Origin of the sequence: Azospirillum sp. A29, from assembly GCF_042604625.1 — a bacterium.
In the GTDB taxonomy this organism is placed as follows: Bacteria; Pseudomonadota; Alphaproteobacteria; order Azospirillales; family Azospirillaceae; genus Azospirillum; species Azospirillum palustre.
On sequence record NZ_CP170461.1, the window covers coordinates 1 to 370,987 of the forward strand.

At 66.5% G+C, this 370,987-nt stretch carries 254 protein-coding genes, 10 pseudogenes and 2 other annotated features; of the genes and pseudogenes, 148 read left to right on the plus strand and 116 right to left on the minus strand.

Annotated features, from left to right (window positions below; translation table 11 throughout):
• The first annotated feature begins 75 nt into the window (after positions 1-75).
• Both ABNQ38_RS05990 and ABNQ38_RS05995 read left to right on the plus strand, forming a co-directional pair.
• Positions 76-17,055 (plus strand): Ig-like domain-containing protein, encoded by a 16,980-nt coding sequence (locus ABNQ38_RS05990; protein WP_377806232.1) that lies wholly within the window; start codon positions 76-78, stop codon positions 17,053-17,055.
• Between the two features lie 366 nt (positions 17,056-17,421).
• The gene (locus ABNQ38_RS05995; RefSeq protein WP_377806233.1) at positions 17,422-19,344 is read left to right on the plus strand and encodes a hypothetical protein; all 1,923 of its coding nucleotides are present in this window, start codon (positions 17,422-17,424) and stop codon (positions 19,342-19,344) included.
• A gap of 22 nt (positions 19,345-19,366) precedes the next feature.
• Here the strand turns inward: ABNQ38_RS05995 and ABNQ38_RS06000 are convergent, their stop codons facing one another.
• Positions 19,367-20,800, minus strand: a complete 1,434-nt coding sequence (locus ABNQ38_RS06000; protein WP_377806234.1) for a tetratricopeptide repeat protein — start codon at positions 20,798-20,800, stop codon at positions 19,367-19,369.
• A 391-nt stretch (positions 20,801-21,191) separates the two neighbouring features.
• Between ABNQ38_RS06000 and ABNQ38_RS06005 the strand changes: the two genes are divergently transcribed.
• Positions 21,192-21,998, plus strand: coding sequence for an FkbM family methyltransferase (locus tag ABNQ38_RS06005; RefSeq protein ID WP_377806235.1), 807 nt, complete (start codon positions 21,192-21,194; stop codon positions 21,996-21,998).
• Between the two features lie 16 nt (positions 21,999-22,014).
• Here ABNQ38_RS06005 and ABNQ38_RS06010 read toward each other — a convergent pair whose 3' ends face one another.
• On the minus strand, positions 22,015-23,574 hold the full coding sequence (locus ABNQ38_RS06010; RefSeq protein ID WP_377806236.1) for a tetratricopeptide repeat protein: 1,560 nt from the start codon (positions 23,572-23,574) through the stop codon (positions 22,015-22,017).
• 182 nt (positions 23,575-23,756) lie between these two features.
• Here ABNQ38_RS06010 and ABNQ38_RS06015 point away from each other — a divergent pair, with 182 nt between their 5' ends.
• The 7 genes from ABNQ38_RS06015 to ABNQ38_RS06045 all read left to right on the plus strand — a co-directional run bounded on the left by ABNQ38_RS06015 (position 23,757) and on the right by ABNQ38_RS06045 (position 31,032).
• The gene (locus tag ABNQ38_RS06015) at positions 23,757-24,941 is read left to right on the plus strand and encodes a glycosyltransferase family 4 protein (RefSeq protein ID WP_377806237.1); all 1,185 of its coding nucleotides are present in this window, start codon (positions 23,757-23,759) and stop codon (positions 24,939-24,941) included.
• A gap of 117 nt (positions 24,942-25,058) precedes the next feature.
• Positions 25,059-25,739 carry a glycosyltransferase family 25 protein gene (locus tag ABNQ38_RS06020; protein WP_377806238.1) on the plus strand — a complete coding sequence of 227 codons (681 nt, stop codon included), beginning with the start codon at positions 25,059-25,061 and terminating at the stop codon, positions 25,737-25,739.
• A 734-nt stretch (positions 25,740-26,473) separates the two neighbouring features.
• Positions 26,474-27,052 (plus strand): phosphatase PAP2 family protein, encoded by a 579-nt coding sequence (locus ABNQ38_RS06025; RefSeq protein ID WP_377806239.1) that lies wholly within the window; start codon positions 26,474-26,476, stop codon positions 27,050-27,052.
• A 356-nt stretch (positions 27,053-27,408) separates the two neighbouring features.
• Positions 27,409-28,251: a class I SAM-dependent methyltransferase gene (locus ABNQ38_RS06030; RefSeq protein ID WP_377806240.1), complete on the plus strand. Its 843-nt coding sequence runs from the start codon at positions 27,409-27,411 to the stop codon at positions 28,249-28,251.
• A complete protein-coding gene (locus ABNQ38_RS06035; protein ID WP_377806241.1) occupies positions 28,248-29,018 on the plus strand; it encodes a class I SAM-dependent methyltransferase in 771 nt (256 codons plus the stop codon). Before ABNQ38_RS06030 ends, ABNQ38_RS06035 begins: the two co-directional genes overlap by 4 nt.
• Positions 29,019-29,097: 79 nt before the next feature.
• Positions 29,098-30,087, plus strand: a complete 990-nt coding sequence (locus ABNQ38_RS06040) for a flippase-like domain-containing protein (RefSeq protein ID WP_377806242.1) — start codon at positions 29,098-29,100, stop codon at positions 30,085-30,087.
• An 81-nt stretch (positions 30,088-30,168) separates the two neighbouring features.
• Entirely contained in the window at positions 30,169-31,032 is an 864-nt protein-coding gene (locus ABNQ38_RS06045; RefSeq protein ID WP_377806243.1) for a hypothetical protein, read from the plus strand.
• 217 nt (positions 31,033-31,249) lie between these two features.
• Here ABNQ38_RS06045 and ABNQ38_RS06050 read toward each other — a convergent pair whose 3' ends face one another.
• Positions 31,250-32,017, minus strand: a complete 768-nt coding sequence (locus ABNQ38_RS06050) for a glycosyltransferase (RefSeq protein WP_377806244.1) — start codon at positions 32,015-32,017, stop codon at positions 31,250-31,252.
• A gap of 301 nt (positions 32,018-32,318) precedes the next feature.
• Here ABNQ38_RS06050 and ABNQ38_RS06055 point away from each other — a divergent pair, with 301 nt between their 5' ends.
• Positions 32,319-33,341, plus strand: coding sequence for a glycosyltransferase family 2 protein (locus ABNQ38_RS06055; RefSeq protein WP_377806245.1), 1,023 nt, complete (start codon positions 32,319-32,321; stop codon positions 33,339-33,341).
• Between the two features lie 55 nt (positions 33,342-33,396).
• Here ABNQ38_RS06055 and ABNQ38_RS06060 read toward each other — a convergent pair whose 3' ends face one another.
• The 7 genes from ABNQ38_RS06060 to ABNQ38_RS06090 all read right to left on the minus strand — a co-directional run bounded on the left by ABNQ38_RS06060 (position 33,397) and on the right by ABNQ38_RS06090 (position 46,724).
• Positions 33,397-35,340: a hypothetical protein gene (locus ABNQ38_RS06060; RefSeq protein WP_377806246.1), complete on the minus strand. Its 1,944-nt coding sequence runs from the start codon at positions 35,338-35,340 to the stop codon at positions 33,397-33,399.
• Positions 35,337-37,247, minus strand: coding sequence for an asparagine synthase (glutamine-hydrolyzing) (asnB, locus tag ABNQ38_RS06065; protein WP_377806247.1), 1,911 nt, complete (start codon positions 37,245-37,247; stop codon positions 35,337-35,339). The genes ABNQ38_RS06060 and asnB (ABNQ38_RS06065) overlap by 4 nt, the downstream gene beginning before the upstream one ends.
• Positions 37,248-37,381: 134 nt before the next feature.
• On the minus strand, positions 37,382-39,370 hold the full coding sequence (locus ABNQ38_RS06070) for a glycosyltransferase (RefSeq protein ID WP_377806248.1): 1,989 nt from the start codon (positions 39,368-39,370) through the stop codon (positions 37,382-37,384).
• A complete protein-coding gene (locus tag ABNQ38_RS06075) occupies positions 39,367-40,275 on the minus strand; it encodes a hypothetical protein (RefSeq protein WP_377806249.1) in 909 nt (302 codons plus the stop codon). The genes ABNQ38_RS06070 and ABNQ38_RS06075 overlap by 4 nt, the downstream gene beginning before the upstream one ends.
• Positions 40,276-40,492: 217 nt before the next feature.
• A complete protein-coding gene (locus ABNQ38_RS06080) occupies positions 40,493-41,338 on the minus strand; it encodes a hypothetical protein (protein WP_377806250.1) in 846 nt (281 codons plus the stop codon).
• A 104-nt stretch (positions 41,339-41,442) separates the two neighbouring features.
• Positions 41,443-44,478 carry a methyltransferase domain-containing protein gene (locus tag ABNQ38_RS06085; protein WP_377806251.1) on the minus strand — a complete coding sequence of 1,012 codons (3,036 nt, stop codon included), beginning with the start codon at positions 44,476-44,478 and terminating at the stop codon, positions 41,443-41,445.
• Positions 44,479-44,525: 47 nt separating this feature from the next.
• Positions 44,526-46,724: a tetratricopeptide repeat protein gene (locus ABNQ38_RS06090; RefSeq protein ID WP_377806252.1), complete on the minus strand. Its 2,199-nt coding sequence runs from the start codon at positions 46,722-46,724 to the stop codon at positions 44,526-44,528.
• Between the two features lie 835 nt (positions 46,725-47,559).
• Here ABNQ38_RS06090 and ABNQ38_RS06095 point away from each other — a divergent pair.
• Both ABNQ38_RS06095 and ABNQ38_RS06100 read left to right on the plus strand, forming a co-directional pair.
• Entirely contained in the window at positions 47,560-53,904 is a 6,345-nt protein-coding gene (locus tag ABNQ38_RS06095; protein ID WP_377806253.1) for a calcium-binding protein, read from the plus strand.
• Positions 53,905-54,279: 375 nt separating this feature from the next.
• Positions 54,280-56,175, plus strand: a complete 1,896-nt coding sequence (locus tag ABNQ38_RS06100; protein WP_377806254.1) for a hypothetical protein — start codon at positions 54,280-54,282, stop codon at positions 56,173-56,175.
• 43 nt (positions 56,176-56,218) lie between these two features.
• Here ABNQ38_RS06100 and ABNQ38_RS06105 read toward each other — a convergent pair whose 3' ends face one another.
• The 3 genes from ABNQ38_RS06105 to gmd all read right to left on the minus strand — a co-directional run bounded on the left by ABNQ38_RS06105 (position 56,219) and on the right by gmd (position 58,797).
• A complete protein-coding gene (locus tag ABNQ38_RS06105) occupies positions 56,219-56,650 on the minus strand; it encodes a hypothetical protein (RefSeq protein WP_377806255.1) in 432 nt (143 codons plus the stop codon).
• Positions 56,651-56,699: 49 nt separating this feature from the next.
• The gene (locus tag ABNQ38_RS06110; RefSeq protein ID WP_377806256.1) at positions 56,700-57,680 is read right to left on the minus strand and encodes a GDP-mannose 4,6-dehydratase; all 981 of its coding nucleotides are present in this window, start codon (positions 57,678-57,680) and stop codon (positions 56,700-56,702) included.
• 61 nt (positions 57,681-57,741) lie between these two features.
• Positions 57,742-58,797 (minus strand): GDP-mannose 4,6-dehydratase, encoded by a 1,056-nt coding sequence (gmd, locus tag ABNQ38_RS06115; RefSeq protein WP_377806257.1) that lies wholly within the window; start codon positions 58,795-58,797, stop codon positions 57,742-57,744.
• 311 nt (positions 58,798-59,108) lie between these two features.
• Between gmd and ABNQ38_RS06120 the strand changes: the two genes are divergently transcribed.
• The 3 genes from ABNQ38_RS06120 to ABNQ38_RS06130 are packed head-to-tail and all read left to right on the plus strand — an operon-like array spanning position 59,109 to position 62,770.
• On the plus strand, positions 59,109-61,043 hold the full coding sequence (locus ABNQ38_RS06120) for a tetratricopeptide repeat protein (RefSeq protein ID WP_377806258.1): 1,935 nt from the start codon (positions 59,109-59,111) through the stop codon (positions 61,041-61,043).
• A 55-nt stretch (positions 61,044-61,098) separates the two neighbouring features.
• Positions 61,099-61,857, plus strand: coding sequence for a class I SAM-dependent methyltransferase (locus tag ABNQ38_RS06125; RefSeq protein WP_377806259.1), 759 nt, complete (start codon positions 61,099-61,101; stop codon positions 61,855-61,857).
• Entirely contained in the window at positions 61,850-62,770 is a 921-nt protein-coding gene (locus ABNQ38_RS06130) for a class I SAM-dependent methyltransferase (RefSeq protein ID WP_377806260.1), read from the plus strand. The genes ABNQ38_RS06125 and ABNQ38_RS06130 overlap by 8 nt, the downstream gene beginning before the upstream one ends.
• A 46-nt stretch (positions 62,771-62,816) precedes the next feature.
• On the opposite strand, the gene ABNQ38_RS06135 is transcribed toward ABNQ38_RS06130, so the two are convergent.
• The 4 genes from ABNQ38_RS06135 to tnpA form a co-directional block, all read right to left on the minus strand.
• Positions 62,817-64,433, minus strand: a complete 1,617-nt coding sequence (locus ABNQ38_RS06135; RefSeq protein WP_377806261.1) for a hypothetical protein — start codon at positions 64,431-64,433, stop codon at positions 62,817-62,819.
• Between the two features lie 79 nt (positions 64,434-64,512).
• A complete protein-coding gene (locus ABNQ38_RS06140) occupies positions 64,513-65,424 on the minus strand; it encodes a glycosyltransferase (protein WP_377806262.1) in 912 nt (303 codons plus the stop codon).
• Positions 65,425-65,535: 111 nt separating this feature from the next.
• Positions 65,536-66,669: a glycosyltransferase family 4 protein gene (locus tag ABNQ38_RS06145; RefSeq protein WP_377806263.1), complete on the minus strand. Its 1,134-nt coding sequence runs from the start codon at positions 66,667-66,669 to the stop codon at positions 65,536-65,538.
• A gap of 217 nt (positions 66,670-66,886) precedes the next feature.
• Positions 66,887-67,300 carry an IS200/IS605 family transposase gene (tnpA, locus tag ABNQ38_RS06150; RefSeq protein ID WP_377806264.1) on the minus strand — a complete coding sequence of 138 codons (414 nt, stop codon included), beginning with the start codon at positions 67,298-67,300 and terminating at the stop codon, positions 66,887-66,889.
• A 23-nt stretch (positions 67,301-67,323) separates the two neighbouring features.
• Between tnpA and ABNQ38_RS06155 the strand changes: the two genes are divergently transcribed.
• From ABNQ38_RS06155 to ABNQ38_RS06165, 3 genes are all read left to right on the plus strand, one after another.
• Entirely contained in the window at positions 67,324-68,529 is a 1,206-nt protein-coding gene (locus ABNQ38_RS06155) for an RNA-guided endonuclease InsQ/TnpB family protein (protein ID WP_377806265.1), read from the plus strand.
• A 159-nt stretch (positions 68,530-68,688) separates the two neighbouring features.
• Positions 68,689-70,020, plus strand: coding sequence for a glycosyltransferase family 10 domain-containing protein (locus ABNQ38_RS06160; protein WP_377806266.1), 1,332 nt, complete (start codon positions 68,689-68,691; stop codon positions 70,018-70,020).
• Between the two features lie 187 nt (positions 70,021-70,207).
• Positions 70,208-72,040 carry a tetratricopeptide repeat protein gene (locus ABNQ38_RS06165; protein WP_377806267.1) on the plus strand — a complete coding sequence of 611 codons (1,833 nt, stop codon included), beginning with the start codon at positions 70,208-70,210 and terminating at the stop codon, positions 72,038-72,040.
• Here ABNQ38_RS06165 and ABNQ38_RS06170 read toward each other — a convergent pair.
• On the minus strand, positions 72,037-72,705 hold the full coding sequence (locus ABNQ38_RS06170; protein ID WP_377806268.1) for a formyltransferase family protein: 669 nt from the start codon (positions 72,703-72,705) through the stop codon (positions 72,037-72,039). The genes ABNQ38_RS06165 and ABNQ38_RS06170 overlap by 4 nt on opposite strands.
• A gap of 35 nt (positions 72,706-72,740) precedes the next feature.
• Complete coding sequence (locus tag ABNQ38_RS06175; RefSeq protein ID WP_377806269.1) at positions 72,741-73,937, minus strand: glycosyltransferase family 4 protein; 1,197 nt, start codon at positions 73,935-73,937, stop codon at positions 72,741-72,743.
• Positions 73,938-74,111: 174 nt separating this feature from the next.
• On the opposite strand from ABNQ38_RS06175, the gene ABNQ38_RS06180 reads away from it, so the two are divergent.
• Entirely contained in the window at positions 74,112-75,080 is a 969-nt protein-coding gene (locus ABNQ38_RS06180; protein ID WP_377806270.1) for a GDP-L-fucose synthase family protein, read from the plus strand.
• 286 nt (positions 75,081-75,366) lie between these two features.
• On the opposite strand, the gene ABNQ38_RS06185 is transcribed toward ABNQ38_RS06180, so the two are convergent.
• From ABNQ38_RS06185 to ABNQ38_RS06200, 4 genes are read right to left on the minus strand one after another with little or no spacing between them, the layout of a single operon-like run.
• Entirely contained in the window at positions 75,367-76,482 is a 1,116-nt protein-coding gene (locus ABNQ38_RS06185) for a hypothetical protein (RefSeq protein WP_377806271.1), read from the minus strand.
• 21 nt (positions 76,483-76,503) lie between these two features.
• Positions 76,504-77,568: a hypothetical protein gene (locus ABNQ38_RS06190; protein ID WP_377806272.1), complete on the minus strand. Its 1,065-nt coding sequence runs from the start codon at positions 77,566-77,568 to the stop codon at positions 76,504-76,506.
• Entirely contained in the window at positions 77,565-78,536 is a 972-nt protein-coding gene (locus ABNQ38_RS06195) for a hypothetical protein (protein ID WP_377806273.1), read from the minus strand. Before ABNQ38_RS06195 ends, ABNQ38_RS06190 begins: the two co-directional genes overlap by 4 nt.
• A gap of 38 nt (positions 78,537-78,574) precedes the next feature.
• Positions 78,575-80,542 (minus strand): tetratricopeptide repeat protein, encoded by a 1,968-nt coding sequence (locus ABNQ38_RS06200; RefSeq protein WP_377806274.1) that lies wholly within the window; start codon positions 80,540-80,542, stop codon positions 78,575-78,577.
• Between the two features lie 363 nt (positions 80,543-80,905).
• On the opposite strand from ABNQ38_RS06200, the gene ABNQ38_RS06205 reads away from it, so the two are divergent.
• From ABNQ38_RS06205 to ABNQ38_RS06235, 7 genes and pseudogenes are all read left to right on the plus strand, one after another.
• On the plus strand, positions 80,906-83,062 hold the full coding sequence (locus tag ABNQ38_RS06205) for a peptidase domain-containing ABC transporter (protein ID WP_377806275.1): 2,157 nt from the start codon (positions 80,906-80,908) through the stop codon (positions 83,060-83,062).
• Between the two features lie 13 nt (positions 83,063-83,075).
• On the plus strand, positions 83,076-84,494 hold the full coding sequence (locus ABNQ38_RS06210; protein WP_377806276.1) for an HlyD family type I secretion periplasmic adaptor subunit: 1,419 nt from the start codon (positions 83,076-83,078) through the stop codon (positions 84,492-84,494).
• Between the two features lie 2 nt (positions 84,495-84,496).
• On the plus strand, positions 84,497-85,849 hold the full coding sequence (locus tag ABNQ38_RS06215; RefSeq protein WP_377806277.1) for a tetratricopeptide repeat protein: 1,353 nt from the start codon (positions 84,497-84,499) through the stop codon (positions 85,847-85,849).
• 30 nt (positions 85,850-85,879) lie between these two features.
• The gene (locus ABNQ38_RS06220; RefSeq protein WP_377806278.1) at positions 85,880-88,168 is read left to right on the plus strand and encodes a glycosyltransferase family 2 protein; all 2,289 of its coding nucleotides are present in this window, start codon (positions 85,880-85,882) and stop codon (positions 88,166-88,168) included.
• Between the two features lie 742 nt (positions 88,169-88,910).
• A pseudogene (gene istA, locus ABNQ38_RS06225) lies at positions 88,911-90,215 on the plus strand (IS21 family transposase).
• Positions 90,215-91,000 (plus strand): IS21-like element helper ATPase IstB, encoded by a 786-nt coding sequence (istB, locus tag ABNQ38_RS06230; protein ID WP_377806279.1) that lies wholly within the window; start codon positions 90,215-90,217, stop codon positions 90,998-91,000. Before istA ends, istB begins: the two are co-directional and overlap by 1 nt.
• A 68-nt stretch (positions 91,001-91,068) precedes the next feature.
• Positions 91,069-91,986: an IS481 family transposase gene (locus tag ABNQ38_RS06235; protein ID WP_377806467.1), complete on the plus strand. Its 918-nt coding sequence runs from the start codon at positions 91,069-91,071 to the stop codon at positions 91,984-91,986.
• A gap of 54 nt (positions 91,987-92,040) precedes the next feature.
• On the opposite strand, the gene ABNQ38_RS06240 is transcribed toward ABNQ38_RS06235, so the two are convergent.
• The 5 genes from ABNQ38_RS06240 to ABNQ38_RS06260 form a co-directional block, all read right to left on the minus strand.
• The gene (locus tag ABNQ38_RS06240) at positions 92,041-93,069 is read right to left on the minus strand and encodes a hypothetical protein (RefSeq protein WP_377806280.1); all 1,029 of its coding nucleotides are present in this window, start codon (positions 93,067-93,069) and stop codon (positions 92,041-92,043) included.
• Positions 93,070-93,150: 81 nt separating this feature from the next.
• The gene (locus tag ABNQ38_RS06245; protein WP_377806281.1) at positions 93,151-93,585 is read right to left on the minus strand and encodes a hypothetical protein; all 435 of its coding nucleotides are present in this window, start codon (positions 93,583-93,585) and stop codon (positions 93,151-93,153) included.
• 48 nt (positions 93,586-93,633) lie between these two features.
• Entirely contained in the window at positions 93,634-96,246 is a 2,613-nt protein-coding gene (locus ABNQ38_RS06250) for a glycosyltransferase (RefSeq protein ID WP_377806282.1), read from the minus strand.
• A 345-nt stretch (positions 96,247-96,591) separates the two neighbouring features.
• Positions 96,592-99,222 (minus strand): glycosyltransferase, encoded by a 2,631-nt coding sequence (locus ABNQ38_RS06255; protein ID WP_377806283.1) that lies wholly within the window; start codon positions 99,220-99,222, stop codon positions 96,592-96,594.
• Positions 99,223-99,672: 450 nt separating this feature from the next.
• Complete coding sequence (locus ABNQ38_RS06260) at positions 99,673-101,985, minus strand: glycosyltransferase family 4 protein (protein WP_377806284.1); 2,313 nt, start codon at positions 101,983-101,985, stop codon at positions 99,673-99,675.
• A 728-nt stretch (positions 101,986-102,713) separates the two neighbouring features.
• Between ABNQ38_RS06260 and wecB the strand changes: the two genes are divergently transcribed.
• The 4 genes from wecB to ABNQ38_RS06280 all read left to right on the plus strand — a co-directional run bounded on the left by wecB (position 102,714) and on the right by ABNQ38_RS06280 (position 109,798).
• Entirely contained in the window at positions 102,714-103,838 is a 1,125-nt protein-coding gene (gene wecB, locus ABNQ38_RS06265) for a non-hydrolyzing UDP-N-acetylglucosamine 2-epimerase (RefSeq protein WP_377806468.1), read from the plus strand.
• A gap of 24 nt (positions 103,839-103,862) precedes the next feature.
• The gene (locus ABNQ38_RS06270) at positions 103,863-107,069 is read left to right on the plus strand and encodes a hypothetical protein (RefSeq protein ID WP_377806285.1); all 3,207 of its coding nucleotides are present in this window, start codon (positions 103,863-103,865) and stop codon (positions 107,067-107,069) included.
• A 10-nt stretch (positions 107,070-107,079) separates the two neighbouring features.
• Positions 107,080-108,210 carry a hypothetical protein gene (locus ABNQ38_RS06275; RefSeq protein WP_377806286.1) on the plus strand — a complete coding sequence of 377 codons (1,131 nt, stop codon included), beginning with the start codon at positions 107,080-107,082 and terminating at the stop codon, positions 108,208-108,210.
• A gap of 379 nt (positions 108,211-108,589) precedes the next feature.
• Complete coding sequence (locus tag ABNQ38_RS06280; protein WP_377806287.1) at positions 108,590-109,798, plus strand: sulfotransferase; 1,209 nt, start codon at positions 108,590-108,592, stop codon at positions 109,796-109,798.
• A gap of 16 nt (positions 109,799-109,814) precedes the next feature.
• Here the strand turns inward: ABNQ38_RS06280 and ABNQ38_RS06285 are convergent, their stop codons facing one another.
• Positions 109,815-110,168: a hypothetical protein gene (locus ABNQ38_RS06285; RefSeq protein ID WP_377806469.1), complete on the minus strand. Its 354-nt coding sequence runs from the start codon at positions 110,166-110,168 to the stop codon at positions 109,815-109,817.
• A gap of 522 nt (positions 110,169-110,690) precedes the next feature.
• Here ABNQ38_RS06285 and ABNQ38_RS06290 point away from each other — a divergent pair.
• Genes ABNQ38_RS06290 through ABNQ38_RS06305 form a run of 4 tightly spaced genes read left to right on the plus strand, consistent with a single transcriptional unit; the run spans position 110,691 to position 117,292 of the window.
• The gene (locus ABNQ38_RS06290) at positions 110,691-111,674 is read left to right on the plus strand and encodes a GDP-L-fucose synthase family protein (protein WP_377806288.1); all 984 of its coding nucleotides are present in this window, start codon (positions 110,691-110,693) and stop codon (positions 111,672-111,674) included.
• Complete coding sequence (locus tag ABNQ38_RS06295) at positions 111,671-112,468, plus strand: NAD-dependent epimerase/dehydratase family protein (RefSeq protein ID WP_377806289.1); 798 nt, start codon at positions 111,671-111,673, stop codon at positions 112,466-112,468. Before ABNQ38_RS06290 ends, ABNQ38_RS06295 begins: the two co-directional genes overlap by 4 nt.
• A 55-nt stretch (positions 112,469-112,523) precedes the next feature.
• Entirely contained in the window at positions 112,524-113,522 is a 999-nt protein-coding gene (locus tag ABNQ38_RS06300) for a kinase (protein WP_377806290.1), read from the plus strand.
• Between the two features lie 29 nt (positions 113,523-113,551).
• Positions 113,552-117,292: a glycosyltransferase gene (locus tag ABNQ38_RS06305; RefSeq protein WP_377806291.1), complete on the plus strand. Its 3,741-nt coding sequence runs from the start codon at positions 113,552-113,554 to the stop codon at positions 117,290-117,292.
• 22 nt (positions 117,293-117,314) lie between these two features.
• On the opposite strand, the gene ABNQ38_RS06310 is transcribed toward ABNQ38_RS06305, so the two are convergent.
• Positions 117,315-119,573, minus strand: coding sequence for a glycosyltransferase family 4 protein (locus ABNQ38_RS06310; RefSeq protein ID WP_377806292.1), 2,259 nt, complete (start codon positions 119,571-119,573; stop codon positions 117,315-117,317).
• Positions 119,574-120,261: 688 nt separating this feature from the next.
• The gene (locus ABNQ38_RS06315; protein ID WP_377806293.1) at positions 120,262-121,209 is read right to left on the minus strand and encodes an NAD-dependent epimerase/dehydratase family protein; all 948 of its coding nucleotides are present in this window, start codon (positions 121,207-121,209) and stop codon (positions 120,262-120,264) included.
• A gap of 381 nt (positions 121,210-121,590) precedes the next feature.
• On the opposite strand from ABNQ38_RS06315, the gene ABNQ38_RS06320 reads away from it, so the two are divergent.
• Positions 121,591-122,889 (plus strand): HAD-IIIA family hydrolase, encoded by a 1,299-nt coding sequence (locus ABNQ38_RS06320; protein ID WP_377806294.1) that lies wholly within the window; start codon positions 121,591-121,593, stop codon positions 122,887-122,889.
• Here the strand turns inward: ABNQ38_RS06320 and ABNQ38_RS06325 are convergent.
• The 3 genes from ABNQ38_RS06325 to ABNQ38_RS06335 form a co-directional block, all read right to left on the minus strand.
• On the minus strand, positions 122,870-124,870 hold the full coding sequence (locus ABNQ38_RS06325) for a tetratricopeptide repeat protein (RefSeq protein ID WP_377806295.1): 2,001 nt from the start codon (positions 124,868-124,870) through the stop codon (positions 122,870-122,872). The two genes, ABNQ38_RS06320 and ABNQ38_RS06325, sit on opposite strands and share 20 nt — an antisense overlap.
• The gene (locus tag ABNQ38_RS06330) at positions 124,867-126,390 is read right to left on the minus strand and encodes a tetratricopeptide repeat protein (RefSeq protein ID WP_377806296.1); all 1,524 of its coding nucleotides are present in this window, start codon (positions 126,388-126,390) and stop codon (positions 124,867-124,869) included. The genes ABNQ38_RS06325 and ABNQ38_RS06330 overlap by 4 nt, the downstream gene beginning before the upstream one ends.
• Positions 126,391-126,724: 334 nt before the next feature.
• Positions 126,725-127,003: a hypothetical protein gene (locus tag ABNQ38_RS06335; RefSeq protein ID WP_377806297.1), complete on the minus strand. Its 279-nt coding sequence runs from the start codon at positions 127,001-127,003 to the stop codon at positions 126,725-126,727.
• Between ABNQ38_RS06335 and ABNQ38_RS06340 the strand changes: the two are divergent.
• Positions 126,993-127,412: pseudogene (locus tag ABNQ38_RS06340) on the plus strand (DDE-type integrase/transposase/recombinase); the annotation flags it as partial. The gene ABNQ38_RS06335 and the pseudogene ABNQ38_RS06340 overlap by 11 nt on opposite strands.
• Before the next feature lie 10 nt (positions 127,413-127,422).
• Complete coding sequence (locus tag ABNQ38_RS06345) at positions 127,423-127,701, plus strand: transposase (protein WP_377806298.1); 279 nt, start codon at positions 127,423-127,425, stop codon at positions 127,699-127,701.
• Here the strand turns inward: ABNQ38_RS06345 and ABNQ38_RS06350 are convergent.
• Positions 127,689-128,045 carry a hypothetical protein gene (locus tag ABNQ38_RS06350; protein WP_377806299.1) on the minus strand — a complete coding sequence of 119 codons (357 nt, stop codon included), beginning with the start codon at positions 128,043-128,045 and terminating at the stop codon, positions 127,689-127,691. The two genes, ABNQ38_RS06345 and ABNQ38_RS06350, sit on opposite strands and share 13 nt — an antisense overlap.
• Before the next feature lie 2,594 nt (positions 128,046-130,639).
• Between ABNQ38_RS06350 and ABNQ38_RS06355 the strand changes: the two genes are divergently transcribed.
• Together ABNQ38_RS06355 and ABNQ38_RS06360 are read left to right on the plus strand one after the other, a co-directional pair.
• The gene (locus ABNQ38_RS06355) at positions 130,640-131,023 is read left to right on the plus strand and encodes a hypothetical protein (RefSeq protein ID WP_377806300.1); all 384 of its coding nucleotides are present in this window, start codon (positions 130,640-130,642) and stop codon (positions 131,021-131,023) included.
• Between the two features lie 80 nt (positions 131,024-131,103).
• A pseudogene (locus tag ABNQ38_RS06360) lies at positions 131,104-132,214 on the plus strand (IS5 family transposase).
• Here ABNQ38_RS06360 and ABNQ38_RS06365 read toward each other — a convergent pair.
• The 3 genes and pseudogenes from ABNQ38_RS06365 to ABNQ38_RS06375 form a co-directional block, all read right to left on the minus strand.
• Positions 132,127-132,892, minus strand: a pseudogene (locus ABNQ38_RS06365) (IS3 family transposase); the annotation flags it as partial. The pseudogenes ABNQ38_RS06360 and ABNQ38_RS06365 overlap by 88 nt on opposite strands.
• Positions 132,893-133,194: 302 nt before the next feature.
• Complete coding sequence (locus ABNQ38_RS06370) at positions 133,195-134,346, minus strand: IS110-like element ISAzs35 family transposase (protein ID WP_377806301.1); 1,152 nt, start codon at positions 134,344-134,346, stop codon at positions 133,195-133,197.
• Between the two features lie 63 nt (positions 134,347-134,409).
• Positions 134,410-134,502 (minus strand) — a sequence feature (AL1L pseudoknot).
• Positions 134,416-134,597 (minus strand): annotated as a pseudogene (locus tag ABNQ38_RS06375) (hypothetical protein); the annotation flags it as partial. (Overlaps the previous feature by 87 nt.)
• Here ABNQ38_RS06375 and ABNQ38_RS06380 point away from each other — a divergent pair.
• Positions 134,586-134,900, plus strand: a complete 315-nt coding sequence (locus ABNQ38_RS06380) for a hypothetical protein (protein WP_377806480.1) — start codon at positions 134,586-134,588, stop codon at positions 134,898-134,900. The pseudogene ABNQ38_RS06375 and the gene ABNQ38_RS06380 overlap by 12 nt on opposite strands.
• A gap of 75 nt (positions 134,901-134,975) precedes the next feature.
• Here ABNQ38_RS06380 and ABNQ38_RS06385 read toward each other — a convergent pair whose 3' ends face one another.
• Positions 134,976-135,809, minus strand: a complete 834-nt coding sequence (locus tag ABNQ38_RS06385; RefSeq protein WP_377806302.1) for a class I SAM-dependent methyltransferase — start codon at positions 135,807-135,809, stop codon at positions 134,976-134,978.
• 97 nt (positions 135,810-135,906) lie between these two features.
• On the opposite strand from ABNQ38_RS06385, the gene ABNQ38_RS06390 reads away from it, so the two are divergent.
• A complete protein-coding gene (locus ABNQ38_RS06390) occupies positions 135,907-136,839 on the plus strand; it encodes a hypothetical protein (protein WP_377806303.1) in 933 nt (310 codons plus the stop codon).
• Here the strand turns inward: ABNQ38_RS06390 and ABNQ38_RS06395 are convergent.
• Positions 136,821-138,530, minus strand: coding sequence for a tetratricopeptide repeat protein (locus ABNQ38_RS06395; protein ID WP_377806304.1), 1,710 nt, complete (start codon positions 138,528-138,530; stop codon positions 136,821-136,823). The two genes, ABNQ38_RS06390 and ABNQ38_RS06395, sit on opposite strands and share 19 nt — an antisense overlap.
• 21 nt (positions 138,531-138,551) lie before the next feature.
• Positions 138,552-139,136, minus strand: a complete 585-nt coding sequence (locus tag ABNQ38_RS06400) for an SIS domain-containing protein (protein ID WP_377806305.1) — start codon at positions 139,134-139,136, stop codon at positions 138,552-138,554.
• A gap of 216 nt (positions 139,137-139,352) precedes the next feature.
• On the opposite strand from ABNQ38_RS06400, the gene ABNQ38_RS06405 reads away from it, so the two are divergent.
• The 8 genes from ABNQ38_RS06405 to ABNQ38_RS06440 all read left to right on the plus strand — a co-directional run bounded on the left by ABNQ38_RS06405 (position 139,353) and on the right by ABNQ38_RS06440 (position 152,438).
• On the plus strand, positions 139,353-139,904 hold the full coding sequence (locus ABNQ38_RS06405) for a hypothetical protein (protein ID WP_377806306.1): 552 nt from the start codon (positions 139,353-139,355) through the stop codon (positions 139,902-139,904).
• Between the two features lie 80 nt (positions 139,905-139,984).
• Positions 139,985-141,586 (plus strand): glycosyltransferase, encoded by a 1,602-nt coding sequence (locus ABNQ38_RS06410; protein ID WP_377806307.1) that lies wholly within the window; start codon positions 139,985-139,987, stop codon positions 141,584-141,586.
• A 140-nt stretch (positions 141,587-141,726) separates the two neighbouring features.
• On the plus strand, positions 141,727-143,055 hold the full coding sequence (locus tag ABNQ38_RS06415) for a hypothetical protein (protein WP_377806308.1): 1,329 nt from the start codon (positions 141,727-141,729) through the stop codon (positions 143,053-143,055).
• A gap of 115 nt (positions 143,056-143,170) precedes the next feature.
• Positions 143,171-144,409, plus strand: a complete 1,239-nt coding sequence (locus ABNQ38_RS06420) for a tetratricopeptide repeat protein (protein ID WP_377806309.1) — start codon at positions 143,171-143,173, stop codon at positions 144,407-144,409.
• Positions 144,410-144,473: 64 nt separating this feature from the next.
• Complete coding sequence (locus ABNQ38_RS06425) at positions 144,474-147,560, plus strand: glycosyltransferase (RefSeq protein ID WP_377806310.1); 3,087 nt, start codon at positions 144,474-144,476, stop codon at positions 147,558-147,560.
• Positions 147,561-147,622: 62 nt separating this feature from the next.
• Positions 147,623-148,369 (plus strand): hypothetical protein, encoded by a 747-nt coding sequence (locus ABNQ38_RS06430; RefSeq protein ID WP_377806311.1) that lies wholly within the window; start codon positions 147,623-147,625, stop codon positions 148,367-148,369.
• 126 nt (positions 148,370-148,495) lie between these two features.
• The gene (locus ABNQ38_RS06435; protein ID WP_377806312.1) at positions 148,496-151,606 is read left to right on the plus strand and encodes a M10 family metallopeptidase C-terminal domain-containing protein; all 3,111 of its coding nucleotides are present in this window, start codon (positions 148,496-148,498) and stop codon (positions 151,604-151,606) included.
• A 178-nt stretch (positions 151,607-151,784) separates the two neighbouring features.
• Positions 151,785-152,438 carry a class I SAM-dependent methyltransferase gene (locus tag ABNQ38_RS06440; RefSeq protein WP_377806313.1) on the plus strand — a complete coding sequence of 218 codons (654 nt, stop codon included), beginning with the start codon at positions 151,785-151,787 and terminating at the stop codon, positions 152,436-152,438.
• Positions 152,439-152,511: 73 nt separating this feature from the next.
• Here the strand turns inward: ABNQ38_RS06440 and ABNQ38_RS06445 are convergent, their stop codons facing one another.
• The 5 genes from ABNQ38_RS06445 to ABNQ38_RS06465 form a co-directional block, all read right to left on the minus strand.
• Entirely contained in the window at positions 152,512-154,767 is a 2,256-nt protein-coding gene (locus ABNQ38_RS06445; RefSeq protein WP_377806314.1) for a biotin/lipoyl-binding protein, read from the minus strand.
• 56 nt (positions 154,768-154,823) lie between these two features.
• On the minus strand, positions 154,824-156,317 hold the full coding sequence (locus tag ABNQ38_RS06450) for an efflux RND transporter periplasmic adaptor subunit (protein WP_377806315.1): 1,494 nt from the start codon (positions 156,315-156,317) through the stop codon (positions 154,824-154,826).
• Positions 156,314-157,162 carry an efflux RND transporter periplasmic adaptor subunit gene (locus tag ABNQ38_RS06455; RefSeq protein ID WP_377806316.1) on the minus strand — a complete coding sequence of 283 codons (849 nt, stop codon included), beginning with the start codon at positions 157,160-157,162 and terminating at the stop codon, positions 156,314-156,316. Before ABNQ38_RS06455 ends, ABNQ38_RS06450 begins: the two co-directional genes overlap by 4 nt.
• On the minus strand, positions 157,159-159,309 hold the full coding sequence (locus tag ABNQ38_RS06460; protein WP_377806317.1) for a TolC family protein: 2,151 nt from the start codon (positions 159,307-159,309) through the stop codon (positions 157,159-157,161). The genes ABNQ38_RS06455 and ABNQ38_RS06460 overlap by 4 nt, the downstream gene beginning before the upstream one ends.
• Before the next feature lie 118 nt (positions 159,310-159,427).
• Positions 159,428-173,386 carry an autotransporter-associated beta strand repeat-containing protein gene (locus tag ABNQ38_RS06465; protein WP_377806470.1) on the minus strand — a complete coding sequence of 4,653 codons (13,959 nt, stop codon included), beginning with the start codon at positions 173,384-173,386 and terminating at the stop codon, positions 159,428-159,430.
• Between the two features lie 82 nt (positions 173,387-173,468).
• Here ABNQ38_RS06465 and ABNQ38_RS06470 point away from each other — a divergent pair, with 82 nt between their 5' ends.
• The gene (locus tag ABNQ38_RS06470) at positions 173,469-173,603 is read left to right on the plus strand and encodes a hypothetical protein (RefSeq protein WP_377806481.1); all 135 of its coding nucleotides are present in this window, start codon (positions 173,469-173,471) and stop codon (positions 173,601-173,603) included.
• 905 nt (positions 173,604-174,508) lie between these two features.
• Here the strand turns inward: ABNQ38_RS06470 and ABNQ38_RS06475 are convergent.
• A pseudogene (locus ABNQ38_RS06475) lies at positions 174,509-175,327 on the minus strand (DUF4347 domain-containing protein); the annotation flags it as partial.
• A gap of 475 nt (positions 175,328-175,802) precedes the next feature.
• On the opposite strand from ABNQ38_RS06475, the gene ABNQ38_RS06480 reads away from it, so the two are divergent.
• The 5 genes from ABNQ38_RS06480 (at position 175,803) to ABNQ38_RS06500 (ending at position 179,316) form a co-directional block, all read left to right on the plus strand.
• Complete coding sequence (locus tag ABNQ38_RS06480) at positions 175,803-176,477, plus strand: phage tail protein (RefSeq protein ID WP_377806318.1); 675 nt, start codon at positions 175,803-175,805, stop codon at positions 176,475-176,477.
• 138 nt (positions 176,478-176,615) lie between these two features.
• Positions 176,616-177,287, plus strand: coding sequence for a phage tail protein (locus ABNQ38_RS06485; RefSeq protein WP_377806319.1), 672 nt, complete (start codon positions 176,616-176,618; stop codon positions 177,285-177,287).
• Between the two features lie 138 nt (positions 177,288-177,425).
• Positions 177,426-178,097, plus strand: a complete 672-nt coding sequence (locus ABNQ38_RS06490) for a phage tail protein (protein ID WP_377806320.1) — start codon at positions 177,426-177,428, stop codon at positions 178,095-178,097.
• Positions 178,098-178,235: 138 nt separating this feature from the next.
• Entirely contained in the window at positions 178,236-178,910 is a 675-nt protein-coding gene (locus tag ABNQ38_RS06495) for a phage tail protein (protein WP_377806321.1), read from the plus strand.
• An 85-nt stretch (positions 178,911-178,995) separates the two neighbouring features.
• Complete coding sequence (locus ABNQ38_RS06500) at positions 178,996-179,316, plus strand: DUF6916 family protein (protein ID WP_377806322.1); 321 nt, start codon at positions 178,996-178,998, stop codon at positions 179,314-179,316.
• Positions 179,317-179,377: 61 nt separating this feature from the next.
• Here ABNQ38_RS06500 and ABNQ38_RS06505 read toward each other — a convergent pair whose 3' ends face one another.
• Positions 179,378-179,992, minus strand: coding sequence for a GNAT family N-acetyltransferase (locus tag ABNQ38_RS06505; RefSeq protein ID WP_377806323.1), 615 nt, complete (start codon positions 179,990-179,992; stop codon positions 179,378-179,380).
• Positions 179,993-180,178: 186 nt separating this feature from the next.
• Between ABNQ38_RS06505 and ABNQ38_RS06510 the strand changes: the two genes are divergently transcribed.
• Both ABNQ38_RS06510 and ABNQ38_RS06515 read left to right on the plus strand, forming a co-directional pair.
• Positions 180,179-180,670: an RT0821/Lpp0805 family surface protein gene (locus ABNQ38_RS06510; protein WP_377806324.1), complete on the plus strand. Its 492-nt coding sequence runs from the start codon at positions 180,179-180,181 to the stop codon at positions 180,668-180,670.
• A gap of 184 nt (positions 180,671-180,854) precedes the next feature.
• Positions 180,855-182,180: a nucleotide sugar dehydrogenase gene (locus ABNQ38_RS06515; RefSeq protein WP_377806325.1), complete on the plus strand. Its 1,326-nt coding sequence runs from the start codon at positions 180,855-180,857 to the stop codon at positions 182,178-182,180.
• A gap of 243 nt (positions 182,181-182,423) precedes the next feature.
• Here ABNQ38_RS06515 and ABNQ38_RS06520 read toward each other — a convergent pair whose 3' ends face one another.
• Positions 182,424-183,473, minus strand: a complete 1,050-nt coding sequence (locus tag ABNQ38_RS06520) for a class I SAM-dependent methyltransferase (protein WP_377806326.1) — start codon at positions 183,471-183,473, stop codon at positions 182,424-182,426.
• Between the two features lie 145 nt (positions 183,474-183,618).
• Here ABNQ38_RS06520 and ABNQ38_RS06525 point away from each other — a divergent pair.
• Positions 183,619-183,855 (plus strand): annotated as a pseudogene (locus tag ABNQ38_RS06525) (transposase); the annotation flags it as partial.
• A 350-nt stretch (positions 183,856-184,205) separates the two neighbouring features.
• Here the strand turns inward: ABNQ38_RS06525 and ABNQ38_RS06530 are convergent.
• Both ABNQ38_RS06530 and ABNQ38_RS06535 read right to left on the minus strand, forming a co-directional pair.
• Positions 184,206-184,967: a GNAT family N-acetyltransferase gene (locus ABNQ38_RS06530; protein ID WP_377806327.1), complete on the minus strand. Its 762-nt coding sequence runs from the start codon at positions 184,965-184,967 to the stop codon at positions 184,206-184,208.
• An 87-nt stretch (positions 184,968-185,054) separates the two neighbouring features.
• Positions 185,055-185,936 (minus strand): annotated as a pseudogene (locus ABNQ38_RS06535) (IS3 family transposase).
• Positions 185,591-185,706: a sequence feature (AL1L pseudoknot), on the minus strand. (Overlaps the previous pseudogene by 116 nt.)
• A 309-nt stretch (positions 185,937-186,245) precedes the next feature.
• Between ABNQ38_RS06535 and ABNQ38_RS06540 the strand changes: the two are divergent.
• Positions 186,246-187,517, plus strand: coding sequence for a class I SAM-dependent methyltransferase (locus ABNQ38_RS06540; protein ID WP_377806328.1), 1,272 nt, complete (start codon positions 186,246-186,248; stop codon positions 187,515-187,517).
• Positions 187,518-187,638: 121 nt separating this feature from the next.
• Here the strand turns inward: ABNQ38_RS06540 and ABNQ38_RS06545 are convergent, their stop codons facing one another.
• Both ABNQ38_RS06545 and ABNQ38_RS06550 read right to left on the minus strand, forming a co-directional pair.
• Positions 187,639-187,959: an IS4 family transposase gene (locus tag ABNQ38_RS06545; protein WP_377806471.1), complete on the minus strand. Its 321-nt coding sequence runs from the start codon at positions 187,957-187,959 to the stop codon at positions 187,639-187,641.
• 36 nt (positions 187,960-187,995) lie between these two features.
• Positions 187,996-189,165 (minus strand): hypothetical protein, encoded by a 1,170-nt coding sequence (locus ABNQ38_RS06550; RefSeq protein WP_377806329.1) that lies wholly within the window; start codon positions 189,163-189,165, stop codon positions 187,996-187,998.
• Between the two features lie 39 nt (positions 189,166-189,204).
• Between ABNQ38_RS06550 and ABNQ38_RS06555 the strand changes: the two genes are divergently transcribed.
• From ABNQ38_RS06555 to ABNQ38_RS06580, 6 genes are read left to right on the plus strand one after another with little or no spacing between them, the layout of a single operon-like run.
• Positions 189,205-191,076 (plus strand): carbamoyltransferase, encoded by a 1,872-nt coding sequence (locus tag ABNQ38_RS06555; protein WP_377806330.1) that lies wholly within the window; start codon positions 189,205-189,207, stop codon positions 191,074-191,076.
• Positions 191,073-192,755 (plus strand): SGNH/GDSL hydrolase family protein, encoded by a 1,683-nt coding sequence (locus tag ABNQ38_RS06560; RefSeq protein WP_377806331.1) that lies wholly within the window; start codon positions 191,073-191,075, stop codon positions 192,753-192,755. Before ABNQ38_RS06555 ends, ABNQ38_RS06560 begins: the two co-directional genes overlap by 4 nt.
• Positions 192,752-192,967 carry a hypothetical protein gene (locus tag ABNQ38_RS06565; protein ID WP_377806332.1) on the plus strand — a complete coding sequence of 72 codons (216 nt, stop codon included), beginning with the start codon at positions 192,752-192,754 and terminating at the stop codon, positions 192,965-192,967. Before ABNQ38_RS06560 ends, ABNQ38_RS06565 begins: the two co-directional genes overlap by 4 nt.
• Positions 192,968-192,984: 17 nt before the next feature.
• A complete protein-coding gene (locus ABNQ38_RS06570) occupies positions 192,985-194,061 on the plus strand; it encodes a glycosyltransferase (protein WP_377806333.1) in 1,077 nt (358 codons plus the stop codon).
• Between the two features lie 43 nt (positions 194,062-194,104).
• A complete protein-coding gene (locus ABNQ38_RS06575; RefSeq protein ID WP_377806334.1) occupies positions 194,105-194,809 on the plus strand; it encodes a cytidylyltransferase domain-containing protein in 705 nt (234 codons plus the stop codon).
• Positions 194,796-195,866, plus strand: coding sequence for a Gfo/Idh/MocA family protein (locus ABNQ38_RS06580; protein WP_377806335.1), 1,071 nt, complete (start codon positions 194,796-194,798; stop codon positions 195,864-195,866). Before ABNQ38_RS06575 ends, ABNQ38_RS06580 begins: the two co-directional genes overlap by 14 nt.
• Here the strand turns inward: ABNQ38_RS06580 and ABNQ38_RS06585 are convergent.
• Positions 195,856-196,794: an FkbM family methyltransferase gene (locus tag ABNQ38_RS06585; RefSeq protein ID WP_377806336.1), complete on the minus strand. Its 939-nt coding sequence runs from the start codon at positions 196,792-196,794 to the stop codon at positions 195,856-195,858. The two genes, ABNQ38_RS06580 and ABNQ38_RS06585, sit on opposite strands and share 11 nt — an antisense overlap.
• A 302-nt stretch (positions 196,795-197,096) precedes the next feature.
• On the opposite strand from ABNQ38_RS06585, the gene ABNQ38_RS06590 reads away from it, so the two are divergent.
• From ABNQ38_RS06590 to ABNQ38_RS06640, 11 genes are all read left to right on the plus strand, one after another.
• Entirely contained in the window at positions 197,097-198,248 is a 1,152-nt protein-coding gene (locus tag ABNQ38_RS06590; RefSeq protein ID WP_377806337.1) for a DegT/DnrJ/EryC1/StrS family aminotransferase, read from the plus strand.
• Between the two features lie 7 nt (positions 198,249-198,255).
• Positions 198,256-199,314 (plus strand): NAD-dependent epimerase/dehydratase family protein, encoded by a 1,059-nt coding sequence (locus tag ABNQ38_RS06595; protein ID WP_377806338.1) that lies wholly within the window; start codon positions 198,256-198,258, stop codon positions 199,312-199,314.
• Positions 199,311-200,306 (plus strand): carbamoyltransferase C-terminal domain-containing protein, encoded by a 996-nt coding sequence (locus ABNQ38_RS06600; RefSeq protein WP_377806339.1) that lies wholly within the window; start codon positions 199,311-199,313, stop codon positions 200,304-200,306. The genes ABNQ38_RS06595 and ABNQ38_RS06600 overlap by 4 nt, the downstream gene beginning before the upstream one ends.
• On the plus strand, positions 200,303-202,159 hold the full coding sequence (asnB, locus tag ABNQ38_RS06605; RefSeq protein ID WP_377806340.1) for an asparagine synthase (glutamine-hydrolyzing): 1,857 nt from the start codon (positions 200,303-200,305) through the stop codon (positions 202,157-202,159). The genes ABNQ38_RS06600 and asnB (ABNQ38_RS06605) overlap by 4 nt, the downstream gene beginning before the upstream one ends.
• Positions 202,156-203,283, plus strand: coding sequence for an N-acetyl sugar amidotransferase (locus ABNQ38_RS06610; RefSeq protein ID WP_377806341.1), 1,128 nt, complete (start codon positions 202,156-202,158; stop codon positions 203,281-203,283). Before asnB (ABNQ38_RS06605) ends, ABNQ38_RS06610 begins: the two co-directional genes overlap by 4 nt.
• Positions 203,280-203,693 carry a hypothetical protein gene (locus ABNQ38_RS06615; protein WP_377806342.1) on the plus strand — a complete coding sequence of 138 codons (414 nt, stop codon included), beginning with the start codon at positions 203,280-203,282 and terminating at the stop codon, positions 203,691-203,693. Before ABNQ38_RS06610 ends, ABNQ38_RS06615 begins: the two co-directional genes overlap by 4 nt.
• Before the next feature lie 350 nt (positions 203,694-204,043).
• Positions 204,044-204,415: a hypothetical protein gene (locus tag ABNQ38_RS06620; RefSeq protein ID WP_377806343.1), complete on the plus strand. Its 372-nt coding sequence runs from the start codon at positions 204,044-204,046 to the stop codon at positions 204,413-204,415.
• Positions 204,412-204,612, plus strand: coding sequence for a hypothetical protein (locus ABNQ38_RS06625; protein WP_377806344.1), 201 nt, complete (start codon positions 204,412-204,414; stop codon positions 204,610-204,612). The genes ABNQ38_RS06620 and ABNQ38_RS06625 overlap by 4 nt, the downstream gene beginning before the upstream one ends.
• 24 nt (positions 204,613-204,636) lie before the next feature.
• A complete protein-coding gene (locus ABNQ38_RS06630) occupies positions 204,637-204,861 on the plus strand; it encodes a hypothetical protein (RefSeq protein ID WP_377806345.1) in 225 nt (74 codons plus the stop codon).
• Positions 204,862-204,942: 81 nt separating this feature from the next.
• Complete coding sequence (locus ABNQ38_RS06635; RefSeq protein WP_377806346.1) at positions 204,943-205,953, plus strand: N-acetylneuraminate synthase family protein; 1,011 nt, start codon at positions 204,943-204,945, stop codon at positions 205,951-205,953.
• Positions 205,950-207,869 carry a hypothetical protein gene (locus ABNQ38_RS06640; RefSeq protein WP_377806347.1) on the plus strand — a complete coding sequence of 640 codons (1,920 nt, stop codon included), beginning with the start codon at positions 205,950-205,952 and terminating at the stop codon, positions 207,867-207,869. Before ABNQ38_RS06635 ends, ABNQ38_RS06640 begins: the two co-directional genes overlap by 4 nt.
• Here the strand turns inward: ABNQ38_RS06640 and ABNQ38_RS06645 are convergent.
• Positions 207,822-207,998 carry a hypothetical protein gene (locus tag ABNQ38_RS06645; protein WP_377806348.1) on the minus strand — a complete coding sequence of 59 codons (177 nt, stop codon included), beginning with the start codon at positions 207,996-207,998 and terminating at the stop codon, positions 207,822-207,824. The two genes, ABNQ38_RS06640 and ABNQ38_RS06645, sit on opposite strands and share 48 nt — an antisense overlap.
• Positions 207,932-208,507 carry an FkbM family methyltransferase gene (locus ABNQ38_RS06650; protein WP_377806349.1) on the minus strand — a complete coding sequence of 192 codons (576 nt, stop codon included), beginning with the start codon at positions 208,505-208,507 and terminating at the stop codon, positions 207,932-207,934. Before ABNQ38_RS06650 ends, ABNQ38_RS06645 begins: the two co-directional genes overlap by 67 nt.
• 131 nt (positions 208,508-208,638) lie before the next feature.
• On the opposite strand from ABNQ38_RS06650, the gene ABNQ38_RS06655 reads away from it, so the two are divergent.
• Positions 208,639-209,613, plus strand: a complete 975-nt coding sequence (locus ABNQ38_RS06655) for an NAD-dependent epimerase/dehydratase family protein (protein ID WP_377806350.1) — start codon at positions 208,639-208,641, stop codon at positions 209,611-209,613.
• On the opposite strand, the gene ABNQ38_RS06660 is transcribed toward ABNQ38_RS06655, so the two are convergent.
• A complete protein-coding gene (locus ABNQ38_RS06660) occupies positions 209,580-210,392 on the minus strand; it encodes a class I SAM-dependent methyltransferase (protein WP_377806351.1) in 813 nt (270 codons plus the stop codon). The genes ABNQ38_RS06655 and ABNQ38_RS06660 overlap by 34 nt on opposite strands.
• A gap of 292 nt (positions 210,393-210,684) precedes the next feature.
• Between ABNQ38_RS06660 and ABNQ38_RS06665 the strand changes: the two genes are divergently transcribed.
• The 3 genes from ABNQ38_RS06665 to ABNQ38_RS06675 all read left to right on the plus strand — a co-directional run bounded on the left by ABNQ38_RS06665 (position 210,685) and on the right by ABNQ38_RS06675 (position 215,216).
• The gene (locus ABNQ38_RS06665; protein ID WP_377806352.1) at positions 210,685-211,860 is read left to right on the plus strand and encodes a tetratricopeptide repeat protein; all 1,176 of its coding nucleotides are present in this window, start codon (positions 210,685-210,687) and stop codon (positions 211,858-211,860) included.
• The gene (locus ABNQ38_RS06670) at positions 211,841-213,082 is read left to right on the plus strand and encodes a glycosyltransferase (protein ID WP_377806353.1); all 1,242 of its coding nucleotides are present in this window, start codon (positions 211,841-211,843) and stop codon (positions 213,080-213,082) included. Before ABNQ38_RS06665 ends, ABNQ38_RS06670 begins: the two co-directional genes overlap by 20 nt.
• Before the next feature lie 178 nt (positions 213,083-213,260).
• A complete protein-coding gene (locus tag ABNQ38_RS06675) occupies positions 213,261-215,216 on the plus strand; it encodes a glycosyltransferase (RefSeq protein ID WP_377806354.1) in 1,956 nt (651 codons plus the stop codon).
• Here the strand turns inward: ABNQ38_RS06675 and ABNQ38_RS06680 are convergent.
• From ABNQ38_RS06680 to ABNQ38_RS06690, 3 genes are read right to left on the minus strand one after another with little or no spacing between them, the layout of a single operon-like run.
• A complete protein-coding gene (locus ABNQ38_RS06680; RefSeq protein ID WP_377806355.1) occupies positions 215,186-216,907 on the minus strand; it encodes a hypothetical protein in 1,722 nt (573 codons plus the stop codon). The two genes, ABNQ38_RS06675 and ABNQ38_RS06680, sit on opposite strands and share 31 nt — an antisense overlap.
• 55 nt (positions 216,908-216,962) lie before the next feature.
• Positions 216,963-217,604, minus strand: a complete 642-nt coding sequence (locus ABNQ38_RS06685) for a class I SAM-dependent methyltransferase (protein ID WP_377806356.1) — start codon at positions 217,602-217,604, stop codon at positions 216,963-216,965.
• A gap of 42 nt (positions 217,605-217,646) precedes the next feature.
• Positions 217,647-218,741 (minus strand): 3-oxoacyl-ACP synthase III family protein, encoded by a 1,095-nt coding sequence (locus ABNQ38_RS06690; protein WP_377806357.1) that lies wholly within the window; start codon positions 218,739-218,741, stop codon positions 217,647-217,649.
• 252 nt (positions 218,742-218,993) lie between these two features.
• Here ABNQ38_RS06690 and ABNQ38_RS06695 point away from each other — a divergent pair, with 252 nt between their 5' ends.
• From ABNQ38_RS06695 to ABNQ38_RS06710, 4 genes are read left to right on the plus strand one after another with little or no spacing between them, the layout of a single operon-like run.
• Positions 218,994-219,758 carry an SDR family NAD(P)-dependent oxidoreductase gene (locus ABNQ38_RS06695; RefSeq protein WP_377806358.1) on the plus strand — a complete coding sequence of 255 codons (765 nt, stop codon included), beginning with the start codon at positions 218,994-218,996 and terminating at the stop codon, positions 219,756-219,758.
• Between the two features lie 8 nt (positions 219,759-219,766).
• On the plus strand, positions 219,767-220,396 hold the full coding sequence (locus ABNQ38_RS06700; protein ID WP_377806359.1) for a Rieske 2Fe-2S domain-containing protein: 630 nt from the start codon (positions 219,767-219,769) through the stop codon (positions 220,394-220,396).
• Positions 220,393-221,397, plus strand: coding sequence for an RHO alpha subunit C-terminal catalytic domain-containing protein (locus tag ABNQ38_RS06705; RefSeq protein ID WP_377806360.1), 1,005 nt, complete (start codon positions 220,393-220,395; stop codon positions 221,395-221,397). Before ABNQ38_RS06700 ends, ABNQ38_RS06705 begins: the two co-directional genes overlap by 4 nt.
• Positions 221,394-221,957: a GNAT family N-acetyltransferase gene (locus ABNQ38_RS06710; RefSeq protein ID WP_377806361.1), complete on the plus strand. Its 564-nt coding sequence runs from the start codon at positions 221,394-221,396 to the stop codon at positions 221,955-221,957. The genes ABNQ38_RS06705 and ABNQ38_RS06710 overlap by 4 nt, the downstream gene beginning before the upstream one ends.
• A gap of 39 nt (positions 221,958-221,996) precedes the next feature.
• Here the strand turns inward: ABNQ38_RS06710 and ABNQ38_RS06715 are convergent, their stop codons facing one another.
• A complete protein-coding gene (locus ABNQ38_RS06715; RefSeq protein ID WP_377806362.1) occupies positions 221,997-222,593 on the minus strand; it encodes a LysR family transcriptional regulator in 597 nt (198 codons plus the stop codon).
• 196 nt (positions 222,594-222,789) lie between these two features.
• On the opposite strand from ABNQ38_RS06715, the gene ABNQ38_RS06720 reads away from it, so the two are divergent.
• Positions 222,790-223,467 carry an L-2-amino-thiazoline-4-carboxylic acid hydrolase gene (locus ABNQ38_RS06720; protein WP_377806363.1) on the plus strand — a complete coding sequence of 226 codons (678 nt, stop codon included), beginning with the start codon at positions 222,790-222,792 and terminating at the stop codon, positions 223,465-223,467.
• Between the two features lie 33 nt (positions 223,468-223,500).
• Here ABNQ38_RS06720 and ABNQ38_RS06725 read toward each other — a convergent pair whose 3' ends face one another.
• From ABNQ38_RS06725 to ABNQ38_RS06740, 4 genes are all read right to left on the minus strand, one after another.
• Positions 223,501-224,796 carry a DUF1501 domain-containing protein gene (locus ABNQ38_RS06725; RefSeq protein WP_377806364.1) on the minus strand — a complete coding sequence of 432 codons (1,296 nt, stop codon included), beginning with the start codon at positions 224,794-224,796 and terminating at the stop codon, positions 223,501-223,503.
• 14 nt (positions 224,797-224,810) lie between these two features.
• Positions 224,811-226,415, minus strand: coding sequence for a DUF1800 domain-containing protein (locus ABNQ38_RS06730; RefSeq protein ID WP_377806365.1), 1,605 nt, complete (start codon positions 226,413-226,415; stop codon positions 224,811-224,813).
• An 87-nt stretch (positions 226,416-226,502) separates the two neighbouring features.
• Positions 226,503-227,621: an aromatic ring-hydroxylating dioxygenase subunit alpha gene (locus tag ABNQ38_RS06735; protein ID WP_377806366.1), complete on the minus strand. Its 1,119-nt coding sequence runs from the start codon at positions 227,619-227,621 to the stop codon at positions 226,503-226,505.
• Between the two features lie 77 nt (positions 227,622-227,698).
• Entirely contained in the window at positions 227,699-228,850 is a 1,152-nt protein-coding gene (locus ABNQ38_RS06740; protein WP_377806367.1) for a sialidase family protein, read from the minus strand.
• 212 nt (positions 228,851-229,062) lie between these two features.
• Here ABNQ38_RS06740 and ABNQ38_RS06745 point away from each other — a divergent pair, with 212 nt between their 5' ends.
• A complete protein-coding gene (locus ABNQ38_RS06745) occupies positions 229,063-230,112 on the plus strand; it encodes a hypothetical protein (RefSeq protein ID WP_377806368.1) in 1,050 nt (349 codons plus the stop codon).
• Here ABNQ38_RS06745 and ABNQ38_RS06750 read toward each other — a convergent pair.
• The gene (locus ABNQ38_RS06750) at positions 230,085-231,035 is read right to left on the minus strand and encodes a glycosyltransferase family 2 protein (RefSeq protein WP_377806369.1); all 951 of its coding nucleotides are present in this window, start codon (positions 231,033-231,035) and stop codon (positions 230,085-230,087) included. The two genes, ABNQ38_RS06745 and ABNQ38_RS06750, sit on opposite strands and share 28 nt — an antisense overlap.
• 37 nt (positions 231,036-231,072) lie before the next feature.
• The gene (locus tag ABNQ38_RS06755) at positions 231,073-233,448 is read right to left on the minus strand and encodes a glycosyltransferase (RefSeq protein ID WP_377806370.1); all 2,376 of its coding nucleotides are present in this window, start codon (positions 233,446-233,448) and stop codon (positions 231,073-231,075) included.
• Between the two features lie 354 nt (positions 233,449-233,802).
• Between ABNQ38_RS06755 and ABNQ38_RS06760 the strand changes: the two genes are divergently transcribed.
• From ABNQ38_RS06760 to ABNQ38_RS06785, 6 genes are all read left to right on the plus strand, one after another.
• A complete protein-coding gene (locus ABNQ38_RS06760; protein WP_377806371.1) occupies positions 233,803-234,393 on the plus strand; it encodes an NUDIX hydrolase in 591 nt (196 codons plus the stop codon).
• A gap of 59 nt (positions 234,394-234,452) precedes the next feature.
• Positions 234,453-235,115 carry a class I SAM-dependent methyltransferase gene (locus tag ABNQ38_RS06765; RefSeq protein WP_377806372.1) on the plus strand — a complete coding sequence of 221 codons (663 nt, stop codon included), beginning with the start codon at positions 234,453-234,455 and terminating at the stop codon, positions 235,113-235,115.
• A gap of 38 nt (positions 235,116-235,153) precedes the next feature.
• Positions 235,154-235,483, plus strand: coding sequence for a hypothetical protein (locus tag ABNQ38_RS06770; protein ID WP_377806373.1), 330 nt, complete (start codon positions 235,154-235,156; stop codon positions 235,481-235,483).
• Between the two features lie 136 nt (positions 235,484-235,619).
• Entirely contained in the window at positions 235,620-237,548 is a 1,929-nt protein-coding gene (locus ABNQ38_RS06775) for a PhoX family protein (protein WP_377806374.1), read from the plus strand.
• A 262-nt stretch (positions 237,549-237,810) separates the two neighbouring features.
• Positions 237,811-238,035, plus strand: coding sequence for a hypothetical protein (locus ABNQ38_RS06780; RefSeq protein WP_376967359.1), 225 nt, complete (start codon positions 237,811-237,813; stop codon positions 238,033-238,035).
• 59 nt (positions 238,036-238,094) lie between these two features.
• Positions 238,095-238,304: a hypothetical protein gene (locus tag ABNQ38_RS06785; protein WP_377806375.1), complete on the plus strand. Its 210-nt coding sequence runs from the start codon at positions 238,095-238,097 to the stop codon at positions 238,302-238,304.
• 31 nt (positions 238,305-238,335) lie between these two features.
• On the opposite strand, the gene ABNQ38_RS06790 is transcribed toward ABNQ38_RS06785, so the two are convergent.
• On the minus strand, positions 238,336-238,635 hold the full coding sequence (locus tag ABNQ38_RS06790) for a transcriptional regulator (protein ID WP_377806376.1): 300 nt from the start codon (positions 238,633-238,635) through the stop codon (positions 238,336-238,338).
• Positions 238,636-238,638: 3 nt separating this feature from the next.
• Positions 238,639-239,034 (minus strand): type II toxin-antitoxin system RelE/ParE family toxin, encoded by a 396-nt coding sequence (locus tag ABNQ38_RS06795; RefSeq protein WP_377806377.1) that lies wholly within the window; start codon positions 239,032-239,034, stop codon positions 238,639-238,641.
• Between the two features lie 126 nt (positions 239,035-239,160).
• On the opposite strand from ABNQ38_RS06795, the gene ABNQ38_RS06800 reads away from it, so the two are divergent.
• On the plus strand, positions 239,161-240,414 hold the full coding sequence (locus tag ABNQ38_RS06800) for an RNA-guided endonuclease InsQ/TnpB family protein (protein WP_377806378.1): 1,254 nt from the start codon (positions 239,161-239,163) through the stop codon (positions 240,412-240,414).
• On the opposite strand, the gene ABNQ38_RS06805 is transcribed toward ABNQ38_RS06800, so the two are convergent.
• The 6 genes from ABNQ38_RS06805 to ABNQ38_RS06830 form a co-directional block, all read right to left on the minus strand.
• Positions 240,411-241,961 carry a glycosyltransferase gene (locus ABNQ38_RS06805; RefSeq protein WP_377806379.1) on the minus strand — a complete coding sequence of 517 codons (1,551 nt, stop codon included), beginning with the start codon at positions 241,959-241,961 and terminating at the stop codon, positions 240,411-240,413. The genes ABNQ38_RS06800 and ABNQ38_RS06805 overlap by 4 nt on opposite strands.
• Complete coding sequence (locus ABNQ38_RS06810; RefSeq protein ID WP_377806472.1) at positions 241,958-242,722, minus strand: YbhN family protein; 765 nt, start codon at positions 242,720-242,722, stop codon at positions 241,958-241,960. The genes ABNQ38_RS06805 and ABNQ38_RS06810 overlap by 4 nt, the downstream gene beginning before the upstream one ends.
• The gene (locus ABNQ38_RS06815) at positions 242,644-243,099 is read right to left on the minus strand and encodes a hypothetical protein (protein ID WP_377806380.1); all 456 of its coding nucleotides are present in this window, start codon (positions 243,097-243,099) and stop codon (positions 242,644-242,646) included. The genes ABNQ38_RS06810 and ABNQ38_RS06815 overlap by 79 nt, the downstream gene beginning before the upstream one ends.
• A gap of 113 nt (positions 243,100-243,212) precedes the next feature.
• Complete coding sequence (locus ABNQ38_RS06820) at positions 243,213-244,148, minus strand: hypothetical protein (protein WP_377806381.1); 936 nt, start codon at positions 244,146-244,148, stop codon at positions 243,213-243,215.
• A 161-nt stretch (positions 244,149-244,309) separates the two neighbouring features.
• A complete protein-coding gene (locus tag ABNQ38_RS06825) occupies positions 244,310-246,919 on the minus strand; it encodes a right-handed parallel beta-helix repeat-containing protein (protein ID WP_377806382.1) in 2,610 nt (869 codons plus the stop codon).
• A gap of 189 nt (positions 246,920-247,108) precedes the next feature.
• The gene (locus tag ABNQ38_RS06830; protein ID WP_377806383.1) at positions 247,109-248,155 is read right to left on the minus strand and encodes a M23 family metallopeptidase; all 1,047 of its coding nucleotides are present in this window, start codon (positions 248,153-248,155) and stop codon (positions 247,109-247,111) included.
• Between the two features lie 116 nt (positions 248,156-248,271).
• On the opposite strand from ABNQ38_RS06830, the gene ABNQ38_RS06835 reads away from it, so the two are divergent.
• The 3 genes from ABNQ38_RS06835 (at position 248,272) to ABNQ38_RS06845 (ending at position 250,519) form a co-directional block, all read left to right on the plus strand.
• The gene (locus tag ABNQ38_RS06835; protein WP_377806384.1) at positions 248,272-248,556 is read left to right on the plus strand and encodes a type II toxin-antitoxin system RelE/ParE family toxin; all 285 of its coding nucleotides are present in this window, start codon (positions 248,272-248,274) and stop codon (positions 248,554-248,556) included.
• A complete protein-coding gene (locus tag ABNQ38_RS06840; RefSeq protein ID WP_377806385.1) occupies positions 248,549-248,917 on the plus strand; it encodes a helix-turn-helix domain-containing protein in 369 nt (122 codons plus the stop codon). Before ABNQ38_RS06835 ends, ABNQ38_RS06840 begins: the two co-directional genes overlap by 8 nt.
• A gap of 144 nt (positions 248,918-249,061) precedes the next feature.
• A complete protein-coding gene (locus ABNQ38_RS06845; protein WP_377806386.1) occupies positions 249,062-250,519 on the plus strand; it encodes a carbohydrate-binding domain-containing protein in 1,458 nt (485 codons plus the stop codon).
• Positions 250,520-250,565: 46 nt separating this feature from the next.
• On the opposite strand, the gene ABNQ38_RS06850 is transcribed toward ABNQ38_RS06845, so the two are convergent.
• Both ABNQ38_RS06850 and ABNQ38_RS06855 read right to left on the minus strand, forming a co-directional pair.
• Entirely contained in the window at positions 250,566-252,074 is a 1,509-nt protein-coding gene (locus ABNQ38_RS06850; protein ID WP_377806387.1) for an HlyD family type I secretion periplasmic adaptor subunit, read from the minus strand.
• A 14-nt stretch (positions 252,075-252,088) separates the two neighbouring features.
• Positions 252,089-254,377: a type I secretion system permease/ATPase gene (locus ABNQ38_RS06855; RefSeq protein ID WP_377806389.1), complete on the minus strand. Its 2,289-nt coding sequence runs from the start codon at positions 254,375-254,377 to the stop codon at positions 252,089-252,091.
• Positions 254,378-254,664: 287 nt separating this feature from the next.
• Between ABNQ38_RS06855 and ABNQ38_RS06860 the strand changes: the two genes are divergently transcribed.
• From ABNQ38_RS06860 to ABNQ38_RS06870, 3 genes are all read left to right on the plus strand, one after another.
• Positions 254,665-255,675 (plus strand): hypothetical protein, encoded by a 1,011-nt coding sequence (locus tag ABNQ38_RS06860; protein WP_377806390.1) that lies wholly within the window; start codon positions 254,665-254,667, stop codon positions 255,673-255,675.
• Positions 255,676-255,912: 237 nt separating this feature from the next.
• On the plus strand, positions 255,913-257,169 hold the full coding sequence (locus ABNQ38_RS06865) for an MFS transporter (RefSeq protein ID WP_377806391.1): 1,257 nt from the start codon (positions 255,913-255,915) through the stop codon (positions 257,167-257,169).
• Positions 257,170-257,335: 166 nt separating this feature from the next.
• The gene (locus ABNQ38_RS06870; protein ID WP_377806473.1) at positions 257,336-258,574 is read left to right on the plus strand and encodes a glycosyltransferase; all 1,239 of its coding nucleotides are present in this window, start codon (positions 257,336-257,338) and stop codon (positions 258,572-258,574) included.
• 247 nt (positions 258,575-258,821) lie between these two features.
• Here ABNQ38_RS06870 and ABNQ38_RS06875 read toward each other — a convergent pair whose 3' ends face one another.
• Positions 258,822-263,162 carry a DUF4347 domain-containing protein gene (locus ABNQ38_RS06875; protein ID WP_377806392.1) on the minus strand — a complete coding sequence of 1,447 codons (4,341 nt, stop codon included), beginning with the start codon at positions 263,160-263,162 and terminating at the stop codon, positions 258,822-258,824.
• A 570-nt stretch (positions 263,163-263,732) separates the two neighbouring features.
• Here ABNQ38_RS06875 and ABNQ38_RS06880 point away from each other — a divergent pair.
• Positions 263,733-264,443 (plus strand): hypothetical protein, encoded by a 711-nt coding sequence (locus ABNQ38_RS06880; RefSeq protein ID WP_377806393.1) that lies wholly within the window; start codon positions 263,733-263,735, stop codon positions 264,441-264,443.
• Between the two features lie 24 nt (positions 264,444-264,467).
• Here ABNQ38_RS06880 and ABNQ38_RS06885 read toward each other — a convergent pair whose 3' ends face one another.
• The 10 genes and pseudogenes from ABNQ38_RS06885 to ABNQ38_RS06930 all read right to left on the minus strand — a co-directional run bounded on the left by ABNQ38_RS06885 (position 264,468) and on the right by ABNQ38_RS06930 (position 276,826).
• A complete protein-coding gene (locus ABNQ38_RS06885) occupies positions 264,468-265,193 on the minus strand; it encodes a hypothetical protein (RefSeq protein ID WP_377806394.1) in 726 nt (241 codons plus the stop codon).
• Positions 265,194-265,587: 394 nt separating this feature from the next.
• A pseudogene (locus tag ABNQ38_RS06890) lies at positions 265,588-266,920 on the minus strand (ISNCY family transposase).
• A 143-nt stretch (positions 266,921-267,063) separates the two neighbouring features.
• Positions 267,064-267,654: an IMPACT family protein gene (locus ABNQ38_RS06895; protein WP_377806474.1), complete on the minus strand. Its 591-nt coding sequence runs from the start codon at positions 267,652-267,654 to the stop codon at positions 267,064-267,066.
• Positions 267,655-267,673: 19 nt separating this feature from the next.
• Complete coding sequence (locus ABNQ38_RS06900) at positions 267,674-270,082, minus strand: calcium-binding protein (RefSeq protein ID WP_377806395.1); 2,409 nt, start codon at positions 270,080-270,082, stop codon at positions 267,674-267,676.
• 96 nt (positions 270,083-270,178) lie between these two features.
• Positions 270,179-270,475, minus strand: coding sequence for a hypothetical protein (locus ABNQ38_RS06905; protein ID WP_377806396.1), 297 nt, complete (start codon positions 270,473-270,475; stop codon positions 270,179-270,181).
• A gap of 132 nt (positions 270,476-270,607) precedes the next feature.
• Positions 270,608-272,182 carry a flippase gene (locus tag ABNQ38_RS06910; RefSeq protein ID WP_377806397.1) on the minus strand — a complete coding sequence of 525 codons (1,575 nt, stop codon included), beginning with the start codon at positions 272,180-272,182 and terminating at the stop codon, positions 270,608-270,610.
• A 220-nt stretch (positions 272,183-272,402) separates the two neighbouring features.
• Positions 272,403-273,659 (minus strand): aminotransferase class I/II-fold pyridoxal phosphate-dependent enzyme, encoded by a 1,257-nt coding sequence (locus ABNQ38_RS06915; RefSeq protein WP_377806398.1) that lies wholly within the window; start codon positions 273,657-273,659, stop codon positions 272,403-272,405.
• Positions 273,659-274,651 (minus strand): UDP-N-acetylglucosamine 4,6-dehydratase (inverting), encoded by a 993-nt coding sequence (pseB, locus tag ABNQ38_RS06920; RefSeq protein WP_377806475.1) that lies wholly within the window; start codon positions 274,649-274,651, stop codon positions 273,659-273,661. The genes ABNQ38_RS06915 and pseB overlap by 1 nt, the downstream gene beginning before the upstream one ends.
• A gap of 231 nt (positions 274,652-274,882) precedes the next feature.
• The gene (locus ABNQ38_RS06925; RefSeq protein ID WP_377806399.1) at positions 274,883-276,160 is read right to left on the minus strand and encodes a glycosyltransferase family 4 protein; all 1,278 of its coding nucleotides are present in this window, start codon (positions 276,158-276,160) and stop codon (positions 274,883-274,885) included.
• 126 nt (positions 276,161-276,286) lie between these two features.
• Positions 276,287-276,826, minus strand: a complete 540-nt coding sequence (locus ABNQ38_RS06930) for a hypothetical protein (protein ID WP_377806400.1) — start codon at positions 276,824-276,826, stop codon at positions 276,287-276,289.
• 369 nt (positions 276,827-277,195) lie between these two features.
• Here ABNQ38_RS06930 and ABNQ38_RS06935 point away from each other — a divergent pair, with 369 nt between their 5' ends.
• Both ABNQ38_RS06935 and ABNQ38_RS06940 read left to right on the plus strand, forming a co-directional pair.
• The gene (locus ABNQ38_RS06935; protein WP_377806401.1) at positions 277,196-279,031 is read left to right on the plus strand and encodes an ABC transporter ATP-binding protein; all 1,836 of its coding nucleotides are present in this window, start codon (positions 277,196-277,198) and stop codon (positions 279,029-279,031) included.
• Positions 279,028-279,543 (plus strand): hypothetical protein, encoded by a 516-nt coding sequence (locus ABNQ38_RS06940; RefSeq protein ID WP_377806402.1) that lies wholly within the window; start codon positions 279,028-279,030, stop codon positions 279,541-279,543. The genes ABNQ38_RS06935 and ABNQ38_RS06940 overlap by 4 nt, the downstream gene beginning before the upstream one ends.
• A 231-nt stretch (positions 279,544-279,774) precedes the next feature.
• Here ABNQ38_RS06940 and ABNQ38_RS06945 read toward each other — a convergent pair whose 3' ends face one another.
• The gene (locus ABNQ38_RS06945) at positions 279,775-280,719 is read right to left on the minus strand and encodes a replication protein RepA (protein ID WP_377806403.1); all 945 of its coding nucleotides are present in this window, start codon (positions 280,717-280,719) and stop codon (positions 279,775-279,777) included.
• A 638-nt stretch (positions 280,720-281,357) separates the two neighbouring features.
• On the opposite strand from ABNQ38_RS06945, the gene ABNQ38_RS06950 reads away from it, so the two are divergent.
• Positions 281,358-282,115, plus strand: a protein-coding gene (locus tag ABNQ38_RS06950; protein ID WP_377806404.1) for an IS5-like element ISAzba5 family transposase whose coding sequence is annotated in 2 segments (ribosomal slippage) — positions 281,358-281,685 and positions 281,685-282,115 — 759 coding nt in all. Because the reading frame shifts where the segments join, the coding sequence is not laid out codon by codon here.
• A gap of 75 nt (positions 282,116-282,190) precedes the next feature.
• On the opposite strand, the gene ABNQ38_RS06955 is transcribed toward ABNQ38_RS06950, so the two are convergent.
• Positions 282,191-283,333: an RNA-guided endonuclease InsQ/TnpB family protein gene (locus ABNQ38_RS06955; RefSeq protein WP_377806405.1), complete on the minus strand. Its 1,143-nt coding sequence runs from the start codon at positions 283,331-283,333 to the stop codon at positions 282,191-282,193.
• 243 nt (positions 283,334-283,576) lie between these two features.
• Here ABNQ38_RS06955 and ABNQ38_RS06960 point away from each other — a divergent pair, with 243 nt between their 5' ends.
• The 6 genes and pseudogenes from ABNQ38_RS06960 to galE all read left to right on the plus strand — a co-directional run bounded on the left by ABNQ38_RS06960 (position 283,577) and on the right by galE (position 292,109).
• Positions 283,577-285,043, plus strand: coding sequence for a mannose-1-phosphate guanylyltransferase/mannose-6-phosphate isomerase (locus ABNQ38_RS06960; RefSeq protein ID WP_377806406.1), 1,467 nt, complete (start codon positions 283,577-283,579; stop codon positions 285,041-285,043).
• A 251-nt stretch (positions 285,044-285,294) separates the two neighbouring features.
• Positions 285,295-285,702: a hypothetical protein gene (locus tag ABNQ38_RS06965; RefSeq protein WP_377806407.1), complete on the plus strand. Its 408-nt coding sequence runs from the start codon at positions 285,295-285,297 to the stop codon at positions 285,700-285,702.
• 3 nt (positions 285,703-285,705) lie between these two features.
• Positions 285,706-287,915: pseudogene (locus ABNQ38_RS06970) on the plus strand (peptidase domain-containing ABC transporter).
• Positions 287,916-287,918: 3 nt separating this feature from the next.
• On the plus strand, positions 287,919-289,421 hold the full coding sequence (locus ABNQ38_RS06975; RefSeq protein ID WP_377806408.1) for an HlyD family type I secretion periplasmic adaptor subunit: 1,503 nt from the start codon (positions 287,919-287,921) through the stop codon (positions 289,419-289,421).
• Between the two features lie 99 nt (positions 289,422-289,520).
• Entirely contained in the window at positions 289,521-290,951 is a 1,431-nt protein-coding gene (locus ABNQ38_RS06980; RefSeq protein WP_377806476.1) for a DUF2142 domain-containing protein, read from the plus strand.
• Between the two features lie 162 nt (positions 290,952-291,113).
• Entirely contained in the window at positions 291,114-292,109 is a 996-nt protein-coding gene (gene galE / locus ABNQ38_RS06985) for a UDP-glucose 4-epimerase GalE (RefSeq protein WP_377806409.1), read from the plus strand.
• Positions 292,110-292,121: 12 nt separating this feature from the next.
• Here the strand turns inward: galE and ABNQ38_RS06990 are convergent, their stop codons facing one another.
• From ABNQ38_RS06990 to ABNQ38_RS07025, 8 genes are all read right to left on the minus strand, one after another.
• Positions 292,122-293,078 (minus strand): UDP-glucuronic acid decarboxylase family protein, encoded by a 957-nt coding sequence (locus tag ABNQ38_RS06990; protein ID WP_377806410.1) that lies wholly within the window; start codon positions 293,076-293,078, stop codon positions 292,122-292,124.
• Positions 293,079-293,123: 45 nt separating this feature from the next.
• Complete coding sequence (rfbA, locus tag ABNQ38_RS06995; RefSeq protein WP_377806411.1) at positions 293,124-293,987, minus strand: glucose-1-phosphate thymidylyltransferase RfbA; 864 nt, start codon at positions 293,985-293,987, stop codon at positions 293,124-293,126.
• Positions 293,988-293,998: 11 nt separating this feature from the next.
• Positions 293,999-294,889 carry a dTDP-4-dehydrorhamnose reductase gene (rfbD, locus tag ABNQ38_RS07000; protein WP_377806477.1) on the minus strand — a complete coding sequence of 297 codons (891 nt, stop codon included), beginning with the start codon at positions 294,887-294,889 and terminating at the stop codon, positions 293,999-294,001.
• Positions 294,890-294,897: 8 nt separating this feature from the next.
• Positions 294,898-295,965 (minus strand): dTDP-glucose 4,6-dehydratase, encoded by a 1,068-nt coding sequence (rfbB, locus tag ABNQ38_RS07005; RefSeq protein WP_377806412.1) that lies wholly within the window; start codon positions 295,963-295,965, stop codon positions 294,898-294,900.
• 97 nt (positions 295,966-296,062) lie between these two features.
• Positions 296,063-296,614 (minus strand): dTDP-4-dehydrorhamnose 3,5-epimerase, encoded by a 552-nt coding sequence (rfbC, locus tag ABNQ38_RS07010; protein ID WP_377806413.1) that lies wholly within the window; start codon positions 296,612-296,614, stop codon positions 296,063-296,065.
• 3 nt (positions 296,615-296,617) lie between these two features.
• Entirely contained in the window at positions 296,618-300,052 is a 3,435-nt protein-coding gene (locus ABNQ38_RS07015) for a glycosyltransferase (protein ID WP_377806414.1), read from the minus strand.
• Positions 300,053-300,265: 213 nt separating this feature from the next.
• Positions 300,266-301,699: an ABC transporter ATP-binding protein gene (locus ABNQ38_RS07020; protein WP_377806415.1), complete on the minus strand. Its 1,434-nt coding sequence runs from the start codon at positions 301,697-301,699 to the stop codon at positions 300,266-300,268.
• Positions 301,689-302,537, minus strand: coding sequence for an ABC transporter permease (locus tag ABNQ38_RS07025; protein ID WP_377806416.1), 849 nt, complete (start codon positions 302,535-302,537; stop codon positions 301,689-301,691). Before ABNQ38_RS07025 ends, ABNQ38_RS07020 begins: the two co-directional genes overlap by 11 nt.
• A gap of 845 nt (positions 302,538-303,382) precedes the next feature.
• Here ABNQ38_RS07025 and ABNQ38_RS07030 point away from each other — a divergent pair.
• The 5 genes from ABNQ38_RS07030 (at position 303,383) to ABNQ38_RS07050 (ending at position 308,034) form a co-directional block, all read left to right on the plus strand.
• Positions 303,383-304,186 carry a sulfotransferase family protein gene (locus ABNQ38_RS07030; RefSeq protein ID WP_377806417.1) on the plus strand — a complete coding sequence of 268 codons (804 nt, stop codon included), beginning with the start codon at positions 303,383-303,385 and terminating at the stop codon, positions 304,184-304,186.
• 70 nt (positions 304,187-304,256) lie between these two features.
• Entirely contained in the window at positions 304,257-305,183 is a 927-nt protein-coding gene (gene cysD / locus ABNQ38_RS07035; protein WP_377806478.1) for a sulfate adenylyltransferase subunit CysD, read from the plus strand.
• Entirely contained in the window at positions 305,183-307,129 is a 1,947-nt protein-coding gene (cysN, locus tag ABNQ38_RS07040) for a sulfate adenylyltransferase subunit CysN (RefSeq protein WP_377806418.1), read from the plus strand. The genes cysD and cysN overlap by 1 nt, the downstream gene beginning before the upstream one ends.
• A 131-nt stretch (positions 307,130-307,260) precedes the next feature.
• A complete protein-coding gene (locus ABNQ38_RS07045; RefSeq protein WP_377806419.1) occupies positions 307,261-307,503 on the plus strand; it encodes a DUF4160 domain-containing protein in 243 nt (80 codons plus the stop codon).
• A 12-nt stretch (positions 307,504-307,515) separates the two neighbouring features.
• On the plus strand, positions 307,516-308,034 hold the full coding sequence (locus tag ABNQ38_RS07050) for a hypothetical protein (protein ID WP_377806420.1): 519 nt from the start codon (positions 307,516-307,518) through the stop codon (positions 308,032-308,034).
• A 40-nt stretch (positions 308,035-308,074) separates the two neighbouring features.
• Here ABNQ38_RS07050 and ABNQ38_RS07055 read toward each other — a convergent pair whose 3' ends face one another.
• Both ABNQ38_RS07055 and ABNQ38_RS07060 read right to left on the minus strand, forming a co-directional pair.
• Positions 308,075-309,508 carry a UdgX family uracil-DNA binding protein gene (locus ABNQ38_RS07055; RefSeq protein WP_377806421.1) on the minus strand — a complete coding sequence of 478 codons (1,434 nt, stop codon included), beginning with the start codon at positions 309,506-309,508 and terminating at the stop codon, positions 308,075-308,077.
• 11 nt (positions 309,509-309,519) lie between these two features.
• The gene (locus ABNQ38_RS07060; RefSeq protein ID WP_377806422.1) at positions 309,520-310,731 is read right to left on the minus strand and encodes a putative DNA modification/repair radical SAM protein; all 1,212 of its coding nucleotides are present in this window, start codon (positions 310,729-310,731) and stop codon (positions 309,520-309,522) included.
• A gap of 473 nt (positions 310,732-311,204) precedes the next feature.
• Here ABNQ38_RS07060 and ABNQ38_RS07065 point away from each other — a divergent pair, with 473 nt between their 5' ends.
• Positions 311,205-311,891 carry a DUF2076 domain-containing protein gene (locus ABNQ38_RS07065; RefSeq protein WP_377806423.1) on the plus strand — a complete coding sequence of 229 codons (687 nt, stop codon included), beginning with the start codon at positions 311,205-311,207 and terminating at the stop codon, positions 311,889-311,891.
• 429 nt (positions 311,892-312,320) lie between these two features.
• Here ABNQ38_RS07065 and ABNQ38_RS07070 read toward each other — a convergent pair whose 3' ends face one another.
• A complete protein-coding gene (locus ABNQ38_RS07070) occupies positions 312,321-313,670 on the minus strand; it encodes a nucleotide sugar dehydrogenase (RefSeq protein WP_377806424.1) in 1,350 nt (449 codons plus the stop codon).
• Between the two features lie 207 nt (positions 313,671-313,877).
• Between ABNQ38_RS07070 and ABNQ38_RS07075 the strand changes: the two genes are divergently transcribed.
• Positions 313,878-314,744, plus strand: a complete 867-nt coding sequence (locus tag ABNQ38_RS07075; protein ID WP_377806425.1) for a hypothetical protein — start codon at positions 313,878-313,880, stop codon at positions 314,742-314,744.
• Here the strand turns inward: ABNQ38_RS07075 and ABNQ38_RS07080 are convergent.
• The 3 genes from ABNQ38_RS07080 to ABNQ38_RS07090 are packed head-to-tail and all read right to left on the minus strand — an operon-like array spanning position 314,741 to position 316,351.
• Positions 314,741-315,058, minus strand: coding sequence for a HigA family addiction module antitoxin (locus ABNQ38_RS07080; RefSeq protein WP_377806426.1), 318 nt, complete (start codon positions 315,056-315,058; stop codon positions 314,741-314,743). The two genes, ABNQ38_RS07075 and ABNQ38_RS07080, sit on opposite strands and share 4 nt — an antisense overlap.
• Positions 315,059-315,065: 7 nt before the next feature.
• On the minus strand, positions 315,066-315,389 hold the full coding sequence (locus ABNQ38_RS07085; protein ID WP_377806427.1) for a type II toxin-antitoxin system RelE/ParE family toxin: 324 nt from the start codon (positions 315,387-315,389) through the stop codon (positions 315,066-315,068).
• A gap of 59 nt (positions 315,390-315,448) precedes the next feature.
• Positions 315,449-316,351, minus strand: coding sequence for a neutral zinc metallopeptidase (locus ABNQ38_RS07090; RefSeq protein WP_377806428.1), 903 nt, complete (start codon positions 316,349-316,351; stop codon positions 315,449-315,451).
• Between the two features lie 397 nt (positions 316,352-316,748).
• Between ABNQ38_RS07090 and ABNQ38_RS07095 the strand changes: the two genes are divergently transcribed.
• The 5 genes from ABNQ38_RS07095 to ABNQ38_RS07115 all read left to right on the plus strand — a co-directional run bounded on the left by ABNQ38_RS07095 (position 316,749) and on the right by ABNQ38_RS07115 (position 322,293).
• On the plus strand, positions 316,749-316,961 hold the full coding sequence (locus ABNQ38_RS07095) for a hypothetical protein (protein WP_377806429.1): 213 nt from the start codon (positions 316,749-316,751) through the stop codon (positions 316,959-316,961).
• Between the two features lie 55 nt (positions 316,962-317,016).
• Positions 317,017-317,550, plus strand: a complete 534-nt coding sequence (gene infC / locus ABNQ38_RS07100) for a translation initiation factor IF-3 (RefSeq protein WP_081506050.1) — start codon at positions 317,017-317,019, stop codon at positions 317,548-317,550.
• Positions 317,551-317,809: 259 nt separating this feature from the next.
• The gene (locus tag ABNQ38_RS07105) at positions 317,810-319,486 is read left to right on the plus strand and encodes a PAS domain S-box protein (protein ID WP_377806430.1); all 1,677 of its coding nucleotides are present in this window, start codon (positions 317,810-317,812) and stop codon (positions 319,484-319,486) included.
• A gap of 60 nt (positions 319,487-319,546) precedes the next feature.
• The gene (locus tag ABNQ38_RS07110; RefSeq protein WP_377806431.1) at positions 319,547-320,791 is read left to right on the plus strand and encodes a D-alanyl-D-alanine carboxypeptidase family protein; all 1,245 of its coding nucleotides are present in this window, start codon (positions 319,547-319,549) and stop codon (positions 320,789-320,791) included.
• 68 nt (positions 320,792-320,859) lie between these two features.
• Entirely contained in the window at positions 320,860-322,293 is a 1,434-nt protein-coding gene (locus ABNQ38_RS07115) for a tetratricopeptide repeat protein (protein ID WP_377806432.1), read from the plus strand.
• 15 nt (positions 322,294-322,308) lie between these two features.
• Here the strand turns inward: ABNQ38_RS07115 and ABNQ38_RS07120 are convergent, their stop codons facing one another.
• Positions 322,309-324,546, minus strand: coding sequence for a response regulator (locus tag ABNQ38_RS07120; protein WP_377806433.1), 2,238 nt, complete (start codon positions 324,544-324,546; stop codon positions 322,309-322,311).
• A 252-nt stretch (positions 324,547-324,798) separates the two neighbouring features.
• Positions 324,799-325,245: a helix-turn-helix domain-containing protein gene (locus ABNQ38_RS07125; RefSeq protein WP_377806434.1), complete on the minus strand. Its 447-nt coding sequence runs from the start codon at positions 325,243-325,245 to the stop codon at positions 324,799-324,801.
• Positions 325,246-325,372: 127 nt separating this feature from the next.
• Here ABNQ38_RS07125 and ABNQ38_RS07130 point away from each other — a divergent pair, with 127 nt between their 5' ends.
• The 5 genes from ABNQ38_RS07130 (at position 325,373) to ABNQ38_RS07150 (ending at position 329,793) form a co-directional block, all read left to right on the plus strand.
• On the plus strand, positions 325,373-327,625 hold the full coding sequence (locus ABNQ38_RS07130; protein WP_377806479.1) for a heavy metal translocating P-type ATPase: 2,253 nt from the start codon (positions 325,373-325,375) through the stop codon (positions 327,623-327,625).
• Between the two features lie 40 nt (positions 327,626-327,665).
• Positions 327,666-328,145: a DUF411 domain-containing protein gene (locus ABNQ38_RS07135; RefSeq protein ID WP_174475211.1), complete on the plus strand. Its 480-nt coding sequence runs from the start codon at positions 327,666-327,668 to the stop codon at positions 328,143-328,145.
• 96 nt (positions 328,146-328,241) lie between these two features.
• Positions 328,242-328,511, plus strand: a complete 270-nt coding sequence (locus ABNQ38_RS07140) for a metal-sensing transcriptional repressor (RefSeq protein WP_377806435.1) — start codon at positions 328,242-328,244, stop codon at positions 328,509-328,511.
• A gap of 10 nt (positions 328,512-328,521) precedes the next feature.
• Positions 328,522-329,391: a nickel/cobalt efflux transporter gene (locus ABNQ38_RS07145; protein ID WP_377806436.1), complete on the plus strand. Its 870-nt coding sequence runs from the start codon at positions 328,522-328,524 to the stop codon at positions 329,389-329,391.
• 12 nt (positions 329,392-329,403) lie between these two features.
• On the plus strand, positions 329,404-329,793 hold the full coding sequence (locus ABNQ38_RS07150; RefSeq protein ID WP_377806437.1) for a YkvA family protein: 390 nt from the start codon (positions 329,404-329,406) through the stop codon (positions 329,791-329,793).
• A gap of 11 nt (positions 329,794-329,804) precedes the next feature.
• On the opposite strand, the gene ABNQ38_RS07155 is transcribed toward ABNQ38_RS07150, so the two are convergent.
• Positions 329,805-331,010 carry an HAD-IIIA family hydrolase gene (locus ABNQ38_RS07155; RefSeq protein ID WP_377806438.1) on the minus strand — a complete coding sequence of 402 codons (1,206 nt, stop codon included), beginning with the start codon at positions 331,008-331,010 and terminating at the stop codon, positions 329,805-329,807.
• Between the two features lie 198 nt (positions 331,011-331,208).
• Entirely contained in the window at positions 331,209-331,697 is a 489-nt protein-coding gene (locus tag ABNQ38_RS07160; protein WP_377806439.1) for a hypothetical protein, read from the minus strand.
• 190 nt (positions 331,698-331,887) lie between these two features.
• Here ABNQ38_RS07160 and ABNQ38_RS07165 point away from each other — a divergent pair, with 190 nt between their 5' ends.
• Positions 331,888-332,736: a hypothetical protein gene (locus ABNQ38_RS07165; protein WP_377806440.1), complete on the plus strand. Its 849-nt coding sequence runs from the start codon at positions 331,888-331,890 to the stop codon at positions 332,734-332,736.
• Entirely contained in the window at positions 332,700-333,104 is a 405-nt protein-coding gene (locus ABNQ38_RS07170) for a helix-turn-helix transcriptional regulator (RefSeq protein WP_377806441.1), read from the plus strand. The genes ABNQ38_RS07165 and ABNQ38_RS07170 overlap by 37 nt, the downstream gene beginning before the upstream one ends.
• A 278-nt stretch (positions 333,105-333,382) precedes the next feature.
• Here the strand turns inward: ABNQ38_RS07170 and aqpZ are convergent, their stop codons facing one another.
• Complete coding sequence (gene aqpZ / locus ABNQ38_RS07175; protein WP_377806442.1) at positions 333,383-334,123, minus strand: aquaporin Z; 741 nt, start codon at positions 334,121-334,123, stop codon at positions 333,383-333,385.
• 367 nt (positions 334,124-334,490) lie between these two features.
• Here aqpZ and ABNQ38_RS07180 point away from each other — a divergent pair, with 367 nt between their 5' ends.
• The 14 genes from ABNQ38_RS07180 to ABNQ38_RS07245 all read left to right on the plus strand — a co-directional run bounded on the left by ABNQ38_RS07180 (position 334,491) and on the right by ABNQ38_RS07245 (position 353,855).
• On the plus strand, positions 334,491-336,188 hold the full coding sequence (locus ABNQ38_RS07180) for a diguanylate cyclase (protein WP_377806443.1): 1,698 nt from the start codon (positions 334,491-334,493) through the stop codon (positions 336,186-336,188).
• Positions 336,189-336,443: 255 nt separating this feature from the next.
• Positions 336,444-336,818 carry a minor capsid protein gene (locus ABNQ38_RS07185; protein WP_377806444.1) on the plus strand — a complete coding sequence of 125 codons (375 nt, stop codon included), beginning with the start codon at positions 336,444-336,446 and terminating at the stop codon, positions 336,816-336,818.
• A 16-nt stretch (positions 336,819-336,834) separates the two neighbouring features.
• A complete protein-coding gene (locus tag ABNQ38_RS07190) occupies positions 336,835-337,356 on the plus strand; it encodes a hypothetical protein (protein WP_174474169.1) in 522 nt (173 codons plus the stop codon).
• Between the two features lie 84 nt (positions 337,357-337,440).
• On the plus strand, positions 337,441-337,800 hold the full coding sequence (locus ABNQ38_RS07195; RefSeq protein WP_377806445.1) for a hypothetical protein: 360 nt from the start codon (positions 337,441-337,443) through the stop codon (positions 337,798-337,800).
• A 59-nt stretch (positions 337,801-337,859) separates the two neighbouring features.
• Positions 337,860-338,120 (plus strand): hypothetical protein, encoded by a 261-nt coding sequence (locus ABNQ38_RS07200; protein WP_377806446.1) that lies wholly within the window; start codon positions 337,860-337,862, stop codon positions 338,118-338,120.
• Between the two features lie 15 nt (positions 338,121-338,135).
• Entirely contained in the window at positions 338,136-339,458 is a 1,323-nt protein-coding gene (locus ABNQ38_RS07205) for a hypothetical protein (RefSeq protein WP_377806447.1), read from the plus strand.
• A gap of 3 nt (positions 339,459-339,461) precedes the next feature.
• Entirely contained in the window at positions 339,462-339,851 is a 390-nt protein-coding gene (locus tag ABNQ38_RS07210; RefSeq protein ID WP_174474166.1) for a phage tail protein, read from the plus strand.
• Positions 339,852-339,911: 60 nt separating this feature from the next.
• Positions 339,912-340,658 carry a phage minor tail protein L gene (locus ABNQ38_RS07215; RefSeq protein ID WP_377806448.1) on the plus strand — a complete coding sequence of 249 codons (747 nt, stop codon included), beginning with the start codon at positions 339,912-339,914 and terminating at the stop codon, positions 340,656-340,658.
• Positions 340,659-340,700: 42 nt separating this feature from the next.
• Positions 340,701-341,408, plus strand: a complete 708-nt coding sequence (locus tag ABNQ38_RS07220) for a C40 family peptidase (RefSeq protein ID WP_377806449.1) — start codon at positions 340,701-340,703, stop codon at positions 341,406-341,408.
• The gene (locus tag ABNQ38_RS07225; RefSeq protein ID WP_377806450.1) at positions 341,401-346,008 is read left to right on the plus strand and encodes a phage tail protein; all 4,608 of its coding nucleotides are present in this window, start codon (positions 341,401-341,403) and stop codon (positions 346,006-346,008) included. The genes ABNQ38_RS07220 and ABNQ38_RS07225 overlap by 8 nt, the downstream gene beginning before the upstream one ends.
• A gap of 1 nt (position 346,009) precedes the next feature.
• Positions 346,010-346,441 carry a hypothetical protein gene (locus tag ABNQ38_RS07230; RefSeq protein ID WP_377806451.1) on the plus strand — a complete coding sequence of 144 codons (432 nt, stop codon included), beginning with the start codon at positions 346,010-346,012 and terminating at the stop codon, positions 346,439-346,441.
• The gene (locus ABNQ38_RS07235; protein WP_377806452.1) at positions 346,438-346,647 is read left to right on the plus strand and encodes a hypothetical protein; all 210 of its coding nucleotides are present in this window, start codon (positions 346,438-346,440) and stop codon (positions 346,645-346,647) included. Before ABNQ38_RS07230 ends, ABNQ38_RS07235 begins: the two co-directional genes overlap by 4 nt.
• Position 346,648: 1 nt before the next feature.
• Complete coding sequence (locus tag ABNQ38_RS07240; RefSeq protein ID WP_377806453.1) at positions 346,649-353,212, plus strand: LamG domain-containing protein; 6,564 nt, start codon at positions 346,649-346,651, stop codon at positions 353,210-353,212.
• 136 nt (positions 353,213-353,348) lie between these two features.
• A complete protein-coding gene (locus ABNQ38_RS07245; protein WP_377806454.1) occupies positions 353,349-353,855 on the plus strand; it encodes a lysozyme in 507 nt (168 codons plus the stop codon).
• A 64-nt stretch (positions 353,856-353,919) separates the two neighbouring features.
• On the opposite strand, the gene ABNQ38_RS07250 is transcribed toward ABNQ38_RS07245, so the two are convergent.
• The gene (locus ABNQ38_RS07250; RefSeq protein WP_377806455.1) at positions 353,920-354,831 is read right to left on the minus strand and encodes a recombinase family protein; all 912 of its coding nucleotides are present in this window, start codon (positions 354,829-354,831) and stop codon (positions 353,920-353,922) included.
• Between the two features lie 496 nt (positions 354,832-355,327).
• Between ABNQ38_RS07250 and ABNQ38_RS07255 the strand changes: the two genes are divergently transcribed.
• Positions 355,328-356,464, plus strand: a complete 1,137-nt coding sequence (locus ABNQ38_RS07255; protein ID WP_377806456.1) for a hypothetical protein — start codon at positions 355,328-355,330, stop codon at positions 356,462-356,464.
• 209 nt (positions 356,465-356,673) lie between these two features.
• Entirely contained in the window at positions 356,674-357,426 is a 753-nt protein-coding gene (locus tag ABNQ38_RS07260) for an SDR family NAD(P)-dependent oxidoreductase (protein WP_377806457.1), read from the plus strand.
• 300 nt (positions 357,427-357,726) lie between these two features.
• On the opposite strand, the gene ABNQ38_RS07265 is transcribed toward ABNQ38_RS07260, so the two are convergent.
• The 3 genes from ABNQ38_RS07265 to ABNQ38_RS07275 form a co-directional block, all read right to left on the minus strand.
• Positions 357,727-359,175 (minus strand): CDC27 family protein, encoded by a 1,449-nt coding sequence (locus tag ABNQ38_RS07265; RefSeq protein WP_377806458.1) that lies wholly within the window; start codon positions 359,173-359,175, stop codon positions 357,727-357,729.
• Positions 359,176-359,302: 127 nt separating this feature from the next.
• Complete coding sequence (locus tag ABNQ38_RS07270; protein WP_377806459.1) at positions 359,303-359,740, minus strand: hypothetical protein; 438 nt, start codon at positions 359,738-359,740, stop codon at positions 359,303-359,305.
• 925 nt (positions 359,741-360,665) lie between these two features.
• Entirely contained in the window at positions 360,666-361,445 is a 780-nt protein-coding gene (locus ABNQ38_RS07275) for an NAD(P)H-dependent oxidoreductase (RefSeq protein ID WP_377806460.1), read from the minus strand.
• Between the two features lie 95 nt (positions 361,446-361,540).
• On the opposite strand from ABNQ38_RS07275, the gene ABNQ38_RS07280 reads away from it, so the two are divergent.
• Entirely contained in the window at positions 361,541-362,506 is a 966-nt protein-coding gene (locus ABNQ38_RS07280; RefSeq protein WP_377806461.1) for a LysR family transcriptional regulator, read from the plus strand.
• Positions 362,507-362,650: 144 nt separating this feature from the next.
• Here ABNQ38_RS07280 and ABNQ38_RS07285 read toward each other — a convergent pair whose 3' ends face one another.
• From ABNQ38_RS07285 to ABNQ38_RS07295, 3 genes are all read right to left on the minus strand, one after another.
• Positions 362,651-363,328: an AAA family ATPase gene (locus tag ABNQ38_RS07285; protein WP_377806462.1), complete on the minus strand. Its 678-nt coding sequence runs from the start codon at positions 363,326-363,328 to the stop codon at positions 362,651-362,653.
• A gap of 304 nt (positions 363,329-363,632) precedes the next feature.
• Entirely contained in the window at positions 363,633-365,834 is a 2,202-nt protein-coding gene (locus ABNQ38_RS07290) for a tetratricopeptide repeat protein (protein WP_377806463.1), read from the minus strand.
• A gap of 125 nt (positions 365,835-365,959) precedes the next feature.
• Positions 365,960-367,369 carry a tetratricopeptide repeat protein gene (locus ABNQ38_RS07295; protein WP_377806464.1) on the minus strand — a complete coding sequence of 470 codons (1,410 nt, stop codon included), beginning with the start codon at positions 367,367-367,369 and terminating at the stop codon, positions 365,960-365,962.
• Between the two features lie 330 nt (positions 367,370-367,699).
• Between ABNQ38_RS07295 and ABNQ38_RS07300 the strand changes: the two genes are divergently transcribed.
• Both ABNQ38_RS07300 and ABNQ38_RS07305 read left to right on the plus strand, forming a co-directional pair.
• A complete protein-coding gene (locus tag ABNQ38_RS07300) occupies positions 367,700-368,938 on the plus strand; it encodes a glycosyltransferase family 2 protein (RefSeq protein ID WP_377806465.1) in 1,239 nt (412 codons plus the stop codon).
• Positions 368,935-370,410, plus strand: a complete 1,476-nt coding sequence (locus tag ABNQ38_RS07305; RefSeq protein ID WP_377806466.1) for a tetratricopeptide repeat protein — start codon at positions 368,935-368,937, stop codon at positions 370,408-370,410. Before ABNQ38_RS07300 ends, ABNQ38_RS07305 begins: the two co-directional genes overlap by 4 nt.
• Positions 370,411-370,987: the final 577 nt, after the last annotated feature.

A 370,987-nucleotide genomic window follows, 5' to 3' on the forward strand; every position in this document is an offset into this window, starting at 1 on the left:
ATGGCCGGAACCGTCAACGCCACAGGAACCACCACGACGACCTCGTCGCCGAGCACCATCATCGGCAGCACGGGGGTGGACGTCGTCACCCTGGGCAACACCGGCAACACCACCACGGTGAGGACGCTCGAGACGCTTGTCGGCAATGCCGGCCTCGACCTCATCACCCTCGGCAGCGGCGGCAACACCACCATGGTGAGCTTGCTGGATACGCTGATCGGCGGTTCGGGCAACGATGTGATCTACGGCTCGACCTACGGGGCGACGATGGCGGTCTCGCTGATCGAGACGCTGACCGGAACCTCGAAGCTTGCGCTCGAAGACATCATTCTGGTGGGAACCGGCGGCAACACGATCCGGCTGGACTGGATCGACACCCTTGTCGGCAGCACGGCGAAGGACGTGGTCTCTTTCGGCACTGTCTCCGCCACCACCGGCAGCACCATGCTGGTGTCGCTGGTGGAGACGATCATCGGCGGCTCAGGAACGGAAGTGATCTTCCTCGGCGGCGCCGGCACCACGATCAGCATTCAGGATCTTTCCACGCTGATCGGCAGTACGGGTGTGGAAGTCGCCCAACTCTCTTCGACCGTGGGCACGACGATGCTCGTGTCCCTCATCGATACGCTGATCGGCAACAGCGGCTTCGATCTGATCTCCGGAAACGGTGCGTCAAACCCCCTCAGCCTGGCCGTCTCGGGGGTGGATGCCATCCTTGGCGGTGTCACCAATTTCCAAGACTATGTCAAGTTGCTCGGAACGGACGGAACCACAACCATAATCGGCGCGGTCGAAACCCTTATCGGCACGGCCGGTAACGACGTTGTCGATATGAGCAAGGATGTCGGAACCGTAAAATTCGGCACCAGTGTGGTCAGTACGATGCACGTCACCGGGGTGGAAACCCTGATAGGCGGAGCGTCGGCCAACACGATCTATATCGATCAGACCGAAGGTTCGACCATCAGGGTGTCGATGCTCGACACGGTGTTCGGCAACACCGGCACCGACGTCATGGTCATGACGAATACCAACGCCACCATCGGCAACACGATTCGCATCGATCTCTACGAAACGATCATTGGCAGCACTCTCAATGACATGATCGTCCAGGTCAAAGGCTACGGCTCGACGGTTCTGGTTTCGAGCGTGGAGCAGTTGGCCGGCGGCATCGGCAAGGACGTCTACATCCTCGCCGACGTCGGCGGCGCCACGGTCAGCACCATGGGCGTGGATACCCTGATCGGAACGTCCGGAAACGACGTTATGGCAGGGCTCAATTTCGGCCACTACGAGCAGTCCACTGCCGATCCGTCGAAGCCCGGTGGCTCCAATCTGTTCAGTTTGCCCCTGACGTTGGCGGTCTCGCAGGTCGAGACCGTGTATGGCGCCCGCTATGTGGGTGTGACCGTCAGTTCTCAGGACTTTCTTGCGCTGATCGATGACGGCTCCACCGTGCAGATCAGCGGGATCGAGACGCTCGTCGGCTCCACGGGGCAGGACCGCGTCACGATGTTCGGCAGTGGCAACAGTTTCACCACCGGCCAGAGCATGTGGGTGTCGGGGATCGAGACGCTGACCGGCTCCGCCGACCTGGACATCATCCGCACCGACACCAGCGGTATCACCATCCAGTTGAGCGCCATCGAAACCTTCCTCGGCGGCGGCGGTCTGGATCTCATCATGCTGGGCAGCACCGGCAACACGATGCGGGTCAGCGGCGTGGAGACGATCGTCGGTGGCGCCGGGAAGGATCTGCTGACGGCCATCGGTGGAAGCACCATCGCCGTCGGCGCGGTCGAGACGCTGACGGGTAGCGCGGGCGTCGATGTGGTCGGCTTGCTGGGCGGCGGGAACACCACGACGCTGTCGCTGATCGAGACGATCCAGGGCCTGGACAGCGGTACCGACGTCATCATCCTGACGGAAGCCTACAACACGGTGTTCGCATCGTGGCTCGAGACGCTGTTCGGCGGTACCGGCACGGACGTCGTCACGCTGGGCAGCGCCGGCAACACCATGCTGGCGGTCGGCCTCGAAACGCTGATCGGCGGCGCCGGCACCGATGCGATCCTTCTCCAGGGTTCGGCGGGCAACACCGTATCGGTTTCCAATCTCGAAACCGTCCTCGGCGGCGGAAACAGCGACCTGCTGATGCTCGGCTCCGCGGGTGGAACGCTGTCGGTCAGCGCCATCGAGACGGTGGTCGGCGGCGTCGGCATCGATGTGCTCACGCTTGGCGGGACGGCGGGCAACAGCATCCGGGTCAGTGGGGTCGAAACCCTGATCGGCAGCACGGGCCGCGATGTGGTGGTGCTGTCGTCGGGCGGGAGCACGATCCTGGCGGCCGGGCTGGAGACGCTGACCGGCGGTGCCGACATCGATGTCGTGACGCTGGGCAGTGCCGGCAACACCCTGCTGGCCGCCGGGATCGAGACGCTGGTCGGCAACCTCGGCCTGGACCTCGTCACATTGAGCGGCGGCGGCAACACCATCGCCGTGTCGGGGCTGGAAACCCTGGTCGGTGGAGCGGGCGTGGACGTGATCACGCTGGGGTCCTCCGGCAACACGATCCTCGCCATGGGCATCGAAACGCTGACCGGTGGTGCTGGCCGGGATGTGTTCGCCTTCGACTCCACCGTCGCCGGCACCAGCGCGGTCAACGGTTTCGGCAACGACGACGTCCTTCGCGTCATCGGCGCCACCCTGAGCGGGCCGGTCACCACCGGCAACGGAACCGCCGTCGCCGCGGGGTCGATCCAGCTCTCCTCCTCCGGAGGGGTGACGACGCTCTACATCAACACCGCGGGCACCACCGGTGCGGCCACCCGGATCATCACGTTGGACGGTCTTTACACGCCGGGCAATTTTTCGATTTCCGGCGACAGCATCACGCTGACCCAAAGCTCCCTGACCGGACCCTTCCTCGATGCCGCGTCCGACGGGGGCACCGTCGGCGACGGCATCACCAACGTCACGACCCCGACCTTCACGGGTGCGGCCGAGGCCGACAGCGTCGTCACCCTGTATGACGGGGGGACGGTGCTGGCCAGCGGCACGGCGTCCTCGAACGGCACCTGGGCGATCTCCAGCACGCTCAGCGAGGGGACGCACACCCTGATTGCGGTCGCCGTGACCACGGCAAACAACACGGCCACCTCGTCGACGGGATTGACGGTCACCATCGACAGCACGATCGTCGCCCCGACCGGCTTGGTGCTGGCCGCCGGATCGGACAGCGGCTCGAGCAGCACGGACCGCCTGACCAACATCGCCGCCCCGACCGTGACCGGCACGGCGGAGGCCACCAGCGTCATCACGCTCTATGACGGCACGGCCATCGCAGGCACCGGCACGGCCAACGGCAGCGGCGTGTGGTCGATCACCAGCGCCACGCTGGGCGGCGGCGACCATACGCTGAGCGCGGTCGCGGTGGACGTGGCGGGGAACACCTCCACGGCGTCCAGCGCTCTGACCGTCACCATCGACACCACGACGGCCGCGCCGACCGGTCTGGCGCTGGCTGCGGGTTCGGATACCGGATCGAGCGGCAGCGACCGCCTCACCAAGGTCGTTGCCCCGACGGTGACCGGCACGGCGGAGGCGAACAGCGTCGTCACGCTCTACGACGGCACCGCCATGGCCGGCGCCGGCACGACGAACGGCAGCGGCGTCTGGTCGATCACCAGCGCCACGCTCGGCAGCGGCGATCACACGCTGACCGCGAGCGCGGTGGATGTGGCGGGCAACACCTCCACCGCCTCCACCGGACTGGCGATCACCATCGACATCACGACCGCCGCGCCGACCGGTCTTGCCCTGGCGGCCGGCTCGGATACCGGATTGAGCGGCAGCGACGGCATCACCAACGTTATCGCTCCGACGGTGACCGGCACCGCAGAGGCCAACAGCGTCGTCACGCTCTATGACGGGACTGCGGTTGCTGGCGCCGGCACGGCGGACGGCAGCGGCGTGTGGTCGATCACCAGTGCCACCCTCGGCGATGGTGGGCACACGTTGACCGCCACCGCACTGGACGCGGCCGGCAACAGCTCCACGGCCTCCAGCGGTCTGACGATCACCATCGACACCACCGCTCCGGCTGTCCCGCCCGGGCTCGCTTTGGCCGCAGGGTCGGACAGCGGATCGAGCAGCAGCGACGGCATCACCAACGTTATCGCCCCGACCATCACCGGCACGGCGGAGGCCAACAGCGTCGTCACCCTCTATGACGGCACCGCCATCGCAGGCAGCGGCACCGCCAACGGCAGCGGCGTCTGGTCGATCACCAGCACCACGCTCGGCAGCGGCAACCATACGCTGAGCGCAGTCGCGGTGGACGTGGCGGGCAACAGCTCGACGGCCTCCAGCGCTCTGACCGTCACCATCGACACCACGACCGTGGCGCCGACCGGACTGGCCCTGGCGGCCGGGTCGGACAGCGGGTCGAGTGCCAGCGACCGCCTCACCAAGGTCGTTGCCCCGACGGTGACCGGCACCGCAGAGGCCAACAGCGTCGTCACGCTCTATGACGCCATCGCCATCGCCGGCACCGGCACAGCGGACGGCAGCGGGGTGTGGTCGATCACCAGCGCCGCGCTTGGCAGCGGCGACCACACGCTGACCGCAAAGGCGGTGGATGTGGCGGGCAACACCTCCACGGCGTCCACCGACCTGACCGTCACCATCGACACGACCGCACCGGGCGTCCCGACCGGACTTGCCCTGGCGGCCGGCTCGGACAGCGGGTCGAGCAGCACGGACCGCCTCATCAACGTCGCCGCACCCACCGTGACCGGCACGGCGGAAGCGAACAGCGCCGTCACCCTCTATGACGGCACCGCGGTTGTCGGTACTGGCACGGCGAATGGCAGCGGGGTGTGGTCGATCACCAGCGCCACGCTTGGCGCCGGCGGACACACGCTGAGCGCGATCGCGGTGGATGCGGCGGGCAACAGCTCCACAGCGTCGGCCGGGCTGACCGTCACCATCGATACGACGATCGCGGCACCGACCGATCTGACGCTGGCCGCCGGATCGGACAGCGGATCGAGCAGCAGCGACGGCATCACCAAGGTCGTCGCTCCCACCGTCACCGGTGCTGCCGAAGCGAATTCGGTCGTCACCCTCTACGACAACGGCACGGCTGTTGGCACCGGCACGGCCACCGCCAACGGAAGTTGGAGCATCACCAGCGCCACGCTCGCCGGTGGCGACCACACGCTGACTGCGACCGCGGTGGATGTGGCAGGCAACACCTCCACCGCCTCCACCAGGCTGGCAGTCACCATCGACAGCACGATTGCCGCGCCGACCGGCTTGTCCCTGGCCGCCGGCTCGGACAGTGGATCGAGCAGCAGCGACGGCATCACCAACGTTATCGCCCCGACCGTCACCGGCACGGCAGAGGCCAACAGCGTCGTCACCCTCTATGACGGCACGGTCATCGTCGGCGCCGGCGCCGCCAATGGCAGCGGCGTCTGGTCGATCACCAGCGCCGCTCTCGGCAGTGGCGGGCACACGCTGACCGCAAAGGCAGTCGATGTGGCGGGCAATACCTCCACCGCTTCGACCGGACTGGCGATCACCATCGACACCACCGCACCTGGTGCGCCGACCGGCTTGGCCCTGGCCGCCGGCTCGGACAGCGGGTCGAGCGCCAGCGACGGCATCACCAATGTCGTTGCCCCGACGGTGACCGGCACGGCGGAAGCCAACAGCGTCGTGACGCTCTATGACGGCACTGCCATCGCAGGCAGCGGCACCGCCAACGGCAGCGGGGTGTGGTCGATCACCAGCGCCACGCTTGGCGCCGGCGGACACACGCTGAGCACGATTGCGGTGGATTTGGCCGGGAACACGTCCACGGCCTCCACCGGTCTCGCGATCACCGTCGACACGACCTCGGCCACGCCCGGCGGTCTGGCGCTGGCGCTCGGCTCGGACAGCGGGGCGAGCGACAGCGACCGCAACACGAGGGTCACCACCCCCACGGTCAATGGCACGGCCGAGGCGAACGGTGTGGTGACGCTGTATGACGGCGCCACCGCCATCGGCACGGTGACGGCGGATGCCGCAGGCCTGTGGTCGCTCACCAGTTCGTCGCTGGCCGACGGCGCTCATACCTTGACCGCGCAGGCGGTCGACGTGGCCGGCAACACCTCCACCGCCTCCACGGCGCTGACGGTGACGGTGGATGCGACGGCACCGACCGCCCCCACCGGCCTGGCATTCAGCCCGGTGTCGGGCGGCGAGCGGACGCCGACGATCAGCGGCACGGCCGAGGCGAACTCGGTGCTGTCGCTGTTCGAAGGCAGCAATCTGCTCGGCACCACGACCGTCACCGGTGCCGGCAGCTGGTCGATCGTCTCGCCGGAACTGGGGGTGGGGCCCCACGCCCTCACCGCGCGGAGCGTCGATCTCGCCGGCAACACCAGCACCGTGTCCGCCGATCTGGTGGTCACCATCGGCAATCCGCTGCAAGGCGCTCCCTCCACGCCGCAGCTGGACCAGGGATCCGACAGCGGCACCGTGGGCGACCGCCTCACCAATGTGGTGACGCCGACGCTCACCGGCACCGCCGAGGCGGGCAGCGTCATCACCTTGTACGAAGGGACGGTCATTGCCGGGACCGGCACCGCCGATGTCAACGGCGTTTGGTCGATCACCACGACCACGCTGTCCGGCGGCGCGCACAATGTCTACGCAACCGCCGTGTCGGGAGGCACGTTCCTCGGCTCCTCCTCCTCGCTGACGGTTACCATCGACGCGTCGGTGCCCACCACCCCGTCGACCCCGGTGCTGGCGGCGGCCTCCGACAGTGGCGTGGCGGGCGACGGGATTACGCGCGTCACCACGCCGACATTGTCCGGCACCGCGCAAGCCAACGGCGTCGTCACACTCTTCGACGGCGCCACCGCCGTCAGCACGGTGACGGCGGATGCGTCCGGCTTGTGGTCGGTCACCACCGGCACGCTGCCGGATGGCGCACACACCCTGACCGCGCGCACGATCAATGCCGCCGGCAGCACCAGCGAAGCGTCGTCCGCACTGGTGCTGAGCATCGACACCACCTCCGCCACTCCCTCGGGCGTTGCCCTGGCGGCGGCGTCCGACAGCGGAACGTCGGGGGACGGCATCACCAATGCGGTGGCGCCGACGGTGACCGGCACGGCGGAGGCCGGAAGCACGGTCCTGCTTTATGAAGGAACCAGCCTGATCGGTCAGGCCACGGCTGATTCGGCCGGTGCCTGGACCGTCACGGCGTCCGCCCGTGGCGACGGCACTCACAGCTTGTCGGCTCTGGCAATCGATGTGGCCGGCAACACGTCGCAAGCATTCACCGGCCTTACGATCACCATCGATATCACCGCCCCCGGTGCGCCGGACACTCTGGCACTGGCCGCCGGTTCGGACAGCGGGTCGAGCAACTCAGACCGCGTGACCAACGTCGCCGCCCCGACCGTCACCGGTCTGGCGGAGGCCAACAGCATCGTCACCCTCTATGATGGGACTGCGGTTGCTGGCACCGGCACCGCCGACGGCAGCGGGGGGTGGTCGATCACCAGTGCCACGCTGGGCAGCGGCGATCACACGTTGACCGCAACGGCGGTGGATGCCGCGGGCAACAGCTCCACCGCTTCCACCGGGCTGGCGATCACCATCGACACCACCGCCCCCGGTGCGCCGGACACTCTGGCACTGGCCGCCGGCTCAGACAGCGGGTCGAGCGCCAGCGACGGCATCACCAACGTTACCGCTCCCACCGTCACCGGCACGGCAGAGGCCAACAGCGTCGTCACGCTCTATGACGGGACTGCGGTTGCTGGCACCGGCGCGGCCAGCGCCAGCGGCGTTTGGTCGATCACCAGCACCACGTTGGCCGGCGGCGATCACACGTTGACCGCAACGGCGGTGGATGCGGCAGGCAACACCTCCACCGCTTCCACCGGGCTTGCCGTCACCATCGACACCACAACCGCGGCGCCGACCGGCTTGGCCCTGGCCTTGGGCTCGGACAGCGGGACGAGCAACAGCGATCGTCTCACCAACGTTACCGCTCCCACCGTCACCGGCACGGCAGAGGCGAACAGCGTCGTCACCCTCTATGACGGCACCGTCGTCGCCGGCACCGGCACGGCCAATGGCAGCGGCGTCTGGTCGATCACCAGCGCCACCCTGAGCGACGGTGGGCACACGCTGACCGCGACGGCGGTGGATGTGGCGGGCAACAGCTCGACCGCCTCCACCGACCTGACCGTCACCATCGACACCACCACCGCCGCGCCGACCGGTCTGGCGCTGACTGTCGGCTCGGACAGTGGATCGAGCAACAGCGACCGCATCACCAATGTCGTCACTCCGACCGTCACCGGCACGGCGGAAGCGAGCAGCGTCGTCACGCTCTATGACGGGACTGCGGTTGCTGGCACCGGCACCGCCGACGGCAGCGGTGTCTGGTCGATCGTCAGTTCGACCCTGAGCAGTGGCGGGCACACGCTGACCGCGACCGCAGTGGATGTGGCAGGCAACACCTCCACCGCGTCGACTGGTCTGACCGTCACCATCGATACGACGACCGCCGCGCCAACCGGTCTGGCGTTGACCGCCGGCTCGGACAGCGGGACGAGCAACAGCGATCGCCTCACCAAGGTCGTTGCCCCGACCGTCACCGGCACGGCGGAAGCCAACAGCGTCGTCACCCTCTATGACGGCGCCGCCGTCGCAGGCACCGGCACAGCCAATGGCAGCGGTGTCTGGTCGATCACCAGTGCCACGCTGAGCAGCGGCGCCCACACGCTGACCGCGACGGCGGTGGATGTGGCGGGCAACAGCTCGACCGCCTCCACCGGCCTGACCGTCACCATCGACACCACGACCGTGGCGCCGACCGGGCTCGCTCTGACTGCCGGCTCGGACAGTGGATCGAGCAACAGCGATCATCTCACCAACGTTACCGCTCCCACCGTCACCGGCACGGCAGAGGCCAACAGCGTCGTCACGCTGTACGATGGTGTCACCGCCGTCGGCACCGGCACCGCCAACGGCAGCGGCGTCTGGACGATCACCAGCGCCGTGCTCGGCAGTGGCGGGCACACGCTGACCGCGAGCGCGGTGGATGTGGCGGGCAACAGCTCGACCGCCTCCACCGACCTGACCGTCACCATCGACACCACCACCGCCGCGCCGACCGGTCTGGCGCTGACTGTCGGCTCGGACAGTGGATCGAGCAACAGCGACCGCATCACCAATGTCGTCACTCCGACCGTCACCGGCACGGCGGAAGCGAGCAGCGTCGTCACGCTCTATGACGGGACTGCGGTTGCTGGCACCGGCACCGCCGACGGCAGCGGTGTCTGGTCGATCGTCAGTTCGACCCTGAGCAGTGGCGGGCACACGCTGACCGCGACCGCAGTGGATGTGGCAGGCAACACCTCCACCGCGTCGACTGGTCTGACCGTCACCATCGATACGACGACCGCCGCGCCAACCGGTCTGGCGTTGACCGCCGGCTCGGACAGCGGGACGAGCAACAGCGATCGCCTCACCAAGGTCGTTGCCCCGACCATCACCGGCACGGCGGAGGCGAACAGCGTCGTCACCCTCTATGACGGCACCGTCGTCGCCGGCACCGGCACGGCCAATGGCAGCGGCGTCTGGTCGATCACCAGCGCCACCCTGAGCGACGGTGGGCACACGCTGACCGCGACGGCGGTGGATGTGGCGGGCAACAGCTCGACCGCCTCCACCGGCCTGACCGTCACCATCGACAGCACGACCGCGGGGCCGACCGGGCTCGCTCTGACTGCCGGCTCGGACAGCGGGTCGAGCAACACGGACCGCCTCACCAACATCGTCACGCCGACCGTCACCGGCACGGCGGAAGCGAGCAGCGTCGTCACCCTCTATGACGGCACCGCCGTCGCGGGGACCGGCACGGCGAACGGCAGCGGCGTCTGGTTGATCACCAGCGCCACACTGGGCAACGGCGACCACACGCTGACCGCGACGGCGGTGGACGTGGCGGGCAATACCTCCACGGCGTCGGCCGGCCTGACCGTCACCGTCGACACCACCGCACCCGGCGCGCCGACCGGTCTGGCGCTCACCCCGGACTCCGACAGCGGTCTCAGCAACACCGACCGGATCACCGGCGTGAGGCAGCCGGCGCTGGTCGGCACGGCCGGTGCCAACGCCACCGTGGTGCTCTATGACGCCACGACCGCGCTGGGCACCGTCACCGCCGACAGCAGCGGGTTGTGGACCATAACCGCGGGAGCGTCGCTGGCAGACGGCGACCATACGTTGACAGCCACGCAGATCAACAGCGTCGGCAACACCTCCGTCGCGTCCGCGGCGCTGGTGGTCACCATCAGCGCGACGCCGCCGACGGTGACCAGCGTGGTCATCAGCGATGGGCCGTACGCGCTGGGGGCCGAGATCTCGATCGAGGTCAACTTCAGCGACATCGTCGTCTACACCGGGACGGATTCCACCCTGGCCCTGACCGTTGGGACCACCACGCGTCAGGCCACCTTCGTGGAAAGTTTCGGGTCGTACGCGACCTATCGCTACATCGTTCAGCCGGGCGACGTAGACGCGGACGGCGTGACAGCCGCCGCCAACGGACTGGCGCTGAACACCAGCACGATCCGCGACACCAACGCCAACAACGCGGTTCTGACCTATGCCGCGGTGACCAACGCCAACGCGCCGTCCCTGGTCTATCCGGTCGCCAGCACCAGCGGCACGACGATCACCCTGGCCCAGTACAGCACCATCCTTGGCAACGCCGGCACCGACGTCATCACCTTGGGCACGGCCGGCAACACGGTCGAGATCTCCGCGCTGGAGACCCTGATCGCGTCCGACGGCACCGACGTCATCAGCATCGGCGCGACCGTGGGAACGACACTGCTGCTGTCCAATGTGGAAACGCTTCTGGGCGGCACCGGCAAGGACTGGGTCACGCTGGGCACCGCCGGCGGAACGCTGCTGGTGAGCGGCGTGGAGACGCTTCTGGGCGGTGTCGGCACCGATGTGGTGACGCTCCTGGATGCCGGCAGCACCGTCTACACCGCCGGGATCGAGACCCTGACCGGCGGGACCGGCATCGATGTGGTGATGTTCGCCAACACCCTGGGCAACACCCTGGCGCAGCGGTCGGTCGAAACGCTGATCGGCGACGCCGGCAACGATGTCCTGCTGCTGGACAGCACCGGCAGCACCGTCGCGGTCGGCCTGTTCGAGACCATCACCGGCAACATGGCGGTCGATCTGGTTTCGCTGGTCGGCGGCTTCGGCAGCACCCTGCTGGTCCATGGGCTTGAAACCCTGCTGGGCGGGGCCGGTACCGATATCGTCGCCATCGGCACCGCCGGCGGCACCATGCTGGTTTCGGCGCTTGAGTCGCTGACCGGCAGCAGCCGGATCGACGTGGTGTCGCTCGGCACCGCCGGAAACACCCTGGCCGTCACCGCGGTGGAAAGCCTGCTCGGCGGAAGCGGCACCGACGTGATCACGCTGGGTGGAACGGCCGGTTCGACGCTGTTCCTCTCGTCGATCGAGAGCATCGTCGGCACCGTGGGCACCGACCTGCTGACGCTGGGCACCGTTGGAAGCACGCTGTTCGTCTCCGCCATCGAAACCATCGTCGGCGAGCAGGGATCGGACGTGCTGGTGCTGGCGGGTGCCGGTTCCACGATGTTGGTCGGCGCCATCGACACCCTCATCGGCGGTGCCGGCACGGATATCGTGACGCTGGCCGGCAACGGCGTCACCATGAAGGTCGAACTGCTGGAGACGCTGACCGGCAGCGCCGGCAACGAGGTCGTCATCTTCGGGACCGCGGGCATCACTCTGCTGGTCAATGCCATCGAGACACTGACCGGCGGTGCCGGCACCGACGTCGTCACGCTGGCGCAGAGTGGCGGCACGGTGGTCGTCTCAGGTCTGGAAACCCTTCTGGGCGGCCAGGGTACCGACATCGCCGCGTTGGGGAACGCCGGCAACACGCTGTTCGTGTCCTCCATCGAGACGCTGACGGGCGGTTCCGGCAACGATTCCGTCTTCTTCGCCTCCGGCGGCAACACGCTGGCTCTCCGCAACATCGAAACGCTGACCGGCAACAGCGGCACCGATGTGGTGACGCTGCTGAACGACGGCGGCCCGATGCAGATCGGACTGTTCGAAACCATCATCGGCAGCGTGGGTAACGATCGCGTCACCCTGGACAACGCCGGCAACACGCTGGCGGTGTCGGGTGTCGAGACGCTGTGGGGCGGGGCTGGTCTGGACGTGGTGATGCTGGGGTCCGGCGGCAGCACGATCTCGACCGTGGCGGTGGAAACGCTGATTGGCGGCAGCGGCCTGGATGCGGTGACGCTGGGCACCGGCGGCACGACGGTGCGGATCATCGGCATCGAGTCCGTCACCGGCAACAGCGGGCGCGACGTCGTCCAGCTGTCGGACGGCGGCGGCACCTTCGTCGTCAACCTGCTGGAGACGCTGATCGGCAGTTCCGGCTCGGACGTGGCGGTGGTCGGCGAGCTTGGCGGCGGCTCCACCCTGCTGATCGCCGGGCTGGAGATCCTGGTCGGCAACGCCGGCTCGGACGTGGTCACACTCAGCGACGGCGGCAACACCACGCTGCTGCGCATGCTGGAGACGCTGACCGGCGGGACCGGGCTGGACGCCATCACCATCGGCAACCGCGGCTCGACCATGGTGGCCTCAAACCTGGAGACGCTGGTCGGCGGCTTCGCGCTCGATGCGATCACGCTGGGCAGCGGCGGCAACACGCTGCTGGCCTCTCAGCTGGAGACGCTGACCGGCGGGGCCGGGCTGGACATCGTGACGCTGGCCACCGCCGGCTTCGACAGTGCGGCGGACATGAACCGGGTGTCGGGCACCAGCGGCAACACGCTGCAGGTCTCCGGCCTGGAGACGCTGATCGGCTCCAGCGGGTCGGACGTGGTCTATCTTGGAGCGTCCGGCAACACGCTGCTGGTGTCCGGGCTGGAAATCCTGGTCGGCGGCGCTGGCAACGACGCCGTGACGCTGGGCGACGGCGGCAACACCGTCCTGCTGCGCGGCATCGAGACGCTGACCGGCAGCGCCGGCACCGATCTGCTGTTGCTGGGCGACACCGGCAACACCGCGACGGTGTCCCTGTTCGAAAGCATCATCGGCGGCACCGGTGTCGACGCTATCCTTCTCGGGCCGAACGGCAACACGCTGGCGGTGTCGCAGCTGGAGACGCTGGTCGGCGGGGCCGGTGTGGACGTGGTGACGCTGGGGTCTGGCGGCAGCACGATCTCGACGGTGGCGGTGGAAACGCTGATCGGTGGGTCCGGGCTGGATGCGGTGACGCTGGGCACCGGCGGCACGACGGTGCGGATCATCGGCATTGAGTCCGTCACCGGCAACAGCGGGCGCGACGTCGTCCACCTGTCGGAGGGCGGCGGCACCTTCGTTGCCAACCTGCTGGAGACGCTGATCGGCAGTTCCGGCTCGGACGTGGCGGTGGTCGGTGAGCTTGGCGGCGGCTCCACCCTGCTGATCGCCGGGCTGGAGATCCTGGTCGGCAACGCCGGCTCGGACATCGTCACTCTCAGCGACGGCGGCAACACCACGCTGCTGCGCATGCTGGAGACGCTGACCGGCGGGACCGGGCTGGACGCCATCACCATCGGCAACCGCGGCTCGACCATGGTGGCCTCGAACCTGGAGACGCTGGTCGGCGGCTTCGCGCTCGATGCGATCACGCTGGGCAGCGGCGGCAACACGCTGCTGGCCTCTCAGCTGGAGACGCTGACCGGCGGGGCCGGGCTGGACATCGTGACGCTGGCCACCGCCGGCTTCGACAGTGCGGCGGACATGAACCGGGTGTCGGGCACCAGCGGCAACACGCTGCTGGTCTCCGGCCTGGAGACGCTGACCGGGTCGAGCGGGACCGACGTGGTCTATCTCGGCCCGGCCGGCAACACGCTGCTGGTGTCCGGGTTGGAGATCCTGGTCGGCAGCGCTGGCAACGACGCTGTGACGCTGGGCGACGGCGGCAACACCGTGCTGCTGCGCGGCATCGAGACGCTGACCGGCAACAGCGGTGTCGACGTGCTGACGTTGGGCGACACCGGCAACACCGCGACGGTGTCCCTGTTCGAAAGCATCATCGGCGGCACCGGTGTCGACACCATCCTTCTCGGGCCGACCGGCAACACGCTGGCGGTGTCGGGTGTCGAGACGTTGCTTGGCGGGGCCGGTGTGGACGTGGTGACGCTGGGGTCCGGCGGCAGCACGATCTCGACCGTGGCGGTGGAGACGCTGATCGGTGGGTCCGGGCTGGATGCGGTGACGCTGGGCACCGGCGGCACGACGGTGCGGATCATCGGCATTGAGTCCGTCACCGGCAACAGCGGGCGCGACGTCGTCCACCTGTCGGAGGGCGGCGGCACCTTCGTTGCCAACCTGCTGGAGACGCTGATCGGCAGTTCCGGCTCGGACGTGGCGGTGGTCGGTGAGCTTGGCGGCGGCTCCACCCTGCTGATCGCCGGGCTGGAGATCCTGGTCGGCAACGCCGGCTCGGACATCGTCACTCTCAGCGACGGCGGCAACACCACGCTGCTGCGCATGCTGGAGACGCTGACCGGCGGGACCGGGCTGGACGCCATCACCATCGGCAACCGCGGCTCGACCATGGTGGCCTCGAACCTGGAGACGCTGGTCGGCGGCTTCGCGCTCGATGCGATCACGCTGGGCAGCGGCGGCAACACGCTGCTGGCCTCTCAGCTGGAGACGCTGACCGGCGGGGCCGGGCTGGACATCGTGACGCTGGCCACCGCCGGCTTCGACAGTGCGGCGGACATGAACCGGGTGTCGGGCACCAGCGGCAACACGCTGCAGGTCTCCGGGCTGGAGACGCTGACCGGGTCGAGCGGGACCGACGTGGTCTATCTCGGCCCGGCCGGCAACACGCTGCTGGTGTCGGGGCTGGAGATCCTGGTCGGCGGGGCAGGCAGCGACGCGGTGACGCTGGGCGATGGCGGCAACACCCTGCTGCTGCGCGGCATCGAGACCCTGACCGGCAACAGCGGTGTCGACGTCCTGACGCTGGGCGACACCGGCAACACGGCGATGGTCTCCCTGTTCGAGACCATCGTCGGTGGTCTCGGCAATGATCTCATCACCCTCGGCTCGATCGGCAACACGCTGGTGGTGTCGGGTGTCGAGACGTTGCTTGGCGGGGCCGGGACCGATGTCGTGACGATCGGTACGGCCGGCGGCACGCTGCTGGCGATCGGCATCGAGACGGTGATCGGCGGCATCGGCCTTGAGGTAATCCTCACCGGCTCGGCTGGGTCTACCCTCACCGTCTCGGGTGCGGACTTCGTCATCGGCAGCGCCGGCACCGACGTCTTGACGCTGGGGGCGGCCGGCACCACCACCACCATCCGCAACATCGACACGCTGATCGGCGGTGCGGGGTCCGACCTGGTGATCCTGGGCGACACCGGCAACACCCTGAACCTGGGTACGGGCATCGAGATCCTCGTTGGCGGCGCCGGCAGCGACGTGGTGACCATCGGCACTCAGGGTACGACCCTGCTGACCCGCGGCATCGAAACCCTGATCGGCGGCGTCGGCAGCGACGTCATCACGCTCGGCGACACGCCGAACACCCTCACCGTGACGGGCATCGACACCCTGACCGGCGGTGCGAACACCGATGTCGTCTTCACTGGCACGGCCGGCGTCACGATGACGGTTTCGGGTGTCGAGTTCCTGGTCGGCGGCACCGGTTCGGATGCCGTGACCCTGGGGGCGGGCGGCACAACCACCACCGTCCGCGGCATCGACACCCTGTCGGGCGGTGCGGGCAGCGATCTGGTGTTCCTGGGCGATACCGGCGTCACCATGGCGCTGGGTTCGGGCATCGAGATCCTGGTCGGCGGTGCGGCCACCGACGTCGTCAGCCTCGGCACCTCGGGCAGCACCCTGCTGACCCGTGCGGTCGAGACCCTGATCGGCGGCGTGGGCACTGACGTGATCACGCTGGGCGACACCCCGAACGCGGTCACCGTATCGGGCGTCGAGACCCTGGTCGGTGGCGCCAACACCGACATCGTCTTCACCGGTCCGGCCGGCGTGACGATGACGGCCTCGGGCGTTGAGTTCCTGGTCGGCGGCACCGGTTCGGACGTCGTGACCCTGGGTGCGGCGGGCAACACCGTCATCACCCGCGGCATCGACACCATGATCGGTGGGGCTGGCAGCGACCTGGTGATCCTGGGCGACACCGGCGTCACCATGCGGGCCGAGAGCGGGATCGAGATCCTGGTCGGCGGCGCCGGGTCCGACATCGTCAGCCTCGGCGATGGCGGCAACACGGTCCTGCTGCGTGGCATCGAGACCCTGACCGGCGGTACCGGCAACGACGTGATCACGCTGGGTGACACCGGTGTGACGATGTCGGTCTCCGGCATCGAGACGCTGGTCGGCGGTGCTGGCACCGACGCGATCACGGTGACCAGCGGGTCGGGCATCCGCTTCCAGGCCGGTACGGGCGACAGCCTGACCCTGGCTTCGGGCAGCGGCACCGACACGGTGGTGTACTCGTCCTTCACCGACATCTCGGCGTTGGACGCGAACACCGGCTTCATCTCGGTCTCGAACTTCCAGTCGGGCACCGACAAAGTAGAGCTGGCCGGTACGGCCCGGACCACTGCGGATAAGAACGGCGATGCCTCGCTCTCGACGGCCTCTGCGGCGACCAACGGCGTGAACGTCAGCTCCAACGAGCTGGTGAGCCTGACCTCGGTTGTCAGCGGCAGCCTGACGGATGCCAGCCTCGCCAACTTCCGCACGGCCCTGGGAGCGCTGACGAACTCGTCGGCTGGTGCGAGCACGCTGGTTCTGGCCAACAACGGCACCAGCAGCGGCCTGTACCAGGTGGTCGACACCAACGGCGACGGCCAGGTGGCCGCCACCGAGGTTCGCCTGCTCGGCGTGTACAACGGCACGGTGCTCTCGCTCTCCGACATCAACCTCGGTTGATGGCTGGGGGCTGAAGCCCAAGCACGGTAAAAGGAGGGGGCGCCCGCAAGGGCGCCCCTTTCTCTTTGTCCAGACCTTTCTTGGTAAGCGATCTCCCGGCTTTCGATGGCCTCGATCCAAGATGTCTTCACCCACGTGCAGGCGACTGTATCACATGGTTTCGGGCGGCACCGCCAATTCCAGCTGGTTGCGCCCTCCTGCTTTCCCATGGCATAGGCATCGACTCAACCGTTCTCGGACTCCATCGGCAGGAGCGGCGCGGTGCCCACGACCGATCGCCGCGGCCTGCTGGCGGACCCCGCTTGGCTCCCTCGCCCCTCTGTTTCAGCCATCCCGCCGCTCCATTCCGTCGTCAGGACCTTCCGCATGACAGACCCCCGCCTTCTCCAGGCCCGTATCGATGCCGAAGCGGGGCGCGATTGGCACGCCATGGCAGGGCTGCGGCACATCCTGCAGCGGGACCCCGCGAATGCCGATGCGCTCGCCCTGTCGACGGCAGTGCTGACCGGCGTCTTCGCGAAGGGAAGCGAAGCCTACAGAGGCGGCCGGCTCGGGGAGGCAGTCTGGCGCTTCGTCCTTCTTGCGGAGTATGGCGCACCGCGCGACCCCCTTCGCGCCAACTGCGAAGCCCTGGTTTCTATGATCCTCCAGCGCGCCACCGAGGATGCGAATGCCGGGCGCGGCGGCGATGCCAAGCGCGCCTGCCGTCTGCTGCTGATCCTCGATCCGGCACTCCCCCAGGCGCATCTGCTCATCGGACAGTGCGAACGGGGGGCCGACGGTGACGGAGCGGTGGCGGCGATGTCGATCGCCCGCGGCCTGCGGCTCGCCCCGGGGACCGACCATGCCGACCAGTTGCGTGATATCGCCTTTCAGGCGGGCATCCGCGCCCTTGCCGACTGGCTGGGCTCCGACCGGCCGGCGGCTCCTCTTCTGGGGGCGCTCGCCCAGCTCTGCCCACCCGGTCAGGCGGAGGCCCTGGCCCGCTGCCGCGGGATGACGTTTGAGGCGGAAGGCTGGCAGGGCGACGGCCGGACGGAGGCACGCCGCCAGGCGGCGGCCGCCGCGATGCATTGGCTGGGAGATCTGCGGCAGGAGCGGCAGCGCTACCGCGAGGCCATCGAGGCCCACAAGCAGGGCTTCGACCTGTGGAACAGCCCGATCGGGCTGGAGCGCAAGGCGCAGGCGCAGCAGTATCTCGTGGTCGAGGAGTTGCTGGAGAGCCTGAAGGGCTTCGCCTATGCCTATGTCTACGACATGGACGGGCAGACGGCGGCCCGCGCCTCCTTCGACAGCCTGTCGGCGACGATGGAACGCCTGCTGGAGGCGCCTGGCATCGACCATTGGACCCGCACGCAGCGCTGGACCACCCTGCTCGGCCTGCGGTCCCTCGTCGGTTATGCGGCCGCACTCGGGCGCAATCCCGTTCTCCCGCTGTCCGGCAACCCCTTCGCCGAAGGGACGGCGCCGTCCGTCCCGGCGGAACCGGCATCCCGGCGGATCTTCGACTGCTGCACCTTCTTCAACGAGGCCGAGATCCTGGAGGTCCGGCTGGCGGAGCTGTACGACGTGGTCGAGCGCTTCGTGGTGGTGGAGGCGACCCACACCCATTCCGGCGAGCCCAAGGCGCTGAGCTTCGGCGATCATCATGAGCGGTTCCGGCCCTACATGGACAAGATCCGCTACGTGGTGGTCGACGAGCTTGTCGGCACCTTCTCCTGGCAGCGGGAGGCCTACCAGCGCGACGCCATCCTGCGCGGGCTGGACGGCTGCCGCGACGAGGACATGGTGATCGTCTCCGACGTCGACGAGATCCTGCGGCGCGAGGTGGTGGAGCGGCTGCGCGGCGGCGGGCCGGCCTTCGACACCGTCTTCACCGCCGAACTGGACCTGTTCTTCTACCGGCTGAACTACCGCTTCGCCCGCGACTGGCGCGCCGCCGGTGCCGCCCCCTTCCGCTTCATCCGGCAGACCGGTCCCAATGCCGTGCGCTATCTCGCCAAGCAGGACATCGGCCATCTCATCCGCGACGCCGGCTGGCATTTCAGCTGGATGGGCGATCTGAAGCGCTTCGCCGCCAAGCTGAACGCCTATGCCCACCAGGAGCATGCGCAGTCCTTCGGCGAAGGCAACATGGCCGGCGTCGCCAGCTTCCTCGACGGTGGCGGCACCCTTCCCGAAGGCGCACCCGGCGCTCGCGGCGAATACGAGGTCGTGCCGCTCGACCGCCATCCCCGGCTGGTGCGCGACAACCTCGACCGCTTCCGGGCGATGGGCTGGATTCGCTGAGGCCGGCCGGCGCGCCCCGAGATCAGCTGGGCTTCAGGTCGGCGGTGGTGCCGGCCCGGCGCTTCAGCCGGTCCACCGCGTGCTGGCCGCCGCCGGTGGCGCGGACCGAATAGAAATAGGCGCTGTCATCGGTCCAATAGCGGCCCTCACCGTCGACCATCACCGTGCTGCTGTGGATGTCGGCTGGATAGACGGTCAGGCGCGGTGCGGCTTGTGTCGTGAAGCCCGCCAGATGCACGGCGGCGAGCGCCGCCTGGTCGAGGAACCAGACCGGCATGCCGCGGTCCAGGAAGTGGCGGATGTAGCGCCGGGTCAGGTCGAGGAAGTGCCACGCCCCCATGGTCGGTCGGATGTGCAGCACGTCGGCGTAGAGCAGGCTCCAGATGTCCAGCCGTTTCAGCGCATGGCTCATCATGCCCAGGTCCGAGTGGGCGGAGGTCGCCAGCAGCGGGTTCAGGTCGCGGATCGCCAGCAGGTCGACGTCCAGCATCAGCACCGGCCGCTTCCAGCGGGCCAGCAGGTCGGGCAGAACCAGGAAACGGCTGCAGGCGTAATAGGTCTTGGCAGTGTCGCCCAGCGGCGTCAGGTCGATGGTCTCGCGCAGGATGATGAAGCGGCCGGCGCCATGGGCGGCGGTCAGGGACGCCACCGTCGTCTCGGCCTCCGCGTCGGGATTGATCAGGTGCAGGGCGATGGCGCAGTCCAGGCCGCTGTCCTCGACGATGGACCGCACCATGGTCGGCAGGAACTTGCGGGCATAAACCGCGTCGCAGGATGCGTAGACCACCAGCGGCCGGTCGGCGCTTGCCCGGCCTTCGGCAAGTGTCGCGCGGATGCCGGCGGGCGCCGGCCCCTCGCGCAGGGATGCCAGGAAGGCCGGAGCGGTGCGGGTGACGGCATCGCGTCCGCCGTGGCGCTCCGCCGCCTGGAGGAACAGGGCGTCGGCCTCCTCCAGCCGATGCTGTTCGGCGCACAGGCAGGCCAGCCGGCTCAGCGTGAAGGAGACCTCCGGATACAGGTCCAACGCCCGGCGGTAGGCACGCTCGGCGCGCAGCCCCTGTCCGTCGCGGCGCAGCGCGTTGCCCAGCGCCACCAGTCCGACGCAGTCGTCGCGGCCCTGGAAACGGGCGATGTCGCCGGCTTCGCCCAGATGGGTCAGCAGCTGCCACAGGTTGGACCGCCGGGTCGGATCGGCGGGCGTCAACCGCCAGGAGGCGAGCGCATGGCCGGCCGCCTCCGCCATGTCCTGTCCCACCAGCAGCCGGGCGAGCGCATCATGCGCCGCCCCCGCTTCGGCCCCGCTATACTCCCCACCATTCTTCCCACCATTCTCCAGGCCACGCTCCAGCACCCGGCGGTAGAGCGCCATGGCGGTTTCGCGACTGCCCGTCCGCTCGGTGTCGTGTGCGGCGTCCAAATCGCTCTGGAGATCGGCGGGGGGCGGAACGGAGGGCATGACGATCGGTCTCGCAGAACTGGGGCGGGTGGATTGGGGCGGATTTCATCCCATGACATCCCTCCGCCTGACAAGCCGTCGACGCGCCGGCCTCGGTCGTCCCCGAGTCGCGGTCCGCCGGTCCCCGATCGTCGATGCCGGGGGGGGCCGGTACCCCAAATGCGGGTCCACCACCGTCCTCGTGAAAATATAAAGGCAACGCCAAGCCAAAACACGGCCGTTCGAGGAGAAGGCGCTTGAACAGTTCGCAAAATATCATCAAATGTCTGTATGGACCCGGGAAAGGGTTCCAGCCGAAACTGTGCCACGCCGGTCATTCCGGCGTGGCACTTTTATATTCGGAGTCCCGAATGCGGCGATCCATCCGAAACCTGATGGGAGCCATGAAACCGTGAGCATCGCCGACGGCCTCAAGATCGCCTTCGACGTCCATCTGTCCGGCGACCTGGAGCGGGCGGAGGAGTTCTATCAGGTCATCCTGCGCGCCAGCCCGGGCCACCCGATGGCGGCGACGCTGCTGGGGCTGATCCGGTCGCAGCGGACCATGGTCCGCCAGAGCAAGCACAAGACGCTGGTCCTGCTGCGCGGCCGGGGCTTCCGTCCCGCCACGGTGATCGACGTCGGCGCCCAGACCGGCACCCCGCCGCTCTACGAGGTTTTCCCCGACGCCCATCATGTGCTGATCGAACCGGTGGCGGAGAACGAACCGGCTCTGCAGCGGCTGTGTGCGGACCTGCGCAGCGCCGAATACCACATCGCCGCCGTCGCGCGGCAGAGCGGCACGGCCTCGCTGGCGGTGTCCGACGATCGACTCTACTCCTCCGTCGTCGCGGCGGACCATCAGGTCGAACCGGACCATGCGCTGCGCAGCCTGCGCGAGGTGCCGGCCGTCTCGCTCGACGGGCTGTGCGCCGAGCGCGGCTATGCCCGTCCCTTGCTGGTCAAGATCGATGTCGACGGGCTGGAGCTGGAGGTGCTGGCCGGCGCCGCCACGCTGATGGAGCCGGGCAGCGTCTTCGTGATCGAGGCGACGGTGGTCGGCGAGGACCCGCGGCTGGCCCGCATCATCGACGCGATGGCTCCATACGGCTTCCGCGTCTGGGACATCGTCGATCCCCTGTACCGCCCCGAGGACGAGCGGATGTGGCAGGTCGATCTGGTGATGGTCCATCGCGACGGGCCCTACGCCGCGCTCTGATCCCTGCCGAGGCTCCTTATCCGGCGGCGCGGTCGCGCAGCGCGCGCTCCAGGCGGTCGACGGCATCGTCCCAGCTCTGCGGCCGGGACTGCCGGAACAGGCGCATGGTCGGGTACCAGGGGCTGTCGTCGCGGTCGAGCATCCAGCGCCAGTCGGGGGCGAAGGGCACCAGCACCCAGACCGGGACGCCGAGCGCGCCGGCGAGATGGGCGACGGAGGTGTCGACGCAGACGACCAGATCGAGACCGGCCATGATGGCGGCGGTATCGGCGAAGTGCTTGATGTCGGGCGACAGGTTCAGCAGGGGGAAGCCGCCGGGCGGGTTTGCCGCCTGTCCTTCCGTCGGTCCCTTCTGGATGGAGACCAGGCGGACGCCGGGGATGGCGGCGAGCCGGGCGAAGGGAGCCAGCCCGATGGAGCGGTTCTTGTCGTTGCCGTGGGTGGGCGATCCGGCCCAGACGATGCCGACCTTCAGCCCATCCAACCCGGCCAGCCGCTCGCCCCAGCGCGCCACCAGCTCCGGCTCCGCCTTCAGGTAGGGAACGCGGGACGGCACGGTCTCCAGCCGGGTGCCGAACAGCGCCGGCAGGCTCATCACCGGGATCTGGACGTCGAAGTCGGGCAGCGGCGCCCCGGTCGGCGCCAGGGTGACGCCGGACAGGCTGCGCAGCACCGGCAGCAACGGACGCTGGCATTCGAGGATGACCGGCTGTCCGCCGGTCACCTGCGCCAGCAGCGGCAGGTAGCGCACGAACTGCAGCACGTCGCCGAAGCCCTGTTCCCAATAGACCAGCAGGCGCCGCCCCTTGAGCGGCGATCCGTCCCAGCGCGGCTTGGTGAAGCTGCGCTGCGGCGAGGGCAGCTGGCCATGCTTCCAGCGCCATTCATAGCCCTGCCAGCCCCGGACGAAATCCCCCAGCAGAAGCCGGAGCAGGCTTTCGTTCCAATGGGCGCCGGCAAAGTCCGGAACCAGCCTCGTGGCCCGGCGGAAAGCCAGCAGCGCCTGCCAGAAGACGCCCCTGTCCTTTATCGTGGAGCCCAGATTGCTGTAGGCCCCGCTGTGTTGCGGGTTCAGCGCGATCGCCCGGCGGAAGCAGCGTGTTGCCTCCTCCAGCCGCTGGTCGCTGCGCAGCATGGCGCCGAGGTTGTTGGCGTACTCCGCCTCCATCGGATCAAGCTCCGCCGCGCGGGCGAATGCCTCGCACGCCTCTTGCGGGCGCCTCAGCCCCTCCAGCAGAAGACCCAGTTCGTTGAGCACCCCAGGCTGGTCGGGCTTGAGGTTCGCCGAGATCCGATAGGCCCGGGCGGCATCATCCCGCCGGCCGAGCCGGATCAGCAGCGATGCCAGATTGTTCCAGCTGTTCACCGACCCTGGAGCCAGCGCCAATGCGCGCCGCAGCAGGGCGAGCGCCGCCTCGCTCCGGCCGGCCTCGGCATGCAGCAGCCCCATGTTGTTGACCGCGGGTGCGAAGTGCGGATCATGGGCGGCGATCCGTGCATACAGCCGCCCGGCCTCGTCGGAACGGCCGGCTTTCTGGAGACCGACCGCCGTCGTGAAAGCTTGTTCGATGTTCATGGAGGCCGCGGCGCTTCGGTTGGGAACGGCGGGATCAGTAGCATGAAGAGGACCGCTCCTGCAAAGAGCGGCCCCAGGGATTCGTCGCCCGCGAACCGTTCCCTTCTTCGCGATGGCTGTTGCATCGCCGCCCCCGTCCCCGCATCAATGGCGCTCGTCGAACGGGGAGTGTGGCGGGCGGCATGGCGCGGCTTCTGCTGATCAATTACGAATTTCCGCCGCTGGGCGGCGGGGCGGCGAACGCCACCGACAACACCGCGCGCGAATTGGCAGCATTGGGCGAAGAGGTGCTGGTGCTGACGTCGGCCTTCGGCGACCTGCCGCGGGTGGAGCGCCGGGCTGACGGGGTGGAGATCCGTCGCATTCCCACCCTGCGCCGCCGCCGAGACCGCAGTTCGGTGGTGGAGATGCTGGTCTTCCTCGCCAGTTCGCTGGTGATGGCGCCCTGGATCGCCGCCCGCTGGCGTCCCCACGCCACCATCGCCTATTTCGGTCTGCCCTGCGGTCCGGCGGCTTGGATGGTGAAGGCACTGTCCGGTGTGCCCTATGTGGTCAGCCTGCGCGGCGGCGACGTGCCGGGCTTCCAGTATGACGGCATCTCGCTCTACCACCGGCTGGCCGGGCCGGTGATCGGCTGGCTGTGGCGCCGCTCCTCGGCCGTTGTCGCCAACAGCGAGGGGCTGGCCGATCTCGCCCGCCGCTTCGCCCCGGACCAGGCGATCGCCATCATCCCCAATGGCGTCGACGCGGTCCGCTTCTCACCCGCTGACACCAGGAGTGGCGCCGCCCGCCTGTCGCTGCTGTTCGTCGGCCGGGTGGTGCGGCAGAAGGGGCTGGACGTGCTGTTCGAGGCGCTCGCTTCCTTGCCCTCCGGGACGCGCGACCGCATCGGGCTGACCATTGTCGGCGACGGCCCCGCCCGGCCGGAGCTGGAGGCACAGGCCGCCCGGCTCGGCCTGTCGGAGCGCATTGCTTTCCGCGGCTGGCTCGGGCGCGACGAGCTTCCCGCCGCTTATCGAGCCGCCGATGCCTTCGTCTTCCCGTCGCGCGACGAGGGCATGCCCAACGTGGTTCTGGAGGCGATGGCCACCGGCTTGGCCGTGGTGGCGACCCGCATCGCCGGCAACCGTGATCTGGTGGTGGAGGAGGAGACCGGCCTGATGCTGGACGCCGATGACACGCCTGCTCTCGCCGTGGCACTGACCCGTCTGATCGAAGACCCGGCCCTGCGCCGCCGCCTGGGCGAGGGCGGGCGCCGCCGGGTGGTCGAGCATTTTTCCTGGCGCGCCGTCGCCGCCGCCTACCGCGACTTGGCGCTTGCCGGCCGTGGCTCGGCGGAACGGGTCCCGTCGGCGCAGGCGGAGTGAGGGGGCGTCGCTTGGCCCGGAGGAACCCTGGCAGCGCACAAGCCAAGCGGCAAAATCTGGAGGGGCTGGTCGGTGGCTGCCTTCAGCACGTGATAAAGAGGAGGTACGTGTCTTAAAATGACTTCACTCCTAAAAATTGCACAGTTCTGCATCTCCTTGATAGGGTCTCCCCGACGCAAGGTTTTCAAAGAAGCCGCTGATCGTTTCTTGCCCTCTTTCGAGTTCTTTGATGCGGTTTCAGTTGAGGATCTCAGAAAAGGCTTTTCTATTGAAAATGTCAGAGTTGATCTCACAGATCTGCGCTGGACCGACTTTGAACGCCACGACCCACGTCGGCAGAGCGGTCCGCTCATGTTTACGGAGATCGCCTGCGCCTATTCGCACATACAGTGTTGGCGTCGAGCCAGAGACAGGGGTTTGGATTACCTGGTGGTGTTCGAAGATGATGCTGTTCCCTGCCGGAGCTTCCAGAACATCTCCATCCCGAAGGATGCCGATTTCGTCTACATCACAGACAGGATGCCGCAGAACAGCAGGGGTGAGGCCGCTGGATATGGCTGCGGGATGCAAGGTTATGTCATCAGCCGCCCCGGCATCGAGAAATGCCTGAAGATTTTCGAAACATTCTACATGCCGATCGACCTTCAGATCCTGGCCCATCAGCGATCACAAATTTCTTTTGGGCACGGACTTGCCAAGTATAGAAGAAATCTTCTGGACCACGAGTATATTTTAGCTTATGTGACGCCAGTCCCCTATTGCGTCGATCCTGGTCAAGTCGAGTCACAAATCTATTGATGCCGGGATTTGTACCCCCTGGCTGACGAGAGCAGTGATCTGGACGGTGGCGAGGACGTCTGTCGACCACGACGTCGCAAGCGGCGGCGTCGGGACCGGAGCGCGCCATACGAACGAGGACGGCATGGACACGGCGGAGCAACGCCGTCGTGTGCCACTCGGTCCAGGCGGCGGCGGAGGGTTGAGCCTGAGGCGCGCCCGTCCGCCGCCCGAAGCTCGCGCCACTGGACGCCCTCACGCAGGAAGAAGCGAAGCGTCTCGATGATCTCCACAGTGGGCATTGGCGGGCGCCCGTAGCCGACAGAGCGAGCCTCGATCCGGTCGATGATCCCCGCCACCAATCCCGCAACTGTTGGTCCCATCCTCGCCTCTCTGTGCCAAAGGCACAGGAAACCGACAGCAGATCAGCCGGTTTCCAGAGGGGGCATCGGATGAAGGGGCTGGAAACCGCCTCTAATCCGAATCCGGCTGATTGATTATCCATGAACACCGATGCGGCCTCGCCACGGGACATTGCTTCTGCAGGATGGGCTCCATCCCGCGGCGGGGCTGGCGGCTCCAGTTAGAAGCCAGCCTCTGGGTGGCGGCGACAGGGGTGGTCAGCGCGCAAACTGGTGGAATCACCGACCACACACGGTTCGGCGTGATGAAGCCGCAGCGGCGCCGTTGAGCATTGTTGACAGTCGCGCGGGGCCCCTCGCCGGCAGCATCCTTCCGAACGAGGAGAGCCCCCTTTGCCACATGAGACGTTCACAAATTCGGTGCTGCGTACCGTCGGCGCGGTCGATGCCGCTGGCCGAGCCGCTGCGGTCGCAAGCGGGCGCGTGCACCCGCGTCTGCGCGACGGCCTGCAGACGCCGAGTTCACGCAGCGTGCTCTTTCCAGCTCTGGCGGCGCTGTGGGTGGTCGGACATGGCACGGCCAGCCCGGCCCTGTCCAGGGTGGCGCGGCAGGGCTTGCTCGCCATCGCCCTGGGCACCCTGTTCGCCAAATCCGGCAAGCACATTCTATGCCGAGCCCGGCCCAACGACGGCGCCGACCCCGAGCGTTGGGGCGTCGCCGACGGGAAGCACGCGTCGTTCCCGTCTGGGCACGCCGCCGACGTTGTTGCGCTCGCCACGGTCATCGGGCTCAACCGTGGGGCTTCGCCACTCACGGCAGCCGGCATTGGGTTCGCCGCCAGCGTCGGCTGGTCGAGTATGGCGGCGGACCGGCACTGGGCGTCCGACTTGGTCGCCGGCACTGCGGTCGGCGTGGTCTCGGCCCTGCTCACCCGTGCCGCCGACCGGTGGGCTGGCGACGGCCCCCTGTAGCCTATGTGCGCAAGACCGGGACCAACTGCGTATTTCCGTGCAGATCCAGCAGGATTGCCGGGTGCAGGACCATCTGCGTGAGATGTTCGCTCCGGTGCTCGCCGAGCCTATCCCTGAGCACTTGCTCGAAATTCTCGCGCCGGTCCGGTCCAGGAGATTTGGCTCCGGTCAGTTTTGATCGCCGCTCCTTGCTCCAGGCATGCGGCCGTAGCGCAAGCGAGAGCCGCAGGCGTTGCGGCGCAGGCATCCCCAGCCCCCCGGCTTTAGCCGTGGGAAGGTTCAGGTGCTGTTGACATCCGGCAGCTTTCGGGAGCGTATGGCGGCGCGGCAGAGCGGATCGGACAGCAAGGGATCGGATGAGCGTGGCGGAACCGGTGAAGACAGCGGATGGCGGGGGCACCCCGGCCGGACCATCCGCCCTGGCCTTCGATTTCGGCGAGAACTGGGACCATTACTCGCGGACCGTGCTGGACGAGCCGCGGCTGGTGGCGGCCATCGACAGCCTGAAGGGGCTGGTCGGGACCGACCGGCTGAAGGACGCCAGCTTCTGCGACGTCGGCTCCGGCTCCGGCCTGTTCACCATCGCCGCCGGCAAGCTGGGCGTCAGCCGCGCGCTGGGCTTCGACGTCAACCCCACCGGGGTGGAGGTCGCCCGCCGCAACCTGGGCCGCTTCGCACCCGAACTTGCCGACCGCATCGACTTCCGCCGCGGCTCTGCGCTCGACAGCGGCTTCGTCGGCTCGCTCGGCCGCTTCGACGTGGTCTATGCCTGGGGCTCGCTGCACCACACCGGCTCCATGTGGCCGGCGATCGAGACGGTGGCCCCTCTGGTGGCGCCGGGCGGCACCTTCGTGCTGGCGCTCTACAACCGCCACTGGACCTCGCCGATCTGGACCTTGATCAAGATCGTCTACAACCTGTCGCCGGGCTTCCTTCGAAAAGTCTGGGACTGGACGCTGGGCTCGCTGATGTTCCTGGCGACCTGGGCGATCACCGGCTCCAACCCGCTGCGCAAGGAGCGCGGCATGGAGTTCTGGGTGGACGTGACCGACTGGCTCGGCGGCTACCCCTACGAATATGCCAGTGCCGACGAGGTGCGGGCGCGGATGGACGCGCTCGGCTTCGACATGCTGGAGGTCCGCCCGCCGCGCGTGCCGACGGGTTGCAACGAATTCATCCTGCGCCGGAGGCCCGCATGAGCGACGACGCATTCAAGTCCGCCACCTCTCCCTTGCCCGCGGCAGCGGCCGATCACCCGGGCGGCGTCGATTACGACGACAGTTGGGAACGGCGCTGGAACGACATGCGCAAATACGGCCCGACCGGCCGTCATCTGCGCCGCATCGTCACCGACATGGTGCGCCCGCTGAATTACGACAGCTTGGCTGACGTCGGCTGCGGCCAGGGCTCGCTCTTGGCCACGCTGATGCCGCTGAAGCCGCAGGCCAGCTACACCGGCCTCGACTTCGCCGCCAAGGCGATCGACGTCGCCCGCCGTCGGGCACCGAACGCCGAGTTCGGGCTGCTCGACGTCGCCGCCGGCCATCTCGACCGCCGCTTCGATCTGGTGGTCTGCACCGATGTGGTCGAGCATATCGAGGACGATGTCGCGGCTCTGCGCAACCTCGCCGCCATGACCGGCCGCTACCTGCTGGTCTCCACCCTGCAAGGCCGGATGCGCGACTTCGAGCGTACGGTCGGCCACCACCGCAACTATGCCCGTGGCGAGTTACAGGCCAAGATCAAGTCGGTCGGGCTGGAGATCGAGCGGGTGGTGGAATGGGGCTTCCCCTTCTTCTCGCCGCTCTACCGCAACGTCCTGGGCGCCGCCAGCGGCCAGGGCACGGAAGGCGACTACGGCCCCGGCCGCCGACTCATCGCCGAGGCGCTGTACCACCTGTTCCGCCTGAACTCCTGGTCGCATGGCGACTACATCTACGTGCTGGCCCGCCGGTCGGGGTCGTGAGGGGTTGCCCTCTCCCGCCCTGGGAGAGGGCAAAATGCCCATAGCATCACTTCATGACTTCATGAAAAGGCATCCTTAAATGGGTCCCCGCCTGAAGGCCCTGGTCAGCGCGCTGCTGGTCGCCCTGCTGCTGTGGCGGGTCGACGTGGCGGAGGTCGGGCGGGTGCTGGCAGTGGCGTCGCCGGGGTTGATGGCGCTCGCCGGGCTGCTGTTCTTCCTGATGCATGTGCTGAACGCCCTGAAGCTGCGGGTGCTGCTGCCGGAACTGCGGGCGGGGCGGCTGCTCGCCTACACGCTGGTGGCGCAGCTCTACGCACTGGTCCTGCCGGGCCAGCTGGCGGGGGAGGCGGTGAAGGCCTACCGGCTCAGCCGGGATGAAGGGCGGGGCGAAGGACGGGGAGAGGGTGACGGCGGCCGCATCGTCTCGGCCGTCGCCTTCGACAAGGTGACGGGGATCGTCGGGCTGCTGCTGCTGACCGGCAGTGGATTGGCGGTGCAGTCGGCCCGCTTCGGAGACGGGCTGCTGGTGGCGGTGGTGCTGGTGCTGGCGGGGCTGGTCGCGGCGACGGCGCTGCTGGCCTGGGCGCCGGCCCGCGCCCTGCTGCTGGCTCTGCTGGGCTGGCGCGCTGGGCGGAAGCGCGAGGCCTTGCTGCTCGGCCCGCTGCGCCGTTTCCTGGAGGCGTGGCGCGACCAGACGCGCCGGCCGGGGCGGGCCTTGCTGTCGGTCGGCGTCGGAATTGCTGTCCAGGTGGCGGCGGTCGCCGGCAGCCAGGCCCTGGGGCTGGCGGTCGGCATCGACCAGCCCTTTTCGGTGTGGAGTGCGGTGATCGGGTTGATGTCGGTGATCGTGCTGATGCCGGTGACCGTCGCCGGCATCGGCCTGCGCGAGGCGTCTCTGGTCGGGTTGCTCGATCTGGTTGGGGTGCCGCACGCCGAGTCGCTGGCGCTGGGTTTTGGCATCCTCGCCTTCCAGGTGATGGTGGCCCTGCTGGGCGCCGTCATCGACCTGACGGTCCTGCGGGACCGGCGGGCCGGCATGGAGGGGGTTGCCGGCCGCTCGCCGGACTGATCGGCCGTTCGGAGATGGAGATGCGATCACGATCCTTCCGTTACATCGGACACGTCGTGATCATGAAGAGGATCAGGAAGAATGAACCAAATCACATTGAATGATGCGGTTAAGATCGCCAACGGCGCCATCGCGGTTGGACGGTATGATGTTGCCGTAGCGATGTGCGAAAACATCATATCCGCGCATCCTTGGTATAATGAGGCGAGAAGAATATCCAATATCGCTAAAGATAAGAAGGCTCTGCGTGAGGCGAAATCTCCGCTCAACTCTTATGGCGAAAACAAATACAGCCAAAATGGAGAGGATGGAATCATCGCTGAAATTCTTCTGAGGTTGCGGATATCTTCAGGAAATTTCTGTGAGTTCGGCGCATGGGACGGCATCCATCTTAGCAATACATACTCTTTGGCGGAGGCCGGCTGGAGCGGTGTTTACATCGAGGGAGACGCTGAAAAATACAAGGATCTCGTCACCACCTGCTCGAAGCTGCCCGGACAAAAGGTTTTGCCCGTCCTCGCTTTCGTGTCCCCGGACATCCCAGGGAGGCGGGTTGACGACATTCTCAGCAAGACGGCCATGCCTAAAGACTTCGATATTCTCAGCATCGATATCGACAGCTGCGACTATCAGATTTGGGCGTCCATCAAGGAATACTTGCCGAAGATCGTCATCATCGAGGTCAACAGTACCCTGCCCCCCCCGGTGCGATACATCCATGGCGAAGAAATATCCGGCTCAAGCTTCATGGCAATCGCCGATCTTGCAAAGGAAAAGGGGTATACCGTGGTTTGCCACACCGGAAACGCGATCTGTGTCCGGTCGGATCTTGTCGACGCCCTCGAACTTCCCGAGGAACTCATCAACGATCCATCTCTGGCCTATATAAGTATTTATGCGCCGTGGGATAACAATGAGTTGCTGAGGATCGGCAGTTCCCTTTGAGCAAGGAGCCTGTTGCTCTCGCTTGAGCCGGAGGCGCACCGGGGGAGGCGCTCCTCCGGCCCGATCATGCTGATGGTATGGTTGAGGCGAGAGCGCGTCTAGCGAACTCATCGGAAGCATCGCTGTTCACCGTCGGCTCCCGTTCCTGGTCACCACCGCTCGGTTTCCCGCGCCCTTGTTCACCGGACACCGGATGGACAGACACCGTCCGCCTTGTTCAGGGCTGGGGGGCAGAGGGCGCGCTGTTCGGGACGAGCCCCAGCATCTCCTCCACCGTCTCGCGGCCGGCGAAGGGGGTGTAGCGGATCAGCGGGATGTCGACGATCATCGATTTGCGCCAGACATAGGCGCATTCCATGTTGAACTCGTAGTCTTCGGCGATGCCGAAGGCGAGTTCCCCCCAATCCTTCCAGCGCACCTGTTTCAGCACCTCCCTTCGGATCACCGGCTGTCCGGCATGGACGGGGCGTTCGGTGAAGGCGCCGTAGCACTGCTGCACCTGGACGCAATCGCGCAGCCGGCCTTGTGGGAAGCAGCCCTCGGCGATGGCCCTCTGGTGCCAGATCATGAACTGGAGGGCGCCATGAACCTGCTGGAACTGTGCCCCCTCCAGGCAGCAGGTGTGGTTGAGGTGCATGATGTCGTACTGCTGGAACAGGCGCTTGACGATCTGGATGCGTTGCGGATGCGGAGTGTCGTCGGCGTCCTGGTAGCAGATCAATTCATGGATCGCCCGTTCCGAGGCGGCTTGGCGGTTCGGCCCGTGGAACATGCGTTGGTGGTGCTTGAGGATGAGGATCTCGGGGAAGCGGGTGATGCCGATGGCGGCGATCCGTGCCAGGACGGCCTCCTCCGCCATATGCGCGTTGCTGACCGATACGATGACCTGATCCGGCACTTCGGTGCCGTTTGCATAGGCTTCCAGCAGATCTGGAACCAGGACCACGTCCCGATGGGTGCATGGGATGACGAGGGAGAGTTTCATCGGATGCGGGCCGGTTTCCGGTCGGGAGGCGTGTCGGGCTGAACGGCCAGCAGACGACCGCCGACGGGCATCCGCCCGGCTGCCCTGCATTTGCTCCGCCGCTTGCCCGCACGTCATCCCACAGTGGCATGGGCTTTGGCAAGACGCCGTAAGGACGGTGGGAGCGCGACATGCCCGGCCTCCGGCCGGACGCCTCCGCCCGGTCCACGACCCAATTATCCGTTGCGCTTGCCGGATCCAGCGGCCATACCATGGCCCGGCATCGCCCCCACAGATGACCCGCAGCCTCCGGACCCGTTCGATGACCCTCCTGCTTGCCTCCGGATCCGCCACCATGAACACCGGCACGGTTTCCGTCTCGGTCCTGATCCCGGTCTATAACGAGGAGGACAACATCGCTCCCCTGTGCGGCCGGCTGATCCCGGCGCTCGACGGGCTGGGGCGGAGCTTCGAGGTCATCTTCGTCAATGACGGCTCCACCGACGGGACGGAGGCGGAGTTGCAGCGGGTGGCGTCCGACAGCCGCATCCGCGTCATCAATTTCCGCCGCAACGTCGGCCAGACCGCGGCGATGATGGCCGGCATCGACCATGCCCGCGGCGACGTCATCGTGCCGATGGATGGCGATCTCCAGAACGACCCGCAGGACATCGCCGGCCTGCTTGCCAAGCTGGACGAGGGGTATGACGTGGTGTCGGGCTGGCGCGCCGACCGGCAGGACGGCTTCCTGCTGCGCACGCTGCCGAGCCGGATGGCCAACAAGCTGATCTCCACCATCTCCGGCGTGAAGCTGAACGACTATGGCTGCACGCTGAAGGCCTACCGGCGCCAGATGCTGCAGGGCTACCGGCTCTATGGCGAGATGCACCGCTTCGTGCCGATCTACGCCCGCTGGCAGGGCGCCAAGCTGACCGAGATGCCGGTGCGCCACCACCCGCGCCGCCATGGGACATCGAAATACGGGCTGGAGCGGGTGCTGAAGGTCGTGCTCGACCTCGTCGTCGTGAAGTTCCTGACCCAGTACGAAACCAAGCCGATCTACATCTTCGGCTTCGCCGGCCTGATGTTCATGGGGCTGTCGGTGCTGGCCGGCATCTATGCCATCTACCTGAAGCTGGTCGACGGCATCTCCTTCATCCTGACGCCGCTGCCGCTCCTGGTGACGATGGGGCTGGTCACCGGCGTGATGTGCATCCTGATGGGGCTGCTGGCCGAACTGCTGGTCCGCATCTATTTCGAGAGCCAGGGCAAGAGCCACTACTCGATCAAGACCATGCTGAACTTCGACGAGCCGCCGCCGCCGGACCGCAGCCTCCGCGACTGATCGGCGCCGATAAGAAGAAGGCCCCGTACCGTTCCCGGTGCGGGGCCTTTTCGCATCAGGGCGTCGCCGCCACCCCGCCGGGGGGCGTCAGTTCCTTCAGCCCGCCGTCATGGCCCAGCACGAACAGCCGCACCCTCTGGCCGGCCAACTCGGGCGGGATGGCCAAGCTGAAGCCGCTGTCGGTCATCCGACCGTCCTTCAGCACGGCGGCGACGTCGGGCCGCGCACCGCCGGTCGGGGATGTCGCCACGATGCGGTCGCCCACCCCCAGCAGCACGAAGGCGGCCGGCGCCGGCATTGCCGCATCGACCGCCCAGCCGAGCGCCGCCAGCGAGCCGGAGGGAAGCTGCGTGAAGCGGTCGAGCGAGCCGAGCAAACCGGCGTCGCGCGTCGGCACGTCCAGCTGCAGCCGTGCCGAGGCCTCATCCAGTTTGCCCGTCCGCAGCAGGGCGGCCAGCGTCGCCCGCTCCGGCCGACTTGCGGCATCGGCCAGGATCGTCTGCACGAAGTCGGCCTTCAGATCATAGGCGGCGTGGAGGAAGGGGGCGATGTCGCGCGGCGAGGCGGAGGGGCAGACCAGCGGCTGGCTCCAGTCCATTCCCGCGGGTGCGTGGTTGGTTTGCAGATAGGTGGCGACGCAGCGCTCCGCCGCCGCGTCACGCTCCGCCACCATGCGGTTGAGGCCGGCGACGCTCCAGTGCCGCCAGAAGGCGTCGGTCCCGGCACCGTGGCCGACGGCGAGCGCCGCCGCCAGCACCACACCGGCGGCAGCCCCCACCCGGCGGCCGGGCAGCAGGGTCCAGCCGGCGACCGCGGCGGGGAAGGCCAGCAGCACCGGATAGGCGTAGCGCGGGATGGTGCCGCAGCGCATGGCGTTGGCGATGCCCTCGCCGCACAGCCCGGCCCGGCCCAGCGCGGTCGTCATGGTGACAATCACCGCCCCGGCGATCAGCCCGGCGATGGCAAGCGCGGCGTTGCGGTTCTCCCGCCCGATGCGGCCCAGCAGCAGGCCTGCCGCCGGGATCAGGCAAAGCGCCAGGGCCGCCGCTCCCACCGCCAGCGACAGCGGCGCTCCCACCGCTTCCACCGGCAGGCCGGCAGCGGTGGCGAAGGCTCCCAGAAGGAAGGCCCAGAAACCGCTGTGCCAGGGCAGCACCAGCGGCTGGCCGGTGTGGTTGGCGTAGGAGCCGTGGAAGGTCATCCACAGCATCGCCACGGTCAGCAGCAGCCCGCCGCCGACCGCCACCAGCGTCCGGCCATCTTTCAGTTGGCTGCCCAGGCGCTCTCGCCAGCTCCCGCCCTGGCGCAGGGTCAGCACCGCCCCGGCTCCCGCCGCGCCCAGGGCATAGCTGGCGCCGAACACCCCGGTGGAGCCGAAGGCGAGCAGGAACAGCGTCGCCAGCACCAGCCGGCCGCGGGCCAGCGTGTGCAGGAACAGGAACAGGCAGGTGAAGAAGATCGGCTGGGCCAGCCCCATGTGCTGGTAATAGAAATACTCGTTGTTCAGCGTGCTGGTCAGGAACAGCCCGGCCGCCGTTACCGGAACCGCATCCCAGGCCGAGCGCACGCAGTCCCGCAGCAGCACCAGGGCGTAAGCGGCGAGCATGGTGGCGAAGGCCAGCCAGCCGACCAGCCGGAAGGCCAGAAAATCGACGCCGATGGCCTGCCACAGCCCGTGGGTCAGCAGCTTGAAGACGGGTGCCACATGGTCGCTGTCCTTGGCGAAGATCGACTGGACTGTCAGCGGCTGCTGCACGCCCTGGGCGGTGCCAAAGAAATAGCCCCAGTCATCCCAATAGGGCAGGCCGGTGCTGGCATGCATGTTCATGCCGAACTGATAGGCGACGATCAGCGCCCCCAGCCCCAGCAGCAGCCCGACCAGGATGCGGGCGAGCGACGGAGCGCGGGCAGGGGCGTGCCCAGGGATGCGGCCAGCATCGTGCATGGTCGCCCCCCTGCCGACGCTGGGGAGCGGACGATCCAGACTGTCTAAGCTCATGGGGCGGTTTCCATCGGTGCCGGGGTCTTGGCCGGGCGGTCCAGCGCGGTGGCGAGCGCGGTCCAGGCCCACAGCAGGCCGCGGTGGTCAGCCTGTCCGCTGCGATGCTCGTCCCAGCGCGCCGCCAGCCAGGCACCATCCACCCCGATGCGCGCCGCCGCTTCCAGCGGCGGCTGGGGCAGGTGGCGCAGCCAGCGGCTAAGCGGGATACCGAAGCCCTTCTTGGGCCGGGACAGGATCGCCGGCGGCAGCAGCGGGGCCATCGCCTTCTTCAGGATCCATTTGCGCGTGCCACCCCGGATGCCGTTCGGCTGCAGTTTCACGCCAGCCGGCAGGCGGCTGACGAAGGCGACGAGGTCACGGTCGAGGAAGGGCGAGCGCGTCTCCAGCGAACAGAACATGCTGGCTCGGTCGGCCTTGATCAGCAGGTTCTCGCCCAGATAGAAGCGACCGTAGAACTCGATGGAGCGGTCGACATCGTGCCGGCTGGCGCCCGAGTGCCACAGGGCGTCGGCCTCGTCATAGAGCTCGTCGGCGGTCAGGTCGGCGCCGAACAGCCGCGACACCTCCTCCACCGACGCTGGACCCAGCCAAGCCGGCATCCAGTGCGCCGGCCGGTGGCCCAGCCCGCGCAGCGCCCGGCGCAGCTTGAAGTCGAAGCTCATGTTGCTGTCCGACCGCGGCAGCCGGTGGGCCACCGCCTCGGCCAGCCGGTGCAGTGGGCGGGGGACGGCATGGTGGTAGAGCCGCGCCGTCTTGAGCGCGTCGAAGGTGTCGTAGCCTGCGAACAGTTCGTCGCCGCCGTCGCCGGTCAGCGCCACCGTCACCCGTTCGCGGGCGAAACGCGACAGCAGATGCGTCGGCAGAATAGAGGGATCGGCGATCGGATCGTCCAGCCGGCCCAGCAGTTCCGGCAGCATCCCCGCCGCGGTGTCGAGGTTCAGCGTGCGGCAGGCGTGGTCGGTGCCGTAATGGCGCGCGGCGTCGGCGGCATAGCCGCTCTCGTCGAAGCTCGGCTCGTCGAAGCCGATGGTGAAGGTCTTCATCGACGCCGGGTCGCGGTGGCGGGCCGCGAGCGCCACGATGGCGGCGCTGTCGATGCCGCCGGACAGGAAGAAGCCGACCGGCACATCGCTCAGCATCCGGCGCTCCACCGCGCGGTCCAGCAGGTCGCGCAGTTCCTCCGCCCACTGGTCGGGACCGCCCGGCGGTTGGTCGTCCACCACCATCCGGTATTCCCAGTAGCGGCTGACCGACAGCCGGCGGCTGGTCAGGTCGTAAACCATGCTGCAACCGCCCGGCAGCTTGCGCACCGCGGCATGGGCGGTCAGCGGCGCCGGGATGAAGCCGTAGGCGAAATACTTGACCAGTGCGGTGCGGTCCAGCCCGTCCGGCACCGACGGGTGCGACAAGACAGCGGTGGCCTCCGACGCGAAGACCAGCCCGCCGGCGGTCTCGGCATAGAACAGCGGCTTCTTGCCGAAGCGGTCGCGCCCGAACACCAGCCGGCTCCGGCGGCGGTCGTAGAGGCAGAAGGCGAACATGCCGTTCAGCCGCTCCAGCATGTCCAGGCCCCATTCCCGGTAGCCGTGCAGCAGCACCTCGGTGTCGGAATGGTCGGTGACGAACCGGTGTCCGGCCTGCTCCAGCGCGCGGCGCAGGTCGGGCGCGTTGTAGATCTCGCCGTTGTAGACGATGACCAGATCGCCCTCCGCTGTGGCCATCGGCTGGTGGCCGCCCTCGATGTCGATGATGGCGAGGCGGCGGAAGCCCAGATGTACCGGCAGCGCGCCGCTGCTGTCGGCATAGACGCCGTCGTCGTCGGGGCCGCGGTGGCGGATGATGCTGGTCATGACGGCGAGGTCGCGCTCGCCGCCGGGTCCGGCGAAGCCGGCGAAACCGCACATGGGGCTGCTCTCCCGAGGGGACTGCCGAAGGTGGCGACAGAGTTAGGTGTAGCGTCTCGCCTATGGGCGCGCACGGTGAAAGTGCGGGCTCGGGCAAAGGTTTGCCCAGAGGTTCAAGAGGAGGGGCGGAGGCGTCAGGCCCCCGCCCGGTCGGCCTCCTGTTCCAGAACCTCGCGAACGGCGGCGGCCATTCCCGGCCAGGTGAAGCGCCGGCTCCGCTTGAAGCCGCCCTGGATCAAGGCATTCCGCGTCCCGGGGTGGCGGACGGCGCGCAAGGCCGGAACGATGCTGCTCGGGGAGCGCGGATCGATGTAGAGCGCGGCTTCGGCGCCCACCTCGCGCAGCACCGGCAGGTCGGAGGCGACGACCGGACACCCGCAGGCCATCGCTTCGATCAGCGGCAGCCCGAAGCCCTCGTAGAAGGACGGGAACACCAGGGCGGTCGCCGCATTGTACAGGCGGACCAGCGCGTTGTCCTCCGCCCGCACCAGCCGGACCTCGACGCCCTCCGGCAGGCCGTTCAACTGGTCCGGCGATGCGTGGCGGCTGGAGCACAGGACCGGCAGGCGTTCCTCTGGCGGCATCTGTGCCAGGGCCTGGACCAAGGCCACGCCGTTCTTGTGCTCGTGCAGGCCGCCCACCAGCAGGAAGAAGCCCTCGGGACAGCGCACCTCGGCCAGCAAGGCCTGACGGTCGGCGTCCGGCAGAACGCGGAACGAGGAATCCACCCCCGGATAGGCAAGGCTGGTCCGCCCCGCCGTTTCCGGGTGCAGGCGCTCCAGGTCGCTGCGGGTGCTTTCAGAAATACAGATATAGCGCCGGGCATAGTCGATGGCGGCCCGTTTCTCGACCCACATCGGCTGCGCCAAGTTCATCTTCAGCATTTCCGGGATCATGTCGTACACCATCATCACCGACGGGATGGTCAGCGGCGTGGTGTAGTAGGTGGAGATGAAGACCCCGGCCTTCTCCTCCAGGCCGCACTGCTCGATCAGCCGCCGCTGGCGCTGTGGGTCGGCATAGTCGTGCGGCTCGATCATCCGGTAGGCGATGCCTGGCACCCGCGGCGCCCAGCCGTTGCGGTCGAGAACCAGCAGGCGCTCGGCGAAGTCGGTGCCGCTCCACTCCTTCAGCAGGCTGTGCCACACGCGGGCGATGCCGGTGCGCTGAAGCTGGAAGAAGACGGAATCGATCATCACCCGCGGTTTGGCCGGGGTGCGGCGGATTTGAAAATGCAGGCGCTCCCGCGCCGGTGGCGGTGCCTGATCGGCGGCCGGACGGGTGGAGCGCAGACGCTCCGACAGGAGATGTGCATCGGCCTCGACATGGCGATGGGGAGCCTGCCGGAGATGCTGCTGCAATCCGCGAAGGCCGCTTTCCAGCAGTCCCGCCGGATCGGCGAGCGCCTTGCCCATGGCATGGACCTGGTCCGGCGAGTAGCGCAGATGCCTGGGATGTTCCCGATAGAAGACATGGGTTTGGCCGTTGCTGTGCAGCCGCATGCCGTAGCGTTGGGCCAGCATGTCGAGGCCGCGCAGCGAATAAAAGAAGACGGAGCGGCCGGTGTTGGGAGACAGCTGGGGCCAATCCGGCCCCTCTCCCCGATAAAGCTGGGCGGTTGCGATGACGATGTCGGAGTCCGCGGCGAAGACCCTGTCGAGGTCGCGGGCTGGATCAGGCAGCTGTTCCAGCACCTTCAGCGCGGTGGTGACCGGAAAGACGGCCGTCGCCGCATCCGTGCGCGCGAACCCCTGCGCATAGCGGTTGCCGGTGCGGTCGTCGTGCAGGAAGAAGGCGAAGCCCCGGTCCCGCATCAGCCGGGTGAACAGGCCGTCGCCTCCGCCCCAATCCAGGCAAGACGTGTTCGCGCCGACGCCGAGCTGTTCGAGCAGGGGAGGAACCGTGAGCGACAGCGTTATGCTGCGCTGTGCCGCCCCAACGTCCAGCATCACGCTGTCCGCCCGATTGGCTTCGTCCAGCCAATGGGGCGGATCGGTCTGCAGGCAAGCGCACTGGGTGCATTCCCAATAGCCCACCCGATGCCGGCCGAGAAGCGTCGCCTCGAAGACGCGGATCGCGTTGCCACCGCACAGCCGGCAGGGGCTGGTGGGAACCGAGGTCATTGCGGCATCGCTCCCGTCGCGTCGCGCTGCCGCATGTCGGCCTGGATGGTTTGCCAGACCGTGCCGAAGATGCTTTCCCAGGAATGCTCGGTCCGCACCTGTTCGACGACGCCGGCGCTGCGCGCCTCATATTCCGCCGGGCTCATGGCCATCGCCTTCAGGATGATCTCGCGGTTGCTGGCGGGATCCTGGGTCAGATAAATCGCATGGGGGGACCGGAAGCCGCTTTCCGGAGTGACGAGCGGCACCAGCCCACGCGCGCAGTTTTCCAGGATCGCGGTCGACTGCGCATCCAGCGAACTGGTGTGGATGTAGAAGGCGCATTGCTCCTTGATGAAGCGGTCGACTTGCGGATTGCTGTTGTCCATCCAGCCCAGCGAGACGACCTCCTTGTCGCGGATGCGGACCCGCTGGTTGGGGTGGTTGCGCAGGCTGCCACTGCCCAGATGCAGCCGCATCCGGGCCGGATCGATGCTGTCGAGCAGCAGGTCGAACCCCTTGTGCGGCTGAAGGTCGCTCAAATGGAGCAGGCCGGTCATGCTTTCCGGGCTGTAGCGGCGCGGTGATCCGAACAGGCGGGCTTCGCACCCCATGTTGATGCGGACCAGCTTGTGCTTGATCCGGCCGATCGGCGTGTCGGTCGGCAGTGCCTGGATCCGTTCATACCAATGGTCGCCGCAGATGCCGAAGATCAGGCGGGCGGCATCGAGCTGGCTGTCGACGAACGGCGACCATTTCTTATGCTCGGCGATCTGCACCGGCAGGATCGGGATCATGATGTAGGTGTTGGGATGGCAGGGGGCGTCGGGCGACAGGGCGTTGTCGCGCACCCAGTCGTCGGTCGCTCCGCCGACCGGATCGAAGGTGGTGTGGCCGAGCAGGATGTCGGACGGGTTGCGGGTCACCCGGGAGGCGGTGAAATTATCCAGATGAACATCCGTGTATTTGCCGAGGACCTTTCGCGCATATTTGCAGATTTCGGCGTTGTTCGCTTCATACTTGTTATAAGAGTCTTCCCTGAAGATGTATGGGGACCAGAAAAATTGAAGCATCTACATCTCCATGGGTGTATAGAGTTTATTATGGTTTTGTTCGGAAGCGAGCCGTGGGAGCGGATCGGGATCACGGCGTCTTAAGGCGTTTCATCCTGTTGCGCCAATGGGACAGGAACAGAATGCCGTCGCGCTTGGCGAATCCGTCCAGCGTTCTTTGGCGTCTGTCCTCTCCATCCTGAATTTCTGTGGCGCTCCGTATCTGGGACCAGTCGGGGATTACGGCGCATCCGCAATCCTGGTAGAGCGGATCGAGGATGCCCGAGGTGACGATCGGAATGGCGCCCGTCGCCAGACTTTCCCACACGCGAATCGTGTCCACCCCGTTGCCTTGGGGACAGAGAACGAACTTGGACATCCCCATCAGGGCCAGGTAATACCGATAGTCCATCCGGCTTTCACAGATAAACACGCCCTCGACAGGAAGCTGGCTTCGGTCCACCGAAGTCTTGGACAGGAAGGTGCACAGGATCTCGATGGGGCGGTCATTCCAAGGCAATCCGCCTACGTGGTCGAGAATAAGGGATTGCCGGCCGTAGGGACGCTCCTTTTCGGTAAACCCGATCGGGAGCTGATGAACGGACGATGACCATTTCGGCAGATTGGACCCCCACCATTCCAGGACCTTGGGATTGTCGAGCAGATGGCGGTGCGCGTCCGGCGTGATGTCGCTCACGCCGGTGACCAGAACGAAGGGGGTGTCGATCAGGCGCAGGACATTGCTCTCGAAGAACGGCAGAAGGTCCGTCTTCACGAAGACGGCATCTCCCGTCTTCACCTCGTGCGGACGGAAAGGCGGGTTCGAATGAACAGGGCAAATTCCGAATTGTTCATAATATTCTTTTGTGCCGTCCAGGATATGGTCGCACAAAATTGGAATGGAATTATATCTCAGAAGGCCGATTTCTTCATCCATGCCGCACCTATTTTCGAAAGCGATATGAGACGGCGCCGAAGCCGGAAACAACCGGTCTCATAGCGGCGGACTTTCAAAGCCGAACGCTGGTCAGCCGCGCACCCTCATCCACGGACCCAGGCCTGGTACAGCCCGCCGAAGATCATCGGATGCTCCGCCTCCAGCCGGTCCCAGCGGGCCAGCGAGGTCATCGCCGGGTCCTCGGGAAAGCGCTTGCGGTAGAGGGCGGCCACCGCCGGATCGGCCAGCCGGAAGCCCAGGAACTCCAGATTCAGCGCGGCGAGCGCGTCCGCCAGCCAGGGTAGGGTGACGTGCAGCTCATGGACGTGCATCAGCAGGTCGCGGCAGGCGCTGGTGCCGTAGAAGTCTGGGGAGCGGACGACGACGCGCGCCGGATGGTCGTCCGGCAGGCCCAGGATGTCGCGGCGGACATGGCGAATGCCGTCCAGCGTCGGCGGGTGGCCACGCTCGGCGATGAACTGACGGGCGGCCAGCACCGGCCGGCGGGCGGCGGCGCTGTAGAATCCCACCTCCATCACGCCATGCGGCCGCAACAGTCCGCGCAGCACGCGCAGGCCCGCCATCGGGTCTTCCATGTGGTGCAGGACGCCGACGCTGTGGATCACGTCGAAGCGGCGGCCCAGCGCACCCAGCTCCAGCAGGTCGGCCTGGGCGAACTCGACGGCCTTCAGCCCCAGCCGCCGGCTCTGGCGGGTGGCGTAGGCAAGGCTGCGGCGGCTGAGGTCGACTGCCAGCACCCGCGCGTTCTTCAAGGTGGAGGCGGCCCACACCGCCTCGCGTCCGGTGCCGCAGCCGGCGACCAGCACCTCGGGCGCCTCCCAGTCCGGCGTGTCCCAGGCGGGGGAGGCGGGCAGGGCGGCATGCGGGAAGAGCGCGTGCAGGAAGCGGGATAGCGGCACCGGCTCCGGCAGCAGGCCGGTGTTCATCCAGCGCGGATAAGGGTTTTCCTCGTACTGGGCGCGCACGCCGACCGACACCGGGTTGCTGACCGGCGTCAGCGCCGGCAGCTCTGCCTGGATCGCCGCCTCGGCCAGCGGTTCGGCGACCTGTCGGTTCAGCAGCCGGGCGATCTCCTCGGGCCAGGACAGGGCCTGCAGGGCGGCGGCCCGCTGCCAGCGGTAGAGCGGCCGGTAGGCGCCGAGCAGGGCGACCAGCACCGCCGGCGGCCGCTCGCCGCTCGCCAGCGCCGCCTCGGCCGCACGGATCAGCACCGCCAGCACCTGGAACTCGCCGTCGGTCTCAAGGAAGACGTACTCGTTGAGGAAGCACTGCTCGGCGATGGCCGCGCACAGCGTGCGCCAGGACGGGCGGTCGGGCAGGCCAGGCCCCGTCAGGGCCAGCATCAGCACCCGGCGCAGCCGGGTCAGCGCCCGTTCCAGCCCAGGATCGCAGACCGGCGCGGCGCGCAGATGGGCCAGCAGCAGCGCATCCTCCGCCAGTCCGGCGAGCGAACCGTCGGCCAACAGTGCCAGGCTTCTCCCGTCCAAAGTCCGCCCCTCATCCTCAGGCCCCGCCTCCAGGGTGGCGAGGGTCCGGAGAACGGGCGAGGCCATCAGGACGCCGGCGATGGCGCGGGACAGTCCGGCGCTCTCCACTTCTGGCCGGCCGAGCGCCGCCAGCAGGTCGGCGCGCAGCCCCTCATCCGCTGCCTGGCCCGGTTCGGCCGGCGCGGCATCGCGCAGCGCCTCGACGAAGGCGATCCAATTGCGCGGTACATCGGGGGCGAGACGGATCGCCTTGCGCACATAGGGCAGGGCTTGGTCGCGCCAGCCACCCTGCAGGAACAGGGCTGCAATGCCGAAGCACAGCTCCGCATCCTCCGGCGCCATGCGGGCGATGCCAAAGGCCTCGGCTTCCGCCTCGGTGGTACGGCCGGCGGCGATCAGCAGCGACAGCAGGGTGCGGCGCAGCGGCAGGGGAAGTGGCCGTCCCGCGGTGGCGCGGCGCAGTTCCTCAATGGCAGCGTCTGGGTTGCCGGTCTCCTGGTGCAGGCGGGCGAGGTTGTTGTGGACCTCCGGCAGGTCAGGGGTGAGGCGCAGTGCGTCGCGGTAGGCCTCCAGCGCGCCCGCCGCGTCGCCGCCGGTCTGAAGGGCGGTGCCCAGATTGGCCAGCAGCGCCGTCCTGCTCCGGTCTTCCGGATCGGGAATGCGCGTGAGACCGTCGCGGCAGACGGCGGCCGCCTCCTGCCAATGACCGGCGACGCGCAGGCTGTCGGCCAGCCGCAGCCGGGCGTCGAGATGCCCGGGATCGACCGCCAGCACGCGGTGGAAGGCGGCGATCGCCGATTCCATCTGGCCGGCACGGTGGTGCAGGGTGCCGATCAGGTGCAGCGTTCCGGTCAGCCGCGGGCGCAGCGCCACCGCCTGTTCGGCCTGTTCCAGCGCCTCGTCATCGCGGCCCAGCCGGGCCAGCAGCGCGGCATGGTTGCCCAGGATCTCCGGCAGCACAGGCCGGTGGGAGAGCGCCCGGCGGAACAGTGCCTCGGCCTCCTCCGCGCGGCCCTCCAGCATGCGGACCAGCGCCAGAGTGCCCAGCGCCTCGGCCTGCGCCTGACGTAGCGCCTGGATTGGCTGCGCAGCACCCTCGGCAAGGCGCAGTGCCGTGTCGCAGGCCGCCGCCGCTTCGGCCAGCTGGCCGCGGCGCAGCCGGGCGAGCGCCTGCGCGCGGTGAGCCTGGATTGCCGCGGTTTCTCTCTCGGCTGCCTCTCCCGCAGCTGCCTCTCCCGCTGCCCCGGCTCCTGTCCGCCGCAGCGCTTCGGCCGCCGCGGCATAGCCGTCGTCGGTGCGCCCGGCGGCGATGAAGGCCAGGGCCAGCACGCTCCAGCCCTCGGCCCGATCCGACTGCCTGCGCACCGCCGCCTCGGCCCAGGCCACCATCTCGGCTGGCCGGCCCAGGATGCGGGCTGCCTCGGCCAACGACAGCAGCCCGGCCGCATCCTGCGGCGGGCTGCCGCACAAGTCGCGGTACGGCCCCTCCGCCTCCTCCGGCCGGCCGGACCGGCACAGATCCAGCACCTGTGCCAGACGATGACCGGTGGCGGGATGGTCCTGACCGCTTTGGCCGGCCTTGCTCGGGCTGGCCGGAAGGCTGGCGGTCCCGGGTGCGCTGTCGGTGGTCATGGGGCAGGACCTTTGGGTTGGAGGAGGGCTGGAGGGGCGGTCAGGCCTCAGTAGGCCTGGTAGGATTTTTCCTCGACCAGGTCCGAGCCAAGCAGGCGGTTCAGGTCGCGCTTCAGCGCCGCCCGGCGGTCGTTGGTGTGGTAGACCTGCCGGGCCAGCTCGACGAAGCGCGGACCGAAATCCTTCGCCCGCTCGCAGTCGCGGATCTCGTCCTCGACCTCCCACAGCGTGGTGTTGACCGCGCGCAGGTCGTCGATCAGCACAGCGACCTCCGGACGCGCGGTGTCGGCCTGCGCCGCCACGGCGACCAGCGCCTCGCGCTCGCGCCGGACATTGGCCAGCTTGTCGGCGTCGGCGATGCGCTCCGTCTTGATGTCGAGGATGGTGATCTTGTCCAGAAGTTCGCCCCAGGAGACGGGCGCCAGAATCGGCATGTCGGAAGGTCCGGCTTTGACGTGGGGGGAAGAGGCGGCGCGGTCGCGCAGCGCGCGCTCCAGGCGGTCGATGGCATCGTCCCAGCTCTGCGGCCGGGATTGCCGGAACAGGCGCATGGTCGGGTACCAGGGGCTGTCGTCACGGTCGAGCAACCAGCGCCAGTCGGGGGCGAAGGGGACCAGCACCCAGACCGGAACGCCGAGCGCGCCGGCGAGATGGGCGACGGAGGTGTCGACGCAGATGACCAGATCGAGGCTGGCCATGATGGCGGCGGTGTCGGCAAAGTCCTTGATGTCGGGCGACAGGTTCAGCAGGGGGAAACCGCCGGGCGGGTTTGCCGCCTGGCCTTCCGTCGGTCCCTTCTGGATGGAGACCAGGCGGACGCCGGGAATGGCGGCCAGCCGGGCGAAAGGCGCCAGCCCGATGGAGCGGTTCTTGTCGTTGCCGTGGGTGGGCGATCCGGCCCAGACGATGCCGACCTTCAGCCCGCCCCCGTCCTTTGCCAACTCGGCCAGCCGCTCGCCCCAGCGTGCCACCAGCTCCGGCTCCGCCCTCAGGTAGGGAACACGGTGCGGGATGGTGTCCATTTGGGTCCCGAACACCTCGCCCAGGCTCAGCATCGGCAGGTGCAGGTCGAAGTCGTCGGCGGCAAGCTGGCCGCTGACGACACGCTCCAATCCTGGCAGTCCGGCCATCACCCGTTGCAGTGGTGCCGGCAGCCCCAGGATCACCCGGCCGCCGCGCGCCGCAACCAGGGGGACGTAGCGGCAGAATTGCAAGCTGTCCCCCAGCCCCTGTTCGCCATGCAGCAGGATGCGGCGGCCGTCCAGCGGTTCGCCCTTCCAGCGCGGCTTGGGCATGTCGGCACGGGTGGGGGCGTCCTTGCAACGCAGCCGCCATTCATACTCGCGCCAGCCCTCCTCGAACCGGCCGCCGACCAGGAGCGCCATGCCCAGGTTGCGGCGGGCGTCCGGACCGGCGGGGTCGATGACGACGGCGCGGCGGAAGCCGGTCACCGCCTCGTCCAGCCGGTTTTGGTTCAGCCGGGCGTTGCCGTGGTTGGCATAGCCACCGGCGAACCCCGGGTCGACGGCGACGGCGCAGGCATGGGTGTGCGCCGCATCCTCCAGCCGTCCCTGTTCCTGCAGGGCAAGGCCGAGGCTGCTGTAGCCGGCAGCGAAATAGGGGTCGAGCGCCACGGCGCGGCGGTGCCACGCCGCCGCCGCCGCCGCCCCGGTTCCCGTCTTGTCCAGAGCGCGCAGCGCGATGCCGAGGTTGTTGCAGGCGCCCATATGGGTGGGGTCGATGGCGATTGCGCGGCGATAGGCGGCGACGGCATCCGGCAAGGCGTCGCGTTCCTGCAGGACATTGCCCAGCCCCGCATGACCCTCCGCCCCGACGGGGGCGAGGCGGACGGCCCGGCGATAGGCGTCGCAGGCATCGGCCAGGCGGGACAGCCCGCGCAGCAGCCCGCCCACATTCTCATAGGCGGCGGTGAAGTCGGGGCGCAGAGCGATGGCGCTGCGGTAGGCCGTCTCCGCCCTGGCTGCATGCCCCTGGTCGCGCAGCAGGTTACCCAGGTTCAGCCGCGCTTCCGCCATGGCCGGATCGATCCGCAAGGCGTGGGCGATCAGGCGGAATGCCGCTCCCCACTGCCCGGCGCGCCGGGCGACCAATCCCAGCAGATGCAGCGCGTCGGGCTGGTCGGGCGTGATCTCCAGAATACGGCGGTAGATCCGCGCTGCCGCGGCCAGCTGGCCGCTCTGGTGATGCCGCACAGCTGCGGCGAGCGCGTCCTGAATCGTCGCCATGCTCGATCGGTCGTCCCTGGCCTTTGGGTGTCTTCTGTGTGGTGGCTGTCCGGTGGCGCCTGTCCGCGCCAAGGGAATAACGGGTGTTCCCGAATTCTCCAAGCGCATCCTCGCGGCTGCGATAAACGAAATACAGCCTGTGTTATCAATTTGTAACAACACAGCCGGGATTGCTGAAGCCAGGGCTTGGCTAGGCTTCGGGGGCGAAGTTGTGCAAGTCGTGCAAGTCTTCGTCGCCCTGCACTCGATTCGAGACCGCGGTCCTCCTTGCAACAGCCAAGCTTCAGGCCGAATACGCACCGAATAGCGGGTAACACCAACTTCATGCATCCTGTGGCGATTTCGCCATACCTGGCATTTCTCAAGCCATTGCAAAGGCTTGGAAGAATGTCGCCGAAACGCTCTGGATCGTCGCTCCGAAGGGGACCCCAGTGCCGGCCACTTTGGTCTACCCACTTCGGTAGAAACGGATTGCCATAGGCGCAGTCCTTCGGATAACAAGGGCACAGTGTGTTAGGTCGCGCTAGGACTGAGTCTGTCTGCCTGCGCCCAGCGTGACGCGCACCTTAGAATGGTTCATCTGCCGGCGAACCAAACCTGAAGGGGATTACTAATGGCTGGAACCTACCCTGTAGGTGTAACTACGGGTTCAACCCTAACACTGGGGCAGTATTCTGCGATTATCGGTAACTCTGGTACCGATGTCATCACGCTCGGAACGGCCGGTAACACGGTGTCGATTTCGACGCTTGAGACCCTGATCGGTAGCTCCGGGACCGATTTCATCACCTTGACTGCCGGTTCTACCCTCCAGGTTTCGCTGTTGGAAACCCTGGTGGGCAGCGCTACCACCGACGTGGTTACGATTGCCGCGTCCGGCTCCACGATGCTGGTGAACCTGCTTGAGACGATCACCGGTGGCGCTGGGAGCGACGTTGTAACGCTTGGCACCTCCGGCAACACCGTCCTGGTCAATGTGCTCGAGACCCTGACTGGCGGTGTCGGCACCGACGTTGTCACCCTGGGCTCGGCCGGCAGCACCATTCTCGTCAGCCTGCTGGAGACGCTCACGGGTGCCGCTGGCACCGACGTCGTCACCCTGGGTTCCACGGCCAACACGCTGACCGTTGGCAGCATCGAGACGCTGATCGGCGGCACGGCGTCCGACGCCGTCACGCTGGGCACGGCGGGCAACACCCTGCTGGTTTCGGGTCTGGAGACCCTGACCGGCGGTGTCGGCACCGACGTCGTCACCCTGGGCTCGGCTGGCAACACCATCCTCGCCAGCCTGCTGGAGACGATCACCGGCGGTGCGGCGACCGACGTCATCACCCTGGCCGCCGGTGGCAACACCCTCACGGTCAGCGCGCTCGAAACCCTGACCGGCAGTGCGACCACCGACGTCGTCACGCTGGGCACGGCGGGCAACACGATCCTGGCCAACCTGCTGGAGACGATCGCGGGTGCCGCCGGCACCGATCTGATCTATCTCGGCTCGGCCGGCAACACGGTCCTGGCCTCTGGCCTTGAGTTCCTGATCGGCGGCGCCGGCACCGACGTTGCCACGCTGGGCACGGCCGGTAACACGCTGACCGTCCGCGGCCTTGAATTCCTGACCGGCGATGTCGGCACCGACGTCGTCACGCTGGGCGACACCGCCAACACGCTGACCGTCGGTGGCATCGAGACCCTGACGGGCGGTGCGTCGACCGACGTCGTCACGCTGGCCGCTGGTGGCAACACCCTGCGGGTCACCCTGGTCGAGACCCTGACCGGTGGCGCGAACACCGACCTCGTCACGCTGGGGTCGGTCGGCAACACCATTCTCACCAACCTGCTCGAGACGATCACCGGCGGCGCCGGCTCCGATCTCGTCTATCTCGGCACCGCGGGCAACACCGTCGTGGTTTCGGGCGTCGAGGTTCTGGTTGGTGACACGGCTTCCGACGTCGTCACGCTGGGCACGGCCGGCAACACGGTTCTGGTGCGCGGCATCGAGACGCTGACCGGCGATGTCGGCACCGACGTCATCACGCTGGGCAACACCGCCAACACGCTGACCGTCGGTGGCATCGAGACCCTGACGGGCGGTGCGGCTTCCGACATCGTCACGCTGGCCGCTGGTGGCAACACCCTGCTGGTCACCCTGGTCGAGACCCTGACCGGCGGCGCGAACACCGACGTCGTCACCTTGGGTTCGGCCGGCACCACCGTCCTCGCCAGCCTGCTGGAGACGATCACCGGTGGCGCCGCTTCCGACCTCGTCTACCTCGGCACCGCGGGCAACACCGTCGCGGTTTCGGGCGTCGAGGTTCTGATCGGCGGTGCTGGCACCGACGTCGTCACCCTGGGCACGGCCGGCAACACGGTGCTGCTGCGCGGCATCGAGACGCTGAACGGGTCTTCGGGCACCGACGTCATCACGCTCGGTGACACGGCCAACACGCTGACCGTTGGCAGCATCGAGACGCTGATCGGCGGCACGGCGTCCGACGTCGTCACGCTGGGCGCGGCGGGCAACACCCTGCGGGTTTCGGGTCTGGAGACCCTGACCGGCGGTGTCGGCACCGACGTCGTCACCCTGGGCTCGGCTGGCAACACCATCCTCGCCAGCCTGCTGGAGACGATCACCGGCGGTGCGGCGACCGACGTCATCACCCTGGCCGCCGGTGGCAACACCCTCACGGTCAGCGCGCTCGAAACCCTGACCGGCAGTGCGACCACCGACGTCGTCACGCTGGGCACGGCGGGCAACACGATCCTGGCCAACCTGCTGGAGACGATCACGGGTGCCGCCGGCTCCGACCTCGTCTTCCTCGGCTCGGCCGGCAACACGGTTGTGGCGTCCGGTCTGGAGTTCCTGATCGGCGGTACGGGCACCGATGCGGTCACGCTGGGCACGGCGGGCAACACGGTCATCGTCCGTGGCCTGGAGAGCCTGACCGGCAACGTCGGCACCGACGTCATCACCATCGGCGACACCGGCACCACCATGCTGGTTTCGGCGATCGAGACGCTGGTTGGCGGTGCTGGCATCGACGCCATCACGCTGAACTCTGGTACCAACACCCTGTTGGTCTCGGGTCTGGAGACGGTGGTCGGTAACGCTGGCGTTGACACGATCACCATCGGTTCGGGCGGCGGCACGCTGCTCGCCAACCTGCTGGAGACGATCGTCGGCGGCACGGGTTCGGAGCTGGTCTTCCTCGGCACGTCCGGGTCGACGGTCTCGGTGTCGGGCATCGACATCCTGATCGGCGGCGTGGGCACCGATGTCGTCACCTTCGGCACCACCGGCAACACGGTGCTGCTGCGCGGCATCGAGACGCTGACCGGTAACGTCGGCACCGACATCCTGACGCTGGGTGACACGGGCAACACCGCGACGGTCTCGCTGTTCGAGACGGTCATCGGCGGCACCGCCACCGACGTCATCACGCTGGGCTCGGCTGGCAACACCCTGTTCGTCTCGGCTGTCGAGACGCTGACGGGCAATGTTGGCACCGATGTCATCACCATCGGCTCGGTCCTCGGCAACACCGTCCTGGTGTCCGGCATCGAGACGCTGACCGGCCAGGTCGGCACCGACGTCGTCCGTCTCGGCACGGCCGGCAACACCATCCTGGTGTCGCTGCTGGAGACCCTGACCGGCGGTATCGGCACCGATGTCGTTACGCTCGGCACCGTGGGCGGCACCCTGCTGGCCTCGGGCATCGAGACGATCACCGGCGCTTCGGGCACCGACCTCGTCTTCCTCGGCTCGGCCGGCAACACGGTTCTGGCGTCCGGTCTGGAGTTCCTGATCGGCGGTACGGGCACCGATGCGGTCACGCTGGGCACGGCGGGCAACACGGTCATCGTCCGTGGCCTGGAGAGCCTGACGGGTGATGTCGGCACCGACGTCATCACCATCGGCGACACCGGCACCACCATGCTGGTTTCGGCGATCGAGACGCTGGTTGGCGGTGCTGGCATCGACGCCATCACGCTGGGCACCGGTACCAACAACCTGTTGGTCTCGGGTCTGGAGACGGTGGTCGGTAACGCTGGCGTTGACACGGTCACCATCGGTTCGGGCGGCGGCACGCTGCTCGCCAACCTGCTGGAGACGATCGTCGGCGGCACGGGTTCGGAGCTGGTCTTCCTCGGCACGTCCGGGTCGACGGTCTCGGTGTCGGGCATCGACATCCTGATCGGCGGCGTGGGCACCGATGTCGTCACCTTCGGCACCACCGGCAACACGCTGCTGCTGCGCGGCATCGAGACGCTGATCGGTAACGTCGGCACCGACATCCTGACGCTGGGTAACACGGGCAACACCGCGACGGTCTCGCTGTTTGAGACGGTCATCGGCGGCATCGCCACCGACGTCATCACGCTGGGCTCGGCTGGCAACACCCTGCTGGTCTCGGCTGTCGAGACGCTGACGGGTAATGTCGGCACCGACATCGTCACCCTCGGCTCGGCCGGCAACACCCTCGTGGCGACGCTGATCGAGACCCTGAGCGGCGGCACGGGCATCGACGCTGTCACGCTGGGCACGGGCGGCAACACCCTGCTGGTTTCGGGTCTGGAGACCCTGACCGGTGGCGTCGGCACCGACCTGATCACCATCGGCACGGCCGGCAGCACGCTGCTCGCCAACCTGCTGGAGACGGTCACCGGCGGTTCGGGCACCGACGTGATCTTCCTGGGTTCGGCCGGCACCACCGTCCTGGCCTCGGGCATCGAGATCCTGGTCGGCGGCACCAACACCGACGTCGTCACGCTGGGCACGGCGGGCAACACGCTCATCGTCCGTGGCCTGGAGACCCTGACGGGTTCGTCGGGCACCGACGTCGTCACCATCGGCGACACCGGCACCACCATGCTGGCGTCGGGCATCGAGACCCTGGCCGGTGGCGCAGGCCTCGACCTGATCTCGCTGGGCACGGCTGGCAACACCCTGCTGGTTTCGGGTCTGGAGACCCTGACCGGTGGCGTCGGCACCGACGTCATCACGCTGGGCACCTTGGGCAACACCCTGGTCGCCAACGCGCTGGAGACCCTCACCGGCGGCGCGGGTTCCGACCTCGTGTTCCTGGGTTCGGGCGGTTCGACGCTGCTGGCGTCGGCTCTCGAAATCCTGGTCGGCGGCACGGGCGTCGACGTCGTCACGCTGGGCACGGCCGGCAACACGGTGCTGCTGCGCGGCATCGAGACGCTGACCGGCGGTCTGGGCACCGACGTCATCACGCTGGGCAACACGGCCAACTCGCTGCTGGTCAACAACATCGAGACGCTGATCGGCGGCATCGCCTCCGACATCGTCACGCTGGGCACGGCCGGCAACACCCTGCTGGTGAGCGCCGTCGAGACGCTGACCGGTGGCGTGGGCACTGACGTGGTGACCATCGGCACGGCTGGCGGCACGCTGCTGGCGGTCGGTATCGAGACGCTGATCGGCGGCACGGGCCTTGAGGTGATCTTCACCAGCACGGCCGGGTCGACCCTCACCGTCTCGGGTGCGGACTACGTGATCGGCGATGCCGGCACCGACGTCCTGACCCTGGGCACGGCCGGCAACACCACCACCATCCGCGGCATCGAGACGCTGATCGGCGGTGCGGGGTCCGACCTGGTGATCCTGGGTGACACCGGCAACAGCCTGACCCTGGGCACGGGCATCGAGATCCTCGTTGGCGGCGCTGCCACCGACGTGGTGACCATCGGCACTCAGGGCACGACCCTGCTGACCCGCGGCATCGAGACCCTGATCGGCGGCGTCGGCACCGACGTCATCACGCTCGGCGACACGCCGAACACCCTCACCGTGTCGGGCATCGAAACCCTGACCGGCGGTGCGAACACCGACATCGTCTTCACCGGCACGGCCGGCGTCACGATGACGGTCTCGGGCGTCGAGTTCCTGGTCGGCGGCACCGGTTCGGATGTCGTCACCCTGGGCTCCTCGGGCAACACCGTCATCACCCGCGGCATCGACACCCTGTCGGGTGGTGCGGGCAGCGACCTGGTGTTCCTGGGCGACACCGGCGTCACCATGGCGCTGGGTTCGGGCATCGAGATCCTGGTCGGCGGCGCGGCCACCGACGTCGTCAGCCTCGGCACCTCGGGCAGCACCCTGCTGACCCGTGCGGTCGAGACCCTGATCGGCGGCGTGGGCACCGACGTCATCACGCTGGGCGACACCCCGAACACGGTCACCGTGACGGGCGTCGAGACCCTGGTGGGTGGCGCCAACACCGACATCGTCTTCACCGGTTCGGCCGGCGTGACGATGACGGCCTCGGGCGTCGAGTTCCTGGTCGGCGGCACCGGTTCGGACGTCGTGACCCTGGGTGCGGCGGGCAACACCGTCATCACCCGCGGCATCGACACCATGATCGGTGGGGCTGGCAGCGACCTGGTGATCCTGGGCGACACCGGCGTCACCATGCGGGCCGAGAGCGGGATCGAGATCCTGGTCGGCGGCGCCGGGTCCGACATCGTCAGCCTCGGCGATGGCGGCAACACGGTCCTGCTGCGTGGCATCGAGACCCTGACCGGCGGTACCGGCAACGACGTGATCACGCTGGGTGACACCGGTGTGACCATGTCGGTCTCCGGCATCGAGACGCTGGTCGGCGGTGCTGGCACCGACGCGATCACGGTGACCAGCGGGTCGGGCATCCGCTTCCAGGCCGGTACGGGCGACAGCCTGACCCTGGCCTCTGGCAGTGGCACCGACACGGTGGTGTACTCGTCCTTCACCGACATCTCGGCGCAGGGCGCGAACACCGGCTTCGTCTCGGTCTCGAACTTCCAGTCGGGCACCGACAAGGTGCAGCTGACCGGTACGGCCCGGACCACTGCGGACAAGAACGGCGATGCCTCGCTCTCGACGGCCTCTGCGGCGACCAACGGCGTGAACGTCAGCTCCAACGAGCTGGTGAGCCTGACCTCGGTCGTCAGCGGCAGCCTGACGGATGCCAGCCTCGCCAACTTCCGCACGGCCCTGGGGACGCTGACGAACTCGTCGGCTGGTGCGAGCACGCTGGTTCTGGCCAACAACGGCACCAGCAGCGGCCTGTACCAGGTGGTCGACACCAACGGCGACGGCCAGGTGGCCGCCACCGAGGTTCGCCTGCTCGGCGTGTACAACGGCACGGTGCTCTCGCTCTCCGACATCAACCTCGGTTGATGGCTGGGGGCTGAAGCCCAAGCACGGTAAAAGGAGGGGGCGCCCGCAAGGGCGCCCCTTTCTCTTTGTCCGGACCTTTCTTGGTAAGCGGTGCTGCGGGGCTGCCTTTCACCGGGAACGGCATGGAGCGGCTCTTCCGGATCGGCTGACCCGGAGTTCACCGCCGCAAGCTCCGGCGTTCAGGCCGGAGATAGGCGCAGGTCAGCGGCGGATCGGTTTCGTATCTACAGAGATCGACGTCATGGTCCGGGAACACCGCTTGCGGCAGTCCGACCGGAGGCCGGGGTGGAAAGCTGGGAGGAAGCCGGCTAGGGTCGATCCGGGGGCCGCACAGGTGATGGCGGCCCAGTTCCGCTTCCACTGTTCTGACTTCCGATGGCCTCGATTCAGGATGTTTTCACCCATGCCCAGCAGCTTTACGCCGCCGGGCACTTCGCCGAGGCAGCGGTGCTCGCGCGGGCGGTGTTGCGGCTGGCGCCCGATCATGCCCTCACCCGGCACATGCTCGGCACCGCCTTGTGCGCGTCCGGCCAGGGTGAGGAGGGGCTGGCCCATATCGGCATGGCCATGCTTCTTGATCCGGGCCAGCCGGTCTATGCGGTAAACCGGGCCGTCCTGCTCCATTCCCTTGGCCTCAGAGCAGATGCGGCGGCGGCGTTCCGTCGCGCCTTGCGGTTGCGGCCGGGCGATGTCCGGTTGCTCGACGGGCTGGGAAGCTGTCTGGCCGATCAGGGCCATAACCCACAAGCCCTCACTCCCCTCAAGCACCAGCTGGCGCTGGAACCCGGTATGGCGGCGGCCCACCGCAAGGTTGCCATCGTTGCCCAGCGTGCTGGCCAACTGGATGAGGCCCGGCGGGCTTATCGTCGGGCTTGGCGGTTGGGTGGAGGAGATGGGCTTTTGATGCGAGAGGCGCTGAGCTTGCCAGTCATTGCTGGTTCAGCAGCCGAAATCGAGGAAAGTCGCGCCCATTGTGCCGAGGTGCTGCGGCTGGCGCGCGAGCACAGCCTGCGCATCGACGATCCGCTGCGCGAGGTCGGTCTCACCTCCTTTTTCCTGTCCTATCATGGGTTGGACAACCGCGCCTTGAACAGCGAGCTGGCCGCCTTGTACGGGAGGGCTTGCCCCTCCTTGCTCTACACCGCCGCGCATTGCCAGGAGCCCCATGATCGGGAGTGTCGGCAGTCCGGTAGGATGGGGGACAGGGCCGGACGGCGGCTGCGCGTCGGCTTCATCTCCGACTATTTCCACAACCACACCATTGGCATGCTGAACGAGGGGCTGATCGAGCGGCTGTCGCGCGAGCGCTTCGAGGTGGTGCTGTTCCTCACGCCAGGACCGGACGACGATCTGCGACGCCATCTGCGCATGGTGGCGGATCGCGCTGTCGATATTCCGGGGGACCTCGATGCCGCGCGGCGGATCATCGCCGAGGTGCAGTTGGATGTCCTTTACTACACCGACATCGGCATGTCGCCCTTCACCTACTTCCTCGCCTTTGCCCGGCTGGCGCCGTTGCAATGCCTGAGTTGGGGGCACCCGGACACCACCGGCATTCCCACCTTGGACTGCTTCTTGAGCTGCGATGCGATGGAGCCGGAGGGTGGTGAGGCTCATTACAGCGAACGTTTGGTCCGCTTGCCTGGCCCGACCGTCTGCTACCGGCGCCCACAATTGGCCGAGCCGCGCAAGACCCGCATCGACTTCGGTTTGGCCGCCGAAAGCCGGCTCTACCTCTGTCCGCAGAGCCTGTTCAAGATTCATCCCGACTATGACGAGGCCCTGATTGCCATTTTGCGGCGGGACCGTGACGGCAGCCTCGTCTTCGTCGATCCGCGTGGCCAAGGTGCTGCCTTGGTCCGGCGGCTGGGAGCCAAGGGGCCCGATGTGGCCGGCCGCATTCGCCTGTTGCCGGGGGTGGGGGCTGCAGATTTCATCGCATTGGCCGCCGACGCCGATGTCATGCTCGACCCCTTCCATTACAGCGGCGGCAAGACAAGCTTGGAGGCCCTGGCTTTCGGCACGCCGGTGGTGACCTGGCCCGGCGCCTTCATGCGCGGCCGCCACACCTTGGGCTTCTACACGCTGATGGGGCTTGACGACTGCGTGGCGAGCGATCCGGCCGATTATGTCGACCGGGCGGTTCGGCTCGGCACCGATCCGCTGCTGCGCGCCCAGGTCCGGCGGCGCATCCTCGAGCGAAGCGGCGTCCTGTTCGACGATGAGGCGTCGATCCGGGCGATCGAACGCTTTTTTCAGGAGACGGCCTGACCGGACCGCGGCCAATTCATTGGGGCCAAGCCGTTCGGGGGGATCAGTGCGCGGGCAGCGCCGACAGGCGGTCGGCCATCCGCAGGACGCCTTGGGCCAGTCGGACGATGGCGGGAGAGCCGATGAACAGCTCGCGCAGGGCCGCCCCTTCACCCAAGCGCAGGACAAAGCCGTTCGGGTTGAAGACCACCGCGATCTTGGCGGCCTCCGACAGGACATGCTGGGTGCGGCCCTGGAACACGGCGTCCAGGATCGACCGCGCCAGTTCACGGGCGTCCTCCACGTCCAGACAGGTTATCTCCGGTCCCAGCCGGCTTTCGTTGAACAGGAAGACGCCTTCCAGCCGCACGGCGCCGCCGCCGTCCGGGGTTTCGCCTTCATGCAGGGCGATATGGGACAAGAACTTGCCGTCCGGAAACAGGACGGTGCGGTCGTCCACCTCAATGTTGATGACGAGTTTGCTCCTGGCCGACATGGGACGGGCTTTCTTTGAAAAGGCTGTTCTGGGGGTGGGGGCCAGGGTCTCAGGCGGTGGACCGGCGCGCCATTTCCGCCTCGACCAGGCCGGTGACCACGTCGGTCATGCGGCGTTCGGCGCGCCATCCCAGCAGCCGTTCCGCCTTGGCGGAGTTGCCGACGCTAAACGCGATGTCCGACGGCCGCAGCAGGTCCGGATTGCCGCTGACATGACGGCGCCAGTCCAATCCAAAACAGGAGAAGGCCTGGGCGACAAAGTCCTCCAGCCGGTTTGCCTCGCCGGTGGCGATGACGAAATCCTGGGGCTCGTCCAGGGCCAGCATGCGGGCCATGGCATCGACATATTCCGGCGCCCAGCCCCAGTCGCGGGCGATCGACAGCGTCCCCAGCTCTAAGACGTCGGTCTTGCCCTCGGCGATGTCGGCGGCGCCGCGGATGATCTTCTGCGTGACGTAGCGGGTGGGCCGCAGCGGCGATTCATGGTTGAACAGGATGCCGGAGCAGGCGAACAGGCCGTAGGCCTCGCGGTAGTTGGCGACCGCCCAGAAGGCGGCGGCCTTGCCGACGCCGTAGGGGCTGCGCGGATGGAAGGGGGTGGTCTCGTCCGCCGGCGTCTCGGTGTTGCCGAAGCACTCGCTGGAACAGGCGCTGTAGAAGCGGGTGTCCAACCTCAGGAAGCGGATCGCTTCCAGGATGTTGATGGTGCTGGAGATGGTGCTGTTGAGCGTCTCGACCGGCTGTTCGAAGGACAGCCCGACCGAGGCCTGGCTGGCGAGGTTGTAGATCTCGGTCGGGCGGACGCGGGCGATCACCTCGACCACGCTGCGGAAGTCGGTCAGCACGGAGGAGTGCAGGATCACCCGGCCGAGGATGCCGAGGTGCCGCAGGTTGGCGAAGCCCGCCATCTCCCGGTCGCGCGACGTGCCGTGGACCGCGTATCCCTTGTCCAGCAGCAGCTGGGAGAGATAAGCGCCATCCTGGCCCGAAACGCCGAAGATCAGGGCGGTCTTCGGTTCGCTTCGGGTCATTTCTCCAATGATCATGGGCGGCGCCTTGAGCGGTCACTGAGCGGACACAAGGGGGGGGGTGTCAGCGGTGATCGTCGCCGTCGGCGAGAAGGCGCATGTCGGACTCGACCATCTCCCGGACCAGATCGCGGAAAGCGGTGGTGTGGGTCCAGCCCAGCTTTTCCCGCGCCTTGGAGGGGTCGCCCAGCAGCAGGTCGACTTCCGTCGGGCGGAAATAGCGCGGGTCGATGCGCACCACCACCTTGCCGGTCTTCTGGCAGAGGCCTTCCTCCTCGACGCCCTCGCCGCGCCACTCGATGCCGCGGCCGACATGGCCGAAGGCCAGTTCGACGAACTCGCGCACGCTGTGCGTCTCGCCGGTGGCCAGCACGTAATCGTCGGCCTCATCCTGCTGCAGGATGCGCCACATGCCCTCGACATAGTCGCGCGCATGGCCCCAGTCGCGCTTGGCGTCCAGGTTGCCGAGATAGAGGCAGTCCTGTTTGCCGGCATCGATGCTGGCCACCGCCCGGGTGATCTTGCGGGTGACGAAGGTCTCGCCGCGGGTCGGGCCTTCATGGTTGAACAGGATGCCGTTGCTGGCGTGCATCCCGTAGGCCTCGCGGTAGTTCACCGTGATCCAGTAGGCATAGAGCTTGGCGGCCGCATAGGGGCTGCGCGGGTAGAAGGGCGTGGTCTCGCGCTGGGGCGTCTCCTGCACCTTGCCGTAGAGCTCGGAGGTCGAGGCCTGGTAGAAGCGTGTGGTCTTCTCCAGCCCCAAGATGCGGATCGCCTCCAAGAGGCGCAGCGTGCCGATGCCGTCGGCGTTGGCGGTGTATTCCGGCGTCTCGAAGCTCACATGCACGTGGCTCTGGGCCGCCAGATTGTAGATCTCGGTCGGCTGCACCTGCTGGACCAGGCGGATCAGGTTGGTGCTGTCGGTCAGGTCGCCGTAATGCATGAAGAAGCTGACGTCCTCCTCATGCGGGTCGCGGTAGAGATGCTCCACGCGGCCTGTGTTGAAGGACGATGACCGGCGCTTGATGCCGTGGACGATATAGCCCTTCCCCAGCAGAAGCTCGGCAAGATACGCGCCATCCTGGCCGGTGGCGCCGGTGATGAGGGCAACTTTGCGCAAAGGACCGACCCTTGATCTGTACGGCGTTGATGATTCGGGCACTATCCTCAAAGGATCCGGGCAAGGCAAGGGGCGTTGCGTCCTGGTCCCAGAGAAGGCACGGGTGCCCCCCGGCCGCGACATCGGGTCCTGGGTTAAGACTGTGAGACTATGGCGGCAGGACAAGGGAGAGGCCGGAGCGCGGCACGAACGGAGTTGAAGCGCCCAGCGCAGAACGATAGGGTGCGCGCCGAACGGGCCGGCCATCCCCGGCGGCCCCGGTTGGGGGCGACCGCGGGGCCGGGGCCGGGGGCCGAACAGCACGGATCGTCATGGCTACCGTTGCCGAAGCATTGCAGATCGCCGTTGGGCTTCAGCGTGCCGACCGCCTGGACGAGGCGCGCGCGGTTTATCTGCGCATTCTGGAGGTCGACTCCCGCAATGCTCATGCCCTGCATCTGCTGGGGCTGATCGAGCGGCGCCAGGGCCGGCGGGACAAGGCGCTGGAGCTGATCCGTGCCGCTCTCGCCATCGCGCCGGAGATGGCGGACGCCGCCTGCAACCTCGGCAGCACCCTGTCCGAACTCGGCCAGGTCGATGCCGCCGCCGCCGCGTACCGCCGGGCGATCCAGTTCGATCCATCGCTGGAAGGGGCGCATCTGGCGCTTGCCTCCCTGCTGGGCGGGCGTGGCGGGCCGCGCGACTGGGCGACGGCCGCCGTGGCGTACCGCCGCGTGCTGCGGCTGAACCCGTACCGGTCCGAAAGCTATCACGACCTCGGCATCGCCCTGCGCCAGGACGGGGCGGTGGAGGAGGCGCAGGCAAGCCAGCGAAAGGCGCTCGCCCTCAATCCGGGCTTTGCCGGCGCCCACATGAATCTGGGCAATCTGCTGGTCGAGATCGGCCGGCTCGACGAGGCCCTGACCTGCTTCCGCCGGGCGCTGCTGGTCCAGCCGGGGCAGGGGAGCGCTCTCTACAATCAGGGCAATGCCCAGCACGCCGCAGGATTGGCCGATGCGGCGATCGACAGTTACGTCGGTGCGGCGCGTGCCGGCCTCCCCCTCGCATTGACCCGTCTGGCCGACGTGCTGACCGGCCTTGGCCGTGACCACGAGGCGGAGCAGGTGCTGCGGCTGGCGCTGACCAGTTCGGGCAGCGACGTGCCCGGTGCCATCGACATGTTGTCGGCTCTGCTGGCGCGCCAGGGGCGGTATGAGGAGGCCCGGCGCTTCTTCGCCGCCTACCGCTATCCCCATGCCGCCGATCGCAACGCCTTTCGCATTGAATGCCTGACTGCCGTCGCCGAGAATTGGCTGGCCGCCGGCGAGGTCGACCGCGCGGTGGAGGTGCTGGCCGGCGTGCACGGCCATGGCAGCCGTTTCTTCACCGTGAAGTCGATCGCCGGGCTGCAGCAGTCCCTGGCCCGGCGGGGCTTGCGGCTGGACCGTCCGGCCAACCCCGATCCGTCCCAGCCGCGCATCTGTTCGTCCACGCTGGCGACCCATGGCCGCTTCGCCCACAATGTGCTGGAATATGTGCTGCTGCGGCTCTATGCCGAGACATTCGGCTACCGGCTGGAGACGCCGGATTGGGTCGGCGGCCATTACTTCGACCTCGACGATCCCAAGCCCTCGGGCGGGCTGAAGCCGATGCATTTCGGCCGGCGCATCCTGAACGACTTGGTGACCGGGCGGCGCGACGACCCCAGGGCGGACGTCGACATCCTCTCACCGCTGTTCCTGTTCGAGTACCGTGAGGTGTGGCGCGAGCGGGTGCAATCCTGGCTGCGACCACGGCCCGAATGGCTGGGCCATGTCGATCCGGTGATGCAGGCGTTGAAGGCCCGCGGCAACACGGTGGTTGCCCTGCACATCCGTCGCGGCGACTTCGTCTGGTTCCGCTACACCATCACCGAAACCTCCTGGTACGTCGACTGGCTGAGGGCGTTGTGGCCGACACTGGACCGGCCGGTGCTCTACATCGCCACCGATGACCCGGCGACCATCGCCGACTTCGCGGAGTTCGCGCCCGTCTCCCTCACCGATCTGGCGACGGACGGAGCGGTGGAGCCGTGGACAGGGCTGGAGTTCCTGCAGGACTTCCATGTGCTGATGAACGCCGACGTCCTGGGCGTCAGCGCCCAGAGCGGCTACAGCCAGCTGGCGGCGTTGCTGAACCGCAACGCCCGCCTGTTCGTCGAACCGGATGCCGCGGCGCAGCGGATCAAGGCGTATTCCCCCTGGACGGTTTCGGCCAGCACCCCTTAAGACCACCACCATCACGACCAATGCGACGCCCTCGAAAGGGCGGGAGGGCAGCCCCATGGATCTCGCGACCAAGGAATTCTACGACGACTTCTGGCCCCGTTTCGTGCCGATCTACGACGAGACCAAGAAGTACATGCTGGAGACGCTGACCGAGCGGCAGGTCGGCCGGGCGCTGGACGCCGGCTGCGGCCACGGCATCTGCTCGGTCATCCTGTCGGAAATGGCGGAACAGGTGGTGTCGGTCGACGTCTCGTCGGACAGCCTCGCCACCGCCCGCCAGCAGGCCCAGCGCTTCGGCCGCGACAACATCGAGTTCCACCACCAGGACCTTCAGGAACTGGACACCGGCCTCGGTCCGTTCGATCTGGTCTGGTGCTGGGGTGTCGCGATGATGGCGCCCGACCCGATGAAGGTGATGCGCAACCTGATGGCCGTCACCAAGCCGGGCGGCACCGTCTATCTCGGCCTCTACCTGAAGACCTGGCTGTCGCCGGTGCATGAGGGCGTGCGCCATTTCTGCCGCGCCTACATGGACACGCCCTACCGGCGCAAGCTGGTCGGCGGCTTCTTCACCGGCCTGACCAAGGTCGCCTGCGCGCTGAAGGGGCAGGAGATCAACCGCCGCGCCGACAACGTGTCGATCCAGGCCCAGGTCGAGGACTGGTACTATCCGCCCTACAAGACCTTCTATTCGATCGAGGAGATCGTGGCGCTGTTCGAGCGCAACGGCTTCAAGGCGGACTGCATCCAGGACCGTCTGGGCCGGATGAAAAGCGCCACGATCTTCGTGATCCGGGCGACGAAGAATGCCTGAGGCGGCGGCGGGGCGGCAGGACGGGACGGCTCCTCCCGACCGGGAGGAGCTGGGCCGGCTGTTGTCCCGCGGCTACATCGACAGCGGTTTCATCGGCGGCGTCACCCGCGTGCCGGTCGCCGACGTCGTCCGCGACATGCTGTCGGAGGCGCGCGCCGACGAACAGGTGGCGGAGCTGCGGCGCGCCGCCGCGGCCGCCGGCGTCGATGCCGACAGGGCCCGCATCCTGGAGGTCGGGTCCGGCTGCGGCATGACCGTGGTGCGCGGGCGCACCGCCCATGGGCTGGATATCCACGGCATCGAACCCAGCATGGGCGAATACAGCTCCACGCTGGACGTTTGTCGCCGGCTGATCGACCATTACGGCCTGCCGGCCGACGCGGTGCAGGACGCCACCGGCGAGGCGATCCCCTTCCCGGACGCCAGTTTCGACATCGTCTATTCCTCCAACGTGCTGGAGCATGTCGGCGACCCGGCGGCGGTGCTGGACGAGGCCTTGCGCGTGCTGAAGCCGGGCGGGCTGCTGCTGGTCGTCGTGCCCAACTACGGCTCCTGGTGGGAGGGGCATTACGGCATCCTGTGGCTGCCGGGGATGTCGGCCGGGCTGGCCAAGCTCTATGTTCGGCTGTTCGGCCGCGACCCGGCTTACGTCGACACCCTCAACCTGATCGACCGCCCCTGGTTCGAGCGCTGGCTCGGCCGCCATCCCGGCAGGCTGGAGGTGCTGGATTGGGGCTGGAGCGTCTTCGAGCAGCGCCTGCGCACGCTGGGCTTCGGCGACTGGGCGGCTCTGTCGGTTGCCAAGCGCATCGTCACCTTTGTCCACCGCTCTGGCCTGCTGGAGCCGGCGATCTGGCTGGCGCGGCGCCTGCACTGGGAAACCCCGATCATCTTCGCGGCGCGCAAGCGGTGAGCGGGGCGGGCAGCCGTCCCGCTCACCGCGCCATCCCCCCGGCCCCTTACCCCGCCGGCAGCAGATTCGGGGATCGGCCGTCCGCCTTCGCCGCCGCGGCGCGGGTCAGGTCGCGGGCGATGCGGGCCATCGGACCGGACCAGTCCCACTGGCGCTCCTGACGGTAAATCCGCAGCGAGGGATACCAGATGCTCGTCTCAGCATCATTCATCCAGCGCCAGTCCATCCGGTAGGGAACAGGCATCCAGGCCGGAACGCCCAGGGCACCGGCGACATGCAGGACGGCGCTGTCAATGGCGACCACCAGGTCCAGGGTCTGCATTGCTGCGGCCTTTTCGACAAAGGCGTCCGGTCCGGCATCGGTGTCCGGTCCCAGCTGGTGGAAGAGGGCGGCGTCGGCGTCGGACAGGCGTTTGGCCGGGTTGTCCTGCTTGTGCAGATCCACCAGCCGGAGACCGGGGATCGCGGCCAGCGGGCGTATGAGGTCCATGGGGATCGACCGCTTGAGGTCGGCGCCCCGGTGCTCGTCACCGTTGGTCCAGCAGATGCCGACCCGCAAGCCCTGCAATCCGGCCAACCGCTCCGTCCAGCGCCGCACCCGGTCCGGCTCGGCCGACAGATAGGGGCGATTCGGCACGCTGTCGGCTGTCGATCCCAGAAGATGGGGCAGGCTGAGGAACATCGCCCGGCCGCGGGCGGCGGGAAGCCTTTCCGGGTTGAAGACGACGTTGCCGGGGGTGGAGACGCTCGACAGCAGGCGGCGGATCGGCGGCGGGCAGATCACGGCGACCTCCCCGCAGATGCGGGCGACCTGCGGGACGAAGCGGACGAACTGGATCATGTCGCCCCAGCCGCCTTCGCCGACCAGGATCACCGCGTCGTCGGGCAGCGGGCGGCCGTCCCAAACGGGAATCGGGCTGGCCTCGGTGCGGAACCAGATGTTGTTCTTGCGCGCTTCCATATCGGCCATGCCGCCAACAAAGTCGCCGAGCCGCATCCGGTTGACGCCGGCGATGTGGCGGGCATCGCTGATCTCGGGCTGCACCCGGAGGGCGCGACGGGCAAAGGTCAGGGCCTCTGTCGCCCGCGCCAATTCCTCAAGGACCAGCGCCATCTGCAGATTGGCCACCCCATGGTCAGGATGGAGCATCAGCGCATAGCGGGCTTGGCTCAGCGCCTCGTTCAAATCAGCCGCCTGGGAGGAGGTGTTTACCAGCGCTTCGCTCAGCAGGATACGGGCGTCCTGGTGGTCCGGTCGCAGCGTGGTGGCGCTGCGCAACGGCATCAGCGCCTTGCCCGCCTGGCCTTGGCGCATCAATGAGATGCCCAGCGCGCACAGCGCCTCTGCGTCGGCCGGGTCCAGCATCACCAACTGCCGAAGCAGCCTTTGGCTGCCGACATGGTCATCGCCGGCTTGCAAGGTGCGGCGCAGGTTGTGCCGGGCGCCCTGCAGGTACGGCTCTACATGCAGAGACCGCCGCATCAGGGGGATCGCGCAGTCCGTCCGGTTCAGCCGTTTCTCGACCAGCCCCAGCAGATGAAGGCCGTCGGGGTGGGCCGGGTCGACGCTGAGCAGGAGACGGTAAAGCCGCCGGGCCTCCTCCACCCTGTCGCTCTGGTGCGCACCGACGGCGCGGATGAGGATCTGCTGCGCAACGGACATGGGGCTGGAACTCGCAGGGGCACGGAAAGAGGTGCGGCTTTTATGGGGAACGCCGAGGTCCGAATGCAATCACCGTCAGTCAGTCTGCCACCCGCTTTTCCAAAACCACCTGAGGGAAGGGGGACAGCAAGCTGCGTTGGATGGTTCCACCCTGACGACAGCCGATGTCGTGCCACTTCTGCGACAGTGCAGCTCCCGTGACATGCATCACCTCGATACGTTGAGGCAGGGCTCCTGGCGAGACGAAGACACCCTCCTCGCGATCCCAATGTGGGAGCTGCGAACTGCACACCCAGTTGAACTCCGCTGGAAGACGCGCAGCCGTAAGTTTTTGATTGTAGATTAGGAAATTCAAGGAGGCTTGGTCGCAGTTCACAAAGCGGGCACGTGTCATGGCGTCACCCATTTCTCGGCTCCATTCACTCCACAGTGGGCTTTCAGCGCGGGCCGCAAAGACGCCTGCATTATGAACGGGGAGCATGCTCAGGATTTCACCGGTCTCTTTGCCGTAGCAGGACTGATAAATATAGCGATGGCTGGCACGGGCCGCGTCGTTCGGACGGTAGAGATACTCGAACGTGTGGTGAAGTTCCGGTACGATCGCCACGTCAGCATGCTCTGCCGCCGTCAAGAAGGTGAGGGCCACCCTGTCCGACTGTATCCAGGTGTCGGCATCCATCCACATGTAATGGCTGTAACCGGGGAACATTGTGGGTAGGAAAGGACGTGCCGTTAAGCATTTCATATGTTGCGGCAATTTTTCAAGATTGAAAATGTTCATGAATGAGAATCCCCATCCAACTTCTGCGGATTTCACCCCAATATTTTCCAGTTTTTCCTTTTGCTCCAATGAGAGTCCGGCATCGACTACAACACAGTCGATTTGGCGAGTTTTCTCAAAATATTTAAGTGATTTCAGAAAGCTCCACAGAACCTCAAAATACTGCTGATCGGATCCTGTGACGATCAATGGGTTCATATCAGGTGTCATGAAGCTGTACTCTCTTCAGCACGGGCCGCTTTGGGGCGGTTTGCATGACCCCCCCGCCGCGCGGCGACCCGGTTGTGACCAGCTGTCGGGATCCCCAGGTTGGGTTCTCCGTCAGCGCCCAGGCTGGTAAAGGGTGATCATTGACAGCCACTCCAACGCTCTGTTTTCCCAACGATAACTGGCAATGAAGGCTTGGCGCTGACGCCGGAGCGAGGTCTTGAGTTCCGTGCCGTCACCGTCGCGCCACTGCTTGATCTTGGCGATCAGGGCGGCGGTGAAGGCCGCTTCGAAGCTGTTGTCCCCCTTGCCGTAGGGGACCATGGTGGCGAAGCCAGCCGTGCTTTCCGGAAGCGCGCCGCGGTCCGTGCAGACGAGGCTGCAGCCGGCGGCAAGTGCCTCGATGGGGGCGATGCCCGAGGTTTCCTCAAAGGCGGTGGGGTAGGCGACGATTGCGGTGTCCAGCAGCCGCTCGGTCAAACGGGCATGAGACAGCGGGCCGCGATAGTCAACGCCCTCCATGGCCGTGCCGCTGAGCAGGCGGTGGAAGGGGTCGTCCGCCTGGGCGATGCCATAGATCGACTGGCCGGAATAGATGGCCAGCGTCACGGCCGGGCATTCGGCCCGCACCGCCGGCCACAGCTTCAGCAGCGTCTCCAGCCCGCGGGTCGGCGCCGAGACGTAGGCCACCTCCAGTGCCGCCCGTTTGGTCTCGAACAGCGCCGCCTCGTCGTCACGCTGCCGCACAACAAAGGGATTGCAGGCATTGCGGATCACATGGCACCGCTCCGCCGGGATGGTGTCCTTGAACGTCTCCAGGAAGACCCGCTTTTGCCATTCGCTGACGAACACGATGCCGTCGGCGGAACGCGCATGGTCGGTGTCCAGATAATGGGCCAGGCACTTCAGGTCGTGGAACCACACGTCGTGCTGGATATGAACCCACAGGAAGGTCGGCACGGAGGGGAGAAACCGCTTCACCGCGGTCACGTTGTCGGCGTTGTTGCTGACGATGATCGCGTCGGTTCCGGTCAGGTCGCCAGCGGTCACCTTGGTGCAATCGACGATTTTGACTCCGCTGCGGCGTGTATCCGGGTCGCTGGAGATGGCGAGCACGACCTCGTGCCCCTCGGCGGCGAGGCAGTCGGACAAATAGATCAGCGACGAGGCGATCCCGCCCATGCCTTCCGTTTCGCTGTAGGCATCGCTCGCCTTCGTCACGCGGGAGTCGATGAGGAGGAGCTTCATGGGTCGAAATGCCTTATTTCGAAAGGGCGACGGGCTGCAAGGGGGGCCGAGGGCCGGTCCAGGAGTTATAGGCCGCCTGCCCGCCGGTTTCATAGCGTCTGCATCCACCGCATGAGGGGGCGCATGACGGGCGCGCCATGACCCGGAGTTCACCGCCGCAAGCTCCGGCGTTCAGGCCGGAGATAGGCGCAGATGCGCGTCCGCGCCGACGTCAGGTTCAGCCGGGAGTGCGCTGTTGCTCGATGTACTGGCGGATGATGCTGATCGGGGCCCCGCCGCAAGACGAAGCGAAGTAGCTGGGCGACCACAGGACGCCCTTCCAGTAGCGGTGAACCAAGGCCGGATGGTTCTGGCGCAGGCGGCGGCTGGACACGCCTTTGAGGCTGTTCACCAGCGTCGAGACCGCCACTTTTGGCGGGTAGTTCACGAGGAGGTGCACATGGTCGTCCTCACCATCCATCTCGATGAGTTCAGCGCCGAAGTCGGCGCACACCGACGCGAAAATGGTGCGGGCCTCGTCGAGCACGGCTTTGGTGAACACGCGGCGGCGGTACTTGGTTACGAAGACCAAGTGAACGTGCATGGCAAAAACACAATGGCGACCGCGCCTGAAGTCACTTTCATCTGTCATAGGCCAATGTTATGCTGCCGCTCATGATCGACCGCAAGGCCGTCCTGTTCCGCCTCTACCCGACGCCTGAGCAAGCCGCTCAAATGGCACAGATCGCGGGGGCGTGCCGGTTCGTCTACAACCTCGCGCTGGAGCAGCGCCGGGATTGGTATCGCCCCGGCCGGACGTTCAATTTCGCCAGCCAATGCCGCGAGGTCACGCTGTTGCGGGCCGAGGTGGAGTGGCTGAAGGCGGTGCCGGTCCACACTCTGCAACAGGCGTTGCGCGATCTTGAGCGGGCTTATCAGAACTGGTGGGCCGGCCGGGCCAAGGCACCTACCCCGCGCCGGAAGGGGCTGAACGACAGCTTCCGCTTTCCCGATCCTGTCTCACTGCTGGTTGAGCGCACCGGCACCTCGTCGGGCCGCGTGAAGCTCCCCAAGCTGGGTTGGGTCCGCCTGCGCGGCTGGATGGCACTGCCGGGCGATATTCGCAACATCACGGTATCGCGCCGTGCCGGGCACTGGTTCGCCGCCGTGCAGTGCGAACGCGAGGTTGCCGAACCCGTCCCATCCGCCCTGCCAGCGGTCGGGATCGACCTCGGCGTGGCGGTGTTCGCCGCGCTCAGCGACGGCACCGGCATCGCCCCGGTCAACCACGGCCAAAAGGCGCTGCGGGCGCTACGCAAGGCTCAGCGGGCCTTGGCGCGGAAGAAGCACGGATCGGCCAACCGCCGCAAGGCGGTGCGCCGGATCGCGCGCATTCAGATGCGGGTGGCGAACGCCCGCAAGGACTTTCTCCACAAGCACAGCACGATCATCGCCAAGAACCACGGTGTGGTCGTTGTGGAGGCGTTGCCGGTGCGGAGCCTGTCTGCGTCGGCGAAGGGCACGGTCGCGGAGCCGGGCCGCCGGGTCCGGCAGAAGGCGGGACTGAACCGGGCCATTCTCGATCAGGGATGGGGCTTGTTCCGCACCATGCTGGCCTACAAGTTGGCCGATCGCGGCGGCAGGCTGGTCGAGGTGCCTGCCGCCTACACCAGCCAGACCTGCGCCTGTTGCGGCCATGTCGATGCGGCCAACCGGACGAGCCAAGCCGTCTTCGTGTGCGTGCGTTGTGGCCACAGGGCCAACGCCGACACCAACGCGGCGACCAATATTCTACGGCGCGCGGACGGCGCGTTGAAGCCTGTGGAGGGGCACCGCACCAAGCGGCCCGATGAAGCAGGAACCAGCCGGAGGGCCGCATGATGCAGCTCACCGGAACCTCCGCCCTTCAGGGCGGAGAGGATGTCAGCGGCGCTTCATGTTGAAAAGGCGGGCGGACTGTCCGAGATTGGCCCCCTCTCATCCTCAACCCTCCGCCGTGACGGTCGGGGGCGACACCCTCCGCAAACGTCAGGCCGATCGATGCGTCAGCGCCTTCAGTTCACCGCCCCGGGTCAGTTCGAGACCCTGCTGCGGCAGTGCGTCCACCGCCTGTCCGTCGATCCGGCCGATGCCAACCAGTGGTTCATCCTGGCCCAGGGGCTGGAAGGCGTCAGGCGGGACGGGCAGGCGCTTCGCCTTGCCCGCCGGGCGATGGCTCTTCTTCCTGGCCAACCCGTGCTGCTGCGCTTTGTCGGGGCGCTGTTCAAGCGCCTCAACCGGCTCGACGAGGCGAAGGACTGCTATGGCGAGATTGCCCGCCTTCTGCCCGGCGATGAGGAAGCCCTGAGCGAACTGGCCGACATCGACAGCCGGCAGCGCATTCTGAACGCGCCCCTGCGCGTCCGGGCGGAGCCGAAGGGGACGCCGTCCGCTCCGATCACCGTCAACCTGCTGTACAAATGGTGGGACCAGCCCTGGCTGCGCCAGACGCCCGGCGGCACCGGGCGCTGGGGGAACCACCAGTTCGTCGCCAACCAGCAGGAAGGACGGTCGGACTGGGTGGTGGTCTACGAGGATCTGGACGGGCCGAGGACGGTGACCTGCCGGCAGGGGAACCTCGTCCTGGCAACCGGGGAACCGCCGTCCCTCTCCCGCTACAGCCGCGGCTACCTGGACCAGTTCGATCTGGTCGTCACCTCCCATGAGGACCTGGTCCATCCCCGTGTCCTGCTGTCCCAGGTTCCGCTGCCCTGGCACATCGGGCTGTCCAATGCGGAGGCGTGGTCCGGATCGGGACCCATCGACTATGACCTGCTGTCCGGCGTAACCGGGCTGGACAAGGCCTTCGCCGTCTCCGCCATCGTGTCGGACAAGACGCTCACCGAGGGGCATGTCGTCCGGGCGGAGTTCCTGCGGCGGCTGAAGGCCCTGATGGGCGACACGCTTCATCTGTACGGCCGGGGCCATTGCGAGGTCGCCACCAAATGGGCGGCGATCGCCCCCTACAAATTTCACCTGTGCATGGAGAATTACCAGAGCAACCATTACTGGACGGAGAAGCTTTCCGACGCCTATCTCGGCTGGTCGATCCCGATCTATCACGGGTTCACCAAGGTCAAAGAGGCCTTCGATCCCTCGACCTTCTGCCAGATCGACATTCAAGATCCGGACGCCACATACCGGCGGATCATGGACTTCATGGAAAAGCACCGGGACACCGACGTGTCAGCCCTGCTGGCGCGGCAGCGTGCCGCCGTTTTGAACGGCCACAACATGTTCAACCGCCTGGCCGAGATCTGTGCCGATGCAACGGGAACCACTTGGCGTCAGGTGACCCTGCATCCCGAGGTCTCCTTCCGGAAAGGCCGCTGAGGGTTCCAATCGCCGTGGAACCAAGGTGACCGGACCCAGGCCGGTCCGGAGCAGGCCAGCTGGGCTCGATTGACCGAGCAAATTGGCCTGTGCTATGCCGCCGAAAAGGGCCGGGAGCCGAGCAAGGCGCCGTTTTCTTCGCCCAAGCGCCTCTTTCCCCTTCTTTTTTCCCGCTCAAGGCCACGTCATGGGACATGTTACCGACCGCGCCATCGAACTGTACAAGGCCGGGCGCCGGGACGAGGCGCTGTCTCTGGCCTGGCAGGTTCTGCGCGACAATCCCGCCGACTGCGACGCCCTGAGCCTGGCAGGCGCTGTCCTGTTCCAGACCGACCGGCTGGACGAGGCGGAGCAGGTGCTGCGCCGGCTGCTGGACCATCATCCGCCGTTCGCGCAAGGTCACGTCAATCTGGCGGTGGTGTTGCTGGCGCGCGGAGCCCAGCGGGAGGCCACCGGCCATCTGCGCATCGCCTGCCTGCTGATGCCCGGCGACGCAGAGGTGCAGGGCCGGCTCGGCGCCCTCCTGCACGGGTTCGGTGACTACGTCGCGGCCACGCGCCATATGGACCATGCCGCCCGGCTGTGCCCGACGGACCCCGACCGGCAGGTCCCGCTGGCGGTGACCCTGCTGTCGCACTCCGCCTATGCTCGGGCGGTCGAGGTGCTGGCGCCGGTGGTGGCACGGACCCCTGACCATGCCGATGCCCGCAACCATCTGGCTGCAGCCTGGCTGTCGCTCGGCCGCCCGGATCTGACGGAAGAGACCCTGCTGGCAGCGGCGCACAGCCCCTCCGGGGGCAAACCGACGATCGGGCAGCCCGAGGTCATGCTGGCCCGCGCCCGGCTCTACCGCCGGGTCGCCGCCGACGCCCATCGGCCCCACACGCCCGACGGGCTGCTGGTCCGGGCTCCTTTCTCCGTGCTGTCGGGCTACGGCGACTTCGCCCAGCATTTTGTGCGCAGCCTGATGGAATACGGGACGACCCTGCGGCTGGCCGGGCTGTTGGGCGAGGACAGCTGGCGCCCGGCCTTCACCGACCCAATCCTACAGGCGGCGACCCGGCGCCTCGGCGATCCGGTGCGGGCGCGGCTGGCGCTCAGCGTGCTGACCCCGCCGCTGGTGGAGCCGATCCCCGGCCTGCCGACAGTCAACTACACCATGTTCGAGGGACCGCGCATCCCAGATGCCTGGGCCGCCTGCAACCGGGACCATGAGCTGGTCGTCGTGCCGACCGACTCCTCGCGGCTGGCCTGGATCGCCGCCGGCCATCCGGAGGACCGCATCCGCGTCTGCCCGCCCGGCATCGCTCCCCATCCGGCCGATGCGTCGGCGTTGCCGTTTGCTGTCGCCGGTCCGCGCGGACGAAGCGTGATGGATTACCGGGTGCGGGTCCTCAACATTTCCGATTTTGTCGCCCGCAAGAATCTCGACGGGCTGCTGCGGGTCTGGCTGCGCGCCACCCGCCCCGACGACGACGCCATCCTGATTCTGAAGGTGGGCAAGGGCGGGTCGGCGCTCTCCGGCGAGGCCCGCCGTCTGGTTGACCAATGCATCCAGGCCACCGGCCGCCGGCTGGAGGACGCCGCGCCGGTCGCCCTGCTGACCGACCGCTACGACGAGGCGGCGATCGCCGGCATCTATGCCATGGCGACCCACTATCTCAGCCTGTCGCACGGCGAGGGGTGGGACCTGCCGATCACCCGCGCAGGCTGCCTGGGGGCCGGGCTGATCGCGCCCCGGCACAGCGCCTACACCGCTTATCTGAACGACCGCGTCGCCCACCTGATCCCCTGCACCACCGGTCCGGCGTTGATGCCCTACAGCACCGACTATTACCCACCCTTCCACGGGCTGGACTGGTGGCACCCGGACGAGGATGCCGCGGCCGACATCCTGGCCCGCGTCATCCGCGACCCCGAGGGCGAGCGACGCGACGCGAGCCGCCATTTGACGGACAGCTTCACCTGGGACGCCGCCGCCCGCCGTCTGCTCGATGCGCTGGATGGGGTGGGGCGCTAATCTTCAAGCACGAAGCGGCGGCCGTGCAGGACGACGCTGGGGCGGAGCCCTTCCTGCCCGACGCCGCGCAGGGCCCGGATGCGGCGCTCCAACTCCTGCGCACCAATGTCCGGCGGCAGGGTGCGCAGCGCATCGAGCGCCTTTGCCGTGCAGCGGCGGCTGTGGTCCCAGGCAAGCTCCGTGCGGGGCAGCGGCCGGTCGGTCGCCGCCAGTTGCGGCGCCAGCATTACGAACAGCTGGACCAACGCCGTATGGGCTTGGTCGATCAGCCAGACCGGGTCGGGATCGGCGGGCAGAGCGAAGCCGAGCGCACCGACGATCGGGCCGGCATCCACCCGCTCCACCATCTCGTGGGCGGTGACCCCATACTGCGTCGCCCCGTCATAAAGCGCAAAGGCGACAGGGTAGCGGCCGGGATAGGCGGGCGGGGCGGGGTGGAAATTGTAGGACGGACCCGACACCCGCCGGAGCAGCTCGGCCGGCACCACACAGTTGGTCCGGAAGGCGACGAGGCGGTCGACCTGCCCGCATGCCGCCATCGCGGCTTCCAGCTGGGGCCGGTCGGCCGCCGTCACCACGGTCAGGTCAGGGTTGGCGCCGGCGAGGATGGCGGCGAGATGGCGTGCATCGTCCGGCTGGCACAGCAGGATCAGGGTGGCGGGCATAGCCGGACTCCCTCCTTCAAAAATCCCGCCCCCCCTTACTGCGTGGCGTCGACGAACGCCTCGGCGAAGGCGCGCCAGGTGCGCTCGGTGCGAATGAAGGCCTTGGCGCGGGCGGCGCGCGCCTTGGCGGCGGCCCGGTCGGCGTAGAGCCGCTCCAGCGCCTCCACCAGCTCATCGACCGAGGATTCGCCCCAGCCGAAGCGGCTGCCGTCACGGTCGGCGACGGGGACCTGATGGTCCAGCGTCAGGCACAGGTCGTCGCCCTGGGTCTTGCTCTTCAGCAGGTCGCGATGGCCGGTGTTGTTGGACAGCACCACCGGCACGCCGCAGGCCATCGCCTCCATGGCGACGAGGTTGGTCGCCCCCTCGCAGCGGTTGGGAAAGAGGGCGGCGTGGCAGTCGGCCAGGATGCCGGCGATCTGGTGGCGGCCGAGGAAGCCCAGATCGAGGAAGCCCTCCTCATCGGCGCCGTTCTCCATCGCCCAGCTTTTCACGTCGATCATGTTGTTGGGCAGGACCCGGGGCGGCCTCGGCGCCAGCGGCGATTCCGCCATGGTCATGCCGACCTCCGGCCAGGCGTTCTGCCAGGCGGTGACCAGCAGCGCGTCGGGATGGCGCTGACGGAAACGCCGGAAGGCGGCCAACACGATGTCCTGGCCCTTGCGGAACTCCAGCTTGCCGCCGGAAAAGACGACGAAGCGGTCGCCGAAGCGGCCGCTTGGGCTCGCCTCCACCATCTCGGTCGGATCGATGCCTTGGAAGGCGAGGCCGACATTGTCGAAGCCCCAGATTTCCAGAAGCTGCTTGTTGTAGGTGGAATGCACAACGATGCGGTCGTACTGCCGGGCGCGGGCCATCACCTCGGGCGTGAAGCGGGTTTCTTCATAGGCGATGACGCCGATGTTGCGCCGGCCGCGGAAGCGCATCGACGGGCCGCCGGCGGTGAAGCCGTTGCCCAGCGCGTGCAGGACATCGAACTCCTTCAGCAGCAGCATGTGGCCCTTGGCGTTGTCGGCCATGGCGGCGACCTGATGGTAGGGCGCCTCCAGCGGCTGCAGCGTCGCGCGGTTCTCCGGGCGCAGGGTGCCCATCAGCGGCTTTTCCAGCAGCAGCGGCGGCCGTCCGACGTCGGCGAGGTAGAGGGCGGTGTGGACACCCACCAGTCCCCAGCCGTGGACCTCCGTGAGCTGCCAGGTGAAAGCCAAGTTCGGAATCATAATGAGAACCTTCATTCTGGCCGCCCGCACCGGCGGTCCCTATCGGCTGCTGCCGGGCGGCGGCCCGACGAGCGGGCGGACGATCCCGCGCCGGGCCGGCGCTTGTCAAGTCGGGCGGAGCGGGCTGGATTCCCAGCCTGCCCGGTGCTACGACAGCGGCAGCTTTTCATAGCGGCATGGGGCGCAAGGGTGCGGACGGAATCGCTTTTCTCCCTGGAGGGCAAACGGGTCTGGGTGGCCGGGCATCGCGGCATGGCGGGAGCCGCCATCGTCCGCCGTCTGGAGCGCGAACCCTGCGACCTGCTCACCGTCGGCCGCGACCGCGTCGACCTGCGCCGCCAGGAGCAAGTCGAGGACTGGATGGCCGAGGCGAAGCCGGATGTGGTCTTCGTCACCGCCGCCACCGTCGGCGGCATCCTCGCCAACTCCACCCGGCCGGCGGAGTTCCTCTACGACAATCTGGCGATCGAAACCAACATCATCCACGGCGCCTACCGGACGGGCGTGAAGAAGCTGGTCTTCTTAGGGTCGTCTTGCATCTATCCCCGGCTGGCCGAGCAGCCGATGCGCGAGGACGCCCTGCTGACCGGCGCGCTGGAGCCGACCAACGAGTGGTACGCCATCGCCAAGATCGCCGGCATCAAGATGTGCCAGGCCTACCGGCGCCAGTATGGCTGCGACTTCATCTCGGCGATGCCGACCAACCTCTATGGCCTGAACGACAATTTCGACCTGCAGGGGGGGCATGTCGCCGCAGCCCTGTTGGCCAAGATCCACCGTGCCAAGGTCGAGGGGCTGCCCTTCGTCGAGCTGTGGGGGACGGGAGCGCCCAAGCGCGAGTTCCTGTTCGTCGACGATCTGGCCGACGGTCTGGTCTTCCTGGCCCAGCAGTATTCGGACGAGCCGCACGTCAATGTCGGCACCGGGATCGAGCTGTCGATCCGCGAGCTGGCCGAGCTGATCCGCGACGTCGTCGGCTATGAGGGCGCGTTCCGGTACGACACCTCCAAACCGGACGGCAGCCCGCGCAAGCTGATGGACGTCAGCCGGATGACTGAGATGGGCTGGACCGCCCCCACGTCCTTGCGCGAGGGCTTCGCCGCCACCTACCGCTGGTTCCTGGAAGCCGTCGACCGCGGGGAGCTGCGCGGTCTCTAATCGGGATCGGGCCAGCAGATTTCAGGGACGCTGGCTTCAGGGCAGCGGGACCTGGACCTGCTCCTCCGGCCAGCCGGCGGCCACGTCGGCCGGCTGACCGGAGGAGCAGGTTAGGGAAATGGCCGGCGCGGATTGCGGTGCTGGCCGGGATCAGCTTGGGCAGCGATCCGTCGTGGTTCAGCAGGACGGTGGCATAGCCGAACTCGTCCATCAGGCCGCGCAGCCCGGCCTGCGAGCCGCCCATTCATGCCGGTTGTGTCGTTCATGGTTAAAGCAGCGTTTTCCGTCAGCTCAGCGCCGCCTCCAGCCCAGCTGCGGCGATCAGACCGGCGCGATAGCGGTAGAACTGCTCCCGCTGTTGAGGGGACGGGCTGAACGTCCGCGCCGCCTCGACCCGATCCAGGATCAAGGTGCGAGCCGATGGATCGGCCATCGTCCCGGAGAAGATCGCGTCGGTCCATTCCTGGGTTCCGCAGTAGAGCAGCCCGAGTCCGTCGCACCGGTGCATGTAATTGTCGCGGAAGACCGTGGGATCAACCGTGTTGGCATAATGGTCGACACCGGAAACAGCGAAACTTTGGCCGGATGTGACCTCTTCGCGGACCAGCATGGCCTTGCCGGTATAATGGGGGCGTCCGATCAGGAAGTAATTTTGCAAGACCCAGAAATAGAGCGCCATATATTGCCAGTATACATCGCTGAACACGTTGTAGCGGATAACGCTGGCGCGGTTCGGCTGCCCGCCATAGGTCAAGTGCAGGACATCGCCATAGTCTTCCAGCAGGGGGAAGTGGCGGAAGAACGGGTAGCAGTAGCGCCGGATTTCGGCAGAGGATGGGACGTGGGGCAGGCGCTGGTCCGGCCGGTCCAGGAAGAAGTTGTTCAGCTCGAACGACATGTCGAAGTTGCAGAGCTGCATGGCGTCATGGCGGGTCGCCAGGAACAGCAAGTCGTTCACGCAAAAGGGGGAGGTCGCCTCGAACTGCGGCACCCAGACCCGGCGTTCAAAGATGAAGGGATCGCGGGAGGGGGGCGGCGCGTCCATCAGGCGTTGGGCGAGCGCCGGCAGGGCGTCCAGATCGAACAGGACGTCCGGCCGGATCTTCAACACCAGCGCGTCAGTGGGCAGGACCCGCAGGGCGCCGTATAGCAGCGTCATCTGGTGGAAATAGCTGTGCGGCACCGTCACGCCGGACGGCGGGTTCACCCCGACCACCTGGATGCCCGGATGCTGGAACCGCTCGAACAGCGATGCGTGGGCCTCGATCTCGCTGGGCCACGTGGCGATTGTTGCGCCTGCGACCTGACCGCGCTCGATGAGGCCGACGACTTGGCGCAGCGACAGCTCGAACAGCTGCGGCGTGCGGATTTGCCCGCAGAAGGCAATGTGAAGTGCGCTCATCCTGCTCCTCTGGTCCGCGCGTCAGGCTCCGGTGATGAAGTCGGACAGCCGCCCGACATTGCGAGGGATGTTCACCGCCTCGGCGGACGGGTAGGGGTTGGACGGGGCGAAGTCGTTGACCAGCACCCGCGGGCCGTGGTGGCAGCCCATCACCAGCGCATGCCAGGACAATCCGGCTTCGCGCAGCACCGCCTCGACCTTGGCACGCAGCTCTTCCGGGCGGGCGGTCACGAAGACGAACTGGGCCCCTTCAGACTGGAGGCGGCGCAGGGAGTCTACGTTCTCGGCGATCGGCTCGTCGGGGTCGGTCCAATAGGGCGGGAAATACTGCCCCTTGTTCTTGACGACGACCCCGTCAAAGTCGAGGAAGAAGGTGCGCATGCGCCGCTGGAGGTCGGTCCATTCGCGCAAGGTGCCGGCATCGACCAGCCCCTCCACCTCCACGCCCAAGAAAACCGAGCCGTCCAGAACCGCCTGAGAGATCAGATGTGAAATGAAGATCTCACTGTTGCGGTCGTTGTGCATCAACAGTTCGAAGATGTCGCAATATTGCTTGGCCGAGTTCCAGACATAGCCGCCAACACTGATGAAATTGGATTCGACTGATTTCTCCCAGATGTTGACGACGATGCCCTGTTCATTCAGGGAGACGAAGCTTTTGCCGGCGACGTTGGTGACGCCAGGGTTGTGCCGCAGATCGGCCATGCAGACGAAGTTGCTGCCCTCCGGGGCAGCTGGCAGCGAGAACCAGCTGTCGGAATCCTTGATGATGACGGGCCCGTCGACCCCGGCGCGCCGGATCATCTCGTAAGCGGTTTCGGCCGGACCGCGTGTCACCTCATCAAAGACGACGATCTCCACATCCTCGCCCAGCGCCCGGTGGATCCCGGCGGTGGCGGCATATCGCTCCTCATGCTCGCGCAAAATGCCGACGACCACCCGGTGGCGGGCGATGCCCTCCAGCGAGTCCAGCGCCCGGCGCAACATCAGCGCGCCGTCGGGCGTCGACAGCATCCATTTCGGCCGCATGTTGGGATAACGGCTTGACCGTCCGGCGGCCGGGAGGAGGATGGTGTATCCGCTCATGGGAAGGTCGCGTCCTTGTCGATGTCTCGGATGCGCCGGAGTACGAAGGCGAGGACCTCGTCCGACCGGCAGTAGGGGACAATACGGAAAAGCTGGAACTGGGTCAGCACCGGCAACCGTTCACGCAGATCGGGCCAAAAAGGATGGGTGTGGCCGTGCAGCAATGCGGCCAGCTTGGCGGCGGCAATGCGCAGGCTGCGGCCACGCGGGCCCGAGCGTTGGTCGTCCGGCAAGGTGCGCAGGAACCAGTGGCCGTGCAGGTCCTGGTGCAGCTTGGCGACGTCGAGCCAGCAGGAGTTCAGCGGCCCGTCAAGAAAATCGATGAAGCAGAGGCTGCCGTCCGAACGCCGCAGCACATTCTCCACCGTCATGTCGCCATGCCCCTTGGACGCGGGGATGCCGCTCCAGTCATGGGCGGCGAGGCGAGCGGCGGTCTCGCTGATCGCTTCCCGCCTCCCACCCAGGTCGGTGCCGCCCTCCAGGCAGGGCGGGACGGCGGCGGCGATGGCGGCAATCTTGTCCAGGAACAGGCCGGCGGGCAAGCAGCCGGACGCGGTCGCTGCCAGTCCGCGCAAGGTGGCGGCAAGCGAACGGGCAACCACGTCGAACAAGGCGGTGTCGCCATGCTCCAGCACGTCCCCCAGACTCTGGCCCCGCACATACTCCATATCGAAGCAATAGCGTCCGGCCAGCTCGCCGCTCTCCAGCAGCCCCTCCGTCAGCACCGCCGGGCAGGGCAGGCCCAATGCCGCCATCTCGCCTTGCTTGTGCCGCTGGTCGCGCAGCCGGGTGTCGTAGCCGGCGGAGCCGGAGATCTTGCGCACCCGATGGGTGTCGCAATCGCGCTCACGCAGCAGCAGCAGACGGCAGCCGGAATGCCCGTGCAGCTCCTTCACCAGGATCAGCCGGCCATCGTCGTCCGGCAGAGCCAAGCCGGCGGCGGCGGTATCGGCATCGGCCGTCCCCACCCTGTCTCCCGACTTCCCGTCCGCTGCCTTTCCGCTTCTCACCCTTTGGCCACCCAGTCCTGCCACATGGCGCGGTAGGCCGCCTCGATCCCACGGGCGAAGCCCTTGTAGTTGGTCAGCGGGGCGGCGTTCAGCCGGTCGCGCATGGTCCGGCGCAGCCGGTCCAAGCGGTCGGGGTCGCCGGCAAGCGCCACCGCGGTGGCGATGTAGCCCGCCTCGTCGGAGGCGATCAGCTCGCTCAACCCGCAATGGGTCAGCAGGCTGGCGCCGACGCGGGCAACATGGGTGGCGCCCGTCCACGTCACCACCGGCACGCCCATCCACAAGGCCTCGCAGGTGGTGGTGGTGCCGTTGTAGGGGAAGGGATCGAGCCCGATGTCGATGCGGTCGTAGGCGCGCAGGTGCCCGTCGGCGGCGTCGATGCGGGCCAGCAGCTCGATCCGGCTGGCGTCGATCCCGCACTGGACGAAGGTGTTCAGATAGCGCCGGCGCGTCTCCTCGTCGCCCATCTGGGCGCTCTTGATGATCAGGCGGGAGCCCGGCACCTGCTTCAGGATCTCCGACCAGACGCGCACCACCTCCCCCGTCACCTTGGAGGTGTTGTTGAAGGAGCCGAAGGTGACATGGCCGTTGGTGCGGAACGGCGGCTCGGCCGGCGGGGCGACGTCGACCGGCGGGCGGTAGCTGTGGAAGCCGTTGGGCAGCCGGACGATGCGCTCGGCGCTCAGCCGGTCGGCCTCGCCCGGCGGTTCGGCGATAGCGTCGCTGAAGCGCCAGTCGATGGCGCGCATGCCGGTGGTGTCGGGATAGCCCAGCCACGTCGCCTGCACCGGCGCCGGCTTGCGGGCGAACAGGGTCAGCCGGTTGTTGGCGGTGTGGCCTGTCAGGTCGACCAGGATGTCGATACCGTCCTGCTCGATCAGCGCCGCGGCGCGGGCATCGTCCACCCCGACCAGGGACCGCCAGCCGTCGACCAGCCCCTTCAGCCGTTCGGTGACCACGTCGGAGCGTGCGGCGGCATGGTAGCAGAACACCTCGAACCGCCCGCGATCATGCTCGCGGATCAGCGGTTCGGCGAAAAAGGCCACCGAATGGGCGCAGAAATCGGGCGAGACATAGCCGACGCGCAGGCGGCGGTCGGGATCGCGCGGATTGGCGTGGCGCTTGCCGGCGGGCAGCAGCGGATCGGCATGGCGTTGCGCCCACCCGACATGGGCCTTGAAGATGGTCTCGGGCGGAACGGCCGGGGTGTAGTGCAGGGCCAGCAGCAGGTTGGAATGCATCAGGGCATGGGTGGGATGCGCCTCCAGCCCCTTCTGGAAGACGGTGATCGCCTCCTCGATGCGGCCCATCTCCTTCAACGTTTCGCCCAGGTTGTTCCAGGCCTCGGCTGATTTCGGGTCCGCCTTCAGGGCAGCGACGAAGCACTCGACCGCGCGTGTGAGTTCAACCGCTCCCTTGTGTAGGTCGCCCAGGTTGCACAGCGCCGAGGCCATGTCCGGCTTCAGGCGCAGCGCCTCGCCGTAAGCGGCCCGTGCGCCCTCGCGGTCGCCGCGATTGCGCAGGATGTTGGCGAGGTTGAAATGGGCCTCGGCATAGTCGGGCTTCAGTTGGACGGCGGTGCGCAGCGCCTCCTCCGCTTCGGCGCTTCGGCCCATGTCCTGCAACAGGCAGCCATGGTTGCTGTGCACGAAGGGATCGGCCGCGTTGCGGGCGAGCGCCCGGCGGTAGCAGCCCAGCGCCTCCTCCCAGTCGCCGCGGGCGCGCAGGATGATGGCGAGGTTGTTGTTGGCGTTGGTGTGGCCCGGATCGGCGGCGAGCACGGCGCGGTAGCCGGCCTCCGCTTCGGCCGTCCGGCCTTCCCGGTGCAGGATCAGCGCCCGGCCGAAGCCGGCGTCCGCCGCCGCCCCCCCCGCCGCAGCGGCAGCCGGGGCTGCGCTCCGCGGGGAGAGGGCCGGACTGGCCGGGCGTTTGGCCTTGGCCTGCTTGCGTGAAGGCTTTTTCATCGGGCTGACCGCTTGGCTTTCAAGTCTTTGTCGGCACAAGAACCGTGCCACCGGTCGATAGCAACGACTGTATGCTGTCCGCAAGCGGCATCTCGTCTCCGGACGGATGTGCCGCAGCGGCCACAGAGGGTTGGGATATATGATGGATGGCGGATGCATCCTGGGACAGATGGCTTGCCGCTGTTGGGCCACTTCTGCTATCTCAACGGAATCGCGTGGGTACAAATCGTCCGCAAGTGGCGGGCTCTACGCGCTTCGTCGCGCCCCCGGCCCCAGGAGCGCATGGTCGATCGAGACCGGGTGACCGAACGGTATGAAGACCTTGCTTTCGCGACGCATTCCTTATCCTTTACGGCGGTTCCCATGACCCTTGCTGCGGAAGTCCCCTGCGCCCACACCGGGCTGCATTCCCTGGCTGTCGTCGCGCGTCAGCGTGGCCTCGACGTCTCAGCCGAGCGGCTTCAGCACAGCAACGTCATCGGCAACGAGGAATTGGACACCGCGCGCCTGCTGCGCGTCGCCAAGTCGATCGGCCTGAAGGCTGAGGCGACGACGCTGGACTGGGACGATCTGGGCAAGCTCCAGGACGCCTTCCCCGCCATCTTGCGCCTGCGCAACGGCAACTCGATGGTGGTGGTCGGCTTCGGCAAGCAGGGTGACACCGACGTCGCCATCCTGCAGGACCCGCTGGCCGGCCAGGAGCTGATCCTGCCGGTCGACCGCATCCGCCTCAGCCAGGCCTGGGCCGGCGAGGTGGTGCTGTTGAAGCGCGACTACGGCCTGACCGACGCCGAGCAGCGCTTCGGGTTGAAATGGTTCCTGGTGGAGATCCTGCGCCACAAGCGCATCTTCCGCGACATCGGCATCGCCGCCCTCCTGATGAGCATGTTCGCGCTCGCTGTACCGATCTTCTTCCAGCTGGTGGTCGACCGCGTGCTGGTCCACCGCAGCATGGGCACGCTCGGCGTGCTGATGATCGGCATGGTCGGCGTCATCCTGTTCGAGGCGGCCTTCTCCTACCTGCGCCAGTACCTGATGCTCTACGCGACGAAGAAGATCGACGCGAAGATGAACGTTCAGGTCTTCAACAAGCTCGTCGGCTTGCCGATGCATTATTTCGAGCGGGTGTCGTCGGGCGAGATCGTCAAGAATGCCCAGCAGGCGGAGCGCATCCGCAACTTCCTGACCGGCCAGCTCTTCATGACGCTGATCGACACGGTGTCGCTGATCATCTTCCTGCCGATCATGTTCATGTACAGCGTGCCGCTGACCTTCCTGGTGCTGGCATTCTCGCTGCTGATGGCGATCAACATCGGCATCATGATCCCGCTGATCAAAGGCCGGATGAAGGACCTCTATCAGGCCGAGGTGCGCCAGCAATCCTTCCTGATTGAGAACATCCACGGCATGCGCACGGTGAAGTCGCTGGCGCTCGATGGCCGTCAGAAGCTGGAATGGGACCACCGCGTCGCCCGTGCCGCCGAACAGCGCTTCGACGTCGGCCGCATCATGATCATCGGCCAGACGATCGCGCAGCCGCTGAATCAGCTGATGATGGCCTGCCTCCTGGGCTTGGGCACCTATCTGGCGCTGAACGGCGACATGATGATGGGCGCGCTCATCGCCTTCTACATGCTGGCTGGCCGCGTCACCCAGCCATTGATGCAGATGGCCCAGCTGGTGCAGCAGTTCCAGGAGGTGTCGATCTCGATCCAGATGCTCGGCACGATCATGAACCACGCACCGGAGGAGGGCCGCACCGGCCGCGGCCTGCGCACGCCGCTCCGCGGCACGGTGGAGTTCCAGGAGGTCCGCTTCCGCTACTCGCCGTCCTCGCAGCCGGCGCTTGACGGGGTGTCCTTCGCCGCGTCCGAGGGCACCATCCTCGGCGTGATGGGTCGCTCCGGCTCGGGCAAGACCACCGTGACCCGGCTGCTGCAGGGACTGCACCGGGCGCAGGAAGGCCTGATCCGCATCGACGGCCGGGACTTGCGCGAATACGACCTCGATCACCTGCGCGCCTCGATTGGCGTGGTGCTGCAGGACAATTTCCTGTTCACCGGCACCATCCGCGAGAACGTCTCCGCCGCCAAGCCGGGGGCGACGACCGAGGAAATCCTGAAGGTGATCCACTTGGCCGGCGCCGACGAGTTCGTCGAGCGGCTGCCCAAGGGCCTCGACACCATGCTGGAGGAAGGCTCGTCCAACCTGTCCGGCGGTCAGCGCCAGCGTCTGGCCATCGCCCGCGCGCTCCTGACCAACCCGAAGATCCTGATCATGGACGAAGCGACCTCGGCGCTCGACGCCGAGAGCGAGGCGATCGTCCAGGCCAACCTGATGAACATCGCCCGCGGCCGCACCATGATCATCATCTCGCACCGTCTGTCGTCGCTGGTGCCGTCCGACACCATCCTGGTGATGGACCGCGGCAAGGTGGTGGACAGCGGACGGCATGACGAACTGCTGGAACGCTGCGACATCTATCAGCATCTCTGGCACCAGCAGAACCGGCACATCTAGGAGCGCGCGTCCCGTGACCGCACAGAAGCTTGCGAAAATTGAGACGACCCGCGTTCCCGCCAACGACGTGACGCCGCGCGCCTCGGCCACCCCGCTCGACAAGCGGGCCAAGGCGCAGGGAAAGGCGGCGATCGGCGCCTTTCAGAAGGACACGGAGGCGATCCAGAACGCCCCCGATCCGTTCCTGGCGCGTGTCACGCTGCATCTGCTGGGGCTGTTCGTCATCGCGCTGATCACCTGGGCGTCCTTGTCCTACCTGGACAAGATCGTCGCCTCCCAGGGCAAGATCATCTCGACCGAGCCCAATGTGATGGTCCAGCCGTTGGAGATGGCGGCGATCAAGCAGGTCCTCGTGCGTGCCGGCGACGTCGTGCACAAGGGCGACGTGCTGGCGACGCTGGACCCGACCTTCACTCAGGCCGACGTCCTGCAGCTGGAATCCCGGCTCGCCAACGCCGACGCCCTGATCGCCCGGCTGGAAGCCGAGCATGAGGGCAAGCCCTTCGTGGCTGGCAGCGACCGCTACGGCTACGGCACGCTGCAGCAGGCGCTGTGGCGCGAGCGTCAGGCGCAGTACAAGTCGCAGATGCAAAATTACGAGGAGAAGCTGGCGCGGCTGCAGTCCAACATCTCCAAGTACGAGATGGACCGCGTCCATCTGAACGAGCGGCTGAAGGTGGTGCGCGAGATCGAGACCATGCGCTCCTCGCTGCTGGCGACGCAAGTCGGCAGCAAGCTGAACCTGCTGCAGGCGGTCAGCGACCGCATCGACATCGAACGCAACCTGGTCTTGAACCAGAACGAGCTGCAGGGCAACCGCCACGACCTGCAGGCTCAACTGGCCGAGCGCGACGTCTTCATCCAGCAGTGGAACGGCAAGATCATTGAGGAGCTGACCACCCAGCGCAACGAGCGCGAGGCGCTGCGCGAGCAGCTGACCAAGGCGCGCAAGCGCCAGTCGCTGGTCCAGCTCGACGCGCCGGTCGACGCCATCGTGCTGGAGGTCTCGCCGAAGGCCGCCCCCGGCTCCATCGCCAAGGAGGCCGAGCCGCTCTTCACCCTGGTGCCGGTCGGAGCCCCTCTGGAGGTCGAGGCCAACATCGATGCCCGCGACCTCGCCTTCGTCCAGGTCGGCGACAAGGTGCGGGTGAAGCTCGACGCCTATCCGTACATGCAGCACGGCGCGCTGGAAGGCGAGGTGGCGACGATCAGCGAGGATTCCTTCTCCAACAAGGACAGCGCGAACGGCGTGCTCTTCTACCGGGCGCGGATCAAGCTGCTGACCACCTCGCTGGACAATGTGCCGTCCAACTTCCGCCTGATCCCTGGCATGCCGCTGATGGCCGACATCAAGGTCGGCGAACGCCGCATCATCACCTATTTCCTGCGCCCCATCCTGCGTGGGGTCGACGAAAGCCTGCGGGAGCCCTGATAGTGTTCGGCAAACTGCTGAAGCGAAACAAATCCACCGGTACCCGCAAGCCGGACTTCCAGCATGGCCTGGCCGCCTTCGATGCGGAGGACTATGCCGGCGCCGTCGCCAACTGGATGCCGCTGGCCGAACGCGGCCATGCCGAGGCGCAATTCCGCATCGGCCAGCTCTACGCCCGCGGCCTGGGGGTGGTGCGCGACTTCGGCGATGCCGCCCACTGGTTCCGCAAGGCGGCCGAACAGGGCCACACCGAAGCGCAGTTTTCGCTCGCCCTGTGCTACGCCAACGGTGAAGGGGCGGCGCAGGACAATGCCCTGCCGGTGCGCTGGTACAAGACCGTGTCCAAGGCCAGCCCGCCGACGGCCGACGCAAACCTGACCCTGCTTTACCCCAACGGGCTGGGCATCGCGCCCGACATCACCCAGGCCCTGCACTGGTACCGGCTGGCCGCCGACGCCGGCCATGCCGAGGCGCAGTACCACATGGGTCTGCTCCATGCCTTCGGGCAGGGGGTGCCGCAGGACCATGCCGTCGCCGCCGACTGGTACCGGCGGTCGGCCGAGAGCGGCTATGCCATGGCCCAGCATGCGCTCGCCTCCTTCTACGCCAACGGGCAAGGGGTGGAGCGCGACATCAATCAGGCGGTTGCCTGGTATGGCCGTGCCGCCGACCAGGGCTTTGCCAACGCCCAACTCGCGCTTGCCATCATCTACGAGCATGGCACCGGGGTGGAGGCCGATCCGGTTCGCGCGGCCGGCTTCTACCGTCAGGCGGCGGAGCAAGGCCATCCGGTCGCCCAGGTCAATCTGGGCCTGCTCTACGCCCGCGGTCATGGCGTGCCGAAGGATTACCGCGAAACCCTGAAATGGTGCCGTCTGTCGGCCGAGAAGGGCAACGTCAACGCCCAGTTCAACCTGGGCCTGATCCATTCCAACGGCCTGGCTGGCGCCCCCGACCATGCCGAGGCGGCGGTCTGGTACCGCAAGGGGGCGATGCAGGGCAATGTCGGTGCCCAGGTCAATCTGGGCCTGATGCTGATCCATGGCTGGGGCGGCCGGCCCGAACTGGTCGAAGGGGTCGACTGGCTGCGCAAGGCCGCGGCACAAGGCCACACCGGTGCCATGAGCAATCTGGGCGCCCTCTATGCCGACCAGGGCAGCAAGGCCTACAACCCGGTTCAGGCCTATGTCTGGACCATCATGGCTGCTGCCGGCACTCAGCCCGGACCCGAACGCGACGGGCTGGAGGCCAAGGCTCATGAGTTGGGCAATCGCCTGACCAGCGAAGACCGCCACAAGGCCCAGCTCATCATGGAAGAGTGGAAGAAGAACCCGAAGCTGATGGTGACGGCGTAAGCCGGGCCGCAACGGGCGTGAGGGGCCATCGTGGCAGTCCAGGGGAAGTTCGAGGCGGTTGAGCGGCTCCAAGGGGTCGGCTGGATCGCCCGGGGCTGGGCCTTCGATCCCGACACACCCGGCGATCCCGTGCGGCTTGCCCTCACCTATGAGGGCGGGGTGCTGGGAGAGTTCCAGGCCGATCTTCTCCGTCCGAAATCCGATGTTGGGGAGGGAGGTGCCGACCGGTATGGCTTTGCGGTCAAGCTGCCCGGGGAGTTGCTGGACGGCCGTCCCCACCTGATCCGCATCCTGGTCAGGAAGGACGGGTCGGCGCTTGCCCGCGATGTCGACGAGATTTTCTTCCCGCAACACCTGCACGGCCAACTCGAAAGCTTTGAACATGCGACGCTGCGCGGGTGGGCGTTCGACGAGCATGCCCCCAACCGCTTCTGCCTTCTCGAGATCGAGATCGATGGCCGGCACGCGGCCATGGTGTCCTGCGACCAGCCACGGCCGGACTTGGCTGAATTCCTGGCAAGCGACGGCCGTCACGGCTTCCGCTTTCCCCTGCCGACCTCTCTGTTCGACGACCGGCCGCACCGGGTCGTCATCCGTTTTGCCAACACGGACCGGCAGCTGACCGGCAGCCCGTTGGAGGTCCGGCTTTCAGAGGGGCTCCTGACCACACGGCGGCGTCGGCTCGACCGGCTGGTGGCCGAGCGCGGCGTGGCGCTGGAGGAGGGGCTGGCAGCCCTGACGGTCGAGCCGCTGCGGCGCATCGACGATCCGGCTGCCTACCTGGCTTGGCTGGAGCACCATGAGGCGGCGATCGGGACAGCGCTTGCCGCTTTGGATAATCGGGTCGGTGGGCACTCGGGCAAGCCGACGCTGGAGGTCGTTCTTCTGCCGGCGCCAGGGGCGGGGGTGAAGGAGTTCGCCGCGATGGTGGCCGGCATCTCGGCCGATGCGGTGGTCCTGCTGGAACCTGGCGCCCGGTTGCATCCGGCCTTCCTGCCCCTGGTTCAGGCCGCTCTGGCCGAAGGCGATGTCAGCATCGTTTACAGCGACGAAGACCTCCAGCGTCCCGATGGTGGGCGTGCCAAGCCCCATTTCAAGCCTGGCTGGGATCCCGACCGCTACCAAGCTTTTCCGTATGTCGGCTTTGCCTGCGCCATCGCACGGGATCGCCTGACCCAGGCGATCGACTTGGTGGCTGGATCGGAGATGCCGGTCGATGCCTGGGCCTGGGCTGAAGCCGTGGTGGATACCGCTCTGCTCTCGGCGGCACCGGAACAGGTCAGGCACCTGCCCTTCGTCCTCTACCACCATGGTGCCGGTCCCGCAGAGCGCCTGCCGAGAGGGGGGGTGAAGCGGGCGGCTCGGGTCCAGTCCCATCTGGATCAGACCGGCGCCCCTGCCGATGCCCGCATGGACGGAGAGGCGCGGGTGCGGGTGCAATGGCGGTTGCCGGCCACCCCGCCTCCGGTGACCCTCATCATCCCGACACGCGACCGGGTCGAGCTGCTCAAGGCTTGCCTGGAGAGTGTGCTCTCAAAGACGACCTATCCGCGCTACGACGTCGTCATCATTGACAATGACAGCCGGGAACCGGCGACGCTGGCCTATCTGGACAGCTTGGCCCGGCGGCCGGGTGTCTGGGTCCGGCGTTGGCCGCAGCCGTTCAATTATGCGGCCATGCACAACGCGGTGATCGGGGAGATCTCAAGCCCCTACGTGGCGCTGCTCAACAACGACGTCGAGGTGATTGCGCCGGAGTGGTTGGAGGAGATGATGAGCCATGCCATCCGCCCGGAGGTCGGGGCGGTCGGCGCCAAGCTGCTCTACCCGGACGGCACGATCCAGCATGGCGGTGTTCTTGTCGGCCAGCATGGGGCGGCCGATGCCGCGCAGCGGGCGTTCTCACGTGATGAGGACGGCTACTTCCATTCGGCGATGGTGGTGCAGAACGTCTCGGCGGTGACCGCCGCCTGCATGGTGTGCCGGCGCGCCGATTATCTAGCAGTTGACGGTATGGATGCCGAACGCTTTTCCATCGCCTTCAATGACGTGGATCTGTGCCTGAAGCAGCGGGCGCTTGGCCGGCGCATCCTGTGGACGCCGCATGCGCTGCTTTACCATCGCGAGTCGGCAACCCGACAGACCAGCCGTTCGCCGGAGGCGTGGGCGCATGAGCAGCGCGAGGTTGCCCAGCTTCGTGCCAAGTGGCAGACGGAAACCTTCGCCGATCCCTTCTACAGCCTCAACCTGACCCGGGGGCTGCAGACGCATGTCGATTTCAACTGGCCGCAGCCTTCCTCCGCTTCGGATCAGGCATGAGAATGGCCGCGCAACACAAGTCGACGGAAACAGTCTGCTCCGATGTCGAGGCCCATCATCCCAGTGGGATAGAAGTTTCCCTTGGGAGAAGGCACGTCTGTGATTTTTTCGACATTGATCAGGCAATAGAATTCATTCAGCCGACATTCAGGAAGCGGCATCGGACGTTCGTGATTTCCGCAAGTGACTGCCAAGTCCCCTTTCGACACCTCCGTCCCGGCGATCGTCAAGGAAGGCGTGGCGCGTGCCCGCTGCCGGCAAGCAGATCAGCCACCCCCCATTCCGACGGAGATGCTGCAGATAATAGTGTTCCGCTGCTTCGCGGCTCTCGAACGATTTCAGTGGATGGTCGTTGAACTCGGACGTCATCCACCATGCTCCATTGTCATACCGGAGCGTGTAGCGGCGACTTTGCAGCATGAGCACCGTCCATTTTTTTACCGGTTTAAGGATATGGCAGAAGATGGCTGCCGACAGTGACACGCTGGACGTAGCTCGGTCGGAGGAAGGGGCGCGCGGCACAATTTCCCATGGCCTAGATGTTTAGTCCCGGCATTTGATGGTGCATCCTACGTGCAAGAATGGAGGGATGCACTATGGGCCAAGTACTCCATGGGAGCGCCACGACGACAGAGGCGATCCGTCGAGCGATACAACATAGTCAAGAGATGTCAGGCGACACGTCAAACTGCCCCCCTGGCGCCATGAGGAATTGCCCCCTTGAGAGAAGGGGATTTGAGGGATGGAGAGCTTGAACGAGGCTTTTCCGCGGGGCTGTGAACCGCGGAGGGACGTGATGAAGGCGCCGGATGACGTGTCGGCGATGCTGAAGCTGAAGGCGCTGGGCTGGGGCGTGAAGCGGATCGCGGCGGAACTGGGCTGCTCCAAGCACACGGTGAAGCGGTGGTTGGGTCTGGGCGCTTGGCGTCCGTGCGCGTCGCCCTCGCGCTCGAAGCGGCTGGATGAACATGGCGATTGGCTTGCCGAGCGGTTCCGGCGACACGCCGGCAACGCCGACGTGATCCGGCAGGAACTGGCGCGGGAGAAAGGGGTCGCGGTCAGCCTGCGCACGGTGGAGCGGGCGGTGGCGCCGCTGCGCCGGGAACTGGTCGCCCAGGCGCGGGCGACGGTGCGTTTCGAGACGCGGCCGGGCGAGTAGATGCAGATCGACTTTGGCGTCCGGCGCATCGAGATCGGCGGGGTGGCGACGGCGGTGTTCCTGTTCGTGGCGACGCTGGGCTTTTCCCGCCGGCTGCATGTGCGGGCCTACGGACATGAGAAGCAGGACAGCTGGTTCGACGGCCTGGAAAGCGCCTTCCGGGCCTTCGGCGGTGTGCCCGAGGAGGTTCTGCTCGACAACGCGCGGGCGCTGATCCTGCACCACGACGCGGCCAGCCGGGAGGTGGTTCTGCACCCGCGCCTGCACGCCTTTGCCCGGCACTGGGGTTTCCGGGTGCGGGCTTGCGCGCCATACCGGGCGCGCACCAAGGGCAAGGACGAGCGTGGCGTCGGCTACGTCAAGCGCAACGCCATCGCCGGCCGGTCCTTCGCGACCTGGGCGGAGTTGGAAGCGCATCTGGAGGCCTGGACGCGGGACATCGCCGATCAGCGGTGTCACGGCACGACCGGCGAAGCACCGATCGAGCGTTACCGGCGGGAAGAAGCCCAGGCTCTGAAACCGCTGGCCGGCATCCCGCCCTTCACCACGGCGCGAGACCTGGTTCGCCGGGTCGGTACGGACTGCGCGGTGGAGGTGGATGGCAACGCCTACTCGGTGCCCTGGCGGCTGATCGGCGAACGGGTCCGGGTGATGGTGGAAGCCGGAACGGTGCGGGTTCTTCATGCCGGCCGCGAGGTGGCGATCCATGCCGAGTTGAAGGGGCGGCACGGGCGCTCGATGCAGGACGCTCATCTGGCTGGCGTCGCCGGGGCGGACGGCCGCCCGGTCCGCGTCGTCCGGTCCGAGGAAGACGGTGCGGTGGCAGCGGTGCCGGCGCTATTGCGCCCGCTGGCCGAGTACGAGGCCGTGGTGGGAGGAGGCTTCTGATGACCGACCATGATCATCTGATCGCCATGCTGAACCGGTTGAAGCTGACGGCCTTGCGCGACCAGCTCGACAGCCTGATCGACGAGGCCGGACGGCGCGAGCTGACGATTCGCGAGGCCTTGGCGTTGTTTTGCGAGCGGGAGATTGCCCGACGCGATCAGCGCCGCATCGACATGGGCTTCGGGTTGGCCCGCTTCCCCTTCGTGCGCGAGCTGGCCGGCTTCGACTTCGCCGCCCAGCCCTCGCTCGACAAGGCGCAGATCCGGGAAATCGCGTCGGGACGCTTCATCGCCAACGGCGAGGCGGTGCTATTTCTTGGGCCACCCGGGGTGGGCAAGACGCATCTGGCGGTGGCCATCGGCCGGGAGGCCATCGTGGCCGGCTATTCGGTGCTGTTCAGCCCGGCGACGACCCTGGTGGCCCAACTCGCCAAGGCCCATGCCGACGGCAGGCTGGAGGAAAAGCTGCTGCAGTACACCAAGCCCAAGCTGCTGATCGTCGATGAGCTGGGCTACCTGCCCTTCGAGCCGGACGCTGCCCACCTGTTCTTCCAGCTCGTCAGCCGGTGTTATGAGAAGGGGGCGATGCTGGTGACCTCCAACCGGGCCGTGGGGGAATGGGGCAGCGTCTTCGGCGATCCCGTCGTGGCGACAGCGATCCTCGACCGGCTGCTCCACCACAGCCACGTCGTCACCATCCGAGGCGACAGCTATCGTCTTCGCGAAAAGCGCCGCAGCGGGCTTCTGCAGAAGCCCGCTGCGGCGCCTCAACCGACCACCGCCTGAGCGGCAACCGGGGGGCAGTTCCTCGTGTCGCCAGGGGGGCAGTTCGGGATGTCGTTTGACAAGAGAGCCTGAGGGCTCTGGCAAAGCGCTACGGGATCAACCCGAAGACCGTTGCCAAGTGGAAAGCGCGGCCCTCGGTAACCGACAAGAAGACCGGTCCCAAGGCACCTCGTTCGACGGTGCTGTCGGTGGAAGAAGAGGCAGTCGTCGTCGCTTTCCGGCGCTATACCCTGCTGCCGCTCGATGACTGCCTCTATGCCCTGCAGCCGAGAATCCCCCACCTGACCCGGTCTTCACTGCACCGCTGCCTGCAGCGCCATGGCATTGCCCGCCTGCCTGATGTCGAAGGAGACAAGCCGGTCCGCAGGAAGTTCAAGGCCTATCCCATCGGCTTCTTCCATATCGACATCGCCGAGGTTCGGACCGAACAGGGCAAGCTGCACATGTTCGTCGCCATCGATCGAACGTCGAAGTTCGCCTTCGTCGAACTGCATGAGACGGCGACGACAGCTACCTCTAGGGACTTCCTGCTGCGCCTGATCGCTGCCGTCCCCTACAAGATCCACACGGTGCTCACCGACAACGGCATCCAGTTCACCACACCGGGCGGCGGCGGATCGGCCGTCCTCCTGATCAAGGAAGCAATCGCCAAGGGCGAGCGCTTCCGGGCCCATGCCTTCGAACTTACCTGTGCGCGTCACGACATCGACCACCGCACGACCAAGCCCAAGCACCCGTGGACCAACGGCCAGGTCGAGCGCATGAACCGCACCCTCAAGGACGCTACGGTCAAGCGCTTCCACTACGAAAGCCACGACCAGCTCCGGCAACACCTCACCGACTTCGTGGCCGCCTACAACTTCGCACGCAGGCTCAAGACTCTGAAGGGGCTGACACCATACGAGTTCGTCTGCAGAGCTTGGCGCAAAGACCCCTCAAGCTTCACCGAAAACCCGCACCATCAAATGCCGGGACTAAACATCTAGTTCCGTTATCACTGAGAGCGATATTTAATTATACAATATAAATATATAATAAAATTAGGCTATATGACTGAGAACGTGGTTTTCTTTCAATCGATCAACATTAGAAAAGTCCATATAATTTATTTGCCTGCGGAATACCAATTCCTCTAGAAAGCCATTAATAGCTTCAACGTTTATCTCGGTGTTTTGAATGATAGCGCTGAGGTCGCTTGGTACATCATCGCCTTCAGTGATAAAAATACCTTTTCTTCTACCAATTCCATCGCCAAAACCACATACAGGTTTGTACATTGCGCAAGCTTCGATCAAAACCGTCGAGTTAATACCAATAACTGCTTCAGATTTTCTCAACCAATAATATAGAGAGCCTGCATTTGTAACAATACAATTGTCAGGCAAATCACCCAATTCAACATCCATTTGATTTGGGTGTGGGCGTATTAATAAAATTTTATTTGGAAGTGATTGCGAAATGCGAATAACAAAATCTCTCATTTTTTTGAAAGATGAATGATATATGATATTGGTGTCGCTCTCCATCTGGAGAGGAATAAATATAAAATTTTCCTGTAGATCGGATAATTCTTCTTCAGGCGCATCATATTTTCTCGAAGCCAAGTAATTCTCACGCCAATCGAGAACTCGATCACCACATGAACGCTTCAATGGTCCGATCGCTGCAAGTCCGGAGCCAGCGTTAACGCCGAAAAAATCGAATACTGTATTACCACTTTGTGGGAGCCAGCCAAGCTCACAGAATATCGGAATGCGGCCCTGATCACGACAGATGAATACCATATCCTGCTGGTCAGCCCCATTCCAAAACATGACGTAAAGAGGATCAAAATCACTTAGAATTTGGCAAAAGTCATCAACATTTTCTCGTAGTATAATATTTTTCTCCATATCTTCTGTAATATCGTATTGATCTTTAATCCAGCGCCTTGTCAAAATCCTAACATCGACATTTGATCTTGCTTGTTCCAGTCCATAAGCAAGAGAAAGAAATGTTCTATAGTGTGGAACAAACATTTCGATACGATTGGGGTCGGCATCGATCGAATGAGAAAATCCAACAACCACGAGAACTCTCTTTTTCTCTCTCATAACTCAGTCTTTCATGAAGCTGATTAGGTGTATCTGTATTGTAAGGTAGAAAATATTTCAATCCATGAACGGATTTCTAAAGAGCGGACAAATACGTTTCTCCTTCTCAGCATACGCTTTCCAATGCGCGTACCCACTTTCAAAGAGACCATCCGCGCAAGCTTTTCTGACATCTGGATAGAGAGATAAATAGGTCTCTTCGTCAAATTCGCTTATGGAGACTGCGTCTACCAAGCTGCGTTTTATAGTTCTTCCTTCGGAGAAACCATGCTGAATATAATGTTCTTCGGGGCTATTAAATTGACCACTTTCTAATGAGGCATAAACATCTTCATATATCTCTTGATATGCAAATGGATCAAAATCCAGAGGAATATGGCTAAGATAACTTTTGTGTCGTATTGGAGCGGTATCTGAATATGTATCAGATTTATCTTTGTCTATAAAGAACTTCTCTTGAGAAGTACAATTTGATTCTTCTGAATACTTCATAGTTTTCTCCATTTTATCGGCTCTTCGAATTTTAACAAGGCGCAGGAATTAGTTAGTAGAGATCTTGAAATGATTGTATATCAATTCATAAAAAATTTCTTCATCATAACGAATTAGCTCCCGCCAATTCCAGACGCTTGTTAGCTTCTCAAGCTGAGAGTCATAGTGAGTATGCCAACCGATCGCACGTTCCTCCGCAGAAAAGCGTGATATTCTTTCCTGGTACACTTTCTTATGAGCTTGCCAGGATGATCGGATTGGATAATGCTTCATAATAAAACGATAAGGGAAAACAACTTTTGATGAGAAACGCACATTATGCCCTCCTGTTGAATGCAGATCAACACGCTGGCTCGGCTGTTTCCAAGCTTTCACTTGATAGCGCAGATCAGAGCTGCTTCCAGGTTCAAAAAATCGAAAATAAGATTCTGGATCCATAGTCATTTGATACCCATCATCAATTGGGCGGAAATTCAAGACACAGTAATCGACTGCAGTATATCCGCTCTTCTGCGCCACCCAGAATGCTTGCCTAAGCCCCATTTTTGGCCAGGGAGACCGTCGAATTTCGTCCGCATCCTGATGTACTACCCAATACCCAACATAACGTAAGGCAATCTCTTCTTTTCTTTTGAGAAGAAATTGCCATTGATATTCATCGGTTGGGCCGCCGCTCGGAAATCTCTCTAGTTCAATGACCCCTCTTTTGTGAAAATCAGAAAGAATTTCGAAAGTCCCATCATTAGACCAGTTGTCAATGACGTAAATTTCTACATTTTCTTCAGCAAGCTTTTCAATTGACGCGCGTATAATATCAATCTCGTTGTAAACTGCCAGAATAGCAACGACAGGCACCATTTCGGCGCTTGAAACAAACTGCGAATAGCTCAAATCAACAGTGTGTTGGGCCGATCCTAGACGATTTTTATTAGATTTTCGTACCCAGTTCGGGAGCGCTGGAACTAAGCTACTACTTGCTTGCGAAATGCGGAATACATCTGCACTAACCGAGCCGAGCGCAAAGGCTCTGCCTGCCACGTTTGTTGCGTGGGCAAATTCGCCGAACGCCCAGAGACGTGATGCAATCTTCTCTAGAATAGGTACTGGCAAATCAGCCATAGCTATCCGTTTGTAAATGGTTGCAGCTTCCCCAGTACGGTTTGCATGCCAAAGGAGATGAGCATGCACGACTTCACGATGGGGGAGGGGCCAGTTAGCGAGAGCACTCTCGACCATAGCAATCGAGGAGTCAATGAGTAGAGGCGGCAACCGGCAACTGCTCACGTCAGTTAGAACCGCCTCAAGACTATTTTTATGCGCATGATATCGGATTACGCAAGCGAAAGCAAGGTGAGGTTGCTGTATGCGTAGATAATATCTTGCATACTGTAGCAAACCTTCTCCCCCAATCATACCTTTTGCTATTGTTGCATCAATAAATGAACTTATAATAGATATTTGTTCATCTGTTATGATATGAACATTTGTGATTTGTGCCAATAGTGGGCTCAAGGGATGCAGTTCAATGCCAGATCTGCGAGCGGTGATAAGTGCATCAATAACGCTGTCAATAAGATGGTATTGCTCCAAAGCACACTGAATAGTTTTCACGTATGCGATTCGCATGATGTGATTATCTATACGATACGATACATCTAAGGCCAAGCGATAGCGCCCGTCTCGGATAAGCTCGCTAATTTCTTCAGTAGTAAAAGAATAACTGCCATCTTTTAGATAATTTTTATTATTTAAACTATGTACATTTATATCATGTTCTGAGTCTTTGATAACCTTTGAAGATATTCTTAAAGCACGCGCAATGGATTGCGCGAACTCAGTGCTATCTCTTGCTGAAAGCTTGACATCCAGAGCGGAGCGGTAGGAATCGTACTCGTTTAAAGTTTCCCTAATAGTTTTGCAAATGTTTTTGTAGTCGCAGAATTTTACAAATTCCGCGTATTGATTAACGACGTCCATATCCTCAGCATATTCAGAAATTGCAGGGACTTTGTTTGACAACGCAATTTCAAGACGTGTTGTTTCGAGAAGTGCCTTCTCATTTACGTGTATATTCAGAATAATTTTGCAAGACTCTATTGCAGCGTTGCGTTCCTCGCCCCAAGATTCAGTTTGTTGAAGAACTGAGTATCCGTTCTCTCGAAGTTTATTTACTATAAATTGTCTGCGTGGCGAATGGCAGCCGAGAATAAGAACATCGAAAAGTTTTTCGGCTTTTTCATTAATATTGAGGTTAAAGCTTGTGGAGGCTCCGATAGGAACGTGGAACACGTTCCTAGCCCCTTTGCTAATGAGAAAATTTATATTGTCTACGCTATAATCCCAAACGACATGGTGTGTAAGAACGTCTACATAGGCTGATGTCGCCCAACGTGGAACGTGACGAAGTTGTTCCAAATTAAATATCACAGTATTATTTTGGAAAACAATGTTAGGATTTTGTTCGCAAACAATATTAGCACCGAATACGAGGTTTATAGAAGCGTCGCATTCGGTGACATTCTCGTAAGTTACGCGGTGGCCTTCTGATTCAACACCTTTCGCCACTCCGTTGATGATCTCATCAAAATGCCGGCCTGTGGCAAAATTAGCAATATTAAGAGAAAAAAAAGAGTGAGGGTACTTGGGAATTTCTGAGATCATTCTATGCCATCCTTAACATTATACGCAGAAGTTGACGGTTGTTATATTTATATACCTACAGCATAGCTAGGATTTACCCTCCCCGATCCTCATGAAAGGATTTTGAGTTAGATATCTTAGAAAATTTGTGCAGATCTGAATTGCGCATATATTCGTAAATACTGCACTGCTTTTCAGAAACGATGGCAACCATCACCCTTTTACCTCTGCGCCTTTCTGTTAAGAATGCTTGTCAAAACCTCGTTTTGGTAGGCTGAAGCTATTGATTTTCCTCAACCTCAGACCAGTTCTGATCCGCACTCTTAGATAAATTGAAAGCACTGACTTCTTCAGCTGAACCCTGTCTCACAGCGCCATTCTCAGGAAGGGCAGATCCCGACGATGGAAGGCCGGATTGTGGAAGGGGTCGTCTAGATGTTCCTGCCAGTCGGCCAGCAGCCGGCGCAACTCCGCTTGGTAGACATCCTGGCCAGCCTGTCCAAGCAGGTAACCGCGCGTTTTGGATTCATGATGGTAGAGGCAAATCCTGGGATCATAGACCGCCCGCCAGCCGGCCTTGCGCGCCGCCAGGCAGTAGATGATGTCGTTCCAGTTGACAGGCCAGCTGGCATCGAAGCCGCCAACCGCCTCGAACACCGCCCGCTGCGTGATCAGGCAGGCGCCGGTCACAGCCGCGGCGGAGCGCAGCACTTGGACGCGCCCGAGATAGCCGCCCTCATGCCCGGGCATGCCGATCCCTTCATGCACCGCCCCCTGCTCGAGGCTGGTGACCACGCCGGCATGCTGGATGCTGCCGTCGCCATAGAGCAGGCGCGCGCCCACCACGCCGACATTGGGCAGGCCAAGCGTTGCCACTGCACGGGTGAGCCAGCCGGGATCGGCGGCCAGGGTGTCGTCGTTGAGGAAGACCAGCACCTCGCCGCTGGCTTGCTCGGCGGCCAAATTGTTCATCATCGCCCAGTTGAAAGGGCCTTTGTACGGCAGGACGTCGACGCCGCGCTGGGCCTGCATGGCGGCGATCAGGGCGACGCTGTCGGGGTCCTCGTTCTGATGGTCGATCACCAGGATCTGCAGTGGCCCCGGATAGGCCTGACGGGTGCGCAGAAGCGAATCCAGGCAGTTGCGCAGCAGGACCGGCGAATTGCGGGTCGGCACGATGACGCTGACCGCCGGAAAGCTCGCCGGACGACATTCGAACTCACACGGTTCGACCAGCGTCTGGATACCGTCCTCGTCTTCGCTGGCCACCAGCGTCTGCCGCACCTCGGCCACCATCCCCCGGCGCTCGGCCCAGCCCGTCACCGCCTCGGGCTCGCCCACCAGCAGCCGCGGCAGATTATCGGGGCTGCGCAGGCCGATGGTCTGCTCCAGGCTGTAGAGCACCGACGGGATGTGACGGATGGCGCTCGCCGGCACACAGTCGCTCAGGCGCAGCATCAGATCATGCAGGCTCGACGGTGGCATCCCGTCGGCGAGGACGCACGCCTTCAGCAGGACCTCCGGCGTCACCAGAACCATCGGTCCGGCATAGTCGTAAGCCAGCAGCATCACCGGGTCGAAGTCCGGCTTGAGAATTGGACGAAGTTGCGCCGGCTTGCCGTTGTGGGCACCGAACAGAGTGTCATGGTCGCTATAGGCGACAGAAGCCGGAGTGCTTGACGCCGGCGCCAAGGCTGCCAGGAAGGCCGTCAGCGCGTCCGGCCGCAGGCTTCCGGCTTGACCGACCACCAGATGGGCGCTGGCGGCGGTGACGATGGGGTGGCTGGCCAGCAGGCGCGGCAGGGCTGTCGGCATGGCGACAACCGCCCGTCCCGCGGCCGTCAGCGGGCGGAGCAGCGCCCGGGCCTCGTTGCCGAGCGTCTCGGCATTGGCCAGCACGGTCAACGTCCAGCGCTCCTGCGTCTGGCCGTCCAGGGAGGCGAGCAGGCGGCGCAGGGAAGCCGGCTCGAGGGCGGATTCCAGCAGGATCACATTGACGGCGAGGCCGGCCACCGCCGCGGCGGCCTGTCCGTCCAGCGGGCGGTGGCAGGCGAGCAGCCCCTGGGCTTTCAGGCTGCCATAGGCCGAGAGCGGGGGGCTGATGTGCTGGAGTGTGTGCGGGAACTGCTGCTCGATGCTGGCGAGCATCGCCTTCATCGATTGGATGGCGTCGAGCATGCGGCCGAGATCATCAAGCGCGGCCGGCAGGTTGGTCTTCAGGTAGAGGTCCGAACCGAAAAGCGCCTTGGAGTGGGCATCGCGGATGCGCAGCACAGCCCCGCGGGCGACCAGATCGGCATGGGCGGCGGGAATGTCGAAGGCAAAGCCATGGTCGCCGCCGCTGCCGATGCGCTCGCCCAGGCCCGGAACAAAGCGCTCGCAACGCACTGCTCCGACGAAGCGCTCGCCCAGATGCAGCTCCAGCACAACGCGCTCGGAAAGATCGCTGGCGTTGGCGCACCAGCCCATGATGGTGCCGGCCCCGTTGTGCGAGGCTTCGCCGACCAGGCGACGGGTGGGGGCGAGCTCGAGCGATGCCAGCCGGCCCTGCAGGCCGGAGCCTGCCAGCCATTCGGCCACTGCGGCGGGCAATCCAGCGCGGAAATCCTCATTGCACAGGATGGTCAGCAGCCAAAAGCGCCAGGAGCGGCTGGTGGCAAGGCACTCGCGTGCTGCGTTGGACAAGGGCAGGCGCTCCAGCGCCCAGCGCCTCAAGCCCTCGTCCGGAGCCGCGGCCAAGGCGACGTGCGGCAGCACGACCGTGCCGGTGAGGCTGGCAACGATGCCGGTGAGGAACTCTCCACGCATCAGGTAGTGGCCGAGGAATTCGCCGAGCGTGCAGTTGGTGGCGGCCGTGATCTCCTCAACACTGGCCGGGTGGCGGCCAAGGAAGAGGCGATAGCCGTTGAACGCGTCCTCAAGGTTGGTGTGCACCAGGGCATTCCGGCCTTGCGCCGGCACCGCTGTGCTTTCCCTCAGGTTCAGACCGCCATCCATCCTCGTCTTCCCCACCACCCTGATCGGTCCAGCGCGATCCCAACGTGCCATACCGGAGGCTGCGGCGCCTGACCTCCTACGCCCCTGTTGGAGGACTGAAGCCGCTTTGCCGATCCTGTTGCGAGCTTTCCGCTCTAGGCGGAATCCATAAGAGAAATGTCAAGGAAACCCCTAACCGGTCTATACCCAAAGCACACAAACGAAATCAACTTTATTGTGCGGTTGTAGAAGCGATATCATACCGCGCGCGCAGCAAATATAGATAACTCAATCTCAGGTTAAAATTTGTGCTGTCTACTGATCAGGGATTGATCAGAGAAATGCTATGAATTGGAGGGGGGAAAAGACGAACATTAGGAAAATCATAAAAATCTTTGTCTTAAATTGCATAATATAGTGAAACTGGGAGACCTCCCGCGCGGCATGCCGTCGCATGCAGTCTTCGGTCAGTCACACCTCTGCCTTGGCTGAGACACCGCTTGCCAACACGGCATGAAGCCGGGTGGCATAGAGTTCCTGCAGGGCCGGACGGGCGAAGCGCTTGCGAACAAAGGCCATGCCAGCTGCTGCCCGCCGCGTGGCCTCGTCGCGGTCCTCCCAGACCCGCCGCATTGCCTCGGCGGCCGCACCGACATCGGGCTCGAACCAACGGGCGCCGGGGGTGACGCCGAGATACTCGTCACTCTCCAGATAGCGTTCGCAGCCACCGATCAGGAAGGCGGTCTCATCCGTCATGTAATCGAGATTGGCAGAGTAGCGGGAGGCAATGACCGGCTTGCCCATCATCATCGCCTCCACCATGGTGTAGCCGAAGCCCTCCGCCCGGTGCAGCGAGACATAGGCGTCGCAAGAGCGCATCTCGGCCAGCGAGTCGGCGTAGGACAGCTCACGGTCGCGCACGACGATGCGGGGATCGCTGTCAACCAGACGATCAAGCTCCAGCTTGTGGGCGAGGTCGGCGACGCTCCGGCGGGTCTGGCGGTAACGGATGCGCAGGACCAGCCCGACCCGCTTTTCGCTGGGGAAGGCTTTCTGGAAGGCGCGGGCCACCGCCAGCGGGTTCTTGCGCGTGTACCAGCTGCGGGCATCGAAGCAGAAATAGAAGGTGAAGGGTGCCCCGCTTGGTCGCGCACCGGCGGTCGCCTTCAACACGCGCTCGTCGACGCAGTTGGGCACAACATGGATGGGGCCAGTGAAATGTTGGGCCAAAGCGTCGGCGCAAAAGGCCGACATCGTCCACACCTCGTCCATCATCTCCAGCGCCAGATGGGCCGAACGCGGCAAGGCGCTGGTTTCCCACAGGAAGAAGCCGATGTTGTAGGCCCCGGCAAAGCGCTCCAGCCCATGGTTGATCATGTCGCCCGGCGCGCCCAGCAGGCCGAAATGGATCAGGTTGACCGGGTAGAGCTCCTCGCCGGCATGGCGGTTGGGCACCGCCATCATCGGCATGGTCACGCCGAAGCCGGCATCCTGCAGGATGTCGCGGGAGAACAGGGCATTGCGGCTGATGCCACTGCCGCCATCGAAATAGCCGAACAGATTGACGCCCTTGGCCTGCGACGTACGGGCCAAGTGGCGCGCCACCGGTGCGCATTGCCGCTGGCGCAGAGACGACAGGCTGAGCGCCTGCGCCCCTGGGACGCCCAGGCGTGTGTAGAAATAGCCGAGCCCGGTGGTGACCCGGCCATCATGGTGCACCGGCGCGTCCAGAAGTGCGCGTACCGGAGGGGGCAGGAACAGATCGTCGAGGTTCCAGCGCACCAGCCACAGCGAGATCGCCAGCAGCAGGGGGAACAGCGCCCGCTCGTCGCGCAGGTCGAAGGCTGCGGCCAGGTCAGGATCGCGGGCGTGCATCCCGGCATAAAAGCGCGAGATCAGCCCGTGGCGGTCGATCCTGGTTGCGGCGTTCAGATCCTCCACATGGCGGGTGGCCAGCGCCTCCTTGGGCAGGCGGGCCGTGCCGAACATCCAGTGGACCAGCTCGCACAGCGCGTCCTCTCCGCTGCCGGCCGCCTCGCCCACTCCTGTCTGATAGGCCGCCAGCAGGCGGGAGCGGAACTGGCCGGCGGCATCCTCTTCGCCTGAGGCAAGGTACGCCGCCACGTCGTTCGGCAACGGGCACCAGGCATGGTCGGAAAGATTGAAGCGGTCTGCACAGCGCACCAGGAAGCGGGTCAGGTCGGCGGCACTGCGCAGATGGAAGGTGTGCGCCTCCTGCAACCGGTAGAGCTGGTGCGCTAGGAAGGCGCCAACCGTCAGCTCGGCCCCCTCAAAGCCGTTGGCGGGCCGGATCAACCGGGCATCGGCCCCACGCTCCCGGCCGCGCTTGGTCTGGTTGACAGTCTCTGAAAGAGCGCTCACGCACAAGGCTTGGCGCTCCGCCGTCATGCCGGAGAGCGCGGTGTCGATCACCGCCCGCTGGAAGCTGGTGACGACAGGGGCGCCTGGGATCGACATCCGGGTGCCATGGATTTTGACATCGACGCAGCAGCCGTTGATCGACAGAAGGCCGGCGGGCAGGGGGATGTTGAAGGCAAGGAAGCCGTTGCGGCCCGGCAGTCCGCTCAGCGCCTTGTGATGTTCGTTGCAGGCATGGGTGCCGAGGAAGCGTCCATCGACATAGAGGTCGATCAGGCACTCCTCTGCCGGGTTGCTCTGGTTGTGCAGCCAACCATAGATCTTGTTGGTGGTGATGAACTCCAACCGACCCTGATAGGTGGCGGTCGTGCCAATCTCGGCCTTGAGCGGGCTGATCGCGTTCATTGTGCGGTTCCAAGCACAGCCATCCAGCCGCCCCTAAAGGGATGGACAGGTGGAGTGTGTGCATCGAGGCTCAACCCAAAAGGAATTGGGAAGAGATCAACATTCAAGAAAAACTTAGATATCGAAGCAACGACCGTCATCTGGTCCGCCATACCAACAAAGCAATGTCTTCTAAGGGGTAGGATAGCAAAGCCATCCACAATCTAGTTAGTCCTTTCGGTAATTGTTGCAGGTCTGAAACAGAGGTGGCCTTATCTGTGCATACTGGGGGATGCGGCGCGGTTTTCTCTATGAGGCTCAGCTCGCCTTCGCCCGTGATGAAATAGGCAGATTGCGGGAAGACAAAAATTATTTGAATATATAATAATATATTTCGGAATTAGTTTGGATGCTTTCTGTAACAAGAGAGGTGCTGTTTTGCCTATCTTATGATATGTTTCAGAGCATATTTCTTAATTTGTTTGTAAAAGATTTCGAAGATACATCTCAATGCTTAGGAAAATCAGTCGATACCATGTATATGATGGAAAAGGTATGTTGATATCTGTATCTTGGGCTAACCTAATGGTGATGGTCCCAAGCATTCTGATGGTCGCTCAAATGTTCAGAAGAAAGATAATAATAGAGTGTTTAATTGTTTCTAAGGAATCATAAGGCGCCAATTAAGCAAAAAGAAAAGAGGATAAAATTAGGAATGTGGCGTTTGGGTGGAAGATCGGGGTGCCGTTGTGACAAAGAGTATTCTCTGCATCGTCGGAACGCGTCCTGAAGCCATCAAGATGGCCCCTGTCATATCGACCTTGAAATCGGCGGATTGGTGTGCCGTTCGTGTGATCGCCACAGCGCAGCACCGCGATATGTTGGATCAGTCCCTAAGCGTCTTCGGCATCAAGCCGGATGTAGACTTAAATCTGATGGCGCCGAACCAGTCGCTCGCTGACCTCACGATCAGGGCTTTGGCAGGGCTGGACCGAGTTCTGGCAGTCGAAGCCCCAAGTGCCGTTCTAGCTCAAGGCGATACGACCACTGTTCTGGCAACGGCGCTCGCCTGCTTTTACCGCCGCGTTCCTTTCTGTCATGTGGAAGCTGGGCTGCGTACATTTGATATACGCAACCCCTTCCCCGAGGAATTCAATCGCGTCACAGCTGGTCAAACCGCCGCTCTGCACTTCGCGCCCACAGAGGCTGCACGGTACAATCTGCTGAGCGAGAGAATTCCGGCCGAACGGATCCTCGTCACCGGCAACACGGTTGTCGATGCCCTCCTGTCCATTGCCGATGCCGCTCCTGTTTTCCCATATGCAGCCGGTCCCGGACGACGGCTTGTTCTGGCAACGCTGCACCGACGCGAGAACTTCGGCGAGCCTTTGCAGCGGATCCTTTCGGCGATTCTACGCTTGGCGTCGGAGAATTCGGATGTCGAGATTGTTCTGCCTGTCCATCCCAATCCCAACGTCAAGGAAGCCGTTCATCTGATGCTCGCTCAGCATGAGCGGATCAAACTGATCTCTCCTCTCGATTACCTCGGCTTCGTATCTGCAATGAAGGCCGCAGACATCATCCTGTCTGATTCAGGAGGGGTGCAGGAGGAGGCGCCGGCGCTCGGCAAGCCGATCCTAGTCTTGCGCGATACAACGGAGCGGCCTGAGGCCATCGCCGCCGGCGTGGCGCGTCTGGTCGGCTCCGATCCCGAACGGATCATTGGAGAAACGCAGGCTTTGCTGCGCGATCCTCGGCATTATCAAAGCATGACAAAGGGAGGCTCGCCTTATGGAGACGGTCGCGCTGCCGGCAGGATTGCTGATGCGCTGTTCAATCTCGTGATGGGCGGCCCGGCTGATCGCAATGGTTGATTTCTGCTCCTTGAAAGCATGATCATGAAGAAGAAGTTCATTGTTTGCGACCCTTCGATTGTCGGCAAGGGTGGGCACTATCTTGTGTATGCAGAGCAGGTTCTGGCAAGTGCCCGAGACCTGTCGTTCCAGACGCATCTTTTTGCCAACAGAATGTACAGCGCAGAAAATGAAGATTTTTATAAAGTTCATCCGGTGTTTGAGTATGACATTTGGGGAAATAGCACGATAAAGTCATCCCTGAGGAAATGGAAGGAAGACGCTGAAGTGGCGTCCTTGTTGCGCGCCCGCTATTCTCGAATTGGTCTGCTCTGGCAAGCGTCGAAAGACATCGAATCTTTTTCCCATTATAGTGCCGATTTTCCTGTTTCACCGAGAATGCTGCGCCGCTTGCGCAGGATGGCTAACATCCGGTCTGCTGCCATGTCGCTGCTGGCGGAACGCGAGTGGGAAGCGATGACTCGCGGACATAACCCGCAGGTAGACCGCTTCCTTCATTACCGTTTGCTTCGAGCCTGTATTCGCGATGCCGCTTCTTTGGTGCGGAAGGGGGGAAAGGGGACGGGCCTTGACGGTGCACCCGCCGACGCGCAACGCTGGAACCAGCTCGCTCAGCGTACGGCGGCCGCGCAGTCCTTCGCCACGGCCCTGATCCGCAATGTGGCGGCGCTTGAGTTGACGGCCGACGATCACATCTTCCTGCCCAGCATGGCGCCTCATGAACTGGCCGGCCTGCGCTGGGCGATCCTGCAAAGCGATGCCCTTCAAGCTCCAACTTATCATCTGGTCTTCCGCCGGGATATCTACCGCGGCTATAGCGATCAGTTTGATGCGGGAGAATGGGGCGTGCATGCCATGCGCCATGCATTCCATGCGATGAAGGACGTCAGCGAACGGACCCGCATCAACTTCTATACCGATACCGATGAACTCACCTACCAATACAACCGCCTTGACGCTTTTTCCTTCGTCACGCTTCCGATACCGGTAAGCGTCGAAGTCGGTGTCGAGAAATCCGTCGCCTTGCCAGAGTTGGAGGACAGCTCACATCGCCGCGTGGCGATTCTTGGAGATCACGGTTCCGCCGCTCTGGCGAGCATCATGCCGTTGCTGGGGCGCCATTATACCGCCTCCGGCATTGCCAGCTTCCTTGTGCAGGAGGAAGCCGGTTCGCCCCCTAACCCGCTCCTGGACCGCTGGCATTCAGCGGTTCTCGCCCGTGTGGCGGCGGATAAGACGCGTTGGGCCACCGTGGCAACGCGCCAAGCTGACATTCTCGTCCTTCTGCGCGACGGATTGCCGCAATTTCCGCTGATCGAATTGGCGGCGGCCGGCAAACTGCTCGTGCTGCCGGCCGACGCCCCTGAATGTCTGCAACTCTGCCGTCAGGCAAGCCAAACGCACGCGGCCCTGGTCGCCAGCCATGGAACTGTGCTGGCCGAAAGCTCCGGCGATCCGAAGGCGTTGCGGTGGCGCCGATATTACGAAAGCGGCGTCGATCACGAGGAGGACAGGAGTTGTACGCCGGAGGGCGTGGTGCTGACTCATAACGGCATGAGCTATACGCGCATTGCCGTTTCGGAAGGCACCACCCACCTGTGGCTGACTTTCCCAGTAACGTTGTCCTCGCAGTGGAAGGATACCGGCGCGACGACCGAGCTGACGGTCGAGTTCATCGGCAGCGCGGAAGCCGGCCAGCCTCCCGTCGACGACCAAGCAGAGCGACGCGTCGTCGAAATTTTCCCGCATGCCCATGCCGGCGACCTACAAGCGGCTTCCAGGAACGCCTCCCCCGGACAGGAAGAGCATTCGATCCTGATCAAGGTACCGGCAGGCAGCCGCATCGTGTGGCTGGCTCTTCGCAACCACACGCCGTCTTTGAGCATCTATCGTCTGGAACGCTTCCAAGTCCGTTTCGTGCGGAGCCGCTGCCCGTTGCCACGGACGGTCGGTTATATCCCTTACCGTCAGGGCAGGGATTTTCTCGAAACCTTGAACAGCATCGCCCAGAAATTGAAGGAGGCGATCGACCTGTTTCCCCTTCACTGGGACCGTGACAATCCCCGGACCGGAAGAGGGGATGGCCAGAAATCCGGTGCGCGGGACCATTCCTGCCTTGCCGGCGGCTATCTTGGAGATGCCCGGCTGGAGAAGGGCTTCCATCTGATTCCGGCAGCCATCGACCAGCTCGATCGCGATTATGTCGCTCAGGGGCTGCTGCGCTTCCAACTGCAATCCTATGTCACCCAGGCACGCCCGGAGCTGAAGATCCTGCAGGCGTTGGAGCATCTGCGCTCCATGAACCGAAGCGCCGTCCGTACGCTTCCGCGCCCTTTGTCCATGCCCGAGTACAACGAGCTTCTGAACCGCTCGGACTTCGTCCTGATTCCCTACACGCGGCTGAACTACACGGCCCGCAGTTCAGGCATCTTCACCGAAGCTCTGGCAGCGGGCAAACCCGTGATCGTTCCGGCCGGAACCTGGATGTCCGAAATCGTCGATCAGGCGTCTTACGCCTTTCATGCCGCCAGCATCAAGCCGAACAACATCGTCAGCGAACAGAACTGCCTGCAGGCGTTCCCATGGCGTACCCTGTCCAACGAAGGGGACCTGCCCGCTGATCGGGCGGTATCCTCTCAGTCCGTTTGGATCTCCCGTCATCAGACGACCTACATCCAGTCTCCGGTGCCCGCGGGCTGCACCCATGTCTGGCTGTCCTTCGGCCATGAGTCGCCGTTCCACGACAGCCACACCCGGGTGGTGGTCGCCCTTCTGCGTGACGAGTGGGACGATGGGAACGTCCGGTCCACGGAACTCTGGCGGCGGGATCACATCGTTGGCCATGCCGGAGATGAGCGAATGTCCATCGTCATTCCGCTGATCCCGCAGGCGACTCGGCTATGGATCGGTTTCCTGAATGCCTTTACCACGACCGATTACCAGCTTGTGCGTCCAACGTTCCGTTGGGTGAGCTCGCCTGTTCCCATCGCGGAGACCGCCCTCGGCATCAAGTACATCGAAGAGAACTCCGACCAGGAGATCGCTCAGTCCTTGGCCGAGGCGATTGCCATTCTGCACGGTAGCTTCGCCTCGCTCCATCACTCGGTTGCCAGCGTCGCTCCCGGGTGGCGTGGGCGAAATGCGTCGTCGACACTGGTCTCGACTTTGCTGGCGCAGTCGTCGTCGGCTCCTTGCTGGTCGGATGAGCGGATTTCCGCCCAAGACTGGTAACCGCCGCTCCATGGCCTTCCTGGAAAGGGATCAAACCTTGAAGATCGCCTGCTTGTCGGACATCACACTCGGTTACGCTGTTCCGCAGATTGAATTGCTGACGGCTTCGCTGGCCCGCCATTACGCCGCGACCGAGGCTGTGGTCGTCGAGCCGGACATGAAGGGGCGCCGTGCGCTCTTCGCCCATGACCTGATTTCTCTGCGACGGTTCGTAACCCGCACTCCTCCGCACGACCCGGTGTTCCACATCGAATATGCGCGGTTCATTGAGCGGTTCCTACGGTCCTTCCACCCGGATGTCCTTATCGTCACCCATGGGTCGGTCATGCCCGGACTGCTGCTGTCCGGCCATAAGCCGAGCCTGCTGATCTATTACATGCTCGAAAGTCTCGAACATCAGATTCATGGCGGCAGCCTGTACGGCGACTTCAACGACATGGTCCAGGACATGGTTGATGTGGTGGCCGTTCCCGAGCAACGCAGGGCATCTTACGACCTTCGCACTCCGGAATGGAAAGCGAAACCTTTGGTGGAGCTTCTGAACGTTGCGTCCGACCAGGGGTTTCCGCCTCGCCAAGGCCTGCCTGCGCATGGCCGCATCCGTTTCCTGCATGCTGGTACGATCAACAAGAATACTTTTTGCGATGTGCTGTCAGGTCTGAAGATAGAAAACATTCGGATTGATATGGCCGGTCCTCAGGACGATGATGATACGCGCTCCATTGTCAGGAAGGGAAGCGAAAATGGGAGTTTGAATTATCTTGGCCTTCTTCCTCTCGCCAAGCTTCATGAAATTGTCCAGAATTATGATTACCGCTTCGTGCTTTGGCGCCCTTTCGACTTCAACTCATTCTTTGCGTCGCCGAACAAGCTGTTCGAGTCCATTTCCGCTGGCGTGCCGCCGATCTGCACGCCGAATCCCCAATGTGCCGACATCCTCCGGCGCTACGACTGCGGCATCCTGATGGAAGGCTGGGAGAACCATCATTTGGAGGCAGCGATCTGCTACGCAGTCTCGATCGCACGGACCGAGCGGTATGAGGAACTTGTCCGGAACTGCCATGAGGCGGTGCGCTGCGAACTCAACTGGAGGGCGCAGTTCGACAAGATGGTTCCGCATCTGCCGCTGGCATTCTCTTAGCAACGGAAGGCGAAACTTTCGCTGTCGAAATAGGTGCAGACACATCTTGCCCGCCCCATCCACCAAGCACACGCTGCTCTGTTCCAACGCGACGTCGATCCCGGCATAGTGATCCATGGCTGTCCCTCCATGTTGCGTGGGGCTGATGCTTGGGGCCGATCCACTCGGCCCCCTGTTTCTCACACCATCACTGTGGGGACAGCCGCCCGCCCAAGCCAGAGCTTGGTGCAAAGCCCATTACGGCATCTGGAAGTGGATGTGGGATTGACCTAGATTTTCCGTGGTAAACAGTGCGGCCTTTATGGAAAGGAAACTGTGCTCGTATCAATGTGAAGAACTTTTCTGCAAGCACCAAACATCAACAGGGAGGCGACAAGACATGAGTCCAGAAATTTTCATTATTGGCCACGCTCGATCCGGCACAACCGTGCTAACACATATTTTAAATACTGACCCAGAGGCTTGTATTCTGCAAGAGGCAGAAATTTACTGGAATTATGAGGTCTCCCACTACGCCGAGGTTTTTAATCGTCGTGGTTCTGTGCGGAAACGCACATGGCGGAAGGGAAACTATATTCCACCGTGCGTTCCAGGGAGCCTGAATGGAAGGCACGTTATTGAAGAGCTTTCAAAGTACTATCGACGTGTGGGTGACAAAATTGCACTCGGTCCTGGTCGTGTTGAGCAGATAAGAATTTGGGAATTCTTCGCTAAAAATTACTTTAATGCAAATTATGTATTCACATTTCGTGACCCTATACAGGCAACCGCTTCCATGAAGCGGATGTTTCCAGAAAACAGCTATGCGGAAATTTTGGATACGTGGATCATTTCAGTGGCGCTCATGATGCGCTTCATAAGCTTCCTACCAAATGTCTGCGCCATTCCAATGGAGCGGTATTCAGCGTGTGTGCTGCAAACACTGAATGAACGGTTGGGGACCATGGCTGTAATTTCCGGAGCTTCAATTCATCAAGCGGGAAAAATTGATCGTGGTGACATTTTTGGTATAACAGAAGAAGAAAGCGAAAAATTGTCTAAGTGTGAAAGTATATATCGCAGCCTGTTCGATGCTTGGGATGCAAATAGGTTGTCGTTTTATTCGGAAAATGATCTTTATGGGTATTGGGGAGATATTTCTAGAGATTTGATGGAAGCTTTATCGCCAAAATATGCGTCGGAAGTTAGCGGACTCAGTGACGTTGATCCAGCCATGATTGACCCGCGACGTGCAGTGTTGACCTCCTATGCCCAAGTTCCACTCGCACGACCAGAGTGGCAAGAGGCTGTGGAAAGCTATGTATCAGATTTTCCTCAAGATGGTTTCGGCCACTACATCTTCGCCCTCATGCTTTATGGGAACAGTCCGAACAACTGTGAGCGGGCACTTGCAGAATTCAATAAGGCCGAACGTTGCGGCTACGTACCCTTCTGGGTAAAGTACAATCGCGCCTATGTTTACAAAAAAATGGGAAGCCATGAGCAGGCAATACAAGATATAAAAGATGCAGTAAAAGAAGATCCAACACATAGAGATGCCCAAGAGATGCTGGAGCGTTGGACACTCCCAGATGAGAAATTCAATTAACATCGAGGGGAAATTTTTATCTCAACGTCTGTAAAATTTTCTGGTGAATCCGAATAAAAATAGAAATGCCTCCAATTGATTGTGGTTTGATAATTATGCAATTTTCGCTAGAATTTTTTCGCGGGGGTGCCGATTTGGGAGAATTTACGGCAGCTGGGCTGTGTGATTCACTGCCTTTGGTGGACGGACGAACTCTGTGATCACTCCGCCGGCTAAAGCGCGGCGGCTTTTCAGACAAGCGACGCGGCAACCCGCCCGCTTGGTGTCCGAAGGCCCGGAACTCGATGACGGACGCGGTCGCCACGTCGCGGTCTTCGACCAGACCGCAGTCCGGGCAACGGTGCACGCGATCGGTCAGGGTCTTTTCGATCTTGGCGCCGCAGCACGGGCACTCTTGCGATGTGCCGCAGCTGCCCGAGGTCCCATCGCCGGGATACGGGGCCCGGTTGAGGCCGGGTGACTGTTGGGGACCTCGCTCCTTGGAGGGGGATCACGCCCTGTGAGATCGGCTCTCGGGTTCCGTTCTGATCGCATGGTGCGGCGGGGCCCGTGCTGCACACGGACGGAAGCACGAAACCGACGACGTGAGGCATTCGGGAGCTTGACGCCCAATGGTCCATTACAGAAGCAGTTACAAAGGGTGAGGAGAGCAAGAATATCTAATCGCCAATGCCTCATTCTGTATTTTTTCAGGAAGTGGCCATAAGTGGCTCGGGAAAATCGAGAAAAATCAACTGATGGATTTGCCGCATGCCTGTAGCGATTGGTGCAGGCGCATATGAACCACCTAAACTTCTCTTTACCTTGAGGAGGTGCTGTTGCTATACAGAACAAACTCTCCTAAGGGTGTTCCGTGGCGATGAGTGCAGCCTCGTGGAACATTCCTTGAGAAATGAACACTGAAGCGGCTTGGGTCATTATGGTTGATCTTGATCGTATTCTTGTTACAGGTGCAACTGGTTTTCTGGGACGTCACACTGTTCGGGTTCTCAATGACAGGTACGGGACCGAACACGTCTTCACGGTCAATTCCCGTCATTACGATCTGATGGACCGTGGCCAGATCCACAAGATGTTCCAAGATGTTTGCCCCACTGCCGTTGTGCACCTGGCGGCTTATTCTGGTGGAATCGGCGCCAACCGTACCTATCCTGCGGATTTCTACCTGCGCAACACCTTGCTGACCGCATTGATGTTTGAAGCGGCGGCCCATTTCAAGGTTAGCAAGCTGCTCTATCCCATGGGCGGCTGCTCCTATCCGGCCCGTGCGGCCAGCCCGATCGGCGAGGACCAGCTCTGGAACGGCTATCCGCAGCCGGAAAGCGCCCCCTATTCCACCGCCAAGATGATGGGTGTCGTCGCCGCGCGCGCCTACCGGCAGCAGCACGGGCTGAACGCGTCCGTCATCATCCCCGGCAACCTGTATGGCGAATACGACAATTTCCATCCGCTCGACAGCCATGTCATTCCGGCGACCATCCGCCGCTTCCACGAGGCGCGGCTGCAGGGGGTGGACTGCATCACCCAGTGGGGGTCCGGCAAACCGACCCGCGATTTCGTCTATGCCGGCGATGTGGCCGCGCTGATCCCCTTCTTCCTGGAAAGCTTCGACGAGGTCGGGCCGGTCAACATCTCCTCCGGCACCGAAACCTCCATCCGCGAACTGGCGGAGACGGTGGCCGAATTCACCGGCTATGCCGGCCGGATCGAATGGGACACCAGCAAGCCGGACGGCCAGATGGTGAAGATCTTCGACACCGCGCGGCTGTCGTCGCTCGGCCTTTCCTGTCCGACCCCGCTCACCGCCGGGCTGCGCCGCACCATCGACTGGTTCGCGACCCATTACGCTGATCGTGGCGACGGGCTGCGGCTATGAGCTCCCGCCTCCTGACCTATCTGATCGGTGGCAACGGCTTCGTCGGTTCCGCCTATCGCCGTCTGTTCGCCGCCCGCGGCATGGATTGCGTCCTGGTCGGGCGGGAAAACATCGAAAGGCTGCGCGGCACCCGGTGCGACGTGCTGATCAATGCCAACGGCAACAGCAAGAAGTTTTTGGCCGACCGGGATCCGCTGTTCGACTTCGATGCCTCCGTGCGGTCGGTGATGGAAAGCTTGGTGGCTTTCGACGCCGGCACCTATGTGTTCCTGTCGAGCGGCGACGTTTATCCCGATCCGTCCTCGCCGGAGACGACGGGTGAGGATCAGATGATCGACCTCGCCCGGGTCAGCCGTTACGGCCTGCACAAACATCTGGCCGAACAGCTGGTGATGGCCAGCCGACGTCCCTGGCTGGTTGTGCGGATGGGCGGCTTCGTCGGACCTGGACTGAAGAAGAACGCCATCTACGACATGCTGAACGGGGATCCGGTGTGGCTTTCGCCGGAAAGCCGCCTGCAGTTCATCCACACCGACCACGCCGCCGATCTGGTCTGGCGCCTTGTCGAACGGGGCGTGCGCAACGAGGTGGTCAATCTCGGAGCCGAAGGGCTGGTGTACCTGGGCGACCTGCATCGCGAGATGGGGGCACCGTCGGTCTTCCGTGACGATGCGCCGATCGTGCACTACGAACTCTCATTGGACAAGCTTCGGCGCCTGAGCGGCATTCCTCTTCCCTCCAGCACGGACGACGTCCGGCGCTTCGTTGCGGAGCACGGGGCGGCGAAAGCCTGACCGGAGCCATCCGGCCGGACCTGCCTGCCCAGGCATCCTTGTCAAGGTAACAGCCATGATGATCATGTCGCGCACCCCGTTCCGGATCAGCTTCTTCGGCGGTGGGACGGATTATCCGGAGCATTTCCGAAAAGAGGGGCAGCGCGGTGCCGTGGTTGGCATGGCGATCGACAAGTATATTTACATCAGCGCGCTGAGAATATCTGGCATTCAGAACTACCGTTACCGTGTCAGCTATTCCCGACTGGAAAAGGTGATAGAGGTCGGCGAGATCAAGCACAACGTCGTGCGCGAATGCCTGCGGCATTATCACATCGACGACATGCTCGACATCAACATCATGTCGGACATTCCCGCCAGCACTGGGCTCGGCAGTTCTTCCGCTTTCACCGTGGCCCTGCTCAATCTGCTGGCCCGGCTGCGCAGCGAACGCGTTACCAAGATGGATCTGGCCAAGCGGGCCATCTTCGTCGAGCGCGACCTGCTGAACGAGCGCGTCGGCGTGCAGGACCAGCTCCATGCCGCTTTCGGTGGGATCAATCGCTTCGACTTCGACCGCAAGAACATCCGCATCACCCCGGTGTCGATGACCGGCGCGGTGCAGCAGCATTTCGTCGACTCCCTGATGCTGATCTACTCCGGCGTCACTCGCCACGCCTCGACGACGCTCGACGAGCAGATCGGCAACACCAAGGCCGGTAAGGTGGACCGGCAGATGGAGGCCCTGCTCGACCTCGTTGACCAGTCCGTCGCCGTCATGGAGATGGAGGACCCCCAGGCCATGGTCGCTGAGTTCGGCCGTATGATGGACGAGGGCTGGCGGATCAAGCGCTCGCTGTCGAGCAAGATCACCCTTCCCCACATCGACGAGCTGTACGACCGCGCCATGGTGAACGGTGCGCTCGGCGGCAAGCTCTGCGGTGCCGGCGGCGGCGGCTTCCTGCTGATGGTGGTGCCGCCGGAACGGCGGGCACAGGTTGCGGCGGCGGTTTCCCCGGCCAAGGTGATCGACATCGGGCTGGACACGCAAGGAGCAATCCTCCTTTACTCCTGAACTCTTTGTCCCCCTCTACGGCTGCTTTGATGAATCGCCTCATTCTCTGCGACCAGTCCCTCGTCGGGCTCGGCGGCCACTATTACGAATACAGCACGTCGGTCGCGCGGGCGGCGCAGGGGCTCGGCCTTTCCGTTCTGATCGCCGCAAACCGGTCTGTCGACCCATCCCTGTTCCAGGGCGTCGGCTCCATCGACCTGGATGTGCTGCCCTGGTTCGCTATGAGCTGGGGCGAGGCCGCTCAAGCCCACCGACAGGGAACCGCCGTCACCAGGATCGCAGACGAACTGTCGGCCCTGCTGGAGCGGTGCGGCGCGGACGTGGGGGACATCGTCCTACTGCACACTCTGGGATGGGAGGAGGCGGACGACATCCTGCATTGGCTGCTCGGCCTGCCAGCGGACGCCGTCGCCGCCCTGCCGCACATTCGCCTCCTGTTCCGCTTTCCCCTATCCTGGCTGCTCGAGCCGTGGCGGTCCTCGCTGGTGCGCGTGTTCGCCCGGCTGCAGGACGATCCGCGTCTCGGCCACAAGCTGGGCTTTCTCAGCGACACCGACGCGCTGGCCCGCTCCTTCACCGGCCTGTTCGGCCATCCCTTCACCGTGATGCCCATCCCGTTCCGCACCGACCTGCTGGACGGGGAATCTCCAGAACGGCAGGACGCCGAAGCCGCCCCGTCGGCCGCTCCCCTGGCGATCGGCTATTTCGGCGATGCCCGGCTGGAAAAGGGATATCATTTGCTGCCGTCGCTGCTGTCACGGCTCTGGCGGACCGCAATCCGCCCCGGCAGGGCGCGCTTCCTCGTCCAATCGCATTTCAACATGCCGGGCGGCGAACCGGGCATGCTTCAGGCACGCAACCAGCTTCTGCAATTCGCGGCCCCGCAGGTGGAACTGACCGTGGCCCCCTTGCCGACCGCCGCCTATTACCGTCGGCTGCAGGCCTGCGACGCGGTCCTGATCCCCTACGATCCCGACAGCTACGCTGAACGCAGCTCGGGTATCCTGGTCGAGGCACTGGTCGCCGGAAAGCCGGTGATCGTGCCGGAGGGATCCTGGATGGCCAGCCAGGTCTCTGCGGAGCATGCCGCCGTCTACCGCCATCCCGACGGGCTGTTCGACGCCGTGCAGGGGATGATGGACCGCCATCCCGACTATCTGGCAGCGGCGCGACGGCTTCGCTCCCACTGGCACGAGCGCACCGACCCCCGCGGCTATGTCCGCGCCTTGCTGGCGACCGTTCCCGCAAACCCGGTTCCGGTGCCTGCGGCCGACCCTGCCGTGCGCGTGGTCCTGGTCATGGACGGTGACGCCATGCTGCTGCGCAATGGGGCCAGCCGGGTCGCCCTCAACCAAATTGACCATTTGGTCCGCTCGGGTTGCCGAATCACCGGGGTGTTCGTCTCGACCCGCAGCTTTGAGACCAGCGAGGCGATGGAGCGATGGCGCGCCGCGCTGGAGGAGTGCCTATCCGGCTTGCCGGTGGCGGAGGTCTTCTGCCTGTTCCATCTCTCCGCCAACCTCGATGCGCACACCGCCGGCCGGCTGGCCCGGATGGCCACCGCCGGCCATTATTCGTTGGAACGCGACCTGTTGTTCGCGCAAGGTCTGTCCTTCCCCCCGGACCTGCTGAAGGCCGCCCGCGAAACCAAGTTCGACTTGGTGGTCCTGAACTATGTGCGCTTCTTGCCAGTGGTGGCGGCGCTGGGATGGGACCGCGTTCCGCTCCTGTGCGAGATGCACGACATCCAGTCGTTCCAGAAAGCTCTCTACGGAAATCGCGCCTTCGACCCACGGGAATTCGATCTGGAAAAGGCGATGCTCAAGCGCTGTGGTCATGTCGTCAGCCTCAGCGAACTGGAGGTGATTCGCCTGAAGGGGGATATGGGGGATCGGATCTCGTATCTTCCGATGCCGCTTTTCACAGACGGTGCCGGATACGAGCGGCTTTTGGACGCTCCCGACCTGGGTGCCCTGGTCTCCTCCTGCGGGATTGTCGCGACGGCCCCGGAAAAGGACCGGGCCGCTGCCAGCTCCACGGCCAACGCTGCCGCCGACACCACGGTGAACGACGTCATTGACAAGGCCAAAGCCCTGCCGGGCATCGACCTTCTATTCGTCAGTTCGGGCCACGAGCCAAACTGCCGCGGGCTGATCTGGTTCTTGGAAACGGTCTATTTTCCCCATCTGTCGCGGGCCGGGGTTACGCTGTTCGTGGCGGGCAGCATCGCCTGGGCGCGCAACTGGCCCGACCACCCCAAGATCGTTTTCACCGGGATGCTCGACAGTGTGGCGCCGCTCTATGCCGCGGCGAAGCTGGTCATCCTGCCAATTCATGAAGGGGCTGGCGGTGCCATCAAGATGATCGAGGCGGTTGCCGCCGGGAAGCCGATCGTCTCCACCTCCTTCGCTCTGCGCGGCGCCTTGCAGGACGGGATGGACGCCGATTTCGTCTGCGACACCCCGTTGGATTTCGCGTCGGCGATCCTGGCTCTGCTGGAAAGTCCCGAACGACGCAGGCGCTGCCGCGACCTGTGGCGCCGGACCTATGAACGCGCCCACAGCTTGGCGCTCTACGACGAGCGGCTTGCGGCGGTCATCGGGAGGCTACGTGGGCGGAAGCCGGTCGTTCCGTCTCCCCGACCGCCGGACAGCTTGCCTGACGTTCCGGTCGAATGGGGGCCGGGTATTCAGGCCCTCGGCGGCCTGCTGTCTGACTGGGCCGGGGGCAGGCCGCTCGATTACAATGGATTCGGCGTGCTGAAAACCGCCTATGGGCGGGACTGGCCGCTGCATGTCCGAACCTTGCTGGCATCCCTAAAAAACGCGGACCGGATACCGGCCTTACGCCGCTTCTCCGGAAGCGGCTTGTCCCTGACCGATCTCTTCACCGACCTCATCGACATCAGCCGTCCGGTCAGCGAGATGACAGCGCTGTCCGGCCCCTCGGTGGCCATTGCCCATGACGATTTCGGCCGCCGCCACTACGCCTTCTATGCCGGCGCTGTGTTTGCGGCCGGGCAGCGGCTGTGGCGCACGGCCCCACACGACATTGTCGTCACCTGCCTGTCCGGGCCGCGTCTCCCCCGCCCTGAGCCTGGCTGCCTGACCGTCCAGGTTGACGGCCGGGAGCTTCCCGCCGCCTGCATCCGGATCGACGAAGTGGCCGGCACCATCCGGGTGGCGCTTCCGGTCGAGACTGACCTTCCCGGCGCCCGACTCACCAGACTGTCCCTGGCCTTCCACGGCACCCTCATCGTCACCAACATCGCACTGGTGACCAAGATCTCGCTTGCTCCCGGGCAGGAAGGAGCGGCGGCCGTGATCGGCGACAACTGGCATGGGCCGGAGCGGGAGCGCGGCCAGGGCGTTTGGCGTTGGACCGGGCCGGAGCGCAGCTCGTGGTTGCGCCTGCCGGTCTTCACCGATCCGCGGATGCGCGTCGCACTCGCCGTGACGGATAGCGCCGTCGACCGTGACGTCGTGCCGGAACTGCATCTCGACGGCTATGCGCTCCGCCCGGTCGCAGCTCCTTCGCCCTCTCCTGCCATGGAGCAGGGGAGGGCGGAACGTGAACTTGTCTATGCTCTCGACAGTCAGGGCAAGGGGCAGCCGGTCGAGCGGGCGCTGCGGTTTGGATCGGCCGATCTGACCGTGACCGTTCCGGCCACCGCCCCGCATGCGCAGGACGGCTCGCGTCGTTGCGGCGTGGCCGTCGGTAGCCTGCGCGTCGTCACCGACCTGCTGCCAGCATTGGGGGAGGCTGCCTGAGAAAGCTCGACGCTGGGTTGGCTCAGCGGCTGGAAAGCCGCTGCAACGCCACCTTGACCCGGTCGCCGTAGAGGCGGCTGACCGCTTCCGGCGACAAGTCGCGTTTCGCCCGCAAAGCGGCTGCGGTCGCCCGACCGGTCCGCTCCTTGTTGTCCTGGAAAACCCGGCGCATTGTGGCAGCGGCAGCGTCCAGGTCCGGCTCGAACCAGCGCGAGCCGGGCGGAACGTCAATATATTCGTCGTGGGCCATGTAGCGCTCGACCCCGCCGACCAGGAAGGCGCATCCCTCGTCCATGTAATCGAGATTTCCGGAATAGCGCGACGCGATCACTGGCTTTCCACACATCATGGCCTCCGCCATGGTGTAGCCGAAGCCTTCGGCCCGATGCAGTGAAACGTAGCAGTCGCAGTCCCGCATCAGCGCCGCCATGTCCACCGTCTCATAGTCGCCGCCGAGCAGGCGGATGCGCGCGTCCTGCGCTGCCAGCCGGCGGAAACGGCTGATCTCGCGCCGGTTGCTGGCCGACGGGATGGCGTGTGACGTTGCGACTCCGCTGCCGCCACTATGGCGGAACTTGACCACCAGTTCGACCGGCTCATTTCCGGTGGGGAAGGCGCGCAGGAACGCTTCGACCGTGCCGGCCGGATTCTTGCGCGTGCACCAACTCAGCTCATCGAAGCAGAAATAGAAGCGGAAGGGATTGGACCGAATGGCGTCGGGCCGAGAGGCGTCAGGCGAGGCGAAGGCTGGATCGACCGCATGGGGGACCACCTCCACCGGTCCGGCGAAATGCTGCCGGAACACGGCGGCGCAGTAGGAGGAGGGCGTCCAGATCTCGTCGAGCAGCTCGAGCGTCAGCCGGGCGGAGGGCGGCAGGGCGCTGCTTTCCCACACCAGCAGGCCGATGTTGTAAGCGCCGTCAAACAGCTCAAAGCCCTGGTTGAGCATGTCCGTTGGCGTGCCGATCAGGCCGAAATGGATCAGGTTGATCGGCAGGGCCGGCTGGCTGTCCATCTGCCGGGTATCCGAAAGGGTGGACCGGGCGAGCGCTGGCGTCCGCACTTCGAAGCCGGCGGCGGCAATGGCGGACCGGCTGGTCCAGGCGTTCTGGCCGATGGCGGTCAGCCCATTCAGATAGCCGAAGATGTTGATGCCCGCCGGCTGGGGAGCCTGGGCCGCCGCCGACGGCTGGCGGAAGGGGGAGCGGACCGTCTGGAGAGCCTTCAGAAACTCGAAGGTGATCGCGCCGCCGTCCGGGATCCCCAGACGCTGGCAGAAATAGCCGAGCCCTTCTAGCCGTTGTCCCTCATGCTCCACTGGAGTGCGCAGCAGGCGCTGCACATCCTCGGGCACGAAGACCTCATCCTGGTTCCAGCGGATCAGCCACAGCGTCACCACAAGCAGGATGATGAACCGATCCTGCCGATTGGAGAGCGAGCAGGTGTCCGCCAGGGACGCATCCCGCCGATAAGCTTCGGTATAGAAGTTGGTCAGGGGGAGGGCAGCGGCGGCGACGCCACCGGGAGCGTTCAGCAAGGCGATCTGCTCCGGCGCCAGCACGGACGTCGGCAGCCGGACCTGCCCGAGCGCCCATTGCGCGAAATCGTAGATCTTCCAGGCCACCGGCCGGGCCGCCCAATCCTCTATTCCCACGTCCTTCCGGGCTGCCGCATAGGCGCGGAACAGGCGGGATGCGAACAGGCCGTCGGGCGCCGGGTGGCCCTCGGCCAGTCGGCGGGCCTGCTCCGTGCCGACCGGCACCAGGGCTTGGTCGCCAACTCCAAACTGATCGCCGTGCGCGGCGATGAAGGCGGCGAGATCGTCGTCGTCGTCCAGGTGGAAGAAGCTTGCGGCATTCAGCCGGTGGAGCTGGTGGGCGAAATATTCCGGTGCGCCGCTGCGCCCACCATGCAGCCAAGGCGATGGGCGCAATGCGGCGGCCGGAATCGGCAGCCCGGCCAGCCGCCGCGTCCGGTTCAGCGTTTCGATGATTGCGGTGCGGCAGAGCCGCGCCTTAGGTCCGGACGCCGCCGACAGGGCCGTGTCGATGACGGCGCGCCGCCAGTTCGTCCGAATCGGCGAACCGGACAAGGAGGTGCCGGTGCCGTGAATGCGGACATCCACCACCGCCCCCCGTTCCGACAGGACCGCCTCTGGTGTGGGCAGGCTGAACAGCACATGGCCATTGCGGCCCGGCAGGTGGGACAAGGATTCGTGATAGCCGTTGCACGGGTAGACGCCGATAAGCTGACCATCGACGTAAATATCAACAAAATTCAACGCCGATGGTTCGCTCTGATTATAGAGCCAGCCGTAAATTTTATCCGTCGTTATGAATTCTAGAAAGCCGGAGAATGTCGTAACAGTCATTGATATATATACCAGAATCGGGACGGGAATGTTACCAGACTATATGATTTATGCGTATTTTCATCAATGCGCGGGTTCGTCGTGCGCCCTCATTTCCACAAGCTGCGCCTCCTCTCCCGCATAAGGCGCCACCGAAAAATCTTCCTCCAAAGTCGTGTCCTGACCATCGGAATAGCGAGTCGCATAACAAGGTCATTGGTGCCAATCCGGACTGGAAAAAATATGCTCCCGCTACAATACAAGTTTCATTAAATAAAAATTGTCCGGGATGACGCGGCTATGAACGTCACCCAGAGATACGTCGAGACTCGCTCCGCTCCGTCGCCTGTCGACCATGCGTCCATGGGGCATTCATCGATCGGACTTCTGCGCTTCCTCGCGTTCGAAAAGGATGGCGAGGTGACCATCGATCAGATCGGGGAAGCCGATGCAAAGCTTCTTCAGGAGCGCAACTGGGTCAGATTGTCCTACAGCGCCGAGGAGGTCTTCGTCCTAGTGACGGAGGAGGGGCATCGCGTCGCCCGGACGCAGCGCCCCTACGTTCAATCATCGCCTCCGGCTTCGGCCCCGGGTTCTCCCCTGCCGGCGCGGGGGCCGGTTACAGGACGTTGCCGTAGATCGCGTTTCGGACCATCCGGTAGCCCTTGATCAGTTCGCGGATGCCGTCATCCAGTGAAAAGGCCGGCTTGAACCCGGTCGCCTCGATCCGCTCGTTGGAAACGATGTAATCGCGCTTGTCGGGGTCTTCGCCGATCGGCGCCTCCAGATACACGAACTTTGGCAAATGCTTCTGGATCCGCTCGCACAACTCCCATTTCGACAGGTTGGCATCGGACAGACCCACATTGTACGGGCGGCCCCGCATATCGTCGAAATTCGCCAGCCCGTGCAGGAAGGCGCGGGTGACGTCGCGGACATGGATGTAGTTGCGTTTGAAGTGCGGCTCGAACAGCACCACAGCGCGGTCGTTGACGGCGCGATAGACGAAGTCGTTCACCAGCAGATCAACACGCATGCGCGGGGCCATGCCGAACACGGTGGCGAGGCGGAAGCTGATGGAATTGCCACGGTCCAGTACTGCCTTCTCGGCATCGACCTTGGTGCGGCCGTAGAGCGAGATCGGGTTGAGCGGACTGTCCTCGGTGCAGAACTTCCCCTGCTCGCCGATGCCGTAGCCGGAGTTGGTCACCGGCATGACGATGCGCTGGTCCTTGGACAGGATCCTGGTCAGGGTGACGACCGCGTCCCGGTTGATGGTCTCGGCCCCGATTTTGTCGGCATCGCACAGCGGGGCGCCGACCAGCGCCGCCAGCGGGATGACGAGGTCGGCGTTCTTCGTCAGCGTCCGCAAGATCGCCTCGTCACGGGCGTCGCCGCGCACCAGGTCGAAGTTCGGGTTGGCGCAGACATGGTTCAGCGTAGCCTGCCGGAACAGGAAGTTGTCGAGCACCGTGACCGAATGGCCGGCGTCGAGCAGCGCCGGCACCATGATCGATCCGAGATAGCCGGCACCGCCGGTGACAAGAATGTTCAGGGGCTGGGACATGCGGTGACCTCTACCAACAGGCGGGATGGGCGCCGCCGGCGGCAGCGCGGGAAAACGGATGGTTCCGAAGCGGGCGGCTCTGAGGCAGGCGATTTTGCGGGGGTGGGAGATGCCGCGTTGCGAACCGCGGCATAGGTAGTCCGGACCAGTCGGGTAACGCAAGAATCAGTTTCGCCGCACGTCACCATTCATGAGCGTAAAATTTAAAATATTGAATACTAAAAGGGGAGCGAGGACCGGAGGAGCCGCGGTTTTCCGCTCTGTTGGCGGGAACTATATAGAAGGGTTGGACGGGTGAAGGGGGCCAGGGTAGGTCCTTTTTCTAGACTTGCCGCATCATACGCCGGAGGATGACTCCGCCCCCTGCATTTCCGTGCCCCCATGACCATGCCCGTCTCCGAACCGATCCCCGTGTCCAACCCGGCGCCGCTTCCCCGCCAATGCGTCATCCTGGTCGGCGGCCTCGGCACCCGGCTGGGAGAGCGCACGCGCCTGACGCCGAAGCCGCTGCTGGACGTGGCGGGCAAACCCTTCCTCGACCATCTGATCGGCAATCTCGCCCGTTTTGGATTCGACCGGGTGCTGCTGCTGGGCGGTTATCGCGGCGAGGTGCTGCGCGATTATTGCGCAGAAGCGGCCACGGCCGACGGGCGCTCCAGCCGTTTCGGCGTCGCCTTGTCCTGCCTGATCGAAGACACGCCGGCCGGAACCGGCGGCGCCCTTGTCCAGGGGGCCGACGCGCTGGACGAGCGCTTCCTGCTGCTGAACGGCGATTCCTTCTTCGACATCAACCTTCTGGATCTGACGGCGCCGCTCGATCCGGGAGCGCTGGCGCGGGTGGCCCTGCGCCGGGTGACAGACGCGGCACGCTATGGCAGCGTGCGGCTGGAGGGCGAGCGCATCCGCGCCTTCGCCGAACGGCCAGAGCAGGCTGGAGCGGGCCTGATCAACGGCGGCATCTATTGGATGGACCGCCGCATTCTCGGCCATATCCCGGCCGGTCCCTGCTCGCTGGAACGCGACGTGCTGCCGGCGCTTGCCAAACGGGGGGAACTGGCCGGCCGCTGCTATGGCGGCGCTTTCATCGACATCGGCATCCCCGAGGATCTCGCCCACGCCAACGAACTGCTGGGCGCTTGGCAGCGCCGGCCCGCGGCTTTCCTCGACCGCGACGGGGTGGTGAACCTCGACCACGGCTACGTCCACCGCCAGGACCATTTCGACTGGGTCGACGGCGCTGTCGACGCGATCAAGTTGCTGAACGACCGCGGCTATTACGTCTTCCTCATCACCAACCAGGCGGGCGTGGCCCACGGCTATTACGAGGAGGAGGCGATCCACCTCCTGCATGGCTGGATGCGGGAGGAACTGCGCCGCAACGGCGCCCATCTCGACGACATCCGCTATTGCCCCTATCACCTTGATGGGACGGTGGAGCGCTATCGCCGCATCTCGGACTGGCGCAAGCCGGAAGCGGGCATGCTGCGCGACCTGATGGCCCATTGGCCGGTGGACCTCGCCGCCAGCTTCGTGATCGGCGACCGCGAGACCGATATGGCAGCGGCGCGGGCCATCGGCATTCCGGGCCACCTCTTCACCGGCGGCAACCTGCTGGAGCATGTGCGCCGCATCCTGGACGAGGAGCCGTCGGCCAACAGCGTCAGCCGGCCGGCAGAATGAAGCCCTGCGGCGGCTTGCCGGCCTTGTGCAGCGACCACATGACCTGATAGGCGCGTTCCAGGTTGCGGGTGAAGCGGTGGCTGTCGAACAGCGGCGCCGTCATCCGCCCCTCCTCCAGCCGCTTGCGGAAGCCCGCGCGTCGGACGGGGTCGCCGGCGAGCGCCACCGCCAACGCCTCGTACTCAGACAGTGAGCGGGTGATGGTGTCGGGCAGGCCGGCCGCGTTCAGCAGGCTCGCCGCCACCCTGGACGCGAAGCTCCCGCCCAGGCAGGTCACCACCGGGCAGCCGGCCCACAGCGCGTCGCTGGTGGTGGTGTGGCCGGTGTAGGGCAGGGTGTCGAGCGCCAGATCGGCGACGCGGTAACGGGCGATGTGGTCAGCCAGCGGGCGGGGCGGGGCGAAGACCAACCGGCCGGGGTCGACGCCCTGGGCCTCGGCTGTGGCCTTCAGGTTGGCTGCGGCCCGCGGATTGGCTTCGAACAGCCACAGGACCGATCCGGGCACGCGCTTCAGGATGCGCATCCACAGGGCGAACATGGTCGGGCTGATCTTGTAGGCGGTGTTGAAGGCGGCGAAGACGACGCCGTCCTCCGGCAAGCCGCAGTCGGCCCGAGACGGAACCTGGCCGGGCCCCTGATCCGGCAGCGGGCGGCGGCGGTCGTTGATCTGATAGGCATCGGGCAGGATCGCCAGCCGCTCGGCATAGAAGGGCTGGTGCTCCGGCGGGGTGACGAAGCGGTCGCCGATCACATAGTCCATGTGCGGGCAGCCGATGGTGCCGGGATAGCCCAGGTAACTGACCTCGACCGGCGCCAGCCGGCGCGACAGCAGGTCGAGCCGGGTCTGCTTCGTGTAGCCCTTCAGGTCGATCATGATGTCGACGCCGTCGTCGGCCATGCAGCGGGCGACCGCGTCCAGTGGCACGCTGCGGATGTCGCGGAAGCGGTCGAAGGCCGTCACCAGCCGCTGGCGCATCGCGCTGCCGTCGTCGGGGCCGTAGGAATAGGCCAGCACTTCGAACCGCCCGCGGTCGTGCAGCTCGAACAGCTCGGCCGCCAGATAGGCGGTGGCGTGCTCGTGGAAATCGGCCGAGACATAGGCGATGCGCAGCCGGTTGCCGGAGCGGTTTTCCGGCCGCGCCGGCATCGGTGGGGCCGAGGGGCGCTTGACCAGCCGGTCGTAGAAGAGACGGGCCGAGCGGTCCTGCTGGGCCGGGGTGGTGTCGATCGACAAGGTGGCCAGCGGGATGACGACGCCGGCGTCCTGGTCGATGGTCTCCGTCACCCGGGCGCACAGCCGGTCGTACTCATTCCAGGCGCACAGCGTCTGCTTGAGATAGAGGTGGTAGCACAGCGCTTCGGTCTTGGCCGGCGTCAGCGTCACCGCCCGGGCATAGGCGGTCTCGGCCTCGTCCAGGCGGCCCACTTCGCGCAGGGCGTGGGCATATCCCAGCATCGCCTCGCCGTTGCCGGGCTCGACGACCAGCGCCCGGGTCAGGGCGCGGAGCGCCTCGGCCATCCGCTGGCCCTCGCGCAGCGCCACGCCGAGATTGGCTGCGGCGAGCGTGTCGATCGGCTGCAGCTTCAGCGCACGGGCGAAATCGGTCGCCGCCCCGTTGCGGTCGCCCAGCGCCAGCCGGGTCGAGCCGCGGTTGACGTAGCCCTCCGGCGTGCCGGGCGTCAGCTGGACGCAGCGGTCGTGCGCGGCCAGCGCTTCGCCCATGCGGCCCAGCGACTGCAGCACGGTGCCGAGATTGCCGTGGCTGTCGGGCAAGTCCGGCTTGGCGGCGATCGAGGCGCGCAGGATGGTCTCCGCCTCCTGCGGGCGGTTCTGCATCATCACCACCGTGCCCAGCAGCTGGGTGACCTCGCCCTGGCCGGGAACGGCGTTCAGGATCGCCCGGCACACCCGCTCCGCCTCGGCCGCGCGGCCGGCCCGGAAATGCTGCAGCGCCAGCTGCAGAGCTTCGTTCAGCGTCATCGCCGGGCCTCACTGGTCTTGATCGAAACCTGGGGCGCCACGTCAGCCGTCACCCTGGCCATCACCTCGGCCCAGTCGTTGGGGCTGGCCTGGCGGAACAGGCGCATGGTCGGGTACCAGGGACTGTCGAGCCGATCGCGCAGCCAGCGCCAGTCGGCGAACCATTTCAGCACCACCCAGGTCGGCCGCCCCATGGCGCCGGCCAGGTGGCAGACCGAAGTGTCGCAGGTGACGATCAGGTCCATGTTGGCCATCACCGCGGCGGTGTCGAGGAAGGCATCCGGCCCGGCGTCGAAATCCGCCCCCAGCTCGGTCACCGCCACCCGGTCGCGCAGCCGCTCCAGATGGTCCAGGCCCGACACCTTCTGCAGGCTGTAGAGCCGGACGCCGGGCAGCTTCCCCATCGCCTCGAAGCACTCCAGCGGGATCGACTTGCCGGTCTCGTTGCCGTGCCAGTTGATGCCGATGCGCAAGGCCGGGCGATTGCCCCCCTCCAGCCGGTCCAGCCGCTCCGCCCAGGCGGCCTGCAACCGCGGCTCGGCCCGCAGATAGGGAACGCCGCCGGGGGCAGTGTCCGGCGTGGTGCCCAGCCGATGCATCAGGCTCATCAGCGAGATGTGGTAGTCGTAGGTCGGCAGCGGCTCGCCGAAGGCGAACAGCCCGTCCAGGTCGGGGGCGGTCGACAGCACGCGCTTCAGCGCCGGCTGGCATTCGTAGAGCACCCGCGCGCCCATCCGCTTCAGCACGCCGGCATAGCGGATGTACTGGAAGGAATCGCCCAGACCCTGCTCGAAATGCACCAGCAGGGTCTTATCCGCCAGAGGCTGGCCCTGCCACAGCACGCCCGGCATGTTGCGCTTGCGCCAGACCCCCTGCTCCAGCCGGCCCTCATAGGCGACGGTGCCGTTGGCGTAGTCGCCGGCCATCAGCAGGCAGGTGCCCAGATTCTTGCGGTATTCTGGCTTGCCCACGTCGATGGCGAGCGCGCGGCGGTAGTTCAGCGCCGCCTCCGCCAGATGGCCGAGGCTGAGGCTGACGGCGCCGAGGTTGTTGTAATTGACGGCCACGTCCGGCTCGACGACCAGCGCCAGCCGGTAGACGGCGCGCGCCCGCTTGGCCTCGCCGCTGAACATGAACAGGTTGCCCAGCGTCAGCAGCGCGCCTGGATAGTCGGGCTTCCGCTTCACCAGCTCGTGGAAGGCGATCAGCGCATGCTCGATGTGGCGGCGGTCGAGCAGGATGCCGCCCAGCGCGTTCAACGCGTCCAGATGGTCGGGCTTCAGCCGCAGAGCCTGTTTCAGCGGTTCCATCGCCTCGTCCGGCCGGCCGGCGGCGCGCAGGCACAAGCCCAGGGCGCCATGCAGGGTGGCGGCATGCGGCGTCGCGATGTCCGGGTTTTCGTCGATCAGGCGGTGGTAGATGGTGGCCGCCTCGTCGAAGCGGCCGGCCTGGAACAGCGCCGCACCGGTGTTGTAGGCCTGGACGAAGGCCGGCGAGAACTCGGAAATGGCAACCCCCAAGGCTTGAGCCCTCAACGTCTGGCCCTCAACGCTCAATCGCGCAAATGGCCGGCGGCGCGGATCGATTGTCGCACGGACCCGCGGCTTCTTAACCCAAGACCCCGGCCGTCAGCAATATGCGCCAGAACTACCCAGCCCTGGTCCGCCGCTCCAGGGTGGGGGGCTTGCGGCGCCAAACTTGCGGGGTCAACCCCGCCTCCGCGGACGGGACCGGGTGGGCTCGGGGGCCCGCCCTGGCACGTCACCGGACCGGCTGGGAACGGAGGGCGCAGGGGCATGCTCACCGTTCCATGTGGTGCGCGGGACGGTGGCGAGCCCCCGCCGCCCGCGACGATCACGGCTCTTGTCGGCCAACGGCGGTGCCGACGGTATCGGCCGCGTGTGGGTGTGCGCCGTGCTGGCGTGCCTGGTGGGCGTTTGGGGGATCGGCGTCGCGCGGCCGGTTGCGAGCGACGCGGGGGGTGGCCTCGGCCTCCACGCCGAGCCGCCGCAGTTCAAGCGCGAACCGCTCGCGCCAGTGCTGGAGGTCGGCGGGACCGGGCGCCAGCCGCCGGCCGTCGGCACCGACCGCGATGTGGACGTGCAGGTGTCCGGTGTCATTGTGGCGGCCCATGTCCAGCACAACCCACGCCGGCTTCGTTCTGGATGCGCTCGAACAGGCACTTCACGACCGCCGACCGGCCAAGGGCAGCGGCCTCATCCATCACTCCGACAGGGGATCGCAATACGTTGCGATTCGCTACACCGAGCGTCTCACCGAAGCTGGGGTCGAGCCTTCCGTGGGCAGCGTTGGCGATTCCTACGATAACGCGTTGGCCGAGACCATCAACGGCCTCTACAAGACCAAGGTGATCCGGCGCCGCGGGCCATGGCGCACCTTGGAGGCCATCGAGTTCGCCACCCTGGAATGGGTCGACTGGTTCAACCACCGGCGCCTCCTCGAACCCATCGGCAACATTCCTCCCGCCGAGGCCGAAGCGCGTTACTATGCCCAAACCGAGGACGTCGCCATCGCGGCGTGACTCACCACAAATGGCCTCCGGGAAACCCGGCGCGGTTCACTACAGCCAGGACGGCGCCTGCACCGACGGGGCGGAAGCCTTCTTCTCGCGCATCCGCCGCGGAGAGATCGGGCATCATCATCACATCTCGGGCCTTTACCTGCACCGCTATGCCAATGAGGCCGCCTTCCGAGAGGATCGTCGCCGGACCAGCAATGGCGAGCAGTTCCGCATCGTGGTCGGGCTGGTGACGAAGACCGACCCGTCGGTCGACTTCTGCGGCTACTGGCAGCGCGCTCACTCGGCGTGATCGGCGGGTTCGACCGAAAGGCGCCAGCGGGTGCCTAGGCCATTGCCAATCTTCTCCACCATGCCCTTGCCTTTCTGGACGGTCAGAGTGTTGAGCACGCGCTGGATGAAGTCGGAGCGGGTCTTGCGGTCTTCCGGATCAAGCCCTTTGTCGCGCATGGGGGCGACGGCGATCTCCTCGGCAGCAACGACACGTCCCTCTGCCGTGCGCAGCGCTTCCAGGCAGCGGCGCGCCAGCTCGCCGATGGCGAAGTAGTGGGAGCGCGCCGCTGGCGGTTTCTTCGGCGCGATGCTCTCCGGCTCCAGTTCCGGGGCGAACAGGCGCAAGGTGGCGTCCAGGTGCACCAAGTCGGTCCGCTATTGAGCCATTCGCTTCTCAAGCTCAAGGATTGCCCCGCAGATCGCTCTCCGCTTCTCCCGCAAGGCGGCGCTGACGCCGTGCGGCTCGCCCATACTCCGTGCCCCTCCTGTTGGCTTCAGGACGACAGGGTAGATGGCAGGGGGGATGCGGCAGGATCAGCCGGTGGCGGGTACTACGTAAGTCCGGAAATGTACAAGGCGCACCTGCGCCTCCACTGTCCTGGCTTCCGCCAGCAGGCGCTGTTGCTCCTGCTCGACGTTCGCCAATATCGCCCCCCTTCTCGCTGGTTCTGACCCGTCCCCCTTATGCCATATTCTTAACTGTATGGAACAAGGGGGGCTTGTTCCATACACGGACTGGCGGGGGGGCTTGTTCCATACACGGCATCGGTTCTGCGGCAATCTCCCCTATTTGCGCGCAAATGCGTGCGAATAGGGGAGATTTTTGCCGTTCGCATGGGGACAGGCATTGCATCCTGCTCAACCCAGGATAAGCGCCCACGTTGCCACTGACGACACCCGCACGTCTTCGCCTTTTGTCAGAATACGCGGTCGCTGGATGGCAAGACATACGACAGAAACGGCGCGAACACCGCATTCTGCCAACGCCACCGTTCATCTCAAAACCTTAAGTCCAATCGCTCCGCGATGCGGCAGTTATACCGTCGCAACTGATGACAGGCGCGTGACGCCGACGGGGTTCCGTTTGCTCGTTATAGCGCGTCTCCCCGCGCCATATGCACATCCCGTTGGCGCTCCGCTTTGCAGCCGACGTGTCCGCACGCCATCGCCTACTTCGTCGCAACGACGACACGACAGAGTCCATTGGTGTCGCGAGCGCCGTCATAATGGAGCCTTCCATCGTAATAGTGGCCGATGGCGACATGCACCTTGTGCTGTCTAACGTAGCGCTGTTATTGCGCTTTCCACTGTCGTGTGCGCCGGTTGCTTGATATGCGCCTTTGTCTGACGGCCATCCTGCGCAACGGCGTTACGGTCACGCCGAATGAGGATGCTTCTCACGGCAATATGGATGATATCATCGGCTCAGTTGACTGCCGCTACTGCGTCGCGACGCCCAACATTACTCGCTCCGCGTTGCGGCAGATACACCGTCGCGCCTGATGACTGAGGCGTCCCGCACGCGGGTTTCAGTGTGCTCAGTATAGCGTTTTGTAAGGCGTCATTTGAACTCCTATCGGCGCCCGGCGTTGTCACCGACCTGTCTGCATGTCATCGCCTACTCCGCCGAAATGACGATGGAACGGCGCCCTTTAGTGTCGCAAACGCCGTCATAATGGAGCCTTCCACCGTGATATTGACCGGTGGCGACATCTTGCGCAACGGCGTTGCAGTCACGCCGAATGAGGGCGCTTCTACCGTTCGTACGGAGGACACAACCGGGTCAGCAGACCGGCGGCCCGGGATCGCTAGGCACGGCGCTACTCTTTGCGTCAAGCGGCCCAGTGTGGCCACTTGTACTCCATCGGTTGGTGCAAACGATGGAGCGCACGCAGACGGGATGCGGGCTTGTGGTCACACTTTGCCGATAGCCAACCCGCCCGCAACGGTGGCCTTGATATGCTCACTCGCATTTCTCTATGGCGACTGGCAAGCACGATGCCCTGGGCCTTTATGCCGTCGCAATGTGCACTCACGGTCTCAACCACGCGAGACTGGCTCAGGTCCTGCACAGAGTGCAGAACTGCCGTCGATGTCTGGCGGCACCGGCGCCGATAATGCCTCAACGCCGTCGCCTTCGGCAGCCGCCGAGGTATTGCCCTCAGAGCAAAATGCAGGCGCGATGGTGGACATGTCTGCCGCTCAGGCGTCTCCCACAGTCCCTTCGCTTTTCACCACATCGCCGGCATCACCGGTGCCTGCAAACCTTCAAACTACCGCGCCGACGTCACCTCTACGTGTCGCAAAACGCTTTCATAATGGAGCTGACACAGCGTCAGACAACGCCGCATTTCAGGAGACTATGTGATCTCCAAGAAACTCGTTCTCGTGATCAGCGACAAGGGCGGCACCGGCAAATCTACCTGGGCGCGCGCCTACGCTGATTGGCTGCGACGAAAGCACGACACCGCATTCATCGCGGACGCTGATGGGGCCGTCGGCCAGCGACACTGTTGCATGGAAGCAGCAAAAGCTGATGCTGGCGGGTTGGTGTTCCTGATCACACAACGCGGACAGCGTCCGAGGTGGAGCATGCGGTTCAGGACGAGGACGGCAACCGCAATCTCGGACTGTTGCCGGTCGTCGGTTTGGAAGCGTAGGCCATCCCCGATCACGTTTCACCGCGCCAAGCTCAGCAGTTCCTGTCAGCCCATGGACCTATTCACCAGCTTTGCTATTTGCGCCGCCACCTCATGACTGCTTCAGTATATCGGGCCCACCGGGCTGAAGCTTTCCCCCTCTGGCAACAGGAGACGTGCGCCCGCCAAGTTGCGTAGCAGGTGTCCTTGCGGCGCTGCTACCCCCTTTCCTTGCCTCCGGTCGGGTTAACGTGACAACGCCCTCTCACCAACTGGAAAACGGCAACAGCCATTCCATTTTCTAGGAGATCAGGTACAGTGACGGATACCATGGCCTATGCACGGGCTCTTCGGACAGCAGGCATACAGAATGCGGATGCCTTCGCAGAGGCGCTCAAGGTGGTTCTCGACGAGCAAGTCAAGGAGAGGCAGCGGATGCAATCCGATATGGCCGAGATCAGGAAAGGCATCGATGCCATTCTTCATCGGATGGACATCGCCGACCTCAAACTCGACGGTCGTTTCACGGATCTCGACCGCCGTTGCAAGGAAGCCGAGGCACACCTCCGTACTGAAATCAAAAGCACGGCGCTGGATTTGGCGACCATGAATAGGCAGAGGAACCGCACGATCGCCATTATCTCGGCTATCGTTGGTTTGATCATCCTGGCGGTGAAATTTGACAACGGTCTGCTGCCCTAACAGGCTGCGGAAAAAGGCTATGCCCGTCCTGCCGGTCGTGATTCTCTCCAGTTGAAGAGAATGGGGCCTGCGAGGGGACGATGCGGGGATCGGACAAACACAGCGGGGGGCTGTTCAGCTATGTGAGCTGTGAGACCCGTGTTCCGGCGAGCGATCCTTTACGACCGATCCGTGCCATCGTTGATGAAGCGCTGGAGGTGATGTCGCCGACGTTCGAGGGGCTGTACTCGATGATCGGGCGACCGTCGATTCCGCCGGAGAAGCTGCTGCGGGCGCTGCTGTTCCAGGCCTTCTACTCGGTGCGCTCGGAACGTCAGCTGACGGAACAGCTCGACTACAACCTGCTGTTCCGTTGGTTCGTCGGCTTGTCGATGGACGCCCGGGTTGTGGGACGTGACGGTGTTCACCAAGAACCGCGAGCGCCTGCTGGCCGGCGATGTGGCAACCAAGTTCCTTGCCACCGTGCTGGGCCAGCCGAAAGTCAAGGCGCTGCTGTCGGACGAGCATTTCTCGGTGGACGGGACGCTGATCGAAGCCTGGGCGTCGGTGAAGAGCTTCCGGCCCAAGGACGGCAGCGGCGAGCCGCCGGGGCCGGGACGCAACGGCGAACGGGACTTCCATGGTGAGAAGCGGTCCAACGAGACCCATGCCTCGACCAGCGATCCCGAGGCGCGGCTGTACGGCAAGGGCAACGGGCAGCCGGCGAAGCTGGCCTTCATGGGCCACGCTCTGATGGAGAACCGGAACGCCCTGGTAGTGGATGTCCGGCTGACGGCAGCCACCGGCTTGGCCGAACGCGAGGCGGCGGTTTCCATGGTCAAGGCCATTCCTGGCCGCCACCGCATCACGGTGGGCGCCGACAAGGCTTACGACACCAAGGATTTCGTGGCGAACATGCGCGAGTTGGGCGCCGCTGCGCATGTCGCGCAGAACACGAGCAACCGCCGCTCGGCGATCGACGGCCGGACCACCCGCCACCCCGGCTACGCCGGCAGCCTAAGAATCCGCAAACGGATCGAGGAGGTGTTCGGCTGGATCAAGGGAGCCGGTTTGCGCAAAACGCGTCATCGCGGCCCGGCCCGCGTCGGTTGGATGTTCACCTTGAACCAGTCGACCCATTCCAAGGTGGCGAACTCGATGGCCTCCAAGGTGCGCCATGGCCCGCGGCGCCGGATCACCTTGGTCTTGTAGAGGCCGTTGATGGTCTCGGCCAACGCGTTATCGTAGGAATCGCCAACGCTGCCCACGGAAGGCTCGACCCCAGCTTCGATGAGACGCTCGGTGTAGCGAATCGCAACGTATTGCGATCCCCTGTCGGAGTGATGGATGAGGCCGCTGCCCTTGGCCGGTCGGCGGTCGTGAAGTGCCTGTTCGAGCGCATCCAGAACGAAGCCGGCGTGGGCTGTGCTGGACACCCGCCAGCCCACGATGCGGCGCGCGAAGGCGTCGATGACGAAGGCCATGTAGACGAAGCCCTGCCATGTCGATACGTACGTGAAATCGGCCAACCACAAGGCGTTCGGACGCGGCGTCTGGAATTGCCGGTTCACCCGGTCAGCGGGGCCATGGCGCCGCCCGATCGCTGATCGTGGTGCGGACCGTCTTGCCCCGTGTCGCCCCCTTCAGACCCATGTGTTTCATCAGCCGGGCCGCCGTGCAGCGCGCCACATCGATGCCCTCTCGCCGCAACTGCCGCCACACCTTGCGGACCCCATAAACCTGGAAGTTCGCGTCCCAGACCCGCCGGATAGCCAAGCTCACCTCCGCGTCGCTTCGTGAGCGGGCTGGCACCTTGGACGGATCAGCCCGCCGGGCGGCATGGGCGTGGTAAGTAGACGGGGCGATCGGCAGCACTCGGCAGATCGGCTTATATGAGGAGAATCAACGGAAATGTTCGTCAGCTTTTCATTTTATGCTCCTGTAGCGCTATCTGGTATCCACGGCGTGAGCCTGCTTCAATGACGCGGCCCGGAAACCGGGCCTGATCCAACTTATATACGGTCAGTCGACTGGAGCGACTGCACCAACATCCCGCATGCGGCGGGCAAGGCTCAATTGGGCGAGACCATTCTCAAACCGCGGCTGTTTGACAGCCATGCCGATCTTCGGTTCGCCCGTCCGGGCTCCAGCGGGAAGGTTTTCCCCGGAGAAATTGATGAGCGTTCGGAACGTCAGGCGGCCTTCAGCACGGCACCTTCAATGACGACGCCCGCACGGGTATATTTCCAAAGTGCGACGAACAGTTTTCGGGCAACGGCGACGATCATCGTCTTCTTGAGCCGTCCCCCATTCCTAGCCACCTGATCCTTAAACCAAAGCGTCAATGTGGAATCCGGCTGGTGGCGGATCCACAGCCAGGCGATCTGGATCAACGTCGTGCGCAGACGTGGATTACCTGATTTTGAAACTCCCTGCTCGTGATCCACCTGGCCACTCTGCCAGGGTGTCGGCGCGAGGCCCGCGTAGGCGGCGACCTGTCTGCGGTTGTCGAAATGCCGGCAAAGCCCTTCGCCCCATAACACGGCCGCGGCGGCCGCTCCAATCCCTTTCAGGCCCAGCAACAGAGCGGCGCCGGGAAATGCGAGCGCCTCTGCGGTAAGCATGTTGGTACTTGCCCGCTCGATGTCCTTTATCTGTGCAAGCACCAGTTCAAGGCGATCAAGTTCCCGCGAAATCTGCGCCTGCAGGTGGGGTGGCAATGGGCGGCCATCTCCGGTACGGAGCTCATCAAGCCGCTCCCGGCGATCGCGCCGCAGCGGTTCATAAGCTCCGACGCCATGACTGTAGAGCAGCCCCTTGATCCGATTGACGTGCGCTACCCGTTCATTGACCAGCACCTTGCGTTCCCGCGCGATCCGCCGCCGATCTTCCTCTTCAGGCGTTGGCGGCCTTACCATTGCACAAACGCGAGGCTCGCCCCGCTTGTAGGCCAGCAACGTTCGGACGAGCGCCTCGCCGTCAATCCTGTCGGTCTTTGCCCGACGACGACGGCGCGAAATCGCTACCGATGCCGGGTCGACAACGTGACTTTCGATCCCTTCCTGGAGTAAGACCCGATGAATCCAGAAGCCGTCCAACCCTGCTTCCTGGATCACAACAATTGGAAAGATTTTCCCAGTCCGAACCAGGGCCTTGCGTCGTAATTCCGCGAACCGCAAAAGCAGATCACCAATATCCCCTGCCTTGACCAGATGTTTCGACATCTTCTCGCCACCACCCGGCGTCAGTGATGTGACCAGCCATTTCGACTGGCTCAGCTCAAGCGAAACGAAGATCGCGCCGAGATCGACACGAATGGCGGTGGAATTGGATGTGCTGGACATGACGGCCTCCGGGTTCAGTGCTGGACCAGAACTCTGACCCGGTTCCAGTCGCTCTTCACCTCATAGGATCTCGACCCCGTGAACGGGGCGATGCGCGTCGATGAAGGCGATCGTTTCCGAACCGGGCGGTCGAGCTCCGCCTGGGCGAAATACACCGACAGCTTGCGTAGGATCTCGTTCGCCTGGCGCAACCCCCGAACTGCGCGCTCGCGCACTTCTGGAGCGTATTTGGGTGATGCTTGCTTCGTCATGTTGATCCCAGCCTCAAGAGACGGGGCCTCAAGCAAACCTGGGACGGTTCAGCCGATACCGGCCTGTGTCCGCCAGAGCACCGCGACGCCGCGCGCAAGGCTGGCGACCGGGTCCGGACCGAGATGCGCCGCCTCGTCGCGGTGATGACCAGCAGCTTTGATTATTGGGGCCTGCCGGATGCCGAGCGCCCGGATGCGGCGCCAGGGGCGGCCGAGCGTGCCGCAGCCGCGATCCGCATGGCCGAAAAGCGTCGGAAGAATCGGCCGCGGCGGATGGCCGCGCGCTGCCGTGAGGACGGATGATACGCGCGGGCAAAAGGGCTGGCGTGACGCACGGTGGACGCAAATTGAAGCGGTGCCAACCGGATTGAAGTCCGATCAAAGCACTCCGTCACGGGGCTTCGCTCCGATCGCCGCCCAGGAGATCTCGTTGACCCAGGCGAGCTGCACGTCTTCCAGCCCGGCGCCCTTCATCAGCGCCTCCACCTCGTCACGGCGCCAGTAGTTGGCGATCTTCGGCAGCATCTGGTCGAAGACGATGGAGCGCAGATGCGCGAAGTCGAAGCGGCGGATCAGGCGGAAATATTCCAGCCGGTCCAGCCCCAGCCGCAAGGCCAGCCACAAGAGCGCGGTCGGCGGCAGGGACAGCGCATGCACCAGCCCGATCGGCAGGCGGCTGAACAGCGCCTTGCGCAGCGGGTCGGCGAAGTGGACGATCCAGCCGTTGTTCTCGCGGCCATAGACCCAGACCATCACCCGTCCGCCGGGTTTCACCGCACGCGCCATGTTGGCGAGCGCGGCTTCCGGATGGGCCAGATGGTGGATGACCCCGATGGAGAAGGCGAGGTCGAAGCGCTCCACATCGTTCAGCTCATAGGCGCTCTGGCGGCGCACCTCCATCGCCGGATGCGGCGCCAGCGTGGCGCGGGCCGAGGCAAGGCTGCGCTCGTCGATGTCGATGGCCAGCCCGCCGGCCGCACCGTAGCTCATCGGCCAATGGCTGTTGCGCCCCATGCCGCAGCCGACATCGACGAAGGTCAGGCCGCGCCAGTCCTCCGGCTTGAGGAAGGGCGTCCAGCGGCGGAACTGCTCTTCGTAGATACCCTTCAGCTCGGCATAGCGGCCCCACTCATAGCCGAAGCGGTCGGCCGACCCGCTGTGCACCGCGGATGCGGTGTCGGGGGCGGGGGAAGAAGACGGCGCTTCGCTCATCGCGGCGGTCCGGTGTGGTGGAAGGAGAAGACGGCGCTATCGGTAGAAGCCGGAGGGCGGGCTTGTCAAGCAAGGGGCAGGCAGGGCAGGGGGCAGGGTGGGGTGCGACAGGCCGGTTCCTCCCGCCGCCGCGGACGGCTACCATGCCGCCCCTTACCGTGAGACGAAGCCGCCCCTCCATGCCCAACTTCCTGTTCGACAAGCCGGCATTCCCATCCTGTTCGTCCATATCGGCTACAAGGCCGTTGTCGACATCGCGCTGAGGCAGGCGGCGCTTGCCGCGCCCGACAGCCCGGTGATCTTGCTGACCGACGAGATCCGCGACCTGCCCTTCGCGGTCCATCAGGCCGGCATCCGCCTCTACACCAGCTCGTATCCCCGCTTCGACGCGGTGTACGAGCATCTCTCGGTGAATGGCGAGGGGTACGAGGCGATGTGCTACGGGCGCTGGTTCTTTGCGCATGAGTTCGCCGTCCGCCATGGGCTGGGCCGCTTCTGCGTGTTCGACAGCGACGTCATGCTCTATCGCCCGGCGGAGCGGTTCGCCGCCGCCTTCGCCGAGCGGATCGCCGGGAACTGGAGTTGGGCCAACTGCTTCGAGGGGCCGGAGGCGCTGGGCTTCCTTTGCGACCGCTTCGTGGAGATCTTCGCCGACAAGCCGAGGCTGCACGCCCTGGGCGACCGTTTCCGCATCGGCGGCCGGCCGCATGTCAGCGACATGCATCTGCTGATGGAGATCGCCGCCGCCGATCCCCGCTTCCTTGAGCAGGGAAGTTTGATCGCCCAGGGTTTCGACCACAACATCCGCAATGCGGACGGCTGCTTCGGCATGTGCAATGGGCTAAAGAGCGTCCGTTTCGGGGCGGACGGCATTCCGGTCTGCGCCCGCACCGACGGCGGCGCACCGGTTCCCTTCACCTTCCTGCATTTCCAAGGGCCGGCGAAGGACCGGATGGGCCGCTTCGCCTGGCCGGCCGCGGGTCAACCGCCTGCAAATCAGCCGTCTGTGGATCAGCCACCTGTGGACTGACTGTCCGACCGGCGCCGATCGCACCAGCGCTGCCACATCAGCCGGTAGGCGGTTTCCAGATTGCGCATGAAGCGCCCCTCGTCGCACAGCGCCGATGCCCGCAGCCGCTCGCGCATGCCCATGCGCAGCCGCATCAGCCGGGTCAGGTCGCCGGCCAGTTCCGCCGCGATGGCGGCGTAGCGGGAGGGGGTGGTGGCGACCAGTTCGGGCAGGCCGATGGCGGCCATCAGGCTGGCGCCGACGCGGGCAGCGTGGCGGGGTCCCGCCAGCGTCACCAGCGGCACTCCCATCCACAGCGTGTCGCAGGTGGTGATGGTGCCGTTGTAGGGGTGCGGGTCGAGCGCGATGTCGATGCGGTTGTAAGCGGCGAGGTGCCCGGCTGCGTCCTTGATGAAGCCGATGAGGTCGAGCCGCGCCGGGTCGATGCCGGTGGCGGCGAAGCGCGCTCGCATCAGGGCGGCGGTACCGGCATCGGACAACGGCCGGTCCTTCAGCAGCAGGCGGGAGTCCGGCACCCGCCGCAGCACCTCGGCCCACAGCGCCACGGTGCTGTCGGTGATCTTCGACAGCTTGTTGAAGGACCCGAAGGTGACGACCCCGGTGGCGCCCGCCGGCAGCGGCACCACCGGCGGGGCGGAGGCCGGCGGGCGGAAGCATAGGAAGGGAGGCGGCAGCCGGACCAGCGTTTCCACCGCATGGGCGTCGGTCGGCCCGACCGGGTCGCTGACCGAATCGACGATGCGATAGTCGACCGACGCCATGCCGGTGCCGTTGGGATAGCCCAGCCACGTCACCTGCACCGGTGCCGGGCGCCGGGCCAGCATTGGCAGCCGGTTCAGTCCGGAATGGCCGGCGAGGTCGACCAGAATGTCGATGCCGTCGGCGCGGATCTGCGCCGCCAACCCCTCGTCGTTCAGATGGCCCACGGTGCGCCAGCCGTCAGCCTGCGCCTTGAAGCGGGCGGTATAGGCGTCGGCGTGGGTGTCTGGCAGGATCGAATAGCAGACGATCTCGAAGCGGCTGCGGTCGGCCGCCTCGAACAGGGGCGACAGGAAATAGGCGCCCAGATGCTCGCGGAATTCGACCGACAGGTAGCCGATGCGCAGCCGCTTTTCCGGATCGGGGCGGTTGGCGTGCGGGGCCGGCGGCAGCCGGTCAGCCGGTCGGCCGAACCGTTCGTCGAAGCGCCGGTGTTCAGCCAGCAGGCGCTCGCCGGACAGGTCCAGGTAGTTCAGGCACAGCAGTCGCTGGCTGGCGATCAGCGGATCGGCGGGAGACAGCCGTTCGGCTTGATCAAAGCAGCGGGCGGCCGCCTCGGCCTCGCCGCGCATCTGGTGGGTGACGCCCAGGTTGAACCAGATGCCGGCATCCTGCCGCGGGTGGAGGGCGATGGCCCGACCCCAGAATCGTACCGCCTCATCCAGCCGGTTGGCGCCATAGGCGCTGCTGCCCAGCCCGACCAGGGGCTTGTCGTAGCCTGGACGCAGGGCCACAGCGATTTTCAGGGCGGCCGCCGAGTCCTCCGGCCGCCGCAGGTCTGCCAGGATGACACCCAAATTGTTCCACAGGTCGGCGGCCGTGCCGTCCTGCGCCAGCATGTGGCGATAGAGCGCCGCCGCCTCCTCAAGGCGTCCGGCACTGAACGCCTCCAATGCCTGGCGCTTCGACGCTTCCGGTATGGGGGCGGTCATTGGCGTGCTCAGGGGACGTGCTCAGGCGAGCCGGGCTTCGACCTGCTCGCACAGGTAGTGGTAGAGACAGATGTGGACCTGCTGGATCAGCGGGGTGGAGCGCGACGGCACGTCGAGCAGGATGTCGCTCAAGCCGGACATCTTGCCGCCGCCCTCGCCGGTCATGGCGATGGTGGTCATGCCCAGCCGCTTGGCCACCTCGAAGGCGGCGATCACGTTGCGCGAATTGCCACTGGTCGAGATGCCCAGCAGGACACCGCCGGGCTCGCCATAGGCCTCGGTCTGGCGGGCGAAGACGCTGTCGTAGGAATAGTCGTTGCTCCAGGCGGTCAGCACGGCCGCGTTGGAGCTGAGGCAGATCGCCTTCAGTCCGCGGCGCTCTTTCAGGAAGCGGCCGACCAGTTCGCCGGTGATGTGCTGGGCATCCGACGCCGAACCGCCGTTGCCGCAGACCAGCAGCGCCCGGTTGGCGCCCAGCGCCGTGGCGACCGCATCCACCGCCGCCTCGACCCGTGCCGGATCCAGGTTGTCCATGGTGCGCTGCAGGACATCGATGGCGGCGGTGAGGCAGCCGTGCAGCGACGGGGCGGAGGCCTGGGAGTCCATGGACGTGACACCTTGTTGCTTGTGGCGGAGAGGGGCGGCCGGCAAAGAGGGGGAAGTGCCGGTGGGCGGAGCCCACCGGACGGCGCGAAGTGCATCCTACGGATCACCCAGCCCTGTCAACTGCGGGACGTGCAATGACCGCTTTGCCGCACCGCGCAGAACGCCTATTTTCGATCCCATGCCCCGGCGGCGGGGCGAGGATGCCAAGGGTGGCCTATGACGACGCGGACGGTCCGGCTGGGCCCCCTCAGCGTGAAGATGTACTGCGCGATCGGCATGATCGCCGTGTCCTGGGCACAGTTGGAAGACATGGTTTCGCTGTGCATCTCGCGCCTTCTCGGCACCGATCATACCGAATTCCTGCCGATTGCCTCCAACATGCAGGTCAAGGCGCGCTTCGACGCGCTGAAGGCCATCGCCGGCCTGCGCCTGCCCGCCGACGAGGCCAAGGCCCTGATCGCCCGCTGCGACGAGGCACTGGAGCTTGGGCGGGAGCGCAACAAGATCCTGCACGGCTCCTGGATTCAGGGCGAGACCGACGACGTCGCCATCCGTCTGAACTACCGCGCCCACGGCCGCATCTCCACCAACGCCCCCGTTATCTCGGCCCGCGAGATCGCCGAGATCAGCGACCGCATCACCATGCTGACCGAAGGCTTCGCCCAGACCCTGCAGCGCCTCGGCCTGTTCGATCCCAAGAACCCAATGCGCAGCCCGGCGCGCGATCCCGGGAGAACGCCGGAGCCGCCCCTCGCCTCCCTCGATTGATGGCTCTTGATTGATGGCCTTTGATTGATGGTGGCGGATCCCGCGTTCCTTCGCTTTTTGCCGGCTTTTCCAGACGGACCATGCCTTCCATCCACGACATCCTGACCGAGGCCGTTGCCCTTCACAACGGCGGCCAGACGGAGCGCGCGGCGGTGCTCTACCGCGACGTCCTGACGGTTGAGCCGGCCCAGCCGCAGGCCCTGCACCTGCTGGGGCTGCAGATGCGCCGCGCCGGCCGTGAACTGCAGGGAGCGGCGCTGATGGCGCGGTCGCTTCGGCTGGCGCCCATGCTTGCACCCGCCCTCTTCAACCAGGGGCGCGCCTTGCAGGATCTGGGGCGGCTGGACGAGGCGACCGCACATTTCCGCCGCAAGCTGGAACTGGACCCCGACTGCGGCGTCACGCTGATCCGCCTGGGAAGCGAGGCGCTCGCCCGTGGCCAGCTGCTTGATGCCGGGCGGCTTCTGCGCCGTGCCGCCGTGCTGGACGCCGGCGGCGAGTTCGCATCCCGGCTGCGCCGGTCGCTGGAGCGCGTCGCCACCGCCCGCGAACTCGCCCGCGATGCCGCCGACCCGTCGCTGCCGCCGGGGCTGGTCGTGCGCGGCCCCTTCCGCGACAATAGCGGCTATGCCCACAAGGTCCGCCGGTTCGTCCGCCATCTGGTCGATGCCGGCATGCGGGTCCGGCTGGTCGACCTCAACCATGACGATGTCGACAATCTGCCGGACGACCAGATCGATCCGGTCCTGTCTACGCTCGATCGGCCGGTGCGGGCCAAGGCGGTGTTGAGCTTCACCACGCCGCTGCTGGTCGAGGCGGTCCCGGGCCTGAAGACGATCAATTACACCGTGTTCGAGGCGCTCGACATTCCGCCCTTGTGGGCAGCGCACAGCCGGCGTCACGACCATGTCGTCGTCGCCACCGACTCCTCGCGCCGGGCATGGCTGCAGGCCGGCCACCCCGCTGACCGCGTCCACATCTGCCCGGAGGGGGTGGAGCCGCTGGAACCCGGCCGGGTGAAGCCCGCCGCCATCCTCGACGGAACGGGGCGGCGGCTGGCCGATTATCGGGTGCGCATCCTCAACGTCTCCGACCTCAACAGCCGCAAGAACCTGGAGGGGCTGTTGCGGGTGTGGCTGCGCACGACGCGGGCGGAGGACGACGCCGCCCTGCTGTTGAAGGCCGGCAAGGGGGGCGGGGCGTCCGGCAGCATCCGCGACCTCTTGGTCCGGCTGACGGCGGAAACCGGCCGGACGCTGGGCGAGGCGGCCCCTCTCTTCCTGATTGAGGGCAAGCTGTCGGACACCGACATGATGTCGCTCCATGCCGCTGCCACCCATTACTGGAGCATGTCGCACGGCGAGGGCTGGGACCTGCCGATGGCGCAGGCTGGCGCCATGGGGCTGACCCTGCTGGCTCCCGACCACAGCGCCTACCGCGCCTATCTGAACAGCCGGGTGGCCCATCTGATTCCCAGCCACGTCACCCCCGCCCTGGACGGTTATCGCGGTCGGGAGTGGTGGACCCCCGACGAAGGGGAGGCCGCCCGGCTGCTGCGCGCGGTCATCGACGATCCCGACGGCACCCGCCGCACCGCCCGCGACCATCTGCTGGAGCATTTCGGCTGGCGCTCCGCCGCCCGCCGGCTGCTCGGTCTGCTGCGCGATCTGGAGGCCCTGTGATCTTGATGGTCCCATGATGCTGATGGTCTCGTGATCTGGATGTGCCGTGATCGGGCATGCGTCGCAGCGTGCTTGCATCGTCCGAAGGAGACAGACAAAGAGCCCCCCTTCGAGACAGATACTCACCTGGGCGGGTTGGCATGGATCAGCAGAGGTTCCGGCAGGTGGTCGGCGGCATCGCCGCCGCTAGCGCGATCAACCATGCCGGCCTCGACCGCGAGCTTCGCGCCATCGAGGGTGCCGGCGACCGCCAGCTTCTCTACGACGTCATGGCGCTGCTGATTTCCCGGATCGACGACTGGGCGGAAAGGGAACGTCTTGCCGACGCGCTGATCGGCTGCCGGCCGGACGACGAGGCCCTGTATCTCGCCCTGGCGAACCGCTTGGCCTATGCCGGCATGGGGGTCCTCGACCGCGACCCGGCGATCCCGCGGCAGGGCATCGCCATCCTTGGCCGGGCGCTGGAACGGGCGGCGCCGTCCCCCCTGCGGCCACAAATCCATGCCAACCTATCCTTCCTGTTCAACGAGGCCGGCCGCCCCGATCTGGCGGAGGCCCATGGCCGCGCCGCCGCCGGCTGCAAGAACGCCATCTTCCATCTCTGGCTCGGCGAGGCGCTGTTCCGGCAGGGGAAATATGCCGGCGACGAGCTCTGCGTCGTCGACCTGTCGTCCCTGTCCTTCCGCCAGGCGGCCCAGGCTCTGGTGAAGGCGGACGCCGCGCCGCCCTTCGAGCAGACCGGCCGGCATGTGGTGCTGGTGTCAGTGGACGGTGCCTATTTCAAGCGCTATGCCGCGGCGCAGATCCTGAACCTCCACGCGCTCGGGTCCGCGGTCGCCGTCCACTACCACATCATCAACGGCGATGCGGAGGTCGCCCGGCTGATCGAGCGGCTGCGGGGCATCGTCGGCGCCATGCCGGTCACCTTCTCGCACGAGAACTGGGCGATGCGCGGCGAGGCCATCGACAAGCCCTATTACGCGTCCTCCCGCTTCCTCATCGCGGCGGAGGCGATGCTGCTGCACAAGGCCGACGTGATCGTCTGCGATGCCGACGTGCTGTTCCGCGAGAAGCCGGAGGACATCGTCAGGCTTGCCGGAGCTGCCGACGTCGCCCACACCGACTATCGCGGCGAGCCGCTGTGCAGCCGCTATAACGTTTCCTTCGTCTATTTCCGCCACAGCCGCAGCGGCTATCTGACGCTGCTGATGATGGCGGACTTCCTGCGGACCAACTTCACTCGCTGCTACATCTGGATGATCGATCAGGTCGCCCTGTTCGTCTGCGTTGAACGCGCCGCTCAGCTGCTGGGAAGCGAAATGGCGCACGCCGCTTGGCCGGACAGCGTCCTGCCGCCGCGTGCCGGCGACACGTTTCCGCTCGTCCTGACCGGCGCGCTCGCCGGGAAGCACGGCAACAGCCCCTACAGCGCGAAGCGGGACGAAATCCTCCAGGCATATGGTTTGTGAGGAGCGGCCGGCAGCGGTGGGCCCGTGCGTCTTCTGCCGTGCATCGCGCTTGCTGGTGCGGTAAGTAAGCGGCCGTCCTTTCTGCGCCCAGACGGATTGCCCCAACGGAGCTTTCATGCCGACCCTTGAAGAAGCCTTTCGCATCGCCGTCGAGCACCATCATGCCGGACGGCTGGCCGAGGCCGAGGCCGTCTACGAGAGCATTCTGGCGGCGGTGCCCGATCAGCCGGAGGCGATGTCGAACCTGGGCTATGCCCAGCAGATGCAGGGCAAGCTGGCGGCGGCAGCGGCCACCTACCGCAAGGTGCTGGCCAAATGGCCTGACCGTCCGCAGACCCATATCCGGCTGGGCGAGATGATGCAGTGGACCGGCCGCTGGGGCGCTGCGGTCGATTGCTATGAAACCGCGTTGTCGTTGGCGCCGAAGGACGAGGGGCTGGCGGCGCAGCTCGACCGCGCGGTGTCGCTCGCCTCCCGTCATCAAGCCCTGCGCGAGCCGCTGCGCCGAGGCGACAGGTTGGATCTGCGCGACGTCACCTTCATGGTGCCCTGTCGGATCGAATCCCCCGACCGCAGGCGCAATCTGCGCATCCTGGTTACCTACCTGCGGCGTTATCTCGACACCAACATTCTAATTTGTGAGGACAATCCCGAGCGCCAGGACGTGCCCGGCATCATGGCCGAGCTGGGGCTCTCCTCTGCCGACTACGGCTATATCCACCTGACCAGCAACGACAGTCCCTACACCCACCGGGGCAAGCAGCTGAACATTATGGCGGCCGCCGCGACCACGCCGATCATTGTCGGGCAGGACACCGACGTGCTGGTGGAACCGACCCAGTATGTGCTGGCGCAACAGGCGGTGCATGACGGCGTAGCGCTCGCCTGTCCATTCAACGGGCTGTTCTTCGACGTCGCTCCCGACTTCGTTCCCGGGGTGGAGCGGACGCTGGCGGTGAACCAAATCGACCTGTTCGATCCACGCAACGAGATGCTCTACAAAAACTCCTACAGCGGGTCAGTCTTCTTCGGCCGCTGGGTGTTCGACAGACTCGGTGGCTTCAACGAGAAGTTTGTGTCCTGGGGCTGGGAGGATTTCGAGCTTTACCGTCGCTTGGAAATGCTGGGTGAGCGGGTGGAACGCACGCTGGGACCGCTCCTCCATCTCAGCCATGCGCGGTCGACCAATTCGGTTACGGACAATCCCTGGTACGCCCACAACACCGCCGAGTACGAGCGGGTGGTGTCGATGACACCGGACCAAATCCGTGCGGAGATCGCCGCCGGCAGTTTCCGTCGTCCACTGGTCAGCGCGGGCGCCGTCCCCGGCTGGGTCGAGCCTCCAGTGTCCTGATTTCCGCTTCACGGCGCGGCGGGCATTGGGTCCGCTGCGCCCAATTCCTGTCCGAGCCTTCCGCATGCCGCCGCACCCGCAAGTCCCGTCCTTCCCCACGCAGCTGGCAGCCGACGCTCCCCGCACGCTGTTCTGCTGCCTGGCCACGCCCGACCATTACCGCCGGCCGCTGTTCTCGGAGCGGGAGGTGTTCTGCGGCCCCGATTGTCCGACGGTAGAAACCGGCGACGGCTTCGCCTCGCTCAACACCCCAGCCGGCGAATTCGATCTGGCCTCCGTCGTCACCCGCCTGCCGGCGCACCAGCGGCCGGAGCTGATCGTCGTCAAGGTTGACGCCACCCGGCGCAACCTCCCGCGCGGGCTCGACCGGCTGCCGGGCACCAAGGTGCTGCTGGTCGGCGACACCCACCATTTCGCCAGCCCCCTGCGCACGCTGCTGGCCTATGGCGCGATGGAGAGCTTCGATGCGGTGGTGCTCGACCACACCCGCCAGCATGCCCATGCCTTTCTGGAGGCGGGGTTCGACCGCGTCTATTGGATCCCTGCAGTGGACTATGCGCTGCGCCGGCGCGATATCCCCGTGGCGCCCGAGCGTCCTCTCACCTTTGTCGGCCAGGTCGGCCCCTTCCACCCCTGGCGGCGCCATGTGCTGGACCGGCTGGTGGCGGCTGGGCTGCCGCTGACCGGGATGCGGGCACCGCCGGAAACGGCGGCCGACCTTTACGCCGCCTCGCAGGTCACGCTGAACGTCTCGCTGAACGGCGATCTCAATCTGCGCGTCTTCGAGGCTCTGGGGGCCGGCGGCTTCCTGCTGACCGATGCGCTGTCGACCGATGCCGGGCTGGAGCGCTGCTTCACCCCTGGCCGCCATCTCGTGACATACCGCTCGCCGGACGAGCTGGTGGAACTGGCGCGCCATTACCTCGACCACCCGGCCGAGGCAATGGCGATCCGCCGGGAGGGCCAAGCGCATCTGCTGGAATTCCACAGCCCGCAGGTCAAGCGCGCCCAATTCTTCGCCGCGGTGTTCGACGACTGCGTCGACCCGGCGCTGGAGGTCCGCAGGGAGCGGCGCGGGCTGTCGGCGCTCCCCGCGCAGGGCACCGGATTCCGCCGCCGCCTCGCCGCCTATGAGGCGTTGCAGCGGCTGCAGCTGACCGCATCTCGGCTGACCGTCCATGCGACCGGAGACGACGGCTTTGCCGCCGACCTGCGCCTCATGGCCCGCGACCTGTCGCGGGTGGCTTTCTGTGCGCCGGACGACGCGGCCGAGCCGGTCGCCCTGCCACTGCCGTCATCTCCCGACCGGCCGCAGGCGGAGGCGGTGACGCTGCTGTCCTGGCCAGGAGCCAGTTCCGATACGGCCGAGATCGACCGCCGGATGGCCCAGTTGTCCGGCGCCTTCGTCCTCTGCCCCACAGCTTCGGCACGAGACCATGCCGCCGCATCCGCCCATCTGGCCGGTTGGGGCTTTGTGCCTGCCGGCCCCGGCCCCAATGACCCCGGCCCTGCCGAAGCCGGCGGCATCCTGTTCCAGTGCGCCGACGCCCTGCGCTATGCCGTGCGCTCGCTGTCCGATCCGAAACTGGCGGCAGGGCTGACGCCGGCACTGCGGCATGCCCGTCTTGCGGTGCTGGAACCGATGCTGCGGACTGCGGAGCAGATGGTCAGCGTCGCCCATCTGGCCGTCCGCTTCGGTGAGATTGCCCTGGCGGAACGGTTCCTGCTGGCCGCCGTCGGGCTGAACCGTCAACAGCCGGATGCGCTCGCCGGGCTGGCCCGCCTGTATGCGGCAAGCGGACGCCCGCTCGAGGCATCCATCTATCTCGGCGAGGCTCGCCGTGCCGCCAAGCTTACCGACACCGCAGACCCTGGTTCGGATTTGGATGCCGACGCGCTCGCCGCCGGCACCGCCGGCCATCCGGGGCTAGAGCGCTACCGGTTGCTGTTCCGGCAGGCGACGGCCCCCTCAACCGGTCGCCCTCGCCGCATTCTGGTGGTCACCAATCTATTTCCGCCGCAAGAGTTCGGTGGCTACGGTCGCAAGTTGTGGGAGTTCTCGGCCGAGTTGATCCGCCGGGGCCATGCGGTGAAGGTGCTGACGGCCGACGTGCCGGAGCTTGCCCGACCGGGCGTGGCCGGAACCGAAGACATTGAGGCGCATGTCGACCGGTCGCTGACCCTCTACGGGTCCTGGAAGGACGGCCGCGCCTTCACCCACGACGATCCGGCCCATTGCGCCGCGCTGATCCGCGCCAACATCCGCCACGTGCTGGAGACCGCCCGCGACTTCCGCGCCGACGCCTGTCTGGTTGGCAACCTCGACCTGCTGGGGACCGACTTCCTCGACCCGCTGACCCGGCAGATGGGCGTGCCGGTGCTGCATTGCCTGGGCAACCAGCATCCCGGCTACCCGCCGGAGGCGGCACCCCGCTCCCCCCTCTATCGCGCTGGACCGGCCAGCGGCTGGGTGGCGGAACGGCTGGCCGCTGGCGGCTACGGCCTGCCCGCCACGGTGATCCACCCTGGCGCCCGCGTCGACTACTTCCACCGCGCGGTGATGCCGTCCACCGACCGGTTGCGCATCGCTTTCGCCAGCCTGTTCGTCAACTACAAAGGCCCGCAGACGCTGGTCAACGCGCTTGCGATCCTGCACCGCGAGGGCGTCGACTTCGACTGCACCTTCGCCGGAGAGGCGCCGGACGCCGATCTGGCCGCCCGGTGCCGCGACTTCGTCGAGCGCCAGGGCATGGTCGGCAAGGTGCGCTTCACCGGCTTCCTCGACCGCCGCGGCCTGTCCAACCTGTTCGCCCGCTGCAACGTTTTGGTCTTCCCCAGCGTCTTTCAGGAGCCTTTCGGCATCACGCAGGTGGAAGCGATGGCCGCTGGCTTGACCGTGATCGGCAGTGGCACCGGCGGCAGCGGCGAGGTGCTGCGCGACGGCGTCGACGGCCTGCTGTTCCCCGCGGAAGACCACCAAGCACTCGCCGACCGCCTCCGCAGTCTGGTTGCAGACCGCGCCGCTTGGCTGCGCATAGCCTTGTCCGGCCGCGACCGTGCCCGCGACTTTACCGTCGCCCGGTCCGTCGACCGCATTGAGGCGGTGTTCGAGGAGTTGAGCAGAGGGAAAGGTGGCTCGCCGGGTTGCTGATGCTGGAAAGCTTCTGATAGCGTCGGCTGGGCTTTTGCTGGAAGAATTCTTGGATTGGGGCGGTGGTGAAGATGTCGAATGTCTTAGTTATGTGCTGCAACTCCGCCTATTACGAATCCTGCCTTCTTCTGATCAGCACCGCTCAGAAGACGAGCGATTCTTCAATCGACAGGATGCTCGTCTATAATCTTGGCCTTGCAAGGGAGCAGGTCGATTTCCTGAACAAGTGCCACAAGGTACAGGTTGTGGAATTTCCGGCCTGGGTGTCCGACATATTCCCCGAGTTTCTCACTCCCAAGCAATTCGCCTGGAAGCCCTTCGTTATCAAGGATGCGGCCACGTATGGAAGCAACATCCTGTATCTCGATACCGGGGCGATGCTGTTGCGAGACATCAAGGATATTTATGAAAAGATCGAGAAAAACGATATTTTCATCGTCAGTGATTTCCATAAGAATAAGGATTGGACGCACGATCTCTGCTTCAGGATTATGGGAGCGTCCGAAAAAGAAATGAATGCCAACCAGATATGGGCGGGAGTCCAGGGCTATAAAGCCAAGGGTCGGTTCCAGCACTATGTGGACGAGGGGTTCCTCTACGCCTGCATCAAAAGTGCGGTCTTCGGTGACCATAAGAATCATCGCCACGACCAGAGCATCTATTCCGTCCTAGTCAGCCGTTACGGCATAGAAACTGAGGATATCCACATCTACGGCGAGTGGAGAGGCATCTTGAGGCCGGATCAGGCCATTTATGTCCACAGACGGCATTTCCCGGTTTCCACAATCCATCTCAGGTTCAAGGAGTGATCGGCCCGATAGCCTTCAAAGCCTAGCGGTGAGAAAAAGTCCGGGTTCTCCTCCCCTTTCAGTTGGGGACTGAAGGGTTGTAGACTGGCGGAGCCGCAGACCCGCGGCACGGATCCGCTGCCGGCCATGACGACCACCATCTCCGACCTGCCCGACACCCTGGTTGGCACCGTGCCCGCTTGTTCCTGCCTGCTGTGCAATAGCGCCAGCTTGAGCACCGCGCCCATCGCTGCAAGTCTTGACCCGCAGGGGCTGCTGCCGCAGGGGACCGCCTCCGCCACCGTCTCGGCCCTGTTGGCAACGGGAACGCCGCGCTGGGGCAGCGGTGCCGTCGGCACCGGCACAAGCGTCACCTACAGCTTCATGGAGCAGGCGCCGTCCTACGCCTCCACCTCGGATGGGACCGGCTTCGCACCGCTGTCCGCCGTGCAGCGCGATGCGGTGCGTCAGGCGCTTGCCGCCTGGAGCGCCGTTGCCAACGTCTTCTTCGTCGAGACCTCCGACAGTGCCAACAGCGGGCAGGGTGGGGCGATCCGCATCGGCACCAACCGGCAAAGCTCCAGTGCCGCTTACGCCTATTATCCGACCGGTTCGCTCTACGACACCGGCGGCGACATCTATCTCGCGAACAACACCAGCACCAACACCAGTCCGACGCCGGGAACCTACGGCTACCTGACCATCCTACACGAGATCGGGCATGCTATAGGGCTGAAGCATCCCGGCAACTACAACGCCACCGGCGGCGGGGGCGAGCCACCCTATCTGTCCTCGGCCGAGGACAATTACCGCTACACCATCATGTCCTACAACCGGCACCCCAGCCTGGGCCTGAACGGGCTGGCGACGGGGCCGGCGCTGTACGACATCGCGGCGGCGCAGTACCTGTACGGCGCCAACGCCAACACCCGCATCGGCGATGACCGCTATGCCTTCGCCAGCAACACCGTCGCGGTCAGCCAAGCCATCTGGGATGCCGGCGGCACCGACAGCATCGACGCCGGCGGGCAGGCCTCGGCCGTCACCATCGACCTGACCCCCGGCGCCTTCAGCTCCATCGGCCCCAACGGATCGGGCGGTCTGGCGGTCGGCAACGTGTCGATCGCCGCCGGGGTCACCATCGAGAACGCCATCGGCGGTGCCGGCAACGACATCCTGATCGGCAACAGCACCAACAACCTGCTGACCGGTGGTGCCGGCGATGACACGCTGACCGGCGGGGTCGGCGACGACACGGTGCAGGGCGGCGGCGGCATCGACACCGCGGTTTACAACGGCAGCCGCGCCTCCTACACCGTCACCGTCACGTCCGACGGCGCCATCATTTCCGGCGGCGGCGAGGGCACCGACACGCTGACCGATGTCGAATTCGCCCTGTTCGCCGACACCCGCATCAGCCTGCTGCCTCCGGCGGTCGCCGCCAGGGCCGGCCGGGTTTCCATCGGCTCCTCCATCGCCATCGCCGGCCTGATCACGGCGACCGATCCGGCCGGCGGCCTCGTCACCCAGTATGAGCTGGTCGACACCACCAACGGCGCCGGCTCCATCATGGTCGGCGGGACGCCCCAGGCGACCGGCACGGTTGTCCCGCTGACCGCGGCGGCCTTCGCCGGCGTCACCTTCACCGCCTCCACCCTGCCCGGCATCGACGAGCTGTCGGTGCGCGCCTACAATGGCGTGGCGTGGAGCCGCTGGATCGGCTTCACCATCGCCTCGCGACCGGCCAACCGGCCGCCGGCCGTCCAGGGCGACAAGACCCTGACCGCCCTGGAGGCCGGGCCGGCCATCGCGCTCGGCATCGACCGGCCGAGCGACCCGGACGAAGGCGACAGCATGACGGTGACGCTGGTCCGCCTGCCGTCCGCGGGCACGCTCCGGCTCGCCAACGGCACCGCCGTCACGGCCGGGATGAGGCTGGGGGTGGCCGATCTGGCCGGCCTGACCTATCAGGCATCGTCCGGCACCCCGGCCTCGCCGGGGTCCTTCGCCTACACCGTCACCGACAGCCAGGGGGCTGTCAGCGGCCAGACCGTGGCCTTGCGGGTGACCACGCTGGCCGAGACGATGGCCGGCTTCGACCCGCTGGCCTATCTCGCCTCCAACCCCGACCTTGCCGCCGTCTTCGGCACCGACGCCGCGGCGGCGCGCGAGCATTATCTGCGCGCCGGTCGGGTGGAGGGGCGGGCGATCCGGTCCTTCGATCCGCTCTCCTACCTTGCCGCCAACCCGGATCTGGCCGCGGCCTTCGGCACCGACACCGCGGCGGCGAGCCGTCATTATCTGGCGTTGGGCCGGCGGGAAGGGCGGTCGGCCGGCAGCTTCGACGCTCTCTCCTATCTGGCCGCCAACCCCGACCTCGCCGCCGTCTTTGGCACCGACACCACGGCCGCCACCCGGCATTACCTGTCCAGCGGTCAGCGGGAAGGGCGCAGCACCCGCTTCGACGCCTTCGGCTATCTGGTGTCGAACCCCGATCTGGCGGTGGCCTTCGGGCTGGACCCGGTGGCGGCAGCCCACCACTATGTGACCGCCGGCCGGCGGGAGGGGCGCGGCATCACCTTCGACAGCCTGGCCTATCTGGCCGCCAACCCCGATCTCGCCACCGCCTTCGGCACCGACACCGCCCTGGCGGCCGGCCATTACCTGTCCAGCGGCCGGCGGGAGGGGCGCAGCACCAGCTTCGACGCGCTCTCCTATCTGGCGGCCAATCGCGACGTCGCCGCCTCCATCGGCAACGATCCTGCCCGGGCGGAGGAGCATTACATCCGCTATGGCCGGCTGGAGAACCGCAGCACCAGCTTCAACGCCCACGACTATCTGCTGGCCAATCCAGACCTGCTGAGCGTCTTCTCGGGCAGCGAGCAGCAGGTGAAACTCTATGTTGTGCTCTACGGCAACACGCCGCGGCGCGACGCCGCCGGCTTCGACCCACTAAGCTATCTGGCCGCCAACCCGGATCTGGCAGCAACCTTCGGTACCGACACCGCGGCCGCCACGGCTCATTACCAGTCGACCGGACAGGCCGCTGGGCGCCCGACCAGCTTCAACGCACTTGCCTACCTGATGGCCAACCCCGACCTCCAGCGCGCCTTCGGCACTGACCAGCAGCAGGCGCTGGTCCACTTCATTCAGTACGGCCGCAACGAGCAGCGCCCCAACCCGATCGGCTATGTCCGTCCGCAACCGGCCGGCTTCGCCATGGCGAATGACGGGTTGCTGGCGGCGGCGATCGGGTAAACGCGGTCCAGTGATCGTGTGCCGTGATTCCAAGGGCATTTCCTGCCAGCGGCACCAGGGACATTCCTGCCGCTTCCGCCCTAATGTGTGTTTTGGGGCTTGGATGCTTGAAAGGACGGCTGATTGCCATCCAAGTCACTGAGGCATATGTTCAGGAAAATTCAGCCAAGGATGTTCTATGAAGGTCAGGAACCAAATTTTTGAACAATCCCCCTATGAGGGATTCGACGCAAACGCCTATGGCTTTAATGATCGGACCGAGAATCATCCGATCTTCAGGTATGTTATTTCACAGATTAAGCCCAAGCTCATCATCGAGGTCGGCACCTGGAAAGGTGCAAGTGCTGTTCATATGGCAGGCCTCTGCAAAGAATATGAGATCGACAACGCTGAAATCGTCTGTGTCGATACCTGGCTGGGCTCAAGTGAGATGTGGGCTGATAAAACGCCGAATGGGTACTGGGGTTTCCACTCGCTGAACCTTAAAAATGGATATCCCAGCATCTATTATCAGTTCTTGGCTAATGTTGTTTTGAAGAATGTAAGTGATATCATTACCCCATTTCCCATAAGTTCTGGTGGAGCGGCTGTTTTCCTCAAAAACCTTGGGGTCAAGGCTGACGTTATCTACATCGACGGCGGCCACAGCTACCAAGAGGCCAAGGCGGATATTGAAGCATATTGGCCGCTGCTTCGGGTTGGTGGTGTCATGATTGGCGACGATTACCACGAGGATGCACCGGGCGTGATCCGGGCCGTCACCGAATTCGGCGAGCTGGTCGACCGGAAGCCCGTGATCCATCACAGGAAGTGGCTGATGGTGAAGCCCTGATCCCCCTGCATCGTTGGTGAGGAATTCAGGTCCGCCATCGTTAATGTGAGTGCGGACCTGAAGCTCTGAACCTTCAGAATCCTGTCTCGCGGATCAGCACCGACGCGGCCATGCGCCAGAAGCGCTCTGCAAAGCTGCGGGCCTCGCCCGTCACGCGGACGATGCCGCGGGTGACGCGCTCCGGCCCCGCCTGCGAACTGCCGGCAGCCTTTGCCCCGATGTTCACCGGCTCGACATCCAGGGTGATGCGGTAGACCGCCTCCACCGGGGCGAGCGCGCTGCGGGCGGAACCGCCATGGGGCTGCTGGCCCGGCTGGGGTCCCGCCTGCCCCTCGACCGCCACAGGGCCGCCATTGACTGAGGCGAGTGCCGGCACGTCCAGAACCGAGACGGCGACCGGGTCGACCGCGCGCACCGTCGCCGCGCGCCGGGGGGCCAGCGGATCGTCGGGGTGGAACTGCGCTCCGGCCCCCGGGCTCAGCCGGTCGAAATCGCCTTCGCCGACATAGCCGACCAGCTCGCCGCTGCCCGGCGCCACCACCATCGCCAGCGGCAGCTTCGGACCGATCCAGCGGCCGGGGATCAGCGCCTCCTCCATGTCGCGCACGGTGCCCGACAGGGGGGAGCGCACCACCAGTCGGTCGCGGCTGTCGAGAATGCCCTGCCGCTCGGCCAGGGCGGCGGCCAGATCCTCCTCCATCGCCCGCACGCGGTCGAGCTGCTCGCGGCTGGCGGTCATGCGGGCGATCTGCTCCTGCATCCAGTCGATGCGCAGTTCGGCCTGCCGCAGCTTGCCCTCCAGGTCGGGGGCGGTCAGGCGGAACAGCGGTTCGCCCTCCACCACGTTCTGGCCGCGGGCGACCAGCGTCTCCTCCAGCCGGGCGGGGAAGGGGGCGTAGACGGTGGCGAACCCCGACGCCCGCCAGACCACCGGCACCGACACGGTGGCGGTCACCGGCAGCAGGGTCAGCCCGACCGCCGCCGCCAGCCCGGCCAGCGTCAGCCCGGTGCGCAGGTTCACATGGAAACGGTCGCGCAGAGACCACCAGGCCTTGGCCTCGGTCAGGAAGGGGCGTGCGACGAACCAGCCGATCTCGATGGCGAACAACAGGATCCCCAGAACCTTGATGGCGACGTGGTAGACCAAGAGCGCGATGCCGAGGAACAGCACCAGCCGGTAGACCCAGGTGACGTAGGAATAGGCCAGCAGGATGCGCCGCCGCCCCACCGGCATCTCCTCCGGCGGAGCCATGCCGAGGCCGAACAGCCATTCCCGCAGCTTCCAGCGCGCCATGGCGAAGGCGCGCTCCTGCAGGTTGGGCACGTCCAGCGCGTCGGACAGCAGGTAATAGCCGTCGAAGCGCATGAAGGGGCTGAGGTTGATCGCCAGCGTGGTGACCCAGCTGACCGTCGCCAGGAAATAGGCGGCGCTGCGCAGCGGCCCGTCGGGGAGGAAGCTCCAGGCCAGCGTGGCGAAGACGGCGATCGTCAGCTCGGTGGCCATGCCGGCGGCCCCCACCGCCAGCCGCTGCCGGCGCGACACCAGCCGCCAGGCGTCGGTGGTGTCGGTGTAGAGCACCGGCCACATCACCAGGAAGGCCGCCCCCATGGTCGGCACCCGGCAGCCGAAGCGCTTGGCGGTGTAGGCATGGCCAAGCTCGTGGCAGATCTTGGTGCCCAGCAGGGTGACGCCGTAGAGTGCCAGCCCTTCGGGCGAGAAGAAATGCTGGAAGGTGTGCAGGAAGGCATCCGACTGCCGCGCCACCAGCAGCCCGGCCAGGAGCGCGGTCAGCAGCACCGCGACCATCCAGGCCCGGCTGTAGAGCGGCGCCACCAGCCCCACCGTCGCCGACAGGAAACGGTCCGGCCGCACCAGCGGGATGCGGAAGAACAGGTAATTGTGGATCAGCCACCAGAACCAGCCGGTGTGTCGTGCCGCCGCCTGGCGGGCCAGAAAGGCGGTGTCGGTGGCGACGGTCAGGTTGTTGGCCGCCAGGAACCGGTAGAAGCCGATGACGTCCTCGACCGTCGGCTCGAACAGGCTCTGCTCCGCCACCGCCGCGGCGATGGCACGCGGGTTGGCATGGTGCCAGTGGGCGATCAGTGCGAAGCCTTCCGGCCCGATGCGGAAATAGCGGTTGCGCACCGGGTCGTGGATGGTCCAGCCCGGTGCCCCGTCCTGTCCCGCCGGCGCCGGCAGCAGGGCCAGATCGTCACGCAGCCCCGGCAGCCGCACGGACGCCAGCGGATCGGCCGGGGCGGTGTCGACAGTGCGGGGGCCGGCGGGGGAAGCGGCGGGAGTGCCGGTCGGAGTGAGGGCGATGGACACGGGAGTCCTCGTGGTTGCCGTCGGATTTGCCTTCGGGGCTGCCTTGGGGCGGCGCCTCAGATGCCCAGCGACTGGCGCAGCAGGGCCAGCGGGCGGCGGAACAGGTAAAGCGCCAGCGGCACGCGGTCGCCCAGGATCTTGGCGGTGCCGCGCAGGCCGATGCGGGGCGGGGCCTCGCCCGCGTCCAGCGCCGCCTTGACCCGGTAGGACAGCACGCCGGCGGCCGACAGGCCGGCTTCGTAGCTGGCATGGGTCAGCCGCGCCTGCAGGGGGTGGAGCGGATCGACGTTCAGGAACAGCTCCACCGGGGAGCCCGGCTCCAGCACCAGGGCGTCGCCGACCGGCACCATGATGTCGATTTCCGGCGCCTGCGGGTCGGCCAGGGTCAGCACGCGTTCGCCCACCGAAACCGGCTTGCCCAGCCAGTCGTTGACGTCGGTGAAGACGGCGATGCCGGCACGCTCGGCCTTCACCGTCACCCGCTCCAGCAGGTCGCGGGCGAGCGCCATCTCGGCGCGGCGCAGCTCCACCTGGGCGCGGAGCTGGGCGATGCGCGCCTTGGTCTGCGGGTCGGCGAAGGCGGCCTGCGAGGCGGTCAGCAGTTCGGCCTCCGCCTGGGTCAGCCCCTTGCGCGCCACCTCGAAGCGGCTGCGCAGGACGGTGGACTCGAAGCTGAACAGGGGCTGGCCGGCCGCCACCGGCTGGTTCGGCTGCACATGGAAGCGCTCGATCACGCCGTCCAGCGGGGCGGCGACGATCACCGGGTTGCTGGTCTGGATCTCGGCCGGGGCCAGGGTCGACATCGGCACCGGGATGGCGAGCGCGCCGGCGACGGCCAGCAGCACCAGCAGCGGCAGCAGGGCCCGGCGCAGCCCATGCCGCTTCGCCCGCTTGCCCGACAGCGCCCACCAGGCATGGCCGTAGCCTTCGGCCAGATGGCTCAGCAGCAGGATTTCGCCGTCGGTCCAGGGCTCGTCACGGCCGAGCCACAGGCCGGCCAGCGGCGGCGCGGCCTTGGTCCGGCTTTCCGCCGCGGCACCGGGCACTGCTCCCGTGGGGGCGCCCCGGAGCGCCTCTTGCGGGGTTTCCGGCTTGCGCAGCGGGCACCACAGCACCTGCGCCGGTCCCCATTCCCCCCAGGCGCTGCGCACGGAGGCGGGCAGGGTGGCGGGATCGACGACATGGACGCTGTTGGCGTCGTCCCCGGTGGCGACGGCGCGCACCGCCTCCTCCAGCCATTGGGCGAAGGGGGCGTTCGGCTCCAGCACCGCGATGTTGGACACCGCCTCCAGCGTCGCCCGCCCGCGCTCGCCCACCGCCAGGAAGGCCGCCTGGCGATAGGCGATCAGCCGGCGGGTCTGGTTGACGATGTGATAGCGCAACTCCGGCGCCGTCGCCTGCCGCCAGGCCTGCCGCTGCAATTCCAGCAGCATCAGCAGGCTGTTGACGGGCTGGGCGCTTCCCTGCGGCACCCCTTGCGGCGGGACGGCCTGCTGGGGCGGGGTCTGGGCCGCGGGCTGGACCGGTGTCTGGGCCATGGCGGCACTCATGGCTTCGCGGTTCCGGGCTTGGAGGGGCTTCCCTGATTTCCAGCCGGCAGCGAAGACACCGCCGGTTCGGGGAAGATGGCGGTGCCGCTCATGCCGGCGATCATGCCGGACGGAACGCCCTCGCCGATCAGCTTGGCGGTGACCTTCACCGACTGGCTGGCCGGATCGACCTTGGCACCGGGCAGCACGACCTCGCCGGGCAGGGTGGCGCCGGTCTCGTCGACGCGCAGGTCGAAGCGCTGCCCCGGCCTCAGCCACACCAGCCAGGAGGAGGGGACGATCAGCTCCACCTTCAGGTCGCGGTCGGACAGGATCTCCAGCAGCGGCGCGCCGGCGGCGACCGACTCATGCTCCTGGATGCGGCGTTCGACCACCCGGCCGTCGAAGGGCGCCTTGATGTCGCAGCGCCGGGCCTGTACCTCGGCCTTGCGGACGTCGGCGCGGGCGACCTGGGCCTTGGCCTCGGCCAGCTGCACCTCCGCCTCGCCGATGGAGCGCAGGCTGTTGAGGCGCCGGTTGACCCGCGCCGTCACCTCGGCCGCGTTCAGCTGGGCGCGGGCGCCGTCCAGCTCCGCCTGATAGCTGGAGCAGTCGAAGCCGACCAGCAGCTCGCCGGCCTTGAAGCTCTGGCCGGCATCGACGCTCATGCGGGCGATGCGGCCGGGGATCTCGGAGGAGAGGACGGCGTGCCGCCGGGCCTCGATCAGGGCGCGGACCTGCCCCTGCGAAGCATCCTGGGCCGCCGCCGGGGTGGAGGCGAGGCCCCCACCCAGCAGCGCGATCAGGAGAGCGGCGCCGGCGGCAATGCCGGGCCGGGCACCGGGCCAGTCACCGGGGCGGATCACAGCGACGCGAGCCGATCGGCGGGCCCGCTGTCGGACTGCTGCTCTTGCGCCGAAAGGGTACGAACAGTGCATTCCCGCTGACTATCCTTCACACGATGGCAGAACCGCTCGGCCGCGGCGCGGTCGGCGAAGCCGCCTGCACGCAGCTGGACGATGGTCTTGCCGTCCTGGCTGCGCCGGCTGGCGATGTACAGGGCGCCAACCCCGTTGCCCTCCGTTCCCAGACGTTTGGCGATGATACCCCATTCCTGCCCGGCAAGCCTGTGGCTTGCGTAAGCCCCGAGTTCGGCCTGGATAACGGGAGAGAAGGAGGCCGTCGCAACCGGGGCGGCGGCCGGGACGGCGGTTTGTGCCGCCGGGGCAGGAGCAGGAGCCGCGGCCTGAACCGGAGCGGGAACCGGCGCCGGGGCAGGAGCGGGGGAGGATGCGGGGACCGGCGAGGCGGAGGAGGCGGGCACGAAGGGGCTGGCGGAGACGGCAGACGGGGCGGCCGCGACTGGAACCGGCTTCGGCGTTTCCGGCTTGGGGGCTTCCGGCTTCACCGCTTCGGTCTTGCTATCCTTCGGGGCATCCTGGGCGGCGGTCCTGGGCGCGGCCATCAGGTCCTTGACGCGCTGCATGCCGCTGGCGCGCTCCTGCCAGGAGGACAGACCCTTGCTCACCGCCTGGGTCAGGGTCGGCAGATCGTCGGCGGCCATCGTCTCGGGCAGCGGGTCGACGCCGGCCGACACCATCACGCGGGAATAGGCGTTGTGCAGGTCGGCCAGCACCAGATCGCGGCGCAGATCGGACAGCAGCGCCGTCACCTCCGACTGGATCACGCCAAGCTCGCCGACCTGCCCGGCCTCGCCGACGTTGGTGTATTGCGAGCGGATGCGGGTGTCGAGGTCGGCCTGCTCGGCGGTCAGGGCGAATTCCTGCTTCAGCTCGCGGTACTGCAGCACCGCCACATGCACCTGGCTCAGCACCGCCATGCTCAGCGCCTGGCGGCGGAAGGCGACCAACTCCTCCTGCGCCTCGGCATAGGACTTGGTGGCGGGGGCGGAGACCAGATTGATCAGGTTCCAGCTGATCCGCGCGCCGTAATCGGCCCAGCGCTGGTTCAGCAGGAAGCTGTTGCTGTCGTAGCGCAGGGCGGCGTTGACGTCGATGCCCGGCAGCAGCTTCAGCAGCGACCGCCAGGTCTCGTCGGCGGAGATGCGCTGGTTGTAGCTTTCCTCCAGCAGCTCCGGCCGGTTCAGCAGGGCGTAGGTCTCCAGCGCCTCGGCGCCGACATCCAGCTTGGGCGGCGACTGCATGACGCTGGCCGCCGGCATCTCGATCTCGAACGGCTCGCCCGGCGGCAGGCCCATCAGCGCGCCCAGCTGCGACTTCGACGCCACCAGCTCGCGGCGCAGCGACTGCAGCTGGCGCAGCGTCTCGACCAGGGTGCGGGTGTAGTTCAGCGCCTGCAACGGCGCCTGGACACGCAGCGCCTCCAGCGTGCGGGCGTCGCGGCGGGCACCCTCGACCCGCTTCTCCAGCGGCGCCAGCCGCTTCAGCAGCCGCTCGGCGGCGACGGCGCGCCAATAGGCGGTGCGCACGTCCTGCATGATGCCCTGGACGACGCGGCGGCGGCGCTCGTCGGCGATCAGCACCAGATTGGCGTTCTGCCGCGCCCGCAGATAGCTGACGCCGAAGTCCAGCACGTTCCAGGTGAAGGCGAGGTCGCCGGTGCGGCGGTGCCTGTCGGTGGCGGTGGTGCTCTCGCCCGTCCGCCGGCCGGTGGCGAGGTTCAGGCTCTCCGACCCGGCGTCGTTGTTGCGCCCGACATAGCCGGCCGCCGCCACCACGCGCGGCAGCATGTCATAGCGCGACAGGTCCAGCTGGTCGGTGGCGACCGCCACCTCCATCAGCTTCACCCGTTCGTCGAGGTTGTACTTGATGGCCCGCGCCATCGCCTCGTCCATCGAGACCGCCTTGGTCAGCGGCTCCTGCGGGGTCAGCACGACACCCAGATCCTTGCGGACGCGCGCCAGATTTTCCTCGGCCGTCAGCGGTTCGGGTTTGACCGCGCAGCCCGCGGCCAGCAGGGATGCCGTCAGAACGGCGACGGGAACCACCGAAGAAAGCAAGCGGCGGCGGAGGTGAGCGGTCGAAGTCTTCATGGTGGGAGCAATTCCGTTCGGCGGAAAAGGATTGGATGAGGGAAAAGCGACGCGGGAATGAGAAAGGCGGCGGGAAGGCCCCTGGGTGAGGACGATGGATGGGGGAGCCGGGCTGCCGTCAGGCGGCCCAGCTGTCGGGCAGGACGTGGCTGGCGAGTGCGGCCAGCAGATCGGCGGCGCCGGCCGGGCCGCCATGGGCACGGGCGACCTGACGGGCGAAGCCGGGGGAGGCCGGCATGATCTCGGCGCGGGTGTCCGCTCCGTGCTCCGCCGGCCGGCCGCTGCCGTCCGCCGGGGTGCCGCCGCCATCCTGGGGAGCGCCCTGGTTTTGCGGCTGACCCTGCTGCTCGCCCTGGCCCTGACCTTGCTGACCCTGGCCTTGCTGACCCTGTTGGCCCTGGTTCCCCGGCTGTCCGGCCGTCGGGCCGCGGCCCTGCCCGGTGCCGAGGCCGGTCCCCCGGTCCTGGCCTTGGCCCTGAAGCTGGCCCTGACCGTTGTTCTGGCCGGTGCTCTGGGTGCCGGTCTGGCCGGGAGTGCCCTGGCCGTTGGTGCCGGTGCGCGTCGTGCCGCCCGTGCCGGTCGTGGTGCCGCCGGTGGCGGTTCCCGTGTTGCTTCCGGTTCCCGTGCCGGTCCCTCCGGGCGTGCCGCCGGTGCCGGTGCCGCCAAGGCCCGTGCCGCCCAGGCTGCCGCCGCCAATGCCGCTGCCCAGACCGCCACCAAGACCGCCACCGAGGCCGCCCAGGCCACCGCCCAAACCGCCACCGAGGCTGCTTCCCCCCAGTCCGCTGCTGGAGCTGCCGGAGCCGGAGGAGCCGCCGCCGATGCTGTTGAGCGTCACCGACCGGCCGGCATCCGTGCTGGACGAGCTGCCGCCGATGCTGCCCAGCGTCACCGACCGGCCGGCATCCGTGCTGGACGAGCTGCCGCTGACACTGCCCAGCGTCACCGACCGGCCGGCATCCGTGCTGGACGAGCTGCCGGGGATGCCGGCGCTGCCGCTGCTGCCGCTGCCGCCCGGCAGGCTCGGCCCGGACCCGCCGGTGCCGCCCAGCCCACTGCTGGACGACGAAACGTTGGAGGACGGACCGTTCGACGAGGAACCGAGCACGGAGCTGCTGGACTGCGACGGACCGTTGCCGCTGCCGGTGACCGGCGTGCTGGTCACCGGGGTGTTGGTCGTGTTGGTGGGGGATGTGGTCGTCGTCGTGACGCGGGCCACCGCGACCGTCACCGTGGTCGCGGCGGAGCTGTTGCCGACGAGGTCGCGGGCCTGGATGCTGATCGACCGGCTGGTCGCCGTGCCGGCGAAGCTCGGATCGCTGGCGCTCGACCGCAGCCCGATCGCCCGCACCGCCGCCTGATAGTCGGCGGCCGAGGCCACGCCGGTCAGCACGATGCCGGCGCCGTCGCGGGTCGCGGTGATGCCGGCCGGCAGGGCGCCGATCACCAGCTCGTCGCCGCTGCGGGCGTCGGTCAGGGTGACCGTCACCCGGTTCAGCGAACTGGCGTCCGACAGCGACACCGCGGATCCCAGCGTCGCCGTGCCGCCGGCGTTCAGCGTCGGATTGGTGCCGCCGGACACCGTCGGGGCCTGGGTGTCGACCGTCAGGCTCAGCGTGCCCGAGCGGCCGATGTTGCCGGCGCGGTCGGTGGCGGTGGTGACCACGCTGTGGCTGCCGTCGGCCAGCGGGGTGGTGACGGCGAAGCTCCAGCGGCCGTCGCTGCCGGTCGTGGCCGTGCCGACGGCGACGCCGTCGACGATGACGGTGACCGTGCTGTTCGGATCGGCGCTTCCGGTCAGGGTCGGACGGCTGGTGGCGATGGCGTTGGCCGAATTGTCGACGCCGGAGATCGCCGGGGTCGACAGCACCGGCGCCGTGGCGTCGACGGTCAGCGTCAGCGCCGCCGAGGTGCCGCTGCTGTTGCCGGCGCGGTCGGTCGCTTGGCTGGTGACGGCATGGGTGCCATCGGCCAGCGGGGTGGCCGGCGTGAAGCTCCAGCTGCCGTCGGAGCCGGCGACGGTGGTGCCGACCGCGACGCCGTCGACCAGGACGGTGACGGTGGACCCGGCTTCCGCCGTGCCGCCCAGGGTCGGGCGGTTGAGGTTGGTCACCCCGTCGGTGGCGGAGGTGCCGGTGTCCTGCCCGGGCGCCAGCACCGGGGCCGAGGGGGTGTCCGGCGCCACGGTGTCGACCAGGACGTTCTGCAGGCCCGGCAGGCCGGTCAGCGCCGTGGGCAGCGGGAGGCCGGCCTTGTCGGCAATGCCGCCGCCGTTGAGGTTCAGCCCGGTGACGGCGATGCCGTCGCCGTCGCTGTCGCCCGCCTGCACCACATAGTCGAAGCGCAGGATCGTCCCGCTGCTGGCCGTGGCGTTGTAGACCGCCTGGCGGGTCTGGCCGCCGATGTCCAGCGTGATCGTCGGGGTGCCGTTGACGATCACCACCTCGCTGGCCTGGATGTAGAAGCTCAGCGTCTTGCCGAGGCCGTACACGCCGTCGTTGGGCACGACGACGCTGCGGATCGCCGGCGCCGTGGTGTCGATGGCGATGTCCTTGTTCAGCCCCAGCGACCGCACGTCGCTCGGCATCGTCAGGGTCAGGATGCCGGCGTTGCCGGCGATGTCCGTGATCGATCCCGCCAGGGCCGAGGTGCCGACGGCGTCCAGGTCGGCGGCGGTGTCGCCGGCCTGCACCGTGTAGGTGAAGGTCAGCGTGTTGGTCCCGGCCCCGCTGCTGTAGGCGGCGGTCCGGCCGGTGTTCAACGCCAACGTCGGCGTGCCGCTGACGGCGACCGCCTCGCTGAAGGTCACCTGGATCGAGATGGTCTGGCCGGTGGTGTAGGTGCCGTTGTCGGTGCTGGAGGTGACGTTGGTGACGGTGGGAGGGACGCTGTCGATGCGCACGCCCGCCATGCTGGCGATGCCGCTCAGCGTGCGGATGGCGCTGTTGCCGACCAGATCGGCGATGCTGCCGCCGCTGATCGAGCCGCCGATGCCGATGCCGTCGGCATCGACCAGATTGCTGCCGACGGTGTAGCGGAAGGTCAGCGCCGTGCCGCCCGAGCCCGACAGGTAGGCCGCCTGCACCACCGTGCCGTTGTCCAGCGTGATGCCGAAGCTCGGCGTGCCGGTGACGGCGACCGCTTCGGAGAAGGTGACGGTGACGTCGATGGTCTCGCCGGCCCGGTAGGTGCCGTTCACCGCCGAGACGGCGGTGACCGTCGGGGCCGTGGTGTCGATGGCGATGTCCTTGGTCCCGGCCAGCGACGATCCGCTGCCGGTCGCCGGCAGGGTCAGCGTCGCGCTGTTGCCGGCGATGTCGGCGATGGTGCCCGACAGCGCCGCGGTGGAGGCGTAGTCGAGGTCCGACGCGGTGTCGCCGGCCTGCACGACGTAGGTGAAGGTCAGCGTCGTGCCGCCCGACCCGCTGGCGTAGGTCGCGGTCCGGCCGGTGCCCAGCGCCAGGGTCGGCGTGCCGGTCACCGTCACCGCTTCGGAGAAGACGACCTGGATCGACACGGTGTCGCCGGCCTTGTAGGTGCCGTTGGCGGTCGAGGCGGTCACCGACGACACCGTCGGCGCCGTGGTGTCGACCGTCACCGACAGGCCGGACGAGGCGGTGGAGGTGTTGCCGGCGGTGTCGGTCGCCCTAGCGGTGATGGTATGGCTGCCCGGCGTCAGGGTGGAGACCGTGATCGACCAGTTGCCCGAGCCGTCGGCGGTCGTCGTACCCAGCACGGTGGTGCCGTCGGTGTCGTACAGCGTCACCGTGGATCCCGCCTCCGCCGTGCCGCTGACGGTCGGGGTGGCCGTCCGGGTGATGCCGTCGCTGCTCGACGTGCCGGTGTCGCTGGCCGTCGCCAGGACCGGCGTGCCCGGCGCGGCCGGCGCCGTGGTGTCGATGGTGATCGGCAGGCCGGTCGAGGCGGTCGAGGTGTTGCCGGCGGTGTCGGTCGCCCTAGCGGTGATGGTATGGCTGCCCGGCGTCAGGGTGGAGACCGTGATCGACCAGTTGCCGCTGCCGTCCGCCGTGCCTGTGCCGATCAGCGTGGTGCCGTCGGTGTCGTACAGCCGGACCGTGCTGTTCGGCTCCGCCGTACCGGTGAAGGTCGGGGTGGCGTTGCCGGTGATGTTGTCGGTGTTGGACGTGCCGGTGTCGGTGCCGGCGGTCATATCGGCCGCGCTCGGCGCGCCGGGCGCCGTGGTGTCGATGATGATCGCCTTGTTGGCCCCCAGCGAGTTGGCCGCCCCCGGCGTCGCCAGCGTCAGGATCGCGGCGAGGTTGGTGGAGCTGTCGACGATGGTGCCGCCGCCCAGCGCCAGTGCCGCGGTGGAGGCGTAGTCGAGGTCGGCGGAGGTATCGCCGGCCTGCACAATGTAGGTGAAGCTCAGCGTGGTGGTGCCCGACCCGCTGGCGTAGGTCGCGGTCCGGCTGTTGTTGCCCAGCGCCAGCGTCGGCGTGCCGGTCACCGTCACCGCCCGGTTGAAGGTGACGGTGATCGTGATGGTGTCGCCGGCCTTGTAGCTGCCGTCGGCGGTGCTGGCGCTGACCGACGAGACGGTCGGGTTGATCAGCGAGGTCAGCACGAGGTCGTTGCCGGTGCCGCCGACGTAATCGACCGTGTAGAGGTCGTTGTTGCTGCTCAGCGTGGCGCCCTGCGCCAGGCCCGACAGGGTGCTGGACACCGCTCCGACGCCGGTCTGGTCGATCACCCTGTAGGTGGCGGCGTTGACGGCGGCGAAACCGTTGACCCGGATGACGGTGACGGCGCTGGAGCCGCTGGACAGCGTGACGCCGCCGCTGACGATCACCTGGTCGTAGTCGGTGCCGGCGGTGGTGGTGCCGGCGATCTCGACCGCCAGGGTGCCGCTCAGCGACAGGTTGCCGTTGACGGTCAGGCTGCCGATGCCGTTGTTGGTCCCGGCGATGCCGGGCGCCAGGGTGGCGCCGGACGCGACCGTCAGCGTGTTGGACGAACTGGCGGCGAAGATCGAGCCGGTGCCTCCCAGCGTCGCCCCCGACGCCACCGAGACGGCGCTGGTGCCGCCGAGCGCCCCGGTCACCAGCAGGGTGCCCACCGACACGGTGGTCTGCCCGGTGTAGGTGCTGGTGCCCGACAGGGTCAGCGTGCCGCTGCCGGTCTTGGTCAGGCCGTCGTTGCCGCCGATGGCACCCGACAGCGTCACGGCGACGCCGGTGTCGATGGTGGCGCCGTTGACCCCGGTGTCGAGGACGTTGTCGATGGTGCCCGCCCCGGTCACCGTCAGCGTGCCGCCGTTCAGCGTCACCGTGCCGGCGCCCAGGTTGGCGTCGCCGGCCACGCTCAGCGTGCCGCCGTCCCGCACCGTCATGGTGCCGGTGAAGCTGCTGCTGTTGGTGCCCGACAGGGTCAGGGTGCCGGTGCCCCGCTTGTAGAAGTCGCCGGAGCCGCTGAAGGTGCCGGAGAAGCCGGTGCTGGTGTTGTTGCTGCCGGCCTCCAGCGTGTTGGCGCCGATCGAGACGCTGCCGTCACCCGCCAGCGAACCCAGCGACAGGCTGGCCGCAGTCGAACTCAGGGTCGCGCCGGTGGCCACCGTCACCGCGCTGTCGCTGCCGACGGTGCCGCTGCCGCTCACCGCCAGCGTGCCGGCGGAAACGGTGGTCGAACCGGTGTAGCTGTTGGCGCCCGTCAGGGTCAGCGTGCCGCTGCCGATCTTGGTCAGGCCGCTGCTGTTGGTGGAGGAGATCACGCCGGAGAAGGTCGTGTCGCTGTTGGCGCCGCCAACCGTCAGGCGGTAGCTCAGCACCACGTTGCCGGCTCCGGTCAGCGACCCGATGGTCTCGTTGCCGCTGCCCAGCGACAGGGTGGCGCCGGTCGCCACCGTCACCGCGCTGGTATCGCCGATCGCCGAACCGCCCGCCGCCGCCAGCGTGCCCGCCGACACCGTGACGGCGCCCGTGTGGGTGTTGGTCCCGGACAGGGTCAGGGTGCCGCTGCCCGACTTGGTCAGCGCCCCCGACCCCGACAGCACGCCCGACAGCGTCGCGGCGGCCGAGTTGCTGATCGTCGATCCCGACGACACCGCGATGGCGTTGGCGATGGTGGTGGCGCCGGTGATCGACAGGGTGCCGCCCGACAGGGTCGTCGTGCCGGATCCCAGGCTGGCGGCGTCGGCGACCGACAGCGTGCCGGACGACACCGTGATGCCGGTCATGCTGTTGGTCCCGCCCAGCACCAGCGCGCCGGTGCCGGTGCTCGCCACCGTCAGCGAACCGTTCGACACCGCGCCGCTCAAGGTCAGGGCCTCGGTGGTGGTGTTGTTGACCGTCCGGGTCGTGCCGCCCAGATCCACGGTGCCGGTGAAGGTCAGCGCCGCCGAACCGGACATCGTCATCGTGCCGCCCAGCACGAGGTTGTTGGCGAGCGTCCGCGCGGTGGACCCCGACCCGCGCACCTTGCCGCCGTTGATCGTCAGCGTCCCGGTTCCCACCGCGGTGTCGCTGCCGAACTGCAGGATGCCGCTGCCCAGCGTCGTGCCGCCCGTGTAGGTGTTGGTCCCCGAAAGCCCCAGGACATTGCCGGCGTTGGTGCTGGCGATGCTCAGTCCGCCGCTGCCGGAGACGGTGCCGGTCAGCGTGACCGAGCCGGCCGAGACGTCGACGGTGCCGCCGCCGCTGCCGAGCGCGACGGCGATTCCGCTGCTGAGGACCGTCGTCGAGGCCAGCGTGCCGCCGTCCAGCGTCAGCGTCGTCTGGCCCAGGCTGGCGGACGTCCCCACCGCCAGGGTTCCCGTGGTCACCGTGATCCCGCTGACCCCGGAGCCGGAGGTGTTGTTGGTCCCGGACAGCGTCAGCGTCCCGCTGCCCGACTTGGTCAGCGTGCGGGTGTTGCCGGTGATGTTGCCGCTGATCGTGACGGCCGCGTCGGTCTGGACCGTGGCGTCGCCGGTCAGGGCGACCGCGTTGTCGATGGTGGTCGCGCCCGTGACCTGCAGCTTGCTTCCGGCCGCCAGGTTGACCGCGCCGGTTCCCAGATTGCCGTCGGCGGCGATGCTGATCGTGCCGGCGGAAACCGTGGTCTGCCCGGTGTAGGTGCTGGTGCCCGACAGGGTCAGCGTGCCGCTGCCGGTCTTGGTCAGGCCGTCGTTGCCGCCGATGGCGCCCGACAGCGTCACGGCGACGCCGGTGTCGATGGTGGCGCCGTTGACCCCGGTGTCGAAGACGTTGTCGATGGTGCCCGCCCCGGTCACCGTCAGCGTGCCGCCGTTCAGCGTCACCGTGCCGGCGCCCAGGTTGGCGTCGCCGGCCACGCTCAGCGTGCCGCCGTCCCGCACCGTCATGGTGCCGGTGAAGCTGCTGCTGTTGGCGCCCGACAGGGTCAGGGTGCCGGTGCCCCGCTTGTAGAAGTCGCCGGAGCCGCTGAAGGTGCCGGAGAAGCTGGTGCTGGCGTCGTTGCTGCCGGCCTCCAGCGTGTTGGCGCCGATCGAGACGCTGCCGTCACCCGCCAGCGACCCCAGCGACAGGCTGGCCGCAGTCGAACTCAGGGTCGCGCCGGTGGCCACCGTCACCGCGCTGTCGTTGCCGACGGTGCCGCTGCCGCTCACCGCCAGCGTGCCGGCGGAAACGGTGGTCGAACCGGTGTAGCTGTTGGCGCCCGTCAGGGTCAGCGTGCCGCTGCCGGTCTTGGTCAGGCCGCCGGTGCCGGACAGCACGCCGGAGAAGGTCGTGCTGCCGCTGGACGGGCTGACGGTCAGGGTATTGCTGCCCAGCGTCACCGCGCCGGAGCCGCTCAGCGATCCGATGGTCTCGTTGGCCGACAGGTTCAGCGTGCCGCTTGCCCCGACCGATACGGCGCTGCTGTCGCCGATGGCGCTGCCGCCCGACGCCCTCAGGGTGCCGGCGCTGACGGTGGTGCCGCCGGTGTAGGTGTTGCTGCCCGACAGGGTCACCGTGCCGGCGCCGGTCTTGGTCAGGCTGCCGCTGCCGCTGACGATGCCGGACAGGGTCAGGGCGTTGGCGGTCTTCACCGTGCCGTTGCCGAAAAGATTGATGGCGTTGGTCAGCGTCTGGCTGGACGCCGTGGTGGTCAGCGTGCCGCCGTTCAGCGTGATGGTGCCGCTGCCGATGGTGCCGGTGGCGCCCAGCTCCACCTCGCCGCGCAGCGTGATGCCGCCGGACCAGCTGTTGCCGGCATTGCTCAAAGTCAGCTTGCCGCTGTCCAGCTTGGTCAGGCCGCCGCTGCCGGTGATGGCGCCGGACAGGGTGACGGCGTTGGCGTTGGTGATGCTGCTGTCGGACGACAGGGCGATGGCGTTGTCGATGGTGGTGGCGCCGGTGACGGCCAGGGTGCCGCCGGCCATCGTCACCGCATCGGTGCCCAGGTTGGCGTCGCCCGCCACCGACAGGGTGCCGGCGCTGACGGTGATGGTGTTGATGCCGGTGTTGCCGCTGGCGGTGTTGTTGGTGCCGCCCAGCGCCAGCGTGCCGGCGCCGCTCTTGGTCAGGGCCGCGGTGTCGGTGCCGTTGTCGGCCAGGGTCGAGTTGATCGTCAGCGTGTCGCCTTCGCCGACGCCGACGTCGAAGCTGCTGCCCAGCGTGAAGCCGTTGCCGGTGATGGTGATCGACCGGCTGTCGGTGTCGCTGTCCATCGCCAGCGTCACGCCGCTGCGCACCGTCAGGGCGACGGGCAGCGTGATGGTGCCGCTCAGCGTGCTGGCGAAGCGGATGGTGATGTTGCCCGACATGTTGTTGGCGAGCGCGATTGCTTCCCGCAGGTCCAGGCCGCCGCCGTCGGCCTTGTCGGCCGCATAGGTGCCGGCCGGCGCGCTGCTGTCGATGGCGGTGACGTCGACCACGAGGTCGTTGGTCACGCCGATGCTGAAGGTCTTCTCGTAGGTGGCGGAGCCGTCGCTGACCCGGACGCGGACCGAATAGCTCTGCCCGCCGGTCAGGGTGGCGGCGTCGTTTGCCCGCAGCGAGGTGCCGGCGATGTTGAACAGCGCGTTGTTGGTGTCGCCGGTGCCGCTGACCAGCGTGTAGGTGAGGGTCTGGCCGGTGTCGGCGTCGGTGGCCGACAGGGTGCCGACCACGCCGTTGGTGCCCTCGAAGATGCTGATCGAGCTGTTGGACAGGGCGACGTCGCTCGGCGCGTCGTTGATCGAGCTGGCGGTGACCACCGTGCTGCTGTTGGCGCTGCTGCTGCCGATACCGTCGCTGGCGGTCAGGCTGAAGGTGGTCTGCACCGTGGTGCCGGGCACCACCTGGTTGTTGGTGGGGGTGAAGACCAGCGCCTGCAGCAGGGTCTGCAGCCCGCCCGGCGTGGTGGCGGTCAGGGTGTAGTTGCCGGCCGTGCCGGTCAGCCCGCCGCCGGCGCTCGACAGCGTGCCGTTGGCCGCGGTGTAGGTGATGGTGACGGTGAAGGTGCCGGTGCTGTCGTCGGCATCGGTCACCGTCACGCTGGCGAAGGGCGTGGTGGTGGCGTTGTCGTCGACCGTGCCGGCGGAGGTGAAGGTGCCGCCCAGCACCGGCGCCTGGTTGGACGGCCCGGTCAGCACGACGTCGTTGCTGTTGGTGCCGGCGGCATAGCTGATGGTGATCGACCCGCTGTTCAGGGTCAGCGCGGCGCCCGACGTCAGCCCGGTGAAGGTGCCGGTGACGGCGTCGCTGCCATCGTTGGAGATGATGGCGAAGCTGTCGCCGCTGGCCGTCTTCACCGGCGTGTAGCTGCCGCCGGCGGTCAGGGTGGCGCTGCTGACGTTCACCGCCCCGGTGACGTTCACCTGATCGTAGCTGCTGGTGCTGGCCAGATCGACTGCCAGGGTACCGCCGGACTGGATGGTCAGGCCGCCGTTGACGGTCAGGGTGCCGACGCCGTTGTTGGTGCCGGCGATGCCCGGCGACAGCGTGCCGCCCGACTGCACGGTCAGGCCGCCATTGACGGTGCCCGTGCCTGCCAGCGTGCCGCCGCTACCCACCGTGACCGCGCCGGCAGAAGCGCCGTTCAGGGTGCCGGTGACGACCAGCGTGCCGGCGCCGACCGTGGTGGTGCCGGTGTAGGTGCCGGTGCCCGACAGGGTCAGCGTGCCGGCGCCCGACTTGGTCAGGTTGTTGGCTCCGCTGATGACGCCCGACAGGGTGAGCGCGTTGCCGGTGCCGACGCTGACGGTGCCGTGGCCGCTGCCCAGCGCGATGGCGTTGGCCAGCGTGACGGCGCTGCCGGTGGCGGCCAGCGTGCCGCCGTCCAGCGTGATGCTGGCGCTGCTGATGTTGCCGGACCCTGTGATCGACAGGGTGCCGTTGCTGACGGTGGTGGTGCCGGTGTAGTCGTTGGTTCCGCTCAGCACCACCGTGCCGGCGCCGACCTTGGTCAGGTTGTAGGCGCCGGACACCGTGCCGCTGATCGTCAGCGTATCGCCGCTGTTGTAGGAGCCGATGCTGGCGTCCGCCCCCAGGGTGACGGTGCCGGTGATGGTGGCCGTTCCGCCGTTGACCTTTACCGCACCGATCCCGGACGACACGCCGATGCCGCTGATCGTCAGGTTTTCGGCGATGGTCAGACCGGTGTCGATGCGCAGGGTGGCGCCGCTGGCGACGCTGGTGCCGGCGGCGGCGGTGCCCAGCGCGTTGGCGTGGGTGATGTACAGGATGCCGGCGCTGACGGTGGTGGCGCCCGTATAGGTATTGTCGCCCGACAGGGTCAGCATTCCGCCGCCGGTCTTGGTCAGGTTGAAGCCGGTGCCGCTGACCACGCCCGACAGGGTCAGGCCGGTGCCCGACACGCCGATGGTGGTGTTGGCGCCCATGGCGACGGTGCCGCTGACCGTGGCGCTGCCGCTGGTGACTTGCAGGGCGCCGCCCGACGACACGCCGGTGCCGGAGACGGTGAGGTTCTCCGCCAGCGTGATGCCGTTGGCGACGGCCAGGGTGGCGCCGCTCGCCACCGTGGTGCCGTCGGCGGTGCCGCCGAGCGCGTTGTTGTGCCCGGCGACCAGCGTGCCGGCCGACACGGTGGTGGCGCCGGTGTAGGTGTTGGCGCCCGACAGGGTCAGGGTGCCGCTGCCCGCCTTGGTCAGGGCGAAGCCGCCGCTGACCACGCCCGACAGGGCGAGGTTGCTGGTGGTGGTGACGGTGGTGTCGGCCGCCATGGTGACGGTGCCGCTGACTGTGTTGGTGCCGCTGGCGCTGACCAGCGCGCCGCCCGACGACACGCCGCTGCCCGACAGGGTCAGGTTCTCGGCGATGGTGATGCCGCCCGACAGGGAGAGGGCGGCGCCGTCCGCCACCGTGGTGCCGCCGGCGGTGCTGCCCAGTGCGTTGGCGTTGCTGACGGTGACCGTGCCGGCGCTGATGGTGAAGGCGCCGCTGAAGCTGCTGTTGTTGCCGGACAGGGTCAGGTTGCCGCCGGCTGCCTTGGTCAGGGTGCCCGATCCGCTGATGGCGCCGGACAGGGTGACGCTGCCGCTGGGGGCGACGCTGATGCTGCCGCCGCTGCTGCCGACAGCGATGGCGTTGTCGATGGTGCCGACGGCGCCGCTCAGCCGCAGGGTGCCGCCGTTCAGCGTCAGGGTGCCGGCGCCGAGATTGCTGTCGGAGGTCGCTATCAACCAGCCCTTGGTGACGGTGATGCCGCCGGCGAAGCCGGTGCTGTTGGCGGTGCCGTCCAGCGTCAGGCTCGTGCTGTTGGCATCGGCGTTCAGAATCAGGCTGCCCGACGAGGTGCCGGTGATGGCGCCGCTGAAGGTCCCGTTGGTCGACTGCTTGACGGTGAGGGCGTTGCCGCCCAGCGCCAGCGTGGCGCCGCTGACCCCGCTCAGCGCGCCGATGGTCTCGGTCGCCGCCGACAGCTTCAGCGTGGCGCCGCTCGCCACCGTCGCGGCGCTGCCGTCGGCGAGCGCGGTGCCGGCGCTGCTGTTCAGTTCCAGCGTGCCGGCGCTGACGGTGGTGGTGCCGGTGTAGCTGTTGGCGCCGGTCAGGGTCAGGGTGCCGCTGCCGGCCTTGGACAGGCCGCCGGTGCCGCTGACGATGCCGTCGAAGCTGGTGCTGCTGTTGTCGCCGCCGGTGGTCAGCGTGTTGCCGCCCAGCGTGACGGCGCCGCTGCCGGTCAGCGACCCGATGGTCTCGCTGCCGGACAGGTTCAGCGTGGCGCCGCTCGCCACCGTCACCGCGCTGCTGTCGCCGATGCCGTCATTGACCGTCAGGGTGCCGGCGCCGACTGTGGTGGCGCCGCTGTAGTCGTTGCCGCCGCTCAGCGTCGCCGTGCCGGCGCCGGTCTTGGTCACCGCACCGCTGCCAGTGACCTTGCTGGCGATGGTCAGCGTATCGCTGGCGCCGTTGGTCAGGGTCAGGGTTGTGCCGGACGCGACGGTGATCGTGCTGCCGGTGATGGTCAGGCCGCTGGCGGCGTCGGCGTCGAAGGTGACGTTCTCGCCGATCGCCAGGTCGGAGCCCAGCGTGATGGTGCCGGCGGCCAGCCCGCTGTCGAAAACGATGGTCTGGGTGCCGGTCTGCCCGGTAGCGATGGCGATGGCCTCGCGCAGCCCGACGCCGTCGGTCACGTCGATGGTGCTGCCGTCGCCCGTGCCGGTGACGTAGATGAAGTCGGTCGTCACCGTCACGTTGGCGGTGGTGCTGCCGCCGTGTCCGTCGGTCACAGTAAAGCCGATCGTCGCGTCGCCGGCCGGCGTGTCGTTGCGGTAGTTGATGCCACTGAACAGGGACGACACCATGGTCGTGGTCGCCGCGCTGTTCAGCGTGATCGTCAGCACGCCATTGGCGTTGGTGTAGCTGGCGAAGCTGTCTCCGACGGCCTGGGTGTAGTGGCGGAGCGTTCCGCTCGTCGCGGTGGTCGCGGTGGCGGAGAAATAGATGGAGCTGAAATCGAACACGTCCGCCGACCATGCGCTGCCGGTGGCGCGTTTCACGGTCAGGGAACCGTTGTTCCAATTGGCGCTGTCGTTCTCCGCATCGGTGACGCCGGCGATGCCCGTGTTGCCGCTGAAGCTGTCGAGGAACACGGTCCCGCCCACCCCGCCCCAGCTTTTGGTGTCGCCGTCCAGGTTGCTGATGACCGGGTTGGCGTTGGCGGTGACGGTGATGCCGGTGCCGGTCGAATCCGAGATGTCGCCGAAGATCGGGCCGTTCCAGTCGTCGGCCGCAGTGAATTTGTAGGTGGTGCCGCCGGTCGAGCTGGTGCCGCTCTTGTTCAGCAGGGCGTCCACGCTGGTCTTGGTCGATCCGCTCAGCGTCACGGTGAAGCCGGTGGCGCCGGTGATCTCCACCGCGCCGGTCAGCGAGGCGGTGCCGTTGCCCTGGCCGGTGATGGTCAGCTTTGTCAAGTCGATGTCGTTCGCCGCCCCCGACTGATGCACCAGGTTGGTGCCGGTCACGGTCAGCACGCCGCTGGTCGAATCGTAGGTGACGGCCGTGATGGTCGGCTTCTGGGTACTGGAGACGGTGACGCCGTTGCCGGTGGTGTCGGCCGGCGCCGACTGCGTGCTGTCCCAGTTGGCCGCCGCCTCCAGATTGTAGGTGGTCGCCCCCTGGGAGCTGGTCCCGTCCTTGTTCAGCAGCCCTTCGACAAACGCTTGGTCGGTCGCCCCCAGCGTGATGGTGAAGACGTTGGAGGCGGAGGCGGAGGTGACGGTGGAATTGCCGGTCAGCGTATAGCTGTTGTTGCCTTCTCCGGCCAGGGTGAGCTTGGTGACGTCGATGGTATCGCCGTCGGTGATGTTGGTGCCCGTCACCACCAGCTGGTTGGTGCTGGCGTTGTAGGTGGCCGAGGTGATCCTGGGAGCGGTATCGATGACGATAGCCTTCGATCCGCCCAGCGACGATCCACTGCCGGTCGCCGGCAGGGTCAGCATCGCGTCATTGCCGGCCGCGTCCCTGATCGTTCCGCCGTTCAGCGCCAGGGCGGAGGTGGACAGGTAATCGAGATCGGCTGACGTGTCGCCGGCCTGTATCGTATAGGTGAAGGTCAGCGTGTTGGTGCCCGTTCCACTGACGTAACTGATCGTCCGGTCGGTGGTTCCGGTTTCCAGCGTCAGCCTCGGCGTGCCGGTGACCGTCACCGTTTCGGAGAAGGTGACTTGGATCGACACGGTGCTGCCGATGCCATAAGTGCCGTCGGAAGTCGAAGAGGTGACGCCGGTGACTGTCGGCGTGATATCGTCGGTAACGGTGATGTTCGCAGTGTCCGTGGCCGTGGAGAACGCAGTACTGCCGCCATTGGTGCTGGTGTCGGCCGTGCTGCCGGCGGTGCCGCTGGTCTGGTCCCAGGCGCGGAAGGTGATGGCGTTGCTGAGCGTGCCGGCATAGCCGCTGTTGGCCTTGAAGAACAGGCGGGTATTGGCGTCTGCCTTTAGAAGCAGAGCGCTGCTACTCGTGACGGCGCCGACCGAGTTCCAGTTGGAGCCACTGTTGGTGGTGTAGTACCAGCTGCCGTTGGTCGTATCGACGGCGGTCAGGGCGATGCCGGTGAAAGCGCCGCTATCGGCATCGGTTACGTTGTTCAATACGCCGCCGCTGTCGACCAACGACGACACCAGAGTGCCGACCGCGCCGCTGGGCGTGTTCACCGCAACAGACTGGTTCTCGCCGCTTAGGACGGGGGTCTTGGTGTTGTCGAGGACGGGAGCGGAGTTGGTTGGCCCTGAAGTGACCGCTGCAAGAGTAAGATCATCAAACATCAATTTTATAGGGCTTGATGAATAAGAAAGCGTAAAGCTCGTAATATTACTGAAATCAGATAATGATGTGAAATTCAAAGAATATTTTGTTTCCTCCGTGTAGCTGCTAGAAAAAGTGGCGGTCCCGCCACCGGATTTTGCGCCCGTAACAGTCACAGTAATTGTTGCAGCATTTGATGTGCTTTTCGCAGTTCCTGCTAAATCAAAGAAAAAATCAAAAGAGGACAGTCCAAATGAGCTTGAATTGTTGCTGGAAAAAGTTATGCTACTCATGGCTCCAGTGCCACCCCCAATGAAAAGGGCAGGGTCGCCGATTCCGACTATGCCAGATTGCGTGGAGTCGGTAAGGCTGTAACTAATGCCATTGGTTCCGCTGCTTACTACGGATACGTTCAGACCACTCCTTTGGGATGCAGTGGTGCCGTCAGCGTAAATGTCATTCGCACTGACGTTGTTTGCTGCACTGGCGACCGCTCCCGAAGCTGTGCCGAACGTCATTGTAGTGCCTGTCAACGGCGCCGTCAGCAATGTGGAAAAGGATGCCCTTTCATCACTGGTGAACGGATTGGAAGCCTCGATTCCGCCGCTTGTCCTTTCGAGCGCCCAGTCTCCACCCTGCTGTATTGGGCCTGTGCTGTTGGTCGATGCGGCAACATCCGCATGCGTTGCCTCCGCCATAGCGGAGAGAAAGGCTTCCCCTTTGCCACCCGCGACTTGGCATCCATAAAGAAGGAGATCGCCGTCCGAGGTGAGCGCTGCCCCCACTGCCGCCAGATCAGCCCCCCTCACCTGCACCGACTGGCTGTCCAACGTCAGCGTGCCAAGGTTCACATAACCTTCGTTGCCGTGGCTCACGATATGGATGGCGTCGTACCCCTGGTGCGTCTCCGCCCACCGGGCCATCTGTGACAGGCCGTCCTGGGAGGCATCGAGCAGGACCACCTCGATTCCGGCGTTCGTGCCGTCCACCAGGGACTGCCAGCCGGCGACGTTCCGGTTGATGAACACCGCTTCCTTCCGCCCGCCGTTCGCCGCCGGATCGGCCTGACGCAGGACCTGCGGAGCCGGTGCCGCATCGACCACCGGGACGGCGGCGGGCGCCACCGCATCCGCGATGGCCGTCTTCGTCACGTCGTGGTCGGCCGCTGCCGTGTCGGTGTGGATGTCCGGTTGAACCGCGGCCGCGGGATCGGTCGCCGTCGCCACGCCGGCCGCGTCGAACATGAAGCGCTGTTCCAGGGCCATGGCGAACCTGGACGGGGATCGGGACGGTTTGCGCGTCTTGCCGGAGCCACCGTTCGCACCAACGCCCTTCGCCCCATGCATGCGCGCCATAGCCCCTCTCCCCGACATTCACCAGACCGCCCGACTTTGCGCCAAAAGCGGTTACCCATAAGTGTGATATCCGAGGGAAGATACCACCTAATCACATGTTCATACAACGCCGTGAAATCTCAAGGTTGCGGAGTCTCTGTGTTTTTTTTGTCCGATTCGTGTTCCTTCATGGCCAAGAGTACGCTTCATTTTGCAATATCTCGTCAAATATTGACTGAAAGGTTTCAGATCTGTCACGGCACTCCTCCGCAACAGTCAAAATCCCTCGCGTATACACATACATCGGTATGCGCATACATATAATAGTATGATTTTTGAATGGTTAATATTTATGGAGAGGCAAGCTCTTGTCCCTGCGATGTGGACAGACTAGCGTTTTTAGAGAATATTCGCGTATTCTTTCTACCTTACCAGCGCGGAGCCTTCCCTCCGGCCGGTGGGTGCTCATCGCCGCTCACGACAATTCTGCATCAACCGGTTTGGAGACTTCCTCATGGACGCTTATCTCGGCCTGATCTTCCCGTTCGCCGGCACCTACGCACCGTATGGCACCGCCCAATGCTGGGGCCAGCAAATGGCCGTACAGCAAAATGCGGCATTGTTTTCCCTCGTCTCCAATATCTACGGCGGCGATGCCAAAACCAATTTCAATGTGCCGGACCTGCGCGGCCGCGTCCTGATGGGGGCCGGCGTCAGCCCCTATCTGAACAACGCGACCGTGGCCGTCGCCTCCCACGGCGGTACGGCGACCACCACGCTGACCCTGGCCAATCTGCCGCTGCACACCCACGCCGCCAGCTTCACGCCGGGCGGCGGTTCCTCCACCTCGACCATCAGCGCCAACGTGACGATCCCGATTTCGACGGCGCAGGCCAACCTGCCGACGCCGGGGGCCGGCACCAACTATCTCGGCGGCGTCAAGGTCAGCGACGCCAGCACCTTCACCGATTGGCAGACCGAAGGCCCCTACACCGCCACCGCCCCCGGTAGCGGTGCGAACCTGATCGGCACCGCCACCGGCACCGTCACCGTCACCGGCGGCGGCGGCACGGTCACCGTGTCGCCGGGCGGCGGCCAGACGGTGCCGGCTGCGTTCTCCAACCTGCAGCCCTATCTGGCGGTCACCATGTACATCGTCACCATGGGTCTTTACCCGACCCGCGACTGACGGTCGGCTGCAAGGGCAACCTGCCCATTCGCATCACCCCACACTTTCCACCGTGCGCGTCCCTCGGCTCGCGTCGCATTCCGCAGCGGCGCGTCAGTGTCCGCGTCAATCGGTCTTAATCATATTGGAGGTTATTTCATGGACGCTTATATCGGCCTGATCTTTCCGTTTGCCGGCACCTTCGCGCCGCAGGGCACCGCCCAATGCTGGGGCCAGCAAATGACCGTACAGCAAAATCAGGCGTTGTATTCTCTTGTATACAATCTGTATGGCGGTGATGCCAAAACCGTTTTCAATGTGCCGGATCTGCGTGGCCGCGTCCTTGTCGGTTCCGGCGCGAGTCCGTATCTGAACACGAGCCTGAATCCCGGCAACTTCGGCGGTACGGCGACCACCACGCTGAACTCGACCAATCTGCCGGTGCACACCCACGCCGCCAGCTTCACGCCGGGCGGCGGTTCCTCCACCTCGACCATCAGCGCCAACGTGACGATCCCGATTTCGACGGCGCAGGCCAACCTGCCGACGCCGGGGGCCGGCACCAACTATCTCGGCGGCGTCAAGGTCAGCGACGCCAGCACCTTCACCGATTGGCAGACCGAAGGCCCCTACACCGCCACCGCCCCCGGTAGCGGTGCGAACCTGATCGGCACCGCCACCGGCACCGTCACCGTCACCGGCGGCGGCGGCACGGTCACCGTGTCGCCGGGCGGCGGCCAGACGGTGCCGGCTGCGTTCTCCAACCTGCAGCCCTATCTGGCGGTCACCATGTACATCGTCACCATGGGTCTTTACCCGACCCGCGACTGACGGTCGGCTGCAAGGGCAACCTGCCCATTCGCATCACCCCACACTTTCCACCGTGCGCGTCCCTCGGCTCGCGTCGCATTCCGCAGCGGCGCGTCAGTGTCCGCGTCAATCGGTCTTAATCATATTGGAGGTTATTTCATGGACGCTTATATCGGCCTGATCTTTCCGTTTGCCGGCACCTTCGCGCCGCAGGGCACCGCCCAATGCTGGGGCCAGCAAATGACCGTACAGCAAAATCAGGCGTTGTATTCTCTTGTATACAATCTGTATGGCGGTGATGCCAAAACCGTTTTCAATGTGCCGGATCTGCGTGGCCGCGTCCTTGTCGGTTCCGGCGCGAGTCCGTATCTGAACACGAGCCTGAATCCCGGCAACTTCGGCGGTACGGCGACCACCACGCTGAACTCGACCAATCTGCCGGTGCACACCCACGCCGCCAGCTTCACGCCGGGCGGCGGTTCCTCCACCTCGACCATCAGCGCCAACGTGACGATCCCGATTTCGACGGCGCAGGCCAACCTGCCGACGCCGGGGGCCGGCACCAACTATCTCGGCGGCGTCAAGGTCAGCGACGCCAGCACCTTCACCGATTGGCAGACCGAAGGCCCCTACACCGCCACCGCCCCCGGTAGCGGTGCGAACCTGATCGGCACCGCCACCGGCACCGTCACCGTCACCGGCGGCGGCGGCACGGTCACCGTGTCGCCGGGCGGCGGCCAGACGGTGCCGGCTGCGTTCTCCAACCTGCAGCCCTATCTGGCGGTCACCATGTACATCGTCACCTTGGGTTATTACCCGACCCGCGACTGACGGTCGGCTGCAAGGGCAACCTGCCCATTCGCATCACCTCACACTTTTCACCGTGCGCGTCCCTCGGTTCGCATCGCACTCCGCGGCGGCGCGTCGGTGTCCGCATCAATCAATCTTAATCATATTGGAGGTTTCGTCATGGACGCTTATCTCGGCCTGATCTTCCCCTTCGCCGGCGCTTTCGCACCGCAGGGCACCGTCCAATGCTGGGGCCAGGACCTGACCGTATCGCAGAACCAGGCGTTGTACGCGATCATCGGCACCCTGTACGGCGGCACCGGTAACCCGAATTTCAAGGCGCCAGACCTGCGCGGCCGCGTCCTCATGGGGTCCGGCGTCAGCCCCTATCTGAACAATGCGACCGTGAACGTCGCTTCCAGCGGCGGTACGGCGGCCAGCACGCTGAACCTGACCAATCTGCCGGTGCACACCCACGCCGCCAGCTTCACGCCGGGCGGCGGTTCGTCCAGCTCCACCATCAACGCCAACGTGACGATCCCGATTTCGACGGCGCAGGCCAACCTGCCGACGCCGGGGGTCGGCACCAACTATCTCGGCGGCGTCAAGGTCAGCGACGCCAGCACCTTCACCGATTGGCAGACCGAAGGCCCCTACACCGCCACCGCCCCCGGTAGCGGTGCGAACCTGATCGGCAACGCCACCGGCACCGTCACCGTCGCCGGCGGCGGCGGCACGGTCGCCGTGTCGCCGGGCGGCGGTCAGGCAACGCCGGCTCCGTTCACGAACCTGCAGCCCTATCTGGCGGTCACCATGTACATCGTCACCATGGGTATTTTCCCGACCCGCGACTGAGCATAGGCTGGCGCCCCGGTTCCGCGTTCTGCGGGCCGGGGCGCTTTCGCCCGCAAAACGCCACCCTGCCTCCGGAACGCCCGCCATGACCGCCGATTACAGCACGCTGTCCGCCGAACCCTTCATCCCGCATATCGGCCAGACCTTCCGATTTCTGGCGCCGGAGGATCGGTCCCTGATCGCCGAGGTCGAACTGACCGTTGTTATCGAACGGCCGGAGTTCACCCCCCGCTGGGCGAAGCGGACATCCTTCGCCCTGACGTTCGAAACGCCGGGGGAGAGCGGGGTGGGGAACGGCAATTACCTGATCGATCACCCGACCGAGGGGACGATGGGGCCGTTCTTCGTCGTCCGGTCGATTCCACGCGACCCGGCACGGGCCTGCTTCGAACTCGTCATGAACTGACCGCAACCGCGCAATCGGCCTTCGGACCGCCGCCCCCCATGCGGGAGCGGCGGTTCTCATTTCAAAGGCCGGCCTTCGGCATGGCCGGGGCACTGGCGACGCCGCCCTGCCGCAGCTGGGGCGGCAGGATCTGCGGCGGCAGATGCTGGATGCCCGGATGGCCGGGCGGCAGCCAGATCAACTCCAGCATCGGCGGAGCCTGCACCAGCAGGTCGAAGCCCAGCCGGTGGTAGAACCAGTGGACGCGCGTGTCTGTTTCGTTCACCGACAGGGTCATCGGCAGGCGGAGCTCCATCGCCGAGCCTTGCAGGCTGCGCAGCAGATCGGTGCCGATGCCCTTGCCGCGGGCGAGCTTGTGGATCTCGACCTCGGCCACGCGCCAGTCCCAGCGCCCCAGATCCATGACGATCCGGCCGACCGGCTGCCCGACCTTCTCCACGACGAAATCCAGATGCTGCGGATAGCGGGTTTCCTGCCCGGTCCGCATGGCGCTGTACTGCTGTTCGTACAGCGTGCGGATGAAATCGCGGTCCTGGTGGGCCTGGGCGAGCCAGGGGCGGGCATCCATGAACAGCCCCAGCAGGAAATCATCGTCCGAAGGCCGGGGATGACGCATCGACAGGCCGCCCATCAATGGCAGGCTTCCCTGATAGGCCGCCATACGATCACTCTTCATGGTGGTGAAAACATTCCGTCTAGATAGCCGCAGGAGCGGGTGGATGGCAAGACACCCGTTGATGGTCGGACAGGAGCGGGCCGCACGGAAATGCGACGGGAAAACGGGATGGACCGGCTGCACAAAAGGCAACGCTTGCGCTATAAACGGAGACAGCGCCCTTTGGAAAAAAGAAAGCCCACTCCGATGCGTGCCCACATCCGCCCCACCCGTATCGCTGCAGTCGCCGTGCTTGCGCTGTCCACCATGCTGGCCGGCTGCCAGACCGGGTCGATGGGCACCAAGGAGGGGGTCGGCACCGTCGGCGGCGCCGTCGCCGGCGGCCTGATCGGTTCGCGCTTCGGCGGCGGTTCGGGCAAGCTGGTGGCGGTCGGCATCGGCACGCTGCTGGGCGCCTTTGCGGGGCGTGAGATCGGCGCCTCGCTCGACCGCGCCGACCAGCAATATGCCGACCGCGCCGCCTATCAGGCCTACAGCGCGCCGATCGGCCAGCGGATCAGCTGGAACAACCCGCAGTCCGGCAACCAGGGCACCATCGTGCCGGTGCGCGACGGCTATGACGGCTCCGGCTCCTACTGCCGCGAGTTCCAGCAGACCATCGTCGTCGGCGGCCGCACCGAACAGGCCTTCGGCACCGCCTGCCGCCAGCCCGACGGGTCGTGGAAGATCGTGGGGTAAGGGAAAGGGCGAAGCATCTCGGCTTATCGGCAGCGAGCATTGGTTGCGGTTTCAGACTGCGCCGTGAAACACTCCGCCTGTCTTCTTTCAGCGGCGCCAGACAGCCGCTTCCCTCCGGCTGCCGCACGGCGAGCCAGCACAGAAAGGTCTCTACTTGCACGCCCACTTCGCTTCGAATCCTTCGATGTCCTCTGACGATCTGATTGCGAAGATCGAGGCCAAGAAGGCTGTCGTCGGTGTGATCGGCCTTGGTTATGTTGGACTGCCATTGCTCATAGCATTCGGGCAGGCCGGATTCCGCACCATCGGATATGACATCGACCAAGCCAAGTGCGAGCAGCTGAACCAAGGGTGCTGTTACATCGCTCACATCGACGCGTCACCGCTATCTTCTCTGGTTGCCGAAAAGCGCCTGCGGGCCACCAACGGCATGGCCGATCTGTCGGAGGCCGATGCCCTGATCATCTGCGTGCCGACCCCTCTGACCAAACAGCGTGAGCCGGACCTCAGCTATGTCGAAAAGACGGCGGAGGCATTGATCCCCTATCTTCGTCCGGGTCAGGTCGTGATCCTGGAATCCACCACATGGCCGGGGACCACCCAGGAAATCCTGCAATCCATCCTGGAGCGGAGCGGGTTGAAGAGCGGGCATGATTTCTTCCTTGCCTACTCGCCAGAACGGGAGGATCCCGGCAATGTCAAGTTCACAACCCGGACAATCCCGAAAGTTGTCGGTGGTGTCGGCGCCGATGCCGGGCGGATCGCGTGCGCTCTCTATGATAAAGTCGTCTCGCAGGTGGTGCCGGTCAGTTCTGCCCAAGTGGCCGAGGCGGTCAAGCTAACCGAAAACATCTTCCGTTCTGTCAATATTGCTCTGGTGAATGAACTGAAGATGGTTTTCGCCAGGATGGGAATCGACATCTGGGAAGTGATCGAAGCGGCCAAGAGCAAGCCCTTCGGCTACATGCCCTTCTATCCCGGCCCCGGCCTGGGCGGCCACTGCATCCCGATCGACCCATTCTATCTGACCTGGAAGGCGCGTGAATACAGTCTCAACACGCGCTTCATCGAGTTGGCAGGTGAAATCAATTCCGCAATGCCGGATTATGTCGCGCAAGCCCTGCAGAACGCCCTCAACGACCACTCCGCCAAGAGCCTGAAGGGCAGCCGCATCTTGTTGCTCGGCCTTGCCTATAAAAAGAATGTGGACGATATCCGCGAGAGTCCGGCCTTTGCCCTGCTGGACCTTCTGGAGCAGCGGGGAGCCGTCGTCGATTACCACGACCCCCATGTTTCTGTGATTCCTCCGACGAGGGAGCACGCCCACTATACCGGACGACAAAGCGTGGCCCTGACCGCTGAAGGGCTGTCGGTCTATGACGCCGCGCTGGTCTGCACGGATCATGATGCGGTCGACTACCAATTGCTGACCGACAGCGTTCCCCTGATCGTGGATACCCGCAATGCCATGCGGACGGTCAGCGGCCAGGCGACGGTCGTGCTGGCGTAACGTCACAGTTCTACCGGGGGCTAGAGACCATGCCGAGAGTTTCGACATGACCCACCAGCCCTGATGCCGGCAACTCCAGGGGGCGGTCTTCAGTGTTGGGCGAGGCCGCTGCCGATGAAGAGAATGGCAGCGGCAACGGGTAGGGCGAACTCCTGTCAAAAACCCCGAGGAGCGGGCTGAAGCCCTCGATCTGCCCCAGCCTCGGATTTTGATCCGCACTTTCACGTTTACTGGGACTCGGTATCAGAGTTTCTGGCAGACGAAGCGCAGATCGCCCGAACCGAACTTCTCCTTGCCATAGTGGTCGGCGACGATGGCATCATGGTCGAAATCGGTAGGGAACCCGCCGGTCAAACGACGGAAATTGCCAAATCCCATCCGGCCAAGCCGTTCGGTCACTTCCTCCCAGGTGGTGTGGCGGTAAATGGCGTTGAAGCCATCGCCCAGATGATAGCGCTTGCCAATGGAAAGATTGAGGTTCGCCAGTTGAGCGATGATGTAATCAGGGGGAACATTGCTCAGGGCGGCCCTTGAGGCGTCCCACAGATGATGGCTGATCGCCCCCTTCCCGTCGGTGTAGACCCAGAACCAGCCTCCGGTCTTCAGTACCCGATACACCTCACGGTAGGCGCGATCCTCATCGTCCAGGTGATGAAAGACACCGTTCTGGATCGCAAAATCATAGGTCCCGTCGGGCTCCCCGGTATCATAAACGGTGGCATGGCGGAAAAGAATGCGGTCCTCGGAAACCCCCAGGATGTCGCGCATCGTCTCGGCGTGACGCAGGCTACCTTCGCCGTAATCGATCCCCACCACTCGCCGGGCGCCACGATTGATCAAGGCGTGGGCGAAGTTGCCGTGGCCGCATCCGAAATCGATACAATCCCGGCCTTCAACCAAGGGGCGTATATCGTTGATGTCGATCCGCCGTTCGTAGCGCGCAATTCGATCCTGTTTGTATTGATCAATGTCGTATTGGGTCCACAACTTCTGGAAGAGGTCTTCATGCATTTCTTCCATATCACCCTTGCGGGCTGTCGGAAATCCATTGTCCACGGACTCCGCGTAGAGTGATTCACTCCAGGCCTGAATATGGCGAATCGCATCGACGACGAAAGTCTCAGTCAGAATGTAGGGATGTTCACTCAGGTTGCGGTTCGTCTGGATGGCTTCATATCGCAGATTCATCGTTGCCAAAGCGGAAATTCGCGCCTGAGCGGTCATCGGCGTATTGGGAATCCTGGCGCACAGGTCAACAAGGGACCGTAGAATTTCCAGGTACTTTTCAGGCACTTGTGTGGTTCCTTGCTAGCCGGGGAAATTCATGAGGGTTAGCGGATATAGCGGCATCGGTTGATCGGCCTTAGGATTTGGGTGCTGAAACCAATCCCCACCGTTTCCGGAGCGTCCACCCGCCAGGGTTGATCATACCCCGCCGCTGCCCGGTCTGTCACCTCTGGCTGGAAAGCCGGTGATCGGGCGCTTCGATGGCGGGCAGCTGTCCTCCGATGGCGGGCTGCTTGTGCTGCGGGAGGTGGCAAAGCGGCTGGGGATTGCCAATCGGCCGGCCGGCTGCATTGAGGACCCGCGCGATCCAACGCGCACGGTGCACTCGCTGGCCAACATCATCAGCCACCGGGCGGCGATGTCCGCGTCGCGGTCTGGAAGCGGGTCGATGACAGTATGCCGTTCCAGGTCCACCAAGATGGTGCCGTAGCGGTTGCCCTTGCACCACGCGAAGTCGTCGATTCCGACAATGTGCAGGGCAGGGCGCGGAGCAGCTTCGGTCCGGCGGACTGGCCGGAGGAGCGTGTCGCCACTGGCCGGCATCGCTAATCGTTGCGCCAGCCGAGCGCCAAACCAATCCGGCGTTGGAGGTTGCCCAGCCGTGCGGTGCGGCGGGACCACGCCCCGGCCGATATGTCCGGCGGGCATTCAGCGAAAATCCGTCGCGGGCAGGTAGCCGTCCGGCACCATGAAGTGAAGAGATGTCGGCAACAGTGATGGTCGCGGCCTCACAGCGGTTCAAGAAGGAGAGCGGGGCGACCAATGGAAAGTCGTATGTCGATCAATTATCTCAAACCCCTGGGAGTGGTAGAGGTGGCAGGATGCCCAATTGTCTTCCTGTGTTCCCACTTGGACACGGCCTAGCCGGCCCGTGTAATGGGCCAGCACTCCACAAATCAACGACCGTCCGATGCCTTGCCCCTGCCAAGCCGGGGCGACGGCAATAAGGTCGATAACCGCAGTATCTCCACGTTCTAGACAGGAAACAAACCCGGTGGGCCGCCCTTGGCTGCGGCTTACCAGAATCACATCAGCCCGTCCTGCAAAGGCGTTGTCAATCCAGGCTGCTTTGATCGCATCCCCAACCTCGGGACCAACATCCCGATGAAAGCGGTCGAAAAGGAAAGCGGTGCGTCCAATATCAATGCAGCCCGGACGGTCACCCGGCAGGGCGGGAGTGACTGGACTCTCGGGACAGGACAGGGAGGGGGCAAGGTCGCGACGAAAGGTTACCAAGTTTTCCACCGCACGGAATCCAGCGTCAGCCAGCACTTGGCTCAAGCGCGTGCCATATGGCACGCGGCAGACGATCAACTTCACGCCGGCGGATTCAGCGGCCTGGACCAGGGAACTCGCATCCTCTGGTGTTGGTGGAACCGCATCCTCGGCAAAGGCCCGCCAGACAGGCCCCCCAAGGAACGCCATCTCGAAGGGCTGGGGAACAACCCGAAGCCGGTCATTCTCCGGAGGGGCACCCGAAACAGTCAGATTATGGAGCATCGTCACATGCTGCGGTCAAGGTTGGACAGGCATCGAGCAAAGCCATCATGAATCGCCCCGAGTTTCCTGGAGGCCATTTGTGTTGAGTCACGCCGCCATAGCGACGTCCTCGGTTTGGGCATAGTAGCGCGCTTCGGCCTCGGCGGGAGGAATGTTGCCGATGGGTTCGAGGAGGCGCCGGTTGTTGAACCAGTCGACCCACTCCAGGGTGCGCCACGATCCGCGGCGGCGGATTGCCTCGGTCTTGTAGAGACCGTTGATGGTCTCGGCCAAGGCGTTATCGTAGGAATCGCCGACGCCGTCCACGGAGGGCGTGGCGCCCGGAATTGGCGGTTCACCCGGTCAGCGGGGCAGGGCGCGGCTTTGTCGCTGATCGTGATGCGCACCGTCTTGCCACGCATCGCTCCCTTCAAGCCCATCTGCTTCATCAGCCGGACCACCGTGCAGCGCGCCACGTCAATGCCGTCCCGCCGCAACTGCCGCCAGACTTTGCGAACCCCATAGACCTGGAAGTTCGCGTCCCAGACCCGCCGGATAGCAACACTCAGCCCCGCGTCGTTTCGCGAGCGGGCTGGCGCCTTGGTCGGATCGGCCCGACGGGCGGCATGGGCGTGGTAAGTCGACGGGGCGATCGGCAGCACGCGGCAGATAGGCTCGACCCCTAAACAACGCGCTGCGCGTCGATGAAGGCGATCATTTCTTGAACGGGCGGTCGAGCTCCGCCTGGGCGAAATACGCCGACGCCTTGATCCGCTCCTGTTCGTCCGTTGTCGGACCGGGCCGCTTGCCCCGGTCACGCTCGGCCTGCCGGACCCAGTTCCGCAGGGTCTCGGGATTGCAGCCGATCTTCGCCACAATCGAGCTGATCGCCGCCCACTGCGATGCATGCTTGCCTTCGCGCTCGAACACCATCCGAACCGCAAGTTCGCGGACTTCAGGGGCGTATTTGGATGATGTCGGTTTCGTCATGATGACCCCGCTCTCTCAGAAGATGGAGCCTCCGACAAACCCAGCGTGGTTCAGGTTGTGGCTTCCATTGCCAGTTGATACAATGTCAAAAGTGGTGGCCGTAACCACTTGCGTGGCAATTGCTGCATACCTGACCGCAGGATCCGTTCTGGTGATCAAGAACCAAACAAACCTGCTTTCCATTCCTGATGTTCTTCTAAGACGAAAGCGGACAAAGCCATGCCTTCCATGATTGGATTCTGCCTATCCAGCGGCGATGCACATGGTTCGCTGTGCTCATTGTTTTCCAGTACGTCTTCGGAGATCTGAATGAATTTTGATCCCGTCGATCCGCCGCGCCGGTTCTCGGTTGGTTTCGGATCAACCGTCACCTTGGCCGATTGTGGCCGGCTGCGTCTTGATCCTGACGAGCAGGTGACCTGTATTACAGAAGCTGGCGTCGAGTATGATGTTCTCCGCAAATCCTGGGGCTTCTACGCCACACCGTCGCTCAACGGGCGGCTCACACGTGACGGGCTGCGGGGGCTTCTGGCGCTGAATCAGCTTGGAGATTTGTTTCTTTTGCTGGTGGATCATGGCCAGGAGGCAAGTTTTGCACGCTACATGGCCGACGAAGGGCTGCGGGTTGTGCAGTGGTTGGACACCGATGCCGAGATTGGCAGACTGCTCGCTGCTTTGGATGATGCCGGTGCTGCTCTCACGAGACCCGACAATTGTTGTCCGATCTGCAGCGCCGTTGCCGCGGATGTGGCACTAACCTATGACGCGCCCCCACCTGGGGAAACCCGCTTTGACTGGCGCGGCGCCGAATACCGGCGTGAGTACCGCCGCTGCCGCAACTGCGGCCATTTCCGCTCGGTCCACAGCATGGACCTGTCGGCTTTGTACGAAGGCGCCTATGCAGATGCCACCTATGGCTCTGCAGACGGCATGCGCCACAGTTTCGAACGCATCGTAGCCTTACCGCCAGAACGGTCTGACAACACCCACCGCGTGCAGCGGATAGTGGCATTCGCCAGCCGAGTGGGAATCGGCTCTCACCTCGAAAAGGAGCCGGCGCTTCTGGACATCGGCGCGGGGCTTGGCGTCTTCCCCTGGGGCATGACAGGAAGAGGTTGGTCATGTGTTGCGCTTGATCCCGACCCTCGTGCCGCCCAACACATCCGCAATGTGGTGGGGTGTGCCGCGGTCGTTGGCAACTTCATGGCGCTCGACCTAACCGCGCTGGGAACTTTTGACGCCATCACTCTCAATAAGGTACTGGAGCATGTGGTAGACCCCCTAGGCATGCTTGCCAGGACCCATCCCCTACTGAACGCAAACGGTTTCATTTATATCGAGGTGCCCGACACCGCCGCTGCCACCGCTCCTGTCAGCCAGAACCGGGAAGAGTTCTTCATCGAACATCATCACGTCTTTTCCCCGGTGTCCCTTGCAATTCTGGTCGAGCGCGCGGGCTTCGCTCTTGTCTCCTTGGAACGCTTGCGTGAGCCTTCAGGCAAGTACACGCTGTGCGCCTTTGTCCGACGCGCCGATCCGGATCGGGGGTTCGGCCATGAACCGTCCAAGGGAGCCGAATGATGAGCACCCGACCTTCCCCCGGCAGAAAGGACACCGAGAGCCGATCTCGCAAAGCGTGATCCCCGTCCGAGGAGCGAGGTCACCAGCAAACTGAACCTCCCCCTGCCTTCAGGCCTTGCCGTTACCCACATCTCGGGGGATCGAGCGCGGAAGCGAGCTGAGCGCCGAGCATGAGCAGAAAGAGGCGTTCAAAGCCAAACCGCAAGGTCTGCCAGCCCGGCTCGCCATCGCGTTTGCGGGCCAGGAAACCGCCAAGGCGAGCGACGCCGCGATGAAAGTCCCGGTGGCTGGTGACAGCCGCCGGGGGTATCTCAAGGCAGCGGCGAGCAACCGCACCGCGCCTTCCGGCTCGTCGCTGGTGGCCTCCGGGGGCCAGCGTGCCGCCTTGCGGATCTGCAGAAGCCGGACGGCGACGATGGACAAGAACCCCAGCAGGGGCCAGAAGCGCTCAAAGGCGCACGTCCAGACCGCGGCAGGATCATACCGGCCTCAGAATAACCTGGCATGCCCAGCGCTCTCCGCTTTCCACGAGGCCGCCGCGGTGGAAGAGCCTTGCGCCATCGAACAGGATGAAGCGGCCTGCGCTCCCGGTCATCCGGCTCTCATCCTTCATGACTGCCTGCTCTAGGCCGGAACCGGGGACCACATCATTGCCCCAGTGGGAGACATGCCGCAGTTCAGGCGGAAGAACAGCGAAATGCTTCCGTCCTTCCCTGCTTGCAAGGGTGTGGGGATGACCGCCGATGTCGGAATAGCCCATGGGCATGTAGAGGGCGTCGACCACACGCGACACGGCGAACTGCAGGTGGGGCGGGGCCACGCGCCAGCTTCCGGGCAGAAAGCTGAACGGCCCATTTCGGTCGCTCACATCCGACAGGTAGATGATCACCTTTATCAGGTCGCTTCCCTCGTCCCCATGATAATAAGCGGTGTGGTTGGACTCGCATCGCAGGTCGCCGTACCGCCCCTTCCACCAGTGGGACTGCGGCACGGACAGTTCCATCGTGAATCCCCAATAGTCGAGATTTTGGCAGAGCGCGTTGGAAGCCGCCCGCACCATGCCCGAGCGCCGGAGGATCTCGGCGAAGAGAGCATGGAACTCCGGTCCGACATCGTTGCAGGAAAGGTCCTCGCGACGCAGGCCACCTTCCGCCTGCCGCGCCCTGACCTGGGCCCTGGCCTGCTGGAGACCGCCCTGCAGGGCGGTCAAATCGTCCTCCTCCAACCGGCCGCAGACATAGCCCTTCGTCCTCAATTCGCTGTACATGGCTTCTTCGCGGAGCGTCATGTCCAGGAAACGGTAGCCTCCGGACCGGCGGGCATGATGGAAATCGGCCCACAGACGCTTCAAGCTCATCTGGGCAAGGCTCTCCATCGCCTTGCCGGATTCGGGAACTTCCTGTGCTCCGTCGGCCACCGCGTGGAAAAGCCGCTCGACCGGGAGCCGGATCATCCTCTCGAACAGCGGTTCCAAACGGGCGTTAGGGTGCTTGACCTCACGCAGTGCAGCGGCGACCGAGCGCTCCGCATCCTCCACCAAGGCGGACATTGCCGGATCGCCTGGGCAGACGGCGATGTCCACGAATCCGGGATGGTGGGCATAGTCGATCTGGGGAACCAGAGAAGGCGGCGAAGAACGGTTCGGCATGGGAAAAGCTTTCCGGACGGACCCATTCGGGCGCTGGACGTGAAGACGATCGAACGGCACCGGCAGCCTATCGTCGATCTCTGCGGGATGCTATTCCCGACCGAATGGGTTAGACTAGCCGAAATGCTATGGACTGCTGAAATGTCGCGCTACCTGCTCGGTCTCTCGTTCGACTACCATGACGCTGCGGCTGCGCTGCTCAAGAATGGCGAAGTTGTCGCGGCGGCTCAAGAAGAGCGCTTTTCCCGAGTGAAGCATTCACCATCTTTACCAGAAAAATCTATTGACTTCTGTTTGGAGACTTCGGGTATCTCGAAGCAGGATTTGGATGCGATTGCCTTCTATGAACGCCCTATACTGAAACTGGACCGTGTCCTAACCTCCAATCCTCTTGAGGATGAGGCGGGAAAAGCGCGCTTTGTGGAGGTGGCGGCCCGGTGGCTGGCGAAGGGTCATTTCTCTGTGCACGAGCGGCTCGCGGCAATCGGGCTGCCGGCCGACCGCCTGCACTTCATCGGGCATCACCAGTCCCATGCCGCCTCCGCCTTCTTCTGTTCCCCTTTCGAAGAGGCACTGGTCATCACCCTGGACGGTGTCGGAGAACACGAGACGGTCACCATCTCGATCGGCCGCGGAACCAGTCTGACCAAGCTTCGCACGGTGAACTTCCCGTCCTCCCTCGGGCTTTTCTACAGCGCTTTTACCGCGTTCCTGGGGTTCGAGGTCAATGAGGGGGAGTACAAGGTGATGGGCATGGCAGGCTTCGGAGAGCCGTGCCATGCCCGGAAGCTGCTCGACCTCTTCGATCTGCATGAGGATGGCACCTTCACCCTGGACCAGTCGCTTTTCCTATTCCGTAACCTGGAAGCCACTCCTTTCAGCCAGGGATTGATCGACCTGTTCGGACCGCCCCGGCAGCCGGATGCACCGTTCGCCCCTTCGCCGGGCGGTTCGGGCGGTTCGGGCGGCGACGAACAGTCGCGTCACTATGCGGACATTGCCGCCAGCGTTCAGCGCTGTGCGGAAGACGTGATCCTGCATATCGTCGGAAGTGCCATGCGCGAAACCGGGATGCGCAACGTCTGCCTGGCCGGCGGTGTCGCCTTGAATTCCGTCGCCAACAACCGGCTGCAGAACGAACTGGGGTGCCGGCTGTTCGTTCAGCCGGCTGCGGGAGATGCCGGCGGTGCTCTCGGTGCCGCCCTGCAAGTCCACCACCAGTCCGGAGGGAGCCGATCTCCCGCCTTCGTCGACCCGTATCTTGGCGCGTCCTATGGAGAAGAGGAAATCCTGGAGGCGATTGACCGCTCGGGTCTCGACGCGGCGGATTACGACGATCCGGATGCGATGATCGAGGCGGTGGCGGATCACCTGGCCCGTGGTTGCGTGGTGGGCTGGTTCCAGGGACGGGCGGAATGGGGACCTCGAGCCCTGGGCTGCCGCAGCATCCTGGCCTCCCCCCTTGGCGCGGACATGCAACTCCGCGTCAACGAGAAGATCAAATTCCGGGAGCCGTTCCGGCCCTTCGCTCCTTCGGTGCTGCAAGAGCGGGCTTCGGAATTCTTCGATCTGCCGGCAACCGCCTTGCCCTTAAGCGGACCCGAACATTTCATGATCTCCGTCTGCCCTGTCCGGCAGGAGATGCGTGACCGGATTCCCGCCGTCACCCATGTGGATGGCACGGCGCGGGTGCATCTGGTGAGTGAACGTGCCAATCCCCGGTTCTACCGGCTGATCGATGCTTTTGGCCAGAGGACGGGCACGCCTGTCCTGCTGAATACCAGCTTCAATCTGAGGGGGGAGGCCATCGTCAATTCCCCGGCGGATGCCATGGCGACCTTTCTGGCGAGCGGTATCGATTATCTCGTGCTGGGAACCCATGTGGTCCGCAAATTCGGGATGCCGGAATGACTCGGCTGCGCATATGTGTGGAAGCGGGTCATGCCGTTCCGACGGAGTTTCTGGACCGCATCCGCCGTAGCCTTTTCATGGTTCCCGACGACGGTGAAGTGCTTGCCGCCGGTGAGCCCGTCGCTGTCGTCCGGTTTGGAATGTCGCATCAGGGCTTGGTCGTTCAGGATTCCTGGCCATCCGGACTGGAGATCGGGGTTGGCGCCAGTCCGCTGTCCGACGACGAGCTTCTGGATCAGGTGGAGGGCCTGCTGTGGACTCTGCCCGACGATGGACGAGCCATTGTCCTCGATCTGGTTCATGCCCTGCTGCGCGAGCGGAGCCGTGTTCTGGTCGTGATCCCGCGGGCCCGCTTTCCGCTGCTGCAGTATCGGCTGCTCCTGGACATGCTGGAGCGGCGTTTCGGTCATTTCGGAGAGCTGGTCTACCTGCTGGGCAAGGATGCGCAGGCACTCGCTCCCCTCGTCTCTGCGGAGCGGCGGGCCAGCCTGGAGGAGGAGGAGGACTGGACGGGGCGCCTGATCCTGTTCGTCGACTGTCCGTCGGAACCTGCAGCGGAGCAGGAAGCCTTGTTCCGCCGCTTTCCAAAGGTCATGCGACCGTGGTCGCTGTCGGTCGACCACCAAGGGACTGCGCTGCGGCGTTTGGAAGAAGGCAAGGACGGCCGGTTCATCGCCCGTCTCGATGATCACTGCCAGCCTCAGTTGCGGGATCATCATTTGTCCCAGTCGCTGGCAGCCACCGGCGGCACGGTACTGCGCTATGCCTACGGCTCGCTGCAGGTGATGAGCAATGAAATCGGCCCGATCGACTCGTTGGGTTACCGGATCGGTGGTCGTTTCGACCGCTTGCGCGATCGCCATCCCATGCACCGGGTCGTTGCCGTAACGGGGGGATCGGCCGCCTTCGGTTGGCGGTGCTTCCACGACGATGTCTTTACACAAGTCTTGGAGCGTCGGTTGAACTCCCGGTTGTCCGAAGCGGGCCGGGAAGAGCGGGTTACCGTGCTGAACTTCGCCATCAGCGGCCACTCCATCCTGGACGAGATGCGCTCGCTGCTCCTGTTCGCCCAGGCGGCGCGCCCGGATGTCATTCTGTCCCACAGCGGTTTCAACGACTTCTTCTACGCTCCGAACATCGATCCGGAACTGCTGTCCCGTTACGCGTTCCTCTATTGCCATGTGCACGATCAGGCACTTCGCCTTGCAAAAGAGCCGCCGGATGCCGCCGCTCTCGACCGCATCGTGGAAGCGTTCCTCGTCAGGGTCAGGCAGTTCGCCGCCCTCGCCGAGGCGACGGGAGCAGCCTTTCTGTTCGGCCTTCAACCGACCACCGCCGGCAAGAACCTGACACGGGACGAGGTGGAAGGCGTCCGCGACTGGATGGAGCATTTCGCCGGGGCGACGCGCTGGGGGAACTACAGGCTGATGCTGGACAGCGTTCAGGCCGCCTATCCCCGTTTGCGGCGGCGCTTGCGCAAGAAGGAAGGCGGCACTCTGCGCTGGATCGACCTGCAGTCGCCGGTTCTGGGCGCCGCGGGTGCACAGCCCCTGTTCTTTGACCCGGTTCACATGACGCCTGCTGGTCACGCCGCCGTGGCGGAAGCGTATCTTGACACGGTTCTGGACCTGCTGCTCGAACCGAAGATCGGAAAATCCTCCATGTGTGGAGATGAATGATGATGCCGACTGCGCAAGAGGACAGCGATCCTGTCTTCAATCTCGCACGGACGCTGGACAGAACCATTGAACAAGCTGCGCGGGAATTGGATACCGTCGCGGTGGCGCATGCACTCGCCCTGTTGCGCAACGAGATCTTGCAGCGAGCAGAGACTCTGCTGGAGAGCGAAAAGAAAGACCCGCGTTCGATCTTCCTCTATCCCCTGGAATAGAAAGGGGAGAGGACATCATGCGGCTGATGCAGACCTTTACGTTCTATGATCGTTACCTTGCGGAGTTCTGTGCCCGCCATCCAGAGCTTGAGGCACTCGACTACGAAAATCAAATGCGGCTGCTCCGCCTGGATGGGTTTGCCGCAGGGCAGATCCTGACGCCGGTCCTCCCGGATTTGGGCTATGAGACGTTCCTGGCCGTGATGAACTACCTGCCGGCGCAGGGTCGTTGGGCGATGGAGCATGGCCTGCCGGCGCCGCGCAGCCGCCAGGAGCAATTGGCGCTTCTGGCCAGACAGGTCGAGGAGTTCCGGCCTGACATTCTTTACCTCGGCGATCCGATCCTGACCGATGGACGCTGGGTTCGCAGCCTGACCTGGAAGCCAAGACTGGTCGTCGGCTGGCGGCAGGCGGAAATTCCGCCCGGAACCGATTGGCAGGGCTATGACCTCATGCTGTCGGGGGACGAGGCTTATCGGAAGGCCGCGCTTGCGCTGGGCGCGCGGGCTTCGGAACCATACCGGCCGGGTTTCCCGCGTTTTCTCGCCGACCTGGTCGCTGATGTACCAGAGCAGAACGATGTCGTCTTCACTGGGCAGATCACCCGGGATCATGGCTCTCGCCTGCGTTGCCTGAGCGACTTGGCGAAGGCTGCCGCGACCGGAGAGCCGCCATTCGGGCTTGCCTTGTTTCTTGCCGCCCATTCCCCGGTGCCGGAAGAGCTTTCCCGCCTCGACCAGGGAGCCCGATGGGGTCTCGACATGTACCGCTGCCTCAAGGCCGGCCGCATCGTCCTGAACGTGCATATCGATCTGACGGTGCCCGGCGTGAACTTCCGGATCATCGAGACGGCGGGGGTCGGCGGCTTTCTGTTGACCGAAACCGGCCCGGAGTTGAACAGCCTGTTCGCGCCGGGTCGGGAGGTGGAAACCTACACCGGCATCGGCGAGCTTGTGGAAAAGATCCGCCATTATCTGGATCATCCGGCCGAGCGGAAGGCGATGGCCCGGCGAGCGCAGGAGCGCTGTCTGCGGGACCATTGCATGGAAGCCCGGGCCGCTTGGTTCAACGAGATCATGCGCAGCCACTTGTGACCCGATCAGGCACCGCAGGCCCGCTGGCAGCAAGGAGAGGGAATTGGTCGATCTCGCGATTATCCAGGCGCGGATGAGCTCCGCCCGCTTGCCTGGAAAGGTTCTGTCCACCGTCGCGGGACGCACTCTGCTGGACCATCTGGTGGAGCGGGTGCGCCGCTGCGACGTGGTCGACCATCTTGTCGTCGCAACATCCGACCATCCCTCCGACGATCCGATCGCCGGCTGGTGCCGGGACAGGGGAGTCGATCTGTTCCGCGGATCGCTCGATGACGTGGCGGGGCGGATGCTTGCAGCGGCCAAGGCTCATGGCGCAAATGCGTTTGTCCGCCTGTGCGCGGACAGCCCGCTTCTCGATCCGGCCCTGGTTGCGACGATGGCCGCACTGTTCGGGGAAGTCCCCTGCGATCTGGCGAGCAACACGGTGGTCCGCAGCTTCCCCAAGGGCATGTCGGTCGAAGTTCTGTCCGTGCCCGCCCTGGAGCGGGCCTATCCCGCCATGGACGACGGGGACAGGGAGCACGTCACCCGTCACTTCTACCGCCATCCCGACCGCTTCACGATCAGATCCTGCCGATGGGATCGCGACGAGGCCAGCCGTCAGCTGTCGGTGGACAGTCCGGAGGACCTTGAGCGGTTCACGCGGATCGTGGGGGGAATGGACCGCCCGCATTGGAGCTATGGTCTGGAGGACATCATCGCTCTGGATGATTCCTTGTCCGAAGGGAAGCAGCATGAGCGCGAATAGGAAAGGCGGCGAACATCGCCTGCGGGCCGCCGTAATCGGGCTCGGTGTCGGCGAACAGCATATCCATGGCTATCGCAGCCATCCGGCTTGCGATGTGGTGGCGATCTGCGACAGCAACCCGGACAAGCTGAGGGAGGTCGCAGCCCGGCACCCCGGAATCGGGACGAGCATCGACGCCGATGCGATCTTGCGCGATCCAGGAATCGACGTGGTGTCGATCGCCAGTTTCGACGATGCCCACCACCCGCAGATCCGGCAGGCCCTTTTGGCCGGCAAGCATGTCTTCGCGGAGAAGCCGCTTTGTCTGCATGCGGAAGAGATGGAGGATATCGCCGGTCTGCTTTCGGCCAATCCAGCCCTCCATCTGTCATCCAATCTCATTTTGCGCCGCTCCCCACGGTTCCAGGATCTGCGGAACCGGATCCTGACCGGGACATTCGGCGAGCTCTTCCTGCTGGAGGGGGATTACAACTACGGCCGGGTCGAAAAGCTGACAGCCGGCTGGCGGGGACGCATTCCCTTCTATTCGGTGACCCATGGCGGGGCGCTGCACCTGATCGACCTGATCCTTTGGCTGAGCGGGCGCCGCCCGGTCGAGGTCTTTGCTTATGGCAGCCGGGCGGCAACCGCTGGAACGGCCTTCCGCCATGCGGACACCATGGTCGGCCTGCTGCGCTTCGACGACAGCCTGGTGGCGAAGATCTCCGCCAATTTCGGGTGCGTCTTCCCCCATCACCACAATCTGGCCATCTACGGAACGGAAGCCACATTCGTGAACCAGCGGGAGGGCGCGCTCCTGTACGTCGACCGCAATCCCAACACCCCGCCCCAGACGATCGATACGCCATACCCCGGCATTGGAAAGGGGGATCTCATCCCCGGCTTCATCGACGGTATCCTCTCAGGGGCGGACGGAGAGCTTCCGGCCGCAGAGGTGCTGGCCGGCATGGCGGTCAGCCTTGCGCTTGAACGATCCATGCAGGAGGGGCGGCCGGTTGCGCCGTGCTATCCGGTTCTGCCGCCCCGCCGCCCGCTGTCCGTCCCACCTACCAGGTAACGGGAAGAGCCCCCTGGGCAATGGCGCGTGCCGTATGGCCGTGCCAGGAAACGATGGCGCTGCGGGTGCGGGCAGCCTCCTCATCGTCAAGGATGCCGTGGGACTGGGCGACCGAGACCAGATGATAGGCTTCGGGAAAGAAGCGATAGGTACAGTACACGACCATCAGGCGGCGCAGGGCCGCCCCATCGCCGTCGGCAAGCAGGGCGGCTGGATGGCGGATGAAGAGGGCATCGGTTTCCCACAAGCGCGAGGCGATCGATCTGTCACCCGGACCAACATTGAAGATTTGCGACCGATAGAACCGGTCGTCGCCCCGTCGAGGCAGATCGGCACGGGCAAGGCGAAGGTCGAACAGTTCGAATCCCGCATCCACGAGGGTCGCCTGAACCTCGTGGAATTGAGCTTGGCCACGGTAGGCGCCGGGAAGTCCGATCTCCAACTCGATGCCGAGCAGGCGGCCAAGTCGTTCCTGTCCGAGGCCCAGGAGGATTTCCAGTTCGGTGCCCTGCGTGTCGAGCTTGATCAGGTCGAGCTGAGATTCCTCCACCTCGTCCAGGACGTCGCCCAGCCGCCGTGTCTCCACCTCGACCGTGATGAAGGGATGGAAGTAGGACGGATCGCAATAATCCCTCGCCATCTCCGTATCGAATGGCAGCAGGGACGATCCGGTCGGCACGTTCGTTCGGTGAAGGCAGCGCGACCCTCCCGTTCCGGAAAGGGCGACAGGCAGGACGCGCAATGGGATCCCGGGTTTCGTCCCGTACATGTCCGCCAGCTTCCTGGCCGCATCCGGATCGGGTTCGACGCAGTAAAGGCATGCAGAATCGAGCAGCGGCTGCCATTCCAGGGGAAGTCCGTTGGCCGCACCGACGTCGGCGGCAACGAAGCGCGAGCCATTCAGGATCAGATCGACGGTTCTTGCCATGATTCCCCAAAAGATCGATGCGGCACCTTCAGTCCTGTCGGGGACTGCCGGCCGTCCGGTGTCGGATCGCCGATTTTGCATAGCCGGCGCCAAGCCATCATGCCCCGGAAGATGGCGTGGAGCCATCGGCCGGCAGCGCGACATTGTGCAACAGCCCCTCCCCTGGGCAATGGGCAAGAATTGCCGGGGGGCAAAAATTTCCGATTGGCAACCGCATTAAGATTTTAGCATCATTATGAGCTTAGGAATTAATCAATCCTGACATCCGAACCAAACGTGAAGTAACGGCAAAGGACGCCCAAGTGGAGGAACTGCGCAACATACCTTTCGGCAAACCGGTCATGGGGGAGCCCGAGCAGGCAGCAGTGCTGCAAGTAATGGCGGGCGGCATCCTCGTGCATGGTCCCAAGACCGAGGAATTTGAACAATCCTTTGCCGCATGGACGGGCGCGCCCCACGCCGTTGCCGTTTCCTCCTGCACCGCTGGCATGCACCTGGTCTATTTCGCGCTTGGAATCGGCGCGGGAGACGAGGTCATCGTCCCGGCACAGACCCATGCGGCGACCGCCCATGCGGTTGAACTTGCCGGAGCGCGGGCAGTGTTCGTAGATGCGGAAAATGCAACCGGTAACATCGATGTCGATGCGATCGCGGCGGCCGTGACGCCGCGGACCCGAGCGATTGCCGTGGTGCATTACCTGGGCGTTCCCGTCGACATGGAAGCGGTGAACGCTGTGGCGCGGCACCATGGGCTTCTGGTCGTCGAGGATTGCGCCCTGGCCGTCGGCACCCAAATCGGCGGCCAGCATGCGGGCCTGTCCGGCGATGTCGGATGCTTCTCCTTCTATCCCGTCAAGCACATGACCACGGCGGAGGGTGGGATCGTCCTGACGCGCGATGCGGCCCTGGCGCAAAAGTTGAAGCTGCTGCGTGCATTCGGGGTCGACCGCCACATGGGACAGCGGGCCACGCCGGGAGAGTACGACGTGGTCGCGCTGGGATTCAATTACCGCATGAGCGAGATCGAAGCCGCGATCGGTATTGAACAGGTCAAGAGGTTGGATGGTTTCCTGGCCCGCCGCCGCGCGAACTATCGCGTGCTCCGGGTCGCTCTCGCGCGCCTGAAATCGGTTGAACTCTTTTCCACCGATGGCGGGGAGAGCGAGAGCGCCTATTGCCTCAGCATGCTTCTGCCGGAAGAACTGGCGGAACGGCGCAAGGACATCATCGCATCTTTGAAGGCACAAGGTGTCGGCACCAGCATCTACTATCCTCGCCCGGTGCCGGCGATGACCTATTACCGCGAGAAATACGGCACCCGCCCAGGCGATTTCCCGGTCGCGGAACGGATCAGCCGCTGTTCGATCGCTTTGCCTGTCGGTCCGCATCTGGCAGAAGACGACATGTTCTATATCGCCGCTGCTATCGAACGCAGCCTGGCGCAACTCGGGTGATTGAAAAATGGAACTTGCAGGCAAGAAGGTTGTCATCACCGGCGGAGCCGGTTTCATAGGGCACAACCTTGCCTTGGGGTTAAAGCGGCTCGGGGCTCACGTCGATGTTGTGGACAGCCTGCAGGTCAACAACCTGAATGCCTTCTCGCGCAACGTCAACAATCTGCCCCAGCGCGAGCTTTATCTTTCCTTGATCCATGAACGGCTCGACCTGCTGCGTGCCGCGCAAATCCCCCTGCATATCCTGGATCTGCGCGACTACCACATGACGGCCCGGCTGCTGGACGAGTTGCGCCCGGATGTGATCGTCCATCTCTCCGCAGTCGCGCATGCCAACATGGCGAACAAGGACCCCTACTCGACCTTCGATCACAGCCTGCGCACGCTGGAAAATGTGCTGGACTACGCGCGCGACTCCAAGCCTCACCTGATCTTCTTCTCGTCCAGCATGGTCTACGGGAACTTCACCAACGGCATGGTTTCGGAGGACTCTGCGTGCGAACCGCTCGGCATCTACGGAGCCTTGAAGTTCGCAGGCGAGAAGATGGTGATCGCCTATAACCAAGTCTTCGATCTGCCGTTCACCATCGTTCGTCCGTCCGCCCTCTACGGAGAGCGTTGCGTCAGCCGCCGCGTGGGACAGGTGTTCATCGAAAACGCGTTGAGCGGCCTGTCCGTCACGATGGATGGCGACGGCAGCGACCGGCTGGACTTCACCTACATCGACGATGTCGTCCATGGCGTCAGCCGGATCATCCAGTCCGACAAGTCGGTCAACCAAATCTTCAACCTGACCTTCGGGCAGGGCCGCTCCATCCATGAGATGGTCGACATCCTGCGCAGCCACTTCCCGGAAATCGAAGTGCGGCACAAGGATCGCGACCGCTTGATGCCGCATCGCGGCACGCTCGACGTGGGCAAGGCGCAACGGTTGATCGGTTATGAACCGTCCTTCCCGCTGGAGAAGGGGTTCGTCCGCTACATCGAATGGTACAAGAGGATCTGGAGGAACGGTTCCACGGAAGAGCATGGAAGCCGGACCAGCAGCTTGGTTGGATCTGCATGAGCAGCCGGGTCGGCTTGGGGCTGAATGCGGCCGGATTCAACAGCTCTTCACTGCTGTCGATCGACGGGCAGCCTGTCTTCGCGGTCGAGGAGGAGCGTCTGGTGCGGGAAAAACGCACCAGACGGTTCCCTTCGCGGGGGATCAAGACCGCCTTGAGCCATGCCGGCCTGACGATGCGCGACGTGGACGCCGCTGCCATGGTGCTGTCCGGCGTCGTCGCCCCGAATTGCCTGGCCAACGGCCGGATTCACGATCACACCCCGTTCAAGGAAGCCTTCATTCCTCCGGTCCCCGACGATTCTGGGGGAGCGCTTGGCCCGGCCCTCCCTGCGCATTGCCAGAAGTTCGGCGGAAGCCGCAGCTATGTCATGCGGCACAACTGCCTGCGACCCGGTTTTGCCGATGTGGAAATCGCAGCGACGCTCAGCAAGTTCGGCCTTCCTGCGGAGCGGCTTGCCAATCCGGCGGCCACCGCCGCTGAACTGATCGCCAATGGCCGGATCATCGGTTGGTTCCAGGGACGGCTTGAGTTCGGCGACAGGGCCCTCGGCAACCGCAGCATCCTGGCGGATCCCCGTGCCCCTGCGATGAAGGATAAGGTCAACGAGACGGTGACGTATCGGGAGAGCTTTCGCCCCTTCGCCCCGGCGATTCTGGCGGAGCATGCGGAGGACTGGTTCGTCGGCGCCCGGCCAACCCGCTTCATGGAACGTGCCCTGCCGGTTCGTCCGGAGCGGCGCGGGCAGATTCCGGCCGTGATCCACGAGGATGGAACCGGGCGCCTTCAAACGGTCGCCCACGACCAGAACCCGCTGTTCCGCGGTTTGATCGAAGAATTCCATCGGCGCACCGGCGTGCCGATCGTGCTCAACACAAGCTTCAATTTGAAAGGCGAGACGATCGTCACCAGTCCGCTGGATGCCATCCGCACCTTCTTCAGCAGCGGCCTGGATGCGCTGGTGTTGGGAAGCTTTCTTTTGAAGAAGGGATGACGGGGGCAATGTGCGGAATTGCGGGCTATATCGGCCACCAGCCCCTGCCCCCTGAACATCTGTCTGCCTGCCTTGCCTTGATGGGGCGCCGGGGACCGGATGCGCGTGCTTCATGGACGGCGCGCACGCCCGATGGGGGGTGGGTTTGCCTGTTGCACAGCCGGCTGAGCATTCTCGACCTCGATCCCCGCTCCAACCAGCCGTTCGAGACGGGCGACGGAGTTCTGTCCTTCAACGGGGAAATCTACAATTACCTGGAGCTGCGCGAAAACTTGCAGAGCGAAGGCCTGGCCTTTGCCTCTTCCGGTGATGCCGAGGTCCTGGCCCGTGGCCTCGCCGCGCATGGAGAAGGCTTCCTTGACCGCTGCGAGGGAATGTGGGCCTTCGCTTGGTTCGACGGCAGGTCGGGGCGCCTGCTGCTCAGCCGCGACCGCTTTGGCGAGAAGCCCCTCTACATTCTGACCACGGAAACCGGAACCGTTTTCGGTTCCGAACCGAAGTTCCTTTTCGCCCTGCTCGGACACCGTCCGGCGGTCGACCTGGGGCAGATCCGGCGCTATCTGGTCAACGGCTACAAATCGCTGCACAAGCGCCATGACGGCCGCGTGCACAGCTTCTTCGATTCGATGGAAGAGGTGCCGCCAGCCACGGTGGTGGCCCTGACGCCGGGCGGGCGGGGGCAGCCGGTTCGCTACTGGTCACCGTCCTTCCGGCAGAATGACGGCATGGGGTTCCGGGATGCGGTCGCCGGCGTCAGGGAAAGGCTGGAGCGTTCCGTCGAACTGCGGCTTCGTTCCGATGTCCCCCTGGCTTTCTGCCTCAGTGGCGGGATTGACAGCAATGCCCTGGTCGGGATCGCCCGTCACCGCTTCGGCTTCGATGTCCACGGCTTCACGGTGATGAACACCGACAGCCGTTACGAAGAGCGGTCCATGGTGGAACTGGCTGTGGAGCGCCAGAACCTCCGCTTCACGCCCATCGCCCTGGAGCGCTCCGATTTCCTGCCACGTCTTAGGGAGCAGGTCCGTCATCACGACGCACCGGTCTCCACCATCACCTATTACGCCCAATGGATGGTACAGGAGGCGATCGCCGCTGCAGGCTACAAGGTCTCGATCAGCGGAACCGCAGCCGATGAACTGCTGAGCGGCTATTATGACCATCACAACGCCTATCTCCATTCGGTCCGCAACGACCCCGTCCGTTTTGAAGAGGCACTGGGCGACTGGCGCCGGGAGCAGGCTGGAATCGTTCGCAACCCCTATCTCAAGGACCCGATGCTGTTCATCCGGGATCCGGATTTCCGCGGGCACATCTTCCTGGATGCCGAAGCCTTTGCCGATTTCCTGACCGAACCCTCTGTGGAAGGGTTCACGGAGGAGCGCTACTGCACGGATCTGCTGCGCAACCGCATGGCGAACGAATTGTTCCACGAAAGCGTTCCCGTCATTCTGCGGGAGGATGACCTGAATGCCATGTATTACTCGGTCGAAAATCGCTCTCCTTTCCTCGACCGTGACCTGTTCGAATTCTGCCAGACCATTCCGACGCGCCACCTGATCCAGCATGGCCGAGCCAAGACGATCCTGCGCGAAGCCGTTCGGCAATTGGTTCCGGAAGAAATTCTCGACAATCCGCGCAAGGTGGGCTTCAACGCCCCCATCATGGATCTGCTGGATGTCGCGGATCCGGCGGTGAGGGAATGGCTTCTCGACGACGGTCCGATTTATCGGCACGTCCGACGTGGCCGGATCGAAGAGCTTTTGCGGAAGACGGATCTGCCCAACAGCAGAAGCAAGTTTCTGTTCTACTTCATTAACGCAAAGATTTTTCTTGAGGAGTTCGCGCAGTGACCAGCTTGCGCTATTGCAGCAGATGCGTGCTGCCCAGCACCCGGCCGGGGCTGAGCTTCGACGATCATGGCAATTGCAATTGCGCGACAGGCAAGGTCAAGGCCTCCATCGACTGGACGGCGCGCGAATCCGCCTTCCGTGATCTCGTGGCGGCGACGCGTGCGAAGGGAGCCCCCTACGATTGCATCATACCGGTCAGCGGAGGGAAGGACAGCACCTGGCAGACCATCATGTGCCTGGAATACGGGCTGAAGCCGCTGTGCGTCACCTGGCGCACGCCGGCGCGGTCGCCGTTGGGGCAGGCCAACCTCGACAACCTGATCGGTCTGGGGGTCGATCATATCGACTTCAGCATCAATCCCGTCGTCGAACGCCGATTCATGTTGAAGACGCTGGAGCGTCTTGGCAGCCCGGCCATTCCCATGCATCTGGCACTGTTCGCCATCCCTCTGGCGGTTGCCCGGCGTTTCGGAATCCCCCTGGTGGTCTGGGGGGAGAACTCCGCCTTCGAATATGGCGGCGACGACGCCCTTCATGGGCCGCGGATGACACGGAACTGGCTGCTCAAACATGGCGTGACCAACGGAACCACGGCGGAGGATTGGGTCGATGACGACCTGACCGCACGCGACCTGGAGCCTTACCGGTGGCCGACCGATGCGGAACTGGAGGAGGGGGCGGTTCAGGCCGTGTTCCTCGGCCATTTCTTTGAATGGGATCCCGTCCGCAGCTTCGAGGTGGCGAAAGGGCGCGGCTTCCGTGCTCTGGAGGGCAGGCCGAAGACCGGATATTACGGCTTCGCCGATGTCGACGATGAGTTCATCATCACCATTCATCACTGGCTGAAGTGGTACAAATTCGGTTTCACCCGGCTATGGGATAATCTGTCCCTGGAAATCCGCAATGGCCGGCTGAGCAGGGAAGAGGCGATCTCCATCATCGCTGGCCGGGGAGAGGAGAAGCCCGATCCAGAGATCGATCTGTTCTGTTCCTATACCGGCATCACTCGGGACCGCTTCTTCCAGATGATCGAAAAATTCCGTAATCCCCGGATCTGGAACAAGGATCAGGCTGGCCGCTGGAAAATCGGCGACTTCCTCATCACGGACTGGAACTGGTCATGAAATTCACACCCCGCCAGCCGCCGCGCGTTTTCCGGACGGGATACGGTCCCTTCGTCGATCTTTCGGACTGCGGACAGATGCAACTGGAAGCCGACGAGCAGATCACGTTCATCACTGATGGGGCGGCGGAGCTGGATGTGGTCCGCAAGAGCTGGGGGTATTACGGAACCCCGTCGCTCAACAGCCGCTTGGTCAGTTTCGGACTGCGCACCGCACTCGCCAAGAACCGCCTCAACCGATACTTCGTCCTCATCGTCGAAGCGGGCAAGGAGGAGGAGTTTTTCCGTTACCTGGAAACCGAGGCCATGCCATTTATCGGATGGCTGGATAATGAGAAGGCTCTGGGAGCGGTGGAAGCCGCATTGAAGAAAAACAACAGCAATGACCAGAACGACGCAGCCGGTCTTTGACTGCGGCTGCAACGAAGGCTGGGAAACGGCACTGGTCTTCGACCACCCGCCTCCGGTGGAGAGCCGTTTTCCTCTTCCGCCGGGAACCGATTATCATCGCCGGTACGATCGCCGCCGCGGCTGTGGCCATTTCTTGTCCCGATACGAAATGGAGTTGCATTGGAAGCGCCGTACCCAAACCGATAACGGCCGACTGTAGTATTAATTCATAACTCGGGCTGTCTCACATCCGTTGACACGTTCCGGAATTCCATCATGCCTTCACCGGACGCAAGCCTCTGCAAGCGGACTGAGCCGATTGATACATCGGACAGTTCGTGCATCGGCCCAGTCCATGGGATTTCCAATCCGTGCGCCTTGCGATCCTGACCACCGATACTCTGCACCACCGGTACTTCGTATGGTCGCCACCGCTCCTGTCTCTGTGTCCGGGGGCCTTCCTCAACCTCCATGGCGGGGATCCGGAGGATTGCCGGGGGTTCGATACCCATCTGTGGGCGATCTACCACGGCGATTTCGCCGCCCTGGCGACGACCCTGCATCATGTCTCCCCGGACCTGGATGCGGGAGACATCGTGGCCACACTGCCGTTGCCGCTCCACAGAGGCATGGGGCTGCACCAGTTGCGCAGGAGCAATACTGAAATCTGCGTGCGCCTCGTCCAGGAGGCTTTGGCCGGTCATGGATCGACCGGATCGAGCAGGCCATGGAGTTGCGGGTGAATGGGGCTCTCTCGCTGCCTTGGGGAAAACGCCGGTATGACGGCGCGGCACAGGCCGTTGTCCTGCTCGGCGAGATCCGGCAGCGGGTGAAGAACGATCCCGCGCTGAACCCCGACGCCATCGCCGACGGCCTGTGCCGGCAGCTTGCCGTCGGCGCGTTGGAACCGGACGAGGAGTTGGACGCGAAGCTGACATGAAACCAGGTGCGGGATCTCGCGGCCATGCCCGGCAGCCTTCTGGGCGGACACTCCCACAGCCATGCGATCATGTCCTTTCTGGACGAACCTGCATTGGAAAGGGAGATCCGTCTGCCGCTGCAGCTTCTGCAAAGCAAGGCCGGTGTTCGGACAAGCCATTTTCCTATCCCGAGGGGATACCGCATGCTATTCCGACAGCGTGATCGCGGCGTTGCTGCAGGCCGACATCCGGTGCTGCCCGACCGCTGAAGACGGAGTGGAGCGAAGCTCCATGGATCCGTTCCGCCTGAAACGGATCCATGGTGACTTGATCTCTTGGAGGAAGGGTGCATGCGTCTGTTCGGAAAAGACCTGTCAAAGGACATCGCCGTTGTGGCCGAAATCGGTCTCAACCACGAGGGCGACCCTGAAGCGGCGATGCGGATGCTGAAGCTGGCCGCCGAAGCCGGCGCCGATGCAATCAAGTTCCAGACCTATACCACTCACCGGCACGTATCCTCCGCCGATCCCGAAAGGGTTGCCCGTCTGCAGAGATTCGCGCTGCAGGAGGATGCGTTCCGGCGTCTTGTGCATGAGGGAGAGCAACTGGGCGTCACCGTCTTTTCGACTCCTCTCAGTGAGGATGTCGTTCCCTTCCTGGACACGCTATGTCCGGTCTTCAAGATCGCCAGCGGCGACCTCACCTTCGAGCCGGTGGTGCGCGCCGCAGCCCGCACCGGGAAACCGGTCGTCCTCTCCACGGGAATGGCCACCGTCGAGGAAATCGACACCGCCGTCGACTGGATCCGGGAAGAACGCGGAACGGATGGCTTGGCGGACGGTCTGCTGCTGATGCATTGTGTCTCCGCCTACCCGACGCCGCCCGAGCAGGCCAATCTGCGCTCCATCCCTTTCCTGGCCGATCGTTACGGTGTCACCGTCGGCTATTCCAACCATGTGCCGGGATCGGAGGCGATGCTGGCTGCGGTCGCCTTGGGCGCACCGGTGGTCGAAGTTCATTTTACCGACAGGCGAGAGGGCAGGACATTCCGCGACCATCACCTGTCTCTTGAACCCGCCGAACTGTCTGCCCTGGTCGGCAGTCTGCGGGCGATCCGCACCATGCTGGGCACCCATGGCAAGCCGGTCGCCGAGGCCGAGGAAGCCGGCCGCCAGACGAACCGCAAGGGCGTCGTCGCTGCCCGGGAACTTCCGTCGGGCACGGTGCTGGCGGACACCGATATGCAATATGGCCGTCCGGCCACGGACTTCACCGCCGCCGAGCGGCCGCTGCTGATCGGACGCAGGCTCACCCGCTCCTTGAAGGCGGGAGAGATCATCCCCCGGGACGCCGTGGCATGAGCATGGTCCCCGTTCCCGTCGCCCATGCGCCGGGGGCAAGACGCAAGGTTCTGATCTTCACCCCCGAAGCCGTCTTCAAGCCCCATTCGGGAGCGATGGGACTGATCGGCATGGCATTGAAGGCCGAAGGACATGAGGTTCTGGTGGCCTACTGCGACCACCAGTTCCAGCGATGCATCGCCCGTGCCCGCATGCCCGTCGGAACACCGCGCCAAGCCGACAACCCCACATGTGCGCTGTGTGTCAGGGTCGCGGATGCCATCCGCAGACGGTACGGGTTGGGGACGTTAGACCTCGCCACCCTGATCACGCCGGAGGACGAGGCCAAGGCCGAGGCCGTGACGGCGGCTTCGGCCGATCCGCGGATGGCGGAGCATGAGGGCTTTCGTTTGGGTCGGCTGTTCATGCATGACCTGATTCTGGTCCGCAAACTGGCGCCAGACGATCCGTTGGATGCCGATGCGGAACACTGGCTGAAGGAAGGTGTGCACACCGGCGTCCTCGCCGTGGAGGGCTTGCGCCGGGCGATCGAACGGGAAGGGATCACCGACATTCTGGTCTACGGCCAATATGCGTTGAACATGTTGGCTTGCGACTTGGCGGCACGCTACGGATTGGGGGCGCGGATCGTCATCAGCGCCAGCCACAACGGAGTGGACCGCCGCTTTCTTCAGATCCAGCCCTATGAATACCGGGAGTTTCTTGCGGACATCCTGGATCGCTGGCCGGCGAACCGCAACCGTCCTCTGTCGCCGGAGGCCGTCCGCGCCATCGGTGACGATGTGATCACCCGCCTCTCCGCTGTCAGCCCCCACACCTACTCCCCATCGAAAACCTTCCAGGACGACGATATCCGCAAGGTGCTGGGCCTGGATCCGGGCTGTAAGCTCGTGGTCGCCTATACCAGCAGCATGGACGAAATCTATGCGCAGGACATGCTGGAAGAGGGGATGCGCCGTTCCGGGCATCTCGCCCTGCATGATCTGTTTCCCGACCAGATGTCCTGGCTGACCACGCTGCTTGAGTGGATGCGCCGCCGTCCGGACCTCCAGCTGGTCATCCGCATTCACCCGCGCGAGGATGTGAACCGGCGTGACGGTGTGAGATCGAGCCATCTGGAGCGGTTGCGCGAAGGGCTTGCCAGCCTTCCCGCCAACGTTCACGTGGTATGGCCGCAGGACGCGGTTTCCAGCTACGACCTGATGGAGGCGGCCGACTTGGTGCTGAACGCCTGGAGTTCGATCGGGATCGAGGCGGCCCGTCTCGGCATCCCCACGATCACCGCCTTTCCACGGCTGCTGTGCAGCCCGATCGGTCCGCAAATAAATGAGCCGGGTCCTGCAGCCTACCTTGCTGCGTGCGAATCCCTCCTGTCCTGGACACCGGACGCCGCAGTCATCACCTGTGCCTACCGCTGGTATCATGAGAGCATCTTCGGTGGCGCGCTGTCGGTGGCGGATGTGGTGACGGAAGCGGATTTCGAAGAGCTGCCTCGCTCCCTGGTCCCGGCGGGAACGGCGGAGATCGCCCTGGCAACCCTGGCAGGGCAGCCGATCCAAACCCTGCGGGCAGAGCGGCCCTCCCTTCCTTTGGCAGGCGCCGCGGAAGCGGAGGCCCTTGAGCTGCGCCGGCAGCTGCGCCGGATCATCCATTTCCTGTTTACTGGAACCCAGGACATGGTTTCCGTCTTGCGGATCCTGCCGGACGGCTTTCCTCCGGTGCATTCCGCTCCGCCGGGCGTAGCGCTCCTCCAGATGGAAGGCGGCCTCTGCACCTATGTCTTCGGCTCCCGGACGAGCCGGCGCCATTCCCCTTTGGTCGCCAGGATCGCCCGGCTTGCCGTCTGCCCACAGGATAGCGCTGGGCCTTCAGCCGGCGGCGTCGGTCCAGAAAGCCGAGGCGTGCAGCTTGGATGAAAGGACATACCCGTTGGCCGTCATGTGGCGGTAGATGGGATTGTCTTGCGGAGCGGCCAGATTCAGGCTTCGGTCCTCGGTGATGACGATCCGGGGCCTGTGTCTGGTGAAATCATTGGAGCGGAGCACGGCCAGATCGCTTCCCTCGGCATCGACGGTGAGGAAGTCGATGGACGTGCGGGGGGAAGCCATTCGTCCAGGATATCATCCAGCCGGCGTGGAGCGATCGACACCCGCTCGATCACCTTGTAACGATCGCTGAGTGCGGCGTCGCGCCCCACCTCCGCGCTGTTCAAGGCAGATTCGTCGAAGATGGTGAAGGAAAGGGGCTCGTCTCCATCGCCGACAAGATGCTCGAGATTGATGTCGCGTGGTCTGTGCTTGCGAAACAGCGCCATGCTGCCCGGAGTGGCATCGATGTTCACCCCGCTCCAGCCTCTCATATAAAAGACAAAAGTATTTGAAAATCTGAATGGATGATGCGCTCCGACATCAACGTAGAGGCCAACGCTTTTCCCGTCGAAGATCCTTTGGAGGACGCGATCCTCACCTTCCTGGGAATAGGAAATTTCCATAAAGGGACTGTTTAAGATGTCCAGAATCTCTCTGGCACTTACAGTGTGCAAGTTTAACGGCATTCCGCCGATACTCCTTCCCGGACATCCGCTTCGCAGCAGTTCGCATCGGTCGGGGACCGGTATTTGGCCTGCGAATCCATCGGCAGATATATACTCTACTCTCCCAATCGGCGGCAGGGATGTCAGGCAGCATGACAACGATTTGGATAACCGGGGCCGCAGGCTTCCTTGGCGGGCACGCAGTCCGGCATTTTGCGCGCTCCAGACATCATGTCGTTGCCTTTCCGGGCGATCATCCCCCGCCGGACGATTGTGGGCCGCTGACCTGCCGCTGGATTCCCGGTCCGCTGGGCGAAGCCACGGCCCAGGCACTGGAGCGGGAGATTCCGGACATCGTCCTGCATGCCGCGGGCGGGGGGCTCGTCGCGGCGGCGGCCCTCGCCCCCCTGCTCAACTATGAACGGACGGTGGTGGAAACTGCCTGTCTGCTCGACCGGCTGCGCCGGACCAAGGCCCCGGTTCGCGTGCTTTATCCGTCGAGCGCCGCCGTCTACGGCAACCGCGGGGAAGAGCCGCTGGATGAGAAGAGCCCATGCACGCCGGTGTCGGTGTATGGCTGGCATAAATTGGGGGTCGAACTTCTCCTGAGCGAAGCACGGTCCCTTCATGGCTTGACGACGGTGGCGATCCGCTTCTTTTCGCTATACGGGCCCGGGTTGCGCAAGCAGGTGCTCTGGGACTGGACCAGGCGTTTCCTGTGGGCAGCCAAAGAGGATGTTCTTCTGCTCGGCGGAGGAAGAGAGAATGCCCGCGATTTCCTGTTCATCGACGATGCATTGAGCCTTCTCGACCGTCTTGTGGAGCTTCCGGCTTGTCGCCTGCCGCAGGTGGTGAATGGCGGGAGCGGAACCGCCACCCGCTTGGCCGAACTGGCGGCGCTGATTTCCGACCGTACAGGAGGCCGGGCCTTCCGCTTCGATGGCGCCGGGCGCGCCGGCGATCCGGCCTTCTACTGTGCGGACACCACTCTTGCCCGCAGTCTCGGCTTACCGCCACCCCGACCGCTCGGAGAGGGGCTGGATGCCTATCTGGAATGGGCGATACCGGAAATCCTGCGGTTGCAGCAAGAAGCTCAGAACCGCCGGATCGCCATCCCGACGCCGTAACCGGCCTCGTCGAAGGTAACGGCAGAGAAGCGAGGCTGGCTGGCAACCAGTTCCTGCCAGACCTGACGCAGGCCCGGCAGGGCAGGGTGACAGACATCATCGAAGACAAGAATGCCGCCGATCCGCAGCCGGGGGATCACATCGCAGATATCCTGTGCCGCACCCAAGGTGGAGTGATCTCCGTCGACCGTGATCAGGTCGAAGGTCAGGTCCGGATGTGCGGCGAAGAAGGCAGGAAGCGTCTGGTGGGAGTTGCCATTCACGAACTGGACGGAGCCGCGGTGTCCGACCCTGTCCAGTTCCGTGCGAACGAACTCGGGGCCGGGGTTCTCGATGCCCGCATAGTTGGACACCCACAGATCGAACCCGTACAGGGCGCAGTCGGGAGCTTGGCTGGCAACGGTACACAGGCTGCGTCCCCGGCGGACACCAATCTCCAGATAGCGTTCAGGGACAAGTCGACGGGAGGCGGCCAGCAGTGCCGTAACGATGTCCGCGTAGCGCCAGGAGGAGCCGTACCGGGCCAGCCCCTCACGGTACCAAGCCGTCACGTAGGTGCCATAGTCGTCCGGTGACAGACGTTCGGTCAACGCCGCCGCTTCCTCGATCAGGCCAGCGGCGAACAGCCACTCCTCCAGGGTACGGACCCCGGCCAGTACCGGAGGATACCAGTTGGAAGCGCGAAAGAAGCAGGTGGCCGCCGCATGGTCCCGGGTCCACTCCCCTGCCGGCTTGGGCAGAGACTCGACAGGACGGGATTCCGCGGCGGTGGTCCACATTGCTGCAACACTTTTCTGGGAGCGTTCGAAAACGGTTATGCGCTGTTCCGGAAGTCTGTTCCAGATACGATTTTCATCGTCTGCGCTTTTGATCTCCGCACCTTGCTTCGTCTCCCGTTCCTGTCGTTCGGGTAACTTCGGGAGGCGGCTTTCGGGAAGCGGCCAAGGCGGAGCGCCGCAGAACCGACGGCTTTGGGTGCTTTACAAAGCGCGAGCAATCTTCCACACAATGCCCTAGAGTTGCTGTGGTTGCGCTCCCCCCTCTCTCCTGCCTGCCGCGAAGATGACCCCCATGAATTCCAGCCCCGAGGCAATCGAGAACTGGCGCCGCCGCATCAAGGAAAGCACCTCGGCAAACTACCATTACTGTATGGGTGTGGCCCTGGAGCGGGAGAGCCTGAGCGCAGCGGTCGACGCTTACCGGCGAGCCATAGACGCCGACGCGATGGAGTTCCGCGCCTTTCTGCGACTTTGCGATTTGCTGGAGAGAGCCGGCGATCCCGCTGGCGCAGCCCAACTTCACCGGCAGGCGCTTGAGACGGACCCGTTCTATAAGGGGAATGGAACCGCTGCCTTGGCCCGTGACGCCGCAACCGAAGGGAAGACCGAAGATGCCTGGCGGCTTCTGAACGAGGCTGTCGCCCGCCAAGCGACGGAGGTCGCCCTGCTGGCTGAAGTGGCGGAGACGGTCGGCAACCAGTTCCGTCTGGCACGGCGGACCGACGATGCTGTCCGCTGCTACCAAGCCGCCATCGGATGGAACCCGGATTCGGCCGGAGTGCACTTCGGACTTGCCGAAATCCTGTATATTCAGGGCGACCTCCAGCAGGCGCGCCACCATGCCCAAGCATGTGTGCGCCACCAGCCCGATTGGCCGGATGCCCTCTACCTGATGGGCAACGTCGCTCTGCTGGAGCAGCAGTGGGATGCTGCCCTGTCATGGTTTCAGCAAGCCCTGAATCATCGCTTCCGCTCGCCATCGAGCATCAACAGCCTGATGGGGTCCACCCTGATGGCGGCCGCGCGCCTGCCGGAAGCCCTTCAGCATATCGACCTGACCCTGGCGAAGAGCCCGGGCGACAGCCAGATGATCGGTACACGGGGCATCGTTCTGCTGCGTCTCGGACGTGTGGCCGAAGCCAACGCCCAACTCGCCGGCCTGGTCCCGCAGATCCAGAACGATCCCTACCTGCGCACCGTCTACGCCCTGAGCCTCACTGCGGACGGGAAGCCGGAGGCTGGGCTGGAGCAGATCGATATCGCCCTTGGGCTGCTGCCTTCCTGGTCTCTGACACTTTGCGGACGCGCATACATCCTGCTGCGTTTGGGCCGGCGGGAAGAGGCTGTCGAGACGATGCGGGCAGCACGCCACCACGAACCGCTTTGGGTCGATTTCTCCGCCCGGGTGCTGTTCAACGAGCCGGATGCCATATTGGGGCTGGTGAACGATGAACGGTCTGGCACCTGACCCGGCAGAGAAGCGTCTGTCCCTGCTGATCCCGCTTTACGCCGGTTACCGGCAATGGTTCGGCGGGATGAACTATATCGTCAACCTGCTGCGGATTCTGGAGCGCCTGCCACCGTCGGAGGCGCCGGATGTCACGGTGTTCGACGATGCCGCGGGAGAGTGGCCGGACTATGTGCGGACCGCTTGCACGGGAAGCAACGTCGCACGCGTCGTTGGCCCCGGCGGAACCCTGCTGTGGGTACGCGATGACGAGGAGCGGCAGCGCCTGGAGAGCATAGAGCCACATGCCCGCCGTCGCCGATTGGCCATGGCGGCCGACGCCATCTTTCCAATGCCGTTTTCCCAGCATGAAGCGATCACGACCGCACGCCATTGGGCCTGGATCCCCGACTTCCAGCATCGTCACCTGCCGCACCTGTTCCCGGCTCGGGAGCTTGCCGAGCGGGACAGTGTCTTTGCCGCACTTGCCGACCGGGAAGGACCAATCCTTTTCAGCAGCCGCGACGCGGAAGCGGATTTCCGCCGCTTCTATCCCGACCATCGCAGCAGCCCCTATGTCTGGTCCTTCACCAGCACTCTCGATTCCGGCAGCGGGGAGGACCCGCAGTTGGTTAGGGAGCGATACCACCTGGCGGAAACCTATCTGTACATTCCCAATCAGTTCTGGATCCACAAGGATCACGAGACCGCTTTCAAAGCCGTCGAGCGGCTGTGCGGGCAAGGAACACCACTGACTCTGGCTTGCACCGGCAGCAGCGCCGATCCCCGGGGCGATAGCCATTACGCCGGTCTGTTCGAGTGGGTCGCCGCGCGTGGTCTGCAGAACCGGATTCGCCACCTGGGGGTTGTGGAACAGAGCACCCAGATTGGACTGCTGCGTGGATGCACCGCCGTTCTGCAGCCATCCCTATTCGAAGGCTGGAGCACGGTGATTGAGGATGCGCGCGCGATTGGTTGTCCGATCATCGCGTCCGATCTTCCGGTCCATCGTGAGCAGCTGGGTGAGGACGCCTTCTATTTCCAAGCCGGCAATCCGGAGGATATGACCTCCGTTCTCGCCGGCGTGTTGCCGCTCCTTTCCCCGGGACCGGTCGCGGAGCGGGAACAGGAGGCATCCCGCCGCAACAAACAGCGCCAGTTGACATGCGCACGGGCACTGCTTGCCTGCATGCACGCCGACATCGCCGCCCGGCCGACCCAGGACGGCGGCAATCGGCATTGACCGGCAAAGAAGGACCGGCACGTTTCATGCGCATCGCCCTGCACACCCCCTTTCCCCCGGATTTCCCTGCGCGGAGCACGAGCTGGCCTGCCGGATTGGTCTTGCGACCACCCGGCTGGGATGGACGTCCCACCTTTGCCGCACTGGTGCGGAGATCGAGGCGGCAGCCCCCGACCTCGTGCTGGCCCTGCACACCGATGCACCGAAACTGACCCGCTTCCCCACTCTGGGATGCTTGTGGAATCCACCCGCCTTCTTCGAAAACGAGCCTGCCCGCCTACGCAAAATCCTATCCTACGACGGCTTCCTCACAGCCGGACCGGATATGCGGGACTGGGTGGAGACGATGCTCTTCCCCACGACACGGTCTGCGCAGACCGCCTCTTTCTTTCCAAGCTGCCATACCGCCCTACATGCTCCCCACATCCGTCCGGACAGCCGGGCGTTCTATGTCGGCTCCAACTGGGATGGGACCCGCTTTGCCGGCCTGTTCGCTCATCTGGAGGCATTGGACCTGCTCGATGTATGGGGTCCCAGGGATCGCTGGCAGCATTGCGCCACCGCTTACCGGGGTGAACTGCCTTTCGATGGGAAGGCCCTGCTGGATAAGGCCAGCGACAGCGGGATAGGTCTTTGCCTGCATCTGCCGGCCCATATCGACGCCGGTATCCCCAACATGCGGATCTTCGAATTGTGCGCGGCCGGATGCCTGATCATCAGCGACCGGCATCCATTCGTGGTGGAGCAGTTTGGCGAAGACGTTCTCTACGTCGATATGACGGGCACAGCAAAGGAGGTTGCCGACACTGTTGCCCGGCACATCGCATGGGCGCGAACCCATCGGAAAGAGGCCATGGCCATGGCTCTCCGTTGCCAGGACCGCTTCGTGAAATCCTTCACACTGGAACGGTTGTTGGAAGCGCTTCCGGACCTGCTGAGCCGTGTCCGCCTGTCCTGTGGCTTCGACCACGCCCCAAAGGAGGGGCGGAGCGCAGATGGAGTGGACTATATTGTCCGCTGCGGCGGACGGCCCCTTTCCTATCTGCGCCGCTGCCTGTCCTCGCTGGCCGCTCAGACGCACAACGATATGGGAGTGGTCCTCGTCCGCCACGCCGGGCCCCCTGATCCTTCAGGTCTGCTGACGGAATTTTCCGCCCGCTTCGCCCGTATTCGCTGCGTGGACGCTTTCGGCGCCAAGCGAAGCACCGCGCTGTTGACCGGCTTGCATCATCTGCAGGCGCCCTGGTTCGGCATTCTGGACGACGATGACACGCTTCATCCCAACCATGTCAGCAGCCTGCTGCACGCGGCTGAGGCGGCTGAGGCGGATCTGGTCTATGCCGGATCGGTGAAAGTGGTCGAGGACGGCCCGGACGGTGAGGGCGACAGCCGCCATGCCCTGGCATATTTCGAGCCTTATGACCGGTGCGAGCTTTTAAACGGGCAAAACTACATCACGTCGAACAGCTATATCGCGCGATCAGCTATGCTGAATGCCCGGCTGTTGCGCGATCCCCGGCTGGATTCAATGGAGGATCTGTATCTGCTGCGGCAGCTTGCCCTGCGGGGAACGGTTGTGCCGAGCTGGCTGGTCACCTCCGCCTTTCATTGGCGGACCGACGGGACCGACAACACCGTCTTCGCCCGAACGCAGGCAACACGTTCAGCACAGCGTCTGGCCCGCCTTGAGCGCCTGGATTCGGTACTGGCCGTTACGCGGACGCAGGCTGCCGGTCGGCCGGAGGTGGATTCCGGACGGCTGGCGATTTGGAACGACCTGGACCATGAACGCGTCTCGGCACTGCCGGCCATCCAAGGATGGGAGGATGTCCGAGGCTTGGCGCCGCACCGCCCGATTCTGATCTATGGGGCGTCGAAGGGAGGCAGAATTCTGCTGCTGGAGCTGTCCAAGCGCGATGATCTGACCATCCAGGGTTTCCTGGACAGCAAGCGCCGGGGAGAGGCTTGGGAACTCCCCCTTCGCCGTCTCGACGATGTGGGCGAAGACGAACTACAGGAGGCGGTCATCGTCATCGCAAGCCAGTTCGTGTCGGAAATCGCCCGGGCGTTGGATGCCCGGGGAAGCTTTACGGTGTATAACGGCTATCCGTTGATCTTTCGGCATTTGGCCTGATCGAGAGCCGCGGAGATCGTGGACTGGAAGCGGATCAGATCGTCCGCGGTCATCCGGTTCAGGTTCGGACGCGACATGTTGGCCTGCCGCAGCTGAGCGAGGCGGTCTGGATCCTCGAGCAAGCCGCGCAACGCATCCCGGTAGCGGGCGGCGAACACCGGATCCGCAGGCGCGTCCGTCTCCTGGAGCAGGCAGGCCCAGCGTTGAATCATGCAGCCGGAAGCCTCATCGAAACAGGAGAGGGCAGCGCGGCCGGGCACAATCGTTCCTGTAACCCCATCCTCCACTAGGTCAGCCATATGCGCCCCGTCGGAAACGAGCGGGACGACGCCCCATCCCATCGCCTGGACCAACCCGTTCCGGTAAGCCGTGACTCCCGGCAGCGCGAAGATCGAAGCACGCTGAAACAGACGGCGAAACTCTGGCCAGGGCATCGGATCCGGATAATGCTCGATGCGGGGATGTGTATCCACCAACTGGCGCAGGCGAGAAGACAAGGTGGCTGGAAGGGGAGATCGCAGGATAAGCCGAAGATCAGGGAAAGAAGTCGCCAAATCCTCGAAAGCGTTCAACACATCTACTCCGCCGCGTGCGTAGAAATTTTCTCCAGTCGCATGGCGGCTTGAGGTGAAAAGAATAGTGTTGGATTCACGATCCGCCACATCTTCCTGCTCTATTTCATTCATCGTTTCATCGATAGAGAAACAGGGATTGATGAAGACGCACTTCTTTCTGATATGCTGACTGGAAAAATAACGCTCCAACATGTCTCCGGAAGAGGCATAGGTGGTAATGATTGCCAAGCATGCCGAATTCTCCAAGGACTCCCGCACGATCCAATAGAATGGAGAGTTCCGATCGACGGCCATGTCTTCGTATGCAAAAAATGGATGAAAAAGAGAAGGGATGTAATCGAAAGCGAGCAAATATGGCCGTTGCCCCAAGCTCATGACTGCCATTGACATGAAGTCGATCAGAGATCCTGGGGAATGATACAAAAGACTTTCAAATCTGGATGAGACATATGCCGCGGCATATTCCACGGTCACCGTGGGATGGAGATGAAGCAGCTTTGTGAAGTGCTTCCGGGCAAAGTTGACCGCATCGCTCAGCCCGCTGAAGTCAGCGGGGCCTTGCCCGATCAGAAATCTGAGGGAAGAGGTTTGATGAACCCAGCCCATAACGAAGGGATGGTCAGCACAGAGTGGAGCATAATAGGGAAGGCGCATGGGCACATGGACAGATGCATCGCCCTGCACTCCTCCGTCGTGCAACTCTGTACCGGCGGGCGTTTCAGCTCTTTGCTCGGCCAGAGCTTCGAGCAGCGGCCCGGCCATCTGCATCAATCCCGGATCGCGGAGAAGGGCCTCTATCAGGGGTGGGAGAAACGCCGCCTGCGGCGACCGCACCAGTGCCTGTTCTGCCGCCTGCACAGCCTCCTGCAACAGACCGGCACGCACCAGGATTTGGCTCTGGCGAAACCACTCCACCGCTGGCACGTCATCGCCGGCAAGAACGCGGCGTCCGACCTCCGCCGCCTCTGCGAACCTCAGCATCCGTGCCAGGCAACGGCGATGCTGGACCAGCCAGTCCGAAGATGGATGGAATGGAGGTGACTCCAGGATGTCCAGGGCTTCTGAATAGCGCCGGCAGTCGATCAACCGGCTGGCGAGTTCCAATTGCGTGCTCATTCAGCACTGTGGCCTGACTGTGTTTCGTTCGATGGGAGCGGGATATACAAGAACTTCAGAGTATCCAGCCAGGTTCATAAGTGATGAACCAAACCCCTCGCGAAAGAGCGTCACTCCACCGGGAGGGTATGACGACTATATTGTTCCCATAGACTTTTCCGAATTTCTCCATCCACCAGGCTTCTGAATTGTTCCAGTAACTCTGGTATGGCGAAATCCAGCCCTCATCTTTCTCGCGGATTGACACCGGGAACTGATGGAAGCCCAGGCCACGGCAGACTCTCCGGCATTCCATCAGCATCGCTTCAATACCAGCTTCCGTGAAATGCTCGATAGAACCGATCGAAAAGACAAAATCGAAATAATTGTTTTCATAAGGAAGACATGTGGCATCCGCCACCCGGGCTCGACTTTCAGGAATGCCGCGGGCGTAAGCCCGTTCAATCAGAAGATTTGAGATATCACATCCGTGATACTCCAAGTCTTCGAATCTCTGCAGGAAATCATACGTGCGCCCAGTACCGCAGGCGATGTCGAGAACCCGCCCCTTACGCGCACCCATAAGAATCTGAATTTCAGTCCATACATTTCCAACACCCCATGTCTCAAGGACATCGGCAAAAGCGGGATCGAAGTATATATCAAGATCCTGCTTCAGGCCCGGCCGCATAGACTCGGAAACGACTTGCTCTTCCATAAACACTTCTCCTTGGGAGAAACTGATAATTTTAGGTATCTATTATACCGCCAGTACCGGATACCCTTCGGGCAAATCCACCACCTGCGGCCCCGGCATCGGTCCCAGCTCCGCCACCATAGCGCCCCAGGACCAGCCCACCCCGAAGCCGGCCATCAGCGTCTTGACCGGCCCGGACGCCAGCTGTGCCCCCATGCTGTGGCAGATCGCCAGCGGGATGGAAGCCGAGCTGGTGTTGCCGAAACCCTGCATGTCGATGATGAACTTCTCCGCCGGCGCTTTGATGCGCTTGCGCAGATGCTCCAGCATGAAGGCGTTGGCCTGATGCAGGACGAAGCGATCGATGCCGTCAACGTCGGTGCCGGCATGGTCCATCGCCTCGCGCAGAAGCGGCGGCACGGCGCGGAGTGTGAAGGAGAACACCTCCGCCCCGTTCAGCGTCAGGCGAGAATCGCGTTCCAGTTGGGCGGCGGCCTCCTCGTCGGCGATCCGGCCTTCCGTGCCGACCGGCGGGATCAGGCTATGGCGCTTGCCGCCGGCCTTGACGAAGATATGCGGCGCGCCGGCGCCATCGGTGCCGATCACCACCGGAATGGGCGGGGCCGCCGGATCGACCTCCAGCGCGGTGGCCGATCCGGCATCGCCGAACAGGGGCAGGGTGGCGCGGTCCTGGGGGTGCAGGTGACGCGTCGGGTTGTCGCCGCACAGCACCAGCGCGCGGCGGGCCGACGACCCGCCCAGCAGCTTCGCCGCGATCCACAGGCCGTAGACATAGCCGGAGCAGCCCAGCGGCACGTCGAAGGCCGCCGCGCTGGTCGGCAGCCCCAGCCGGTGCTGCATGATGCAGGCGGTGGCCGGCAGCACGTAATCGGCGTCTTGCGAGACGAAGACCAGCACCTCCACCGTCGCCGGATCCCAGTCCAGCTGCTGCATCAACCCCTCCGCCGCGGCGAGGCAGAGGTCCGACGCGCAGTAGGGCGGCGGCAGCACGCGGCGCTCCTGCACGCCGATGGTGGCGGCCAGCTTCTTCGCTTCCTCCACCGTGAACATGCCGGGGTCCTCGACGAAGGAATGGCGCTGGGGCGGCACCACCGCGCGCAGGCCGGCGATCCGGATGCCGTCGATGATGGCTTTCATGGCTGTCCTGTCCTTCGCGTGTTCAAGGGCCCGGCAGGGGCCTTTTCGGAAACCGGTGTCCGGCACCATAGCGCAGAGTGGCGGGCAACTGGTTTCCAGATCCTTGATTTCAGACAATAGCAGTGTCCGGCGCCCTGGACGGAGCTTGGGCAAGCCCCATCCGCCGCCCATCGAAAAAGCCGCAGCCGGAGGCGGAACGCGCCTGTGCTATGGTCCGCATCCCGACACGCCACCAACCTGGATTTCCCCGCCATGACAGCCGTCTACAACCCCATGGACCTGACCGGCCGCCGCATCCTGGTGACCGGGGCGTCGGCCGGGATCGGCCGGGCGACGGCGGTGGTGCTGGCGAAGCTCGGCGCAAGGCTGGTGCTGAACGGCCGCGACGAGGAACGGCTGGCCGAGACGGCGGACCGGCTGGAAGGAGACGACCACGCCATCGCCCCCTTCGACCTGTCAGATCTGGAAGCGGTGCCCGGCTGGGTGAAGGGGCTGTGCGCCGACGATTCACCCTTCGATGGCATCGCGCACTGTGCCGGCATCCAGACCCTGCGGCCGATCCGCATCTTCTCCGCCGCCTTCTTCGACGAGGTGATGCGGGCCAATCTGGGCAGCGCGTTGGCGCTCGCCCGCGGGCTGCGGCAGAAGGGGTGTCATGCCGAGCGGGCGGCAATCGCGCTGATCTCCTCCACCGCCGCGACGGCGGCCTCGCCCGGCAACGTCGTCTATGCCGCCAGCAAGGGCGGCATCATCGCCGCCACCAAGGGACTGGCGGTGGAGCTGCTGAGCGACGGCATCCGCGTCAATTGCGTGGTTCCCTCCATTGTCGAGACCGAGCTGATCGAGCGCGGCAAGCAGAAGCTGACCGCCGAACAGTACGAGCATCTGCGCACGCTGCAGCCGCTGGGCTTCGGCCATCCCGACGACATCGCCCACATGATCGCCTATCTGCTCGCCGACACCAGCCGCTGGATGACCGGGTCCATCGTCACGGTGGACGGCGGCCGCACCGCCTGAGGCCCGCAATGCAGAACGGCTCTCCCGAAACCTGCTGGTTCCACCTCTGCATGGCGGCCGACCTCGCCGGCCCCAACGCCTTCGTCACCACGCGGGTGGGGACGGTGCCGCTGGTGGCGCAGAACATCAAGGGGCGGGTGGTCGCCTTCCGCAACGTCTGCACCCACCGCTTCGCCGTGATCCATGGCGAGCCGTCGGGCTGCGGTCCGCTGCGCTGCCCCTATCACGGTTGGAGCTTCGACGCCGACGGCGTGCCGGTGGGCCTGCCCTTCAACCCGACCGACTTCCAGCTGGAGGCGGAGGGGCGCCGGCGGCTGGCCTTGCATCCGGCCTCTCTGGCCCGCTGCGGCCGGCTGGTCTTCATCCGGGTGGCGGCCGACGGCCCATCGCTGGAGGAGGAGTTGGGTGCGGACCTGTTCGCCCGGCTGGCCGCCCTGTCGGACGTCTTTCCCCGCCGCGGCGACACGGTGGAGCCGGCAGAGGACTGGGAGACGATCGAAGCCGCCAACCTGCGCATCCATCTGGCGCCAGACGGCGTGCTGGTCCTGCACAGCGCCGCGCCAGACGGCGCAGACAGCCGCTTCTCCCGCACCACCGCCTTCTATTCCGCCACCGCCGATGCGGAGCAGCCGGCATGAGCGCGCATCCCGTCCAGAGCATCGTCCCCGAAGACGGTGCCTTCCTGCCCCACAGCCATTTCTGGACCGAAGAGGCTTTCGTCCAGGAACGCGAGCGGGTCTTCGGCCGCTGCTGGCTCTATATGGGCGTGTTCGACGACACGAACGTCCTGACCGCCGAGATGGCCGGTCTGCGCTTCGAATTGCACCGCCGCGGCGAGGCGATGGGTGGCGAGGCGATGGAGGGCGTTTGCCGCGACGGGGAACGGGTGCGGCCCTTGCAGATCGACCGCTGCGGCGCCCTGGTCTTCGCCCGCGTGGCACGAGAGGGTGGCCCGACTCTGGCCCAGCATCTCGCCCCCTATGGCGAGCGGCTGGCGATGATGTCGGCCAACTGCCTGAACCCGCAGGCTCCCGTCGGCATCGCCTTCCAGGCCAACTGGAAGGCGCTGGTCGAGAACACGATGGACGACTTCCACGGTTCCACCGTCCATCCCGACACCATCCACCCTGCCGTACATCCCGACTGGCAGAACCACCTCGTCACCGAACGGCACGGCGCCAACAGCGATTCCCGCTGGCTGCTGGCCGACGGCACCGCCGGCTGGTGGGAGAAGCTGGACGCCAAGCTGCGCATGCGCCGCTTTGCCGATGAACCCGTCTACCGCCACACCTTCATCTTCCCGAACTTCTATCTGGCGACCTTCTACGGCGCCACGGTGATCCCGCACCGGGTCGATCCCATCGCCCCCGACGCTTCGGTCCTGCGGTGGCAGCTGTTCCTTCCCACCACCCGGCTGGAGACGGCGCGCGAGCAGGCCTTCCACCGCTCCACCGCCACCTATCTGATCGAGTCCGCCGGCACCGTGATCGCCGAGGACCGCCCGGTCTGCGAGGCGGTGCAGCAGGGCCGGCCGGGCATCGCCGATCTTCCCCACATGACCGGCATCTATGGCCGGCGCGAACGCCGCATTCTCGACTTCCATCAGGCGATGCTGCGCCAACTGGGAGAGGCTGCATGAGCGGAACGCTCACCTTCATCGAGCCGACGGAGGACCACGCCGAACTTATGCTCGACTGGCGCACGCGGCCCGACATTGCCGGCCAGATGCTGAGCGTCGTGCCCTATGACGTGGAGCGGCAGAAGGCGTGGTTGCGGCGCTGCGCGGAACGGGACGACTATGTCCACCGCATCCTCTGCGTCGACGGCGTGCCGGCCGGCCACGTCTCCATCACCATCACCGAGCCGGAATGGCGGATCGCCACCTTCGGCGTGCTGATGGGCGAGCGGGCAGGGCGGACGGGGGCGGCTCCGCTGAACTTCGCCTACATGCTGAACCACGTCTTCTTCACGCTTGGGCTGCGCAAGGTGGTGAACCACATTATGGGCACCAACAGCCCCCGCCTGCTGAAAGGCCAGCCGCTGATCGGCTACCGCCCGGTCGGCGTGCTGAAGCGCCAGGTGGTGAAAGACGGCCAGGAGATCGACCTGCACATCTTCGAAATGCTGGCCGAGGACTGGCTGGCGGTGCGCGACCGGTTCAGGGTCTATCAGGACATGGACGGGCGGGAGTGGCGGTAGGGAAGCTTTCCGATTTCGAGCGCAACGCGCATGGATCGGTCATGCTTCAATTTTTACCAGGAGAGCCCGCACCAGGGTGAATTCGCGGCAGCGGGCAAGGCCGGGCCAGACCACCAGCGAGGCCTTCTCGTGGTTTCCGAAGCCGGGTGCAAGTTCCAGCACTTCGGCATGCAGGCCAGGATAGGGACCAGAACCCGGACGGAGCAGGGCATCGAGACGGCCGGCAAGAAGATCGGCCAGATCGTCGGTCGTCACCGCCCGCACATAGTCGGGCGGGCGCTTCGAGCCGGCGAGGTGGGCGAGCAGGCGGTCGGGCTCGTCACTCAGGGCCGGCGAGATGCCAAGGCGGAGCGGCTTCGTCTTCAAGGCCTTCGCGACCGTGTCGCTGGCCTTCGACAGCCGTTCAAATGCCGCCGCGACTTCCGGCAGCAAGGCTTCGCCCTGCGCGGTGAGGATCAGGCTGCGGTGCAGGCGTTGAAACAACGGCACACCGAGCGCCTGTTCCAGGTGCTTCACCTGCTGGCTGACGGCGCCGGGCGTGACGGAGAGTTCCATCGCGGCGGCCTTGAAGCTCAGGTGGCGGCCGGCGGCCTCGAAGGCACGCAATCCGTTCAGGGGCGGCAGGCGATGGCTCATGGGTACGGATCCGGGCATGAGGTTGGCAGCTTCAGAATAGGAAAACTCTTCCAGACAGTCAGAAACAATCGGTTGAGCGGGTCCCCGGCATGCGGGAGAAAACATGCACCGGCGACGCCTTCAGAACGATCGTCATGAAGCATGCCAGCATCGATTCCGAAGCCGCTTTCAACCGGATTTACCGGAGAGGCATCCAATGGCTGAGATCATCCACCCCTTTTACGAGTCGAATCGCGATGTAATGGAAGCCGCCATGCGCCATCGCCTCGACCTTGTCGAAGCGACGCTCTGCGAGCACGCGTATCTTTCCGACATCGATGGGATCAGGCCGGAGGTGATGGACGAGTTCGAAATCGTGCTGGCACAAATGCCCTATGTCGGAGGCACGGCAAATCGCATGAGCGACTTCTTCATGCGTCTCATGGGTTTCATGGCAATCAGCCGGGTGCTCCGGCGACATGGCCTGCCAGTGTCCATAATCGGCGAAATCGAACGAGAAACCTACAAGGCGCAACTGCTCACCATGCCCGAAGCGGAACGCCTCGCCTTGGGCCGTGAATTCATGTCCTCAGAGAATCAGGCCGTGCTGCGAGAACAGGCTGAAAAAAGCCACCAGAAGGAATTTCCAGGAGATTTCGTCTACGATTTCGTGGAGCCCTCCCCAGATGGGGAATTTGAATTTGGCATAGATTACAAGGTATGCGGCTTTTGTGAATTCGCAGACCAGCACGGAGATAAAGAGATATTGGCGAATATCTGCGGCCTTGATTTCGACGCCTACGCAACGCGAGGCATCCACTTGGAAAGGACACAAACGTTGGCTGGCGGCGCGAATCACTGCAATTTCCGATTCTCGCGGCTCTCATTCGAATAGATCGGATCGCACCGCCCCCGGCTGGAAGCGCACTCACCCCCGCAGCACCCCCAACGGCGCCTCCTGGAAGCCCGGAAAGCCGCGCACCGCCGGCGGACCGATCAGCTCCGACAGCACCGTCCGGTAATCGGTGGTGACCGCCAGATCGACGCCGCGGTCGAGCTGGTGGCTGGCCAGCCCCGGCCAGCGGCCCAGCATGCGCCCGCCCGCCACCCGGCCGCCCAGCACCAGCATGGCGCCGCCATGGCCGTGGTCGGTGCCCTGGCTGCGGTTGCCGCGCAGGCGCCGGCCGAACTCGCTCATCACCACCACCGTCAGGTCGTACTCATAGCGCCGGGTGTCGGCATGGAAGGCGGCGAGGGCCCGCGACAACTGGCCGACGGCATTGGCGAAACGCCCCTGCTGGTTCTCGTGGGTGTCCCAGCCGCCGACATCGATGCAGGCCGCTTGCAGGCCAATCTCCATCTTCAGCATGCGGGCGACCGTCTGCAACGCCCGCCCGGCCTCGGTCTCCTCATAGACGGCCCCGCCCTCCGCGTCATAGGCGGCGACCTTGCCGTCGGTCCCGCGCGGCAGCCGGCCGTCGACCGCCGACAGCCCGTCGAGCGCCGCCCGAGCCGCCCGCTCATAGGCGCCGTCGCCCTGCCGGGACAGCGCCGCCAGCACCGCCGCCGCCTGCGGCCCGCCGGGAGGGGCCAGCCCACCGCGCAGGTCGGGCACGGCAAGCGCGCCGCCCAGCCCCGCCAGGGCAGCGGCCGGAGCGGCGGCGGTGCCGATGGCAGGAACCCGTCCTTGCTCCCCCTGACCATGCCCGCCCTCGCCAAGCCAGCGGGCGACCCAGCCGCTGCCGGTGCGGGCGAGATCCTCCTCGCGGGCGATGCCGCGCTCCATCAGGTCCTGGGCGACGAAATGGCTGCGGGTGCCGTCGGTCAGCCCGACCGCATGGACGATGGCGAGCCGCCGGGCGGCATAAAGCTCCGCCAGCGGGGCGGCGTCCGGATGCAGGCGGAAGTCGAGGCCCGGCGCCAAAGTCTGTTCCAGCCGGATGCCCGCCTTCGGCCCCTCCGCCATCACCCGCAGCTCCGGCGTCCGCGCGGCGCGATAGTCGGGGTCGTCGGCCGGCGCCACCAGCGCCAGCATGTCCGCCCCGCCGCGCAGGAACACCACCACCAGCGTGCCGGCCCCCAGCATCCCGACCGGCGCCTCGACAGATTTATCGGCGGCAAAGGCAAGGCTGCGGACACCGGGCAGCCCCGTCAGACTGCCCCCGGCCAACCCGAAGCCGACCGCCAGTCCGCCCCGCATCACAGTGCGGCGAGAGATCGCCATGGCTCAAACCTCCCTCAGCGTTGGTTGAAGCGCGGCGCCATCGCCACGAAGGCGGCGACCCGCCGCAGCCGGTCGTCGCCGGCCTTCGTGCCGGGCGTCAGCATCGCGTCGGCCGCCAGCCCCATGCCGGTCAGGATGGCGGCGGTGGTCGCCGGCTCCGGCACGCCGCCATGCAGGATCCCCTGCCAGCGGTCGACCGCCGCCGCGGCCGGCAGCGGGGCCGGGAAGCGGGCGGCAAGATCGATGGCCCCGGTCTCCCAGCGGTTCTCCGCCAGCCCGAGCAGCAGCGCCCAGCGCCGGCGCATGGCGGCAGCCCCCAGCCACGCCTCCATGCGGTCGGGATGGCCGGTCGGGGCGGGCCAGCCGAACAGCCGCTGGCCGCTGCCGTCCAGTTCGCCCAGCAGGGGGTTGGTGGCGGCGAGATCGATGCCGGCACCGCGGGCGAAGGAGGCGACCAGCTCCAGCGGGCGCTTCACCTTGGCGTCGCGGATTTGCTCGAAGTCGGCCGACAGCGCGATGGCGCGGACGACGCGGGCGATCTGGTCCGGCTTGCTCCGGTTCTCCGTCCACACCCGCGCTGCCAGGGCGACCAGCCCGGCCGGCGGGTCATCGGCCACCAGCCGGCGGCACAGCGCGGTGCAGACATGGCGGGCCGTTGCCGGATGGTCGGCGACGAGGTCGAGCACGCGGTGCCCATCGGCCATCGGCGACTGGAAGGGGTCGAACTCCCGCCCCAGCACCCGCTTCTGGTAGCCGTCGTGCCAGCCCTCGACATAGGTGAAGTGGCCGGTCACCGGCAGCTTGGCGTCGCCGCCCAGCCCGGCGCCGTCCTCCAGCGTCCAGCCGGTGAAGGCCCGGGCGGCCTCGTAGACATCCTGGTCGATATAGCCGTCGGGCGTGCCGCGCACGGCCCCCGGCACGTCGCGCCAGCGGTTGTACAGCGCGTTCAGATAGGCGCCGCTGCCCAGCGTGTGCAGCTCGAACAGCTCGCGGGCGTAATTCTCGTTGGCGCTGCCGGCGCGGGACGAACGGTTGTTCAGATAGACCTGCATGGCGCTGCTGGTCGCCACCGCCTCCAGGAAGGCGCGGAAATTGCCCAGCGCATGGCGGTGGATGACGTCGCGGTCATAGACCGGCAGCGCGGCGGCCACCGCCGGCTCGCCCGCCGCATTGACGTTGAAATGGTTGTGCCAGAAATCGACCAGCACCTCGCGCAGCTGCCAGCGGCTGTGGACGGCGCGGATCAGGGTGGCAGCGGCCACTTCCAGCCGCGGCCTCTGCCGCTCCGGCCCGGCGACCGCCGGACGGTTGGCAGCCAGCGGCCACAGCGCCTCGATCGGCTGGCCCAGGCAGGCCAGCGGCCGGTCCTCGTCCACCGCCTCCCAGCCGTCCCCGGCCGGATAGCGGATGCGCAGCTTCGCCTCGGCGAGATGGCGCGCGACATCCGGGTCGTCACGGCCATCGGAGGAAAGATCGGGGGAAAGCTGCCAGTCGAGCCAGCGGGCCAGCCAGTCGGGACGGCTGGTGTCGGCGTCATCGGCGCCGGATTCCGCAGCTCGCGGACCGAAGGCAAGCCGGTTGAGAACAACGGCAGGGGGAATTGTCATGGTGCCGCCCATGGTGGATGAACCTCCGACGACCAAGCCCCCCACCTGATGGTGCCAGACTCTCTGCCCCCCGGACAGCGACAAAAAGCGGGAGGGACGTCAGCCCATCATTCCCTGCCACGCCGCGTGGAACTGCTGGATGCGTTCCTCGTTCAGGCCGAGCACCGCCGGGCGGTCCGTCTGCCGGCAGCCCCGGAAGGCCAGTTCCGACGCCTCCTGGTCCTCGCGCAGCAGGGCGACGTTGAGGTCGCGAGCCCCCTCCTCGATCAGGCGGCGGGCGGCGGGACCGCCCCTGCCGGCATCGCCGTCCGGATCGGCCAGGAACAGCCGGAGGCCCAGCGCGCAGCGGTCGGGCCCGAGCGGATCATAGGTCTGGACGCTCATCACAGCACCACGGGTGAAGCCGATCTCCAGGTTGGGGAAGATGTGCAGGTGGTCGTACTCGCGCAGAAGCGGGCTGGGGCGGAAGCCCAGCCGCTCCGACACGCCGTCCCACCAGCGGGCGCTCCTGTCCGACACCGACGTGACGCCGCGGGAATGGACGCCGTCGTAATCGCAGCGCCAGTCGCCCTTCACCAGCTTGCGGAAGGTAGTCGGGTGGGTGAGGTCGGCATGGTAGACCTCCAGCACGCTCTCCACCCCCATCTTCCAGTTGGCGGCCCACTCCATCGACCGCTCGTCGAAGGGGCGGACGAAGATCTCCGAGGCGTGGCGCAGCACGTCGGCGTAGACGCCCAGCCAGTCGTCGAGATCCGGCCCCTCCGCCGCCACCCGCAGGAAGACGAAGCGCCCGCACACCCCGACCGCCACCGGGGTCAGGGCACGGCCGCAGCGGCCCTCGCGGTCGAGACCGAAATTCGCCTCGTTGCCGGGGATGCCATAGGGCACGCCATCGCGGTCGAAGGTCCAGCCATGATAGCCGCAGCGCAGCATGCCGTTGCCGCGCGGCTCCCGGTGGATCATGGCGAAGCGGTGGGTGCAGACATTGCGGAAGCCCCGCAGCGCCCCGTCGAAATTCTGCACCAGCACGTCCAACCCGCCGATGCGCCGGGTCAGGTAGTCGTTGGGCCGGGCGAGGTCGTCGGTGAAACCGGCGAAGACCCAGGACCGGCGGAAGACCCGCTCCTCCTCCGCCCGGAAAATCTCCGGATCGTGGTAGGCGGCGGGATCGATGCCGGGAACGGCCTTGGCGGCGGCGAAGGGGAGGGTGCTTTCCATGATGCAGGAAGGGTAGCCCGCGCTCCGCCGGCCGGTCCAGGGTACAGCGGGTCGCAGGATGCACTCTCCCAGTCCTTTCACGGCCGGAACAGCGTCGCCTCGATGCCGCGCAACCCCGTGGCGTCGCAGATGTAATAGGCGACCATGGCGCGGCCGTCCGGCAGCACGGCCGCCCAGGGATAACCCAGGTCCGGCGCCGGTCCGTCGTCGCGCAGCACCAGCTCCGTCCCCTCGTCCGGCTGCTGGCGGCGCGGGTCGTAGAGGCGGGCGCGCACGCCGTAGGGCGCATGCCGGTAGCCGCCGACGAGCAGCAGCCGGCCGTCCGGCAGCGGGCAGGCATCATAGGGATGGCCGACCACCGCATGGCGCCGCCACGGCTCCCAGCTGTGGCCCATGTCGGTGGAGCGCGAGGTCGCCAGATGGTCGTCCAGCCCGGTGGTGCGGTGGAAGGCGTGCAGCACCCCATCGGCGTCCAGATGCAGCGCCGTCTCGCAGAAGCCGGCCCTGGCCTCGACATCGATGGCGATGATCGCCCGGTGGACCCAGCTCTCGCCCCGGTCGGTGGAGGCGAAGAGATGGCTGGCATAGGTGCCGGTGGAGGGGTGGTGGGTGTAGCCGGTCTGCAGGATCGTGCCGTCCGGCGCCTCCACCGCCCGGCCGCGCACCGCACCGCCGTAAAAGGGCCGCCGGCCCGGCACGATGTCGGGATGGCCGGGCAGGGGGGGCAGATCGCGGTGCGGGGTCCAGTTGCGTCCGCCATCGTCGCTGTGCCGGCTGTAGCCGCCCCAGAACAGGTAGAGGTCGCCGGTCTTAAGTGGGCTTCCCGCCAACCCGAACCCCAGGGCCCGCAGCGCCTCGCCATCCGCCGCCGGCACCGGGTACCAGCGGAAGCCGGTCAGCAGGATGCGGCCGTCGCGAAGGGTGAGCAGGCTGGCGTCCTGGTCGGCCGCCTGCGGATCGGGGGGCAGGGCCGTTTCCTCCCCCAGCGGCTCCGCATCGGGGCCGAGCCGCAGCAGGACGGTCTGCGACCGCGAATTGAGATGGTCGACATGGTTGAAGCCGGTCTCTCCCGCCCGGAACGTAGCCCCGCGCAGCCAGCGATGGTCGCGGGCCCGCCGGAAGGCCAGCAGCACCGCCCCCTCCTGTCCCGCCGCGGTCGGGGTCAGCGACGGGAAGGACGCATAGAAACGCGGGTCGCGGTACAGCACGCGATGTTCGACACCGGTCATGGCCATCGGGTTCCCCTGCCTCCTTCGTTCCTGAAAAGGCCGTCCGCCTTACAGACCTGCTCTTTATAAAGCCGCTCCCATCCCCCCATAACCCGCGACGTCGTGCCTCAGCAGCATACCGGCGTGAAGGGGCAGATGCGCCTTGAAAGGCCGCTACCCTTATGGAAAGTCTTCATTACGAACAATTCTCCTTTTACGCGGTGCCGCACCCAATGGCGTCCTCCTTCGTCCCCACCTCCGCCCCCGCTCCAGTCGGCAGCTTTCTGGACAATGTGAGGACGCGCATCGCCTCGCCGCGGGCCTATTGGCGAAAGGTGAAGGCGGATCCCCGCTACGCCATCTACGATATCCTGCCCATCGTCACCGATCCGGTCCTGCGCGACCGGCTGGCCACCCTGGTTGCGGCACGGCATCCGCGCACGCCCGGCTTCCACCCGTCGCTGGAGGCGCGGGACTGGTGCCGGACGCTGGAGAGGGACGGCATCACCCCGCTGCTGCCGCCGATCGACCCGGCCATCGCCGAGGATTTGCGCGCCTATTTCGAGAACGTCCCCTGCCATGATCCCTTCCGCCCGCATCTGGGCTGGTTCCGGCCCGACAGCCCGCCCAGCCCGGAGTCCAACATGGGCTATCACGGCATCGACCAGATCCTGCGCGCCCCCTATGTTCTGGATCTCTTCAACGATCCGCAGGTGCTGGAGACGGCGGAGCTGTATCTCGGCTGCAAGCCGATCCTCGACAACATCGGCTGCTGGTGGTCCTGGAGCGGGGAGAGCTTCGGCGGGCGCGACGCGGCCAAGGGCACCCAGCGCCACCACCGCGACCTGGACAGCCTGCGCGGCTTCAAGATCTTCTTCTACCTGACCGACGTGGACGAGGACGGCGGTCCGCATGTCTTCGTCAAGGGCAGCCACCGCAGCCGCCTGCTCTCCACCGGCCGCGCCCTGACCGACGCGCAGGTGGAGGCCGCCTTCGGCACCGCCGGCACGGTGACGATGACCGGCCCGGCCGGCAGCCGCTTCCTGGACGACACCTACGGCGTCCACAAGGACGCCCTGCCGCGGCGCGGCCGGCGCCTGCTGCTGTCCGGCCAATACAACGTCAACCGCACCCCCCACGGCCCGGCCGTCCCACCGCTCGCCAGGCGGACCAGGCGGGCTGGACCCTTTCGTGAACCAGATCTACCTGGCGCCCTGAAGAGAGCCGTATGGCGACCGGAGCCGGTCACGCGGCTTCAGTACATGTTCGACGCCGCCGCGTAGCCGAGCTGGTAGTAGAGGCTGGACATCGCCTGCAAACTGGCCGGGTCCAGCGTCTGCACGTCCAAGGTCATCAGCTTTTCCAGGCTGAGGCTGAAGTTCTGCGGCAGCTTGCGCAGGCCGTAGCGGCGGTGGGCGATATAGTCGGAGGTGCCCTGGAAGAACATCCGCCGCAGGACCCAGGGCTTGTTCAGCCGGTCGGGATGGATGCGGTGGGACACGCGCGCGTCGGGGACATAATAGACGGTGGCGCCGGCGGCGCGCAGGGCGGTGAACAGCATGCCCTCGCTCGACATCAGCCCATCGCCGCTGCGCCCCACATCGGTCGGAAAGCCGCCGCCGTCGAGCAGCCGCTTGCGGAAGGCGCAGTTGCCTTCGCCGAACCATTCGCCCGGCTTCAGGAAACGGGGCTCCGTGTCCCAGCCCCAGCGGCAGGAGAAGATGTGCAGCAACCCGTCGGTCAGCCAGTCCGGCCGGGGATGGCCGCCGAAATCGGGATCCACCTCGCCGGCAACCATGTCGACGCCGGGATCGGCGAAGGGCGCGACCAGCCCCTCCAGCCAGCCGGGAATGGCCTGCTCGTCATCGTCGATGAAGGCGACCAGCGGGGCGGCGGCCAAGGCGACGCCGCGGTTGCGGGCGAAGGCGACCCCGGCTTTCTCCTCCACCACGTAACGCAGGCTGGTCCCATGCCCGGCGAAGACGGGATGCCACCGCTCCACCACCGGCCGGGCGTCCTGCTGCGGGGCGTTGTCGATCACCAGGATTTCATGGGAAACGCCGTCGGCCTGCCCCATCAGGCTGGCCAGACAGAGGTCGAGCAGCTCCGGCCGCCGGTAGGTGCAGACGACCACGCTCACCGCAAGCTGGGAAGCCGCATGGAGGTCGGCGGATGGGAAACGGTCGGGCATGGACTGGTTGGGCATGAGGTATTCCCGGACAGGAAGAGCAGGTTCCGAATCGTCAATGATCGGCATGCACGATGCGCAGGTCCGGCAGGCCCCAGGCGGTCACACCCATATCCTTGGCCATCATTGCCAGCCCCTCCGTCTCGATGTAGCCGCGGTGGCTGTAGGGAGGGAAACACAGCCCCTCGCGATGAAGGTCCGCGCGCACCAGCAATGCCGTACCGCCCACCCCGTCCAGCGGCACGATGCCTTCGCCGGCGAAGGCATCCAGATAGAGTCGCCCGGCGCCGCGCGGCGGCTGGAAGATGCCGTCGACCAGATGGCGCGGATCCTCGCCGCCGCTCTCCTTCCCAGCCAATTGAAAGCTGTTGAGGTCGAAGGTCCGCCCGTCAGGCAGGACGCAGTGGGGAACGACGATGTCGCGGCCGGCGGCAAGCAGCCGGGCCAGCAGATCCGGCGGATACTCGACCAGATCGGCATCCAGCCACAGCACCCAGTCCTCGTCCTCCAGCGCGCCGGACAGCAGCCGGTTGCGCGAGCGCGCCAGCAGCTCCCGCCGCCGCCGCTGGATCTCCGGCGCCCAGCGTGGCCCCTCGGGCCGGAATCCGCAATCATGGCGCAGCAGGGTCACCCGGCGGCAGCGTTGCCGCAGTTCCGGCAGCCGGTCGGACAGCCAGTCATAGGTGCCGTCGCCGCTGTCCCCCTCCAGAAAGCCCAGCGACAGGCGGGACGGATCATGGGCGAGCCGGCCGAGCAACTCCAGGTAGCGCGGCAAATGGGGGACGGCATCCTTCACCGGGGTCAGCACCAGCACCTTGCCCTGCCGCGCCGCAACGGCGGCCGGGACAGGGACAGTCCGGCGGTAGGGCTCGACCGGCAGGCGCTTGCCCATTTCCTCCAGCACGGCACGACAGCGATCGCCGCTGAAGCGGGCGGAGGCCCCGCGCCAGTGAACATCGAAATGGGGGGCGGTGAAGGTGTTGCCGCCATGGACGACATAGGTGTAGAGCCGCGGCAGGTCCATGCGGACGACTCGGACGCTGCGGTACAGCTGCTCGACCACCGCCGTGTCCTCGCCGCGGCGAAGGGCGGGGTAGCGGGGCATCGCCGCCTTCTCGCACAGAAGCGAGCCTTCCCAGTCCCGTTCGGAGGACACCGCCAGCCGCTCCTCGGCCGGCCACCAGATCATCCAGCGGCCGAGCAGGCAGGCTTGGGCGTCGGCGCGGGCCAGCACCCGCTGCTGCATCTCCAGCCGGCAGGGGTCGTAGAGGTCGTCGTCGTCCCACTGGCAGACATAGCGGCCGGCCGCTTGGTCAACGGCGATGTTGCGCAGCTCACCCAGCGTGAGGCTGGCCGGCTGGGCACCGGATCGGTGGGCGGCACTCACCCGGACCAGGCGGATGTTCGGGCAAGCCGCGTCGCGGATGGCGCGCTCCAGCGGGTCGTCCTGCGGCAGCGCCGGGCTGTCGCAGACGATGACCAGTTCCCGGTTCGGATAGGTCTGGCGCTCGAAGCCTTCGATGGCAAACCGGAGCAGGCCGCTCCGCCCCCTGGTGACCATCAGGCAGGAGATCAACGGCGCCGCCTCCGTCCCGGCAACAGGGGAATGGGCCACCGTCGGGCGGTCCCCTTCCGGCCGCCCCCCTTCCGGCCGCCCGTCGGTCACCACCGCCGCGATCTGCCGGGGCAATTCGGCAGCGGGCCCGGCGCCGCGTTCAGCTGCACCGCGGAACCATGTCCCCTCCCAGTAATGGACGGCATAGGCTTCGCGCGTCGCCCGCTCCCAGAAGATTGGGTCGAACAAGCGGCGGCTCCAGCAATCGTCCTTGGTGACGGGGTAGAGCAGCTCCGGCGCCAGCACCGTCACCGCGGCCGGACCTTCCCCCGCATAGGCGGCGTGGGCGCGGGTCAGCAGGAAGGGGCCGGTGGCGTCCAGCACGTCGGGGCAATGCCGCGCCTCGACCAGCCGGTCCAGCAGATGGTCCCAGAAGGGATGGTCAGGAACGGAGGCGAGGAAGGAGGGGCAGAGAATGTGGGGAAGCCCGCGTTCCACCGCCTTGGCCAGCCGGCTATGCTCCTCCGGTTCCCGCCCGACGACGAAGCTTCGGCCCTCCAGCAGCCCATCGATCGGGCGCAGGCATTCGAAATCGAGGTCGGCATAGACCCCGCCGAAACGGCGCAGGATCAGGTAGCGCGCCAGATCGATCCGCGCGATGGGACCGGCATAACCCCGGAAGACCGGCAGCAGCGCCGGATGCTCCTCCGCGACGAAGCGCCCGATGTCGTCGTCGGTCCAGAACCGGTAGGTGAAACCGGGATTGCACCCGATCCAGCTGCGTTGCAGCGCCTGGAACTCCGGCGGGACGTCGCGTGTCTTCCAAGTCTGGTGGATCAGGCGCGGGATCGGGTCTTGGAGCAGTGAACCGGACAAAATTTGCATCGAAGATGGTTGCGCTTGCGCGAGAACGCATAAGCCACCCTGGCAAGATGGCTCAATGGAAATAAGGGCTCAGAAAGAATTGGACACATATTGTTTCATTCGACACACGCGCGCAAAGAAATCATCTGCGCTTCGTACCGCTCCCCAGGTTTTCGACATCGTACCTAGCTATTTCCCCCCTGGAATTTATCGCTCTGGTTGCTTTTCTTTCTGTATGATCTACTCTTCTTGGGACTAGGACGGGTCCGCTCCCTCCCCCTGAGGAGAACTGGACGCGGGCAGATGGCTGCTGGTAGGCCATCATCGGTAAGCCCTCCGACGTTCCCAGTGAAAGCGCCTCCCTCGATGCCCGGACATCGCCCCTACCGCCTGCACCGACCCTGGACCGTGCTGGGCAGCCGCGAGCTGCTCGACGCCGATCCGTTCCTGAGGGTGCGGGTCGAGACGGTGGAATTGCCGGACGGGCGGCGGATCGACGATTACTACCAGTTCGACCAGCCCTCCTTCGCCTGCATCTTCGCCGAGACGGAGGACGGGCGGATCGTCACCTACCGCCAGTATCGCCACGGCCCGCGCAAGGTCGGGCTGGTCTTCCCCGGCGGCCATCTGTCGCCCGGCGAGGAGCCGTTGGCGGCGGCCAAGCGCGAACTGATGGAGGAGACCGGGATGGAGGCGGCGGCCTGGACCGACCTCGGCGCCTACATCGTCAACGCCAACCAGGGCGGGGCCTGGTCGCACATGTTCCACGCCACCGGCTGCCGCCGGGTCGCCGATCCGGTTTCCGACGATCTGGAAGACACCGAGATCCTGTACCTGACCCGCGCGGAGCTGCTGGAGGCCATCGGCCGCGGCGAGATGCACCTGCTGACCCAGATCGCGCTGGTCAGCATGATCTGGCAGGCCGACATCGCCCGCGCGGTCTCCTCCCCCGGTTGACCGTCCCGCCGGCCGGCGCCTACAGTCCGGCTCGACCACCGGCAGGAGCCCGCCCTCTCATGTCCATGCCCTCCATGGAGGTTTTCCGGCACAATTACCATGAGCTGACGGATGTGGGCCGCGCTCTCTACATGGTGGCGGTCAAGCCCAAGTGGGACAAGCGCCAGCAGTTCTTCTTCGAGGGCTGCCGCGACCTGCCGGGCCAGATGTACGTCGCCGACCGCAAGGCCCTGTTCGAGGCGATCCTGAAGCGCAGGCCGCGCCAGTGCTTCGAGATCGGCACCTATCTGGGCGGCGGCAGCACCTATTTCCTGGCCTCCGCCTTCCGCCAGCTGGGTGCGGGGCAGGTGGTGACGCTGGAGGCGGAGCAGAACAACTACGCGCTCGCCGCCGGCTATTACGCCCGCTACCTGCCGGACCTGAACGCGCATGTGAAGTTCCTGCTGGGCGGCGACCCGGCGCTGTTCCTTCCCCACATCGACCCGGAGCAGGGGGTGGACAGCCTGTTCCTCGACGGCGGCAGCGACGGGGAGGCAACCTTCCGGCAGCTCCGCTTCTTCGAGCCGCACTGCCGCCCCGGCACGCTTCTGCTCGCCCATGACTGGGACACGGAGAAGCAGCGGCTGGTCCGCCCCTATCTGGAGAACTCCCCCGACTGGCAGCTCGACCAGTATATCGGCGAGCCGGACAGTGTCGGGTACGCCGCCTATATCCGCCGCTGATATCCTTTGCCGACGGCCTTCCAAAGAAGGACACCGCCATGCCCCACCATCGTCGCCGTCATCGTCCCCGCCGCACCGCCAGCCGCACCACCACCCTGGCCGCCCTCCTGTTGACCGGCGCCCTCACATCCCTGGCCGCGACACCGGCCGCGGCCGAGCCGATGAAGGGCCGCTACGAGCTGCGCTGCCAGGACCCGCAGACCCGGCAATGGACGGTCGCAGGCCAGGTGACCGACCCGGAAATCGTCGATCAGCCCGCATCGGATGGAAAAGCCGGCAGCCGCGTGGTGCGCGGCACCGGGGCGGACGGCAGGCCGGTGGCGCTGCCGATGCCGTCGGACCGCACCTGCATGCTCAGCGCCCGCTGACCGTCAAACTGTAACATCCCCGCGGTAGCTTCCCGACGCTCGCCAAGAACAAGGCTGCGCCGAACGGGCTCCCATGGCCCGGCGGCGCGCCGCACGCCAGCCGCTTGCCCTGATGAGGGTTCGGGAGACATCCGCCATGACCGATCTGTCCGTCCATCTGCCTGAAACGTCGCGCCGTTCGGTGCTCCGCGCCCTCGCCGGGCTGCCGCTGCTGCCGCTCGCCGGCATCGGCGCCGGCGAGCTGCTGTTCGCCTCGGGCGCTGAGGCCGCCGTTGCCAAGGGCGCGCCGGTCGCCGTCGAGTTCGTCGGCATGGCCGCCCCCACCGCCGCCGCGGCGCAGGCGAAGACCACGGTCGAATCCAGCATGGTCGTGACCTGGGCCGACGGCTCCAAGCAGAGCTTCGCGCTCGGCTACCAGCCGCTGTTCATCACCGGCGATCACGTTCCGGACGGCAAGGGCGGCACGATCCTGGCCGGCGGCTATGTCGACATCAACGGCAAGCCGATCGTGGACGCCTCGCTGGCGACCCCGGCGCAGTTCTTCTCCGACTGCCCGGACGGCTGCAACCTGCTGGCCCCGGTCCCCGGCGCCAAGGTGGCCGGCGTCACCGGCAACACGCTGTTCGCCGTCGTCCAGTTCGAATACACCACCCGCGATTCCAAGGACGCCTCGATGTACGGCAAGCTGCCGTCGCCGATCGCCGTCCTGACGCTGGACCAGAACAAGGAGACCGGCGCGCTCAAGCTGGTGCAGTACCACAATGTCGACACCAGCGGCGTGCACGGCCTGTGGATCACCTGCGGCGCCAGCCTGTCGCCCTGGAACACCCACCTGTCGAGCGAGGAGTACGAGCCGGACGCGGCGGCGCTCGACGACCAGTTCCGCGCCTACAGCAAGAACCTGTTCGGCGACGAGACCAAGGCCAACCCGTACCACTACGGCCACCTGCCGGAAGTGACGGTGAACGCCGACGGCACCGGCAGCATCAGGAAGCACTATTGCCTGGGCCGCATCTCGCACGAGCTGGTGCAGGTGATGCCGGACGAGCGCACCGTGCTGATGGGTGACGACGCCACCAACGGCGGCCTGTTCATGTTCATCGCCGATCACGCCAAGGACCTCTCCGCCGGCACCCTCTATGCCGCCAAGATGGAGCAGGAAGCCGGCAAGGACCTCGACAAGGGCGGCGCCTTCGGCCTGAAGTGGGTCAAGCTGGGCCACGCCACCAGCGCCGAGATCGAGAAGCTGGCCGACAGCCTGAAGGCCGCCGACATCGTCGAGGTGAAGAAGGAGGATCCGAGGGATCCGTCCTTCACCCTCATCCCCTTCAGCGGCAAGACCCAGTGGGTCAAGTTCAAGCCGGGCATGGAGAAGGCCGCCGCCTTCCTGGAGACCCACCGCTACGCCCCCACCGTCGGCGCCACGCTGGCGCTCACCAAGCTGGAGGGCGTCACCGTCAACGCCAAGGACAAGACCGCCTACATGGCGGTGTCCTACATGTACAAGTCGATGAGCGACGGCAAGAGCGGCATCAAGGTCGACGCCATCAACGCCGGCGCCGTCTATCAGCTGCCGATGAAGGGCGGGCAGACCGATCTGGCAGGATCCGCCATCGACAGCGAGTGGGTGCCGGTGCATTTCAGCGCCGTCCCGGCCCTGGTCGGCCGTGACCTCGCCACCCCGGACGCCATCGGCAACACCGCCGACGCCGACCGCATCGCCAACCCGGACAACCTGAAATTCTCCGAGAAGCTGCGCACGCTGCTGATCGGCGAGGACAGCGGCGCCCACGTCAACAACTTCCTGTGGGCCTACAACGTCGACACCAGGCAGCTGTCGCGCCTGCTGTCCTGCCCGGCGGGCGCTGAGTTGACCGGCCTGCAGGCGGTCGACGACGTCAACGGCTTCTCCTACATCATGAGCAACTTCCAGCACCCCGGCGACTGGGAGAAGGGCCTGCACGACAAGGTCAAGGACAGCGTCGCCGGCCTGATCGACGACGCCTACCGCAACCGCCGCAGCGGCGGCGTCGGCTACATCCACGGGCTGCCGCAGGCGGTCTGAGAAACACGGCCCGACAGAGTCCCTTCGGGGGCTGGACGGACAGGGAAGAACGCGGCCGGGCGATCGGCCGCGTTTTTTCATGCCTTCATCGAAAGAAGTAACACTACCGCCAAATCGTGCAGCGGCGTTTTTCTTGGAAGAGGTAATCACCAATCGACCTGGGACCAATCGGTGATCTTAACACCTCGTTAACTGGCGGAATGGCTCAATAAGCTCATCAGAACGGGCAAGAGCCTCCACCTCGAATACAGGGATCGCCACCATGTCCAAGATCGAATGCGCCGCCAGCATCTTCGCTTCTGCTTCCCTTCACCTGGATGTGGTCGATGAGTTCATCGCGATCACCCAGTCGAAGCTGGACGGCAGCAGCAGCGAATTCACCCGCGACAGCCTGGCCGACCTGCTCGCCGGCCTGACCGAGCAGCGCGAGACCTACCGCTCCGTTCTCGCCGCCGCCGAACCTGCCATCACCGCGCTCGCCGCCTGATCCGGCCGCTCCGGTCCGCTCCTGCCGCCGCCCTCTTCCTTCCGCGAAAGACCGCCATCATGACCGCCCCGATCGCTCAGGACGTTCTCGCCTCCGCCACCCTGCACCTGGACGTGCTGGAGGAGTTCATCGCCGTCGTCCGCCGCCGGCTGGCCTCGACCACCGACATTTTCGCCCGCGACAGCCTGACCGACCTGCTGCTGAGCCTGACCGAACAGCGCGACGGCTATCAGGCCTTCCTGCCGCTCGCCGCCGCCGAACCGGTGTGAAGGCGGAGCGTAACCGGGGAGCGAGACGGGATCAGGCGCTTATGCGCTCCCGTTCCCGGATGTAGGCGATAACCGGCAGCAGGCTTTTGGTCTGGGGATTACCCCGTGGACCAAACATGCGCATCAGGCTCTTCTCCAGCGTCCCGACAGCCTGCGCTAGGGTATCGAAGCCAATGGTCGCATTGATGTAATCCCGTATAAGCGACTTGGCTGTTTCGAAATCGTTGTCGAGCAGACAGTCGCAAGCCTCCTCAACGAGCGCTTTGCGGAATTCCGGATCACGTTCGGCGCGCGCCTTGATTGTATCCTTGAAGTCGCGGGTCAGCGCCATCCGTCACCTCTTCTTCTCTTGTCTGCGCGCCCTTTCGGCCGCTTCCCGCGCGGCTTCCGCTTTCCGACGCTTGTACTCGGCCCATAACCTCTTGGCATCCTTGATATCGCCATCCTGCGATGTCTTGTCACCGCCGCCGAGGAGGATCACCAGCTTGGAACCGTCATAAGCCAGATAGATCCTGTATCCGGGACCGTAGCTGATCTTGAACTCCAGCACCCCTGCACCGACAGGCTCCAGCTTTCCAACTTCACCCCGTTCGATCTTGGCATAGGCCGTCGCCACCTTCGCGGCGGCACGCGGTTCCAGCGCATCGAACCAGATGGGCACGCGCTGCCGGTCGGCCTGATCGTGCTCGTCCCCCGACGCGGACACCGCCTTCGAGGCCTGGACGATCAACGGGCGCGCCTTCGAGATCGCCGTGTCGAGAGTGCGCGAAGCCCCAGCTCTCCTCAATAATAGAGAGGTATGGGTCTTACTTTTTATTCCTGTTGTACTGTTTCTCTGGTTTCTTGAAATGTCTGCATGATTGTTTTACGCGGCTACAAATTCAGGCTTTATGCTGATGATACCCAGCAGGCGCAGCTCACCTGCTTCGCCGGTGTTTGTCGCTTCGTGTACAATCTGGCCCTGGAGCAACGGCGCGACTGGTGGCGGCAATTCAAGGCAACCACTGGTCGGCAGATCTCCTATACAACACAAAATCGCGACCTGACCCTCTTGCGGGCTGAGGTTGACTGGATCGCCGCCGCACCGGTCGATTGCCTGCAGTATGCCCTGCGCGATGTGGAGCGCGCCTTCTCGAACTTCTTCGCCGGCCGTGCCGGGTATCCCCAGCCCCGCAAACGCAGCGAGCAGGATGCCATCCGGTTCCCCTTCGCCCGCTCCCGCTGGACAAAGCTCAATGCCAAGTGGGCCGTCGTGCTGATCCCGAAGGTCGGAGAGGTCAAGTTCCGGCTGACGCGTGACATACCGGGCGCCATTAAGGTGGTGACGGTGTCGCGCGATGCCCTTGGCTGGCATGTCGTTTTCACCACTGAGATTGAGCAGCCCATCCGGCCGTCTGACAAGCCTGCCGTCGGCATCGACCGTGGTGTGACGCGCACGCTAGCACTGTCGGACGGGACTTTCCGCGATCTGCCCAAGGAGCGTCTGAACGTTCTGGAGCGCCGGGCCAGAAATCAGGCCAGGGCACTTGCCCGCAAACAAAAGGGGGCCAACAGCCAAGCTGCCGCCAAGCGGCTTCTGGCCCGGACAAAGGCCAGGATCGCCCGCCTTCGCCGACATTGGAATCACGAACGGGCACGTGAGATCGCCAGTACATTCGGCTTTGTCGCCATCGAGGCTCTCGACACCAAAGCCATGACGGCCAGTGCCAAAGGCACGGTGGAGCGCCCTGGCCGCAACGTCCGGGCCAAGGCCAGCCTCAACCGCGCGATCCTGGCGGCCGGTTGGCAGCAGTTCGAGACCTTCCTCGGCTACAAGCTGGCCGCCGAAGGCGGGATTCTGGTCAAGGTCGATCCCTGCCGAACCTCACAGACCTGCTCATGCTGTGGAGCAACCGACAAGAAAAGCCGCGAGAGCCAAGCGGTTTTCCGATGCGTCCGCTGTGGTCATACGATGAACGCCGACCACAACGCGGCCATCACCATCCTGAGGGCTGGAGAACAGCCTGCGCCGACGCCAGCCGGTGGTCGACCGTCAAAGCGCGAACCGAAGAGGGCAACCCGAAGCCGCCCTCGGAAATCCTCCTGGCTCCAGCCAGGGGGAGGATTCTAAAACGCCTTCAGCTTCTTCCAGGCGAACACCACCATGCGGGCGAGCAGCCAGCCGTGGGTGAAGCGGGAGATTTGGGTTTCGCCATAGCTGCGGTCGGCGTAGCGCACCGGCACTTCGACGATCTTCAGGTTCTGCTTGGCGGCACCGAAGATCAGGTCGAAGTCGCCGAACGGGTCGAAATCGCCGAAGTAATGGCGGTTGGCGACGATGGTCTCATAATCCTCGCGCCACAGCACCTTGGTGCCGCACAGCGTATCGGTGAAGCGCTGGTTCAGCAGGAAGGAGAAGATGCGCGCGAAGGCCCGGTTGGCCAGGAAGTTCAGGAAGCGCATCGCCTCCGGCGCCATCGGGTAGACGAGCCGCGTGCCGTTCACGAACTCGCCGCGCCCCGACACCATGGCCTGGTAGAATTTCCCCATCGTCTCCGGCGGCACCGTCAGGTCGGCGTCGAGGATGATCAGGATGTCGCCGCGCGCCACTTTGAAGCCGGCGCGCACCGCGTCGCCCTTGCCCTTGCCGGGCTGCTTCATGACCTTGATGTCCCAGTCGGGATAGGCGTCGCGGACGCGCAGGCACTCATCGAAGGTGTTGTCCTGGCTGTTGCCCTCGACATAGATCACCTCGACGTCGGGAGCGAAGCGGGGCAGCCGGCGGATGGCGTTCTCGATGTTGCCGTGCTCGTTGCGGCAGGGGATCAGCACGGTGACCGAGGCCGGCTTGCCGTCGACCGTCACCGCCTCGACGGTGGGCTGCGGCCGGGCGACGACATAGTTGCGCACGCACAGCCGGCGGATGCCGGGCAGGGGGGCGATGTAGCGGTTGACCAGCGTGCCCAGACCGAACAGCCGCTTCGGGATCAGCTGGCGCCATTCGCGGCGCACCGGCTCCCAGCCGGCCAGATCCAGCAGGTTGACGATGTCGCTGGTCGACAGCCAGTTCTGCTTGCCCTGCGGCATGCGCATCCCCAGCTTTTCCGCCGCCCACAGGATCGGCTCCCAGACGCGCGAATGGTAGCTGACGATGATGCGGGTCTTCGGATCGGCGACCCGGCGCAGCAGGCGCAGCGTCTCCTCGATGTCGTCCAGGAAGCCGATGGTGCCCGACAGCAGGATGTGGCTGAACGGCCCCTCGACGCTGTCGATGGTCGCCGGATCCTCGGCGTCGGCGGCGATCAGCTCCAGCTGCGGATGGCGGGCCTTGGCCTCGACGATGGTCGCCGGGCTGAGGTCGATGCCGACGCCGCGCGCCGGCTTCAGCGCCGCCAGCGTGTCGCCGACGCCGCAGCCGATCTCCAGCACCGTCGCCCCTTCCGGAATCAGGAAGTGCAGATAGGCGCGGTCGGCGTCATGGAAGGCGCGGTTGCGCTCGGCCCAGCGGTCGCGCAGGGGGGCCATGGCGTCGAACAGCGAACGGATGCGCTGCTGGCGCGGGGAGAGGCCGCGCGTCCCGGCAGCGGTGCCCGGCATGGCGTCCGGCATGGGGGCGCCATCTCCGGCGGCAGTCACGGCGACGGGCTGGGAAAGCGTCGAGGTCGGCTGGTCGGTCATCGCGAAAAATCCGTGGGAAAGGCCTCAGCCCCGCCGGCAGCGGTCTGAAGGGACGTCTGGTGGTCCGTCTGGGCAGCGGTCTGGACTGCGGTCTCGTTGCGCAGCAGCAGCCAGAAGACGCCGCCGGGCAGCGATAGGACGGCAATCGACAGTCCGATCAGCAGCGAGACCAGAAGGGCCGCGTCGGCATTGAAGCCGAGCAGCGCGAAACCGGCGACCATCGCGCCCTCGCGCACGCCCCAGCCGCCGAGCGAGACGGGCAATGCCGCGGCGACGATGGCGGCCGGCACGATGGCCAGCCCGTCGAGCCAGCCGACCGGCAGGCCGACGGAACGGGCGAACAGGATGGTGGCGCCGATGGTGGCGAGGTGGACGCCGATGCTGTGGCCCAGCGCCGCCCAGGCGGCCGGGTTGCCGCCCATGGCGCGCAGCTGCGCCACGGCGGTCCACACCGTCCGCCCCAGCGCCCCATCGCGCAGGCGCTTGGGAACCGGCAGCCGGTCGCGCGGGATGCGCCCGGCCAGCAGCAGAAGCCCCATGGCCACGGCCAGGACCAGCGCCCCGGCCAGCACGGTGGCGGCGACGGCAGGCGGCGCCACCGCGGCCAGATGCGGCAGTCCGACCAGCCCGATCAGCACCACCCCCAACAGAGCCATCAGCCGGTCGACCAGCAGGGCCAGCATCACCGGACCGGCGGGATGGCCGAGCCGCCAAGTGAACCAGCCGCGCAGCAGGTCGGCCCCGACCGACCCCGGCAGGATTGGCCGAGGAACCCGCTGGCCATCTGCAGGCGGAAGGCGGTCCAGCGGGTCAGCGAAAAGCCGGCGGCGCGGCCGACCGACCGCCACCGCTGCGAGGCGAAGGGCAGGGTCATCGCCTTCACGGCGAAGCCGGCGGCGAACAGCAGGGGATCGGCGGCCGACAGGCGCGCGGCGATGCCGGTCCAATCGGCCCCGGCGGCGAGCGCGCCAAGCACCGCGACCGTCACCGCCAGCTTGACCAGCACCGGCCACCGCCGTCCGGCCGGCTTCCCCGGACTCGGTTGGCCTTGGCTGGGCTGGCCCGGACCGGGGGCCGGGCCGGAACCGGGCTTCGCCGATTGGGCGAAGGGGGTGTCGAGAAGAGCCTGGGCCATCATCCCCGCATGGAAATCCGGGTGCCGCGGGACAGCGGCGCCGAACGGGCCGTTGTAACGGCTCGCGCCCAGCTTGTCACCCGGTCAGGCGGGAGAGGGGCAGGGGGGAGAGGGCGTCAGCCGGCCGTGCGCCCGGCTCCCCCTTCCTTGAGGATCGACATGACCGTATCGACCAGCTTGCCGGCATTCTCCTGGACATAGCCCGGCTCGCTTCTCGACTGGATCATCAGCCAGGGCTGGGCGCCCGTCCCCTGCTGGGGATCGAAGAAGCCGAGCCGCGCCTTGGAATTCTGGAATTCCGGATGGTGCTCGCTGTCCGCCCGCATCGCGGCGCCGAACGCACCATCGTCCACCGCCGCCTGCGACGCCGCGGCATCGGGACCGTTCAGCATGTCGACCAGACCGGCCTTGACCTCGTCGGCCGACATCTTGCCCAGCGTGTCGAAGGCCCGGTTGTCCAGCCAGATCTCCACCTGCTTGTCGTCGGTTCCCTGGGAGCCCGGCAGGAACAGCGTGATCAGGGATGATTTGTCCCACCCTTCCGGCGGTACCGACGCTTGAGACTGACGTTCGGCTTCCCAGTCCTTCACCTCCTGGGACTTCTCCGGCATGGCGACGCCCCTCGACACCGCCTGCCGCTCGACGACCTTGCCGATCTCGCCACTCAGCGAGACGTTGCCGGCGGCTTCGCCCTCCGCCTCGAAGCCGAACTGGCTGCGCAGAGACTCCATGCTTTGTCGGATGAAGTCTCCTCTCGCCCGATGATAATCCATGACCTTCTCCATGCGCGCACTCATCGCCTTGAAATCCGCGAAACTGAGATCGCCTGCGATCTTCAGCTGGACCGGCGGTGCGGACGGACCTCCCGTAGCGTTGGCCGCCCCGGTCATCTTCGAGACCGCCTGTGCCGACAGCGACACCGTATCGGTCGCAGTCTTGGCCTGGGGCGCGGTCGGCAACGCGATCTTGGAGGATGCGGGAGAGGAGGAGGCAGGAGGAGGCGGGGAAGGCGGTGCCGATTTCAGCTTCGTCAGCAACGAGAGCGGCGACATGGCGCCTTCCTGTACAGCCTTCGTAACCATGCTATCCCCCCGACAGGATGTATCGGAGGAAGGATAACGTCGTTACGAGCTAAAAGATTATTAATTTCTGCAATCCCAGGTAATGCGCCTCCCGGTCGAGGGGTGCCCCGCTTCCATGATGCCGTTCATGCTCACCCCACACCGGCGGCGGCGAGCATGGCGCTGTCCGGCAGCAGCGCCGCGGCGGCGCGGGCCGGGGCAGGGGCCGCAGCGGGGCTCAGCGCCCGGCCTTCCAGCCGGCCGTTCAGGATGTAGTGCCGCATCGCCGCCGTCAGGTCGCCGCCGGTGGCCGCCGCCACGTCGGCGTTGGCCGCCAGATAGGCCGAGGCGTTGAAGCCGGTGCTCCGCCCCTCCGTCCGGCCGCTGCCCAGGTAATGCAGATCGGCCCGGGTGGTGTCGGTGCCGAAGGCGGCGGCGAGGTCGGGGTTGGCCGCCAGATAGGAGAGCGGGTTGAAGCTGACCGTCCGCCCCTCCGCCCGGCCGCTGGCGATGTAATGCATCGCCGCCGCCGTCCGGTCGGTGCCGAGCGCGGCCGTCAGGTCGCCATAGGAGGCGATGTAGGCCAGCGGGTCGAAACTCACGCTCCGCCCCTCCGCCCGGCCGCTGCCGATGTAGTGGGCCGCCGCGGCATCGCCGTTGGTGCCGAAGACCGCCGACAGGTCGCCGTAGGAGGCGATGTAGGCCAGCGGGTCGAAACTCACGGCCCGGCCTTCCGCCCGCCCACTGGCGGCGTAATGCGCCGCACCGGCGGCGGCGTTGGCGCCGAAGGCGGCGGACAGGTCGGCATAGGAGGCGATGTAGGCCAGCGGCGAGAAGGCCGGCCCGGCTATGGCTGCGGGGGCGCCGCCGGTGCCGGTCGCCGGTGCGGTCCCGCTCCCCGCGCCCCCGCCGGGGCTGGGGATCCCCGGCACCGTCAGGGGAGCGAAGCCCATCCGGCCCCAATCCAGCTCATGGATCCCCAGCGCTGCCGCGGCACCGCTGCCCAGCCGGAAATCGCCGGCCGCCGGGTTGGCGAACAGGCCGGACGACACCGTGTCGCCGCCGTTCAGCCCGCGGATGCCCTGCAACAGGTTGCCGCTGACGTTGTAGGAGCCGGGGGTCCAGAACTCCCAATAATCGGTTCCGGTGGACGAGGAGATGACGTTGCCGGTCACGCGGTTGTTGCTGAGCAGCCCGATGGTGCCAGCGCTCGGCACCCATTCCAGCCGGATGAAGCGTTCGCGCGGGTTGGACAGGGTGGCGAAGTTGTTGGTGACGGTGTTGGAATCGCCGCCATGGATGAAGACGCTGGCCCAGCCGGTGTTCTGGATGAAGTTGTCCTGGACGGTGACGCCGTTGGCCATATCGTCCAGATAGATGCCGAAGCTCTTCTGGCGGTCGAGCCAGCCCGACCCGTCGGTCGCCAGACCGCCGACATTGCGGATGTCGTTGCCGCGGATGACCGTGCGGGTGTCGAGGTTGGACCGGCCCAGCATCTCGATGGCGCCGCCGTCGGCGGTCTCGGTCATCGTGTTGTAGAGGCGGTTGTACTCCACCACCGTGTCGGTGTTGATGGTGGCGCCGTCCCAATTCTTGATCGAGATGCCGTAGCGCGCGCTGTTGCGGATGTCGTTGCCGGAGATCAGCGTGCCGCTGGTGCCGTAGAGCTGGATGCCGGCAACGTCCTTCAGCACCTCGCCGATGCCGTCCATGCTGTTGGCGCCGATGCGGTTGCCGTTGCTGCCGTAGGTGACCTTGATGCCGCCGGCCCCGAGATGCTCCATCCGGTTGGCTTCGATGGCGTTGGCCGACGATCCGGTCAGCGTCATCGCGGTGCCAACATTGACGAAGCGGTTGCCGGCGATGCTGTTGCCCGAGGAATTGGTCAGCGTCAGGGCCGAGCCGTCCCAGCTCGTGTCGGCGAAGGTCAGCCCCTGGAGGGTGACGCCGCTCGCCCCGTTCAGGGACAGCAGCGTGCCCAGCCGCGCCACCACGGCACCCTGGCTCAGCAGGGCGCCGGGGTCCTGCGGCTTCACCACCAGCCGGCCGGTCTCGGCACTCCAGGCGAATTCGCCGGCATCGCGGATGAAGGCGTCGTCGTTCAGCAGGCGATAGGTGCCGCCGCTGCGCAGGGCGTATTTCGCCGCTTGCGTGAAATTGACGGTCCGGCTGCCGGCATCGATGGAGGCGACGCCGACGATGGTGTCGGACAGCCGCTCGGTGTCGAAGGTCTGGACCATCGTACCGGGCTGCACCCCGACGGCCAGCACCGCCGCCATCGCCCCGTCGCCGGCACCGATGCGCAGGCTGGTCCTGCTGGCGCCGCCGGCCGCCGCCTCCAGCACCGACCAGCCGGACTTGGCGTCGCCGGCGTTCCAGTCGCCGGTCTGCGCCACCTTCTGCCGCACCCCGCCGATGGAGAGGTCGAGACCGGTGGCGGAGGTCGCCGCGGCATAGAGCCCGCCGCCGATGGCGGTGAAGCCGCCGACCCGCTCGCCGCCGCTGAACACCGGCGTCTCGCCCGGAAAGGCCATGATGCGCACGCCGTTGTCGGCCGCGGTCAGCGTCACCGTGCGCGCCATGGCATAGCTGCCACCGCGCACATAGGTGTCGCGGATGCCGGTCGCCCGCATCGCGCTCTGCGCACGTTCCAGCGTGGCGAAGGGACCGTCGGTACCATCGGCGTTGGGTGCCGCCAAACGTCCCGACCAGGAATCGTTGCCGTTGGTCGCGACGTAGAAAGCCTGCTGAGTGTCTGTCATTGCCGGATTGCCTTGCCGATACCGGGCAATCTCACGGCAGAGACACTTAATAAGGAGGTAGTCCTATCCTTTCGGAGGTACTCTTTCGTACGGAAACCCAGTGTTCATTTCGTGACAAATGGTCATGCCGCCGCAGTTGTCACTTGCCCTATCCTTCGCGTTGTTTTGGCAGACTTCCACTCAACCCGGTCAGCGCAGCTCGACCCTCCGCTCCTCCCGCAGCACCGTTTCATCACCATGGCGCAGCGTCACCGTCACCCGGTAGGGGCCGGTCGCCCAGGAGCCGGGGACGGGCTTCCTCACCTCGGTGCCGAAGAACAGCACGGCCAGCGGACGCGGCACCGCCCCCTCGTTGCGGAACAGGCGGCGGCCGTCGGGGCCGGTCACCTCCAGCGTCACCCGGTCGCCCTGGCGCCCGCCCATCAGCTCCGTCCACACCCCCAGCACCGGCGTGTCCGCCGGCAGCAGCCTGCCGCCATAACCACCATTCCGGGCCACCTCCGCCTTCGGCGCCTCGGGCGCCAGACCGGCGCCGAGAACGGCGCTCGGCCGGTAGGCGAGCGTCCAGCGCGCCTCGGCGCTCCACAGCGTGCCCGACGGCACCGGCGCGGCGCCCTGATCGGCGGTGCAGGCCGGCGCCTCCGCGGTCCCGACCTCCTTGCCGGTATAGGGGTCGAGGGTGCGGCCGTCGTGGCGGATGCCGAAATCGACATGGGGGAATTCGGTGTTGCCGGACAGCCCGACCTGGGCCAGCGGCGTGCCGGCCTCCACCCGGTCGCCCGGCTTGACCGCGATGCTGCCGCGTTTCAGGTGGCTGTACTGGGTCTCCCAGCCATTGCCGTGGTCGACCACCACCGCGTTGCCGGCCTCGCGCCCGGCCGGCGCACCGCCGCTCTGGCGGATGCTGACGTCATCCATCCCGTCGCGCACGCGCGTCACCGTTCCGGGCGCGGCAGCCACCACCGCCACCCCGCGCCGCATCGCCTCCAGATCGGGCAGCCGGAAATCGGTCCCCTTGTGGCCGTCATAGGTCAACCGCCCGCAGGCGAAGTCCCGCATCCCCGGACCGGGATCGGCATCGACGTAATTCTGGACGAAGCAGTCCGTCCCGATCCGGCAGCGCACCGGCACCTCCAGCGCCGGAGCCCCGGCGGAAAGGGCGGCGGGAGAATCGGCGAAGGCCGCCGATGGCAGCAAGGCCAGGGCGGCGAGACCCCAGCGGTAATGGACCGGCACCCTGACCCAAGCCTCTTGCCAAACCCCTCTCACCATACAGCTCCAGCTTGCTTGATTGTCCCCAACAGGTGGGATGCCTGAGGACATGGGCCAATCTCTGCCGGCTTGCCATTGCAATGTACATTGCAAAGAGCAATAACTTCGCTATGCACGCGATCAGATACACCGCAGCCGCCTTGAAGGCTTTGCGCCGGATGCCGCGCAACGTCGCGGATCTGATCCGTCAAAAAGTGCAGGACGTGGCGGCAGACCCAGCCACAGCCCGAAACGTGAAGAAGCTCAAGGGCCGCGACGGCTACCGGCTCCGCGTCGGAGACTGGCGGGTCGTCTACGACATCGAGGATGGGGTTCTGGTGTTGATCGTGATCGATGTTGGACCGAGAGGAGGCATTTATGACTAGTCCGCCGCAGATCATCCGCGACGGCAACGGCAAAGCCGCCTTCGCCGTGCTGCCCATCGCCGAATATGAACGCCTGCTGGAGGCCGCCGACGAAGCCGCCGCGATCCAGGCTTACGATGCCTACCGGAATTCCTCTCCGGAAACCTTTCCCGACGAGATTGCGGCACGGCTGCTGGAGGGAGAGCATCCAGTGAAAGTGTTCCGCGACCACCGCGGCCTGACGCAGAGGCAGCTCGCCGAAGCCGCCGGCCTCAAGCAGTCCTACGTCTCGCAGATCGAGGCCGGCACGCGGAACGGCTCGGTGGACGCCTTGAAACGCATCGCCGAAGCCCTGCGCGTGGAGTTGGACGATCTGACCTGATCTCCACGCCCCCATATGCGCCGTCGCATAAGGGGCACCACGTCCGAAATCCGCCCCGTCCTTATCATCCGAAGGCCACATCGCCAGCCTGCATACTCCGCCCCGCATCTTCATCGACGACGGCAGCAGGACGGGACCGACAGCATGGCGAACAGCACCTATACCGGCCGGGGCGAGACGGTCGTCGTCATCGACAGCGGATGGTCGCCGACCTGGGAACCCGCCGCGCGCATCGTCTATCAGCACGACTATGCCAACAACGATGCCGATGCGCGCAACCCCAACGCCGACACCCACGGCGCCCTGGTGACCTCCAGCATCCTGTCGCAGGTGCCGGACCTCAACATCGTCGCGCTGAAGGTGATTCCGGACGGCACCTCCACCGCGTCGGGGGCGGCCATCGAGCAGGCGCTGCAATGGGTCGTCGCCCATGCCTCCGACTACAACGTCGTCGGCGTCAACCTGTCGCTGGCCGGCGGCTCCGCCACCTCGGAGATGACGACCCTGCTGTCGGACGAGCTGGCGAGCCTCGCCGCCAAGCGGGTGCTGGTGTCGGCCGCCGCCGGCAATGCCGGGCAGAACGGGACGGCGACCGACGTGTCCTATTTCGCCGCCGACCACAACACGATCTGCGTCAGCGCGTCGGGCGGCGACGGCACCATGCCGGGCTGGGCCCAGCGCAATCCGGGCATCACCGACCTCTGCGCCGACGGCACCGGCATCCGGCTGACCGATCTGGCCGGGCGGACGGTGACGGCCAACGGCTCCTCCTTCTCCGCCCCTTCGGTGACCGCCGCGGTGGCGCTCGCCCAGCAGGAGGCCATCGCGCTGCGCGGCAGCGCCCTGACCCAGGACGAGTTCCTGTCGCTGGCAAGGCAGACCGGCACGCCGGTCGCCGGCACCGGCTACACCGACCTCGACACCCAGGCGCTGCTGGCGAAGATCGGCCAGCTCTATGGCACGACGGCGACGCCGACGGTGCCGGATCCCGGCCCCGGCACCGGTGCCCCCGCCACCGCCACGGCCGCCATCCTGGTCAACGCCAAGGGCACCGCGGCGGCCGGCGTGAACGCCCATTTCACCCTGCTGGTCGACGGCCATGCGGTCGGCAGCGCCACGGTGGGTGCCGCGGCCAAGAACTACGCCTTCACCGCCACCGTGTCGGCCGACAGCGCCCACAAGGTGCAGATCCAGTACGACAATGACGGCTTCGCCGACGGCCAGGACCGCAACCTGTTCGTCAACAGCGTCAGCGTCAACGGCCACGGCTATGCCGCCACCGACGCCGCGGTGACCTACGACAAGGGCGCGCTCGACGGGCACGACGTGGTCAAGGGCCAGAGCGGCCTGTGGTGGAACGGCACGCTGGTGGTCGCCGCCGACAAGAGCCTGTTCGGTGTCCAGGCCCCCGCGCAGGCACAGGTGGCGGAGCTTCAGGCCGGCGACCTGCTGGGTCACGCGGTGTCGGCCGGCACGGCATCGCACGAGACGGCCGATGCTGCCGGCTGGACATCGGAAATGCTCCCGGCCTTCCAGTATGCCGACCACGGCCTGCACGCTTGGTACGACGCGCACGACATGGCGCATGGGATGGCGGCATAGCGCCGGGGACAGAGCCCTCTCCCGCCCTGGGAGAGGGCGTACCATCCTACCGCTCGTGCATGGCCTCCTGGGCGCTGCGCGAGAGGGGGGAGAGCAGGTAGTCGGCGATGCGGCGGCGGCCGGTCTTGATCTCGGCGCTGACCGTCATGCCCGGCTGCAACCGCGTCTGCTTGCCGTCGACGTCCAGCGTGTCGCGGTCCAGCGCGATGCGGGCGGCATAGACCGACCCCGCCTCCGGCGTCTTCGCCGCGCTCTTGTCCGCCCCCTTGTCGGCCTGCTGCTGCTGTTGCACGGCGTCGCTGGACAGCGAGGCGACGCGGCCGGGGATCAGGCCGTATTTGGTGAAGGAGAAGGCCTCCACCTTCACCTCGGCCACCTGGCCGGTCTGGACGAAGCCGATGTCCTTGTTGGGGATGAAGGCCTCGACCTCCAGCCGGCTGTCCTCCGGCACGATGACCATCACCGGCTGGGCGGTGGTCACCACGCCGCCCACCGTGTGCACGGCCAGCTGCTGGACATAGCCGTCCACCGGCGCGGTCAGCCGCAGGAGGTCGACCTGCTGCTCGGCCTTGGCAAGCTCCTGCTCCAGCGAGGCGGCCTTGCGCTCGGCCTCGGCGAGGTTGGTGTAGAGCTGGCGGCGGAACTCGGCCTCGGTCTGGCGGCGCTGCTCGGCGGTGGCGGCGATGGAGGCGTCGGACTCCGTCAGCTTGATCTTCTGAACCAGAAGCTCCTGCTCCTGCCCGACCAGATCCTGCTGGAGCTGGAGATACTGGAAGCGGGACGAGGTGCCGCGCTTCGACAGGTCGTACAGCGCCTCCGCCCGCTCGCGGATCAGCGGCAGGGTGGCGTTCAGCTTGGCGATGGTCTGCACCACGGTGGCGCGGTCGGCCTCGCGCCGGGCCTGCTCGCGGTCGAGTGCGGCCAGCTTGGCGCGCTGCTCGGCGATCTGACTGGCGAGAAGCTGGCCCTGCATCCGCGCCAGATCGGGCGACAGCCCGGCCGGGGCGGCGAATTCGGCGTCGGGGTTGCCGTTCACCACCTCCAGCGCCGCCCGCAACCGCGCCGCCTCGGCTCTCGCCGCCGACAGGTCGGAGCGGATGCGGCCGCGGTCGGCCACCGCCTCGGTCGGGTCCAGCTCGATCAGGGTCTGGCCGGCCTTGACCAGCTGGCCGTCCTCCACGGCGATGGCGCGGACGACGCCGGTCTGCATCGGCTGGATGGTCTTGGTCCGGCCGCTCGGCACCACCCGGCCCTGCGCCACCGCCACCACGTCGACATGGCCGAACCATGCCCAGGCGCAGGCGGCGGTGAAGGCCAGCATGATCACCGCGGTGAAGGTGCGCGCGGTGGGGGAGGGCGGACGCTCCAGGATCTCCAGCGCATCGGGCAGGAAATCCATCTCGTCGCGGCGGCGCTTCTGCGGACGGCCCTGGAGCTTGGTCGGCGGGCGCGGCCCGCCGGGCGTGCCCGGCGCGTTGGCGGGCGGCTTGATCCCAGGAGGGATGGGAGCGGAGGTGGCAGAGGTGGTCTTCACCGCGGCGGTCGTCTTGCTCATGGCGTTCATTCCCCTTAGCCCGCCGCCCGCTGTTCGATCAGCCCGTCCGCCGGCGGAGCGTTGCCCGGCAGCTGCCCCATCTGGCCGCGGAACAGCGTGGCGTACCGCCCGCCGCGGCGCAGAAGCTCGTCGGGCGCGCCGTCCTCGACGATGCGGCCGCGCTCCACCGTGACGATGCGGTCGGCGATGGCGACGGTCGACAGCCGGTGGGCGATGATCAGCACGGTGCGGCCGGCGCAGATGCGGCGCATGTTGGCCTGGATGATCCGCTCCGATTCATGGTCGAGGGCCGAGGTCGCCTCGTCGAAGATCAGGATGCGCGGGTTGGTGACCAGCGCGCGGGCGATGGCGATGCGCTGCCGCTGCCCGCCGGACAGGCTGGCGCCGCGCTCCCCCACCACCGTGTCGTAGCCGTCGGGCAGTTCGACGACGAAATCGTGGGCGCCGGCCAGCTTCGCCGCGGCGACGACGCGGGCCATGTCCATGGTCGGGTCGGTCAGCGCGATGTTCTCGCGGATGGTGCCCGAGAACAGGACATTGTCCTGCAACACCACGCCGATCTGCCGGCGCAGCCACACCGCGTCGGCGGTGGAAAGGTCGGTGCCGTCCACCATCACCCGGCCGCGCTCCGGCACATGGAAGCGCTGGAGCAGCTTGGCCAGCGTGCTCTTGCCCGAACCCGAGGTGCCGACGATGCCGACCACTTGGCCCGCCGGGATATGCAGCGACACGTCGCTCAGCGTCTCCGGCCCGTCATGGCGGTAGCGGAAGGTGACGTGGTCGAAGCTGAGGTCGCCCTTGATCGCCGGCATGGCAGCGCGGCCGGCGCTCTGCAACGGCTCAGGCGCCGTGTTCAGGATGTCGCCGATGCGGTGCATCGACAGCCGCACCTGCTGGAAGTCCTGCCACAGCTGGGCGATGCGCAGCACCGGCTGGACGACACGGCCGGCGAACATGTTGAAGGCCACCAGCTCGCCCACCGTCAGGCTGCCCTCGATCACCAGCTTCGCCCCCAGCCACAGCACCAGCATGGTCGAGATCTTGGAGACGAACTGCACCGACTGGCTGGCGACGTTGTTCAGGTTGCCGGCGCGGAAGCCGGCGCGGACATAGCCCGACAGCTGGTCCTCCCAGCGGCGCTGCATGCGCGGCTCGACCGCCATCGCCTTGACCGTCTCGATGCTCGACACCGTCTCGACCAGGAAGCTGTGGTTCTCGGCGCCGCGGGCGAACTTCTCGTCCAGCCGGCGGCGCAGGATCGGCGTCGCCACCAGGCTGATCGCGACATAGACGGGGAAGGAGGCCGCGACGATCGCCGTCAGCATCGGGCTGTAGACCAGCATGACGCCCAGGAACACCACGGTGAACAGCAGGTCCAGCACCAGCGTGATGGTGGAGCTGGTCATGAAGTTGCGGATCGTCTCCAGCTCGCGCACGCGGGCGACGCTGTCGCCGACCCGGCGCGACGCGAAATAGCCCATGGGGAGCGACAGCAGCCGCTGGTACAGCTTGGCCCCCAGCTCCACGTCCAGCCGGTTGGCGGTGTGGGCGAAGGTGTAGGTGCGCAGGCCCCCCAGCACCGCCTCGAACAGGATGACGGCCAGCATGCCGGCCATCAGCACGTCGAGCGTGCCCAGGCTGCGATGCACCACCACCTTGTCGACCACCACCTGGAAGAACAGCGGCGTCACCAGCGCGAACAGCTGGATGAAGAAGGAGGCGAGCAGCACCTCGCCCAGGATGCCGCGGTATTTCCAGGCGACCGCGCCGAACCAGCGGGCGTCGAAACGCGGCTGGCCCATGCCCAGCGTGCCCTTGCGGCCGAGGCAGATCAGCCGGCCGGTCCACAAGGGCTCGAAGCCTTCGCGGTCGAGGATGCGGGTCTGGTTGGTCGCCGCGTCATGCACCAGCACGCGGTCGCCGCCGGCCTTGGCCAGCACCAGGAAACCGCCGTCGGGACCGGGGACCAGCGCCGGCAGCGGCGTGCGCTCCAGCCGTTCCCACTTGGTCTTCACCACGCGGGCCTTGGCCCCCAGCCGGTGGGCCTGGCGGACCAGCCCGGTCAGGTCGGGGGATTCGCCGCCGCAGGCATGGCGCACGCCGTCATAATCGGCCGGAATGCCAAGGATGCGCAGCGCCGACACCAGCCCGGCGATGCCGGGATCGAGACGGGGGCCGGGGTTGGGGCCAGGATTGCCTCCGGGATTGGGACCTGTCTGGGCGCCAGGCGGAGGAGGGCCAGGGGGAGGAGAGGAGGGGTCCCGCGCCGGATCGGCCGGCGACCCGTCTCGCATCTGTTCCATGAAGGCTTCCCGGTTCCAAAACTCTAAGGGTGCCGCCGGACGGCTGCGGCCAACCGAAGGTGAGGATCGCGTCCCCGCGCGGCCACCCGAACGATGGGGTACCCCGCATCGTTGGTGTTCGAAGGGAGGGGACCGAAGGGTCGCCAGACGCTCTTCCGTGGTTTCCCCTATGGTCCACCTCGACAAGCTGCTTTTCCTAGACCCGGTGCGGTGCTTGGGAGTAGGCATGCAGGACAGCCGGGCCAGCGGGACCGGCGCCGTTTCCCCTACGCCGGACAAAAGCCGCCTTGTCGCCGATCCCCCAGCTCCTGCGCCTTCTGATCCTGCTGCTGACGCCCTTCTGGCTGTCGCTGGCGGTGGAGGGGCTGGGCCTGTACGGGTCGATGCCGTCGCTGCTGTCTAGCTGGCGCCGCCCCGCGGACGTGGACACCGCCACGGCGCAGCCGACCGGCTGGCGGGAGCGCGCCTATCTGGCCGCCAATCCCGACGTCGCCGCCGCCGTCCGCAGCGGACAGCTCTCCAGCGGCTACGCCCACTATGTCCAGCAGGGCCGCGCGGAAGGCCGCCGCGGCGGCTTCGTGGAACAGGTCAGGAAGCCGGCGGAGGCGCAGCCCGCCGCAAGCCCGCCGGCAGAGGTGCCGCCAGCTCCCGTCCAGGCGGCTCCCAGCCAGGAAACTCCGGTCCAGACGGCCCCCATCCAACCGGCTCCGTCTCCCGCCTCCGTCCCGGCTGCCCCGCTGCCGGCGGCGAAGCCCGAACCGCAGGACGCCGCTCCCGCCCCGCGGACGGAGCCGGCGGTGGAAATCCTGCGCCCCGGCGTCAAGCCGGTCCCCGACGCGCCCGCCCGCCCGACCTCGACCCCGAATCCGATCCAGACCGTGGCAAGCGCCGCGGCTCCCCGCCATGTGGAGCGCATCCGCACCGCCAACGGCGGCGACGGGCTGCGCGTCGTGATGGATTTCGACCAGGAACCGCGCTTCGAAACGCCGGTGCGCCGCCCCGACGGCCGGCTGGAGATGACGCTTCCCGGCACGCAGTGGCAGGCCCCGGCGGCGGGCCGCCTGCCGGCGACGGCGCTGGGCTACCGGGCGGAGCGCACCGGCAGCGGCACCCGCCTGCTGTTCAGCGACGAGGATGGCGGAAGCGACGGCAAGGGGGACACCAAGGGCGAAGCGGTCCGGCTTCTCGCCGTCTCCACCCTGGCCCCCGAGAAGGACCGTGGCCACCGTCTGGTGATCGATCTGATGCTGCCCTCCATGGCGCCCTCCACGGCGAAGCCCGACCGCAAGAGCCGCTGAAACACCCGCTGAAACACCCGCTGGGCCAAGCCGTGCCGGCGGTGCTTGGCCGCGGCCATACCCCCATTGCCTGCGGGGTTGTGCTGCTCGGCCGGATCGGTTAGCTGTCTGTCAGTCGTCAGTCACACTGGCCGTAAGCGTTCAACGTCAACCAACGCACTCAACGATCCCCAGCGGTCGGAGTGCGTTCGCTTGTTCGGAACGCGCGTCGACCGCGGACCAGTGTGGAGCACACTCATGAGTCCCCAGCCGACATACGATCCGGCACGCGGCCAGTCGCAAAATCCCTCGCACGACACATCGCCGGACCGGTCCCAGGCCCGCCTGTTCGTCCTGGCCGCCATCCTGTTCGTCTCCTATCTCTGCGTCGCCATCTCCCTTCCGGTGACGCCGCTGTTCGTGACCCAGACCCTGGGACTGGGCAATTTCTGGGCCGGGCTGGGCGTCGGCAGCGCCTTCCTCGCCACCATCCTCACCCGCAGCTTCGCCGGCAATTTCGTGGACGGCGGCGGCGCCAAGCCGGCGGTCGCCCGCGGACTGGCGCTCTACATCGCCGGCGGGCTGGTCTCGCTCGGCGCCGGCATGCTGCCGCACCTGCCTTGGGCCGGACCCTGGGCGGCGTTCGCCGTGCTGGTGGCGGGACGCCTGCTGATCGGGCTGGGCGAGAGCCTCGTCGGCGTCGGCGTGATCGCCTGGGGGATCGGCATCGTCGGGCCGCAGCGCTCGGGCAAGGTGCTGGCCCTGGTCGGGGCGGCGCTGTATGGCGCCTTCGCGGCGGGCGGGCCGCTGGGCCTGCTGCTGCTGGACGGCATCGGCTTCGCCGGCACCATGGCGGTCGGCGCCCTGCTGCCGGCGCTGGGGCTGCTGGCGATCCGCCCGATGGCAGGGGTCGCGGCCCATCCCGGCGCGAAGCGCCCGCCCTTCCGCAGCGTGCTTGGCCGGATCTGGCTGCACGGCGCCGTCGTCAGCCTGCAAGGCATCGGCTTCGCCGCCATCGGCGCCTTCTTCACCCTGCACTTCGTCCATGAATCCTGGCCGTTCGCCGGGCTCGGCCTGACCGCCTTCGGGATCGGCTTCGTGCTTGTCCGCTTCGCCTTCGGCCATCTGCCGGACCGCATCGGCGGCCTGCCGGTGGCGATGGGGTCGCTGGCGGTCGAGGCGGTCGGCCAGTTGCTGGTGTGGAGCGCCGGCGACCCCACGCTGGCCCTGGCCGGCGCCTTCCTGACCGGGCTCGGCTGCTCCCTGGTCTTTCCCGCCATGGGCCGGGAGGTGGTGCATCTGGTGCAGCCGCATCTGCGGGCGACGGCGCTCGGCGCCTTCGCCGCCTTCCAGGACGTGGCCTATGGCCTGACCGGCCCGGTGGCCGGACTGCTCGCCGACCGGGCCGGTTACGGCAGCATCTTCCTGCTGGGCGGAGCCGCGGCGGCGGTCGGCTTCCTGACCGCGCTCCATATGCGCCGGACCCTGGTCGCCGCCAGCCCTCCGCCGGCTTGAAAAAGCCGGGCCGTATCGCGCGAAACCGGATCCATCCTGAAGCGCAGGAAGCGGGAATTTCCAGCGCTCTACACCGAACGCGGGAAATTCCGGCAGCGACTTGCCGTGCTGCCGTGGCATGATCGCCCGCTTCCGCAGCCCCTTCCGCCGGACCGTGACGCCCTCCATGAAGATCCTGTTCATCCATCCCAGCTTTCCCGGCCAGTTCAAGGCCCTGGCGCCGAGCCTGGTGCAGCGCGGGCACACGGTCCATGCCCTGAGCCGGACGATGGAGGTGCCGCCCGGCTGGGGCGGGGTCACCGTGGTTCCCTACGCACCGTCACGGGCGCCGGCCTCCGGCGTCCATCCCTGGGCCGTTGACTTCGAAACCAACGCGATCCATGGCGAGGCGCTGTTTCAGCGGGCGCTGAGGATGAAGGCGGAGAGCTATGTTCCCGACGTGATCGTCGCCCATCCCGCCTGGGGCGACAGCCTGTTCGTGAAGGACGTCTGGCCGCAGGCCCGGCTGGGCATCTATTGCGAATATTATTACCGGGCGGAGGGCGCGGATGTCGGCTTCGATCCCGAATTCCCGGTGCGCGATACCGGCGATCCATGCCGCCTGCGCCTGAAGAACGCCGCGAACCTGCTGCAGTTCGAGACCGCCGACGCCGGGCTGTCTCCCACCCGCTGGCAGGCCGACGGCTTTCCCAGCCTCTTCCGCGACCGCATCACCGTGGTGCATGACGGCATCGACACCGGGGCGGTGGCTCCGACCCCCGACGCCCGCGCCACCCTGAACGGCACCCTCACGCTGACGCGGGCGGACGAGGTGGTGACCTTCGTCAACCGGACCCTGGAGCCCTATCGCGGGTATCACAGCTTCATGCGCGCCCTGCCGCGGCTGCTGGCCCGGCGTCCCCGGGCCCATGTGCTGATCGTCGGCGGGGCCGGGGTCACCTATGGGGCGCCGCCGCCGTCGGGAAGCTGGCGGGATCTCTTCATCGAGGAGGTGCGCGGCTCCATTCCGGAGGCAGACTGGTCACGGGTGTTCTTCCTGGGCAACATTCCCTACGACCACTTCGTTCCGCTGCTCCAGCTTTCCTCCGTCCACGTCTATCTCTCCTATCCCTTCGTGCTGAGCTGGAGCGTGATGGAGGCGATGAGCGCGGGCGCCGCCGTGGTCGCCGGCAACACCGCTCCGGTTCGCGAGGTCATCGAGCATGACCGGACGGGACGGCTGGTGGACTTCTTCGACCATCGCGCACTGGCCGACAGCGTGGCCGATCTGCTGGCGGACCGGGCGGCGCGCGACCGGCTGGGCGCCGAGGCCCGCGCCTTCATCCGCGCCAACCACGATCTGCACACCGTCTGCCTGCCGCGCCAGTTCGCCTGGATCGATGAGCTGGCGGACGGACGGGGCTAAGGGGTCTTCATATATTCATGAAATCATTATATAGAATAATGAAGATAAATCTCGTTTTGCACCGGCTCCCTCCCGCCCGGATGCGGGGACCGAGGCATTCGCGCCACCCCATCGGCTGAGGCGGCGGCTTTCAAAAAGGAAGGGCGGCTTGCCGCCGCCCCCATGGTTCCAACACGATAATTCCAACCGACATCCATCAGCTGTCCACCGGCGGCCATGGGCGGCCGGTGGACAGGCGGGAGGAGGTTTACGCCGGAAGCTCCGTCCGCTGCCGGGTGGAGAGCCCGCCGTCGCCCGCCGCCAGCAGGCCGGACACCGTGCCCGACGAGGCATCGTGGAAGCCGCCGTCGATCCCCTGCGCCTGCGACCCGGTCATTCCGGCCGCCAGCATGGTGACGGCGATGGGCGCCTCTCCGTTGGCGGCGGCCATGGCCTCCGCCGCGGTGGAGGTGCTGCGCTTGATGTAGGCCAGCTCGACCGCGGCGGCGCTGGTGCCGAACTCCGAGGCGATCTCCGGATGGCTCGCCAGATAGGCCGCCGGGTTGAAGGCGGTCAGCGACCGGTTCTCGGCATAGCCGTTCTGGACATAGTGGATCTCGGCCGCCTGGACGTCGGGACCGAAGGCCTGGATCAGGTCCGGGTTGCTGGCGATGTAGCGCAGCGCGTCGAAGCCCTGGGCCGGCCGGCCCTCGGCCTGGCCATGCTCGATGTAGTGGCGGGCGGCGGCATCCGCATTGGTGCCGAAGGCGACCGCCAGGTCACGGTTGGCCGCGAGGTAATTGTAGCCGTCGAAGGTCGCGGTCCGCCCCTCGGCATAGCCGCTCTCGATGTAATGCCGGGTGCCGGCATCGGCGTTGGCGCCGAAGGCCGCCGACAGGTCCGGGTAGGAGGCGATGTAGGCGAGCCCGCTGAAGTTGGGGTGCCGCCCCTCGGCTTGGCCGTGCTCGATGTAGTGGCGGGCGGCGGCATCCGTGTTGGTGCCGAAGGCGGAGATCAGCTCGGGGTAGGAAGCGGTGTAGGCCAGCGGGTTGAAGGTCACCGTCCGCCCCTCCGCCTGCCCGACCTGCAGGTAATGCTGGGTCGCGGCGGCGGTGTTGGTGCCGAAGGCGGCGATCAAATCCGGGTAGGAGGCGATGTAGGCGAGGGCGTTGAAGCCGGGCGGCAGCCCGCCGGCGGCCGGCGGGGTGGTGGAGGCGGGATCGGCCGCGGGCACCACCTGCAGGGCGATGCTCTGCGCCGCGACACCGCCATGGCCGTCGGCAACGATGTAGGCGAAGGACCCGGCATCGCCGGCCGCACCGGTGGCCAGGAAGGTCAGCCCCGGCAGGTCGGCCGCCGTCAGGGTCTGGTTCGCCGTCACGGTGCTGCCGTCGGCCATCCGCACGATGCCGCCGCCGGGCAGGCCGGCCACCGTCACCGTCAGCGCGTCGCCGTCGATGTCGGCGGGGGCCGCGATGCCGAGCGACACCGCCGTCCGGTCCTGGGCGCTCACCGTCTTGTCGGCCTGCACCGTCGGAGCATGGTTGACGGCCGGCTCCACCACCGGATCCACGACGGGATCCGGCGAGGAGGTGACGGGCGGCGGCGGGGGAGGAGGCGGGGGAGGCGAGACGACCGGCGCGGCCTCCACCGTCAGGGCGACGCTCTGGGCCGCCGTGCCGCCATGGCCGTCGGCAACGCTGTAGGAGAAGGCGCCGGCGTCGCCGACCGTACCGGAGGCGGTGAAGGTCAATGCTGCGAGCTGGGCGGTGGTCAGGCTCTGGTTCGCCGTCACCGCCGTGCCGTCGGCCAGCCGGATGGTGCCGCCGGCCGGCAGGCCGGTCACCGTCACGGTCAGGGCGTCGTTGTTGGCGTCGGTCGGGGCGGCGATGCCAAGCCCGACCGTGCCGCCGGCCTGGGCCGTCATCGTCTTGTCGGCCTGCGCCACCGGGGCGGCGTTCACCGTCAGCGCCACGGTCTGGGCCGCCGAGCCGCCATGACCGTCGGCGACGCTGTAGGAGAAGGAACCGGCGTCGCCGACCGTGCCGGCCGCCGCGGTGAAGGTCAATGCCGCGAGCTGGGCGGCGGTCAGGCTCTGGTTCGCAGTCACCGCCGTGCCGTCGGCGAGCGCCAGCGTGCCGCCGGTCGGCAGGCCGGTGACCGTCACGGTCAGGGTGTCGTTGTTGGCGTCGGTCGGGGCGGCGATGCCCAAGGCGACCGGGGCGCCGGCCTGGGCCGTCACCGTCTTGTCGGCCTCCGCCACCGGGGCGGCGTTCACCGTCAGCGCCACGGTCTGGCCGGCGGTGCCGCCATGGCCGTCGGTGACGGTGTAGGCGAAGGAGCCGGCGTCGCCGGCCGTGCCGGCGGCGGCGGTGAAGGTCAGGGCCGACAGCTGGGCGAGCGTCAGGCTCTGGTTGGCGGTGACGGCCGTGCCATCGGCCAGCTGGATGGCGCCGCCGACCGGCAGGCCGGTGACCGTCACGGTCAGGGTGTCGCCGTCGGCGTCGGTCGGGGCGGCGATGCCGAGAGCGACCGGAGCGCCGGCCTGGGCCATCACCGTCTTGCCGGCCTCCGCCACCGGGGCGTTGTTGGCCTGAACGATGGTGACGCTGCCGCCGCTGCCGACCTGGAACTGGCTGGCCGCGAAGCTGCCAGTCAGCGTCACCGCCAGATCGCTGCCGACCCGCAGGGTGGTGGAACCGGCGCCCGTCTCGACCTGCATGGCGGTCAGATCGGCGCCCGTCATCACCAGCCGGTCGCCGACGGCGGCATCGGCGATGGTGACGGAACCGGTGGTCCCGGCGGCGATGCGGATGACGTCGTCGCCGCCATTGCCGGTGACGGTCGCCCCGGCCCCGACGGTCAGGTCGTCGGCTCCGGCGGTGCCGGTCAGGGCGACCCGGCCGAAGCCGGCGGCACCGGACAGATCCACCGAGGCCCCGGTGCCGGACGCCGTCACGGCAAGCGCATTGCCATTGCCGGTCAGCGCCAGCCCGGCCAGCTGCGAGGCGGCGAGCGTCAGGGTGGCGCCGCTGCCGGTCACGTCGATGGCTTCGATGCCCGACATCGCCACCCCGGACAGGTCAGCACTGCCGGCGATGCGCAGGGTGTCGGACGCCGCACTGCCGGCGATGACCTCGAAGCCGGCCGCCTGGGCGCCGGTCAGGGTGACGTCATGCGCCTTGCTGCCGGTCAGCTCCAGCCGCTCCACCCCGGTCAGCGTCATCCCCGTCAGGTCGATCGCGGGGGAGGCGACGGCGGTGTAATATTCCAGGTCGTAGCCGTTGTAGCTGCTCAGATCGTCGGAGTGGATCTCCAGCGTGTCGGTGCCCTCGCCGCCGTCGAAGCTGACCGTCCCGGCATCGTACTGGCTGACCACGATGTAGCGGTCGTTGCCGGCCTCGCCGAAGATCTGGTCGGCCTGGGCCTGACCGTAGCTGCCGGCGGTGACGATGCCGGCGAGGATGGTGTCGTCGCCATCGCCGCCATGGATGGTGTCGCGCTCCCAGTCGCCCTTCAGCAGGTCGTTGCCGGCATCGCCATGGATCAGGTCGGCCCCGCCGCCGCCGGCCACCGTGTCGTTGCCGGCGTCGCCATGCAGCTCGTCATTGTCGGCACGGCCATAGATCAGGTCGTTGCCGCCGCCGCCGAAGACGGTGTCGTTGCCGTCGCCGGCCTCCAGCGTGTCGTTGCCGGCCCCGCCATGCTCGATGTCGTCGCCGCCATGGCCCCAGAACCAGACGGCGGTGTCGCCGGCGGTCAGGCTGTCGGCATGCTCCGTCCCGACCCAGCGCTGGATGTCGACGAAGGTGTCGCCTGCCGCCTCGCCGGTGTTGTTGGCGCCGTCGGTCAGGTCCAGCGTGATGCCGGTGGTGGCGTTCTCGTAGGTGACGATGGTGAAGCCGTTGCCGCCGACATAATGGTCGGCGCCCAGCCCGCCGTTCAGTGTGTCGCCGGCCGACTGGCCGCTGTTGCCGCCGCCGACCAGCGTGTCGTCGCCCAGCCCGCCGATCAGGCTGTCGTTGCCGGTGCCACCGACGATGCTGTCGTTGCCGGCCCCGCCATTGATGGTGTTGCCGGTGTCGTCGCCGATCAGCGTGTCGTCGCCGTCGCTCGGCGTGCCGGTGTAGGCCAGCCGCTGGACCCAGGCGCCGGTGTCGGAGACGGGCAGGGACGCGGCGACCGGCCCGGTGGTCACGTCGAGGTCCCAGGAGGCGCCGAGCGACGGATGGCCGACCGGATGGCTGGCAGCGGCGACACGGGCACCGGTCGCCTGGGCGAGCGCCTGGGCGAAGCGGCCGCCGTCGGCGCCGGTGTCGCAGGCATGGATCAGGATCTCGGTGTCCGGGGCCTGCGGCCAGCCCCGTCCATCCGCCTCACGGCCGGACAGCGCCGCGATGTCGAGCCGGCCGGCACCGAGCCGGACCGCGCCCGGCTCGCCATGGGCCAGCAGATGGATGGCGGCGGGACGGTCGGCGAGTGCGTCGGCAAGCGCCGCCCCGCCATCCTCATCGGCCGCGACCCGGACGATCCGGACATCGGGCCGGCAACGGTCGAGCAGCAGATCGAGATCGTCGAGGCTGGCGTCCGCAATCAGTACGTCGCGCACGGATGATCCTCCTTGATGGCGGCAGGGCAGAGGAGCTGGGACAGGGCAGTCCATCGGCCGTCGGTCCACACCGCACTCCGGTGATGATTATTGAGGCCGAACGGCCGTATTCATCCAAATGTGAGGAGGAATACGCCGCTAACAACTCAATAAAGCGGAGTATCTCCGGCAAGAACGGGGGAGACTTGCAGTTAAATAAAAAGAAGGCAGGCTCATACGCAGGCGGGTATTTCGTCTTTTCTCCATACCACCCAAAGATATTCCAAAAAATCCGACTTCTGATAGGCAACCTTTTTTCTCACACGAAAAAGTGGTAGGTCGGCTTCGGCCGGAGGCTTGGCCCGGAACCGTCACAAGGCGGACCGCGACAAGGGAAACCGAAATAAAGAGGGGGCCGCGACAAGGCTCCAAAGTTCAGCGGCGCAATATCCAGCCCCAATCCCATCGGGGGTTGCGCAGACAACGCTCCCCGCAGCACATCGCTGGCCCTGGACGCCGATCTGCAACCCGGATCGTTGGCTTCTGCCGGGATACTGGTATGGTACGCGGCAAGACGGGCAGGGGCAGGCGATGCACAGCTGGTATTTCATCGGTGACAGTCATGTTCAGGCCTTCGAGATTGCCGCCACGCTCGGTCTGCTCCGCCGCCCGTCCCGGTTCCTCATCGTCCCCGGCGCCACGGCCGTCGGGCTGCGCAATCCTGAAAGCCACACCCAGGCCATCGCCCATTTCCGGGAGGCGCTGCTGCCGGTCCAGCCGGACGTCGTGCCGGTCCTTCAGCTCGGCGAGGTCGATTGCGGCTTCGTCATCTGGTGGCGGGCGCAGACGCTGGGTGAATCGGTGGAAGCACAGCTGGCAGCGTCCATAGAGGCTTACGCCTGCTTCATCGACACGCTGATCGATGCCGGCTACAGCCGGGTCGTGGTGACCGGAGCCATTCCTCCCACCATTCCCGACGGCCATCGCCAGGGCGCCGTGGCGCGCGCCCGCCACATGGTGACCGCAAGCCTGCGCGACCGCACCGAGCTGACGATGCGCTACAACCGGCTGCTGGCGGCGGAGGCGGCCCGGCGGCGAATTCCCTATACCGACATTTCCACCCATGTCCTCGATGCCGGAACCGGCCTGATCGCCGACGCCTACCGCAGCCCCAACCCGCGCGACCACCATCTGCATCCGATCCGGGGCGCCCACGCCTGGGCCGAGGCGATCAACGGCCTGGAGAATGGCCTGGAGAATGACCAGGAGGCCCGGCTGGACAGGCAGCCGGCAGAGTGCTGACGTCCTCCTGACGGCAGGCCATTCTCAGACCGCGCCGCGCCGTGACGGCGAACGGGTTTCCACCACCGCGAAGGCGATCAGCAACCGCCGCTCGCAGGGGGCCGCAACCGGTTCCACCCCATGGAACGAGCGGTCGGACGGCGCATAGGCCAGCAGATGGTTGGGGCGGTAGGGAGCCTGGGCCACCAGCTCGAAATCCGCGCGCGGGTAGCGGTCCATCCCCCGTCCGCGGAAATCGGGATCGCGGGGCCGGTACAGCGCCGTGCCCAGAGAGGATGCCTGCGGGTTGGGCGGGCCGCTGTCCGCCGGCATGTAGAGCAGCATCGAGAACATCGTCGCCTCGATGTCCGTGTGCGGCAGCATGGCGTGGCCGGTATGGTCCTCGATGATGCGCATGTTCGGCACCGGCGGTGCATCGACCCAGCCCAGCTTGTCGCGGACCTGGGGAAAGCGCTCGGCCATCGACGCGACGATGGCGGGGTTGAACAGGCAGTCGCGCACGTCCCGCCACACCGCCGCCTGCTCCCCGTCGCAGCGGGCCAGCCAGCTTTCGGTCAGCGGCACCTGATGGCGCGCCGGCAGATCGCCAGCTTGAAGGATGCCAAAGGCGGCGGGCTCCGGCCATTGGGCGCAGGCCCGGGCGTAGAGGTCGGCAGGCAGGAAGTCCGGCACGACCAGATGAGGGAAAGGGTCGGTGCTGATCGCCGTATCGGACAAGCGGTTCAGGGCGTGCAATGCCGCGGTGGTCATTCATCCTCCGGATACTACCGGAAAAACAATAGCAACCCACGCCAGGGCGGGCAACGCACCCGCCTCCGCCATGTCATGCACGCAAAACGACAGAATTGCGGACCCCGGCCCGCCGCGCAGACAATGTTGCTACCGTTTAGAAGTGTCAGTGGTTGGCACAAAGTAGGAATGTCAGTGGGAGAAGCTTCGGCTTGGCGATGTTGCCGGCCTTCTTCGGCATATCTGGCATGGATGCGTTCGGGTTCGGCTCGGCGGCGCGGTCAAGCCCCGAAGCCGCTGTGCGGTGCGCTGCAGGCGCAGGGCTTGACGGCGGCGGCGATCGCCGAGCCATCATCCTGCTGCCAGAGATGCCGGCCGCAGCGGGGTCTTGCGGATAGAGGGCAAACAGCTGCGGTCAGTCGGCCGCACAGGCACCTTCGGCCAGTCCGCTGTTCGACTTGCGCCGCCCCGTCTTACGGTAGCCGTTCTTCTCGCTGTTGGTCTTCACCCGGGGCGGCGGCCGGCTCTCCTGCATCTCCTTCACCTGGGCCAGAACCGCACTCAGCCGCTTGTTCTCCACGACGTCGGCCTGGCTGACCCGCTGGTCCTTGTCGAAGGCCCGATACGACAGCGCCACCCCCTTCCACCGCACCTCCAGACGCCCATCGGCGAAGGCATAGGTGTCGACATACTGGCCAACCAGCCCCCGCGTCAGATCGGTTTCCTCCAGCATGATCCGCTTGCGCTCGTAGGACAGCGTCAGTTGCTGGCCGACATGGCGCTGTTCGCGCCAGCACAGCACCTGGCGCAGCCGATCCGGCGCGATGTTCAATGGCCGGTGCAGATCGTCCGGCCGGGCAGGGGCAAGGGCAAAGCGGGCGTTGAAGCGGTCGATGAAGCCGGGCAGGAAGGCATTGCCCGCCTCGATGCCGCTAATGCCGGCCAGCCGCAACTCCTTCACCAGCCGGTCCTGCAGCGTCCGGTTCACCCGCTCGACCCGCCCTTTGGCCTGGCTGGAGTTGGCACACAGGATCTCGATGTTCAATTCCGCCATGGCCCGGCCGAACTGCGTCATACCCTGGCCGCCCTTCGCCTCGCGCTGCGAGACCCGGAACACCGAGTATTTGTCCGAGTAGAAGGCCAGCGGCCGGCCATGGGCGTTCAGATAGCCCTCCAGCGCCTCGAAGTAGGAAAAGGCGCTCTCCGAGACGGCGAAGCGAAGCTGCATCAGCCGGCCCGTCGCATCGTCGATGAACACCAAAAGCGTGCAGGGATCGGCGCGATCCTCGAACCAGCGGTGCTCGGCTGCCGTCGATCTGGATCAACTCGCCGAACCGCTCGCGCCGCAGCCGGGGAGGGTGGAACTGCCGGCGCTGCCGGCGCGACAGCCAAAGGCCAGCCGCCACCATCCACTGGCGCAACGTCTCGCGCGAAACCGTCAGCCCATGCTTCTCCCGCAGCATTTCTGCCGCCAGGGTCGGGCCGAAATCGCCATAGCGGCTGCGAACCAACTCCAGCGCCCGCTCCCGCACCTCATCGCCAAGCCGCCGGTTCGATGGACGACCGCGACCCCGGTGAACCAGAGCACCGCCGCCACCAGCCTTGTAGCGCGCCAACAGCCGCCACACCTGTCGCTCACTCAAATCCAGAACCGACGCCGCCGATCCGACCCCGCGACGACCGCTCAGCACGTCGCCGAGGACCTCGACACGTTGCAAGTCCCGTTCGCTCATCGTAATCCAGCCCATCGCCAGCCTCCAAGCCGTCGAAAACTTGGCGGAAGACTGACACTTCTATGTTGCCAGGGACTGACATTCTGACATTGCGCTTACAGACAAAAAACACATAAGAATGCTTATGGAAAAATGCACATCCGCCGGTGCGCGCCCGTTCATTCCCCGCCGCGCTCGACCACCGCCTGTCCGCGGGAAATGTCGGTGACCAGCCGGACGAAGGCATCGGACCGGTCCTGGGGAAGCGTGACCAGAAGCTGGACCCCGTCGGCGGTAAAGCCGGTGGTCTCCACCCGCGTGCCGGGGAAGCTGCCGAGGCTGGAGCGGATGCGCGCCTCCTCGGCGAAGCCGCAGGCGACGGACAGGGTGACATAGGCGACGATGGGCTCGCGCTCCGCCGCCTTCAGGCAGCTTGCCGCCGTGCCGCCATAGGCGCGCACCAGCCCGCCCGCCCCCAGCAGGATGCCGCCGAACCAGCGGCTGACCACCACCGCCACCCGGTCCATCCCCTGTCCTTCGATGGCCTGGAGGATCGGCCGCCCTGCCGTCCCGCCCGGTTCGCCGTCGTCGCTGAAGCGGTAGACGTCGCCGACCCGCAGAGCCCAGCAATTGTGGCCGGCATCCGGCATGCTGGACGCGGCGATGAAGCGGCGCGCCTCCTCCTCGCTGCCGGCCGGGGCGGCCTGGGCCAGGAAGCGGCTCTTCTTGATGTCCTGCTCGAACCGCTCGGTCCTGATAAGGGTGAACATCATGAGGGTGGCCGCCGACCTACAGCACGAAGTCGAAGGCGGAGAAGCTGTAGTTGGCGATGTTGACCTGGATGCGGAAATCGGCCGTCCGGTCGCCGTTCACATCGCCCTCGATCAGCGTCACCGCACCGGACGCCTGATAGCGCAGCTGACCCGCCGCGCTGAAGGCGGCGGTGCCGATGAAGGTGAAGGCGTCGTTCGCGGTGGCGCCGGCGATGGCGTCGATCTCCGACAGGTCGATGCGGTCGCCCTCGGCGCCGGCGGTGGCATAGCTCGCCAGCCCCTTCAACGCCTCCGCCGCCACGACGGCGCCATTGAAGTTGACGATCACGTCGGGGGCGGCCAGGGTGGATTCGTTCGGGTTGCGGATGGAGAAGACATCCGCCCCGGCACCGCCGTCCAGCAGGTCGGCGGCATAGCCGCCGGTCAGCGTGTCGTTGCCGTTGCCGCCCAGCAGCACGTCCTCGTAACCGGTGACGGTGTCGTTGGGATTGACCGAGATCTCGTGGCTGCGGTCGGAATAGACGTCGCCGAACAGCACGTCGTCGCCGCTGCCGCCGCGCAGCACGTCGCTGCCCAGCCCGCCATAGAGCGTGTCGTTGCCGGCGCCGCCGTCCAGCCAGTCGGTGCCGGCCCCGGCGTCGAGCCAGTCGTTGCCGTCCTCGCCCAGCAGGGTGTCGTTGCCGACGACGTCGATCACGTCGCCGCGCATCAGGTCGTCCCCGGCACCGCCGAACATCAGGTCGTTGCCGGCCCCGCCCTCCAGCTGGTCGGCACCGTCGCCGCCCAGCAGGACGTCGTTGCCGGCATTGCCGAACAGCGTGTCGTTGCCGGCCAGTCCGGCGATGGTGTCGTTCCCGCCGCCGCCGCCGATGGCGTCGTTCTGAAGCCCGCCCACCAGATAGTCGTTGCCGGTGGTGGCCGCGGCCGAGACGGTCAACCCGCTCAGCGAAGGCTGGGAGAAGCCGACCAGCGACCCCAGCGGATAGACCCCGTCGGTGGCCTGCAACAGCTCGATGCCGGTCAGCGTGTCGGTGCCGTCGGGACCGCTGACCTGCAGGTTGCCGCTGCCGTCGAAGGACAGGCTGTAGGAGGCGAGCGCGCCGGTCAGCACAAAGCTGTCGATCCCGGCAAGCCCGTCCACCGCGTCGCTGATCGGGTTGCCCAGCGCGTCATAGGCGGCGCTGCCGCTCAGCGTGTCGTTGCCGGTCGTGCCGGTCACCGTCACGGGTGCCGCTTGCGGCGACAACAGGTCCGCCGCCCAGGCGGGAGCGGCCTGCGCGAGGGCCAGCCTTTCGGCGGCAGCCGTCACGGACCGGCCGGGCGTCACCCGCAGCGGCCGGCCCTCGCTGCGGCCGAAGGAGAGGTAATGGAGCTTGGCCGCGGTGGCGTCGCCGCCGGTGGCCGCCGCCACGTCGATGTTGGCCGCCAGATAGGCGGCGGCGTCGAAGGTGACGCCGCGCCCCTCGCCCCGGCCGAAGCGGGCGTAATGGACCACCGCCGCCGCCGGATCGATGCCGACTGCGGCCAGCACGTCCGGGTTGGAAGCGAGATAGCCGTAGGGGTCGAAGCCGGCCGTCCGCCCTTCGCGGGCGCCATAGGCCAGGTAATGCCGGATGGCGGCCCCGGCATCGAGGCCGACCGCCGCCAGCACGTCCGGATTGGCGCCCAGATAGCCCAGCGCGTCGAAGCCGCCCAGGCTGCGCCCCTCGTTCCGGCCGTTCCAGGCGTAATGGGCCGCCGCGGCGATCGCGTTGTCGCCGAAGGCGGCGGCAAGGTCGCGGTTGGCCGCCAGATAGCTGCGCGCATCGAAGGCGAAGGCCGCCGGAGCGGTGGTACGGCCGTCGACGGTCAGCAGCTCGACATCGGTCAGAGTATCCGTGGCGAGGCTCGACACCACGGCATAGCGCCGGCTGTCCAGCGCCACCACCACCGGCGTCTCTGCACGGTGGCTGCCGCCCTGGGCGGCATAGCGGCGCGGGTCGGCGGTGTAGATGGCGCGGTCGGTGCCGGCACCGCCGTCGAAGCTGCGTCCACCGGGGATTCCCAGATAGACGCTGTCGTTGCCGTCCGCCCCGACGAAGCCGTCGATCTGCTGGAAGATGCGGGCGCCGAGCCGGTCGAGCGTCCCACCGGTCAGGGCGACATCCAGCCCTTCGATGCGATAGCGCAAGAGCCCGGACGCATCGCGGTCGGTCAGCCCGGTGAAGCGGACGGACGCCGCCACCCCGCTGCCGGCGGCGGCATAGTCGAGCGTGGCGGCATGCGCCCGGCCGGCGACCGTACGCGCGACGGTCTGGCTGCCGGCACCGGCGGCGATGGAGGAGGCATCCGGCACGGTGGTGAAGGCATCGGCGACGAAACCGTTCGCCAGCCGGGCCTCATCCAGATCGAGGGCGAAGCCCTGCCCCGCCACCAGCCGTGCCATGCACGCTCCCCCAAACCCCTACCGCAGGACGGCACCGGCCGCCGGGTCAGGACCGATCAGGCAACGCCAACCGGATGACGCGATCAGATGACGCGATCAGATGACCTGGAGATAGGCCGGGTCGAGCGCGCCGTGACGGAACGGGATCCAGTCCTTGTGGTCGGCGCGGTACTGCAGGCCGTAGGGGTTCTTGAAGAAGATCTTCTGCAGCGGCTGGCCGCCTTCGGCGCGGGTGCGATCCAGGTCGATCAGCGCCGACGAGGCGAACACCTTTTCCCACAGCTCGGTGTTGTCCACCTCGCGGCCGGCGTTCTTCACGTAATCGCGCGCGGTGTCGCTGAGCTGCCAAGCCTCTTCGACCATCGCGTAATAGTCCACAGTACCCTCGGCCATGGCCTTCGAACTCCAACCAGCGTTGCACAGAGTTTCCGCTCACATAGCGCATTTTCGGCGGCAAAGGAACCACCTGCGCGCCGCAGCGGCCGGGCATGGCCGGACCCGGCCGGCGATGCCGCGATCAGGATGTTACGGGCGGTCGGCCGCCGCTCCGTCGATGGCTTGCCCGTTCATCCGCGGTGCCGGCAGCGCGGCGGGCAGCGGGACCGCCCGGTTCTTGCGCAGCGGGGCGGCCAGCTTTTCCCAGGACCGGGTGCGCAGCAGCCGGCCGGCGACCCCCAGCCCGACCGCCAGCAGACCGGTCAGGCTGATCGCCGCCCCGACCGGCCCGCCGACCAGGAGCCCGGCCAGCCCGGCGACCCCGGCCAGCAGGGCGCGCAGGCCGATGGTCAGCGCCACCGTCCCGGTCCCCGGCGCCAGCCGCGGCAGCAGGACCAGCAGAAGCCCGCAATCGACCGCCGTGCGCAGGCTCCAGGCCGCCGCGGCGCCGACCGCGCCATAGCGCTCGGCCAGCAGCCACAGCACGCCGAGATAGACCGGCAGCTCGACCAGCTGCAGGCGCGCCGTCACGTCGACGCGGCCGACGCTCTGGATCAGCGTGTTGGGCACATAGGCGGTGGCGTTGAAGAAGACGCCCAGCATCAGGATCGACAGCACCGAGGCGCTGTTGGCGGCGAAGGCCGGCCCCAGCCAAAGCTCCAGCGCCGTCTCGCCGCCGACGATGGTGGCGGCCTGCATCGCCAGGAACACCGCGAGCGTCAGGTGGCCGCCGGCGTCCAGGATGCGGCCCAGCGCCGGCGGATCGCGCCGGAACAGGCTGGAGGCCAGCGGGAACAGCGCCAGCGACAGGGCGCCGGGGATCACCATCAGCCGCGACAGCAGCTCGAACGGGGTGGTGTAGAAGGCGACCATCGCCGCCGGCACCAGGCTGAGCAGGATGAAGCGGTCGGCATAGAGCATCGCCGGGCCGACCAGATTGTTCAGCATCATCCAGGCGCTCATGGTGAACAGCCCGCGCAGGGCGGGGCGGCCCCAGCGGCCGGGCCGCAGCAGATCCGGCACCTGCCGCACCGCCAGAACGCCATAGCCGACCAGCCCGATGAAGCGCCCGGCCGCGATGGCGGCGATCACCGGCACCAGGCTCTGGCTGAAGGGCAGCACGAAGAGCGGGCTCAGGTAGTTCAGCACCCCCACCGTCATCCGCACCAGGCTGATCGGGCGGAAGCGCTGGTGCGCCTCCAGCACGCCGCGCAGGCCGGCGGAGATCAGCGCGATGGGCACGATGGCCGCCGCCACCAGCAGGCTGAGCCGGATCTCGTCCGGCGAGGTGCCGGTCTCCAGCTGGAAGCGGTCGGCCAGCAGCCCGGCGCCCAGCGCCACCGCCCCGCCGGTCAGGATGCCGATGGCGCCCATCAGGGCGATGGCCGGCCCGGCGATCCCTGCCGTATTCGCCGAGCCCTGCCCCGCCTCCTCCGGCGTCTCCCCGGGCCCGCCCGCATGGCCGATCCGGTCGGCGACGATCTGCACCAGCGACCGTCCCAGCCCGAGGTCCAGCACGCCCAGATAGCCGAGCAGCGCCCAGATCAGGGTCAGCGCGCCGAAGCGCTCCATCCCGACGGCGGAGATGAGCAACGGAATCGACAGCAGGGCCGCCGCCATGGGCAGCCCCTCGCCGAGCAGATTCCAGAGCGTGTTGCGAAGCAAATTCGGAGGTCCGTACGCGAAACACTGTGAAGAGGCGTTCGGGACGACCCGACCCCGGCCATCCGGCTCTCCAGCCGTTCGACCTAGGTCTATGCCCTCCTGACGACGCCATTGTTATCGGTCCATCCTGTCCAAAACGCTAACGGAATCGCTTGGGCGAAACCGTCCGGACCCTGAACGGCCGCCTGGACGACCGACGGGGTTCCGGGCCGGACACCCGTCAGGACAGGACCCGCTCCAGCGCCGCGGCGACCCGGTCGACATCGCCGTCGGCCATGGCCGGGAACAGCGGCAGCGACAGCGTCTGGGCATAATGGCTCATGGCGCCGGGCAGGGCGAGGTCGCCGTAGCGGCGGCGCCAGTAGGGTTGGCGATGGACCGGGATATAGTGCACCTGGGTGCCGACGCCCATGGCGCGCAAGGCCGCCATCACGGCCGAACGGGTCCGCCCCGCCGCTGCGAAATCGATGCGCGCGGCGCACAGGTGCCAGGCCGGCCGGCACCAGGGCACCAGGGCCGGCGGCCGCACCAGCGGGGCCAGCGGCGCCAGCCGTTCGGCATAGAGCGCCATCAGCCGCGCCCGCCGTTCGACGAAACGGTCGAGCCGGCCGAGCTGGCTCAGCACCAGTGCGGCATGGATGTCGGACAGGCGGTGGTTGAAGCCCGGCTCCGCCATCTCATAGTACCAGGGGTTGGCGTTCCCCTCCGCGTCCAGGGCGGCGTCGGGATCGGCGAAGCCCTCCCCCGGATCGGGCGTGCGCATCATGCCGTGGTTGCACAGGCGCCGCACCCGCGCCATCAGCGCCGGGTCGCTGCCGGTGACCGCCCCGCCCTCCCCGGCCGCGATGGTCTTGACCGGATGGAAGGAGAAGACGGTCAGCGACCCCGCCTCCACCTCCGGCCGGCCGGCGCCGACCGGCACCTCGCGGCTGCCGGACAAATCCACCGTGCCGATGGCATGGCAGGCATCCTCGACCAGTGCCAGCCCCTCCGCCCGCGCGAGCGCCACCAGCCCATCCAGCCCGGTCATCGGGGCGGTCTGTCCGGCATAATGGACGGGGGCGAGGGCGCGGACGCGCCAGCCGGCCCTGGCCGCGCGGTCGATGGCGGCCTCGGCCTCGGCGACGCCCATCAGGCCGCTGTCGGGATCGACGTCGGCGAAGGCGACCTCGGCACCGGCATGGCGGGCGGCCGATGCGGTGGCGAGGAAGGTGTTGGACGGCACGACCACCGCGTCGCCCGGCCCGATGCCCAGCGCTGCATAGGCCAGCCGCAGCGCCGCGGTGCCGTTGGCGCAGGCCACCGCGTCCGCCGCCCCCACCCTCGCGGCGAGCGTCCGCTCGAACCCGGTCACCGCCGGCCCCTGGGTCAGCCAGTCGCCGCGCAGCACCGCCGCCACCGCGGCGATGTCCTCCTCGTCCACCGACTGGCGGCCATAGGGAAGGAAGGGCAAATCCCCGATCGAGGAGCCCGCCATCAGAGCGCTTCCGTAAGCAGGGTGCGCAGCCGCTCGCCGTCCAGCCAGTCGTCGTTGCTGTCGCTGGCATAGCGGAAGCCGTCGGCCACCGGGCGGGCCTGCAGCCGCTCGTACGGCGCATGCTGCCAGAAGGTGAAGGCCGGCTCGATGACGTAGCGGTCGGCCAGCTCGTAGGTCTGGCGGGAATCGTCCTCGGTGATCATCACCTCGTGCAGCTTCTCGCCCGGCCGGATGCCGACGATCTTCTGCGGCAGGTCCGGCGCCATGGCGTGGGCGAGGTCGGCGATGCGCAGGCTGGGGATCTTCGGCACGAAGATCTCGCCGCCCTGCATCATGGCGAAGCAGGACAGCACGAAATCGACGCCGTGCTGCAACGTGATCCAGAAGCGGGTCATCCGTTCGTCGGTGACCGGCAGATGGTCGGCGCCCTCGGCGATCATCTTGTGGAACAGCGGCACGACGCTGCCGCGCGACCCCACGACGTTGCCGTAGCGCACCACCGCGAAGCGGGTGTCGAGCGCGCCCGACAGGTTGTTGGCGGCGATGAAGATCTTGTCCGACGCCAGCTTGCTGGCGCCATAGAGGTTGATCGGGTTGGCCGCCTTGTCGGTCGACAGCGCGACAACACGCCGCACCCCCATCGACAGCGCCGCCCGCACCACGTTCTCCGCCCCGTAGACGTTGGTGTGGATGCATTCCATCGGGTTGTATTCGGCGGCCGGCACATGCTTCAGCGCCGCGGCATGGACGCAGAAATCGACGCCGCGCATCGCCAGTTCCAGCCGCTCGCGGTCGCGCACGTCGCCGATGAAATAGCGCAGCGTCGGCGCCCACTCCGCCGGCATGCGCTGCTGCATCTCGTACTGCTTGAACTCGTCGCGGGAGAAGATGATGACCCGGCGCGGCTTGGCGTGGCGCATCACCGTCTCGACGAAGCGGCGCCCGAAGGAGCCGGTTCCCCCCGTCACCAGGACCGACCGGCCGTCCAGCATGCGCAAGCCCGCCTCGAGCCCGGTGCCCGACAGGTCGGACCCATCGGCAGGAAGTTCCGGCTTCGTCGCGCCCGCCTTGCTGGAGTGTGTGGTCACCGCCGGTTCCGTCCTTTAAAGCCGCATCGCTCGAAGCCGCCGGCAGGCCCCCAAAAGCCCCGGATGGTCCGGAGCGGGAGCCGCATCGGGATCGAAATGAACCCCGACCGTAACCGGTGCTTTCTGACAATCGGGTTAATTCACTCCGCCCCCCGGTGCAAGGTCCGTCGGCACCCGGCCGGCCTGCACATCCTCCAGCAGGCGGATCTGCGCCGGCAGGCAGACGGTGGCGAGGTCGAAGCGCTCCACCGCCGTCCTCCTTGCGGCGGCCGACAGGGCGGCGCGCAGGTCCGGGTCGTCGAGCGCCGTCTCCACCCGGTCGGCGAGCGCCATGGGGTCGTGGAAACCGGTCAGCAGCCCGTTCACCCCATCCTCGATCACCTCGGCGACCGGCGGCGTGTCGGACCCGACGATGACGGCGCCGCAGGCCATCGCCTCCAGCATCGACCAGGACAGGACGAAGGGGAAGGTCAGGTAGATGTGGGCGCGCGAGATGCGCAGGACCGACAGGTAGCTGTCATAGGGCAGCTTGCCCAGCACATGCAGACGCGACGATTCCGGCCTGGGCGCGCCGGCGGCGTCCAGCATCGTCTCCCGCCACATGGTCTCGCGCCAGGTGCCGCCGCCCTCCGGCGGCGCGCCGTAGCTGACCTCGTCGCCGCCCACCATCAGGATGTGCAGCTTCGGCCGGCGCCGCAGCAACTCCGCCGCCGCCCGCATGAAGATGGGAAAGCCGCGGTAGGGTTCGAGGTTGCGGGCGACATAGGTCACCACCTCGTCCTCGCGCGACAGGGTGCGGCCGTCGGGCAGGGTGACGGTGGCGGCCGGATCCGGCCGGCAGACCGTGGTGTCGACCCCGTCATGGATCACCGAGATGCGCGGGCGGAAGGCCTCGGGATGCTGCTGCCGCTGCCACCGGGTCGGGCTGACGCCCCAGTCCATCGCGTCCAGCCCGGTCAGCAGGGAGGTGTTCTTGGTGCGGATGCGGCAGCGCGTCTCCAGCGTCACCGGCTTTTCCGGGTCGAAGCCGACATCCGACCCGTCGGCCCGATAGAAGAACTCGCAATAGAGCAGCAGCCGGGCGTCCGGGAACAGGTCCTTCAGGAACAGGGCCTCGCCCCAGCCGGGATGGGCGCAGATCACGTCGGGGGTGAAGCCCTCCTTCTGCAGGGCCAGCCCGGCGCGCACGGCGCCCTGCCCATGCAGGACCTGCCCTTCGAACATGCGGATATAGGGGTGGGTGTTCTCTCCCGCCTCCCGCGTCGGCCGGTAGAGCGCCATCTGCACGCCGCCCGGCAGTTCGCGCCGGACCTTGCCGATGAAGGCGACCCGGTGGGCCGGATCCGCCGCGAAATGACGGACGAGATGCTTGTACTGGCCAGGGGTGTTCTGGTGGACGAACAGGATCCGCATGGAAAGACAATGCCCGGAAAACGGAGGAATGGGGCGACAGCCTGCAACCATCCGTCACCGCTGTCGATGGCTAAGACCATCCGCTTGACCGGGGCGCTCTCCCCGCCGCCCCTCTACCCGCCCCCTCTACCCGCCGTGGGCCAGCAGGGCCTCATAGCGCCGGACGGTCTCCCGCATCTCCTCCAGAAGCAGGCGCTGCTCGTCGGCCGCCGCCCGCGCCCGCTCCGCTTCGGTCCGCGCCTGCTCGGCATAGAGACGGGCCTCTTCGGCATAGAGACGGGTCGCCTCCTGAAGCAGTCGCGCCCGCTCTTCGGCCTGACGCGCCTCCTCCGCCACGCCCCTCGCCTGCTCCCTCAACCGGCGCCCATCCTCGTCCTCGGTCCGCCAGTCCTCGGCTTCCTGCCGTTGCGCCTCACCGGTGATCCGTCCTTCCTCGGCCACCAGACGGGCACCCTCCGCCTCCATATGGCGCTCGAACGCCACAGTCCGCTCTTCTTCGGCCTTCTCGCGCATCAGTTCGGCGGCGCGGCGGGCATCCTCGCCCTTGTTGCGGTGCGTCTCGCTGCGCCGCCGCCAGTCTTCGGCATCACTTCGTCGGCTTTCGGCTTGATCCGGGGTGGTCTGGCCCGGAAGAGAGCGGTCCAGGGGGGGGAGTGTGCTGGTCATGCTGGTTGCCCTCCATCAGGCGATGAGACGCGGTCAGCGCCCTTTCGGTCAGGCGCAGGCGTTCGCGGCTCTGTTCCAGCAGCAGCCGTCTTCGTTCCAACGAATGACGGAGTGCCGCGTGCAGAGCCTTGAGGCGTTCGAGGGCTTCCATTCCACCGTCAACAGACGAATCCGGCAACCCGCCTCAAGGGCATAGGCGCAAGCCGCAAAATGGCCGGAGAGAGACCGTCCGGAGCAGGGTCCGCCGGAAGGACCCGTTCCACCCCTGCCGCCTTGCGCCTATAAGGTCCTCTTGTCCGCCGGCACTGCCCGGTCCATCGCGCGACGGAGCGCCGACGCCCCTTGTCCTCGTCCCGACCCTCTTCCTCGTTGCCCTCCTCCCCCCTGCCCTCCTCGCCCTGGCGCTTCCTGTGGATGTTCGTGCGCGACGGCTTCCTCGGCCGCGCCATCCTGCTGAACCTCGCCGCTGCCGGCGGGATCGGGCTGATGGGGCTGGAGCCGGTGGCGATGCGCGGGCTGGTCGATGCGCTCACCGGGATATCAGGGGCCGGACTGTCGGGAAGCCATCCCTCCGGCTCCCCCGCCTGGACGGCGGAGGTGATGCGCTGGTTCCTGCTGCTGGGCGGGCTGTGGATCGCGTCGGCCCTGTTCAACCGCCTGCGCGAGCTGGTGGATCTGCACACCTCGCCGGCCTTGCGCCATGCCATCCAGGTCCGGCTGTTCGACCACCTGATCGACCATTCGCCGCGCTACTTCCAGGACAATTTCGCCGGCAACCTGGGCCAGAAGGTCAAGCAGGCCGGACAGAGCGCCATCCAGATCCTGGAGATCCTGACCAACGACATCATCCGCATCGTCGTCATCCTGGCCATCGGCCTGACGCTGCTGGCCTCGGCGCAGACCCTGTTCGCCGGCCTGCTGGTCGGCTGGACCGTGGCGCACCTGACCCTGTCGGCCCTGCTGGCCCGGCGCTGCCTGCGGCTGTCGCACGCCTTCTCGGAGGAGGTGTCGTCGACCACCGGCCGCATGGTCGACATCATCGCCAATGCCGAGCTGGTGCGCGCCTTCGCCCGCCGCCGCCAGGAGCTGGCCGGCCTGTCCGACGCGCTGACCGGCGAGATCGACCGGTCGAAGGAACTGCGCTGGTTCCTGACCAAGATGTGGTTCTGGCTGTTCAACGCCCTGCTGGTCTTCCAGATCGTCCTGATCGGCCTCGCCGTCTCGGAGGCGACGGCCGGCCGCATGAGCATCGGCGAGTTCGCCATGATCTTCTCGCTGGCCAGCATCGTCGGCACCAATGTCTGGGGCCTGTCGACGCGGATGCTGGGCTTCTTCGAACAGCTGGGCGTCCTGTCCGGCGCCCTGGATTTGATCGTCCGCCCGCATGAGATCCCGGAGCCGCCGGGCCGCCCCGACCTGACCGTCGGCGATGGCGCCATCCGCTTCGAAGAGGTCCGCTTCGCCCATCCGGGAAACGGCACGGTCTTCGACGGCCTGTCCCTGACCGTCCGGCCGGGGGAGCGGGTGGCGCTGGTCGGCCCGTCGGGGGCGGGCAAGAGCACGCTGATCCGCCTGCTGCGCCGGCAGTTCCCGCTGCAGGGGGGCCGCATCCTGATCGACGGGCAGGACATCGCCGCGGTCAGCCTCGCCTCGCTCAACCGCGCGGTGGCCGAGGTGCCGCAGCTGCCCAGCCTGTTCCACCGCTCCATCCGCGACAACATCGCCTATGGCAGCGAGGGGGCCAGCGACGAGGCGATCCGCGCCGCCGCCGCCCGCGCCCATTGCGACCGCTTCATCGAGAGCCGTGCCGCCGGTTACGACACAGTGGTGGGGGAACGCGGCATCCAGCTGTCGGGCGGCGAGCGCCAGCGGGTCGCCATCGCCCGCGCTTTCCTGAAGGACGCGCCGGTCCTGGTGCTGGACGAGGCGACCTCCTCGCTCGACTCCGAGACGGAGCATCTGATCCAAGACGCGCTGCTCGGCCTGTTCGAGGGCCGCACGGTGATCGCCATCGCCCACCGGCTGTCGACCGTCACCGGCATGGACCGCATCCTCTATATGGAGAAGGGGCGCATCCTCGAGGACGGCGACCACGCCACCCTGCTGCGCCGCGACGGCCCCTATGCCCGGCTGTGGCGCCGTCAGGTCGGCGGCTTCCTGCCGGACGATGCCGGTTCCATCACCGATATGGAGGAAGCGCGATGACACGGATCCTGAGCCGGCTCCGCCCGGCGCTGCCGATCGCCGCCAGCCTGTTCATCCTCGCCGCGGAGGCCGCCGCCATGTCGCCTGCCAATTCACCCTTGCCCTTCTTCCAGCGGATCGAGCGTGTCGGCATGCTCTGCGCGGTGGATGCCGAGGGCGGCCCGGCCATGGATGTCGGGGATGATGCGCTGTGCGGCCGCGCCGCCGCGGTGCTGTCGGGCCTGCTGGCCTCCGGTCCGGCGGTCACGGCGCTCGCCCCCAACGACGCCCGCATCGCCGAGCCGGGCACCCTGCTGGTGCTGGTCCATGCCACGCTGCGGCATGAGGAGGGGCGCCGTCTGCTGGCGCTCGCCGCGACCCTTCAGCGCAGCGGGGCGGCCGGCGAGGCCCCGTTCTTCATGATGCCGCCCCAGGCATTGGCCCTGTCCGGCCGCCTCGATGAAAGCCGTCTGGATGCAACGCTCCGCCGTCTGCTGACCCCGTTGGGCGGAGCGCTGCGCGCCAATCCCTGAGCGGTTGGGGCGCTGCGGAGTTTGGAGTCTTGTCGCAGGGGGGTGAGGCTCTCGTTCCAATCCGGAATATTTGCAAGCCGTCAGTCCTGCGCAGGCAGAGAATCCCGCCATATCAAGCACTTGAACAGGAAACTTGGATCCCCGCCTGCGCGGGAATGACGACTGCACGGATAGGATGCAGACGCGGATCGGGCGCCGAACGCGTCTTGCGTCAGCGCCCGATCCGCGAAATCACCGGCAAAGCTGGGCGAACTTGCGCTCCGGGATCGGCGGCGGCGAGGGATGAAGCATCAGCCCCTGCTCTTCCACATCGACCCGCGCGTCCGGGTAAACCGCAAGCGCCAGTTGGAGCGCCTCGATGAACCGCTTCCTGAAATCGCGCAGACGGCTGTATCCGGCGCCGAACTGCTCGAACACCGCCGGCCAGGTGATCGGGGTGGAGCGGTTCAGGCTGTGCAGCCGGTAGGCCAGCCAGATATAGATGTCGATGCTGGTGCTGTTGTTCTGGATGTGGCGCAGCGCCGGCTCCCAGATCGGCACCGGATGGGCCTTCAGCTCGCGGAAGAAGGCCTCGGACAGCAGGACGCGGTCTTCCCACAGCGATCCCTGGCCCGGTTCCGCCCCGGTATTGGTCGAGAAATGGATGCCGCCCTTGACGATCGACCCCTTTTCGAAGCCGATGCTGTGGGCGTCCTCCCAGGCGAAGGTCAGGTTGCAGGCGGCGATGCGCGAGGCCTGCTCGCGGATGTCGCGGTAGGTCTGGCCGCCCACCGACAGGCCCATGCGGTCGAGCCATTCGTGCATGCTGCGGCCCAGCTCGACCTCGCGGCTGTCGGTCTGGATCGCCCGGGTTTGCAGATACAGCAGGATCATCCGGGCGCGGCTGCCGTACGGAACCCCGTAAAGCTTAAAGCCACCGTTGCGGATCGGCAGTCGACCAGGCTCGATCAGCAAGCGGATCTTATGTCCGCGACGCTCCCACGGCTGGTCATCGGGAAGACGACGATGCGGAAGAGCCGTCAGCGCAAAACCCGAATAGGTGATGCCAAGCTCCTGCCGCTCCTCTTCGAGGACGGCAGCAGCCACATCGACTAGCGAACGCTGATCCGGATCCGTCTGGAGCGCCTTCGCCTGGTCGCGTCCCAGCTGGGTAATCAGGGTGTGTATCTGTCCCATATCGAGCTGACCTTGGCACGACTTTGCGGTCAACGCTATATCACGCTCGGTTAGTGCCAGCAATTTGGAGTCTTGTCGCTCAAACTATTTGTACGGTTATTTGATTCAGTTAATAGTTTGCGCGACAAGACTCCAGTAGAGAATCGCGAGTCGCGCGACAAAACTCCAGAACTCCCGCGACAAGACTCCAGCGGATAGTCCGCGTTGCCTGTGGATTTTTCGGCAGACGCGACAAGACTCCAGCCGGGACATTTCGATTCGACCCCGAATCGCTTCCGATTCGCTTATTTCCGAGTCGTGGAGGCGAATCGGCCACGACTCGCCGGTGATTCGCCCCCTGCGCCGCTGCTTTCGACAGCCGGATTTGGAGTTCTGTCGCGCCCCACCCCGCCCAGCTTTGCCCCGATTGCCCGCCAGATCCGCCTCCAGCCGCCTTCCGCCCCTGTCGGCGGGGACCGGACGGCAGGGGGGGCGCGACAAGACTCCAACCTTGACCCAGGCCTCGACGCTGACCGGTCGTCGCCGGAGGGGAGGGTGTTTGGAGTCTTGTCTCGCCCCCTGTCCTAGGGTCCGGACCCATAAAGAGCCTTTCCCGAAGGGAATCGTTGTGATTCAACGCCCTGGAAAGGGGCTTTGCGATGAGCGACGGTCAGTTCTGGTTGACGGTGGAGCAGTTTGGGCGGCTGGAGCCGCACCTTCCGCGCGACACCCGTGGCAAGCCGCGCGTGGACGATCGCCGTGTGATCAGCGGAATCGTCCATGTACTGAAGTCGGGCGGGCGCTGGGCGGATGCTCCACCGGTCTACGGCCCCCGCAAGACGCTGTACAACCGCTTCGTCCGCTGGGCGGCCAAGGGCGTGTGGGAGGACGTCTTCCATGCCTTGGCGGCGGCGGGCGGCCCACCGGCCCAGGTGATGATCGACTCCACGGCGGTCCGCGCCCATCGTTCGGCGAGCGGCGGTAAAGGGGAGAGCGCGCCCAGGCCATCGGACGGTCCAGAGGTGGGAGAACCACCAAAATCCATGCCCTGAGCGATCCGCGCGGGCGGCCACTCGCCTTTCTGCTGACCGGCGGTCAGGTTGCCGACTGCACCGCCGCCGACCGTCTGCTCGACCGGATGCCCGCCACCGATCTCCTGCACGGCGACAAGGGGTACGACAGTGCCGCTGTTCGCCGGAAGATCGAAGAGGCGGGAGCCGCGCCCAACATCCCGCCACGCGCCAACAAGCGCTGGAAAAACTGCTTCTCTCCCTACCTCTACCGGAACCGTAACGTCATCGAGCGCATGTTCGGACGCCTCAAGGATTTCCGGCGCATCGCCACACGTTACGACCGCTCCGCCATCAACTTCATGGCCGCCGTCCACATCGTGGCAACCGTCGCATACTGGTTATGAGTCCGGACCCTAGAATGAGGCGCTCCGGTCGGGTGAACACTCTATCGCCTGAATGGCGACAGCTTCTCGGTCAAGCTAGGCGGTAACCCGCTGGCTTTGCGACCGAAGGCCGGTTCCCGGCCCCATTCCCTGTGCCCGCTGCAGGATGACCGTCGCCGCAGCGATGTCGCGATCCATCACGCAGCCACACGGACATATGTGCATGCGGTCGGCGAGCGTCTTGGCAACGTCGGCTCCACAGACTGGACAGGTTTGGCTTGTCCCGTGCGGATCAACGACCTTCACCCGAACACCGGCACTTGCAGCCTTGTACTCGAGAAAAGAGCGAAGCTGGCCCCAGGCGGCGTTGTGGACCGCCTTGGCCAGCCTCGAGCGGGCCAGACGGTCGACGTTCAGATCCTCCAAGGCGATGACGGCGTAGCGCTCCACCAGGGAGCGCGACAACTTATGCGGGAAGTCGCGGCGCTGGTTGGCGGTGTGGGCGCTGTGGCGGGCAAGCCGGTGCTTGGCCTTGAGCCGGCGTCGGCTGCCCCGCTTGCAGCGGGCAAGGGCACGTTGCAAACGACGCTGTTTCTTGGCCACGTGCTTCGTCCAATGCGGCGTTGCTATGCTCTCACCGTCCGAGGTGGCAATCAGGCTGGACAAGCCAACGTCGATGCCGACCGCGGCACCATCGCGCGGTGGCCCCTCCTGGTCAGGCAAGACAATCTGGAAGCAAACGAACCACTTGCCGGCCGCGCGGGATAAAACGGCGGCTCCGACCGTCGCACCGGCCGGAAGGGCGCGGTGCCACTTCACCTTGATCTCGCCGGGAATGCCGGTGATGCCGAGACGCTTGCTCTTGCGGATCGTCAGACCGTCGCCGACCCGGAATTCGGCACTGTCGAAGCGATGCTTTGCCTGGAAGCGTGGAAAGCCGGCCTTGGCCTTGGTCTTGAGGCGGCGGAAGAAGGCCGTAAAGGCTTTGCCCAGACGGCGGAGCACCTGTTGTGCGGCGGAATAGCTGAAGCCGGCGAGGCGCTCGTCGATGGCGCGGACCGCCTTCAGTTCGCTTGATTGGTCGAAATAGCGCAGTGTCTTGTGCTGACGTCGATAGGCTTCGATGCGCTGCTGGAGAGCCGCGTTGTAGAGATCGCAGAAGGCGCCCAGCATCTCTGTCAGGACCACGCTCTGGGCCTCACTCGGATAAAACCGGTATTTGTAGCTCCGCTGAACCATGCGAGGATCCTACAAAATGTTCGTGGTTTGTTCGAATCAAATTTCGCCTACTCCTCCCTGACTTTCCTGATGCTCACTAAAAGCGGTAACCCCTCGTCGGAATGTCGCGTAGGTCTCGGAGGGGTGCTTGTGAAAGGTGGAAAGCGCGGTCTATAACGAACCGCCATGGCGCCGGCCCTCAGGTTTTGCCCCTGTGCGGCTGCCGGCGCCCGACCACATGCTCACACAACAGATGGCGGCAGGATGAACGGCAATTCCGCGCAGAAGATCGTCCCGGTGCTGCTGTCCGGCGGTACGGGGTCCCGTTTGTGGCCCTTGTCGCGCGAACTGTATCCCAAGCAGTTTCTGCCGCTCTGCTCCGACCGGACGATGCTCCAGGACACCGCTTTGCGGGTCAGCGCGCAGCCTGGCTCCCCGGCTGCTGCTGCCGCGGAGGCCGTCTTCGCGGCTCCCCTGGTGATCTGCAACCAGGAACACCGCTTCCTCGCCGCCGAGCAGCTGCGCCAGTCGCGCTGCACGCCGCGCGGCATCATTCTGGAGCCGGCCGGCCGCAACACCGCCGCCGCCTGTGCGCTCGCCGCCCTGGCGGTCGCGGCGGACGATCCGGACGCCCTGCTGCTGATCCTGCCGGCCGACCACGAGATCCGCGACGCCGAGGCCTTCCGCCGCGCCGTCGGCATTGCCGCCCGCGCCGCCCAGGCCGGCCGGCTGGTCACCTTCGGCATCGCCCCGACCCGGCCGGAGACCGGCTACGGCTATATCCGCCGCGGCCATTCGATGGACGAAGCCGACGGCGCCTACAATGTCGCCGCCTTCGTCGAGAAGCCGTCGCTGGAGGTGGCCGAGCGCTACCTCGCCGAAGGCACCTATGCCTGGAACAGCGGCATGTTCCTGTTCCCGGCCTCCCGCCTGCTGGCCGAGCTGGAGCGCCACGCCCCGGCGGTGCTGGCCGCCTGCCGCGAGGCGCTGGAGCAGGGCTCCAAGGATCTCGACTTCTTCCGTCTGGACGCCGCCGCCTTCGCCAAGGCGCCCAGCATCTCCATCGACTATGCGGTGATGGAGCGCACCGACCGCGCCGCCGTCGTCCCCTGCGAGATCGGCTGGACCGACGTCGGCGCCTGGTCGGCGCTGTGGGACGTCGGCAACAAGGACGGCGAGGGCAACGTCATCGTCGGCGACGTGCTGCTGGAGGGGGCCCGCGACTGCTACGTCCGCAGCGAGAACCACCTGACCGCGGTGGTCGGGGTGGAGAACGCCGTGGTGGTGGTGGTTGACGACGCCGTGCTGGTCGCCGACCGCTCCCAGGCCCAGGACGTCAAGCGCATCGTCGACCGGCTGAAGGCCGAGGGGCGCAGCGAGTCCGTCAGCCACCGCCGGGTCCACCGCCCCTGGGGGTCCTACCAGTCGCTGCACACCGGCGACCGCTTCCAGGTGAAGAGCCTCACCATCGCCCCCGGCTCGCGCCTGTCGCTCCAGAAGCACCATCACCGCGCCGAGCACTGGGTGGTGGTCAACGGCACCGCGCTGGTCACCCGCGGCGAGGAGCAGGTGATGGTCTACGAAAACCAGTCGATCTACATCCCGATCGGCACGGTCCACCGGCTGGAGAACCCCGGCAAGGTGCCGCTGACCATCATCGAGGTGCAGTCCGGCTCCTATCTGGGCGAGGACGACATCGTCCGGCTCGAGGACGTCTACGGCCGCAACTGAGCGGCAACGGCCGTTGCCGCCGGAGGGCCGCGACCGCGGCCTCGCGGGCTCGTGCCCGCGATAGCCAGGAGGCCGGACGGCCTCGCCGGCGATTGAGGCAAACGGACAAACGCCTCCGCGCAAGCGGAGGCGGCGCCTGTGTCTCTTTGCGGTTGCGGACATTGGCGGCTTGGTCCGGGTCGCCGACTTCCGGTAGAAAGGGGGCGCGAGGGTGCCGCAGCGGCGCCCCGCCTTCTGCTGCCGGGACCATCATGACCATCGATCCGCCGCCGGACGACCGCATCCCCGAACTCTATGCCGACGGGGTCTTCGACATCGGCTTCGGCAACGGCATGGTCCGCATCGACCTGTTCAGCCTGTCGGCGCTGCGCAAGGACGGCAACGGCCAGCCGCTGCCCGCCATCCGCCAGCGGGTGGTGATGAGCCTGCCGGGCTTCCTCGCCAGCCTCTCCGCGCTGGAGGGCATGCGCCAGCGGCTGGAGGCCGCCGGCGTGCTGCCGCCCAATTCCGGCGCCGCGTCGGCTCCCGCTCCCTCTCACGCCTCCCCTGCCGCTCCGGCCTTCCAGGGCCAGCTGCAGGCCGCGGTCCAGCCGGCCTCTCCCGCCTCGGCAGCCCCGGCCATCCCGCCCACCCGGCCCCGCTCGCCGAATTTCGGCTGACCGATGCCGGACGCCAGCACGACCGTCACGCCTCCGCCCCCCGGCCCCGAGGCCGCGCCGAACCACGACGAGAGCACCGCGCTGCGCTGCCTGACGCTGGTGGCGCGCCATCACGGCCTGTCGGCTTCGCCGTCCGCCCTGCGCGCCCGCGTCGCCACCGGCGGACCGGACGGCGAGCCGTCCACCGCCGACCTGCTGCGCATCGCCGCCGCCACCGGCTTCAAGGCGACCGCCCGCCGGCTGGACTGGAAGGGCTTGCAGTCCCTCCCCCCGTCTTCCCGCTGCTGGCGCGGCTGTCCAACGGCAACACCGTCATCCTGGTCGGGCTGTCGCGTCCTGCGGACCCGGCGGAGGAACCGATGGTCGGCGTCGTCGATCCGCTGGCCGACCGGCTGGACGTGATCGACGTGCCGCGCGACCGCTTCCTGGAGCGCTGGAGCGGCGAGCTGGTCTTCCTCAAGCCGCGCCACGGCCTCGCCGACCCGCGCCAGCCCTTCGGCCTGCGCTGGTTCGTGCCGGAGATCCTGCGCCAGAAATCGGCCTTCCGCGACGTGGTGGTCGCGGCCCTGGTCCTGCACGCGCTCGCCCTTGTCGTCCCGGTCTATTTCCAGATCGTGATCGACAAGGTGCTGGTGAACGAGACCGTCGCCACCTTGCAGGTGCTGACCATCGGCGTGCTGGGTGCCCTGCTGTTCGAGGCGGGCTTCCGCTTCCTGCGCCAGTTCATCCTGCTGGCGGCGGCCAACCGCATCGACATCCGCCTGCTGAACCGCACCTTCGGCCATCTGCTCGACCTGCCGATCACCTTCTTCGACGGGCATTCGGCCGGCGTCACCGTGCGCCACATGCAGCAGGTGGAGCGCATCCGCGAGTTCCTGACCGGCAACCTGCTGTCGACCGTGCTCGACAGCCTGGTGCTGCTGGTCTTCTTGCCGGTGCTGTTCTTCTATTCGGTCAAGCTGACGCTGGTGGCGCTGCTGTTCGCCGGCCTGATCGCCGGCGTGGTGGTGGCATTGGTGCCGGTCTACCGCAGCCGCCTGAGCGACCTCTACAACGCCGATGCCGAGCGGCAGGCCATGCTGGTGGAAACCATCCACGGCATGCGCACCGTCAAATCCTCGGCACTCGAACCGCAGCAGCGCCGCAGCTGGGACCGCAAGGCCGCCCGCGCGGTGACCAGCCATTACCGGGTCGGCCGCATCTCCATCGCCGCCCGCACGGTGACGGAGTTCCTGGAGAAGGCGATGATGGTGGCGGTGGTCGCCGTCGGCGCCTTCGACGTCTTCGACCGCCAGCTGTCGGTCGGCGCCCTGATCGCCTTCCAGATGCTGTCGGGCCGCGTGGTGACGCCGCTGGTCCAGATCGTCTCGCTGATCCACCAGTATCAGGAGACCGCCCTGTCGGTGCGCATGCTGGGCGAGGTGATGAACCACCCGGCCGAGCCGCGGCGCGAGGGCAGCGGCGCCTGCCCCGCCCTGATCGGCCGCATCGAGATCGAGGGGCTCGGCTTCCGCTACGACCGCAACCGCCCGGCGGCGCTCGACGGCGTCACCCTGACCGTGCCGGCCGGCTCGGTCGTCGGGCTGGTCGGGCGCAGCGGCTCGGGCAAGAGCACGCTGATGCGGCTGCTCCAGGGCTTCTACCCGGTGCAGGAGGGCAGCATCCGCTATGACGGGCTCGACATCCGCGAGCTGGATCTGGCCCATCTGCGCCGCTCCATCGGCGTGGTGCTGCAGGAGAATTTCCTGTTCCGCGGCACCATCCGCGACAACATCGCCATGACCATGCCCGAGGCCAGCCGCGAGGAGATCGTCGAGGCCGCCCGGCTGGCCGGCGCCGACGAGTTCATCCACCGCCTGCCCGACGGCTACGACACGCTGGTGGAGGAGGGGGCGAGCAACCTGTCCGGCGGCCAGAAGCAGCGCATCGCTATCGCCCGCGCCCTGCTGCCCCAGCCGCGCCTGCTGATCCTGGACGAGGCGACCTCGGCGCTCGACCCCGACAGCGAGGCCATCGTCATGGCCAATCTGCGGCGCATCGCCCATGGCCGCACCGTGCTGATCGTCACCCACCGGCTCTCCACCCTGACCGGCTGCGACACCATCGCCGTGCTGGAGCAGGGCCGCCTGCTCGACCTCGCCCCCCATCCCCTCCTGCTCGACCGTTGCGCCGAATACCGGCATCTGTGGCAGCAGCAGAACCGGGGGCGCTGAACCATGCCCGACACGCAGATGCCCGAAGCGGGGGTGCCCGAAATCGACCGCCAGGACGCCGCGCAGGCGGAGACCGGCCGCGAGGTCGTTCCGGCCAAACCCGCCCCCCCATCCTCCCCGTCGCGCCGCCGTGCCACCCTGCCCGCCCCGTCGGCACCGCCGCCGGGCTTCGCGCTGGACTATCTGCCGGACGGGGCGGCCATCGAGCATGCGCCGCTGCCGCGGGCGGCGCGCTCCACCCTCTATGTGCTGGCCGGGCTGCTGGTGGCGCTGGTGCTGTGGGCCGGCTTCGCCCAGGTCGACCGCATCGTCACCGCCGGCGGCCGGCTGGTGACCACGGCGCCGCTGGTGGTCGCCCAGCCGCTGGAGACCGCGGTGGTGCGCGGCGTCGACGTGCAGGTCGGCGACCGTGTCCGGGCCGGCGACCGTCTGGCGACGCTCGACCCCACCTTCGCCGCGGCGGATCTGGCCGACCTGACCGCCAAGCTCGCCAGCGTCGAGGCGCAGATCGGCCGGCTGCGCGCCGAGCTGGACGGCGGCGACTTCACCCCCGCCAACAACCCCGATGCGGCCGTCCAGGCCGCCATCCTGGAGCGCCGCCGCGCCGAATACCGCTCCCGCCTCGCCTCTCTCGACGAGAAGGCCGGGCAGCTGGACAGCGCCATCGCCGCCGGCCGCCGCGCCCAGGCCGGCCTTGCCGAACGGCTCGCCGTGGTGGGCGAGGTCGAGGACATCCGCCGCCAGCTTCAGGAACGCCAGACCGGGTCCCGCCTGACCTGGCTGGAGGCGCGGGTCGAGCGGCTGCGCATGCGCGACGAGCTGACCGCCCTTCAGGACCGCGAGCAGGCGAGCGCACACGAGCTGCGCGGCGTCCAGGCCGACCGCGCCGCCTTCATCGACGAATGGCGGCGCAAGACGGCGGAGGAGCTGGTGGAGCAGAGCCGCCAGCGGGCCACGCTGGTCGAGCAGATCGCCAAGGCCGAGCGCCGCCGCTCGCTGGTCACCCTGACCGCCCCGGTCGACGCGGTGGTGCTGGAGGTGGCCAAGCGCTCCGTCGGCTCCGTCATCCGCGAGGCCGAACCGCTGGTCACGCTGGTCCCCGCCGACGTGCCGCTGGAGGTGGAGGCGGAAATCCCGTCGCGCGACATCGGCCTGGTCCGCGTCGGCGACTTCGTGCGGGTGAAGCTGGACGCCTTCCCCTTCCAGCGCCACGGCACCCTGCCCGGCGAGATCCGCACCATCAGCGCCGACGCCTTCATCCACGACCCCTCGGGTGCCCAGGGCGCCGCCGCCATCAACCCGGACGGCCCCCGTCCGGCCGCCGGCGCCGTCTTCCGCGCCCGCATCCGCCTGACCGACACCCAGCTGGAGGGGGTGCCCGCCGGCACGCTGCTCAGCCCCGGCATGGTCGCCTCGGCCGAGATCCGCGTCGGCACCCGCTCGGTCCTGTCCTACTTCCTCTACCCCGTCATCCGCGCCCTGGACGAAAGCATCCGCGAACCGTAAAGGCCGCTCCGTTCCTCCTGCCAAGCCGGAGTTTCCAGGTGGCGCCTGTCCGGCGGATGGGGTACCCACCCACCAGCCCCTTCAGCGACAGGTCTGGTGATGCAGCGGATAGGTCCGTTCCTCTTTGCCGTTCTGGCAACCATCTCGGCATTCTTTCTGGTCTGGAGCCTGCCGCCCTTCCAGACCGCCGACGAGCCCGCCCACATCTACCGGGCCAACATGATCACCCATGGCTACTGGGTGGCCGCCAAGGTTCAGACCGACGGGCGGATCGCGGCGGGCGGCCCGTCCGACGTCGCGATCATCGAGGCCTATTTCCCCTTCCATCATGTCCCCTTCAAGCCGGACGAGAGGGCCAACCTGGAGGATTTCGTCAAGTCCTTCACCGCCCGCTGGGACGGCCGGGTCTTCAACGTGGCGGCGGAGAACACCGCTCCCTACCCGCCCTTCTTCTACCTGCCGCAGGCCGCCGCCATCGCCCTCGGCAAGGCCATCGACCTGCCGGTGGTGCAGACGCTGTATCTGGCGCGGGCGGCCAACGCGCTGACCTGCATCGTCGTCGGCTTCTTCGCCCTGCTGCTGGCCGGCCGGGCGCATCTGCCGCTGTTCGCGGTGCTGCTGCTGCCGATGTCGGTCTCGCTCTACGCCTCGATGAGCCAGGACGGGCTGGTCATCACCGTCACCGCGCTCGGCATCGCCTTCCTGGCCCGGGCGCTGTCCGAAGGCCGGCCGCTGCGCAGCGCGGAGGTCTGGGCCAGTGCGGTCTGCTTCGCCCTGGTGGGGATGACCAAGCAGCCCTACGCCCTGCTCTGCCTGATGCCGCTGGCGGTCCCGGCCGAGCGGGCGGCGGTGAAGCGCCTTGCCGTCGCCGCCTCGCTGGCCGCTGCCGTCGGCTGGGCGGTGTGGATGGCGCTTGCCGTGCAGACGCCGCTGATCCGCCAGGACGCGCCGACCGACGCCATGGGGCAGCTCCGCTTCCTGCTCGACAACCCGCTGGCCGTCCTCACCATCGCGGTGAAGACCTTCCAGGTTTGGGGCGACGAGTATTACCAGCAGTTCGTCGGCATCCTCGGCTGGGTCGACACCCGGCTGCCCAGGCCCTATTACGCCGCCGCCTATCTGGTCCTGCTGCTGTCCTTCCTGCCGCTGCTGCTCGGTCGCCGGGCGGCGGACTGGTATTCCGGCGCGCCGGCGCGGGCCTCGGCGGTGACCGCGGCTGTCGTACTGGCGACCGGGGCGCTGCTGTTCGGGGCGCTCTACATGGTGTGGACGCCGGTCGGCCAGCTGTGGGTCGACGGCGTGCAGGGGCGTTACTTCCTGCCGCTGGCGGCCCTGCTGCCGCTGGCCTTCGCCGGCGGCCGGCAGGAGCTGGCTTCCGGCTGGTCTGCTGGCGGCTGGTCTACTGGCGGCTGGTCTGCTGGCCCGGCGGGCGTTCTGGAGCGCGGCCTGACCTGGATGGTCTGGCTCTTCCCCATCGTCAGCATCCTGGTGGTTCAGCGGACGGTCATCCTGCGCTACTACCTCGACTAGCGCCCCCCGCTCTCCATCCGGCTGCCCATCGGGGCGGAGCGGGGCGTTGGAGGCCGTTCGAATGATGTCGCCCGTTCGGCGGAAAAGCCCGCAGTGCAGCATGGGCGGGCGACTATCTTCCGACTCTGCCCCATCGACCCCAATCGAAGACGAAGAGCGGACATGACCACGAGCGACAACGCGACCGTGCTGGTGACCGGCGGCGCCGGCTATATCGGCTCCCATGTGGTGCTGGCCCTGCGCGACCAGGGACGCGCCGTCGTGGTGCTGGACGATCTCTCCACCGGCCGGCGCTCGGCCCTGCCCGATGGGGTGCCGCTGGTCGAGGGCGACGTCGGCGACAAGGCCCTGCTGGCCGACACCTTCGCCCGCCACGGCATCGGCACCGTGATGCATTTCGCCGGCAGCATCGTCGTGCCGGAATCGGTGGAGCGGCCGCTCGCCTACTACCGCAACAACACGGTGAAGAGCCACGCCCTGGTGGAGGCCTGCGTCGAGGCCGGGATCGGCCGCTTCATCTTCTCCTCCACCGCCGCCGTCTACGGCATGCCGGAGCGGCTGCCCATCGACGAACAGACGCCGACCAAGCCGATCAACCCCTACGGCTCCTCCAAGCTGATGACGGAGTGGATGCTGCGCGACACCGCGGCGGCGCACGATCTGCGATACGTCGCGCTGCGCTACTTCAACGTCGCCGGCGCCGATCCGCAGGGCCGCTCCGGGCAGGTGTCGAAGGTCGCCACCCACCTGATCAAGATCGCCGCCCAGACCGTCACCGGCCAGCGGGCTGAATTGCAGATCTACGGCGACGACTACGACACGGCGGACGGCACCTGCGTGCGCGATTACATCCATGTCAGCGACCTCGCCGACGCCCATGTCGCCGCACTCCGCCATCTGGAGGCGGGCGGCGCGTCGGAGGTGATGAACTGCGGCTACGGCCGCGGCTATTCGGTGCGCGAGGTGCTGGCGATGGTGGAGCGGGTGACCGGCAAGCCGCTGCCGATGCGCATCGGTCCGCGCCGCGCCGGCGATCCGCCGGCCCTGGTGGCGGGTGTTGAGCGCATCGGCCGCACCCTGGACTGGACCCCGCGCCACGCCGACCTGGAGACCATCGTCGCCTCGGCGCTTTCCTGGGAGGAGCGGCTGGTCCGGTAGGGGCTTTCGCCGTCAGGCGAAGAACCGTCCGCGGAAATAGGCGATGGTGCGGTCCAGCCCCTCGTCCAGCGGCACGGCCGGCTCCCAGTCCAGCAGGGCGCGGGCCTTGGCGATGTCGGGGCGGCGCTGCTTGGGGTCGTCCTGCGGCAGCGGCATATGTTCGATCGTCGAGGCCGAGCGGGTCAGGCGGATCACCTTCTCCGCCAGCTCCAGCATGGTGAACTCGCCGGGGTTGCCCAGGTTGATCGGGCCGGTGACGCCGGCCGGCGTGGCCATGAAGCGCAGGAAGCCTTCGATCAGGTCGTCGGCATAGCAGAAGGACCGCGTCTGCTGGCCGTCGCCGTAGATGGTGATCGGTTCGCCCTTCAGTGCCTGGATGATGAAGTTCGACACCACGCGCCCGTCGTTGGGGTGCATGCGCGGGCCGTAGGTGTTGAAGATGCGGATCACCTTGATGTCCAGCCTGTGCTGGCGGTGATAGTCGAAGAACAGCGTCTCGGCGCAGCGCTTGCCCTCGTCGTAGCAGGCGCGCGGGCCGATGGTGTTCACGTTGCCCCAATATTCCTCGGGCTGCGGATGCACGGCCGGGTCGCCGTAGACCTCCGAGGTCGAGGCCTGCATGATCCGCGCCCCCACCCGCTTGGCCAGCCCCAGCATGTTGATGGCGCCGTGCACGCTGGTCTTGGTCGTCTGGACGGGGTCGTGCTGGTAATGGATCGGCGAGGCCGGGCAGGCGAGATTGTAGATCTCGTCGACCTCGACATAGAGCGGAAACGTCACGTCGTGGCGCATCAGCTCGAAATGCGGGTTGTCCAGCAGGTGCAGGACGTTGTCGCGGCTGCCGGTGAAGAAGTTGTCGACGCACAGCACGTCGTTGCCGGCGGCCAGCAGCCGCTCGCACAGGTGCGAGCCCAGGAAGCCGGCGCCGCCGGTGACGAGGACACGCTTTCGGTTGGTGAGAGCCGGCAAGGCTGCCTTCCTGTCTTGGCTGTGGGTACGGGGAGCCGCCTGATTCTAGCCGAGCAGCCCGAGCAGATAGCGCCCGTAGTCGTTCTTCTTCAGCGGCTCGGCCAGACGGCTGACCTGCTCGGCGTCGATCCAGCCGGAGGTGTAGGCGATCTCCTCCGGGCAGGCGATCTGCAGGCCCTGGCGGTGCTGGATGGTGCGGACGAACTCCGCCGCCTCCAGCAGGCTGTCGTGGGTGCCGGTGTCGAACCAGCCATAGCCGCGGCCCATCTGCTCGACCGACAGCTTGCCCAGTTCCAGATAGGCGGCGTTGACCGAGGTGATCTCCAGCTCGCCTCTGGCCGACGGCTTCACCGCCGCGGCGATGTCCAGCACGTCGTTGTCGTAGAAGTAAAGCCCGGTCACCGCCCATTTGGAGCGCGGGGCGACCGGCTTCTCCTCGATGCTCAGCGCCCGGCCCTCGCCGTCGAACTCCACCACGCCGTAGCGCTCGGGGTCGCGCACGGCATAGGCGAAGACGCTGGCGCCCTCGGTCTTCTCGCCGGCGGCGCGCAGGATGTTGGTCAGGCCGTGGCCGTAGAAGATGTTGTCGCCGAGAACCAGCGCGCAACTGTCGTTGCCGACGAACTCGCGGCCGATGATGAAGGCCTGGGCCAGCCCGTCGGGCGAGGGCTGGATCGCGTAGGTCAGGTTCAGGCCCCACTGCGACCCGTCGCCCAGCACCGTCTGGAACAGCGGCTGGTCGTGCGGCGTGGTGATGATCAGGATGTCGCGGATGCCCGCCAGCATCAGGGTGCTGAGCGGGAAATAGATCATCGGCTTGTCATAGATCGGCAGCAGCTGCTTGCTGATCGCCCGCGTCACCGGGTAGAGGCGGGTGCCGGACCCGCCGGCCAGGATGATGCCCTTCATGGTCTTCGTCCTCACGCCTGCGGCGGGTTGGTGAACAGCTCGTCGATCACGCGGTCGACGCTTTCCTGCCACGGCGGGCAGGCGACGCCGAGACGCTCCCTGGCGCGGGAGCAGTCCAGCCGCGAATTGGCCGGGCGGCGCGCCGGGGTCGGGTAGTCCGCCGTGCCGATGGCGGTCAGGCGCGGCCGCTTGCCGGTGCGCTCTTCCAGCCGCCGGAAGATGTGCTCGGCGAAATCGTGCCAGTTGGTATAGCCGCTGCCGGTCAGGTGATAGGTGCCCCAGGCGGCGGCGCCCGTCTTCTCGATCGTCCCGGCGATGTGGACGATGGCGGCGGCGAGGTCGTCGGCGGCGGTGGGCGAGCCGTGCTGGTCGGCGACCACCCGCATCTCCTCGCGCTCCTTGCCGAAGCGCAGCATCGTCTTGACGAAGTTGTTGCCGTAGGCGCTGTAGACCCAGGAGGTGCGCAGGATGACATGTTCAGGCGTCGCCGCCCGCACCGCCTCCTCGCCCGCCGCCTTGCTGGCGCCATAGACGCCCAGCGGGTTGATCGGATCGTCCTCGGTGTAGATGCCGTCCTTCGTCCCGTCGAACACGTAATCGGTCGACACATGGATGAAGGGGATGCCGCGCGCGGCGCAGGCCGCCGCCATGGCGCCCGGCCCGTCGCGGTTGATCGCGAAGGACAGGTCGACCTCGCTCTCGGCCTTGTCGACGGCGGTGTGGGCGGTGGCGTTGACCAGCAGGTCCGGCGCGTGGGCGGCGACCGCCTTTTCCACGTCGCCCGGCCGGGTCACGTCGAACTCGGGATAGGGCAGGCCGACCACATCGGTGCCCGGCGCCCAGCTGGCGCGCATCAGCTCGAAGCCGAGCTGGCCGTTGCTGCCGAGAACCAGGACTTTCATGGGAACCTTCACGACGCCGCTCCTTCATCGGTCAGGCCGAGCCGTTCGCCCTGGTAGGAGCCGTTGAGGATGGCCTGCCACCAGTCACGGTTCTCCAGATACCAGGCGACCGTCTTGCGCAGGCCGCTCTCGAAGGTCTCCTGCGGGGTCCAGCCCAGTTCGCGCTCGATCTTGCCGGCGTCGATGGCATAGCGCTTGTCATGGCCGGGGCGGTCGGTGACGAAGCTGATCAGGCGGTCGTGCGGGGCACCGGCCGGGTCCATCTCGTCGAGATGCGCGCAGATGGCGCGGACGACCTCCAGGTTGGTGCGCTCGTTGTGGCCGCCGATGTTGTAGCTCTCGCCGACCTTGCCCTTCTCCAGAACCAGCCGCAGCGCGCGGGCATGGTCCTCGACATAGAGCCAGTCGCGGATGTTGTCGCCCTTGCCGTAGACCGGCAGCTTCTCGCCCGCCAGACCCTTCAGGATCATCAGCGGGATCAGCTTTTCCGGGAAATGGTAGGGGCCGTAATTGTTGGAGCAGTTGGTCAGCACCACCGGCAGCCCGTAGGTCTCGTGCCAGGCGCGGACCAGATGGTCGCTCGACGCCTTGCTGGCCGAATAGGGCGAGTTGGGGCTGTAGGCGGTGGTCTCGGTGAAGAAGCCGTCGTCGCCCAGCGTGCCGAACACCTCGTCGGTCGAGATGTGGTGGAAGCGGAAGGCCTCTTTGCGCTCGGCCGGCAGGGCCGACCAGTAGCCGCGCGCCGCTTCCAGCAGGCGGAAGGTGCCGACCACGTTGGTCTGGATAAACTCGCCCGGCCCGTCGATCGAGCGGTCGACATGGGATTCGGCGGCCAGATGCATCACCGCGTCGGGCTGGTGGGTGTCGAAGACCCGCCTCAGCTCGGCGGCGTCGCAGATGTCGACCTTCTCGAAGGCGTAGCGCGGATTGCCCTCGGCCCCCGGCAGGGAGGACAGGTTGGCCGCGTAGGTCAGCTTGTCGACATTGACGACGAAGGCGTCGGTTTCGGCGAGAAGCTGGCGGACCACCGCCGAGCCGATGAAACCGGCGCCGCCGGTGACGAGAATGCGCGTCATCAAACCACCTTACCGCCGAAAAGCGGGGCCGCCCGCGGCCCCCGTTGTGCAAAAGCTTTGAGCGCCCGAACCCGGAGCCGCCAACCCGGAACCGCCGTCAGAACAGGTCGGTCAGCTGCGCCAGGGTCGGATGCTTGTGGTCCTTGTCCGACAGCCGCGCCTTGTCCGCCGACACCGGCCAGTCGATGCCGAGGTCCGGGTCGTTCCACAGCAGGCCGCGGTCATGCTCGGGCGAATAATAGTTGGTCACCTTGTAGATGACCTCGGTGTCCGGCTCCAGCGTGCAGAACCCATGGGCGAAGCCGACCGGCACCAGGATCTGGTTCCATTCCGCCGCACTGATCACCGCGCTGACATGCCGGCCGAAGGTGGGGGAGCCCTTCCGGATGTCGACCGCCACGTCCAGGATGGCGCCGCGCACCACCCGCACCAGCTTGTCCTGGGCGAAGGGCGGCAGCTGGAAATGCAGGCCGCGGATGGTGCCGACCTCGGCCGACAGCGACTGGTTGTCCTGGACGAAGTCGTAGTGCAGCCCGGCCGCCTCGAACGTCTTCTTGGTGTAAGTTTCCGAGAAGAAGCCGCGATGGTCGCCGAACTTCTTCGGATGGATGATCTTAACGTCGGGAATGTCGAGGGAGACGACGTCCATGGCTCAGATGCTTTCCTTCAGGCGCTCTTTGCGCAGCTCGGGGCAGGATTTGCGCAGCCAGGGCTTGACCGTGCGCGGCGGGAAGGCCAGCCCGAAATTCTCGGCGTCCAGCGTCAGGTTCGGGTTGTAATAGGGGTCTTCCAGCAGGCTGTCGCCCCAGCGTTCCTGCATGTAGGCCACCTCGCCCATGAAGCGCTTGACCTTGTCGGGCGCGGTGTCCGGCCCGCGCGAGGCCAATTCCAGATGGTACAGCTCGGCGAACGGCGTCCAGACGACCAGATAGCCCTTCTCGCGGATGCGCAGGCAGAAATCGACGTCGTTGAAGGCGACGGCCAGCTTCTCGGAGTTCAGCCCGCCGACCTCGTCGAAGATCTCCTTGCGCAGGATCAGGCAGGCGGCGGTGACGCAGGACAGGTCCTGGGTCAGCTGGGCCCGGCTGAAATAGCCGTAGGCGTCGCGGGTCAGGCCCTTGTGGACATGGCCGGCCACGCCGCAGATGCCGGTGACGACGCCGGCATGCTGGATGGTGCCGTCGGCGTAATAGAGCTTGGCGCCGACGGCGCCGACCTCCGGCCGCAGGGCATGGGAGACCATCTCGGCCAGCCAGCCCGGCTCCATCACCTCGATGTCGTTGTTGATCAGGCCCAGCACCTCGCCGGTCGCCTCGGCGGCGGCGAAATTGTTGATCGAGGAGTAGTTGAAGGGCGCCTTGTAGGTCAGCACCCGCACCCGCGGCTCGTCCTTCAGCGTGTCGAAATAGGCGAAGGTCGCCGCTTCCTCGCTGTTGTTGTCGACGATCAGGATCTCAAGATCCGGATAGTCGGTGCGGTGCAGCAGCCCGTCGATGCAGCCCTTCAGCAGATCGGCCTTGTCGCGCGTCGGCACGATCAGCGACACCCGCGGCAGCTTGGCCGGCAGGGCGTAGCGGATGCGGGTGAAGCGGGCGGTCGACGGCGAGGTCTCCACCGTGGCGTCGACGCCGCGGCGCTGGAAATGCTCGGTCAGCGCCTTGTGGGCGGCGGCGGTGGCGCGCGGCAGATCGACCGTGGAGAAGGCCGCGGATTCGGGGAAGACGCGCCAGTGGTAGAGGATCGCCGGGATGTGGCGGATGCGCGCCGGCTCCGTCGCCTCGACCGCGCGCAGCGTCAGGTCGTAGTCCTGGCTGCCCTCGAAGCCCAGGCGGAAGCGCCCGGCCTGCTCGATCAGCGAGCGGCGGAAGACGCCCAGGTGGTTGACCATGTTCTGGCCGTGCAGCAGGTCCAGATTGAAGCCGGACTTGAAGTGCGGGTCGTAGCGCTCGCCGTCCGCATCGATCTTGTCCTCGTCGGAATAGAGGATGTCGGTGTCGGGATGCAGCGCCAGCTCGGCGGCGACCGCATAGAGGGCGTGCGGCGGCAGCCGGTCGTCATGGTCCATCAGCGCCACGAAATCGCCGGTCGCCAGATCCAGCGCGCTGTTGCTGGCGGCGGAGATGTGGCCGTTGGTCTCGCGCCGGACGATTTTGATCCGGTTGTCGCGCACCTTGTACTCGGCCAGCACCGCCTGCACATGCGGGGCGGTGGAGGCGTCGTCGGCGATGCACAGCTCCCAGTCCGGATAGAACTGGGCCAGCACGGAGTCCAGCGCCTCGCGCAGGTAGGGCTCCGGCGTGTTGTAGACCGGCATGACGACGGAGAAGCGCGGGCGCGCCGGCAGGCGGGCGATGTCGGCCTTGATCGCCGTCGCGTCCTCCGGCGTCAGGGTGTCGTACATCCGCACCCACGACTTGTAGTCGGCCGACCAGCGGTTCGGCTGCAGCTCCTGCAGGACGCGCTGCTTGGTCGCCTGCCAGCCGTGGCGGCGCAGATAGTCCAGCACGCGCGCCGGCTGGTTCTGCCGGACATAGTCGAGCAGGATGTTGGTCTTGCCGATCTCGCGGATGGTGAAGTCGGCGATCTCGAAGGACACCGGCCGGGTCGCCGGGTCGAAGCGCAGCGCCTTGACCGTCTGCGGCAGCAGGGCCAGCTGGCGGAACTCGCCCACCGTGTCGACCGGCAGGCGGATCATCGTCCGCTCGTCGAAGCCGTTGCCGTCATCGACATAGATCACCGGCACCAGCGGGGCCGAGGCGCGGACCACCCGGTAGGAGATCACGCACCAGTGGCCGGGCAGCCGGCCGCGGTCGGACCGCAGCAGGAAGGCGGGGTCGCTGCCGGTCGCCTCGTAGCCGCCCTGCGGGCTCGGCACCACGTCGTGCAACGGCTCCAGCGTGATGGCGTGCAGGCGGCGGCGGTAGAAGCGCCCGGCCTTCTGGGTCAGGCGGCCCAGCTTGCGCACCGGCGCCGACAGCTTCCAGGAAGTCGAGTTGACCAGGCTGTGGATGTGCTGGTCGCGGCTGGCCACCACGCCGTGCAGATGGGCGATGGCCTGTTCGCGGGCGACCAGTTCGCGGGCATGGGCGGCGAGGTTGCGTTCGCGGTCGGCCAGCTCGTGCTCGCGCTCGGCCAGCTCCTGCGCCATTTCGGCGAGCGCATCGCCCTGGCGGCGGATTTCGGCCTGATGGTCGCCGAGCCAGCCCTGGATGACGCCGATGTCGCGGTCGCGCGTCGCGATCATGCCCTTCAGGTCTTCGCTGTGGGCGATCTGGTCGTCCAGCACCTTGCGGACCATCGCCACCTCGGTGCGCAGGTGCTTCTCCTGCTCTTCCAGGCGCTGGATGGTCTCGGTCTCGATGGCGGCGTCGCCCAGCCGGTCGAACCAGTTGCGGACGGCGCGCAGCCCTTCCCCGCCGGCGGCCTGCACGGCGAACAGCTCGCGCACCGCGTCCGGCAGATCCTCGCCGACGCCGAGAACGCCAAGGCCGTTGGAATGCTGGAAGCTGAAGGACGGGCGGTCGCGGGTGATCTCGTCCCACAGGCGCCAGACGCCGAAATCGTCCTTGCGGACGTTGATGTCGTGGAACAGCACCACGCCGCGGCGGCTCATCTTCGGCAGCCACGTCTCGAAATCGTGGCGCACCGCCTCGTAGGTGTGCAGCCCGTCGATGTGCAGCAGGTCGACGCTGCCGTCGGCGAAATGGAGCAGCGCGTCGTCGAAGGTCATCCGCAGCAGGCGCGAGAAGCCGGCATAGCGCGGGTCATGATAGGCGGCGAGCGTGTTGTAGATGTCGTCGCCGTAGAAGCCGGCCTGCGGGTCGCCGGCCCAGGTGTCGACGGCGTAGCAGGAGGTCGGCAGCCCGACATGGCGGACCGCCTGGCAGAAGGCAGCATAGGAGTTGCCGGTGTGCGTTCCCAGCTCCACCAAGCTGTCCGGGCGGAGCGCCTCGACGATCCAGAAGGCGAAGGGGACATGGCCGAGCCAGGAGGCCGGCGCCGTGACGAGATCCGGGGTCAGGAGCGTGATCGGCCGGCAGATACGACGGAGAGCGTCCGATCCCTGGTCCTTCAAAAACGAATCCACCTGTGCCTCTTCTTCTGCCTGGCTTCGCGGCGGGGAGCGGTCCATCGGGGCACCGTTTCAGGCCCGGCGGACGGTCCCGTCACAGCCGCCGACACACATACGCTGACACCAAGCCGGAATGCAAGCCGCTGTCCGGAGCCCGCTTTGCGGTGCCCAACAATGCCCGGAACTGCGGTTTTCCTGCCTCAGTCCGGGGGGATCCGCGGGCTGTCGCTATTTTGTCGCGGGGGCCGGCTGGGAGGCTGACGACCCCTCCGCCGACGCCCCTTCCGCTTCCAGGGTGATCGCCAGCATCGGCATGCCGACCAGCCCGCGCACGACGTGGCTGGCATGGACCTTGAAGAACAGCGCGTCCTCGACCCAATGGTGCTGGACGTGGTCCTCCTGCGTGCCCTCGGCGAGCGCCACGGTGATGGAGAAGTCGCCGCTGGGCAGGTAGGGCATCTGGAAGCGGAAGCGGGCGGCGAAGTCCTGGCCGGCCGGGATGGTGACGGGGTCGAGCTGGTAGCTGAGGAAGGTGTTGTCGCCGAACAGGTTCTGGCCCAGCTTGTCCTTCACGTAGAAGCCGACGATGGGGCGGTAGACCTGCTGGTCGGCCCGGCAATCCACCTTCAGCACGATGACCTCGCCGCCCTCCAGCACGCTGAGCGGCTGCTCCTCGGCATCCAGGATCGAGACGTTGGCGATGGTGGCGCCGCGGTTGCCGAACCAGGGGCCGCTGTCGTTGAAGTCGAACAGCTCGATGGCGTTGCGGAGCTGCGAGCCCTTCAGCAGCTCGGCGCGGGCGTCCTCCACCGGCTCCTCGCGCTTGGCCTGGGGCAGCGCCTGGCGCGCCCCGCCGATGCGGAAGCCGCGCGAGGTGTCCTGGTCGCTGTAGAGCGCCGCCAGGTAATCGTGGCAGACCTCCTTGGCCGGGCCGATGGCCCGCACCGACCCGTTGTCCAGCCACACCACCCGGTCGCAGAGGTTCACCACCTGTCCGGTGTCGTGCGACACGAAGAACAGGGTGCCGCGCTCCTTGAAGCGGTGGATGAAGCGCATGCATTTCTGGGTGAAGGACGCGTCGCCGACCGCCAGGATCTCGTCGACGATCATGATGTCGGCATCGACATGCGCCGCCACCGCGAAGGCGAGGCGGGCGTACATGCCGCTGGAATAGAGCTTCACCGGCTGTTCGATGAAGTCGCCGATGCCCGCGAACTCGGCGATGGACTCATAGCGCTCGGCGATCTGCGCGTTCGACAGGCCCAGCACCGAGGCGGCGAGATAGACGTTCTCGCGGCCGGTGAATTCCGGGTTGAAGCCGGCGCCCAGCTCCAGCAGCGCCGCGATGCGCCCGTCGACCGCGATGCGGCCGGAGGTCGGCGTCAGCGTGCCGCAGAGAAGCTGGAGGAAGGTCGACTTGCCCGAACCGTTGCGGCCGATCAGCCCGACCGTCTCGCCGCGGCGGACCTCCAGGTCGACGCCGCGCAGCGCCCAGTACTCGTCGTAATATTTGCGCCGGCCGCGCACCAGCATCTGCTTCAGCCGGTCCTGCGGCCGCTTGAAGATGGCGTAGGCCTTGCCCAGCCCCTCGGCGCGGATGACGACAGGAGTGTCGGCGGGAGTGTTGGCGGCCGTGGCGGGGGTATCGGTCTCAGACGACATCGGCGAACCCCCGGCGGGTCTTCATGAACCAGAGATAGCCGAGCCACGCCACCGCCCAGGCGCCCAGCGTCGCCAGACCCCAGTCGAGCGGCGACGGGACGCGGCCCCAGAACAGCAGGTCCTTCGACTGCTCCAGGATCGCGGTCATCGGATTGAGGTGCAGGATGGCGCGGAAGCGCTCGGGGATCGCGGTCATCGGATAGAAGATCGGGCTGAGGAACATCAGCACCGTGACGGCCACCCCCACCACCTGCCGCAGGTCGCGCAGGAACACGCCGGCGGCGGCGAAGAACCAGCTGAGACCCAGCGTGGTCAGGCACAAGGGCACCAGCACCAGCGGCAGCAGCAGCGCCGTCGGCGGCGGCAGCCCGGCCACCATCAGATGGAAGACCACCAGGATGACGAAGCCGATGCCGGCGTTGAACAATGCGACCGCCAGCGACACCAGCGGCAGGATCTCCAGCGGGAAGACCACCTTCTTGATGTAGCTGACATTCTCCAGCAAGAGGCCGGGCGCCCGGCTCAGGCATTCGCCCAGCACGTTGAACAGGATCAGGCCGGAGAACAGCAGCAGGGCGAATTCCGTGTTGCTTCCACCCGTCGCCCCCCAGCGGGCCTGGAACACCACCGAGAAGACGAAGGTGTAGACCGCCAGCATCAGGATCGGGTTCAGCACCGCCCAGACGATGCCCAGAACGGACCCGCGGTACCGGGCGTCGATCTCCCGCCGGGCCAGCCGCAGGATCAGCGACCTGTGATGCCAGGCGGTCTGGAAAAGGGCAAAGGGACCGGCGCCGAAACCCGCTACCGTAGGGTTCCCCGACTGAGAGTTAAACAATTTAGAGTATTCCCCGTCTGCGGCCGGCCGACCATAACCCCCGCTCCGGCGGGGTTCAAGCGAAAGCATCGGCCCGGCCGGAGGGGTGGCGGAAGGGCATGGAAGAGGCGGTCCGTTCTCAAAAAGAGCGGCTGGGGGAACGGACCTTCGGTTTCCCTCCTTTACCCGAAAGATCGGAGAGGCGGTGAAGCAGCCCAGGAATTTTCGTTATCACGAAGGAAAACAATAAAATAAACATTCGAGTGATTCGTGCTGCACGGGCTAACGCTACAGATAAAGCAGGAAGGTTCCGACTCGTGCGTATCAGTAAATGGCGAGTTTCGATCAAACGTGACTTCTCTATTGTGAAGATAGAGACATGCCTTCTCATGCAGTTTCCGCGTAGAACCCGGATAATCATTGAGGATTGCATCCGTATATTTGTAAGCCCATGGGGTTAGATCCGTATTGGAGCTAAAAAAGCTTATCCGGCAGGACCATAACTAGCCTTGAGAGAGGGCGCTTGGGCGATTTTCAGGAAAGACGCACCGATTGCCGGGTTCAAGGGAAAGCCGTGACTGTCCGGAGACGCGGTGACGCAAAAGGAGGCTGTTGTGTTTTGGAATGGAAAGACCCTGGCAGCCGATCATTATGCCACGTCGTTAAGGCATCATTTCGGTGACGGTGCGGTTCATCGTCTTCAAAAAGAGATCGGGTTCGTTGGGAAACGACTTCTTCGACTTCCAAGCACCGAAAGATCGGCCTTCTTCGATCCCTGGTTCACCGAGGAGAACGCCCGCCATCTGCGATCGGTCGCCCGATCCGTGCGTGGGATGGCGTCCGACGCGCCGGCCCTGGCGCCAGCTTTGGCGTCTGCCCCCCGCATCGTCTTCCTGCACGGCGTGATGCCGCGCAGCGGCACCAACTATCTCCAGAGCCTGCTGGAACTGCATCCCGACGTCCTGGTCAATCCCTATGGCATCCGCGAGCTTCCCTTCCTGAACACGCTGGAGGATGCGCGGACCTACGAGGGGCGCTTCCTGCGTCTCTATCGCCGCAACCGGGAGTCGTTCAGCGATCTGGAAACCTTCTGCTACATGGTGAACGGCTTCCTGCGCCGGATCGAAGCCGAGTTCCCGGCCGGCAAGACGGTGGTGATCAAGTCGCCCCACACCCGGATGATGCGCTATTTCCCCTACCTGTTCCCGGCGGAGCGCTGCCTGATCGTGCTGCGCGACGGCCGCCGCGCCGTGCAGTCCACCATCGACACCTGGCCGCTGCGCTTCCTGGGCCGGACCTTCGCCGACGTCTGCCGGGAATGGAGCTTCGGCACCGAGGCGGCGCTGGAGGCGCAGAGCCGGATGAGCGCCGACGCCTGCCGGCTGGTCCGTTTCGAGGACGCGGTGGCCGCCCCCGACGGCACGGCCCGCGACCTCATGCGCTTCCTGGAGCTGGACGAGGACCGCTATCCGTTCGAGCGGATCGGCGACCTTCCCATCCTGGGATCGTCCCGCGCCTCGCGCAACAACGGCGAGGTCAGCTGGATCCCCGTCACGAAACCCGAAGGCTTCGACCCGTCGAAGCGCCCGATCCAATGGTCGCGCAAGCGCCGGACCGTGTTCGACGCCGTGGCCGGAGACATGCAGAAGAAGGCCGGCTATGCTTCTTGATCCGCTTCTCGGCACCCGCCCCGCGGCCAGGGATCTCCCCCAGCCCGCTCCCGCTTCCGGTCTTGAGGACATGCTGCCCACCATCCTGACCGCGCCGGCCCGCCTCACCCACCTGCAAAGGCTGGAGGCGGAGAGCATCCACATCATGCGCGAGGTGGCGGCCCAGTTCCACAAGCCGGTCATGCTCTATTCGGTGGGCAAGGACAGCTCGGTCCTGCTGCATCTGGCGATGAAGGCCTTTTATCCGTCGAAGCCGCCCTTCCCGCTGCTGCATGTCGACACGACCTGGAAATTCCGGGAGATGATCGCCTTCCGCGACCGCATGGCGCGGGATCTCGGGCTGGATCTGACGGTCCACATCAACCGGGACGGCGTGCGCCAGGGCATCGGCCCGGTCAGCCACGGCTCGGCCGTCCACACCGACGTGATGAAGACGCAGGCGCTGAAACAGGCGCTCGACGCCCATGGCTTCGACGCCGCCTTCGGCGGGGCGCGCCGCGACGAGGAGAAGAGCCGCGCCAAGGAGCGCATCTTCTCCTTCCGGACATCCAGCCACCGCTGGGAGCCGAAGAACCAGCGGCCGGAGCTGTGGAGCCTCTACCAGGGCCGCATCCACAAGGGCGAGAGCATCCGCGTCTTCCCGCTGTCGAACTGGACCGAGCTGGACATCTGGCAATACATCCACCAGGAGGCCATCCCGGTGGTGCCGCTCTATTTCGCCAAGCCGCGTCCGGTGGTCGAGCGCGACGGCACCCTGATCATGGTCGACGACGACCGGCTGCCGCTGAAGCCCGGCGAGGTGCCGGAGATGGCCTGGGTGCGTTTCCGCACGCTCGGCTGCTATCCGCTGACCGGGGCCGTGCGCAGCACCGCCGCCACCCTGCCCGAGATCATCCGCGAGATGCTGCTGTCCCCCGGTTCGGAACGGCAGGGTCGGGTGATCGACCAGGACGCCGCCGCCTCGATGGAAGCGAAGAAGCAGGAAGGCTACTTCTGATGCTGACGGATCTCGATCCCGCCGCCGTTCCTGTGGATGCCGTGCCCTCTGATGCCGCCCCCTTTGACGCCGCCAGTGAGGTGCAGGCGTATCTCGCCCGCCAGAACGGCAAGGACCTGCTGCGGTTCATCACCTGCGGCTCGGTGGACGACGGCAAGTCGACGCTGATCGGCCGGCTGCTCTACGACTGCAAATGCCTGTTCGAGGACCAGCTGGCCAGCCTGGAGGCGGACTCCGGCCGCTTCGGCACCACCGGCGCCGGCCAGCTCGATCTCGCCCTGCTGGTCGACGGGCTGGCGGCGGAGCGCGAGCAGGGCATCACCATCGACGTCGCCTACCGCTTCTTCACCACCGACCGCCGCAAGTTCATCGTCGCCGACACGCCGGGCCACGAGCAGTACACCCGCAACATGGTCACCGGCGCGTCCACCGCCGACGCCGCGGTCCTGCTGGTCGACGCGCGCAAGGGCGTGCTGCCCCAGACCCGGCGCCATAGCACCATCGTCTCGCTGCTGGGCGTGCGCCATGTCGTGCTGGCGGTCAACAAGATGGACGCCGTCGGCTGGAGCCGCGAGACCTTCGAGCGGATCGCCGCCGACTACCGCGTCTTCGCCCAGCGTATCGGCCTTGATGAGGTCACCTGCATCCCGGTCTCGGCACTCACCGGCGACAACGTCACCAAACCATCGGAGCATATGGGCTGGTACGGCGGCCCCACCCTGCTCGGCCATCTGGAGAGTGTCGACGCCGCGGCGGAAGAAAAGCTCGGCGCCTTCCGCATGGCGGTGCAGTGGGTGAACCGGCCCAACCAGGATTTCCGCGGTTTCTGCGGCACGGTGGCCGGCGGCGCGCTGCGCACCGGCGACGAGGTCGCCATCCTGCCCGGCGGGCGGACCAGCCGGGTGGCGCGGATCGTCACCATGGACGGCGATCTGGAGACGGCGCTGCCCGGACAGGCGGTCACGCTGGTGCTGGCCGACGAGGTCGACGCCAGCCGCGGCGACATGATCGCCGCCGCCGCCGGCCGGCCGGAGGTGGCCGACCAGTTCGCGGCGCATGTGGTGTGGATGGACGAGCAGCCGCTGCTGCCCGGCCGCTCCTACCTGCTGCGGGCCGGCACGGCGACGGTCGGCGCCCAGGTGACCGAGCTGAAGCACGCCATCAACGTCAACACCCAGGAGCATGCCGCCGCCAAGCATCTGGATCTCAACGACGTCGGCTTCTGCAATCTGGCGCTCGACCGGCCGATTCCGTTCGACGCCTATGCCGACAGCCGCGAGACCGGCAGCTTCATCCTGATCGACCGGCTGACCAACGCCACCGCCGGCTGCGGCATGATCCGCTTCGGCTTGCGCCGGGCGTCGAACATCCACCGCCACGCCTCGAAGCTGGACAAGGCGGCGCGGGCGGGCAGTCTGCAGAAGCCCTGCGTGCTGTGGTTCACCGGCCTGTCCGGCTCCGGCAAGTCCAGTGTCGCCGACCGGCTTGAGCAGGAGCTGCACCGTCTCGGCCGCCGCACCATGATCCTGGACGGCGACAATGTCCGCCACGGGCTGAACCGGGACCTGGGCTTCACCGACGAGGACCGGGTGGAGAACATCCGCCGCGTCGCCGAAGTGTCGAAGCTGATGGTGGACGCCGGGCTGATCGTGCTGGTCAGCTTCATCTCCCCCTTCCGCGAGGAGCGCCGGATGGCGCGCTCCCTGGTGGAGGACGGCGAGTTCGTCGAGATCTTCATGGACACCCCGCTGGCGGTCTGCGAGGCCCGCGACCCCAAGGGCCTGTACAGGAAGGCCCGTGCCGGCCAGCTCCCGCACTTCACCGGCATCGACAGCGCCTACGAGCCGCCGGACGCGCCGGAGATCACGCTGAAGGGCGCCGAACACGATACCGACGCGATGGTCGCCCAGGTGATCGAGGAGCTGCGGCGGCGCGAGGTGATCTGAGGGGGGAAGAGAGGATGGGTTTCGCTCCTGCTCGTCCTGCAAGACAGTTTGCTTTCTAAAAGATCCACAAATATTGTATGAGGAGGAACACAAAAAATAGGGTATCTTGAGCCATCGATGGCGGAGCCAACTTGGGCAAGTTGACGACCTTCGGAAAGTTGCGGGTGGTCGTCCAGGGGCGCGACCACAATCCGCCCCACTTCCACGTCAAAGGTCCCGACGTCAACGCCTTGGTCGGTATCGATCCTGTCATCGTCATCCGCGGGAAGGTGCCGTCCGACCTGTGGCCTGAAATCCGGACCTGGGCCGTCATGCACCGTGCCGAACTGATCGCCGCTTGGAATACCCTCAACCCGCACATCCCCACCGCCTGAAAGGGAGGTTCCATGTCAGAAGGCTTCGTCATCGGGACCGACCCCCGCCCTGTCCCGCTGATTGCTGCGGTCGAGGCCGGCCCCGGAACCATTCTGACTGTCGATTGGGTCGGTGGGGGCGGGGTGTCCGTCGATCTGGCCGGCTGGATCGCCTTGCACAAGATTGACGCTTTGCGCGTGCCCACCATCTTCGCAAAGCCCGAGATCGGTGAAGACGGCGACACTGTCCAATGGGCCGGGGACGAGGACCTGTCGATCGACAGTGTGCATCTGGAGTTGCTGGCCGAACAGCAAGCCGTCTTCGGTGCGGCCGAACTGTCGGAGTGGCAGGACCGGCATGGTCTGTCCAACACCGAGGCGGCCGACCTGTTCGCGCTGCATGTCAACACCTGGATCAACTACCGCACCGGTGTCAGCTCGGTTCCTCGGGCGCTGCTGATCGCCTGCCGCGCCATCGACCGAGACCCCCTGCCTCTGGCCGCCTTCCTGCGCCCCCGCCGCCCCGGTCGCCCGCCGGTGGCGGCTGAGTGAAGCACTATCACTCTGGATAACTTTTCATCGATACAAGCCGTCAATCCGTCCCCTTCACCATCTCCCGTGCCCGCCGCAGGTCGCCGACGAAGTCGCGATAGGCCTGTTCCGCCCCTTCCCCCGCCGGCAGGCGCAGCAGGTAGGATGGGTGGACGGTGACGAACCCCTCCCAGTCGCCGAACCCCATCGGCCCGCGTTCCCGCAGCACCGACACGCTGCGTCCGCTCAGCGCCAGGGCCGCGGTGGCGCCCAGCGTCACCACCAGACGCGGGCGGACGAAACCCAGCTCCTTCATCAGCCACCAGCGGTAATGCTTCACCTCGCCGGCGGTCGGCGACTGGTGCAGGCGGCGCTTGCCGCGGGCGACGAACTTGAAGTGCTTCACCGCGTTGGTCAGGTAGGCGGCGCTGCGCTCGATCCCGGCCTCCTCCAGCGCGCGGTCCAGCAGCTGCCCGGCCGGACCGACGAAGGGGCGGCCTTCCAGATCCTCCTGGTCGCCGGGCTGCTCGCCGACGATGGCGATGGCAGCCCCCACCGGCCCCTCGCCCAGCACCGCCTGCGTCGCCCCCGGCACCAGCGGATCCGCCGCCCGGATGATGCGGTTCAGCTCGGCCAGCGTCGCCGGCTCCTGCCGGCCCATGGCGGCGACGGCCTTGTCGGGGTTGCGGCGGCGGGGCGCTGCCGCCTCCGCCTCGATCATCGCCTGGACGCGGGCGGGGGCGGAGCGGATCATTCCGGGAATGGCCGCCGCCTCCGGCAAATTGGCCCAGTATTTCCGCGGCATCTCCGCCCGCATCGCCGTCGGGTTCACCCGCGCGGGATTGAAGGTGCTCTCGTAATAGCGCTGCCAGCCCTCGGCGAAGCGGTCGTCGCGGTCGAGCCCCTCCGGCCTCAAAGCCGCCGGCCCGACCGTCAGCGAGCGCCGGTCCCAATGCAGCGAGCCGACCGGCGTCAGGATCGACCAGACCAGGCTCTCGAAGCGCTCGACGAAGAAGGGGGCGGTCGCCTCGACGATGAAATTGTCGGGTTCGAACCACGCGACATAGCGCTCCGCCCCGTCGGGGTCGTGCACCTCATGGAAACGCAGGAAGGCGTGCATCTTGTGCAGGTCGCGCCGCACTGCCTTGTCCAGCATCGCCAGCTGGTGGACCAGCGGGTCGGCATGGTGGTCGAGGATGTTGCGTTCCCCCCGCACCACCCGGCAGACCAGCCGGTGCAGCAGGCCATAACGCTCCGGATCGCGGTGGCAGACCACGCTTTCGATCAGCGCCCCCACCGGCCGGGGCAGCGGAACCGGCGGGGCATCGGCCGGCAGGGGCGCCGTCCCGGTTTCCGGAGCGGTCCCGAACAGCGACGGCGCCGCCCCGCCGCTCCACACCACCTTGTCCGGATCGACGCCGAGGGCGACCAGCCCGCGCAGCGCGCGGCGGAAGCCGTCCAGGTCGGCGCCATCCTTCAGCTCCACATGCCGCATGGCTTGGCCCCTCAGAACAGGCTGAGCTGCTTGGGCGGCGCCACCAGCCTTTGCCGCAAATCGGCGCGGTCGGTCAGCCCGCCCGGGTGGTGGTCGGCGGCGATCAGGAAGGCGCGCGCCCGCTTCAGCCCCGACGACAGCCGCGCCACATCCTCCAGCCGCAGGGTGGTGTGGCGGCGCGCCTCGACGATCTTGTCGACCGCCCGCGCGCCCAGCCCCGGCACGCGCAGCAGCATCTCGCGGTCGGCGCTGTTCACGTCCACCGGGAAGCGCTCGCGGTTCTTCAGGGCCCAGGCCAGCTTGGGGTCGATGCCCAAATCCAGCATCCCGCCCTCGCCCCCGGCGGCGATCTCCTCCACCGTGAAGCCGTAATAGCGCAGCAGCCAGTCGGCCTGGTACAGCCGGTTCTCGCGCTGGAGCGGCGGCGGCTTGGCCGGCAAAGCGGAACTCGCCTCCGGGATCGGGCTGAAGGCGGAATAATAGACCCGGCGCAGCCCATAGCGGCGATAGAGCGTGTCGCTGGTCTCCAGCACCGACAGGTCGGTGGAGGCGTCGGCCCCGACGATCATCTGGGTGCTCTGGCCTGCGGGCGAGAAGCGGCGCTTTTCCTCCTTGGCCTCCAGGATGCGCTCGCCGACCTGCCCCATCACCGCCTTGATCGAGCTGCCGTCCTTCTCCGGCGCGAACTCCTTCAGGCTGCGATCGGACGACAGTTCGAGGTTGATCGACAGCCGGTCGGCCCACAGCCCGGCCTGCTCGATCAGCCAGGGGCTGGCCTCCGGGATCGTCTTCAGGTGGATGTAGCCGGCGAAGCCATGGTCGCGCCGCAGCGTGCGCGCCACCAGCATCAGCTGCTCCATCGTGTGGTCGGGCGAGCGGATGATGCCGGAGGACAGGAACAGCCCTTCGATGCAGTTGCGCTTGTAGAAGCCCAGCGTCAGCTGCACCACCTCGTCGACGCTGAACCGCGCGCGCCGCACGTTGGAGGAACGGCGGTTGATGCAGTAGGCGCAGTCGAACAGGCAGTAGTTGGTCAGCAGGATCTTGAGCAGCGAGACGCAGCGCCCGTCCGGCGTATAGGCGTGGCAGATGCCGGCCCCGGTGGTCGAACCGATGCCGTCCGGCCCGCCCGTCCGCCGCTTCGCCCCCGACGAGGCGCAGGACGCGTCGTACTTCGCCGCATCCGCCAGGATTTCGAGTTTGTCGAGCAGCGCGTCATCCACCGCGATGGCTTCCCTCTTCCTTCCAGATGTTCGCAATATGTTCTTTCAAAAGGAAAAGGCAAGCGGGGTGTCTTGAAAGCGGGCCGGAACGGGGCCACGTGCTCTACAACCGGATCCGGGCCCCTCTGGCGACTTAGACGTGGTCGCGATGTCGGATCTCTTCACCTGCTCTTGCGCCGACGGGCGTGACCGCACTTGGAGGGACTGATGCCCTTGCCCCTGAGACAGCGCCCCCGGCCTCCGGCATTCCCTGCTCCCGACCTTATCCCCAACGCGCGCTACCCCTCCGGCGCGCCGCACGGCTTTGCCGCCGCTCCTGGCGGTCGGCTTGCCGCCCTCCTGGCGGTTGGCTTTGCCGCCCTCCGGGCGGGCGGCTTCGTGCGCCTGCGGGGCGTCGGCGCCGGGCCCAGGGCCGAGACCCTGAAATCTTCCCCCGCCTCATTCCCAACCTTTTGACGAAGACGAGCATCGCCATGGACCACACCGAACGCCAGATCATCGACGACTTGTTCGCCAAGCTGCATCAGGCCGAGGCGCAATCCGGCCCGCGCGATCCCGAGGCCGAAGCGCTGATCCGCGAGCGGATCGCCCGCCAGCCGGCCGCCCCCTATTTGATGGCGCAGGCCATCGTGATGATGGAGCAGGCGCTCGCCGCCTCGCAGGGCCGCAACGAGGAGCTGGAGCGCCAGCTGCGCGAGCGTCCCGCCGCCCCCGCCGCCGCCGCCCCGGCCCAGTCCGGCGGCGGGGGCCTGTTCGGCAGCCTGTTCGGCGGCAGCAGCCGTCCCGCTCCGCAGCCCTCATATCCGGCGGCTGCCCCGGCCGCAGCCGCCCCGGCGGCCGCCATGCCGGCCGGCTCGCCCTGGGGCCGTCCGCCGGCCGCTGCCGGCACGCCCGCCTATGGCGACCCGCGCGTCGCCGGCTATGCCCAGCAGCCGCGGGCCGGCGGCGGCTTCATGGCCGGCGCCATGCAGACGGCGGCCGGCGTCGCCGGCGGCATGCTGATCGGCAGCGCGCTCTCCAGCATGTTCTCCGGCGGCGAAGCGATGGCGGGCGAGGCCGCCACCGCTGCCACCGACGCGGCCACCGCCGCCACCGACCATGTCGAACAGACGGTCGAGGACAGCGGCTGGGGCGATTTCGGCGGCGAAGAGGAGTTGTGAGTCCATCCCCCCAGGCGGCGCTCCGTTGAACTTAACGCCGCCTCTGGGGAACAAATTCCTATAGAATGGCGTCGGACTCACCGTTGCGGAGCCGACGCCATGCCTTCCCCTCCCCCCTGTTCAGGATCGCCTGCGCCAAGGCATGGGAGGGGGCATGGCAGGGGGGCCTCCCCGACCGATGGAACGCCGCCGTCCGCCCTGTTCCACAGCGTTCCATCCGGCCCCGTCGCCGACCCGCTGGATGGAACGGCGGCGTCCGGCGTGTTCCACGCTGTTCCAGCCGTCTCTCCCGTCGGCCCTGCCGGTGGAACGCTACCGCCCGGCGTGTTCCACGCTGTTCCAGCTGTCTTTCCCATCGGCCCTGGCGATGGAACGACACCGCCCGGCACGTTCCACGCTGTTGCAACCGCCTGCGGCTCCGCCCCGCCCTCAGGCCTTGACGATGCGGTCGGCGAAGCCCTCGACGGCGCGCATGGCGTTGCGGGTGTCGACCACCAGCGGGCAGTGGGCGGCGAGGCCCTGCCAGTCGATGCCGTCATGGTCGGTGACGATCACCGCCGCGTCGAAGCCGGCGAGCCGTTCCGCCGTCCACTCGACGGACCGGCGGCCGGCGAGGGCGGCATGCTCGCGGGTGACCGGCAGCACGGGGATGAAGGGGTCGTGGTACTCGACCGCCGCCCCGCGCTCCAGCAGCATCTCCATCAGCCGCAGCCCCGGCGATTCCCGGCTGTCGTCGACGTTCTTCTTGTAGGCCATGCCGACCAGCAGGATGCGCGACCGGCTGAGCCCGATCCCGGCCTGCCGGTCGAGCGCCAGGGCCAGCCGATCCACCACATGGCGCGGCATCATCGTGTTGACCTCGCCCGCCAGCTCGATGAAGCGGGTGGAGATCTGGTACTCGCGCGCCTTCCAGGTCAGGTAGAAGGGGTCGATCGGGATGCAGTGGCCGCCCAGGCCGGGGCCGGGATAGAAGGGCATGAAGCCGAAGGGCTTGGTCTTCGCCGCCTCGATCACCTCCCAGATGTCGATGCCCATCGGTTCGAAGACAATCTTCAGCTCGTTCACCAGGGCGATGTTGACGGAGCGGAAGATGTTCTCGGTCAGCTTGGTCGCCTCCGCCGCCCGCGTGCCCGACACCGGCACCACCTGCGGCACCACCTGCTCGTAGAGCGCCACCGCCAGCCGGCGCGCGCCCTCGTCGTCGCCGCCGACCACCTTGGGGATGGTGCTGGTGGTGAAGTCGATGTTGCCGGGGTCCTCGCGCTCGGGCGAATAGGCCAGGAAGAAGTCGCGGCCGCTGGCCAGCCCGGTCTCCTCCAGGATCGGCCGCATCACCTCGTCGGTGGTGCCGGGCCAGGTGGTCGATTCCAGGACCACCAGCTGGCCGCGGCGCAGCCGGTCGCGGATCAGCCGGGTGGAGGCCTCGACGAAGCTCAGGTCCGGCTCGCGCTGCGGCGACAGCGGGGTGGGGACGCAGACGATCACGGCATCGCAGGCGGCGAATGCGTCGGCATCGGTCGTCGCCCGGAACCGCCCGGTCGCCGCCGCCTGGGCGACACGGTCGTCGGCGATCTGCCGGATGTAGGAACGTCCGCCGTTCAGCGCCGCCGCCTTGGCCGGGTCGATGTCGAAGCCGGTGACCGTGAAGCCGGCCCCGGTCAGCGCCAGGGCCAGCGGCAGCCCGACATAGCCGAGCCCGACCACCGCCACCCGCGCGCTGCGGCCGCGATAGGTGCTTTCCAGGGACTGGATGTCGGGCTGGGTGTCCGCTGTGCTCATCGTGCCGTTCCGTTCGAAAGGACTGGACCGCCCGGACAGGTGTCCCGCCTGCGGTCGCCGAATGTGTGACGGGCGGGATGGCTTTGCGCAACCCCCCGTTCCGCCGGCAATCCCCGTCCATGGGAGCCGGGGATCGGAAACTCTGGCGCCGGGACCGGGAAGGGTGCCAACTTCCCCGGACTTCGTCCGTCCAAGACCCGATCTGCCATGACAACCCGGCACCCGCCCCTTCTCCCTCAGCAGATCGCCCCGGTGGACGACCGCCAGTCGGCGCTGACCGCCCTCCATCTGGGCGGCGACCCGGCGGCCCTCTTCGGCTATTTCATGGCGCTGCGCGAGGAGAGCGACCGGGCGCTCGCCGGCCTGCCGCCGGCCGGCGGCAAGCCCTATCCCTATGGCCGCTGCGAGGAGATCACCCGCGACCTCTTCGCCCGCCTGTCGCAGCGTCTGGCCCAGCCGGCCGGGCCGGTGGAGCGCGGGCTGCGCGCCTTCGTCGAGGGGGGCGGGGTGCTGCACAGCGTCTGGGGCGTCCTGCGCGGGCAGTATTTCCAGAACGCGCTCCAGATCGGTGCGCTCTATGTCGACGTGTCGAACGACACGGTGGTGGTCACCAAGCCGAAGGTGGAGATCCTGCCCGTCGCGGAGTCCGGTCTGATGCCGGTGCGCGACCTCGATCATTTCCGGCAGACGGCGGAGCGGTATTGGGGGGCGACGCTCTACGCCAACCATCTGGCGCCGACACTGGCTCCGCTGCTGCCGGTCCTGTCGGTCAGTCCCGGCCGGCTGGCGCCCGGCCTGCAATCGGCCTGCGACTACATGATCGCGCTGATGTGCCGCGACCGGTTCGAGCAGGCCGAACGCTGGCTGGAGACCGGCCCCGCCCCGCCCGCGGACCTTGCCGCCGGCTGTCTTACCGCCATCCCCGCCGATCTGCGCCCGCTGACCGGCCAGCCCCGGCTGGAAGCGGTCGCCGCCTGCCGCCGCGCACGGGAAGCCGCCTGCTGGGCCGACCCCGACTGGCGCACCGCCCGCGTGCTCGACTATCTGCGGCTTATGCGCGGGCCGGGAGGTTAGGCCGCCTTGTCCAGATGCGGCAGCGGTTTGATGGCGTCCAGCGCCTCGCCGATTTCCGCCCGCGCGACCTTGGTCTCGAAGATGCTTTGCAGATTGCTCCAATAGCGCGCGTCGGTTCCGAAAGCCTTGCCCAGCCTCAGAGCCATCGGAGCAGTGATCCGGCGCTCGCCGTTCATGATCCCGGTCACCGCGTTGGTCGGTACGCCGATATGCTCGGCAAAGCGCCGGGCGCTCAGGCCGAGCGCCTCCAGCTCGTCGCGCAGGAACTCGCCGGGGTGGATGGGAGGCAGGTTATCGACAGCGGGATGGCTCATGGCGACCTCAGTGGTAATCGGCGATTGCGACGTCGTAAGGCTCTCCTGGAACGGTCAAGAGGTCGGCATCGGCCTGTGCGTCTCCAACCACGGCCCAACGGAAACAGACACGCCACTGGTCGTTGAGCCGGATGCTGTACTGGCCCTTCCGTTCCCCGCCCAGCGCTTCGAAACGGTTGGACGGAGGATGCCGGAGATCCATCAGTCGGGTGGCCGCCTGAAGCTTCGTCAATGCCTTGGCGGCTTGGCGCTCAAAGGACTGGAACTCCTTCACCCGCTTGCCGGCCATGAAATCGGCCGTCCGCTTGTCCACACAGTTTCTGATCGGCATCCGCGTCCTCTCGCGGATTATTATGTGTTACGTTACGGATAACGGTCAAGCCCGCTCCCTCACAGCCGGTCCGTGCCGAAGGTGTCGCAGGCTTCCAGCCGGCCGCTTTCCAGGCCGGTGCGGAACCAGCGGACGCGCTGGGCGGAACTGCCGTGGGTAAAGCTGTCGGGGCTGACGGTGCCGCGCGCCTGACGTTGCAGGCGGTCGTCGCCGATGGCACTGGCGGCGGTCAGCGCCTCCTCGACGTCGCCGGGTTCCAGCATCTTGCGGTCGCGGTTGGCATGGTTGCCCCAGATGCCGGCGAAGCAGTCGGCCTGCAACTCCAGCCGCACCGACAGGGCGTTGGCCTCGGCCTGGCCGCCCGCCCGCTGCTGGGCCGCCTGCACCTTGTCGGAGATGCCCAGCAGGTTCTGCACATGGTGGCCGACCTCATGGGCGATGACATAGGCCTGGGCGAAGTCGCCCGGCGCCTGGAAGCGGTCGCGCAGCTCGCGGTAGAAGCCGAGGTCGATGTAGAGCTTGCGGTCCATCGGGCAGTAGAAGGGCCCCATCGCCGCCTGGGCCCGGCCGCAGCCCGACGACACCGTGCCGGTGAACAGCACCAGCGTCGGGTCCTGGTACTGGCGCCCCATCTGCTGGAACAGGCCCTGCCAGGTTTCCTCGGTGTCGGCCAGCACGACGGAGACGAAGCGCTTCAGCTCGTCGTCGGCCTGGCTGCGCGGAGCGGCTTCGCCGATCTGGGTGCGGTCTGCGGTGGTCCGGTCTCCCTGCTCGCCGCCGCCCAGCAGCACTGTGGGATCGACCCCCAGCACCATCGAGACCAGCAGTACCACGATGACGCCGCCGACGCCCAGCCCGCCCGGGCCGATGCGGATGCCGCCGCCCCCAAGCCCGCCGCCCAGGCCTCCCTGTCCGCGGCGGTCCTCGACATTCTCGCTTTCCCGTCCGCCCTGCCACCGCATCGCCATTCTCCTTCGGCCGCCCGTCCCGATCGTCAGGTCCGGTGGAGACGAAACCATCAAGGGCTTCCCACGTTCCCTGCGGGTCCGGCGGCAAGATGGGGAACCGGTGCGGAACGGCTTGAAAATCCGACCCCGCTCCCCATTTGATGAGTCGCCGAAGACCGTCTGGGCAGAACCGCTCGGGCTGTGCCGCCCCCACCTTTTCCGTTCCAGCGGGAGAGAGCCTTCGTGGGGGCGCCGGCCGTTTGGAACATGCCCATACCGGGGCCTGTTTTGCTTTATCGGAGCCTGCTGCAGCGGTGTTGCGCCTCGGCGGCTCCCGTTCACGACGCCACACAAACAAGAGCCGGCCGGCACCGAAATCCATCGGTCCGCCCATCCGGCCTGGAGGATTTTCATGACGACCCCGATCGTTTCCGCCCTTTCGCAGACCGCCGGCCATTTTGCCGCCCAGCCCGCCTTTGCGCCGGTCCAGCGGGCCTCCACCCGCCTCTCCGCTGGCCAATTCGCCGCAGTTGAGAGCAAAAAGCCCGATTTTCGCTCCAAGCCTGAGCCGTCCGGCTTGACCCGAGGCGAACTGCGGCAGATTGTGCTCGACATCCTGGGCTGATCCTATCGGCCCGGGCTCGTCCCTTTCTACCCATCCACGACCACAGGAGATCACCATAGCCAAGCTCTACGACGCGGACCCCGTCCGCGAAGGCCCGCGCCTCAACCGTGAAATCACCGCCCGTATGGTCCGCCTCGTCGGCGCCGACGGCGAGATGGTCGGCGTGGTGCCGCTCCGCCAAGCGCTGGAAGCCGCCGCAGATGCCGACCTCGATCTCGTCGAAGTCGCGCCCCAGGCGGATCCGCCTGTCTGCAAGATCCTCGATTACGGCAAGTTCCGTTTCGAGGAGCAGAAGAAGGCCAACGAGGCGCGGAAGAAGCAGAAGATCATCGAGCTGAAGGAAATCAAACTTCGGCCGAACATCGACGATCACGATTACGACGTGAAGATGCGCTCCGCCATTCGCTTTATCGAGGAAGGCGACAAGGTCAAGATGACCATGCGCTTCCGCGGTCGCGAGATGGCGCACCAGGATCTCGGTCTGAACGTGCTCGTCCGCGTGCGCGACCAGCTCCAGGACATCGCCAAGGTCGAGCAGATGCCCCGGGTCGAAGGCCGCATGATGGTCATGGTGCTGGCTCCGCGCTGAGCCTGAGCCAAAGGGATCTTGCGGGGCGGTCCGCCGCCCCGCCCCTTTCTCCTTTTGGCCATTTTTTCTCACTGACTTTAAATTCCCCCGCGAATTTGTCGGCCCTCAAATCGCGCCGGATTAATCCCGGAACATCCCGCGTGATGCGCCGTAATAATACCTGACTATTCGCATTGGGTTATTGACCCCGGCGGCGTCGAACGGGGATCATCGGACTTCCCGTTTCTCACCTTCCCCCGTGTTCCGGAAAGTCGTTGTTATGAAGGATGAACGTGTCGCGCCCGCCTGGGAACCCATCTCCGGCGAACGGCAGTTCCGCCTGCTGGTCCAGAGCGTGGTCGACTATGCGATCTTCATGCTCGATCCCACCGGCGTCATCCGCAGCTGGAATGCGGGGGCGGCCCGGATGAAGGGCTACGCCGCCGATGAAATCATCGGTCGGCATTTCTCCAGTTTCTACACGCCGGAGGACCGCGCCGCCGGCGTGCCGCAGCGTGCACTCGCCACCGCCCTGTCGGAGGGCAAGTTCGAGGCGGAGGGCTGGCGTCTGCGCAAGGACGGCACCCGCTTCTGGGCCAGCGTCGTCATCGACCCCATCCATGACGAGACCGGGACCTTGCGCGGCTTCGCCAAGATCACCCGCGACATCACCGAACGCCGCAAAGCCCAGCAGGCGCTGGATGAGGCGCGCGAGGCCCTGGCCCAGGCGCAGAAGATGGAGGCGGTCGGCCAGCTGACCGGCGGAGTCGCCCATGACTTCAACAACCTGCTGCAGGCGATCGGCAGCAGCCTGGAGCTGATCGATCAGCGGCTGTCGGCCGGGCGCAGCGACATCGCCCCCTTCACCGCCACCGCCCGCGCCGCGGTGGACCGGGCCGCCACCCTGACCCGGCGCCTGCTGGCCTTCGCCCGGCGCCAGCCGCTGAAGCCGGAGCGCGTCGACCTGAACGCGCTGGTGGCCGGGCTGTGGGACCTGCTGGGCCGCTCGGTGGGCGAGCAGATCCGGCTGGAGCGGCGGCTGGGGGAGCCGCTGTGGCCGGTCCATGCCGACGTGAACCAGATCGAAAGCGCCCTGCTGAACCTGGTGATCAACGCGCGCGACGCCATGCCGGAGGGCGGATGCGTGACGGTTGAGACCGCCAACGCCGCTTTCGCACCGGCCGACCTCGTCAACGATCCCGGGGTGGAGGCCGGCGACTATGCGGTGCTGACCGTGCGCGACAGCGGGACCGGCATGCCGCCCGACGTGCTGGCCCGCGTTTTCGAACCCTTCTTCACCACCAAGCCGATCGGCCAGGGCACCGGCCTGGGGCTGAGCCAGCTCTATGGCTTCGCCCGCCAGTCCGGGGGCTTCGTCCGCATCGACAGTGCGGTCGGCTGCGGTACTGCGGTGCACCTCCACCTGCCGCGCGATCATGCCGCCGCCGCTTGCACCGGGCAGACGGAGCCCGCCGCCGTGCCTGCGCGGCCTCCCGGCCGGACCGGACGGGGCACCGTGCTGGTGGTGGAGGACGAGGAGTTGGTCCGCATGCTGCTGGTGGAGGTGCTGGAGAGCGACGGCTACACCACGCTGGAAGCTGCCGACGGCACCTCGGCGCTTGCCCGGCTGACGGATGCCAAAGCGAGGGCCAAAGGGGAGGCCGGGGTAAATCCGCCGGTCGATCTGCTGGTGACCGATGTCGGGCTGCCCGGCCTGAACGGTCGTCAGCTGGCGGAGGCGGCGCAGGTGCACTATCCCGATCTGAAGGTGTTGTTCCTGACCGGCTATGCCTTTCAAGCCCTGGACGACAGGCAGGGCGACGGCGAGGATGGGCTTGGCCACAACATGCGCATACTGGCCAAGCCGGTGGCGGTCGACGCCTTCCGCGCCATGGTGCGGAAGCTCTTGTCCGATGGCCTTTCCGACAGCCCTTCCGACGGCCCGGTCGGCGGATGACGCCTGCTGCCCTGTCCCACCCTGCCCCGCCTTTCCCGGCATCTAGGGAGACCTGAGACGATGCACCCGCTCGCCCGCGTCTCGACGCTGCTGCTCTCCCTGACCGTTCTCACGGTTCTGGTCGCGGTCCTGCTGACGCCCCTGCCGGCCTTGGCCAAGCGCGCGGCGAAAAAGACCTCCGGTCCGGTCGCCGCGGAGATCCTGATGGACGCCGGCAGCGGCAAGGTCATCCAGGGGCGCAATGCCGACACCCTGACCTATCCGGCATCGCTGACGAAGATGATGACGCTGATGCTGACCTTCGAGGCGCTGGAGCGCGGCTCGCTGCGGCTGGACCAGAGCCTCGTGGTGTCGCAGCATGCCGCGTCGATGCCGCCGTCGCGGCTGTGGCTGGCTCCCGGCAGCACCATCACGGTGGAGCAGGCGATCCTGGCGCTGGTCACCCGCTCGGCCAACGACGTCGCGGTGGTGCTGGGCGAGGCGCTGGGCGGCAGCGAGACGGCCTTCGCCGCCAAGATGACCGCCCGTGCCCACGCGCTCGGCATGCGCCGCACGGTTTTCCGCAACGCATCGGGCCTGCCCGACCGGCTGCAGCGGACGACGGCGCGCGACATGGCGATCCTGTCCCGCGCGCTGATCCGCGGCCACGCCCGGCATTACGCCTATTTCCAGCGCCGCAGCTTCGACTGGCAGGGCGACACGGTCTATGGCCACAACCGCCTGATGGCGCGCTACCCCGGCATGGACGGCATCAAGACCGGCTACATCGCCGCCTCCGGCTTCAACCTCGCCGCCTCGGCGGTGCGGGACGGCCGCCGCCTGATCGCGGTGGTGATGGGCGGCCACAGCGCCAACTCCCGCGACGACCGGGTTGCCGACCTGCTGGATGCCGGCTTCAAGCGCCCGACCAGTCCGGTCAGGCCGGCGCCCGTGCAGCCGGATCTGCTGATCACCAGGAACAGCGCCTCGATCGCCCAGCGCAGCACGGCGGTGAGCGTGGGCGCCTCCGCGGTGAAGCCATCCGCTGCGAAATCCACCGGCGGCCCTTCCACCGGTGGTCCCTCCACGGGCGGTCCCTGGTCCATCCAGGTCGGCGCCTTCGCCAGCCATGCCGCCGCACAGAGCAGCGCCCGCGCCACGGCCAAGCGCCTGGGCGCCCTTGCCGCCGGCACCAGCCCTGCGGTCGTGCGTTCCGGCGGCCTTTACAAGGCCCGGCTGACCGGCTTTGCCGCGACGAAGGCCGATGCGGCCTGCACCGCCCTGAAGACGGCCGGGAAGGGCTGCTTCGCGCTTCAGGACCGGTGAGGCGCCGCGGAAGGCGTCTTTGGATTTCGTTTTGGATCGGGGGCCTGTTCTCGGCTATGTAGGAGACGATGGCCACCCTCTCCGAAGCGACTCTTCTGGCGTTTGATCTGCACGCCGCAGGACGGTTTGCCGAGGCGGAAACCCTCTATGCCCGTGTGCTGGAGGCCGAGCCGGGATATCCGGACGCGCTTCATCTGTCCGGTATCCTGCTGGGCCAGACCGGACGGCTGGAGGAAGGGCTGGCCCGGATCGCCGAAGCCGTGGCCCGGCGGCCGGACTCGGCGGAGTATCTTCTCAATTACGGCAATCTGCTGCGTGCCGCCGGCCGCACCGGGGCCGCGATGGACGCCTACCGGCGGGCGCATGCCCTGGGGGCGCCGCAGGCTGCCGAGCCGCTGTCCGGGCTGCTGCTGGATCACGGCACAGGTTGCCTGGACGGCCGCGATCCAACCGCTGCCGAGGCGGCCTTCATGGAGGCGTCGCGTTTGCGTCCCGGCGATCTCCGCATCCGCACCGGGTTGGCGGATGCCCGCTTCGACCGGCAGGACTGGGAGGCCGCCCTGGCGGCTTACCGCGCCGTCCTGGCGCTGTCTCCGTCCTCGCGCCTCGTCTGGTACAATTCCGGGGTCGCCGCCTGCAACGCCGGGCGGATGGCGGAGGCGGCGACCGCCTTCCGGTGTGCCGGTACCCTCGCCCCCGATCATCTGGATACACAGGAATACCTCGTCGCGACGCTTTTCCACTGCGGGCGGATGGCGGAGGCGGCGAGCGAAGCCTGTGCCATCCTGACGTGGAAGGCGAAAGCGGCGCGGAAGGGACAGCAGGGCGTCGGAGTGGCGCCGGTTCCCGCAGCTTCGCAGGACGGCCGGACGCGGCGGATCATCAGTTTCAGCCTGTGGGGCTCCGCATCCCTGTACATGCAGGGCGCGCTGGAGAATGTCCGGCTTGCGGCCGAGTTCTATCCGGGCTGGACTTGCCGCATCCACCATGACGAGTCCGTGCCGGCATCCGTTCTCGGCGAGCTTGCCGCGGCGGGGGCTGAGCTGGTCGCCATGGAAGCGGGCAGCGGACCGGTGCGAGGCCTGTTCTGGCGCTTCCTCGTCTCCGACGACCCGACGGTCAGTCATTTCCTGTGCCGCGACGCCGATTCCCGTTTGAACAGCCGGGAGCGGGCCGCAGTGGATGCCTGGCTGGCCTCCGGCCTCCCCTTCCACGTCATGCGCGATCACATCATGCACACCGATCTGATGCTGGCCGGCATGTGGGGCGGGCGGGCCGGCATTCTGCCGGCGATGGCCCCTCTGGTGGAGGTTGCCGCCCGTGCCGAAGACGGACGCTTGGGGGACCAGCGCTTCCTTGGTCGGGTCGTCTGGCCGCTGATCGAGGGCTGCTGCCTCGTGCATGACAGCGCCCATGACGGCCATGGGCTGCCCTTTCCCGATGTGCCGATCGATGCGCGCTTCCGCTTCACCCATGTGGGGGCTTGCCTGAAGGACACCTGACGCCGGTGTGCGATCTCAGGACCCGATGTCGGCACCCATGGCGGCGCGGGGGTCCCGCAGTGCCGTCATGATGTGCCCGATCAGGGCCGACGGCGGGATGGGCTTGGACAGGATGCGGATGCCGGGCTCACGCCCCAGATCCTGCAGCACCGCTTTCTCGGCATAGCCGGTGACGATCAGCACCGGCAGGCCGGGGCGGTGGCGGCGGACGAGGCGGGTCAGGTCGGCGCCGGTCATGCCGGGCATGGCGAAGTCGGTGACCAGCACGCCGATGCCCTCGTCCGTCTCCAGCAGGGCCAGGGCCTCCTCGCCGCTGGCGGCCTCCGACACCATGAGGCCGGCCTCGTCCAGCACCGCCGCATTCGCCATGCGCACCAGGGCGTCGTCCTCGACCAGCAGGATGCGCAGGGCGGCGGACGGCACAGGCAGGGGTTCGGTTCCGGTCGAGGCCGCCGGGCCGCCGGGCACGGCCACCTTACTTTCTGCCGGGCTTTCCACCGGAGCGTGGGGCAGGTACAGCGTCACCGCGGTGCCCAGGCCGGGATGGCTTTCCAGCCTGATGCCGCCGCCGGACTGGGCGGTCAGGCCATGCACCATGCTCAGCCCCAGCCCGCTGCCCTGCCCGACCGGCTTGGTGGTGAAGAAGGGTTCGCAGGCCCGCGCCAGCACGTCGGGTGACATGCCCGCTCCGCTGTCGCGCACGGTCACGGCGACATAGCTGCCGGGCTCCAGGGCGGGTGACGTCTCCTCGCACGCCATCCCAACCCGCAGGTTGGTGACGGCGATGGTCAGGGTGCCGCCGTCCGGCATGGCGTCGCGGGCGTTGATGGCGAGGTTCAGCAGGGCGATGTCGAACTGGTGGGGATCGACCAGCGCCGGCGGCACATCGGCGTCGCGGTCGATGCGGATGCGAATGGCGCCGCCCAGTGTGCGCTCCAGCAGCGTCGCCATTCCCAACACCTGGGCGCCGAGATCGACCGGCGCCGGAGCCAGCCGCTGGCGGCGGGCGAAGGCCAGCAGATGCTGGGTCAGGGTGGCGCCGCGGTCGACCGCCTGGCTCGCGACCTCCAGGGCCCGGCGGCTCTCCGCCCCGCGCAGCTCGCCGCCGGCCTCCAGCATGTGCAGGCTGGAGCGCACCGCCTGGAGCAGGTTGTTGAAGTCGTGGGCGACGCCGCCGGTCAGTTGGCCCAACGCCTCCATCTTCTGCAATTGGCGGACATGCTCCTCCGCCTCGTCGCGGGCCTCCACCGCCTGCCGCCGCTCGCCGAGCGCGCGGTTGGCGGTCTCGTAGGCCAGGAACTGGCGGGCCATCGCCCACAGCATCAGGGCGAGCGCCACCGCGCTGACCAGCCCGGCGGCGGCGATGACGACCGCCTGACTCTCCCAGCGCGCCAGAATCTCCCCGCGCGTCCGGCTGACCGCGACCACCAGCGGGTAGTTGCGCAGCTGCTGGACCGACAGGATGCGGTCCGCGCCGTCGATCGAATTTTTCAGAGTAGTCGCGGCGGTGCCGGACTGGGAGAGCTGACTGTCGATGATCGGGTCGGTGGCGAGGGTCCCGATTTTGTCCGGCGTCGGCGGGAAGCGCGCCAGCAGCATGCCGTCGCGCCACCATAGGCTGAAGCCGCTGCCCGGCGTCACATGGAGGCTGCGGTAGAACTGCTCGAAATAGGACAGGCGGATGACCCCGACGACCAGACCGACCAGCCTGCCGTCCGGGTCGTTCACGCGCCGCGCGATGTAGAGCGTCCATTCCCGGGTGACCAGGCTCTGCGTCGGCCGGCTGAGATAGGCGCGTCCCGGATCGGCATCCTTGAGCGCCAGATAATAGTCGCGCTGGGACAGGTCGAGTACCGGAGCCGGGAACTGGCGGGTGAAATTGACCAGGGTGCCGTCGGCGGCGATCAGGCTCAGCGCCTCCATCTGCGGCAGGCTGGACGCCTTGGCCTTCAGGATTTCGTAGACCTGCCGGTCCGTCCGCAGCTGGCTGAAGGCTTCGGGGCTGCGGCGGTTCTCAAGCGGGAGCTGTTCGGCGATCCCACTGACGGTCAGGTCGATCCCTTCGATGGTGCGCGCCGTCTGCTCGGCCAGCGAGGCGTTGAGCGTGCGCAGGCCCAGCATCGCCTCGGTCACCGTCTCGCCATGCAGCCGGTCCAGGACCATCGCGGTGCCGCCGCACAGCGCCGCCAGCAGGCCGATGCCGAGCGCCCCGATGCGCTGGAGCGGGCGGTTTTCCTTCAGAAGCCGCAGCATGACGCCTGCTTCCGGTCCGCCTTTGCCGCCGCTCCCCCACTCATGTCCGAGCCTGTTCCTTTACTGTCGCCATGGCGATCCGATCCTCCTGCATGCCGCCTTGTGGCGCCCGCCGGAGTTACGGAAGGTTTCGACACTGCATGAATGCGACTATAAACACCGCGGCCCGCCGGGCAACCGGTTGCAGGTCATAGGGCGCGTCCGCCCGTTGCGGCGCTGCGTCCCGGCCAGGTTTTCAGCGCAGCCAGGGCTTCAGTGCCGGTCGTGCAGGCAGTGGGCGTGGTCGGCCAGCACCTCGATCACGTGGCAACTGCGCACCTGATCCTGGGCGCAGCCCTCCACCATCCGCCGCACCTCGTCGCGCAGGGCTTCCAGCCGGGCGATCCTGGACTCGATCTCGGCCAGATGGGTGCGGGCCAGCAGGTCGGCTTCCCGGCAGGGCTGGCCCGGATCGTCGGCCATGGCCAGCAATTGGCGGATCGCCTCCACCTCGAACCCCAGCTCGCGGGCATGGCGGATGAAGCGCAGGCGGCGGACCGACCTGCCGTCGTACGTGCGCCGGTTGCTGCCGGTGCGTGACGCTTCCGGCAGCAGGCCGATGCTCTCGTAATAGCGGATGGTGGGGATCTTCACGCCGGTCTGCTTGGCGAGCGTCCCGATGGTCAGGGGGGATGGCGGGGCGGCGGGCAGGCTGGACATGGTCGGCATTTCCCTCTTGATCCTCCAGTCACTGGAGGATCTAGGCTTTGGAAGAGCTGCCGGCAACGGCCATGATCGAGGAGCTTCTTCCATGCACGGACCGATTTCCGACTCAATTCCCGATCCCATGGCCGATCCTCTGGCCGGAACGCAGGCCGGCACCGCCCTGCGCACCAGCCGCTACCGGGTTTCCGGCATGGATTGCGGTTCCTGCGCCGCCAAGATCGAGACGGCGCTGCGCCGGGTGCCGGGGATCCATGAGGTGCGGGTGTCGGTGCCCGCCGGGACGGTGACCGTCTCGCATGAGAGCATGCTGGGCGTCGATGCGGTGGTCCGTCCGCTGACGGCCCTCGGTTACGGCGCCATCCCCGCCGATCCGGTGGTGGAGGCCGGACCGTCAAACTGCGGCGGGGGCTGCTGTGGGGCCGAGGCCCAGCCGCATTCTCACGCTCACTCCCATTCCCATGACCATTCCCACGGGCACTCCCACGGCCACTCCCACGGCCACGACGATGCGTCCGAAGCGCCCTGGTGGCGGGGACGCAAGGCTCGGCTGATCCTGGCGGCCGGTGCGGCCCTGGCCGCCGCGACAGCGCTGGGACTGCTGGTGCCGGCGGCGGAGCCTTGGGCCTTTCCGCTGGCGCTGCTGGTCGGGCTGGTTCCGGTCGCCCGCCGCGCCCTGGCGGCGGCACGGGCCGGAACCCCCTTTTCCATCGAGATGCTGATGACGGTCGCCGCCATCGGCGCGCTTTTGATCGGCGCGGTGGAGGAGGCGGCGACGGTCCTGGTCCTCTTCCTGGTCGGCGAACTGCTGGAAGGGGTGGCGGCCGGTCGGGCGCGGGCCGGCATCCGCGGCCTGACCGCGCTGGTCCCCGACACGGCGTTGCTGGAGCGGGACGGCGGCGCCCCGCATCCCGTTCCCGCCACCGGTCTGGCCGTGGGCTCGGTCATTCTGGTGCGGCCGGGCGACCGGGTGGCGGCCGACGGCGTCGTGCTGTCCGGCCGCAGCGCGGTCGACGAGTCCCCCGTCACCGGCGAAAGCGTGCCGAAGCCGAAGGCCGAAGGCGACGAGGTCTTCGCCGGCACCATCAACGCCGACGGCGCGCTGCGCGTCCGCGTCACCGCCGCGGCGCGCGACAACACCATTGCCCGCATCGTCCGGCTGGTGGAGGAGGCGCAGGCGAGCAAGGCCCCGACCGAGCGGCTGATCGACCGCTTCGCCCGCTTCTACACGCCGGGCATCGTCGGGGTGGCGGCGCTGGTCGCCGTGGTGCCGCCGCTGCTTTCCGGCGGCGACTGGACGGAGTGGATCTATCGCGCCCTGGCAGTGCTGCTGATCGGCTGCCCCTGCGCGCTGGTGATCTCCACCCCGGCGGCCATCGCCGCCGGTCTGTCGAACGGGGCGCGGCGCGGGCTGCTGCTGAAGGGCGGCGCCGTGCTGGAGGCGTTGGGCCGCATCACCACCGTCGCCTTCGACAAGACCGGCACCCTTACGGAAGGCAAGCCCCGCGTCACCGACCTGATCCCCTTGCTGGGCAGCGAGGCGGAGTTGCTGGCCGATGCCGCGGCGCTGGAGGCCGGATCGAGCCATCCGCTGGCCCGCGCCATCCTGGCCGCGGCGGCCGAACGCGGCATCGCCCCGTCGGCGGCCGGCGAAGTCACCGCCCTTCCCGGTGCCGGCCTGACTGGCAAGGTGGACGCCCGTCTGCTGGCCCTGCTGTCGCCCCAGGCCGCCGCATCGTCGCTGAGCGTGGCACAGGCGGATCGGGCCGCCGCCTTCGCCGAGGCGGGCAAGACGGTCTCGGTGCTGCTGGTCGACGGCATCCCCGCCGGACTGATCGCCATGCGCGACGAGCCGCGCCCCGATGCCCGCAGCGGGATCGAGGCGCTGGAGCGCGCCGGCATCCGCTCGCTGATGGTGACCGGCGACAATGCCCGCACCGCCGGGGCGGTCGCCGGGATGCTGGGGATGGCGGCGCATGCCGAACTGCTGCCGGACGACAAGCTGCGCATCGTCCGCGATCTCCAGGCCCAGGGGCAGCGGGTGGCGAAGGTCGGCGACGGCATCAACGACGCCCCGGCGCTCGCCGCCGCCGATGTCGGCATCGCGATGGGCGGCGGCACCGACGTGGCGCTGGAGACGGCCGATGCCGCCATCCTGCACGGCCGGGTCGGCGACGTGGCGGCGCTGGTGGCGCTGTCGCGCCGCACCATGGCCAACATACGTCAAAACATCGCACTGGCTCTGGGCTTGAAGGCGGTCTTCCTGCTTACCACCGTGCTTGGTGTCACCGGGCTGTGGCCCGCGATCCTGGCGGACACCGGCGCCACCGTGCTGGTCACCGCCAACGCCCTGCGCCTTCTGTCTATCCGCCCGTGACCGTTTCGGGCAAGGCATTGATTCTACTAGGAGAAGTTCTATGAGCATGACGCGGCGGACGATGATGCGGGGGGCGGCGCTTGCCGTCCTGGCGCTCGGCCTCGGGTCCGTGGGGCTGCCGGGCATGGTCCGCGCCGCCGTCCCAACCGGCAACGCGGCAGTGGAGGTCTGGAAGGCGGCGAGCTGCGAATGCTGCGAAGGCTGGGTGCGGCACATGCGCGCGGCCGGCTTCGACGTCACCGTCCACACCGTCGACGACGTGACGCCGATGAAGCGGATGGCCGGCGTGCCGGACGATCTCGCCTCCTGCCATACGGCGCGGGTCGGCGGCTATGTGCTGGAAGGCCATGTGCCGGCCGAGGATGTGACGCGGCTGCTGGCGGAACGGCCGCAGGCCCGCGGGCTGGCGGTCCCTGGCATGCCGCAGGACGCTCCCGGCATGGATATGGCCAGCGGCCAGCCTTATCAGGTCATGCTGTTCGGCGCCGCCGGCGGCCCGCAGGTCTTCGCCCGCCACTGATCTCCTTGCCGGACCGGGGTGGCGGCCCAAGCGCCATCCCGGTCGGGGAAGAGCTTGTCTTTGACTCTATCCCCTCCGGGGGGATAGGATATGGGCATGAGCAAGCACCATTCCCATCCCGACATCGTCAAGCGCCTGAAGCGCGCCGACGGTCACCTGCGCGGCATCATCGAGATGATCGAGGCCGAACGTCCCTGCCTGGACATCGCGCAGCAGCTCCACGCGGTGGAAAGCGCCGTGCGCGAGGCCAAGAAGCTGCTGATCCACGACCATCTCGACCATTGCCTGGACGCTGCGGTCGATGCCGGACCGGAGGAGGCCCGCCGCTCCGTCGCCGAGTTCAAGGCGATCACCAAATACCTCTAAGGGGGCTGGAATGCCGGATTTCGCCGCCCTGTTGCAGCAGGGAGCCGGGCAGGCCTGGCTGTTCGTTCCCAGCGCCATCCTGCTGGGCGCCCTGCATGGGCTGGAGCCTGGCCATTCGAAGACCATGATGGCCGCCTTCATCGTCGCCATCCGCGGCACGGTGTTGCAGGCGGTCCTGCTGGGGCTGGCGGCGACGGTTTCGCACACGCTGGTGGTGTGGGTGGTGGCGCTCGCCGGCTTGCAACTGGGCCAGGGCTGGGACGCCGCGACGACCGAACCCTATTTCCAGGTCGCCTCGGCGGTGCTGATCGTCGGGGTGGCGCTGTGGATGATGGCAAGGACATGGCGGGAGCAGCACTCCCATCACCGTCATGACGGCCATCACCACGATCATGAGCACGATCATGAGCACGGCCATCATCATGGTCACCACCATCATGACGACGAGCCGGAGGATGCGCACGCGCGGGCGCATGCCGAGGAAATCCGTCGCCGCTTCGACGGGCGGCCGGTCACCACCGGCCAGATCGTCCTGTTCGGCCTGACCGGCGGCCTGATCCCCTGCCCCGCCGCCATCACCGTCCTGCTGCTGTGCCTGCAATTGAAGGAGGTCGCCCTGGGCGGCGTGCTGGTGCTGTGCTTCAGCATCGGGCTGGCGCTGACCCTGATGTCGGCCGGCGTGGTCGCAGCGCTGGGGATGCGCCATGCCGAGCGCCGCTGGTCGGGCGCCTTCGGCCGCATCGCCCGCCAGGCCCCCTATGTCTCCGGCGTTTTGATCCTGGCGGTCGGGCTTTACGTCGGTCTGCACGGGCTGTCGGGGCTGGGATACCATCTCGCCGGCTCGCCCTCCCTTTCCTCCGCCGTCCAGCGGGCGGGATAGGCCGGACAGATCATGCTCTCGGCGGCAAAGAGATGGGCGCGTGCGATCAAGCGCGACGTGCTGGCGGTCTATCTGGCGGCGCGCGACCCGCGCACCCCCTGGGGCGTCCGGGTCCTGGCGATGGCGGTCGCCGCCTATGCGCTGAGCCCGATCGACCTGATCCCCGACTTCATCCCGGTGCTGGGCTATCTGGACGACCTGCTGATCGTGCCGCTCGGCATCCTGCTGGTCGTCCAGCTGATCCCGCCGGAGCTTCTGGCCGAACACCGGTCCGCCGCGGCGCGCCGGTCCGCCCGGCCGGTCAGCGTCACCGCCGCTGGGGTCATGGTCGCCCTCTGGCTGGCGGCGGGCATCCTGCTGTGGCGGTGGCTGTCGCCGTCGTTCGAAGGCTGGCTGGCCTAGCCGTCACGCTCTCACGCCATCCTCGCCAGGATCCCGGCCACGACAGCGTTGAGGTCGCCGCCGCGGTAGAGCGTTCCCTCGATGCCCGCCCGCTGTGCCGCCTGCACGTCGGTGTCGCGGTCGCCGATCAGGAAGCTGCCCTTCGGCTCCACCGGCCATTCGGCCATCGCCTGCAACAGCATCCCCGGCTCCGGCTTGCGGCAGTTGCAGTCGGTGCGGTAAGGCGGCGCGCCATGATCGGGATGGTGCGGGCAGTGATAAAAGGCGTCGACATGGGCGCCAACGGCGCGCAACTCCTGCTGCATCCAGCGATGCAGGGTGCGCACATGCTCCTCGCTGTACAGGCCACGGGCGACCCCGCCCTGGTTGGTGACGACGAAGACGAGGAAGCCGGCGTCGTTCAGCCGCTTCACCGCCTCCCTGGCTCCCGGCATCCAGGTGATCTGGTCGGGACGGTGGGCGAAGCCGATGTCTTCGTTCAGCACGCCGTCGCGGTCGAAGAAGGCGGCCTTGCGGCGGCGGTTGGCGGGAATGGCGTTCTGGCCCAAGGCGAAATCGTCGGGCACACCGATATCCAGGAAGAAGCGGTCATAGACCCGCCCCTCGACGGCACCTTCCATCGCCAGCCGAGGCAACAATCCGGTTTCGATGGAGCAGGGCAACGGCGGCAAACGGTCGATCACGCGGCGGTCGAACAGATATAGGCCACCGTTGATCAACCCCTCCCCCGTCCGCTCTTTCTCATTCATGGCGGTGACCCGGCCGCTCTCGAGGGTGATGGCGCCGTAGCGGGCGGTATCTGGAACCCACCGCAGCGCCATCCTTGCCACGACGCTGCCGTCGGACGGCAGGGGCGGGCTCGCAAAGTCGTTGAGGTTGATGTCAAACAGCGTATCGCCGTTCAGCAGCAGGAACTGCGCGTCCAGCAGATCCGCCACCAATCGCAGGGCGCCGCCGGTGCCAGCCGGCTCCGGCTCCGTCACGCAGCGCAGCCGCAGGCCTGGGCGCTGCATCTCCGTACAAAAGCTTTCCATCCGGTCGCCACGGTAGCCGGCCAGCAGCAGGATGTCGTCGATCCCCTGCCGGGCCAGTTCATCGACCAGATGGCCGAGGAACGGTCGCCCACCCACCGGCAGGAGGGGCTTCGGCATGTCGTCGGTCAGCGGCCCAAGCCGCGTTCCCCGTCCGCCGACAAGAATAGCGGCTTGTTTCAGCATGGTTGCGGAAGATCTTTCTCTTGGATGGGCTCTTGCTGTCCGGTCGGGTTGAAAAGCCGCTCAGGCAGCACTCTTGTCAACCCGGATGCAGCGGCTCTTTTTCCGTCAGCATCCAGCCCGGCTTTCCGTGCCTGGGGAACGGCATGGAGAAGAAATTTTTCATATTTTCATGAAAAATTATAAAGCCATGATTTTATCTCATCCCCGTTCGATCCGGCGGACGCAGCCGAGCAGCAATTCCTCCAGATTGAGCGGCGGCATGTCGATGTGGATGGCTTCGAAGCCGCGGTTCCGCGCCCGGACCATCAGGTCGTGATTGGCCGCGGCGATGGACAGCAGGACAGGGCGGACGGCACTGCGCATCGCGGTCAGCCGGTCGAAGCCGGATGGCCACGGCCCTCCGTCTTCCCGGCACTCCGGTCCGGTCTCCCCCAACACGATCAGGTCGGGAACGATGGGACTGGACAAGGCGGCAGGAGACCGCGCCAGCAGAGCCAGCCCTTCCTCCATCGTGCCGCCCGCCACGACCTCCCAGCCCAGCGTCTCCAGGTAAAGCCGCAGCCCCTCGCGCAGCAACGGATTGCGGTCGGCGACCAGGACCCAGCGCACCCGGCCTCCGGTCGCCCAGTGTTGCGGCGATGGGCTGGCATGATCCATTCGGCCGTCATCGATCATAGACGCGGTCATGGGAGCGTGCTCCGGTTCGAAGACTCCTGTTTGCGGCAGGGATTCGGTCCTGTGACTTTTGAGGAAAATTCCCAGGATCGCATCCTTCACATGGCGGACGAAGCGTCAGGACGATGGTCATATGCAACTGGTGGCGATTGAGCGCGGGACGTTGCCTACGAAAAATTGATCGGCAACGAAGGACTTCCCCATGATGGACGCCGCTGACCAGCTGATCGAGGACATTTACGACGCCGTGACCTTCCCGGAGCGCTGGGGTGGGGTTTTGGAGCGGCTCTGCGCCTTGACCGATGCGACGCACGGCTTCCTGTTCACCGCCGCCCCCCGCCATGACAGCCTGACCGCCGCGTTGTGGGCCCGCCACAACATCACGGACAGGCAGCTGGCCGACTACACCACACATTTCCGCCACCGCGACGTCTGGGCGAACGCCGCGGCAGCGCGCGGCCTGCTGAACCGCTGCGTCGTCCGCCGCGGCGAGGATCTGGTGCCGGATGCGGTTCTGCGGCGCTCGGCCTTCTTCAACGAGCTGCTGCGGGATCACGGCATGGGCCGGCTGTGTGCACTCACCCTGTCCGATGGCGGCGAGCTTTCGTCGGTGCAGCCGGTGCTGAGCCTCCATCGGCCCCCCGACGCCTCCCCCTTTCCTGACGAGACGGTCCGGCTCCTTCAGGACTGTGCCCCGCATCTCCAGCGGGCGATGCGGCTGCGCGTCCGGTTGCTGGCAGGCCGGGACGGCCGGGAGGAGGCCTGCTGGAGCGGCCGCACCATCGACCGGCTGCCGATGGGAGTCGTCCTGCTCGACGCCGCCGGGCGGATCGCCGGCCTGAACCGGGCCGGGCAGGCAATGATCGATGCGCGGGACGGCCTGCGGCTTGTGCAGGGGCGGTTGCAGGCCGAGCAGGGGGCGAGGCGCGCCGGCTTGCCCATCTGCTGGAGGCGGCGGTGTCGGCCGGCGGAAAGGGGACGTCAGCGCGCCGGGGGGAGGCGGCCGACCTCCGAGTGTCGCGTCCCTCCGGCCGGGCGCCTTATCTGCTGAGCGTTCTGCCGCTGTCGCCCGAGGCTGCTGGGCCGTTCGACGATGCGGACGGCGGGGGCGGCTGCGGCGGTGCACGCATCCGGGCCGCGGTCTACATCGTCGACCCGGCCGCGGTGGCGCCGGGGCTTGGGAGGCGTCTGAGCGCCCTGTTCGGCCTGACGGCGGTGGAGGCCGGCCTCGTCGGCGATCTGCTGGCCGACCTGACTCCGGCCGAGATCGGCGAGCGCCGCGGTGTGGCGATCAGCACGGTGCGCAGCCAACTGCGCAGCGTCTTCGCCAAGACCGGAACCACCCGCCAGAGCGAGCTGATGAATCTGGTGAACCGCTGCCTGATGCTGCCGGAAGGGCCGCGATTGCCGGAGCGGTGACGGTCAAGGCAGTGCTGACACCATCAGGAGGCCGAGATAGATGCCGATGAACAGGCCCAGCACGATGCCATAATCGGCCTCCGTCATCGGGTTGGAGTCAGGGTCGAACTGCCGCATGAATACGCCTTCTGCGCTGTTGATCCTGCCTGAATAACAGTGGACAGCGGTGGAGCGTTGAGACATCGGCGGGTTATAAGGGCGCGCTATGGGGATGGGCCATCCGGGACCGGATCTCTGCGAGCCGGTCCCATCGGCGATAAGAGCGTCTTGCGCCCGCTTCAGGTGGAGCTTTCCGTCTGCCCGGTGATGGCGGGTTTCGCCGGCATCTCCTCGGCAAGGGCGCGGTAGGCCAGCCCGCCGGCCAGCCCGCCGGCCAGCGGGGCGAGCCAGAACAGCCAGAGCTGCTGCAGCGCCCACCCGCCGACCACCAGGGCCGGACCGGTGCTGCGCGCCGGGTTCACCGAGGTGTTGGTGACCGGGATGCTGATCAGGTGAATCAGCACGAGCGCCATGCCGATGGCCAGCGGGGCGAAACCGGCCGGTGCCCGCCGGTCGGTGGAGCCCAGGATCACCAGCACGAAGAAGAAGGTCAGCACCAACTCGATCACCAGGGCCGAGACGATGCTGTACTGGCCGGGCGAATGCCCTTCGTACCCGTTGGCGGCGAGGCCGTTGACGGCCAGGCTGTACTCGGCCTTCCCGGTGGCGATGACATAGAGGACCAGGGCCGCCGCGAAGGCCCCGACCAGCTGGGCCAGCACATAGGGCAGGATGTCCTTGGCCGGGAACCGCCCGCCGGCCCACAGCCCGACCGTGACCGCCGGGTTCAGGTGGCAGCCGGAGATGTGGCCGATGGAATAGGCCATGGTCAGGACGGTGAGGCCGAAGGCGAGCGACACGCCGAGCAATCCGATCCCGACCTGCGGAAAGGCGGCGGCGAGGACGGCACTGCCGCAGCCGCCGAAGACCAGCCAAAATGTCCCGAGAAACTCAGCGGAGCTGCGCCTTATCATACTCATGCCAACCTCTCACTGCTGTCAGGGTTGCCGAAGGCCGGCGGATGCCGGTGCGCAGACGAGGATAAATCCACTCCCGCGGGAGAGAGGTCGCGCGTTCGGGCAGTGGGACGTGGCAGAAGAACAGGGTGGGTGGCACAACCGGAGCGGGACATCGCCCGCAGGGCCCGGTGCCCTGCCGAATCTTCGTCCCGTGGGGCCCTTGAATGGACGGGGCACGTCTCCTTGCCGGAATGCAAGCCAACTCTTTCCCCCACCCTGCGGCAACGCTTTGTTTAAGCTTGATTCCCTATAGAATTGATTGCCAGGATATGCGGCATGTTCTCTGGCCGTTCGACCGATCCTGGACGATCGATGGGGGGAGTTCGCAATGGCGGAGCAGGGTGAGCGCGACATGGACGGCGGGGCGTCCGCCGATCCCAGGCCGGGCGCTTTCCCCCTGTGGCCGGGCGACGGCAGCGCGTGCGGCATGGATGGAGCCGGCGTGCTGGACGCGCTGTTCTCCACCAACGCCGCCCCCATCCTGCTGATCGATCCCGGACGCGACGGCGCCATCGTCGATGCCAACCCGCGGGCCGCCGTCTTTTACGGCCACAGCCGGGACCGGCTGCGCAGCCTTCATGTCTGGGACATCAACCAGCTCGGGCGGGCGATCCTGCCGGCGATGCGCGAGATCGCGTCCTGGGAGGGCGGCCATTACCCGCAGCGTTTCCACCATCGGCTGGCCGACGGGTCGGTGCGCGATGTGCAGGTCTATGCCGGCCCCATCCACCTCGGCGGGCGCAAGCTTCTGCTGTGCATCATCCACGACATCACCGCCGTGATCGAGGCCGAGCAGTTCAACCGCCTGCTGCTGGAGAACGTGCAGGTCGGGGTGTGCGGAATCGACCGCTCGGGTGCCGTCACCTTCGTCAATCCCACCGCCACCCGCGCCTTCGGCTTCCGCCACGAAAGCGAGCTGATTCGCAGCCATATCGGACGCTTCCTGTTTCGTGACTCCTTGCGCAGCGGCCCCAATGAAGGTGGCAGATCCCATCCGGTGTTCCGGGTTGCGGAGGCCGGAGAGCCGGTGCGCGACATCGAGACGGTGCTGTACCGCGGCGACGGCACGTCCTTTCCCGTACGCCTGACCGCCAGCCCGATCCGCAACAATGACGGGATCGTCGGCGTGGTCATCAGCTTCTTCGACCTGACGGAGGAGCGCGAGCGGGAAGCCCAGGCGAGCGATCTCGCCAATGCCCTTCCGGGTGCGGTGTTCCAGGCCGAACTCCATCCCGGCGGAGGCTTGCGCGCGACCTATTTCAGCACCGCCGCAGCCTCCCTGTTCGGCGTGCGGCCGGATGCCGACCTGACTGCCGCGCGGACTCTGGCTCCTGTGATGGCGATGAAGGGGTGGGCGCGGGTCCGGCACAGCCTGCGGCAGGCCGGCCGGGCCGGCCGGGTCTGGGAAGGCGAGATGGAGATCGCCGGCGGACGCTGGGTGCTGGGCCGCGCCCAGCCGCGCCGCCGGCACGACGGAACCGTGCTGTTCAACGGAGTGCTGCTGGACATCACCGACCGCAAGGGCCTGGAGGAGGAACTGCAACAGGCGGCGATGCACGATCCGCTGACCGGGGTGTGGAACCGCCGGCGTTTCCAGCAGGCGGTCGGTGAAGCCGCGGCCAGGCTCGAGCGGTACGGGCGCCCCTATATCCTGGCGTTGATGGACATCGACCATTTCAAGCGCTTCAACGACACGCATGGGCATCAGGCGGGCGACGATGCCCTGCGCGTGGTCGCCGCCACCTTGTCGGACCGGCTGCGCCGCTCGGACGCGTTGGCGCGCTGGGGGGGCGAGGAGTTCGCCCTGCTGCTGACGGAGACCGACCTGCCCTCCGCCCTGGGCGTTCTCGAAGCTCTGCGGCAGAGGGTGAGCGCGCAGCGGATGGCGTGCGGCGGGGCGGTCACCATCAGCATCGGCGTCGGTCAGGCCAGGGCCGGCGAGGATATCGACAGCCTGCTCCAGCGCGTCGATGCCGCGCTGTACAAGGCGAAGGCCGCCGGCAGAAACCGCATCGAACAAGCCTGAGCGGCGGGATCGGTCTGTTCTGCCGGGACATGCCGTGGAGCGGACGGACCGGGCTTCGCTGACCGTCCAAGGGGAAAACTTACGTCACCCCCTTGTTCTGGAAAGCTTTTTCAAAAACATATGGCGCCTCCCCACGAGGTAAGATAATCATCCGTTTAAAGGAATTATATCCTTTTAGCGGATGAAGGTCCAATGGGACGAATGCCCTTCCGCCATTCGCCTCCCCCCTGACCGTCTTATCGGAGTCCCGAGGCCATGCTGCTGCACGCATTGCTCAAACACGTCGAAGCCGAAGGGCTGGGAACCGAAGGAGGGTCCCTGTTCCTGGGCCGGGCGCCGCAGGACAGCGCTACGGGATCGGTCTTCCTGCCGCGGGGCGGAACCCGCCGCGACTATGCGCAAGGCCTTCGCCGGCTGTCCTTCCAGGTCCGCACCCACGATCCCGACTATCTCGCCGGGGAGGCCCGCGCCCTGGCGATTGCCGACGCCCTGACCCTGCGGGCGGCTCCGGCCGGGGGCTGTTTCGTCATCTCGTGCCTGCCCCAGCACGAGCCGCTGATGCCCCACGACGAGACGGCAAGCACCTTCACCTTCATCGTCAACTATCGCGCCGACTGGCGTGTCGCCTGATTAGGAGACTATACCCATGGCCATCACCACCGAAGACATCGCCCTCGGCATCTGCGACGTCACCTTCGACGGCATCGATCTCGGCTCGACCAAGGGCGGCGTCGAAGTGACCGTCAAGACCACGAACTATCAGGTCAAGGCCGACCAGATGGGCGAGACCCCGATCAAGGACGTCATCACCGGCACTGAGGTGTCGGTCAAGGTGCCGATGCTGGAAACCAACCTGACCAAGCTGCTGGCGGTGATGCCGCAGGCGGTCGGCGTCGGCGCGGCTGGTGCCGAGGTCGGGGTCGAGATCCGCTCCGGCGTCAACATCGACCTGCTGGCCATCGCCGCCCCGCTGAAGCTGCACCCCACCGCCCTGCCCGCCTCCACCACCAAGGACGATTTCGTCGCCTTCAAGGCCGCGCCGCTGCCCAACTTCACCTTCAAGTACGAGAACGGCGGCGAGCGCGTCTACGAGGTCACCTTCAGCTGCTATCCGGACGGCACCGCCGGCAACCGCATCGCCGCCTTCGGCGCCCCCGTCGCCGCCTGACCATGATGGTCAACGGCCGCGGGGGCTTTCGTCCCCGTGGCCGCCCTCGCGGACCTTGCCTGCCACCAGCGACCGGGATCCTCCATGCCCCAGCCCACCATCCTGAACCTCGATGAGTTCCGCGTTTCCCGCAGCGTCGTCATCGGCGGGCGCGAGCGCATCCTGAAGAACATGACCGTCGAACAGTTCCTGCAAGCCGGGGACATCGAGCGGAAGCTCGAGGAGGCCGGCAGCGACCGGGCGCAGATCCCGATCCTGGTCGATGTGATCGCCGGCCATCTCGAGGACACCCCGCGCGAGGAGATCCTCGGCCTCGATCTGGGTCAGCTCCTGGTCCTGCTGGCCTTCATCCGCGGGATCGATCCGGCGGGAGATGGCCAACCGGGGGAACGCCAGCCGGGGGAGCCGCGGGCGGGCAAGCGGGGGAACCGTCGGGCCCGCTGACGCGGCTCGACTTCGCCTACTGCTTCGCCCGCGTCAGCCGCTTCTACGGCATCGACCCGTTGCGCCTGCTGGCGCTGCCGGTGCGGATGTTCTGGACCCTGTTCAACGAGATCGACCGGCTGCGCGCGGAGGAGATGGCCGACTGGCTGCCGGTGCATCTGACGGCGGCCGGCGTCGGCGCCCGCGAACTGCACGACCGGCTGCGCCAGCGGGTCGGCACGCCGTTCGCCTTCGCCGACCTGCCCGATGGCGGCCGGGCGGCCGGGGAGCCGGGCCTGACCGAAAAGGCCAAAACCAGACTGCGTGCCCGCTTCGGCTAACAGAAAGGGAAAACCATGGCTGAAAACGCCGCCGGCCCGATCATGACAATCACGTTCGATAAGTCTTGCACCGCTTCCATCAAACGCCTGGATGGTACCGTCAGCAATCTTGCGGTGCAGACCTATTCCTTGCTGGATGAGACGCGCCAGCAACTCAATGAGATTCATGAGGCTGGCAAGAATCTGATCACACCCAAGGCGGTGGCCAACCGTTTTGCCGCGCCTTACAGCGCTGCCGCACAGTTTGCCCAAGAGCAAACCGATGCGAAGGCTGCGCAAGGTGCTCCGTCGGACGCACCCGCGCAGAAGACCGACGAGGCCGCCAAGAAGTACAATCAGGTGATGGGCTCTGCTTTGCGTCCGCTTGGCGAACGTGTGAAGGCCAGCTTCGGCGACGGCTTGCAAAGCCTGCTCGACGGTTGGAGCGACGGCGTGCTGAGCGTCGTGACCGGCAAGCAGCAAATCGGTCCCGCCTTTCAGAAACTGTTCGCCACCATGCGGAACCAGTTGCGGGATTTCCTCGTGAAATCGATTGCGCAACAGACCGGCGCCGGGCTGCTCAACGTGCTGGGCTTCAAGACCAGCATCCCCGAAAACGGTAAATCCGCCGCGAAGGCCGGCGATCCGTCGGCATCCGCTCAAACGGACAGGAAGGACGAAGCCAAAGCGTCCTCCGACACGTCGGCGAATGGAAATGGGACAGCTGGCGGCGGCTCGACCGGCACGGCCGATACCGGCAACGGACTTTCCAATTTCATCGACTCGTTCTTCACCTCCGACAGCCTGCTTGGCACCATCTGGTCGAAGATTTCCGACCTCTTCAAGTCGGGTGGACTGCTCAGCGGCCTGATGTCCAGCATCTCCGGCCTCTTTTCCTCACTGTTCAAACCCGAAGGGCCGCTGGGCGGCATCCTGTCGGGCGTCGCCAGCTTCTTTTCGGCGTTCTTCCACACCGGCGGCATCGTCGGTGAAACCGGCCGGCCGGGGCGGATGATGTCCGCCGGGCTGTTCGCCGGCGCTCCCCGCTTCCACACCGGCGGTCTGGTGGCGGGCGAGGTCCCGATCATCGCCCGCAAGGGCGAGGCCGTCTTTACGCCGGAACAAATGACGAACGCAGACCGCCTGATCCAGGCGGCGCAGGATGGCGGCCCTGCGGTGACCCAGTCGGTGACGGTGAATGTCGCCGGCGGCTCCACCGGCGACCGCGAGCAGGACAAGGCGCTCGCGGAGCGGATCGGCGCGTCGGTCAAGGAGCAGCTGCGCGCGATGATGGGCAACGAGCTGCGCCAGCAGATGCGGCCCGGCGGCATGCTGAACAACATGAGCTACGGAGGCTGAGCGATGGCCGGCGAAACCACGAGCCAGAACGCCACGAGCCAGAACGGTGTCCCGGTCTTCCTGCCGCCCTGTCCGCCGGTGACCGGCAGCACCATCGAACCGGAGGTGAAGGTGCTGACCGCCGGTTTCGGCGACGGCTACACCCAGCGGGCGCCCGACGGCATCCACAACATCCGCGACCAGTATTCGCTGAGCTGGGAGTATCTCGACACCGATCAGGCGCGGGCGATCGAGGAGTTCCTGCGGGCCCGGCGGGGCGCGGAAAGCTTCCTGTGGAAGCCGCCCGGCGAACCCGACCGCCGGCGCTGGATCTGCAGCAAATGGAAGCGCACCCGCACCCATTACCTGTTCTCCAGCATCTCCGCGACCTTCGTCGAGGTCTTCGACCTCTGACCCTGCGCGGCCGCTTCGCTCCCTTCGACGGCGGGGGCGGCGCCCATCCAAGGAATCCCCATGAGCCAGACCAACATCCCCAAATGGGATGAACGGCCGGCGCTTGCCGCCGCCGCCCAGTCGCCCGATCCCGGTGCCTATGTGACGCTGTTCACGCTGGACCTGACCATGTATCCCGGCGGCACGATCCATCACTTCACGCCCTCGGGCAGCGGCGGCGAGCCGGTCCTGCTCGGCGGCATCGCCTATGTCCCGGTCGAGATGGAGACCGAAGGGTTCGAATGGACGGCGACCGGGGCGCTGCCGACGCCGCGCCTGCGCATCGCCAACATCAACCGCCAGATCTCGGCGCTGATCTACCAGTTCTCCGACCTGCTCGGCGCCAAGGTCAGGCGGCTGCGCACCTTCGACCGCTATCTCGACGGTCGGGCGGAGGCCGACCCGCTCGCCTTCTTCCCGCCCGACCTCTACCGGATCGAGCGCAAGAGCGCCCACACCGCCACCCATGTCGAGTTCGAGCTGTCGGCGGCCATCGACCAGGAGGGGGCGATGCTCCCCGGCCGGCAGGTGCTGCGCGACGGCTGCACCCGCCGCTACCGCCATTGGATCGGATCGGGGTGGTCGTTCGACGGCGTCGACTGCCCCTATTCCGGCAGCCGCTGCTTTACTGCGACCGGCGAGAGTACCGGCGATTCGGCCAAGGATGCCTGCGGCAAGCGGCTGGCCGACTGCCGCCTGCGCTATCCCAACTCGACCGATCTCCTGCCTTTCGGCGGCTTTCCCGGCGTCTCCCGGATCCGGGTCTGATGCGGGTGCCCCTCCCCTCACACTCAGAGGAGCCAGCAGCGCATGTTCACCGCTGACGCGATCCTCGCGATGAAGCGCCACGCCCTGGCCGACTATCCGCGCGAGAGCTGCGGTCTGGTGGTGGCCGGCACCTACCGGCCCCTGTCCAACCGCGCCGCCGACCCGGCGGCCCATTTCCGCATCGACGATGCCGACTACCTCGCCCATGCCGACGCCATCGACGCCATCGTCCACAGCCATCCCGACGGGCCGCTCCATCCGTCGGCCGCCGACATGCGCGGCCAGATCGACAGCGCGGTGCCTTGGGCGATCCTGGCCACCGACGGAGAACGCTGTTCCGATCCGATCCTCTGGGGCGACGGCGTGCCGGTGCCCGATCTGATCGGCCGCGAGTTCCGTCACGGCGTGACCGACTGCTACGCCCTGGTGCGCGACTGGTTCCAGCTGGAACGGGGCATCCGGCTGCCGGATTTTCCGCGCGACGACGAGTGGTGGCACGCCGGCAAGAACCTCTATCTCGAGCATTTCGCCGACGCCGGCTTCTCGGTGGTCCGCTCCGGCGAGGCGGCGGCCGGCGACGTCGCGCTGATGACCGTGCTGTCGCCGGTGCCCAACCATGCCGGCGTCGTCCTCGACGGCGGCCTGCTGCTGCACCACCTGCCGCGCCGCCTGTCGCGCCGCGAACCCTTCGGCCCCTGGCACCGGCAGATCGTCCACATCCTGCGTCACAAGGATCTCGCTCATGGCTAGGATCCATCTGCACGGTGCGCTCGGCCGCCAATTCGGGCGCCTTGCCGACTATCAGGTCCGCGACGCCGCCGAGGCGATCCGGGCGCTCGCCGCCAACCATCCCGATTTCGAGAAGGTCTTCCGCGAAGGCTCCTACCGGCTGGTCCGCGGCCCGCGCTCGCGCGGCGGCATCGACCTGACCCTCGACACCCTGACGCTCGGGCTCGGCAGCGCCGACCTGCACATCATCCCGGTTCCGGCCGGCGCCAAAAGCGGCGGCGCCGGCAAGGCGATCATGGGCGCGCTGATCATGGTCGTGGCGATCTATGCCGCGCCCGCCGTTGTTGGCGCGCTCGGCCCGACCCAGGGACTTGGCGCGGCAGCAATCTCAGCGGGCAGTTTCTCCGTCTCCTACGGCTCGATCGCCCTGTTCGGCGCATCGATGATGCTGTCCGGCATCAGCCAGATGCTGTCGCCGACCCCCAAGGCCAACCTGCCCGACAACACGCAGAGCTATCTGTTCTCCGGCCCGGTCAACGTCACCGAACAGGGCGGATCGGTTCCCCTGATCTATGGCCGCTGCTGGGTCGGCTCGACCGTCATCTCCTCCGGCATGGATACGGAGCAGACCGGAACCGTCCAGCCCCAGCCGGCGGTATCGGCCGTCACCGCCGCTTCGGCTGGAGGTCCGGCAGGCGGGATCCAGGGGGCCAAGGGCGGCAAGTCCGGCCGCGGCGGTTCCGGCGCCACCGAGGACGCCAACAGCCTGCAGTCCAATGCGACCGCCCGGGTGATCGATCTGCTGGGCGAAGGCGAGATCGTCGGGCTGGTCGATAAGGGGAAGAGCATCTATTTCGACGGCACGCCGCTGATCGCCTCCGACGGGACGGAGAACTTCAAGGGCGTGAGCTGGAAGCTGCTCAAGGGACTGCCCTCCCAGGACGCCGTCGAGGGCTTCGCCGACAGCGAGACCTCCGTCGCGGTCGGCGTCGAGGTGAAGAAGACCAGTCCGGTCGTCCGGACAATCCATAGCGACGAGATCGACACCGCACGCATCGTGCTGCGCTGGAACGCGCTGACCGAGCAGGACACGTCCAATGGCGACCTGCACGGGTCTTCGGTGGAACTGACCATCGAGGGACGGGCGGCCAATGGCAGCTGGACGCACCTGCTCGGCGACACGGTGAGCGGCAAGACCACCAGCGCCTACGAACGGTCCTACAAGGTCGGGCTGCGCCGGCTGGGCAAGGCGCCCTACGACATCCGCGTCACCCGCGTCACCCCCGATGCGACCCGCGCCTCGGTCCAGAACAGCTTCTCCTGGTCCCATTATGGCGAGATCGTCGAAGCCAAGTTCGGTTTCGACAATTCGGCGCTGGTCGCGCTGACGGTCAAGGCCGAGCAGTTCGGCAACTCGATCCCCGAGCGGGCCTATGACGTCAAGGGCCTGCTGATCCAGGTCCCGTCCAACTACGACCCGGAGACGCGGACCTATACCGGCCAGTGGGACGGCAGCCTCAAGACCGCCTGGAGCGACAACCCGGCCTGGGTGCTCTACGACCTGCTGACCAACAGGCGCTACGGCCTGGGCCAGTCGATCTCTGCCGAGGCGGTCGACCGCTGGTCGCTCTACACCATCGGCGTCTATTGCGACCAGCCGGTCAAGTCGGGCCGGCTGGACGCCAGCCGCCGCGACATCATGGAGCCGCGCTTCACCTTCAACGGGGTGATCTCCGGCCGGACCGAGGCTTACCGCGTCCTCCAGTCCATCGCCTCGACCTTCCGCGGTCTGATCTTCTGGTCGGCCGGCGGCGTGCTGGCCCGCGCCGACATGCCGGCCGATCCGATCAAGCTGGTCACCCCGGCCAACGTCATCGGCGGCAGCTTCACCTATTCCGGCACAGCGCTGAAGGCCCGCCACACCGCGGCGCTGATCACCTTCAACGATCCCGACGACGGCTACCGCCCGACGGTCGAGGTCGTCGAGAATGCCGGGATGATCCAGCGCTACGGCTGGCGGCCGATCGAGGCGACGGCCTATGGCTGCACCCGGCGCAGCCAGGCCCGCCGCCTCGGCCTGTGGATGCTCGACAGCGAGCAGCACGAGACCGAGACCGTCACCTACCGCTGCTCCTTCGACCATCTCGACGTCATGCCGGGCGACGTGGTCAAGCTGGCCGACCCGAACTGGGCGCTGGTGCGCACCGGCGGGCGGCTGGTCGCCTACGATCCGGAGCGGCAGGTCGTCACCCTCGACGACACGGTGACGCTGGAAACCAAGCAGAGCCACGTGCTGGCGCTCACCCTGCCGGACGGCCGGCTGGTCGACTGCCCGGTCCGCCGTCCGGTGCTGGAGGACCATACCACCGGCCAGCTCGTCATCGACGTGGCTCCGCTCGGCGGCGCGCTGCCGCAGCCGCATGCGGTGTGGATCCTGACCGCCACCAACCTCGCCCCGCGCCTGTTCCGGGTGCGCGCCGTCACCGAGAAATCGCCCGGCGTCTACGAGGTCACCGCCCTGCTGCACGAGCCCGGCAAATATGCCCGGGTCGAGGAGGGCGTGCAGATCGAGCCGGTGGCGACCCAGAGCGCCGCCAACGCCATCCCATCCCCCGCCAACCTCGCGGCGGTGGAAAGCGCCTATTGGGTCAACGGCCTGCCGCAGGCCCGGCTGACCGTCAGCTGGACGCCCAGCGACGATGCCCGCATCGCCGGCTACCGCGCCGACGTGATGACGCCGGGCGGCCAGTGGCAGGAATGGAAGGTCACCCGCGCCGGCAGCTTCGACATCGAGCCGGCGGCGGAGGGCGTCTACACCCTCCGCATCACCGCATTGGCCTACGACAACCGCCGCTCGGCGCCGGCGGAAATCCGGGCCACGGTGCGCGGCAAGGGCACGCCGCCCGGCCAGCCGGCCGGGCTGGTCGCCAAAGGCGGGCTGCGCCAGATCGCCCTGTCCTGGGTCAATCCGCCCGACACCGACCTTTCCCACATCGAGGTTCTGGAGGGGGCGGCGAACGACCTGTCGGCCGCTGCCGTCATCAGCACGGTCAAGGGCAACGCCTTCGTGCGCGCCGGGTTGGGCGGGCTGGTCACGCGCTACTACTGGGTGCGCGCTGTCGATCTCGGCGGCAATGTCAGCGACGTCAATTCCAACATCGGCACCGGCGCCACCACCGAGCAGATCTCCCACGACGACCTCGCCGACAAGCTGGTCTCGGAATCGAAGCTTGCTCCCTTCATGGCCGAGCGCATCACCGGGATCGAGAAGATCGCCGAAACGGTCACGTCGGGTCTGGTGCGCGTCAACGACAGCTATGGCCGCATCCGCAGCGAGATCGGCAGGCGCGAGGTCGATGTCGCGGAGGTGAAGGCGGACGTCAGGCAGGTCCAGGACGACACGCAGTCGCTGGCGAGCCGGGTCACCACCGTTGCCGCCCAGTTCGACGGGCAGATCGCCACCGTCAAGGAGGAACTGACGGCGCTGGTGACGGCGGACGAGGCGACGGCGACGCGCATCGACACGGTGATCGCGGCCTGGGACGGAAATCTGGCCGGCGTGCAGGCGAAGCTGACCGCGACGGCGAACGACACCCGGACCAATGCCGAGCGCATCGACAGCGTCGTCGCCGGCTTCGACAAGAGCCTGGCCGGCTATGACAGCCGCATCACCGCCAACGCGACCGCGACCGGCGCGCTGACCACGCGCCTCGATGTGATCGGAGCATCGGTCAATGGCGTGAAGGCGGGGCTGACCAGCGAGCAGACCGCCCGTGCCGACGCCGTCGGTGCCCTCGCCAACCGGATCGACAGTGCCTATGCGCATATCGACAATGTGTCGGGGTCGTTTCAAAGCCAAGTGAACATTGCGGTCGACAAAGCAAAAGCCGCTGCTGACAGGGTGGACGACCTGAGCACCACGGTCGGCAAGAATACGACCAGCATCCGTGAGCAGGCGACGACGATCAATGGGCTGTCGGGACAGTGGACAGTCAAAATCGACAACAATGGTGCCATCAGCGGGTTCGGCCTTTCCTCGGATCCGACCGGTGACGGTGGGGTGCGATCCGAGTTCTATGTGCGGGCCGACCGCTTCCTGATCGGCGTCCCCGGCGTTGGCGGCGGCATCGACCATCCCTTTGTCATCGGCAAGGTGGACGGGGTGTCCCGCATCTCCATGTCCGCCGCCTTCATCCAGGACGCCTCGATCAACAGCGCGAAGATCCAGGATGCCTCGATCAATAGCGCGAAGATCAGAGATGCAACGATCTCCAGCGCACACATCCAGGATCTGACGATCCGGGGCCAGAAGATCGAGGATTTCGCCACCGGCAATATGGCGGGGGTCCGCGCCGACATCACCAGCTGGACCGGTGGTGCCATGCAGATCGGCCCAAAAATTCCTTTGGACTGTACGGGGAAGCCGGTGGCGTTGATTGCGAGCTGTACCGGCTTTTCCAGCTCGAACGACGGCGCAACTGCAGGATTCGAATCAAGGACAGCCTCGATAGTCATAAGATCTCGGCCTGGATACAACGAATGGTGGGCGTGCGATATTCTCGGGACATACTTCCCGATTGGCGTAACCGTCTACGTGACCGCAATTGAACTGAGGAAGTAGCATGACAGCTTCTTCTATGAATTTTCCAATTTCTTCTGATATTGGAACAGAAGCGATGCCCGGACAGGTGGATTACATCGCATATGACGATGTTGGGCACATCTGGCAGACGGGCATCTGCGCTGCCGATATGCTCGAGCGGCAGACTTCGGATCATCCGCATCTCAGGATTCTCGTCGCCAAGGCCGATAACGCCACCGACCATATCGACCTGTCGGGCGAGGCTCCGGCGGTGCGTCGCCGCCCCACCATCGCCGGTCTCGACCAGCTGCCGGATGGGGCGGTGGTGGAGGTGCGCTGCCTCATCACCGGCTCGACCAAAAGCTACACCGTCAACGACGGCTCCTTCCAATACGACGACCTGCCTGGGACCTATCGGGTGACGGTGCGCCGCTTTCCCTACATGGACTTCGTCATGGAGATCCGGCTGTGAAGGTTACCAACGTCCGCACCCGCGACGAGATCGCGAAGCTGCGTCAACAGGCCTACCTCGCCGCATGGCCGGCGGCCCGGCAGCTGGAAGCCCAGCAGGACATGCTGAACGGCAACCCCGCCAAATGGGAGCGCATGCGCGCCGACTTCTCGGCGATCCGCGCGCTCTATCCCTATTCCGACACGACCCCCAGCGAGGAGAACTGACATGGCCGGCTGGTATCGCCAAGGCACCGTCGCCCTGACCCCCGGATCGGCCGCCGTCGCCGGCGCCGGCACCATGTGGATGGGCGTCGTGCGTCCGGGCTCCGCCTTCACCACCGACGGCAGGACGCTCTACGAGATCCGCGAGGTCGCCAACGACCGCACGCTGACCCTCGACCGCCCCTGGGAGGGCGAGACGGCGGCGGCGTCCGCCTATGCCGTCATCGCCGCGTCGGCGACCCTGTCCAACGCCGAACTGGCCGGCGAGATCGCGGCGATGGTCGCAAAATGGGCGGTGCGCGAGGACCAGTACGACGACTGGCTGGGCGGCTCCCCGAACGGCGGCCCGAATGCCGACGGCAAATATCCGCTGACCGACAGCAAGGGCGTCACCCGTCTGGTCGAAAGCCCGGCCCGCCTGCTCCAGCTTCTCGACGACGGGGTGGTGGAGCATGCCGCGCAGATCATTGCCGCCATCGAGGACGACGTGGCGACGGCACGGCAGGCCGCCACTGCCGCCACGGCGGCGATGACGGCCGTCGGCGCCGACCGGCAGGCCGTGGCGCAAGCCGCCGCGACCGTCGCCGCGCAGACCGGCGAAAGCAGCGCCGCCGCCGCGACCGCGACCGCCCAGGCGGCCATCGCCGTCCAGCGCGCCGATGAGGCCGCCGACAGCGCCGCTGCTGCGGCCGGGCTGGAGGCGTCCGCCACCGCGGCGCTTGCCGCCGTGGAAACCGCACGCGACATCGTGCTGGAGGCGCGGACCGAAGCCGGCACGGCGGCGACCGGCGCCCTGTCCTCCAGAACGGCGGCCGAGGCGGCGCGCGACACCGCGACCGCTGCGCGGGATGCTGCCCAACAGGCGCGTGACGCGGCGGTGACGGCGCGGACGCAGGCGCAGGACTGGGCGGTGAAGACCGATGCCCCGGTCTCCGGCAGCCTGAAGTCGGCGCTGTCCTACGCCCTGGACGCGGCCTCCCAGGCAACCGTCGCCACCGGCAAGGCGACGGAGGCCGCCGGCAGCGCCGTCGCGGCCGCCGCGAGCGCCGCCGCTCTCGACACTGCGGCAACCGCTGCGCAGGCCGCCGCCGGCAATGCCGCGACCGGCGCCCAGACCGCGACCGCCAAGGCTGCCGCTGCTGCCATCTCCGCCGACACCGCCCGTTCCGCCGCGCAGCAGGCGGAAGCCTCCGGGACCGGCAGCGCCACGGCCAGGACCGCGGCGGAGGCGGCCCGCGACAGCGCGGCCACCGCCATGACGGCGGCGCAGGTCGCCGCCTCCCAGGCCGGCCAGTCGCAGACCAACGCCGCCAACAGCGCGCAGACGGCGGCAACGGCGGCAGCGGACGCGATCTCGGCCAAGTCCGATGCGACCGCCGCCCGCGATCTGACCGTGGCCGCCCGCACGGAGGCCCAGGGTGCCCGCGATCTGGCCCAGGCCTTCGCCCAGGGCGCCGTCGGCTATCAACCCAGCCCCGGCGTCTATTCCGCTTTCCATTGGTCGGAGCAGGCCAAGGGCCATGCCCAGACCGCCGCGACCATCGTCGGCGGCTCCAATTTCGGCATCGTCGGCGATGGCACCTCGCAGCGCTTCGCCGCGGAGAACCCCGGATCGCTGCTGAACCTCGTGCAGGCCCCGGGCGGCAAGCTCACCTTCAACCCGGGCAACCGCGCGGTCTCCTTCGGTTTCGATGCCACGACCGCGCCGGTGGCGGCATCCGGCACCATCACCGCCGGCACCGTGCAGGGAGCGCTGGAGGAGATCGACCACCGGCTGTCCACCCTGTCGCAGGACAGCATCGCCAACGGCGGCGGCTCGGTGCGGGTGACGGAGGACGGAGCGGTCGAGATCGTCCCGGCCGCCGGCCGGACGGCGACCTACAAGGGTGGTGAGCTGCACACGTCCGCGACCGCCTACGGCAAGGCGCAGACGGATGCCGCCATCGCCGCCATGATCGCTGCCGGGCAGGCGGCCGGTGCGGCCAGGCTGACGACGCCCCGCACCATCGCCCTGTCGGGCGGGGCGACCGGCACGGCGACCGCGTTCGACGGCACCCAGAACATCGCCATCCCGGTGACGGCGGTGGCGGCGTCGGCGCTGACCGGCACCATCGACATCGCCCGTCTGCCGGCAGGCGCGCTGGAACGCCTGTATCCGGTCGCCAGCGACGCCGAGCGCTTCGCTTTGACCACCGCCCAGGTGCAGAAGGGCGACACGGTGCAGGTCGGCGGCACCGGCGGCCTGATGTATCTGGTCGTCGACGAAAGCAATCTCGGCAACGCGGCGGGCTACCGGGCCTACACCGCGGCACGCGCTTCGGCGGTGGACTGGTCCGGGGTGGAGAGCAAGCCGGCTCTGCTGACCGCCCTCGCCTCGCTCGACAACGCTGCCGGCGTGCTGACGCAGACCGGGGCGGGCACCGCCACCAAGCGGGCCGTCGGCACGGCAGCGTCGACCGATATTCCGGATCGGGCGGCGGCGGACGGGCGCTATGCCGTGCTGTCCGGACCGACCTTTACCGGCACTGTTGCCACCAGTATCGGCACACTCGCCGCCTCCTCCGGCAGCGAGATCATCCACGGAACCCGCTTCAGCGGAAGCGGAGGCGGCAATGGTGACAGCTTGATCACCCGCTATCTGCGCACCGGCACCACCACCACAGACTGGAAAACCGGTGCGTGGGAAATCCGCCGCCGGGTCGATGTCACCGATCAGGGCTTCATGCGCTTCGGTGGCTCGGCCACCCAGCAACTGTCCTGGGGCTTCAACGCTACCGAACGGCTGGCGCTGCCGATCACCGGCAGCCTGACGCTGGACGGCCAAACCGTCTGGACGGCGGGCAACGATGGGGCGGGTTCCGGCTGCGACGCCGATCTGCTGGATGGCCTGCAGCCGGCGACGGCGGCGACCGTCAACACCATCGTTCAGCGCGACGGTAGTGGCAACATCCAGGCCAACGGCTTCGGCGGCGCCTATGTCGCGCTGACGTCGGCCAGCCCCAACATGACCATGACGGAGACGGACGGGGCGACGGACGGCAAGCTCTGGATCAGGGCGGTCAACAACGGCATCCTCACTGACTACATCGCCAACGATGCCAACAACACCGGGGTGACTTGGCGCACCGTGACCCGCTCCGGTATGTCGATCACCGGCATCGACTACAAAATCACCCCGACCGTCAACGGCGCTCCGTTCAACGCCAACAGCGTCACCAAGTCGGCAGTCACGGTTCTTCCGGCCACCGGTATCCTCGACGTCCCCGCCAAGTCGATCCTGGCGGTCTACAGCCAGTTCGTCGGCCAGGTCTTCAACGTCGATTACAACACCGAGGCGCAATACACCCAGGAGAATGCCGCCACCGGCACCGATCAGGTCGGCGGCCAGTTCCAGCTTTACAGCACCGCCGGGGGCGGCGGGGCCGATGCCGCCACCAAGCTGCTGATCCACGCCGATGGCGCCAATGGCTCGACCGAGATCATCGACGAGCGCGGCATCACGCCGTTCGGCACCCATTGCGGCTGGTTCGACGGGGCGAGCTGTTGGAAGGTTCCCTCCAGCTACAAGCTGGCCTTCGGTTCTTCCCAGGACTTCACCTACGAATTATGGATTCGACCGCAGGACGTGGTCAGCCCGCACGTCCTGTTCGACCTGCGCCCCGCCTCCGGCTCGGATCCGACCACAACCCTGCACATCGAGAGCGGTACGTTCCGGCTCAACACCGCCGGAACGACCACCCGAATCAATGCCGGTAGCGCCGTCGCCGACAGCTGGACCCATGTCGCATATGTGCGGCGCAACAGCACAGGCACCCTCTACATCGGCGGCGTTTCCGTCGGGTCGTGGACGGACACGAGCGTCTATGCCAACAGCCCCCTCCACATCGGCGTGTCCGGCTACAACAACACCTCGTTCTTCCTGGGCTGGATGGATCAGTTCAGGGTGTCCAGGATCGCCCGCTACACCGCCAACTTCACGCCCCCGACCACGGCGTTCGTCACCGATGCCGACACCGTCAATCTGTTCAGCTTCGACGACGGCCATGGCGGGCAGGTGCTGAAGGACCGCGCCAACAGCGGTCGCCCCGTCCTCCTCGGCGGCAGCGGCGCGGCGATCTCCAGCGAGCAGGCCAAATTCGGAACCACCAGCTTCAAACTCGGCACAGGCGGATCGTGCGTCGTCGGCTGGGGCAGCACGCCGCAAGCGGATCTCGCCTTCGGCAACGACAACTTCACCGTCGATTTCTGGTGCTACAAGACCAACACCGGCGACGCCGTGCTGTGGTCGGGCGGCAACAACGCCTATGCCCCGCAGTTGCGCACCAATGGCGCCGGCGGCGCGATTACCGTCTATCTCAGCACCGACAATGCATCCTGGAACATCGCTGCGGCTAGCACCGGAGCGGTCCTGACGGTCAACGCCTGGAACCACATCGCCATCACGCGCAGCGGCACCACCTGCTACGTCTTCCTGAACGGTGCAGTGATCGGCACCTACATGGTCGGGACCGGCTCCTTCACCATGAACGGCCCCTACCACTATTTCGGCGGCGCCAGCGACAACTCGGCGATCATGGCCGGCCATATCGACGAGGTGCGGATCAAGCGCAGCGAGGCGGCCTGGATTTCCGCCTTCACCCCGCCGACCGCCGCCTACGCTCCCGACGCTCGCACCGTGCTCCTGCTGCATTTCGATGGCGCGAATGGAGACAGGATGACGCTGGACAGCAGCGGGTCGAGCTATGGGATGAATGCGTTCGGGGACAGCGTCACCCCATCGGGCACCGTCACCACCGCGCTGTCGGCAACCTACACCCGCGCCGGTCACGCGACTTCGATGCCCGGCTATTTCTACTATGGCTTCGCTGGGGCCAGCGGTGCCAACCCCTCCGGCCATCCGCTCTATTTCGGCCCGAATACCAAGCTGTGCCTTGAGGGCTGGTATTACTTCCCGAGCATCCCTGCTGATGGTGTCGGTATCTTCTCGCTGCTCAACTACGGCATCCCCGCCAATAGCAGCAGTCTTTATTGCCGTATCTACGCCGGTCAGCCAAAGCTCGCGGTGAACGGAAATGAATGGGTAGCCGTTGGCCCGGCAATCACAGCGGGGTGGAATCATATTGCCGTGCTGCGCGAAGCGCGCGGCTGGTGTGTCTATACCAACGGCGTTGGCGGCACCATCGCCAATCCGGCCATCAATATCGCCTACCCGGGCGGCGGCACCGAATGGCGTCTGCAAATCGGCGCCTATGACGGCGGTGTCGGCACCATCGCCGGTTCCGGCGTTATCGACAGTTTCCGCGTCACCAACGGGCAGCCGCGCTACACCACCAACTTCACGCCGGCCACCCTGGTCAGTGATGACATGACCACTCTGTTCTGGGAGTTCAACGGCGCGGTCGGCCAGAAGTGGGTGAAGGAGCTGAGCCAAAACACGGCGCTGATCGCTGCCAACGGCAATGCCCGCACGGTGAAGGATGGGGTATGGATCGCGCCCAATTTCGGTAACGGAAACACGGTGCCGCAAATCGGCACAGGTCAAGCCAAATTCGGAACCGGGTCTGTATATAACGGCGGCTCTGGCTATGCTTGCCAGACCGTTCCGAATGCCTCTTGGATGAGCGGATCGGTCGATCTGACAATTGAGGCGTGGGTACGTCCCGAAAACTACTCAAGCTCCCGCATCATCGCACAAAAATGGGGGGCGTCCGATGAGACGTGGGCGTTCTACCTCGATACCAACGGATGGCTGAAGTTCCGCTACAAAGGAACAAGCTTCAATAGTGACTTGTACGCTGGCGGCCCGCAAGTCATCCCTCTGAACACTTTTACGCATGTGGCGGTTACGATCTCTTCTGCCGGGACTGTGGCGTTTTTCGTCAACGGAGCTAAGTTCGGGTACGGGGGGGCCGGTGGCGGCACAGCTATGCGGACAGACAGTAGTGGACCGTTGATGCTGCTCGGCTCGACTAACGGCGGTGACTATGGCATCGCTGGCTATGTGGACGAACTTCGCCTCTCTACCGGAATTCGCTGGAGCGCCTCCTTCACCCCGCCGACCATTCCCTACGGCAGCAGCTACGTCACCGGCCCTTTCTATGTGGCGACGCTCGACAGCAGCCGCATCGACGTGTCGGACTGGAGCACGATCCATTCGGCGACGATCACGCAGACCACCCCGCCCGGCACCGGCATCAAGTGGCTGGTCAGCTTCGACGGCCGGGCGACGTGGCGGAAGTGGGACGGATCGGCCTGGGTTGTCGTGCCCCTCAACAGCGGGGCCAGCATCGACACCAACGGCAACGATTATCTGACCCTGCAGACTGCCCTCACGAACCTGAACGTCGAAGCCTACAGCACCATCGACTTCGCCTTCTCGCTGAAGACGGCCAACCCGAACTTCTCGCCCAGCGTCGATGCGGTGACTCTGGCGCGGGACGAGTACGAGCTCGGGGCCGCCAAGATCGACTACACGATCAAGCGCAACGGTGCGGCCGGAGCCGAAATCCACCGCATCACCAACCTGAAGCCCTACCCGGTCAACGTCGTCTACGACTACGTCGCCTGACGCGGGCGGTCCCGGGGCCATCCCCGGGACCCTGGCCCCGATCCGGCGGAGCGCTGTCGCCCTGACGGTCCCGGCAGTGCTCCGCCGGATCCGCTCCCACCCTGTCTCCCCATCTATCGCCCGGGAGTCCTGATCCATGCCCGATCCGATCTGCAAGGCCGCCATCGACCTTGTGAAGCATTTCGAAGGCCTGTCGCTCAAAGCCTATCTCTGCCCGGCCGGCATCCCGACCATCGGCTATGGCCACACCGCCGGGGTGACGCTCGGGCAGAGCATCACCGCCGCAAGGGCCGAAACGCTGCTGTCCCGCGACCTCGCCGCCGCTGCGGCCGTGGTCGACAGGCTGGTGACGGTGCCGCTGAATGGCGGGCAGCGCGGTGCGCTCGCCAGCTTCGTTTTCAATCTGGGACGGGGGAACTTCCAATCCTCGACCCTGCTGAAGCGGCTCAACATGGGGGACCATGAAGGGGCCGCCGGCGAGTTCGGCCGCTGGGTCTACGCCACCGTCAATGGCAGGAAAACGCAGCTTCCAGGCTTGGTGAAACGTCGGGAGGCCGAGGCCCTGCTGTTTCGCCGCAATCTTTTCCTGACCAGGATCGCTGCGGCCGATCCGATGCCGCAGGCCCTCGACGAGCCCGCATGATCCCGTGCTTTTCCCTCATCGCCGATCCTGCCGCCAAGCCGGGGCGCAGAAGGCTGACCGCCGGCTACGCGCTCTCCGGCTTTCGCACCATCCCCTGATCCCGGGCGCGATCCAACAGGTTCTTCACCGACGACCGGCTCCAGCGCAGGCCACCGCGCGGCGTGCGCTGCCCCATGCTTTGCAGCCGGCGCGCGATGCCATCGAGCGTGATGCCGGGCTCGGCCCGCGCCAGCCCCGCCACCATCAGCACGAGGTCGTTGCTGTCGACCCGCTTGGGCGCCGCATCGAGAAGGTTCTGACGAACCAGCCCCGCTGCGGCCAGCCGGCGGACGGCGCGGATCAGGCTGTTGGGAGTCCATGGCTTGCGATCCCACGGCCGGGTCCGCCCCTGCGCCTTCAATGCCCGTACGACCTGATCCCATGGTGCCGTCGGGCGCAGAGCCTCGACGGTCGGCAGGAACTCCTGGGCGTGCGCGACGACCAGCTCGTCGCGAGCGGCCTCGCGGCCCTGCCGTGCCTTTTCCAGCGCCGCCGGGTCCCGTCGGCGCAGGCCGGGATTGCCGGGCACCTTCCCCCTGGCCACCGCGGCCCTGAGCCCGGCGATCGAGCGCTCGCGGATCAATGCCCGTTCCAACTCGGCCGCGGCACCGAGAACCTGCAGGGCAAAGCGCCCCTGCGGGCTGGTGGTGTCGATCGGGTCGCTCAGCGACTTGAAGGCGACACCGCGCTGCCCCAGCCCGTCGATCACCTCCAGCAGATGGAACAGCGACCGTGCCAGCCGGTCGATGCGCGCCACCACCAGCGTGTCGCCTTTCCTCAGGCTGGCGAGCGCCTTGGCCAGCACCGGCCGGTCACGGTCGCCACCCGACGCATGCTCCTCGAAGATGACCGTACAGCCGGCTTGCCGCAGGGCGAGCAGCTGGGAGTCGGTGGATTGGTCTTCGGTGGAGACGCGGGCGTAGGCGACGAGGGCCATCGGGATGTCCTGGGCATTCTGGGCGGAGACGCCTGTCGGGCTCTTTGTACAGAATATAAGTCGATTTCATCCACCCGGATGAATATGGAGGCATGCTCCGCCACGGATCGGCCGCCCCATGCCCGGCAGGTTCGTTAGCGTCCTGACATGCGACAAAAGTCCTGCCACTCCTATCCAGGCACGGGGCGGCAAGGCCGTGCACCACGGCCGATGGAACGTCGCTGGAGCTGAGCGGAAACCGCGGAAAGCCGATGGAACGCCAGCTTCCAAACGGATCCACCCGGCAAAATCGCCGCGCTTCGAGCGCGGAAGCTGGCCAACCCGGATTCTAAACTGATCCATCCGACAGCGACAAATTTCTGTGTTTCCCCCGACGGTCCGCCACCCTGCGTCCGTGGCGCTTGGCTTCCACGAAATAAAACCGCCAATATGAATCAATCTGTTATTTTGCTTCTCAAATCGTTGCCGTTGTGGCCGCAAAAGACTGGCTGTTCTCATGTTTTCCGCCGCCGAAAAAGCCGACCCCGCTGTCCGCGCCGCCGCCCTCGAGCGCGCCACCCTGGCCGTCGCCCGCCTCGATGCCATCCTGGACGGCCATCCGCTGCTCCCCGCCTGGCAGCACTGGGTGCGCCTGGAGGCGGTGCGCATCCACGCCGGTCTCGATGGGCACCGCGTCGACCCGCAGCGCCTCGCCGCCTTCCTCGAAGGGCTGCGCCTGCGCGCACCGGACACACCGGCCCATCACGAACGGGGCGCCGACCTCGATGCGCTCTCCCACGCCCTGCGGCTCTACGGTCTGATGCTGGCCGCCGCCGACCGCCGTCCCGAGCGCGACCTTGATGCCGGCACCGACGCCCCCGAGCACCGGGGCCTCACCGAGGACGCGCTGTCGGCGCTGACGCGGCCCGGCCTCGGCGCCCGCCTGCCGGCGCTCGCCCGGGCGATGCGGATGTGGATCGTCGACGACCGCCCGCGCGGCGCGGTGCGCGCCGCCCTGCCGGCGGCATTGCGGACCACCGGCGTGACCCGCACCCTGCTGCCCATCCTTGCCGGCGCCGACACCCTGCGTCCGGACAGCCCGACGGACGCGGATGGCTGGATGCTGGCCTTCGGCTACAGTCTAGAGCGCGAGGCTGCGGACGGCCTCGCCATTCTGCGCCGGCTCGAGCACGCCTGGCGCGGTGCCCGCGCCGCCATCGGCCCGCGTCGCTCCAACAGCCGCCTGCCGGCCGCCGTCGATCTTCTCGCCGCCATGCCGTTGCTCGGTCCGACCCGGCTGGCCAGCCTGCTCGGCTGCTCGCTGCGTGGTGCCGGGATGATGATGGAGGAGCTGGTGGCCTGCGGCGCTGCCGTCGAGGTGACCGGCCGTGGCTCGCACCGCCTCTACGGGCTGCCCGGCACCGAGGGCATCCGCGGTGCGACCGCCGGACCGCGCCGCTACGGACACCGGCGGGGACGGCCGCCGAAGATCTTGGTGCCGGAGCCGCTGGCCGCGACCGAACCGTCCCCGCCGTCACCACCCATGCCCGCCCGCCTCGAGCGTCTGGAGGTCGATTACGCGGCGCTGGACGCCCTGCTTGCCGACACCAGTCGGGTTGTCGAGCGCGTGCAGCGGCTGCTCAGGAGCCGGTGATGACCGGCCCCTGCGCGGGCCGCGCCGCAACCGCTGCCACGCTCGCTGCCACGCTCTGGGCATCCAGGTTTTCCACCAGCAGAGGTGCCCACGCTCCCTTGGTTGAACCTGGTTGACCGCGGTCAAGACTCACGGTCCCGCTTTCTCCGATGCTTCCGATGTCGGGAACCACACGGCTCCCGGTTTCGATTTCGAACAGGGAGACCCTCATGGCGAAGCTTCTGGACGGCAGGGTCGCCGTCGTCACCGGCGGTAGCAGCGGCATCGGCGCATCCATTGTCGAGCGCTACCTGGCCGAGGGCGCCAAGGTCGCCGTCTTCGCCCGCAACGCCGGGGCTCTTCAGGACCTCGCTGCACGGAACCCGGACCAGGTGCTGGCCGTGCCCGGCGACGTCACCGTGCGCGCCGACCTCGAACGTCTGGTCACGGCGACGGTTGAGCGCTTCGGCGGGGTGGACGTGGTGGTGCCCAACGCCGGCGTCGCCAAGGTGGTCTCCTTCGCCGACAGCGACGAACAGGCCATCACCGAGCAGTTCTCGGTCAATTTCGTCGGGGCGCTGCAGACCGCGCGGCTGTTCCTGCCGCACGTGCGCCGGGGCGGCTCGATCGTCTTCGTCACCACATTCCTGGTGCAGGTTGGCTTCCCCGGTCTGGCGATCTACAGCGCCAGCAAGGCGGCGCTGACCTCGGCGACCAAGACTCTGGCGGCCGAGCTGGCACCGCAGGGCATCCGGGTGAATGCCGTCGCCCCTGGCCCGATCGCCACGCCGATCTGGAGCAAGGTCGGGCTGCCCGAGGACGTGCTGGGCCAGGTTGCCGCCAACGTCACGGCCCGGTTGTTCCCCGGCGCATTCGGCGCCCCGGAGAGCATCGCCGACGCCGCGCTGTTCCTCGCCTCCGACCAGGCAAAGAACATCTATGGCCAGGAGCTGGTGGTCGACGGTGGCTATACGGTGGGATGAGAAGCCTTTGCTGTTCCACCGGCCGCCGAGGCGGCAGGGCCCTTCGCCGCTGTTCCGGAGCGTGCGAAGGGCTCCAGCCCTCCAGCCCCAGGGCGGAAGGCGGTCGCCGCAAAAATTCATATCATGATGTTGTTTTATGAAATTCACTAAACAGAATCATGGTTTCATGAAATGCCGCCTATCGGTCCGCTTCGCACGACCCCTGTGCCTGCTTTTGCAAGGAGCAGCGCTTGGCGGGCTGCGTCACTCGGCAGCGGAGCGTGATTGCGACAGATGTGTGAGGTTGCCAAAGGGCGCTGGTCAGGTCCTGAGGGCGACCACCTGACGCAGGGCCTGTTCGGCAGCCGCGAACACGCTGTCCCAGTCGCTGGGCGTGGTCTGGCGGAACAGGCGCATCGACGGGTACCAGGGGGTGGTGTCGCCCTTATCGCCATAGACCCAGTAGGGCATGAACTGCAGCAGGTTCCACACCGGCCGGCCGAGCGAGCCGGCCAGATGCGCCACTGAGCTGTCGGTCATGATCACCAGATCGAGCCGTTCCAGCACCGCCGCGGTGTCGGCAAAGTCGTTGAAATGCGGCCCCAGCGGCGTGATCAGGGTGGAGGTGCCGAGCGTCTCCAGTTCCGCCTCCGGCGGACCCTTCTGGATGCTGTAGAGCCGCACCTTCGGCACGTCGAGGAAGCGCAGGAAGCGGCTGAGCGTGGTGGCGCGCCGCGCGTTGTCCTTGAAGGTGACGCGGCCGGACCAGATGATGCCGACCTTGATCGTGCCGTCCGGACCGGGAACCAGCCTGGCGGCCTTCTCGCGCGCATCGGCCGGAACGGTCAGGCGGGTGGGCGGAGGCACCGTCTCGATGGTCGTGCCCAGCCGGTGCGGCAGGCTCATCAGCGGGCAATGGACGTCGTAAGCGGGATAGGGGGTGCCGGCGCGCACGAAGCCGTCGATGCCCTCCACCCCGGACAGCAGGCGCTGCAGTTCCGGATGGCATTCCAGCAGGACCCGGCCGCCGCGCGCCTTGACCAGCGGCGCATAGCGCGCGGTCAGCAGCACGTCGCCGAAGCCCTGTTCGGTGGTCAGCAGGATGGTCTTGCCGTCGAGCGGCCCGCCGTCCCACATCGGGCCTTCGGCGATGCGGTTCTGGTAGCTGGGCAGCGACAGACGGGAGTCATAGTCGCGGAAGCCCTCGGCATAGCGGCCGACCTGCAGCAGGGTCAGGGCGCGGTCCCACAGCAGGCCCACGTCGCCGGGTCGGGCGCGCAGGGCGACGTCCAGGATCTCCAGCGCCCGGTTGAAGCGGCAGCCGTGCCGCAGCGCCACCACCAGGTTGGACAGCAGGCTGGCGTTGCCGCCCGACAGCACCACCGCATGCTCCTGCGCGGCGATGGCCTCGTCATAGCGTTCCAGGTCGCCCAGCACGTTGCCCAGATTGGTCCAGGCGCCGACATGGCGCTGGTCGATCTCCAGCGCGCGCCGCTGGCAGGCGATCGCCGCCTCCGGCTTGGCGGCCTGCCGCAGCAGGGCGCCCAGCGCGCTCCACACATTGGGGTCGTTGGGCTGCTGCTCCAGCATCCGTTCCAGCATCTCGATGCTGAGGCCGTGCGAGCCGGACTGGGCGTGTGCCGGCGCAGGGGAAGGGACAGCAGGGGCGGCCGGGGCCGGGACGGACGACACCGGGCGGGGCGAGGCCTGAAGGGGCAAGGCTGCCTGGGAGGACGGCGCCGGGGCGGCCTGGGTGATGTTTGCCTTCATTTCTCGTCGTCGCTGGTGGTCTGCAATCGGTTTGGAGCAGGAGCAGAGCGCGGGTAGGGCATAGACGGCTCCTCAAGGAGAGTCAAACCGTCCCTTCGGCCGCACTTGTGTGCTTCTTGGGACGGGCTCAACGCCGCCGCAAATCCTGGAGGTCGATGTCGTCGATCCGGAAGCCGGCCTGCCGCAGGGCCTTCAGCACGATCACCTTCTGGGCGGTGCCTTCGCGTGCGGCGGCTTGGCGCAGTTCCTCCACCAGATAGTCTGGCAGCATCGCCTGCCACGGCCGGGTCGGCGCCGGACGGACGATGGTGGGGGCGGGAGCCGGCTGGGACTGCGGCGCGGGCTGGGAGATTGCGGTCTGGGACGTGGCGGCCTGGGACGTGGCGGCCTGGGATGCCGCGGGCGGCTCCGTCTCGGTCGGCAGGAAACCCTTGCTCAACCCGTACTGGCGAATGGGGTCGATGTCATCCGTGCCCAGCCCGCCGATCCCGATCCCGCCCAGCGGAGGACGGGCCGGCTTGGCGGCAGGCTTCACGGACGGCTTGGCGGGGCTGTCGGTCGACATAGGGGCTCCGGTCAGGGCGGCACCGGCATGGGCCGGCTGGATAAGCCATGAAGCAATATCATGACTTGCTGTCCTGTCTTTGCGACATGTGGCGGGCGCGCAGCGTGCCATGACGGAAAGCCGGCCGGCGTGGCGCGGGAAACACAGGGGGGCAGGCCCATGAATCATGTCATTAAAAGGAGACATGAAATAAGGGGGATGAGAAATAGTATGGGTTTGGACCGCCTTCTACGGACGGCCAAGCTGGCATTCGGTGCGGCGGTGGAGTTGGCCCCACTCTCCTCATGCGGAGCGGAAGCGTGGCCAAAGCGGAATCGGAGCGAAAGCATAAACATGAAACAATGGTATGAAGAAAAGCCATGAAATGCTGGGACGATACTCTCATCACAGAGGGGCAGGAATCTCCGCAAATCATGAAATGATGATGCTCGTTGATCCGATGTCGCCTCTTGGTATTTTGCCTTGGCGTGTCAAGCGATGACGGGCATTGGCATAGGAAATCAGCCTTGCTCTGATGATTTCCTGTCCTGTTATATTCATATGATTAAAAATCATGAAATGAGATTTCAACACGAATCGGCTGCAGGCCCTGCCCGTCCGAACGCCGGGCCGCTGGTGGTCCCTGGTGGCCGGCGCTGGACGGGCGGTTGGGGCCTGCAAAGAATGTCGGCAGGCGGCGCGGGACATGGATGTCACGCAGTGGGCCAGGGACCTGAAGCGGGCTTCAGTCGACCGGGATCGGTTGGAGGGTCTCATCCGCCTTTTCAACGTCGCCGAGGGGACGGCCGGCAAGCTGGCCGCACCCTCACCCCGGATTTCCCACGTCACACCGACCTTGGCGTCGCTTCTGAACGCGGTGGAGGGGATTCACCTGGACCGCGTGCCGATCCTGTCGGCGGTTGAGTGCTTTTCCCCAATGGCGCCCTCATTTCAGATGCAGGGAAAAGCCGGACACGCCGGCCGCTTCCAGTCCGGGGCAAAGCTCAAGGCTGGGGATCAGATAATCGCCACCATTCTGCCGGCGGAACGGGATCGGTCGGGTGGTTTCGAGCGTCCGCATCCGCTCGCGCAACTGTTCGGCCGCCTGCTCGAAACCGGCCTCGTCGAGACGCTCCACCCTGTAGATGACAAAGGGAGGCAGCACATCGTAGCCGGGATAGTGCAGGACGCCGTGGTTGATCGGGAACAGAAGATCGTCGATCGGGCCATTGATGCCGCGCGGCGAGTAATGCTGTTCCCAGCCGCCCGTCGTGACGATCAGCATGGCACGCTTGCCGCCGAGCGTGCCTTCTCCATAGCGGTCGCCCCAGCGGTGGTCGCTGTGCTCGCCGACACCATAGGCGAAGCCGTACGCATAGACGCGATCGATCCAGCCTTTGAGGATTGCCGGCATGGTGAACCACCAGAGCGGAAATTGAAGGATCAGCGCGTCGGCCCGCAGCAGCTTCTCCTGCTCGGCCTTCACGTCATCCGTCAGGGCATCGGCGGCGAAAGCATCGCTGGATGCCTCGGTGACCCGGAGGCGCGTGTCGGGATCGAGTGTAGGAAAGTCGGTACGATCCACCTGGATCTTCCAACCCATGGCGTAGAGGTCCGACAGCTCGACCGAATGACCTTGCGCCTTCAGTTCCCCGACAGCGACATCGCGCAGGGAGGCGTTGAGGGATCGGGGTTCCGGATGGGCATAGACGATGAGCACGTTCATGGCGGGCACCTGCTTGTTGGAGACGCTTTTTTCCAAGCTAGGCGCCAGACTGTTATTCCGGTACAGGCGGGGTATGGATAGGATAATGCCGGGAAATGGATAAATCGGATATAACGCTCGAACGCATGCGCACCTTTGTCCGCGTCGCGGAACGGGGAAATCTTTCGGCCGTTGCACGGGAGACGAACAGCGGACAGTCGAGTGTCACCCGGCATCTGCGCGAGCTTGAGGAGGCCTTGGGCGTGGCGCTGCTCAGCCGCACGACGCGACGTGTCATGCTGACGGAGGAAGGGCGCCGCTATTACGCCAACGCCATCCAGATTTTGCGCCTCGTCGAACAGGCCGGCGACGAAGCGCGCAGCGCTCGCGGCGCATCGGTGGGCACGGTTCGCGTATCCTGCACGGCGGCGCTCGGGGTCCGGTACATCAGCCGGCTGATCTTCGCCTTTCAGGATCGCCATCCCCAGATCACCATCGATCTCAGCCTGACGGACGAGCGGGTCGATCTGGTGCGCGAAGGCGTGGACATTGCCATTCGTCTCGGACCGCTTGCCGACAGTTCCATGAGATTGCGGACTCTCGGTACGAGCAGGCGCATCCTCGTCGGCTCGCCTGAGTATCTGGCGCGGCATGGACGGCCGGCAACGCCCGGGGAGCTGGCCGGCCTCGACGGCGTCCGTATGTCGAACATCACCGGAAGCGAGGCGCTCACGCTGGAAGGGCCGAACGGCGAAACCCATCTCGTCCCCTTCGATGGAAGACTTCGGGTCGATCACGGGCTTGCCGCACGGGAGGCCTATCTTGCCGGTCGCGGCATCGGCCCGGCGCACCTTTGGCTGGTTGACGATCTGCTTTCCGAAGGGCGGCTCGAACCGGTCCTGCCGGACTATGCTCCGCCGCCCGTGTCTCTCAACATGCTCATCGTGCCGGAACGGGCGGACATTGCCCGGGTCAGGCTGCTGGTGGAGTTCCTGGCCGCGGAAGTGCTGAGTATCCCCGGCATCGATCATGGCCCGGTGGAGGCGTGGCGTTCTGCCGCTGGGGTTAATCCTCGGACGTAAGCCGGCGTCAGGCGCACCCCGGCGGCACCGGCCAGCAACCCAGGAAAAATCATTTCATGAAAACATAAAGTGATATCGTGACCTGGTTTCAGCCATTTCCATGGTCCAGCTTCCCTGATGCCCGGTGCGGAGCGTCCTTGGCCATCACCCCCGCGGGATCAGCGGGTTGGCCGGGGAGCTATCCAGGAAGGCAACGAACTCGTCAGTCAGGGCGCGGACGTTCAGGTCGGCGTTGCTGTCCGGGTTGACCTCGCCCGGGCCATGGCCGGTGTAGGTCATCTCCTTCAGGAGGGAGCGCTCGATCAGCTCGGTGCGGAAGGCGGGGACGCCATGTTCGTCCAGCAGACCGCGGGCATGGCGGTCGACGCGGGATTCGATGGCGGCCTGGGTGCGGACGATCACCACGCTGGAGGCCGGCGTGTGCTTCAGCACGCCGACGGAATCCGCCACCACCTTGAAGGTGCGCACCGTCTCCTTCACGTCCATGAAGGACTGCTGGGTCGGGATCAGCACCCCATCGCTGACCGAGAAGGCGTAGAGCATGGTCAAGTTGCCGAAGCCGGCAAGGTCGATCAGCGTGTAGTCGAAGCCAGGCGCATTTTCCTGCACCGTCTGGCGGACGTTCGATTCCGTGATCTCGTCCAGCACCCGCACGCCGGCATCGTTGCGCCGCCGTGCCCATTCGGCCAGATGTCGGTTGGGGTCGCAGTCGAGCAGAAGCACGCTCGCGTCGCGCCGGCGCAGTTCGGAGGTGAGCGCCATGACCAGACTGGTCTTGCCGACGCCGCCCTTGGTGGAGGCGAAACTGATGATCCGTGCCATGCGGTGGTTCCCGGTAGCAAAGGATGGAAAGCGGGCTGACCCGAGCGGGAGCTTTGCGGATTTACACGCAAGATCAGGAAAGATGGAAGTGGTTTCACGTCATGAAGAAGAATAATGAAATCATGATATGAGAAAATACGATGTTGTTATGGATCGTGCGCGGGGGAGCGATCAAGGCGGTGGCGCTCCCTCCGCCTCATGCTTTTCAGCCCTGCAACGCCGACACGTGGCGCCCGGATCCGACAGAACCGGGGCGTATGGGCGTCCAGGCTTTGTGCATCCGGCCGAGCCATTCCCACCAATGTTATCGAGCGCTTGTTTCAAGCCGCTCGTTGACGAAAACCCGCAGGGCGTCGGCGACAGTCTCGACCACCGGTGCCCAATCCCCCGGTCCGGTCTGGTGGAACAGGCGCATGGTTGGATACCAGGGGCTGGTCTGACGGCCGGTCAACCACCGCCAGCACCCGTCGAAGCGCGACAGGACCCACACCGGTTTGCCCAGCGCTCCCGCCAGATGTGCGACCGACGTGTCGACGCAGATGACGAGGTCCAGGGCGGAGATCAGGGCCGCCGTATCGGCAAAGTCCTTCACCTCGTCCATCAGGTCGACCACCGCCATGCCGCGGGGCGGCGTGTGGGACTGCGTTCCGGCGGTTCCCTTCTGCAGGCTGAAGAAGACCGTGCCGGGCACGCCGGCCAGAGGAGCCAAGTGGGCCAGGGTCATGCTGCGCCGCTGGTCCGTCGCGTTGGCGTGAAGCATATGGGGACGCGGATCGCCGGCCCACACCAAGCCGACCCGCACCCCGCCATGGACCGGAATCCGCCGTTGCCAATTCTCCACGTCCGCGGGATCGGGGGCAAGGTAGGGAACCTTGGCCGGGATGCTGTCCAGCGTCGTGCCGAAGAAGCCGGGCAGGCTCAGCAGCGGGGTGTGGACGTCGAAATCCGGAACCGGATCGTTGACGGCGTGCACCGAAGCGATCCCCGGCATGCGTTTCAGCAGCCGCACCAGCCCCGGTTGGGCGACCAGCATCACCCGCCCCGCGCGATCGGTCCCTGTCCGCTCCGCAAGAAGCGGCACATAGCGCGCGAAATGCAGCGTGTCGCCATGCCCCTGCTCGGCATAGACGAGGATGCTGCGGCCATCCAACGGCTCTCCCTGCCAGCGTGGCTGGGACAGCTTCGGCAACGGAAGCTGCCCGGTCCGCCACCGCCACTCGTAATGCCTCCACCCCTCCGCGAGAGCGCCGGCCTTCAACAGCGTCAGCGACAGGTTGAAATGGGCGTCTGCGTTCTCCGCGCTGCGGGCCAGAACCTGACGGAAGCACTGCTCCGCCGCCTTCAGCTCGTTGCGGGACAGATGCACGATGCCGAGGTTGTTGCCGGCCGCAAGGTTACCCGGATAGAGACGCAGGGCGCGCCGGCACTCCTTTTCGGCCTCGTGGTAATCGGCGAACCGCTTGGCCCGGGTGCGGAGCGCATGGCCGAGATTGGCATAGGCGTCGGGGTGGTCCGGCTTCAGCGCGATGGCCTGACGATAGCGGGTGCGGGCAGCGGCGGACTCGCCCAGCTCCCACAGCGCATTGGCCATGTTGTTGTGGGGGCTCGGATAATCGGGCCGCAGCAGCATGGCCCGGCGGTAATGGGGTTTGGCCGCCACGTACCGTTTCTGCATCAGGCAGGCGCTGCCCAGACCGTTCAAGGCCTCCGGGTGATCGGGTTTCAGCGTGATGACGCGCCGGTAGACCTGTTCCGCCGTGGCAAGCTCCTGGCGCTGGATGAAGAGGTCGCCCAGCGCCTGGGGGTGGTCGATGGCGAGCGGCTCCACCCGCATGGCGCGGCGCAGGGCTGTCTCCATCCTGCGAGGATCACCGGATCCGCGGGCGACGCGGCTGAGATGGCCGATGGCCTCCGCATGGTCGGGCTGAAGCGACAGCGCCCTGTGGTACAAGGCTTGCGCCTCGCTGAAGCGCCCAAGGTCGAGCAGGGCGTGCGCCAAATTGATCGCGCCTTCGGTCCGGTCCGGTGCCAGGGCCACAGCCCGGCGGCCGCTGGTCCGGGCCCGGTCCGGCTGGCCGAGGAGCTGGAGGGCGCGGGTGAGGTTGATGACGGGTTCGGCATAGTCCGGGCGCAGCACGACGGCCTTGCGATAAGCCGCTGCCGCTGCCGCCATGTCGCCTTGCGTCCGAAGCCCCTCGCCGACGCTGTTGTGGTACTCGGCACGGTCGCGCGTGATGCGCAAGGCACGGCTGAGCAACGCCAGGGCACCCGCCTCCCGCTGGGATTGCAGCTCTGTCAGCCCCAGCAGGTGCCAGGCATCGCCATGGGCCGGTTCCAGCGCGAGCAGGGCGTGATAGATCCTGGCCGCCTCGGTCAGGCGACCGGCACGGTGGGAGGCGATCGCCCTGTTCAGAAGGCTGCCGGCCGGCAGCGTGCCGGCCTGTTCCGCCCCGGCCCGATCCGTCTGAATGTGACCGGTTCCTCTGATCTCGCTGCTCGCGTCCAAAGCGGTGTGTTCCAAATCAATCCGAATGACGGTTGCCGACCGTAGGGTGAAGGCTAGCCGGACAGGCTTAACCTTCGGCTAATCGAAGCCGGGGGCGGCTCCGATCATAGCAATCCGATCTCCGGTTACGCCAATCCGTTCAGAGGGCAGCGACCGGCGACCACTGCCCGCAGTTCGGCGGAGATCGCCGCGACGACGCTGGTCCAGTCTCCCGGGGTCGGCTGGCGGAACAGCCTTGCGGTTGGATACCAGGGACTGTCGACCCGCCCCTCCATCCAGCGCCAGTCGGAGGCGAATGGCAGCATGATCCAGACCGGCCGGCCCAAGGCACCGGCAAGATGCGCCGGCGCCGTGCAGGAGGTGATGACGAGGTCGAGTCCGGCCATGATCGCCGCGGTGTCCGCGAAATCGCGGATCCTGCCGCCCAGCTCGGTGACGGTGGTGGGCAGGACATGTCCGGCCAGGTCGCGCCGTCCGTCCCCCACCTGCAGCAGGACCATGTGCAGGCCGGGCAGCGTCAGCAGGGGAGCGACAGCCGCGAAGCGCGGCGACCGTTGGCGGTCGCCGCCGAACCCCGGGTTTCCCGCCCACACCAGCCCGACCTTCAGCCCGGCGATGCCCGACAGCTGCGCGCGCCACGCCGCCGCATCCTCCGGTGCCGGATGCAGATAGGGCACCCCGCCGGGAATGCTGCCGCGGTCGGTGCCCAGCAGGTGCGGCAGGCTCAGCAGCGGAGCCCATGCATCGATCCGCGGCTTCTGGTCGCCATCCGCCACCACGTGGCGCACCCCGTCGGCGCGCGTCATCAGGCGCTTCAGCGCGGGCGAGCAGGCCATGGTCAGCGTTCCGCCGCCGCGCTCCACCAGCTTGGCGTAGCGCACGAACTGGATGGTGTCGCCTTCGCCCTGCTCCGCCACCGCCAGCAGGGAGACGCCGTTCAGCGCCCCGCCGCGCCAGCGGGGAGCCGGCGTGTCGAGCACGGGCGCGGGCTGCGGCGTAGCGGCGTAGCGATGTTCGTACCAACTGAAGCCGGTGCGCAGATCGCCGCGGCGCAACAGTGCGAAGCCGAGATTCTTCGCCGCCTCATGGTGGTTGGGGGCCAGGGCGAGCGCCTGTCGGAAACAGGCTTCCGCTCTGGCGGTCTGGCCGGCATCGAACAGAAGCGCACCGAGGTTGCACAGGGCATTCGCATGTTTGGGCTCCAGGCTCAACGCGCGCTTGAGGGCCATGACGGCGGCCTCGTCGCGATCGGCCCTGCGCAGCTGGCTAGAGAAGTTGGACCAGACTTCCGCATAGCCGGGGTCGATCGCAACCGCCCGTTGAAAGCAGCGCATGGCCAGGGCGCTGCGGCCGAGCTGGCCGGCCAGGGTGCCGATATTGGCATGAACGGGGCCGTACATCGGGAACTTGCCGGCCGCCCGGGTGAAGGCTGCGATCGCCGCCTCCCGGTCGTCCTTCTGCAATGCGAGCAAACCGGCTTGGAACTCCGGGCTGTGCAGGGGGTCGGTCGCGGAGGTGTCGGGGCGGGCAGGCATGGGGGGTCCGTCGTGGCGCTGCGGCCGGCTGGTGGTGGACCGCCATCCTAGCCGGGATCGGCACGTCCGCAAGGCCGTCCCATCCGGAACCGTCCTGCTGTAAAGTGGAAGCCCTCCACCCCGTGCCGCTTTCCCGAACCGCCGAGTTCCCGCGTGATCCAAGACGCTCAAGGCCCAGACCCTCAAGCTCCCGATGCTCAGACAAAAAGGGCACAGACCGCCCTTCGCCATGCGATCGATGCCCATCGGGACGGGCGCCTTGCCGACGCGAAGCGGTGCTACGCCGAATTGCTGTGCACGGCGCCGGCCGATCCCGGATTGGTCCTGCTGATGGCTCTGGTCGAGGTGACGGAGGGGGGAACCGTCCGCTGGCTGCCCAGGGTCACCCCCCTGGTCGCACCTCTGTCCACCGGCGATGCCGCCTTCGAACGGCTGCGCGAGGTCATGCTTTCGATGACCGCGCATCGGCTGTCCGTTCAGCTGGAGGAGGGGGGGATCGATCGGGCCGGCGTCGCACTGGCGCGGCTGGTGGAGGCGCTGCCGCCGCATCGTGCCTTGCTACGCCTCCTGGCGCTGGTCCGCTTCATCCAAGGACGCGACGCCGAGGCCGACGGACTGCTCGCCCGGGTGTCGGGCCTTGCGGCCGATGCGGCCGCTGGCCAGGGTGCCGCTGCCGTGCCGGTGCCGGAGGCCGGGCTGGAGCGGGCGTTGCGCGCGCTCGAGCGGCGGCGCAGCGACCATCAGGTGGTGGGCAGCGTGGTGATCCCGGCCTACCGGGTGGAGGGGTGCATCGGGCGTGCCCTGGACAGCGTGGACCGGGCGGTGCGCTATTACCGGCAGGCGGCGGGGGATGCGGACGCGCGCTTCCATCTCTGCGTGGTGGACGATGCGTCGCCGGACGCCACCGTGGAGGTGGTCCGGGCGTGGTCGCAGGCTCATCCTGAACACAGCCTGTCGCTGCTCGCCAACAGCCGCAACGGCGGGGCGGGGCGTTCGCGCAACCTTGGGGCAGCCATGGCGATGGGGCCGTATCTCTGGTTTCTCGACGCCGACGACTGGTTTCTCGAACGCCACCTCTGGGTGACGGCCACGGCGCTCGACAGCCATCCGGAGATCGGCTTCGTGCGCACCGGCATCCGGTTCGACAGCATCGACCGCGACATCACCCCGATCTGGCGCTCGGCCTCGGAAGCGACCTATCCCTGCAACCTGTGTGTGCGTCGTGTCTGTCACGACCTGATCGGCGGCTTTCCCGACGAGGAACCGTTCAATCCGGCCGGGCCTGAGGATGTCTGCTACAGCAGAGCGTTGCAGTCTCTGTTCGCCGGGGCGAAGACCGCGGAACCGACGGTGTGCTATACGCTCAGCGATGGGAATGTGTTCGACAAATTGAAGGCGGACATGCTGAGCGGCAGGCCGCCCGGGCAGGGGGCACCGCCGGAGCCGGTCCATCTGGCGGCGGAGCTTCTGATCCGCCGCCGGCTTTATGCCCTGGAAGCCAAGCGCGGAATGGACTGGAACGGACCGCCCATTCTTCCCGACAGGAGCGGGCGGATGATCGCCCTGTGACGGATCCTGGACGGCTCTGCGCCCAGGACGGTCGGCCGTACCGTGACGCCACCCCGTTGCGCGCGGCGTTGGCGCTCGATCCTGGCCGCGTCGAGGGATGGAGCGCGCTTGCCATGACGATCCATGCGGCGCAGGGGCCAACGGCTTCGGCGGCGGCCTTCCGCCGGGTGGCGCGGCTGTTGCCGGAAACGGCGTCCGCCCACCTCAATCTGGGCAATGTGCTGTTCGATTCCGGATGCTGGCTGAACGCTGAAACGAGCTTGCGGCAGGCCCTGGCGCTGGATCCGGTGCGCGCCTATGCGCTGTTTCAGCTTGGCCGGGTGGCGCGCCGGACTGGCCGGGCGGACGCCGCCTGCCGGCTGCTGGACCGTGCGGCCCGACTGGAGCCGCCGACGTCGCCCGCCGCGGCCGACATCGGGGCAGAAACGGCCCTGGCGCTGCGCGACTGCGACCGTTGGCAGGACGCCACCCGTCATGGACGACGGACCGCGGCCCTGGTTCCCGACCGCTATGACGTTCACCTTGCGCTCGGCGCCGCCGCCGAGGCGGAGGGCAGCCCCGCAGCCGCACTGTCCGCCTATGAGCGTGCGATCCGCTGCCATCCGGGATTCGGCGAAGCGTTTACCCGACGCGCCCTCCTGCACCTGCAGCAGAGCTGGAAAGCCCCGACGCCGCGCCCGGCGGCCAGGGGTGCCGGACGGCGCCTCGCTGCGACGGAGTTAGGGTGCAACGGCCGTTTCGGCAACCAGCTGCTTCAGTACGGCTTCCTGCGCCTCTATGCCGCCCGCCACGATCTGGAGCTGGAGGTGCCGGAGTGGGTGGGACGTTACCTGTACGATTGTGACGATCCGCTGCCCGGAGCTCCGCTCCCCCGGGTTTCGGAGGACGACCATGATTTCTTCGCCTCGCTGTCCGGCGCGGCGCCGGTTCGGGCGGAATGCGACGTCACCGGCTATTTCTGCCGCCACACCGCGGCGCTGGCACCGTACCGGACGGAGTTCCGCAGGCTCTTCACGCCCGGCCGGTATCTGTGGCCGCGCGCCGACGCGATTGAACATCGTTTGCGCGCACAGGGACGGACGGTTGTCGCGCTGCATCTGCGGCGCGGCGACTATGGCTGGGGGCGGTTCTGGATCGCGCCGGAGCTGTGGTACCTGACGTGGCTGGAGCGGCTGTGGGCCGATCTGGACTCGCCCGTTCTCTATCTGGCGACCGACGCGCCGGAACTGGCCGGAGCCTTCGCCCCCTTTTCCCCCATTCTCGCCACCGACCTGGGCAAGCCTCTGGCGGGTGCCGAGTTCTTCACCGATTTCCATGCGCTGTGCGTCGCCGATGTGCTGGCGATCTCCAACAGCACCTTTTCCTTCGCGGCCGGCCTGCTGAACCGGACCGCCCGGCGGTTCGTCCGCCCGGATCGTCAACGGCGCATGCTGGTGCCGTACGACCCCTGGGACGCCGAAGTCCTGCTTTGAACCGACGCCGGGCCGGCCGTCGCAACCGATATCCCCAAAGATTGTCCTGTAAAGGCCGGTAGAGCAGCCGCGCGCCCGCGGCAACCTATGGATATGCGGCATAAGGGCATTCGAAAAGCTGTTTGCCCGCTTTCATGCTAATTTGATATTAACTTGGGTGGTAATACTTTAGTGGTCGTGTGTTTTAAAGTCTTCAGGAAATGATGTTCTGAGTTGTTTCTAGAAATATAAAAATATTACGAGAATTATCATGATTGACAATCGATTTGAACTGCAACCGATACGAGAAATTTTTAAAAAAGAAGAGAAATGCGATGAGTTCCGAGTTTGAATTGACATTATGTTTACTCTGAATTTTCGAATCTTTAGGAGATTAGATTTGTTTGTTAAGTGTCTTAATGAAGGAATAGATTTTACGGAAGCGATTATTTGCTTTCCGTCCTTGATATCGTCGTGTGTGAACGGTTTGGCACCGGTATCCATCGATCGGCCCCGACTCCGAAGCTCGGCGTGATCCGCCGAGGACCCTCGACATCGTCTTTCCCGACTCTCTCAAGCTGCCGCGTGTGAGGAAATT

What these genes read in the sequence shown, in the direction of transcription:
- ABNQ38_RS06480 (WP_377806318.1), top strand. Translation starts at nt 175,803, where the DNA reads ATGGACGCTTATCTCGGCCTGATCTTCCCGTTCGCCGGCACCTACGCA.
- ABNQ38_RS06000 (WP_377806234.1), bottom strand. Translation starts at nt 20,800, where the DNA reads ATGCCCTCCGTTCCGCCCCCCGCCGATCTCCAGAGCGATTTGGACGCC.
- ABNQ38_RS06820 (WP_377806381.1), bottom strand. Translation starts at nt 244,148, where the DNA reads ATGTCGCCGCTCTCGTTGCTGACGAAGCTGAAATCGGCACCGCCTTCC.
- ABNQ38_RS06500 (WP_377806322.1), top strand. Translation starts at nt 178,996, where the DNA reads ATGACCGCCGATTACAGCACGCTGTCCGCCGAACCCTTCATCCCGCAT.
- ABNQ38_RS07115 (WP_377806432.1), top strand. Translation starts at nt 320,860, where the DNA reads ATGGCCACCCTCTCCGAAGCGACTCTTCTGGCGTTTGATCTGCACGCC.
- ABNQ38_RS07140 (WP_377806435.1), top strand. Translation starts at nt 328,242, where the DNA reads ATGAGCAAGCACCATTCCCATCCCGACATCGTCAAGCGCCTGAAGCGC.
- ABNQ38_RS06060 (WP_377806246.1), bottom strand. Translation starts at nt 35,340, where the DNA reads ATGAGCTTAGACAGTCTGGATCGTCCGCTCCCCAGCGTCGGCAGGGGG.
- ABNQ38_RS06420 (WP_377806309.1), top strand. Translation starts at nt 143,171, where the DNA reads ATGCCGACCCTTGAAGAAGCCTTTCGCATCGCCGTCGAGCACCATCAT.
- ABNQ38_RS06185 (WP_377806271.1), bottom strand. Translation starts at nt 76,482, where the DNA reads ATGAGCGCACTTCACATTGCCTTCTGCGGGCAAATCCGCACGCCGCAG.
- ABNQ38_RS07190 (WP_174474169.1), top strand. Translation starts at nt 336,835, where the DNA reads ATGGCCATCACCACCGAAGACATCGCCCTCGGCATCTGCGACGTCACC.
- ABNQ38_RS07210 (WP_174474166.1), top strand. Translation starts at nt 339,462, where the DNA reads ATGGCCGGCGAAACCACGAGCCAGAACGCCACGAGCCAGAACGGTGTC.
- ABNQ38_RS06205 (WP_377806275.1), top strand. Translation starts at nt 80,906, where the DNA reads ATGACCCTTGCTGCGGAAGTCCCCTGCGCCCACACCGGGCTGCATTCC.
- ABNQ38_RS06485 (WP_377806319.1), top strand. Translation starts at nt 176,616, where the DNA reads ATGGACGCTTATATCGGCCTGATCTTTCCGTTTGCCGGCACCTTCGCG.
- ABNQ38_RS06565 (WP_377806332.1), top strand. Translation starts at nt 192,752, where the DNA reads ATGATGATGCCGACTGCGCAAGAGGACAGCGATCCTGTCTTCAATCTC.
- ABNQ38_RS07205 (WP_377806447.1), top strand. Translation starts at nt 338,136, where the DNA reads ATGGCTGAAAACGCCGCCGGCCCGATCATGACAATCACGTTCGATAAG.
- aqpZ (WP_377806442.1), bottom strand. Translation starts at nt 334,123, where the DNA reads ATGAGTATGATAAGGCGCAGCTCCGCTGAGTTTCTCGGGACATTTTGG.
- ABNQ38_RS06775 (WP_377806374.1), top strand. Translation starts at nt 235,620, where the DNA reads ATGACCGATCTGTCCGTCCATCTGCCTGAAACGTCGCGCCGTTCGGTG.
- ABNQ38_RS07110 (WP_377806431.1), top strand. Translation starts at nt 319,547, where the DNA reads ATGCACCCGCTCGCCCGCGTCTCGACGCTGCTGCTCTCCCTGACCGTT.
- ABNQ38_RS06270 (WP_377806285.1), top strand. Translation starts at nt 103,863, where the DNA reads ATGAAGAAGAAGTTCATTGTTTGCGACCCTTCGATTGTCGGCAAGGGT.
- ABNQ38_RS06560 (WP_377806331.1), top strand. Translation starts at nt 191,073, where the DNA reads ATGACTCGGCTGCGCATATGTGTGGAAGCGGGTCATGCCGTTCCGACG.
- ABNQ38_RS07185 (WP_377806444.1), top strand. Translation starts at nt 336,444, where the DNA reads ATGCTGCTGCACGCATTGCTCAAACACGTCGAAGCCGAAGGGCTGGGA.
- ABNQ38_RS06105 (WP_377806255.1), bottom strand. Translation starts at nt 56,650, where the DNA reads ATGTCGGCCAGGAGCAAACTCGTCATCAACATTGAGGTGGACGACCGC.
- ABNQ38_RS06805 (WP_377806379.1), bottom strand. Translation starts at nt 241,961, where the DNA reads ATGACCGACCAGCCGACCTCGACGCTTTCCCAGCCCGTCGCCGTGACT.
- ABNQ38_RS07080 (WP_377806426.1), bottom strand. Translation starts at nt 315,058, where the DNA reads ATGAGCCATCCCGCTGTCGATAACCTGCCTCCCATCCACCCCGGCGAG.
- rfbC (WP_377806413.1), bottom strand. Translation starts at nt 296,614, where the DNA reads ATGGACGTCGTCTCCCTCGACATTCCCGACGTTAAGATCATCCATCCG.
- ABNQ38_RS06015 (WP_377806237.1), top strand. Translation starts at nt 23,757, where the DNA reads ATGGCGCGGCTTCTGCTGATCAATTACGAATTTCCGCCGCTGGGCGGC.
- ABNQ38_RS07095 (WP_377806429.1), top strand. Translation starts at nt 316,749, where the DNA reads ATGACGACCCCGATCGTTTCCGCCCTTTCGCAGACCGCCGGCCATTTT.
- ABNQ38_RS06505 (WP_377806323.1), bottom strand. Translation starts at nt 179,992, where the DNA reads ATGAAGAGTGATCGTATGGCGGCCTATCAGGGAAGCCTGCCATTGATG.
- ABNQ38_RS07065 (WP_377806423.1), top strand. Translation starts at nt 311,205, where the DNA reads ATGGACCACACCGAACGCCAGATCATCGACGACTTGTTCGCCAAGCTG.
- ABNQ38_RS06835 (WP_377806384.1), top strand. Translation starts at nt 248,272, where the DNA reads ATGTACATTGCAAAGAGCAATAACTTCGCTATGCACGCGATCAGATAC.
- ABNQ38_RS06715 (WP_377806362.1), bottom strand. Translation starts at nt 222,593, where the DNA reads ATGAGCCATCGCCTGCCGCCCCTGAACGGATTGCGTGCCTTCGAGGCC.
- ABNQ38_RS06635 (WP_377806346.1), top strand. Translation starts at nt 204,943, where the DNA reads ATGCGTCTGTTCGGAAAAGACCTGTCAAAGGACATCGCCGTTGTGGCC.
- ABNQ38_RS07070 (WP_377806424.1), bottom strand. Translation starts at nt 313,670, where the DNA reads ATGAGCACAGCGGACACCCAGCCCGACATCCAGTCCCTGGAAAGCACC.
- ABNQ38_RS06190 (WP_377806272.1), bottom strand. Translation starts at nt 77,568, where the DNA reads ATGAGCGGATACACCATCCTCCTCCCGGCCGCCGGACGGTCAAGCCGT.
- ABNQ38_RS06470 (WP_377806481.1), top strand. Translation starts at nt 173,469, where the DNA reads ATGTTCGCAGTGTCCGTGGCCGTGGAGAACGCAGTACTGCCGCCATTG.
- ABNQ38_RS07165 (WP_377806440.1), top strand. Translation starts at nt 331,888, where the DNA reads ATGATGGACGCCGCTGACCAGCTGATCGAGGACATTTACGACGCCGTG.
- ABNQ38_RS06130 (WP_377806260.1), top strand. Translation starts at nt 61,850, where the DNA reads ATGCCTGAGGCGGCGGCGGGGCGGCAGGACGGGACGGCTCCTCCCGAC.
- ABNQ38_RS07050 (WP_377806420.1), top strand. Translation starts at nt 307,516, where the DNA reads ATGTCAGAAGGCTTCGTCATCGGGACCGACCCCCGCCCTGTCCCGCTG.
- ABNQ38_RS07250 (WP_377806455.1), bottom strand. Translation starts at nt 354,831, where the DNA reads ATGGCCCTCGTCGCCTACGCCCGCGTCTCCACCGAAGACCAATCCACC.
- cysD (WP_377806478.1), top strand. Translation starts at nt 304,257, where the DNA reads ATGCTGCCCACCATCCTGACCGCGCCGGCCCGCCTCACCCACCTGCAA.
- ABNQ38_RS06670 (WP_377806353.1), top strand. Translation starts at nt 211,841, where the DNA reads ATGAACGGTCTGGCACCTGACCCGGCAGAGAAGCGTCTGTCCCTGCTG.
- ABNQ38_RS07265 (WP_377806458.1), bottom strand. Translation starts at nt 359,175, where the DNA reads ATGAAGGCAAACATCACCCAGGCCGCCCCGGCGCCGTCCTCCCAGGCA.
- ABNQ38_RS06010 (WP_377806236.1), bottom strand. Translation starts at nt 23,574, where the DNA reads ATGAACATCGAACAAGCTTTCACGACGGCGGTCGGTCTCCAGAAAGCC.
- ABNQ38_RS06840 (WP_377806385.1), top strand. Translation starts at nt 248,549, where the DNA reads ATGACTAGTCCGCCGCAGATCATCCGCGACGGCAACGGCAAAGCCGCC.
- ABNQ38_RS06370 (WP_377806301.1), bottom strand. Translation starts at nt 134,346, where the DNA reads ATGTCCAGCACATCCAATTCCACCGCCATTCGTGTCGATCTCGGCGCG.
- ABNQ38_RS07215 (WP_377806448.1), top strand. Translation starts at nt 339,912, where the DNA reads ATGAGCCAGACCAACATCCCCAAATGGGATGAACGGCCGGCGCTTGCC.
- ABNQ38_RS07285 (WP_377806462.1), bottom strand. Translation starts at nt 363,328, where the DNA reads ATGGCACGGATCATCAGTTTCGCCTCCACCAAGGGCGGCGTCGGCAAG.
- ABNQ38_RS06825 (WP_377806382.1), bottom strand. Translation starts at nt 246,919, where the DNA reads ATGACAGACACTCAGCAGGCTTTCTACGTCGCGACCAACGGCAACGAT.
- galE (WP_377806409.1), top strand. Translation starts at nt 291,114, where the DNA reads ATGACCACGAGCGACAACGCGACCGTGCTGGTGACCGGCGGCGCCGGC.
- ABNQ38_RS06085 (WP_377806251.1), bottom strand. Translation starts at nt 44,478, where the DNA reads ATGACCACCGACAGCGCACCCGGGACCGCCAGCCTTCCGGCCAGCCCG.
- ABNQ38_RS06945 (WP_377806403.1), bottom strand. Translation starts at nt 280,719, where the DNA reads ATGGGACAGATACACACCCTGATTACCCAGCTGGGACGCGACCAGGCG.
- ABNQ38_RS06660 (WP_377806351.1), bottom strand. Translation starts at nt 210,392, where the DNA reads ATGTGGACCACCGCCGCGGAATCCCGTCCTGTCGAGTCTCTGCCCAAG.
- ABNQ38_RS06750 (WP_377806369.1), bottom strand. Translation starts at nt 231,035, where the DNA reads ATGCCCAACCAGTCCATGCCCGACCGTTTCCCATCCGCCGACCTCCAT.
- ABNQ38_RS06640 (WP_377806347.1), top strand. Translation starts at nt 205,950, where the DNA reads ATGAGCATGGTCCCCGTTCCCGTCGCCCATGCGCCGGGGGCAAGACGC.
- ABNQ38_RS06155 (WP_377806265.1), top strand. Translation starts at nt 67,324, where the DNA reads ATGATCGACCGCAAGGCCGTCCTGTTCCGCCTCTACCCGACGCCTGAG.
- ABNQ38_RS07085 (WP_377806427.1), bottom strand. Translation starts at nt 315,389, where the DNA reads ATGCCGATCAGAAACTGTGTGGACAAGCGGACGGCCGATTTCATGGCC.
- ABNQ38_RS07130 (WP_377806479.1), top strand. Translation starts at nt 325,373, where the DNA reads ATGGCCGATCCTCTGGCCGGAACGCAGGCCGGCACCGCCCTGCGCACC.
- ABNQ38_RS06320 (WP_377806294.1), top strand. Translation starts at nt 121,591, where the DNA reads ATGACCATGCCCGTCTCCGAACCGATCCCCGTGTCCAACCCGGCGCCG.
- ABNQ38_RS06305 (WP_377806291.1), top strand. Translation starts at nt 113,552, where the DNA reads ATGAATCGCCTCATTCTCTGCGACCAGTCCCTCGTCGGGCTCGGCGGC.
- ABNQ38_RS07075 (WP_377806425.1), top strand. Translation starts at nt 313,878, where the DNA reads ATGACAACCCGGCACCCGCCCCTTCTCCCTCAGCAGATCGCCCCGGTG.
- ABNQ38_RS07255 (WP_377806456.1), top strand. Translation starts at nt 355,328, where the DNA reads ATGTTTTCCGCCGCCGAAAAAGCCGACCCCGCTGTCCGCGCCGCCGCC.
- ABNQ38_RS06880 (WP_377806393.1), top strand. Translation starts at nt 263,733, where the DNA reads ATGCACAGCTGGTATTTCATCGGTGACAGTCATGTTCAGGCCTTCGAG.
- ABNQ38_RS07120 (WP_377806433.1), bottom strand. Translation starts at nt 324,546, where the DNA reads ATGCTGCGGCTTCTGAAGGAAAACCGCCCGCTCCAGCGCATCGGGGCG.
- ABNQ38_RS06400 (WP_377806305.1), bottom strand. Translation starts at nt 139,136, where the DNA reads ATGGACTCCCAGGCCTCCGCCCCGTCGCTGCACGGCTGCCTCACCGCC.
- ABNQ38_RS06425 (WP_377806310.1), top strand. Translation starts at nt 144,474, where the DNA reads ATGCCGCCGCACCCGCAAGTCCCGTCCTTCCCCACGCAGCTGGCAGCC.
- ABNQ38_RS06690 (WP_377806357.1), bottom strand. Translation starts at nt 218,741, where the DNA reads ATGAAAGCCATCATCGACGGCATCCGGATCGCCGGCCTGCGCGCGGTG.
- ABNQ38_RS06435 (WP_377806312.1), top strand. Translation starts at nt 148,496, where the DNA reads ATGACGACCACCATCTCCGACCTGCCCGACACCCTGGTTGGCACCGTG.
- ABNQ38_RS06440 (WP_377806313.1), top strand. Translation starts at nt 151,785, where the DNA reads ATGAAGGTCAGGAACCAAATTTTTGAACAATCCCCCTATGAGGGATTC.
- ABNQ38_RS06650 (WP_377806349.1), bottom strand. Translation starts at nt 208,507, where the DNA reads ATGCCGTTAAACTTGCACACTGTAAGTGCCAGAGAGATTCTGGACATC.
- ABNQ38_RS05995 (WP_377806233.1), top strand. Translation starts at nt 17,422, where the DNA reads ATGACAGACCCCCGCCTTCTCCAGGCCCGTATCGATGCCGAAGCGGGG.
- ABNQ38_RS06290 (WP_377806288.1), top strand. Translation starts at nt 110,691, where the DNA reads ATGAACACTGAAGCGGCTTGGGTCATTATGGTTGATCTTGATCGTATT.
- asnB (WP_377806247.1), bottom strand. Translation starts at nt 37,247, where the DNA reads ATGTGCGGTTTCGCCGGCTTCGCCGGACCCGGCGGCGAGCGCGACCTC.
- ABNQ38_RS06045 (WP_377806243.1), top strand. Translation starts at nt 30,169, where the DNA reads ATGAACCAAATCACATTGAATGATGCGGTTAAGATCGCCAACGGCGCC.
- ABNQ38_RS07225 (WP_377806450.1), top strand. Translation starts at nt 341,401, where the DNA reads ATGGCTAGGATCCATCTGCACGGTGCGCTCGGCCGCCAATTCGGGCGC.
- ABNQ38_RS06740 (WP_377806367.1), bottom strand. Translation starts at nt 228,850, where the DNA reads ATGACCGGTGTCGAACATCGCGTGCTGTACCGCGACCCGCGTTTCTAT.
- ABNQ38_RS06275 (WP_377806286.1), top strand. Translation starts at nt 107,080, where the DNA reads ATGGCCTTCCTGGAAAGGGATCAAACCTTGAAGATCGCCTGCTTGTCG.
- ABNQ38_RS06870 (WP_377806473.1), top strand. Translation starts at nt 257,336, where the DNA reads ATGAAGATCCTGTTCATCCATCCCAGCTTTCCCGGCCAGTTCAAGGCC.
- ABNQ38_RS06490 (WP_377806320.1), top strand. Translation starts at nt 177,426, where the DNA reads ATGGACGCTTATATCGGCCTGATCTTTCCGTTTGCCGGCACCTTCGCG.
- ABNQ38_RS06550 (WP_377806329.1), bottom strand. Translation starts at nt 189,165, where the DNA reads ATGCCGAACCGTTCTTCGCCGCCTTCTCTGGTTCCCCAGATCGACTAT.
- ABNQ38_RS06515 (WP_377806325.1), top strand. Translation starts at nt 180,855, where the DNA reads ATGTCCTCTGACGATCTGATTGCGAAGATCGAGGCCAAGAAGGCTGTC.
- ABNQ38_RS06410 (WP_377806307.1), top strand. Translation starts at nt 139,985, where the DNA reads ATGCCTTCCATCCACGACATCCTGACCGAGGCCGTTGCCCTTCACAAC.
- ABNQ38_RS06855 (WP_377806389.1), bottom strand. Translation starts at nt 254,377, where the DNA reads ATGGAACAGATGCGAGACGGGTCGCCGGCCGATCCGGCGCGGGACCCC.
- ABNQ38_RS07295 (WP_377806464.1), bottom strand. Translation starts at nt 367,369, where the DNA reads ATGCCTGCCCGCCCCGACACCTCCGCGACCGACCCCCTGCACAGCCCG.
- ABNQ38_RS06680 (WP_377806355.1), bottom strand. Translation starts at nt 216,907, where the DNA reads ATGAGCACGCAATTGGAACTCGCCAGCCGGTTGATCGACTGCCGGCGC.
- ABNQ38_RS06705 (WP_377806360.1), top strand. Translation starts at nt 220,393, where the DNA reads ATGAGCGCGCATCCCGTCCAGAGCATCGTCCCCGAAGACGGTGCCTTC.
- ABNQ38_RS06100 (WP_377806254.1), top strand. Translation starts at nt 54,280, where the DNA reads ATGGCCTCGATTCAGGATGTTTTCACCCATGCCCAGCAGCTTTACGCC.
- ABNQ38_RS06395 (WP_377806304.1), bottom strand. Translation starts at nt 138,530, where the DNA reads ATGACCGCCCCCATACCGGAAGCGTCGAAGCGCCAGGCATTGGAGGCG.
- ABNQ38_RS06280 (WP_377806287.1), top strand. Translation starts at nt 108,590, where the DNA reads ATGAGTCCAGAAATTTTCATTATTGGCCACGCTCGATCCGGCACAACC.
- ABNQ38_RS06035 (WP_377806241.1), top strand. Translation starts at nt 28,248, where the DNA reads ATGAGCGACGACGCATTCAAGTCCGCCACCTCTCCCTTGCCCGCGGCA.
- ABNQ38_RS06975 (WP_377806408.1), top strand. Translation starts at nt 287,919, where the DNA reads ATGCCCGACACGCAGATGCCCGAAGCGGGGGTGCCCGAAATCGACCGC.
- ABNQ38_RS06030 (WP_377806240.1), top strand. Translation starts at nt 27,409, where the DNA reads ATGAGCGTGGCGGAACCGGTGAAGACAGCGGATGGCGGGGGCACCCCG.
- ABNQ38_RS06120 (WP_377806258.1), top strand. Translation starts at nt 59,109, where the DNA reads ATGGCTACCGTTGCCGAAGCATTGCAGATCGCCGTTGGGCTTCAGCGT.
- ABNQ38_RS06125 (WP_377806259.1), top strand. Translation starts at nt 61,099, where the DNA reads ATGGATCTCGCGACCAAGGAATTCTACGACGACTTCTGGCCCCGTTTC.
- ABNQ38_RS06170 (WP_377806268.1), bottom strand. Translation starts at nt 72,705, where the DNA reads ATGCCCGCCACCCTGATCCTGCTGTGCCAGCCGGACGATGCACGCCAT.
- ABNQ38_RS06790 (WP_377806376.1), bottom strand. Translation starts at nt 238,635, where the DNA reads ATGGCGCTGACCCGCGACTTCAAGGATACAATCAAGGCGCGCGCCGAA.
- rfbA (WP_377806411.1), bottom strand. Translation starts at nt 293,987, where the DNA reads ATGAAGGGCATCATCCTGGCCGGCGGGTCCGGCACCCGCCTCTACCCG.
- ABNQ38_RS06785 (WP_377806375.1), top strand. Translation starts at nt 238,095, where the DNA reads ATGACCGCCCCGATCGCTCAGGACGTTCTCGCCTCCGCCACCCTGCAC.
- ABNQ38_RS06260 (WP_377806284.1), bottom strand. Translation starts at nt 101,985, where the DNA reads ATGAACGCGATCAGCCCGCTCAAGGCCGAGATTGGCACGACCGCCACC.
- ABNQ38_RS06055 (WP_377806245.1), top strand. Translation starts at nt 32,319, where the DNA reads ATGACCCTCCTGCTTGCCTCCGGATCCGCCACCATGAACACCGGCACG.
- ABNQ38_RS06080 (WP_377806250.1), bottom strand. Translation starts at nt 41,338, where the DNA reads ATGGATGAAGAAATCGGCCTTCTGAGATATAATTCCATTCCAATTTTG.
- ABNQ38_RS07020 (WP_377806415.1), bottom strand. Translation starts at nt 301,699, where the DNA reads ATGTCGTCTGAGACCGATACCCCCGCCACGGCCGCCAACACTCCCGCC.
- ABNQ38_RS06450 (WP_377806315.1), bottom strand. Translation starts at nt 156,317, where the DNA reads ATGAGTGCCGCCATGGCCCAGACACCGGTCCAGCCCGCGGCCCAGACC.
- ABNQ38_RS06200 (WP_377806274.1), bottom strand. Translation starts at nt 80,542, where the DNA reads ATGAAAAAGCCTTCACGCAAGCAGGCCAAGGCCAAACGCCCGGCCAGT.
- ABNQ38_RS07145 (WP_377806436.1), top strand. Translation starts at nt 328,522, where the DNA reads ATGCCGGATTTCGCCGCCCTGTTGCAGCAGGGAGCCGGGCAGGCCTGG.
- ABNQ38_RS06250 (WP_377806282.1), bottom strand. Translation starts at nt 96,246, where the DNA reads ATGATCTCAGAAATTCCCAAGTACCCTCACTCTTTTTTTTCTCTTAAT.
- ABNQ38_RS06580 (WP_377806335.1), top strand. Translation starts at nt 194,796, where the DNA reads ATGAGCGCGAATAGGAAAGGCGGCGAACATCGCCTGCGGGCCGCCGTA.
- ABNQ38_RS06245 (WP_377806281.1), bottom strand. Translation starts at nt 93,585, where the DNA reads ATGAAGTATTCAGAAGAATCAAATTGTACTTCTCAAGAGAAGTTCTTT.
- ABNQ38_RS06895 (WP_377806474.1), bottom strand. Translation starts at nt 267,654, where the DNA reads ATGTTCACCCTTATCAGGACCGAGCGGTTCGAGCAGGACATCAAGAAG.
- ABNQ38_RS06630 (WP_377806345.1), top strand. Translation starts at nt 204,637, where the DNA reads ATGCCCGGCAGCCTTCTGGGCGGACACTCCCACAGCCATGCGATCATG.
- ABNQ38_RS06965 (WP_377806407.1), top strand. Translation starts at nt 285,295, where the DNA reads ATGACCATCGATCCGCCGCCGGACGACCGCATCCCCGAACTCTATGCC.
- ABNQ38_RS06735 (WP_377806366.1), bottom strand. Translation starts at nt 227,621, where the DNA reads ATGGAAAGCACCCTCCCCTTCGCCGCCGCCAAGGCCGTTCCCGGCATC.
- ABNQ38_RS06510 (WP_377806324.1), top strand. Translation starts at nt 180,179, where the DNA reads ATGCGTGCCCACATCCGCCCCACCCGTATCGCTGCAGTCGCCGTGCTT.
- ABNQ38_RS07260 (WP_377806457.1), top strand. Translation starts at nt 356,674, where the DNA reads ATGGCGAAGCTTCTGGACGGCAGGGTCGCCGTCGTCACCGGCGGTAGC.
- ABNQ38_RS06615 (WP_377806342.1), top strand. Translation starts at nt 203,280, where the DNA reads ATGAAATTCACACCCCGCCAGCCGCCGCGCGTTTTCCGGACGGGATAC.
- ABNQ38_RS06925 (WP_377806399.1), bottom strand. Translation starts at nt 276,160, where the DNA reads ATGCGGATCCTGTTCGTCCACCAGAACACCCCTGGCCAGTACAAGCAT.
- ABNQ38_RS06655 (WP_377806350.1), top strand. Translation starts at nt 208,639, where the DNA reads ATGACAACGATTTGGATAACCGGGGCCGCAGGCTTCCTTGGCGGGCAC.
- ABNQ38_RS06165 (WP_377806267.1), top strand. Translation starts at nt 70,208, where the DNA reads ATGGGACATGTTACCGACCGCGCCATCGAACTGTACAAGGCCGGGCGC.
- ABNQ38_RS06325 (WP_377806295.1), bottom strand. Translation starts at nt 124,870, where the DNA reads ATGACGCTGAACGAAGCTCTGCAGCTGGCGCTGCAGCATTTCCGGGCC.
- ABNQ38_RS06815 (WP_377806380.1), bottom strand. Translation starts at nt 243,099, where the DNA reads ATGATGGCCCAGGCTCTTCTCGACACCCCCTTCGCCCAATCGGCGAAG.
- ABNQ38_RS06980 (WP_377806476.1), top strand. Translation starts at nt 289,521, where the DNA reads ATGCAGCGGATAGGTCCGTTCCTCTTTGCCGTTCTGGCAACCATCTCG.
- ABNQ38_RS06695 (WP_377806358.1), top strand. Translation starts at nt 218,994, where the DNA reads ATGACAGCCGTCTACAACCCCATGGACCTGACCGGCCGCCGCATCCTG.
- ABNQ38_RS06940 (WP_377806402.1), top strand. Translation starts at nt 279,028, where the DNA reads ATGACACGGATCCTGAGCCGGCTCCGCCCGGCGCTGCCGATCGCCGCC.
- ABNQ38_RS06110 (WP_377806256.1), bottom strand. Translation starts at nt 57,680, where the DNA reads ATGACCCGAAGCGAACCGAAGACCGCCCTGATCTTCGGCGTTTCGGGC.
- ABNQ38_RS06725 (WP_377806364.1), bottom strand. Translation starts at nt 224,796, where the DNA reads ATGGCGATCTCTCGCCGCACTGTGATGCGGGGCGGACTGGCGGTCGGC.
- ABNQ38_RS06335 (WP_377806297.1), bottom strand. Translation starts at nt 127,003, where the DNA reads ATGGGCCGCCACAATGACACCGGACACCTGCACGTCCACATCGCGGTC.
- asnB (WP_377806340.1), top strand. Translation starts at nt 200,303, where the DNA reads ATGACGGGGGCAATGTGCGGAATTGCGGGCTATATCGGCCACCAGCCC.
- ABNQ38_RS06385 (WP_377806302.1), bottom strand. Translation starts at nt 135,809, where the DNA reads ATGAGCGAAGCGCCGTCTTCTTCCCCCGCCCCCGACACCGCATCCGCG.
- ABNQ38_RS06955 (WP_377806405.1), bottom strand. Translation starts at nt 283,333, where the DNA reads ATGGTTCAGCGGAGCTACAAATACCGGTTTTATCCGAGTGAGGCCCAG.
- ABNQ38_RS06710 (WP_377806361.1), top strand. Translation starts at nt 221,394, where the DNA reads ATGAGCGGAACGCTCACCTTCATCGAGCCGACGGAGGACCACGCCGAA.
- ABNQ38_RS06865 (WP_377806391.1), top strand. Translation starts at nt 255,913, where the DNA reads ATGAGTCCCCAGCCGACATACGATCCGGCACGCGGCCAGTCGCAAAAT.
- ABNQ38_RS06020 (WP_377806238.1), top strand. Translation starts at nt 25,059, where the DNA reads ATGACTTCACTCCTAAAAATTGCACAGTTCTGCATCTCCTTGATAGGG.
- ABNQ38_RS06730 (WP_377806365.1), bottom strand. Translation starts at nt 226,415, where the DNA reads ATGGGCGGCACCATGACAATTCCCCCTGCCGTTGTTCTCAACCGGCTT.
- istB (WP_377806279.1), top strand. Translation starts at nt 90,215, where the DNA reads ATGACCGACCATGATCATCTGATCGCCATGCTGAACCGGTTGAAGCTG.
- ABNQ38_RS06540 (WP_377806328.1), top strand. Translation starts at nt 186,246, where the DNA reads ATGAATTTTGATCCCGTCGATCCGCCGCGCCGGTTCTCGGTTGGTTTC.
- ABNQ38_RS07240 (WP_377806453.1), top strand. Translation starts at nt 346,649, where the DNA reads ATGGCCGGCTGGTATCGCCAAGGCACCGTCGCCCTGACCCCCGGATCG.
- ABNQ38_RS06295 (WP_377806289.1), top strand. Translation starts at nt 111,671, where the DNA reads ATGAGCTCCCGCCTCCTGACCTATCTGATCGGTGGCAACGGCTTCGTC.
- pseB (WP_377806475.1), bottom strand. Translation starts at nt 274,651, where the DNA reads ATGCTGGACGGCCGGTCGGTCCTGGTGACGGGGGGAACCGGCTCCTTC.
- ABNQ38_RS07220 (WP_377806449.1), top strand. Translation starts at nt 340,701, where the DNA reads ATGTTCACCGCTGACGCGATCCTCGCGATGAAGCGCCACGCCCTGGCC.
- ABNQ38_RS06175 (WP_377806269.1), bottom strand. Translation starts at nt 73,937, where the DNA reads ATGAAGGTTCTCATTATGATTCCGAACTTGGCTTTCACCTGGCAGCTC.
- ABNQ38_RS06160 (WP_377806266.1), top strand. Translation starts at nt 68,689, where the DNA reads ATGCGTCAGCGCCTTCAGTTCACCGCCCCGGGTCAGTTCGAGACCCTG.
- ABNQ38_RS06255 (WP_377806283.1), bottom strand. Translation starts at nt 99,222, where the DNA reads ATGGATGGCGGTCTGAACCTGAGGGAAAGCACAGCGGTGCCGGCGCAA.
- ABNQ38_RS06900 (WP_377806395.1), bottom strand. Translation starts at nt 270,082, where the DNA reads ATGGCACGGCTGGTGGCGGGGCAGGGCTTCGCCCTCGATCTGGATGAG.
- ABNQ38_RS06145 (WP_377806263.1), bottom strand. Translation starts at nt 66,669, where the DNA reads ATGAAGCTCCTCCTCATCGACTCCCGCGTGACGAAGGCGAGCGATGCC.
- ABNQ38_RS06765 (WP_377806372.1), top strand. Translation starts at nt 234,453, where the DNA reads ATGTCCATGCCCTCCATGGAGGTTTTCCGGCACAATTACCATGAGCTG.
- ABNQ38_RS06745 (WP_377806368.1), top strand. Translation starts at nt 229,063, where the DNA reads ATGGCGTCCTCCTTCGTCCCCACCTCCGCCCCCGCTCCAGTCGGCAGC.
- ABNQ38_RS06300 (WP_377806290.1), top strand. Translation starts at nt 112,524, where the DNA reads ATGATGATCATGTCGCGCACCCCGTTCCGGATCAGCTTCTTCGGCGGT.
- ABNQ38_RS06135 (WP_377806261.1), bottom strand. Translation starts at nt 64,433, where the DNA reads ATGTCCGTTGCGCAGCAGATCCTCATCCGCGCCGTCGGTGCGCACCAG.
- ABNQ38_RS06530 (WP_377806327.1), bottom strand. Translation starts at nt 184,967, where the DNA reads ATGCTCCATAATCTGACTGTTTCGGGTGCCCCTCCGGAGAATGACCGG.
- ABNQ38_RS06685 (WP_377806356.1), bottom strand. Translation starts at nt 217,604, where the DNA reads ATGGAAGAGCAAGTCGTTTCCGAGTCTATGCGGCCGGGCCTGAAGCAG.
- ABNQ38_RS07150 (WP_377806437.1), top strand. Translation starts at nt 329,404, where the DNA reads ATGCTCTCGGCGGCAAAGAGATGGGCGCGTGCGATCAAGCGCGACGTG.
- ABNQ38_RS06760 (WP_377806371.1), top strand. Translation starts at nt 233,803, where the DNA reads ATGCCCGGACATCGCCCCTACCGCCTGCACCGACCCTGGACCGTGCTG.
- ABNQ38_RS07055 (WP_377806421.1), bottom strand. Translation starts at nt 309,508, where the DNA reads ATGCGGCATGTGGAGCTGAAGGATGGCGCCGACCTGGACGGCTTCCGC.
- ABNQ38_RS07160 (WP_377806439.1), bottom strand. Translation starts at nt 331,697, where the DNA reads ATGACCGCGTCTATGATCGATGACGGCCGAATGGATCATGCCAGCCCA.
- ABNQ38_RS07270 (WP_377806459.1), bottom strand. Translation starts at nt 359,740, where the DNA reads ATGTCGACCGACAGCCCCGCCAAGCCGTCCGTGAAGCCTGCCGCCAAG.
- ABNQ38_RS07245 (WP_377806454.1), top strand. Translation starts at nt 353,349, where the DNA reads ATGCCCGATCCGATCTGCAAGGCCGCCATCGACCTTGTGAAGCATTTC.
- ABNQ38_RS06570 (WP_377806333.1), top strand. Translation starts at nt 192,985, where the DNA reads ATGCGGCTGATGCAGACCTTTACGTTCTATGATCGTTACCTTGCGGAG.
- ABNQ38_RS06090 (WP_377806252.1), bottom strand. Translation starts at nt 46,724, where the DNA reads ATGGCGACGATTCAGGACGCGCTCGCCGCAGCTGTGCGGCATCACCAG.
- tnpA (WP_377806264.1), bottom strand. Translation starts at nt 67,300, where the DNA reads ATGACAGATGAAAGTGACTTCAGGCGCGGTCGCCATTGTGTTTTTGCC.
- ABNQ38_RS07195 (WP_377806445.1), top strand. Translation starts at nt 337,441, where the DNA reads ATGCCCCAGCCCACCATCCTGAACCTCGATGAGTTCCGCGTTTCCCGC.
- ABNQ38_RS06585 (WP_377806336.1), bottom strand. Translation starts at nt 196,794, where the DNA reads ATGGCAAGAACCGTCGATCTGATCCTGAATGGCTCGCGCTTCGTTGCC.
- ABNQ38_RS06460 (WP_377806317.1), bottom strand. Translation starts at nt 159,309, where the DNA reads ATGAAGACTTCGACCGCTCACCTCCGCCGCCGCTTGCTTTCTTCGGTG.
- ABNQ38_RS06315 (WP_377806293.1), bottom strand. Translation starts at nt 121,209, where the DNA reads ATGTCCCAGCCCCTGAACATTCTTGTCACCGGCGGTGCCGGCTATCTC.
- ABNQ38_RS06845 (WP_377806386.1), top strand. Translation starts at nt 249,062, where the DNA reads ATGGCGAACAGCACCTATACCGGCCGGGGCGAGACGGTCGTCGTCATC.
- ABNQ38_RS07280 (WP_377806461.1), top strand. Translation starts at nt 361,541, where the DNA reads ATGGATAAATCGGATATAACGCTCGAACGCATGCGCACCTTTGTCCGC.
- ABNQ38_RS06885 (WP_377806394.1), bottom strand. Translation starts at nt 265,193, where the DNA reads ATGACCACCGCGGCATTGCACGCCCTGAACCGCTTGTCCGATACGGCG.
- ABNQ38_RS06040 (WP_377806242.1), top strand. Translation starts at nt 29,098, where the DNA reads ATGGGTCCCCGCCTGAAGGCCCTGGTCAGCGCGCTGCTGGTCGCCCTG.
- rfbD (WP_377806477.1), bottom strand. Translation starts at nt 294,889, where the DNA reads ATGAAAGTCCTGGTTCTCGGCAGCAACGGCCAGCTCGGCTTCGAGCTG.
- cysN (WP_377806418.1), top strand. Translation starts at nt 305,183, where the DNA reads ATGCTGACGGATCTCGATCCCGCCGCCGTTCCTGTGGATGCCGTGCCC.
- ABNQ38_RS06415 (WP_377806308.1), top strand. Translation starts at nt 141,727, where the DNA reads ATGGATCAGCAGAGGTTCCGGCAGGTGGTCGGCGGCATCGCCGCCGCT.
- ABNQ38_RS06495 (WP_377806321.1), top strand. Translation starts at nt 178,236, where the DNA reads ATGGACGCTTATCTCGGCCTGATCTTCCCCTTCGCCGGCGCTTTCGCA.
- ABNQ38_RS06405 (WP_377806306.1), top strand. Translation starts at nt 139,353, where the DNA reads ATGACGACGCGGACGGTCCGGCTGGGCCCCCTCAGCGTGAAGATGTAC.
- ABNQ38_RS06665 (WP_377806352.1), top strand. Translation starts at nt 210,685, where the DNA reads ATGAATTCCAGCCCCGAGGCAATCGAGAACTGGCGCCGCCGCATCAAG.
- ABNQ38_RS06700 (WP_377806359.1), top strand. Translation starts at nt 219,767, where the DNA reads ATGCAGAACGGCTCTCCCGAAACCTGCTGGTTCCACCTCTGCATGGCG.
- ABNQ38_RS07275 (WP_377806460.1), bottom strand. Translation starts at nt 361,445, where the DNA reads ATGAACGTGCTCATCGTCTATGCCCATCCGGAACCCCGATCCCTCAAC.
- ABNQ38_RS06600 (WP_377806339.1), top strand. Translation starts at nt 199,311, where the DNA reads ATGAGCAGCCGGGTCGGCTTGGGGCTGAATGCGGCCGGATTCAACAGC.
- ABNQ38_RS06070 (WP_377806248.1), bottom strand. Translation starts at nt 39,370, where the DNA reads ATGACCTCGGTTCCCACCAGCCCCTGCCGGCTGTGCGGTGGCAACGCG.
- ABNQ38_RS06345 (WP_377806298.1), top strand. Translation starts at nt 127,423, where the DNA reads ATGGCCTCCGGGAAACCCGGCGCGGTTCACTACAGCCAGGACGGCGCC.
- ABNQ38_RS06050 (WP_377806244.1), bottom strand. Translation starts at nt 32,017, where the DNA reads ATGAAACTCTCCCTCGTCATCCCATGCACCCATCGGGACGTGGTCCTG.
- ABNQ38_RS07180 (WP_377806443.1), top strand. Translation starts at nt 334,491, where the DNA reads ATGGCGGAGCAGGGTGAGCGCGACATGGACGGCGGGGCGTCCGCCGAT.
- ABNQ38_RS07090 (WP_377806428.1), bottom strand. Translation starts at nt 316,351, where the DNA reads ATGCGGTGGCAGGGCGGACGGGAAAGCGAGAATGTCGAGGACCGCCGC.
- ABNQ38_RS06780 (WP_376967359.1), top strand. Translation starts at nt 237,811, where the DNA reads ATGTCCAAGATCGAATGCGCCGCCAGCATCTTCGCTTCTGCTTCCCTT.
- ABNQ38_RS06595 (WP_377806338.1), top strand. Translation starts at nt 198,256, where the DNA reads ATGGAACTTGCAGGCAAGAAGGTTGTCATCACCGGCGGAGCCGGTTTC.
- ABNQ38_RS06140 (WP_377806262.1), bottom strand. Translation starts at nt 65,424, where the DNA reads ATGACACCTGATATGAACCCATTGATCGTCACAGGATCCGATCAGCAG.
- ABNQ38_RS07155 (WP_377806438.1), bottom strand. Translation starts at nt 331,010, where the DNA reads ATGCTGAAACAAGCCGCTATTCTTGTCGGCGGACGGGGAACGCGGCTT.
- ABNQ38_RS06905 (WP_377806396.1), bottom strand. Translation starts at nt 270,475, where the DNA reads ATGGCCGAGGGTACTGTGGACTATTACGCGATGGTCGAAGAGGCTTGG.
- ABNQ38_RS07230 (WP_377806451.1), top strand. Translation starts at nt 346,010, where the DNA reads ATGACAGCTTCTTCTATGAATTTTCCAATTTCTTCTGATATTGGAACA.
- ABNQ38_RS07125 (WP_377806434.1), bottom strand. Translation starts at nt 325,245, where the DNA reads ATGTCCAGCCTGCCCGCCGCCCCGCCATCCCCCCTGACCATCGGGACG.
- ABNQ38_RS06930 (WP_377806400.1), bottom strand. Translation starts at nt 276,826, where the DNA reads ATGACCAGCACACTCCCCCCCCTGGACCGCTCTCTTCCGGGCCAGACC.
- rfbB (WP_377806412.1), bottom strand. Translation starts at nt 295,965, where the DNA reads ATGACGCGCATTCTCGTCACCGGCGGCGCCGGTTTCATCGGCTCGGCG.
- ABNQ38_RS06800 (WP_377806378.1), top strand. Translation starts at nt 239,161, where the DNA reads ATGATTGTTTTACGCGGCTACAAATTCAGGCTTTATGCTGATGATACC.
- ABNQ38_RS06720 (WP_377806363.1), top strand. Translation starts at nt 222,790, where the DNA reads ATGGCTGAGATCATCCACCCCTTTTACGAGTCGAATCGCGATGTAATG.
- ABNQ38_RS06915 (WP_377806398.1), bottom strand. Translation starts at nt 273,659, where the DNA reads ATGGCGGGCTCCTCGATCGGGGATTTGCCCTTCCTTCCCTATGGCCGC.
- ABNQ38_RS07105 (WP_377806430.1), top strand. Translation starts at nt 317,810, where the DNA reads ATGAAGGATGAACGTGTCGCGCCCGCCTGGGAACCCATCTCCGGCGAA.
- ABNQ38_RS06850 (WP_377806387.1), bottom strand. Translation starts at nt 252,074, where the DNA reads ATGAGCAAGACGACCGCCGCGGTGAAGACCACCTCTGCCACCTCCGCT.
- ABNQ38_RS06770 (WP_377806373.1), top strand. Translation starts at nt 235,154, where the DNA reads ATGCCCCACCATCGTCGCCGTCATCGTCCCCGCCGCACCGCCAGCCGC.
- ABNQ38_RS07135 (WP_174475211.1), top strand. Translation starts at nt 327,666, where the DNA reads ATGAGCATGACGCGGCGGACGATGATGCGGGGGGCGGCGCTTGCCGTC.
- ABNQ38_RS06960 (WP_377806406.1), top strand. Translation starts at nt 283,577, where the DNA reads ATGAACGGCAATTCCGCGCAGAAGATCGTCCCGGTGCTGCTGTCCGGC.
- ABNQ38_RS07300 (WP_377806465.1), top strand. Translation starts at nt 367,700, where the DNA reads ATGGCTCTGGTCGAGGTGACGGAGGGGGGAACCGTCCGCTGGCTGCCC.